Origin of the sequence: Limibacter armeniacum (genome assembly GCF_036880985.1) — a bacterium.
Taxonomy (GTDB): domain Bacteria; phylum Bacteroidota; class Bacteroidia; order Cytophagales; family Flammeovirgaceae; genus Limibacter; species Limibacter armeniacum.
In genome coordinates, this window is sequence record NZ_JBAJNO010000001.1 from 57,672 (window position 1) to 381,380 (window position 323,709).

Below are 323,709 nucleotides of genomic sequence, written 5' to 3' on the forward strand. Positions count from 1 at the left end.
TTACAATACTTGTATCGGAAAGCTCCGGGAATAGATCCTGATGCCGTACTGAAATTTGAAAATGCAATTGGAATTGAGAGGTATTCGCATCCAACCGCAAGGAGCGTTGGTGTTTCGATTACTGGAAAGTTTTGAATTATGATAAGGACATATACACTAGGTATTAGTTGGTTGGTAGCAAGTGGTCTGTTGTTATCTATGCTGTTGGGGGCTTGTACAGGACATTTTGATGAGATTAATACCAGTAAGACAGGTATGACCGAGCTGGAACCTGAACCTATCTTTACCCGAAGCTTGAGACTGGGGAGTTTGGACTATACCTATTATCAGCGTATGCAACAGCTGTATGTCAACTTTTACTCTCAGTATTATGCCAACTTCAAGGAGGGTTGGTATACAGATTCATATTACTATAATGATGAGTGGGCTGACTATTTTTGGAATGGGAACTATGCAGATAAGTATGGAAGCTTCCTGAGTTATGCTCACCATGCAGCTTACTTGTCAAGAGAAAGTGACCAGTCCAAAAAAGAAGCTTGTGCCATGATCTGGGAGGTATTTCTATTGCATAGGGTAACTGATATTTGGGGTGATATTCCTTATTCACAAGCTTTTGGAGAAAACATTAGTCCTGCCTTTGACACCCAAAAGCAGGTGTATGAACAGATGCTTGACAAATTGGTAATGGCATTGGACATGTTACCAAAAGAAGATCCTAATGTAGAGTGGGGAGCTGCCGATATACTTTTCAATGATGATCTTGGACAGTGGAGAAGGTTTGCTCAATCCATGATCTTGAAGCTGGCAATAAGAGTTAGCAATGTAGCACCGGAAATGACGATGCAGTACATCAAGAAGATGGATCAGTATGAACTGTTACAGTCCAATGAGCATTCTGTAAAAATGCAGGTAATGGCAGAAGGCGGCAATGAGCGAAACCAAAACCCTATCATGTGGATAGATAAATTTGATGAGTATAGGGTCAGTAAATATTTGGTAGATAGACTCAAGTCACTCAATGACCCTAGATTGGAAAAAATGGCTGATCCAGTGCAATACTATGTTGACCAATTACGTAGCTTGCTTTCAGCGGTTCATGAATATGCTGATAATTCAGTTTCTGCTGATCTTTATACTGATTTGGAGCGTCAACTGATCAAGAGTTATATGGAGTTATTGCTTCAAAGAGATGGTATTAGTGAAACTGGGAAGCAAGGCATTGAGACGATTGAAGCTTTTGTCACTTCTTTGGTAGAACGTTCTTCTTCAACACTTTTGAAAAACAAACTGGAGACGTTTAACAATGAGAAAGGAGAATTATATAAAGGAATGATTAATGGAGTGTCTCCTGATCAGTTGGTTCATTATGAGAAAAATAGATATTCCAGAACCAGTAGTTTGATGATAGCACCTGATTACCCTACTTACCTATACTTATATGCAGAAGTATGCTTTCTCCAAGCAGAAGCTTGCTTAAAAGGGTGGTTATCAGGTAATGCTGAACAACATTACCAAAATGGTATCAGAGCCTCCATGGAGATGTTTAATATTGGGGAGGCTGAAGTGGATGATTACCTTAGAACTGAGGCAGGTAAACTAACCTCTACCAATGCTTTGGAGCAAATCATTACCCAGAAATGGATAGCCAATATCAATAATGGCTTCGAGTCTTGGGCAGAGTACCGTAGAACTGGCTACCCAAGTTTATATACAGTTCCTTCAGGAGGTGAAACAGGTGGAAAAATGCCACAGCGATTAAAGTATCCTTCAACTGAAAAAACACTTAATGGTGAAAGTGTATCAGCAGCAACACAAAGGATTGGTGGAGATTTGATGACAACAAAATTATGGTGGGCAGGAGGAAAATAATTAAGTTGCAAATATTGAAAAACCTCCTCTTCTGTTGTGCTGGCTTGAATAATAAATCCAATTGTATATCTGATTATTTATATGAAAATGATTAAAATGTAAGTCGAAAATGATATTATTTTTATTGGAGATTAACGCGTTCATTTTTAGAGTGAAAATAAATAGGCAGGTATTGTATTTAAAATAAGTGAGATATAGATCCCCTTTTGAGAATGAAAATAAAAACTACTTACAATAATAAAACTGACCAAGAGATTTGGGGGAAACTAAGGGAAGGTGATAAAGAGGCATTTGAATTTATCTTTAAAAGCTACTATCCTGTTTTGATGGGATATGGAGTAAAGATTTCAAAAGATGAAGCTTTAACCAAGGATACAGTTCAGGAGCTTTTCTGTAAACTATGGAATAACAGGGTGAAGTTAAGCGATGTACGGTCTATTGAAAGTTATTTGTTGCGATCCATGCGAAACAACATTATCAGAGCACTTTCAAAAGATGGTAAGCTGGTGGATATTGATGAAAATCAACCTACTGAAGTGGCACAATCGCATGAGAAGGAAATGATAAATGAAGAACAGTCTGAGAGTCTCTCTAAAAACATTAGCTTGGCAATGGATAAATTGAGTGGCAGACAACGAGAGGCTGTTTATCTCAAATATTACAAGGGGTTGAGTTATGAGGAAATTTCAGAGATTATGGGCTTGCAGTATCAGTCTGTAAGAAATGTGATACATCGGGCAATCAACGTGTTGAGGAAGGAAAACCTGAAAGATAAGTGTTTCATGATTATGTTATGGGTTCTCACATTTCCCTTTTTGTAAAGATTTCAACTCAGTATGAGTACAAATCCAAAAATAATAATTCTTTATACTAAAAGAGATAAAGTATTAATTTTGGATTCAAGCCCAAAATTGATTCAAAATAGAAACAATGAAATATACAGAATATAGTACGGATGATTTTTTGATGGATGACTACTTCCTTTCAGCCATGAAGGGAAAAGATCCTGAAGCTAAAAAGTTTTGGGATAAATGGGTCAGTGACCATCCTGAAAAAAAAGAAGAAGTAGACGAGGCCGTATCGCTACTTCAAGTAATGGATCAAGATTTTGAGTTGCTTAAGGATAAGTATACGCAGGATGTGGAGAGCGAGTGGGATTTTATCCGACAGCAGACCATTGATGTGGAAGATACCTATCAGGCAACATTTACAGCGGACAAAAACAAAAGTGGACTCCCTAAATATTGGGGATATATAGCAGCAGCATCTGTCTTGCTATTAGTAGGAATGTGGTTTACTTTCAATCAACGCAATGCGGATGAGGTAATTACCACACCAAGTATAGCCTTGGTGGAGAAGACCGTAGCAAGAGGAATTGAAGAAGTTAAGTTGGCAGATGGCTCGATTGTCACATTGAAGGCAGGTAGTACGCTGAAGTACCCAGCAGTCTATACCAACAATAAAAGAAATGTAGAGCTAGTGGGTGAGGCCTATTTTGATATTGCAAAGGACCCGAAGAGACCATTTACGGTATTTGCCGGTAATGTTGAGACAGTTGTACATGGAACTCAGTTTAATGTCGCTGCTTATGCAACTGATGAGGATGTAAAGGTATCATTGGTAGAGGGTAGCGTAAGTGTGAAATCTGATCAGGTAGATGTAAAGTTGGTGCCAGGTAAACAGTTTATTTATAACCGTTCAACCAAAGCAGAACAAATAGTTGACTTTGACCCAGAAAAAGAGCTGTTGTGGATGCAAAAAATAATTGTATTTGATAAAAGCAGCCTTAATGATGTAGTGACTGAATTAGAAAGGTGGTACGGTGTGAAAGTGACTTTAATCGGAAGTCAAAATAAAAATGACGCACAGTTTACTGGGAAGTTCGATACCTCATCATTAAATAACATATTAGATAATATCTGTTTTTCACTTAATGCAAAGTATGAAGTAAACGGGAAGGAAGTGAAAATTATACTTCAGTAATAACCCATATTTACAGACGAAATACACTATTAAAAAAATTAGCTCTTGATTTTTAGATCAAGAGCTTTTTTTATCTAGGGATAAATCTCTACACATTAGAATAATGATTGAAGTGCAGTACAAAGACACCAATCTTGGATCTTGATATTAAAGGTCCAAATTGTTGGGAGTATTAGTAAGACTATTGCTGATCATCTAATGATATATAGTGCTCTTGAAAAAGTTTTTGCCACTCTACATAAAAATATAATTGTATGAGGTTGCTTTGGTTATGTAATGGAAATATAGCACCCAATTGCCCTGGTAAAATAGGAGATGTATTGCTAGTGTCAGCAGTAGCCAATGCTTATCAGAAGAATGGCTACAACATTACTTTTGCAACGCATCAGGGATTGCAAGCAACATTGAGAGGTACGTATGAGTTTGATACGATTCTTTTAGAAGATGATGGGTTGGGTATTGAGCTGTTAAAAGAAGCGGTTCTTGTAGACCAGGTGGTTATTTTCAAGCCATTTGGAGATCAGCAAGGGAATCTTTGGCAGAAAGAACTAATAAGATCAGGGATACTCCCACAACAAATTTTTAGAGTGGGAGACCTTAATGCTTATTCCTCTGAAATGCCTCACATGAGTGAACAAATACGGTTAGCGATCGGTTTACCGCTTACTAATAAAAACATATTTCCTTTACTGAAACCTTCCAAACAAGTACCTATCGAGACGTCACCTTATCGCATGATTCTTCCGGTAGCAGGAGGTAAAGAGAAATGCATTACCAAGGAGCTTATCAATAAAATTATTTTGGATGGGAAAAGCACTGTAATCGCAGTTACCCCATTTGGTGATGAAGAGATATATTTGAATACCTTGAAAGAGACACTCTGCGAATCGCCAAATGTTTCATTTCGGGTAATGTCTCCTGAAGACATTGGGCTAATGGCAATGGGATGTCAAGAGGTACATTTAGCAGATGGAGGAATTTGTTGGTCTACAGTAGCTTACCTGAATTGGTTATTTATGAGAGGAAAAATGAATAGCTATCCTGAAGTGAATGTGTATTATGGATTGGATACAAATTATAACAGACAACCAGCGGCAAATGTATGGTATCCACTTTTAATCAGACCAAACCACTTACAACTAGTAAACGAGCGGCAAGAGCAAAGACTCGTAGATCTTCATAAATAATATCAAGTTGCTGACTTTATAAAACATACGGAACCAGTAGTAAATGGAACAAGCTTGTCGGAAGTTAAATTTTTTAACCTTCTATTCTTTTCTCTCCGATTATTACACCCAAAAGAATTGAACTGATCTAGCATTACAATTGATAGTGGGATTAATTTGATTTTTTATTATGATGCAGATTATCAATCTGATAGTGATGTTATTTTGAAATACGAAAAGAGAAGGTTTAATATCTTTAGACTGTTGAAGAATACTAATCAGAGCGTATTTATCGACTTCATCTTAAAACCCTCTTTGAGGTCGCACATTTAGTTATTTCACGAATCCTCCCTATATTTACACGCCCGCCAAGAACTTTCCTGTCTTTTGATGGACTTATTCTAATATAGGTCCTTTTTATAAGTTGGAGAGCTTTATGAACCAGAATAATCACACTATTTAATGAAGAAATATGCTTTGGCCATTCATGGTGGCGCAGGAACAATATTGCCTTCAATGATGACCCCTGCTTTGGAGATGGCGTATAATGAGGCTTTGGAAAAAGCGCTTAAAGCAGGACAAGTAATCCTTCAGAATGAAGGTTCAGCTTTGGAGGCAGTAGAGGCAGCGGTAAAAGTAATGGAAGATAGCCCTTTGTTTAATGCCGGTAGAGGAGCGGTTTTTTCCAATGAGGGAACCAATGAAATGGAAGCATCCATTATGTGCGGAAAGCATCGTATTGCAGGGGCTATAGCAGAAGTCAAGAGCGTGAAAAACCCTATTTCTTTAGCCAAGAAAGTTTTGGAAGACGACAGGTTTGTATTCTTGAATGGGAAAGGAGCAGAGCGGTATGCAGATCAGTTTGACGAATTGAAAAAGGTATCACCTGATTATTTTTATACAGAAGAACGCTATAATCAATGGCAAGCGGTCAAGAACGAAGATCGAGCACTTTTAGATCATGATGGCGCTTCAAACTTGCAACATGAAGACCCAATCATTCAGAACCAAGACGCAAAGGGAGGAGATTACAAGTTTGGAACAGTAGGAGCTGTAGCACTTGATATGGAAGGTAACCTGGCAGCTGCAACGTCTACAGGAGGCTTAACCAACAAGAAATTTGGCCGATTGGGCGACAGTGCTTTGATAGGCTGTGGTACTTATGCGGACAATCATTCTTGTGCGGTGTCCTGCACGGGATACGGAGAACACTTTATCCAAAACACAGTGGCAAGGGATATTTCAGCCAGAATGGAATTTGGTGGTATGTCCTTGAAAGAGGCTGCCAATAAAGTGGTAATGGACCAGTTGGTCAAATGTAATGGTGAAGGGGGAATCATTGCCATTGATAAGGATGGTAATATTGAGCTAGTCTTTAATTCAGAAGGAATGTATCGAGGTAAGGTATGTTCTGACCAAGAGCTACCGATGGTAGCTATTTATAGATAATGATTAAAGAGGTTTATGGGTATAACCATAAACCTCTTTTTTATTAATGCCATTCAAATAATATTACTGGTCCTAACAGTAATACCATACCAGCTAAGGTAAGTAATATAAAAAGGGGCATCATCCATTTAAGCCATTTGTCATAAGGAATCTTGGCAATGGCAAGTACTCCCATAGTTACGCCACTGGTGGGGATGATCATATTGGTAAGTCCATCTCCCAGTTGGAATGCTAAAACAGCCGTTTGTCGACTGACCCCTAGAAGGTCACTTAATGGAGCCATGATTGGCATCGTAAGCGCTGCTTGTCCAGAACCCGAAGGTAAAAACAAGTTGAGCGTGCTCTGTACCAAAAACATCACTTCCACAGATAGGGCCTTAGGCATATTTTTGACAGGTTCTGAAATGTAAAACAGCAGGCTGTCAATGATCTTACCATCCTCAGCAACTAAAAGAATACCTTTACAAAATGCCACAACAAGACAAGCTGTCATCATCTCCTTGGCGCCCTCTGTAAATGCTTTTACCATGGTACTGGTATCCATTCGGCTAATGATAGAGGAGATTAATCCTAGACCGAAGAAAAGTGCCCCAATCTCTACCATATACCACCCATGTACTTTGACGCCCCAAGCCAATAGCAGTAAGGCAATACCAAATCCAATCAGTATGATAGTACGCTGAGGAGTTAGGGGAATCTCTTCCGCTTGTAGCTTGTTACTTTTCTCATTCAGCAATACGTCTTTACCATATAGGATACTTTTTGAGGTAGACTTAGAAATCCTTAATGCATAAAACATGACAAAGCCAATCGCCAAAAAAGTCATGATAATCCACACCATAAAACGGTACTGCAACCCACTGAATGTAGGAAGTTGGGCAATCCCTTGGGCTATTCCTATTGTAAAAGGATTGTAGAATGCCCCAGCGAATCCAGCTCCAGCCCCTACAAATGGAATGGCAACTCCTACGATTGTATCCAGTTGCATGGCATGGGCCAATGGAATGGTAATCAAGATAAAAACCAATACCTCTTCACTCATCCCAAAAGTTGCTCCAGCAAAAGAGAAAATAAGCATGATAAAAGGAATGATCAGCCACTTGTACATAGGGTGCTTGCTACTGAAAAACACAAGCTTTTGTAAGCCAGCATTGATGGCCCCAGTTGCATTCAGCATTCCAAAGGCTCCACCTACAATAAAGATAAAGGCAATAACCTCAGCAGCAGAGGCAAACCCTCTTATAGGAGCAGTGAAAAAGGAAAGCAATGACTGAGGAGCAGGGTTGACTTCTTGGTATGAGCCTGCTACAAGTATCGTCCGATTATTGACAACAGTTCTCTCAAATTCACCAGCGGGAACGACCCACGTGAGCCCTATAAAAAGTAGCAGTATACCACTGACTATGACAAGTGTTTCTGGCAGTTTAAATTTCATGTTCCATGTATTTTTATTTTGGGTATCCTTCATTTCAAGACCCCAATCTTGTTATTCATACAGTTCAATGCATAGGCAGGAGGAAAGAAAGTTGATATCCAATCACCTTCTTTCCAGTATCACTCGAACTATTCAGTTAAGAGCCTATTTTATTTCAAAAGTCTCACCTGAAAGGTATATGTCCAATTGAAGGCCATTGCCTCCCAGCTTATTTTGTGACTGTTTTAAACTGGCTTTTGGGTTAGAAATTTTCACAACCTGAGCAGCTCCGTATACCTTTGCTGTTTTTCCTTGGGAAATACATAGGGCAGTGGATTCATCAATGCCAATAGAATGTAATTGAGGGTACTCAATAGCTGTACTAATGATGCGGTTATAGCGGCTTCTAGCAACAAAATGTTGGTCAATAATGGCTTGAGGGAATAGTCCCAGTCCTTCCATTATTTCGATATTACCTTTTTCAATAACAGCAGGGGTAGAGCGGTATTCAGTGTGATTCTTTTCGTTACCTGTAATCATGTGTTGACTCATAAGGGCTGCACCAGCACTAGTTCCGGCAATGGTAGTTCCCTTTTGATATGCTTGCTGCAAGATGGCTTTGACCTCACTACCTTGTATGCGTTGCATGAATAGGTTTTGATCTCCTCCTGGTAAATATATTAGAGGATAACGGTCAAGTGTACTAAGTATATCAGCTGAAGGAAGAGAGTCACCTATATAAAAGTTATGAACCTTGGTGAAACCTTGTTCTGTAAACTGCTTCTTTGCATAAAAGAAGGAGGTGTCTGGTTCACTGCTTGAAAGTGGTAAAATAGCAATACTGTCCTGTGGGGTAATGCCAGCTTCTTCAATCAGTGATTGTATAAGTGATGGAGGCCTTTTTCCTCCTCCGATAATAAATAGCTTTCCTTCTATGTCAGCAACACTATTATTTGAGGCTAACTTTACTTTGTTATCAGAATTTTCTTTGTGGCAACTGATAATAAAAACAGTGAAAAGAATATATATGATGATCTTTTTCATGACCTATTTATGTTTATAATATTCTGTTTTGGTTCAAAAAACCTTAACATTATATGTTTTGATGCGACATTTATTAAAAAATGGGCTTACATATTGTATTTAATACAAACACTTGTTAATATTGGATTTATCGAATAAACGATACCAACTTATAAAGATGAACGCAATTTTTACACTTCAACTTTCGGATTGCAAGCCACTTCAGCTTATGGGTTTGCAGCCTATCTTCGACTGCTAGCCCTGGCAAGGAGGGATAGGTATATAGGGAGAAAAGTTTATTAATTATGTAACTGAGAAATATCTTGGCGGGTAAATTCAGTGCAACCTTTTCTATCTAAATTCCAATTTACTTCATTCTTTACGAATATTAAAAACTTCAATAGGTAAAATTCTTGGTTGTCTTTTCACACTGTTATTGGCAGGTAGTGATGGCTTTGTATTTCTTTGAAAAAAGAGAAACAAAATAGTGTACCCGTTGTACAGCTTCAATTGTGATTGGGGATATGTACGCGATATGGTCCCTGCTTTGTATGCCTGAACTTCTTTCCTTTTTGGTTGTGATAAGTGAAGCAGTTGCTCACAATGTGTAGTAGCTGTTACTGATTGCCTATTTTTTGAAGTTTAAAACTTACAAGACTCTAACAATTATTCATTTATTACAATCTGTAATTTTTCTATAATGAAAAGGCTACTTTCATTGTTTGTCGCCATGCTGTGCATGGTGATAACAACGTTCGCACAAGAGCGAACTATTTCCGGAACAGTTACTGATGGAGCGACTCCACTACCTGGAGTTACAATTTTGGTAAGTGGAACTTCTCAAGGGACAGTTACTAATTTTGATGGCGAGTTTACGCTCGTAGTTTCTCAATTGGCTACAGATATTGAGGTGAGGTTTTTGGGCTATAAAACGGAAATTATACCAATTAATAATCAGACAACTTTTAAGATCATTCTAGAGGAAGATGCTATCCAATTACAGGAGGTTGTTGTCGATGGATATTCAACTCAGGATATCAAAAAAATGACCTCTTCAGTGGAAGTAGTAGATGCTGCCGCTTTGGAGCAGCGCCCATTAACTACTTTTGATCAGGCACTACAAGGACAGGCTTCAGGAGTAAAGGTCAATATGAATAATAAAGCGCCTGGTAGCCCTGCTACAGTAAAAGTGAGAGGCACAGGCTCACTAGCAGGAGCAAACAATGCACTATTTATTGTTGATGGTATACCAGTTGATGGGGAGACTTTTGCCACCCTGAATCCTAATGATTTTGAGTCATATCAGGTGCTGAAAGATGCTTCTGCCGTAGCAATGTATGGGTCCAGAGGAGCAGCAGGTGTTGTAGTCGTTACAACCAAATCAGGTAAAAATTCAGGCAAGACCCAATTCAGGCTTAACTCTTATGTTGGTATCGCAGAGGCAACTTCAAATGGTTTTGATATGATGAACTCACAACAACGTGTTGAGTTCGAGAAAATTATTCAAGATGGCCCCTCTTACAACCCAGGTGGGTATAGTTATATGCTACAGGAAGTAGACACTGAGCACACTTCTGATTGGTATGACATGTTTTTCCGTACAGGAATTACACAGTCACATCAGTTGAGTGTTTCAGGTGGGGATGATGACAGTAAATTCTATCTTTCTGGTAACTACTTTAATCAGGAAGGTGTCGTGATTAAGACAGGAATGGAGAGAGGTACATTAAGGGCCAACTTCTCACAGAAGTTAAATCGTTTTTCACTTGATCTCAAGACACAATTGGCAATCGCTAGGGTAGATGATGTTTACAAAAATGATGCATACAATGTGATGACCATGCTTCCCTACTACAAAAGTCAGGATGAGAACGGCAACTATCTACCTTTGGATTATAATGGAAGCAACGCTTTTGAAAGAATTGAAAAAGGTGAAAATTCTCGCAACTTATTGGGTATCGTATCTAGTTTGAAACTGACATACGACTTGACTGATAACCTAAAAGTATGGTCGAGAACGGGTATTGAATATGATCAGAAAAAGACAAGGGATATTATTTCTCCTAACAGTTTGTATGCGAATTTGACACCTGGTGATAAAGGAAGTTTAGCTTCTTATACTTATCAGGACTACCTGTTAAGCGGTACCAATGCATTACAATACAGAAAAAACTTTGGCGATCACGGATTGTCATTAGGCGTTTATCAGGAATATATCCTGGAGGATGGAAATAGCGAAGGCTTTACTGTATATGGGTTTGATAATGAAACAACTCCAGCATTGCACTCTCCGGATGTTAATGTACCGTTGGTAAGTGGGGTGTATGACAAGCGTTTTACACAGCTATCGTACTTTGCGAGTGCTGATTACGATTACAAATCAAAATATATCCTGAGAGCGGTGTTCCGTAGGGATGGAACATCAGTATTTGGAGCCAATAACCAATGGGGTAACTTCTATAGCGTTGGTGGTGGATGGGTTATTTCAGATGAGACTTTTATGGAGGGAGTTAACTTTGTCAACAACCTGAAGTTGAGAGTGTCTTATGGTACTGTAGGTAACCAAGGAGCCATTAGCCGATATGGATCTTTGGCTACACTGGCTCCAATCAGTTACAATGGTCAAAATGGTATTTATAGAGATAAGCCTTCTAACCCAGATCTACAATGGGAAGTATCCAAGCAAGCAAACGTAGGTGTAGACTTTGACTTGTTTGATGCAAAACTGGGAGGTAGTTTGAACCTTTATAATAACCTTTCTTCGGAGTCCTTTATCAATACACCATTGCCATATACATCAGGCTTTGTGAGCCAAACTCGAAACAATGCTCGTCTAAGAAACAGAGGTATAGAACTCTCACTTAGCTCAAGGTTAGTATTGACTAGAGATTTCCAGTTGAAGGTTTTTGGTAACGTATCATACAACCAGTCAGAGGCATTGGAACTTAACGATGAGGGAATCGAGTACAGGGGATATGGTCAGTTGCAGATTGATGAGTTAGCCAATATCGAAGGGTATCCATTGTTTATGGCGCGTTCTTATGACAAGGCAGGTGTTGATCCCGCTACAGGACGACTACTGTTCAGAAACGCTGATGGCTCTATTGTGGACGACAGAAGTTTGGCAGAACGTGTGATTATCGGTACGACAGAAGCACCTTGGTTTGGAGGCTTCGGAACAAACATGTCTTGGAAAGGACTGACATTAAATGTCTTGTTTAACTGGGAACAGGGAGCAACCAAACTGAACTGGGACCGTGTTGAGATCGAGCGTGTATTATATGCAGATCAGAACCATTCTGCAAGATTGCTGACAGATGCATGGATGAAACCTGGAGACATTGCTTCCTTACCGAAGCCAGAAGCAGGACAAGAACTTTTTGCTACGTCTGACTATTGGGAAGATGCTTCATTCCTAAGGCTGAAAAATGTGAGCCTTTCTTATTCATTACCGATCAGCTTGGCAGAAAAAATGGGTATGGACAATGCAAGAATTTATGTGCAAGGTGAAAACCTGATGACTTTCACATCATTCTCTGGAATCGACCCTGAAATGTCAACACCGTATCAGTCTACTAACAATGGTACATCATCAGGAGGTGAAAGCAATGCTTACCCACTTAGCAGGGTATTCACAGTAGGACTTGATCTAACATTCTGATAACTAAATAGAAGATTAATCATGAGATTCAGATATAAATCAGTTTTAAAAGTATTGGCAGTTGCATCTTTGATGATGAGCAGCTGTGAGGGCTTTTTGAAGGAGGAACCTTTTGAAAGCCAGACAGAGTTAAATGCTTTTAAGTCTGTAGAAGACGTAGAAAAAGCATTGATTGGAGCCTATAATACATTGACAGATTTTGATGGGGATTATCTGCACTACAGCATGACAATCCCAGAAATGATGGCCGATAACCTTTACAATACACCCAGCACTGGTGGAGGAACAGTATTGATCTTTGGTAACTTCAACTTCTCTGTAGCTAGTGGTGGTTTGGAGAATGCATGGCTTAATGGTTATACGCTTATTGACAGAGTCAATTTCACATTAGCGAAATTAGCGTTATTTGAAGGAACCAATGAAGGACTGGAAGCCAAGATCAAGGGAGAGGCATTGGTACTTCGTGCTATGGGGCATTTCGACCTGTTGAAGAACTTTGGTGTTTCTATGGAAAGAAACTTTAACGAAGCCGATTCTGGTATTCCTGTGATGCTTGCTTCTGAAATATCCAGCCCTGCTAGAAATACTGTCAAGGAAGTATATGACCAGATCTTTAAAGACTTGGAACAAGCGGTGTTGTTATTGGATGGAAAAAATACAGGTGATGTATTCCGTTTCAATGCTAATACGGCACGAGCATTGGCAGCTAGAGTAGCACTCTATGCTGGAGACTATGAAAATGCAGCTAAATATGCTGATGCTGTTATTGATAGCAAGGCTACTATGTTATCAGATATTAATTCATTTAGCAGTATTTGGGAGATCGGAGACCATTCTGATGAAGTATTGTTTAAGGTGTTTGCTAAAGATGGTGATTCGTATTTCTCAGGATATTTTGCCCCTAATACTGCAGGTATCCTAAAGCGTCCTTCTCCAGAATTGTTTGACCTCTATGAGGAAGCTGATGTACGTAAAGGTGCTTATCTCATGGATGATGCAGACTTGGGACAGGTGGTTGTAAAATACAAAGGTGAAGCTGAAAATGAGCAAAGATCCATTGAGGTGATTCGTATGGGTGAGATTTACCTGATCAGTGCAGAAGCCAACTTCCGTATTGGAAATACAGCTGAGGCACTAGAAAGCTTCAATGCCTTAAGAAGTAACCGTATTGAAGGAGTGACTGATGTAACAACGTTGGACGAGGATATGATTCTTGAGGAAAGAAGAAGAGAACTGGCATTTGAAGGACATCGATTTTATGACCTGAAGCGTTTGGGATTGAATCTGGACAGAACAGCTATGGCAGACCAACCTAAGGTAACCGTAGATGCCTTGCCTGCAGGAAGCAAGTATTGGATCTTCCCTATTCCAAACAGGGAATTGGTTGTGAACAGCAACCTGAAACAATCTTCTAAATGGCAGTAATTTTTTCGATTACAAAAAGAGAACATAACCATGAAAAAATATATCAATAACTGGTGGGTTCTTTGCAGCTTATTGCTGTTGGGAGTCACAGCTTGTGAAGAGCAGGAAAATGAAGTATATCAAGGGGCTGCTTATGTATCTTTAGTAGATACAGACTTTAATACTTCAGAAGATGCTGAAGGTGCATTGCGAGTACAGGTTCGTCTAACCACAACCAGTGCTGTGAATGCCCCTTTGGAAGTAACTTATAAGGTTGAAGGTGATGCAGGTTGGGAAAGCAGAATCAAAGACGAAAGCAATGGAAAAGTAACGATTGCTTCAGGTGAGTACACTGCTGATATCTTTCTGATGCCGATAAATAATGAGGAAATTGACAATGATGTCAATATTACTGTTACGCTTACAGGTGTGAGTGGTGCTGCTGTAAACTTAGGCTTGGGCAAAGCTGATTCTTATGTTCAAGCAGCTGTTTTTCTAAGTAATGAAGATAAACCAGAGTACAATTCATGTATTGCTGTATCTGAGGTATTGTTGGAGAATGTGGTCAATCTGGCTTATACAGATTTCTATGATTCGGCAAAATATAGCGGAACAGACCCTGCTGGTTTGATCGTGGAACCTTCAGATGTGTTGGCATGTAATAAACTAAGGGTGACAGGTGATGCATTAGCCTTGTTTGCAGGTGCTTTTGATATAGAAATCAACGAGGAGAAAGGAACGGTAAACATTCCTCAGCAAAAGTATGGCAGTAAGGATGGTGAAGATTATTACATCGTAGCTATTGAAGAAGGTACTATTGACATTACTAGTGGAGAGATAAGTGTTAATATTCTTTGGTTTTCTTACGCCAAAGGAACAGACCCTTCTACGATTGATTTGCTGGCTGAGTATAAGGCTTCTACTTATAATTATTATGATGGCAACTTGAAGATTTCATTGGGTGCTTATTCGCCATGTACAGCATTGGGAGAGGCATTTTTGAATAAGGCGGTCACACTGGATTATGAAGATGAAGATCCAGATTACAGTGGTAATAATCCTGGTGTAGTACTTGAGCCAAATACTAAAACGTGTAATCGTATATTGGTAAAAGGAGATGCAATCAACTACTACGATGGAGAGTTTGAGCTACTGATTGATGAAGAGAATAACACTGTAGAAGTGCCTTTACAGCTATATTCTGTTCAGGATAACGATACCCCTAATTATTATATACAATCATCAGCAGGGACCTATGATCCTGCAACACAAACTATTGTAATTGACTTTGCTTGGAGTGGTTATGCAGACGGAGCAAACCCAGATCCATTGGGTGATGGGTATGTTGGGAAGCTGACAATTACACTGGCTGAATAAGCCATAACCTACTTTATTGAAAACATGGGTCATCCCGATTGGTAATTTCGGTGTTGGCTCATGTTTTTTTATGTCCAAAATTACCAGCATATGGAATCAGCTATAAGCTTGAATACCTGATTTTTTTACTTACCTAAGATGATTGATTAAGATTGGGCGATTGCGGTTTAGACTTTATATCGCATATGAAAACTTCAAATATTACAATTTCTTCCAAACATTCTGATTGTTCAGTTTGTTGGCGGAGGTAGCTTAGACTATTTACCCCAAAAACAAATTTAGGAATGGCAGAGACGTCCTCACAAGATGCTCGCTACTGGAAGGAGCGGTTTGAGGCACAACAGCAGATGCTGGAAATAACAATCGCTAATATGCAAAAAGCCACCTTGCAGCTAAGTGAGTCAAAAGCAGCTTTAGAAAAGACAAATCATCAATTGCAGGGTAGCATATCCTATGCTACAAGACTTCAACAATCGATTTTGCCTGCAAAGACCAAACTCGATCAGATTTTTGACGACTATTTTATCTTCTTAAAGCCGAAGGATCAGTTGAGTGGTGACTCGTATTGGGTCCACAAGCATAACCATCTGAAATACATTGCCGCAATAGATTGTACTGGACATGGTATTCCCGGAGCGATGTTGACCATGCTTGTGTCTACAGCTTTGGATCAATTGGTGACAGGTAAAGTGATTACTTCTCCTAGTGAAATCATCGAAGCATTGGATCAAAAAATCCATTACCTGCTGAATAATGATGAGCAAAATGAATTAAGAGGTAAAAATGGACTGGACATTTCATTGTGTATTTTGGATGAGTCTACAAATACCTTGATATTCAGTGGGACACACCAGCAAATATTGCTTTTGGATGGAACACATCAGCGTGCAATTAAAGGTGCAAGGTATTATGTGGGTGAAAACTCTTCCAGAAAAACATCTCTGAAAGATCACCAACTTCAGTATAGCAAAGGGGAGAAGTTGTACCTTTTCTCTGATGGTTTTCCTGACCAGTTTTCCGTTCATGGTCAAAAATATACAGCAAAGAGGCTTAAAAGGCTGATTGCCACATTTTGGGATATCCCATTGAAAGGTCAGAAGAAAGCTTTGGAGATGGAGCTTTCAAACTTTAGAGGAAGCAGTCAACAGATTGATGATATATTGGTAATTGGAGTCCAACTATAAATAATATACAAGTGGAAAGTATAACAGCATCAGAACAGACAGTAAAAGTATTTTTGAAAGAATATCCGTATGCTAAACTTTATAAGGTAGCCAAACAGCCAACCTTGATTTGTGAGGCTACTAAAGAATATATTCCAATTGAAGACTTTATTGAGATGTTTGAGGATATGGGAGATATGGTCGCGCTACTGAATATTGAAAAATTCATTTTTGATAAGCGTGCCATGAAAACCTTTCACCAGCCAAGCATGGAATGGTACTTTGTAACTTGGAAAGAAGATTTGTACCGGTATGGCTTGAAAGTACACAGAAAAATATTGCCTAAAGATTTGGGTTGGTTTGAAGAAGCTGTCAAAGCCGGTAGAGCCAAAATTGAACAGGATTTTCCTGACTTTGATATTACCCGATTTGATATACAGTATCGTGATTCTATAGAAGAAGCAATTAATTCTTAAGCTGTAAGTAGGTCTTTTGGAAATTGAAACCGAAAGACCTTTTGTTTTTGTAACTCTTGATTGGGAAGGGAGTAATATTTTAGAGATGATACTTCTCTTGAGGTGATTTACAGGTTTTTATAATCCAATACCTATTTCTAAATAGCCTTAATAGCACCAAAATTAAGGTTATTCCAATATTATTCGAGTATCACTTGATTATCAATATTTATATTTTCAATTTTATATCGTGTGCGATATAATCAAGCAAGATATAAATATGAAAACAACAGCACTTCAAAACGTATTTAGAGTCCTTTTAGGACTGATGATGGTATTGCCGGGAGTCGGTCATTTGACGTTTCAACGTGAAGAGTTTCTGGCTCAAGTACCTAGATGGCTACCTAACGATCCAGCATTTATGGATTTTGTCGTGATTTCCTCAGGAGTAGTGGAGATTGCACTAGGGTTAGCTATGATATTCTGGTCAAAGCACAAAGTGTATGTTGGCCTTGCATTAGCTACTTTTTATGTACTCATTTTTCCGGGTAACATTTCGCAATACACAAATGGTATTGATGCTTTTGGATTGGACACAGACCAAAAAAGACTGATCAGGCTGTTTTTCCAGCCGGTACTTATTCTTTGGGCATTATGGTCTACAGGTGCATTGAAGTATATAATTTCAAAATCAAGAAAAGAGAAACATTATGTCAAGTAAAACATTTTACGAATTTGAGGCCACGAATATTCAAGGTAAAAATGTACCAATGGAATCATTCAAAGGTAAGACGGTTGTGGTGGTAAATACTGCAAGCAAATGTGGTCTTACGCCTCATTACAAAGGTTTGGAAAAACTATATAATAAGTATAAGGATCGTGGGTTGGTAGTACTAGGGTTTCCTTGTAACCAGTTTGGCGAGCAAGAGCCAGGCAGTGCTGAGGATATTCAGGAGTTTTGCCAACTCAATTATGGTGTGAGCTTCCCGATGTTTGACAAAGTAGATGTTAATGGCGAAAATGCTCATCCTATCTTTGAGTATCTAAAATCGGAGCTGAATGGCTTTTTAGGGAATAAAATAAAGTGGAACTTTACAAAGTTTCTAATTGATAAGAATGGGAAGCCTGTTAAGCGATTTGCGCCAACAACTAAACCTGATAGGATGGAGGCTTCCATTGAGAAAATAATATAATTTATGCCTGACGAATCTGAAATACTCTTTCTTGAAAAACAGTTGTGTTTTCCATTATATGCAGCCTCAAGGCTAACAACTAAAATTTACGGCCCTTATTTGGAGGAATTGGACCTTACATATCCGCAATATTTAGTCATGTTGGTCTTGTGGGAAAAAGGAAAACAGACAGTGAGCGAAATCAGTCACCTGTTACATTTGGAGACCAATACAGTCACTCCATTGTTAAAGCGATTGGAACAAAAGCATTTATTGGATAGAAAGAGATCTGAAACAGATGAAAGAAGTGTATTGGTTTCTCTGACCGATAAAGGAACCGTACTTAGAGAGAAAGCGGTTACTATTCCGGAGAAGATGCTAAACTCATTTAGTGACAGTACTATTTCGATGTCTGAGCTTCAAGTATTTCAGAAAACACTTTTTAAACTTGTGGATGTCTTGAGTGAAAAAGTAAAGGGTAAAAAAAGCTAAATAGATCAATACAATATATTCCGAACTTTTTTCAGTAGGTGAAAGTAATAAAAAGCCTTCTCTATATGAGAAGGCTTTCAATTTTAGACATAATTCAATATTTCAACCTCTTCAGGAACAAGAAAATACAGTACACATCCTGTTTCTGTTTTAACACTGTGCTTAAAATTTGGAGGTGTATATAGGTAGTTACCTTTTTTAAGCGTAGCTCCTTCAATAATGCATGTTCCCTCTAAAACAAATAGCTCTTCACCAGCAGGATGATTATGATAGGGGTAGCTTGCCCCTTTTTCAAGTTTAAGCAAAAAGCTTGGGGGTCTACCACTTTCATCATACCGCAAAGGTTTAACATAAATACCTTTCGTATAAACGCCTTCTTCTTTTAGTGGTTTCCACGCTACTGAATTCGTGTTAACTATGTAATCTTCCATCTTTGTACTCATGGTTATTAGTTTTAATTGCGAACGATAAATTATCATAACAAAGATGGAGTGTTTCATCTGCTCAAGGAATGGAAGATTATGAGATAACCATGTAATATTTCAGTTCTCTACTTGTTCCTTAAATAATTGAGGAGATAAAGCTGTATGCTTTTTAAAAAAATTAGAAAAGTAGAAAGGGTCATTGAACCCAAGTGCATATGAAGTTTCTTTCACTGACAACTTCTCATAGTAAAACAGTCTTTTGGCTTCAGACACAATTAACCCATGAATTATTTGCTGAGCTGTTTTTCCTGCATGTTGTTTTGAAAGCTCATTTAACCTTACTTCCGTAGTTTCCAGCCTTTCAGCATAGTATTTAACAGGTAGACTGTGTTGGAATTCAGCCCTAATTAACTCTAGGAATTTTAAGAAAAGGGCATCAGGCTTCCAAATTTCTTCCCCCTGCTGAATTTTGGCTCTATTGATTTCAATCAAAATAAGCTCAATTCTAGCATGTATTGAACTTAAGTATTGGTAAGGTTTCTCTTTGAGTTCTCTTATGATGCCATCTAAGTGTATTGCGATTGCTGGGTGTTCAGATACCTCTATTACTGTATTTAGATCGAAATGGCAGAATAACCCATTTTGGAATATAAGCTCGATATCTTTATCATCTTTACAGAAAAAATCATAAGTGAATTGTAGGGCTATACCTTTTGCATTTGGAGTTTCTATAAATTTATGAAACTGTCCTGAGGTAATAGTGACAGCGTGGTTAGCAGGAACTTTAAAGTTTACACTATCAATCTCCATTTCAATTTCCCCTTCAGAACACCAAACCAGAATGTATTTCTTTATCCTACGTTCCTTTATTGGTAAGTCAATTGAATTTATATGTATCGCTTCTATCATTTTATTATTACACTAAAAATGACTGTATAATTAGCTAAGTTTAATCATTACTTCTTTATTTTCTATTGTTGTCGTGACTGAATTTATTGTCTTTATAAAGCGCCAAGTATTTCCATCTAAGTCTTGATAATGAATCATCTCTGAGTACGGGGAGATATTATTTTTCATTTCTATATTACGGATAATGAAAGGATGTTTTTTCCCATCTTCATTTTTTATTAGAAGTAAGACTTTTCTAGATAGGATTAGGGTGAAGTCACCTTCTAAAGTTATGCTAGCTTCTGTAGCCAAATCAGAGATAGTAATTGATAATACTTTGAAAGTCCTTCCAAATAACATCGTGAAAAAGTGTTTGTGGATGCTGATTTTCTCAATATGTTCGAATGCGGCATATCCATTTTTATAAGATACTTTCATGATTTAGTGTGCTAATTCTATTGATGGTACTGTGATGGCAGTTCTAAGAAGTTTAAAGTTCAGTTGAGATTAGATAAATAAACATTTAAAAGCTACTTCATTAGATATGTTATCTTCATTAATTAAAAGAATTTGGCTGATATGAAGTGTTTGAAAGGAGAAGATACCTGTTGGTTCTGAGCGATATGATTCGTAAAAACTAATCTTGCATTTATGACTTTATGTAGGAATCAATACCCCCCCTCAATCGTCAGTAGCCTATTACTATCTTTGGTTATTCAATAGAATAGTAGGCTAAATCATTATTATGATTATATTTTCATGGATAAATCAATGTGATTTGAAGTAATTATTTGTTTAGCCCAAAAACATAGATATGCCCCAATCATATAAGAAACAGAAACCAGATTCCACTTATGATTATGTAATTATAGGCTCTGGAATAAGTGGTATTGGACTTGCCGCCATCTTGGGAAAGGAAGGCTTTCGTTGTGTTGTCCTTGAGCGGCACTATACACCCGGAGGTTATACCCATGTATTTACCCGTAGGGGGTACGAGTGGGATGTTGGAATTCACTATGTTGGAGAGGTACATCGGGAAGGCAGTACAACGAGTCGTTTGATGTCTTATATCTCAGATGGAACACTTCGTTGGGAGGAGATGGATGAGGAGTATGATCGTATTTATCTGGGTGATGAAAAAGTATTTGGGATAAGGAAAGGAATCCAGAATTATAAAGCATCTCTTTACAATGAATTCCCTGATGAAAAACATGCTATAGATCAGTACTTTGAGTTACTTAAGCAAGCGGGTAAAGCGACTTACAGCCTGTTTATGAGAAAAGGGATGCCTGGTATGCTCAAATGGCTGTTTGGTAATAGTATGAAGAAAAGGGCAGCAGCCTTTGAAGGAAAAACCACCCGAGAAGTACTGGAAGGAATTACCCAAAATGAGACTTTAATAGGGGTACTTACTGGTCAGTATGGGGATTATGGTCTTCCGCCATCAGAGAGTAGTTTCCTGATGCATACGATGTTGGTGACTCATTATTTTAATGGTGGCTCTTATCCGGTAGGAGGTAGTTCCAGTATTTATAAATCCATAGAGCCAGTAATACAGCAATATGGGGGAGCAGTCTATATTAATGCTGAAGTAAAGGAACTGTGGGTAGAGAAAAACAAGGCTAAAGGGGTAGTGATGGTGGATGGTAATCGTATCAAGGCTACTAAAGGTGTGATCAGCAGTGCAGGTTTTGTAACAACCTATGAAAAGCTTATTCCTCCATATCTCAATATTCCCAAACCCAAAGTACTGGAAGAAGTTAAGCCATCTTCAGCTCATTTATGCTTATATGTAGGTATGAATGGGTCCGCTGAAGAATTGCAACTTACTAAGACTAACTTTTGGATATACCCAGGTGTAAACCATGATACTTCTGTGGAAGCTTACCGCAAGGATCAGGAGGAAGCCGCCTTACCTGTTATCTATATCTCTTTTCCTGCAGCTAAAGATCCTGATTGGCAGATGCGTTACCCTGGAAAAAGTACATTGGAAATTATCACTATAAGTGATTATGAGTACTTCAAAGAATGGGAAAATCAACCATGGAAAAAGAGGGGAGAAGCTTATGAGCATTTTAAGGAGCAGCTTTCTCAAAAGCTATTGGAAGCTTTATATGAAAAATTGCCGCAATTGAGAGGTAAAGTAGATTATTATGAACTCTCGACACCACTGTCCACTGCTCATTTTATGAATTATACTAAAGGGGAAATATATGGTTTGAATCATACTCCTGAGCGATTTTATAGTGATGAGCTAAATGTCAAAACGCCTATCAAGAACTTCTATATGACAGGACAGGATCTGATCAGTTGTGGATTTGCAGGTAGCCTGAGTGCAGCATACGTAACGGCGTCCTACTTACGGAAGAAGAATATGTTTAAGAAAGCTAAGAAGTAAACCTTTCGGGTATATCTTCTAATAACTAATAAGGGTATCTCATCGATACCCTTATTAGTTTTATTGTGTTTGTTGATGATTTACTAGCTTCAAAATACCATTCAAAAGCTATGTTTACCAAAATACGTTCTTGCTTAAGCTATCATTTACAAGTTTAGCTATGTGATATTCGATATATGGAATATCAATGTAGGTCATGCTAAAGTCAAAGTGTTGAGTAGTTCGGTTGGATGGAATAGATGGTAACCGATTAATAACCTCTGTAGTATGTAAATCATGCATGTATAGTTATTGGCTATAATACTCTTGTTTAAGAAAAGATTAAGTAAGGGAATATTTCAATAAGTGTTGTTTGTGTGTTTAATTTAATGGTATGTATACATATTTGTTTACATGTTTAAAATTCAAAAAACACATCAATAGTCTGATAATCAGCTTATTGTTATTTATTGGGTGATAGCTGTAAATAAAAAATGTAATTATTCTTGTTGTTTTTACTCTTATTATTTTGCGCTATATATACATAGGTATACATTGCGCATGTACTTAAGAAGTAGATATGGCTGATGTATGAGAGATTTTGAAGTATTTGAGACTGTTAGAAAGAAAATAGATGGAAAGAGCAGTGAGGCTTTTTACAGCCAACTCTATCGTGTAGTAAAGGAGGAAATTGAAAGTGCCAACATGAAGGAAGGTACATTATTACCAAGAGAGATTGATATCGCAGAGTTATTTGGTGTATCGAGATTGACTGTGAAAAAGTCTATGGATATGCTGGTCAATGACGGCTTAGTAGTGAAGAAGAAAGGTTACGGTACTACAGTCATTGGTAAAAAGGTGGTGTCTACTTCATTAGAAAACTGGATGAGTTTTTCGAAAGAGATGAAAGGAAAAGGTATCTCTATCAGAAACTCTTACTTTGAAGTTGAAAATACCATTGCTCCTGAAAGAGTATGTTCTTTTTTTGAAGCAGATAAGAAAGATAATGTACTTAAGATAGCAAAAGTAAAATCAGATGAGACTGCTAACCTTGTGTACTTTGTCTCTTACATTAACCCGAAGTTCAATGTGGATGTGATGGAAGATTTTTATCAGCCACTATATGACATTCTCAAACAGCATTACGGACTCTACCCAAAACGCTCTTTTGAACATATCAGAGCAATGGCTGCTGACGACTTTTTGGCAGACAAGCTTAATATCCAAAAAGGAGCTCCAATTCTTTGTAGGGAAAGAAGAGTGTATACACAGGATGGAGAGCCATTGGAATATAACTACGGTTATTACAGAGGGGATAGGATCGTTTGTGAATTAAGGGTTTGATTTATACCTGAACTTCAGGACATAAGAATACACAACTAATAATCAATTCAATTACATAATTTAAATTAAAACACATGCGAAAATTCACATCATTTTTCGTCGGGATTGCTATGTTCCTGTCCTTGGTGGCCTGCGATCAAGAGGAGCAAATGGCAGCACCAAAAATTACGCTATCTAAAACGCAAGTTACAGCCAAAACAGGTGAAATCGTAACCATCTCTGCTCACATTGAATCAGAAGCGGGAGTAAAGGCTTTAGTCGTTACGCCTAGATTGGATAGTGAGGAAAAGGCAGCAGAAGTAATCACCATTTCTGAGTCATCACAGACAATGGCTGATATTGAAGTCCCTTATGAAGTAGCGGTTGAGGATGCTGAAGGTGTACTGGTACTGAATTTTGCTGTAGTGGATGAGATGGGAGCAAAGGCAGAGGCAGAAACTGTATTTGAGATTGAGTTGAGTACAACAGATATCCTGACAAGAAACAACTACCGTTGGGCTTATGTGTCAGAGACTATTGCTTCAGGCGAAAACATTATGTCTGAAGGTAAGGATGATACAACACTGGCATTCCACAAGGATGGCTCTATCACATTTGACATTGGTGAGAAAGATGCTGACGGACTGGAGACACTGGCCAGTTACACAGCATGGGAGTTGAATGAGGATGAGACTGTGTTGACACTGACAAGAGTGGACTGGTTAGGTGAGACTACTTATGAAGAGTATACACTGGAGTCAATTGATAAGGACGAGTTGAAAGTTTCAACTACGGTGGATTTGTCATTTTTCGGTTACTCAGAAAACGAGAAAGTGACAACAACCTTTGGATCTCAAGCTTACGTGGCTGAGTAATCATATATAAATCATTGCTTGTCTTCGGATCTTAATCATTAGGTATAACAATATACATGCGAGTAAGTGTGCAAGTTTTTAGGCGTTGCTTATATCATCTAGTTATGTCTAATAAAAAAAGTGGATTGGAACAGGTAGGTCTGAAGACAAGTAATGTGAATTGTATCGCTGGATTTCTGCTGAAAAGGTAAGGATTTCGTGAAATTATCAGGTTTTAAAAAAATAAATAATACATACATATAACACTGATAATTCTCTTGAGAAAAGATTAAGCTAGTAATTCGTGTGTTTGAAATTTCATTATCATTAATACCAAGTTGGATGAAGCTCTATAGATACCTAGTCTTTTTATTGGCATTGATATGTTGTATAAAGGGAAGCAGTGCATATGCACAGGGAGAGAAAATTGTCAAAGGAACAATCAAATCCGTGACAGGAGAATTACTGATTGGTGTAACAGTAGCAGAAGAAGGAACTACCAGCGGTACCATTTCAGACCTGAATGGGGAATTCAAGTTGGCGGTTTCGGAAGGAGCAACTCTGAAAGTCAGCTATATTGGATACCAGACACAAACGGTAGAAGTCAAAAATCGTAGTTTTATTGAAGTTATACTGGATGAGGATGTTCAGCAATTACAGGAACTTGTGGTTGTTGGTTACGGAACCATGCGAAAAGATGACCTGACAGGTGCTGTTACCTCTGTGAAAGCCGAAAATATTAAGGCGAATGCGGGGGCTTCTTTGGATCAGGCACTGCAAGGTATGGCAGCTGGTGTACAGGTGACCCAGTCATCAGGACAGCCGGGGGCTTCTACTTCCATCAGAATCAGAGGAATTACATCCATCAATGGCAGCAACGAACCGCTGTATGTAATTGATGGCGTACCTATTATAACCAGCTCGGGTGATATGAGTACAGGTGCAACGAAAAGTGCTTCACTGAATCCGTTAGCTTCCATTAACCCCAATGATATTGCCTCTATCGAAATCCTGAAAGACGTTTCCCAGACGGCTATTTATGGTGCAAGAGCTGCCAATGGTGTGATCGTGGTGACAACGAAAAAAGGAAAAACAGGAAAAACAGTCATCTCTTTTGACTCTTATGCAGGTGTACAGCAGGTATCTAAAAAGATGGAGATGCTGAATGCACAGCAGTTAGCTGAATTGGGCAATGAAGCGACAGACAATGCGGGATTACCTCGCAGACCGATTTTTGCAAGTCCACTTTCTTTGGGTGAAGGAACTAACTGGCAGAATGAGATTTTCCAACAGGCGGCAATACAGAGTTATCAATTATCAGTTTCTGGTGGCGATCAGGCTACAAGGTTTTCTGTGTCTGGTGGGTATTTCACACAGGATGGTATTATCATCGGTTCAGATTATGTGAGAGGAAACATCAGAACCTCTTTGGATCATAGAATCAATGAGAAATTCAAGATTGGTACTAATCTTACCTATGCTAGGACAATATCTAATGGTGTAGTGACCGCAACTGGTGAAGGTGGTATTGGAGGCTCTGGTGTTGTGACTTCAGCCTTAAGTTTCAACCCTGCACTTTCAGTAATGGATGCATCAGGTGAATATACCTATAAAGACAACCTTACATCGGCAGCACCAGGTAATCCAGTAGTTGACGCTTTGAAAAACCTGAATCACTCGCAGAATAACAGGTTTATCGGAAGCCTGTATGCCGATTACCAGATTCTGGATGGATTATCGTTCAAGACCAGTGTGAGTGGTGACGCTTACTTCAACAAGGAGATGCAGTTTATCCCGAACGATATCCGAAGAGGAGAGCAATCAGGTGGACAAGCTACACATGGGCTGATCTATGGTTATACTTGGCTTTGGGAAAACGTAGCATCGTACATCAAGCAACTGAATGATGCCAACAGGGTCAATTTTGTAGCAGGATATTCCATGCAGTCTTTCAACTCTGAGGCTACAATTGCTTCCACATCTGACTTTGATGATAATAGATTGACCTATCATGCACTTCAGGCAGGTAAGATGAAAGGACTGACCTTGTCTGCTTCAAATGCATGGCAGATGCAGTCATACTTTGGAAGACTTAACTACTCATTGAACAATCGCTACATCTTTACAGCAACTGGTAGGGTAGATGGTTCATCCAAATTTGGAAAGAACAATAAATATGGATTCTTCCCTTCTGCTGCCTTGGCATGGAGAGTATCGGAAGAAACATTCTTTGATGGGATTGAATCAATCAACGAACTGAAATTCAGATCAAGCTATGGCATTACAGGTAATCAGGGTATTCCTGCTTACAGTGCACAAGGTAGACTGGAGCAGACAACAGCTTACCTGAATAATCAGGAGACCATCTCAGGAGCTGGCCCTATCAGCTTGGCTAATCAGGATTTGAAGTGGGAAAAAACAAAGCAGTTCAATATTGGAATGGACATGGGCTTGTTTGATGATAGGGTTCAGATTACTGCAGATTACTACCAGAAATATACATCTGACTTGTTGCTTAATACCCCAATGCCATACTATTCGGGATTCAAGTCGGCATATATGAATGTGGGTGACATGGAGAACACAGGTATTGAATTGACCCTCTCAGGTTTTGTGGCAGATACAGAAAAATTCCAATGGAAATCGGACTTCAACATCTCAAGAAACACCAACGTTGTGACTGACCTTGGTGAGTTGGGAGAGGATGGTATTCCGTCAGAACCGATGCTGGGTATCACAGGTTGGTCAAGGATTTCAGAAGGCAAGCCAATTGGAACCTATTACGGTTACATTACAGATGGAATTTTCCAGCTGAACGATAACCTAGACAATGCACCATACTTTACAGGAGCAAAACCAGAAGCAGGTGATAGAAAATACAAGGACTTGAATGGTGATGGGGTTATTGACTCAAAAGATATCACTGAGATCGGAAATGCTACGCCTGACTTTATCTTCGGTTTTACCAATACCTTCAAGTACAAGCGCTTCACATTGATGGTGAATACACAAGGTTCAGTGGGCAACGACCTGGTCAACTTCAACAAATTCAATTTGGAAAACCTGTCAGGAACGACGAATGCGTCTTCAGCAGTATTGGACAGATGGACGCCTGAGAATCCAACCAACGATATGCCGAAAGCGGATGCTACTCCTCCTACCAATGTGTTGTCTTCGGCGCAAGTTGAGGATGGATCATACTGGAGAATCAAGAACCTGAAACTGGGATATGACCTTCCGGAAAACATCACTAATAAAGCAGGTATGACTTCATTCCATGTGTATGCAAGTGTACAGAATCTTTATACGCTGACTAACTACACTGGCTTTGATCCTGAGGTGAATATGTTCTCGAGCGTGACCAGCATGGGAGCGGACTATGGTTCATATCCTACAGCAAGAACATTCCTGATCGGCGCAAACATCACATTTTAATTGAAGGTAATCATGAAAATATATAAGGCATTGATATTGGCTGCCTTGCTGGGTAGCGGTTGCAGCTCCTTTCTGGATGAGGAGCCGATAAGTGAAATCACACAGGAAAACTATTACAAGACTGAGCAGGATGCTATTGCAGCAGTCAACGCACTGTATGATTATATCAGTGTGGGTAACTCAGGATTATGGAGTGGTGAGTTTGGTGGGGTTTACTACAATGACTACTGGATAACACAAGGTCTCTGCTCTGATGAGATGAAGACTGCTTCAGCCCCTGGAAGTTATTATTACCAGCTCTCCACTTTCTCATTCAACAGTAGCAACAGCGGATTGGAGAAGGTATGGAAAGACTGTTACAAGACAATCAATACAGCCAATCTGGCGATTGAGAATATTCCTCCAATCCAGATGGATGAAGAGCTGAAGGGAAAACTGTTGGGTGAAGCTAAGTTCTTTAGGGCAATGCTCTACTTCGATCTGGTAAGGATGTATGGGGATGTTCCATTGAGAACTTCACCAACCAAAGGAGTGAATGATGTACAGGGAAGCAGAACACCATCTTCAGAGGTATATGCGCAAATAGAAAATGACCTGATGGATGCTATCAGCCAATTGCCAGCAAAGGGAAGTGCAGACTTGGGAAGGTGTACTTCAGGTGCAGCAAAGGCACTGCTGGCAAAAGTTTACCTGACAGAGGGGAAATATGCTGAATCGGCAACCATATGCAAAGAACTGATTGATTCAGGGAAGTATCAGTTGTTCAGTGATTTTAAAGACCTGTTCAAGATCAGTAATGCGAACAGAGAAGAGATCATCTTCTCCATTCCATTCAGTAATACTTTGAGTCAAGGTTGGAAGGGGAGCCAGTTCAATGTGCAGTTATTGCCGTCAGGACTGAACAAGGCTGGTGAAGGTCCTGAGAATGCACAGGGATGGCAGAAACCAACCATGGACTTGTATAACAGCTTTGACAACAGCGACAGAAGAAAAGATGTAAGCTTTATCACTTCTTACAAATACAGTGATGGCTCATCAGTGTCATTTGAACCACACATTGCCAAGTGGTGGGACATGGAGGCTGAGCCTAGAGCCAATCAGTCTGATCAGGATTATATCTACTTGCGCTATGCGGATGTATTGCTGATGTATGCAGAAGCACTGAATGAAGCCAATGGCGGACCAACAGCAGAAGCCTATGAAGCAATCAATCAGGTAAGAACTAGGGCTAGGTTTGATGGGGTGAATGTGCTGAACATCCTGCCGGATCTTTCAGGACTAGGTTATGAAGATTTCAAGGAAGCTATTCTGGAGGAAAGAAGACATGAGTTTGTAGCAGAGGGACACAGGTGGTTTGACCTTGTCCGTAATGGAAAGCTGATGGAGAAAGTGAAGCTGGCAACAGATAAGACTGAGAGCCAAGTAGCAGATTTCCACAATCTTTTCCCGATTCCACAAAGGGATCGTGAACTGAACTCTAGCCTGACACAGAATCCGGGGTATTAATAACTGAACAAGAAATTTAGAGCGCTATGTATACGATTGGTTTAGATCTAGGAGGAACTAAAATAAAGATAGGACTGATTCATAACGGTCAGATTGTAGAGGAAATAGAGGTGGATGCAGCGTCACACCTTGGTCTTCAGAACAGGCTGCCAGTATTGGAGAAGGAAATTAACCAGCTACTGGAAAAGCACGGTGCAAATGATTTTCAAGGTATTGGGATCTCCATTCCGGGTATTGTGGATGTGAATCGTGCAAGGTTGCTGACAATCAACGATAAGTATAACGATGCCGTGGATATTGACCTGAAGGCTTGGGCTAAAAGTGTTTGGAACAAACCCTTGTTTATGGAAAATGATGCCCGCAGTGCGATGGTTGGTGAGTGGAAATATGGAGCAGGGAAAGGGCATGACAACGTGGTGATGATGACGCTCGGCACAGGACTGGGCACTTCAGCTGTAATTGAAGGCAAGGTCGTGAGAGGACAGAACTTTCAGGCAGGGATTCTGGGCGGACACTTTATTGTGAATTATAAAGGTCAGCAATGCAACTGTGGAAATGTCGGTTGTGCTGAGGCGGAAGCTTCCAGCTGGAATTTACCCAACATTATTGCAGCGCTGGAAGAGAAATCAGGAAAGCTGCCAGAAGCTGATAAAGTTGATTTTGCACAGCTATTCACTTGGTATCGTGAAGGAAATGCCGCTGCTAAATATGTCGTAGACCATTGCATCAAGATCTGGTCTACTACGGTAGCCAACCTTGTATATGCCTATGACCCTGAGGTGGTCATCATTGGAGGTGGTATCATGAGAAGTGCTGATATTATACTGCCGGCTATTAAAGAAAACCTCAAGTCATTCGGATGGGTGCCGTTCGATAAGATTGAACTAAAAACCGCTGAATTTGTACATGCATCTGCATTGCTCAGTGCTGAATATTTCTTGAGTGAACTAAACAACTAAACCAATTCAATTCTTCTACCATGACTATTAGAGAGAATCAAAAAAATAAATACTGTAATACACCAAACTATGACAAGTTTCCTTTTACATCGATTGATACTGAAGAGAAAATTGTAAAAAGTTGGGAGTCAATTGCACAGACCATTGGCGATTTGGCCGCCAAAAAAGGTGGAGACAAGGCGGTAATTGTGATCGAAACCTATCAGGGGGTGATGGACAATGAGCTTATTGCGGGACTTTCATCGATTGGTCATACAGCCTTCATCAATACAGCAGAATTGTTTCTTTCTGAAGATAAGATTAGGGAAATCACCTACAAAGATATCACAGATGACCGCATCTTCGGTTTTATGACACGTCTGAAGATAGATGATTTTATGAATGCGGATAAGCTTGCGGCAGCACGCCAGCATGTGGAAAAGGCGGATGGTCCTGTGATCGTGTATGGTACGGGTGCGTCAAGAGTAGCGGCAAACCCTTCTGTACTGGTGTATGCGGACATGACCCGTTGGGAAATTCAACTGAGAATGAGAGCCAATAAGGTGGCAAACCTTGGCTTATCCAACTTTGAGGATGCTTTCTCTGAGCAATATAAGAGAGGATTCTTTCTTGATTGGAGAGTCTGTGACAGATTGAAAAAGGAGCTGATGCATAGCTGGGATTTTGTGTTGGATACCAACATTGAGAATGATCCGAGGATGTTGGCAGGCAGTGCCATTGAGCAGGGCCTGAAAGACCTGACCAAACGTCCATTCAGGGTAGTGCCTTTCTTTGATCCGGGACCATGGGGTGGCCAGTGGATGAAAGATGTTTGTGATCTTGACAAGGAGCAAGAGAATTTTGCGTGGTGCTTTGACTGTGTTCCGGAAGAAAATAGCCTAACCTTCAAGGTGGGAGAGGATACGATTCAGGTTCCATCCATCAACTTGGTATTTGACCAACCTAAGGGGCTGATGGGAACGCCAGTCTATTCAAGATTCGGTGATGAATTCCCGATCAGGTTTGACTTCCTTGATACCATGGAAGGCGGTAACCTGAGCTTGCAGGTACACCCGACCACGGAGTTTATCCGTGAGGAGTTCGGTATCCCTTATACACAGGATGAGAGCTATTATATGCTGGATGCCATTGAAGGAGCTGATGTGTATATCGGTCTGAAAAACGGCATTGATCCGAAAGAAATGATCAGTGACCTACATCGTGCACAAAATGAGGGCGTCAACTTTGATGCAGAAAAATATATCAACAGGCTGCCAGTCAAGAAGCATGACCACATTCTGATTCCAAACGGGACAGTGCACTGTTCAGGCGAGGGCGGAATGGTACTTGAAATCTCTGCAACACCATACATCTTCACATTCAAGTTGTGGGACTGGGGTAGATTGGGAATGGATGGCAAACCAAGACCAATCAACATCGAAAGAGGTGAAAAGGTGATTGACTGGACAAGGGATGAGGACTTTGTGAAAAAAGAACTTTTCAATGTGATTGAGCCTGTGGCTGAAGGTGAAGGATGGAGAGAGGAAAGGACAGGCTTGCACAGAAATGAGTTTATCGAGACCCGCAGACATTGGTTCTCCACTTCTGTCCATCATGATACCAATGGTATCGTAAACGTACTGAACCTGATTGAAGGAAGGGAAGCAATCGTGGAAAGCCCAACAGGTGCATTTGAGCCGTTCGTGGTACATTATGCCGAAACTTTTATCGTGCCTGCAGAAGTAGGTGCCTATACTATACGTCCTTACGGCGAAAGCGAAGGTAAGGAGATTGCTACACTGAAAGCCTATGTAAGGGTTTAAAAATCTAAAACTATGAACAACAAAACATCTAACTCCGGATTGACTGGTTCTGTACTGGTTTTTTCCCTGATTGCTGCCATTGGTGGACTGCTGGGTGGTTTCCATACGGCGGGTATTTCTGGCGCTATCGGTTTCCTTCAGGCTCATTTTGAGCTGAATGCTTCCATGACAGGTTGGGTAACCTCTTCCATGCTGATCGGGTGTGCTGTCGGGGCGATGGGAACAGGTGGATTTGCCAGCAAGTATGGCAGAAAAAAACTCCTGTTTCTGACTGCGGTGATTTTTGCGGTTTCCTCTATCGGAGCAGCTTACCCTATCTCACTCAACATGCTGGTAGCTGCTCGTATTTTGGGTGGTTTAGGAGTTGGGATGGCGTGTGTGGTTTGCCCTATGTATATCTCGGAAATATCTCCAGCCGCTAAAAGGGGTACCATGGTAACCTTATTCCAATTAGGAATGGTGATCGGTATTCTCCTAGCTTATTCTGTCAACTCGTACATTGCAGGATTGGGCGATGAAGCATGGAACATAGCAGAAGGTTGGAGATGGATGTTTGCCTCAGAGGCAATCCCTTCTGTAGTATTTTTCATGACATTGTTTCTGTTACCGAATAGCCCAACCTGGTTGATGGAAAAAGGTGAAACCGAGAAGGCTGTAAATGTCCTGAAAAAGTTAAGGGAAGCATATTATAATGAAGATGAAGTAAAAGAGATTGCAGAAAGCTTGAATGCAGGAACAGATGTGCAGAAAGCTTCTATCGGTGACTTCTTCGGAAAGAAATACCGTTTTGTGGCGCTATGCGGATTGGCATTGGCAATTTTCTCTCAGGTGACGGGTATCAATGCGGTACTCTATTATGCACCTGAAATCTTTAAGAGAACAGGTGAGGCAGGAACAGATGCGGCACTGATGCAGACGGTAGTGGTGGGCGTGATTAACTTTGCCTTCACGATCGTATCTATCTGGCTGATCGACAAGGCAGGCCGCAGGGCATTGCTGCTGGTAGGTTCGGCAGGTATGACACTTTCACTGGGTGTCGTGGCTTATTGCTTCTATGCAGGACAACTTGGAGGCATGCTGATTTTTATCAGTATCCTGTCTTATATAGCATTCTTTGCCATCTCGTTGGGGCCGGTTACGTTCGTGCTGATCTCGGAGATTTTCCCGCAAAGAATCCGATCCATTGGTATGTCAGTAGCAACACTGGTGCTGTGGGTAAGCGTGTTTATCATCTCGCAGCTGTTCCCAATTCTACTGAACGGCGTAGGTGAGGCAATCACCTTCGGTGTGTTTATGGTGGCTTCATTCCTGGCATTTGTCTTTGTCCTGAAATTCATTCCAGAAACAAAAGGGAAATCATTCAAGGAGATAGAACAGTACTGGGTGAAAGAAGGCGAACAACTGGTTGAAGCGAACTAATCAAATTAGAAGGAATGAAAAGAATGAAAATATGGGGACTATCGCTGTTTGCCTGCCTTATTGGCTGGCAGGCAGCGGCACAGGACCTGAAGCTTTCTTCTTACTACACTGACCATTTGGTCTTGCAAAGGGGAGAAGCTAATGATATTTCAGGAAAGGCGAAACCCAATGCAAAGGTCACGGTACTGCTGGACGGAAAGAAGTTTACAGCCAAGAGCAATGACGGAGGCACATGGACAGTGACACTTCCTGCACAGCATGCTGGAATAGGGCATACACTTCAGGTGCTTTCATCGGATGAAAAGCTGGTGATTAACGATTTAGCTTTTGGTGATGTGTGGATCTGTGCCGGGCAGTCTAATATGGAATATCCTGTAGGGTATTTCCCTTATGCGGATGAAGAGGCTAAGAATGCACAGAACGCAGCCATCAGCTATTTCAATGTAAAGGATGAGATGGATGGAATGCCTCGTACGGAAGTGCCTGGAACTGGCTGGAGTCCTGCAACAGGCGAGCTGGTGAAACAGTTGACGGCTGTGGGGTATTTCTTTGGCCGCAATTTGGCAGATTCTCTTCAGGTACCGATCGGACTGGTATCATCCAACTGGAGCGGTTCTGCTATTGAGCCTTGGATGTCGGAGGAAGCAATTTCGGCTTTTCCTGAGTTTGAAAGAGTGGTGAATGAAAACCCTCATAAGTCATTTGCCCAGATCAACCAAGAGTTGTCAGCATACAGAAAAACTTGGGACAAGGAGCATTATTTGGTAGGTCAGGGAATGGAGGAGAAATGGTATTCGCCAATAACAGACTTCTCCGATTGGGAAAACATCCAGTTGCCTAACTACTGGGAAAATGCAGGCCTGAAAGACTTTGATGGGGCTGTCTGGTTCAAGACAACCTTTGACAAGCCTGCCAATGCGCAGGGTGACTCATTGGTACTGGACCTGAACCTGATTGATGACTATGACATTGCTTGGGTAAATGGTGTGAAAGTGGGCGAGACATTCGGCAACCAGAACTGGAGACACTATAAGGTGGCATTTTCTGACCTCAAAGAGAAAGGGAATATACTGGTGCTAAGGGTATTTGATATCGGTGGCAACGGAGGCTTGAACTTTCACCCGCTTTGGGCTACGGACATCCTGAAAGGCGAATGGGTCTGCAAAGCAGGGCAGTCCATCAATGCAGATACTTTCCCCAAACCAGCGATTGTCAATGCAAGCCCATTCAGTTATCCGACTGTCCTTTACAATGCGATGATTGCACCTTTGAAAGGCCTAAAAGTAAAAGGGGCTATCTGGTATCAGGGAGAATCCAATGCCATGAGAGCTGCTGACTACGACAAATTGCTTTCGGCCATGATCAAGGACTGGAGAAAGACATTTGGCAAAGCCGAAATGCCTTTCTACATCGTGCAGCTTGCCAACTTCAACTGGGAAGACAATGCGCCGAAGGCCAGTGACTGGGCAGAGCTGAGAGAAGCTCAACAACGTGTAGCCGATGAGATGGAGAGTGTGGAATTGATTTCTACCATCGAGATTGGGGAGATGTTTGATATCCATCCGAAGAACAAGCAAGAAGTAGGCAGGAGATTAGCCATCAGGGCTTTGGATAAAACCTATAAGCACTCAATGGCTGTGACAGAAGGCCCACGTTTTGAGTCGATGAAGATAGAAGGAAACAAGATCATCATCACTTTTAAGGAGTCGGGCAGTCCGATCAAGACAACTGACAAGTACGGATATGTAAAAGGTTTTACGATGGCAGCAGCCGATGAGCAGTTCCATTGGGCAAAGGCACAAATCATTTCCGACTATCAGATAGAGGTTACCTGTGATGCCGTTGCAGCGCCTGTTTCAGTAAGATACGCTTGGGCTAATAATCCAGGTGAGCTAAACCTGTACAATCAGGAGAATCTTCCGGCACATCCATTCAGATCAGATGATTGGAAAAGAAGTACAGAAGGAATCCATTTTTCACTAGAATTTTTAGGACTCTAATACCATGAAAAGAAATATAGCAATGCTGGCAGCAGTAGGTTTGGTGACATTTTCTTGCCAGCCAAAAGAACAGCAGACATTTACTACTCAAAATATTGACAGTGATTCCGTTTTTGTCGATTCCGTATTCACTGCAAAGATGATGGTAGACCATGAAGGAGGCATCACAGGAGCTGATGGTACTTACTCCATTCCGCTGAAAGATGGCAAGTCACTGTTTCTTTTCGGTGATACATTTACACATCAGGTAACGGACAATTCGAGAGAGGAACTGAAACCTGCCTTTATCCACAATAGCTTTATGCTAGCAGATCAGGAGTCGGGACAACTAAAACCAATTTACCCTGTTGAGCATGGCAAGCATGAGGCAATAGCTGAACCGAAAGAGGAAGGACACTGGTATTGGCCAGGTACTGGCTATGAGGAGGATGGAAAATTGTATGTTTTCATGTCTGACTTCTACCAGAAGACGGATGACCCTATGTGGGGTTTTGCATGGTATGCCACAGACCTGCTGGTGTATGATATGAATGAATTTTCTTTGCTGAAGCAGGAGCGTATTCCTTTTTCACAGGAAAATGATGTGCATTACGGTCATGCCGTGACAAGGGATGGTGAGTATGTATATATCTATGGAGCAAAATCCGTGGATGGGCATTCTCAGGCACACGTTGCCAGAGCTAAGCATGAGGATATTTTTACTGACTGGGAATTCTTCAATGGAACGGAATGGGTGAAAGACCCTAAGCAATCACAACCGATGAAAGGACTAGAAACGGTCGAGGTATCTGAGCAGTTCAATGTAGTAAACATGCATGGAAAGTTTGTACTTCTCACACAGCAGAGAGGTATCGGAGAGCCGGAGATTTTCACGTTCACTTCTGACAGTCCGACAGGTAACTGGGACAACAAGGTTTCCATCTACAAGACAACGGAACAGGGCTTTGGCAAGAATACCTATGCCTATAATGCCATGATCCATCCGCAGTTTGAGAAGGATGGAAGAATCTATGTTTCCTACAATGTAAATTCCTTGAAGTATGAAGAGGTTTTTGCAGATGCAAGCATCTACAGACCGAGATTCATTAGTGTTCCTGTGAAGAAAATATTGGGTGAATAATGAAAAGACTAGCAATACTTGGAGCAGTATTGGGGGCAATGATGGTGTCGGGAAATGCGATAGCAAATCCCGGCAATATTGCTCGCCAAGCAAAAGCGACAGCCTCCAATTTCCTGAATGAGACATTTGCCGCTTCCAACCTGAATGACGGTATTATCCTAAAGGAGAATGAAGGCGAATGGGCTTGTGAAGGAGCAGTGGCTTCATGGGGTGTGATGTACATGCCTTGGGCAATGCTGGAATGGGATAGTGCCGTTTATACCAATAAGATCAGGTTGTATGACAGACCTTCCTTGAAGGAACATACTTCGGGAGGTACATTGGTTTTCAGTGACGGATCAAAAATCAGTGTCACTGCCATTCCTAATGATGGTGCGGCAAAGGAAATCACTTTCCCGACCAAGAAAATCACTTGGGTAAAGTTTGAAGCGACAGACGGTGACGGAAAGGATATTGGTCTTTCGGAGTTCGAGGTGTATCCTGCTTCAGAAAGTTATCCTGACCTGATCAGCTGGGTAGACCCTTATATTGAGACCACCAGAGGGCGTTGGTTTTTCTGTACGCCAGCAGCAACCCCGATGGGTATGGTAGCGGCGGCAGCTTATACCCGAAACAAGAATCAAGGTGGTGGAGGTTATAATTACAACTCCATGGCGATTAGGGGCTTCAATCAGTTGAATGACTGGATGATTTCAGGAGTCAATGTAATGCCTGTGACAGGGGAAGTTACGGTAACAGAAGGTGAAGAAGGCTGGAAATCCCCTTTCAAGCATGAGAACGAGGTGATTCAGCCGGGTTACCACAAGCTTTACCTTGACCGATATAAGACTTGGGTGGAATATACAGCGAGTGAGCGTGTGACTTTCTACCGGATGAATTACCAAGGAAGTAAGCAGCCACATATGCTACTTGACCTTGGCAGCAAGCTGGGGAATGCCACCATGCATTTGGCTGATATGAAGCAGGTAGACGACCACAGAATTGTAGCGTCATTTAAGACCACTGATCGTTTCTGGGGTGGGCCAGACAATGTGGATGTATACTGTGTCGTGGATTTTGATCAGCCTATCCAGAAAATTGAAGGCTGGAAAGAAGGTAAGGTATTGGGCGCTGTAAAGGAAGTGAACGGTGATAAAGCTGGAATGGATATCGCTTTTGCAGATGGAACCGAGCAGGTGCTAATGAAAATCGGTGTTTCCTACACAAGCATTGAAAATGCGGTTCATAACCTTGAAACTGAGGTATCACACTGGAACTTTGATCAGGTTAAGGAATCAACCCAGCAAATCTGGAATGAGCAGTTGGCGAAAGTACAAGTGAAAGGCGGGAGCTATGAGCAGAATACCAAATTCTACACAGACCTTTGGCACGTACTGCTGGGCAGACACAAGATCAATGACGTCAATGGAGCATACCCTGACTACACAGGGGGAGAGTATGTGGAGAAGAGAACAGCAGCGGAAAAAGTAATAAGGAAAATCCCTCAGCTGAAAGACGGTTCACTGAAGTTCAATATGTATAGCTTCGATGCGCTTTGGTTGACTCAGTGGAACCTGAATATCCTGTGGGGACTGGCTTGGCCTGAAATAATGGATGACTTCTCGGCTTGTCTGGCAGAATATGCACGAAACGGAAAACTGCTACCAAGAGGTGCGTGCGTCGGTGGGTATTCTTTTATCATGACAGGTAACCCTGCAACGAATATGCTGACAAGTGCCTACATGAAAGGTCTGATTACAAAAGTGAAGGACAAGGAACTGTTTGCTCTGATTAAGCAAAACCATATGCCAGGTGGTATGATGAGTTACGAAAGTGCGGATGACCTTAAATTCTATATTGAAAATGGCTGGTGTCCGGGCAATGCCGGAAAAACACTGGAATGGGCATATCAGGATTGGGCTTTGGCACAGATGGCAAAGAAACTTGGTAAGAACAAGGATGCCATTGAATTTGAGCGTAGGGCATCAGGTTGGAAAATACTATTCAATAAAGAACAGGGGCTGATCTTCCCGAAAGATAAGGATGGTAACTGGGTACATACTGATCCGCTGAATGGCAATGGCTGGATTGAAGCCAATGCATGGCAGGCAACTTGGGAAGTATCACATGACTTGCCTGCACTTGCCAAGATGATGGGAGGAAATGAGGTAATGGCGAAAAAGCTGAACCATGCCTTTGAACAGGCAGCTACAGAAGATTTCGTTCATGGCTATAGCCACGGATACGTGAGTTATGCCAACCAGCCGGGTTGTTCCAATGCCCATGTGTTTAACCATATCGGGGCATCGTGGATGACACAATACTGGGTCAGAAGAGTGAATGAGCAGGCTTATGGTGGTATCACTCCTGACAAAGGCTATGGAGGGCATGATGAGGATCAGGGACAGATGGGGGGTGTAAGCTCCCTGATGTCAATGGGACTTTTCAACGTCAAGGGTAATCAGGAGCTAACTCCTCAATACGATATCACAAGCCCTATCTTTGAGGAAGTGACCATTAAGCTGAATCCTAAATATTATGAAGGGCAACAGTTTGTCATTAGGACTTACAACAACTCAATGGAGAATTGCTATATCCAATCTGCAAAACTGAATGGGGAGCAGCATAACAGTTTTTCGTTCTCTCATGAACAGTTTCAAAAAGGAGGCGTACTGGAACTGTGGCTGGATAAGCAACCCAATACTTCTTGGGGTATTGATACTGTAAATATTAACTGATTAATAAATGTGAGGAAAGTCAAGGCAGTAAAACGCCTAGGAAGTGTTTTTTTAGGATTAGAATAACTAATAAGGGTATCGATGAGATACCCTTATTTACTTTGAGACCTTCATAGGGATATTACAGCTTGTGAGATTGTCTCTAAATATCAAATAGTTGTTTACAAAGTACATATATAGAAGGGTATGGTTAAGCGCTAAGTTGTCAAAATAATAGCTAGCCTCTAGTATACAACTTCAATCATCCATACCTTTGAAAGGTTGCCGTTTCTCAAAAGAAGTAGTTGACCAATGCTGTTAAGCTGTTTCTCTCTTCATACAAGAACAGAGAAATCAAATAAGAAAAGACAGAAATCATTTTATACTTATAGCTGATTGGGCTGACTATGGATAGCTCAAAATTATCATAAGAAAACCTGATGTATTCGATAAGTTATTTATTGTACCATAGATTTTTCAGTTCCCAAGCTGAATTGAGAGTTTAGGTTTATAGGCAACACTAAAAATTGTTTTGAAAAAAACTCTAAGTCCCTAATTATAATTTTCTACTTGATACTACGATGATATATAACAGTGTGCTGTTCGATATGAGGAAACTGGTTTTTACATTGGCATTTTGCTTTACTTTTCCTTTCAGTTTGTTAGCCCAACAGGATACACTTTTATCTAAACTTAGTCTTGCCGATTCCCTCTTAAGCAATGATAGGGATAGTGTTGCCTTTCAACTGCTTAATGAAATCAAACCTCAGGAACATTCTTTTGGAAAGCTGGATAGTCTCAAATATTTCAAGCTGTATGGTGATTACTATCTTCATGTGAACCAGTACAAGAATGCAGTTGCTTCATATCAGGTTCTATGGGATATCCAATCAAAAAGTAAAGAAGAAATACTTGTCAAAGCCAGAGGCTTGAATGAGTTAGGCATTTGTTATATGCGGCTTTCTGAAAGGGATTCGGCGAAAAAGTGCCATCATCAAAGTGTTGAATTGTATAAACAGTATGATGACCTTCAAGGCTTGGCTTTTAATTACAATAACCTTGCGCTTATCTATGATGCATTGGGTGAGTTTGATTCTGCTGTATATGCACAAAACCAATCCATCCACTATGCTACACTTATTCCTGATTCTGTTGGTATAGGCTTTGGGTATATGGGCCTTGGAATTTTTTACCACAATACGAATCATATTGTCAAATCCTTGGAAAACTTCCTGCAGGCTCAACAAATATTTGAAGCGTTAGATGACGAACAAAAAATAAATTACATCCGCTTAAACATCTGCAGTATTTATGAGTCTTTGGAAGATCATGATGCCGCTTTATCGGTGACAAGAAAAGCCGTTCAATATTATGAGCAAAAAAATCAACCTTATTGGATGGGAAGGGCTTATTTTAATCTTACCAATTCATTCATAAATCTCAATCAGCTGGATAGTGCACTCATTTACATTGATAAAGCTATTCAGAATTACCAAAAATCAGAGAGGCCAAGGGGACTGGTTCTTTCTTTTCTGGCAAAGGCTAGGATTTTTATAAAAAATAAGGAGCACCAACATGCTATTACTTCTCTTGAAGAATCACTCAAACTGAATAATAAGCAGTTTCTCATTGATTATGATAATGCTTATGTGATAATGGTGAATATCTATCTTGAATTGGGAGAGTATGAAAAAGCGAGAAGCATTGCCGAACAAATGCTTAAGGTATATGATAAACAGATTAAACCAGACAGTAAGGTTACGTACTATAAAGCACTTTACGAAAGTAACAAACGGGAGGGGAATTCAGCGAAAGCGCTATACTATTTAGAGCAGCAGAAAAACTACACAGACTCAATCGCTAATAATAATCAGGCAAGGGAAATGGCTAAGGTTGAGTACAACTACAAGCTCGAAAAGGAACAGGAAGTGTTTGAAAATGAAAAGAATGCATTGGGAGTTGAGTTGAAACAGCAACGAACACTTTTCTTCATTTCTATGGTGGCTGTTTTGGCATTTATTCTGGTAGCTCTCTTGATATTAAGATTGTATTTTCTCAAAAAGAAGGCACATAACCAGTTACATCAGCTTAATGAGGAGATAGAGCAACAGTCTGAAGAATTAAAATTGACAAACGATGCATTGGTAAGGTTGGGGAATTTCAAAGAAGCGATGACAGGTATGATTGTCCATGACTTGAAAAACCCACTGAGTGTAATTCTTGGTACAGAATCGGAAAAGCCATCCACCAAGCAGATGGCAAGACAGATGCTTCAGCTGGTGAACAATATGCTTGATGTGCAGAAATTTGAGAATGCTGAAGTTCAACTCAATCTGAAAGACTTTTCGTTGCCAACATTGATAACTGAGACTATTGAGCAAGTTCGTCCTCTGTTATCTGAAAAGAATATTACCATTATTCCTTCGGTGAAAGCGTCAATAGGAATTAAGGCAGATCGAGAGATGATATTCCGTGTATTGGTCAACTTACTGACAAATGCCATCAAGTTTTCACCTAATAACGGTACCATTGATATAGATGTCACTCAGGTTAAAGGGGGAATAAATGTTTCTATTCAGGATCATGGTGTAGGTATTAAACAAAGTGAAATTGCTCAAATATTTAATGTCTATAAGCAAGTGGATGCCCGTAAGTCAGGAGGTGTTGCTTCTACTGGAATAGGGTTGGCATTTTGTAAATTGGCTATAGAAGCTCATAACAGTGTGATTCAGGTTGAGTCTGAAGAGGGGAAAGGAACCCGATTCTCATTTTATTTACCTAAAGCAGATAGTGATGTTCAGCATGAAGGGGTAAAGGTATTGTATGATGATTTCAAGATTCAGGAAAGTGAAAAAGCAATGATTCTGCAAAAGACCCCACAACTAAAAGCACTTAAGTTGTATCAGGCATTTGAGATTGAAGAAGTATTATCGGATTTGGAGCAAAATCAATCTTCAGCTATTAGTATATGGTCAAAAGCAGTCTTGGATGCTGCTTACGCCAACAACAAGGAGTATTACGATGAGTTGCTGAAAAAAGTAAGTCAAAATTAATGTCATTCAAGTAGGTTAGGTATAGCATAGATAGACAAAGTGTAGACAGTCTGATAGATCGCCTTCATATTTTAACCTAAGCTTTCTACTTTTATAGCATGTAATAAGATAATTGTATTTCTATAGCCTTGGTATTCAGGTGATTTTTTAATAATAAGACTAGGTTTCTAATCGACTATTATGATTCGTATTATACTTTTTGTTACTTTTTTAGTAAGTGTTTTCTCTTTCCATTCTTCTGCTCAAACATTTGGTAAACCTCAAAATATCAGTCATGTATTAGAACTGATCGATCAGAAATATTTTGATGAAAATTCTGAACTTGACAGTTTAGTAAAGGTAGTGGAAACGGAGCTAGAAACGAGTTCGACTCAACTAAAGCCTTTATATCAGCTAGGGCTAGGCACTTATTTATTGCGACATACCCAAGAACATAAACAGGCGAAAGAACTGCTCTTAAGTTCGTACAATCACAAAGACAATTTGCCAGATAGCTTGAAGCAATACGAATACGAGATGCTTGACAATCTCGGATTGGTATATATGAAGCTGATTAATCATGACTCAACGAAATGGGCATACGAGCAAGCTTTAAAATACCTAGATCCAGAAAAGGAGAAATCAAGGATGGCAGTTCTGTATATTAAGCTTGGTGGCTTGGCTATGGACGGGTTTCAAAACATGGAGCTTAGTAAGGAGTTTTATCAGAAAGCTGCCAAACTTAGACCTTTTTGCTCAGGTTCTGATACACTGTTGGTGGATTGGCACATTGCTTTAGGGTTCGGTAGGTATCATTTCAATAAACAGAATCTTGACTCATCTGAAATCTATTTTGAAGATCTTCTACAGACAGCCCAAAAAATGCCAATAACCCAGAATAAGGATTATGTAGAAAGTATGGGGTATTCGTATTTGGCCAATATTGCCTTTGACCAAGGAAAATATAATGAGGCTTTAAAATATGATCTTCTTTCCCTAGAGCTTGAACTAAGAAATAGCAGCCCTCTTAATCTGATAGCTTCCTATAACAATTTGGGAGATGACTATATGCTGATCAATAAACAAGACTCCGCTTTTTATTATTATCAGCTAGCACTCAATCTATCGGAGGAATACCAATCAGCTGATAGAAAGATTGAAGTTCTTAACAACTTACATGAGTTCTATGCTAAAGTAGGAAAGACTAAAAAAGCCTATGAAACGCTTCTGGAAAAAAATGAAATCGAGGACACCCTTCGCTTGCATAGAAATAATTTGAAATACAATGAGCTGTTGAGGCAGTATGAAGCTGAAAAACAAGAAAAAGAAATTCAAGATCAAAAAGATCAAATTGATCTACTGACGGCTCGTGAGCAACTTTCTAGTTTAAGACTTACTATTCTGATAGTAGTAGTGGTTGCGGTATTGCTATTAGGCTTTCTTTATGCAAGGTACCGTTTGGCGATTAAAGAGAGAAAAGCGAGGGAGTTGGAAGTTATAGGCCGTTTCAAAGAGTCCATGACAGGTATGATCGCCCATGACCTAAAAAATCCATTGAGTGTGATATTGGGGATGGAAAGTGAAAAGCCATCCACCAAACAGATGGCAAAGCAAATGTTGCAACTAGTCAACAATATGCTGGATGTACAGAAATTTGAAAATGCAGAAGTTCAGCTCAATCTGGAAGATTTCTCATTGACTGCTCTGGTTTCGGAAGTAATAGAGCAAGTTCGCCCGTTATTGTCCGAAAAAAATGTAACTATTATTCCGAAGGTGGAGTCCGCAGTAGGCGTTCGAGCAGACCGAGAAATGATTTTTCGAGTACTAGTCAATTTCCTAACCAATGCCATAAAGTTTTCGCCTAATAATAGTACCATTGAAATCGAAGTAGTACAAGTGGAAAAGAAGGTAGAAATCTCTATTCATGATTATGGTACTGGAATAGAAAAGTCTAAAGTTGCGGAGATTTTTAATGCCTATACACAAGTAGATGCTCGAAAGTCAGGAGGTGTGGCTTCTACAGGCTTGGGACTTTCCTTTTGTAAGTTGGCTGTCGAAGCTCACGGCAGTACTATTCTCGTCGACTCTGAGTTGGGGAAGGGAACAAGCTTTACCTTTTCGTTGCCAGAGTCGGAAGAAATAGTCGATCATGAAAAGCTGACAGAATCATACAATGAGTTTTTAGTTACCGAAATGGAGAAAGGTTGGATACAAGATAAGCTTCCACAGCTCAAAGCACTGAAACTGTATCAAGCCTTTGAGATCGAAGAGGTGTTAGAAGATTTGGAGCAGCATAAATCGGCTACTATTGATCGATGGAGCAAAGAGGTGCTGGATGCAGCATATGCAAACAATAGGGAGCATTATGATGAGTTGCTTCGAAAAGTGAGTCAAAATTAGGATTAGCTGAGTGAATATTACTTAGGATACTAAGCTTTGTAAATATAAAAGCCTTCTCTTTTCGATAGAAGGCTTTATTCGTTTCAAATTTGAAGAATACTCTCTTGAGGTGAAAATTAAAGGTCCATAATTTCTACCCTTAAGTTGGCTTCTTCATCAAGCCCCATTTTTTTCTTTAGCCTGAACAGTGCTGTACGTGTACTGGCAGGTGTAATGTTGAGTAGCTGTGCGATCTGTTTGTTGTCCATTCCCAGTTTTAGATAGGCGCAGAGTTTCAAGTCTTTATGAGAAAGGTCTCCGCACTTATCAGTAATGGCATTGAAAAAGTCAGGATGCACTTCATCAAAATGCATTTTGAAGGTGTCCCAGCTGCTGTCAATATCAATATGGTTGTAAACTCTTTTTCGGAGTGCTTTGAGTTCCAACCCAATATCCTCTTTAGGATTGTCAATTTTCCTTTCCAGTTCTTGCAGGCTAGTATGAAAATCCTGCAACAAGCCGTTCTTTTCCACTATCAGCATGGAAGTTGTACTAAGTTTCCGGTTTTTCAGCTCTATCTCACTTCTAAGTAATTCCTTGATGGCTTCGTGTTGTTCACGGATTCTAAGAGCAGTATTGATTCTTGCAATCAGTTCGACAAAATCAATCGGTTTACGAACATAATCTACAGCTCCTGCTTCCAGAGCAAGGCGCAAGTCATCTGAGTTAGTCATTTGTCCTGTGGCAATGATTACTGGAATCTCGTGCGTTTTTTCTGACAACTTGAGGCGCCTTGTCGCTTCAATACCATTCATAACAGGCATGTCCCAATCCATCAGGATAACATCAGGCAATTCTTCTTCTGCTACCTGACAGCCAATCTCTCCATTTCCAGCATTGATTACGGTGTAATTCCCTGATTTACTTAGCTCATTGGCAATTAGCCGAATAATCTCCCGCTGGTCATCAACAATAAGGATAGTTTTTTTATTCATAAGTATGCTTTGTCGCTTTGATGCAAAGGTAATGTTATGAATAAATGTAAACAATCACATCTGCTTCATACTTTATTGAAGCTCCTTTTCGGGTCTTTTTCAATGATTGGCGGAGGGGAATATAGTTTGGTGATAATCGGATTTGATAGACAGTTGTCTCAACATTGATTTGTGAAAGGTTGTTTATATAACATGGTGTAGTATTGGAATCGGAATACTTTTTTTCTCAAATATACTATAGTCTTCATTGCTTGTAACGCTTTGTCTACGCTCCTCCTCTAGGTTGTTGACGCTTTGTCTACGCATGTTTTAAGGTATTTAACACTCATCATCAGACCTTTGTAAAGTGGTGGAATTGAACACCTACCAGAAAATTGAAAACTAAAACAATTGAGAATGTTGACAACACTTTTACAACATGTCTGTAGCAGCATTTGGCGATTCCTCGCTGTTTTTTTGCTACTGATTCCTGTTCTAGTACAGGCGCAACAAAGCGAGATTGAGCCTAACAACAGCGTCAGTAGTGCGCTGTCATCAGCCAACCGCTATTATACAGAGAACCATATTACGGGCTCTGTCACCAGTACAGATTCGGATTTCTGGATTATCTCCCGTAGTGGTATGGAGACCTACCAGGGGCTGATTTATTACGCTACGGAAATTTTCACGAACAGTCCGAATATTGAGATACTTGTTCATCAGTATGAGGGTACGTGGGGAAGTGGCACTTCGAATACTTACAATCTCGAAGAGCTAAAGAATAGCTGGGGATGTACAGATCAGTGTCCGTTATTACTGGACTATCATATAGAGGGAAAGGATTATCACTATGCCTTTGAGATCAAAACGACTTCAACCTCGGCGCAAAGTTATGACCTAAACCTGTATGGGCACACTTATACGGATACAACCCCTTACACTAATGAATGGTGGATGATTAATCCTCCCACTACAGCGGTATCGAGTATCGCAATAAGTGAGAATGTAGCGAACCTGGATCTGACTTCTTTTACAGCGATAAGTGATACCGTTAGTTATGTGGTAAAGATGAATACTTCTAACTCCTTTGCTAATCTGGAGAGCGGTTTTACAACGCTTACGGGAAGTACTGACTATGTAGGTGGAGAGCAAGTGGTTTATGTAGGTAACAATGCCACACCAAACTTAACGATTACAGGTCTTTCGGAGAATACCACTTATTACTTTAAGGTATATCCTTATAGTAACCTTCATGGTTATCTGCAATACAATAATAGTGGAACGGTAGTAAGCAAGAAGACTTGTGGTGCTCTTCCTGGGCAGCTTCCAATGTTCAGGTGGAAAACTACAGTTCATCTGAGATTACCTTGAAGCAGTTTAATGCAGCAAGTAGTGCAGATGGATACGTGGTGATGATGAATACAGAGGACAGTTTCACGGCTCTTGAGAGTGGAAGTACGCCAGCACAACTTATTCAACGGCTGGACAGGTAGTGTATGTAGGCAACTCAACATCTCCAAATATTAGGGTAAGTGGGTTAAGCGAGATGACGCAGTATTACTTCAAGGTATATGCCTATAAATCTTGTGGTGGTTACTATTGGTTTGAGCAGACAGGTGCAGGAGGAAATACAACAACTTGCGGAACGCCTTCTCCCAATACTGATATTTACGTTTATCCTCATCTTTTGAAGGATACGTCTTTTACATTCGCGACACATTTTGGTTTTACACCTAATGGTGACGGTCATGTGGTAAAGATCAATACAGTAAACAGCTTTACGGATTTGAATGCGACAGATAGCGCCTTGCCTTCTGCTAATAGCGTTTATAGCGGTAGAGGAGAACAAGTGGTACTGGCTGGTAACAATGCTACTTTAGAAGTGACAGGGTTGTCACCGTTCACCACGTACTACATCAAGGCGTATGCTTATAAGAGTTGTGGGGATGGGACGTATTACTTTGAGAATACAGGTTTTACAACATCAACGACAACATGTGGTTTTGATGCAGGGCTAGCTTCCGGAGCGGTTTTTGGCAATGTGACAGATAGCAACCTTGAGCTGAAATCATTCTCAGCACCAACAACCGGAAGTGTAACGGGGTATATCATCAAGATGAATACCACTAAGAGCTTTACGCCCATCAGCGAGAGTACTGATCCACTTCCTACAGCGAGTACCGCTTATGCAGGTGGTGAGCAGGTGATTTACGCAGGTACTTCTACGATTCCAAATCTGACGGTTACAGGACTTTCAGCAAACTCCACCTATCACTTTACGGTGTATGGGTATAGCAATTGTGGGGGATCGAATTATACATTCTATCAGCAGGAGGGCTATTACTTTGTAAAGTATAATGGCAGTAATCCTGAGCCTACCTTGGTTTTCAATGACCTGACCAAAGAATATGGTACGGGCAGCTTTGACTTATCCGCTACTTCCAATTCCAATGGTAATATCACTTACCAGATTGTTAGCGATTCAGGGGGAGGAACTTCCTTGAGCGGAACGAACAATAAGACGGTGACCTTGGGTAACGTAGGTAGTGTAGTGATTGAAGCGACTCAGGAACCGGACGGCAGCTATGCTTCTACGACAAAGCGTATAACGCTAACGATTGAGAAGCAAGCACCGACGATTAATTTTGAAAACGCAGTGGTAAGTATTAGTGAATCGACTTATTCTCTTTCTGCAGGAAGCGATTCTGATGGTACAATTACTTATAGTATCGTAGGCGCTAACAATGGACATTCGATTACTGGAAGTACACTAAATGTAACGGGTACTGCCGGAACAATTACGGTACGCGCCTCTGTAGCAGCAGGCACCAACCACAAGGCGGATTATGCGGAAGCTTTGGTAACCGTAGCCGATGTGACTACCACATTTATCCATAACGGAGTAGACCAGATTTACCAGATCAATGCAGATGGTACTACTACGAGTCTGGGAACGCTTTCCGGAGGAGATTATGTACGTGCTGGTATGGTGAAAGTCGGAAACAAGCTGTGGACTGTGGAAGTGACTCACTCAACAGATTATTACGGTCGTATCTATTATTATGATAAGACTGACGGAACCGTAACGGTTGCCTATAATTTTAATGGAGCTCAGGGACCTTACCCTTGTGGATTAACGCTGTACAATGGTAAGTTATGGGGATTTTCATATTTTAACTCAAATAATAGAAGCGGTATTTTTAGTATAGATCCTACCGATAATACCTATACGTATGAATATGAGATTCCAGAAACTGTCGTACCAGGATTCACTATAACGGCGCTAACCGTTGTTGGTGATGCATTATATGGGGTTTCAAACCAGGGAGGTGCTAATAGTAAAGGAACAATCTTTAAATATACTCCTGCTACAGATACTTTTGAGGTAGTATATAATTTTGTCAATACACCAATAGCGGAAGAGTTAAGTTATATCAATGGAAAATTGTGGGGAGGAAGTTATGACGGAACGAATCATTATATATACTCGATCACGCCAGGATTAACGGATATCCAAAACTATACGCTTGATGCAGCGTGTGCTTCCCCTCGTCTATTGACCAATGTTGAAGGTGTAGTGTATGGCGTGGCTTCTGGAGATAACGGAACTAATTCTTATGGTGCTGTTTTCAAGATCAACACTGATGGGAGCGGTTTTACGAAACTAAAAGTATTTTCTGATTCAGGAGCAGAACATACTCCGGACGGAGGATTACTATATTCTGGAGGAAAGCTATATGGTACTACAACGAAGGGAGGAGCTCTAGGCAAAGGTGTTTTCTTCAGTATAGATACAGATGGGAGCAATTACGCTGTAGTAGCAGACTTACCTTCATCGATGTCAAATGTCTTTATCCAGAATGGAAAAGTATTGACGGATGTGGTGGCGAATGTAAAGCAGAATGCAGTTATCTCTTACAGCAACCAGACGATGAATTATCTGGATACGCTGACTTTTGCCCCGGAATATACTAATGAAACCGTAAGCTATGAGATCATCAGTGATCCAAATGGTACCAATTCTGAAATTATTGGAGATCAGTTGATCGCTAAAGGAGCAGGAACGGTAACAGTACGTATCACAGCGGTGGCTGACGATGTTTTCAATGCTGGAACGTTGGATTTTACGGTAACCATTAATCAACTGACACCAAGCATTCAGGTAAGTGATTTGGCGAAAGTTTATAGAGGTGCAGATGTGAGTTTGTCAGCAACTTCTGTGGCTACAGGGGCTTTCTCTTACCAACTGCTAACAAACAATACAGGAAGTGCGATCTCTGGAAATACCCTGACATTGGGTATACCGGGAGAAGACATTATCCGTGTAACACAGGCGGCAGATGTCAATTATAAGTCGACTTATGCTGATTTCAGATTGACCATCTCCGAAGCACAGGTGAGCACTTGGAATACTGCAGCGATTTCAAAGCAATTGCAGGATGCAGACTTCCAACTTTCTGTAACGGAGGATGCCAATGTGGCAGTGAGCTATGAGATTATCTCTGATAACACAGGAAGTATCATCCTGAGTGGAAATACAGTAAGACTGGGGGATACTGACGGTACAGCTCAGATTCGAGCGACGGTGGTAGAGCCTTATTACGCGCAGAAGGAAGGAACGATCGAGCTTACTTTAACTAAGAAAGATCCTCAAGTAAGCTGGAATCCGGCAGATATTGAGTACAATACCAACTATGGGGCTGATCAGTTTAATGCAGAAGCAGCAGTAGAAGGAACTTTTACCTATGGTTACTATTGTGACTATATGGAGACTCCGCTGGATGCCTATTGTTCACTGGATGACAACTATACAGAAACCAAGGGGATTGGTACATCCATAGGACTGAGAGTGATCTTCACGCCAGCAGATACTGATTTGTATCAGACCATCACCATTGAAAAAAATATTGCGGTAGCTCCGATTAACTTGGTGCTGAAGGCAGAGAATGTGGTGGTGTTTTCTGGCGAGCCTGAGCCATCTCTTACTTATACGATTCAGAGTGGCTACTTGGTAGCTGGGGATCATGTGATTTACCTGCCACTTACTCGTGAAGCAGGAACGGCAGCAGGTACGTATGCAATCATAGCAGACAATAGCTCAACATTATATTGTAATTCTAATGTTCCGACGGTTTATAGAGGATCTTTGGAAGATCGTTATTTCTGTGATCCAGCGGGTAACTATAATATTACCTTTATTCCAGGCACTTATACTATTATAGACCGTTATCCGGTAACTATTAGCTTTAATTCGACAGAGTTAAATACTAATTATGATGCTGCGGCACATGTAGTAAACATTGCAAGTATTACCAAAGATCAGGATGGCAGTACAGTATCTCCATCGGTAACTGTAACTTATGAGGGAACGAACGGAACTGTATACGCTAACAGTACGACACCTCCAGCAAAGGTGGGTGAATATCTGGTAACAGCGGCTGTAGATGCATCAGACCCTACCTATGCAGGTAGCACCACTGCAATCCTGACCATTGCACCAGTTGCGTTGACAGTCACGGCAAATAACCGTAGCATCACTTATGGGCAAGATGTAAACACTGGAAATACGGTCACTTTCTCAGGGTTTGTAGGAACAGATACAGAAGCTGACTTGGGTGGAAGCCTTGCTTTCAATGCTATTGCAGCAACGAATGTAGGTAACTATGAAGATGTTATTATTCCTTCTGGTTTATCCAGTGATAATTATACAATCGGTTATGTTGCTGGTGATCTTTCGATTACAACAAAGTCAATTACTGTAACAGCAGAGGCAGCAGGTAAAACTTACGGAGAGGCAGATCCGGCACTGACGATTCAGCTTACGGAAGGCTCGCTGGAAGATGGCGATGTGATAACGGGTAACCCATCAAGAGTAGCAGGTGAAAATGTTGGCACATATGCGATAGAGTTGGGAACTGTATCAGTAGGTGATAACTATACGCTAAGCTTCGTGGGTAATGATTTCACTATTGTTAAGGCAGCATTGACCATTGCAGCCAATGATTATACGAATACCTATGGAGATGGCATCACAGATTTGCCTTTTACAGTAAGTTATAATGGTTTTGTGAATGGAGACAGTGAAACTAACTTGGATGGAACACTGACATTCGCAGCCATTATAGATAAGAATGCAGGTGTTCAGACAGGTGTTATTGTGCCATCAGGACTAAGCAGCAATAATTATGACATCACGTATGAGAATGCGGATCTGACCATTGAGAAGGCGACCCTATCAGTCAACTTCTTCCCGATCACTTCGGAATATGGTTATGTGTATTATAAGGCAGAATATGGGGTAGACTGGAATATGACAGGTTTTATGTATGGAGAAGATACAACAGATCTGGAAACACCTTATGACTATCCGTTTCCGAAGTACACAACAGCGCAGATGAACAATGGATCGGTGATGTACGAGGTGGGTAACCATGCAAATGGAGTGAAATGGATTTATTTTAATACCTGGACAACGAATAACTATGAGATGGTAAGAGCAAGTGGCCCCTATGCCCTGACAGTAGTACCGCATCCTATTACGGTAACTGCCAATGCTCAGACAAAAGTGTCAGGTGATACAGATCCATCATTGACTTACAATTATACGCTATCGTATGGACCATCCAATGAACATCATCCTGATGCTAGCTATTTGGATGTTTCAATAATTCCTTCCTTTACAGGAAATCTGAGCTGGGATTCTACCAATAATGTAGGTGTATATCCTATTGATCAGCATACATTGGCGATGAACAGCAACTGGGATGTGACTTTTGTCTCCAATACGGTTACCGTAACCAAGAAGCCAATCACCGTGACGGCAGTGGCTCAGAACAAGGTATATGGTGATGCAGATCCTGCACTTACTTACTCAATCACGAGTGGGAGCTTGAATGCAGGGGATACCTTTACGGGTAGCTTGTCAAGAGCAGCAGGTGAGAATGCAGGTACTTATGCCATCTCACAAGGTACTTTGAGTGCTGGCGACAATTATACGCTAACGTTTGTAGAGGCAGACTTGACGATTGGTCAGAGAGCGATTGAAATCACAGCTGATGTTGGAAGCAAAACATATGGCGATGCCGATCCGGCATTGACTTACCAGATCACTTCAGGCGCACTGGTTAACAGCGATTCGTTTGCAGGTGGATTGTCAAGAGCAGCGGGTGAGAATGCAGGAACCTATGCGATCAATCTTGGAACCTTGTCAGCAGGCAGCAACTACAATATGAGTTATGTGCCAAGCAGCTTGACAATTGGCAAGAGGTCAATCGAGGTGACAGCAACGGCAAAAAGCAAAACATATGGCGACGCTGATCCTTCACTGACTTACCAAATCACATCAGGCGCGCTGGTTAACAGTGATTCGTTTGCAGGTAGTTTGTCAAGAGTATCGGGAGAGAATGCCGGAACCTATGCGATCAATCTTGGAACCTTGTCAGCAGGCAGCAACTACAATATGAGTTATGTGCCAAACAACCTGACAATTGGCAAGAGGTCAATCGAGGTGACAGCAACAGCACAAAGCAAGACTTATGGTGATGCCGATCCTTCACTGACTTACCAAATCACATCAGGCGCGCTGGTTAACAGTGATTCGTTTGCAGGTAGTTTGTCAAGAGTATCGGGAGAGAATGCCGGAACCTATGCGATCAACCTAGGAACCCTTTCAGCAGGTGGTAACTACAATATGAGTTATGTGCCAAGCAGCTTGATAATTGGCAAGAGGTCAATCGAGGTGACAGCAGTTGCTCAAAGCAAGATTTACGGTGATGTCGATCCATCTTTGACTTACCAAATCACATCAGGCGCGCTGGTTAACAGTGATTCGTTTGCAGGTAGTTTGTCAAGAGTATCGGGAGAGAATGCCGGAACCTATGCGATCAACCTAGGAACCCTTTCAGCAGGTGGTAACTACAATATGAGTTATGAGCCAAACAGCTTGACTATTGGCAAGAGGTCAATCGAGGTGACAGCAAGAGAACAAAGCAAGACTTACGGCGATGCCGATCCGTCTTTGACTTACGAAGTTACCTTAGGTACACTAGTTGCTGGCGATGCGATTTCAGGTAGTCTGTCAAGAGTATCAGGGGAGAATGCAGGAACTTATGCGATCAATCTTGGAAGCTTGTCAGCAGGTGGTAACTATAATATGAGTTATGTGTCAAGCAGCTTGACTATTGGCAAGAGGTCAATCGAGGTGACAGCAATTGCTAAAAACAAGACTTACGGCGATACTGATCCTTCTTTGACTTATCAGGTTACTTCCGGTTCATTGGTGGCAGGAGATGCCTTAACAGGTAGCCTGACAAGAGTTGTAGGAGAAGATGTTGGGAATTATACGATTGAGCAGGGAACTGTTGCAGTAAACAGTAATTACGATCTAAGTTTCGTTTCCAATCAACTGAGTATCGGCAAAAGAGCAATTGAAGTGACAGCCAATGACCAAAGCAAGTTTGTAGGTGCTACGGATCCTTCATTGACTTACACAATCACTCAAGGCAATCTGGTATTCTCAGATATATTGGGTGGTGAACTCTCAAGAGTGACAGGAGAAGGCATTGGCAATTATGCGATTAATCAGGGAACACTGTCTGCAAGTTCAAACTATGACTTGACTTTTGTACCGGGTACATTGACCATTACTGACCTGATTCCTCAGACCATCACATTTGCGCCATTGGCAGCAGTGACATATGGCGACAGTCAATTTATGCTGACTGCAACAGGAGGTGATTCAGGCAATCCTATCACATTTACAAGTATGGATAACAGTATTGCACAGGTAAGTGGCACTACAGTGACTATCCTAAGGGCAGGAACGGTGAATATCAAAGCTTCGCAGGCCGGAAATGCAACTTATGCAGCAGCAGCGGATGTGATTCAGCCATTGACTGTCAGCAAAAGAAGCATTGAAGTAACAGCCGATGCGGCAGGCAAGACCTATGGTGATACCGATCCAACTTTTACATATCAGGTCACTTCTGGTTCACTGGTAGCAGGTGATGCAATTTCAGGATCATTGTCGAGAGTGTCGGGTGAGAACATTGGAGAGTATGCCATCGAGTTAGGAACTGTAACAGCTGGAGATAACTATACAGTTAGCTTTGTCTCGAATGACTTGACAATTGGTCAAAGAGCAATAGAAATCACAGCCGATGCGGCAAGTAAGACTTATGGTGATATTGACCCAACTTTCACTTATCAGGTCACTTCTGGTTCATTGGTAATGGGCGATGCATTTAGCGGTACACTTTCAAGAGTGTCAGGTGAAGATGCTGGAACTTACCAAATCGGACAAGGGACAGTTACTGTTGGAGCCAACTATGCACTCAGCTTTGTCTCAAATGACTTGACGATTGGTCAAAGAGCGATAGAGATCACAGCCGATGCTGCAAACAAAACATATGGTGATATTGATCCAACTTTTACATATCAGGTCACTTCCGGCTCACTGGTAGCAGGAGATGCAATTTCAGGAACACTTTCAAGAGTGTCAGGAGAAGATGTTGGTACTTACCAGATCGGACAAGGGACAGTTAATGCTGGAGCCAACTATGTATTAAGCTTTGTTTCAAATGATTTGACAATTGGTCAAAGAGCGATAGAGATCACAGCAGATGCTTCAGGCAAAACATATGGTGATCCAGACCCAACCTTCACCTATCAGGTTACAGCGGGTTCACTCATATCAGGTGATTCATTCAGCGGTACACTCTCAAGAGTAACGGGTGAAGATACAGGTACTTATGCCTTTAGTCAAGGTACAGTCACAGCAGGTGATAACTACGTAATGACTTTTGTGTCTGATAACCTGACCATTGCGCAAAGAGCAATTGAGGTGACAGCAGATGATCAGTTGAAAATGACTGGTCATGACGACCCTGTCTTGACTTATACACTGTCAAGTGGTGCACTTCAGTTCTCTGATATGCTGTCAGGTAATCTGATAAGGGAAAGCGGTGAGGCGATTGGTAGCTATGCCATCAATCAGGGAACAGTGACAGCAGGGGCAAACTATGACCTGACTTTCGTTCCAGGTACGATGATCATCACAGACCTGATACCTCAGATTATTACCTTTGAACCTTTGGCAGATGTACAATATGGTGATGTGCCATTTACACTGTCAGCTACAGGAGGTGATTCAGGAAATCAGGTAACATTTACAAGCTCTAACGAAAGTGTAGCGACTGTTGAGGGCAATACGGTAACCATTCATGGTGTGGGAACAGTTAATATTACGGCGTCCCAGTCAGGAAATGATACATATGCAGCAGCGCTAAATGTAACCCGAACATTGACGGTAACAGTTGGTAGTATTGAAATTACAGCAGATGCAACAAACAAAACGTATGGCGAAGCAGACCCTGAATTGACCTACCAGATTACGTCAGGTAGCTTGGTGGAAGGAAATATGCTGTCAGGAAAGTTGACAAGACAAGCAGGTGAGTCTGCAGGAACTTATACCATCATGCAGGGCACCCTTTCAGCAGGGGAGAACTATAGCATCAGTTTTGTACAGTCTGACCTCACTATTGAAAAAGCAGTGCTTACAGCTACAGCTATTGATCAAAACAAGACTTACGGTAGTGAGAATCCTTTCTTTGAGGTGACTTATACAGGTTTTGTAAATAGTGATAACGCTAGTGATATTGACGAAGTGCCAGTTACGGCTACAGTAGCGACTAGCACATCAGACGCAGGAACATATCCGATCACAGTATCAGGTGGTTCGGACAATAACTACAGTTTCAACTATGTAAATGGTACACTGACAATTACCAAAGCCATTCAGAACATCACGTTTGAACCTTTGGCAGATGTCAGGCTGAATCAGGAAACAGTATTGTTGAATGCTGCAGCAAGTTCAGGTCTTTCAGTCAGCTTCACGGTAGTATCGGGACCGGCAACAGTCTCAGACAATATCCTGACTCTAACGGGCACCGGTCAGGTGACAGTTGCGGCAAACCAGTCCGGAAACGGTAACTACCTGGCTGCTGAGGAAGTGGAGCAAAGCTTTATCATTCAAGAACCAGTGGTGCTAGCACAGTCCATTACTTTTGAGGCAATTCCAGCCAAGACATATGGGAATGATGCCTTCGAATTGGTGGCAGCAGCTTCTTCAGGGCTGCCGGTAACATTTACGGTAGCTGACCCAACAGTAGCAACGATTGATGGAAACATTGTCACGATTATCGGAGCAGGCACTACGCTAATCACTGCATCACAGGAAGGCAATCAATCGTATGCTGCAGCAACACCAGTAACACAGGAGCTGACAGTAAGCAAAGCCCCACAGGCAATTGTGATGGAAGGTATTCCAGATCAGGTGTATGGCAGTACGTATCCATTGTATATGCTGACTGATATGGGGCTGCAGGTAAATCTTGAGATTCTATCAGGACCTGTAGAAATCAGTAACAATGAATTGCATATCATTGGGGTTGGTGAAGTAAGCATCAAGGCGACACAGGAAGGAAATATGAATTACTTCCCAGCAGTGGAAGTACTCCTGAACTTCAGTGCCGTGAAAGCTGAGTTGACTGTAACAGCAGATGATTATGTGATAAAAGAAGGTGATGCCATGCCTGCACTTACATACCGTTTTAATGGGTTTGTGAATGGTGAGGATGCTTCAGTCATCGATGTTCTGCCAACTGCCACTACGACGGCATCAGAAGAAAATCCGGTTCCGGGTGAGTACCTTATTGAACTCTCAGGAGCGGAAGATGATCATTACACTTTCCTTTACGTGGATGGTTTGCTAACGGTGAATGTCATTACAGCGCTGGCAGATGAAATCCTTCAGGGAGTACAGCTTTATCCGGTACCATTTGAAAAGGAGTTTCAGTTAGTGTTGCCTAGAGGCGCCAAAGGAATATTTGAAATGACGGTAAACGGTACGGATGGCAGAGAAGTACTGCGCAAGCAGCTAGATGCTTCCAGCCTATCACATACCATTACTGAGATGGGGCATCTGCCTAAAGGCATGTATGTGATACAGCTTAGTCAGGGTGATGCAATTGAGCGTTACCGTATTATCAAGAAGTAATTAACCTGGTTATCGTCAGATAGTCAGCTCAAAAAAAGAACCTTCAGGGAGAAAACAATTTCTCTCAGAAGGTTCTTTTTTAGGTTCTATTGCATTAATTGGATATTGCTACTTGATCATAACCTTAAAATTCAAGCATATTTAGCACTTCCCAATTAATGTGACAGAACTAATTCTTAAACCTTCACCACCATTTTACCTTTGTTTTTGCCACTGAATAGACCTAGGAATGCCTGCGGGATATTCTCAAAGCCTTCCACGATAGTTTCCTCATACTTGAGTTTCCCTTCCTGAAGCCAGCCAGCTATGGCTTTGATTGCTTTGGGAAATTGCTGCTTATAGTCGGATATCAGGAATCCCTGCATAAGTGCAGTGTTTTTGACTAGGAAGGGCTGTACACTGAGGCCTGTGGGAGGTGACGTTTCATTGTACACGGAAATGGCTCCGCATACGATGATACGGGCGTATTTGTTGATGGAGAATAAAACAGCATCAGCAATTTCGCCGCCCACGTTATCGAAATAAATGTCTACACCATCCGGACAGACCTCTGCGATGGTCGTTTTCATATTCTTCGTGGTCTTGTAATTGATGCCCGCATCGAATCCGAATTCTCCCTTTAGCATATTAATTTTCTCATCAGTGCCGGCAATACCCACCACATGGAGTCCAAGTATTTTACCGATCTGTCCAACGATACTGCCCACCGCACCTGCAGCACCACTAACCACCAGTGATTCTCCCTGCTTGGGTTTTCCGATTTCCATCAGTCCACAATAAGCAGTCAGGCCTGTGATTCCGAGCACCCCAAGATATGCAGAAAGCGGCGCCTGGTTTGGGTCGACCTTGGTCAGGTCAGCTCCAGAATGTATTTGTTGCTTTTTCCAAGGGAGCATTCCGGTAACATAGTCATCTTGCTGAAAACCATCGTTTTTGGACTCCTTTACCCGGGCTACACAGCCAGATGTAATAGGCTTGTTCAATTCAAATGGTGGTATATAGGACTTAGCGTCATTCATTCGTCCTCGGAGGTATGGATCAACGGATACATATTCCAGTTCGAGTAGCAGCTGTCCGTCTTCCAGTGACTGAACTTCTTCTTCAATAAATTCGAAATCAGATAGTTGAGGGGTTCCTTGGGGGCGGTTTGCTAGTAGGATTGTTTGAGACATGTTGTTTTGGGTTTAATTGAAATTAATTATTCAGTTGTTTTCACTACCATATTGGTTAGCTATTATTTTCCATTTTCCTAATGAACAGAAAAAACAAGGAGCTGCTGATTGATTTCTTGAATGAGGTGTACCTGAGGAAGATTAAATTTAAAATCTGACTTGTAAATCAACAGATAAGTTCCCTGTCAGTATTACTGATTAACCTTAGCATTTTAGGAAATATTTTTTCAATGCGTGCTTAAGGTTGAGAGGTTTATCAATTTACTAAAAGATAAGAAGAGACCTTAATTTTATCAGGAATCACTGAAAATTCACTTTGACTATTTTCTACACTCTATTTGGTAAGGTAGAAAGGATAGGAATTGAATAAAGCAAATTCCTAGGGAGATTTTTATTTCAAATCATGATTTAACAATACTCGAAATAAAAACAATAGGATTTAGATAAACATTTTGCTTTAAGTCATATTATCACTGATATTTATAATTATATTGTTTAACACAAAAGGAAATTATCCTTTCAATGTTGTTAAATAATAATAACATGATAAGGATTTCATATTTTAATGTGTATTTCCTTTTTAATATACTATTATTTTGTTTTGCATATTGTTAAACTTGACATATTAAAAGAAATCCCAACGAAAAATTAGGATTTCACAATCTCTTTTCATTAAGACCTAAGTTGTTTAATTATATAAGCTCTAATTTTTTTTAAGTAACTGATGGAAACAAGAAGCTGGTAACTCTATAAAACACTTTTATCCCTTTTAGCAGAATATTTGACCATATTCTCTTGGCGTTACTAGTATTTATCACGATTAACAATCTATGTATTAACAAGTCTTCTCCTTCGAGATCTGAAGTTATGTAAACCCGCTCCAATTTTCATCACTCTATCTAATGCCCCTTCTCTTCTTAGCCTGAAAATATCCTTGAGGATTCTGAGCCTTTTAATCCCGCAGATAGCATGCTCAACACGAACCCTTATACTTGCCAGCTTTCTATTCGCCTCTTTCATAAAATCAGGTAGCTCAATCCCTTTGTGTTTTTTGATAGGCACAATGAATGTAACATTATCAAGATCAATGCCCTTGAAGGCTAAGTCCCCCAGTAGCTTGATACCTTTTTTAGGAAAGGCAAACTGTTGTTGATCAAAAAGCTTTTTATCATGAATACTACCTGCTACAGTCTCAGAAAGATAGAGCACTTGCTTACCCTCTTTGTCGGTGATGACAAGGTTCTTGGTAGTATGTCTCTTCTTCTTTCCACTGTAGTTCATCTTTTGCTTTTCCGAGTCCTTTGGACGCTGTATGAGGCGTTCTACTCCATCCACTAAGAATACTTCACTCCAGTAAGGCTTAAGTTTTTTTCGAAACTCTTCCATTACATTGGCAGGTAGCTCTCCTACATAATTTAATGTTTGTAGTAAGCAGTTTCCCAGGAAATATAGCCATTCACTTACCTTACTTTGACTGATATTGAAATACAATCCTAGTGATTCTTGCGTGGGATTCTCCTTCAAGCTATATAGAATAAAAAAGAGTTTAGTCTCTATCCCTTGGAGACTGCTGTTACGGTAATCATCCAGCTTCTTCAAAGGCTTCCTGCGAGGCCTCCCTTTCATGGTATACTGCTGTAAGGCTTCAACATAAACATATGAGAAAATTCCTTCCAATTCTCTCAACTCTTCCTTGGTCAAGGACGTTAAACTCTGTAGGCGACGGGCACTTATGGATTTAGGTTTCACAACTAAATGAGTGCTTTGTCGCCTTCTTTTGTTCCTAATTCACAACTTTTTGTTAATCGTGATAATGTCTACTATACATCACACATATAATCATTTTGGTAAAGGCTTACCCATCATTTAATTGGCTCTTAATTTTTTGCAGTTCTTGATTCTGTTGTATGATATATAAAGTCAACTCTTCTACTTTCCGAAGCAATTGTAATGTGAATTCCGGTAGATCCAACCCTTCTTTCGTAATTTTATCTTCATTTGGAATATCAGGTAGATGCTTGTGAGTCTGTATGAAACCTTCCAACTCCTGAAGTGTTTGTAAATTATAGTTGGTATCAAAAACATCATCAGGAACATTTAGGTTAGTTCCATTAACCTGAATTCGACCACTACTACCAAACATTTTGATTTTATCATTCCCATGATCATCCTTTATAGTTAGATTTCCATTAGCACCACGACCTCCTAATGTAAGATCGCCTGAATTTCCACTAAGATGAATTGTCGTTTGACCAGAACTATTGAATAGTGTTAAGTCTCCATCTTCATGATCCCCTCCTAATTTAATAGAAGCCCTCTCTCCATTCAGATGAATATTCAGTTGTCCTGACCTATTTTTAATCGCTATGTCTCCATCTTGTCCATGTCCTCCCATTGTTATATTAGCCAACCTTTGATCAAATTCAATAGTCTGGTCACCATTGATATTCAATAAACTTATTTTGTCATAATATCTAGGCATAATACTTTGTTTTTGAGTTAGTTGAACACTACCTTATTAAGGTATTATAAATAAATCAATTATGATATTAAACATTAACCTAAACACTAATTATTTGCCTGGTACAGACTTCAAATATGTTGAGCTTATTGTAGCAGATAGGTTTCGAGATAATGAATCTCAATACCAAATAATAACGGTTCCAGCATCCACTGTTTTTCCATTCAGAATTGCATCATTTCCTAGAGTTCGTAGTGGAGGATACTTTTTTGTACTTAAACTGCTGGATAATAATGGAAGAGGGGTTGATATGCATCATTCCTTATTGACAATGCCTGATCGAGACGAAACTATTAATATCGTAGTTGCTCGATAATTGACTTTAATTAGGGTTGACTAATAAATTTCATCCTGTATATATTTCTTAATCTAAGTATTTGGAACTTCTATGGGGTATTATTCAAAGCTTAGCTGTCGAACATTTTTATAAGTCTAACTTATTTGAACAAGCACAGCAAAGTTTGGTAACCACATTTATTTCCCCATTAACTTCTCCCTAAATATTAATGCATCCTGAGAAGTGAAAAATGAAATAACTTCATCTACTGTATAAACTCCCAGCCCTTTTGGGTGTCCCAATTTCTGATTTATTAGCATTTTTTTTAGTATTGTCATAACCCACTCCTGCTCTGGTGAATTTAGTTCAATCATGTTGTTGTTAATGTAGATACGTCCTGGAATCAAAAGCTCAGGATCTTCAGGGAAATAATCATCTAAGTCTCGAGAAGAAATAACTATTTCTACCTTATACCCATCTTGATGCGACAAACCGATAGAAATTCCTCCAGCATCTGGATGCACCCAATAATCAAATCTGTTGATTTCACTATATGAGATATTGAAAGTAAAGTTATGAATAGGTGAATGATCCATATTAAAAAATGTTTTGGTGAAACACTCCACTGACTACAATTAGGTCACCTGCAGTAGTAACTTATTGCTAAAAATAATGGTCTACAATTCCATTTCCTGTCTTAATATAACATCCAGCAGAAAACTCCTTCATAGCTTACAAGCTTATTGATGATAACCATCATTAAATATTGGTGACCATCATCACATTAAAAATTTGGGCATTTCACTAAATTAACAGATTGGCTTAATCTCATTTTTAAAAACTAACAAACAAAATCAATGTCTACACCAATCTATAATACGCATCAATACGATATTCAAAATGACCTATTGATTACCAATAGTCTCAAGCCTGCTACATCCAAGGCTATAAGGCTTCAGGAAGAAGATATCATGAAAGGATGGATACTCCGTTATTGCCCCAAAAGGTGGCTACTGGATATTTCCCAAGCCAATATCGACTCCTCACCCAACAGTATCATAAAAGATGATAGCAGGTGGCATACTTTTATCAGAAGCAGTAGTATTGAAAAAATTGCCTACGTTACTGGCACAAACCCTTCCCCTCAGAAGTATGTCCAACAAACAATAAAGGAGCACGATATCAAAGAAGTAAAACGGGTACAGTTAGGCAACTTTGAAAATAAGGAGCAGGCTTTAGAGTGGTTGCTACAACCATAATACGGTCAATTCTTTGTAAATGCGACTTTTAACGCCATCAGTATAAATACTACCCCTGATGATTTATTTAACCACATAAATGCCTTTGGGTTTTCTCGAAACTTTTTTGAAAACATCCCTGCAAACATCGTTAGAATTAAAAACCAAATGGTACCCATTATGGCATAGGTAATTCCTAGAATTATAAATGGCGTAGGATTTTTTATTTGTGATGGATTGATGAATTGAGGAAAGAACGCCAGAAAAAATAAGGCTACTTTTGGGTTTAACACGTTAGTGACAAAACCTGCGATGAAGTTATCTTTCCCCCTTTTATTGTCTTGTCTCCCCTTATCAAGGATAGGTGAACCGTTATATGAATATAGCTTTATCACACCCAAGTAAAGCAAATACAGTGCTCCCACATATTTCACAAAAGTAAATACCAATGCAGATCTGGCAACGATAATGGATAGTCCAAATACCGCAAAAAGTGTATGGACCATCACACCTGCATTTATCCCTAATGTTGCATAAATACCAGATGCTTTACCTTGAGTGATGGCTTTATTTAATACGAATAGTGTATCAATTCCTGGTGTCAGGATAAAAAACACCGTAGTGACTATAAAGGTTGCAAAGTTATCTATACCCATTTAATTATCATTTAAAGTCGATTAATTGATTTTACATCAACAAAACAACGATATTGACAAAATTGAAAAAATAGCAATTATCTATTAACTAATGCGAAAAACGCATCAGACATGACACTTCATCAAATTCGTTATTTCTTGGTTCTCGCTCAGGAACTTCATTTTTGGAAAACCTCTGAAAAAGTGCACTTGTCTCAGTCTTCTTTGAGCAGACAGATCCAAGCTTTGGAGGATGAGCTGGGCGTGACATTGTTTGAAAGAGATAAAAGAAATGTAAAACTGACTGAAGCTGGACATTTTCTGAAAGAGCAATGGCATCAGCTAATTGATGAATTTGATAGAGTACACCTACAGGCCAAAAAGATACATGATGGGGCTACAGGCAATATCAGCATCACTTATCCGGGGTCTATCGCCTATAATTATTTGCCGGAACTGCTAAATACATTTTCTGAATGTATGCCTGAGGTAAAAATTGAATTGATGGAACCAAAAGACGAAGACCATGAACATTTGCTGCTCAACTACCTTGTAGATATATCATTTAGCAGGGATTTAATCAATAACCCATCTATCCAATCTGAAAAACTCTATACAGAACAGGTATGTATTGTAGTACCTAAAAACCATTGGCTTACAGAAGAGAACTTCCAAGGCATAAAGGATATCGAAGCAGAGAGATTTATCCTTTCAGGCTTACACCATACGACATTCTTCGCTTCCCTTCTAAGGCAAATTTTTACAAATGCGGGTATTGAACCTAACATACATATTGAGTCTGATTTTGGGGGAATGATTCTCAATCTGGTTTCAAAAGGATTGGGTATTTCGATATTACCATACTCATTCAAGGAGGCTAGCAATAGTCAGGTCAGGTTTATACCCTTAACAGAAGAAGTAGACTTATATATTAATTGGCGAAAAAATGACCAAAGTAAAGTGCTTAACAAAGTCATTACAAAATCGATTGAACTAGCATCTACATTCAACAGTTTACAAAAAAATGACTAACAAAGTTTAGGCTATACTACTTATCAGGAGTACAAGAATTCTTATCCCGCTGTTTTTCCCTATATACCTTAGCTGTATTAGACATATATTGAAAAGCCTGATAAAGTAGTTGGGCATTTCGTTCATTATTGATGACCAATTCAAGGCTCAAAGGATGATACTTTTTCAAAAGAATTTCTAAATGGTCATTCTCTAATAATTTAACCCCTTGAAGATGCTCTAATAGAAACTCCTGAGCTGTAACCATTACCATTTCATTATCAACCTCTACAAGTGTTGAATAAAGAGTGATTTTGGTGTTTCCTAATTCATCTTGAGATACAATACGCAAAGAGTCTAAATATTCAAACTGCTCAACATTCTCTTTAAGAGAGATTCTTACAATAACCTCTCTATGCTCATTGATAAGGTCAATCGTCTCATTTAAGGCATTTTGTATATCCTGTGAATAAGCTGTTGTATTCAAACATACATAGATAAATACTAAAAGGTATATAGCTTTTCTTTTCATTCTCTTTTGTCTTAAATGTATAGATAATCAACAGCTCCCCTACTTGCTATTTTATGATATCCTAGCCTTTTAGGGTGATTTGTAAAGAGATTTATTCTCAACCTATAATGTCTTCATTGATAAAATTAAACCCATTCTCTATCAGCTTTATTAAGTAATCTTCAAAGCTGTCTGCTATTACTTTAAATTCATCTGGATCATGTAAAAACCTTACAACTTGTCCTTTTTTTCCTTCTTCGGATGGGCTAAAGTCTATAAATAATTGTGAGGTTCCGCCATTGTTCATACAATCAGAAAAATGAAGCCATTTAATTGATTCAATGCTGTTTGTGATTTTATCATCAACCTCAATATCATCATATTCTCGCTCAATATAATCGGAATAGTATTCAGCTACTTGATTTTGGTTTTCAATTATCTCTTTCGAGGATAATAAGTAGTACGGGTATTCATATACATCAGAGCCTAAAAAGAAAAAAGTTATTTCTTTGCCTGCATATTTCCTCCAATATGTTCCATCCACATATTCAAGTAAGTCAATTAAAGCCTCTGGAATGTCAGGATAGGTTTGCTTTAGCTTGTCAATATTTTCTTTTTCCGCTCCATGTATAGCTTTTTCAAAGTGATCCCAACCTTCCTTTCCATTATTTTCATAATAAGCATTCTTAAGTCCTGCTATATATTTTTCAGCAATAGTATTCATACACTCTATATTTGTCTATTTTATTTGAATGCAGATGTTATTTTTTCAATTCCAGCCTTTTACTTTTTCTGCTTTTGAGAATTTAATAGAACTGACACTATTTCCTCGTTTAATTGTCAAGTCATTGCTTGCCTCATATTCTTCAAGCGGCTTATTATTTTTTAGCCAAATGATTGAGATTGAACCTTTTGTTTCATAATCCCAAAAGCCTTTTTCGTTTGTGATAACCGTATTCATATTAGCAATTCACACCCGTATTGACTTAATGTTTTTACATCTAACCCCCACATAATCAACTCTTCCACAGTAAATCTATCCTTTTGTTTTTCCTTTTTAATGTTTACTCGTAAGCTATATAAACTTACTAACTTATCTTTCTCTTGGACAATTCCTGGATTGAAAATAATATCCCCATACTTTATCGCAGTAACACATTCTTCTATCAATGCATCGTCTGTAATTTTATCAATACTTTCCAAAACTTGATCGAAGGTTAACTTGTCTCTTATCATCTATATATCTGATTATCCGATGAAATAGAACATCCAGTTGCCGTTTGTTCAAACTTGGTTCTTTCTAATATTGTACTAAACCATAGTTTTGAAATATATTGATTCAAACAGAAAAAGTATCCACTATTGCTCATTGAACTTACTGATTGTTATGCTAATAATCCCCCCTCTTTCTCAGAATTACTTTAGACTAATTGCTAGCAGGTTTGTCAACTCATCTTTTTTTCAATCAGCTGGTAATCATCCGTCTTTACATTGAGAAGAATATCTAAATGATCTTGATGCGAAAGTCCAATCCTATATTCAAATTCCTTTTCCATTGGTTCAATTTCTTGGATGGATTCATAATGGAGTAAGGGAAAGGTTTTCCATTGCGAAGCGTGTTTAGCCGTAGCATCATTCATTAGACCAAATGGTTGCTTCAAATAATACATGACCAAACCGCCTGCTGCTATAAGGCAATAAGAATTACGGGAATTGAGTAACGCTGCTTGTATACTACAGTCTTTGGTCAGCTGAAAAGATTCACGGGTTTTGAGGTCCAGTAAGTAGAGATCTTTTTCTAATAAAGCCAGTACCCAATCATCATGATATGAAAAGATACGAATATATTCAGTCACTATTCCGTTTTGCAGGTCAAGCCGATTATAAGAATGTTGGGTAATGAATTCCATTTCATCGCCATCTTGCCTAGACAAAATCCAATCGTCCATTCTGATATCAACGGGAGTTCCTTTGTATCGAGTCCAATGATACTCTTCACCTTGTTTACCACGTTGCTTCAGTACAGTTTCAGCCTCCATTCTTAAGGCGGATACATCTATAATATCACAGTAAAAGTTAACCCAACCACCATCAATCAAAATATGTGTATAGTCAGGACTAATGTGGATATGGTTAGCCCAGGAGTACTGCTCAAGCCAGAGTGTGATATCCAGATCATAAAAATAAACTCCTTCCACCTCATCAGAGCCAGCCACCATTTTAATGCGTCTCTCAGATTGCTTCATGCTAATTCATCTATATCAGACCATCAAGTTTATCAATTCTCAAAGTGCTAAAATTACCAACCAAAACCATGTAGAAGACATTATACTATTATAATGTGGGGAGCTAGAGAGTTTCTATATCTGAGGTATAATGAATGGAAAATAACTATTTGAAAAATTAGCAGTCATGTAGTTTAGCACATACTATACAAGTACAGACCAAACTGAACTTCCTTTAGGAATTTTCAGCGTGAGCGAGAACTAGTAATTACTTATAGCCAATATTGGTAGATCGTTTTTTATTCGATTGTCATTATTATTTTTTTTCCTTTTGTCTGATTTGTTTCTAAAAGTTGGTGGGCTCTTTTAATACTTTCAACACTTAAATTACCAACTACATTTATTTCTGTTGGTGTAATAATATTTTCATCAATTTTATCAAAAATCTCTCTTAATGCATTTCCGTAATATTCAAATTTCTCAGAACCCTTTTTCAAAGCGGGTGCATAGTTAGCAATATTGATTATAGTTGTTGCCTTATCAAATAGCATTTCTTTTGCGTTTTCTGTTGTAAGGAATGTAATATCAACATAAGTCCCAAAAACTTCAACAAGCTCTGCACATACTTCAGACATAGTACCGCCAACAAGATCTACCACATACTCAAAGTTTTCGCCTTTGTCTTTTAAATTATTGATAATATTACCTTCTTTATAATTCACAATATTTTTTTCATCTATACCAATGTTTTTTAAGTGGGTTGTACTGTCATTATTTCCCGAAGTGGTATATATTTTGTTATTTCCGTTGGCCAACAACAGTTTGATAAGAATTGTTCCAACACCACCTGCACCACCTGCAATAAAAATTGCTTTATCCTTCGGAGTACTAATTCGGTTGAAACACTGTAAAGCGGTCATTCCAACCATTGGCATGGCTGTAGCTTGCTCAAAAGTTAATTTATCGGGATTTTTTGCTATTAATTTTTCAGGAACGCTTATAAATTCTGCATAAGTTCCGTTTGATGCCAAACTCCCCACATAAGCAGATACTTTATCTCCTACTTTAAATGAAGTTATACGTTTACCCAGTTGAACAATTTCGCCCGAAAGTTCTCTACCTAAAATAGGTGATTTTAATAATTTTCTTTCAGTTGCACCTTGTCTCATCTGGTAGTCAATAGGATTAAAAGCTGTTGCGCGGATTTTGATTAAAACTTCATCACTTTCCGGATTTGGTTGTTCAACCTCTTTAAGTTCAAAATTTTCAACACTTCCAAAGTCTTTTAATATAATTCCTTTCATCTTGTTGTCAGTTGATAATTTTTATTTTGTTAGTGTTCGCTCTAAAATGACTACCAATGTGAATGTATCGTTTATTCAAGCTTGATCCTTCTCAATATAGTACTAATCCAATATTTAATAAACTGATAGCGCATGTTATAAGCTGTTTTACAGCGTTTCTTTGGTGAGGCACAGTGTGTGATTGGGAAGTCATGCTCCTTCATCTCTGTTTTTCGATCCGGCTTTTTCTTTGCGTTAAGAGAGAGTATTAAAAAATGAAACGGATGTAGTTTGAGGCTGTGTTAGCTAGCTATTTTTTTAATTTTTGTATGAGCTTCCTATAAGCTCAAACTTGTCTTCTTCATCTAATCCAAGCAAATTCTGTATCATTTTAGAAAACCCTCCTCCCTTAAACTGATAAAGGTCAATACTGGCAATATCATCTAATTGATAATAATTGTTCTCGTCATCTACATACAGGGCTGAATTGTAATCATCAATATTCGCAAAGCAAATTAGTGGCTTATCTAATCCATATTTTACTCCATAGCTTGTTCGCTCGATAGTTTCAGGAAATTTGATGTTTTTTGGAGTCCAGTAATCGGATTCATAAGTTATTATTAACTCTAATCCTCCAAATTCTGAAATTATATTCCAAGCATGTTTAAATTCAGGATTAAGATTTTTTGTTTCTACAGTTTTTCCCAGTCTTCTACCATGGAACCAACCAGCTTGTTCTAAAGTTCTATAGTATTTGAAACTTTTCAATTCCTCTAAGTCAATATACTTTCCCAGCAATGCCAATTTTGTTGCATATACACTGTCATTATTATTAAAATCTATATTGATTAAATCGAAAAAGCAATCAAAACCCAGTCTAGACTCTAGTTCCGAGTTATTATATAGCCAAGATTCAAATTCTTTTACAGAGACATTACCTGAAAGGAAATTTAAAATTCTTCTTTTGTCAGTCTCTTCCATTTTATTTATCAATAATAGCTAACGTTCCGTATAAGCAGTCGTTTTAATGCTGTTTATTTTTTATTGTGTACAGTTTCTTATTTTCCCAGCCACTCTATTTCTTCTTCAAATAGCAGCTCTGTTAGGTTATTTTCCTCGTTTTTTGCTCTAAACAATGCTACCTCTTTCCTACTTTGTGGACCTCCACCTATTCTTATAAGAATATCTATATAGTCCACAAATGCTTGTGATTCGTCTCCAAAATTCTTCCCATAAATGATTACTTTCTTTACAGGATATAAACCACAACTAACGGTTAATGCTTTCTTAGCGGAGAACCCAACTGTTTTCAATCCAATGCTATCCGCAATATTGTAAGCAATTTTAGGAATTCCAGAATTAGTATACCCACTAACAACTTCAATCTTCTTTTTGTTAATATCAGTAATAACTTCCTGAAGTTTTGTTTTAAGGATGTTCTTCGCTTTTTATTGGTCAAAATGTGGAGAGCTAAAGCCTACTATTCCTATTCTCATAAATTAATTTCCGAGTTTTTCATCCATTGTACAGAACGGTTAATGTAAAAATGCGTTTTTAATGCATTTTACATAGTGTTGTAGAGTGTTTTTATTTCTTTTTGTAATCTCCGTTTTTAAATTCAATTTCCATTTTTCCGTTATCCCAACCTTGAGTCAAAGCGTATGTTATTGATTCACTAACAAACTTAGGAGTCACGCTTTTAGGCTCGAAATCAGGAGATTTGTTTTCTTTATCATTTACAAAAAGCCATACATCATACCATCCAAAATCCACTAACAATAAACTGTTTTTATCCTCTTCTGAAATCACAAAAATCTTTTCGTTAAACTTCCAATAGAACTCCCGATTATCAACGACTATTTTTCTTAAGCCCTTTTTAGAAATTGCCATCTAATCTTCCCCTTCAATTGTTACAGGTAAATATTCAAGTCCTACATTCAAAGCCATGTATAAGTCAATTGCTTCATCATCACAATCGACTATCAACAATGTATGTGATTCTTTTTCAGAAGCCATTTCAACTTCTTCAATACTATTTATCCTCACTGACATGGATAAACTTGAGTTGAAAGGAATATTTACGAATCAGTTTTCTTCAATTTTACCTTCTTTAAGTTTCCCTATTAAATAGAATTGATTTCGGCTTCGGGTTGCAAAACTGTCTATCACTTCAAAAAGACCTTGTCTATCTGTTGGTTTCATTTTTTAATACTCTACAACGTTTGGTCTAAGAATGGGAATCGGATTAAATTTAGTAAACTCTCCTTAAAAACTGAAGATTGACAAAATAACTAAAGCCTCCAATACAACTGTACCCGCTGCTCTTTCTATATATTGTTGTATGCAAGTTTTTTCTTTTTTACCATTTCATTTTCTTTACCCATAATTCGGGTTTATTTTTTTCTATTACTAAGCTATCAACAAAATCTTTTTTTTGTGTATCAAATTTTTGATATTTAATAGTATCTGGAAGAAAATGATAGGATATCGCAATATAAGAAGTATCCTTAGTTAGTTCAAAAGTAGTATCTACTCTAGCATCTGTATGACTTTCTAATGTAGTAACGTTAATTTTATCTCTAAGGGTTTTACACCTAACTACTGTATACAAATCTGGCATATCGTCATCATAAAGAGGCCCAAAAAAACTAAGCTAGAATCTACATTTAGCTCAATCCATATTTCTTTTTGTCTTTCACTTAAATTTTTAAAAGAAAACACAACTTCTCGTTCTTGTGTATTTGAATTATTTTCACAGGATAATAGAAATATTAAAAATATATATATTAAAGCCTTATTCATTTATTAAAAAATTGACTGGTAGTTACTACACAACGTTTAGTATATGAAACGTAGCATCCCGCAGGGGGCTATGATTTCATATACAGTGTTGTGGTGTCGTATTTTCTTATTCATAAAATTTACCAGCATACAGTAAAAGTGCAAAACTCTTCCAATTAGGTTCCTCCTTAATTAAATCGCTATCCTCTCCATACGCTTCAATAGCATCTAAAAAAGTTGAAATTGTTCCATTCTCCCATCCGTTGGCTCCAGGTCCATAAGGTGAAGATGGACTTGTGTTCTCCTTTTCATCTTCTTCAATCTTATCTTCTTTAAGAGCTTTGACAAATTGGAGAAAAGTATCTTTAGAATTTACTTTTTCTATTAGTTCATCCAAGTTCATGTTTGTTTATCCATTCTTTTAAATAGTCCATACAAATTTGGTCAATGTTGGTTCTGTCTGCCCCTTTCCAATACCATTGTACAGTGTCATAATTCAAATCTTCTTTAGCAAAGTAGAGAGAATAGAAATCATATATTTTACTATCGTAATCAAGAACGATACACAAGTCCTTAATTTCTCTTAGAGTTTTCAGTAAATCTCTGTTATCATTCAGCACTTCCTTTGCCAAATAAGTCACATAGTCAATTACTACTTTATCCTGATTTGTATAGTCAAGATTAAGTTCTTCAAATACCTTATCGGTCAATTCTTTTAGTTCAAATTGGTTGTATGGTTTTTCAATTACAGCAAGTTCTACCAAATGCTCAGTTCCATATCCGACCATCATCATGTCGACAGCCCAATTTGACCACTTTTCGTCAACGCTTTGGTTCAAATGCTTCCAAGCAATAATTTCATATGTAGATTCTACTGGTTTCATCTTATGCACCACAACGTTAAATATATGAGGCGTAGCGGTTTTTCAAAGCAAAATAGTTTCAGTTTCGGTTTACCACTTAGTCAAATCGCAGATTTGACGAGCTGCCTACGAAGAACCACCGCCTCACCACACCACAACAAAGCCATGACTTCATATATAGTGTTACCAGCTTTATTTCCAAAATTTCCATTTCTTCTTTTTCTGCTTGTCCAAGTCGATCACTTCAATTTCGCCTTGATCTATTTCCTCTTGGTTCCTTAAATCATCGTACTCATAATAACCAAGTTCATTAATAGTATCCTTAATAATTATTTTGTTTTCATTGAACCAGTTAAGTACATTCTGAGCATCTTGAATAATAGTTGGATAAAGCTTTTCTAACAATTCATTCTGCTCTGCCTTAGTAATTTCATCCCAAGATTTTTGATAATTCCCTGCTGGTGGGCAAGAAACAAGAAGTCCGTACGTTAAGCCAAGTCGTCGTAAAAATGCATACCCAGAACAATACAAGTCATATGTTATTTCAATTGATTCAGCACAATTTTCATCCTTATCAATTATTGACTTTAGAAATTTTTTAATCCGTTTAATTTCAAATTTCCCATTATCAACAAAATCCTCAATAATATTTTCTAGTTCATTGTGGACATATTTGTCTTTATAATTTATAGAAATTAAATCAGTATAAATTTCTTCTGGTAGTTCAGATTCCAACTCTTTAGTTTGGTAAACCCATTGTTCAAATTCTTTGATGTCAAATTTGTGTTTTAAGACTTCATAGAATTTGAATTCAATATCTTCATATACTCGATTCATTAATATATTTTTTCAGAGTCAGAATCGATTAAATCAAGTAGCTCAACGAGATTGTTACAGACTCTTTCGGTTTGGTTATAATCTTTAAAAATACCTTCCTCACCTTTTATATAACCTAGATGATGACTAGAAATTAGGTAATCGCAAATTGGGATTAAGTTTTTTTCGTTCTGCTCAAATTCATATTCCTCTTTTATTCTTTCTAGAGGGAATAATGAGAACATATTAGTAGTCCAGTCTCTTTCCTTAAATCCATTTAGTGATTGGTAAAATATTTTAAAATCTTCAGGAAAAGAAAATGAAATTTGTTTCTCTAATATCAATATATCGTCATAGTTCGCACCAACATTTACTGCGATACCTTTAGTTTGCCAATATTTGATTTTTGAGTTAATCATTTCTTCATTGTTGCTGGTAACGTCCCCTGTATGTGATGTAGCGTTACTCTACTTCTACAGGTTCTAAAAAACTAAATAGTCAAAAATCATATGACTGCGAGCCATCTTCTTTTCTACTCAGCTTGAAAAATATGATTTTTTGACGAGGTATCAAGTTTACCACTGCCGAAACCAGATCACTAACAACGCTATAGCAGCATACAGTTTGTTATGACTATTTTCGTACATTTGTAATTTTATTATCAATAACTTCAAACCCAAAACCGTCATCATCAAGAAGATTACTTGACCAAGTAACATCTTTTACATTTATGAAATCAAGGGTATCAGAAGATGGAACATTCTTCATTATAAAACCTAAAAAGCTCGTATTTAAAAAGTTATTTGTATCAGGAAGAATTCCAATTATATCTAATGTTGAATCAGTATTAACCCTTATCATTTCAAAGTTATTTCGGTAACCTATTTTTTCAAATTTTCTAGAGCTGTAAAAGAACTTTGGTACACCAAGTGAATCATAGTATTCATTAAAGACCTTTTTGTCACTTGTTTGAAATTGAATTATAATATTTCCAAGTGAATCTAATGTAAAAGTATCAGAATCATTTGAATTACCTTTATTAACTCCTCCTGTTTCTATCTTATCATACCTAACAACATAACGAAAACTCAAAGCATCCCATACTTCAATTTCACCCCATGAATAATTTTCAAAGGTCGAGTCAATATTGTTTTCTATTAGATAATCTTTGATCGATTCTATTGGATCAATTTTCTTTTCTTTAATAGAAGAATTAATACTATTCAAACTAGGTTTATCAGAACTATTTATACTTTCATGATTTTCATTTTTACAGCAAATACATATAAAAATGCTTGATAAGAATAAAAAATATCTCATTGTTGAAAATTATTAGTCATAACAATTGTATATAATGCACAGTGGTATATATTCCGTAAAATCAGGGGGTAAAAGCACCATGGTTGATATACGCACTGTGTCAAAAATTTCTTCAATCTAATGGATTCGTAATTTTGTTCAAATTTTTTGTTGGCATATAGGTGTATACCTCACTCGTTTGACTTGAGTGATACTCCATTCGTGTTTAGCCAAATATATGACACGGTGTAAAAGCTTTTATTAGTTTATCTTAATACAATAAGATAAATGTTGTTACAGCTGTTCTACCTTAGTGTTTAGTCTCGTATAATATGTTTTCACACTTGACAAGATACAAAGCGTTCGAATACTAACCGTAGATTAAACGTATAGTCTACGGTTAGTTTTTTCATAATGCTTCCGCACAAGAAAGTTTTGCTTTGTAATTAGTTGGTTGTCTATTGATGTTTTGAAATGATTTTACTTTTGCGGTGTGAGTTTATCCAAAGGCAAGAAGTATTAGCCTATAGGGTGCAGCTTGGATTGTTATTAGGGAAATGTAAATGGGGAGGTGTACTTACTTTTGTTTATGGTAGTCTGAATCTCATCGGACATAGTCAAAGTAAATAATGTGAGTTGTGATAGCAGGTTATTTACATGATGTATTTGAAATCCTTTTCAGCTTATAAATGCTTTGAATGTTTATCTATCACTCGCGTTCAAGAGGAGCTGTAAGAATGACAGAACTAAATTTTGGAGGCAAATTTATTTTGCTAAAAGAATAAACGGCTCTCTCCCAACCGATTTCTAGAAATGCAACAGTGGTTTGGGTGAGCGTTATTGAGAAGGAAGGAGGACTTATACTTGTTGATCGGTATTTTGTTTTGTCAGCGAATCCAGATTAACCTAGCATAAAAAATAGTAATGGGCAGCAATGTAAGGAGTTCAATATGATTGTTTGACTTTGTAATTCCGCAGCATAGTATATGCTTCAGCCATTAGGTTGATTACATAGCTGCTTGTACTTATAAAATACACTTTCGCAGTAAGTACTTTTTGGTGCAATGCACTGCTACTAGCTGTAGTTATTGCCGTAGGCTTTGGGCTTGCTGTATTGTGTTTTCGTTTGTATTCCATTGGAGACGTTCCCCACGTCTCAGATCCCAGACAATCCATCCGCATATTGATCCAGCCTTTTTGGTGACTGCGTTTACGGGAAGGCGTACGCCACGAGATGCGCCACTGTTTAAAGTCGATCCAGTATTTGTAAACTGTAGTGGGTAGATATTTTTTGGTACGGAGAGGACTATGTGACTTTTTCCACCAACCTTTTTGTTGTTGCCATTTCTTGAGCAGGTTTTCAAGTGGGTAGTCACGGTCACGGCGCATCAGCATCATGGAACGTGAGAAGGTGTGTAAGGTGGGCAGGTAAGTGCGGAGTCGGGTGTTCCGCCTATCTGTTACAGGAAAGCGAATAGGTGATGGCGAAACTTTTTGGGGAAGTGTCACCTTGATAGTCCTTTTATGGCGTGCCTCTAGCCTGCGGTCTTCCGTTTCACCTTGTGCTACTTCAGCACAGTAGGTTGCACCGTCTGGACAGTTACGTTTTAGTTCACGGCTGATGGTACTGCGGTGTATGCCTAGCTGTATAGCAATGGCAGTTTGGGAAAGGTTTTGCAGTAACAGGCGTTCCAGTTTTTGGCGTTGCAGGTAGGTGAGTTGTCGGTGCATGTCTTACAATACATCTGAATTATTTTATTTGCAAGCGAATAGACTTTATCATGATTAACACTTTTTAGTTAACGTGAATTATCGATTATACCGCCCTTTCAGGGCTAGTGGAGCTATGTTCTTATGACAACGGGTAAAACCCGTCGCTAATCTATTTTGTCCCTTCAGGTAGGGTGTCCAAAACATTAGATTTTCTTCCGGTCAATTTGAGAGTGCTTTCATACGTCTAAGTACTTGATTTTCTTTTAGGTAATTAACCTCCCACTCCTTGATTTTGGACAGGAAAACCTGTTCCTGAGCGCTCTTGATATCGATATCCAATACCACCTTGCCAGCAAGTTTTCTTGTTACCAGTGCCAGGTAGAGCACATAGGAGGTGACACCATACAGCTTATTGGGAGACTTCCTGTACTTGAAGATGCCGAATAAAGACTCAATAACATCAGAAGAGCAATGCCAGCAGGCCTGCTCTTCCAGTTTCGAGACCTCTTCCTTCAGGTATGTTTTCACAGTTTCTATGAATTTATTCAGTTTCTCATAAGGTGTTACTGTCTCACAGTACGAGAGGCACACATCAATGCTTTCGGTGGATAATCCACTGTTCTTAAGGTGTTTGTTGATCTTGCAGGTGATAACAACAAGTGTTTCCAACTCCTTGACAATCTCGTTATGTTCCTGCAGGAAGGCAAAGCATTCCTGTTCTTCCCGGGTTAGGGTGGAATATTTTTTTTGTATCGCCAACACCCAATCGATAGTGGGCGTCAGATTTAGGAAGCGGGAGTGGTCACGCTGCCTTGGCGGCAATAGGTAAGCCACAGGCTTCATAATGTTTTTGTGGGTGCAGGCTCCCAACGACTTCATGAAGGCGATATATCGATCATCTTTCTTGTAGCACCTTTCTGCCAGTAGCGCCAGCTGGTGACCAACATCCTTGACTCGGCAAAGTTCCGCAGCCTTGATACCTGCGACCAAATTGTTGTTCGAGTCGCTGATGACGTACTTAGGTGCCTTGCCTTGTGTCTGGGCCACCTCCTTCAGCACACGCTTGATCTGGTCAGCCTTCCAGGATTTCTGTACTTCTATGTGAAGTACATCCGCATCAGCGGTCGTAAGTACCTCTGCTGTGGTATTTTCTGCCTCCACGCCCAGTACCATCAGCATCCGTTCATCACCAATGGTCATGCATTCATCCACAATCAGGGCATACTCCTTGTCGGTAAAACGGCCTTCTCCTTGATTGAAAGAAAAATACCCCAGCTTCTTGACCCAAGTCTCGACTGCGCTCTTGCTTGGAAGGCTGGTCAAGTGCCAGCCCAGTGCACTATTCAAATATTGCAGACAAGAAACCACACCCCGAAAGCTGCAGCCGCCCACTACATAGAGGTGTATACAGATACTCACCATCAAGACATTGTACTTATGTCCAGCTATGGGGAGCGAGTGCTCAGCTGGAGGACCTACAGATGACAGCTGTTGCCGCAACTGCTTGTTCTCTCTTTCCAATGCCTTGAGCAACTGTTGGCTATTCTGATATTTCCCCTTCCAACTCCCTCTGCTTTTTTCCAGTGCACAGACCCTTCCGCGTAACTTCTTAACCGTGTAACGGTGATTAAACTTGTCCTGTAGCTGTTTTTGCTGTATGTTTACCGACATAAACTCTTTCCGTATTTTGTGCGAAAATTTTATTTTCAGTTCAACACAAAAATGGCAAGAGTTTTTTTTATGCCTTTGGACACCCTACCCTTCAGGACTTTTGTTCCGAAAGGACTTTATAAAACAGCAATGGGTATCCCTCATCGTAAAGAAAGATATGTAAATCAGCCCTGAAAAAGCGATATTTTAATCCCTTCGACTACATTCAGAAAATACCAAGAGTATTGTTAATTTGGTGAATACTAACCGTGATAAAGTTTAATTCAAACGAATTTCTTCCCCTCATTTTATACAACTGCATCACCTTTATAGTCCTAGCTCATCCATTCGTTCCTTTTCGTATCGGCTGTCTTCTGCGGGATATCTAAGTTCACCTTCATATTTACCCGAATCTTTTGCTAAAGCCCAAATTAGGCTTTCACCAGCATAGTGAGGTGTCTGTTTAAAAATAGGGTCTTTGAATGCCTCACTTGCTGAAACCACATTCCAACCTTTAGACTTAAACATGTCAATTAAGTCATCTAAAAAAAGTGCTGCTGCAAGGTTGTGATGGAGAAGTAGCGTATGATTGATATGTCTTCCTGTCAATTCAAAAGACAAATTCTCATAGTAGCTAGCACGCTCAAAAAGGTGTTCTAAATAAAATTCCTTGAATCCTTCGATATCAGCTTGAGGGTTTTGATTTAATCGCTTTCGCAATCTGCTGTCTATATACCAATCCGAGGCATCAATGGTAACGTATCCGTTTTGATAACCATAATACTTCATGATCTGCCTAATGCTATCAACTTCTGTAGCTGTATTGCCTTCCTTCAAGTATGGAAACCTGAATAGCTTAACGTAATTGCTATAGGTACTGATCAATGAATCAGCTTTTAAAAGCTGGACTCTAAAGTCTTCAGCATTAATATCATCTCTATTGAAATTGGGATGAGAGGAGGTGTGGTTAGCTATAAGGTGTCCTTTGTTATTCCATGTCTCTAATAAATACTTTCCCTTATCCGTTGATTTATTATCGGTTTTGACAAAAAATACAGTCTTGATTTTGGCACTATCCAAAGCATTCAAAATCATGCTATTCCATTCTTCAAAATTGTAATTGGCTTGGTTTGATGTATTACCATCATCAAAGGTGATACTTATTGTTGGTTGAGCAAAGGCAGTAAATGAAGTTATCAATACCAGTGCTAGAAGTATGTATTTCATAGTTCAGTTTATAAATAGTTATAATTAATTAGTAGCTATGGTTTAATGTTACTTTGTTCGATTATTTTTCCTCCTCAATATAGTACTAATCCAATAGTTACTAAACTAGAACCATTTAACGTCTCCCCTTTCTAACCTCTTAAACCCTTCAAAATATGATTAGGTATGGTCGATTAGACATAAGCAGATGTATCATTGAAATCGGAAGTTTTTAACGCTTCAATGATTTATTGGTTCAACTCCTTTGGAGTTGTGGATTTACTTATACCATAGGCTTTTGCCTACGGCTACCATTATTGAATCCCTTTGGGATTTTTTCTCTTACAGCAATCACTGTTTCCGAAGAAAACAAACCATATTAGCTCCGGATGGCAATCCGGACTATACAGTGTTGATTATATCATAACCCTGAAAGGTTTAGCATAGAAAATCTCAATTCCAATTCAATACTTGCTTAAAAAAAAGCCAAACCCATGAGGTCTGGCTTAGAAAGCTAAACTTCCTTTAGAAAACCATGTGCTAACTTCTAGCAAGTAGCCATAAATGATAGTGCTGCTATATAAGTCTCAGTCTTTTTTTAGATAAATAAGAGAACCTGTTAGCAATGTGTCATTCCTAACTTCAAAGTTTCTGATTAGCACTCCCAAGGATGCTAAATACTGATGCTCATCTTTCCGATATACCTTCCCATTCAGAACACCCCACTCAAATTGATAATGATCCTGCTCTTGAGAAATTTTTATATCCGGCCAATCTAAAGAGTTCTGATAGATTCCAGCTATTAGTTTATTAGAATCATCTTTCTTCAATAGTCCTTCCTGCTTTGGATATTGTTCGTTATTCACCTTCTCAAAATACTCATCGAACTTGCTGTATTCTATTTGAAAAATACTGTCAGCATTTTGGTTATTGATATGGTTATAAGCATAATTAGCTATTAGGTGAGGAAGCAGCGAAGCACGGTTGTCTGTTGAAAGGGCAATGATTCCTATTTGATGCTCAGGCATAAATGAAATATGAAAACTGATACCTGCCAATCCTCCAAACCGAGTCAGTATTCTTTTATTTTGATATTCTGCAATGTCCCACCCCAGAGAATAACCGCTTCGGTGATAGGTAAAGTATCTCCTATCCTGTGCAGTAGTCGATTGGTGTAAATCAGCCCATGAACTTTTTTTCATCAATTTATCATCCTGCCTGATATTAGCACTTAACCACCTTGAAAGGTCATTTACAGTCGAAATAACTCCTCCGGAAGCATGCATGGTAACATCAGTCTTGTAGAAGTCTTCTTCTACAATTCCTAGCTCCGTAGTGCCTAAGACTGAAGGTCGAATTTGATCGAATGCAAAATCCGTTACATAGGCACTTGTATTGGTCATTTCTAATGGATCAAAAATCTCTCTTTTCATTACGTCCTTCCATGAACGCTCGCAAGTTCGGTCTACGATCATACTCGAAACGATTGGGCCAACATTAGAATACCTAAACACATGGCTTGTATCTAGCTGGAAATCCTTATTAAAATCGTTAATCAACTCATCGTTTTCTCCTTGATAGCCCAAGAAAGCTGTTTTCCATGTCAGACGTGTACTGAAAGTACCATGCGTATGATTCAGTAATGCCTTTACATTAATATTCTTGGTATCCATACGATTATCAAATACCAATTCCGGAATGTAAAATGCGAGTGAACTATCCAAAGAGAGTTTATTTTGCTCCTCCAAAATTTTCATCATGGTCCCAGTGAATGACTTGGTATGAGAAGCGATATAGATGGGTGAATTGTTATTGAGTGTTGTTGGTTTACCTGCCTGAATATCAAGATTCAAAGCAAAAGAATACACAAGTCCATTCTCATTGACCACAGCAAATATAAAATCGCCAAAAAGTGCTTTTTCAGAAAAAATGCTGTCAGCTAAACTTTCAATTTTACCAGAGAGTTCAGGGTCTGAAAAATCTACTGTACCCTGATTTTTTGGTTGACAAGCAGTGAATGAGAATATACAGGCTAATGCAAAAAAAGTAAGTGCTTTTATGGACATAGTTTAAAGTTTATCCATAGGACACATTAATGTTAAAGTAGGTTACACTATTAGCTTTATTATAAAAGGCTACACTATCAGTAATCGTATATATATCAAGCTATTACTTGTAGGTGTTATTGTCTAATTTCTTCTGCGAGACCAATAAGAATACCTTCAACTCCTCGTATATAACATAGACGATACATGTTTTCATAATTGACTATATCTCCAATAAGTTTTGCCCCTTGTTTAGTAAGCCTTAACACCAATTCATCTATATTTTCAACAGTAAACATTACACGTAAATAACCCAGGGCATTAACAGGTGCACTCCTGTGATCAGAAGTAGTAGCTGGCTGTAAAAATCTTGAAAGTTCAATTCGACTATTTCCGTCAGGTGTTACCATCATAGCAATTTCTACTTGTTGAGAATCCAACCCAGTAACTCGTCCAGACCACTCTCCTTCGATAGTCGATCTCCCTTCTAGACATAAGCCTATTTCTGTGAAAAAAGATATGGCATTATCGAGGGATTCCACCACAATTCCGACATTATGCATTTGCGGTAATTGCTTTTTATTCATAGATATATCTTTTTAATAAGATTTCATTAAGTATGATTCTAATTTACTTTGTTCTGAATCAATACTCAGCTATCATCATTCAAACTTATACCCTTTCGATTTAACATTATATCAAAAATTTAATAAACTATTAAGCAGAGGTATAATTGAAATCGGAAGTTTTAAACTCATCGATGGTTTATAGGTTCAACTCCTTTGGAGTTGGATAAATGTAATTTACTTATGCCTAAGGCTACGATTGTTCAATCCCTTCGGGATTATTTTTTCATACAGAAAACACCGTTTCCGAAGGAAACAAACCATATTAGCTCCAGATGGCAATCTGGATTTTACAGCAATCAATATATCATAACCCTGAAAGGGTTGAACAGGGTAACATCATTTAGTACCTCATAATATGAGAAAGGATTAGAGTAGGAAATCTCTATTCCAATTCAATACTTGTTTATATTATTTTTTGAGTAATGCTGATAATACAAACCATACACCTCCAATCTCTATACCCAACCTGACTTGTTCAAATTTGATTCTTTTTAGTGTAAAAAAATAGCATTTCTAAGCCTTCGATAATTGAATTAGTATTTAAAAATCGTGTCATCTAATTATAACCTCATAATTCAAACTAATTAGCCATTTGTTGATTATTCTCCATTGGACTTACCACTGAAATACTCATTAGAGTAAAGTTTTGAGTATTCAGATAAATCTGCCCAAATAACTGGAATGTATTTTTTTAATTCACTTACCGTATGCTGGAACTCTGGTTGATCCGCCAGATTACTCCATTCATTCGCATCATTTAGCAAGTCGTATAATTCCAGAGACTGATCCTCGTACTGAATCAGTCGGTAACGTTCACTTCTTATGGAGATATTGCCTTTCCCGTCGAAGGTGATGGCTGGGTGGGACCATTTAGGCGTTTTACCTTCTATCCATTCTCTTAATGAATGTCCCTCAGCCAACGGATACGGCGGTAAGCTACACATATCAGTCAAAGTAGGATAGATATCCAGAAGTTCTACAGGTCGATCACACTTGACTCCTTCACTAGATTTGATTCCTTTTAAAATCAGAACTGCCCGGGTGTCTCTTTCCCATAGCGCCTGTTTGGCAAACCTGTTTTTTTCACCGAGATGGTAGCCATGATCGGACCACAATACGACAATGGTATTGTTAGCATAGTCAGAGGTTTCTAACGCATCGAGTACCTTTCCCACCTGCGCATCCACAAATGCGACACAGGCCATATAAGCTTGAATCACATTTTTCCACTGGTCTGATTGGATCAGTTCCTCAGTGGTAGGCATGGCAGGAACATCAGTTACTATCTGAGCAAAGGGGGGAATGTCTTCAAAATCATCTGGCAGATAGGGAGGCGTCTGAATACTGTCTAACGGGAATTTCTCAAACCACTTTTTTGGTGCATGCCACGGCACATGCGGCCTGACAAATCCCACTGCCAAGAAGAATGGTTTCGGGTGATGTTCCTGAAGTCTTTCTACTGTCCATTCTGCACTTTTATAATCAGTCATTAGACTGTCATGTTCAGGATATATCCCCCAATCAGTTCCTGTATACCCTCTTTTTCCCTCCATTTTGTAAGGATCATAATGAATTCTTTCTTGAGGCTTGGGTCCCATCCACGAAAACTTCCCACCATATTCCTGAAAAGTGTTTGCATCATCTCCATTATGATAAATTTTCCCAACACCCATGGTTTTGTACCCATTCGCCTCAAAAAAGTCAGGCATAAAAACAGCCTTACTGGTAAGCTCATTGGATTTTCTGATATCCTGATCTTCCATATGCAAATAGTTACCGCTGCTCGATGGATAGAGTCCTGTCATAATACTTGCCCTGGAAGGACCACAAATAGGTGCCTGACAATGAGCATTGGTAAACAGAGTTCCCTGTCGGGCTAGTCTGTCTATATTCGGTGTCGGGATGTTAATTGCGCCATTCATACAGTTGATGTAGTCGTTCAGATCATCAATGGCAATGAAAAGCACATTGGGTTTGCCCTGAGCCTGAACACTTATATGAATTAGGCTTAGAATTAGCCCTATCATGATTCTTCTAAAGAGATACATACTATGTTATTAATATTTAAAACAATAACCTGCAAGAATGTAAGACGTAGAGATAAGCCTATCTCCCACTAATTACACTGATAATTCTGTCACAAATTTGGAAGTGTTAGAACATAACCAATAAATATTCCCATAGGGCATATTACCACCTGTCGCATTGAGCAGTACATCTATTCTTCCCCAGTTGCTTTGATCTGGTCTCAGGCATTTTTCAGGAACGATTCATCCAATACATCATAGACAATTCCCATTACCTTATCTCCAAAAGCAGCCTATGCACTGTCAACAGTGGTTTGGCTTCTACTCAAAATCACGACCTGAGCTCCTGACTCCAATAAACCTTTGGCTATGCCTTTTCCCAATGCACCACCTCTGCCAGTGATGACGATTACTTTATGCTGTATATCAAATAGTTTCAAAATAGATTGATCAATACCTTTAATTTTCCTGATAAGCAGTAGGTATCTTATCTAATGCAATACTTGTTGTTGTACCTGTAAAGCCAGCGTTTGGTAATTTAATTTTCAATATGGTATAGTCTTCTTTAGGCTGGTAAACTGCTTCTATATCTGATGTGCTGTAATGCCCGTCCAGCATTACCGTCAGCAATTCCAGTTTCTGTGTAGGGTCTGACAAATGCAGCCTTAAATTTTCCTTTCCATTTTCAAGTAATACAATACAAGGTTGTATGACTTCTATTCCCAGCTTATCTGCATATTTCAACTTCCCAGCCTGATGAAATACCATCGCTATTGCTTGAGTTTTTGTATTGACTACTGACTGCAAAAGACTATCATTCTGCAAAATATGGTACTGATTTGCTCTTTTAGATAACTCTTCTTTTGTGAAGCAATCCGGAAACACCATGTAGCGGTACGCCTGACTGGCAGGATGCTGACCATGATCCAAGTAAAGGAGGAAAGTTTTTGCTTTCAGGATTTCACTTGACTGACTTAAAGCATAGTTACTGTATCGGCCTTTTACCTTTTTCGCTGCTAAATGAACAGGTTGGTCTTTTGGAAAAAAATAGCCAAACCCATCATGAAGTATAGCTTGCCCGTTTGAGTTCTTTATGCGTTTTAATCCTTTTTTATGTAGCAGCGATTGATTGACGGTTGTCAGCACCTGTCCGTTACGCTCAGACCGGATGTCTGTTCCAAGAAATACAAAGGCACTGTCAAAATAAAAATAAGCTTTCTTGGCGTTCAGGCTATCCCTGTCGTATTGAAAAGCTGCCACTCCTATTTCACCATTGCTTACACCTCCCGCAAATGGAAAATCCACACGGTAACTTCCCCAATCTATGGTTGGAAGATCATGCTGATGCTGCAGCGTGGTGGTACCTGGTATTTTGTTCCAATCCCAAAAAGGGAAGACATTCAGGTATTCATCTCCTTTTCTATAAAAATAGGTCGCACCATCTGAAAGGTAATACCCTTTGACGTTATCCCCATTTCCGGACTCCGAACCGATAATCCTTTCCGACACCATTTTGAGTGAAGTGTAGTAGTCACTCGTACGGTGAACCATAAAGTCAGAATGCCAGAAATACTTGTTCCCTTTTGTAATATTAAAGTCCGGAAACTGATGGGCAAAAGCAGTATCGGCAGAGAACAGCATTTGAAAAGCACGTTTGAAACGGTTGGTTTTTTCAAACTGAAAATCATGAAACTGTTGCCTTCCCAAAGCCGTCACATCCATTTGATCCTGATAGATCACCCACCGCAAACCATTACCAAAAAAGTCCCTGACAATTGCTTTCTTTTCTTCCGAAAAATCAAAGGTTGTTCCCTGTAAAACCTTTATCCAGAAAGCCAATTCCTGAGTAAAAGAAACACCATAGGTGCCCATCTGCATTTGTGGTCCGTGTTGGTGGTAAGAGTAATCAAATTGAATTCCTTCCTCTTTACCAAGCGTAATTTCCTCTTCAATGGCCTTGACACCCGTTTGGATTAGGTCTTTATCTAAACGGATGACTCCTTTGTTAACCGCAATTCCAGCTGCCCAAACCTTATTCTGTCCCGTCATATTTTCCATGGTTGCTTTGTCAAGCAACAGGTTGATCTTGTAGATTTGGGTTTCGCTCAACTCCTCCTGCATTAGCACTGTGATAGCAGAGAGAATTTTAGGGACGTAAATCTTGACATTGTACCAATTCGGATAATTATCCACATGGTCTAGCCAATAATTAAGCATTAGTTGAATCTGGTCGGAACAGGACGGATGCTGATAATAAGGGCTTCCCTCTGTTCGGTACACTTTGGCAAACAATAATAGCCGGTCTAAATGGTCCCTGACTGGCCAGGCACTCCGCTGCCGATTGGTATAGTCGATATCTGAGAAACTCCCACTTTCCTGCAACCTTTCTTTCAATGCTTCAATCTGCTTTTCCTGTGCCGGCTCTGACAAAATTGTTTCTATAAGATGCAACTTCAGTACATCTATATCATTTGAAATTTGTGTTTGAGCAAAGAGCTTATTACCCTGCAAAAAAATGACAGTGGTTAGCAAAAAAATGATTACCCGATAGTATAATTTAAAATCCTGCATGCTAGAAATGCTTAATGAATAATTCTGTTGAAGAAATGAATTTTAATTATTTGGATTTAAAAAGCTACTTCCTCCTTATCTTGGTAAGCATTAAAATTATACGTCCACCTTTTTGGAAGAATTCCCTATTTCCGTCCAGTATTACATCTCCTATTCTGAAGCGTTTAAAATTCAATCGTTGCCCTTCACCTTTGCTCTATTTCACTTAATTAGGTAGAGGAATCACCTGAATTTCATGGCTTTATTTCAAGTATTTCATCTCCTGATTATTTTCCCTCTATTCATCATTTGATTACCTATTAACTACATTAGAGATGGACAATACTGAAACGAGATCTATTCTTGATACCCCCTTTTTTCTCTCCACTGAAACGGTTGAACAGTTTCATGAAAACGGTTGGGTAAAGTTGGACAACATCATGGGACAGGATGATTTACAGCCCTATAGAAAAGCTATACAAGCTGAAGTCTCCCAACGACAAAAAGACTTCAAGCCTTTGCAGGAACGGGACACTTATGGCAAAGCATTTTTACAGATCATGAACCTTTGGAGATCAAACGAAGTGATTAGGCAGTTTGTAATGGCTAAGCGGTTTGCAGGAATTGCCGCCAAACTGCTGGGAGTTGAAAAAGTAAGGATCTATCACGATCAGGCATTATTTAAAGAGGCGGGCGGAGGTCCAACCCCTTGGCACCAAGACCAGTATTATTGGCCATTGGACACGGATAAAACGCTTACCATGTGGATGCCACTTGTGGATTTGAATGAATCTATGGGCATTCTTCAATTTGCCTCAGGCTCACATCGCCACGAAAACAAAGAACAAATCGCCATCTCTGATCAATCAAACCACTATTTCGACGAATTGGTCCACCACAATGCATATTCTATTTCAGATCTCAAATCAATTTGTGCCGGAGATGCTACCTTCCATTATGGGTGGACCATGCATTATGCTCCTGGTAACATTGGTAACCGCATGCGTGAAGTAATGACTGTCATTTATTTTGCAGATGGAGCCAAAGTAACCCAACCTGACCATGTACACAAGGAGACAGACTTAAGGCAGTGGTTACCTGGCTGTCAAGCAGGTGATTTGGCGGCCAGTCCAATCAATCCGGTTGTCTGATAAAAAAGAGCCTTGGTTCGCAAGGCTCTTTTTCCGTAACTGTTATTGTTTTGTACTTTCCTTTTCTTTCAGCAGATAATACATATAAAGCTGATAAGCATGCGGATGTGCATTGTAGACCATATTCTGAGAGTGCCCCGGGTAAGCTGAAGTCAGGGAGGAGTTCACATAATCTGAAGAAGTCCATTGCCCGATCCAAAGATCAGGGTATTGACTTGAAATATGCCTGAAAGTGGTGCGCTCAAAAAACTGCCATGCTTTGTCTATATCTACTTCTGCCGTTCCGATTACGAGCTGCCCAAAAGGAGAATACCAGCAGCCACCGTTTTCCCCGCAGCCAATTTCTGCATAATGCTCTCCCCTCTTCAGTGGGAAGTTGCCTTCCATCAGCCTTGCGCCTACTTTTTCTGGCTTGATCAGCTTCTCTTCCACTTCCTGTAAGAGTGCTTGTTTTTTCTCTATGGATACTTCCGGAATTTGCAGGGCAAACGCCTGTGGCCAAAGGTAAATCTTGTCATGTCCTACTGATTCATCAATCCAGTAAAAACGGCGTAGATATGTGGCACCCCCCCAGTCTTTCATCACATTTTCCAGCATGGTTTTACGCTGATAGGTAATACTTTCCAGCAGTCGGTCAACTTCTATCATTGGGATATCTTTCTCTACCTTTTTCGCCTTTTCCAGTTCGCGCAGCATATCACCATACACTTTCACAAGCATGGTAGAATTGAGCATGGATTCAGAATCAAAGTACATTCGGTTGTAAGGTTTTTCCGCCAGTACAAAATGAATGTCATCATTCCAGTCAGAGTTCAGGAGACGGACCAATCCCCTTGGACCGACGCTGATCTCGTCACGCAGAAAGAGGTGCATCATCTCGATATGGTCCAGCACTGTGCCAGAAGTTTTGGCCTCCAAAGGGTAATAGGCGATGTCTTCCATTAGAAAAGCATAGTCTCCTGTAATGCGCAGGTACTCATTGAGAGAGTTCAAGAGAAACAGTTGGTTGTCACTCTGCTTATACGCTTCATCGGTCTGGTAACCGATCCCTTTTTCCGAAATTGGGGCTTCCCCTCTTGGTGTTACCTTTTTCAGGCAATAACGCAAGGCTGATTTGGCTACTTCAGGGTTGTAATAACACATGGGCAACATGTGCTGCAAGTGGTCACGGATACCACCATGCAGTCCCCAATAATAATCATAGGCACTTCCTTGCGGGGTTTTGGTTTCCTGAAAATAACCCGAATACATGGACATGGCTTCGAGCGTATGGGCATCCCAGATCAACTCCATTCTCAATCGATCATCTTTTTCAGCTTCAAATAGTGGTAACACATTTTTCCATGCTGAAGCAAAACTGTTGGCTACATCGTCCTGCTGCAGCTTTTCAATCATTTGCTTGATCTGTGCCACATCTCCAGTGGCTTCGATTCCCACCACAAAATAAACAGTCTTTTTCTCAGCAGGTTTTAGGGTAACCTCAACCGAAGCATCCAATAATGGTTTCCCTGATGCATCAGGGTAAGAGGTCACAGTACCATTGACTTCCAGTGAACTGATAAACAGTGAAGGAGGGTAACCCTCATATTCTGCTGCTGTCTCTCGATCCTTCCAAAGAAAAGGGACTTCCGTTTCCGCGATCATATCCGCTTTGATCAAGTTTGCAGACACCTGTTTCACATCAGCGCGGTAATCCACTTTTTTAGCTGACCGCTGCTGATAATTCATTTCATAACTGGCTCTTACAAACTCATGGTAGTCTACCTTCTCTTTGCGTTTTCCTGAATTTTCTATTTCTACTTCTACCAGAAAGGCGGGCAGGCCACCATCATAGCTTTGGGAAGGGGCCACCTTGATAGTACGCTTCACAGACAGGTTTTTATTCATCTGATAACGATAAGACATATACCCTACTCCTGTTTTAACGGCTGTTTGGCTTCTGTTTTCAGCCAACGAGTTGGGACCGGTCAGGGCCACCCGTTTCTTTCCTAGCTTTAGGTAAGCGCCGCTTACCCCTGTGTTGATGCTGTCACCCTGATTCAGCCTTCCCCAGCTTCTCTCAGCCGTCAGCAACTGGTATGTTCCGCTGACATGGGCAAAGAGCAGCATCCGGTAATTGCCCAGCGCAAAATAAGGGTCTGTGGTCATGCTGGTCGCCTGTTTTGACAACTCCACCTTAAAAGGATATGCCCCCTGATAATCAAGGGAAGGCAATCCATTCTCGTCCCATTCCCATACAACTAAGGGTGTCTGGGCAATACTTGCGCCGCCAAATGTCAGCAGCAGGAGCAGTCCTATTGTTTTGAGTATTTTCATCTGAGATCTAAAAATATAAGAGAGTCTGTATCCATAAGCGGAAGAGACTTCGCTTTGTGTAAAAATTGGTTCAGCCTAAAAATAGGATGCTTTGAAAAAGCAGGGAAGTCTTCTGCTGGCTTACTGCGCCAATCTGAATATGAATCCGCACATTCTGAAGGGATGTCCTCATTCCTGCCCACCGCGATTTTTGCGCTTTTGGGGCCACTGCAAATTCGCTCCTTATAAAACGATTTGCCCCCCCTTATTGCCTGTACAATACAAATATTTACCCAACCGAAACACGTCTGGTGTACAGCCTCAATGCTGTATGCTTTAAACAGGTCTTTTATTTATAAACCAACAGGATTGTGAAACTAGGAATCATTGATATATGCATTATTGCCCTTTACCTGATCGCCACGGTGGTAATCGGGCTGGTGATGAAAAAACGGGCGCAAAAAAGTAAAGGTGAATACTTGCTGGGGGGCAACAAGCTGCCCTGGTATCTGTTGGGGCTTTCAAACGCTTCCGGCATGTTTGACATCTCAGGCACTATGTGGCTGGTGGCTATCGGGTTTGTCTACGGACTCAAGAGTATCTGGATCCCCTGGCTGTGGCCTGTATTCAACCAGATTTTCCTGATGGTGTTCTTGTCGGCTTGGCTCAGGCGCTCCAATGTCACGACTGGCGCAGAGTGGATCAAAACACGGTTCGGGAACAGCCGTGAAGCACGACTCTCCCATATGGTGGTCGTCATCTTTGCACTGATTGGCTGTATTGGCATGCTGGCATACGGCTTTATAGGAGTAGGGAAATTCATCGAGATATTTATTCCTTGGGAATATGTGTCACAATACATTCCATTTGAAGTATCATCACAGTATGTACCGCATTTTTACGGTATTTGCCTGACCCTATTTGCCATGTTCTATGCCATACTCGGCGGGATGGTCAGTATTGTATGGACCGACATCGTCCAATACATCATCATGACTGTTTCCTCTATTATTGTCGCTGCCATTGCCATGAGTACTTTGGGTGAGCAGACACTGGTGGTGCCGGAAGGATGGATGTCTCCTTTATTCGGATGGGAACTCGAAATGGACTGGCATGGCATTGTGCAGGAAGCCAATGATAAAATTGCTACAGACGGATTTTCTCTCTTTACTGTGTTCTTTTCACTGACTCTTTTCAAAGGGATTCTTTCTAGTGCTGCAGGTCCTGCTCCAACGTATGATATGCAAAAAATTCTGGCGTCAAAGAATGCGAAAGAAGCTTCCCTGATGAGCGGATCGGTTTCCCTGATCCTGATTCCTGCCCGCTATATGATGATCACGGGTTTTGTCGTATTGGGACTTCTGTATTTTGATCAGTTAAATCTGTATGTAGGCGGAAGGTTGGATTTTGAACAGCTTCTTCCCGCTGCCATGGAACAGTTTATTCCGGTAGGGCTTACAGGGATGTTACTGGCTGGACTATTGGCAGCCTTTAATTCCACTTTTGCCGGAACACTCAACGCTGGACAGGCTTATATTATCAATGACCTTTACCTTAAATACATTAACCCACAAGCTACTCAGAAAAAAGTCACACTTATCAGCTATGCAATCGGTATTATACTTGTGGTGGTCAGTACCATTTTCGGTTTCTTTGCCAAAGATGTCAATGCCGTGCTGCAATGGGTAGTTTCTGCCCTTTATGGTGGCTATATCGCATCCAATGTACTGAAGTGGTACTGGTGGCGATTTAATGGCGGCGGATATTTCTGGGGAATGGCATCCGGTACGTTAGCTGCATTGGTATTTCCATTGGTGTTTCAGCAAACGCTCGAACTGTACTATTTCCCGCTCCTGCTCCTGATTTCATTTGTGGGGTGCATTGTTGGGACCTATACCTCGCCACCTACTGATATGGAAACATTGAAACGTTTTTACTTCAATGTAAGACCTTGGGGGTTCTGGCAACCAATCCATCAGGAGCTAGAGGCTTCTTATCCAAACCTAAAAGCCAATACCCATTTCAAGCGGGACATGTTCAATGTCGGAGTCGGTATTTTGTGGCAAACCGTTTTGGTGGCTACCCCCATCTTTATGGTGCTGATGGAGTGGCGGAATTTCTTCCTGTCTCTTGTACTAACCTGTCTGACTTCCTTTATCCTGAAAAAAACATGGTGGGAGCCATTCAAGGCGCGAGAAGAGGAACTGGCGTTAGAGCTATCAGAGCAGCCCGTTGAAGCTGAAAGTGTGCTTACTAACTAACGTGAATTATGGATTAGAATGTCCCTTACCGATGGGTTCAAACCCATCGCTGATATATTTTGTCCTTTCAGGACAGGTAAACACACCCTGAAAGGGTGATATACAATAGCGATGGGATTCATCCCATCGAAATAGGCAAAACAGAGGTATTTTAATCCATAACTCACGTTAACTAATAAAGACTCATTATCAAATAAATTCAAGCATCTCTACCATTGAAAACTCCTGCAAATTGAAATCACTTGCAGGAGTTTTTGCATTCAACGGAAATACAAAGGCTACATACTTTTGGATTCAATCACTTTCACCTCCGTATTCCTGTTATAAACCTTCAGGTTTCTTACCAGTAGTTTTGTCCTGACCATACATCGGATCACGATATGACCAAAATTGTAAACCCCACCACTATTTGTTAAGTATGAGTCTTCAGCTTCCACGATGATTTTGCCATCTATGGCTCCCACCAGTTTATTACCCTGCTGAAGAAACTGCAACTTATGCCATTTGTAATTCTCAAAAGGCTTGTCAAACGTTCCATAGTCAAGCGGTAAATAGTAGGGGTTTTTGGTCAATCCACCAGAAGCAATATCATTCCGTACATCATTCATTTCCCTGTAATATTCCCAATGATAATTCCTGACATCTTCACCAATCGCCGTCCTGAAGTTACCATTTGTTCTCAGCGGATAATCCTTCAACACATCTTCCCGCTGCATGCCTGCGGCCTGTACCATCAAAAGGCTTAACCCGCCGGGTCTTAATGACTTAAACTCATACTCCACATACAAATCACCTTCAAAGATATCTTTTGACCAGACATACACTTGGCTGTCAAGCGTGGCTGCACACTGATCCAGAAAAGGCGTTTCGATCAGCAACCCTTCCTCCGTAATCGACGGTGCATCTGTATAACCTTGAACATGAAACAAGTCCAGATGTTGCGGCTCCTTCAAGCTCAGGTTTAATTTTTCCTGCCACTCCTCGTTTATACCAAATTCAAAGTCTTCGATTTTACCTCCGGCAAATACGTCCAATAAATGCTGATGGTATTGCGCATCAAAATCGGGGAGATTTGTCTTATATAATGCACTTATTTTTTTAGGACTTAACACCTCTTCATAAAAGGAATAATCACCCAAAGCCAACGCATTGTTATTGACATACAATTGATCATTGATCTGGTCATAATAGAACCCGCTATTGGTACTGTCTTCCGTCCCAATCAAGATACCATTGGCATACAAGCGCAACTCGTTTTTCTTTTTGTCCCAAGTAAGGGTAATCTGGTACCATCTGTTTTTTTCGAATAGAAAATGCTCGGAAGTAACAAAGCCTTTCTGGGGAGGATCTACCCTTGTCGGGAATAGTGTTCCCTTGTAGAATTTGGCATAAAACTGTGGATGCCAATCCCTGGCAAAACTGAGGGCAAAGTTGGCTTCATCAATATTATTAGGATTTTGGGCATAGTCAGACAAAAGGGAAAAACTGAAATAATACTTGTTGTTCATATCCATGCGGTAGCCCCTGTAGGCTGGAGAGAGATCTTCCAATGGAAAAAACCACAAGTTGAGGGAACCTTTCTCTTCATTCAGGGTATGTTTTGGAAAAACCAATCGACTATGGATACTGGTCAGGTTGTAGGCTTTTTTACCTGAAAGCTCCACGATTCTTGCCTCTCCATGTATTTCCGAATCTTCCTGCTCATGGAAAGGTTTCACTTTGTATTCAAACAGCGGTGTCTGAGCTAAAGAAGCTGAAATACAGATCACGGAAAGTACCAATACTAATATTTTTTTCATCTATCTGATTCTATTTAGGGTTTGATTTCATTTTTTTTGTAAAGCAGTAAAAAGAAAAGCTACCCCAATGGAGTAGCCAATTCTTCGTTTTCAATATTCAAACACAACAACTAATTATAATTAGGGTCTTGCAGCAGAATACCACCAGACTTATCCACTTCCTGTACTGGTATAGGGTAAAACTCGCCTCTTGCCTTGTAACGGTCTCCCAAAGCTGTCTCCAGATCTCCCCATCTCCGCAAATCATTGAAACGATGTGCTTCAAATGCTAGCTCCTTGCTTCTTTCCTCTTTCAGTAGCGTTATCAGAGGTTTTCCTGTAGCAGTTTTACGATCAGCTATGGATACAAAGCTATTGCCAAATGCCCTTTCCCTCACCATATCAATATAGGTGACTGCATCCGATTCAGCCCCAGCGCCATTCAGCAAAGCTTCTGCATACATCAGGTAAACATCTGCGAGCCTGATAAGGGGGAAGTTCTCATCATTGCCCCCTGTTACAGTGGGTTTGGTACTGATTCCTTTCCTGATTACAGGGCCTAATCCTGTATAAACTTCCTCACTCCATGCGATGCTATCTCCCGGCATCCTAATAAATGCCTTAAATCGCTTGTCGCCTGACTCACTTTGGTACAAATCTATCAATGGCTGTGTTGGGAACAGGTTGTAATATCCTCCTGCCATATTTTCCAAGAACTGTACACGCTGCTGCCCTTCACTTGCCTGTACGCCGTCATCAAACCAGAAGTTGACACCTCCCACATGACTATCAAACTGTACTTCAAATATATTCTCGTTGGCAATTGCATTGTTCTGGTTATTGATATGCCATATATATTCGGGATCAGGCACCAAGCTGTAAGGCATATCTATCACTTCCTTAAGGAATTTAGCTGCCTCTGTGTATTTCTTCTGATACAGATACACCTTCCCAAGTAAGGCCTTTGCAGCTCCTATTGTCGCCCTTCCAATTTCCTCATTTTCTTTATTTGAATACATTTCTGGCAAGTGGTTGCTGGTAACGATTGAAGTCAGATCATCTTCAATAAAAGCATAGACTTCCTCCCTACTACTTTTTGGAATGGCAAAAGTGATCATGTTTTCCGGTGTTCTTAACGGAACCTCCCGCCACATTTGTAACAGGTGGAAGTAATAGAGCGCTCTCAGGAACCTTGCTTCATCTTGTGCCCTCAGCATCAGTTCTTGATCCTTTAATTCTTCCGGTACCTTAGAAGTCACTGTATTCGTTCTATTAATTCCTTTGTAAAGCGAACTCCACATCCCCAGCAATTCTCCGGAGTTCTCTCCAAACTCAAAGATATAGTGCTGTGTAAATTCCGCTGCTGTCTCAGGCGTCTCCACATGGTCTGTGAGCAGTCCCCTTTGTTTCCAGTAATGATTGGAGTAAAGTCTCACATCTCCCAAAGCTGAATAGGCAGCGGTCAATGATTCCATAATAGACTCCTCATTAATAAAATAGTTATCAGAGGTAATCTGAGTTTTCTGTTCTACCTCCAAAAAATCTTCGCAGGCACTTGCCAGTGGCAGCATCACCACCGGCAGCAATCTGATATATCGGATGATCGTCTTCATTTATATACTAAGGTTTGCTGGGTTAGAAATTCATTTGTACACCTGCTGATACTGTTCTTGGTGTTGGTCTTGCCAAATTAGAGTACTCAATGCCTGCTCCGTTAGAGCTTCCCTGATCCCAAACGTCTGGATTGTAACCATTATAGTTTGACAAGATGAATGCGTTTGTCACACTGAAATAGAGTCTCAACTTAGAAATGGCACCATTCATTAACAGGTTTTCGCTGAAGTTATAGCCAAGTTGAAAATTCTTGGCAGTTATGTAAGTCCCGTCCTGAAGCATCCTGTCAGAGAAGTCAAAAGAACGTGCACTGGCATTGATCACCGGATGGTCTGCATTCGGATTTTCTTCCGTCCAGGTATTGTCCACCAAACTGATATGTCTGTTGAGTTTGTCATTGGTTTGGGTCAGCTCTCTCAGGTTCTGGTTGTAGACTTGAAAGCCTGACTTTCCTTCCAGCAGTAGTGACAGGTCAAAGCCTTTGTAATTGGCATTCAGGCTAAGACCAAAATAATACTTCGGCAGTGAATTGCCCAGTACGATTCGGTCATTGTTATCCAATACCCCATCATTGTTCGTCTCGGCAAATTTTACGTCTCCAGGTTTGGCATAAGGCTGGTAAGGCTTGAACTCGCCATTGGCATCTGTACTGCCATAGCTGTCAATTTCGTCCTGAGACTGAAACAGTCCCAATGACTGGTAGCCATAGAAGTGCCACATCTCTTCTCCTGCCAGCACACGCTGCGCGCCGTTGACGATCGGAACAGCCTGCCCGCCGATTTCATATACCTTGGTTACCTGATTCTGGAGGTAGGTAAAGTTGCCACTTACCCTGTACTGGAAGGCGTGTTCCATATTGTTATAGGAGACTGCCAGCTCTATCCCTTTATTTCTGATGGAACCGACATTGATATTACCTGTACCGATATACTGCGGGCTACGGTCAATGCCTATACCATAATCAGCCATATACTGCACTTCTAGCAAGGCATCCTCTGAGTCCTTGATAAAATAATCTGCCACCACTTCTACCTTGTCATGTAACAACCCCAAGTCTACTCCCATGTTGGTTTGCTTGGCTGTTTCCCATCTCAGGTTGTCTGACGGCGCAGAATCCACAACTGATCCTACCGTACTGGTACCTGAAGCAAAAGGGTAGACCACAAACGGATACATGAGTGGTGTAATCTGTGAACCCAATGATAAATCTCTGCCCAGCTCACCATAGCCACCCCTGATTTTCATATTGGATATTAACTTGCTGCCTTTCAGAAACGGTTCTTCCGACACTCTCCAACCTAGCGAGAAAGATGGAAAATTACCCCAACGATTCGCTGCCGACAGGATGGAACTGCCATCTCTTCGTAACGATCCTGTCATCAGGTATTTATCCTTGTAGGAGTACGTCACCCTTCCCAAAAAAGAAAGCATGTGTTTCTCAAACAGGAAGTTGCCATAATTCCCTCTATTTCCCACCACTGACTGGATTCCGTCACGGTTTTCAAAGGCGCCGGCAAAAACGCCCTTTGATTTCTCTGTCAAAGCAGTGGTCCCCAGCATAGCACCTACCTTATGTCCACCAAATTCCCGGTCATAGTTGAAATAGTTTTCAATATTGAATGACTGGAAACGCATCTGGTCCTCCCCATAGAATGATTCTACCGTGGCATAGGTGGCGGTTCCCTGATCAATTTTGGGATGCTGGGTTGTCGTAAGCGAGTGGAGCATCTGCGCATTCAGGGAGGATCTGAATTTCAGTCCAGTTAACAGTTCTAGTTCCCCAAAAATATTTCCGTTGAAACCGAACTGATTGGTTTCTTTCTGCTTCAAATCCATATTCAATACCGGATTCATGGTATTAACAATGCCCGCCAGTTCTGTAGAAGGAATGCCATATCCATTCAACGTGGTAGGATCATAGACCGGCATATGCGGAATGGTTTTCATGACTGCCGGACCAGCATTTTCACCTGGTACCTGTCTCATGGAAGTGTACAGGTTGATCGATTCTCCAAAATTGAAAATACCCTTTTTCATATTGGAGTTGAGGGAGAGGTTGAAACGCTCATAACCTGTATTGCGCTGCAGTCCTTCCTGGTTAAAGTAACTGGCTGAAAGGCGATAACTGCCTGCTTCACTTCCGCCCGCTCCTGAAAAGTTATACCGCTGAACCGGTGCCGGACGGAACACTTCCTCCATCCAGTTGGTCGTCTCAGTATAGTCTTCATTGTACACCCACTTGTTGAATTTGATGGTCACTACTTCGCCTGTTGTGAACAGCGTTTCAGCAAACTGCTTATACTGTTGGGTGTTCATCATCTCATACTGGTTCAACGGATACTGCATGCCGTATTCAGCATTGAAGTTGAATTGCGTCCTGCCCGACTTACCTGACTTGGTGGTGATAATCACAACACCATTAGCTGCCCGTGTACCATAAATGGCTGCTGCAGAAGCATCCTTTAGCACGTTCATACTCTCGATATCATTGACATCAATATTGTTCAGGGAAGTCATCTGTACACCATCCACCACATACAAAGGATCAGACGCTCCTGTAATGGTGCCGACGCCCCTAATTCTTACCTTGATTCCACCACCGGGAGAGGTACTGTTCGAGACCTGTACACCTGCCATTCTACCCTGCATCGCCTGGCTTACATTGGAGACCGGGTACTGGTTCAGCTCTTCTGCCTTGACTAGTCCAACGGCACCGGTCAGGTCCTTGGCTTCCTGTGTACCGTATCCAATCACGACCACTTCTTCCAGCGATTGCATGTCGGGCGTCAAGCTGACACTGAACTCTGTTCGGCTACCCACTTTCAATTCTTGTGAGATAAAGCCTACATAAGAGAATACAATCACATCTTCCGGCTCAGCCAGAATAGAGAATTTACCATCAAAATTGGTAATTCCTCCTTTACTCTTGTTTTTGATCGCTACGTTGACACCCGGTAAAGTTTCTCCGTTTGTGGCATCCAATACTCGCCCGACAATCGGTACGCCTGTTTCCTGTGCCGATACTTCACCTGACAGCAAACACCAAGTAAAAATTAGGAGCAGCAGTCTGGCTATGCACGAACTGTTAAATGTAAAAGGTTTCATAGTTGTTTATTTTCGTCGCCTGTTTCGTTACAGATTTGGGTTGTGTGTTTCTTCACGACGATAAATGTAGTCTATACCCTTTCTACAGAGAGGGTACAGGATTTCACAAAAGTTGGACAAATGATTTTTCCTCTTTTTTTGATATTTGTATAGGGTTATAATATAATTATTCTTAAAATAATCATATAAAAATCCTCTTATAATCAAAACAAGTAACACATAAACTTCCTTTTAGCCTTGGTCTTTGCCAACAAACAATAAAAGGAGACCTAAGCCTCCTTTCATCAATATTTCATTCTGATTATATGTACACTTCTGACACTTAAATATCCCTTTACTGTATCGCCAGCTCTTCAGTTGAGTCGGATACCAGTTTTGCCTGAATAATAAATCCTCCATAAGGCGGACACTTGATGCTAACCTTTTTATCTGCCACATCATGTTGGGTCCTGAGCATTTTTTGGTTTTCGTCATCCTGCACTACCAACCATTCCACATCCTGTTCTATAAATGAAAGATCAATAGACCATTCTTTTTCCATTCCCTCTCCATTTATTCCTCCTACGTACCAAGTGTTTGCTTCTCTCCGTGCTATTACCACTTCTTTACCTGGATACCCCTGCAGCAGCTTTACCTCATCCCATGCAGTAGGCAGGTCACGCAACAACTGCTTCACTTCTTCAGGCTGTTTTTCGAAACCATTTATTTTATCTGCCATATGCAGAATACCAGATTCAAATAAAACGGTTAATGCCAATTCGTGTCCTTTTGTAGTGATGTGAACATATTGATCTGAAAGCAATACTGGCGTATAATCCATTCCCCCCACTACATTTCTGGTAAAAGGAAGAATGGTGTTTGCAATTGGCGCATAACGAGCATAATCATTACTGAATGTATAGGTCTCTGCTCCTTTCACCGCTTCCATGGTCATCAAATGCGGATAGGTTTTTGACCAACCCCGAGGAATGGTACAACCATGAAAATTGACCATCAGTTCATAGGTAGCAGCGTCTTCCAGAATTTCCTTGTATAGTTTCATCATTTCAGGCTTATCACTTTGGAAAAAATCCACCTTCACTCCTTTAATTCCCCATTCCTGCAGCCTAGCAAATTCCGTCTTCCGCTTTTCTTTGTCACTGACTATATCACGCGGTGCTTCAATGATTGTATTGTGTTTGCCTCCCGAGTTGTACCACAACAGCAGGCCCACCTTTTTGGCGTTGGCATACTCAATCAGTTCCCTGATATTTCCTCCTTTCATATGAATCCAGTTGGCATCCACCAAGGAATATTCCCAATCCATTTCCGCAGCCAGATCCACAAAGGATTTCAATTTTTCAAAAGAGAGCGGACTATCATGATCTGAAAGCCAACTCCAAGAAGCAACGCCCGGCTTAATCCATGCCGTCTGTTTCATGCTGGATTTCCGAGCTACCTGCTTAACAAGGTCAGACTGGATAATTGTATCCAGATTTTTGCCAAGGGCTATAGTTTTCCAGCTTGTGTGTCCAGGCAGTGTCAATACAGGTTTTTGGCTGTAAAGCCCCATGTACTCATCGCTTTCTGGCCATCTTAATGCGTAAATTCCCTCTTTTGCCTGATGATCCAAGTGGCTGCCTGCATAATCTCCGTCAATACCTGACTCGCTCAACAGCACCCAACTGGAAGGCATTTTGAACAATGCAGGGAAACACCAGCCATGTCCATAAGGTGAGTCTGTTCCAATTACGACTTCCTTATAAAACTCTTCGTATGCAGGCTCCCATTTGGTCACCTCATCATACGGTTGCAGCCATGCCCTTCCGCCTGCTGAAAGGTTAAAAGTCATCAGGTCTTTTTCGATGATCACTTCCTGATCAGAACGTTCAGGAAATTCCTGTCGCAAGGCCAAGCCATCCTCATATAACTGACAGGTGATGGTAAGTTGGTTCCCTAAAGCATTTTCAAACGTAAATGACTGACGAATACCCTGTTTATTAACCTTTCGCTGTTTTCCGGTCGGAAGTGTAAAATCATCCGTAAAGGCGACCGCCTCAGTTTTGGCAACAAAAGACAGGTTTTGACTCAGGTCAGCATCGTTTCTGATGACACCTAACCGCGAGGTATCTATCACCACCTGCCCCTCCTGCTTTACCCAATATTTCAGTTGTCCATTCTCTATGTGCAGCTCAAATCTAAGTGGATGGTCGGGATTAGACAGTACCCACGTTTCTTGCTTTCTGATGGTATCACATCCCATTACTATCAGAATCAGCAGTCCTATCAATCGAATTCGCATTGTATATTTTTATATTTGAGTTACTAAATTTTAAAATGATCAAAGCCCATCTTTTCAGATCAGCTGCATCAACTATTGCCTATCCAATAAAGGTCTGGTTAGCGTTCTTGTATTCCATCTCTTCCATCATAGTCCTGTTTTTCCTGATCAGTTCAAGCCGTTGTGCAACACTTGCATGGCTAGTGAGCGCATCTTCCGGTGTATTGAAACAGTAATCCAGTAATTGTCCGACACTAGATTTTGCCACATGTATGCGTGTATCGGAAGAGGCGTAGTAGATCAACACTGTACCATCAGGATGTTCTACCCACCCATTGACAAACAGAACATTGCTTACATCTCCCACTCTCTCAGCGCCTTCCGGTGCCAAGAAATATCCCCCAGGACGGGCAATCACCTTTGATGGATCGTCAAGGGATGTCACAAACATGTAAAGCGTATAACGGAGTCCCGCTGCTGTATTTCTGACGCCATGTGCCAGATGCAGCCAGCCTTTTTCCGTCTTGATAGGCGTGGGACCTTGCCCGTTTTTCAATTCCTTGACCGTGTGGTAAACCTTCGGGTCCAGAATGGTTTCCTCTTTCACTTCGGCTCTTTCCATACTTTCAGTCAGCCCGAAACCAATTCCGCCGCCCTTCCCGGTATCAATGAATCCATCCTGCGGACGTGTGTAAAGCGCATACTGCCCATCGACAAATTCGGGATGAAGGACCACATTCCGCTGCTGCCCTGAGTAGGTGATCAGGTCCGGCAAACGTTCCCAACTCTTCAGATCTTTGCTCCTGATAATACCGCATGCCGCCACTGCCGACGACTCATCCCCTGCAGGTCCAGCCGGGTCTTTCCGCTCTGTACAGAAAGTGCCGTATACATAGCCGTCTTCGTGGGCTGTCAACCTCATATCATAGACGTTGGTATCCGGGTTCTCCGTTTGTGGCAAAAGGATAGGTTCGTCCCATACCTTGAACTTATCCATGCCGGAAGTACTTTCGGCTATGGCAAAAAACGATTTCCTGTCCCATCCCTCCACTCTCATGACCAGCAATGTTGTGCCATTCCATAAAATGGCACCCGGATTGAAAACAGCATTGATTCCCATTCGCTGAGCCAGATACGGATTGGATGTCTCTTCCAGGTCGTATCTCCAGTGCGGAGGGATATGGGCGGCTGTAAAAACCGGATACCTGTAGCGGGTCAGAAAACCGGTGCTGTCATCAGCCTCTTCATTACCCTGTTCAATCAGGTTTGTATAATCCGTATAGATCTGATCTATCCTAAGTTTGAAATCACTCATCTGTCTACATTTAAGCCTTAATCGATTTTAATTGAGGCAATGTAGAAAGCTCATGGTGTTGAGATTCCCACCTATCATCCGATTATCAGGAAAAATCATCACGAGGAATATGATTAAAAGTCCACTAAAGCTGAACGAAAAAATCCTCCTGCAGAAAGAGTTATTCCCTTATTTGCGGAAAGTAAAAGCTAGTAAACATTTTTTCGACTTGCTGGAAGTTTCGCAATCGGTTCTGCTTCCTGGCGTATTAAAGGCATGACCGGCAGAAAAGTCTCTGCCGGTCTTTTTCAAAGTTCACATTGACCACAAATATGAGAATTCACCCTTTTTTCAGTATTGTATACATTGTGCTGGTATTGATATCCGGATGCCACAAGGTTGGGGGGGGCAAAGAGATGTCTTACTTTTCGGTAGCTTCCGCCGATGCTGCCCTGCAAAATGCCACTCGGCAATATCAGCATCTGATGCAGGCTCTTCCTGACTCAACTTTCCCAAGAACCTTTGAAGATGGCAAGCTGGTCACCAGCAATGCGGAATGGTGGTGCAGCGGATTCTATCCCGGTACATTATGGTACCTGTATGAATATACCAATGAGCCAAAACTAAAAGAGGAAGCCATAAGAAGTACTGCCTTGATAGAACCAATCCAACACCTGAACAACACCCACGATCTGGGTTTTATGCTTTTCTGCAGCTTTGGAAACGGCTATCGTATCACGCAGGATGCTCACTACAAAGAAGTACTGATTACAGGCGCCCAGACATTGGCAAGCAGGTATTCTCCCAAAGTGAAAGCGATCAGATCATGGGACTGGACCGGTCCTAGAGAAGTCAAATGGCAGTATCCGGTGATTATAGATAATATGATGAATCTGGAGTTGCTGATGTGGACTTCTGATCAGCAACCGGACCAGCAGTTGGCAGAAATTGCCGTCAGCCATGCCAATACAACCCTTGTACATCACTTCAGAGACGATTTCAGTACATTCCATGTGATTGACTATGATTCAGTTTCTGGAAAAGTTCTGCACAAGCACACCAATCAGGGATATGCTGATGCTTCCGCTTGGGCACGTGGACAGGCTTGGGCACTGTATGGGTATACGATGATGTACCGGGAAACTCACAACGATGCTTTTCTGCAGCAAGCTAGGAAAGTGGCAGATTTCCTGCTTACCCATCCCAATATGCCTGAAGATATGATTCCTTACTGGGACTTTGATACACCTGATATCCCCAATGCGCCGAGGGATGCTTCTGCGGCAGCTGTGATGGCTTCAGCGTTACTGGAATTATCACAGCAAATTGAGGAGGCAGATTCCGGCCGGTACTATTTGGCCGCTACCAAGATGCTGGCATCGCTTTCTTCTGAGAAATATCAGGGGAGTGTGGAAAAGAACGGCGGTTTTATATTGCAGCACTCAGTGGGCGCCTACCCCAAAGGCAGTGAAGTGGATGTGCCCCTTAGCTATGCCGATTATTATTATGTGGAAGCGCTTTTGCGATTTATGCAGATCGAAGGGGCTTTCCAATTCAAATCCGCTGTGCAGTAACGGCGCTCCAACAAGTCGACCTCAGGTATTCCCCTTGTCAAGGTATGGGGGATACCTTTTTTTATGATGCTTGTTTCTTACAGGTGTCTTGGTGATAAATGCACTTCTTTAAATGATTCCACCTCCCCCTCTTCTACCTCAAAGCTACATCTTGACAAAGATTTAGAACCTAAAACAAAGGAAGATGATAAAACAACTGATAAGTATTGCGTGCTTCTTACTGATACCACTGCTGGGACATACACAGTCACTCAGTATTCTGGAATACGGCGCTGTAGGCGATGGCAAGACAGATAATACACAAGCTGTACAGCGAGCTATTGAGGCTGCCAGCAACCAAAAGAAAACCCTTATATTTCCTGCCGGCACTTTTATGACCGGTATGATTCATTTGAAAAGCAACCTTACCATCGAGTTGCAGAACGGAGCAGTCTGGCAGGCGATGCCCGACCTGAAGCTTTTCCCTGAGATCAAAAGCAATGCGGACCTGAGCCAAAGCGGCGGGTATACCATGTCGCGCAGGGCTTTTATATTTGGCGATGAAATCGAGAACGTTGTTTTGAGAGGAGATGGCACCATCTATCCTTCTGGCGATCACCATCAGGCATTCCCGATGCTGGAAGCCAACGGCAGCAAGCGCCCTTATGGCATTTACTTCCGCAAGTCGAACAATATCAAGGTTGAGGGCCTGACCCTGAAGCAATCCGCTTTTTGGATGTTGCGCACCTACCTTTGTGATAATGTACGCCTACACGGGCTGGAAATCTTTAACCATGCCAATACCAACAACGACGGAATTGATATCGTGGACTGTCACCGGGTCCATATCTCGGACTGCACCGTGGACGCCTCCGATGACGCCATCAGCCTGAAGTCAGAAGCTCCCAAAGGCTGTGAGGATGTCACGATTGCCAACTGTATTGTCAGCTCCACGGCTTCCTATATCAAGCTGGGAACCGGTTCTTTCGGGTCGTTCAGACGTATTGCGGTTTCCAACTGCGTATTGAGAACCACCCGCTCCGAAGAGGTGGTGCATGGACTGGGCTACCGGAATGGCATTACGGGCTTATCCGTGATCAGTGTAGACGGTGCCAAGGTGGAGAATATCTCTTTTGACAATATTGTGATGGATGGCATGATGACCCCGATATTTGTCAGGCTCGGCAACCGCCATAGGGTCACGCATGAGGAATACAAGGATGTGCCTATTACGCCAGGCATCATCCGCAATATCCGGTACGCTGACATTACGGCCACCAATTGCGGTCCAGTACCCATCAGTATCACAGGCTATCCAGAACACTATGTAGAGAATATTTCTATCAGTCAATCCACGTTCGGCTTTGCACAGGCAGGCTCCCTTCAGGATCTTGAAGCAACGGTTCCGGAAAATTCCCAAGGTTATCCTTACCCTAAAATGTATGGAACAAATTTGCCAGCGACAGGCATTTACCTTCGCCACGCCCGAAACGTTCAGTTGCAATTTCTCAACTTTTCTCCTGCACAGGGCGATCCCAGACCTGTTGCACACTTTGATGATGTGATCAACCTGCGAACTAATGAAATGCTACAAAACTACCATAATCTTGTGAGCAAGGATATTGTCAGCATCAACGCTGAATAAATCCAATACTTGTAGCATGAAAAAAGGTCGGCTATTGAATGCCGACCTTTCCTGTTTGTATTTCTATTTCACTTCTAATACGCTTTGCTGTACATAGGCTTTTGGCCCTATCCCAAACTCTTTCTTAAAACACCTAGTAAAATACTTCGGATCATTGTACCCTACTGCGTAGGCAGCCTGAGATACCGTCATTTTTTCATTTAAAAGCAATTTTGCACCATATTTCAACCTGCTGTTACGAATAAACTCATTCATAGACATATCAAGCAGTGCTTTCATTTTGTTGTATAGCCAAGTGCGGCTGACACCCAATTCAGAGCAGAAGAAATCTATATCCAATGTTGGATCATCTATCTGCTGCTCGATAATATCTTTTACCTGAGCAAGAAACTTCTGATCTTGTGGACTTAGCTCGTTACCAAGATCTTGAATACCTGTCCATACACTACCCCTAAAATGCTCTATAAGCTTTATCCTTTTCTCTAGAATATTATTGGCTTTTACCATTACCTCTTCTGTATTGAAAGGCTTGACGATATAGTCGCTTGCGCCTGCCCGAAGTCCTTCCATCTGATCTTTTTCCGCATCTTTTGCCGTGATCAGAATCACCGGAATATGACTGGTAGCCATGTCCTGTTTCAGCGTGGCACAGAGTTCTATTCCATTCATAACCGGCATCATCACATCCGACAGAATCAGGTATGGCTGCTCCTCTCTGGCTATTTCCAATGCTTCTTTTCCATTTTCAGCAGAAATAACATAGTAAATCTCTCCAAGTTTACCTTCCAGAAATTCCCGCAACTCACGGTTATCCTCGACAACCAGTATCTTGGTTTTCAGCAGTTCATTGGCCCGATCCATCTTTTGAGTAACAGCAGACGGAGATGGTGTATTTGACAGTACATTATCAAACTGAGGGTCAAAGTAATTTTTCTGCTCACTCAGCTCCATGGATTTGACTGGTATCCAGACACGGAAAGTAGTCCCACTTTCGTCCATATACTCCCGGAAATACCGGCTCTCCGCCTCTATACTTCCATCTACCATCTCCAATAGCTGATGTACCAGTGCCAAGCCAATGCCTGCCCCTGTTTCCTGATGCTCATTGGTGAGTGATCCACGATAAAACCTGTCAAAGATATGCTGAAGGTCCTCTTTCGGAATTCCTTTCCCATTGTCACTGACCACCAGTCTGACCCCTTCCATCTCATAGGCCACCTTGAATGAAACAGCACCTCCCTGTTGGGTATATTTAATGGCATTGTTAAGCAGGTTGTAGCTAACCTTGTTAAGAATGTCGTAATCATAATGCCCTCTAACCAACTTGCTCGGTATTTCAATATTAAGTCTGATACTTTTCTGAACGGCCAAATGCTTAAACGATTCTCCAATGGTTTTCAATTGATCAGAAAGACAGTTGTGTTTGATGCTCACTTTCATGGCACCGCCATCTATTCTGGAAAGTTCCATGATCTGCTCCACCAGACTCAAAAGAATCTGGGTATTCCGGTTGATGATATTGATGAGTTTCAGTTCTTCTGCCGATCTTTTTCCCGATTTCATCAGCTCCTGCGTAGGTCCTTTGATCAAGGTAAGTGGTGTCCGGAACTCATGGGAAACATTGGCATAAAAATCTGACTTGATCTTGTCCACCTGCATCAATTGGGCAGACTGCAACTTAATCTGTTCATACGCATTGGCATTGTCCATTGCGATAGATACATAAGAAGCCAAGTTTTCAAGAATGGCAACCTCTTTTTCTCCATAGGCATCCATCATATAGGAAAAAGCAACAATTACGCCTTTTACTTTCCCTCCCTGTCCTGTCAGCGGCAGATAAATGCCTGACTTAGGCCCTTCCTTATCCGAATATTTAGGGTGGGGAGTTTCCAATACGGTCTGGCTGGTTTCCGTCAGGTTATTGCTGATGATAGCGCTTCTATTACGGACTACCTTTACCGACAGCCTGTCTTTTGCCTCCAACGGTATCTGATCATAAGTAAAATCCTCCTCACCTGACTTGATGCCCCAGATATCGAGGTTATGGTGCTGCTCGTCAATTGCTCCCACCATCAGTTCATTGATGTCCATCAGTTCACTGACAATGGCATAAATTTGGGTAAACACGTCCTGCAACTCCACAGTGGAGGTGATTTTTTGTCCCATCTTACTGAGCAGCTGAATATTGCGTTGCTGTTGCTCTAGCTCCTGCTGGTTTTGCTCCAATAGTTTATTCTTGCTGATCATCTGCTCCTGCTGAGTCTCCAGCTCCTCGTTTAAAGAAACCAGTTCGTGGGTTCGCTCTTTTACTGTCTGCTCTAAAAGCTTTCTTTGGGAGTGAAGTCTCCTGATATTCAGTATGACAACCGTAAGCGCTACTGTAATGATAAGCATCAAGGCCAATATTCTGAACCAGATTGATTTCCACCATGGAGGCAGTACCACTACATTCAGCTGCTTGGTATAACCTGACCAGTCTCCGTCTATATTACTTGCCTGCACTTCCAGTATATATTCGCCGATTGGTAACCACCCATAAGTGGCAGTGTACTCCCCTTGCTTATTGTATTGCCAATCCTTTTCAAGTCCCAGCAGGCGATAGCGGAAACTGTGTTTTTTCGGCACCCTGAAATCCAGGGTCGAGAAAGACACCGAGAAGCTGTTCAGCATATGGTTTAACGTCAATGTCTCTGTCTCCTGAATACTTTTTTCCAATAAAAGCATTGAATTCACCATATCTCCAGGCTCCACTTTCTGTTGGTTGACCACCAATCCACTCAGTATGACATGAGGAGCTGAATCATCTTTTCTGATACTGTCCGGATGAAAACGAGTAACACCATTGACACCTCCAAAATACATATAGCCATGCCGATCCTTGAAATAAGCACACTCATTAAACTCATTACCTTGCAACCCGTCCTCTTTTAGGAAATTAGTGAACTTTTGTGTGGAAGGAGAGAATTTTGAAATGCCCATATTCGTACTCAACCAAATATTGCCATGGTCATCCTCCAATATGCCGTGAATGATATTAGATGGTAGCCCATCCTCCACATAATACTGTTTAATTATTTCGCTTGCTGGATCATAGGAATTCAAACCATAGCGCGTACCAATCCATACAGTACCGTTATTTGATTGGTGAATGGTTCTTACTTCATTGTGGGAGATACTGCTCTTTAGCTTGTCAATATGTTTCAACTCACTTACCTGCTTGGATGTGGGGTCAAAAATAATAATACCCTGATTGCTGGTTCCCATCCAAATCCGTCCCCTTTCATCCTCCATCAGGTTAAGGATTGCACCTGTATTAAACTGTACGCCTTCATAACCTGTGTGATAGGAGTGGAAACCTGCCTGCTGATTTTCTTTCACAATCAAACCACTTGACATGGTTGCAAAATAGGTGCGCTTTCTGTCCCTGCTTACCAAAATATCCCTGAGCGACCATCCCGTAAAACCTTTGGAAGGATCATCGCTATTTTCGTTGAAATACTGGAATACTTCTGTTTTTGGATTAAACCTACCCACTTTACCTTCGAAGTATCCTACCCAAAGCTGATCAGAATGGGGTACGGGTACCAAAGCACCTATGACACTGCCTTTTTCTGTCTTTGAATAGTATTTATGGATCAAGGTAAAGCTGCTGTCAAAAACCGCCAATGCTGTTTTGGTTCCGACATATACCTGATCATGCTGATCCACATAAATTGAATAAACCTCATCTTCAGCTTCAGATACTGCCTTGAATTGTGGTTCACTGTAAGAAGCGAAGCCCTTGGAAACAATATTATATCGTATTAACCCTCCTTTTCCTGTACCCACCCAAAGTACTCCACTGCGATCTACCATCAGGTCATTAATGATGTTGTAGGAATAACCATGCAGATTCTTATGACTCTGTTTATATTCCTTTAGCTTATCCTGATTGTAAGAATAATGGAACAATCCGTTACTTGCATTGGCACCACCAGCCCAAATATCTCCCTTAAAGTCTTCAATCACATTCGTAATCATGGGTACATGCTTGTCTGAAGTAAGCCGACGCACTTGCTTTCCATTTATTGAAATGCAGTACAAACCATTCTGCATACCAGCCCATATATCGCCACTTTTACTCTCCAGCAGTTTGTATACTGTTTGGCTCCTTTCCTGATAGGGAAGGTCTTCTCGATTCAGCAATGACTGCACTGATTTGATATTTTGGGACACATCCAAATCACATCTCATGATACCCGCTCTTCTACCACCAATCCATAGAGTATTGTGCCTATCTTTTAATATAGATTTGATATAGTTATCTGTCAGACCTGAGTCTGTCGTATAGTGCCTGACTGCATTGGTCTTCAGATTAATCCGGTTAAGTCCCTGATTGGTGCCCACCCAAAGCATCTCTGTTTCCTGGTCAAAGTAAATGGCAGAGATCATAGAACCGGTCAGTCCACTATTCATCTCAAGCCCTTCACTATACCTTGTTACTTCGTAGGTATCAGGAGATACTTTATTCAATCCATCCACAGTGGCAATCCAGATAAAGCCTTTACTGTCTTCCAAAATAGCCTGCTTGTGCCCTATCACTTCTTTGGAAGGCATGATATCACTGGAAATCGATTTAGGATTTCCCTCTTCATGTAGGAGATGGACAAAATCTTCCGTCAATGGATTGTATACACTCAGTCCACCACTTTCAAACCTGCTCCATATCCTATTTCTGGAATCAACAAACAGGTCTGTGAGCCAAGAGTCATAGATGGAATTACTATCACCTGAAACAGGTCGAAAAGTTCTGAAGTTATAGCCATCATAGCGTACCAAGCCATCCTGAGTACCAAACCACAGATAACCTGTCCTGTCTTGTACAATATTGTTAATAATGGAGTGGGAAAGTCCTTCCTCTCTACCTATGGTTTCAAATCTGGAGTTTTGGCTGTATCCTATGCATATAGCGAGGAAAAAGCACAGTACAGTAAGGGTAATTCTCATTTTCATATTGTACAGCGTTAGTTCAGGTTTAGAAGTAGCTATTTAAAGATCAAAAAGTCACCTGTTAGTTCTTCTTCTAGTTTAAGGGAAAAACACTAAATAAAATGTAATTTATACAATTAAGATGTTTTGCGAAAAAAAATACCAGACCGTTTTGCTGGTATTTTTTTAAATCCTAAAATCACTACAAACGATGATCAATTATCCTGATATCATGATCCATATACCTGATATAAGCATCCGCCGGATTATTGACTTTTCTATCCTGATAATGATATCCTTTCAACATCACCTGATCGGCTTGATGGACATCCAACTGAAAATCTGAATAGGCTGCATCCATTCCATTGTAATGGACATCTTCCAGTAGCAGATCGTCCAATTCGGAAGTACTATCCAGCTTGATATCAAAGTTCATAAACCGGCTGTCGTGGATATTGATCTTTCTAAAATGTACTCCTTTTAGTTTGCTTTCCTTTGCCGATATTCCCACAATGGCTCCCGCCAAACTATGCGCCACCTCAATTCGCTCTAGAATAACATCGTTTAGTCGAATCCCTCTTGCCTGATAGCCAATCTCCATCACATTGCCATAATCCCCCTTCCAGAAAATACAATCACGAATCCGTACATGTTTCGTCTCTGTTTGGGGTGATCCACTCCGATGCATAAATGCAATACTGTTATTTCGGGTGTTGCTTATCACATTGGACACCTGCACATCAGTACTGCCAAATATATTGATGCCGTCATCACTCATCCGAAGTTCACGGTTGCCCAACAGTTTCACGTTTTCAATAGACACTCCTTTGCTTTCCTCAATCTGGATTCCGACTCCACTTGGATCTATGCTGCTGATACCTTCTATCTGAATATTTTCCGATTGGCGAACCAGAATACTCGGTTGTTGGTCAGATGAGGAATTAGCCGTTCCATTTATAATACCACTTCCCATAATCAGGACATCTTTTACACCCTCTACTACGATACAACCTTTCAAATAAGCTCCTTCCTCCAGCATCAAGGTTTGTCCTGATTTCAGGTAAAGTTTTCCGACCTCATGCATACCCTTTCCATACCTGATCTCATTACCTACTGCCTGTTGCACTTTACTTATCGAGACCATCAGCGGATAGACATAATTGTCATTGATCTTAACAAAAAAGTTCTTCTCCGACTCCACCTCAAAAGTGACGACATCATCCTTCATATTCACCTTTTTGACCGCATCAGCAGGAATAAACTCCACTTTTTCAACAGCTGCACGATTATCTACTGAAACCGTCACCGGCATACTGTCAAGCGTAACCAATGTCAAGGCACCTGGACGGGTATGATAAACCGGAACTACCCCACCACTTACTTTCACCCTGTAGTAATCGGTCAGTATATTTTCTGACACTACTTTGTCTTCTTTCCTTGTCAGACAACTGGTCAGCAGGATGAATAGCGGCAACCAGCAAGCAATCTTATATTGCTTACTCAAAACTGATATTCTGTGCATATTCTGTATAAATATTTCCGTCCCGAACGGAGCGTACCTTACGCCCCTGCATGGATAGGTTCTTGAATCGTATATTCTTGTACTGATGTACAGTATCCAGTCCTGTAATGATGGAATTTAAGTGATAGCCGTCTAGCACTGAGATATTTTCAAGTATGATGTTCTCGCCTCTTCCCCTTTCCGAATCTTTGGAATAATGGGAATGCAAAATCTGGAAATGGCAGAGAAACCCTTTGGCTCCTTCAATCCGGATATCCTTGTAATAAATATTCCGTACTGTAGCCCTATCCCCATTGTGAATACTGAAAGCCCCTCCATTTCCTTCCACATGGATAATGTCACAATTTTCAACTCTGATATCCTCCATCACATCTGCCCTAGTTTCAAACCCAATCTCAATGGCATTGCCCCAATCGGCATTCCACAGGATGCATTGCTCAATTCGAATATTTTTCACCTGTTTGCACCCTACCATTTTGTCTGTTCTGAAAGGAACATTATCCGGTGCTGGTTTGATAGGCAAATAGGTTGAAGCTTTGATAGCGATACAGTCATCTTTTGTCCTGATAAATGCATTACTCATCACCATATTGGTGGAGCCTACAAGGTCTACCCCATCATCCGAAGGACGCCAACCAATAATACGCACATCATTAACCGTCAGGCTATCACAGCCAAAGTAAGCGGTGCTCCATCTGGGGTTCCCAATCAGGTGGACATGCTCAAAAGTAGAATGGCGTGCATTTATCCATCCAAATCCATAGTAGCCCTCTTCCCTGCTCAAGTGACGGTTATCGATAATGCCATGTCCGAATATGTGTGTATTTTCCACATCTTCTATCACAAAGAAGCCTTCCACAACACTGCCTGCCTGTATCCATACACGCTGTCCTGACTTGACTCTTTTTTTACCGATTCGGTAATGCTTACCCGCCTCGAACACCAAATCCGCTTCCTGATGCTGTACAGGCGTTTGTGAAAAAACATACAGCGGATTGTAGATCCGGTTATCAAATTCAACAGATACTTTGGTGTCGGCAGGTATGCTAAACCTGACTTCACCCTTTTCTATTTCCGGTACGATGCCTAAGGAAGTCGGTCTGATCACCACCTGTTCAAATGCCAATTTTGGCTTGATCCGAACTATGACTTGTTCTGTTGCTCCGAACGAAGCCATACCCGCAATCGGCATATCATAAACAAACAGCTTTTGACCGTCTACCCATACCTCATAATCCGTATCTTCAGGGGCTTGCGCATGGTAACGGTATACGCTTACTTCTGCCGGCTTTGCCCATGCATTGATTCCCCATAGGTATAAGAGCATGGTTACCCAACTACGTAATGAATTCACTGTCATCTGTTTTAAGCTTATTACTGATCAACCTTGGAAGTAGATAACTTCTCTGAATTGATCAACAGGACCTCACCTTTTTTAAGTATGACAGCCTTGTCAAATACAGCCGTCCAAGCACCTTCTTCCATATGATGCTCCCATTTCTTCACCTTGATTGCTTCCTCTCCATTCTTCAGTACAGGCTGCATACGATCCTGCCATAACTGTTCTGGAAGGGTCAAGGAAAGTATTCTCAAAGCGCCTGATTGAGCTATAACCGATATGCCTTTCTCATCCTTTTCAAAGTGCCCTGTTCCGGTATTGGCACTAAAGAAGTAAGTAAACGAATCCTCTTCTGTTTTAGGAGAAAATGTATAGCCGTCTTTCACCAAAGTGAAACCGCTCAGGGCATTGAGAATTGCCCAAGAGGACATCGGTCTGAAATAGTGTCCTCCAAACTCCTGATGATCCCAATAAAGTCCGGCCTTTCGGTAACGGTCATCCACTGCCTTGATGACCTGCTTTCCTTCTTTCACTTTTCCTTCATAAATCAGGAATGAGGCAAATGCCAGTTCAACACCTGTCCAAGGTGTATTAGCCTGATCTACCCATAAATCTGTCTCATGCAGCGGATAGAATAACGGATGTTCTGGCCATGTGCAGTTGCGCAGGTAATCCTTTTCAATAAAAGACAGCTTCAGGATGGATTCCATGGAGGAATGGATTTTATCTTTGTCATACAGCCTGCCGATACCAACCGTATGGGCTACCCATTGCCCGAAAAGCTGGTCTGTCAGGCATCCCTCATCTTCTCCTTTTTTTCCTTTGTAATCATTGGAAAGGCGGAAATACTCGCCGTTCCACAGTTCCTTGTTCATCAGCTTCACGCCTTTTTTGGCAATGTTACGGTAGCGACGGGCTGCGGTTTTTTCTCCCATATCTTCTGCAGCAATAGCCGCCATCTCCATTGCGGTTACCCATTGTGTCAGGATGTAGGAAGACAGTCCATACATCGGGAAGTTGTCATAGCTGCACATAATGCCGTGCATATCAGGTACCAAATCGCCATCCTTGTCCTTATCCTTCAACACATAGTCTATGGCAAGCTGAACTGAAGGCCACATTTCTTTGAGATAGGCCGTATCATTGGTAAACAGGTAATCTCTCAGCACTAGCTGTATATAGTTGGGCGCCAGATCCACCCGCTCGTACACGCCGAAAGTTCCGTTCTGGGTTTTACCCAGATCATACCCAATGCCATGATTGATTTCACCATGTGCTGACTGGAGCGCCCTGTGTGCTTTCATCGATGCCTTATGCAGATCGGGGAACAATTGGATAATCGGTACTGACCCGTACAAGGAAACATCAGTAGTAATGTTGGGTCCCCAAGACTCATTGCTTGTCATGCCTTCCCGTATACCAAACCTGCCACTTTTGTCAAACTGGCTGGAAGTCACAAAGGTGTTCAGGTGTGAGTTGACCTGATCAAGGATGTATTGTTCCTCATCGGTTTTGTAAAAATCGGCTACAAACGCATTGGTCTTGCGGGTAAGTTCTGCTCTTTGGGTCACTATGTAATCTACTACCTCATCCACTGATTCGAAGAGGTTTTCGTAATAATGCCCCACTTTTTCCGTGGGCTTAAACCTCACGACGTAGCCTTTCTCATTTTCCAGCAGGGTGTTGTTCTTTTTCGCCTTGTAAAGCACCGCTCCATAAGCATTAGGAAAGTACCAATTCATAAAGAAGTTGGCAGTTGCTTTTACACCCGGCTCTACTGTCTTGGTAACCGCAATCGAACTTTTGCATAGCTGGTTGTTGTCGTCCTTGGACATCCAGACAATCTTCTTCCCTTCTGGTGTGGTGGTGTTTCTATTTTCTACATCATTGATATTGCCGAGCTGGCTATTGACCAACATTTTCTCATAGTAAGGGTGGCGGTGTGCCCATCCCAAATAATAGCTAACTTCCTCTCCTCCCAAAGCCCCCAGAGCGGTATTACCATAGGAGATATGATCTGTATCAACACCACCGGCACCCTGCACAAAATATTTGTAGCCCTCTTTCTCTTCAATATGAGCTGTGAAATACTTTTCGCCTACATCATAAGCAACTAGATTTCGCAGTGTTCCGATCACTTCTACTTCTACTGGTTTATCCGATTTGGATACGATATCAAAATCAAAATATATGGCCGGAAGACTGGAGTTATCTACATCATGCGGAATAAAGGGAGACTGTGCTTTCAGATGAATATCAAAAGGCATTTCACTGTCCGTGAATTTCATATTGACATAAGGGAACCTGCCTGCATACTCGATTGATTCCACATTGGATAGCCAGGGAAAATAATAGATGGGCGCTTCATTTAACAACCCACCTTCCACTGACGCATCATTGAGCTGCAGCAGCTTGATTCTAGGTTGCTCCCCTTCCAGCTGGTAACGTACTACAAAATAAAGAAATGAGTTATGGTCAGCACTCATCGGGCGCTGTGGCAAGTCAATGATTGGACCAGCCCCCAGCGGATAGTTATTAAAGATAGACCAATTGTGGAAGTTTCCGTCCTTGCGCAATTCTATACTGCCCGTACCGATGCCTCCCAATGCTACGCCACTTCTTACCCTGTCTTTTGCTGTATAGGTTTCTTTCACCGGCTGTTTCTGTTGCTGTGCAAAAGATGAAACAGCAAAAGCCAGCAGCATCACAAAAGTGAGTAGTGATCCCCTATATATAAATTGATGTATCATTGTCTTATCTGATTTGGTCGGCAACACACAACCGGCTACCTTTTTCGTTTTTGCTTTCTTTAAAAATGAAATTCATATATGCCCTTACCCATTTCTGAAAGATCACTTCACTGCACCTATTTCCAGTTTTTCAAAAAGCCAATTGGTAGCGATCTGGTGCTGTTCAGGGAATGTCCAATGTCCGGTCTCGAAAAATGGATGAAATTCTTTCTGGGAACTGATCAGATTGTAAGCTGCAAACATCGAAGTTGGTGGACATACATTATCGTTATATCCCCATGAATACCAACCCGGTACAGTCAAGGTTCTAGCAAAGTTTACCACATCATAATACATGGCAGTATTTTGCCATTCAGGGTGTTTTTCTTCATCATATTCCCTGAACATGTGAGGCCATCCACCTGCCCTTCCTGCCGTATAGCCAGTAAGGTCACACAAGGCTGGATAAAAAGCCGCCAAATACTTGATACGGCTATCCAATCCTGCCGCAACAATAGACAATGCTCCTCCCTGACTTCCTCCTGTTACTGCCAGATTTTCCCCGTCATACTGCTCCAAGGAGCAAATAAAATCTACTGCCCTTACGCAACCCAGATATACACGTTTGTAATAATATTCGTCCCGATTATCCAGCCTGCTCAGGTAATAATCAGACAGTGCGCCAGTTGCCAAAGCATCATACACATAGGGTTCCATATTGACGGGAATACCATGGATGCCCACCCTGAAAACAATTACGCCTTCAGCTGCGCGGTCATCCCGACCGTATGGCCTGACTCCTGCGCCTGGCACTGCCAGTATAGCCGGATAACTCCCTTTCTTCTTGGGAACGGAAAGCATGCCATAAAAACGGCTTTTCCCCATCCATGAATAAGGCATGCTGATGTTCTGCAAGCTGACATGGTAAACATTGATTTTGGAAGTGCACAGCTCAGGCATCAGGGTCATTTCGGCATCCATAGGCACTTCTGAAAGCTGCTGTTTTGCCTGCTCCCAGAACTGCTCAAAATCTAAAGGCAATTGGATTGTAGCCTCAATCCGTTCCGGCTCAAATCCTGCCGTACCCCAGCCCGTATAAGTTTTTCCCTCATACACCACATTGACATGGCAACGGACAAAGCCGGGCGCTTTCATACTGACTCCCTTGATAAGATTTTTTTCTCTGGATAAATTTCGGGTTGACTTGATAACAGGGGGCATCTGTTCGTGCCCAATCTCATAAGTTATCTCAATATTTTTAAGCGGCTGCCCGTTTTTCAGGATCATTACCTGAAAGTCAGCCCGTTCACCTAGCTGATACTGCCAATCATTTCGGTCAGGCGTGACGATTACTTCAATCAGCTTCTTGGAGGGCTGTGCATAAGCGGCATAAAAGCTTAAGATAATAGCCAGTAAGAAGAAATACTTTCTTAGTCTGTACATGGTCTAAAGAATTGAACTGGAAAAAATGATAGCCATTGCAAGAATCATAAGATGAGGGTGATACAAGCATTGCCTATCACCCAGACAACCCTTGATCACCCTTACTCCTAGATTTTATGGGCTTATTCAACCTCTAACCACTCCACTTTATAATCACCTGTTTTTATGTTTAGCGTAATTCTGGCAGGTGTCTGGAAAGAAGCATCACTTGTGTCACCGCTTCCCGGGAAGAAATAATCTGCTACACCAGAGTCAGGTACGTTATCATCATTCAATGGCGCATTGGTACAGTCTTGTACTATCTCTGCTACTTTCGCACCGTTCTCATCCAGGTCCAGCTCAAATGCTTTCACGAAAAACTTTCCTTCCAATGGCGCTTCTCCAGCTCCTACACTAGCACCAGGTCCCCAGTCAACGGCAATGTTGTTATCCCCAACACTTTCACCCCAGTCACCTGCCGGATTGAATACCGGCTTGAACTGTAACCTACTTGCCCATGAAGGGTACTCAACTACTACAGAATATACATCAGGGTTTTCTTCAGACTGTTCCATTTCCACGCCCAAAGCTCCCCAGGCATTATCTTCTGTTCCATCTTCTTTGAAGAGTTTCAAGCCACCTTTCAGCCATACCTTATTCTCACTCTTATCTAGATCCACACAAGGATTGGCTTCATCAAATTCCACCTTATAGTCACCTGTTCTGGTTACCAGTGAGATATTAACCATGTCCATCCCTTCAGTATTAGCAATGTCAAAGGCCTCATTTCCTTTGCCGCAATCAGCACCTTCAATGGCCGCTTCCGCTACACCTGAAGCGTCTGACGCCTTTCCTGCCATAGCGCCCCAATTAGCATCTGCACCATCTTCACTGTTATAGAACTTAAACTTGATACCTGCGCCATTCACGCGTTCACGGATCACATACTCATCTACCAAATCTCCTTCTCCCAACATCACAAAAGCTTCATCGGTAAAATCGCCTTTCACATATATATTGTCCACTGTCACATCACAGGCTTCAATACATGCTTCATCATCCGTATTATCAGCACAGTAACATTCTCTGTCAGTCTCGATTGTACATGGCTCTTCTTTGCTTGCTTCATCACAAGAAAAAGTCGTGATGCCCATCAGCATGCCCAGCATCAAAGCAGTGATTTTAGTCTTTTGCATTTTCATAATAGAAATAGTTAACCTTAACAATTTTCAGTTATTGTCGACTGTCTTGGCGTGTGTTGCTTATGGAACTTACGCTTGTTTGTCGATAAGCAAAGGTTGGATTTACAGCAAATATTATAGTGGATTAATGCGCTGAAAAAGGACTATTAATGTTCATTTTACAATTAATGATGGGAGGGTTATTTGATGTGATGAACACCTATAAATGAGGACAAATATTAAAAAAAGGAGCATGATTGATCATGCTCCTCACTCCCCTGTGGACAAGCTCAAATCCGTTCCAGTTTTACCGGGTAAGTTTTCCCTGAAAGCCATTGCGGAATATACAGGTTGCCGTCATCGTCTACACATACATCATGAGGATTCAGAAAAGTACGGTAGTCACTTTCCGGTGCCTCTAATTCACCCGCTTTATAAACAGGAGCGTTGGCACCCGGCATCGAAACAACCTTATTCTGAAGATCCAGAATCGCTACTGCGCCGTCGTAGGTAAACCAGTCTTTCGTAACGATGACAGCAAAATAAAGTAGATCTCCTTTGATTACCGGCCTGCAGACCCAGCAACCGGGCAATTTGACCGTACCAAGATAGTTTCCCTTTAGGGTGAAACGCTTAAAGGCTTGCTCTGAGCGGGAAGTCACAAGCAATTCAGCTGTTTTACCTTCCCTTGTATCAATGGCGACCCCGTGGCAGCAATCCAGGTGATGGTCTTCCTTGCCACTTCCTCCGAAATGGCGTATATACTGTCCTTCCCGATCATACTGTACCACGTAGTTTAATCCATATCCATCTGCCACGTAGATATCTCCATTCGGAGCAATCGCAGTTTCTGTCGGTTTCCACAAGGAAGCCTCCGTATAATCAGCGATCATGTCAGGGTATTCCAGTATCATACAGCTGTTTCCTTCCAGATCAGTTTTGATAACCTGATGCGCCTCTGTATCAGTAATCCATAAATACTCCTTTTCCCCTTCCGTACTTATGGTAAGACCGTGTACACCTGTCCTTCCTAAAGTCCAAGTGCCTAGCAATGTTCCTTTCGTACTGTAAATCAGTATATTGTTTTTGGGCGCTGTATTCAGCATAAATAGCCTGCCATCACCAGTTTGAACCATTTCATGGCAGTGATGTACTGGAAATTTATTGGAGTCCAAGTTTCCCCAATGCTTGTTGACCTTATACCTGTAAGCACCATGTCCGACCACACTGACTGAATTTACGATGTCATTTTTCATGTTTTAAGAATGTATTTTTGATTAATAAAAAGAGAAAACAAGTAGGTATTTACAATGGACATGCAAAACCATTAACTACCAGATACAGTACCTGAGTGCTTCAAAATAAGCTATTTACGCCCCCCAAGAGTGGACGATGCTTTTCAAAAAGTGGATATGGCTTGACTCGCCTTTCCTCTGACTGCAATTCCCCTGATTCAGACTATCCTTGAACCTGTCTTACGGTTTGGAAGTCTATGTTTAGGCTGTTAAGAATAAAACGCAACAACGCTTAATCCGAAAACATGAAAAGTTTACATCAATGCTGGAGGTGGTACGGTCCCAATGACCCTGTAAAACTTTCAGACATTCAGCAGGCAGGTGCTACAGGACTTGTGCATGCCCTGCATCATATTCCGGTGGGAGAAGTATGGTCCGTAGAAGAAATCCGCCAACGGCAGCAGCTCATTCAAAGCCAAAGTAAAATATTGGCTTGGGAAGTGGTGGAAAGCGTCAATGTACACGAAAGCATCAAGCTTGGACTTGCTGACAGAGATCATTATATCGTGCAATACCAGCAGACGCTACGTAACCTTTCTGCCTGTGGCATTACGACGGCATGCTACAACTTTATGCCGGCATTGGACTGGACCCGAACAGCGCTTGATTATACATTGGCTAACGGTGCTAAAGCCCTGCGTTTTGATTGGGTTGCACTGGCAGCCTTTGACCTCTATATTCTGAAGCGACCTAACGCGATGTATACCTACAGCCATCAGGTTAGGTCATTGGCTGACGAGTATTTCTTTCAGTTAAGCGAAAGGGAAAAAGAAATACTTCAGCACAGCATTCTGGCAGGACTTCCGGGTACTACTGATGTCCTAAGCCTTGAGGAGTTTGAAGCACACCTTGACCGGTACAAGGAAATGGATGCCGAACGGCTTAAGGAAAATCTCCGTTATTTTCTGCAGCAGGTAATTCCTGTAGCTGAAGCCTGTGGCATCAAAATGTGTATTCACCCTGATGATCCGCCTTACCCTATTTTCGATCTGCCCCGCATTGTATCCACAGAAGAGGACCTAACCTTTATTGTCAATGCTGTTGACAGTCCTGCCAATGGCATTACTTTCTGTACCGGATCACTGGGTCCCAACGCTGCCAACGATCTGGCAGGAATTGTGGAACGGCTAGGCTATCGGATTCACTTTGTCCACCTAAGAAATATTCAGCGGCAAGAAGAAGATAGCTTTTATGAAGCAGAACATCTGGGCGGTGATGTGGATATGCTTGGGGTTATGCAAGCACTTGTCAGGGAATCCATCAAGCGAAAGAAGGCAGGCAGCAGTGATTACCAACTTCCATTCAGACCTGACCATGGACATCAAATGCTTGATGACTTGCAGAAGGACATTATTTTTCCCGGCTATTCGGCAATAGGAAGACTGAAAGGATTGGCTGAGTTACGGGGAATGGGAATGGCTGTGGAGCAATATGAATGGCAAAAAATGACAGTTGATTCTGAAGTGGCTGATTAATCAGCACATCACCGGTTTGAGTCTCAATAATTGTACACTCAAACCGGTTTTTTTGTAGTAGAGAATTTGATTTCTATTCTTGATTGGCAGCTGCACTACTGGGCTAATTGGCTGTAATTGATTAGTTGTACTTTATTTCTAGACAGCATTCTTGAAAATGATTTAGCCGTCAGCATTTTAGTTTCAGCATTTCTGGATACAGCCACCTCTGTTGAGGGTGCTTCTCCTTTCAGATGAAGTGCACTCATTTCTATGGTATCAAGCCCCGGATGAATCACCAGGAGCATCATTTTCCCTGTATTGACCCTGATTTCTTTTTCCACTCTTTTAAGCATTGAGTCATCTTGGTATTTTTCCTGATTAACCTGTAGGGCGACTTCATCGCACTGTTCGGAAACCAATAAGTCAAACTCTTTCCCCAATTGCCTAATGAGCTGTTTATGAACATCCGAAGCCTTATCCACACCCATATGCCCATTGATAAAACTGAGGGAAAGTCCCGCATCCTGCGCTTTCTGGATCTGTGCCCTGAATTCTTTTTCCAGCTCTTCCATATTGGCGGGAACTTGCCAGTTTCCGATCCATTCATTTTTGAAGTAGCCGTCCTTATCCACCAATGATGCTACATTTTCTCTACCCAAAATGGGTCCCCAACGCAAATACTCCCACTCAGAGTTAGCCGTTAAATGTACCCCCACTGACACATTAGGATAACGTTTCAAGAGCTGAACCGCTTCAGGAAACCAAGGGCCATTGACAATCACGGCTACTGATACCGGCATACCTGTCTCTGCAATGCGTTCAAATGCCTGATTAACTGCATGACTTATACCAATATCATCACACCTGATGATCAGTTTTTCAGAAGACTGGGCATGCAAGGTTAAACTCAGGAAAGGAAGACATAAAAAAATTGTCTTGATAAAAAACGTTCTCATATCATATTGCCTTTTAATGGTTAAGTTTTCTCTCTTCTATTTCAAATCTAATCATTTCTGCCACCTCTTCTGCTGTCATTTGGGTTTCTGAATAAGGAATAAAAAGCCAGTTTACCTCCCAGCGAAAGGATTTGCCTGCCTTTAAAAGCTGATAGGCACTATGCTGCTCCATTTCTAGATAGGGTGCCTCTTTGCTTACATACACTTCCACTTCTCCTTGTTCAGGTGCCAAAGCTTCCAATTGCGTATCCTCAAATACTTTTACAACTGCCACTCCTTCTCGCAGATAGGCATGCCACCCGTCACTGCCGTCCGCCAGTAATTTTGATTTCTTTCCTGACAGGTAAAGGGCATCTTCCATAATTTCAAAATCAAAATACTGCTGGTCATAGGTAAGCAGGTGCTGCAAGTCAGCCTCTCTTTGATAAAACAGAAAACCTTGGTCGTTGCCTTTGTCTTCAAATGCTTTACCTGCCGGAAAAATAACCCGACCATTCTTGGGCATTCTGCTTACTTCCCAATGTGCCATTTCCATATCCGAATCAGTGACATTGGTAGCAGTATAGACTACCTGCAATTGCGAGTCAGACAAAAGCCTGTATTCCTTGTTGAGTTGCAACCCTGTTACTAGGCAATCTCCACTTTTTAAAATAAATCCGTTCTCAACAGGTGCTACCTCATAGGATGCCTGATCAATGGCTGGAGGTGGAGGCCAAACCCATTGCTGCTGCGGACTGGGCCACCAGATGGAGCCATAATACTCATCATGTTCTGTCGCATCTGTCAACAATGCCCTTCCTCTTACATATATCTGTGCAATTCGTCCTCCGTGCTGAGGTGCCAACACAATTTCAGTTTCACTTTTTTCTAATATAGTTCGCATGTCAGGAGGTAAAAATATTCCCATCAATAACAACAGGGCAAAACCTGTCAATCTCGTCCACATAGCTATCTTGAATTATGTCAATGAAAATAATTAGGAATAAAGTTGAAGATTAAATTAATAGCTGAAAACAGACTGAAGATGTCCCTACCTTTTCAGAACATTTGTCCCCTAATTCATCTGAGAGGAACCGATATTTTTGAATTGTTACTTTTGACACAGAACCTGAGTAAATTATTTAAATATGACGAGAAAGGAATTTATCCATAACAGTGCTTCTGTAGCTGCCGGTTACCTCATGTTGCCCGGTATACTGAGAGCAAACAGCCTGACTCAAAAGCCAAGTATTTTAGGAAATGGTATACCTTCTAACCTGTTTCCTAATCTCAATCTTGATCATTTTATTTTCAGTAAATCTGGCTCCTTTATGGTAGTCAATTACAAAGACAAGGCAACCTCGCACCGACTGATGCTCAAGACGCTCCGCTATGAAGCCATTCCATATAAGTGGCACAAAGAGTGGGCAGGTGATTACTACGAGATTGCTCTATACAAAGACGGAAAGGAGTTGCCTTATACTTTGGACTACAAGCCTTGGTCTATGGAGCTTCTTACCTCAAACGGAAAGGCTGTAATCTCCTTTATGGATGAAAATACCCTGTACATGGGCGCTGAGCATCTGGAAGTGCGGATGATGCCGATTCAACCTTACCTTTGGATCAACCCTATTGAAAATGGAAAAGAGATAGAACTCTCACCCAATCCCGGCAGGATTTTTCATCATTTCAAAACGGCCAAGCACACCCAAATGCAACTGGACTACAAAGAGGAAGTCCGCAATACAGATGCCCACCTGAATTATATCAGTTTCAAGGCTGAAAAAGGTAAACTCTGTTTTGGTTTTAGGGAAGGTCGCATCTCCACCAAATGGCCGACACCAATTCCAGATGCTGAAGAAGTCATAACCCAGAACAAAGCTGATATTGACCAATGGATGGATAAAATGCCAAACGTACCCGTAGCCTTGGAAGCCTCGGCCAAAACAGCTTGGTACATGCTCTATGCCTTTCAGGTACAAGCTATCGGAAAATACACCCACCCTATGATTGTATGCTCCAAAAACAGTTGGCTCACAAGGGTATGGGGGTGGGACAACTGCTTTCATGCCATGGCAGTGGCACAGGCAGATCAGGAGTTGGCGTGGGGACAGCTCAAGACTTTCTTTGATAACCAATTGCCAAACGGAGCCATTCCGGACAGTATCAGTGACCTGAATACCAACCAGTACTGTATAAAACCTCCTGTTTACGGCTGGACAATCTCACAACTGATCAAGCAATACGGTTGGGACAAAGCACTTCCTCACCTTCAGGAACTGTATGAGCCATTGGGTAAACTGACAAATTATTGGTACAACTTTCGAGATCCGCAACAGCACATGCATTGCCGCTATTTTCATGGCAATGACAGCGGATGGGACAATGCCACCGCTTTTGACTATGGAACGCCACTAGCCGGTGCAGACTTGGTTGCTTACCTAACCATTCAGCTGGAAGTACTGGCAGAAATCGCCCAGAAACTCAATAAGAAAGAGGAAGCTAAAATGTGGAAAGAAAAAGCCAACAAGCAATTGAAAGTCATCAAAAGGGATTTTATCAAAGATCAGCATTTTGTGCATCTGGACGCTGATGGTAAACCAGTCAAAACCAACTCGCTGCTACATTATATTCCTCTGTTGCTTGCCAAACGGCTGCCCGAAAATGTGACGGATACTTTAGTAAAAGAATTGGGTATTGGCGGACATTTCCTGACCGAGTATGGTTTTGCTTCAGAGGCGATCAATAGCCCCGAATATACAACAGACGGCTACTGGAGAGGTCCTATCTGGGCACCACCCAACTACCAGTTGTTCACCGCGCTGCTGGAACTAGGCGAAACAGATTTGGCACGAACCGTTGCTGAACGCTACTGTAATACCTACAAGAAGTATCCAACCTTCAATGAAAACAACAATGCACTGACAGGAGAAGGACTACAGGCTCCGGGTGTCAGCTGGACGGCCTCAGCTTTTATCCTGATGGCTAGCTGGCTTGAAAAAAATGCCTGATTCCTCTATTTTTTTTCAAGATAGAAATGCTGGTCATAACCACTCATGTAGGGCTGATGGTACAGGGACCGAAATGTTCTGGGTGACATCCCATGAATATTTCTGAACACTTTATTGAAATAACTCAGGTTGCTGAATCCTGCCTCATAACAGATTTCGGCAACCTGTTTATCTGTCGTGACCAGCTGTTTGGTCACATGGCCAATGCGAAGTTCATTCACAAAGGCTGAAAACGTCATACCTGTTCTCCTCTTGAAAAAATGAGCAAATGCTGTGACACTCATATTCACCTGCTCGGCTACCTCTCCAATTGATAGGTTTTGCTGAAAATGACAGTGCAGGTAATCCATCACAGACTGGATACGCTTATATCCCAAATCAGCTCCTGCTTTTTCCTTCAATGGGCTTGACAGCAGCTGAATATCTTTTGCTGTTGACAGGCAATCAAGCAGCTGAAAAAAGGCTAGAAAACTTTCAAACTGGTTGGAGGCTTTCAACTTAGCCAACAGAGGCTTAGTCAGGTCAATGGTCTGCTTCCCAAAAAGTACACCTCTTTCTGCCTTATGGAAAAGTTGCCTGATATGGTACATGGAAGAAAACTCCAGCCATTCTTTGCCCAGCTTTACAGGATCAAAATGCAAGACTGTCAGCCTAAAAGTATCAAGCTTCCCGAGTTGACCGATTGTATTTCTCCATTGATGCGGCACATTAGGTCCCAACAGAACTAGATCCATTTCCCCGATGGGCGCCATATTGTCCCCTATAAAACGTGTTCCCTCGCTACCTTCCACAAGAGTCAGCTCCATCTCAGGGTGGCAATGCATCGGATAATCCATATACGCCACCTCAAAGGTTCTGATCAGGTAGGGGCTTTTTTCTGTAAGCGGTATTTTCTCAAAAAACATACTTGGTTGGTTTCAGTAAAATCTCCTCATTATTTTCTTCCCTGCTTCAATATAGTATCAGTTTTCCATTAATAAGTAGAGGAATTGCAGTCAGGTAATCAGGACCTTTGTGTAATCACTAATGCTAAATATTAAAATGAAAAAACTGACAATTTCTCAAGTGACACACTACCATCAGCAAGGTTATTTGCTATACAATGAGCCTTTGTTTGAGGCTGCCGATTTTGAAAGACTACATGGTATTATGGAAGAACATCTGCTGAGCAAGGGAAACAAAAAGGCAGACGAACTCGACACCCCCCACTTCCATGACAGCAGGCTGTTGGACTACCTAATGCACCCTGCAGTACTGGATAAAGTGGAAGCCCTGATCGGACCTAATATCGGGCTGTGGTCAAGTCATTTTATATGCAAAGATCCCAAGGTCGGGCGCCGTACCCCATGGCATGAGGATAGCGCCTATTGGGATGGTAAATTTGACCGTTTTGACCATATCGTAACAGTCTGGCTGGCACTAGACCGCTCTACGACTGAAAATGGCTGTATGGGCGTAATTCCCGAAACACATAAACACGGATTTTCGCAATATCAAAAGGTAGATGCTGCTGTCAATACCTTCGGGGAAGAAATTGAGCTTGAGCAAAATGATCTCGATAAGGTGGTCTGGTTCGAGTTGGAGCAAGGCGAATGCTCATTCCATGATAGCCGGATTATTCATGGTGCCAACGCCAATACAAGCTTTTTTCGCAGGTGCGGCTATACGATGCGCTATTTTAGTCTGGATTTGCAATACAACACCGCTTTACCTGAAGCAGATAAGCATAAACTTTGGCACTGCCGGGGCGAGAATACCACCGGCAATCCTTTGATCTACCTGTAGCCCTCCATGTAAAGTGAGTGATTCGCACACCCGGTACTCACTTTACATTTTATTTTCAATCCATGATGCATTCCTTTTCAGTTGCAAATCAATCGTTTTATCAGAGTGATTGAGGGTGAATAGATCACAAAAGGTGGATTATTGATCTTTTTACTAAGAAGATCTTCAACTTGTAGTTGGCAATTGAATATTTCGGAGTTCGGTTGCTTCGGTAGTAAAGAACAAGGTATTGTATTTTTCAATCCTCAAAGACTTTCCTTCTTGTCAAATACCCTGCTCCTATGGCATTAAAATGTGATAAGCTCCTGAGCGATTCCTCTTTTAATACTATGTTTTAACGGGTTAAACACCCTGTTTTTTCAACATAAATAACTGATGACCAAACTTGTATCAAATTCCACCTTTAAGCATGACAATCTACTTCTAAAAACCCTCCATCCACCATTTTAAGTGTCATTCATACGACTTTGTGATACCTCCAAATCGGAGGCATTATTTATTTTCAACTGATAAACTACTATGCACATTTTCAAAAACTACTTATTGCTACGGAATACACTGCTAATGGTGTTTCTGGTGATAGCATCACTACCGGCTTGGGCCTCCGACCTTGTAAACGTAATGCCTGTAACGGACAAGATCCTGATGGTCTACCTAGAAGACGGACATATAGACTATTATGGCTCCGGACAGGGTATCAGTAACAACGTCACCTATTACAGCCCAACGGTGATCAGTGAGGCGACCAAGCTTTCCAACTACTTGCTGAGCAGTCCTGACGATAGTAATTACTCAACTGCTAAAAGTCCTATCAACCTCGGCAGAAAGTCAAAAGGAATTGAGTACAACGATGAATGGCAAACTGTTCCTTACATCTTTGGGCACTGGATCTATATTGAGTTACCTAATGCCATGCAGCAAGGGAAATCATACACGATTGCACTCAATAACATTGTTGAAAACAAAGATGAGTACACGTTTTTATATGACGTCAACAAGCTTCGTTCAGAGACTGTCCATGTCAATATGGTCGGGTTCCCAACTTCAGGTCCCAAGTATGCTTATCTTTCTCAATGGATGGGAGATTTCAATGCAGGCGTACATCAGGACGGTGGTCTAAACCTCGACAGCCATGCCGGTAATCAGTTCAGACTAATCAATTATGCCACCGGTGCAACTGCCTACACCGGTACGATTGCCTTACGTAAAGCCAAGTCTTTTGTCGAATCAGGCAATGCAGACTTTTCCCCTACCTACAACTATTCCAATGCTGACGTATGGCAGTGTGATTTCAGTTCCTTCTCTACTCCAGGCGAATACGTGGTGGCAGTGGATGGAATCGGCTGTTCCTTCCCATTTGTGATTGGCGGTGATGCCACTAAAGAGCCTTTCTATTATGCCATGAAAGGATTGTTCTGGCAAAGACAGGGAGTAGCCAAAGAGAATATCGACGGTAGCCTTATACCAAGAGACCACCACCCAGATGACATTACCTGGAAATGGGACAACAGCTGGCTGCCCAAGGACAATCATGGTGACACCAACTACAATTCGTCCAATGCCGTAGTCATTAACGGTATCTATGGCTATTACCACGATGCAGGAGACTGGGACGGCTACGTATCGCATGCCCGTGTACCGATGGCATTGCTGCTACTTTATGATCTTGCTCCTAGCAGCTTTTATGATGGAGAAATCGGGAACCGTTACAAGTTGACTGATACGGGTGCCTGGATTGATGAAGGCAGTAATGGACTTCCTGACTTGTTGGACGAAGCTGTTTGGCTGATCAACTATTACAAAAGAGCCCGTAATACTTTGAAGAACAATTATGGCGGAACAGGCGGTGTGCCTGGCTATGTGGGTCGTGATGGTGTGCCGAACAACAATATCACAGCTTGGCAGGATACACGGGAATGGCGCCTGTCGGGTGAAGATGCGATTGCGACATTTACCTATGCAGGACTGGCAGCCTGGTATGCGACCTGTCTCAATGAATTTCACCAGCTGACAGGAACAGGTAACCACCCAGATTACAGCTCGTGGATTACAGAGGCAGAACAGGCATTTGCCTGGGGCGAAGCTAACCGACAAAACACTAACCTAAGTAGCAATGCCAATGATGAATACAGGGCAAGAGGGTTTGCGGGTGCTGCCTTATACAGAGCTACAGGCAATACGACCTATCAGACCGCTTTTCAGGATTTCTTTAACTGGGAGCCTTACGATGACGGAGAGTGGGCCAACCAAAACTACATTGATGTAGCCATGTCGGTCTTTGCTATGATTCCTTCCGGACATCCGGGCTTAAATACAACTTTACTCAGTGACTGTCAGGCGAAGGTGATCAGCAAAGCTGATACACACAAGGTCACGAACAATCAGGATAATGCTTTCCGAATGGGAATTGAGAAGAATCAGTTTATTCAGCTAGGTGGCATGACCACACCACGCCTGACTTTAGTTCCTGTTGCCCACTTGCTGACGGGAGACCAAAAGTATGTGGATGTCATCCATAATTCCCTGAACTATGCTTTGGGAGGTAACCAGATGAATATGACATACCTTTCAGGCCTTGGAGAGCGGTCTGACAGATGGATTTTCAGCCCGAACGGCTGGTTGACCGGAGACAAGAACAGCATGGTCTATCCGAATGAACCTTTTGTCGGCTATACTTCCTATTACACTGCTACCAGTTACTGGTTTACCCAATCTGCACATTCAGAATACTTCTCCCGTCAAGCGAGCTATCCTTATGCACTGAATAACCCAAACAAGTGGCCCGGTGGTGAGCAGAAGTTTTTCAATATGTACAGCATACAAGGGGGAGAGTTCACTGTGCATCAGCAAAACAACTATATGATCTATGCGACCGGTTACCGAAAAGTATTGGACAACCCAACTGGAAATGCTTTTCGCATCTCAGCCAAGCCGACTACTTCCCTGAATTTATCCGACGGTCAAACTGTTGATCAATTCAATGTATCACTAAGCTGTACAACTTCTGGCAATACACGGTCGGTCAGGTACTATTATGACTGGCACTTTATCGGAGAAAGCTTTGATGCAAGCAACAACTTCCAACTGGATTGGGAACCTACCGTGCCACCACAAACCACTATACTCATTACTGCTGTAGCCGTGGATGAGCATGGTAGAATTGGTGAGCCTTCGGCCAATGGAGACAAATCAGTCACAATTGGCGGTACATTTATCAATACAACTGGTGTTTCTGTCTCTCCAACGAATACCAACCTTACGCTGGGAAGACGTCTTCAGCTTGACGCCACTGTAACTCCGTCAAATGCCTCCATCAAAGACGTAAGCTGGTCCAGCCTGAACCCTAGCATTGCAACAGTAGACGACTATGGCAAAGTAACTGCAGTAGGAATCGGGACAGCTACCATCAGGGTTACAACCGATAACGGAGGCCATACAGCTGATGCAACCATTACGGTAACAGACCTTGACTGTTCTACAGGTCTAAATAATGCCAGCTTTGAATCAGGGTTAACAGGTTGGACCACCAACTCAGGTACTCCAACCATCTCCACGGATGCGGTTGACGGCACACAATCTGCACAGCTTTCCGGTGGTGGCAGCGGGGTGGAACAGCAAATAACCCAAAGCATACCTGAAGGTACCAGTGTACTGCTAAAATTCAATGCCAAAGTAAATGCTACAGCTGGCTGGACAGGAGTGGGCATTGATTTCAAGGATGCCTCAGGTACCACAATCACCTCATACAATATTCAGATTACAGCTACCAGCTGGCAACAGTTTTTGATTTCGGAAACAGCCCCAGCCAATACCGAAAAAGTCAATATTTGGTTCTATGCTCAAAGTGATGTATTGAACGTGGATGCCTTCTGTCTGGATATTGAAGATACCACTCCAACAGGAGGTCCTAACCCTTCTGTCAATATCACTTCTCCAACTAGTGGACAAACATTCTTACTTGGAGAAACCATTTCAATTCAAGCTGTTGCCTCAGATAGTGATGGCAGCATTGCTCAGGTAACCTTTTGGAGAGTTGTTGGAGGACAATGGAATTGGTTAAAAAATGACACTTCTGCTCCGTACAATTATAGTGCTTCCAACTTTCCGTTAGGCACTTGTAAAATTGTAGCAAGAGCAACTGACAATGACGGGAATGTCTCTACAGATTCGGAAGTCACTATCACGGTATCAGAACTGACAACTGACTATACGCAGGACAGTGGCACTGCAGGCATTGTCTCTATGGAAGCGGAAGGATTTTCGGAAAAGCTGAACGGAACAGGCTCATTTTCTTCTATGTTATGGAGTGAGAATACCGATACCAATGCCAGTGGTGGAGCTTATATGGTGGTGCCTAGTGCAGGCAATACCAACTCGGCAGGTACACAAAACGGCCCAGTACTAAACTTTGATATTGAATTTGTGAAGACAGGTACTCATTACGTTTGGGTAAGGCAAAAATCCCCTTCAGATTCCGACAATTCCATTATTCCTGCCTTTGATGGTACTTCTCTAGCTGATTGGAATATGCCTGTATCATCTAGCAGTTGGGTCTGGTCAAAAGCAAGTGCTACCTTTAATGTCAGTACAACGGGCGCGCATACTTTTAGCATATACATGCGTGAAGACGCCACTCCTATAGACAAGATTGTACTTACAACAAGTAGCTCGTACACCCCATCAGGAACAGGTCCGACCACTTCCAGTAATGCGAGAGTGACAGCTGCTCTAGACAATTTTGACGAGACAGCCAATGACTATGAATTGACTATTTATCCAAATCCAGCAACAAATAGCATTAAGCTGTTAAGAGGTAATAGTGAACCAATCGATGTATCCATTATAGATCTGACAGGAAAAGTGGTTTTCAAACAGGAACAGGTTAAGCTTAAAGTAGATGTAAACCTACCATCTGGGATTTATATCCTAAAAGCTCAAAACAGTGCAGTGGAATACAACAAAAAACTGATTATCAAGTAAGTCAATCGTTAGTAATTGATCTCAGCCTTGCGGATTCATTTCCGCAAGGCTTTTTTCATATACACATAAGCTTCTGATTTAGTTGAACTATTTAAAATAAGTGGAATGTTGTCTATTTAAGGTTATTAATAGTGTGTTTTTTCCTTCCATAGTCAAGCGCCTTTCCTCATGGCACATACTTCTATTGACTATTTAAACACTTCCACCAATGAGCCATTTACTACATATTTTAATTGTGTGTTTTTGTTTGGGCATATCAGACCTATCAGCCCAGTCAGTTACATTCGCTCTCTATCGAGCAGATACTGATACCGAAATAGGAGACCTCAATGACGGGGATGTGATTCAGCAAGCTGATTTTCCAGCGGGTACATTTAGTGTGCGTGCTATCGTGCCTCCAGAAGCAAGAAGTGTCCGGTTTGAATATGACGGTAAATTCTCTACCATAGAAAACAGGCAACCTTATGCCTTGTTTGGAGATAACAATGGGGACTTCAAAGGAGGAACGTTGACTATTGGCACCCATACCTTAAGAGCCGCTGCTTACAATGGGGAGCAGGGAAGTGGCGATGTGGTAGCCCGATCGGACATTCAGTTTGAGGTAACTGGGGAAGAGGAATTAAAGCTCTATCTGGTACAAACTACCACTGGTGATACGGTCAAACAATTACAGGATGGAGATGAAATATTTCTACCATCTGAAGTGAATGCTTACAATATTCTTGCAGAAGAAGGACCGGATATAAAGAGTGTCTATTTTGTGTTCAATGATGAATCGCGTACCGAAAACGAAGAGCCTTATGCTGTATTTGGAGATGTGAGGGGCGTACTAAACAGTCGCCCTTTGATATCTGGCGAAAATAGGATTCGAGCGATAGGATATAGCGAAACCAATGGAAATGGCAATATAGTAGCCGCTACTGAAATTACATTTGAGATGATTGGTGGTGTAAGTCCTCCTGAACCGGGAACAGGCATACCAATTCGGCTAACTTATGTCAAAAGTGGAGGATCAACTGAATTGACCGATGGAGAAGTATTTACTTCTTCTTCACCAGATGGAGTCCCTCCTTTTTTCTACCTGGAAGGCATTCCTCCAGAAGGTACTGAAAGTATGGAGCTTACTGTCAATGGACAGACCCGAACTGAAAATGTAGCTCCCTATTCGTTTTATGGAGACGCTAATGGAGACTTCAAATCCGTACAGTTTGAATCCGGAAAGACATATACGTTTACAGCAAAAGCCTATAGTGAAGACAACCTGCAAGGAACATTATTGGAAGAAAGTACCGTAACGATTACTTACGAGCTACAAATAACTGTAGGAATTAAGGCTAACATTATATACACCCCTGAAAACCGTACAGTCTGGGAATTTGGAGGTCTAGCTATTAAATCTGGCCCGACATCTATCAATTTCTCACAAAATGAATATGGGGAGAACCAATTTAATATTACCATTACTCCAGATAAACCAGTAGGTAGTATGCTGATATGTGTGTATCGGAGAGCATCTAGTAAAGAACCTGCAAAGCTTGAAACAGAATTGATTCTCAATGACCCACCCTATGCTATTTATGGGGAGACTGATGGTGTGCTGAATGGGGAAGAACTAAAACCTGGTATATATGAAATAGTGGTAACAGTGTTTTCTGAGCCTGATGCACAAGGAGAAGAGCTTCTTCTGACACGTGATGGAAATCTTTTTTTCTTTAATGTATTTGAGTTTGAAACAACTCCAGTACTGTTGCTCAGAAATGCTGAAACAGACGAAGTAGTCGAAAAACTAACTGATGGGGAAACAGTGGATGTCAACCAACTTGGTGGATCACAGTACTATTTTGAGTTGCAGACAGGGGATCCTATTGTTCCTCTATCATCAGGGCATATTATTTCCTTTGAATCCTCACCTTTAGGGCCGCAGACACCTATTTCATTAGAAGATGGGGAAGGAAGACCGCTTCCATTCCCATTGCAGGACGGAGCGTATTTTCTTATTTATGATTACTATACAGATGTTGATCTCTCCTATAGAGTGAACTTTACGATTGAAAATGCTCCTACTTACCCTTCTCTTCCGGGTGAGAATTTTCTTATGATTTCTTCCGATTACCTGCCATCGCCACTAAAAGGACAATCACTACCGGATGGAGTGAGAGTCTACCAGTCACAATATACTTTTTCATTAGACTCTATATTATTAAGGACAGAGCTAAATGATAATAGTGATCTCCTGACAGACTTCGGTGGCATAGATGACTTCTTCCTGACGGCTCCTCCCTATGATTTCTTTGAAGGGAATACGCGTATGAGGTTTCCTGATGGTTATTACGTCAGGCTTCCCAATGAACCAATCCGGTTAATATCCTACAAGGTGGAAGACGGAAGAAGAGTACTCTCTGGGTATACCGAGTTCAATTATATTTTTGAAGCGTCGGAAGGTTTTAATACCACTAATTACTTCGACACTGAACAGCAGAAAATCATTGGGTCATTTGAGTATTCACCAAGTGATATGGACTACGACACTTATCCAAAGCAAACCATTCTAATAAATGACTCTCCTTATTTTAACGAAGAAAGTATGCGCTTTCTAATCAATGGAGAAGTTGTTCGTACAGACAATACACCTCCTTATACCCTCACGGAAGAAGATGAAACAGGCAATGTATTACCTTTTATTCCCCCCTCTTCTCCCTTCGAACTAATGGTTGAGCTCTACGAAGAAGATGATGCCTCAGGTGTACTGCTGCAGCGATATGTTAGAAGTATAACCGTACTCAATAACAACTTACCACTGCAAGGAGTCACCACTTCTGAAAATGAGAGTATTCTACTGAAACCAAACCCTTCAACTGGATCAGTCACTGTCGTAACCCCTGCAGAGAAGGGACAACTGACCATTTATAGTATGGAAGGCACAAAATTAAAGCAACTGGATGGAGGAGAACACCTGCTAACACTACCAAAAGGTTTGTACTTACTCAAGTATATCAGTAACCAACAGATCATGACTGAAAAGTTGATTATCCGCTAATTTGAATACAAAAAAGCAGTGAATTGTTAGAGATTAAAAGGCTTGCTTTCAATACAAGAAGAATCGTTTTGTAAGGGTTAGGTTATATACCATAAATTTCTTTTGATATGCTTACCAACCGTAGTCTTCGCCAGAGACATTTAGTTGCTTGGCTTACGAAACATATTGTATGGTTACTCATATTTAATGGAATCATCGCTGCGCTGTATGCATACGATCTTCTTGCTATTTCGATTCCTTGGCTTCCTGTTTCTGTCATTGGTACTGCGGTGGCATTCTTTGTGGGGTTCAAGAATAATCAGGCTTATGACAGGTTATGGGAAGCTCGCAAAATATGGAGTGGCATCAAGAATAACAGTCGTACATGGGGAATGATGGTTATGGGTTTTGTTTGTCCTTTTGATAGTGAAAGTCACAAGCATATCTCTGAGGTAAGAAAGCAATTGATCTACAGGCATATTGCTTGGATATATGCCCATCGAAAACAGCTTCTAGAACCTATGGCTTGGGAACGAGCTAGTTCTAAAAGTTATGAAGGCAGAAGGGCTAAAAAGTTTGATAGGAAGTTTGGCTTAGGAACGGTAAAAGATGTTTCCATTGATGACCTGACCCAATTTATAAGTGCAGAAGAGCTCCAACAAATGAAAGGATATAAAAATATGACTACTCAGTTGATCAATGAACAATCTCTGGAACTTACTAAACTGAAAGACCAAGGCTATTTTGACGATTTCCGACATATGGAACTGGTAAAGCTCTTACAACTATTTTATACCCTGCAAGGACAAAACGAGCGAATCAAAAAGTTTCCATTACCAAGAGGCTACTCTTATATGAGCAATTTAATCGTAGTGCTATTTACTTTCTTAATTCCTTTTAGCCTAATACCAGAACTGATGAAACTAGGGCATTGGGCTTTATGGTTAAGCATACCTATCTCAACTTTGGTTGGATTAGTTTTTATCATCATGGAAGACTTGGGAGATTATAACGAAAGCCCTTTTATGGGTACACCAAATTCCACACCTATGCTTTCATTATGCAGAACTATTGAAAATGACTTAAGAGAAATGCTGGGAGAGAAAGATTTACCTCCTTCAATAAACGATGTTGGTGGTGTTTTGATGTAAGTCCTCTGCCATTATAAATAACTGCAAGACTAAAAAAGGGAGTATTTAACAAGTAAAATACCTCCCTCATTAAATCCATCTATACAAAGTCTAACTGACTAAAACCTTTTCCAATAACCCGTTTTGCATCCACATGCATCCAATTGTTAAGAATGGAGGCATATACTTCTCGGAAATCAATCTTATGCCTGACATCTCCACTATCTAAATCCATCAGGTCTGGCATGGCATTGTATAGCCCCTGCTGCTTAAGTTTTCCTCCCATCAGAAACAGGTTGTTTGCCTTTCCGTGGTCTGTACCCCGACTCCCATTTTCCTTCACCCGTCTACCAAACTCAGAGAAGGTCATTACCAAAGTATCATTCCAACAATTAGCCGCCTTCAAGTCTTCTGTAAAAACCTTGATCGCATCACTATATATCTTTAACAGACGCTCCTGCCTGCCTTGCTGATTATTATGGGTGTCAAAACCTGATAAGCTTACATAATAAACCGGTGATTCAACTCCTGAAATAATCATCTCTGCTACTTCGCGTAACTGATTACCAAACTGATTGTCTGGATAACTTTTCTTCGACTTGTAAATCTTATTTTTCTCAAAAAGATAGGCTGCACTACTTTTTACATCTGCCTGTGTCTTATAGAGATAAGCTGCCATTGGATTTTCTCCTTCATAAGCATGCGCATTATTAATTCTTTTGGATGATTTATAAAACTGTTGCACATCTACCAATGGAATGCCTTTCTTGGATTTCCCTTTCATCGCCATACTCAGCACATTGCCCATTTCCACTGCTGTTACAGGGGCAGCATCAGGACATTCACGATCCAGATATCGCCCCAACCAACCTGTCGTCAGATATTCATCGGATTCACTTGCCGTATGCCAAATATCCATACTCCGAAAATGAGATCGGTTAGGGTTTGGATAGCCTACACTGTTTAGGATACAAAGATCCCCTTGATCATATAATGCTCCGAGTCCCTTCATTACAGGGTTGAGCGCAACCTCATCGGTTAGTTTTAGTAACTTATCTCGATGCTGTAGAAGGTTAGGTCGATTTTGAATCAAGATATCATTTCTAAAGGGTATAACGGTATTAAGACCATCATTACCACCAGACAATTGAATCACAACCAACCTGTTGCCTACGGTATTGCTGTTTGGACTCGCTTTCAAAAAAGATGGCAGCAATAAACTTCCTGAAGCCACAATAGCGGACTGCTTCAGAAACTGTCTTCTTGAGTTTTTCTGTTCTCCTAACATAGTTGGAATTCCGGTTTGGATGTGAAGTCAATGACCTGATCAATAAAGTCCCCTGTTGAGGTAATACCCTTAACTTCAGTCTGAAGTAAATAATCAGCCAGCTCTACAGGCTTCAATCTGCTAAAGCTTTTTTGCATGGAGGCTTTATCCCAGATGGTTTCCAGTTTCCTGAGCGGACCTTTCAACTTAAACTTGTCATTGTCATCAAAGGAGTCATCCTGCTGCTGGATAAGAGCTGCCTTAAATACAAGTTGAGGTAGGTTCATCCTGAACATCAGTGTAGCACTGTCTACCCAATCCTGACCATCGCACCAGCCTGCTACATTAGGCGGGTTAAACAGAACCTGTCCCAAGGTCCTTTGCAGAAACAGTAAACTCTGATCATGGGTGATCGTTACATGAAGCTGACGCTGCATACTGGCTATCAACTCAATGGGTGATTTGATTCTTCTACCTATATTGCTGTCATGATAAAACTCACGGGATGTGAAGAGTACTTCAAGCCCTGCAAGGATATTATAGTCAGTCCTGTAAAGCTCATCAGCAATCTGCTTTTCCAACTTTTTATCGCCCTCATAATTCATAAAATAACTCACCCACTTCTGACTGATATAACTTGCCGTTTGCTTGTTCTTCAGCAGGAGATCAATCACATCATCTCCATCCAGATTGCCCGATTTTCCCAAAACTGTTTTCACACCTTGGTCATGCTGTTTTTCTCTAATAATAAACGTCCCTTTTTTGTCAAAGCTCCATCCTGTAAAAGCTCTAGCAGCCTCAGAGATATCGTTCTCTGTATACCCCTGATCCCTTCCAAGGGTAAAAAGCTCCATCACTTCCCTAGCAAAGTTCTCATTGGGAGATGACTTCTTGTTTTGCTGATTATTCAGGTATTGCAACATAGCCGGACTCTTGGATACAGCCCGAAGTAACTCTCCAAAATTTCCCAATGCATTTTCCCTGATTGCGTCAAGATATCCTTGTAAAAAATTTGGGTTTTGAGAACGACAAGCAAAGTGATCATGCCAAAAGAAAGCCATCTTCTCTCGAAGCTGAGCATCCGAGGACGCCATTTCCTTTAGCCACTTGATATTAAGTTCCTTTACCTCTTCCCTACCTGCTTTGGCCATTTCCTGACGGCTCTTAGCAGACATTTGTTTTAGTTCTCCCGGACTAGCAAAATCGGATTCTACCTTTACAGGAACAGTTTTTTTGCTTAGGGCAACCTGTTCCTCAAATAGGCTTTGTGGCGTTTTTCCTAGTGATTCCGCTACCTTTTCAAGAGGCTCTCCAAAGCCTGCTCTCAAGAAAAAGTGTTGTATTTGTTTTTGATTGAGTTTCATAGTGGTTCTTAGACTAATTCTCCCATGAAAGGTTTAATCAAAAAATCCGATTTTTTTATAAACTCCTGAATTAATGATTAAAGAAATCTCCTTCGACTTCGCTCAGGAACCTTGCATTGTTAGCTGAGCGGAGCCGAAGCCGATAAAACGAGTTTATCTTCTAATTAGGAGATCTATAAATGAAGAAAAAATAGGTTACACGCTAAGCAAAGGTTCGTTATGAAGCGATTCAAATTCTTCTTTCCTTCCTTGGGATAAAAAATACACCTTCTATTTTATTTTCAATGCTTTTTCCTTCGCATTTTCTGAATAGGTTACTACATTTTTTGCTTCCAATAGGTTTATGTTTGTATCGGTAAGATTGATATTTTTTGAGTCCTCTCCTTTTATTTCAATAAGGTTTTCAATCTTGCCAACCGGTTTCAAATGCTTGATATTTAATTTTTGTGTATTCTTTAAAACTATGGCAGCTCCTGCTTCCGGCTTGATATCCAAGTTCAGTTGCTCAAAACTGCTTTCCCGTACATCATCCATTACAATTGCCGGACGATTGTCGTGATTACGCAATGACATGGTTACATTCTTCATTTTCAAACCTTTTACGTGCCTGATATACATACCATAAGACGGTAAAGCTCCAAAGAAATGTTGTTCCGGATAACGGGCTTCATCTTCCGGGATTTCTCTATTTTTCGCATCCTCTAAGTCTCCAAAACCTGTGTATGAAAAATGGATATTTTCCATGGTTACATTTTCGATATAATGGTTCGGTAATCCCGTAAACATAATGCCTTCTGTAGGCGGGTCCATTCGCCCTGTCAGCCTTCCTTCGATATTTTTGAACGTTATGTTTCTGATTTTTCCCACCGGGCGACCTTCAGGTTTAACATCCGATTTAAATACTTGCCTGATGGATGCGGAGTAATCACGCCCTCTATTTCCTAACCTCAAAAAGATCGGTCCACCACAGTTGTACATCTTGATATTGGACATTTCCACATTTTCTATCACTGCTCCATCCACTGCCAAAAGCTTAATGGCACCGCGTCTGCTATCAAAAAATTGACAATCCGTTACTTTTATATTCCTGAAACCAGACTTGGAAGCCGTTCCAAATTTTACTGAAGCCCAATAACTGCTGATCGTACAGTTTAATATATTGAAATTCTCACAAATTTTATCCACACTGCTTTTTAGACAAATCGCATCATCTAACACTTGAATATTGCAGTCTGTGATCCACACATTGGAACAACCATCATAGTTCATTCCATCATTGTTTCTATTTTCCTTGCTGTAAATGGCAGACTTGTTAAAATAAATCGTGTCACACTCCCTGAAATACACGCACCAAGAGCCTGAATTTTTGATGGTTACATTATCAAAACGAATATTCCTGCACTCTTCAATTCTGAATAATTTTGGTCTTTGGGGGCTATGCTTAAACATATATCCTTTTCCATTTATTTCAGAACGGGGGTGTCCAGTAATCGTAATATTTTCCTGCCCGTTTGCATAAAAAAGACTCTTTGAAAAGTGTGGTTCTTCAGTAGCGACTGGCAATTCAGCATAATCTTCCAATGAAGAACTGCCGAACAACTCTACGAATTCATCCAACTTCAGGTGTATATTGCTTTTCAAAAATAATGTTCCCGTCACGTAGGTACCTTTAGGGAAAAAAACAGTCCCTCCACCTGCCTCTGCTGCTGCATCAATCGCAGATTGTATCGCTTTGGTGCTAACTACCTTATGAGATTTTTTGGCTCCATAGTCAAGAATATTATATACCCTATCTGATGCATTTGCTACTGAAACAAGTAACAAGCCAACTATCATGGCTATACATTTAATCAATAATTTCATCGTATAACTGTTTTAGTATTTAAAATTTCTTTCTGCCGTAGGCAACCGATCCCTTAGCTTTATTTTCTTAAAAAAATAGGATAACCATCTGACTACGGTTACCCTATTTTCATTTATCAAATAATAACTTCCAGATCTGGCAACATTTGCTTTAGTTGCTCAATCTCCTGATCTGTGATATTGGTATTCCACAAATACACTCGCTTGAGGGTCGGAAGCTTCTGCAAAACCTCAAAGCTTTTTGAAGTTACGGCTGTACCGTACAGGTTCAATACTTCTAAGTGCTTCAGCGACTTCAAGCTTGTAAGTCCTTCATCCGTGATCGGATTGTTGCAAATTTTGAGGTAAGTCAGGTTTTCAAATTGGCTTACCGTAGTCAACATATCGTCTTTCAACTGATTCTCCGAAAGGTTAAGCCAAGTGACCTGCTGCTTGATGTTGCTCAGTTGAGCTAGTTGTTCAGCTTCCAGTTTCTTGATCTTCAGTTTGACATCTACCAATGGGCTGTTCGCTGCCAAATCCCGTAACATCCACCCTGACTTTACCAATTCCGTCCTTATGCCTTTCGGTATTGGCGCAACCTTTACCTGCTCATAAAATGGCTTAGGCGAAACGTCCAACCCATAATCCCTCATCAGGAGAGCCGCTAAAGAGGCTGATGCTTTACCTTCAGTCAGGGTCATTGCGGAATCGGCTCCATTCCTGATCCACCAAGCCAATATCTCCTGTTCCGTAAAGGTCAAGGGTTCACCACTTGGCGGCATAAACTTCACATGCCCATGCGGATAGGTGGTTCTGACAAACAGCGGACTTTTATAAGGCTGCTCTGCCAACACTACCTGACCGTGCTCCCCGCCTGCCATCAATCCCTGATAGGATGTAAGGTTCAGTTTTCCTTTGGCTTTTGCCGGATTATGGCAACTGACACATTTCTGTTGAAATACCGGCTGTAGCAAGTGAGTGAATACCTGCACAGAATCAGGGCTATCGGGTAGACTTAATATCTGTCCACTGTCTGAAGTATCTCCCGCCAATTTTTTGACTACTTCGGGCGCATATTGGATCAGGTATTCCTCTCCGTGGGTCAAGTTGCCACCCAAATGTCCTGTCAAGGATAACATCAATATAATGACTGAGGAGATTAGAATGGACTCCACTTTATTTTTCAAGAAAACCCCAACTCTTAACCCCCAGTACACGAGTGACAAAATTGTCACCCCTATACCAAACCACTTATGCCAAGCCAATGCTTCGTTGCCATAGCCTCCTCCTTGTTCAAGCATCAGACCTGCTCCAACCGATGCCATTGAACCAAAAACGCCAGAAAGCAGGGAAAATGAGATGGCTTTATTCAGATAACCGAACCGGTCGGGCTTAAAATAATATAGCAGTTCCATCAGGAATGCCAATACCAAAAAGCCTATCGGCAAGTGTACCAGCAATGGATGGAAGCGTCCTAAAAACAGTGCGATATTCATATCAATACAGATAAAAAATAGTTAAACTCTTTCCAGCTTCAACGGTGGTGTGCCGTTTGCATTCCACTGGCATACATACAGGTTCTTGTCTTCATCAATACATACATCATGACCGTGAAAGATCGGTTTTTCAGGCAACTGGAATGCAGGCTGCAAACCTCCGTCAATGTATTCAGGGGCTGTTCCTCCCGGATTGGATACCACGGTATCTCCTTCCAAGACAGTTACAAATCCTGTATGGGCTTTCCAGTCAAACTCTCCTTCCCTTGTCTTTGACCAGCACACCCCAGCATAAAGATTCTGGTCGTCAAAAACAGGACGGCAGACAAACATATTCGGCAATGCCAATGTGCGGACATACTTTCCATCAAGCGTGAAGAACTTAAAGGCATTCTGACTTCTGGACGTACACACCACCAAAGGCTGCTTGGGATCTCTGTAGTCGATCGCCACGCCGTGGGCATTGCGCAGGTCATAGTTTTTATCCTTATTGTTATGTCCTCCCCAATGTCGGATGTATTCACCACGAGAATTGTACTGAATGATATAATCCATACCGTAACCATCCGCCACATAGATGTCCCCATTCGGTCCAACCGCTACTTCTGTTGGACAGAATGCATCTCCGGGCTTATAGATGCCAATGGTTTGCGGATGCCCGATATCAAAAACTACTCTGCCATCCATGGTGGTTTTGGTCACACGTCCATTGTGCTTGACCCACTTGCCGTTTTTGTCCAAATACCAACCTGAATCCGTCAGGTACAGGAAATCTTCTCCTCCTTCATCCATAATGGACAGTCCATGTCCGCCAGGATAGGCAGTACCCCAGTAATCCAGTAGCTTTCCTGACTTGTCAAAGATCATGATGTTGTTTTGGGGATGATCTCCAATCATGACCAATCTTCCCTTGCTGTCCATGACCATTTCATGGCAGTTCAGGATCGGGTTTCTTACCTTGCTGATCTTGCACCAGTCATTCACTACCTTGTACTGGTAATCTCCATGCCCGACAATGACAGGCTCCTTCAGGGTTTTGCCTAAGAGGTTGCCAGCTCCCAAAAATGGTGTGAGTGCCATCAATCCTCCTGCCTGCATCCCTTTCTTTATAAATTTTCTTCTCGATTCCATCAAATCCGGTTTAAGTCAGTATATCATGTACCACATGTCCATGTACATCAGTCAGCCTGTACCTTCTGCCTTGAGCCTTATAAGTCAAGCGCTCATGGTCAACTCCCATCAGGTGGAGCAATGTTGCATGGAAATCATGTACGTGAACCGGATTTTCCGCCACGTTGTAACTGAAGTCGTCCGTAGCGCCATAGGTAAAGCCCGGCTTGACACCAGCGCCCGCCATCCACATGGTAAAGCACCTTGGGTGATGATCCCTACCATAATTGGTATTGGTCAGCTTGCCTTGTGAGTACACAGTTCTGCCAAACTCACCGCCCCATATTACCAAGGTATCTTCCAGTAATCCGCGTTGTTTCAGGTCCTTGATCAGTGCAGCATTCGCCTGATCCGTATTCTTGCATTGGCGTTTGATGGCACCCGGCAGGTATGAATGGTGATCCCATCCTCTGTGGTACAGCTGCACAAACTTTACATCCTTTTCGAGCAGCTTACGCGCCAGCAGACAGTTGGCAGCATAGGTTCCCGGATTTTTGCTGTCCTTACCATACATCTCAAAAGTCGCTTCTGACTCATCAGACATATCCGTTACTTCAGGCACAGAGGTTTGCATTCTGTAAGCCATCTCGTACTGGGAAATTCTGGCTTCCACCTCAGGGTCACCATATGCGCTGTTTTGCAACTGATTGATATTCTTGAGATAGTCCAGCATTCTGCCCCTGTCATGCCCGTCATAGTTTTCAGGATTGTTCAGGAAAAGCACCGGATCAGCCCCTGATCGGAATTGAACTCCTTGATGTTCTGTGGGCAAAAAGCCATTGCCCCAAAGGCGGGAATAAAGCGGCTGTCCTCCTCCATTCTTGGAAACGAGTACGACAAACGTGGGCAGGTTCTGGTTGTCAGAACCCAAACCATAGCTGACCCATGACCCGATAGAGGGTCTTCCTGCCAACTGGTGTCCAGTCTGGAAGAAGGTAATCGCCGGATCGTGGTTGATCTGCTCAGTGTACATGGACTTGATGAAACACAGGTCGTCCACCACTTCAGCCGTATGCGGCATCAGTTCGCTGACCCATGCACGGCTTTCCCCGTACTGGTCAAATTTGTACATGGAAGGCGCAATCGGCAACGACGACTGAGAGGCACTCATGCCTGTCAATCGTTGTGTTCCCCGCACAGAACCGGGCAGATCTTTACCGAACATATTTTGCAGTTCGGGTTTGTAATCAAACGTCTCGAACTGGGAAGGTCCCCCACTCTGGAACAGGTAGATAACCCTTTTTGCCTTTGGGGCAAAGTGAGGCAGTCCTGCCAATCCATTTGCAGGAGATGGTGCTGAACCTGCGAACAGGTTACCAGCTCCCATCAAGTTACCAAGCGCCACCGCTCCCAGTCCCAAAGAGGTTTTGGTCAGGAAGTTTCTTCTGCTCATCATCTTCTCCTCCTGCTCCAGCGCTTTGTGCGTTATCTTTTTCTTGTGATGTTCATTACACATAATATCGTTGCAATTAGCGTTTTATCGTTTGGTAATACTTGCATCAGAATTCATCATGACGCTGGCTACTATCGCATTGGCAGCCACCCTGTTCAGGTCAAGTGCCTGATCAATCTTGTACTCTCCAGCTTCCAGCCATCCTTTTGCTTTTTTCGGATCATTGCGGAACTGTTCATACTCTTTTTGGGACATTTCCACCAATACCGTCATCTCCGCAGCAGAAGGTTGTTTACCCGTCAACCTGCGGTAAGCATTCTTGATGCTTTGTTCTGTACTTCCCTCTCTTGTGATGCTTTCGCCAATCACTTTTGCCGCTTCCAGATAAGTCGGATCATTGAGCAGTACCAAAGCCTGTAATGGCGTATTGGTTTTCTGTCTCGTTACGGTACACTCTGTCCGCTCCGGCTGATCAAAAGTGGCCAGTGTCGGATTCGGTACGGTCCTTTTCCATATCGTGTAAAGGCTTCTGCGGTATAGTTTATCCCCTGTGTCCTGCACGTATTTGGCACTGTTCATTGCCCACAGTCCTTCCGGCTGATATGTTCTGACACTTTCTCCTCCAATGGTATCATTCAGCAGTCCGCTAGCCAATAGGGCATTGTCTCGCATCATTTCACTGGATAGCCTCAAGCTTGGCCCTCTTGCCAGCAGGATATTGTTCGGATCCTGCTCACGCAATGTTTTGGAAGCCTTGGATGATTGTCTATAGGTGGCAGACATCACGATCTGCTTAACGGTTTGCTTAATGTCCCAACCTGATTCGATAAAAGAGATTGCCAACCAATCCAATAACTCCGGATGGCTTGGCAGACTTCCCTGATTACCAAAGTCATCTGCTGTATCGACCAATCCTTTACCAAAGAACTGCTGCCAGTACCTGTTGACGGTCACCCTTGATGTGAGAGGATGTTGCGGATTCATCAGCCATTTAGCCAATCCCAAACGGTTTTTAGGCAATGAATCATTCCATGCCAGAATGGAGGATGGTACATCAGGGAATACTTCCTCTCCATGTGCATCGTAGTTGCCTCTTTCCAAGATATAGGATGGTCTTCGTTCTTCCATCTCCTTCATCACCATCATTTCCTGTACAGGCTCTATGCTATCAAACAGCACTGTTCTTGATGCCAGCAATGTTTGTTTTGCCTTTTGGATTTCCGGTACCTGTGTAGTCAGGTAATGCTGTGTCAGCAGTTCTTTTTGTGTTGCTGTCAGCGCATCCGGTTTGGTACGGCATAGCTCCGTCAGGTATTCAGGGTTGACCAATGCTTTGACTTCCAATGCTGTCAGTGTTCTGCGATACACGCTGATATTGTCCACTGAAGCACCTTTGATGCCTACACCTCTCCATCTTGCCCCGATCTGCAATCCGGGTTCGATGGCATCTTTATAGATCTGATCCCTGTAATCGAAGAAAATGATGTCCTTGTAAAGGTTGTCGGTTTCCGTTTGAGTGGCTACTTCTGTCCCGTTCATGTACAGCTTTAAGCCTGAAGCCTTGCTGCTGCCATCATAGGTCATCATCAGGTGTATCCATTTATTCCTTTCAACCGTATCTGCCGAAAGTTTGACAATGGCATTATCCGGCCAAGTATGTGCGAGCATCAGTTCCAGCTTGTTGTCTTTCAGATAGAGATGGTAACCTTTGTAGCTGTGCAGTCTTGTTCCCTTGTTCTTGTGGAAAATGACACCTTCCTTCAGGCTGTCCGGCAGGTTGACCCAGATGCCAATACTGAACGGATCTTTACGTTTGAAGACACCTACTTTCTCAAGATCCAGCCAAGCATCTCCGTCCATACGCAGTCCCATCTGGTTGTAGCCTTTCGAAAACGTTGGCTCTTCCTTGGCTGAAAACTGTCGGTCCATCTTGCCGGATTTTCTGTTGCCAACCTTATTCTTAAGGTTTCCATCCAACAGGTATTCCCCTTCCTTATTTTTTTCAGCAGGCAATTTACCAAGCTTTTGGTAGCCAAAATGGCTTACCCAATCCTGTGCCTCATTCTTGTGAGCGGTGACAGTTTCTGCCAATTTACTTTCATCTTCCTTCGCTACTTTCTGCAAATAGCTGATCACTTCTTCCTGTATTTTGTTTGGCAAAAGCATGGTCGGAACAGGCATTGCCATATCCCATGAAATCTGTCCGGTCTCATTGACATTATTGAAAAAGCTGTAAAGCTCATAGAAGTTCTTTTGTGAAATCGGGTCGTACTTATGGTCATGGCAACGGGCACATGCCACCGTCAGTCCCATCAGTCCTTTCCCTACTGTAGACGCTCTATCTGCCACATATTCTACCCTGAATTCCTCATCTACAATTCCTCCTTCCAGGTTCTGTGGATGCAACCTATTAAATGCCGTTGCCAATAGCTGTTCTTTGGTAGGATTGGGCAACAGGTCACCTGCCAATTGCCATTCCACAAACTGGTCAAATGGCATATTCTCATTGTAGGACTTGATCACCCAGTCACGCCAAGGGCTTACATCCCTGTAGCGGTCTACCTGATAGCCATGCGTATCGGCATAACGTGCAAGGTCCATCCATCCGGCTGCCATCTGCTCGCCATAATGGTTTGAATTGAGCAAACGATCCACCTGCTTTTCGTAAGCATTTTCCGAGCGGTCTTCCAAGAAGTTGTTGATCTCTTCCGGTGTTGGCGGCAAACCTGTCAGGTCAAGTGAAAGACGACGCAACAAGGTTGCCTTATCTGCTTCTTCTGAAGGATTGTAACCGTCTATTTCCAGCTTTTTGACCACAAACTGGTCAATCGGATTTTTGACCCAATCCTTATGTTTTACTTCGGGTAGTGCCGGTTTCTTAGGTGAGATAAATGCCCAGTGTGGACGGTATTCCGCACCATCCTCAATCCATTTAATCAGGATAGCCTTTTCTCTATCTGTCAGGTTCAGGTTGGATTCCTTCGTAGGCATTACATAATCCTTGTCCTCTGACACAATCCGGTGAAATACCTCACTTGCCTCCAGGTCACCCGGCTTGATTGCCACACGTCCCGTTTCCTCGTTGTATTTGGCGTAAGCAGTTTCTGCAATATCCAGCCTAAGTCCACCTTTCTGGTTTGCCTTGTCAGGTCCGTGACAGAGGTAACATTTATCAGAAAGGATTGGCTTCACGTGTATGTTGAAGTCCAGTTCTGCCGGCAGGTCATTGTAGGCTTCCAGCTGTGCTGTCGGGACTTTAGTGGAACAGCCCACCATCCAATAACAACAAAGTAGAAATCCTGCAAAAACTGACAGCATCAGGTATTTGCTAGGTGTTTTCATCATATCATTTTTCAAGAAAAAAGTAGCACTCTATTTATTAGTCAAATTGTTAAATGAGATAAAGCGTCTATCCTCTAAAGTAAATCTATTCTATACAATACGAGTAGAATAAACACTTATGAAAAAGGGGGTGAAATCTTGCTTAAACATTAAAGTCAGGTTGATGCGCAGCCATCCTCAATATTTTTACAGATTTACCCCCGTACCGCTTTGGTTTTAGCCTATTGATGCCAATTAGCGAATCAGTACCTTGCTGCTGAACTCCTGAATTTCTCCTTTAACCAGAAGCTGATAATATCCGGCAGGCAACACCGCCACATCCAATTTCACGCTACCTTGAACAGCTAATTGCTTTTGCAACTGCTTCTCTCCACTAAGGTTGAAGAATACAAATGTGTATTTACCAGGTATTAGACCTGATAAATTCAATGTATCAGCTGCAGGGTTCGGATAGAGTTTGATTCCTTCAGGTAACGAGGTTTCAATCCCTGTAACTTCATTGCTCTCAACGGGCTTATATACACGCACCCAATCCACATACATCACATTTTTGCTGTCATCTGCCAATTCCTCATCTGTCGCCACAGTCCCTTGGTTGGAACGCCAATCGTGGTCTTCTATATCGATGATTATGTACAGCGGACGGTCAAAGAATTTGCCCGAAGGATCCGTCATGTTCTGATCGCTGAAAGTATTTTTCACTTCCCCATCAATGTAGAAAGTCATCTCTGTAGCCGATTTCCAATACACACCGAAGGTATGGTAATCATTGCGCCAAGGTTCATTGTTGGGTAAATGATGATGTGTCTGCTTGTTATGATTCGCAATAATCGAATTGTTGACGCTGTCCCGTTCAAAAATATGGTAGTTGGTTGACATGTTTGCCGCGAACCAAGTTTGGTCAGGGCGGTCACCACCATACACTTCCAAGGCATCGATCTCACGGGTATCGTCATCGCTCAGCATCCAGAAATTGGAAGAAAGCACTTGGTTACTCACCTTGATGCTCGCCTCCATATAGACAGGATACATCACTGTCTCCTTGGAAGTCACCACGCCGCAGTACACCTTGTCGGTTCCGCTTTTTCGGGATGCTTTGATTTGCAGGTTACCGCCGGTCACTTCACTGTGTCCGTTGTTCCACTCGGTAAGCCCTGGACCTAGCCATTTGTTGAAATAGACATCCTTCCAGTTTTGTTCAAATTCAGCTCCTTTTCCCTCATAATTGAAATCATCAGAAAACTGCTCCTGCAATTCCCATTTCATTCCCTCACCGGCTGGTGCAGGGACTTTCATATCTTTCCAATCCTGTGCCCGCACTAGGGCGGGCAGCAGGAAAAGAAGCATAGACAAAAAAGATTTCATCTTTACATCTATTTAACCAACAAATTTATTTTTATAAGTCAGGCAGATCAGTTCTTCTCGTCACTGCTCTTTTTGGAACCTGCTTCACCTCTTGCCGTATGCGTCGTCTTGCGCTTGCCTTGGAACCTGCGGATGTACTGCCAGTCGTAATTATGATACTTGTGCGTCAGTCCCCATTCGAAAATGCCGAAAGGCTCTGTTGTATCCAGTGACCTGTTCAGACCTATTGCGTGTGGCGCACCTGGAATTACCGCCTTGATCTCGAAGTTGATACCATCAGGAGAGTACTGAATGGTGTTTTTCTCCGGACCATCCGTAGTGATCAAAGACATGATGCCGTCACCCTGTTTCCATACACAGATCTCGTGACCACTGTTGGAAATTGGGTTGTATTTTGACTTCACATATGGACCTTTCGGGTTGTCGGCAATCGCTACACCGTGTCTGATCTGTCTACCACCAAAAGTGATTTCCTCACCCATCTGCTCACCTTTGTAATACAGGTAGAATTTTCCTTTGTAAGGAATGATACAAGGATCATGTACCTTGTGGCTATCAAAGTCGCCTTTCTTCTCTACCAGGAATCTGTTGTCCTCATCGCCTTTCCATACGCCATTGTCAGCAGGGCTTAGAATCGGTTCTTCGCTCTTTGTCCAAGGGCCGTTCGGTGAAGAAGACCAAGCCAGTCCCACCTGATTTTTCACTCTTACATTGTAAGGCGATTTCACTGTCTGGTAGCACAGGTAATACATACCGTCATGCTGCATGATTTCCACTGTGAATACCGAGCGGTCGTCATAGGCGCCTTTTTCACCACGCTTTACCGCTACGCCTTCCTCTTTCCAAGTCCAGCCGTCTTCAGAAGTCGCATACCAGATATCGCATCTGTCCCAAGGGAATACCTTGTCATTCTCGATGTCACCAGCAAAACCATCCGTTTTATCCACGCTTTTCGAATACCATACATAGTATTTGCCATCTATTTTGATCACGGCACTTGGGTCTCTTCTTACTACGCCTTCCTCATAGGCAAGATCGCCTTTCAGGTCATGCACCGTAAATTCGCCAAACCATTCGTTGGTCAGGTCATCCGACCAAGCCAAGGCACGCTTGGAAGCGGCACTCAGGTAGTCCCTGTTGGTGATACCCAAATGATCCAGTTTCTCTTCCGTGATCTGTAGGTCTTCGCTTTGTGTCGTCATCTGACCTTTCTGGTTCTGGCAACCTATGATGGTCATCATACCAGCAGCCAACAATATTTTTCCGATTCTTTTACTGATATATTTCTGCATTGTATGTTGTTATATTGATCAGTTTAAGTAATATTTTAAGAAAGCCCGTTGCCTACTGCTACTATCACAATCCCTACGATCATGCAGGCAAGTCCCAGATACAGGGAACCTTTTGCCTTGAAAGAAGCATTGACCCACTCTTTTGTGATCAGTCCGCTGACAATCGCCACCGCTACCGATACCGTGTTGAAAATGGCATAACCTACCGTTCCTCCATTGTTGCCCAACTTAAAGGCAGCATAAGCAAAAGCGGCAGAAGCAGCGAAATTGAAGATACCCATGATAGTTGCTAGCAGTGTGTTGCGTCCGAAGCTTGGTGTACGGAAACGCCCCCACAGTTTCTTGGCAGTCAGTTGCCACGAGAAGTATGCGGCAATGGCAATACCTCCAAAAATATAGATGATGTACATCACAGCGATAGCACTTACCCATTCAGGGTTACCTGCCTGCTGGCAAGCCTCGTGGATCACTGCACCTCCAACTGTATTGGCATAGCTGAAGCCTGTCGCCAGCAAACCGCCGATTACCGCAATCATTATTCCTGTTGACATAGATCCTTTCTTCTGCTCACCCTCCTCATCTTTCTGACGAAGGATGCCAGCTCTACCGTTAGTCACAACTCCGATCAGCACCACAGCAATACCTGCCAAGATCGTGATAAACACCTGCGTATCCGGCAGACCACCCACCATAAATGGAATCAGTGAACCGACCAGAATGATGGTGCCAATAAAAATGGAGAACCCAAGAGACAGTCCGATGTGGTTGATGGCTTTGCCCCACATCATCACGCCGATACCCCACAGGAAACTCGATACACCCATTCCGATCAGTACACTCATTGGAATAGCGGCCAATACCTCTGAAAAACCGTCAATCAGTCCGAAAGCGGCGATGTTGGGAATCAAAAAGGTATTGATGGCGAAAAACAATCCCCATGTATTTTCAAATTCAAAGTCCTTCGCATATTTCTCAGGAAGGGCATACAAGCCTAACATCAGACCCGCCATAATTGCCCAGATAATTCCTTCTATCATGTTTTTATCTGTTTTATTGGTTAAATAATTTGCCTATGGCAGTGTGTTAGTTTTGTGTTGTCTCAAACCCGAACCTGAAAACCGTACGGCTCTGGTAAGGATTGTCGGGACCGGTCATCACGTCCGGTGCTCCTTCAATGTTGGGTCCGTTCGGATAGCGATGTGTCTCACAGCAAAAGCCCTTGAACCTTCCGTATTGGTTACCGGATTCTCTCTTGAGCTTATCGTCTGTAAAATAGCCTGTGTAGAAAAGCATGCCCGGCTCGGTCGTGTAGACTTGCAGGCTTCTTCCGGTTGCCTCATCCGAGAATTCAGCGACTGGTGCTGCTTCATTCCTGTTGTCAAACACAAAGTAGTGTTCGAAACCTGTCGGCAATTCACGAAACGCATCTCCCAATTGACGTGGCGTTCTCAAATCCGCAGGGTCATTCTGCACTGATTTTACTTCCCCTACCGGCACATTGGTATCATCCGGCATCAGGTAGCTGTCCGCTTTAATGCTTGCCACTGTACTTTCCACAGTCCGCTCAAATCCTGACAGATTAAAGTAGGTATGATTGGTTAGCGACAGCGGCGTTTCCTGATCGGCAGTTGCTTCGTAGGAAATCACCAGCTCATTTTCATCTGATAACCTGAAAGATACACTCACTTCCACATTTGCCGGAAAACCTTCTTCCAGATGGGGACTGAACAGCTTCATCACTACCGTATCTTCCTGCATCTCTGCCGCCCATATTCTTTTGTCAAATGCATTCAGACCACCGTGCAGATGGTTGGAACTATCATTGCAAGCCACCTCATAAGCTGTCCCATTGACCGAGAACTTGCCATCCTTGATTCTTGAGGCAAACCTGCCTACTGTACAACCGAAGTATGGCGCATTCGCCTTATATGCTTCTGACTGATACCCTTCCAGGGTATCAAAGCCGCATACCACTTCCTGCTGCTGATGCGGTGACCCGTCAGGAATCCTGATGGAGGTAATGGTCGCGCCGTAGTTGATGACCTGAACCTTCATGCCATTTCGGTTGGTGAGCGTATAGGCATCTATGCGCTCACCATCCAGATAGCCGAAAGTGTGCTTCGTGATATTTTTTACTGTCTTAAGCATGGGCTGTTTCCGTTATGGGTTTTTGATTTACCTGATAAGGTGCCAGCTTTTCCCAGTCAAACGTGACGCCTGTACCCGGTACATCCGGTGCGACGGCACGGTGATTTTCCACCACCAATGGTCGGATAGTATACTCATCGATCGGGAAGCTGTGTACTTCCAGCCATCCGCTGTTCGACTGTGCCGAAACAAGGCTGACGTGCAGTTCCTGCATTCCGTGCGAACAAACCGGAATGTCATATTCACGTGACAGTTCCGCCGCTTTCAGCCAGCCCGTGATACCACCACAATTGGAAGCGTCAGGCTGAATAAAAGACAGTTCTGCCTGCTCGAAAGCATACTCAAACTCATAGATCGTGTGTAGGTTTTCACCCATTGCCAAAGGCATTCCCGTCTCCTTTGCGATTTGAGCATAACCTTTATAATTATCTGGAATTGTTGGTTCCTCAAACCAAGTGATGTCATATTGCTTGAAAGCTTCTGCCGCCTTGATCGCCTGTTCAACAGACATGGAGTAATTGGCATCCACCATAAACGGCACATCCGGACCGATCAGCTCACGGACAGCGGCAATGCGCTCGATATCCTCCTGCAGGTTTGGTCTGCCGATCTTGATCTTCACAGCATTGTATCCTGCCGCCAAGTAGCCCCTGATATTGGACAGCAACTTCTCCAACGGAAACTGCAGGTCTATGCCGCCGCAATATGCCTTACAGGTATTGCCTGCGCCACCTGCCATTTTCCAGAGCGGCAATCCCGCCTTCTTGCAACGGATATCCCAAAGGGCAATATCGACCGTAGACACCGCGAAAGATACGATTCCTCCTCTGCCTACGTAGTGCATATGCCACTCCAAAAAGTCGTAGATCTCCTCAATCTTGTCACCTTCCTTGCCAATCAGGGCAGGAATGATATCGTGCTGTAACATAGCTAAAATGGCATGTCCGCCCTTTCCTCCTGTGTAAGTGTAACCTGTTCCCTCACTGCCATCTTCCAATGTGATGGTAGTTGTAACCAACTCAAAGTGGGTATGATCGCCATGCTTAGCGTCATTGAGTACTTCAGGCAAAGGCACCTTGAACAGCTTTGCCTCTATATTTTTGATCAGATTGCTCATAGTAGTAAGTGGGATGAAACAGGGCAATAATTAGAATGGATTTGATTGAACTAATCAACAGGAGTTATCCCATTCTCCAATTCGATGGATTTAAATCCATCGCTTCTATATTTTGTCCCTTCGGGACAGAATTTATAGTTTAATTATTGTCCTGCCTTATTCCTGTCCTGTTAGTACTTTACATAAAATGTTTTCTTCTCGAGGTACTGCTCAAAGCCGTACTTGCCATCTTCACCGCCGCTTCCGCTCAGCTTGTAGCCATTGTGGAATCCTTGGTGCTGCTCGCCGTGACCACGGTTGACGTAGATCTCGCCAAATTCCAGCTCATCGTTACATCTCAGAATTTTCTGCATGTCTTTGGTAAAGACCATAGCAGCCAGTCCGTATTCGCAGTCGTTGGCATAACCGATTACTTCTTCAAATTCCTTGAACTTGATCACCGGCAGAATCGGACCAAATGATTCCTCATGTACGATGGTCATCTCCTGTGACACATTTGTCAATACAGTTGGCTCGAACCAGAAACCTTTCTCAAACATTTTACCTTCCGGCACCTTGCCACCGTGAGCGATCACGGCACCTTCTTCAATACTTTTCGCTACCAGCTTTTTCATGTTGTTCAGCTCTGAAGCGTTGACTTTCGGTCCCATATCCGAGTCGATGTCCATTGGGTCACCTACTTTCAGCCCTTTGACTTTCGTCATGAATTTCTCCATGAACACGTCATAGATAGCCTCATGCACATACATACGCTCGTTGCAGGTACATACCTGACCGCAGTTGTCGAAACGGGAATGGAAAGCGCCTTCTACAGCCTGATCGATGTCGGCATCTTCAAAGACAATACAGGGTGCCTTTCCGCCCAACTCCAGCTGAACGTGTGTCAGGTTGGTGGCAGCTGCCCTGAATATCTGCTGACCTGCCGGTGTACTGCCGGTCATGGTCACCATCTTCGTGATCGGGTTTTCTACCAATGCATTACCCAATACTCTTCCTGAACCCGTCACGATATTCAGAAGCCCTTTCGGTAATCCTACTTTCTGCGCAATGTTGCCCAGCTCCAAGGTAGCCAATGGTGTTTCCTGCGTAGGTTTCACCACGATACTGTTACCTGCCACCAATGCCGGACCGATCTTTCTGCCAGCCAGCGCCAATGGGAAATTCCAAGCCGTGATGGCGACCACTACCCCTTTTGGGATCTTATGAATCCAAATATGCTCATTCGGATTGTCCGAAGGCATGATGTCTCCTTCAATATGTCTTGCCCAATCACAAGCATATTCGATAAAAGTGGCAGTCACTTCCACTTCAATCTCTGCCAGCGAAAGTAATTTTCCTTGCTCACGTACCAGCAGCTTGGACAGGTACGGCTTGTTTGCTCTAATTTCAGCTGCAAAAGCACGCATCAGTTCTGCACGCTTACGGGCAGGTACTTTTTTCCATTGTTGCTGTGCTTCTTGTGCAGCTTCCAATGCTTTTTGTGCATCAGCTTCCAGTCCCATTTGCGTATAGCCCACTACAGACTCATCAGACGGGCTGATCACAGCCGCTTGCTCTCCGGAAGTGGCGTTAGTCCACTCCCCATTTATAAACAGTTGATATTCTTTTGCTTCGATTGTCATGATTGTTATCGGATTTTCAGGTTACAAGAAATTATCTGCCCATCCAGCCACCGTCTACCAGCATGATGGAACCATGCATGTAATCGGCTGCCTTGGATGCCAGAAAAACAGTTGGTCCTGCAAAATCCTGCGGCTCACCCCAACGACCTGCCGGAATTCTGCTCAGGATAGAAGATGCTCTTTCAGGATCGTTACGCAATGCTTCTGTATTGTCTGTGCTGATATAGCCCGGTGCAATCGCATTAACATTCACACCTTTGGAAGCCCACTCATTGGCAAATGCCATTGTCAGCTGACCTACTGCACCTTTACTTGCCGCATAGCCCGGTACTGTAATACCTCCTGGAAAGTTAGCAGGGAAGCCGTGAAGATGACCTTGCCGCTTCTTCTTTCCATCATTTCTTTACCGATCTCCCTTGTCAGGATAAACTGTGCATTCTGGTTTACTTCCACCACTTTATCCCACATTTCATCCGGATGCTCAGCTGCCGGTGTTCTCAGGATGGTTCCCGCATTGTTTACCAGAATATCAATCACCGGAAACTCTGCCTTTACTGTTGAAATAAAACCGTAGAGTGCTTTTCTGTCCGAGAAGTCGCAAGCGTAACCCTTGAAGTTTCTACCCAATGCTGTCACCTCTTTTTCCACTTCACTGCCTGAAGTTTCCAAAGTAGCACTTACCCCGATAATGTCTGCGCCAGCACCTGCCAAGGCTACTGCCATTGCTTTACCGATTCCTCTCTTGCAACCTGTCACCAAAGCAACTTTGCCTTTCAGGCTAAACTGATTTAATATATCTTTCATGTCTATGCTTCTTTTTAAATTTGATGGTTGTTTTAGTTCTGACAATCAATCAGGTATTTCATACCTGCCGGATTATTGTCGATCGTTTCAAATACCGACTGAATATTGGAAAGCGTATCGACTTGCGTGATCAGCTGCTCGAATGGAACGGCACCTGAAGCGGCAATACTGATGGCTTCCTCATAATCCTCTTCTTCGTAAAGTCTTGCGCCCAGCAGCTCGATCTCTGCCCAGAAAAACTTGAACAGGTCAACCGGCTTTTTCTCTCCGCCATGAATAGCTACCATCACGATTCTGCCTCTTACATTGACTACCTCTGTCATGGTTGCTGCGCCCGGCGCCGAGCCGGATACCTCAAAGGCACAATCGATCATAGCATCGCCAGTCAGTTCAGCAATGCGCTCAAGCAGGTTTTCCTTAACGGGGTTAATCGTACTGAAACCCAACTCATTCAGCATCGCAAGCCTGTTCTCATTTACTTCAGAGATATAGACATGCGCGCCTTTCTCTCTCAATACATAAGCGATCAGCGTTCCGATTGGTCCACCGCCAATCACCAGGCAATGCTCACCTGCTTTCACTCTTCCGATCTTCACGTCGTGGCAAGCCACTGCCAAAGGCTCGATAAAGGCACCGTGCATCAGCGAAAGGTTTTCAGGCAGCTTGTGCAAAGTATAGGCAGGTACTGTCCAGCTGTTCTGGAATGCACCGGCACTGTCAATACCGATAAACTTCAGGTTTTTACCCACGTGGTTGAAACCTTTATCATACGGATGAGGCGCTCCGAATTTCAACGGCCTTACGGCTACCTTGTCGCCCACTTTTACGTTGGTCACGCCCGGTCCTACTTCCGCCACTACTGCCGAAGCCTCGTGCCCAACTGTCTGCGGAGGTTTTACCCTTGTATCCATCACACCGTGGTAGATGTGCACATCCGTACCGCAGACGCCACAGTAGGCTACTTCCAATCTTACTTCTCCTTCTGCCGGCTTCACTACGTCACATGTGCCGATCTCAAATTTTTGATTTCCTGTATAAAATGCTGCTTTCATTATTGGAGCGATTTAATTTTTTACTGATGCGAATTCAATGTTATCCTGCTTGTTATCCGATTCCTGCAATACGAGTTTCAGCTGGTCCCCTTTCAGTCCGTCACTGCTTACCGATACATCTACCTGCCCTTCTTTGCTTCGGATGGATTGCAATACCAGCAAAGCCCTTCCCTGATGGGTTACCAGCTCATTGGTTCTGTGAAGCTGTACATTTTCCAATGCCCCATTGTCCACGCCCAACAGGCGAACTCCTTCAGGCAGGTTAAAAGTCACTTTTCTTTCTGTATGGCTCACTGGGTTTCCGGCTGCATCCACAAGCTGTGCTACGACATGTGCTACATCATAGCCGTCAGTCTTAAGGTGTGTACGGTCTGCCACCAATGTCACCCCTACCGGATTGCCTGCTGTATTCAGGTAAGTCACTTGTGTTTCACCATCCTTGGTGCCGACTGCTTTCAGCTCTCCAGTCTCGAAAGCCACACCCCACTTGTAGATATGGTCCTCAAACTCATCCAATGTTCTTTTACCCAAGCTTCTGTCGTTGAGGAACAGCTCGATCTCATCGCAGTTAGAGTAGATCTCCACGCTGATCATCTGTCCTTCAGGGTAATTCCAGTGATTGTTGACCTTATGCCAATTCCAAAGCGCCTGTTTCCATGCATCCGGTTTTTTGGCAACTAATTTCCCTGTGGCAGGATCTATTTTGTTGATGGATTTTTCCAATTGCTGTGTAGCGATAAACGTATGTGGCTTATCCGTCCACAGTGTCTTGATCATATGGTAAGAAGGGTTAGGGAAACCCGCAAAATCAACCATGCCTGAGCCGCTACCCTTTTGTGGCCACGGACCACGGATTTCACCCATATAATGGATACCTGTCCAGAAGAAAGTACCCGCAATAAATGGTCTTTCCATAATGGCTTTCCACTCATGGTACTGCGCCAAATTTTCGGTACCCATGATCACCTTGTCTGGGTATAGTTCATGTCCGTAATCATACAGCACACGACGGTAGCTATAACCCACAATGTCCAGTGATTTGCCGTAGTCAGTCAAGTGGCTTGCTGATGGCAGGATACAGTTGGCGATCACTGGTCTTGTGGTATCCATTTCCTTGGTCCATTTCACCAGCTTGCTCGCTGTTGTTCCGATATCGTATTTGCCTTTCGGCAAGGTTTCCAATTGCTTTTTGATTTGCTCCGGCGAGAATGGCGGTTCTGACCAGAAATAGTTGCCGCTCCAGTTCATGTTGTTGAAGAAGCCTGTAGCCGCCTGTGCTCTAGGGTATGTCCACTCAATCTCATTACCGATACTCCATTGAAAAATGGAAGGGTGGTTGCGGTGTGCGAGTACTGTATTTTTCAGATCCTGCTCTGCCCATTCCTGAAACTGCAGGGCATAGCCCTCTGTTACATATTCCTGTTTTCTCTCTTTCTGATTCCAGCGTTTGTCTTTAGGGTTGTCCCACTCATCAAAGAATTCATCCTGCACCAAAAAGCCCATTTCATCACAAAGGTCAAGGAACTCCTGAGAACCTGGGTTGTGAGAAATTCTAATCGCGTTACAGCCGCCGTCTTTCAACAGTTGCAGCCTTCTTCTCCAAACGCCTTTTGGCACTGCCGTTCCAACGAGTCCAGCATCATGGTGAAGACACACGCCCTTGATCTTGCGGTTCTGTCCATTAAGGAAAAACCCTGAATCCGGATCAAAGCGAATCTCACGAACGCCAAATTTTGTCAGCACTTCCTCCAGTTGCTTTCCTTCATTCAGGATAGTTGTGCGTGCCGTGTACATATAAGGACTCTCAATGTCCCAAAGTCTTGGCTTTTTCACGGCTACCTGCACATCAAATGTGTTTTCCGAAGCTGCCGAAAGCTGCTGCTTCTCTTCTGTTTCGGATACTACCTGACCTTGTGCGTCCAGTATTTCCGTTTTCAGCGTAAAAGTTTGTCCGGCCTTATATTGATTTGACACCGTAGTGGCTACCTGAACCATTGCCTGCTCCTCAGAAATTTCAGGGGTTGTTACAAAAGTGCCCCAAACCGGCACATGAAGTTTGTCTGTCACGACCAGTTCCACATTTCGATAGATGCCCGCTCCGGTATACCAACGGCTGTCCGCATAGCGTGTATGGTCTACTTTTACAGCCAATATGTTTTCTTTTCCATCCTTATTCAGGTAAGGCGTCATGTCAAACTGAAACGGCACGTAGCCATAAGGACGTCCGCCAAGTTTCTGTCCGTTCAGGAATACTTCTGAGTGGTTGTATACACCGTCAAAGACGATAAATGCTTTCTGATGATCTTCTAAATTGAGGTTAAAATGTTTTCTGTACCAACCGATGCCTCCTCCATAAATATAACCTGTGGCAGGTGCAGTGTTAGCGTTGGCAGTGTCATAAGGGTGTTCAATGACCCAATCATGTGGCAGATTAAGGCTTTCCCATTGCTGATCATCGAAACTGATTGCAACAGGAGATTGAGCCAAATCCTGTTCCGTCAGCTTAAATTTCCAGTCAAAATTAAAGTCATTGACTCTCTGCATTGGCTCAGTTTGCTTACTGCAGCTAACGATTAGAAATATTGCAATCAGATAAAAAATTCTCTTCATCTCTCTCTTTGGCTAATTATTACGCTTTTAAAAATCCCTTATGATTTCCCCACACAACAGAATCTCCTGATGGATACTGCAACCAAATTACCCCCCTGAACATTAGGTGTAATGGTATTTTTCATTGAAAAAAAGGGGGGGAATCTGTATTTCAGTTAGTACAGGCAGAACCAATAAAACTTACCCCTATCTCTTATAACTGTATAGTGTACATTTTATATAAAAGCAGTAGAACCTACCTTAAAGAGGTGAGCATAAAAACATTTCTCACGATTTGGATTTGCTTTAAATAGCGAAAGGCTATTTGAAGAAAAGAACCTACGCATCAAAAAATTGGGCACCGCTCTGAGGTAAGGCAACTATCTTGGTCGGCTCTTTTCAGTTGGAAAATGTGATCATAAGGACCCGAGAAGTTGCAAGGATATTCTCAATAACTTACTTCTCGGGTGCTTTGCAACAATTATTGTAAAGTCACCTTAATTTTCAGTCACGACCTTTCCGATGGCTTTCCAAATGTGCGTGCGCTGCGCCTGCTTCTTCCAATAAAAATGGTGCTCATTAACGATTGGCTTTAAATGTCCGGCTTCCACAATTTTGGCGATAAAACCGTCATCCATTACCACCTGATCAGTGAGAAACTGCGTTTCAATGAACTGAGGAAATTGATGCTGACTGTAACAAAAAGAACGTTAAGTTTACAGCTCAAGTCCTTGGAGGAAGACAATCTGATCAGAAGGACGGTTTAGCATAAAAAGCCGCCGTTAAAAGTGGTGTACAATTTGACTGAACTGGGCAGTAGCTTATTCCGATCGTTCAGTCCATTGCGGATTGGGGAGATTTTGTGGTGGCGAAATAGACTTGGTACAGCAAACAACCGCAAAAAACAAGATCGTTTTTACCTTGAAATATTTTAAACCTCACAAGAGGTATTTTTCAAATCACCTTTTTTCAACTTATGAAAGCTGTTTTAGAAAAAATTCATGTTCCGGAGAAACAATCCCTGATTGCCTACCATTATGAGAAACCATCTTTTGAGACGCCTTGGCATTTCCATCCGGAACATGAGCTAACCTATATTAAGAAAAGCAGCGGCATCCGATATGTGGGGAACAGTATGGCTGCTTTTGAAGAGGGTGACTTGGTACTGATTGCCAGTCAGCTTCCTCATTGCTGGAAGAATGATGAACACTACCAAAGCACTTCCAAGGCACTTGTCATACAATGGCATACACAACTTTTTCATGATATTCCAGAGCTGCAGGCAATCCATCGGCTACTGAAATTGGCACAAAGAGGGATCAGCTTTTCTGCTGTCAGTGCCGCCTTGGTGGATAAGATGGAAGAAGTCATAGAGGCTCCTCCTCTCAACAAATACCTGCTGCTGCATGAGATTCTTGATGAACTTGCCAACAGAACTGACTACCAGTTATTGGCGGGTGACTCCTATGTGTATGACCATTCTCCTGAAACCTCCAACCGGATCATGAAAGTGCAGCAATTCGTTCAGCAGCATTACAAGCAGAAAATCATGCTGACGGACATTGCCCATGAATTGCATATGAGTGAGCAGTCTTTCTCAAGGTTCTTTAGCAAGGTGATGCAGCGCTCATTTTTTATCTACCTGAATGAGTACCGGATCAATATTGCGAGCCGGATGCTACTGGAAACCGATAGGCAAGTGGCTGAAATCGGATTTGAATGTGGCTATGAGAGTTTGCCATTCTTTTATAAACAGTTCAAGAAATTCAAGCATTGCTCTCCACTTGTTTTCCGGAAAATGTTTAGCAAAGCACAGCATTAATAGAAATTGAATTTAATCATCTATTCCACTACATTTTTGATCAAAATTATAATACGAAATACAGAATAGATTACTTTTTAGCCAAAATAAAGGAAGATTACGACCCTTCAGTAGCGCAATTTTGCATGAATACCCAACCAAAATTGGGCAAGATCATCTCGTAACTGAAACACACAACATGCGCTATGGAGCTGGAAGTCGTAAATATAGAAGCACTGACAGAGGATTGTAAGGCTTTTTATTTTGCTGTGCCTAAAGGGAAAATCCCGTTCAAGGCTGGGCAATTCCTCACCTTTGTCCTGAAAATCAACCAAGAAGAAATCAGAAGGTCTTACTCTATCTGCACCGCAGAAGAAACCGATCCTTTTATAGGAGTGGCAGTCAAAAGAGTAAAAGGAGGGCTAGTCTCCAACTACCTGAATGACCACATCAACATTGGAGACAAGCTAAAAATAGAGGCTCCCGCCGGTCAGTTTGTCTACGAGCCAGACAAGGAAGTGACGCCTGAAGTACTGCTTATTGCCGGTGGCAGTGGCATTACCCCTATGCTTTCCATTATCAAAACTGCCCTTTACCAGCACCCGACCAAGCGGCTGTCCCTTTTATATGTCAACCGTTCTGAAGCTGATATCATCTTCTATAAGGCTCTGAAGCAGTTAGAGCATCAGTTCCCTGACCGCTTGAAAATTGTGCATTACCTGAATGAAGCGCATAAAGGAAGTGTCATCGTAGAAAAGAAACTCTTTGGACTTTTCAACAGCAAGTCGTTCAACAAAGATGGGTTTATCACCACTGCAAAAGCCCAAGAAATCATCACCAGTTTCTCACTTTCCAATCAGACGCCTGTGTACCTGTGTGGTCCAATCGGATTGATGAATATCATGGAGGAAAGCCTCCAACACATGGGATTTCAGCAGCTCCGTAAAGAACATTTTGTATCCAACCTTACGCCTTCCAATGTCAAAGTCCCCTCCAATGCAATTGGAAAGGCGACTATAACCGTGCGCCTGAATGGTAAAAAGCAACAGTTTGACGTCTTGAAAGGGCAATCCATTCTTGAAGGGGCTGTCTTATCGGGCATCGACTTGCCGCATTCCTGCAAGCAGGGCAACTGTACTGCCTGCTACGGAGTCTGTACTTCCGGCGATGTAGCCATGATCACGGACGAAGCACTGACAGATGAAGAGTTGGCAGAAGGCGGCATCCTTGCCTGTGTTGGTTACCCAACCACCAAAAAAGTAAGTATCAAACTATAAAACGATTATCAAGATGGTAAACCCTCAAGACTATATACAGGAAGCCCCGTGGGCAAAAGTTGACATGCCTCGAAACGAATTCAGGCAGTTTATGCAGAAAAACAACCTTTATGGTATCCTCAATACCTTGTTGTGGATCATCTCCCTATTCGGGACGGGGTATTTGGCTTATTTATCTTTAGACTCCTATTGGGTGATTCCTGCCTTTTTCCTTTATGGCGTGATGTACTGTGCCTGTGATGCCCGTTGGCATGAAAGCTCCCACGGCACTGTTTTCAAAACTCCTTGGATGAACACCGCACTTTGTTTTATTGCTACCGCAATGCAACAAAGAGATATTATTTTTACAAACTGGTCCCATGTCAGGCATCATTCCTATACCATAATCAATGATATCGATCCTGAAATTACGGTCACCAGACCACCTACTTTTTGGGAACATTTCCTTAACTTTTTCAGTTTGGGCGAGTCCAAGTACTATATTCCTGTTTTGGTCAAACATGCTTTCGGAATCGTCAGCGAGGATGCCCGAAAATTTGTCCCTGAAGAAGAATATAACCGTATGTTCTGGTGGGCAAGAGCCAGCCTGCTGCTGAATCTTATCCCCATCATCGTGGCTGGTTTAACACAATCATGGCTTCCTTTGCTGTTTGTCGGACCGCTTCCGAAGATGTACGGCAATATTATCCAGCGTTCGTTTGTGCTTGCCCAACACGCAGGACTTGATGAGGACGTGTGGGATCACCGCAAAAACTCAAGAACCATTCTGGTTAACCCATTTTTCGGTTTTCTATTTATGAATATGCAATACCATGTGGAGCATCATATGTATCCACTGATGCCATTCCACCAGTTGCCTCGCTTTCATAGACGGGTACAGGACCAAATGCCGAAGCCATACAAAGGCATGATCGAGGTTTACCGCGAAATGATTCCTGCCCTGATCAAGCAAAGTAAAGACACCACTTATTTTATTGACCGTAAGGTACCGGGTGCAGAAGAACCCCAAAAGGTTGTCCGCATCAAGGAGATGGAAGCTTCAAGTGCCATGATCCCTATGGCTGCCAAAGGAGCGGAAACCGTTATGGCCAATCAGACAACTTCTGCTGTGCCTGAAGAATTGGAGTGGCATGCTGTGACTTCGGTAAAAGACCTTGCGTCCAATGATGTCATCAATGTCAAAATTGAAGGAACTGATTATGCCATTGTCCATACGGATAAGGGCGAATATTATAGCGTCAGCGGCATCTGTACCCATGAACATGCCTATATGGCTGATGGTGTAGTGGAAAGCTGTACCATTTCATGTCCGAAACACAACTCCAAATTTGATTTGAAGACCGGCAACGCACTGAACAGACCTGCTAAAAAAGCCTTGAAAACCTATCCGGTAAAAGTGGAAGATGGACAGGTTCTGATAGGATTGGCAGCCGAAACGATTAAGTCATAAAAACTAACAGCAAGAAGAATTAAGATGAGCATACAAGCAAAAGCCGCCATTGCAGATGGAAAAGGAGGGTTCGTCATCGACATCATAGAAGTAGGTGACCCAATGCCCGATGAAATTTTGGTCAAGGTAAAAGCTACAGGGCTTTGCCATACTGACCATGATTCCCTCTCATGGGGGAAACCCATTGTTTTAGGACATGAAGGAGCTGGCGTTGTCGAAAAAGTAGGAAAGGAAGTCCGTGATTTCAAAATCGGTGACAAAGTGATCCTGAATTGGGCAACTCCTTGTCTGCAATGTTTCCAATGTCAGGAAGGGAATCAGCATATCTGTGAACAAAATTCTCCTGTCACCGCCGGTGGTAATGGCTATACACCCGGACACGCCCACTTGGAAGGTACCAAATGGAAAGGTGAAACAATCGAACGGTCTTTTAATCTCGGCACCCTCTCAGAATATACCCTTGTCAAAGCATCTGCCTGTATCAAACTGGAAAGTGAAATGCCGTTCAGCTCTGCCAGCGTGATCAGTTGCGGTGTGATGACCGGCTATGGGTCTGTGGTCAATTCAGCTAAGCTTCAGGCAGGCAGCTCTGCAGTTGTACTCGGCACGGGTGGCGTCGGTTTGAATGTGATTCAAGGCGCCCGAATTGCCGGTGCTGCCATGATCATCGCCGTTGACATTAACCCTGATCGATTGGAAATGGCTACCCGATTTGGCGCCACCCATACCCTCTTGGCAGATCCGAATGACAAGGGATTGCTTAATACAGCTCGTGAGGTAAAAGAAATGACCAATGGCAGAGGGGCTGACTATGCTTTTGAGTGTACTGCCATTCCTGCGTTGGGAGCGGCTCCACTCGCCATGATCAGAAATGCGGGAACTGCGGTACAGGTAAGTGGGATTGAAGAAGAAATCACCATTGACATGCGCCTTTTTGAATGGGATAAAATCTATATCAACCCATTGTATGGAAAATGCAGACCACAGATTGACTTTCCCAAACTTGTATCACTGTATAATAAGGGTACACTGATGCTCGATGAAATGATCACCAATACCTATCCTCTGGAAGAACTTCAATTGGCATTGGAAGATATGCTGGCAGGAAAAAATGCAAAAGGCGTAATTTTATTGGAAGCATGAGCAATTCATCATTCAGAACAACAGAACGCTCCATGCCGAAGTTTGAAAGGGAAAACCTTCGGTTTATCACTGTTAAGTCCAGACATTTGCAAGGGCGTGGAGATATTTGCGTATTTGTACCCCAAGATGTAAAGGAAGAAAACTTGCCTATCGCAATCCTGCTGCATGGAGTTTATGGAAGTGCATGGGTCTGGTCTTTCTTGGGAGGCGCACACCTGACTGCCCAACAAATGATAGAGGAAGGACGCATCCGACCGATGGTACTTGCTATGCCTTCTGACGGACTTTGGGGTGACGGATCTGGATACCTGAAGCACCACAGCGGACAGGACTTTGAAAAATGGATCGTGGAAGATGTCGTACAAGCGGTCAGAGAGAATATTTCTTGTACCTCTTCCTCTTCGCCCCTTTTTATTGGAGGGCTTTCCATGGGAGGATTTGGTGCACTGAAATTAGGTTCCAAATACGGGCATTTGTTCAAAGGCATTTCTGCCCATAGCGCTATCACGGAAGTTGAACAAATGCAGCTGTTTGTAGAAGAGCCACTGGAAAATTACCGTCAACACGAGCGGTCTGACGAAGATGTCTTGACCAGCATACGCCAAAGTCCTCAATTGCCTGCGCTCCGATTTGATTGCGGCACGTCAGATGAACTGATTGACTTTAACAGGCACTTGCATAAGCAACTGATCGATCACAATATCGAACACCAATACGAGGAATTTGATGGCGGGCATCAATGGGAATATTGGCAGCTACACCTTCAGGATTCACTCTGCTTTTTTGATCGCCTGCTGCCTTAAAGCTTTGTCAACGATATTATTCATTCAAAATAAAAGGGGTAAGCTTGTTTAAGCTTACCCCTTTTATATATCCGCTAATTAACGTGAATGATGGTTTATAATGCCCTTAAATCGATGCCATTGCATGGCACGATGAAATGCTGACATATTTAGTCCCTTCGGGAGACATGCCCTGAAAGGGCTATATACAACAGCGATGGGATTTATTCCATCGTCTGAAAGCAAGTGTTTACAGGCATGCAAGGGCTAAATAGTGCGTTTCTAATTCATAACTCACGTTAAATAGAAGTTAAACTTGTTTTATCGACTTCGGCTACGCTCAGCCACCAATACTAGGTTCCTGAGCGTAGTCGAAGGAGATTTCTTTAGTATCCAATTCAAGGATCTATAATATAAAGTAATCAATTATCCAGTACGGGTGTTCTTTTCTCATCCATCCGTTTCATCGCGTTGACCTCATAAACGCGCTTCAGCTGCCAAAGCGGTCTTTCCAGTGTTCCTTCCCACTCAAAAAGCAGCTTATACATTTCCCTTACTTTGTCAGGGTACTCATATGCCAAATTATTGGACTCCGAAATATCCTCCGCTATATTATACAGTTCGGCAGGTCTGTCCGGAAAACGGAGCATTTTCCAGTCTCCCTGACGTACCACTCCCCTGTTTTCCTTCTTCCAAAACAATACTTCATGAGGCACCGAGTTGTTTTCACCTGTCAGATATGGAATAAGGTCGACACCGTCCAATCCTTGGATTTCAGCCGCATTTCCTCCAGCTGCATTGACAAAAGTTGGCAACATATCCAACATGCTAACAGGTTGCTGATACACTGTTCCTGCCTTGATCACTTTTGGCAATTTGACAATACACGGTACCCTGATTCCCCCTTCCAAATGGTTGGACTTGCAGCCACTCAAAGGATAGTTGCAGGTTAAGGTACCGTCGGGACCACCATTGTCGTTGGCAAAAACCACCAAGGTGTTTTCATCCAATCCTAGTTCCTTCAGCTTACCCAGAATCTGTCCACAAGCCCTGTCCATCGCAATGGTCATGGCTGCCAACATTTTCCGTTTGCCTGTCAGCCCCTTCACTTTTTCCAAATCTTCTTTTGTCGCGTGCAGTGGTGCATGTACAGCATTGAAAGAGACATACATAAAGAATGGCTTGTTCTTGTTTCTGTCCATAAAGTCACAGGCCTCGTCAGCTAGGGCATCGGTCAGGTACTTATCAGGCTCCTGAAAATTGCCGAATCCTCTTTCCATCCTATCTGCTGGTCTGTCAAATGCTTCCTTCTGCGAAAGTGGGAAAAAGCTTCTGGCTCCTCCTCTGAACCCATAAAATTCATCAAAACCTCTACCCAATGGGTGATACTTATCGGCATTGCCCATATGCCATTTCCCTAAAATGATAGATTGGTAACCCAGTGGTTCCAAATAGTCTGCAATGGTTTTCAGGTGAACAGGCAATCCCATTTCATCGCCTATCTTATTAGAAGAAGTACTCATATAGCCCGGCACATTGTTCTCCTCAAAACCAAACCTTTGCTGATACATTCCCGTCAGCAAACCAGCCCGTGAAGGACCGCATACCGCTGCGGTGGTATAGGCTTCCCGCATGATCATTCCCTCAGAAGCCAGCTTATCGAGGTGCGGGGTAGGAAAGGTCTTGCTTCCCTGAAAACCGAAATCATGGTAACCAGCATCGTCCGCAAAAAGAAGTATAATGTTGGTCTTTTTCTGTGCCAAAAGTTGTCCTGTGCAAAGCATATTGAGCAGGACCGTCAAGAAGAAAATAGGTCTAATTAAAAAATTATGTTTCATGCCAAATGTGTGTTTTAATGCAATCAATAATATCTTACTGCTCCGCCCATCCGTCTGATGTTCCTTTGAAATACCCGACTGTCCAGCCACTTCCTTTTTGTGCCATCCAGAATACATCTTCACGGTAAGGATCAGGCTTGAAGTCCGTAATCCTATCTTGCTGACCCAAATTCTTATTGACCTTGTGCCAAGTTTTGCCGCCATCCATTGACAGGTAAGCCCCTGCATTCAACTTAGCTTCAGGTGATTTGGCTCTGATTGGCAATGCTGCACTAACCGTGATAATTTTCGGATTGATTGGAGAGGTTTCCACTTGCCAGATATAAGGCATGTCAAAGATTTTCTCCCATGACTTGCCATTATTGCGGCTTCTCCAAACACCTCCACCTTGGTCGGTTGCCTGCTCATTGCCGCATGCGATCAGGATATCCTTTGTGTTGCGGTCGATAAACACATTGTTGACAAAGTCGATTTCTGAAGGAATCTTGACTTCCTCCCAATGACTTCCTTTATCCTTGGTCACAAACAATCCACCATTCTTGTCATTGACCGCTGCATACAGCATTTCAGAATGGTCAGGATGCATGGCAATCCTACGGATACTCGCATTCTTATGCAGCCCATTGTTGCTTAACTCCCAAGTGTAACCGCCATCCATTGAACGATAGAAACCATAGTCACCTTTAGTGTGTTTTTGTGCATTTGGACCTGCTACTTCTGAGATCATTTTACGGGTAGCACAGAAATACATATTGTCAGGATTGACAGGATCAATCAGCAGGGAGTTTTGTGCCGCCAGTCCCATCCACGGGCTATTTGCTGCCTCAAAGATGGTGGCGATATTTTCCCATGTTTTACCTCCGTCAGTGGATCTTCTCAGTTTACCTCTGTGCTCTTGTCTCCAAGACAGAAAATAGATGATATCAGGATTTTTGGGATGTACTGCCACAGTAGAAATCGAATGCGCTCCACCATGATTGTTCTGTCCTTCCAGTTGTTTTACTGCTACTGCTTTCTTGTCAGGATAGTTGCCAAGCGGAGCCGTTTGCCATAGTCCATGCTCTCCACTGCTTAGCAGATAACGGTCCTTGATACCCGTTTCCAGCAACATAAACCTGCCAGGAAGGTTACTGCCTCCACGACCTACCCAATGGTTGCTTCCTTTCTCTGTCTCGTTGTCATCGATCTGTTCCCAGCTTTTGCCATGATTGTCTGATGCCATCACCTGCTGATCCAAGCAGATGTACACACGACCGTCTGCACCAATTTCAAGAAAACGGTTGCCCCACATTTCCTCTGTCACATTGATTTCCGGTTGTAGGTGAGCAAAAGTGGTATTGGCGCCTATTGGGTTATTTCTGGATTGCCAGTATGCATTGTCTTTTCCTTCGATCCAATATTTACCTGCTCTTGCCGCAGCAATCCAAGTCTTGCCACCATCTGCCGTTTTCCATGCGCCACCCGGCAGGAAGGCTTTATCATGCTTGTTGTTTTGAGAAAGGTAAACCTCGTCCTTATTATTTGGATTTACCTGAATGCGATGAAAAATAGAGAATACCTCGTTTGGCAACTCAGGGTATTTAGCTTGAATGGTTTTTACATCTTCCTGAAACCAAAAAGCCAATGACTTCCAGTACTTGTCTTTCAATACTCGGCTACTGATCTGATTGAAATCCACCGCCAGATTACCCGTCATGCTTTGCCAGCTTTTGCCGTGGTCTGTACTTTTGAAAACCCCTCCTTTTACCTTGACCGTTTTGCCATCGCTTTCAAAAGCTGTTTGCTCCACCATATAAAGGATAAACTCCTTTGTGTTTTTATCGAAATAATAGTCCAGATCACGGGGGCGGTTGACAGGAAGTCCATCACTGCTAGGCTTCCATGACTTGCCACGGTTGGTGCTTCTGAAAACGCCTTGGTTGGTAATCGCCACTACCACTTTCCCATCGGTAGGGTCTACCACAATGCGCCCTATGTCCAAATCAGTATAATTACCTATGGTCAATTTTTCCCAGGTTCTTCCACCATCCATACTTCTGTAGATACCATCATTTTCCACATTGCTGGTCTGTCCGTTTTGGTGGCGGTGATTCTTCTTCACATTCCAAAAATCACCGGGAGCTGCAAACCAAACCTTATCGTCAGATGGATCTACGGCAAGCTCTGCAAACTTGCCTTTGAATTTTTTGATCTCTTTCCAACTTCTACCTGTGTCAATGGTACTGTACAGCTTTCCGTTACCGCATATTGCCATTCCAAATGACGGGTGCTGATACGAAAAAGTGAACTTCCGTACCCTAGCCAAATCAAGCCCGTCCCCGTTGACATCCTTGACGGTATGCCATGTTTTGCCAGCATCCCATGAGCCATAAGTGTTGTACATATCCGGAGACATCATGATAACATTCTTGTCTGTCGGGTGGCACCAAAACTCTTCACAGTAACCTGCCATGCCTGGACCTACTTGTCTCCAGTCAATCAAGTCTGTTGTTGCAACCTGCTCAGCTTGCAGTTTGGTGAAATATTCTTTATTCAGCTGTGCATTTGTCTCCACACAGAAAAGCAGTGACAATGCCAAAAAAGCAAATTTCTTCATGGTGTTTATCTCTATCAAAAAGTGTTGTCCGTTCAATGTTTCCTCATTTTATAGATCCGCTAATTGGAAGTTAAATCCGTTTTATCGGCTTCGACTTCGCTCAGCCACCAATACTAGCTTCCTAAACGTAGCCGAAGGAGATTTCTTTAGTCTTTAAGGATTTATAAAATGAGTCATTGCAAATGTAGGTTTAAAGAAGAAAACAGGGGGGAAAGGATTATGGCGAATAGGTGGCGTAAATTCTTATCAGGCGTAAATAAAAAAATACATACCACTTACTGATAGTTTCAGTGGTATGTATTAAGGAAAACGTCCCTATTTGTTTAGCCTTAGTTTATAATCGTGTGCACCTTCTGCAAAGTTGCTTCGGAAGATTTCAGTACCGTCAGCCTTCTTGCCCCACTCCACTTCTACACGACCATCGCCCAGTACAATATTCATCAGTTTCTCTTTCATTGCCATGGCGATATGCTCATACTTTTTATTGAAAGCCAAGTTATTCACCTCCCCCGGATCCTTGGATGTGTAATACAAGCCCGGATCCAGTTCCTCGTAAGAAGCATGCAATGCCCACTCCATATTTTGCCCTCTTTTCCTGTCCGGACGTGTTTGCATGGAGAACATAAAATCCTTGGTTCTGATATAGGCACGAGGTCCTGTTACCGCATGGCTTTCCCCCACTACATAATCCCTTACAGGTACTTCTTTAGCGGCAACCTTTGCCATGTCAAACCCATCCAGGTAATCAAATTTCTGATCATTCAGTTTGGCTCCTGCAGCTGACAGAATCGTAGGCGCTATATCCACAAACTCTGTAAAATCCTTTACCACCTTTCCTGCCGGAAATGCTTTCTTGTCTGAAGACACCACAATGATCGGGTTGTGGTTGTCAATATCCCAAGGAGTGAATTTAGATACTGCACCATGATCATTCAGTTTCCAGCCATGATCACCACATACATAGACAATCATCCACTCTTGCTTGTTCTTCTCGCTGTATTCGATAAAGGCATCTACCGTCTGACCAATCAGCTGATCGCCATAAGCACAGAAAGCGAAATAGTCCTGTACCATTGCCTGTTTCTCAGCATCTGTAAAATTGTCGGATTCCGATACCAATACTGCCTTTTTAAGTTGAGCTGGCATCTTGTTTAACTCCTTTCTATCAAACTCAGGCACTTTGTAAGTATGCTTTCTGAAACGCGCTCTGAAATCTGCGGGAGGAAGCACTGGCGTATGAGGAAAATCAAAACCAATGTGACAGAAAAGTGGCTTAGACCTGTCAATTCCATCAAATGTACGGCTGCCAATGGTAATTTGCTTTTCCTCGTTATTTACATAATCTGTAAAGATAGAAGCATAGTAACCGTCCCTTGTCTTGCCTGCAGGCTGAGCGCTTACACCTGACAAGATTCCTGTGTTGAACGGAGATTGTGGTCCCTTCTTCTTGTTATAATGCGCCAACAAATCATATTTTTCATAAATACTTTTTGCCGAACCTGCATACTCAGGTTTCAGTTGTTCCAATTCTTTGGACTTGTACTCAAACTTACCGTCAGGCGTCACAAAGAATTCCACGTTTTTTAATGGCTTGTCCAGTTTTTCACCATCAAATTCATGGAACCAGTCCTTGCCCCAGTCTGTCAAGCCATCCAATCTTAATTGCTTGAAATCAATATCCGTTTGGTAAATGTCGTAAGGCTTGGCTTTTCCATTCTCCACGGTCTTGATTCTCATACCAAGCTTACCAATATGCAAAGTCTGGTATCCCAAGTCCGCCATATGTTCAGGCAAGGTAGGCTGGCTGTGTTCCGCATTGTTGTTGTAGTACTCAAACTCATACACACCCGAGCGGAAAGGATAACGTCCCATATGCATGGAAGTACGGGAAGGTGCACAACCTGCTGCCTGACAATAGGTATTGATAAAAGTGGTCCCCATGCTCGCAAGTCTGTCCACGTTAGGAGATTCCACGTAACCAAGCGCACTTGAGTCCCGACCATGTAGCATCTTGTTGAAAGCACCAATTGTATCATAGCGTTGATCATCTGTCAGGAGCCAAAGCACATTCGGCTGCTGTTGGGCTATCCCTTTATGGCAAAGCATCAGGAACGAAGCCATGATCAATGACAGTATCGAAAGTTTTTTCATCTGATTTTTATTAAAGTGTACCCCTCCAACCCCTGATTATTGAATTAAAAAAATCGGCTATACCCTTATGGATATAGCCGATTGAAATTTATAATGGAATAGCCATTACAAAGGTCTTACGTTTTTCTTCACTACTTTGAAATCATCAAAGTACATCACACCAACTCCTTTGAATCTCATCTGAATAAACATGATTTCTGTTCTTTCAGCTTTCCACTCTTTCTCTACTGTTACCCATTCACCTCTAGGCATACCATCAATTCCTGTCCAACGTTGCTGGTTACCTCCCGGTCTCATAAACCAAGGACCAAAGTGGTTCGGACCTCCATCTGCGAAAGCAGGATTGTTAGGATCAATCCAAATCTTGAAAGTCAGGATATAAGTTTCACCAGCTACCCAATCTACCGGATGGTTACCACTGTTTGCAATTACCCAATCATCGCTAACTCCTGTCAGTTTCAAACTGGTTGTGCCTGAAGCTGCCTGCTCTGTAGAGTATTCTACAATACCTGTATTATCTGTCTTGTCAGGTTCACTTCCTTCCAGCCAGCCGGGTGCTTCAAAATCGTAAACTGCTTTATCAAACATATTGGCATCGTACTTCACCACCACCTTGTCAGCAAATGCTTTTGACTTTCTTGTATCTGTTGATTTCAGACCACCCGCATAAGATACCGTAATGACATCATCGCTGTAAATGGTTTCAGCCAATTTCAGGTCAATAATTGTGGCATCATCCTTATTCAAGCTTACTGACTGTATTGCGACAGATGCGCCGTTCAGTGTTGCTGTAAACAGGTCTTTCGCATCAGGCGTCACCTCGTTAAACTCACCATTATACGCCACGTGAATAGTTTGGTCTTCTTGCTCCATAAGCTCACCGAACAATTCAAATGGCTTGGTTGATGGGATTACTTTCACAACAGCTGGCATTCTGTAACGGGTAGCTGCTGCAGGGATATTCTGTGCCGTTCTTCTGGCTGTCAGGAATACTCTTGATGAACCCAGTTTCTTATAAGTGATTGTTACCTCTTTCTGGTCTGAAGTAATACCAGCCGCTTCCCAAGTTCTTGAGTCAGGCTCACCTTGTGTAGTAAGGTCTAAGAAGGTCAGTGTCTCACCTGCTTCCACTCTTATGGTATCTGCCTCATTGGTATGGTCTATCACTGTACCTTTCGCATCCTTTACTTGCATCTCTACAGCAATGGTGTCATACACTTTTACCAAGAACTCCTTCTCCATTACCCAACGCCCATTTTCATAAACAGCTGGTATGGTGTCGATACCTCTGAATGACACTGAGTCTGGAAAAGTATTGTAAAGTGTCACCGAGAATACTGAGTCTCTACCATCTGCTGTTTTTGGTGTTGGCTCTGTAAACAATACATGGATCGTATTTTCAGATGATTTCACTCCACCATTCTCCACAATAAATTGAGTGTAGGTACTGTCATGACGAGTTATGGTACCAGACAGGAATTTACCACTTTCCGGAATTGTCCAAGAGTGTTCAAGTGTACCCTGAGACAAATCTGAGAATGAAATATATTTGTCTACTGCAACCCTCATGGTATCCAGGTTGTACTGAAGCATACTTGTATACCAACCTACATCAGAAAACTGATTCGGTTCTTCCAGTTCTTCCTCACAAGCTGTCAGGAACAGCGCGAACAGAAGAGCCAATAAGATATATTTATTTTTCATCGGAATGATATTTTAAATCTGTTTGTATCCTCTTAATCATTGATGTACTAAACTTAGTAACAGGTGTTATTAAAATAAGTCCATACCACCTGCCCTAATTTTGTTTAGTTGATGTTTGGGTTTGAGATTGCCTCACTGTTTGGCAGTGGCCAATAACCATGTACATCAGGAATAAAGTTGATGGCAGCCTCTCTGTAGTCAAAAAGATCCTGCGCGCTATTGACTGGGTGTTCTCCACGTTCAAGTACGGAACTCCAACGCGTTACCTTTTTACCATCCTCATCAATGAATGGGAAGTCTACTCCATGGTATATTTCAAGTGAAAGTGTCTGGAAACGCTCTTTGGTAATGCCCCATCTTCTCATGTCAAGGTGACGGATAGCATGTCCTTCAAGTGAGAGTTCTAGCGGTCTTTCCACGTACATCAGGTGATCCATTACCTGTTCAGCGGAGTACACCTGTTCGTCATATTGACCTGAGAACTCACCACCGGAAGACAAACCAATCATTTTAAGTGCAGACCTGTGTCTTACCTTGTTGATGTACATCAAAGCTTCAGCTACACCTGCCTCATTGGTACCGCCTTCAATCAGGATTTCTGCATACATCAGGTAGATATCCGCCAGACGTATCACCCTGATATTGATGCCCGAACGTTGGGTAGGGTTGATATCCAACTCAGTGGTACCCGTTTCCCAGTTGGTATATTTCCTGTAATAAGCCGTTTCTTTGTTGTTGAACTTCGCTCTGTGGTAGGGAGGAGCCTGATAGTAACTCAGTGAGTCATCAATGAAAGCCAATGAATAAGAAGCCCTCAGCGAATATGGCTTCAATATATCGTTACCATCCTCATCCTGGAAATAGTTTCTTGGATCATTCTCATCCATTTCCTCATGCCTGTAAGCGTCAATCAGCCACAAGCTTGGCAGTACACTTCTGTAACCTCCTACCGGACTCAGTAAGAATGCTAAGTTAGTCGACACTTGCTCTTCAGCACCTGGGTTTTCTTCCGACTTATAGTTAAGCGAGTGTGCAATCTCTAGAATGGATTCACTGTTGAACTCTGTCTGAGAACTGAAGTTATCCCCAATATTATCTGTCAGTGCATAACCATAGTTGTCGATTACATCCTTGAAGTAAACACTTGCATTCGCATAGTCCTTTTGGTACAAATAACTTTTACCAATCACGGCAGCTGCAGCACCGGCAGTCACTCTTCCCAAATCTTTGTCATCCCATTTTGCCGGAAGGTTTTCATAGGCAAACTGCAAGTCTGCCAAGAAGAATTCCCTTACCTTATCCTCAGACTGAAGCTTCTGGTAGAAATCTTTCTCCTCTTTAGGGACAAAATCAAAGATGATGATGCTTCCCTTGTTAAAAGAAGAATGCAGGTAGAAGTGGAACAATCCTCTAAAGAATCGGGCTTGTGCCAGAATCAGGTTTGCACTTTCCTGCTCCGTTTCAGAAGTGAGGGTAGGCGCCAGCCGCTCATATGCCTCAATTACCTGGTTAGCTCTGAAAATGCCCTTGTAAAGCGCTTGCCATTTATTATTAGGAGCACCAGACGCTGAATTAAAGGTCTGCAGGTAATAGATATCCTTTGTATTGGGACGTCCCCAACCTGGATAAGTCAGATCTGACCTGTGATTCTCTTCAACGGTCGATAAAATACTTCTATCCTTAAATGTATTGTAGACAGAAACCATTCCCATCTCCAAGTCGGGTATACTTTTCCAGAAGTTGTCTGTTGACAATTCGTTAGGGTTAGCCTCCTCTAAAAAGTCTGTATCTGTACATGCTGACATTGGAAGCAACAATGCCAACCCTAATGAGAGTTTATAGATCAATTTTTTCATTTTCATAAATCATTTTGATTAGAAATCAAATTGTAAACCTGCTCTGTAGGATGCTGTAACTGGGTAGTTTCCTCTGTCAATTCCTCTTGTGCTCAGTCCGTTGTTACCTACTTCAGGATCATAACCTGTATATTTGGTAAATGTCAAAGGGTTTTGTGCTCCCAGGTATACTCTGAATTTAGAGACACCCATTTTTTCTGTCAGCTTTTTAGGAATTGTATAACCTAACGTTACATTTCTCAATCTGACAAAAGTTCCGTCTTCCAACCAGTAATCCGTTTGTCCACGGTAGTTCTCATGGTCACCACCCCTGTTGGCAGGCACATCAGAAGTTGGGTTACCCTCTGACCACTGATAAAGCAAATCCCTGTGCGTACCTTCCTTGTAGGCGGCGGCCTTGTTACCATTGATTACTTTTCCTCCAACTGCAGCATACCACTGTAATGACAAATCAAAACCTTTGTAGTCAGCCCCCAGATTCAGACCAAGCTCATACTCAGGCATACCACTACCGCTGTAAACTCTGTCTTCGTTGTCGATGATGCCATCACCATTCTGGTCTACCATTTTCAAGTCACCCACTTTGGCTGTTGAGTTTGGCAAACTTTCTAAGTAATTGTTCAACTCCTGCTCCGTATGGATGACACCATCTGTTTCAATCAGGAAGAAGGCACCCGCTTCATATCCCTCTTTCAGTACAGATACTTTATCCTCATTTCTACCAATCGCCACTTCACTACCATTCAGGTAAACGGTCTTGTTAGCACCTGCCATTTTGGTAATCACGTTTCTGTTTTTAGAGTAAGTCCCCCCTATGTTAAAGTTGATACCATTGGCTGTCATATGACGGAAGTTAGCAGCTAACTCCATACCCTTATTGTTCATGTTACCCACGTTCAGTACTACCGTAGCATTGGCTCCTGCTCCTGTTGAAGAAGGGAGTAACACAGGGAAAAGCATATCTTCCTTGTTCGTATCATAGACATCTGCCGTCACAGTCAGCTTATCATTGAAGAAACCTAAGTCTATACCAAAGTTTGTTTGGATAGTAGTTTCCCATTTCACATTTGCATTGGCATAAGCTGTTTGAATTGCACCTAACGCCAATATATCACTCTCTTCCCTTCCAAAGACGTAGTCTCTTTCCAAGGTAATAGTAGCTGCATTGCTATAATCCAGGAAGTTTTGATTACCCGTTGTACCATAGCTACCTCTGAGCTTAAAAGTACCTACATAATCTTTCAGACCTTCGCTCCAGAATGCCTCTTCAGAAATGTTCCATCCTGCCGAAACTGAAGGGAATATACCCCATCTTGATTCTGTGTTGAAGCGGGAAGAGCCATCTCTTCTGGCACTTACGCTCAACAGGTAACGGCTCTTGTAGTTGTACTGGAAACGACTCAACATACCTATCAACTTGTTAGTTTTATCTTGGTTATAGCCAGTCTGGTTACCCACAATCGGGTCTAAGGTAGCACCGTTCAGGATTGTTACATCATTACTGATCAAGTCGTGCTTCTGCGCAAAGAAAGATGAGTATGAGTAGTTTTCCATTGAGAATACACCCAACAATTTAAACTGGTGCCCTTTAATTCGTTTCGAATAATTCAATGAACTCTCCCAAGCCCAGTTGTTTCTAGATGCACTTTGGTTTTTTACACTTGACCTGTAGTTTCTTGAAGTAATTACATCTCCTTCGGCATCATATGCCAAGAAAATCGGAGCAATTGTCACTCTAGTGTCATCTGTAAAGCTACCACCAAAACGAGTCATAAAAGTCAACCCTTTAAATACATCGTAGTTTGCTGTAAAGTTGTAGTTGAACTGATTTGACTTATTGTTATCTGACCTTTTAAATCTGGTCATCAGGTAGCTCATATTTAAAGCCTCATTGGATCCTTCCTGATCACTTCCACTTTGAATCGTTTCAGCATCCGGATCCAGTGCTGGCTGGTATGGCTTGTACTTGTAAGCTTCAAGCAACACTTGATAAGGTGCATACTCTGTGTTTTCTGTCTTAAAACCTAGACCGGTATTGAATGTCCATTTCTTCTTCTTGTATATCGTGTTAGCACGTACACTCATACGGTCAAAGCTAGAGTTGATCACCGAACCATCCTGCTGGAAATAGTTACCTGTGATATTGTACTTCAAGCCATCTTTACCACCTGCAATACTCACACTGTGGTTCTGGATGGGTGCATTGTCACGCTGAACAACATCTTTCAGACTAGTATTAAGGGTGAAGGCATAAGGGTTGTTTTCAAGCGGCGTCCAAGTACCGTCGAAAGGGGTACCGTTGTTGTGGCTTTTCTGAAGGAAGTATGTGTACATATACTCTTCAAAGTTCAGGAGCTCTACACCTGAAGTAATTTTCTGGATACCGTAGTAACTATCCACACTGACTTTCATCACATCATCCTTACCGCTTTTTGTTGTGATCAGAATCACACCGCCTGCACCTCTTGTACCATATACAGAAGCTGAAGCAGCATCCTTCAATACATCGATAGAAGCGATCTCATTGGGGGAAAGTCTAGGGTCACCTTCGTAAGGGATACCATCCACTACAAAAAGTGGAGAGCTAGCACCTGTGATAGAGCTAAGACCACGAATCATAATGTTAGCACCAGCCCCTGGATCACCTGATGAGGCTTGTACGTTTACACCGGCAATCTGTCCTTGCAGTGCTGAAGCAAGGTCTGATGTAGCTGTTTTGGTCAGTGTTTCAGAATCCACTTGCACTACGGCACCAGTGACTTCTTTTTTCTTCTGCTCACCATAACCAATCACTACAATCTCATCCAATTGCTCTAAGTCAAGTTCCATTGTGATATAGATATAAGACTTACCATCAATGGAAATCCTCTTTTTTGTATATCCAATAGCAGAGAAAATAAGTTTAGCATTCTTGTTTGGTACATTTAACTTAAACTTACCATCATAGTCTGTTACTGTACCTTTCGTTGTTCCTTCAAGAACAATGTTTACTCCAGGTAATGGTTGAGATTCCTCATCAACCACTGTTCCTGTGATTAGATTTTCTTGCGCATGCAGTGGTAGTGTTAGCAATGCCAACAGAATGAAACACAATAAGTGTTTGCCTAGTAGCGCGTTCTGTTTAAGAGAGTATATCATTTTGCATACTAAGATTGTTGAACATTCATTTTCTGTGTTGATAAATCAAATCTAGCGTACGCATTCTTAATAAGTGTAAATAAAACCTGTAAAAACAGGGTGTAAAAAACACATCTATATGGATCCATTTCTCCTATTCGGAATATCAACAATTATATCCCCCATCCTTTCAAGCAGCGTATTGCTGATAAAAAAATCATATTCTCATATTATAGACCTACCTCCATATTCATTTAAACTAGTTGTGTATTATCAATTGAGGCTATTTCAACCAATTACTCAACAAGGGGTAATAATCTCTCAGATAACAAGGGGGAAATTTCTGACAACTATATAACCAATAATAAGACCTGTCAATATATGACTCAAATTAAAGTGTACCAAAGATACTTTTATTTCTTTACCTCTCTTGATTGAGTCCACTTTTCAAAAAAATAACCTGTTTTTTTTCGCTATTATAATCGGGCTTATTTGGAGTAAGAGATAATCTTTATTTTTTGAATTTTTCTAATTAAAAAGAGATGATATGATCCTATTAAGTGGAATGTATTTCCATCGTATTATCATCCTTATTTATAGTACAACAGATTATTCCCCCTTTTTTAAAATGAAAATTCGCTGAAGGCCGTAAACGTACGACATACATTTGATTACATAATTTTCAAACAAGAGCTAATCCTTATTTAAGGAAGAGTATTCATCAAATGTAAGGCATCAGATTGGTGCATAAAGTATATATAGTTTATGAAAAGAATCTTCATCATAATTACCTCACTTCTAGTTGCTTGTTCTAGCCAAAAACAAAGCAATGTAGCAAGTCAAAAGAACTTTGAACCTAATTGGGAGTCTCTTCAAGAATACGATGTTCCTGAGTGGTTTCAGGATGCAAAACTTGGGATTTTCATCCACTGGGGACCATACGCAGTACCGGCCTATCGATCAGAATGGTATCCAAGATTCATGTATATGGACAGTGTAGTATGGGGACCAAAAGGAGAAGTAAAGAGTATAGGAGCTACCAATGTTTACAAACACCATATTGAAAAATACGGAACGCTGGATAAGTTTGGCTATAAGGATTTTATCCCAATGTTTAAGGGTGAAAATTTCAACGCTAAAGAATGGGTGGATATTTTCGAAAAATCAGGTGCCAAATATATCGTCCCTGTAGCAGAGCACCACGATGGGTTTGCAATGTATAAATCTAACCATACCCGTTGGAATGCTGTAGACATGGGACCAAAAAAAGATATTCTAGGTGAACTAACTACAGAAGCAAGAAAGAGAAAAATGAAAATCGGTGCTTCTTCCCACTTTGCTTTCAACTGGAACTACTATAACCACAAGGAAGGGTTTGATACCATGGACCCTCAATATGCAGACCTTTACGGCAAAAGCCATGATCACTATACAGCTGCTGATGAAGAGTTTCTTGAACTGTGGTGGAACAGAACTACAGACATCATAGACAACTATAAACCCGATATTCTATGGTTTGACTTTTATATTGACAGAGAAGAATTTATGCCATACCACCCTAAGGTAGCTGCTTATTACTATAATAAAGGCATCGAGTGGAACAAGGATGTAGTTTTACAAACTAAAAACTTTAAGATGGCTACTTTCCCTGAAGGAACACACGTGCTGGATATTGAAAGGGGCAAAATGTCTGATATCCGTCAGGAGCCTTGGCAAACAGATACTTCAATTGGTAAAAATTCTTGGTCCTATGTGGAGAACTGGATTTCCAAAGATGCCAACACCATTATTGATGACCTAGTGGACATTGTTAGTAAAAACGGTTGTCTACTGCTAAATGTAGGTCCAAAAGCTGACGGTACAATTCCAGAAGACCAGCAAGCCATTCTGTTTGAGATCGGTAATTGGATGAATGTCAATGGCGATGCCATCTACGGATCAAGACCTTGGAAAATATTTGGAGAAGGTCCAACAGAAGTAGCTACAGGTCACCATACTGAAGGCAAAAACAAAGAACTAACTGCTGATGACTTCCGCTTCACGACCAATAATGGAAAGCTATATGCCATTTCAATGGACTGGGCTGAGAATGGTAAAGTGACGATTCCTGCACTTAGCAAAGGCAACGAGTATGTAGCCTCCCAGATCAAGCAGGTGAAACTGCTGGGCAGCAAGGAAAAACTAGCCTGGGAACAGACTGCAGATGGGTTGCAGGTCAGCCTTCCGGCTGAGCAGCCTTGTAACCATGCTTTTGTTTTTGAAGTTGCTTTCGAAGACAATAATGCAGTGGCCTGGGTGGGTAAATAATAGAATGTTAGGTAAGGCTGGTTGTTTAATCAGCCTTACTCATTTTAATAAAATGTTGATTGACAATGTTGTCATCAGCTGTCTGAAAATAATACTGATAAGAAAGGGAACTCATCTAGGTTCTGTCGCATCAATTACTGAGTTGCCACAAAATCACTTGCTTCTACTTAGGCAACCTCAGTCATCTCTCACTTCCAAAGGCTTGTCCTTTGATTCCAACCTCAAATTCAAGCAAATTTTGCTCTTTTCAATTCTTCAAACAGAAACGTGGTCATTCCTTATTGACCCATATTATTAATTCATCTATAAATTATTATTATGAAAAAAACCCAAAAACTCACTCTAGTAATGCTCCTTTCCATTTTTTTTGCTGTCAGCCTGTACGCTCAACGTGTACCCGATCTGCCAGCAGAAATAAGCGGTAAATACTATTCTTACATCAACACCAATCGTTCCGATGACTTTGAGGGTGCTTCGTTGAATAGTTCCAAATGGCTCCGACGGGAAGCCACCAACCAAACCAACAAGAGGATTACCGAAGACCCAAGTTTTATTGTTTTGAGCAACGGTACCCTTATCTGTAAAGGAAAGGATAATACTGCTGGGGGTATTGTTTCAAAAAACTCCATGAAATATGGTTTCTATATGGTCCGGTGGAAACTCTCCGGTTTCAGTCCAACCCGAAAGTCCAGCTATCATCCTTCTATTTGGTCTGCCAACTGTAATGGATATAACGGCCCTGAACGTACGTGCCTGAGCGGTTCAAACTGGACCGAGATTGACCTGATAGAAGTGACCAACTATGGAGGGGGAGCCAGAACCCAGGCGGATGCACCTTGCCGCATAAATGGTACAAAAATCAATGATCCAGCTGCCAACGGTTCTTTAGGTGAAAAGGCCATCATGAAATCCTTCTATGATTTTGACATAGATACCGACTGGCATATTTACGGTCTGGAGTATAACTGGAATTACATGCAGGTATGGAGGTATGTTAACGGCGAATGGCTTAAACTGGGCAGACAGGTCGTTTTCAATTCCAGCAGTACCGGTAGCATCTCCTCCATCCCCAAAGTGTGCAGGTCTGATATGTTCTGGTATATCGGCAACCTCTGGACAGGCGGCGGTGATTCCAATGAGCCCGATGTCACCAAATTGGTAGTGGATTATTTTAGGCTCTATCAAGTAAAATCGGGAGCAACCTTTGCGTCCTCTTTTGTAGGGCCAGAAATCAATGAACTTAATTTGAACAGATTTAAATTTGATCCTACCGATGCATTTGAATATGATGAAAATATGAAATTCAGTGGGTTATCCATATCGCAAGGCACGTTACGCATTGAGGGGCTGAACTATGAGGATGCACATGTACTGATTTACAGCATGAACGGCGCTTTAGTATATGATGGCTACAACTATTTTAAAAAGGGCAAGCTGTCTCTAGATGTGAGTGCTTACAAAAACGGCGTTTATGTTTTAAAGATCATAGAACCCCATCAAACCATCACACGTAAATTCCTGATCAAAAAGTAATTTTACCTGAAAAAAACGATTGATTTTTTAGGCCTGTAAATCCTATTTTACGGACCTTTTTTTATGAATGCCACGGTACTAATACAGATGTTTTATTGGCAAAGAATTGCCAAAAGAAAAGGGGGATAAATTAGCCCCCTTCTTATTTTCCCAACTTATAACCAATATTTAAACCAGATTTAAATTCTCTTCGAGCAAAACACCAATCCCTTCTTCCTGAATCTGAGCAAGATATTGTGTCAGTTTTGCTTTCAAATTTCCCAGATTATTCAGATTAGCTCCCCAAACTGTTTCGAAAGCCAAGACACCTGCCACTACGCTTTCCAGATTTCCTTGGGTAGCATAATAGTTTTCCCAAAGTGACCTCAGCAAGTCTACTACTTCCTGATCGTCCTGTGGTTCAAAACCTTGCTCATTTTTTGGGTCATACAATTTGATCAAGGCTGCAAAAGCAACCAGTAGTCGCTGTGAAAACTTACCTTCCTTGATAAAATACCCCGATATAGAAGGGAGTACCCTTGTGTTGAATTTCGGGAATGAGTTCAGCGAAATGCTGTTCAGGTAATGCTTGACAAACGGGTTCCGGAAACGGTCCAATACATCTTCCGCAAATTCATGAATGCCTTCCGAAGCCGGCAAGGTCGGCACGATTTCCTCCTTGATCAGCTGCTTCAGAAATGCACCCACCTGCTCGTGGTCGAGTCCTTCCTTCACTGTCTCTACACCTGACAGGATACCAATCGGCACCAGTGAAGTGTGCGCGCCATTCAGGATGCGCACTTTACGGGTACGGTAAGGCGCCTGATTGTCCGTTACGATCACGTTCAGTCCGATTTTTTCGGCAGGAAATACTTCCTTGATTTTCTCGTCTCCCTCAATCACAAACAGGTGAAACTGTTCGCCTTCCACGACCAGTTGGTCTTCAAAACCCAGTTCCTTGTGGATCTCTTCGATGCGGTCTTTCGGGAAGCCCGGTACGATGCGGTCCACCAAGGTATTGTAGAAAGTACAAGCCGTTTCTATCCAGTTTTGGAATGCCTTGGGCAGCTGCCAGTTCTCGATATTCTTAAGAATTGTTTCCTTCAGAATCTGACCGTTCTTGTCAATCAATTCGCAAGGCAGAATGTGGAGTCCTTTCGAAATGTTTCCCCCAAAATGACGGAAACGTTCATACAGCAAGGCAGTCAGTTTTGCCGGAAAACTGTCCTGCACTTCATCAAGCTTATCCGCTTCATGGTAGCGGATACCCGCCTCTGTTGTGTTGGAAAAGATAAACTGCAATGTTTCTACCTTCGCAAGCTCAAGGTAACCCTGATAGTCTTCGTAAGGATTGACCACCTGCTGAATACAGTCCACCAGTTGGTGCCGGTTGATCAGTTTGCCTTTCTCGATGCCTTTAAGGTAAAGGTGATACAGACCGTCCTGTGCATTCAACAGCTCCCCCAAACCTTGGGGAATCGGCTGAACCACTGCCACGCCTGCATCAAAATCAGCCTTCTCATTCAGTTCCTGAATCATCCAGTCGATAAACGCCCGAAGAAAGTTTCCTTCCCCAAACTGCACGACACGTATTGGACGGGCTGCTGTATTTATATTATTCCGATTGAGTTTCATTGTTTGATCTGGTTTCGGTATTGGGTTTACTACAGTGAAATACCTCGTTTCCAAGGAATAAAGTCATCCTGTCTGAGGCGCATGGCGTTGGTTTCTGCCTCTCCGCTTGCTACTGCCAGCAGGTACTCCAGCATTTGCGCTGCCTTGGAAGCAATGCTGTCCTCCCCGCTGATCACCGAGCCGGCATCAAAGTCGATGATGTCTTTCATTCGGTTTGCCAGAATGGAGTTAGAGGATACCTTGATAACAGGCGTAATCGGATTACCTGTAGGCGTTCCCAGTCCTGTGCTGAACGTAATCAGGGTAGCGCCGGATCCTGCCAGTGCCGTAGTGGATTCCACATCATTGCCGGGCGTACACAGCAGGTTCAAGCCTTTTCGCTTCAGCTGCTCGGTGTAGTCCAGTACGTCCACGATTGGCGAGCTGCCGCCTTTTTTGGCTGCCCCTGCAGACTTCATGGCATCCGTGATCAGCCCGTCCTTGATATTGCCAGGCGAAGGATTGGCGTCAAAACCGGAACCTACCGCTTCGGCTCTGTGCTTGTAAAGTGCCATCAGTTCCACAAAACGTTGGGCGTCCTTTTCTTCCACACAACGGTCTGTCAGGCTTTGCTCCACGCCATTCAGCTCCGGAAACTCTGCCAGAATTGGCGTTGCGCCCAGTGCCACCAGCATATCGGACACATAGCCCATCACAGGGTTGGCGGAGATACCTGAGAAACCATCCGAACCACCGCATTCCAGTCCCAGTCTCAAGGCTGAAATAGGGGCTTCTTTTCTTTCGCATTTATTGGCTTCCACCAAACCTGCCATTGTTTTCTTGACAATGTCTTCGATGAATTTGCCTTCCGAAGCGCTTTTCTGCTGCTCCACGAAGAACATAGGTTTATCCATTGCAGGATTCATGTCATGAATGGCTTTCTGCAAGATTTCCACCTGCGCATTCTGACAGCCCAGACTCAGGAATGTAGCGCCTGCCACGTTCGGATTGTTCAGGTAACCTGCCAACAGATTACACAGCGTATCAGAATCCTGTCTGATGCCGCCACAACCTCCGTCATGCAGCAGGAACTTGATGCCATCCACATTCGGGAACACCCTCTCCTTTTTGGCATCCTCTACTTCCACAAGGATATCCTCCTCCATCAGTTCCATTGCGCTTGCGCCCAAAAGGCTTTGCGCAATCAGCCGATCGATATCCAACTCATAGTCGCGCCCTTTCTTGTAGCCCAGTTTTTCTTCCAAAATTTCCTTGGCAGCCAGCACGTTCCTGTTTTCACAGAATACCAATGGCACTACCAGCCACATGTTCTGCGTACCGATCTGACCGTCATTTCTGTGATAGCCCATAAAGGTTCTGCCTTCAAAAGCTGAGACGTCGGGCTTAACCCACTCCGTTCTTCTGTCCCTTACATGCACATCGCTGGCGGCATGCTTGACATTGCCTGTTGTAATGGCTTGCCCTTTCAGAATTTTTTGAGTGGCTTTGCCTACCAAAACCCCGTACATCATGATCTCATCCCCTATTTCAAGATCTTCGATCACAAATTTATGTTTTGCCTTGATAGGCTCTATTGGTGTAAAATGCTTGCCTTCGTAGTGGATAGTTTCCGATGCATGAAGATCAGTGAGGGCTACCATCACATTGTCAGAAGGATGCACCATCAATACTTTATTCATCTTTTTACCTGTTTAAAAAGTCGTGACTTTTGATGTGTTTTTGAGCTGCCCTTCTTCCTTGCCGTATTCCTGCTCCTGTTCCAGCTCGTAGATGCGTTCCATTAGTTGCCATTTGTTCTTGGCTGAAGCGGTAGCATCCGTTTCTTGAAAACGAGATACATAGGCTTCCCACTCCGACTGACGAGGTTTTTCTGCCAGAAGGCTCATTGCATGGTCGTGGTCGAAGTCTTCCACTGTATCCATGATCATAAATAGCTGCGTATCCAACAGGTAAATCTCCATATCAACGATGCCCACATCTTTCATCCCTTGGGTAATTTCGGGCCAGGCAGCACCTTTGGCGTGTACTTTCTTGTATTCCTCAATCAGTGTTGTATTATCTGTGAGGCTTAGTGCTTTACAGTATCTTTTGTAGCGGCTCATTTCGTTAGGATTGTTTGGTTTTCCATCTTCTGTATCCAAATGTTGAAATGACACAGAAACAAATCAGTGGAATGATAAAGGAGGCATTAACTGCTTTCAATCCCATGACATTTTCCATATCAATGATAGCTCCCTGCATAGGTGGCATCAGTGCTCCCCCAACAATCGCCATCACCAAACCTGCTGCACCAAACTCTGCATCATCTCCTACCTCTTCCAGCGCAATACCATAAATGGTCGGAAACATCAGTGACATAAATGCGGAAGTAGCAATCAGGGTATAAAGCCCAAATTCACCACCTATAAAAATGGTACAAGATATCATCACAATACCGCCCAAGGCAAAGTAGGTCAGCAGTTGTGTGGCTTTCAGATACTTCATTAGAGCTGTGGCAATAAAGCGGCTTGCTAGGAATAATACCATAGCAATGATATTGAAGCTTTGTGCTTCTGCCTTTGTATAACCAATGCTTTCCGCATACTGAATAATGAAAGTCCAGCACATGATTTGTGCGCCTACGTAGAATATCTGAGCGATAACACCTTCCTTATAGGTGCTATTTTTAACTAATCTCCTGATTGTTTGACTGAGTGAGAAGTTGTGATCCACTTTTCTTTCTTCTGGAATTTTAAACATCAGAATCACTACGGCAAATGCCAGTACAATCAGTCCAATCATCACATATGGATCACGTATGACCATCAGGTCATGCGTTTTGATAGCTTCCTTTTCCACCATTTCCAAGCCTGAATAGATCAGGTTACCTTGAGCATCTTTTTCTGCTGATGACAAAGAGGAAAGGATAAACTGCTGTGCGACAAACATCCCAACCAGCGATCCAATTGGATTGAATGATTGTGCCAGATTCAAACGTTGTGTTGCTGTTTCTTTGGCTCCCAAAGACAGAATCAACGGGCTTGCAGTTGTTTCGAGGAACGCCAGTCCGAAAGTCAAGATATAAAGCGATACCAAGAAAAAACCGAACATTTCGAACTGTGCTGCTGGAAAGAATAGTAAGGCTCCAACTGCATAAAGTGCTAAACCGATCAGAATAGCAGTCTTATATGAGTATTTCTTAACAAATAATGCAGCTGGCAGTGCCATCGTGAAATATCCACCATAGAAAGCAAACTGTACCAGTGATGCCTTAAAATTTGAGATCTCCATCACGGTTTTAAAGGCGGATACCATCGGGTTGGTAATATCATTGGCAAAACCCCAAAGTGTAAACAGAAATGTGATCAGAATAAATGGAAAGATATATTTCTTTTCCACTACCTTCTTGTTGGAAGAATTTGCCTGTACGGCCTTTTCCAATTTTATATGTTCAGTTGCTAAATTGTCCATAGTAGAAGTTGTTATATTGGTTAATTTATACTCAGAAAAGCATAATAAAGAGATCTAAAATCTTCATTTGGGTTTATATTTTATTGCTTTCTAAGAGAGTGTAAGCATAGCTTTGATCACGCCTGTTTCTGGTTTCAACCAGCTATCAAAATGGTTGGCAATGTCAGTAAATACAATTTTGTGGGTGATCCAAGGTGTTGTATCAATCTGTCTGTTTTCAATCATGTTGATAATCTGCTCGAAATCAGAAGGCAATGAATTCCGACTTGCCATAATTGTCAATTCCTTCTTGTGGAAAAACGGATCGTGGAAAGAAAAATCGCCAGGGAATAGTCCTACAAAAACGATCCGCCCTGCTGCTGCCGTAAAAGTCAGGGTATTTGACATGGAGTGCTTGTTTCCTGTTGCATCGATGACTACAGTCGGTAAGTTGCCATCAAACTGTGCTCTCAGTGAAGCTTCCGTCACTTCCACTTCAGCTACCCGAACTGTTCCGTCCACACCGATATGTTTCTGACAGAAATCAAGACGATTTTGGTTGATGTCCATCATCACGGTTCTGGCACCAGCTGCCATGGCAAACTGACATGCTCCCATTCCAATTGGACCAGCTCCGATTACGGCTACAGTATCTTCTCCTGTTACCTTAGCGCGGTTAACTGCATGACAACCAATACTCAAGGTTTCAACTAGTGCCAACTGGTCATAAGACAATATTTTAGAGGTATGTAGGTATTTTGCTGGGATTCTGAAGTATTCTCTCATACCCCCATCCTCATGTACCCCAAACACGGAGATATTCTCTCCACAATTAGTAAAACCTCTCTGTACAGCATGATCCTCTCTCTTATTGAAGTAAGGCTCCACTGAGCACTTGTCACCAACTTTTACATTCTCAACTCCTTTCCCTACTTTCAATACTTCTACTCCTAACTCATGCCCTAAAATTCTTGGGTAAGTAAAAAATGGTTGTTTGCCTGAATATGCATGCAAGTCTGTACCACAAATACCAATGCGGTGTACTTTAACAAGTGCTTCTCCTGCTTCCAGCTGATCACTGGGTGGCATCAATTCATTTACTTTAAATTGTCCTGGTTCGTTCAGTATAATCGCTTTCATGGTATGTTTTGCTTAGTGGTAAATAGCATCTGTGATCTTTTGGAAAATTTCTTCCGACAGCGCTCCCTTCTGCCAAAAGTCAATTGTGTTTTGGACCTGATAACTTTTTCTAGCTCCAATCACGACACGATCCGCTTCCTTCACCGACAACACATAACGAAGTCCTAGTTCTGCTATATCGATGCCCAGCTCATCTGCGATTGGTTTCACTTTGATGGCTACATCCACGTCACGGTTAGAGATCCATTCGTTGTTTGGTCGCTGCTCACAGTATTCCTCATATCTTCTGCCAAGTAAACCCATATGTAATGCAGAGGCTGCGTAATAGGCTATTCCCTTCTGCTGGAAATAGGGAATGTCTTTCTCAAAAGCACTCATGTTACAGGCGTCCATCTTAGTAAATCCTGACACTACCTCGAACAGTCCTGAATCGAGGAAAGGATAGAATTCATCTACCGGATTTCCGCCAACCCCAATCTTTCTAGCCCATCCTTTTTCCTTGATGTACCGAAGCGTCTCAATGATCTCGTCTTTGCGCTCAAATGGTACTAAATGTGGCTCATGAAGGAAAAGTAAATCCACTTGCTCCACTCCGATCGTTTCCAGACTACATTCCACACTTCTGATCATTCCCTCATGGGTATAATCCAGATGATATTCGTCTGCTTTTTCCGCAACAAGGCGACCTACTTTTGTACTGATGTAAGGCTTTTCACCTTTCCACTGTCTTAAAGCTTTTCCAAGAAACGCTTCTGCTCTGCTGTAAGAGGGTGCCGAGTCCATTGAAAGAATGCCATTTTCCAAGGCATAGAGGATACAATCAATGGATTCCTGTTCATCAACTGGTCCCCATACGCCACCCAAACCTGACGTTCCCAACACAAGGCGGGAACCATGTGAGAAAGCGTCGTTATCCTGATAGATATCCTGTTTGTAAACAGGTTTTACTGCTGTACTAATCATAAGGCTATATTCAGATGTTTTTTTCTTCCACTTCATTTTTCGGTACCAGTCCGTAGAATCGGATGGCATTTTCACCCAATACCTTTTCCCTGTCTGAAGGGTCTGTGAAGTAGGATTCTACAGCTTCCATCACATTCTTGTAGTCTCCGGCAAGGGTACATACCGGCCAGTCCGAACCGATCATCAGACGGTCTGTTCCGAAAGCTTCCACTACGATATCCAGGTAGTGATGTAACTGAGCTGGTGTCCAATTCTTCCAATCTGCTTCTGTCACCATACCAGACAGTTTGCAGTACACATTCGGGTTTTGTGCAATCAGCTGAATCTGAGATTTCCAAGGTTCCATTTGCCCCATTTTGATATCCGGCTTGGCAATATGGTCTATCACGAATGGCTGTTCTGGAAAACGCTTCACCAGTTCAATGGCATAAGGCAAATGTTTTGGAAAAATTAGCAGGTCATAAGTCAACCCGAATTCCTGCAGGGCTTCAATGCCTCTGACAAAGGCTTCACGCAGCATAAACTGATCGTCGTCTTCATCCTGCAAAACGTGTCTTACCCCCTTGAAATCCGAGAAGTTTGAAAAGTAGCTTAGCCTCTCTCTGATATTCGGGTGTGATAGGTTGACCCATCCCACAACGCCTAGCATAAATGGGTTGATACTTGACTCAGAAAGCAGGAACTGTGTTTCCTGTTCGCTTTGGCTTGCCTGTACAGCCACGCAACCTACATAGCCTGCCTGCTGCATTTCTGCCCACAGGGCTGCAGGAAGGAAGTCCCTTTTCAGTACCTCCATATCTTCACTAATCCAGGCATGTTCTTTCGGCGAATATTTCCATAGGTGATGATGTGCATCTATTTTTCTCATAGTATCCAGCTTTTTATTAGCCTTTTAATGGGTATCAGACTCCCTATACTGTTCAATTCTCAATTGGATTCATACAAACGTATAATTGACACCTATTTTGAACAAGTCAAACGTTTGCGCTAGCATTTAAAAGGTATTTATATATATTTATTGAATAGCATTTTTTTGGAAAATGAAGAGAAAAGAAAAGGTCACTATCAAAGACATTGCGAAGGAATTGGGCATTACGCCTTCATCTGTTTCAAGAGCCTTGAATGGTGGAAGCAAGATATCGGACAAGACAAGGGAAGCGGTCATTAGGTTAGCAGATGAATGGGGATACCGTCCTAACTTGATTGCACAGAACCTACAGAAGAGCCGTTCTGGTACTATTGGCGTGGTCATACCAGAATTCAATCACAACTTTTTCTCCATGATGCTACATGGTATTGAAGACAAGGCAAAGGAAATGGGATATCGGCTGCTAATAGAGAGTACAGGGCGTTCCTATGAGGTAGAAAAACAAGCTTGCTTTAAAATGGCTGCAGCAAAGGTGGATGGTCTGCTTATAGCCCTCTCACAGGATATGGAGGATTATGCTTACTTAAACGACATAACGGATGATGGTATACCCATCGTTCTGCTGGATCGCATCTGTGAAGATCTGGATGTGCCAGCAGTGATTACAGATGATTTTGCAGGGGCTTTTGAAGCTGTTCATTACCTACTGGAAGGGGGGCATGAGCAGGTGCTGCACCTTAAGGGAGAAGAAGGGATTTCAACGACTTTTAACCGCTATATGGGCTATGTAGAAGCCCATAAAAAGCATTCATTGGAGATCAACTCTGCTCTGATTATTCCTTATTCGGAAAAGGAACAGATTCAGGAAATGATTATTCATCGCCTATCGCAGGTCACCCGACCGACCGCCATTTTTGCCTGCAGTGATTACCTAGCTTTTATTGCTATGGAAACAGTCAAAAGTATCGGGTTACAGATTCCAGAAGATGTGTCTATAATCGGTTATGCTGATGAACCCATCACTGTTTATACCAGTCCAAAGCTGACCACCGTCAAGCAACCTTCTTATGAGATGGGGCAAAAAGCTGTAACATTGCTGTTTGATCCGATAGCCAAAGCCAATTCGCAATTGGTTAAGCTAGGCACTTCACTTATTCTGAGGGACAGCACACAACCCATTGTATCATAGAAAATGAAAGACCCGATCAATTGATCGGGTCTTTGTAAAATCTAGTCTAAAATAGAATTCTGGTTAGCCTGGTCTGTTTGCCAGAGGTCACCTTCAGGAAGTAGACCCCAGACCTGATGCCCTGGATCTGCTCACCGGATAAGGTGATCTGGTGCGTACCGGGCTTAAGGTCTTTCCGGATTTGTTGCCATACAATTTGTCCGGCAACATTGACCAACTGCATCTGGATATCCCCTGCTTCCGATTTTTGGAGCTCAATATTCAAATTCTTGATCTCACCTAACGGAACTGGATATACATTTACAGACAATACAGGTAAGTCATTTTCTTCAACACCAAATCTCGCTCCACTCCCTTGCCACGCAGACCAAAAATTCAGGTTCATCCCACTTTCTACCACTTCAATTCTGACGGTGTGTGTACCTGCCGATACATTTACATCCGTAATCGTAATGGTCTGATAGGTTTGCCATCCACCTGTATTACTTACCTGCTTGACCCCACTGACATCATTCCCATCCAATAGAATCTTGAATTTCCCATTGCCTGTATTTGATGCCGCCCTTATATAAAAATTATATAGCTGTGACACCGTAAAGTTGGCCGTATACTCCAACCACTCACCTGTTTCCATCCAGCCTACATTGTAGTCACCGTTGGCATCACCAGTTGTCTGCAAATCGACCCCTTGTGAACGATAAGCACCTCCATTATTACTAGCATCGGTATCATGATAGCCAATACCTTCACCTCCTTGATCATAATCCTCTGCCTCTATTCTTCCGGGAAGCGGCCAAGGGGTTCCTCCATAAGGGGTTTGTGCTACTACGGCTACATTGGTTACCTGCTCAAAATCAAGATTTGATGTCCAAGTGGTACCTTCTGGCCTTATACTGACTTTCCAAATGTAATTGCTACCCACCGTTGGTGCAGAAGGAAGGTTTACAGTCAAACTTGTCGTACCAGATCCTGCACTAACCGTTTTCTTGGCTGAAGCAATCCATTGGTTATCCCAGAACTCTACAATGATATCCCTGTTGGTACAGGCTGTATAGTTCACGTCAATCTGGTGGCTGGTCGTTTGTCCGATTTGGGTAGGCGGGTTGAATGCTACCTCATCCGTACAGCTGGTATCGTCCACCAGTTTCCAGACCCTTATCCAGTCGTATTTGGTGGAGCGGTCATCAGCGGAAGCAGTATCAAAGATGGTTTCATTTGCCGGGATGGGGTTCCAGTCATAGGTTTCAATCGCCATCTGCAGGAACATCTGCTCATTGAATGGCACATTCGGGATTACGGAGTACTGGTACACGCCATCCAGATAGAAGCGCGCCTCATTCGGGGATTTCCACCAGCAGCCATAAACAAAATACCGGCTGTTGGCTTTTGCAGGCATGGCAACCGACCCTTGAATCTGAACAGCATCCTGCACACAACCGGATGTCCGCTCAATCATATTGGAATGATAAATCTGATCCCATGTCTGCGCCCAAGTTGCCGTCTGGCTAGTGGTTTTGCCGATACATTCCTGGATATCCAATTCCAGTTTCTTGACTGTATTACAGTCACTTGGAGGGGTCATCAGCCAAAAGGTAGACGACATATTGGTGACGTTGGCCTTCATCCGGCACTCAAAGTACCAGCCTGCTTCGCCGGCATTCTTGGAGCGGACAATCCCGCCCCCGTGTGTCCAGGTTTTTCCGTTGACTGTTTTGGGCGTGCTGAACTTTTTGGTCAGTACTTTCAGGGCGCCACCTGCCACACTGACATTCTCCTCCTCAAAAAGTCCGGGTGCCCGACCGATCCATGTCCAGCCATTTCCGGTGGGGTTCTTGATCCATTTATCGGAGTTGAACCCGTTATTGAACTCATCAGACATATTGTTGACCTTCTGCCAAGCTTTTCCGTTGGGTTTCGGATCCTGACCAGCATTGAAGGTCGGTCCGTTTTGGGCAATGGCAGAACCTACTCCAAACAGCAGGATCCATACACCGATTAGCTTTTGTAACCGGTTTCTTGTAGTAAGCATTTTTTTAATGTTTGAAATAAATATTTGAGACAGAGAAGTCTCCTAAAATGATATGAATACGGATTTGTGTCACCTATCCAGAAGCCTGACACTTCCTTACTGAAGGACTCGTTATCAACCTGTTAAACGAAATAAACAGGTCATAATCAAGTCGGAATCAAATCCCTTACATAATCAAAATTAGAAGTGAGGGTGGAATGTGTTGTGCAAAAAACTAATGAAAATTCAGGGGTATAAATAAATTCTTATCCCGAAAAAAATTGTGTTTTGCCTGAGAATGAAAATGGTCGGGACTGCCATAAAAATAGATCAGAAATATATCGCCCACCCCCTGCTTTCCTTACCGATAACCACCTGCCTTTTCTGGATCAAGGCATTAATTTTAGGATCACGAAAATTGTATAAGACAAAAAATTTCAAAAGTGATGAATCTGTTTGCAAAACTTTCATTAATAAGTCTCCTCCCAATATCCTGCGCATGTGAGGAGGCTGCCAAAGTACCCGATATCGTAGAGGCGGAAACCCTCGAAATCACTTGCCCGGAAGATATTTTAGTGACCATTGCGTCCTCTGCGGGAGACCCGGTCGTTACCTACGAAACCTCCGCTGGCACAGACAACAGCGCTATCACAAAAATCCAAACTGCTGGCCTAGAATCCGGAGATACATTCCCGGAAGGAACCACTACCAATACCTTTGTGGTCAAGGATGAGGCGGGCAATTCAAGCACTTGCAGCTTTGAGGTCACCGTTGTTCGAGCAGCGCCCTCCAGTGACCAGCCTTACCTATTCGGTGAGGGGCTGACCATACCTGCCGGAAAAAAATGGGTCAAGGTGGAAGCGCTGTCTGATGAGTTTGATGGTGCATCCTTTGATGACACCAAATGGCACCGAAACCCCGAATCCGATGGATTTGGCTGGTACGGAAGGCCTCCCGCCTTGTTTGATCCTGCAAACGTAAGCGTCCGGGATGGCAACTTGTCGGTTGAGGTGTTGAAATACGCATCACCGGTCACTGTAAAGGGAAAAGAATGGACACACGGTGGAGGCATTGTCCGCTCAAAGGAGCCGGCTGGCCCGGGTCAGTACTATGAGTGCCGCATGCAGGCCAACAAAACTGTGATGTCTTCCACATTCTGGATTGCCTTTCAGTCCAATTGCAACAATGAGGTAAGAAAACTTGAACTGGATATTCAGGAGTGCGTTGGCCGGATACACAGTGGCACACACAGCTGGGCCAAAAACTTCGCCAATATCTATGCCTCCAACACGTGGAGACATCAAAGGGATTGTGACCCCGCTTATGATGTATCCAAGCAGTCCCCTGCAAAAACCGTCTTGACCGAACAGAACAACGCCCGGTATTTTGTGTACGGTTGCTGGTGGAAATCCCCGACCGAAATCCTGTTTTTCCTGGACGGCAAGTTCAGCCATTCCATTACCAATCCACCTGCCGATTTTGATATTGCGGGATATATCACGATGGCCATCGAAACCTATAACTGGAACCCGATTGATGAGGCCAATATTCTGGAATCCGGGTCTATTGAAGACAGAACCACCCGATATGACTGGGTCAGAACCTGGAAGTTAGCGGACAAATAAGCGTTTCGCTTTCCAGCTGGTCGCTAACCATCAAAAAAGGTCTAGCTTGGTTTGCCACAACTATCCGCTAGACCTTTTAAGGTTTTAACAAGAAAAGCTTTCCTTGATACAGGATCATCTACCTTTTAAGGAGGATTGTTGGGTAGTGTGATCCTGCTCTTGTGTTTCAGTTGCCTCTAAGGGCATCAGCGTGATCCCTTGAAACCTGAACTCGCGCCAATTCCCATCATCGACCGGCTGAATAGTTAAAGTATATTTTCCAGGTTTTGAAATTTGAATGGTGCCCACCTCATTTGATTCCGGAGTCTTAGGATTTTGAGTCGCTTCAATTTTGGAAGTGACCGTATTGCCTGCAATATCAATTTTGTATGTGCCTCCGGCAGATGGTTGGCTTTCCCAATTGTTCGCTTTATTGCCAGCCGCGTAAATAGCGCTCAACTTGTACTTTCCGGGTGTGTTTATGATCAGCTCAATTGACAAGTTATCTTTCGGGTCCGTCCAGTCCGCCACCCACAGGGTATTCTGAATTCCGTGGTAATAAATAGAGGGTTTGCCGCCATGTATGGTCATGGCACGACAATTTATTTCTAATCGCCCATCCCTGTACTGCCGTTGGGTTTTATCTACTGCATATCCTTCTTCCACTTCCACTTCAATAACGGAAACAGCCTTGTCATTCAGATAGGAAGGCCAGCGCAGTGAAAGGGTTTCCTTGTTGTACTCATACTTTACAGGGACCTTTCCTTTCTTGGTTAACAGGTTGACCTGATTGATTTTTGCCGATAACCCTTCCAATTGGATTTGGCCTATGTCAGTATTGTGAATGTGCAAAAATAACTTTCCAGGCTTTTTGGAAACGGTTCCCCAATCAAAAGTACGTGGCCAAAATGGGCTGGCAGTACTGCCATACACAGCATCGCCATTGATCTGAAGCCACTCACCAACCTGCAAAAGACGTTCTTGCATAATGACGGGTATCCGTCCATCAGCTGTTGGTCCCACGCATAACAGGAAGTTGCCACCGCCTCCCACCACACCGCTAAGCGTGCGGATCAGTTCATCCCGGGAGTCGTAGTCATAGATATTCTCCATGCGGTTGTAGCCATAGCTGTTACCTATGCCCCGGTCTTCTTGCCAAGGGTGTTCAGGCGAGGTGTATTTTCCGGCCCCATATTCACTTTCGAAAACGTCGCCATAGCTGCCACGGGCGGGTTTTCCCCATCGGTCATTGGTCACGACATACTCTTTTACTGCCGATTCCGTGTACAACCAATGGGCCAGCTCCTCGCTGCGCCAATGCCTGTAGCTCATCCAATCGCCATCCAAAAAGATATGCCAAGGCTTATACCTGTTCACCACCTCCTTAAACTTAGGGTGGTACCATTCTTTCACAAAGCGATCCCTATCGTTTTCCCACCAAGGGTGATACCATTCAATTAGCGAGTAATATATACCCATTTTCAACCCCTGCTTCTCGCCTGCTTCCTTCAGCTCACCTATGATATCACGCTTTGGTCCTGCGACCATGCTATTCCAATCTTTCCGGCCAATGGTTTCCGCATAATCAGTTGGATACATGGCAAACCCATCGTGGTAGTTGGCTGTGGTCACGACATATTTTGCCCCAGACTTCTTGAAAATTTCACACCAGTAGTCAGGGTCCCATAATTCAGCGGTGAACCGATCGGCAAATTGCGTGTAATCGAAATCCTGCCCATAAGCCCGTTGATGAAACGCCTTGACTGCGCTTTCATGTTGACTTCTTTTCCAATACCATTCGGCATATCCTTTGGGAACATACGAGGGCACTGAATACAGCCCCCATGTCACGAATATGCCCACCTTGGCTTCGTTGAACCAGCCAGGGATCGGGCGTTGGTAAATAGTCTCAAAAGTTGGGTTGCCAACTTGGGCGTAGCTATCTATGCTACTGCCCAAAAGGCATCCAATCATTAAAAAAATAGCGTTCTTCAAGTTATTCATGTCAATCGTTGTCAACAGTATTTCTACCACAATAGGCGAGCTCCACCGCAATAGGGTTTACTCTATTTCCATCAGGGTATTTTCCTCTTCTTCTTTCACTTCCTGTTTCAGGAATTGTGACGGAGGAATTCCAAACTCTTTTTTGAAACAATTTCTGAAGTATTTCAAGTCATTGAACCCAACTTCATAGGTCACATCACTAACACTGTATCGACCTAACTTTAACATCTGAGCGGCTCTCTTGAGCCTGATATTCCGGATAAACCCTTTGGCCGTCTGGCCTGTGAGCGCCTTGAGCTTTTGGTTAAGTCTCAGAGGGGTTGCCCCGTACTCCATGGCTAACTTCTCGACTGTGAACTCAGAGTCTGAGATATTCTCTTCCACGATCTTGACCAGTCGGTTGATAAAACGCTCATCAATGCTGGTAAAGGCAATTTCACTAGGCTGAATCTCGAAGTTAGTCCTGAAACGCTTCTGCTGGCTGCTTCTGTTTTCGATAATCGCATGAATCCTTGCCAGAAGCAGCGCCGTATTGAACGGCTTGGTTACGTAGGCATCCACGCCATATTCATACCCTTTCTGCTTACTTTCCTTGGAGCTTTTGGCCGTCAGCAACACAACCGGCAAATGGCAAAGCTGATCGTCGTCCCGCATTTGCTGCACAAGTTCATAACCGTCCATTACCGGCATCATCACATCCGAAACCACCAGCTGCGGCATTTTTTCACGTGCCAGCGACAATCCTTTTTCACCATCCTCAGCCAGATAAACAATGTAGTTTTCTTCCAGAATCCCTTTCAGCATATCACGGATAGCCGCATTGTCATCCACCACCAGGATTTTAGGTTTGGTTACCTTTTCTTCTTCTTCCTCCTCGTGGTTTTCAATGTCCACTGCAGAAAGGTGAAGAGGTGAGGTGGTCTGCTCAAGCTGGTCCTGCTGGTAGATAGCCCCGGACAGTGGAATTTCAATGAAGAATGTCGTGCCGACACCTGGCTCACTTTCAAACGTAATCTTGCCGTGGTGCAGCTCCACCAGGCTCTTGGTGAAAGCCAGCCCGATACCGGTCCCCCTGTTCTTGGCTGATTCCAGGTTCTGCACCTGATAGAAGCGGTCAAAGAGGTTGACTTGCTTCTCAAGCGGTATCCCGATGCCCGTGTCCTTGACGACCACTTTGGCCCAACCCTCTTCTTCCCTTACTGAGATGCTTACTTTACCCTGCGGGGTAAACTTGATGGCATTGGAGAGCAGGTTATAGAAGATCTTTTCCAGCTTATCGATATCCATATATCCATAGATAGGCTCATCTTCAATATGGCATTCTAAATCAAGCTTGGCGTGTGTCGCCAGCTCACGGAACGCCTGGTGCACCTGGCTTACGAAGGTGGCCCAGTTGCCTCTGGACAACTGCAATTTCATTTTGCCTTGCTCTACTTTGCGGAAATCCAGCAGCTGGTCCACCATCCTGATCAGGCGTTGCACATTGTTGGAAATCAACTGGTAAGACTTTTGTTTTTCCTCCTGGCTGATCTCCGACCCTTTCCTGATCAACCGCTCTATCGGGGTGTTGATCAGGGTAAGCGGTGTTCTGAGCTCATGCGAAATATTGGTGAAGAACTGCATTTTCAGTTGGCTCAGGTCCTCTAGTTTTTCCCGCTCCAACTTTTCGAGTTCCAATTGGTTTTTCTTTCTCGCCGTAATCAAGGAGTATTTCGAGAAGAAATAGGCGGCAGCTATAAACAGCACCACATAGGTGATCATTGCCCACCAGGTCCACCACCAGGGCGGCATGACCTCGATCTTAAGGGAAAGCACTTCCGGGTTCCATACATTGTCGCCATTGGCTCCTTTCACTAGCAAGGTATAACTTCCTGGAGGAATATTGGTGTATTTGGCTTCTCTCTGAAATGCATCTGCATAAACCCACTCCTTATCAAAACCTTCCAATTTATACTTATAACGGTTTTTATCTGGAGCTCCATAATGAAGGTTCGAAAACTGAACAGAAAAACTGTTTTGTGCATATGTCAGACTAATTTTATCAGTTTCACTTATCGCTTTGTTGAGAATTGTTCTACCATCAAATGATTCATTAACCTCTATCTGCTTATTTAATACACGCAGGTTGGTAAAAGTTAGCTGCCCTACGGTATGATCATCTACTATTTCATGCGGAAAGAAAGTATTAAATCCATTTACACCTCCAAAAAGGAGTGTTCCATCATGTCTCTTTAATACTGCTAGTTCTCCAAACTCATTATCCTGTAATCCATCACTCACATCATAATTGATAACAGCCCTTGTTTTAAGATTAATTTTAGATAGACCATGATTACTACCAACCCAAAGGTTACCATAATTATCTTCTTCGATTGATTTAATGACATTGCTTGGCAAGCCATCTTTTGTACTCAGGTAGTTAAATGTTATCTGCTCTCCATTCAGTTTTACAATATTCAATCCCCCTCCCATAGTTCCTACCCATACCTCACCATTGGAAGCTTCAAAAATTGGAAGCACATAGTCATAGCTAAGTGAATTTTCGCCTTGATTTGATCTGAAAAGCTTGATACTAGGATTTTCTTTCAACTTTTCAGATTCCTTGATCAAAGCCAATCCTTTATCTGTACCAACCCAAACATTGCCTTCACTATCAGTGATTACCTTTCTGACGATCTCTGCATTTTCATTCCCTGTATTTTCTAATACAATTTGTGGGTTTGACCAATGTATTTCACCATCATAGAAATGTCCTCTGAACAATCCCCCTCCATACGTTCCCATCCATAGTAGTGAATCGCCCTCTGCCTCAATAGAGAAAACAGCATTCGTATTAATATCCGGACTGAAAATATAAGCCTGCTTGTTTTGTTCAAACCGTGAAACTTCTCCTTTTGGAATTGCCAAAGCTTTAGATGGATATCCTACCCCAATGATGATTTTCCCTCTCCATTCAGCAAAGTCATAAACTATATTCTGAGACTTTAAGTCTAACGAAACATCGATATTCTTATAACCAGTATATAATGATTCATTATTCTCATTAGGTAAATAACTGATACCTCCTCCTTCTGTTCCTATCCACAAGTTATGATCACTATCCTCAAAAATTGCTCGTATTTCATTATAGGATAGACTACCATTTTCAGGTGATTTCTTAATATGCTTAAATCGCTTCCTACGTGGATTATATTTATTGATACCTCCGCCATTGGTTCCTATCCAAATAATGCCTGTACGGTCTTCGTAAATATCCTTGATCAGGTTCTTACTGATACTGTGTTCATCATAAATGTTATTCTTAAAATGCCCCACTTCTTCTAGGTCTCGATTTTCAGAGGATGGCCTTAGGAGATAGAGTCCATCCTCTGTTCCTGCCCATACCGTTCCATAAGAATCAAGTTTCATCCTATTACTCTTAAGGTTCGATATTTTATTTAAGGTAGGATTTGCACTATTAACCAATTCAAACACACCATCAAAATAAGCAATATACAAGCCCTTTTCTGATTTACAGATAGCATAAACACTGTTTTCACCACTTTTTAGGAAAGTCTTGAAGACACCATATCGTTGCCCGTCTTTGGGTTCTTCAAACTTCTGTAAGCCCTTTCTGTTACCAACCCAAAGTTCACCATCTTTATCACAATACAAGGTATTAATAATGCTGGAGGTAAGACTTTCTGGATTGTGAGGATTATGATAGTATTTCTTTACTTCTAACTCATTTGAATTTAATGAAGCTTTATCGATACAGTTCAACCCCTTAATGTTACCAAACCATAGGTTGCCTTTTCCATCTAGAGTCATAGAAGATACATGGTTTGATGTAAACAGGTTCGGTGAAGAAGCTGTATTTTCAAATGAAGTAAATGTTTCCGTTTTCCAATCAAAGCGGTTTACACCTGCATTGGCAGTTCCTATCCAAATATTTCCATACTCATCTTCTAGTATCTTATGTATAAGGTTAGAGGACAAGTCATGGGTATCCATTCTATAGTTTGTAAAGGCATAACCATCAAATGTACTGAAACCATCATCAGTACCAATCCAAAGGATACCTCTGCTATCTTGGAATATACAGTTTACATCATTTTGTGATAACCCCTCTACAGTAGTATAATGCTCAAAGACCATTATACGGTCCTTTGCATATAATATTGAGGAGAACAAAAACTGTATTAGTAGAAAGCACAACCCAAATTCCGTTATTCTTGTATTCATTTTCATATGTTGCTATTGGGGTAATAGGTTGTCAAGTAAAAAGCAATGTGTGTATATGTCGGGCATTTGAAATCACCCTTAAATTATGATTGAAAATTATACAAATACCTATTTTAATACAATCTCAAAGAGCCTACTATTAAAAATACCCCCTCTACTACGATCTTTTTACCCCCTCAGTAGTAATAAAACGTGTGTTTTACACTATAAAATTACCCTACTAAAATTTAGCCATCCAACCCATTTTATTCAGCATTTCATTTATTATAAATGAATGAATATTCACTATGTACATTCTTTTACCTTTTTGGAAACATCTTGACATAAGCAGTTAGAGCTATTTTTCGCAACAAAAAGGGTACATCCAATTTTCACCCTTTATTCAATGAGATAATTACTAATTACCCAATTCGGTTTACTCTAAATTTGATCATAATCAAAAACCAAAAGAGCTGCTCATAGCAATGGGCTCAAATCCATTGTTACTCCTATCCTGATTCACAGACTGAGGGAGCACGCATAAAAATAAATACCCTATGAGAAAGGCAGTACTAACAATTTTAACTGCACTACTTTGTGCCTGTTCTACTGAACAGAAAACAATCAAAAAAGATCCGGTGCAGTTTCAGGCAAACTGGGAATCGCTTCAGCAATACGAAATTCCCACTTGGTTTCAGGATGCAAAACTTGGCATCTTTATTCACTGGGGTCCATATTCTGTTCCAGCTTTTGGATCAGAATGGTACCCACGACTAATGTATATGGATAGTGTTGTTTGGGATCCTTCTGGTATAGCAAAGACTCAGAAACCTTCGGGAGTTTATCAGCACCATATAAATACTTATGGTAATCCAGGTGAATTTGGCTATAAAGACTTTGTCCCAATGTTCAAAGGTGAAAACTTCAATGCCAAAGAATGGATTGAAATCTTTGAAAAAGCGGGGGCTAAATACATTGTTCCTGTAGCAGAACATCATGACGGTTTTGCCATGTATAAGTCCAACTATACTCGTTGGAACTCAGTGGAAATGGGACCTAAAAAAGATATTTTAGGCGAACTAACAAAAGAAGCTCATGAGCGGGGCCTCAAGATTGGAGCATCTTCCCACTTTGCCTTCAACTGGAACTACTATACTTATAAGAAGGGCTTTGATACGATGGACCCTACATATTCTGATCTTTATAGCAGACCTCACGATCACTATGCCCCTGCTGATAAAGAGTTTCTGGAGCTTTGGTGGAACCGCACCAAGGATATTATTGACCAATACCAGCCAGATATACTATGGTTTGACTTTTATATGGACCGTGATGAATTTACACCATATCACCCAAAAATGGCGGCCTATTACTACAACAAAAGTGCTGAATGGGACAAACCAGTGGTATTGCAAAGCAAAAACTTTGGTAAGATCACTTTCCCTGAAGGAACTAATGTCTATGATATAGAAAGAGGTAAAATGTCAGATATAAGAAAAGAAACTTGGCAAACAGATACTTCTATCGGTAAGAATTCATGGTCTTACGTAAGTAATTGGGAGTCCAAAGAAGTCAATACACTAATTGACGATCTGGTGGATATTGTTAGTAAAAATGGTTGTCTGCTACTGAATGTGGGGCCGAAAGCTGATGGCACTATCCCTGAAGATCAACAGAAAATTCTTTTTGCGATGGGTGATTGGCTTAAAGTAAATGGAAATGCCATATATGGGACCAGACCTTGGAAAATATTTGGAGAAGGTCCTACTAAAGTAGCGACAGGGCATCATACAGAAGGCTCTAACGAAAACTTGACTGCTGATGACTTTAGGTTTACGACAAAAGATGGTAAGCTATACGCGATCGCCATGGATTGGACAGATAAGGGGTATGTGGTTATTCCTGCAGTTAGTTCTAAATCAAAATATATTACCTCTGGCGTAAAAAATGTGAAGCTACTTGGGCACAATGCATTGCTTCAATGGAAACAAACAGAGAATGGGTTAAGAATTGACCTTCCTGACCAAAAGCCTTGTGAGTATGCTTTTGCGTTTGAAATTGAATTTAATGGAGAAGGCGTTTTGGCATGGGCAACTTCAAAATAATCAACGATCATATTTGGTAGTAAGAGCTTTTCGCTTCTGACTTTGGAAGCGGAAGCTCTTTTCTAGACTAAAGGCAAAGACTATAAGTTATTCAAAATATACTGTCAACAAAGCGATGAAGTTATGTGTTAATTGCTTCAATGTGTGTTATATGTGGATATAAAAGAGAGGACTAAGTCCTCTTCTTTTATTATATCTATCTTGAATGTAGATCAATATAAATGCTTTTCCCTGACAAAAATGAAAACGTTAATCTTGTAATAGGCTTTTAGAGGCATGTTTCAGATAAAAACTGAGGAGATACTACTGGGCGGGATCACCTTTAGAATAATATACCTAAAGCTCTCATTAAGGTTAAAAAGTAAAAATAGGTTATACGCTGAATTATATAAATAGAAAAACCCCACAAATTGTGGGGTCTTTTTTCTTCCAACTTATTTATGAATTCCAACTTGCCTGATAGCAGGTTACTACTTGAATGCTACTTCTTCCATTTTCACGGTATCCCAGTTTTCCTCTATTACTTTCTGTATTTCCGGATACTGCTCATCCCCTTCGTTGTATTGGGCACGTAACGCCAGCAACTGCTCTTTCAAGTCTTGAGTAATAGCTGCATATTCTTCTTGACCATAAACATTATTCATTTCATTCGGATCTTTCGCCAGGTCATACAACTCCCAGCCTACCGGAGACTCGAAATAGTAATTGGCGCCCCACTCCTTTTTGTGGTTGTCCGGGTCGTAGTGTTTTGCGTAGAAGAAGATCAGTTTGTATTGCTTGGTCCTGATACCAAAATGGGCAGGATTGGCATGCTTATGTGCCATATGCATCCAATAACGGTAGTAGGTGGCCGTTCTCCAGTCTTCCGGTTCTTTTCCAGTAGTCAGTATGCATTCAAAAGATTTGCCATGCATCTGTTCTGGAATATTTCCTTTTGCCAATGAGATCATGGTAGGTGCAAAGTCTGTATTGTTTACCAATGCATCTGTTCGCTGTCCTGCTTTTATCATTTGCGGATAACGAACAATAAAAGGCATTCTCATCGACTCCTCGTACATCCAGCGTTTATCCTGATAATCATGTTCGCCTAGCATCATTCCTTGGTCACCAGTATAAATGATAATGGTATTGTCCAGTAAATCTTCTTTCTCCAGATAATCCATCAGTCTTTTGATATTATCATCCACACCTTTGACACAACGCAGGTAACGTTTCAAGTATTCCTGATAAGACGCCTTTGTATAGGCATCCCCTTCCAATGATTGATCAACCTTAAGATCTTTACCCATATCACGGTTGATATTTCGCTTGGAAATAGAAGAACCAATAATATGAATCAATGAATCGTTCTCTCCTCTTGTTGCAATTGAACCATGATTGCCTTGGTTATATAAACTTGTCGGCTCTGGAATTTCTACATCTTCAAGATATTTCGCATAACGAGGTGCAAACTCGAAAAAATCATGGGGAGCCTTGAAGTGATGCATCAGGAAGAATGGCTTATTCTTATCCCTTTTTTCCTTAAGCCATTCAAGCGTCAAGTCTGTAATCACATCCGATGAATGTCCTTCATAGGAAACCGTATTTTTAGGCCATTGCTTTTCTCCCCTTATCCTAAAAGACGGGTTGAAATATTTTCCCTGAACTGGTAGTACTTGATAGTAATCAAAAGCTGCTGGCTCAGCCTCCAGATGCCACTTACCAATCATGGCTGTCTGGTAACCCGCTTCCTTCATTGCCTGCGGTAAATATTGTCTTTCAGCAGGAAGTGATCCTGACAGGTCCAGTACACCATTGGCTTGGCTGTATTGCCCTGTCAATATGGTTGCTCTAGACGGTGTACAGATTGCATTGGTACAAAACACATTTTCAAACATCATTCCCTCCTTTGCCAACTTATCAATATTAGGTGTCGGGTTTAGGCTTGCTAAACGTCCTCCATAAGCACCAATTGCTTGAGAAGTATGGTCATCAGACATGATGTAAATAATATTAGGTTTCTCAAGCTCCTGTTTTAACTCACAAGAACAAGTAAACCCAATAATAGCCAATAGCATTCCGCTGAATAGCCCTCGGTTTTTCTTCAAGTATGTCATCAGTTAAAGATCATATGTCAGTATTGAAAAATGAACATATCCTTGATATATGATATGGTATCAAAATATAGGACTTTTCCTATTCTAGAACCCACCACATTTGTACTCCAAATCAGTTTACAATCGTTATTTGACAGAATTTATCCCCCATTAAACACCACTCAAGCCTCAATACCATTCAGAATTAACAACCTGTACAAATACAAGTACTTTATAAATATGCTCTCATTTTCAATTTTCTGAAATCCCCCCTCCTTTCTCTTTTTTTTATCCCTATACCAACATTGGTGACCCCTTATATTGAAATCATGCAAAATGTACTCATTCCAACTACAAAATACTGTCTGGTTGGAGCAACATCTTCATTCAATTATAACTTTAATCAATACCAATAAGCATTATGAAAAAATATTCAACTCAAGCATTTGGCTTGTTTTTTATCTTATACACCATCTGTTTTATTCAAAACGTCTCAGCTCAAACTACCGAACAGGTTCAAAATGCCAGAACTAGACTTAACATCAATGATTCTTGGACTTTTTATAGGGGCAACCTTCCTGAAACAACAGTTGCTTCTACTGAATATGATGATTCCGGTTGGGAAACAGTGCATGTACCTCATACAATGAAACTATCTTCCAATGAACTGGATAACAGTCAGGATGATGCTTCTCAACCTACTTTTCACCGATATCTAGGATGGTATAGAAAAAAGCTATCCGTTTCTTTCAAGGAGGGTCAACACGTCATGCTTGAGTTTGAAGGAGCACACCAACATACAAGACTTTGGGTAAACGGACAATATGTAGGTGCCCATAAGGTAAGTGGCTTCACTCCTTTCCATTTTGATATCACCAATTACGTTTACAAGGATGGAACAGAAAACACCATTGTACTAAGTGTGGACAACCGTCTTGATACAACTATTCCACCTGATGGAAGTATCAGGGATTACCTGCTGATGAGTGGACTGTACAGGGATGTTTATTTGGTGGTAAAAAATCCATTGCATTTGACTTTCGATTGGGAAGACCAGTTGGCGGGTGTGTTTATCACAACGCCGACAGTGGATAAAAACAATGCAACAATCTCTATCCGTTCAACTGTCCGCAATATGCAATCAAAGGATGTGAAGTGCCAGATCGTGCAACGAATTGTTGACAAAGATGGCTATGTAGTACGAAAGGTCGCATCCAGCAAGACAGTAAAAGCCAATAGCGAGTCAACCTTTATCCAAGGAACAGGCATCACTGAGAACCTGAGGCTTTGGTCAATTGATGATCCATATCTTTACAGGGTACAGACACTGGTTTATCAGGACAACCAACTGATGGATGCTATTGAAAACAAACTTGGCATCCGTAAGATTGAGTTTGTGGATGGTAAAGGACTTTTGATAAATGGTGAGAATGTTGAACTGGTAGGCGTAAACAAGCACCAGCAGTATCCATTTATTGGCGATGCGGTAGCCAACTCTTTTCACCGTAAGGATGCGGAGCAATTCAAGGATACGGGTTACAATGTAGTTAGACTGGCACATTATCCGCATGACAATGCCTTTATAGACACTTGCGATGAATTGGGTATCCTACTGATGGAAGAAGCACCTACATGGCTTAATTTTAAAGAAGGTGAATGGTTTGATAATTTGGAAGAATCTACCCGAATCATGATCCGTAACCACCGCAACCACCCTTCTATCTTTTTGTGGAGTGCAGGCATTAACCATAGAGGTCCTGTAGAAAGTCTTCAATTTATCTGTAAGGAAGAAGACCCGACACGTATGACGGGCTCAAACGGGGCTCCTTGGAATTCACCTGTTCACTCTGGCGTGGCTGATATCTACACCCCTATGGACTATCAGAATATGCCGATCACAGAAGATGATTTCTCTTTCCTTTGTGAACATGGAAGCTCACCTGAAGCATACCTAAACCAATTCGAGGTTTCAAAATCGAGAGGTTCAGCTAACCGTTTTGGTGTGGCCTTGTGGACTGCCCATGATTACTTCTCATTCAAGAAAAATTGGGGTATGAGATTAGATCGTCCTTACTCCATCTATCGTGTTCCAAACCCAGTCAACTTCTGGTACAAATCAGAAATGACGGAAATACCGATGGTCTATATCACAGATCAAAGAGCCGGTGATGACCACACCATTCATGTATTCAGCAACTGCGATGAAGTGGCTCTCTACAATAACGGGAAACTAGTGGCTCGCCAAAAGCCAGATACAGACCCAACCCGAATCAATTGTCTTCACCCTTCCTATACTTTCATGCTGAGCGAAACGAAAGGCGATCTGGTAGCGAAAGGATTTATCAGAGGAAAAGAAGTAACAGATTACACGCTCAACAAAGCAGGGAAAGCCTATCAGATCAAGCTTGAAATTGAAGAGCAAGGTACAGATATGGAAGCCAGTGGCGCTGACATGAGAATGGTCAGAGCCTATATTCTTGATAAGAATGGTAATCATGTCACTACCGATTCAACTTTTGTAACGTTTGAAATCAAGGGTAACGCCGCCGAACTGATTGGTGGTGCTGAAATTGGAGCCAACCCAAACAAAGCTTATTACGGTACTGCATCCATCATTGTCCGCTCTACATTGAAGGACGGAACGTATAAAATTACAGCAAAAGCAGTTGGATTGAAGTCTGATAGTGTGGAAGGAAAAGTAATCCCTTATTATTCCAATGTGAGGTTAAATACTATTTCAGCGGTAATGGACTACCCAATGGTTAAAGTTGATTTGGGTAATGAAGAGCAGTTACTTCAATTTGAATGGGAGCGCTGGAGTGGTAACAAGTCATCTACCTATTCCTTAAAGGATTTTGGAGAAGCGATGATGTCCATTGAAGCAAGCAAACCATTGGAGTGGACTTCAGGACATGGACTTTTGGGCAACCAACCATATGTTGCCATGGATGGTGTCATCGCCGAAAAAGATGATCAATTGATTCTAACACTTGAAAATTTGCCTGCTGGAGAGTATATGCTGAAAACTTACCATCACTCCATGAAGCAATTGGCGGTCGTAAAAGGAACCACCATTTTGGAGAAGCAACTCAACACCTATCAACTATATGTAAATGATCGCAGAGGTAAAAGGTTGGCAGTTCCTGCTGTAGAACCAACAAGCAGTAATAAGCTTGGTAACCTATACCCATCAAGTGCAAATATGCAAATCTACAGTGATGGTACTTCTCCAATTAAAGTTGTGATTGAGAATTATGAAAAAGACATACCGATTATCCTCAACGGTATTGAATTAAGAATGGTCAAAAAAGAGTTGACTTATCAAAAATCCGATTCATAAGATTACCCCTTTTACTCCTATGCACTCACTTTGGGTGTATAGGAGTTACTACATCGACCTTTTCCTTGAACAGTTAGAGTTTTAAACCATACTTTTCCTGAAGCAACTTAAGTGTGTAGCTTTTAGCATTAATAATTTTCCCATCTTTGATTCCCATCTTCAGTTCGTTAATCAGAACCCAAATACCGGAGTCTCTTGATACGCCAACTTTATTCACTACTTTAATTGCCTGTTCTTTGGACAACCCCAATTCTGTCATCCGCTTATAAAGCCTGTAATGTTTTTCCGATTCAAAAGTAAAATCATCCGACTTAATAGGGGATGCTTTATCAATATCTGCTAAGGTAAGTTGTCTTGGCTTATTCTCAACTGGAGGTGTTGTCTTCTTTTCTGTAGCAGTCACTTTCTCCATCGGCTGTTTTTCGCTCATTTGAAAACGAACTGCCGTTACTCTTCTAAGCTTCTTTTCAGCAATTTCCCAACTTACATCTATATCTGTTTTTTCAGTAATCTCAGTACAAGCCTTATCCAATACGTTTTGTCTGAATCTACCAAAGTGCTGATAGGTTTTGGTACCTGTAAGACCAAGAATCTCTTTTAGTTCATCTAATCGAAACTCTCTATGAGAATAATGACCAACCCCTTGTACTAGCAATTCATAAATCTTAATAGCATGACCACTTTTCAAGTCAGAAATATTACGGTAAAGGTAGGATGTGAAGTTTTTCTTTAAGTCCGTAATATGTGACATTATACGTTGGTTAAACTCGAATGTGAGTTCTCCTTTATTATTGTCTGCCACGATTTCTGCAAAAACAGGTACATAATGTCCCAGAACAACTTCTCCTTCGCTGTCCTCTTCCTCAAATGCTACCATAGCTGAAGCTACAGCCTTGCAAGCTTTTCGTAGGTCTCTGTATTGACTTGATCGTAACTTCTGTTGTCCAAAGAAATCCTGAAACTCAATCTGTAAAGGTTTAGATGGGTTTTCTCCATCCAGCTCAGTAATGGCGAATAAAATTAGCTTCTGCTCCATAGCTGAGAGTGAAACTTTTTCTTTTGCATTGATAAGGGCATTACTTTTTCTAACCCTTCTATTAGGCTTTGTGATTACGTAATTCATATTATAATTTTCAAAAAGGGCTTAGTAACCATTTTAGTACAGTGGACAACCAATAAAGTACATTAAAACGACCATTTTAGTACTTAACAACAACCATTATGATACTGTTGAACAACCAAAAAGGTACTTAACAACAACCATTTTAGTACACGAAACAGTCATAAATAGCATATTATCAATCAATTACAGACTCTATAAAGAAATAAAGAATAATAAAGAAACAACTCTCATAAAGACAACCATAGATTTAGAAAGAGAGATTTTGAGGAAATATATCCTTATAAAATTATATTTTCTCTTCTAAAGGTTAAAAGATTATACAACCAATAAAGTACAGTGCATATTTCTAATAAAATTCTCTATTGTCAACAACCTTTTTGGTACTTATAAATCAAAGTAAAACTGGAAACAACCAATAAAGTACAGTATCAATTAATTACTATTTATCTAGCTTATTATCCCTAATAAGGGGTTACACCTTTCCCGATTGGGACAATTTGACCCGAACGGAAGATACTGTATCAAAAAGGTTGTCCGGATTTTTTACGAACCAAACTTTCCTTTAGACTCCGCTCAAGCCTTTTCCCGATTGGGACAATTTGACCCGAACGTAAAGTGCTGTATCAAAAAGGTTGTCCAGTTTTTTTACGAACCAAACTTTCCTTTAGACTCCGCTCAAACCTTTTCTCGATTGGGACAATTTGACCCGAACGGAAGGTACTGTATCGAAAAGGTTGTCCAGTTTTTTTACGAACCAAACTTTCCTTTAGACTCCGCTCAAGCCTTTTCCCGATTGGGACAATTTGACCCGAACGGAAGATACTGTATCGAAAAGGTTATCCAGATTTTTTACGAGCTAGACATTCTTTTAGACTCCGCTCAAACCTTTTCCCGATTGGGACAATTTGACCCGAACGTAAGGTACTGTATCAAAAAGGTTGTCCAGTTTTTTTACGAGCTAAACCTTTCTTTAGACTACACTCAAGATCTTTTCCCGATTGGGACAATTTGACCCGAACGGAAGGTACTGTATCAAAAAGGTTGTCCAGTTTTTTTACGAACCAAACTTTCCTTTAGACTCCGCTCAAGCCTTTTCCCGATTGGGACAATTTGACCCGAACGTAAGGTACTGTATCAAAAAGGTTGTCCAGTTTTTTTACGAGCTAAACCTTTCTTTAGACTCCGCTCAAACCTTTTCTCGATTGGGATAATTTGACCCGAACGTAAGGTACTGTATCAAAAAGGTTGTCCAGATTTTTTACGAACCAAACTTTCCTTTAGACTACACTCAAGATCTTTTCCCGATTGGGACAATTTGACCCGAACGTAGAGGTATTGTATTAAAAAGGTTGTCCAGTTTTTTTACGAACAAACTTTCCTTTAGACTACACTCAAGATCTTTTTCCGATTGGGACAATTTGACCCGAACGTAAGGTACTGTATCAAAAAGGTTGTCCAGTTTTTTTACGAACTAAACTTTCCTTTAGGCTACACTCAAGATCTTTTCTCGATTGGGACAATTTGACCCGAACGTAAGGTACTGTATCAAAAAGGTTGTATTGTAATTTAAATTGGAGGGAACCTTTTTCTCGATTGGGACAATTTGACCCAATCGAGAGGTTTTATCCTTTACCTAAAAGTGCTTTAGTCTCTTCAAGGATTTGCTCTAGAGCTTTTAATGCTTGAATATCTCTTTTGTTGTACAATAAATCGGTTTGCTTACACGCTTTTTGGTACAATTGTTTTAGTTCTTCTTGCTCAGAAATAATGGTGTCATGGGCTACAGTAACATTGGATTGATCTGCTTTAGACCAATTTTCATGGACAGGCAATTTTCCATTTGTTAGTAGTTCTTTAGCAAGTTGTTGTTGAGCATCCGCTTCTTTTTGTTTGCCTAGTTGTTGAATGTCTGCTTTTCTGACTTTGCGTTCTCCAGACAGAATTTCTTTTCGGGCTGCTTGGTCAACAGATCCGATAGCTTCTAAACCTGAAGCAAATTCAGCATCTCTACGAATTGTTTTTTCAGAAACATTGTATTGTTTAGCAACCTTTTCACTTGTGCGTTCACCTTTTCCAGCTTCATCTGTAGCTTGCTTGAAAGCCTTTTGCTTTTCTCTATTGTAGTAGAGACCTCTCAAGTAACTTTTTTGTTGTTCTGTTAGGTTTCTTCTACCCAGTTGTATGTCTATCATATAGTCCTTGACAGCTTCTATATTTTCAAAGGACTTGATACGGATATTAAAATCAGCTCCAATTTCCTGACATACACCAAATCGGTTGTGACCATCTACCAAGATATATTCAGTGCCAGCTTCATGACGATGTTCCCATAAGAGTAATGGTTCTTTACATCCTTCAGCAGCAATGCTTTCTTTGAGTAGTTCACGCTCTTCCTGTGTTGGTGTTGGAATAAAACCTTTTAGTTCCTCCAACACAGTAATGTTCTTTTTTATCTCTTCGTCTAGATTAATTTTCTTCCCTCCAAGTGACATACCTGGCATAGCAATCTTCTTCTTCATTTCTGTTAAGTATTAATCTTGATCGTTTAAAATCCTGCAAATTCAGTAATAAAGTCCTGATAATCTACGGCACCTTTACTTGATGGCGCATAGTCAAAGATGGACTGTTGAGCGGATTGGGCTTCTGATACAGCGATGTTCTGGTTGATGACACTATTGAAAACAGGGACACCTCCAGATAATTCAGCTCTTACAAAATCCATGTTCTGAGTGTGGAGGCTGGTATTTTGTTTTACCACTGTAAATAGGACTCCTTTAACTCTCAGCTTGCTGTTGATTTTGACTTTTACTTCCTCGATTCTATCCAGCAATTTTCCTAGTCCTTTGATACCTGATACTTCTGGTACAAGGCAAATAACACAACTGTCAGCTGCAACAAGAGCCGAGTTTGTAATAATATTCAAGGCAGGAGGGCAGTCTATCAAAATATAGTCATACTCATTTCTAAGTGGGTCCAATAATAAATTTAGCTTATTAAAACCACCTATTTCCTGCATCAATACGATATCTGCTTCAGCTAAAGAAAGGTCTGCTGGTACTATATCTAGGTTATCAGTAACAGGAACAATCGGAAGAGGTATTTGCTTTTCTAGCAAAGCATCACCTGCTGAAACTTCAGGATCATCGTAGCCTGCAATTTGAGATAGGTTACCTTGAGCATCCATATCGACCATCAATACTTTTAATCCTCGCATCGCAAGACCTTTTGCAGCATTGATAACAGTGGTGGTTTTGGCAACACCTCCTTTGTGATTGGCAAATGCAATTACTTCTGCTTTTGCTCCTTCCAAGAAGCCATAACCTTTAAGGACAGGCACTAGCTTTTCCATATGTTTAAGAGAAAGTTCTCTTTCGCCTCTGGAAACTTTTCCTAAAGTCCCTTTTGGTAATCCAGCTTCTAGCTCTACACCTGAAAAGGATAATCCAGGTTTAGATTTCAAAAAATTGACAATGTCGGTCTTATTCATCTGTTTGTTATTTTGGTCCTATAAAAAGGACTGTTTTTTATTTCGGTCCTAAAAATGAGACAAAATATTAGAACAGACAAATAAGAAGATATTTATTTTTTATAGCAGTTATTAAGTATTGAATAAAGTGTACTATAAGGAATGCTGAAGAGGGTTTTTGTATAAAAGGGGAGGATACCAATTTGAAAATTGGAGAGTTCATAAAATATGAGTGAATTACTACCTATTGATTTTGATTAGGATCTGAATCATTTTGACCTACTGCTGCATCAGAATGACCGACATAATAATAGAGAAGAAATAGAAAGTATATAAGATAGAAAGGCTTATGCTTTTTTATTGAGAATAAAAAAGAGGAGATATCCCCTCTTATTGATTGTCTGTATCTGGTTTGATCTTGCCAGCTTTTAAGTCTTTCTCAAACTTCTCTAGTAGAAATATCAAGAAATCACTTGCATTTGATTTAGTTCGTTTTGCTAATACATATTCAAATTGCATTTCAGCAAATTTTTTCTGAGCCTCTTTGGTAATGGAAATTGAGGTAGTTTGTTTTTTTTCTTTAGTCATGATTCAATTTATTTAGAATCATTCTTTATTTGCTTTGACGTAAAGCTTTTTAGTTTAGAAAAATTGTCAAAAAGCAAAAAGCATGATACTTTTGATTATCCTTTAATATAAAGCAAAATTAAAGAATGTAATTAAAAAAGCCCACTTAAGGTGTTTCCATCGCCAAACAGATCACCTTAAAGGGCTTCAGTAAGAAACAAAATTAATTGAATCTATGAGCGCAAACATACTTGAATTGCGTGCAAAAGTCAATGCGTCCGGTAAGTTGACCGGAAATGCCAAGCGACTTTTTGCCTACCTGTCTGCTGTCCAGAAAGAAAAGACAGCCCTTCTCAATATGAATTTTACCAACAGCCAGCTGGCTGAAAAGTTGGTGATTAGTATATCCACTGTACAGCGAGCCATCCGTGAGCTGGTTCGTTTTGGTGTACTTGCCATCGAAAACCCCAAAAGCTGGAGACGCAAGATCACCATCCGGGTAGGTGAGGTGATTGAGCAGCTGAAGCAGACGCTTTCTCCGCAAAAAGAAAAAAGCAATCCCAGTGACAATCCAGAGCAAATTTCTTCAGGTCTAGAGACACTTTCAGAAGAGGAGATCATTCATAGCTCACCTGAGCTGGTTCCGGAACACTTGAGAAAAGCCAAGCTGGAGCAGGCTGTTCACTTGCTTTTCGATCGCTACCTCTCCCTAGTCAGTGCAGAAAAACCTTTCAAGGACGCTGTGCATAGCAAGCGATTTGTCAGCAAGGCAAAAGCCATGCTGCAAGAAAGGTGTAAGGGCAAACCTAACCTTATCAAGCAAGTGCTTTTACGTACCCTTAAGGCGGGTAGCCCTATCCTGCTTTTTAGCTAATCTATTCTGGAAAAGAAAAGTTGACTACCGCTCTTTGCCCTTTGGCAAGGAGGGATCGATACGCTATTGCCTCAACTTTTCATAACACTGTTTAAACTGATGCGAAATATTCTCAATCACCGCATTTGTCAGCAGGCAGACCGCCTGCTGATGGATAAACCCTATATAGATACTTACAAGGAACTGTACATTGCAGGCCTTGTCGGCAGGTACCTATTCCCACTGGCCAGTATTGCCACAGGTTGCTACTTTCTGGCTGATGCCCTATCCTCCAGCCTGCCCTTCTGGCTTTCTTTATGTATGGCCATCAGTCTTGTCACGCTTTGGGAACTGGCCAAGGCAACCCTGTTGCAACAACTTACCCTGCGTTACCTGAAAGGCGGTACAGTCACCACCCTTCTTGTGCTAGCCTTGCTGTTTTCGGTAGGCTCTATCACAGTCAGCTATTTCGGCGCCAAGGCCCTGCACGCAAGACTTGATACCAAGGGGCAAGTCTTGGAGAGCAGTTTTGCACAAGACTTGGACAGCACAAGGCAACACTTTGAGGGAAGAGTTGCAAGTCTTGAGGCAAGTATTGCCGCACTCAACAGTCACAAGGCCAAACGCTGGGGTGGATTGCTTTCAGCAAGTGAAAACCGTCAGATCGGGGAGTACCTCAAGCAGGTCTCGGAACTGGAAAAAGAGAAAACCCAAGTCTTGTCGGCACTTGCCGCAAGGCAAAAAGCAGCAAGTCTTGAGCTGCATGCAAGTAGCCAATTCAACAGTTGGGTGGTCGGACTGGTTTCAGTCCTGTTGGACCTATTGATTATTGCCTGCAACAGCTGGAGCATCTTCTATCTGTATAGGGTAGGAGAGGAAGCAATACAACAACGTACAGACGGAAAAGAAACCAGACAGGTCAGACTGGAGGAGAGAGCAGAGGACAGGCTTTACCCCCGGCAGACCGTGATTGGTTTTACAACCGGAGAACCCCGGCTGTCCAGCAGCAAATTGGACCGACTCCGAAAGCTCTGGTATCAGGAGCAGGTCCACGATACCCGTGAACTCTCCCAGCTGCTGAAGGTGAACTTCACCCAGCTCAAGCGTATGAAGCAGCAGGCAGGTATAGCCTCCTAATACTTAATGGTCGGCAGGTTGGGTTGTTTGACCACCTGCTGATGTTTTACCCCTAAACTTTTTATTTATCATGGAAATCGATTTTTTAAAACAGAATGTGGCCCTGGTCCAAAAAACAATCCGGAGCATTGATGAAAGCTACAACCTTCCCTGGGATATTCTGGCAGAACTTACCCAAAATGCCGTAGACGCGATCCGTCAGAGGGGAACAGGGCAAGGTAAAATTCATTTGGAAATTGATGCCTACAACAAGCAGATTTCGATAGAGGATAATGGCTGTGGCATCAGTTCAAGCCGGCTGCCTTACCTGCTGGCACCTTTCTCAACAGACAAGGAATGGGATTGGGAGACGGTGGGAGAAAAAGGGGTAGGTTTGACCTATGTCATATTTTCCTGTTTTCGATTCTTTATTGTCAGCGGTGATGGAGAGACTTCCTCCTCAGGCATTGTCCGTTGGGGAAATAACTGGAAACGTACCAGAGAGGAAGAGTTTGTCAAGGTGGAGCATGAGCAAGTCGATGATATTAGGAGGGGCACATATATCAGCCTTACCGGGGTAGAGAAGGAGACGATCTTTGATTTTAGCTTCGAGGAGCTAAAGTTCTTGCTCAGGACGCGAACTGCCCTTGGAAATACGGCCAGGCTTTTTGGCCGTGACCTCAATATTAAGGTCGACTTCACCTATTTTGATAAAAGGGGAATAAAGCAAGAAGAGCGGTTGCCTTTCCGTTACCTGCTGCCCACCGAAGGAATGGAACATATGCTTGTGGACATGGATGAGTACCTGCGTTTCCTTCAGAGAGGGGATCGATCCGATATGGAGAAGCGCATTAAAATACAGGGCAAGATCATTGTCAGGAAAGGAGCCCTGTCCCATAGGGGACGATCGGTCAAGTACTGGAGTTGTGTCGTACCGATGCGCAGCGTATGGGAGAAGCTCTCCAACCAGCATGGACTTAAACAGGAGAAATCTGATGGGCAGGAAACGAAGTGGAACTGCCAGTTTGGCTCCGGGATCCAGCTTGCGACAAAGGGCATGCCCACCAGCATTGATATCAGTCATCCGGTTTCGGGAAAGGACCTGTACTGGGGACAGACCTTTATGCTGTTTGAGGATGGAGAGCTTCGCTTTGATATCGGCAGAAAATCCCTGAGTGATATTAACCCTGATGTGTTTAAATCCTTGGCCTCAAAACTCTTCAACGATTTTGCAAAAGTATTCAAGCATATGCCCCATATGGATAACATTGAAGAAAAGGCCGAGTGGTCCCGCAATCAGGTCTTTAGGGAAATAGCCGCCTTTCCAGACCTTTCAAATCCCCATTCCCGTTTTCTGAAAGAGCCAGTCAATCAGGAAGGAACATTGGTGGGACTGTTCTTTGAAGCGATAGGCAGTGGACTGATCAAAAACATCGCCCCCTTGATGTCAGGCTACCGGAGTCGTTATGATCTGTATGCACTCAAGGACAGGCATCAGGTAGTGGTAGAGTTCAAGCCGGTTTTGCGCAGAATCCTCAAGGATTTTGACAATGACAAGAAGATGTTTGATGAGCTGGATGTGATTGTCTGTTGGGAGGTGGAGAAGGCGGATTACAGCAGCCTTAAGCGAAAGGGGATTAGCCTGGAGAGGATAGACCACGAACGGTTTGGCAAGCAGCCGCTATCCTTTGAACAGGCCACCCATATGCTGCTTATTGCCTATGTGGATCCGGTCTATGTAATAGAGATGAAACAGGTGTTGAACTTGTAGAATTGGAAAGCCTTATTCCCTTTTGGAGTAGGGCTTTTTTGGTATGGAAAATATTTGGGTACAATACTTATTGAAAGGTTTAAAATGTAACTATTCTAAGTTGCTTGTAATAAATGTGATGTATTTTATTTTCGTGCTTTAAAGATATAATATGCTCACTATTAATATATTGTGAGTTTTTTAAATAATGTTAATTAATATATGATGAATAAATATGTTTTGTAATTATGTGATAATTCTAATGTGGTTTGATTATTAAATCAAGCTATGTGCAGGGTGGTAATTGGAATTTTTTTAATATGAATTATGCAAGAAATGAAACGTAATGAAAGAGTAAGTACAAGGATTGAACTGGGAGCAAAAGGAAGTGAGGGCTGTGAATTTCTGAGAAATCAGAAATTAGCGAGCAGAGACATAACAGTCGTGCCTTAAGTGTTCCGTATGATCGCCCTACGGGGTTTTTAATATAAAATGTATACATGGCTGTATACACATATAGCTTAAGTGCCATTAGAAGAGGTTTTATCATATACAATTAATGCATACATGTCTAAAGAATACACAACCGTACGGTTAAGGTTAGCAACAAAGCAGCAGCTTGAAAAAGTAGCAAAAGGTCGTTCGATGGAAGAAACCATCAAAATGATCTGTGAGTATTTTAACTCGACTGGCATAGATCCATCAGCTCCTCAGGATAGTGACCTGCAGGCAGTTGCTAAGAAGCTTAGCAAGGAAAATGGAAGGGTTATCAGCTTTATCCGGGAACAGGAGAATAAGAGGTGGATCCCTGCATTGGATAACCTGAATCTCTTGGTTTCGGAGTTGAGTCAATACAGGAATATTCCGGGACAGTTAGCTGGTGTACAAAACAATATGGCAAAGCTGAATAACCTATTGAATAATGTAGGAAGGGTGCTGCAACAAAACCAGAAGAGTTATAGGGAAAATACCCATATGCTGGTCACAGAACAGGAACGGCAAATGATTAGAAAAGAAGCAGCGACAAAGCTTGCGGAGAGGGTGAATAGACTTGAGATAACCATTGGGTCAGATGAGGAACTCAAGGTACATTTTGGGGGAATAGATAAGGACAAGGTGCTAAAAGAACTGTCTCATTTTAAAAGAATTTTACACGAATATGGTAGCTGAGATCACTAATAGTCCGAAAGGAGGAAATACTGATAGCTCGGAGTTGGCAGTGCGGTATTTAGAGAAAGAGAATGAAGGCAAGCACCCTAGTGACATGGAGTTTTTCTTTACCCATGACCGGGATAAGGTCACACCTTCAGAAGTGATCCGTATGCTAGATGCTAACAGAGGAGGTATTCGGAAAGACTATGCTAAATTCTTTAACCTGACAATAGCCCCTTCCCAACAAGAGTTGAGTCATTTTGGTAGCGATAAGGAGAAATTGCGTGGATATGTACGCAACGTGATGGAAATCTATGCAGATAACTTTGGGAAAGGACTTACCAGCAAAGACATTGTATGGTATGCCAAGATAGAGCGGCAGCGTAAGTATAAAGGGACAGATAAGGAGGTACAGGATGGTAATGTAAAAAGGGGAACGCTTAAGCCAGGTGATCAGACACATGTGCACATCTTGATCCGCAGGAAGGGAGCAGACAAGAAAACCCATCTATCTCCATTGACTAATCATCGTAGTACGAAGGAAGGAGTGGTTATGGGAGGTTTTGACCGTAGTCAGTTCAAACAGCGATGCGAAGAGCAGTTTGACAAGCAGTTTGGCTACAATCGGTCAGTAACAGAGCATTATGCCTACGCGAAAGCCATGAAAAGTGACAATCAGGAAGAGCGGTTGGCATGGAAAAGAAAGGAGCATGGGCTTGATAAGAGCTTTAAAATAAAGGATCAGTTTATGGGAATAACGCTGAAACAGCAGGAGAAAGAGTGCTTGCAGAGAGGAGAGGCAGTTGCGCTCAAGGGGTTAGTTACCACTAAGGGCTATCAGGTTGATGCCATTGTGCAACTAGATTTGGAAACAGGTAAGTTTAAATTATCCTCCATGAAGCGTTCGAGACAGAATGAAGGAGCTGATCTGTTACCAAATGAAGCTGCTGAGGTTAAGAATCAGTTTAATACGGAGCTTGATACCCTTAACAATATTTTATCAGTAGATACTCCGAATTTTCTATTTGAAATAGGAGGAACTGTGAATGAGGGACGTACAGTTTATGATTATGAAGAGGAGGAGGATGAAGAAATGAAACGTAGGAGAAAAAAGGAAAAGCAAAAGAGTATGTTTTATTCGTAATTAGCAGATGTATCTTTATTTATAAGCGGAGTCAATTTCTTATGTATTGACTCCGCCTTACTTTCCATCTTATTTCAAGATGGAACAATCTAGTTACCAGTTTTGAAACAAGACAGTTTTTTAAAATCTTTTCATGATGACAACACCTCCAATTATCAATAGCATACCTGCGATCCTATAAATATTGATTGGCTGAAATTGAGTTCCCATAATCTGGAAATGCTCCATCAGCATAGAGATAAGTAATTGACCTGCCACTACCAACCCGAACGTCATGCCTGGACCAATCTTTGGAAATGCTAATACAATGACCGTTACATAAAATGCACCTAATATTCCTCCCAGCCATGCATAGGATGGGGCGTCCTTTATTCCTCGCCAAGAAATATTTTGAGAAGTCAGCAGAATGTAAACAACTAGAACGATCACACCCACTGCAAATGAAATCATTGACGCATGAATGGGGCTGCCTCCTGTTTTGGCTAGCTTGCTGTTCATACCTGCTTGCATGGGCAAGAATGCTCCAGCAGCAAAAGCCATGATGACCCAAATCAGTTTATCCATTTTTTTCTGAATTTAGTGTTGATATGCTCTTTTGTATTGCCAAGGAATAGCAGGATTTTCACCTAGCTCCATTGCCGCATTGATAGCAAAATAAGGATTCCTTAAAAGTTCTCTTGCGATTACAATCAAGTCAGATTGTTGACTTTCTATGATTGCATTTGCCTGAAGTGCATCGGTGATCATCCCGACAGTTCCAACTTTGATTTCCGTTTCTTCCTTAATTCTTGTGGCAAAAGGAAGCTGATACCCCGGCTTTACAATTGCAGAATCCACATTGACAAATCCACCTCCTGATGCTGTAATAAGATCCACGCCTTTTTCTTTCAAAATTTTTGAAAGCTGTAAGCTGTTGTCCAACGTCCAGGCTTTAGCGTCATCACTGTAGTCTGTAGCCAAAAGCCTAACGAGTAAAGGCATCTCTGAAGAAATTACTTTTCGGATTTCTTCAACGGTTTCAACCAGTAGCCTGATTCTGTTTTCAAAACTGCCACCATATTGGTCCGTTCTCTGATTAATGAGTTCAGAATAAAATTGATGGAACAGGTAGCCGTGAGCAGCATGTATTTCAATGGAATCGAAACCTGCTCTTATTGCATTCTTGGCCGCTGTAACAAAATCTACTTTGACTCGCTGAATTTCTTCAAGGTTCATGGCTTCGGGCTGATGTCGTCCGATAGGCGTGTTGGAAGAACTTTTTGGAACCCAACCTCCTTCTTCTTCATTCAAAGGTTTCATTCCTTCATTTGGATGGCTGCTGCTTCCTTTTCCTCCGGCATGCCAAAGCTGGACGGCAATCTTGCTTCCTTGTTGGTGAACAAAATCAACAATCGGTTTCCATGCACTAACCTGTTTATCGTTCCAGATTCCCAGATCATATAAGGTATTCATACCTTTTGGCGCAACTGATGTGCATTCAGTAATAATAAGTCCTGCGCCACCTACGGCACGACTACCAAGATGTACGAGATGCCATTGATTGGGAATTCCATCTTGGGCACTGTACTGTTGCATTGGAGACATCACAATTCTGTTTTTAATCTCCAAGCTTCTTAATCGGATTGGATTGAATAATGCTTTCATCTGATTTTTAGTTTGATATGACAAAGTTCAGATGAAATGGAATGATAAAAATTGAACTACTTTAAAAAATACAATTGAACTGGTTCAACTTTTTTTCTTGACTCTGTTGTTTCTGATCTTGGAGAGGAACTCTGTAGACATACCCAGATAGGAGGCGATAATATATTGAGGAATGAGATCTACAAATTTGGGGTATTGCTGAAGGAAAAGGTGATAACGTTTTTCCGCAGATTGGGTAAGATTGGTAATCAATCTTCTTTGTTGTGAGGCTAATCCACGTTCAGCCATGATTCTAAAAAAAGTCTCAAACTTTGGATTGCTTTGCTTTAGCACTTGTTCTGAATCATAACTGAGTTGTAGAACAGTGCTTTTGGAAATGGCTTCAACAAATAGCGTAGCTGGTTGCTGAAAGATATAACTGTTGTAATCTGTAATCCACCAATCCTCAACAGCCAATGCAATCGTTACCTCCTGTCCTTCATTCGTATTTATAAATGAGCGTAATGCACCGTCAAGAATGTAATACCGATGTTGGGTTACAAAATCTGGCTGGATGACGATTTGTTTTTTGCGAAGTTTTTTTTCCTGAAAAGGCTCACTAAATAATTCAGCTTCAGCGTCTGTTACCTCTACACGTTGTCGTAGGAAGTTGATTATCTTTTCTTTTGGAGTCATCATTTCAGATTAAGTTTGATCATAGTCTAGTTTTATATATCACAATATAGCACTGTGATAATTCATATGAAGCAGTAGACAGTATCTAAAATCACTTTCATTTGAGGAAATGGTAGCCTTTGAATAGTATAGAATAATGTATTTTGCATAGCAATAGTAGCCTATCAAGAAATGCGATGAACCAAATCTAAAGTCTATAAACAATAAAAAATGAAAAGAATATCCATACTAACTGCTATGCTTCTCAGCTTTGTTTTTGCACATGCCCAAACAAAGCAATTTACCCTAGAAGAGGGATGGAAGTTCAGCAAGGGAGATTTTGAAAATGGAGCACAAACAAACTTCAACGATTCAAAATGGGAGATGGTCACTGTTCCTCATGACTGGGCTATTTATGGTCCATTTGATAAGGAAGTCGATAAGCAAGTAGTAGCAATCAGTCAGAATAACGAGGAAGAAGCCACTGAGAAAACAGGCAGGACCGGCTCTTTGCCTCATATTGGAGACGCATGGTATCGTACTAATTTTGAGTTGCCAAATTATGAAAAAGGCAGTAGGGTTCTAGTAGTGTTTGAAGGTGCTATGAGTGATCCTCAAGTTTATGTGAATGGACAGACAGCTGGTGAATGGGGGTACGGATATGCTTATTTCAATATTGATATTACAGACTTAGTGAAAGCTGGAGAATCAAATTTATTAGCTGTACACTTGTCGCCAAAGGCTTTGTCTTCTCGCTGGTATCCTGGAGCTGGATTGTTCCGCAAGGTGAGAATCATTGTTCAGCCCGAAAGCCACTTTAAGCTTTGGAATACATTTGTTACGACTCCGGTTGTTAGTGATGATCTGGCAAAAGTCAATATCAAAACAAAAGTCTCAGGAGAGAACCTGAAGTTAGAAACCTCCATTAAGGATGCTAGTGGTAAAGTACTTGTCTCCAAAAGCACTGATGAGATGTTTGGTGATGAGTTTGAGCAAAATATCGCATTGGAAAACCCAAAACTATGGAGTCCAGAATCGCCTGTTCTATACTATGCAGTGTCGAAGCTTTATGACAAGAATGGTAAGCTTCAGGATGAGCAAACTACTCGTTTTGGCGTTCGCACAATCAGTTACACACCGGAGAATGGCTTTCAGCTGAATGGTAAAACCCGAAAGTTTAAAGGGGTTTGTTTACATCATGACTTGGGACCATTGGGTGCAGCAGTGAATAAAGCAGCATTGCGTCGCCAAATCCAAATCATGAAAGATATGGGTGCCAATGCTATCCGTAGTGCGCACAATATGCCATCTATGGAACAACTGGAACTTTGCGACGAGATGGGAATGATGTTTTTAGCTGAAAGCTTTGATGAGTGGAAAAAGCCGAAAGTAGAGAATGGCTATAATCGCTTCTTTGACGAATATCACGAAAAAGATATCGTAAACTTGGTGAGAGCAACCCGCAATCATCCTTGTATTGTGATGTGGAGTAGTGGTAACGAAGTACCTGATCAGTGGGGAAGTGATGGGGTAAAACGAGCAAAAGCCTTACAGGATATATTTCATAGAGAAGACCCAACCCGACCTGTAACGGTGGGAATGGATCAGGTGAAAGCTGTAATGGAGTCAGGGTTCGGGGCTATCATGGATATTCCGGGGCTGAATTACCGAACACACCTTTACAAAGAGGCTTTTGAACGCTTTCCACAAGGCTTATTGCTAGGTTCAGAAACTGCTTCTACAGTAAGCTCACGGGGAGTATACAAACTTCCTGTAGAAATAGGGCACAGTAAGACCTATGAAGATGGACAATCTTCGTCGTACGATGTAGAATACTGTAACTGGAGTAACTTGCCTGAAGATGATGCGGTCTTGCAGGATGATGAAGACTGGGTAATCGGTGAGTTTGTCTGGACTGGCTTTGACTATCTCGGAGAGCCAACGCCATATGATGAGTACTGGCCATCCCGCAGTTCATATTTCGGTATTTGTGACTTGGCAGGATTACCAAAAGACAGATATTATTGGTACAAAAGCAGATGGAACACTGAGGAATCAACTATACATGTACTTCCACATTGGAATTGGCGAGGTATGGAAGGTGATACAGTTCCTGTCTTCGTTTATACCAGTTACAATACTGCTGAGCTTTTCCTGAATGGCAAAAGCATGGGCAAACGTAGCAAGAACAAGAGCTCAAAACTGGAGCGTTACCGTCTAATGTGGAATGATGTTGTCTATCAGCCGGGCGAACTAAAGGTTGTTGCCTATGATGACAATGGAAAGACTGCCGATGAAAAGGTAATCAAAACATCTGGCAAGCCATACCAACTGGTGCTTGATGCAGACAGAACAACACTTGATGCCAATGGAAAAGACCTCAGCTTTGTAACTGTTTCGGTAGTTGATAAAGATGGAAATCCTTGTCCAACAGCCACCAACCAGCTTACTTTTAAAGTGAGTGGTGCTGGAAAATACAGGGCAGCATGTAACGGTGATGCTACTTCACTCGAGATGTTTCATTTACCTACTATGAAGCTGTTTAGTGGTAAGTTAGTTGTACTGGTGCAAAGCACAGAGCAAACAGGTAACATTACCTTACAAGTGAAAGGTAAAGGACTTAAATCAGGAAATGTTACAATAAAATCAGAGTAGAACTTACCAATAGCCTATTTGTAATGAAATCCCCTTTTTCAATTATGAGAAAGGGGATTTTTGCTATATGTAATTGTACCTAAATGGGTGTTGTTACACTGTTGTTTCATGGAAAAGTTTTATTTTCTTATTAAATGATTCCTTAGTGAAGTAGTCTATGTAATAGGTGTCAATTTAATCAAGATTATCCTGAAAGAATACTTGTTATCGGGAGGATGTATGCATATCTTTTCATTTGAAAAGTGAAATTTTTTATTGATAAAACACCAAAGATGAACTACAAAAACTATCAGCTATTTAGTATCATATTCATTGTATGTTTACTGAGTAGCTTTAATTCATTTGCTGCTGAAAAAGGACTTTTTACACTTCAATTTATTTGGCAAAAAGGAACGGTTGGTGAAAGGCATACGGTGCTGGTTCACCTAGAAAAAGGAAAAGTGATCCCAAAGGTGATCGAAAAGAAAACCTATGGAAATCAAATGTTAGTAATGGAGTTGCCCGAAGGCGAGTATAATATTACTCATCTTGAAATCAGGGGTGGAAGTTCGATCTCTTTTGGAGAGTTTCTCAAACTGGATTTTAATAATACGGTAACTGTACAGCCTGGAAAAGTGGTCAACGGTGGGTTGATTTATATTGGGCATGGTGATAAAGAGAGCAAGAAAAAAGAAGCGATTTATTACCTAGCATTGGATAACACCAAAGATGTTTATACGCATATAAATAGGTTTTTTCCAGCATACAAGTTGAGTCATGAAAATGAAGTTGTTCAGGCATGGCAATACTCAGATGAAGCTAAACAAAATCAGTTGATCGACCTGTATGAGCAGGCAATGGTTAACTATGAGAAAAAGAATTCAAGACCTGAAGTAACTTACCTTTTTGGCAAATTTGGTTTATTACTAAAACTCAATAAAGATGAGCAGGGAAATATCTTGTCATATGAGAGGTTGACAACGAATACTTTAAGGCAAGTTGTGAAAGCTGAAAAGTATTATGGAAAACTGTTAATCACTTTTGTAGGAAATGAATATCTGTATGGACCAGAAGACCACCTTCAGTTTATTACCTTTCCTGAAGGGGTATATGATGTCTTTGATCCAAAACTGATCGGAGAAGATAAGTTTTTGGTATATGATGGAAATGTAAATATCTATGTGGCGAATGGGTTTCCTTTAAAATGGGAAAAAAACAGTCAGTTCAGCCGTGAATATGATGAATATAACAGACCTCGTTTTGCATATGGAAAAGAGCATATGTTTATCTATACTCCTAATGTAAAGGATGATTGGGCGTTGTTGAGCTCTTCTTACCTTGATGTGAATTTTGAGTCAGTGAAAATTGATTCGGAAATTAAGTTTTTCAGCAATGTACAGGAGACAAGTACTAAGCTGTTACTTGGGCCAAAGACCCATACATTGGTTAGAAAAGGAGCTGAAATATATATGAAGGATAAAGCTACTGGAAAATGGACCATTGTCATAGCCCCAAGAGGAGACTGTTCTGGAGTATTGCTTGACCAAAAGAATGACCAATTGATTGTGGTGTCATGCGGTAGTGGAACGATCAAATATTATAGTCAGGACGGAGGACAGAGCTGGAACAAGCTTCCGGATAGTAATTGATCAATGCTGTATACCCTGATTGAAAGCTGCTGGTACTTCAAGGACCAGTAGCTTTTTTTGTTATGTCCAAGGTCAGTTACCCAAACCCTGAATATACTGTTGTTGTCAGTTAACTGTTTTTCTCAATCATTCTTGTTACACTATTTCTAGTTTATCACCATTAAATGTTGTAACTGTTAATCATATATTATGTATATTTGTTGTGAAACTACAACAATATAAATCAATGATTGATATGGAGTTACTTCAAAAATCTTTTTTGAACTTACTTAGAAATACAGACAACAGCTTTCAACGCACATTGAATGTCAATTGGGATAACCGTATGATAGCGATTGTAGGGGCAAGAGGTGTTGGGAAAACAACTTACATAATGCAACATATAAAACAGCGTCATAAGAATCTTGACGAAGTATTATATGCTAGTTTGGATCATCTGTACTTTTATGAGCGTCCTTTGATGGATGTTGTAGATGAGTTTGTATCCTATGGAGGTAAGTATTTATACCTTGATGAGGTGCATAAATATGATGGCTGGTCCAGAGTCTTGAAGAATATATATGATCACTACCCTAATCTGAAGGTAGCTTTTACCAGCTCATCCATACTTGATGTATTCAAAGGAGATGCGGACTTGAGTAGGAGAGTGGTAAAGTATGAGATGAATGGAATGTCATTTAGGGAATATTTGAGACTAGTCAGAAATATCACACTATCCCAATTGACACTGGAGCAGCTATTGACAGAACACACTTCTTATTATATCAATTTGCCAAAAGATTTTCTGCCATTACCCGTCTTCAAAGAATACTTGCAGTCGGGCTATTACCCATTTACGATAGAACCAGACTTTCTGACTAAACTCCATAATGCTTTAATGAATGTGATAGAGTTGGATCTTTCACAGGTAGAAAACCTTACCCAAAATAAAGTAGTGCAGGTCAAAAAGGTATTGGGAGTGATAGCAGAGTCAGCTCCATTCAAACCAAATATTAGCCAACTGGCCCAAAAGCTTCAAATTAGTCGGGATATTATCCTAAGCATTATTCACCTGCTTGAAAAGGCGAAGATTTTGAACCTGCTTCAGGCGCCTAATAAAGGTGTAAGCCTATTGCAGAAACCAGACAAGATCTACCTTGAAAATACAAACCTTATGTATGCCTTGAAGGATCTGCCTGACATTGGAAATATCCGTGAGACATTTTTTATGAACCAGCTTCAGAATGCCGGACATTCGGTACGTAGTAGTGAAAGCACGGACTTTTTGGTGGATCAGGAATTCTCATTTGAGATAGGAGGTAGGAGTAAAAAGCAAACACAGGTGAAGGCATTGAAAAATGCATTTGTTGTCAAGGATGGCATTGAATCAGGAATGGGTAATGTGGTTCCTTTATGGATGTTTGGAGTGTTGTACTAATGCAAAATGTATAGTTCTACAGAGACTTACTTTTTTATATACCAACCATTTTCTGAGGGGGATACTGTTGTTATTTTTCCGATACTTTTTCTTTTAAAACAATATCCCCCCCATATTCAATAGTACTTTGAACCCCTGAATTATACACAAAATTCTACTTTTGTTTTCATACCTGACACACAACACACATAAGTATGAAAATATTCTTTCGGTACATAGGACTCATAATTGGACTTAGTATTGCAACCCAATCGCTTGCACAAAAAAGCAGTACTCCAAATGTTATTTTGATAGTAACAGATGACCAAGGGTATGGAGATATTGCAGTACATGGTAACCCTGTGATTTCAACGCCACACATTGACCAATTGTACCATGAAAGCTCTCGTCTGACCAATTTTCATGTCAATCCAACTTGTGCGCCAACTAGAGCTGCGTTGATGACAGGTAAATATGCTAACCGTGTTGGGGTTTGGCATACAGTGATGGGACGTTCCATTCTCTATGAACAAGAGCAGACGATAGCAGACGTTTTTTCGAATAATGGTTATGCTACAGCCATGTTCGGTAAATGGCATTTAGGAGATAATTATCCATATGCACCTCAGTATCGTGGATTTCAGGAAGTCCTGACACATGGAGGAGGTGGAGTAGGACAAACACCTGACCATTGGAACAACGACTATTTCAATGATGTATACCTGCGCAATGGAAAGCCAGAACAGACCAAAGGTTATTGCACTGATGTATGGTTCAGGGAAGCCCTCTCTTTTATCAAGAAAAACAAGGACAAGCCATTCTTCTGCTACATCGCCACCAATGCTCCACACAGTCCTTTGAATGTACCTGTAGATTATGTTGCTCCATATCTGAATAAAGGAGTACCTCACAATAGAGCAAAGTTCTACGGAATGATTTCCAATATCGATTACAACCTTGGCAAACTGAGGGAGCAGCTCGAAGAATGGAATATTGCTGATAACACCATTCTGATTTTTATGTCGGATAATGGTACAGCTTATGGAGCATCTTATAAAGGGACCGAACTGGTGAATGGTTACAATGCCCAAATGCGTGGAACCAAAGGAAGTCCATATGAAGGCGGACATCGAGTTCCTTTCTATATCTATTGGAAAGATGGGAATATCAGTACAGGCAGAGACATGGATGACCTGACCGCCCATATTGATGTTCTGCCGACGTTGATCAAGCTATGTGGTTTGAAGGCGGGTAAAAAGATTGCATTTGATGGGACAGACCTTTCTGAAAGCCTGATCGGGAAAAAGAAGGTGCAGGACAGAATCCTGATCGGTGACTCACAAAGAATCGAGTACCCGGAAAAATGGCGTCAGTCCTATACCATGACAAAGGATTGGCGAATGATCAACGGAAAGGAGCTTTACAATATCAAGGAGGATCCGGAGCAGTTGCATGATGTGGCAGCGCAGCATCCTCAACTGATGGAAAAGCTGAAAAATGCTTATGAACAAAATTGGGACGATCAGAAAAAGTCTTTCGACCAGTTTCCATATATCAAGCTAGGAAGTGATGAGGAACCAATCTCAGTATTGACAGCCCATGACTGGCATGTGGAAAAAGGGCAAAAAGTACCTTGGAATCATGAGATGGTCAGGAAAGGAGTTGATGGAAATGGAGAGTGGAGAGTAAACTTTATAAGAGCGGGTAAATACAAGATTTCATTAAGACGCTGGCCAGTAGAGGCAGACCTTGCCCTAAATGCTTCGGCAGAAAAGCTTGTGACGGAAGCGCCCGACTATATTCTGCCGCAAGGTAAAGTTTATCAGTTCAATAAATCTTTTGTGAAAATCGGGGACAGGAGCTGGGAGCAGACAGTAGACAAAGCCGCAAAAGAGGTGAGTTTTACATTGGAAGTAGAAGAAGGTGAAACGGTGATGAGTGCTTACTTCGAAACAGAAGATGGAAATATGCAAGGAGCTTATTATCTCTATGTGGAGCATCAGCCGACCAATGCCAAACGTAATAAGCAATCAGAAAAAGACACTTTTTAAAAAGAACCAATAGCAATGAAGCAACTTACATTATTTCTGTGGATACTCTTCTTGCCGATCATCGGCTTGATGGCACAGAAGCAAACAAAAGATGAACGCCCAAACATCATTTTTATCCTGACAGATGATCAGTCTTATGGGTACATGGGGGGTACAGGAAACCCTGTGGTCAAAACCCCTAACCTTGACCGTCTAGCGGATGAGGGGACGCTGTTTACCAATGCTCATATAACTAGCCCGATTTGTATGCCAAGCAGGGTTTCCATTCTGCTTTCCCAATACGAGCGTAAGCATGGTGTCAATTTTAACTCAGGTACGGGAATGGCGGAAGAGGCGTGGGAAAATTCTTACCCGATGCTGCTGCGCAAGGCAGGTTACTTTACTGCCTATGTTGGAAAGAATCACTCGCCAATAGGGGATAACGGTTATAATACAGGCATAATGGAAAAGTCATTTGACTATTGGTATGCCGGACATCAGCACTTGGGATTTTACCCTAAAGAAAGACATAAGATTTTCGCTGGAGCTAAGGAAGACACACAGGTAGAAGTAGTCGGAGAAGCTGCTTTGGATGTGTTGGACAACAATGAGTTCAGGCTCGAAAAAGCCATCAAGGCACTGGACAAGCGTCCGGAAAATAAACCATTTGCCTTGAATATCTGCTTTAACCTACCGCATGGAGCAGGTACAGAAAGCATGCAGATGCGGGACAGCGACCCTGAAATCTATAAGACCCTTTACAGGGATCAGGAAATTCCTTTGGCTAAGAACTATGTGGCGAAAGCAGATGTCAAAACACCAAAACTGCCTGCCGATATTCACCGTGTGGAAGACCGCCAAACGATTTACGATTATGTAAATACCCCTGAAGGTACCAAAGAGCGTTACATCAGGCAATATCAGGCCATGACTGGAATTGACCTCTTGGTAGGCAAGCTGCGTGACAAGCTCAAGGAACTGAAGCTGGATAAGAATACCATTATCGTATTCTCTTCAGATCACGGTTTGCTGATGGGACAATTCGGATTGGGGGGCAAGGCATTGCTGTACGAGCAGTGTACCCACGTTCCCATGATTATTATGGACCCAACTGTGCCGAAACGCAAGAAAATAGACAAGACAGATGCTTTGGTGCAGAGCATTGACATCGCCCCCACGCTGCTGGCAAAAGCAGGTGTGCAATCGCCTGCGGCTTTTCAGGGAAAAGACCTTTCTGAACTGCTGACCGAAAGAAAAGAAGTGCGTGACTACCTCTATACAGAAAACCTCTGGTCTACCCACTTCGGAAATCCGCGTTGTGAAGCTGTACAGGACAAGGAATGGAAATACATCCGCTACTACAAGAATGAGAACTTCTCGGCCACCGCGCGCATCAAATATGCCAAGCAACTGGGCGTATCGGTGAATAAGGTATTGTATGGCATGAACGACAAGGAAATACCGGTTTACCGTAGTTATGCAGAAGGTCCACTGGAAGGGGAACAACCCGTTTACGAGGAGCTTTACCACCTTTCGGATGACCCAATAGAAGAGCATAACCTCGCACCCGACAACAAGCATAAGGAAAAGCTGGAGGAAATGAGAAAAGTATGGGAGAAGCAAATACGAATGGCTCGTGGAGAAGGGCAGCCTTTGGTTGAACGTTTCACGAATGAGTCTCAGGCAGAGTGGCAGAAAAAACATGCACCCATCCATGAATAAGACCCCAATAAACTAAAACTACAGAAATGAGACAGTATTCAATATATGTGCTATGGTTATGGTTTGGGCTTTTTGCCTGTACCAGGCAGGCATCGCAGGAAGAGCTACAATACTTGGAGGAAATCAGCTTCAATGATGGTTGGAAGTTCACTAAAGGAGAACAGGAAAAGGGCATGAGTCCCGATTTTGATGATAGTAAATGGCGTAAATTAGACCTTCCGCACGATTGGGCTATTGAAGGACCATTTGACATTCAATACAATGCCCGTGCAGGTGGTTTGCCTTTCCACGGCATCGGTTGGTACCGCAAGACCTTCAAGGTGGCTAGACAGTTGGAAGGAAAAAAAGCGTTTATCCACTTCGAAGGTGTGATGAACCGAGCGCAGGTATGGGTAAACGGACAACTGATTGGCGGACGTCCATACGGTTATAGCGGATTCCAATTGGATATGACTCCTTACCTGAAGTTTGGGGAGGAGAACACCGTTGCCGTAAAATGTGCGCCCGAAGACCTAAGTTCACGTTGGTATCCGGGTGCCGGCATCTACCGTGATGTGTGGTTGGAATACAAAGACCCTGTGCATGTCGCTTTTGATGGTACATTCATTACAACACCTAAAATTGAGAATGGAAATGCCACTGTCAATATCAAGACTGAGTTGGTGAACACCTCTTCAGAAGCGGCAACCCTACAACTGGAAACAGTAGTACTGAACAAGTTGGGAGAGCAGGTAAAAAGCATCACTTCTGAAGTGAAACTGAATGCAGGAGGACAAACGGAAGTAGAGCAGGACATCGTCTTGGAAAAGGCACAGCTTTGGGATTTGGAGAATCCTTATTTATACAAGGCGGTTACATTTGTCAAGAAAGGCAATGAACTGCTGGACAAGAAGCAAACAACTTTTGGCGTTCGTGAGATTTCTTTCACGGCCGATAAAGGATTTCTCCTGAATGGCAAGCATGTTAGATTGCAGGGTGTATGTCTGCACCATGATCAGGGACCATTGGGAACAGCTGTGAACCGCAGAGCCAAAGAGCGTCAGCTGCAGATTATGAAAGACATGGGTACCAATGCGGTACGTACAAGCCATAACCCTCCTTCAAAAGCATTATTGGAACTGTGTGATGAAATGGGATTGCTGGTCATCGATGAAGCTTTTGACTGTTGGAAAATGGCAAAGGTGGAAAATGGCTATAACAAGTTCTATGATGAGTGGAGCGAGAGAGACCTGAGGGATCTGATCAGAAGAGACCGCAACCACCCATCCATCATAATGTGGAGTATTGGAAACGAAATTCTGGAGCAAAGTCAGAAAGACGGCTGGAAAGAAACCTGCAGATTGGCACGTATCACCAAGGACGAGGATACTTCTCGTCCGGTAACGGCAGGTTTCAACTACTATCCGGCTTCAGTAATCAATAAACTGGCAGAAGAGGTGGATATCCCGGGCTTCAACTACAAGCCGATGAAGTACAAGGAAATCCTGACACAACATCCTGATTGGATTATCTACGGGTCGGAAACCTCATCTTGTACAAGTTCAAGAGGCGTTTACCATTTCCCGATTGAGCCATACAAGACACATGAGTCAAATCAGGTAACAAGTTATGACCTGATCGGTCCAAACTGGTCTTACCCACCGGAGCATGAGTTCGATATGCTGGCAGAGAACCCAAATGTATTGGGTGAGTTTATCTGGACAGGTTTTGACTACTTGGGCGAGCCGACACCATACGGTGGAAGAGACAACTCAACCAATGGTTACTGGAATGGCGACTGGCCAGTACACTCCTCTTACTTTGGTGCGGCTGATATGTGTGGTTTCCCGAAAGACCGTTATTTCCTTTACCAAAGCCAATGGAGTAAAAAACCAATGGTACATGTACTGCCACATTGGAACTGGGAAGGTAAAGAAGGGGATATTATTCCTGTTCATGCCTTTACCAACTGTGAGGAAGTGGAACTGATTGTCAATGGCAAATCATATGGCAAGAAAGTGAAGGGCGTGGACTTGACACCAATCCCGATGGTCAACAGATTCTGGGACTCAGAAAAACCATTGATGTCCAAATACCGCCTGAACTGGGAAGTGCCTTATGAGCCGGGAAGTATCAAGGTAATCGGCTATACCAACGGAAAAGTGATGGTGGAAAAAGAGATCCACACTGCTGGCAAGCCGCATCACATTGCGTTGGAAGCAGACCGTTCAGCGATTATTGCGGATGGAAAAGACCTTTCTTATGTAACCGTTAAAGTGGTGGATAAGGACGGCAACTTGTGCTACACAGCGTCCAACGATATTCAGTTTGAAATTGAGGGAGCAGGACAAATCGCAGGCGTAGGCAATGGCAATGCAGCATCTCTCACCCCTTTACAAGGTAAACATATGGAAGTGTTCAGTGGAATGGCATTGGCAATTCTGAAAGCTGAAAAAGAGGCGAAAGGTCAGTTCACCTTGAAAGCAACTGCCGAAGGATTGGAATCAGCATCTATTGAGATCAACCTTCAGGATCAGGCTTTGTAATTGATTGATGAAAAGGCATTGGCAGTCAGTCAATGCCTTTTTCAATAACCCACATTTTTTACCAAGACATCACATAAAATGAAAAAAATACTGATGGCACTCTTGCTGCTTCCTTCAGTGTTGCAGGCAAACAATCCGCCCGTTTCCAAGAAAACACCTCCTCCTAATATCATCATCATCATTTCGGATGATCAGGGTTGGGGAGATGTCGGCTTTAATGGCTCCGACATCCCGACGCCCAATCTGGATCAGTTGGCAAAGCAGGGCGTTATTTTCAATCAAGGTTATGCAAGCCATCCATACTGCAGCCCGAGCCGTGCCGGACTATTGAGTGGCAGGTACCAACAACGTTTCGGTCACGAGAATAACATTCACAATGATTATGCAGGAGATGAAGATGGAGACGGACTGCCATTGGAAGAGCTGATGCTGTCAGAGCATCTGCAGTCGCAAGGCTATCAGACCTGTGCCATAGGAAAATGGCATTTGGGCAATACGGAACGCTACTGGCCCATCCAACGTGGCTTTGATGACTGGTTCGGTTTCTACGGTGGTGGAATGGACTACTGGAGTAATCTTAGAAATAAACCTGCCATTTCAGGTGTATTGCGCAACGGGGAAATTGTACCAAAAGATGAGCTGACTTATCTGACGGACGATTTTTCAGAGGCAGCAGCTGAGTATATTGAGGAGTATGCCCAATCAGAAAAACCATTCTTTATGTATTTGGCATACAATGCGCCACATGCCCCGATTCAGGCACCCAAAAAGTACTTGGACAAGGTAGCACACATTGAAGATGGAGAGCGAGCCGCTTATGCCGCAATGGTAGTAGGCATGGATGAAGGAATCGGAAAAGTGATTGCAAAATTGAAAGAAACCGGTGAGTACGAAAATACTTTAATCGTATTCTACAGTGATAATGGACCGCATGGAAGCGGTGCAAGTGGTTATCCTTTCCGTGGACACAAGGGGATGCTTTTTGAGGCAGGCATTCGGGTACCTTTCGTGATTTCATGGCCTGAAGGTATCAAAGGTGGCAAACATTACGGGGAAGCCATTTCTGCTTTGGATATTTTCCCGACTGTGGTGGAAGCATCCAATACAGCCAAGCCCAAAAAGGAACTGGATGGAGTAAGTTTGTTGCCTTATCTGCATGGTAAAAACAGGAAAGCGCCGCACCAGACACTTTTCTGGCGATATTCAGATGGTGCAGGTTATGCCGTAAGACATGGTCAGTACAAACTAATCTATTCAGGGTTTAAGCAGAAAGAATTGCTTTTCGATATGGAAGCGGATGCCTATGAGCGCAACGACTTGGCCGAACAGCTTCCTGAAAAAGTGAAAGAACTGACAAAGCTGTATCAGGAATGGAGTAAAGACACAGAGAAAGCAAAATGGCAGGACCCACACATGGAGAATGTCCGCAAGGAAGAAGGAAAACGTCAATCATTTATCGACAGAGCAAGTGCAGGAGAGCGGAAGAGTGGACTTTAATTCTTGAAGCATTATTAAACTTCTGAACAAAGATGAAATTGAATAAACTGATTGTGCTGATTGGCTTGCTGATGGCACATACGGCGTCTGCAACCAACTATTATGTAGCAAAGTCGGGAGCTGATACCAATGTAGGTACCTTGTCAGCTCCGTTTCTGACCATTGCCAAGGCTTCTTCCATGCTGTCAGCAGGTGATACCTGTTTTATTATGGAGGGTATTTACCGCGAAGTACTGCAACCTCAAAGCAACGGGGAAGCAGGAAAACCCATTGTGTATACCAGTTACGACGGTGAGGATGTCTTGATCTCAGCGACAGAAATCCTCGACACTTGGGAACAGCATTCGGGTAATATCTACAAGGCTGCTTACACCATGACGCTCGGTCGGCAGAATATGCTTTTCTGCAATGACAAGCCGATGGATTGGGCACGTTGGCCCAACAATGAGGACAGTAATCCTTACACTATTGATGCTTGGAACGTGACAAGCGGTACAGCGTCTTCAGTGGAGAGTCATGATCTTCCATCCCATAGCTGGGCAGGTGGTTATATTTGGTATTTGGGAGCACATTCCGGTACAAGCTGGACACGTGAGATTACTTCAAGTACAACCACTACAGTTAATTTTGAGGGAGTGGACATTACCAAGTGGCCCTTTAATCCGCATAACCCAACGGTCAAGAGAAACAACAACTTCGGTCGCTTTTACCTCATGGGCGTATTGGATGCATTGGACTATGAGCGTGAATGGTTTTACAAAGATGGGTATGTCTATTTTCAGGCACCGAATAACTTGAATCCATCAACGCTGAAAGTAGAAGTAGGCGCCCGCAGCAAAACGATCAACCTCAACAAAACATATGTCTACGTAGATGGCATCAATACATTTGGTGGTAAGGTGGACATCAGTGCAGACAATTGTGAACTGAGAAACACGACCATCACCAATGGATTGCAGATACTGGATGAGCTGGACAATACGGATGCGCAGGTAGCTGATGCAGCGGTACTAGTGAGAAGTAGCTATGTAACCGTTAGCAACAATACAATTGACGGAAGCTCACTCAATGGCGTATTCGTGCAGGGTTGGGGTAACAAAACGAATGTCAATATCAGCAACAATTATATCCGTAATTGTAATACGGTAGGAATTCATGCTTCCCCGATCCGTTGTAGCGCACCAAATGCCGTTATCTATGGTAATACTATTCAGACGACCGGTCGCGATGGTATCTACAATGGAGGGTCAGACACTGAGATTGCATACAACGATGTATCCAACTGTATGTTGATCAACAACGATGGAGGTGTTTTCTATACAGTAGGCAATGCCAATGACAAGAATGTCGTGATCCATCACAACTGGTTCCATGATTCTGAAGGGCCTGATTATGCTGATGGTCGGGCTGCCGGTATCTACCTTGACAATAACAGCAAGGGATATTTGGTTCACCATAATGTGGTATGGAACGTAACTTGGACGGGTATTCAGATGAATTGGGACAACTGGAACATTGACATTTACAACAACAGCATCTATGAAGTGGAAGGAACAATGGGACGTTGGGAAAATGGCTATACCCTCAACGATGTGGTACTGAAAAACAACTACGGCAGCAGTGGGGAGTTTATCGGAACAGATATTTCGGCTACTTCCAACCTGATTGATGCAACGAATCCATTTACGGATATTTCCGCACACGATTTTCGTCCGCATCAGGATGCCGCCATCATAGATGCAGGAGAGCAGATTGTCGGCATAACAGATGATTACATGGGAGCAGCTCCTGATATTGGGGCTTACGAATATCAGCGAACTCCTTGGCGTCCGGGTGTCAATCCGGTGATGGGAGGGGAGGAAGATGTACCGACAGCATTGCCGCAAGACTCAGGCGCTATTAATTGGCTGATGTTCCCCAATCCATTGGATGCGCCATACCTGAAAATTCAAACCATGAACGCTTCCAAGATCAGTATCTATGACCTTACAGGCAGAAAGGTATATGTCAGTCTGGAACAAATACCTGAACACAGCATTCATAAGGAAGTATTTCCTTCCTCCGGATTGTATGTGGTACAAATTCAAGGAGAGAATAGGACGCTATCCCGAAAATTATTGGTACAATAAATTCCTTATATCAATCAAAAATAGAAACCCCTCTTTGAGGGGTTTTTTATTGACAATAAAGGGGGCATACAGATAATGACACTTTTTTACGCTTATCATCAATCGAATATTTCATTTTTTCGGTATAGAAAACCAATACAGCAACAACACATACCTGTTTTGAACAGATACTAAGAAAATGAAAAAGCATACAAGATGGCGATTCGCTGAAAGGGACTTATTAGTCTTCTTTGCAGTGATGCTTTTTGCACTGAACAGCACAGCTATCGCAAAAGAAAAAGGCAAGCCTACAAAGCCTAATGTGGTGCTGATCATCACCGACGATCAGGGCATTGGGGATTTGGGATGTCATGGAAACCCTTGGCTGAAAACGCCCAATATCGATGCTTTTTACAAAGAAGCGGTCCGCATGACAGATTTCCATGTAAGCCCGCTTTGTACCCCGACTCGTGCCGCTATTTTTTCAGGACGCTACCCTATTAACAACGGGGCGTGGTCCACTTTCAAGGGAAGGGATGCCCTGTCAAAAGGCACCAAAACCATTGCGGATGTTTTCAGGCAGAACGGCTACAGCACCGCCCTTTTCGGTAAGTGGCATCTGGGCGACAATTACCCTGTCCGTCCGACAGACTGTGGCTTTGAGGTAGCTGTACATCATTTGGCTGGAGGCGTTGGAGAACTATCGGACTATTGGGGTAACAGCTACTTTGACGATGTCTATTACGTCAACAACGAACCCAAGCAATTTAAAGGCTACTGTACGGATGTCTGGTTCAGTGAAACCATGAAGTTCATTGACTCGCACCAAGACAAGCCGTTTTTTGTTTGCCTGCTTTCCAACGCACCGCATGACCCCTTGATTGTAGCAGAAAAGTATGCAGCCCCTTACAAGCATCTGGAAGGGGATAAGATCATCAGCGCCAACCTCTACGGCATGATTGCCAACATTGATGAAAACTTCGGAAAGTTCAGAAAATTCCTGAAAGAGAAAGGATTGGAAGAAAACACCATTCTGATTTATATGAGTGACAACGGCAGCCGCTTTGGGTATAGCCGTGATGGAAAGTTGGGCTACAACAAGGGTTTCCGAGGAATCAAAGGAGACAAGCTGGAAGGTGGTCACCGTGTACCATTTTTTATTCAGTGGCCAAACGGTAAAATCGAAGGAGGGAAAGACATCAGTGAGCTGGCTGCTCATGTAGACCTGCTGCCAACACTTGCAGGGTTGTGCGGGATTCCAATTCCTGAAGGGATGCAGCTGGACGGAATGGATATATCACCATTGCTTTTGGGCAAGAAGCAAAAAATGGATCAGCCGAGAAGCGTATTTGTGCATCACCGGCAGGATTGGCGTCCTCCTATGGAAGTGGATCAGACCTGTATCCTGCAGGATGACTGGCGCCTGATCAATGGCAGTGCTTTGTATGACATTCGATTGGATCCACAACAGACCCAAAACTTGGCGAAGGAAAATCCGCAGGTCGTACAGCAGTTGCTGAAACAGAATGCCGATTTCCTTCAAAACAGCAAAAAGAATGCGGTGTACAGGGAGCTGCCCGTCAATACAGTAGGCAATAACGCACAAAATGAAATCAAGCTGACCATTCAGCATGCCATCGGAGAGGATGGCGGTATCTGGAAGTGTGAGCAAGTGGCAGCCGGAATGAAGAACACCAACAACACGCATGTCTTGGAAGTGGAGAAAGCAGGCTATTACCTGATCTCTTGCAGAAGGTGGCCCAAGGAATGTCCGGGACCTATTTGGGGGACGCCGGAAGAGAATCCCAAAAACCTCTTCAATTACCAAACCATCCGTCCGGAGAAAGTCAGCATTCGGGTTGCTAACCAAATGCTGGAAAAGAACATATCACCGGATGATGAGGCGGTTACTTTCAGTGTCGCATTGGAGAAGGGAAAGACCTTACTAGTCAACGATTTTATGGAAGGAAAAAGCCGTTACGGCGTCTATTACACTTATGTATCGTATTTAGGAACGGAACTATGAAAAATAAACTGATTCTTACGCTGGCATTTTTCAGCGTTATTTTTAGTGCTTTTGCCGAAAAGGCAAAAGCTCCTTTACAGCGGGAAACTGATTTCAATTTTGACTGGAAATTCACCTTGCTCGCTGATACTAGCAGTCTCACAAAAGTACCGCTTGCCGATGCAGATTGGAGAGCGGTGCGCTTGCCGCATGACTGGAGTGTGGAAGCTTCTTTTGATTCTACCCTTGAGGGCTGTACGGGTTACCTTCCAGGCGGCGTTGGTGTTTACCAAAAGCATTTTCAGACGCCTGTTTCTCCGGAAGAGAAAAGCACTTTTATCCTTTTTGATGGCGTCTACAATAATGCCACTTTCTGGCTTAATGGACAGGAATTGGGCATCAATCCTTATGGCTATTCTCCGGTCTATTTTGACCTGACAGACAAGCTGAAAACTGATGGTACTGATAATGTCCTGACGGTCCATGTGGATCACTCAAGATATGCAGACAGCCGTTGGTACACGGGAAGCGGCATCTATCGGAACGTTAAGCTGATCACAGTTGACAAATTGCATATTCCAATCTGGGGAACCTTTGTCACCACGCCTCAAATCAGTCAGGGCAATGCTGAAGTTAATATCCAAATTCAGGTCAAGAATGAGGAAGCCAAGACAAGCAGCTTTGAGCTGAAAACCCTCATTTTGGATGAGTCAGGAAATGAAGTGGCAGTAAAAGTACAAAAGCAAAAATTGGGTAAAGGTCAGTCAGCTACTTTCACCCAGACACTGAATGTAGTCAATCCGAAACTTTGGGACACGGAACATCCTACGATGTATAAAGCCGTTACGTCCTTATCGGTTAAAGGTAAGGTAGTGGATGAATACAATACGCCATTCGGCATCCGAAGGCTTGAGTTTAAGGAAGGAGAAGGCTTTTTTCTGAACGGGAAATCCACTTTGGTGAAAGGCGTTTGTTTGCACCACGATGGAGGTTTGGTAGGAGCAGCAGTACCGGAAGGCGTGTGGAGAAGAAGACTAGCTAAACTGAAGGAAGCGGGCGTCAATGGCATCAGGACATCACATAATCCATTCTCGGAAGAGTTTCTGAATCTTTGTGACGAAATGGGCTTTTTGGTTCAGAATGAAATTTTTGACGAATTGGATTATCCGAAAGACAAGCGTCTCAACATGCATGACCGCATCAAAGATTATATCACGAGAGGTTATTCGGAGCATTTTCAGGATTGGGCGAAAAGTGACCTGACCCGTACTATGCTTAGGGATAGAAACCACCCATCCGTATTTCAGTGGAGTATCGGTAACGAGATCGAGTGGACCTACCTGCATTACCGCTACATCACCGGTTTCTTTACCGATTATGAGAATCCGAACAAGAATTCGGGCTTTTACGGGAAGCTGCCGATGTATTCCCCCGATGAGCTGAAGAAACGCTATGATGAATGGGAAAAAGGCGAATACATCTTGGCGAATACTGCCAAAAGAATCAACGGATGGGTAAAAGAACTCGACACCACCAGACCGACCACTGCCAATCTGATTATTCCACAGGTCAGCCATGTAAGTGGCTATGCAGATGCCGTAGATTTGGTGGGGTACAGTTACCGTAATGTCATCATTCCTTGGGCGCAGAAACATTTTCCCCACAAGCAGGTGACTATCAACGAGTGTCCAGGTACATGGGATGATTGGAAACAGGTGTTGGAGCATCCCGGCGTATTCAGTATGTATATGTGGACAGGCATTGACTATATGGGTGAGCGTCATGGTGATTGGCCTGAGAAAAGTGCATGGGGAGATATGCTGGACTTGGCAGGATTTGAGGTACAGGGTTGGAATTACTTCAAAAGTATTTGGAATGATCAGCCGCACCTTTCAATTGGTACACTTCCTCTGGCGGAATCGGGTTTTACGGCTGACTCACTATCAGGCTTTGCAGTAGCTGAAAGCAAAAAATCATACAAATGGAGAGACTCCAATATGCATTGGAATTACCAAAAAGGTGACAGTGTATTGGTAGAAGTATGTGCCAACTATGCAACAGTGGAGCTGTTTCTGAACGGAAAATCATTAGGCTACAGAAGCATGTCCGAAAGCCCTGACAGACTGATGAGATGGGTAGTGCCATTTGCAGAAGGAGAACTGGTAGCTAAGGCAAAACTAGGCAATCTGGAGGAAAAAGCCAGTCTGAAATCAGCAGGAAAGCCTGTCAAAATGCTCCTGACAGCAGATCAGTCGACCTTAACGGCAAATGCCTATGATGTATCGCATTTGGTGGTGCAATTGGTGGACAGTAAAGGAGTGCCTGTTCAGACGGAAGATGTGCGTGTCAACTTTGAAGTAGAAGGAGAAGCGAAGTTGCTGGGCGTAGACAATGGTGCCAAAACCAATACAGAGGATTTTCAGAAGAACAACATACTGACTTCAAAAGGAAGATGCTTGACCATCATTCAATCCACCAAAACAGCAGGAACGGTAACTGTCACTGCAAAAGCGGAAGGTTTTGAAAGTCAATCCATTGAAATTCAGGTGGTAAAATCTCCTAAAGCATAATGATAATTGACCACGATTAAGCTTTGCAGATTAGAACGCACTTTAGGACCTGTGTCCCGAAGGGACTAAATATCTCAGCGATGGGATTTATCCCATCGACACGATACATACATTTTAGAAGTCCTGAAAGGACGATATATCAATAAAAATAATCCATAATTCAAGTTGAGAGAATCACTTACTGACAATATGAAGATGAGAAAAATACTACTGGCAGCCGCTATTATCGGAGCTGTACAAGCCTGCCAAAAGCCAATGCAAAAGCAAGCAGGATTTCCTTTTATTCTGCCCGATGAAAAGCCAAACCGTGAGATGAGTGCCGCCATGGAGCGCATCTATCGTGATTATGAAGCCCCACAGCCCCACGAAAATGAGCTGTTCAGTCAGTTCAAATACACAGAACTGAAAGGCTTTGATTACAATGGACATGACGGTACCATTACCCGCCGTGACCCTTCCAAAGTGATTCATCATAATGGAAAATACTATGTTTGGTATACTTACCGCCATACCCCAACACCACCTCAGGGAGCTGCAAAAAGCAATGATACCATTCCTTCCTCTGACTGGGATTTGTCTGAAATCTGGTATGCCACTTCAGAAGATGGCTTTACATGGGAAGAGCAGGGAGTAGCGGTCAAGCGTCCTGAAAAACCGATCGTAGGCTGGCGTTCAGTAACAACCACAGACATTCTGGAATGGGAAGGCAAATTCTATCTCTATTACCAAGGCTTTATGGAAGCCAGCGGAAAGCGTGGAGACGACTGCCCTGTAGCAGTGTCCTATGCTGATTCGCCGGACGGACCGTGGACGCCTTACAACAAGATTGTTATCCCGAATGGAGCAGAAGGAGAGTGGGACCAATATTCGATCCATGACCCTTATCCATTGGTACATGATGGCAAGATCTACCTTTATTACAAATCGGACTTCAACGAGAAACCACATCTGGTTCGGATGCAGGGAGTGGCTATTGCCGATAACCCGTTGGGACCCTTTAAGAAGCATCCACAGAACCCTGTTGTTACGTCAGGACATGAGACTACGCTGTTCCCATTTAGGGAAGGAGTGGCAGCTTTGGTTTACAAGGATGGACCGGAACACAACACAATTCAGTATGCGAAAGACTGGGTCAACTTTGAGATTGCTTCCATTACCGAACTGATGCCAATAGCAGCAGGACCGCATGTACCGGATGCCTTTACGAACACAAAGGACGGTAGAGGTATTACTTGGGGACTATCACATTTTATTGGAATGGGAGAAAAAGGAAAGAAACACTCTATGCTGGTGCGCTTTGATTGCGACCTAAGTTTGGATGTGGATGACCCACAAATGAAAGGGCATCAGGTGTACCATGCGCCGGAGGTGTATTTCCGTCAGGGATTGAGCCAGAAACAGCGGGAGCGGATTGCCAACGAGAATAAAAGTAAAAATCAGTAATTGATAACAGCATGAGTCAATCTGAACAATGGTTCGGGTTGGCTCATGTTTGTATATAAATATGCAATCATGAAAAAAACAGCAATTGCAATTCTGTCCATGCTGATGACGGTGCAAGTGCAGGCACAGACGGAAGCTGCCTTCTTTCAGCAGCTGGAAACCGGAAAAGTATTATCCACCAATGAAGTGACTTGGCAGCAGTTTGGTCCCGGCAATGCCGGTTTCGCCAACTTGTTACGCTTTCACCCGACGTTGCCAGGCGTGGTGGCTTTATGTCCGGATATGTGGAACGCCTATCAGTCTGAAAACCATGGTAAGAATTGGTATGGCATTACGGATCCGGATGGGGATGCTACTTTCTATCACTTGCGGGACCTGTATTATTCGCCAAGTGATGCCCAATTCGGTTTAGCCATTTCGTCTTCGGAATTGTGGCAGACGCATGACATGGGCAAAAGCTGGGAGGTAGTACCTAACTGTCCGTGGTACAAGGTGGATACCGATGGCGGAGATCAAGACCGATGGAAAAAGAAAGTCGCTTCATTGGCAATTGATCCAAACAACAAGGATGTCTGGTATGTAGGAGGAGGCATGAATGTCAGGGGACAGGATTGGCTTTCTAGCTACAAGGAAGTAACTGCCGAAAATCCACATGGAAAGGAAGCAGAAAATGAAGGAAAACTCTGGCGTTCCACCAATGCTGGTAAAAGCTGGCAACTGATCACAAAAGGTTTGCCTCAAAAGGCGCAGGTGGGGCGAATCACCGTAAATCCAAACAACTCCAAACAGGTATTTGCCGCTTCCAATTACGGTATTTTCCGCACTGATAACGGTGGTAAGAAATGGGTGTCGGTTTCTGCAGGCAAGCTGGACAATGATATCATCATGGATATGGATGCCTACTATGATGTGAAAAGCAAAAAGTTGATCATTTATGTGATTGATCAGGTGCAATACCTACCAGATGGTCAAACCACTAAATGTACTGGGGGAGTATTCTGTTCGGAGGATGCAGGAAAAACATGGAAAAAAATCAATGGAGATTTGGGGCTTGATATAGGACAACTGTCAGGCGGCGTGCCTGCAAACTATTACAAGAACATTGCTAAATGGATGGGGATTTCGGTAAAGGAAGCCAGAAAGAAATATCCAGTTTTACCAAAAAATGCCCTGCAACGCTTCAATATGATCAGTGTAGATCCAAGTCGTGAAAAGGCAGTCTATTTGGGTTTTTCGGATCCACAGATCGGAAATTCCATTATGCCGGGAAGGCTTTGGGTGACGGAAAACAATGGTAAAAAGTGGACGAACACAGCCCGTTTGTATGAAGATGCTTGGGCAAAGGATAGCCGGTATTGGGAAGCCCGCAACAATCCTTATCACGAAAACATGGAAGTAGGTCATTATTCCAAGCATATGCGATTTGGAAAGGATTACGCCCTTCGTTCCATGCGAGCCTTGGATGTTGGCGTGGACGGCAGTGTCATGATTATCTCCGATCACAGCACCATGCTCAGTATGGATCACGGCAAAACATGGAAGCAGATGGATGAGGACACCACACCGAAAGGCGGAATAGTAGGACATGGCAACAGCAATCTGCCGGGATTGACTATTGCGCAGGATCGCCGTTTCGAGACCACACTTTTTGGTTCTGGTGAACATCACCTTTGGATTCCAACAGGCGAGCGCAAGGATGGTATTCCTGCCATTAGGTTTGTGGAAAGCACACAGCCTACAGTCAGCAACTTGGCTTTTGACCCGTACGATGGCAAAACAGTGTATGCCACTTCCAACAGACAGGAAAACAAAGAAAACATCTTCAGGAGTACAGATGGGGGCAATACATGGGAAAACTATGGTGTAGCCACACCTGCCACCAAAAAGTGGAAGGACGATTTCTACACCAACGGACTGACCATTGATCCGATCAATAATCAGTACATGTATTTCGGAAGTACCCGCATTGTAAATGCTGAAAAAGGGAAGCAAGGTGGATTTTTCTTCTCAGAGGATTTCGGTAAAACATTTAAGCAAAGAAACAATGGCTTGCCTTCTCCAGCCCGCATCAATGACATTCAGTTTGATCCAAGAGATCAGTCCCGAAAGTCCCTGTTTATCGCAGCAGAAAAGAATACACAAAATTATTTTAAACCTGTTGCAGAAGGCGGCTTGTACCATTCTTCTGACAGGGGCTTGAACTGGAAAAAAGTAAAGACACCGAAGTCAGTGGAAAGTGTACAGTTTATCAAGATGGACCATACCAACCGGATGTACATAACCACTGGTCATAACGGTGGAGGAGCCGGCGTTTGGTACACCGATGATTTTGGTGATTCCTGGGAACAAATCTTCTCATTTGCCGGAACGGAATGTATAGACATTTCCCCATTTGACCATAACCTGTTAGTAGTTTCCGTCCGCTTTTCCTCTTTAAATCAAGGCATCTACATCAGTAGAGATAGAGGTCTCACTTGGACGAAAAACAACCGGAACATTGGCATTCCGCATCAGATCGAGGATGTGAAGTTTGATATTTTTGATGCGTCCAAAATGTGGCTAGCCACCAAAGGATGCGGTTTCTATGAGGGAGAGATTAAAGATGGACAGGACATACAGGTAGTGGAAGCATTGCCCAATGTAGCAGACAGCAAAGATGGGGCAGCCATTCAGCTGAAAGCCGACATAGTAAATCCTGATTTCAAGCATGACAAGATTATCTGGAAGTCAGAAAACCCGTCGGTGGCAACAGTTGACCGGAACGGTTTGGTCACGCCTGTTAGCAAAGGACAAACCAAGATATGGGCAACCACGGAAGATGGTAGGTTTACGGATTTCAGCATCATTACGGTGCATCCATAGGCAGTAAAACCTTTCGGCTTCGCTCAAAAACCTTGTTGGCTGAGCGGAGCCGAATTCGTGACTATTTATAATTAATGTGAATTATGCATTGAGTCTTTTTGCCCCTTGTAGAGACGCATGTAATGAGTCTCTACAATCAATCAATTTCTATTTTGTAGGGCTTGAATTAGAAAGCATATAAAGCGTTCACCATCCATAACTCACGTTAATTAGAGGATTTGGAAAAACTCAATGCATTAAGTTTGAAAGCAGTATTCCTATTTTATTCAAGACCAATCAACACCATGAAAATCAAAGAATTTTTAAGGACAATGGCGGTGGGAATACTGCCTTTTGTCACCCTTCTGCTGTTATCAGTTCAGCCGTTAAAGGCAGCCGACTACAACGTATTGGATTTTGGGGCAAAAGGAGACGGTCTTACCTTGGATACAAAAGCGGTGCAACAAGCCATTGACCAATGCAGTGCCGAAGGTGGCGGAAAAGTGATAATTCCGTCAGGCAAAACCGTTTTGGTCGGGACTATTTACCTGAAAAGTTATGTGATGCTTTACCTTGAAAATGGGGCAGTCCTGAAAGGAAGTCCAGATATCAAGGACTACACCACAGACACGCACAAGAACCGGTACAAGTTTGAGCCACACATGGATCGCTGCCTGATTTTTGCCCAGAATGCGCTTTCTTTTGGTATTGAAGGAAGGGGAACCATTGACGGGAATGGTCACCCCAAATATTTTAACCGAAAAACAGGCAGACCAATGCTGATCCGCTTTTTAAACTGTCAGGATATCCACATGCGAGATGTCAAACTGATCAATCCGGCGGCATGGACGTCAGCTTGGATCAATTGTGACGACATTCTGGTGGATGGGATTTACATCCATAGTCGGGTAAATCATAACGGAGATGGATTGGACTTTGATGGGTGTACCAATGTGCGAGTTTCGAATTCAAGCTTTGACACCAGTGATGATTCCATCTGTCTGCAAGCCTCTGATACTGAAAGGGGATGTCGTGATGTGGTGATTACCAACTGTATTTTTGAAAGCAAGTGGGCAGGTATTCGTATTGGCTTGTTGTCTCGTGGAGATTTTGAAAATGTGACCGTCAACAATTGTACGTTCAAGAATATTCAGGACAGCGGATTGAAGATCCAAATGAACGAAGGTGGAAAAATGAGCAACATGATATTTTCTAACCTGATTATGAAAAGCGTTCCCCGACCGATTTTCCTTACTTTCTGTCAGCAAAGAGCCTATGTGGACTCACCTGATACATTGTACCCGATGGATAAAATGGGAGATATGACTTTTCAGAACCTAAGTATTGACAACCGTATGCTCGACAAGAACAGCGGTATTTTTATCACAGGTATTACGGACAACTATATTGAAAATATCATCCTGAAAGATATCCGAATGCATGTGTCGGGGGAAGGAACAAAAGCAGATGCGGATCGAAAGGAATTAAATGAATATACGCCAGAAGTGCTAAAAAAATGGTGGCCCGAGTTTCGTCTGGTCGGCACGCTGCCAGCATCGGGCGTATACCTGAGGCATGTCAAAAATGTATTGGTAGATAACATCCAGCTTTTTACAGAGAAACAGGATGCACGTCCACCGATTGTATTGGACGATGTGCTCAATCCGGCTGTCCATCACTTTTTCCTGAATGGGAAACCTATCGAGGCCGATCAACTCAAACACCAATAACACTTATATGAAAACGAATTATAAAATTGCGCTATTTCTACTGCTTACGACACTGGTAAGCAACCTCTGGGCACAGACGAAACCCAACGTAGTGGTCATCTACACCGATGACCACCGTTTTACAGGCATCCATGCTTTAGGCAATGAAGCAGTCAGGACCCCCCATATTGATAAGCTAACCGATACCGGCGTGGCTTTTACGAATACCTACCTGATGGGAGCATTCACCGGGGCTACCTGTATGCCGAGCCGTGCCATGCTGCTGACCGGAAAGTCACTCTTTCATTTAAAAAATCTGGGACGCACCATTCCTGAAAAAGACGTGACGATGCCTGAAGCATTCCACAAGGCAGGCTATCATTCGCATATCGTGGGAAAATGGCACCAAGATCGCAATTCTATTTCAAGGGTATTTGATTCGGGAGGAAAAGTGATGGGATTGGGGGCTTACCTGGTCGATCATTACCGTATGCCTTTGTGGGATTGGAACAAGGAAGGAAAATTCACTAAAGACAATGCCTACTTACTGGAGTATGATGATCACCAAAACATTGTCAAATCACCATTTACCAGCAAAAAATATGAAAGAGGTCCTATCGGTACGGAAAATAATGGACCACATACTTCCGAAATTTTTGCCGATGAAGCCATCAGTTTTATAACGCAATATAAAGAGGATAATCCTTTCTTTATGTATGTGGCATTCCATGCGCCTCACGACCCGAGACAGGCTCCAGAAAAGTACAAGAAAATGTACCCTGTCAGTAAGATCAATTTACCACCCTCTTACCTGACGCAGCACCCGTTCGATAATGGGGATATGTTTATCCGAGATGAAAAACTGGCGGTTTGGCCCCGTACAGAGGAGGTTTCCAAGGAACAGCTTTCAGACTACTATGCCATCATTACCCATTTGGACGAACAGATCGGGCGTGTGATTGCCTCTCTGAAAAAGAGCGGAAAGTATGAGAATACCATAATCGTGCTGGCGGGCGACAGCGGATTGGCAGTCGGCAACCACGGACTGATGGGCAAACAAAACCTTTATGATGAGGATGGCATACACGTTCCTTTTATTATCTCAGGGGGAGCTGTAACGCACAAAGGCAAAAGGGAAGATACCTTCTGTTATATTCATGATATTTTCCCGACAGTTTGCGAGATGGCAGGCGTTGAGATTCAATCGTCAGTCGAGGGGAAAAGCATGATGCCAGTGGTCAATGGTACGCAGAAATCGGTGAGGGATTATACCTACCATGCCTACAAGCAATACCAGAGGGCATATAGAAAAGGGGACTTCAAACTGATCGAGTATGTGAAGGCAGAAGGGGAATGGAAAGGTGATAAAAATGTAAAAGGCTCAAGGGTGACACAATTGTTTAATGTAAAGAATGACCCTTGGGAAACACAGGACCTGACCATTTTTCCGGAGTACAAGGAGGTGTTGGAAACCATGACAGCAGAGATGAAAAAAGCAGCTGTGTCTGAAGGAGATAATAAGGAAGCAATAGGTTATGGTTTCGATTTTTGGGATTACTATCAAACATTTTGAGTAGGCAGAAGAAAGAAGGGTTTCACAACGAGGTGGGGAAAAAAGTTCAAAATGCTAGTCCTATTGTTCAGTATTAATTTTCACCCTAGTAAATGCACAATATTTATACCTAGCTAGAGCGGAATAGTCATATCATTAGCAGATGAATATCATGGAGAAGAAAAGACTGAGTTATATCGGTTGGTTATCTGCTATCCTGTTGATTCATCTGAGGGTAAATTTTAATGTTAGGACTATCAATATTAGGGAAATGAAGATTTTGGGAAAGTTGACATGGGTAATCGTATTCCTATTGCTTTTTACGGTAAAAGATGCATTTACACAGATTTCAGGGAAAATCGTAGATGAAGCCAATTCGCCATTGGAATATGCGACGGTTGCGATCTATCAGCAAAAAGACAGCCTATTGGTGACGGGCAATGTAACTGAGCCAAACGGCAGTTTTATCATTCCATTTGTGGAAGCAGGCGCCTATTATGTGGTGGCCTCTTTTATCGGTTATAAATCCAGAACAATCGGTGATATTGTCATGGCCAAAAAAGGCGAGAAGAAAAACCTTGGGCAGATCATGCTCTCCATGGGTATTGAGCTGGACGAGGTAACCGTACAGGGAGAGCGCGCCACGGTACTCAACAAAATTGACAGACAGGTTTTTGATTCCCAAAAATTCCAGAGTGCCCAAGGAGGTACCGCCACTGATGTATTGCGTAACTTGCCTTCCGTACAGGTAGACGGTCAGGGTGAGATTTCGGTAAGGGGAAGCAAGGGTTTTGTGGTGTTACTGAATGGAAAGCCTTTTCAGGGAAATGCGGCATCGCTGATTGATCAATTACCTGCCAATGCCATTGACCGTGTAGAAGTGATCACGGCGCCTTCTGCCAGTTATGATCCAGAAGGAAAAGCGGGTATCATCAATATCCTGACCAAAAAGGGAGCTGCTGATGGCTCATTTGTTCAGGTGAACCTGCGAGGCGGATTGCCTTCTATAGAAAATTATGACAATGCGAATATACATCAGCGATATGGTATGGATGCCATCTACAATGTGCGAAAGGATAAATGGAACATTTCAATGGGCGGCAGCTACCAACGCAATGACCTTGGCGGCAGAAGAGAAGGCGATGTGTATACCATTATCAACGATACGCTGACCCGTTTTCCTTCTGATGGGGAGCGTAGTTTTGATGTAGAGGATTTCAGTGGTCGATTTACTGTGGATTTCACGCCTGATTCTACCAACAACTTCTCATTGGGTTTTTATGGAGGCATCAAGAACAAGGACCGTTTGGCAGATATTGTTTACTATGATAACCACGCGTCTGTGGTAGGGGAAGATAATAACAGGTTGTATACCATTCAGTATTTTAACCACAACCTGAGAACTCGAACCAGTGATTTTGCCTTGGGAAGCCTTGACTACAGCCATATCTTCGGCAACAGCTCAAAACTGTCAACCTCGTTTCTGTATGAATATACCCTTTTGGGAGGACCTACTGTGAACCAGAATTTGGGTTATCCGAATGCAAATATTCTTTACCAGGATGAGTACAATACCAACGACAATCCGCTGAATGGTATCCGATTCCAATTGGATTATACTTGGCAACCGTTTTCTTTCGGAAAACTGCAAACAGGCTATCAATACAGAAAACTATTGCATGTCGGTGACTTTGTTTATCAGCGCAGAAATGACTTCAACAGCGAATTCCAATTGGTACCGGACTTCTCCAGTGAAGTGGATCTGGAGCGAACTATCCATGCAGGATACGGACAGCTGACAGGTAAAAAAGGGCGTTGGGATTATTCGTTAGGGGCAAGAATGGAAGTGATGGACAGGGCTTTGGACCTGAAAGATAAAGCCGGCACTATCGACACGACCTATGTCTATAATTTTGTGAAACTGTATCCTTCGGCATCTGTTCAGTATGGAGTGGATAATGATTGGGCTTTGAAAGCGGCTTATAGTAAGCGGGTAGACAGAACCACTACTTTCAAGATGAATCCATTCCCTGAAAGGGAGCATTCCGAAACGTTGGAGCAGGGAGATCCGGAACTGTTGCCGGAGTTTATTGATCTGTTTGAATTGGGTTTCAATAAGTATTTCCAAAATGACCAATCCGTATATGCAACGGCTTATTTCAGGAATGTAGAGAATCTGGTCAACCGTGTGAATACCGTTTACAATGATTCTATTCTGAACCGAATCTACACCAATGTCGGGACGGCAAAAGTTGTCGGTTTGGAAGTGGGGGCAGAGTTTAAGCCGCATAAACGATGGACCAACTTTGTTGGTGGTAATATTTATCGTTATGCGATTGATGGAACTTTTGATAATCGGGAAGTGAACACCACAGCGACGGTTTATTCCTTCAATGTCAATTCAACCCTACAATTCTGGAAAACAGCTTCGGTTCAGTTTACCCTTAACTACCTGTCAGACCGCAATACGGCACAGGGAGAAGATTCACGCTATTACTCGCCTAACCTGACATTGCGCAAGACCTTTATGGATCGCAAGTTGGCAGTAACCCTGCAATGGCTCAACATGGATATGGGCTTGCTGGATACAAACGAGCAGCGGATTTCCACTTGGAGAGATGGCGAATTCTATACGACTACCAACTATGTGTATGAGGTTGATATGTTTGTGCTGAACCTTTCCTATACCTTCAGGAATGGTAAGAACAGATCCAAGTTTATCAAGAGTGAATTTGGTGAAAGGGAATTCTAATCATTGCTGATAAATAAAAAAGAAGCGTTGAAATACTGTATTTCAACGCTTCTTCTTTTTGAGAAAGGGGAGTGTTAGATCCCTTTTTTCAAACTCAACTTAAAGGTATAGGCAAAAGCTTCTGCCACCTCTTCGGGCATTTCTATCTCCAACCCATTTTTGGTCTGTTCCCATTTTAAAGACCCGCCATACCCTAGCAGGAATACTTCTTTCACCTTATCTTTCTTCGAAACTGATTTCAACAGCAATTTGCCTTGTGGGCGATCGAGCACAATGCCGAAAACGACTTTCTCATCCTTGGTGCGCGTATAGCGAATGTCTTTAGAGGTATAGGCGAGGTTCTTTTTGATAAAGCTGCCTTCTTTTTCCAGTACCGTAGGACCTTCTGCAGCAATTTTCCAAGGGCGGGTGTTGTAGATGCCTTCGCCATTTACTTTAAGCCATGCACCGATTTGCTTCAGCATTTCTTTTTCATTCTCAGGAATGTTGCCGTCACTGTCTGGACCTACATTAAGCAGCAGACAGCCGTTCTTGCTGACGATATCAACCAAAGCGTCTATAATATCATTGGCATCTTTGGTTGACTTTCTGCTTGAATGGAACCAAGCTGGTGTCATGGTATCATCGGTCAGCCATGCTTTTTCCTGTACGTCTTTGACCCTTCCTTTTTCGTAGTCAACGATAGCGCCTGGCAAATAAGGAGAATAGTTCTTTACCGTGGTTGCGACTTCCTTATTATTGGCAACACCATAATTGTAATAATCCGCTAGGAATGGATACATCAAGTCGTTCGGGATGATTCGGGTGCCCATATCTAGCCAAACCATATCAGGGTTGTACTTTGTTATGTATTCATCCAAAAGCCCTCTCCACCATTTTCTGAATTGTGGAGACAGTGGATCATCTCCTTTGTGAGGCTTAAAATACAGATCTTCAAATGCAGGATTCGCCCCGTCATATTGATAGGAAGGCACAAAATAGCGCCATGTATGGCTGTGGTGGAAAGAGGCGATGTATTTCATGCCACGTTTACGGATTTCCTTTTCAAGTTCGGCAGAAGGATCGATGCCTGCCATGTTGATGGCATTCCAACGGGTAACGTCACTGTTCCACATGGCATATCCGTCGTGGTGAATGGCTACAGGTCCGGCAAAGCGTGCACCGGCTTCCTGAAACAGTTCCGCCCATGCTGCAGCGTCAAACGACTTGGGTTGAAATGTCTTGATAACATCCTTCCAGCCAAATTCTTTCTGATCACCAAATTTCTCTTTGTGTACATTATAAGCCCAATGTGCGCCCTTGTTGAGCGAGTCCGGCATTGGTTGACCAGTACGGTCCCAGCTGCGATCAGCATACATATAGTAAGGATACCATCCGACTCCGGCAAGTTCATTACCTACGGTTGTGGGTGTCCAGTGTGTATAGATGCCGAACTTGGCATCTTGAAACCATTCAGGCATCTGGTGGGTATCAAGGGATTTATAAGTAGCCTGAAATTGTGCTTTAGCAGTCTGCAACCCAAACAGCAACGCAACTGACAGGATACTGAATTTTAATTTATTCATCAGTATTGGATTTTTTAATAAAGGGTAAATGTCATCCAACGGTTATTAGGAGGTTGGAAAAGAAGGGAGCATAGTTGCCTTGTCCTGAAGTAAGTCAACACATAAGGGTCAACTTACTTCAGAGCAAAACAGGTTTATAGAAATCTTCAGGATTAGTGCAATGTCAATTCATTGAAGCTTTTTGGCTCAAAACCTTTTACTTCCTTGAGGTAATCCTTCTTCATTTTTGCCAAAATCTCAGGGTGTTTTTCGCTCAGGTTTTGTTCCTGAGCAGGGTCTTCTTTCAGGTTGTAAAGCTGAAAATGTTTAGCACGTCCAAGCTCAATACCCACTTGTGCATTGACAGGGTTACCCTCATACGGCGGAATCATTAGCCAGTCACCGGAACGGTAAGCAAGGCTACGTCCTGCTTCTACCACATACGTTTCTCTTCCTTTCTGAGAAGTTCCCATAAAGGCATCCAACGTATTTTTACTGTCTGTTGCTTCCTGATCCAATTTCAGTAGGGCGTTGACAGAATTGAAGATATCCAGTTGAGAGACCAACGCATCAGATTCCATTGGCTTGATCGTGCCTTTCCACATGCAAAGGAACGGCACGTGAGTTCCGGCATCATATAGGCTATACTTGCCCCCTCTCAAACCGCCAGTCGGTGTATGCAGTCCATTTCGGATATCGGATTGGTCGAAGTAACCGTCATTCAGCACCGGACCGTTGTCACTTGAGAAGAAGATCAGGGTATTTTCAAGCAGTCCTTCTTCCTTCAGAGTTTTCATAAACTGACCGATAGTCCAGTCTGCTTCCACGATTACATCACCTCTTGGTCCAAGATCAGTGCTGCCTACAAATTTCGGGTTCGGTACACGTGGCACGTGCGGCTGATGCAGGGCATAGTATAGGAAGAAAGGTTTTTCCTTGTTCTGTTTTACAAAATCCTGTGCAATGTTCAGGAAATGCTCCGACATATTTTCATCATCCCAATGGGCACTCTTGCCACCTTTCATATAGCCGATTCTCGGAATGCCGTTGACAATGGACTGGTTGTGCCCGTGGTGCCATTTCATTTTCAGCAGTTCAGGGTTGTCCAGTCCTGTCGGTTCTCCCTCAAAGTTCTTTTTGTAACTTACCTCAATCGGGTCATTGAGGTCAAGTCCCACCACGTTGCCGTCTTCCAAATAGACAGTCGGTACCCTGTCATTGGTAGCACCCATAATGTACGCATACTCAAAACCTACCTCATTTGGGCCCGGGCTTACACGCTCATTCCAGTTCACCTGTCCGTTTCCGACACCCAAATGCCACTTGCCTACTACCGCTGTCGTATAGCCATTGGCTTTCAGTTTTTTAGGCAAAGTCATTTTTTCAGTGCCGATCAGCAGAGGAGCATCACCGCTAAGGATTTGCGCATCCTTGTTCTTCCAAGGATACTCTCCAGTCAAAAGCGCATAACGGCTAGGAGTGCACGTAGATGAGGTCGCATAACCATTGGTAAAACGAATACCCTGTTTGGCGATCTTGTCGATATTGGGTGTCTTGATAGCTTTTGAGCCATAGCAGCTCAAATCCCCAAAACCAAGGTCATCCATATAGAGAATGATGACATTGGGCTTATCTGAAATGTTCTTACCCTTTTGTGCCATGCTTTGTTGAGTAGAGAACATCCCTCCCACAAGCATGGATAAAAGCAGTAGAATATTAGTGTGTTTTTTCATATTGGAACTAAAAATTGTGATACGAATCAAGGGATAATCTTACTGAATTCTTCAAGGATATAGGTGAATTATCCATCGAAAGAAAGGGGCTATTCTGATGAATACATTATATCCTGCCTTTTAAAGCGACTTCTTGACCTGATTAAGTGTTGATCATTCGCTAATCCCCTTTTTTTCTGCCTTATTTTTCACCTCCTCCCTCAGATCTTTCTTGTTTCTTGCAACAGATAAGTAAAGGAACAATTGAAAACAGAAGTTTTATTCTTCTCACTTACCCATAAATAGCCTTCATTTCGCCTATTTATGCAAAAAGGACTGACACTAAAATTTCCTATTTCAATTGCATATCTGCTTAAAATAGGATGAAAGAATAGGAGGCGTATAACGCCAAAAGCATTATCAAAAAACCAAACACAAGCTACTTACACAAATGCAAGCAAACAGATGCCTAAGTCTTTTTATGGTCTTCCTGCTATGCGGGTTTACTGCCATAGGACAAACCCCCAATGTGGTTGTGGTTTTGGCTGATGATATTGGGTTAGGGGACATTGCCCAATACAGGAGGGTTCACTCCCAGAACATTCAGGTGGAAACGCCTGAACTCGATAAGTTGATGACTCAGGGTATTGCCTTCAGTGATGCCCATTCTCCTACTGCGCTTTGCGCGCCGTCAAGGTACAGCATCATGACGGGCAACAACAGCTACCACAGTTATGCGCCTTGGGGTGTTTGGGGTGCTTATCAGGAAAGCCCGATTAAGGAAACTGATATGACCTTGGGCAAACTGATGAAGCAGGCAGGCTATTCGACCGCCTTTTTCGGAAAATGGCATATGGGAGGAGATTGGTTGAGAAAAGACAGCGAGGAGATTTACCGTGGTGCAAGAGGAAAGGCAGAACTTGATGTGGACATCTCCAAAATCGTAGGCTCCGGTCCTTTGCAGCAAGGCTTCGATTACAGCTTTGCTTTCCCTTCAGGCATTCAGGATGTGCCGTATTCAGTATATGAAAACAACGAATGGTACCCGCTTCACAAGGATTCCAAGATCATGGAGATTACCCAAGCGTACATGAACAGCATACATGTAAAACTGGATAAATCAGAAGGTTGGGGAGACTCACATTGGAATCCGTTTGAAATGGGACCACTGCTTGCCGAAAAGGCAGTCGCTTTTATCGAGCGTCAGGATAAGCAGCAACCGTTTTTTATGTATTACTGTACGCAAGCTGTCCATAAGCCACATACGCCATCTGAAGTGTTGGACGGTAAGAAAATTAGGGGCAGTACGCCTTCCAGCCATATGGATATGATACTGGAACTGGATGCCCAAATCGGCATGCTGGTCAAGGCTTTGAAAGCGAAAGGGGTATATGAGAACACGATTTTCATTTTTACTTCGGATAATGGTGGCTTACAAGTTCCTGAAACCATCAAGACAGGTCACCAATCAAGTGATATCTACAAAGGCAGCAAGAACCAGATTTTTGAAGGTGGTCACCGAGTTCCGTTTGTGGTGACATGGCCTGAAAGGATCGCACAAAACCGAACTTCAGATGCATTGATCTCAGGTACTGATATCATGGCAACACTGGCTGACCTCACAAGTCAAAACCTTGAAAAGCATCAGGGAATGGATTCCTTCAGTTTTCTGCCTGTTCTAATGGGAGAAAAAGAAGACAGCAGGAAACAGCTAATGATTCAAGCTGGAACAGATAGAAAAGTGGCTTTCAGGGAGGGCAATTGGAAACTGATTTTACAGTGCGATAAGAAAGGCAACAACCCTGAACCATTTGCCTTGTATGACCTGAAAAAGGATGAGGAAGAGAGAATCAACTTGATTAAAAAGGAAAAATATCAGGCGAAGGTAACCGATATGCAAAAAGCCTATCTCGAGATCCGAAACCAGAAGATCAGAACAGGTAGCAATCCTTCTTTTTGATGAGAGGAGAAATGAAATAACAACAAACAAGATGAAACGACCATTCACATATTCAATTATTAATAGACTAAACAGAAAGCTACGCGCTGCTATTATTGGCTTTTGCGGTTCCGTTTGCCTGACGCTTTTGATGCCACAGGTGGGCATGTCGCAGGCAACAGAGGAAGTGGATTTTTCTTTTATGGACACAGCCCTTCCGTTGGAGGAAAGAGCAGACCGTTTGGTCAGACAAATGACAATAGAGGAAAAAATCGGTCAGTTGGTTAATTCCGCTCCTGCCATTCCAAGGTTAAGCGTTCCGGAATACGATTGGTGGAATGAAGCCTTGCACGGTGTGGCAAGAAATGGGAAAGCGACCATTTTCCCACAAGGGATTGCAATCGGAGCCAGTTTTGATCCTGATCTTGCCAAGCGAGTGGCTTCTGCCATTTCAACTGAAGCAAGAGCGAAGTATGAGATTTCCCAGAAAATGGGTAACCGGAGCAAATATGCAGGACTGACATTCTGGACACCCAACGTCAATATTTTCCGTGATCCAAGATGGGGACGTGGACAGGAAACTTATGGGGAAGACCCTTACCTGACTTCCCGAATTGGGGTGGCTTTTGTACAGGGACTTCAGGGAGAGGATGACCGTTACCTGAAGACGGCGGCTTGTGCCAAGCATTTTGCCGTGCATTCAGGTCCGGAAGAACTCCGTCACGAGTTCAATGCCGAACCCTCGAAAAAAGATTTGTACGAAACCTATCTTCCTGCTTTTGAAGCTTTGGTCACGGAAGGAAAAGTGGAAGGTGTGATGGGCGCCTACAATGCCGTTTATGGAGAGCCTGCCTGTGCCAATCCATTTCTTTTGCAGGAGCTGTTGAGAGACCAATGGGGTTTTGATGGTTATGTGACATCTGATTGTGGTGCCATTGGCGGTATTTCATGGAAAATGCATTATACCAAAACAGCAGAAGAAGCAGTAGCAGTAGCCTTAAAAAGTGGCACTAACCTGAATTGTGGCGGCACTTACCTGAAACTGAAAAAAGCCTTGGAAAAAGGATTGGTAACAGAAGAATTGATTCATGAGCGTACGGTGCAGCTGTTCAAAACCCGATTCAGATTGGGCATGTTTGACCAAGCTTCTTCCAACCCGTTTGAGAAAACAAGTTCGGAGCATATTCACAGTGAGACACATGTGCAGCTTGCCCGTGAGGCGGCTCGCAAGTCTATCGTCTTGCTGAAAAACAAGAACAATATTCTGCCATTGTCTAAGGAAATAAAGGTGCCTTATGTGACGGGACCGTTTGCCAATTCCTCCGATATGTTGATGGGTAGTTACTACGGTATCAGCCCCAATTTGGTAACGATTTTAGAAGGCATCAGTGATGCGGTATCCTTGGGTACATCACTGAATTACAGAAGTGGTGCCTTGCCATTCCAAAAGAACATCAACCCTAAAAACTGGGCGCCGCATGTGGCAGCTGAGTCGGATGTGACCATCTGTGTTGTGGGCATTACAGCGGATATGGAAGGGGAAGAAGTGGATGCGATTGCTTCAGCCAATATTGGTGATAGAAAAGACCTGAAGTTGCCGCAGAATCAGATTGACTATATCCATCAGTTGGTGGAGTACAAAAAGGGACCACTTATTTTGGTCGTGGCAAGTGGAAGCCCTGTCTCACTGGAAGGAATTGAAGAGCATTGCGATGCGGTGATGCAGATTTGGTATCCTGGAGAGCAAGGAGGAAATGCTGTGGCAGATGTCCTGTTTGGGGATGTGGCGCCATCTGGTAAGCTGCCTATCACGTTCCCGAAAAATGTGGCGCAGCTGCCTGCCTATGAGGATTACTCGATGAAGGGAAGAACCTACAAGTACATGGAGAAAGAGCCGCTTTTCCCATTCGGTTTCGGACTGTCTTACACTGAATTTGAATACAGTAATATCCAAGTCAGCAAGCAGACACTGAAAGGAAAAGAAGACGTGACCGTTACCTGTACGCTCAAGAATGTAGGAAACCGAGAGGCAGATGATGTGGCGCAGCTTTACTTGATTCCGGTTGATGAAAATGCGGATACACCTAAATACCTGTTGAAACGCTTTCAACGGATAAACCTGAAGGCTGCAGAAAGCAAGCAACTTTCTTTTACACTCAGTCCTGATGATTTTAAGCTGTTTGATGCGGAAGGAGTAAAGCAATGGATGAAAGGGAAATATAAGCTGGTGATCGGAAATGCTTTGCCATCAGAACGAAGTAGGGAACTGGGAGCATCTGCACCGGTGGAAGCATTAGTTCTCTTAAAATGAGTTGTTGGAGTTTTAAATAAGACAGATTAACAAATCTAGAAGCATTTGTAGTAGCCTTTAAAGGCATAGTTAAAGTAATAGTCCTCGATTTATTTTAGATCGAGGACTTTCTTTTAGCTGAAGAAATAATGAGACAGAACTAGAACTTCATTATAAGTTATTTTAGATTACTTGTAGATATGTTAATCGACGTTTCACTTGGATATCTTCCTGAACTTTTTGGGACAACTTGCTATACTCGATATCAAACTCATAACCATACAGTTTTGATTGCATTAAGACGATTGTATTTAAAATCAACAATGCTTCAGCGGGCTTTTGGGATTGATAAAGTGTATTGGTCATCACTTCCTCTGGGTTTTCTAGTCCTGTGATTGCTAGAAACTCTGCAGCTCGGACACGGTTCATATGTTCAAAATCATTGATTGCAATCGTTCTGACTAACTTTTCCAAATCCTTTGCCTCTTTACCCAAACAGCAGCAAGTAATCAATGCCCAGTTTCTTTCCAAAGGGTCTTCTGCTAATAAGGAACTTGTTAGTTTATCTTTGACCTTACTGAAATCTTTAAGACTTAGGTCAGCCACTTGCTTATATTTTAAAATATCTTGTTTATGTTTTTGTCCAAACAATGATGGATTTTTGAAAGCATGTTCCATCAAATAGAACTCAGGAAAGAAAGATAGGTCAGGCATATCTGTTTGCCATTTATCCAGCTTTTCACGCATTAGTTTCAAGACTTTTTTGTAAGTGGGGTCTTTAGCCAAATTTGTGGTCTCGAAAGGATCTGCTTCAATGTCAAAGAGCATTTCAGGTGATCGTTTTTCAAAGAATGCTGATTGTAGGTTGTTGAGTTTTCTTTGTTCATAAAGCAATTGCCATTCTTTGTAAGCCAGCTGATTGAAACGATAATTATTCATTAAACCGTCTATATTAAAAGGTTCGTAGCTTCTAATGTACTTGTACTTGCCTTTGCGCACAGCCCTTACCAAATCATATTTTTCATCAAAACGATCTGCATAGCTGAAAACTTCATCCCGTTTGTTGACTTCTGATGCACTAACACCCTTTCCTAGAAATGGTTTACCATCCATTCCTTCTGGTACTTTGATACCTGCCAGATTGAGTACTGTTGGAGCTAGGTCAATAAAACTGATAAAACCGTTTACAGTACTACCTGCTTTCATATCAATAAGGTGTTTATATTTTTCTGGAATGTGAACAACCATTGGAACATGTAATCCTGTTTCGTAGAGGTAACCTTTACTACCAGGTAACACACCACCATGATCCCCGAAATAAAAAATAAATGTATTTTCCAGCAGACCATCTTTTTTCAATTCTGAAACTATTTGCCCCACCTTTGTGTCCATTTCTACAATCTTGTCACGATAATAGGCATTGGTATAGCGAAAAATCTTAGTATCAGGATGATTGGGTTGTACTTTAAAGGAGTTCTCATGGGTTTTTGTACCTTTTTGCATCATTTCTTCTTCAGAGAAGTGCATGCTTCCTTCGTGAGAAATACCAATATTGGAAACATGGAAAAATGGTTGTCCTTCTTTTCTGTTTTTCCAGCTAGCTTTTTTGGACGATTCATTCCACACTTCATCCCCTTTTATAAAGTTATAATCTTCTTTACTGTTATTAGTGGTATAATAACCTGCTTTTTGTAGGTATGCTGGAAACATATTGTGAGAATCAGGCATTGGGACTTTCTCTAGCTTTCTGTGATACTGCGTTCCTAACCTGGGTGCATAGCTACCTGAAATCATAGTGGATCGGGCAACACTACAGACAGGACTATTGGAAAATGCCCGATTGAAAATTAGTCCATGAGCAGCTAATGACTCGATATGAGGTGTTGAAACACCATTCTCATCAAAAAGCTTCATATAATGTTTTGAATTATCTTCAGATGTGATCCAGACAATATTGGGTTGCATTGGTTTCTTCTCTGCGTTCCTGATAAAAGATAGGAGTAATAAGGCAAGTGGGACTACAATCAGTCCTAATAAGTATCTTCTTTTCATCTGTTTGATGTTTAAATACCAGTGTGAATTCAGGTAAAAGGTCTATTAGCAAGATCAGACATATAATCTATTTTCGTAGGTGGGTTATCCTTTAGATAAGGGGGATTATTAGATACTATTGGTTTTTGTATTAAGCGAGTAAAATAATCATGTACTTCTGATATAAATACTTCTTCATTCTTGACTAGAAATTTGTTTAATGGTGAGTCTGAAACAGGGGATAATTATGGGTAAAATGAGGGAGAGATTTTTAGCCTATTAATAATTATGGGTTTGTTCCTGATATCAGATATATAATAGTATAGGTTACACTTAAGTTTGACGCATGAAGGATAATTCTAGGGAAATCTGTACAGTAAAATTCAATATATCGTGAAGAAGATAGCTATTGCCTTAACTCTGTTATTGTGTCCATTTTGGGGAAATGCTCAATCAGGAAAAAAATATTTTAAGCAACTTAAAAATGAAAGGGTCGAATCAGATTCTTCTGTAGCATGGCGCAACTTTGGTCCGGGTATGTCTGGGTATTGTGAGGAATTTTGGTGTCACCAAACGGATACAAGTGTCATGTTTCTGGGACCTGACATGCATGTAGCTTTTGGTACATGGGACAATGGCAGGTCATGGCATACCATAAAAGACAGTGATGGAGATGGGAAGGATTTGGAAAGGGTACATGACATTCAGTTTTCATTGGTCAATCCTGATTATGGAGTTGCATTGGAAAGGTCAGGATTGGTATTTGAAACCAAAGACCGCGGGCGCTCATGGCAATTTGTTAATGATATCGGGAATGCACATACCAAGATTGCCATACATCCTAAAAACGATAACATCTGGCTGATCGGGGCAGGTGATTTCTGGAATGTCAAGAACAACCACCGATCAATAAATAAACCGCATGGAATCACGCACAAGAGAGCAGACTATGGTTATGTGAAAATGACAACCGACAAGGGTAGAAGTTGGAAGAAGGTAGCCACCAATATTGCGGAGGATTTGGATGTGGGTAGAATTGTTTACAATCCTAATCACCCTGACAGTGTAGTTATGGTAACCAACCATGGTATGTACTTGAGTGCTGATGGGGGTAATAACTGGCAACAAAGTGCAGACGGACTACCAATGAACCTTCCACGTGACCTGACTTCTTATTATAATACAGATACAAAAGAGTGGGTGCTTTATATGGTGGAGCAGACGGTTTACGAACCAAATGGAAAATCGATCAATGCTAAAGGAGGAGTTTATAAGAGTATTGACGGCGGTGTAAGCTGGATAAACGTAACTGGCAATTTGGGATTTGACCTTTCAATAATCAATGATGGGGTTATCCGTGACGGTTACCATAAAGCTGTTTCCCATTGGTTGGGTATGTCAAAAGTGGAATTCAAACAACAATACCCTGAGTTGCCAAGCCAAACAATATCCGTTTACAACAGGATTGCGGTAAATCCACTGAATAAAAACGAAATCTACCTAGTTCATAACAAGAAACACGATAAGGCATTTGGTCCGGGTGATGTATGGAAAACAGAAGATGGAGGAAAGACTTGGTTTGCTTGTGCCCGAAACGGGAAATACTGGTTGAGTGGCAAAAACAAGGAATATTGGGAAGCCAAAGGAAATCCGGCAGATGCCAATGTCAACTTTGCCCATCTCCAAACTTATATGGATAACCAGAACGAGACTTCAGGGACTCGAATGATTGCCATCAACGCAGTAGGAGAAATATTGATTGGCATTGACCAACAGACTTTGCGCTCCCACAATGGAGGCAAGAGCTGGGATCAGGTAGACGACTATGAAACCGCTCCTGGCAGTAACAAGTGGGTAGGCCGTGGAGGAAGCAACTTGCCGGGTAGGTTTATGCTTTTGGAGACAGGCATCAAGGACCGATACCTGCTGTGCAGTGGAGAACATGGCTTATGGCAAACAACTAGTTTAGGAGACTATCCTGACAAGAAAGCCATTGCAGTGGAACAGATAGAAGGGCAGGTGCATGATCACAGTGGAAATCATGGGGCACACTCAATTTCTACAGTGGCTGTTCATCCCAAAGACCCGCAAACAATCTATACATTAAGCTGGAGACAGGAGCATAGAGGCAAACTTCGCCGCACAACTGATGGGGGTAAAACATGGGAAAATATCGCCACCCTTTTTGACGCAGACAATCCAAGTTGGAGAGGGGTAGCCTATCAGAATTCTTTGACGATTGACCCTGTTAATCCAAAGAATATGTATTTCTGTGCCACACATATTGGCATTGCGGAAATAAGTGGAGGAAAAGGTCCTGAACTGACGAAAGGGGAATATGGCTTCTACCGCTCAACAGATGGCGGACACACTTGGGAAGTGAGCAACAATGGTTTTCATAAAGGTATCAGTATCAGAAGGATTGCTATGTATCCGGAAAATCCGAAGGAAATTTATGCAGCTGCTAACGATAACAATGGTGGCTTGTACAGAAGCACAAATCAGGGGAGGAAATGGCAGAAAGTGGCTTTGCCCGCCGAGATCAAGGCAGTCAACAACATCTTTATTGACCGCCATAACAAGAACTTGCTGATCAGTACAGGACGCAGAACGGGTACCTTTGAAGAAGGAGGCGTTTGGAGAAGTTCGGACAATGGTGCCACTTGGAAGAAAATCTTCAAGGCACCTTATGTATGGCAGGCTGAGACCTCACCAATCAATTCGGATATCATAGTCATCAGTGTGGCAGGACAGGCAGGTGAACAAACCCATCAGTTTATGAATCCGGGTGTGTATCTCTCAAAAGATGGCGGGAAGTCATGGAAGAAAATCAACCAAAACCTTGGACAACCTGATAAGATTGTGGACGTAAAACCGGACCCCTACAATGAAAACCTGATCTGGTGTGCCTCATGGGGATGTGGCTGGTTTGTGGCAGAAATTGATGCAGTAAAGGAAGGTTGGACTTCTAAGTAACTATAGAAGCTGACGACAAACAAACCCAGTGAAAAAATGAGAATGAAACCACTGTTAGTAATAGCCATAATGGGCGTATTAGGAAGCTGTTCTTTAACAGAAAATAAATCAGTAAGGGTAGCGGCAGCCCATTTGAATGAGGCAGTAAAAGTGGATGTGATTGTACCCGAACATGGCATGGCTGATCCGCATGCCTGGGTACAGAATGACACTGTCTTCATCATCTGTGGACATGATGAGTCTTGGGAAGGGAAAGGCTCTTTCAGGATGGATCGTTGGGAAGTGTGGTCTTCTACAGACCTGAAAAATTGGGAACATCACCGGAATATCCTTCCTTCACAGACGTATATCGGCGACAAGCCCAACTGCTGGGCTGGAGATGTTTGTGAAAGGGATGGCAAATACTACTGGTTCTTTTCAAACAGGAACATCAATACCGGTGTGATGGTGGCTGACCAGATCACAGGAGAATACAGGGATCTGTTGGGTAAACCTCTGCTGCCGGAAGGCATCGTCCCTGTTCATCCTTATGATCCTGAAATCTATATTGAAGATGGTGTATATACCATTTGTTTTGGAGCGGGTACTTATTATATGGCAACCCTTTCCGAGGATATGAAATCGCTGGCTACTGAGCCGAAGAAGATCCTTGTTCAGGATGAAAATGGAAATCCCGTTAAGGCAGATGACAAGTCGACACTGTTCAAACGCAACGGATGGTACTATCTGGTGTATGGCAGCAGGTATGCCATGGCTGAAAACCTTTATGGTCCTTATACATTCAAAGGAGCCTTTCTGGAAGGAGGGCACACGAGTTTCTTTGACTGGCACGGTCAGTTGTATGTCTTGCAGGAAAACCATGATATCAGTGCCTTTTACCGTGGGGCAAGCCTGAAACCTGTATTCTTCAATGACGATCAGACAATCTACATTCCGGAAGATGACCGCATGTATCCGGCACCCGGCAGACCTTGGGAATTTAAAAGTACGACGATGGGTTGGCAGGCTTTGAAAGGCACCGATATAGCCTATCATAAGGGAGTGATTGCCGGTCAGTTGACTGAAAAGGAGGCGACTGTAGTCAGTGCTCCTTGGCTCTACACCGATACCCGTGAATGTTCCGAGATCACCATCAGAATGAAAAACAGCAGCGTTGCCAAGGCATTGAAGTTTTCCATATTTTCCCGTGACAGGGGAAATGGTTTCTGGACTTCCTTTACCGAACCGGTAGACTGGAGCAAGCAGGATTGGGTCACCATTCCAATCAAAGCTAATGACACCGACTTTCATACTTACACCATTCCAATTTCCCAATTCAAAGATCTGAAGGAAAGACTGATGCAGGTCGCTGTTCAGCCTGCCGCTGATGCGGTGAGCGGCAATTGGGAGATTGATGAAATCATCGTGAAATAAATAGAAGCCATGAGAAAAATATATTGTACCGCTTTTCTAATGCTTATCCTGCTGCAGGTAGGATTGGCTCAGGTAAAAACTTGGCAATCACCTAAAGCCAACAAACCTATCACCCTTGCGCAATGGGAAGTGAACGATGTAGTGTTTAAGGCTAAGAAAACCGTAAGCCAACCATTTGAAAAAGAGGTTTTTGCTTTAGTTCAAAGCGAAGAGGGAAATCAGAAAATACCGCTGTTCTACAATGGAAACAGCGAATGGGTTTTCCGCTATTCAAGCGCATCGGTTGGCGAGAAATCATTTACCATTTCATCCGAAATAAAGGAGCTGAATGGAGAGAATGGGAAGTTCATTATTACGGAAAATCAAAAGGAAAACCGCCATGGAGGGGTAGTCCTGAATAAGGAAAATCCACAGCACCTGTTCTATGAGGATGGCTCACATTATTTCAATCTGGCTTTTGAATGCGATTGGTTATTTGCCTTGGACTATGGACAGCAGGATATCCCAAAGACGAAACACCTGCTTTCGCTATTGAATCAGAATGGATTCAATCAGGTCGTAATGAACGTGTATTCTTATGACGTCAAATGGCAGAAGGACAAAAAGCTGGAAGCACATCCCGAACATGAGTACGGAGGGCGTGAAGATATTTACCCTTTCCTCGGCTCCAACGCCAACCCTGATTACAGCGCTCTGAACATCGATTTTTTCAAGCATTTCGATAAGGTCATTGCCGAAATGCATGATCAGGAATTGGTCAGCCACCTGATGATCTATGTCTGGAACAAGCTGGTCTCATGGCCTGACATGAACACGGAAGCCGATAACCGTTACTATGATTATGTCATCAAGCGCTATCAGGCATTTCCCAATATTGTGTGGGATGTTTCCAAGGAAGCATTGCTTTACGGAAGGGCGACCAATGAATATATTCTGGAGCGGATTGAGCGTGCCAAAAAGCTGGATGCTTATGGTCGCTTGATCTCCGTTCACGATTTTGGCTTCTGCAAGAACAACCCTGAGCAGGTGGATTTTATCTCCATGCAAAACTGGCAGCACACGCTTTATCAGAATATGTTGGAAGCAAGAAAAGCATTCCCACATAAACCCATTTTCAATATTGAGCATGGCGGTTATGAGGAGTCTCCTTATGTGGTGTTCCCCGGCGCCTATGTCAATGCGGAAGCCTGTTTGAGAAGAAATTACCAGTGTCTTTTTGCGGGCGGCTACACGACCTATTATTGGCAAGGCGCTGCATGGAATGTGGTGATCCATAACCCGTTTGAGCAGTCGGAAAGTTTCAGCAAACCGCATTTTGAGTATTTCAAGCATATGAGAAAGCTGTTTGAGACAGTGCATTTCGAAAATTGTGAGCCTATATCATGGCACAATTCAAGTGGCTTTAACCTGACCAACAAGAAGGACGGGATTATGCTGATGTACACGCCAAAAGAAAATCAGTGGATAGGCACCAAGAATGCCATCAAAAAGAATTTCACTTATGAGCAGGCGACACAGCAGTGGTTCAATACGCTGACGGGTGAACTGACCGATGAGGTAAAATATGATGATGCACCTTTTGACTTCTGGAGCGATCGCCCATGGAAAGGAGAAGCAGATGCTATCCTGATTATCAAGAACCTGACGCCAACAGATCTATGAAACAATGCCGTTTAGCTTAATAACTTGAGCTGTATGATATCTATCGATTGACGACTATTTACACATCAAATAAAATCACGGATAGTTTATGATGAGCAACTGACTTGATCATGATAAATTATTCGTGATCACTACTCTGAGTTGTAATTTTCACACTCCCCCCAACTGAGCTTAGAATAGACAGAAACCTACCTTACTGAACAGTATTGTTACATGATGTCATCACTTAAATAACCCTAACTGGGAACTATTCACTATTTAACAACACGTTTAATATGTTTGATTCAAAACAAATCACACTCTTTGTGCTATTTGTATTGTGGCAGTTCCACGCAGCTGCACAATATGGAGGAGGAAGTGGCACAAGCCAAAACCCTTACTTGATAAAAACGGCGAACCATCTTGTAACACTGAATACAACGCCTAGTGATTGGACTGGTAAATACTTCAAGCTGTCTAATGATATCAACATGGCGGGTAAGACATTTACACCAATAGGTAATGCTGCTCAGCTGTTTAATGGCACTTTTGACGGGAATCATAAGGTAATCACTAATCTTACGGTTACTGCAGGCACTTCAGCAGACGGAACGGGTTTATTTGGTACGTTCAAAGGATATGTCAACAACCTCGGAATTGAAAATATCAGTATCAATGCCTTCGGTATATCCAAGGTGGGAGGAATTGTAGGGTACATGACAGGTGGCACCGTAACAGACTGTTATACAAAAGGAGGAAGCATTGATGTAGGCAATGGTGGTTGGGCAGGCGGTATTGTGGGCGTTATGTGGAATGCCGATGTCTCGTATGTCAAAGACTGTTACAGTTCTGTCGCCATTACGGCAAGTTGGGGTTCGGGCGGAATTGTTGGTGCAACACGTGGACCAAATATCATCAAACGAGTAGTTTTTTATGGAACAATTACCAACAACCCTGCGATCACCACGGTTCAGAATGACCCTGCTGATAACAATAAAAATGGTATTGTTCCTACAAAGGCTTATTTCGCTGTTTCTACAGGCGCTTCTGATACAAATGCAACTTCACTGAACACCACAAATTTGGCTGTTGAAGGCAGTTATTCAACCTTTGATTTCACCAATGACTGGATGATTCAACCTGAATTGGAATATGCGGTTTTGAAAGGATTCCTACCTGACTTGAATTCCCAATTTTTCGACAATATAGAAAATCAACGGGTGGTCTCTGACCAAAACATAGAATGGAAGAATTTCGGTCCGGGTATGTCGGGTTATTGTGAGGAAGTCTGGTGCCACCCAACGGATAAAAATATTATGTTTTTAGGTCCGGATATGCATGTGACTTATGGCACTTGGGATGGAGGAGCAACCTGGCAAACCATTAAGGATAGTGATGGAAATGGTATGGACATGCGTCGTGTGCTGGACATAGAGTTTTCGTTGCAGAACCTGGATTATGCAGTGGCATTGGATTGGGAAGGACAACTCTATGAATCAAATGATAGAGGAAAAACATGGAGTTTCTTGACAGATGTGGGAGGAAGGCATACTGAGTTGGCAATACATCCCAACAATGACAATATCTGGTTTGTAGGAGCGGGAGACTTTTGGAATGTTAAAGACAATCACAAAACATTGGCTCAACCCCATGGAATTAAACATTCGACTGCTGATTATGGCTATGTCTGGAAAACAACCAATAAGGGAACTTCGTGGACAAAAGTAGCAACCAATATTTCACCTGATTTGGATGTAGCCAAAATCCTGTTCAATCCACATAATCCAGATAGTATGGCAATGGCAACCAGTCATGGCATCTATGTAAGCAGCAATGGGGGAAATAACTGGGTAGCTGGAGGAAACGGATTGCCCAATAACTTGCCTAGGGATATGACCTCTTTTTATAATTCGAACACACAAAAGTATAAGTTGTATGCAGTGGAACAGACGGTATATGAACCAAATGGAACTAGCATAATATCCAAAGGTGGGGTGTACAGAAGTGATGATGGGGGGCTAAACTGGATTAATATCACAGGTAATTTAGGGATTGATCTTTCAGTTATCACTAACTACAATGTGAGGGATCGATATCATAAGACCGTTTCACATTGGTTGGGTATCTCTAAATCCACATCTACTAGTACCTATACCACCTATCCTAGTCAGGCACTTTCTGTCTATAATCGAATAGTGATTAACCCATACAACAGGAATGAAATTTATATCTCCCATAACAAGAAACACGATAAGGGTTTTGGACCTGGAGATGTGTGGAAAACTTTAGATGGAGGTAATACATGGACGGCCTGTGCCCGAAACGGTGCTTATTGGATAAATGAGACGGATAAAGCTTACTGGCAGGCAAAAGGGAATGATATCGGAACCAATATGGAGTTTGCCCATTTGCAGGACTATATGGATGAAGAAAGTGAAGGATCTGGAACCCGTATGATGGAAATCAATGCCGGCGGAGAACTGATTATTGGCGTAGACCAGCAAACATTACGATCAACTGACAAGGGCGTAAGCTGGCAACAGATTGATGACGACGAAACGGCATTAGGTAGTAACAGGTGGATAGGACGTGGAGATAGTAACCTTCCAGGCAGGTTTATGCTTTTGGAGACCGGTGTTACCGGACGGAAACTGTTCTGTAGTGGGGAGCACGGACTATGGCAATCGGCAAGTTTGGGAAGTTATCCTGATCCGAATGCTATGGCTGTTGAACAGATAGAAGGACAGGTACATGACAATAGCGGTAATGTTGCAGCACATTCTGTTTCGACAGTGGCAGTACATCCCAACAATCCCAACAAAATCTATATGCTCAGCTGGAGACAGGAGCATAGAGGGAAACTTCGTCGAACGACAGATGGTGGACAGACCTGGCAAAACATTGCCACCATTTTTGAAGCCAATAACAATGAATGGGAAGGATTGGCTCCTCAATATTCCTTAACTATCGATCCTGTCACGCCTAACAATATGTACTTCTGTTCCATTTATAAAACTATTTCGGAAATAAGCGGAGGAACAAGCCCTGCATTGACCAAAGGAGCTTATGGGGTGTACCGCTCATCGGACGGTGGATTCACTTGGAATGTTAGTACAACAGGATTTCCACAAAATGCCAGCGTTAGAAGAATCGCCATGCATCCTGATAACCCTAGTGTTTTTTATGCTGCACTCAATCAGTTTGGAAACAATGACCCTGGAGGATTGTATATCTCTACTGATAAAACCGTGACTTGGAGTCAAGTAATGATACCTTCAGAAATCAAGTCAGTAAACAATGTGTTTATAGACCGGAATACCAAATACCTCTACATTTCTTGCGGAGCAAGATCTGGTGCATTATATGACGGAGGGGTGTGGAGAAGTAAGGATGATGGCGTCTCATGGGAGAAAATTTTTAGGGCGCCTTACGTATGGCAGACGGAAGTTTCACCAGCGAATCCAAATATTATTGTTATTTCGGTGCCAGCCCAGACCCCTAATTATATAGACAATTTTAAAAATCCGGGTATATATCTTTCCCAAGATGGGGGTGTCAGCTGGGCAAAGATTAACAAAGGAATTGGTCAGCCCGATAAGATGGTGGATGCCAAGCCTGACCCTGAGGATGAAAACCTGCTTTGGTGTGCTGGATGGGGAAGCGGATGGTTCAAGACTGCTATTCAGAATTTAGGTGGTGCCTCAAGCCGAATTGCGGGCAGTCAGGATTTGGTGCTGAATAAAGAAGTTGATCTGGTCAATAAAGTACAGCTATATCCTAATCCAATAACTGATGGTAATTTGAAAGTGGTGGGACTTGAGCCTGATGCTCACTATACCATTCTCAATATCAATGGACAAGTTGTGGCATCTGGTACAATTACCGCATCGCAAATAGAAGTGAATCAACTTATTTCAGGATTCTATATTATTCATATATCAGATAGTCAAAAATCTATTTCTCAAAAGGTATTAATTAAGAAGTAACAGGAACTTCTAGTCTGATATTTTAAGACCCTCTTTTATAGCAACCTATAAAAGAGGGTTTGTCTTTTAGTGTTTACATGCATGAATACAGTACTTAAAAGGGTAGTAATTATTAAAAATAGAGGGGTGGTATTTTAGCTTTAATTTATAACCGTAAAATCAACACCTTTTTGTCAGGTAAAGCTTTGGTAGAAGTTAGTATTACACTGAAAATGAATGTCTCATACTTCTACTAATAACTTTATGCAAAAGAGAATTACCTTCTTGCTTCTGCTCATATTGGTACAGCTGAAAGCTGTAGCACAATACGGAGGAGGCGATGGGTCAGGTGCAAACCCGTACCTGATCACCGAACCAGAACATCTGGTGGCGCTGAGTAACACATCTGCTGACTGGTCTGGCAAATATTTTAGGCTGATGAATGACCTCGATATGACGGGTCACACATTGCTCCCAATTGGTACTATCAGCACGCTTTTTACAGGTGTTTTTGATGGTAACAATAAGGTAATCAATAACTTGGCAGTGACAGCAAGAGCAGCCAATGATGGTGTGGGGCTTTTCGGATCGTTCAAAGGCACTGTCAATAACCTTGGCATTGAGAATATCAATATCACTGTGCCTGGTATTCCGAGAGTAGGTGGATTTGCTGGTTACATGGCCGGTGGCGCAATCACAAGTTGCTATACCAAAGGAGGTTCGATTGATGTAGGAGCAGCTGGTTGGGCTGGAGGTATTGTAGGCGTTATTTGGAATGCGGAAACCTCTTTCGTACAAGACTGTTTCAGTTCCGTGGATATCAATGCTTCTTGGGGATCAGGTGGTATTGTAGGAACAACAAGAGGACCGAACATTATTGATCGGGTTGTTTTTTATGGTACCATTACTAACGGTAACCCTGCTATTGTAACGGTACTGAATGACCCTAATAACAACGCTAAAAACGGAATACCACCCACCAATGCCTATTATGCTTTGGCGACAGGTGCTTCGGATGAGTATGCAACAGGATTGGATGAAGCAGCCTTGGCAGAAGCGAGCAGTTACGCCACTTTTGATTTTGGATTAAAATGGGTAATGGAACCAACATTGGGTTATGCCATCCTGAAAAACCATTTGTTGGGTGAAATAACCAGGTTTTTTGATACCATTGAGAGGGAAAGAATGGAATCTGATCCAAGTGTAGCATGGAAAAACTTTGGTCCAGGAATGTCAGGCTATTGTGAAGAAATCTGGTGTCACCCGACAGATAAGGATGTAATGTTCTTGGGACCGGATATGCATGTCACTTATGGCACATGGGATGGAGGCGCAACTTGGCAAACCGTTAAGGACAGTGACGGTAACGGTTTGGATATGCGCCGTGTATTGGATATTGAATTTTCATTGCAGGATTTGGACTATGCCGTGGCATTGGATTGGGAAGGTCAATTGTATGAATCGCACGACAGGGGCAGATCATGGTCATACCTGATGGATGTAGGAGGCAGACATGCTGAATTGGCGATTCACCCCACCAATGACAACATTTGGTTTGTAGGAGCCGGTGATTTCTGGAATGTCAAATTCAACCATAAGACATTGGCACAACCACATGGTATCAAGCACCCGACAGGTGATTATGGTTACGTATGGAAAACAACGGACAAAGGAGCCACATGGACAAAAGTAGCCACTAATATTTCTCCTGATTTGGATGTGGCGAAAATTATCTTTGATCCTAACAATCCAGACAATATGGCTATGGCAACCAGTCACGGTATGTTCGTTAGCTCCGATGGAGGAGAAAATTGGACAACTGGGGGTAATGGGCTTCCAAATAATTTGCCACGCGACCTGACTTCTTTTTATAATGAAAAGAACAAGAAGTTTATCCTGTACACAGTTGATCAGACAGTTTATGAGCCAAATGGCGCTGGCATTATCTCCAAAGGTGGGGTATTCAGAAGTGAAGATGGCGGTCAGAACTGGACCAGTATCACAGGAAATCTAGGCATTGACCTGACCGTGATTGCGGATTACTTTGTAAGGGATGGTTATCAGAGAGCGGTATCACATTGGTTGGGTATGTCCAAGTCAGCATTCAAAAGTACTTATTCTGAATTTCCATCACAGGCGCTGTCGGTCTATAACCGAATCATGGTCAATCCGAAAAACAGCAATGAGATCTATATCTCCCATAACAAGAAACACGATAGGGGTTTCGGACCGGGAGAGGTTTGGAAAACAACGGATGGAGGAGAGACTTGGACGGCATGTGCCCGAAATGGTGCTTACTGGCTTGCTGAAAAAGACAAAGCCTATTGGGAATCAAAAGGTAATCCTACAGGAACAAATATGCAGTTTTCGCATATGCAAGTCTACATGGATAATCAGAATGAGCTTTCAGGTACTCGTATCATGGCGGTCAATGCAGCAGGTGAGTTAATTATTGGGGTAGATCAGCAAACATTCCATTCAACAGATAAGGGAGAAAGCTGGCAGCAGATTGATGATGATGAAACTGCACCCGGTAGCAATGCATGGGTTGGAAGAGGCAATAGCAACTTACCAGGTAGGTTTATGCTATTGGAAACAGGTATTTCAGGTCGTAAGCTGTTCTGTAGCGGAGAGCACGGTTTGTGGCAATCAGCTGAACTAGGAAGCTATTCTGACCAAGGAGCAATGGCAGTAAAACAGATTGAAGGACAGGTACATGACCATAGTGGAAACCATGCAGCACACTCGGTGTCTACTGTTGCTGTACATCCTAATGACCCTAATACAATTTATATATTAAGCTGGAGACAGGAGCACAGAGGCAAACTTCGCCGGACAACAGATGGCGGACAGACTTGGGAAAATATTGCGACCATTTTTGAGGCTGCAAACAATAGCTGGGAAAATCTGGCACCTCAGAACTCTCTGACCATTGACCCTGAAAATCCTGAGAACATGTACTTCTGTTCCACTTACAGAACCATTTCAGAGGTAAGTGGTGGCACTAGTCAGCCATTGACCAAAGGTGAGTATGGTGTATACCGTTCATCAGACGGTGGTTATACTTGGCAGGTAAGCACGACAGGAATGCCGGAGAAAGCAAGTGTAAGACGAATAGCCATGCATCCTGATGATCCAAGTGTATTTTATGCAGCACTGAATCAGTTTGGTAACAATGATCCGGGAGGTTTGTATATCTCTACAGATAAAACGGTTACCTGGAGTCAGGTTACGATTCCTTCTGAGATCAAATCTGTCAATAATGTATTTATAGACCGTAATACCAAGCATATCTATATTTCCTGTGGCTCAAGGGCGGGAGCGTCTTTTGCTGGAGGTGTATGGAGAAGTAGAGATAATGGCATTTCATGGGAAAAAATATTCAAGGCACCATACGTATGGCAAACGGAGGTTTCACCTGTCAATCCGGATATTATAGTGCTATCAGTACCAGCTCAAGTCCCTACAATGGTCGATAACTTCAAGAACCCAGGTATTTATCTGTCTCAGGATGGTGGTGAAAGCTGGATAAAAGTCAATAATGGATTAGGGCAGCCCGACAAGATAGTGGATGTAAAGCCTGATCCAGAAGATGAAAAAGTGCTTTGTTGTGCCGGATGGGGCAGTGGCTGGTTCAGAGCTGAAATCACAACTGATGATACTGGTTCAACAGATCCTGATTGGGATAAAAAAGATATTTTAGGGATTAAGCCTAATAATAAAAAGACGGGTGTTCTATTGTATCCAAATCCTGTAACAGAAGGTTATATCAATGTTTCGGGAGTTACTCCGGATGCTAGTTTTAGAATTTATAGCATACATGGAGAACCAGTGATATCAGGCAATATTACACAACCTCAAATAGATGTTTCAGCCCTCCATGGTGGTGTTTATATCATCAATATTATTGATGGTGAATATATGACCAGAAAGACCATTCTGATTAAAGAATAGGTTTCCATAGGGTACTTTTATTTACCTAAAAAGAGGGTGTAAAATGGATATGACCATTCATTTTACACCTTTCACTATTGGATACTTGACAATGGATATCTTTTTTTAACATTATCATCTCTTTCGATCATCTGTTTTACAGATTAGAATATTCTTTTAGTCATTTTAAATCAATGACCTTATTGCTAGCACTATCTTCCATATTTCTCAGTCTTTTAAATTTACTATGTGCAAGTTTATTCACTTATCATTTCTCGTTGCAGTTTTTGTATTGTTGATACCAGTTGTATGCATGGAAAATTGTATAGCTCAGTCAGAACTTTCTCTGGATGAAATTATCATGCTTGCTCGTGATAACTCATTGTCTGCTCAACAGGCAGAAAACAGGAAAGACAATAGGCTAGGAAACTACATGAAGTTTAAATCCAATTTTTATCCTCAGCTTTCACTCAATGGAGCACTGCCTGACTTTAGTAGATCTATAGACCCTGTTACACAGCCAGATGGAACCCAGAAATTTATAGCTCGTAAATATGCTAATTCCTTTCTAAGACTAAGTCTTAACCAAACCATTGCTGCAACAGGAGGTCAAATTTATTTGGAATCCAGAATCAATAGGATTGATAACATGTCTGATGAAACAAATGGGGGAACTACTTCTTATTCGGGACAGCCGTTGAGTATTGGGTTTAACCAGCCTATATTCACTTATAACTGGCTGAAATGGAGTAAGAAAATAGAACCTATTCGTCTGGAGGAAGCCAAGAAGTCTTATTATGAAGAAATGGAGTGGGTAGCTTGGAAAGCAACCGATCTTTACTTCAATCTGATGATTCAACAAATCAACTACCGAATTGCAGATAAAAACCTTAAAAACAGTCAGAATATTAGAGATAAGAAGGCGAAAAAACAACGGCTTTCTGAGAGTGACCAGCTTCAGATGGAACTCAATATAATGAAAGCACAACGAGATGTGGCCTCAGCCAGACTGAATGCGGATAATGCCATGCTAAACCTGAAAACATTTATAGGACTGCCTGAATCTGAAGATGATTTTAAACTATCAATCCCAGAATCGATTCCTGAGTTTGAAATCAATTCTGGTCAAGCAGTTAAGTATGCTAAGCGGAATAGACAACGGTTTTTGAGTTTTAAGCGCCGTAAGATTGAAGCGGAAAGAGATGTGGCAAAAGCAAAAGCTGAGAGCAACTTGGATCTTTACTTATCGGCTAGCTTTGGACTTACACAACAGTCGGATTATCTTGAAGGTATATATCAGGATCCACAAGATCAGCAGCGATTAAAACTAGGGTTTAAGATTCCAGTAGCTGATTTTGGAAGAAGAAAAGCCAATCTTCAGACCGCAATTGCTAATCAAAAATTGGTAGAGAGTAGTGTGGAGCAGGATCGAATAAAGTTTGAGCAGGAAATTGTAGTGCTAGTCAGTCAGTTTCCAGTGTTGATTAGTAAGGTTAAGATTACTAAAAAAGCCAATGAGATAGCTTCTAAAAGGTTTCGAATTGCTAAATGGCAGTATGTAAACCAAAAAATTTCCTCTACAGATTACGATATGGCCTTACAGGAAAAAGATATGGCCACAAGAGAGTATGTCAAGGCACTAAAAGGTTATTGGATGGCCTACTATGACCTTCGTATGAAAACCCTGTATGATTTTGAAGCCAATAGGGATATGACCAGTCTGTAATTTATACTTCCTATAAAATAACAATGAAAGGCAGCCTCCAATCGATGGAAGCTGCCTTTAGGACTTACTTGTCTTCCAGTTTCCAAGTTCTAACCCAGTCCACAAGCATGGTACTGTTGATGGCATTACTCAATTCAGTTTTTTCTGGTAATCCACCCAACCAGTTTGCCTCATTGGTCCATAGGTCAAAGATGATTTCCAAATCTCTGGTAAAGTAACGGTTTTCGTACGTTTGCCCAGAACGGTCATGCCCGACTTCCACACTGCCAGCAGGCTCGCCATCCAGGTAAAACTGAATATGTTTCTCATCTTTCCACCAGACGCCAAAAGTATGGTAATCATCATTCCATTTGACACCTTTCAAAGGATTAGCATCCGATAAGTTGGTATTCATGTAATTATCCTCATCTCTGATCACAACAGGTTGTTCATTGGCATCAGCATGAAAATACTGTGAATTCATACGCAATGGAAAATCAGGTTGGCAATCGCAGGATGGTTTCGGATTGTTTTCAATAATATCAATCTCATCTCTGTCTGTTGAATTGCCATTGTTCAGCCAATAGGTTGTAAATGCAGAAATATAAGCGGCTTTCACCCTAGCCTCTGTGTACATAGGATAACTTGTTTTGGTACGGGAATGGATGCGGGCTGTCTGAAACCATCTGTCTTCCACATTGCTTTCATTCAGGGTAGCCCTGATCCAAAGGTGCCCATCCGTTACACCTGAATTATCAGCTGATTTTGACATGAATACAGGTGCCGGATAATTCCAAGTTGACTTAAACCATTTTGTCCCATCCCAAGTCTCAAACTCATCTGACATCTCTTCAAATTTCACCCATTTTTTTCCTTCCGGTGTGGTATTATCCAAAGATACAAATGAAGGTAGGGTAGGGTCAATATTTTCAAAGTCTTCAGCAGTCAAACCATCCTCAACAGGAGTTACTGTCACACTTACTTTGGCATTATCCTGATCACCATCTTTATCCGATAAAGTATAGGTGAAACTATCTGAACCACTGAAATCAGCATTCGGAATGTATTCAAATATGCCGTCCTTGATCTCAGTTACGATACCATTGAGAGCAATTGTTGCTAGGTTGTAGTTGTCTTCTGCTCCGCCATCATTCCCGATTTTGTCATTTTCGGATACATCAATCTGATTGTCAGAACCAGCATTACTGTTTTCCAGTACTGTCAAGGTATTGTCAGAAGCTTTTGGCTGATCGTTAGGTTGTGCCGTCTCATCGCTTTCTCTTCCACAACTCATAAAACTTATGGTCAAGGCTAAAAAAACTAGCCTAAAAGAGCTTTTAGGTAAAACTCGTTTGATTTTCTTCATCATTTCTATTCTCTTTTCCAATTATTTATTGGTATATAACTCATATTGAATTGGAGTAAAACAATCACTATTATGACAGATAGTGGAGATAAAATTCATGCTAATAAGAGGGGTAAATACTCTCCCAATAGAAATACCCAAAATTTGTATCGCTCAGGAATTTATCCTCTGAAAATCTATTTGTGATAAACATGATTATCTATGAATAGCTGATAAGAGAAAAGGCATGAACCATCTTAAATGATCCATGCCTTTAATAGAAGAAATTGGGTTGCTATTGTTTTTCCACTTGCTTAAGTTTTTTCATTCTTCCAATTCCGCTAGCTGGTGCATCATGTTCTGTTGCATGAAGGTCAAACTGTGGCATAATGGCTTCCAGCATTTTCTTTTCTTTCCTGTGCGCTTCTGACACTTTGCTCCAATCTGTGATTTTCGGGTAGGAGATCAGGTCCTTAGGTGTTTTGGCGGTATTGTAATAATTGCCTTTTCCGTCTATCATCACATTTTTGCCCCTGATCAACTGCTTCTCCTGATGATAGGAGTAGATCCACTCACGGTGTTCTTTCTGATCGGTTGTCAGGTAAGTCAGTAGGCTTTCACCATTCAGCTCATAACTTTCAGGCACCTTTATCCCCACTATATCCACGATAGTAGGTAGTACATCAGAGATATTGGCTAGAATATCCTGCTCACCTTGCTTGCTCATATTCAGGCATGGCGCATAGATAATCAGCGGAACATGCACTCCTTTCTGTGAAACAGGGACATTCTTTCCATAGCCGCTGGTACCGTTGTCTGCACAGAAAATCAGAATGGTGTTGTCCTCAATACCCAGTTCTTTCAGTTTCTTCATGTATTGCCATACTTGATAATCAAGATAATTAATATGGTTATGGATACCACCTTCTGTTACTGTTCCATGCGTATCGTATTGTCCTGCATCACCTGTGATATGAGGTTGAGTTTTGGTGTATTGTCCATTTTCCCATTTGATCTTAGGAGTGCCAGGCCATTTTTCCCTTTTATCCTTGTCAGTTTCGGAACTGAAGAAATCCCAGCCGTCGTGACCTAGGTGTGTGGTATGGTAGATGAAGAATGGCTGTTCATCTTTCTGCTTTCTTTTCATAAAGTCAAAGATGAAATCTAGTTCCACATCAGGACCGTAAGTGTTCAAGCCATACGATTGACGGGATTCAGGGGTGTTCGGCCACCATTCAAACTGTTGCTTGGCATCTGGATGGTTCATTAGCTGTACATGAGGTTGCCAGTACCACCCGTATTGCTGGTAGTAATCCACTTTATCGCCTGTATCTTCATTGATCAGTACCTTCTTACCATTTTGCTTTTTTGAGATGATCTTAAAGTCGGTGTATGGATTTTCATCACTTTTGGATTGTATTTCCCCAGGTGTGAAAACTGCTTCATCAAATCCGAAGTTTTCGACACCAGACATCTGTGTTTTACCTGCCCAATAAGTAGCGTATCCACCTGCTTTCGCTATATGGGCAATGGTGTACGGAGAGCTTTCATACAAAGGCCAAGTTTCTTTTCTTCCTTTTTCGTTGGTCCATTTTCCCTTGTCCTTGTTGTGCCACCATTTATGAAGATGTGCATAACGACCTGTCATCATCATGGCACGGCTAGGCGAACAGATGGTGGATGCCCAAGTGTTTTTGACCCAAACACCCTCATTTGCAAGCTTGTCCAAGACAGGCGTTTGTGCTCTGTATTTCGGGTCTGAAGTATCACCACCTTGTGGTGCAGGTGACCATTGGGAGGCGCCGTAAATTGGCAATTCTCTGGCACTGATATCATCTGCATAAATCAGGATAATATTGGGCTTTTGTGCATGCCCCAATGATAATCCAATGATACACCACAGCACAAGGCTGCTCAATATAGTCTTCATATTTACCAAGCGTTGTTTGTTTTCATGTTTATGTGATAAAGGTAAACACATTTGCAGGGTAGCAAGGTGATAATTCCCTCCAATTAAGGGGAGTAAACTGTACTTTTTACACATTTTATCTTGGTGATAAAATGCCCCCTTCATTTTATCTATTCTATTCAGGGAGGTCTATGATGAAGACCTATCTTTAAAATCAATCGAATTGTTGATTATCAGGTGAGTAATGATGTTTTGCTGCATGTACTCACTCACAAAATGAACTGACCAACCTTTTAAAAAATAAATAAAGTGAACAAGCAAATTTTAAAAACCCCTATGCTCATTTTTTTATTGTTGAGCACATTTCACTTCTCTAATGCCCAAAAACTAGTTGAAAAGCCTTTTCAACCTAAAGATAGCCATGCCCCAAAAGAATATGCACTGGCTTGGGCAGATGAATTCAATGCGTTTCAATTAGATACAACGGAGTGGTTTTATAGAGATGGTATCGACCGTCAGATGACGATTATGGCACAGGAGAATGTGATTCTTGATCATGATAATCTGAATATTGTGTGTCAGGCAGGTCAGTTTAGGGCACACCCGGAAGTGTATAGAGTCAAGGAAGGGAAAGACTTTTTTAATCAGAAAGGGGGAGGTGTGATCAGCGAGTGGCGTTTCCGTGAGGGCTACTTCGAGGCGAGATGCAAGATGTTGAACGCTCCCCTGTGGCATCCGGCGTTTTGGCTGGAGCGAGCCAACTCCAATCCGGAAAACAACAGCCTGAAAACTTTTACAACCTATTCGGAAATTGACATTATGGAAACGGAACCGAATCATGCCACTTGGCAGAGTATCCGAGTGCACGATTGGGTTTCGGGAGGAGAGCACCGCAAGATTCCGATCAAGGTAAAGGAAAATGACTGGGGAAGAACCTACTGCACCGACCAGCATGGAGAGTGGTTCGTGTGGGGCATGAAGCTGACACACGAGAAAGCCATGTTTTACGAGAATGATTCTCTGGTGGCTACAGTCGAGATCCCGGAAGACTATGTGCGTGACGCCAGAAATATTATCCTGTCTTGCTTAAGCATCAAATCACCCAAAGAGAGCGGCATTCAGAAGTTTGACTGGGTAAGGTTCTATGAGCCGGAAACCATGAGAGCAAGCACGACAAAGGAATGCGAAAACCTGATTCAGCATACAAGTATTGTGGGCAAAGACATTTTTGACACCAAAGTTGAAAAGGCTTCAGGCGGGTATTGCCAAAACATTGTCAATGCGAAAAAAGGAGACTTTATACGTTACCGTGTCTATATCTCCGAAAAAGGAAAATACAATATCAAGCTAGGCTACTTGCCGCAGAAGCAAGCCCAAGGAACCTGGAACTTAAGCATTGACGGAGTTGCCCAGGGTGAGGAAATAGACCAGAAGGGGAAAGCCAAATTCAAGTCGTTTGACTTAGGCGAAAAAACGTTTGACCGGGTAGGTTTCCATGAGTTCAAGTTTGAGATGGATGTAGCGAACGGCACGACAGGTTCAGGAACATTTGATTACCTGGAAGTAACCAAGTTGGATCCCGAAATCACCAAGAAATAATTGAGTGACTTTTTAAAATAGATATACAAGATATTATGAATGCGATAGATATAACGGTCATTTTTGTCTTTACCCTGTTGGTTTTCCTCTGCGGGATGAGCTTCTCCCGCTCAGGCAAAAACATGAAATCCTTTTTTGCGGCAGGCGGTAATCTACCGTGGTGGATGAGCGGTTTATCCCTTTTTATGAGCTTCTTTTCCGCAGGTACTTTTGTGGTTTGGGGATCGGTGGCCTATCAAAGCGGTTGGGTCGCGATTGCCATCCAATGGACCATGTGTATTTCAGGATTGATCATCGGTTTTGTGATTGCGCCCAAATGGCAAAAAACCGGAGCGCTGACCGCTGCCGAGTACATCACAGATCGGTTGGGCTACGGAACGCAAAAGATTTATACCTACCTGTTCCTGATGATCTCCGTGTTTACTACGGGTGCTTTTCTATATCCGGTGGCTAAGATTGTGGAAGTGTCCACAGGAGTGCCAATTTATGCGAGTATCATTTGTTTGGGAATCCTGATTTTGGCTTACACCGCTGCTGGAGGACTGTGGGCAGTGATCGTGACGGATGTACTCCAATTTGTAGTGCTGACCGCTGCAGTGCTGATTGTCGTTCCTTTATCCTTAAGTAAGGTGGGTGGTGTAAGCGGTTTTGTAGCGAACGCACCGGAGAACTTCTTCAACTTCGTCAACGAAGAGTACTCTCCCTATTTCCTGTTGGCTTTTGGGCTGTACAATCTCTTCTTTATCGCTGGAAACTGGGCGTATGTACAGCGTTACACAAGTGTTTCAACTGCCAAAGATGCCAAAAAAGTAGGTTGGTTATTTGGCGGACTGTATGCGGTAAGTCCCGTGATTTGGATGCTGCCGCCTATGATTTACCGAGTGCTCAATCCTGACTTGCAAGGCTTGGCGGATGAGGGCGCTTACCTGCTCATGTGCAAGGAAGTATTGCCTGTTGGGATGCTGGGATTGATGTTGGGAGGGATGATCTTCGCAACGTCTAGCTCGGTAAACACCACGCTGAATATCTCCGCTGGCGTTTTGACCAATGATATCTTTAAGCATTTCAGACCTCAGACCAGCGATCAAGGACTGGTCTATGTCGGAAAAATAGCCACTGTGGTTTTGGGTGTCATTACGATTATTGTTGCGCTTTTGGTTCCCAAACTCGGTGGTATCGTGGAAGTGGTAATGAGCTTAGCGGCACTTACGGGCGGAGCCATGTTTTTACCGCCTATCTGGGCACTTTTTTCTAAAAAACAGACAGGGCAATCTGTGCTAGCGGTGACCTTGGTTTCGTTAGCCGTAAATGCCTTCTTCAAGTTTTTAGCTCCTTCACTGATCGAAGTTTCCCTAAGCCGTGCAGCAGAAATGGCATTGGGAGTGACGTTGCCAATCGTCTTATTGACGATTACCGAAATCCTGTTTCAGGTAAAAAATACTTCATCAAGTCAGTATGAAAATTACTTGTCTCTCCAAAATGAAAAAGAAAGAGAGGAACAGGAAAATGCCGATGGCAACAGGAAGGGGGCACGTGTAATCGGAGTAGGTGTGCTTTCGACCGGAGGACTGATCCTGATACTTTCCGCACTAGCTGAAACCGGCGCTTTGCTGGTTGGCGGTATGGGCGTCGTGGTGCTTGCACTCGGAGCGATCATTATTTACAAAAACCAATCAGTGAGTCAGCCTCAAGAAGCTGAAAAAATCTATCAATAAGACTTTCAACTATGATTATAGAAAATTTCTCAAGCGAAAAGCGTGAAAATAAACTCAACCAACTTTCTGCCGAATTTGTAGTGGCAGGTGGTGGTATAGCAGGTGTTTGTGCCGCTATTACAGCCGCACGAAAAGGTGTAAAAACGATCCTGATACAGGACAGGCCTGTATTGGGTGGCAACGCTTCCTCAGAAGTGAGGCTGTGGGTATTGGGTGCCACTTCCCACATGGGTAACAACAACCGTTGGTCCAGAGAAGGAGGTGTGATGGACGAAATCCTGATCGAAAACCTTTACAAAAACAGGGAAGGGAATGCTGTGATCTTTGATACCATTCTTTTGGATAAGGTGATGCAGGAGGAAAACATCACCCTGATGCTGAACACCGCTGTATCTGCCGTCCAAAAGGCAGACGAGAAAAGTATCGAAGCAGTTTGGGCTTTCAATTCGCAAAACTCGACCCACTACAAGATCGATGCGCCACTTTTCTGTGATGCGACAGGGGACGGACTCGTCGCTTTTCAGGCGGGTGCTCCTTTCCGTATTGGGGCTGAGGCAAAAGAGGAGTTTGGTGAATTGTTTGCGCCGGATGAGGCGTACGGTCATTTGCTGGGGCACTCCATGTATTTTTATAGCAAAAAGACAGACGAGCCGGTGAAGTACAAGGCACCTTCGTATGCGCTGAAAGAAATTGAAAAAATACCTCGATTCAGGGTCATCCGAAAAGAACACAAAGGGTGTAACTTTTGGTGGTTTGAGTATGGAGGCAGACGAGATACAATCCACGAAACCGAGGAGATCAAGTACGAGCTTTGGAAAGTGATCTATGGCGTTTGGGACTACATCAAAAACTCAGGAAACTTCGAGGATGTAGACAACATGACGCTGGAGTGGGTCGGAAATGTGCCAGGCAAGCGGGAAAGTCGTCGCTTTGAAGGGCTGTACATGATGAAGCAGCAGGATGTGATAGGTCAAACGGAGTTTGAAGATGCAGTGGCACATGGTGGTTGGGCGCTGGACTTGCACCCTGCAGATGGGGTTTACAGCGAACTTTCGGGCTGTACACAATGGCACTCAAAAGGGGTGTATCATATCCCTTACCGCAGCTTTGTCAGCAAGGGGATCGACAACCTGCTTTTGGCGGGACGTATCATTAGTGCTTCTCACGTCGCTTTCGGTTCTACTCGGGTGATGGCGACTTGTGGCGTTGGGGCACAAGCGGTCGGGATGGCTGCAGCCGTTTGTAAAGAACTAGGGGTACAACCTGCCGATTTGATGGAAGTGACCAACCTCAAGAAGCTTCAGAATGAGCTTAACCTGACGGGGCAAAGCATTCCAAATATTCCTATCCGACCGGAAAGCAATCTGCTGACACAAGCAAGAGTAACCGCTTCTTCAGCACTTACACTTTCTACCATTCCTTTTGATGGAAAATGGAAAAAGCTGAACGTCTCATCCGCTCAATTGCTTCCTTTCGAGGCAAATACAGCTTACGCATTTAAAGTACAGGTCAATGCTTCGGAGAAAACAACATTGGAAGTTCAGCTTCGAAAATCGCATAACGATAAAAACTACTCGCCTGAAGTCATTTTGGAATCTCAGGTGATCGAAGTGGGAGCGGGAGAGCAAACGGTGGATTTCAAATTTGAAAGCTCAGTAGCGGATCAGCAGTATGCATTTGTGACGTTTATGGCAAATCCTGCCCTTGAAATCAAATGCAGTGAAAAGAGAATCACGGGAGTGCTGTCCGTATTCAACGGAGAAAACGATAAGGTGTCCAACAAAGGAAAGCAAACACCACCTCAGGGAATCGGTGTGGATGAGTTCGAGTTCTGGATTCCGGAGCGCCGCCCTGAAGGGGAAAATATAGCCATGGAGATCAGTCCGGCGATTGAAGCATTTGATGTCTCCAACATCGGAAATGGCTTTGTCCGTCCGTGGGGAACAGCCAATGCTTGGGTAGCTGATCTTTCTGATACAAAACCAACCCTGAAAATGGAATGGGACAGCGAACAACCACTCTCTGAAATTCGCCTGTTTTTGGACACTGACTACGACCACGCACTGGAGTCTGTACAGTTTGGGCATCCGGAAGAAGTGATTCCTTTCTGTTTGCAAAACTATACGATCAAGGATCTGAACGGTCAGGTTCTTTTTCAGCAATCAGATAACTATCAGACGATTAACGCCTTCAAGTTTGAAGAAGGTTTTAGCACAAAAGGACTTTTGATTGAAACGGAACATCCTTCCTCAGACGTTCCGGCGGCCATCTTTGAGGTTGTGTGCTTGTAATAGGTTGAACATCATTATTAATAGAAATAAAAAGAGCATGTCATATTGTAATAACTTAAGCGTAAAGTTGATACTGGCTTTACTCACTTTGAACATTTTTTCTTGTTCTGAAACCACAACGAACACAGGATCAGAAAACGAAAACCAGACAGAAATAGCGAAAGCAACAACAGTTTTTCCTCATAAGTTACCTGAAGAAAAGCCGGATTTTCCGATGAGTGCTGCCACTGAACGAATGTTTAGCTACCCTGCACCCCGTGCTCAGGATAATGACTTGTATACATTGTTTAAGTATACCAGACTAAAAGGTTTTGATTATAACAATGGAGATGGGACGATTACACGTAGAGACCCGTCAAGACCAATATATGTAGATGGTAAATACTATATCTGGTACACCAAAAGGGACACTAAGTTTGTACCTATCGGAGCAAAGCGGGCTAAAGAAGCGACTGATGAAATTCCTTCAACAGATTGGGATTTAAGTGATATTTGGTATGCGACAAGTGCCGATGGCATTACTTGGGAAGAACAAGGCGTAGCTGTTTCACGACCTGCCAAACCCAATCAGGGCTGGCGTTCTGTGGCTACGCCCGATATCTTGGTTTGGGAAGGAAAGTATTATCTCTATTATCAGGCATTTAATGAGCCTAGTGGCTTGAGAGGAGATTGGTGTCCTATCTCTATGTCTTATGCTGACTCACCAAATGGACCTTGGAAAGCAGGAGGGAATGAGATGATTCCTTTAGGTAAAAAAGGGGAATGGGATCAGGACCAAACACAAGATCCACATCCAATTGTATACAAAGGTAAGATTTATATGTACTACAAGGCTGCTTATAACAAATGGGTAGATAAATGGAATACCTATGCCGTTGGTCATGGGGTAGCCATCGCGGATAGTCCTTTTGGTCCATTCAAAAAGCACCCATTAAACCCAGTGATGCAGTCAGGTCATGAAACGACTTACTTCCCTTACAAAGAAGGTGTAGCCACTTTGGTACTCAAAGATGGCAATGAACGTGAAACAATTCAGTATGCAAAAGATGGGGTCAACTTTGAGGTTGCCTCTTCTGTATCCCTTCCTCCAATTGCAGCTGCTCCTTTTGTACCTGATGCATTTACAAATACCAAATATGGTAAAGGAATCACGTGGGGAATGTGTCATTTTACCAATGCAGGTACACCAAAACAAAGATATTCTATTCTGGCTCGCTTTGATTGTGATTTGAGCTTAGACTACGATGAGCCTTTCTTTAAAACAACACACCTGTTTCACAGCCCTGATGTATATTTCAAGCAGGGTGTAGGAAAGCATAGAATTAAGCAAAACCCGCAACCAGAGATTCAGTAAAAATATGAAAAGGATAAATACTACGATCATACTGCTACTGGTAGGCCTTACTGTTTTTGCTCAATCTGGAGCAGATACGGTAAGCCTCAACGGAACCTGGAAGTTCAAAACACTTTTGGGAGAAGGCTCCAATTATTTACAGATCAAACCAAAGGAAACCGATATTATCATCGATAATAGCCAACACGATTTGGTGGAGGTAAACGGTAAATGGAAGGTGGATTCGGTGGCTACTCGCATGTCCAATGCTTGGGGAGCTGATTACCTGTCTCATTTCTTTGCTGAAGGAGATACCACCACTAATGTCCGTTTCAATACGCAAGTACCTGAGTCGGGCTACTATGAGCATTTTATTTACTATCCATTTGGTCATCATTTGACCACACAAATCAATATAAAGCATCAGGAAGGGCTCACACGGAAATACAATAGCCTGAGAAACCGCTGTAGCAAGTGGGTGAGTCTGGGTGTCTACAAGCTGGAAAAAGGGAACCAAAACCATGTAGAGTTTACCGCTATTTCTGGAGGGGGAGTCGTGGTTGATGCCATCATGCTTCGTCCCGTACCTAAGGAGAAATACGATCATGCACAAGTGCAAAAGAGCAAGGTAGTTCGATCTGATTTTATGGATGCCAATTGGAAAACGTTGCCTGTACCGGGACATTGGGGAATGCTCAACGAGTACAGTAATTACACAGGTAAAGGCTGGTACAGAAAGGAAATCAAACTTCCAGAAACATGGACAAGTAGTAGCCGTGAGCGTGTTCGCTTAAAGTTTGAGGGAGTGTATCATATCGCAAAGATTTACTTGAACGGACAGTATGTAGGTGAGCATCAGGGAGGTTTTACACCCTTCGAGTTTGATGTAACGGAATACCTCAATTTCGATGGAAAAAATGTATTGGCAGTGGAAGCCGATAACAGTTCCATCGTAGGTGCCACATGGAATTGGGGTGGTATTAATCGAGAGGTGTATTTGGTGAAAAATAATGACCTGCGAATTCCTTATCAGTATATGCATGCCGATCCGAATCTAAAAACTGGTGAAGCACATTTGACCAATAAAATTCGCATCGAAAATAATGCAAATGCAGATAGAGAAGTTGATTTGATCGTCAAGGTTATTAAAGAGGATACATTACTTTCTTTAGAGAAAAGAGTGGTAGCCAAAGCCAATGCTGTAACCGAAGTGGAATTGGCGGGAATGCTAAGTGCCGAACAGGTAAAGCTTTGGCATTTTGATATGCCTGAACTTTACGAAGTACAATCTTCAGTCATCGAAAAAGGAAATGTTTTAGATGTCAGAAAGGAGAACTTCGGTATTCGGAAGTTTGAAATAACCAATACTCAGATGTTATTGAACGGCGAGCCAGTACGGTTGGCGGGTTTCAATCGGGTGAGTGACCACCGTTTTTGGGGGAGTTCGGAACCGCAGGAAATCATTGATCTGGATATCAAATTGATGAAAGATGCCGGAGCCAATTTTATGCGTATCATGCATGGTACGCAAAATAAGAAACTGATCGAAGCCTGTGACCGGGAAGGTATTTTGCTTTTTGAGGAAGTCAATGTCAGAGAGCTTACCAACCCTGAGTTTGTTACAGCCGATTATCAACCGGACTATACGCTGATCAAGCAATGGTTGACCGAAATGATCGAGCGTGATGTCAACCATGCTTCTATTGTCGGTTGGAGTGTAGGCAACGAACTCAGTCACCATTATGACTACGTAAAAACGATTATCCCTTGGGTTAAAGAAAACCTTGATGCTTACCGGGCGGTGACTTGTGTAAGCAATACCGGTCACCGAAAGCATGACAACAGAGAAAATGACCCGATGGAATTCGGCGATATCAACATGCTAAATATCTATCACAATAAACCGACTATGGTGATGGATTCTGTACACGCCCGTTGGCCCGAAAAAGCGACGTTTTTCTCTGAGTTTGGGGCGGGACGCTTCACAACTCCCGACCTTGACAACGATATAGCCGAAACATTGCCTGCCTGGTATGCCCATATCCGAGATCAACGCCTTTATACCACGGGCGCCTCTATGTGGACATTCAATGATTACAAAAGTGGATACAGCCAAACATTGGAGTCCGAGAACAGGGCGTGGGGTGTTGTGAATGCATGGCGAACAAAAAGAAGAAGCTATACCACTTTTCAACAGGAGAATAGTCCAGTAAAAGACATTCGGGTCGAAAAACTGGATTTGAAAAGACGGAAGACTTCCGTAGTGATTCCAATCCGTTCTGCTACTGACTTCCCTTCCTATACCATGAAAGGTTATCAACTGAAGGTGATCTTCAAAGATCAATCAGGGAAGGTGCTTTCAACGATGGAAAAGGAGTTGCCTGTACTGCTCCCTAATGATGGAGAGTGGAAAGGAGATTTGAAGTGGTCAAAATTTAAAGGGGAAGTATTCGACATTCAGTTGACGTTGGTTTCCACCAATGGCTATACCCGATTTGACAAAACGATCGCAATTGAAGCCCCACAGGCGCCAGTCATTGAGGAGGTGATCGCAGGAGAAAAATCTATCCGGGTGGTTTTCAATAAAGCATACGGCATGCAGGAGCATTTCGTTCGGTACTCGGTTGATGGTAAGACCATGGAATCTGCTAAAACCATCGCCAATTACATTGATATTGATAGCCTTGAGACACAGCAAAAAATTCAGGTTGAGCTTTTTGCTGTCAATGACAAAGGAATAAGTCAAGCTTCAAAAGTGGTCAACACGAAACTGACAAATAAACTGTTACCACCTATCGTTTGGGATGGATTTATCCGCCACAATATGTTGGTGGCAGGTTACTCAGGTGAAGCTGATGATGTACGATATGTTGTCCGCTATGGCACTTCAAAAGATGAGCTGAAACAAATCGCGAAAACCATCAGCCGAGGGATGATTACCATTCCGCTTAACGGGGAAAAATCCCTCTTCTTTCAGATCAAGAGAGTGACGGAAACAGGAAAAAGCGGTTGGTCCAATATCGTGGAAGCCAAAGACAAGGCATTTAGAATTTACCAATAAGCAGCCATAAGGATGAGAAAATTAACGATACTCAATAGCATATTATTCCTATTCGGAATCCTGCCGTTTGCCTCAGCGCAAACAGCGATGCAACTGCCCAAAAAGGTAAGCAAACACTATGTGGATTATCTCGACAATAGCATCTCAGATGAGTTTGATGGGGCTAAGTTGGATACCGAAAAGTGGACTAGAAGAGATACAGGAGGTCCTGTGATTACCAATTTTTCCAAAGATGAATCTTTGGTGAAAATGGAATCAGAAAAGTCAGACAATGGAAAAGAAACGCATTACGTGTCGATCAAAGGAGTGGCAAGTGACGGTCCGTTGAGGACGGCAGGCATTGTCAGCAAAGCGTCTGGTTACTATGGTTTTTATGTGGTACGCTTCCGATACCGGGGATTTGATACGCCGGACGTAAAAGAGAAAGGAAGTGTTTGGCATCCTTCGGTATGGAGTGCATTGACAAATCACAATGATGATTTGAAAAAAACCGCTTCACCAAAAAACTGGTTGGAGATCGATTTTATGGAGTGGGAAAATGGTGCCAACGGCTGGAGTAGCGATGCCCCTGCTCGATTGGTAGACAGCAAAGGAGTAAAGCGTAAAGTGGTCACACACGGTCAAGGTGCTGAGAAAGGCATCATGAAAGGCGTGACCCAGAAATACGACAGCGAGTGGCAGACTATCGGCTTGGAATACGCACCTGAACATCTGAAGCTATGGCAATGGGCTGATGGAAAATGGACACATATTGGTGACCGAGTAGTAGCTTTTGTGGAGGAAGATACAGCGAACCCTGAAAGCAGCTACACCCTGAATACCATTGGTGATAAAGCTCGTCAGCCGTCCTTTTGGGTACTTGGAAATATCATTGCAAGATATATTCAGAAGAGGATCGATGAAGGGACGAACACTCACACGATCAATGACCTTGCTCTTGACTTTGACTTCTTCAGGTATTATCGACACAAAAGTGCAGAGCATTTGGATTGGGCATGGGAAAATGAGAAGCCCAATGGTGGCGGAAAGATCAAAAAAGATTTCTCAGAAAAGGAATCGGTTGATATGTAGAACATGAAAATAAGAATTCAATTTTTTTAATATAATAATGAAGAAACTAATCATCATCGCCGCTCTTGCTTGCCTTGCTATAAGCTGTACAAAAAAGACAGAAGAGACACCGGATTACAAGATTTCCTTGGGGAAAGTATCCACCCAATCCGTGTTTTCCGGAGCCGATAGTCTTTCCCATTGGGGAGGTTCAGTCGTCAAAGGAGAGGATGGGTTGTACCATATGTTTTATTCTCGTTGGCCTAAGCAGATTGGTTGGGAGTGGTTGACTTATTCGGAAATAGCCCATGCTGTTTCAGCGTCTCCGTTTGGACCATTTGAATTTAAAGATGTGGCCTTGGGAGATCGAGGTGGTGAATATTGGGACGGCTTATGTACACACAATCCCACTATCCACAAATTTGACGGAAAATACTATCTGTACTATATGGGGAATACGGGCGATAAAAAAATTGTAAGTATCCCCGGAAAACCTAAACTGAATTGGCTGCACCGCAACAATCAGCGGATTGGCGTGGCGGTGGCAGATAATCCGAATGGACCATGGAAAAGGTTCGACACCCCTGTTTTGGATATTTCTTCGGAAGACGCTGCCCCGGATGCCCTGATGACTTCCAACCCATCGGTTTGTCAGATGAAGGATGGGAAGATTCTGATGGTGTACAAGGCTGTAGGCAAAAAATACAAGTTACCAGGCGGTGGTCCTGTGGTACATATGGTAGCCATTGCTGACTCGCCAACGGGCCCATTCAAGAAGTATCCGAATCCAGTCTTTTTGGAAGAAGGTGTCCGCTTTCCTGCCGAAGACCCTTATATCTGGTATCAGGAAGGGAAGTACCGTGCGATCGTCAAATACATCAAACATGAGGGGAAAAAGAGAGACTTTTCTTTAGTGCATTACGAGTCACAGGATGGGATCGATTGGGTGAAAGCGAAAAATTTTATGATTTCAGATAGGTCTTTGACTTGGGAAAATGGAAGAACCCAACAGCTCGATCATTTGGAACGCCCACAAGTTTATATCGAGGATGGAAAGCCAGTGGCTCTGCTTTGTGCAGCTGATTCCATTGATGAAAACAATGTACGTCATGCTTTCAACGTACAGATCCCATTGACGATTGAGAAAGAATACAATTCTATATGAAACAGAAGTTGAGGATTACTATAAGTGGGACTTTAATTCTTTTCCTTCTCAAATTACCGTTCCTGAGTAATGCTCAGGAACGTCCCAATATTCTTTGGATTAACTGTGATGACTTGGGAAGGGAGATAAGCTGTTATGGAAATACGGATGTGCATACGCCTCATATGGATCAATTGGCATCGGAAGGAGTAATGTTTTTAAATGCATATGCCAATGCCCCTGTATGTTCGTCCAGTCGATCTTCCCAAATTACGGGGATGTACCCCACTGCGATCAACAGTCTAAACCACAGGACGATTGAAAAGCAACCTTTGCCAGAGGGGATTGTACCCATCATGGAAATATTTCAACAGCAGGGATATTTCTGTACCAATGATTGGGCGCACAATATGAACAAAGAGGGAAAGCAAGATTACAACTTCTTGGGCGATAACTTTTTTGATGGAACAGATTGGAAACAAAGGGCTGAAGGGCAACCTTTTTTCGCTCAAGTACAAATACACGAGCCTCATCGTGTATTTAAAAAGGATCATGAACGTCCCATAAATCCTGATCATGTACAGTTGCCCGACTGTTATCCTGATCATCCTATTATACGAAAGGATTGGTCGATGTATCTTGAAAGTGTGCAGATCGCAGATAAGAGAGTGGGGGAAATCATCGAGAGACTGGAAAAGGAAAACCTACTCGAAAATACAATCATTATCCTGTTTGGCGATCACGGTCGTCCACATTTAAGAGATAAGCAATGGCTTTATGAAGGAGGTTTGGCAATTCCTCTGATTGTTCGTTATCCTAAAAAATTTGAACCGAAAACAAAGCGTAAAGACTTGATCAGCCTTGTAGATGTGACGGCAAGTACTTTGGCTTTAGCAGGGATTGAAGTACCTGCGTATATGCACGGAAAAGAAGTGCTTTTAGGAGAAACACGAATGTATATGTATGGTTTTAAGCAGCGATGTGGAGATGCGGTAGATGACATTCGCTCCATTACAGATGGACGATATAAGCTGATTTGGAACCGTATGCCGGACAGACCTTATATGCAGTTGAGTTCTTATAAAAAACTACAGTATCCTGCTTTCACAGTGTATAACGTCATGTATGAAGAAGGTGTATTGAAAGCACCTTTTGACCAAATGATGAGAGAAGTACGCCCAGCATTTGAGCTTTTTGACTTACAAAATGATCCCAATGAATTGGTAAATCTTACTGAGGATAAGAAATACAATCATGTCAAAAATAGACTAAAGAAGAAGCTTGTGAGTACCCTTGCTGAAGTGGAGAAAAACATGCAGGAAGAGTCATCTGAAGCCATTCAAAAGGCTATCGAAGGATCGCAGGAATACTATAAAAAAGCAATGCAAAAAAGACAGCTTTCAGAAAATGCTACAGACAAACAAATCTTAGAGTATTGGGAAAACACTTTGTTGGAATCAAATTGATTTTTTGACTATGAAGAAATATATCTATTTAATCGCATTATGGACGATCAGTGCTTGTTCAACTCCACAAGTAAAAGTGGGTAGTACGCAAGAGGCTGAAGTAGGCTACCCGTGGGACATTCCACAAACGAAACCCGACCGACCGTTGAGTGCAGCGATGGAAAGGCTTTACGACAACTACCTGACTCCAAGACCGGAGGACAATGAACTGTTTTCAAGTTTCAAATACACCAAAATAAAAGGGTTGGACTACAACGATGGAGATGGTACTATCTCCCGTCGGGATCCTTCCAAAATCATCAAGGAAAATGGAAAATACTATGTGTGGTATACCCGAAGAGCCACTTCTACACCCCCAAGAGGAGGTAAATTAGCCAATGACACCATCCCTTCGACAGATTGGGACCTGAGTGAGATCTGGTATGCGACAAGCGAAGATGGCTTTACTTGGGAAGAGCAAGGTGTGGCCGTGACGCGCCCCGAGAAGCCAAATGCCGGTTACCGCTCGGTGTCTACACCGGATATTTTGAAATGGAAAGGGAAGTACTATCTGTTCTACCAAGGATTTTATGATGCAAGCGGTAGTAAGGGAGGTAAAAAAGGTGGAGATAACTGTCCTGTTGCCGCTTCTTATGCTGACTCGCCGGACGGACCGTGGACACACGCCAACAAGGAAATCATCCCAAATGGAAAGTCAGGTACGTGGGATCAGTTTTCCATTCATGATCCATACCCGTTGGTTCGGGATGGAAAAATCCATGTGTACTTTAAGGCAGCTTATGGAGATAGACCTGAGTACTTGGTGGGGAATGGCTTAGCAATAGCAGATAATCCGTTAGGTCCTTATGAGAAACATCCATTGAATCCGCTTTTCAACTCAGGACACGAAACCTGTCTTTTCCCTTTCAAGGAAGGAATTGCTGCGTTAACCATCCGTAATGGAAATGAGGCAAACACTATTCAATATGCTCCTGATGGGGTCAATTTCAATATCGCTTCGGTGACTTCTTTGATGCCTACGGCAGCTGGTCCGTATGTGCCCGATGCATTCACCGATACCAAAGACGGAAGAGGAATTTCCTGGGGCTTTGCCACTTTACCAACTACGGAAAAGACAAGTCGAAAAGCTACAGCATTTTGGCACGTTTTGATTGTGACTTGAGTCAGGATATGGATGACAAAGGCATGAAAAATACGCAAGTGTATTTAGATCCTGAGGTGTACTTCTCTCAAGGGTTGAATAAAAGACAGAGAGCTGAAAGGGAGAAGCAAGTGAATTAGGCAGGCTTCATTTTCTGAACAAAAGACATTTAATAATGAAATCATTGAATAAAGTGGTTGGCGTACTGCTGATCCTGTTTTGTACCATAAATACCTATGCCCAGGATGAAGATTTTTCTTTTCTGGATAAAAACTTATTGCTCGAGGAGCGTGTAGAAGCACTGGTTGCTCAGATGACATTAGAAGAGAAAATCAGTCAACTTAAGAATCATTCGCCTGCGATTCCTCGTCTAAATGTACCGGATTACGATTGGTGGAATGAGGCATTGCATGGCGTTGCCCGAAACGGAAAAGCGACTATTTTTCCCCAAGGCATCGGTATTGGGGCCACGTTTGATCCCGAGTTGGCGGAAAGGGTAGCTTCAGCCATTTCCACAGAAGCGAGAGCCAAGTTTAGCATTTCCCAAAAAATGGGTAACCACAGCAAATACGCCGGCTTAACTTTCTGGACACCGAATGTCAATATCTTCAGGGACCCAAGATGGGGAAGAGGGCAGGAGACTTTTGGAGAAGATCCTTTCCTGATGTCAAAAATGGGTGTAGCATTTGTAAAAGGTTTGCAAGGAGATGACCCAAAATATTTGAAATCGGCTGCCTGTGCCAAACACTACGCAGTACATTCAGGGCCCGAGAGTTTGAGGTTGGAATTTGATGTGCATCCGTCAAAGCAAGACCTATTTGAAACCTATTTGCCAGCATTTGAAGCGTTGGTAAAAGAGGCGAATGTAGAAGGCGTGATGCCTGCTCACAATGCTGTTTTTGGAAAACCGATGGCTGCCAATGATTATTTTTTGAAAGATATCCTGCGTGACCAATGGAAGTTTGATGGGTATACGGTAACCGATTGTGGCGCCGTGAAATGTATTTACAATACACATAAGTATGTAGAAACACCTGTTCAGGCCGCTGCTGTAGCCATCAAGGGAGGAACCAACCTCAACTGTGGCGGGACTTTTTCGGAGTTGAAAAAAGCCGTGGTAGAAGGGCTCGTATCTGAAGAACTGATTCACGCAACCACCAAGCAGCTTTTCAAAACTCGATTCAGGCTGGGGATGTTTGACGGAGAAAACACAGACAATCCTTATGCGCAAATCGGTCCTGAAGTGATTCATTCGCAGGAGCATATCGCTTTGGCTCGGGAAGCCGCCCAAAAGTCTATTGTATTGTTGAAAAACAAAGACAACGTATTGCCGCTTTCCAAAGATATCAAAGTACCGTATTTGACGGGGCCTTTCGCCAACTCCACCGATATGCTGATGGGCAGCTACTACGGGGTGAGTTCTGGTCTGGTCACGATTTTGGAAGGTGTAACTGATGCGGTTTCCTTAGGGACTTCGCTCAATTACCGAAGCGGCGCTTTGCCATTCCACGAAAATATCAATCCCAAAAACTGGGCGCCGAATGTAGCCAAAGAGTCGGACGTAACGATTTGTGTGGTTGGCTTGACTGCCGACAGAGAAGGAGAGGGCGTGGATGCGATTGCCTCCAACCACAAAGGGGACCGGATAGATATGAAATTGCCTGAAAACCAGATCAACTATGTCAAGCAGTTGGCAGAATACAAGAAAGGCCCTTTGGTTTTGGTGATTGCCAGCGGTAGCCCTGTTTCTTTGGAAGGAATTGAGGAACATTGTGATGCGATTTTACAGATTTGGTACCCAGGTGAGCAAGGTGGAAATGCTGTGGCAGATGTCCTGTTCGGGAATATTTCTCCATCCGGTCACCTGCCGATGACATTCCCGAAAAACATTGACCAACTGCCTCCTTATGAGGACTACTCGATGCAAGGGCGTACCTACAAGTACATGACCAAAGAGCCGATGTTTCCGTTTGGATTTGGGTTGACCTACTCTGAAACGCAATTCAGTAACTTGGCTTTGAACTCAACCAAATTAAAGAAAAATGATTCGCTTGAAGTCAAGATTGAGGTGGCCAATACAGGTGATTTTGATATTGAGGAAGTAGTGCAGTTGTATGTTTGTCCAGTGGAAGCAACGGATGGCATTCCATTGAAAAGCCTGAAATCATTTCAGCGGGTGGCTTTGAAAAAAGGCGAAAAGCAGGCGCTGACGTTTGCCTTAGATGCTGAAAACTTTAAAGTGGTCAATCAGGAAGGCGAAAAAGTTTGGAGGAAAGGCGCTTATAAAGTTGTGGTAGGCAACGCTTCTCCAGGTGAATTGAGCCTGAAGCTTGGGGCTGCTACTCCTCAGGAGGCTACAATACAGTTGAGATAATGATGACTTGAGTACAAGAATTTTGTATATGATATATTCGTTGTCTAGCTCATTTCAATAAAGTGTAATAAGTTGAAAGTGAGTTAGACACGACTTATGCTGACAAAAGATTTAATTTTACCATGAACCTAAAAAAGATCGGATATACCTTATATAGCTCCGAGTTGCATTAACAGGCTCAAATTATCTACAATCCCCTTTTCCTTTATTACCAATCCGTTTTTAATTTCTAAAATCGTGATTCCGGATACTGATATTTTTTTACCTGAAGACTCAACCCCAAACAGGTTTCCATTTTTGTGAGTTCCATCATATTTCCATTCTACCGTTATCTTTTGTTCAGCTTCGTCAGGAAGCAAATTCTCGATCGTAATTTTCAAGTCAGGAAAAAAGTTATAAGTCATTTCAAGCACAGATTTGTAATCTGCAATTCCCCTGTATGACTTCTCAAAATGTGTATAGTCTGCAATGATGTCTGAATCAGCATATTTATAAAGTAAATCAGCATTTCCTGCATTCCATATCTTCATATATTCCATTGCAGTCGCTTGCAGTTTCTCCTTGTCCATATTTTCCTGTTTTTGTATAAGGTAATCACTTTTGAAGGTCTTATAACTGAATTCAATAAAAAGGTCCTTGGCTCCGCTTAGCAACCTGAAATTGGTAGCTATAACGGAGTCAAAGCCCAGAATGCAGGTTTTTTTAGATAGAGAATACTCAGTAATAGCCCTTATCACTTATAGCTGTACATGTAAAGGATTTCGAAACTTGACGTGCAAAACTATTTTTCTGCTCTTCATTCTTCTTAGACTCTTTTGAGCAGGTGTATAGACTATTTTATTATCAAATCAAGCAACGAGTAATGCTATAATCTACCTTTATAAACCAACCTTATAAATAGCAGCTGGATCTGGGAAAATATTCATCGCTGCAAATTTGTCTAAAGGTATACTGCCTTCATACTTTGTACCTTTACGGGCATTTGGTCCTAAGTGCTGTAGCAAAATAGTCGGCGATGCCCATTTTTCGGTAAGCCAAAAATCGTTTGGGTTTTGCCAATCTCTGTGAAAACTATAATCTAAGCAACCTTCTTCCTCTAACACATAAGGAGAATAATCTTTTAGAAGTGCTACAAATTCGTCTACATATTCATCTGCAACCCTAAAACGGGCAGTAACGCCTATTGCTCCCGAATAATCTGTAGTTTTCATCCAGGTAAGGGTCTCTTCGAAAGTGAGTTTTTTATCTGACATAATTTTATTTTTTGGTTTCTACGGTACTGCAGGCGGTAAGAAAGCTGAATTCATATCAGCAACTTTGATGGCTTCTACTTCAGGTAGGGTAAATACAAGCGTATCTACTTTTTGGATCTCTACATCTATCTGGTCAAAAGCAATATCTTCTAGATGCCCTCCCAATTTTAAATCGTCCGAAATAAAATGAAAGTGCATGCCAGGAAAACAGGTGGCTGCTGCATGATTGGGCGTAAAATGCCCCACCATTATCCCACTGACATCGTGGTTGGTATATAATACACGACGCTCCCTATTTTCGATAAGTGTTTCGTTGTTTTTATATTCTATAGCCGAACCCATTTCCAAAAAAGAAAACTGTCCTTTCATCTTGTAGGTATAGAAACTGTTTTCAGATTCCATTTCTGCCTTGAGTGCTGTATCCAATTCCTTGTATGATTTTATATTTTTTAAGGTGACGGTTTTCTCCGGCTTAAAATCCCACATAGTCATATAAGAAGCCTTACTGTTAGGAGTTGCCTTGTCGACCTTACCAACAGCATCGATAGTGTATATTTCGTTGTTTACCACTATAAATTCACTCTTAATGTTGTTTTCAAGACCTAGACCGTAGTTGCCATGCTCTAACATCTTGTTAGACGTTAAATCTCCATTGATAACCATCCCAAACAGCGTTAAAGTTGAACCATATTGATAAATAGCGGCAGCACTCTTTGTCTGTTTCATTTCTTATTTGGGTTTAAATTTTACATTACTGTTTTGTCATATGCTTCTATCGGGAATAGTTTGAGTAATATCCCGGTACGACACCCCTCACATAAATTACCATAACCATAAAATGAATTATCATGCGTTGCATTAGAGCAGCGAAATATGACTGAAAAACAGTGTAAGGCAGATCGTAGCTTGGCTAAAGTATCAACAATTATGTGTTGAGATACTAAAGTGTAGGTAACGAATGTGGCAGGCGAGGTGGTCTTCTCACATAACAAGGGAATACATTAAATCATTCGTGCAATTAGGTTTTCTATGCTGATTAGTCCCTGTCACGGAGAAATTTGTTGTTTAGAAAGTTTTGAGGCTCAATAAAGGCTATCATGACTGAAAATGATCAGCATGTTTTGTTGTCATGACATCCGCAATGTAATTGCTCAAATTCACATCACGTTCCAGTCCCATTTTTTTTCTGATGCGATGGCGGGAAATATGCACACTGTTTAGTGAAATATGTAAAAGAGAGGCCATTTCCTTACTGTCAAAATTGAGCTTGATAAGCGCACAATGCTTCTGTTCGGTAGGCGTCAAGTCAGGGTGTTTCTCTCTTAACTTGTCATAAAAATCAGCATTCACCTCCGTAAATCGTTTGTTAAACTGCTCCCACATATCCTTATTTCCTTTCGAAACTTTGACCTTCATAAGCTTGTAGCTTGCAGGCGAACCTTCTTTTAGCTTTTGCATCAGCTCATCTATGGTTTGATCTTTTTCAATCATCTGGAGGGTGTTAGCTGTCAGCTCCCGACTTTTGATATTAATAATTTCATCCGCTTTTTCTCTATCATAGTGGGCTTGCATTTTTATTTGGCTTTTTTCCATACTCGCTTTCCGAAGCTTGTATCTCATCTTCACCATAACTGCAATGACGAAAATACCCACCAATAAAAAGGCAATGGAAACTTTAAATCTTGACTGGATAATGTCATTCCGTTCAATGGTCAGGTTTTGATTGCGAATAAACTTATCCTTCTCTTTGATGGTTTCTTCATATTTGTTCTTAATCTGAAATAGCGCATTGTTAATGGCTGATTTGGCATTGAAAAGACTATCGGTGATGGCCATTGACTTATCCAAATAAGTGAATGCTTCATTGACATGGCCTAGTTTCTTATAGGCATGAGCCAGCTTTTTCAAAATTTCTACCTTTACGTCACTATGAATCTTTGTGCTTTCTATGGTTTGCAGACTGTTGAAATAGAATTGTGAGGCTTTTCTCCAGTTAGCTTGTTTAGCATATAAATCACCTAAAAACAAGCTGGTCATAACGTAGTAGGGGAGGTTATTTTTTTCAAAATACTGATGAGCGCTGTCAAGGTACTTTAGGGATTCAGTAAGCAGGTTGGTCTTTAAGTAAATATACCCTCTCTGTGCATCTACATATGCCGTGTTGGAAGGACTTAAATTAAACTTTTGTTTAGTGATGGAGCAGGAGTCCAAATAATCAAGAGCTGTTTGATATTGTTTTCTTTTTAGGTGATTGATGGCAATGGCGTAGTATACTTTAGTCAGGTTAGCATGACCTGTATTGTGAGCCGTTATGAAAGATTTTGTAAATCCTAATGAGGTCTTTAAATGTGCCAATGCATCATCATATTTTTCATAAATGGTGTAGAGACCTCCCAAGTCTTTATGCACATCTACCAAAGAGAGCGTGTCTTTTACCTCTTCAGCCATAAGTAAAGCGTCCCACAAATGATTATAGGCAATGCTGTATTGTCCTTTGTTTTTATAAATATCGGAAAGCCCGATATGGCATTTTATGATATGGGTAGTGTCGTCAATTTCCTTAAAAATTGGAAATACCTGATTGTATAAAATGAATGCACTGTCCCGATCAGTGACAATCATATTGTTTGCTTGCTGTAGAGTTTGAACATGCTTAACTAAAGTGTCTTGTAAAGTTGGATGACTCTTTCCTAAAGACAAAGAATGGATAGCGGTCATTATTGCCAGCCATAAAAAAATACGTATCCCTTTCGTTTTTTTGCTCATTGCTCCAGTTCTCATTCACTATTTCATAAATGACAATAATAATAAATTCAAGCAAGAGTAAAGTTATTGTATAAGTCCGATTTGAAGGCAGTAAAGTTATTGTAAAGTGGCTGAAACACCTGTTGAAAGGCATTTTGAATAGGTTTGTAGTATGCTCAAATTCAAAGACGCTAAGAGTTTGTAAAAGCAGAAATCGACCATAAACACACCATTTAAATAAAAGAAACAGGGCTAGAAAATGAAAAGAGTAGCTTTACTCGTCTCGATACTGTCTTGTATTGTGACGCATGCTTTTTCCCAGTCACCGGGATATGACAAGAACCGTATTGCCATCAGTGCAGATGGCAACAACCAACCCGATAATCATGCAGAAGCACAATGGCCCAGAGCTGACCCCGACGACTGGGGAGGTACACCTGCAGCGCTAGCGATGATTGCAAAGTCAGGATTGAAAAATCAGTTGGTACATTTTTCTTTTAACAATTTTATGGAAGCGCCAGCCCACACCACAGAGACCAATTACATGGCAGAGGGGGTAAATGGAGCCATCCAGCGGTGGGGATTTGATGCTTCCCGTTTTTTTGATGTACCGGAAGACCCGTCTACAGCCATTACTCACTTGGCTGATGAGCTCAAAAAGTCCACAGAAGCTGACCCTTTATACTTTATACATATGGGACCTTCCGAGTTTTTCTATCAGGCGGTAAAGCAGGTAGTGGATGGAGGTGATATAGCATCGTTAGCCAATGTACGAGTGATATCCCACAGTGGCTATAACGACAATCATTTGCGTCGTACGGCACATCATACGATGACTCAGGCGATTGAATTGAGTGGCAGCCGTATCAAATACAAAAAAATAGTTGACCAGAATGCCTGCGGTAATATTCATAAACTTTGGTGTTCAGGCACAGACTTTTCGCCTTTTCATTGGATGCGTGACCATGCAGACCTAAATATTCAATGGCTTTACGGTAGGTTACAATTTCATCCACAAGGGAAAGGAGCTGACATTTCAGATGCAGGAATGGTTTATTACCTGCTGAAAGGGGATGAATATGGTAATCTGTCAAAATTAAAGGTGCTGATAGGGGATGGTATTTCACTTCAGAACTAACATAAAGTAAGCCTTCAGTAGCACGCTTATCCTACGATTTTTTTAAACAAACGATTGACAAATGAAAAAGATATTCAGTCTGATATTTACTGTGCTGCTTGCCTATCACCTACAAGCACAGCTACCTGCAGGCTATCCGAAAACCAATAGGGTAAAAGAAAACATCAACCTTGACTGGAAGTTTTCCAAAATGCTCAAAGGTGAAAAGCCTTCCGAAGAAAACTTTGATGATAGGGCTTGGGAGAAGGTCAATTTACCACATAATCCTGATCCGCTAGCTTTAGACCTGGACAGTGTCACGGAGCATTGGAGACAAGAGACTTTTCTGAGAGATCAGAACTGGTACCGTAAAAAAATGCGAATTGATTTGACAGAAAACGAGAAAGCTTTTATCGAATTTGAAGGAGTCCACAATGCGACAGAGTTATACGTAAATGGAAATTTTGTCGGTCGTTTTGCCGTGAACGGGTATGTCTCGCATCATTTTGATATTACGGATTTTGTAAAGTCAGGGGAGGTAAACACCATTGTGGTCAATGCGGATAACAGTTATGACCCTATGATTGCCCCTGACCCGGATGAGACGGATTATGTGAAATGGGCAGGTATCTATCGAGATGTTTATCTGGTCAAAACCAATAGACTTCACGTCAACTTCAATTGGGAAGATGCGTTTGCGGGAGTTCACATTACGACTCCAACCGTAAAAAAACGGAATGGAACAGTATCGGTAAGAACAACCGTTGTCAACGAATATTCGGAAGCATCAGATTGTCGAATCGAGACAATGATCGTGGATGCGGATGGAGCCGTTGTGAAAAAAATGACTGCTAGGTCTAACGTTGGACAAGGACAGCACAAAGTCTTCCGACAGACGACGGATATTGTGGATAACTACCATCTTTGGTCACCTGATCACCCGTATCTGTACCGTGCCGTTTCTGTCGTTTACCTAAATGATAAGCCTGTAGATTTTATAGAAAATACCTTTGGTTTCCGTTCGATCGAGCTGGTCGATGGACAAGGGTTGCTGCTGAATGGAGAGCCCTTTTTTATGATTGGTATCAACCGTCATCAAAACTATCCACATATCGGTGATGCAGTACCCAACAGTATGCATTTTGAAGCGGCTTTGGCGTATAAGAAAGCGGGGGTAAATGCGATTCGTCTTTCACATTATCCACAAGACAATGCCTTTATCGAGGCTTGTGACAAGTTGGGAATTGTGCTTTACGAAGAGCCATCCACTTGGATTCTATGGGATCAAGGAGAATGGATGGACAAGTTGGAGCAGTCCATGCGTATGATGGTTCGTAATCACCGCAATCATCCATCGATCATCATTTGGGGAGCAGGTATCAATCACAGAGGTCCTGTACCGCAGCTCAACAGTGCGGCTAAAGAAGAAGACCCTTTCCGACTAACGGCAAGTGCATCTAGTCCGTGGTGTGGAGTGAAAAATGCAGGAGGAGCTGATATCTATGCGACGATGGATTACCGCAGAACGGATTGGCCAGAGGGAGACTTCTGTCTGGTGATGGAGCATGGAGAGTCCAATGATGGACTAGCACAGCAGTTCCATATTTCTCGTTATAAAAAGCGTAAAAATAATATTGGTGCGCTGCTTTGGGTTGGCGCTGATTATAATCGTCTTCGCCCGAATCCAAAGGAGCATGATATGTATACAGAATACGGAATGCAAACCATTTACCGTGTGCCTCGTCCTGCCTACTATTGGTATCAATCTGAAAATTCAAAAGTTCCTTTCGTACACATTGCAGATGAATCTGTTTATAAAAATGAAAAAATACATGTGTACAGCAATGCGCCAAAAGTAGCTTTGTATGCAAACGATAAATTGGTAGCCATCCAAAGTGCCGATAACGATCCACTGCGTATTATGAACAAGTTTCCGTCTTTTACATTCCGATATCAGTGGACGAATGAAAAACTGACAGCCAAAGCACTATATGAGTATGAAAATATTCCTTTGGCTACGCACACCCGTACCAAAGCAGGGGAACCATACGCATTGAAATTAGCGGTTGATAATCCAAGTCTTCAATTGACTGCAGGAGGATCAGACTTAAAGATGATTAGGGCGTATGTAGTAGATAAAAATGGGGAAGTAGTCATTAATGCAGATAACAAAGTACATTTTGAAACAAAAGGGGCAGGTACCGTTGTGTATGAAAAGGAAGCATTTGTGGAAAATATGCAAGTCTACCATGGAGTGGCAACTGTATACTTGAGTGGAACGGCTAAGGCAGGTGAAGTTGAAATTAAAGCTACTTCCGGAAAGCTGAAATCGGCTACAATAGAACTAACAACTGTCCCTTTTATAGCGGATGAATTAGCTAAAAATGCCCAACCTATTTATGATAATCCTATCTACAAAATTGACATTCAGACAGAAGGACAATTGTCACAGTTTGGTTGGGAAGTTGCCAATGGTGGAGACAGTGATGCTTTTACATTTCAACTTGGGGAGAGCACTTTCTCTGTTACAGCGGATGAAGGATTGAAATGGCGGAAAGGAACTTACACCATACTCGGTGATTTGGCATTTATGGGGTGTGATGGGGTGTACACAGATGCGGGTGATTTGAAATTGACTATTACTGGATTATCAAAAGGCAAATACGAATTGAAAACCTACCATCATTCTTTTGAAAATAGGAATAAGCTTTTCCCTTACAATATGGCAGTGACCAGAAGAGATGCAAGAGATGTGTTTTCTTATATCTCTGACGATGAGCCTGTAGGTATTTTTAATGCGAAAGATATAGGGGAGCGTAAACCAATCTCAGTGACGAATATTATTGAAAGCAATGGTACCGATCCGGTAGAGATTTATTTCAGAACAGATAAGGAAAGTGCGGCTACATGGCTCAATGGATTGGAGTTCAAAAGAGTCCATAATAGCATAGTAGAGAAGAGAGGGATATAACTTTAAATGATCAGTAAAAGATGAATAATATACAATACATACTTAACCCAATATTGGGGATTTGTCTGCTTTTTTTAAGTAATGGCATTTTTGCGCAAAGCAACCTTGATGTAAAAACTTGGTTTGTACAGTTTGAAAGGGGAGAGGCATCTCCTTTACAGGAAGTCAACAATAAAGATGTTAAAGGAAATGCTGGCTGGAAGAATAGAATTTATATCCAACCTGAAGTAGTATTTCAAGAGATAGAAGGAATTGGGGGAGCTTTCAATGAAATAGGCGGGGAAGCATTGCATTCGCTTCCTCAAGATGTACAACAGCAAATATTGCAAAATCTTTTTTCGGAAGAAGGAGCTGGATTTACTTTCTGTCGTACAGCTATTGGCGCTAGCGATTTTGGGCTCGATGCCTATAGTTATTCAATGGTACCGGATGACTATAATATGAAACACTTTTCTATAGAAAGGGATCAAAAATATGTCTTGCCCTACATCAAAGGGGCGTTGGCGGTAAACCCCAATATGACCTTATTTGCTTCTCCTTGGAGTCCTCCAGGTTGGATGAAAGAAAGTGGAGAAATGGAAGGGTTAAAAGTGGATGGAAATGAGCTGAAGAACAACCCTAAAGTGTATAAAGCCTACGCTGACTATTTTGTGAAGTACGTTCGGGCTTATCATGAAAACGGAGTGGACATTGATCGTATCTGTATTCAGAATGAAAATGATGCAGATACCAAGTATCCGAGTTGTATTTTTCCTGCGAAGGAAATGGTGAGTTTTGCAAATGATTACCTGATTCCTGCTTTTAAGAAAAACAAAATAAAGGCGAAGGTTTATGCAGGTACTTTCAGAGTCGTTAATCAAATGGATCTGATGGATTTTGTGGCAATCAAAGAACTGGGTGAAATAGATGGAGTAGGGATTCAATATACAGATGCTCGCTTTATTTCAGATGCCCAAACTTTCAAGCCTGATTTGAAAATTTTCCATACGGAAGGGCATTGCTATAATGGCGAAAATTCTGTTGAACAAGCTGCACATCGTTTAGAAGAAGTGGCCAATTATATTAACAGTGGTAGTACCACTTTTACATATTGGAATATGATTCTGAATGAAACGACCAAAAGCGGTTGGGGATGGACACAAAACTCTCTGATCAATATTAATAGAGAAACAGGAGAGGTCTACTACAATCCTGACTACAATGCCATGTATATCATCAGCAAGTTTATCAAGCCAGGAGACAAACGCATTGCATCAGTTTGTCGAGGAAAATACCCAATGATATCGGTGAAATCTCCTGACGGAACCATTAAAGTATTAATTGTAAATGGTAATACAGCTAATGATACTTTTGAGTTGGTAGTGAATGATAAAGTGTTAAAGGTCAATATACCTGCTAACAGATTAACGGCTGTAACCATTTTGCAGAAAGACATTTAATCCCCTTATAAATTCATCATAAAAAAGAGTCATCCTGAATAGCATTCAGGATGACTCTTTTTTATTAGCCTTGGGTTGTTTGATTAGTCTTATTTAATCATTGTCTCACTAAAGAAAATATCCTGCTGATCAAGTGTCAGCTTTTCTCCCTTTACCGTAATTGAGGCAGTCAGTTTCATGTTTGTAGATGATGCACCGATCGAAAACTTATAGGTACCTGGCTCAATAACCAGTTTCATGTCCTTATCATAAAAAGCAAGTTGCTGAGGAGACACATAGAAAGTGACTGTCTTTCTTTGCCCTTTTTCCAGTTCTACTCTAGAAAAACCTTCCAGAACAATTGGAGGCCTTGGCATGGAAAGTCCTTTGGCAGAGACATACAGCTGTGCAATCTCAGCTCCCTTACGATCACCTGTGTTTTCCAGTTCAAAAGAAAGTGGTATCCATTGGTCTGTAGTGGATGCTTCATTGGATACCTTAAGGTTGCTATATGTAAAAGTGGTATAGGACAAACCATGTCCGAAAGGATAAAGTGGCATATCATCAGGATTATATCCTTTACTGTACCAAATTGGGCACTGTTTATTACTGCGTGGAACGGTTACCGTCATTTTTCCTGAAGGATTGATATTGCCGAGCAGCATATCCGCTACGGCATTACCGCCTTCCTCACCCGGATACCATGCCTGTACAATTGCCTGACAGCCCTTTTCAATATCAGTCAGAACATGGGGTCTGCCTCCGAATACGATTAGTACAACGGGTTTGCCTATTGCAATCAATTCTTTAACAAACGCTTCTTGCTGACCAGCAAGCCTGATATTGGAACGGTTACGTCCTTCACCACACAGGTAGCGGTTTTCTCCCATAGCGGCAATGATGACATCACTTTCCTGTGCATACTGAAGTGCTTTTTCAGGATCAGGAATACCGAAGTCCTTGGAAGTAATCTCCACCACATTTTTTTCTCGCTCATCACCTACATTTTTGTTGAGGCTGGCGATGGAGCTGTTGTAGGAATCTGTCCAGTCACAACCCCGCTCATACAGGATTTCTACCTGATCGTTTACCTTGGATTGCAAGCCTTCAAGTAGTGTGATTAGTTTTGGATTTAAACCGTCGAGTGGTTGTTTTCCCCAGTAAAGAGATAAAGTCTGATGGGTATAATCTCCTAATAGGGATTCTACGGCATCCGCATTAGGACCCACCAAAGCTATTTTTTTTATGTCGTCACTCAAGGGAAGAATGCCCTTGTTTTTCAGTAATACCAATGATTGAGCGGCAGAAATGTAGGCTCTTTCACGGTAGTCTACAGGGTCTAATTCCACATTCTTTTGAGGGACTGGAGGCATATCCAAAAGCCCTAGTCTTCCTTTCAGAGTGAGGATATGTCGGACAGCATTGTCAATGTCTTCCATTGAGATCATGCCTTTTTCAAGGGCTCCAGGAAGTTGTTTGTAATAATCGCCGTTGGGTAACTCAAGATGTATCCCATTTTTCAGTGCCATTGCGACAGCTTCAAGGGTATCCTTGGCGTAGTGGTAGGAATTATGAATCTGCTTGATGGCAAAATAGTCGGAAACCACCACACCATCATATCCCCATTGGTTGCGGAGTACGTCCTGTAGCAGAAATGCTGAAGCATGTGCCGGAACTCCCTGATAGGAATGGTATCCTGGCATCAGGGATTGGGAATTGCCCAGGCGGATGGCAACCTCATGGGGCATTAGTATTTCCTCATAAAATACACGAAGGTTGTCATTTTTGCCACCGTATCCGGCAAAGTGCTTGGTAGTGGTGGCTACCCCTTTGCTCAGGTCATCAGTTTGCATTCCTTTTACAAAAGCCAGTCCCATGCGGGACGTTAGATATTCTGACTCCCCAAAGCTTTCCTCCATTCTGCCCCAATGGGCATTTCTGCTTACATCCAGCATTGGAGACAGCGCTAGAGTGGTACCCAATGAGCGCATCAGTCTAGATGTGTATCCGGTATTGATACGCAGCAACTCAGGGTTCCAGCTGCAGGAAATACCTATCTGTTGTGGTAAGGTAGTCGCCCCTTCAATATTATAGCCCGAAATAGCTTCTCCTCTAGCAAGTTTTGGTTGGTCAGCTTCTCCCATCAGTTGCAATACTTTCTGTTCCAGCGAAAGGGTGTCCATTATGGCAGACACTTTTTGCTGTATAGTTTTTTCCCTTTGGGCAGTAATTCCTGCATTCTGTACCTGATTCGGGCTGTTGCCAAATTGGTGAGCGGATGGTTTACAGGAAAAGAGGCTTAGGCATAACAATGTGCTGAGCAGTCTGTTCTTTATGTTTGCATGCATTTTATTGTATGTTTGGCTGTTGTTCATTAGCATAAAAAAAAGAGGAGATATATGCCCTTCTCAATTCATCAATATTAGTTGGCTTCCCAAGCTCTGAAGTACTTCACATTAAATTGCCCATCAAGTCGCTGATCGTCCGGAAGTGCACCAAACCATTTGTTGGATTCGTTATTGAAATTGACTTCCAATGGCTGGTGCCAGTGGGTATTCTTAGCTTCCCTGAACAGGATGCCGTCAATGTAGAAGCGGATGTATTCAGGTGTCCATTCAAGTCCCCATACATGGTAATCTTGTTGCAGTTCTGAAGGGATATAGTACTTTTTGGTTCTGGAAAAATGCTTCTGAATATCCCCTTTATCCTTAGGTGTCCTGAAAACATGGATGTTGGAATTCAGGTCATTCCGGTTATAACTTACACCGGGGGCATTCTCGCAGATATCAATCTCAGTCCACCAGTCCTTGCTTACGTTAGTCATCCAGAAACCCGATACCCAAGGAGCATCCATCAGTTTCATCTCTGCCTCAAAATAGCCGTAGAGAAATTTCTTCTTACTTTTGATAAATCCAGAAGTATGAGTAAAACCTTCCGGGAGTGAATCATTCTGGTGTTTGTTAACACTGAAAATGAGTTCACCATTTTCCAACCTGACATTGGATGGATGGAAGAAAGTAGGTTGTCTGCCTTTCCATTTCGGGTTGTTGGGATACCATCGACTTTCGTTGACACTTTTTCCATCAAATTCATCGGAGTGTTTTTTCAGCAATTTCCACTTACCGTTATTGCCTTGATCTGAAAGCGGATAACGGTCGTTTTGTCTTACCACTCTCATTTCAATATTGACGGTGTCTACATAGTGTTTTGGGGGGATGGTTAAGTCTTGTGCTAATACGACAGTATTGCCTGCTGCAAACAAAAAGATTCCCGCTAGAAATTGTTGTACATTCATATTGCTGCCATTAAAAAAATGAGTATTCAATATTTTACAAAACCCAATTTATCAGTGTAGGCAAGAATCATTGCGGAAAAAATAGGGCAACTAAAGGGGTGATTCTTTAAGGCATGAATAATACTGTTCGAATCAAAAGTGTTTCACTTATTAATAATCTATTGTTATGATTGCCCCAATGAAGTAAATGAAAAAAAGTCCCCCATATTAAGGGGAATTTTTAATATGTCTGAGTTCGTGAAATTCGGTAAAAAAGAACCCCATTGAAAGCCGATCTACTTCCAATGGGGTACTTTTTCATTTTAAAAAATGAATTAAAACATCCCGTTCTGGTGCGCCTGCTTTTCAGGAACTTGCTGAATAGCATCCCAATGCTCGCAGATCTTGCCTTTTTCATCAAAGCGGAAAAAGTCCATGGTTACATATTGGTCATTACCGGGCCAAACCTGATGGGTATGCAAGGCGACGAGATCACCTTCCGCTACACTTCTTACAAATCGGATTGACTTTTCAGGGTATTCTCTCTGCATCTTTTCAAAATAATCAATAAAGCCCTGAGTTCCATCTGGTACATCCGGATTATGCTGGATATATTCTTTGCCAACATAAAGCTCAATAGCTTTTTGAGGGTTACCTTCGTAAGCCATTCGGTAAAAGGCAATCGCATTTTCTTTATTTTTTTCCAGATTCATATTGAAGATTCTTTTAGTTGATAATCAGCTGATTTTAAAGGGTGACGATTATTTTGCCTACTGTTCTTCCGGCTTCCACCTCCTTATGGGCTTCCTGCATCTCGTCAAAAGGAAATGTTTTAAAGATGGTAGGTTCTAAGGTACCGTCCGCTAGAAATTGACTTAAGGTAACCATCCCCGCTCTATCAGAATGTACCAACAGTGGAATGGTATGAATCTTTTTCTCCGTTTTTGCTTCCATCTCTTCCAACACTTTTTTTGATGTAGGTAGAGAAATAATGGTTCCACCTTCTTTTAGCACCTTGATAGAATCTTCTAATACTTTGCCGCCTATGCCATCCAAGACAAAATCGATATCTGACAAAATATCCACAAAGTTTTGTTTCTGATAATCAATATGTTCATCAGCCCCCAATGACATCACAAATTCCCTGTTATTGCCTGATGCGGTTGTAATCACGTAGGCGCCATAGTATTTGGCAATCTGAATGGCAAAATGTCCTACTCCCCCTGATCCCGCTTGAATCAGGACACGATCGCCTTTCTTTACCCTGTTTTCCAATACTTGAAGAGCTGTCAGAGCTGCAAGGGTAGTGGCTGCGGCCTCCTCAAAAGAGACATTGTCAGGTATTTTTGCCATTTGATTTTCAGGAGCTGCCACATATTCGGCATAGGCATTTCCCTGACCGGGGAAGTTCACCATACCGAAGACTTTGTCGCCTTTCTTAAAGTGAGTGACACCTGAACCTACTTCCTCGACTGTACCAGCAATATCCCACCCGAGGATAATGTTTTCAGCACCTGCATACATGGACTTGATACCTTCCTCTGCTGCCCTGATTTTTACGTCAGCTGGATTGATGCTAATAGCTTTTACAGCTACCAAAATTTCACCCTCTTTTAGGGGTGGTTTGTCTATTTCTTTGATTTTCAGGTTTTCTGCTGGTCCTGCTTTTTCCAATACGAATGCTTTCATCATTATTTTGGGTTTAAGAGTTACTGTAAGAATCGAATACTGTATAGAGTTGGTTGATTGTAATTTGTAGTGTGCTTACAAATGGGAAGTGTCGGGGAAAGCACATCAGTGATAAAACACTTATTTTTAAGGTGTCATTCAATGGACGTGCCCATTATAATGGATTTGTCGAAAATAAGAGAATCGAAAGGTAATCCTGAATGAGAAATCTTCCATAGATTGACCTTCCGATCTCTGCTTTGAGATTGATATATCGTTATTTACAGTTACGAAAGCACTGTAAAGATTTCTTCTTCAGGAAGTCTGGACTTTGGCAAAATGGCATTGAAATCAGAATCCTTACGGTAGCCAATTGAAACAACTGCTAGTGCTGTAAATCCTTTTTCTCTCAATCCGAATTCCTCGTCCAATACCTTCAGGTCAACCCCTTCCATAGGTAGGGCATCGATACCCATTGCCGCTACGCCTAACAGGAAATTACCCATATTGAGGTATACCTGCTTTTCTATCCAATGCTGAAAATCCTTGTAATCGTAGTGGTGCATGTCTGCAAATATCTTTCTGCCTCCATACATCATCTCCTTGAATTTTGGATCTGCAAAACGACCATCCTTATCTTCTTTGTCTAGTAATCGGTGCATATATTCTTCATCAGCACTTGTTCTCGCACAGAAAACAACACTATATGAAGCATCCATTATTTTTGGTTCATTGAACTGGTAAAAACCATGTGCTGACTTGGCGATACGTGCCTTACCTTCTTGCGTATCAGCAATCACGAAATGCCAAGGTTGAATATTGGTGCTGGAAGGGCTCAGACGTAATAATGCTTTTACTACTTCAAAATCCTTTTCTGAAATTTTCTTATTCGGATCAAATTCTTTTGTTGAATAACGCCAGTTCAATGTTTCTAAAATATTCATGTTCTGATCGATTATTGATTTAGTCTGATTGAAATATCAAATGTGAATCACGAATAGTCTTGTATGATGGATCCTAAAACCTTATACACACAACCCTATTCGTGATAGTTTAACTGATTGAAAATTAAAATTTTCCGTTTTCGTGTGCCATTTCAGCTGGAATTTCTGAAATCACATCCCAATGCTCGACAATCTTGCCATTTTCAATACGGAAGAGGTCAAAAAATGCATGAGGCTTTCCATGCCAATCTCCTTCACTCATGGAAAAAACGAAATTACCTTCACCTAATACCTTGTGTAGTGTGCGGTAGGTAAACATGTCATTTTGAGATACCAGATAATCGATGGCTTTTCCCAGTCCATCCAGACCATCTTCAATAGCGACATTGTGTTGATAGTATTTTTCTGTGCTGATATAGTCTGTAATTTTATTGGGATCATGTCCCATCAGGATATCGTTCACAAAGTTGCTCACCAGTTCCTTGTTCTCTGCTGTTTTTTCTTTATCTGTGATCTCGGTTGGACCGTCAAACTGTGAACGACCGCTTGCAGTCTCTTCTACAATCGGAGAGATATTATCCCAATGCTCCGCTACTTTGCCTTCTTCTACACGATATACATCAAATGTGACAATTTCCTTTGCTCCAAATGCTTCTGCATTGTTATAAGTATTGTGCATCACCACCAAATTGCCATCCTGTAAGATACGATGTGTTGTGGCAGTAGTACCTGCTTGCTGTAAGGCAGGAAGAAAATCGATAACAGTCTGTCGTCCTGTTGGTACATAAGGATTGTGCTGAATGTAATTTTCGGCAAAGTAAGTCTCAACGCCTTCAGTACTATAATCTTTAAAGAACGCATCTTGTGCCTTCAGTGCGATTACTTTCGGATTGTCCTTTTCCATGTTTTCAGAGTCAATGTTATTATCGTCAGATGAGTTACAACTCCCCAAAAACAATGAGGAAGCAATAGCTGATGCTAGAAATAATTTGTGATTCATACCTTGTTGATTATTAATAAATTGATAATACAAATGTAGGCGGAATACCAATTCGGTTAGCTATACAAAATTGACTTAAGACTGTAAAAATGGGAATGTTTACTCTATAGACTCTATTTCATTTGAATCTGAAAACTATATAAGTGTGGCAGGTACTTGAAAGTATATGAGTGGCTTTATATGCAAGTAAAAAGGATAGGAAAAGCCCGCTTATAAATTGATTATATAAGAGGGCTTTTTGTTGTTAGGTTGTTTTCAATCAATGTTTATTTATTTACTTGCTTTATCCAACATGTCTAGGTCACCTTGATCCAATGCTATTTTAGGTGCAGCAAAAAGTGTTTCTAGCTGTGATTGGCTTGTAGCACTTACAATAGGAGCGCCAATGTGTGGCTGCGCTAATAACCAAGCCAGTGCTACCGTTGCCGGTTTAGTATTATGCTTGACCGAAATGTCATCAAGTGCTTTTAAGATGGTAAACCCTTTTTCATTAAGGTATTTTCTGGCGCCTTCACCTCTAACACTTTTACTTAGGTCTGTTTCAGAGCGGTATTTGCCTGTCAGGAATCCGGCAGCCAGTGACCAATATGGAAACACTGTCAATCCATATTTTTCAACCAATGGCAGGTAGTCATTTTCATATCCTTCTCTTTCAACCAAGCTGTAGTGTGGCTGTAAGGCGACATATTTCGGAAGCCCCTTCTTTTCTGCTATCTCAAATGACTCCTCTAATCTTTTAGGGGAGAGGTTAGAAGCCGCAATATAGCGTACTTTCCCTGCTTTTATGACCTCATCATAGGCAGAAAGGGTTTCCTCAATGGGTGTACTTTTATCATCGAAGTGGGTATAATACAGGTCGATATGATCTGTTTGCAGGCGTTGCAGAGACTCATCTACAGATTTTAGAATATGTGCTTTACTGATATCATAGCCATGCTCTTTTGTTTCAGATCCCACTTTAGTTGCAATGACTAAATCATCACGGTTTCCTCTTGACTTCATCCACTTTCCGATAATGGTTTCAGAAAGTTCGCCTTTACCATTTACCCACCATGGGTAAGTGTCGGCAGTATCAATAAAGTTGAAACCTTCAGCCGTGAATGCATCCAAGATTTCAAATGACTTTTGCTCGTCCAGAGTCCAACCAAAAACGTTGCCTCCGAAGTTGATGCGGCCTACTTCTAAATCTGTATTGCTTATTTTAATTCTGTTGTTCATAATTATCTGGTTTTTATTGCTGTTTTAGATGGCTTGGTAGCCTTCTGAAATCCAATATTTTGCGAGTACTGTTATCAGTAAAAATGTACGAAATATATCATATTAAATGATGTTTCAAAGGTAGCTTATCAACCAAGCCAAATAGTTATACAAAATTGATTTATAACTGTGAAAATGGGAAAGTTACCCAATCTGATAAGTCTGTCTGAATACCTCAGGGCTAACATCTGTATGCTTTTTAAAGAATTTGTACAGGTTGGTAGGTTCCTGAAAACCCGATTCGTAGGCAATTTCTTTTACAGTCAGTTTTGTATTGATCAGCAATCGTTTGATCTGTGTCATTACAATCTCATCAATAAAGGTTTTGGCAGGCTTATGTACAATCCGCTGGGTAATATTATTAAGGGTTTTGGTACTTACAGCCATCTGGTCTGCATAATCGGCTACCTTTTTGGTTTTTAAGCATTGTTGCTCAACCAACACTTGAAAATGGGTAAATTCTGCCAGATACTTTTTCCCTTCCAATATTTGATTGTCTTTGGATTTGATTCTTAGAATCTTGGAGAACAGGATATGCATTAGGCTTCTGATAGTACCTAAGGAGTATTCATCTTGAATATCAAAATATTCGTGACCTATCTCGTCAATAATTTTAATGAAAGTGGCATATGCATTTTTATCCAACTCAATTTTTGGAGAAGTGATTAGCTCATTAAAGAGCTGTAGACTTTTAAGTACTTCTGAGTGGTTGAAAAATTGGAACAGGAAATCTTCAGTGAAAAGCAGCAGATAACCTTTTGCACTGGATTTAAAAAACTTATGAATTTGATCCTTCCTGATACTTAGAATAGTTCCCTTATGGTAAGTGTAATCTGTAAAGTCAATCGTGTGTATACCTTGCCCATCTGTAAAGAAAAGTAGCATATAGAAGTCAATCTGTTGGAAATCAAAAAGTGTATGCGTTAACTCCTTGCGTGCATACAACTCTTCGAGACAGATAAAATCAAACTGACTCTCCTTACGTTTATTGCTGAACTTAATTTGTGGTACGGTTTCTTTCACTTCTGTTTTATCATTGTAATAGCTTATTGATGAAGTTACAACAATAGACTTTATTGATTGTTTTTAACCTTTCCAACTGTACTATATTTTAGCCTCAGAGATCCAAAATAAATAGCTTATTACCATTTGCGTCTGACTGTATTTTGAGCAAAATCTATATTCTTTTAAGAATAAGAGAATATAGGTTAGAGTTATGACTTCTGTATAACTTATCTGTTGCTGATTAGTCTCTATAAGATAAAATTTTTTTAAAGTAAACATCTAAATAAGAGTACAATTTACAGTTACTAACCTCTTAGCAATAAGTTATTTATTGAATTACAACAACAAATTATTAAGATGAAAAAAGTAACGTTTGTACTCACTTTGGTATTGAGTACTTTGTTCCTGAATGCTTGTCATCAGGAAGAGCAATTGCAACAGGAAATCAATGAACAGCCTGATGCTCAACATAACCTCAGAATGGCTGTTTCGCAATCGGATTGGACAGCTGGCTCTATTTCTGGAATTGTACCTCAGGACCAGTTAGAAGATTTGGGAGGAGGGCTTTCAGGCAATAAGATCTGGAAAAGTAACAACCCCGAAATATTTAGAGGAACAGGTTGGTTAATGCAAAACTCGCGTACGGATGCTACTCGTGGTGGAGCAGCATACCCTGTTTCTGGAACCATACCTGTCTATCTGTTTCATATTAATCAGTCAGGAAGTCAGAAGTATCTGCATGTACTGGTAACGAATCCAAATGCCTCTTCCATCACGATCTCTGGAAAAGGGTCTATGTACACCAACTCAGAAAAGCCTCTTCAGGGGACTGGTACAGGACAGAGCTTTCATGTGGCTAAAGATTGGTTGAACAATACGCCACGTACTTCTTTCTCCAATGTAACTTTGAATAGCTATAAAGCTTACGAAGTAGCCAAGCTACCAGTACCTAACGGTAATATGATTGATGGTCGTTTTGAGATTACGGCAAGTGCTGGTGCTTATGTGTACACTGTAGTGACTTCTAATGGAAGTTTGACCGATGCCATCAACAAATCCCAAGGTGGGCCTGCTACTGGAGATATATATTCTCCTAACCCAAATGCTTATGGGCGTGAAGCTGGCGTATATGCCAATAGTGGATGGGAAGGAAGTACAGATATCACGCTGCCTGCTTCCCAGTCGTATATCGGGTTTGCCTTAAATACAAGCAGCAAGTTTGCTTTTAATGGAGTCTACTTGCAGGACCAGAATGCACCATCCGTAGTTCGACTTTCCGATTCAGCTGAGAAAACGTATGGTAATTATGGTCATCAATATGATATTACCTTGGCGATGCACAATCCAAATAGTACAGCCAAACAAGTGACCTTGTACTTTGCTTCCAATTATACGAATAGTGTCAACAGCCCATCATTTACTTATAATGGCCCATTGAAGATGAATGGAGTAGTCAAAAACATCTATACTACACCAACAGCACCTCGCCAGTGGCTGGCTACTTGGAATGTACCAGCAGGAGGTAACTTTAATGGCAATTTGGATTTTTATATTCCGGGGCTTATCACCACCGGTCAACAACTTATCTTACAAGTGAACTAAAAGCTAACAGGTAGTCAGTGAAGGCTATCTGCAAAAGGCCGTATATAGATTTCTATATGTTTCTGAGGCTGCTCCATACCAAAGGGCAGCCTCTTTTTTTTAAAAAATACTCACCTTTAAAGAGTACAACTATCACTTATGTAGCTCCTCCTATCAGAAATCCAGATTTGATAACACTTTATTTATGATAGTAGATAAGCACAATGCTTCGGCAATGGTGATGGAGCTGGGAGAGCAGTTCGCAAAGGTCAAGAACCCTGAGTTTGTATTTCCTTCTTACGAATTGTATGCCTTGGCTCCCAAGCAGGAACAGGGTGTTGCAATACTGAAGGCTGTGGTGATGGACATGGATGGAACCACCACTACAACGGAAGAGATTTGCCTGCACGCCTTGGAATACATGGTTCGGAAAATGGGTGACCGCATGGATAAGACTCTATGGGAAGGACTTGACAAGGTAGTGGACTATCCGAACGTGATTGGCAACAGCACGACCAAGCATGTGGAGTATTTGTTAGGTCAATACGGTGATACTTTCAAGAAAGAGGCAATTGTAACGGCATTTCTGGATGCAGTGGTTTGGACGCTCGTATGCGGCAAAGACCAAAAAAGAAAGCAGGAAGTGGAGCAGAACCTGTTGAAACTTGGCATTGGTCAGATGGCAAAGGATCAGGCATTGCTACAGCTTGTGTCACAGGAAGAATATAGTCGCGAAGATGCAAATGTCTACTTCGTGTCTACCTATGCTGGTAAACTGGAAGACTTCTCTGATGATATGCTTGTGGCTATGGGGATTGACATATACTATCAGCGTTATCATGAGTTGCTGGAGATGATCAGGCTAAATCAAGGTGATGAGGTACAAAAGGAAGTATTTGGTCATGTGGAAAAAGGTCAGCATCTGATTGAGCCAATGCCGGGAGTAGGTGTACTGTTGCTGATGATGAAAGGTTGGCTAGGTGAAGAGATCAAAAACCTGCTTCCGGAGCTGATTGAAACTTACAATAAGAAACGGGGAGTTAGTTTCTCCGATACTGATATCAACTATACGACAAACAGACTGATTGAATTGAGTTGTCAATTCGAGCAACAGCCACTGAAGGTTGGACTGGTGACATCATCCATCTTTTATGAGGCGGATATTGTGATCAAGGAGGTGTTTGCAGTACTCAGGGAATGGATTATGGAATCTGCGGTGTCTGAGAAACGCAAGCAGTTTATTGCCGAACAGTTATTTGACTACCGCAATGTGTACGATAGCTTTGTAACAGCTTCTGATTCCAATGAGATCAGGTTGAAGCCTCACCGTGACCTTTACAGCATAGCCCTTCACCAACTGGGAATTCACCCAAATGACTTTGACAAGGTAGCAGGTTTTGAGGACAGCCAAAGCGGTACAGTTGCCATGCGTGCGGCGGGTATCGGTTTAAGCATTGCTGTCCCATTTGCCCAAACGGCAGGACATGACCTGAGTGCAGCCACATTTATTTGCAAGGGCGGTGTGCCTGAGGTACTGCTCGAAGAACAGCTTTTTATCCGAAATGAGGTATTGCAGTCATAATACCCATACCCAATTATTTAGATCAGAAAGAAATATAGCATAGAGAAAACCATGGAGAATAACGTTTATCACGTAATATCGAACACACACTGGGATAGGGAATGGCGTTTTCCTTTCCAAAGAAACAGACAAATGCTTACCGACATGATGGATGCCGTACTGGGGATTCTGGAATCAGATCCTGAGTACAGGGCATACCATCTGGATAGCCAGTCCATTGTCCTGAGAGACTATTTGGAAGTGAAACCTCACAAAAAAGAACAGATCATCCAGTTTGTGAAGGAGAACCGTCTGTTGATCGGACCTTGGTACATCTTGCCTGACCAGTTTCAGGTAGGGGGCGAAAACCATGTCCGTAACCTACTGCTTGGGCACAAGGTCTGCGCAGAGCACGGTGGTGTTTCCAAGATCGGTTACTCTCCATTCTCATGGGGACAAATCTCTCAGTTGCCTCAGCTTTACAAGCAGTTCAATATTGACCTGATCATGTTCTACAGGGGCATCAATGCACTGGAGTCTCCTAGGTCAGAGTTTATGTGGGAAGGTGCAGACGGCACACGTATGGTGTCTTCACGTTTCTCTACTATGCCGAGATACAATTTCTATTTCTATATCTACCGCAATGCGGTACACAATGAAGACCCTTGGGAGGTGGAGTACAAGTGGTCAAAAGGTGGGACCCCATTCCACTTCGCTGACAGGCAGCAGCAAGATGAGGACTTCTTTATTGTAGCTCCAGTCGAAGGGTATTATCCTGAAACACTGGAGCCTTGGGCTAACAGGTTACGTGAGGAGCAGGACCACGATTTCACGACACCGCATAAGATCTGGATGGAAGGACACGACTCTTCAGGTCCGAATGGCAAAACAGTACAGATCATCAAGGATATTAAGGAAAAGATGAACCTGGATGTGCGTCATTCCACATTGCTGGAGTATGCAAAGCATATTGCAGAAAGTGTCAATGAGGAAGAGCTGTCACTGGTAACAGGTGAGCGCCGTTCGGCTCAGGCAAACCGTCGTAGCGGTAACCTGTACGGTTACACAACTTCAGCGAGGATGTACCTGAAGCAGAAAAACTTTGATGCGGAGCGTTGGTTGCAGTTTTATGCAGAGCCGTTCAACGTATTCTCTGGATTGCAGGGACGTGACATCCGCGACCAGTACTTAGATATCGCTTGGGAAAAAGTATTGCAGAATGCAGCACATGATTCCATTGGTGGTTGCTCACTGGATGCCATCCATGATGACATGATGCACCGCTACAAGGAGGTGATCGAAATCTCAAGAGGGGTGTTTGAACGTGCGATGAAACATTCAGTACTGCAACTGAATACAGACAGGCTGGTGGATCCTTCGGAGGAGCAAGTGAACGACAAAGTATTCTTGGTGGCAGTCAACCCGAACAACAGCAATAGAACCACCGTGGTGGAAGCCTATCTGGACATTCCGGTGGAGTTTGATCAGGAAGGGTTCGAAATTGTGGATGAAGACGGAAAGGTGCTTAACTGCCAGCTGATAGAGCGTATGCCACAGCAGCATGTACTAGAGCAAATGACCAACCGTCCGATGTTCTTTGATATGGTTCGTTACCGTGCCTATGTAGAACTGACTGATCTTCCTGCGTTTGGAATGAAAGCGTTCCGCATCAAGCCAAAGGCACTGGTATTAGAGCCAAAAGATAGACTGGTGACAGTATTGTCACAGCCTGTAATGGAAAACAGTTTCCTGAAGGTGACAATCAATGCCAATGGTACACTGAATGTCATAGAAAAATTATCAGGTACGGAATATAATGAGATCGCTTACCTGTATGATGAAGGTGAAGCGGGGCATGCATGGGTCAATACTCCAACAGCACCATTTGTGACCACTGAAAAAGCAAAACCTGAGATCGAGGTGCTGGAGAATGGTGCACTGTCTGCTACTGTAGCCATCAGGCATACACTTTCATTGTACAATAACCTTTCTGACCGCAAAGCAGAAAATGGAAATGTAACGGATGTACCCGTAACCTTATTGGTAACCCTGACCAAAAATGCCAAGCGAGTGGACTTCCAAATCGAGATGGATAACAAGGTGGAGAGTCACCGCCTGCGTATCATGTTCCCGACAGGATTGACAGGGGCTACACATTCCTTTGGCGAGGGACAGTTTGATGTGGTGAAACGATCACTGGAAAGACCAGATACAACGGAATGGGTAGAACAACCAATGTATGACTTCCCGATGCACCAGTTTGTTGATCTAACAGATGGCAAGAAAGGGGCAGCTATTCTGGTAGATGGTCTGAAGGAATATGAGGTGCTGGAAGATCAGGATAAGACTATTGCCATCACATTGTTGAGAGGGTTTGAGTTTATCATCAACCCAGCAGCAGAGCAGGACTATACCCATGAGAA

Annotated in this window: 208 protein-coding genes and 1 pseudogene (1 of these 209 cut by a window edge); 100 read left to right on the forward strand and 109 right to left on the reverse strand. The window is 42.1% G+C overall.

Annotated features, from left to right (window positions below):
* The 6 genes from V6R21_RS00190 to V6R21_RS00215 form a co-directional block, all read left to right on the forward strand.
* A protein-coding gene (locus tag V6R21_RS00190) for a SusC/RagA family TonB-linked outer membrane protein (protein WP_334239759.1) crosses the window boundary here: on the forward strand, positions 1-135 show its final stretch. Its footprint begins 3,387 nt before the window's first position; 135 of the gene's 3,522 nt are visible here — the last part of the coding sequence; the start codon falls outside the window, past its left edge; it ends in the stop codon at positions 133-135.
* Between the two features lie 3 nt (positions 136-138).
* On the forward strand, positions 139-1,869 hold the full coding sequence (locus V6R21_RS00195) for a SusD/RagB family nutrient-binding outer membrane lipoprotein (RefSeq protein WP_334239760.1): 1,731 nt from the start codon (positions 139-141) through the stop codon (positions 1,867-1,869).
* A 212-nt stretch (positions 1,870-2,081) separates the two neighbouring features.
* Positions 2,082-2,690, forward strand: coding sequence for an RNA polymerase sigma factor (locus V6R21_RS00200; protein ID WP_334239763.1), 609 nt, complete (start codon positions 2,082-2,084; stop codon positions 2,688-2,690).
* A gap of 109 nt (positions 2,691-2,799) precedes the next feature.
* Positions 2,800-3,852 carry a FecR family protein gene (locus tag V6R21_RS00205; protein WP_334239765.1) on the forward strand — a complete coding sequence of 351 codons (1,053 nt, stop codon included), beginning with the start codon at positions 2,800-2,802 and terminating at the stop codon, positions 3,850-3,852.
* Between the two features lie 254 nt (positions 3,853-4,106).
* Positions 4,107-5,039 (forward strand): hypothetical protein, encoded by a 933-nt coding sequence (locus tag V6R21_RS00210; protein ID WP_334239767.1) that lies wholly within the window; start codon positions 4,107-4,109, stop codon positions 5,037-5,039.
* Between the two features lie 441 nt (positions 5,040-5,480).
* Entirely contained in the window at positions 5,481-6,467 is a 987-nt protein-coding gene (locus V6R21_RS00215; protein ID WP_334239770.1) for an isoaspartyl peptidase/L-asparaginase family protein, read from the forward strand.
* Positions 6,468-6,510: 43 nt separating this feature from the next.
* Here V6R21_RS00215 and V6R21_RS00220 read toward each other — a convergent pair whose 3' ends face one another.
* Both V6R21_RS00220 and V6R21_RS00225 read right to left on the reverse strand, forming a co-directional pair.
* Positions 6,511-7,902 carry a YfcC family protein gene (locus V6R21_RS00220; RefSeq protein ID WP_334239771.1) on the reverse strand — a complete coding sequence of 464 codons (1,392 nt, stop codon included), beginning with the start codon at positions 7,900-7,902 and terminating at the stop codon, positions 6,511-6,513.
* Positions 7,903-8,046: 144 nt separating this feature from the next.
* On the reverse strand, positions 8,047-8,925 hold the full coding sequence (locus V6R21_RS00225; protein WP_334239773.1) for a cyanophycinase: 879 nt from the start codon (positions 8,923-8,925) through the stop codon (positions 8,047-8,049).
* 679 nt (positions 8,926-9,604) lie between these two features.
* On the opposite strand from V6R21_RS00225, the gene V6R21_RS00230 reads away from it, so the two are divergent.
* The 8 genes from V6R21_RS00230 (at position 9,605) to V6R21_RS00265 (ending at position 18,628) form a co-directional block, all read left to right on the forward strand.
* On the forward strand, positions 9,605-12,565 hold the full coding sequence (locus V6R21_RS00230) for a SusC/RagA family TonB-linked outer membrane protein (protein ID WP_334239775.1): 2,961 nt from the start codon (positions 9,605-9,607) through the stop codon (positions 12,563-12,565).
* Between the two features lie 21 nt (positions 12,566-12,586).
* Positions 12,587-13,990, forward strand: coding sequence for a RagB/SusD family nutrient uptake outer membrane protein (locus tag V6R21_RS00235; protein WP_334239777.1), 1,404 nt, complete (start codon positions 12,587-12,589; stop codon positions 13,988-13,990).
* Between the two features lie 30 nt (positions 13,991-14,020).
* A complete protein-coding gene (locus V6R21_RS00240; protein ID WP_334239779.1) occupies positions 14,021-15,346 on the forward strand; it encodes a hypothetical protein in 1,326 nt (441 codons plus the stop codon).
* A gap of 284 nt (positions 15,347-15,630) precedes the next feature.
* Positions 15,631-16,530, forward strand: a complete 900-nt coding sequence (locus V6R21_RS00245; protein WP_334239781.1) for a PP2C family protein-serine/threonine phosphatase — start codon at positions 15,631-15,633, stop codon at positions 16,528-16,530.
* A gap of 11 nt (positions 16,531-16,541) precedes the next feature.
* Positions 16,542-16,985: a hypothetical protein gene (locus tag V6R21_RS00250; RefSeq protein ID WP_334239783.1), complete on the forward strand. Its 444-nt coding sequence runs from the start codon at positions 16,542-16,544 to the stop codon at positions 16,983-16,985.
* A 259-nt stretch (positions 16,986-17,244) separates the two neighbouring features.
* Positions 17,245-17,685, forward strand: coding sequence for a DoxX family protein (locus V6R21_RS00255; RefSeq protein WP_334239784.1), 441 nt, complete (start codon positions 17,245-17,247; stop codon positions 17,683-17,685).
* The gene (locus tag V6R21_RS00260; protein WP_334239786.1) at positions 17,675-18,157 is read left to right on the forward strand and encodes a glutathione peroxidase; all 483 of its coding nucleotides are present in this window, start codon (positions 17,675-17,677) and stop codon (positions 18,155-18,157) included. Before V6R21_RS00255 ends, V6R21_RS00260 begins: the two co-directional genes overlap by 11 nt.
* A gap of 3 nt (positions 18,158-18,160) precedes the next feature.
* Positions 18,161-18,628 carry a MarR family winged helix-turn-helix transcriptional regulator gene (locus V6R21_RS00265; protein ID WP_334239788.1) on the forward strand — a complete coding sequence of 156 codons (468 nt, stop codon included), beginning with the start codon at positions 18,161-18,163 and terminating at the stop codon, positions 18,626-18,628.
* Positions 18,629-18,711: 83 nt separating this feature from the next.
* Here the strand turns inward: V6R21_RS00265 and V6R21_RS00270 are convergent, their stop codons facing one another.
* The 3 genes from V6R21_RS00270 to V6R21_RS00280 all read right to left on the reverse strand — a co-directional run bounded on the left by V6R21_RS00270 (position 18,712) and on the right by V6R21_RS00280 (position 20,379).
* Positions 18,712-19,059, reverse strand: a complete 348-nt coding sequence (locus tag V6R21_RS00270; protein WP_334239791.1) for a cupin domain-containing protein — start codon at positions 19,057-19,059, stop codon at positions 18,712-18,714.
* A gap of 111 nt (positions 19,060-19,170) precedes the next feature.
* A complete protein-coding gene (locus tag V6R21_RS00275; RefSeq protein ID WP_334239794.1) occupies positions 19,171-19,962 on the reverse strand; it encodes a helix-turn-helix domain-containing protein in 792 nt (263 codons plus the stop codon).
* Between the two features lie 30 nt (positions 19,963-19,992).
* Positions 19,993-20,379: a hypothetical protein gene (locus tag V6R21_RS00280; protein ID WP_334239796.1), complete on the reverse strand. Its 387-nt coding sequence runs from the start codon at positions 20,377-20,379 to the stop codon at positions 19,993-19,995.
* Between the two features lie 376 nt (positions 20,380-20,755).
* On the opposite strand from V6R21_RS00280, the gene V6R21_RS00285 reads away from it, so the two are divergent.
* From V6R21_RS00285 to V6R21_RS00345, 13 genes are all read left to right on the forward strand, one after another.
* The gene (locus V6R21_RS00285) at positions 20,756-22,339 is read left to right on the forward strand and encodes a phytoene desaturase family protein (protein ID WP_334239797.1); all 1,584 of its coding nucleotides are present in this window, start codon (positions 20,756-20,758) and stop codon (positions 22,337-22,339) included.
* 570 nt (positions 22,340-22,909) lie between these two features.
* A complete protein-coding gene (locus V6R21_RS00290; RefSeq protein WP_334239799.1) occupies positions 22,910-23,662 on the forward strand; it encodes a GntR family transcriptional regulator in 753 nt (250 codons plus the stop codon).
* 74 nt (positions 23,663-23,736) lie between these two features.
* The gene (locus tag V6R21_RS00295; RefSeq protein ID WP_334239801.1) at positions 23,737-24,516 is read left to right on the forward strand and encodes a hypothetical protein; all 780 of its coding nucleotides are present in this window, start codon (positions 23,737-23,739) and stop codon (positions 24,514-24,516) included.
* A 321-nt stretch (positions 24,517-24,837) separates the two neighbouring features.
* A complete protein-coding gene (locus V6R21_RS00300) occupies positions 24,838-27,930 on the forward strand; it encodes a SusC/RagA family TonB-linked outer membrane protein (protein ID WP_334239803.1) in 3,093 nt (1,030 codons plus the stop codon).
* Positions 27,931-27,942: 12 nt separating this feature from the next.
* Entirely contained in the window at positions 27,943-29,436 is a 1,494-nt protein-coding gene (locus tag V6R21_RS00305) for a RagB/SusD family nutrient uptake outer membrane protein (RefSeq protein WP_334239805.1), read from the forward strand.
* 26 nt (positions 29,437-29,462) lie between these two features.
* Positions 29,463-30,395, forward strand: coding sequence for an ROK family protein (locus V6R21_RS00310; protein WP_334239807.1), 933 nt, complete (start codon positions 29,463-29,465; stop codon positions 30,393-30,395).
* Between the two features lie 20 nt (positions 30,396-30,415).
* Positions 30,416-32,197, forward strand: a complete 1,782-nt coding sequence (locus V6R21_RS00315) for a class I mannose-6-phosphate isomerase (RefSeq protein ID WP_334239810.1) — start codon at positions 30,416-30,418, stop codon at positions 32,195-32,197.
* 12 nt (positions 32,198-32,209) lie between these two features.
* A complete protein-coding gene (locus tag V6R21_RS00320) occupies positions 32,210-33,616 on the forward strand; it encodes a sugar porter family MFS transporter (RefSeq protein WP_334239811.1) in 1,407 nt (468 codons plus the stop codon).
* Positions 33,617-33,630: 14 nt separating this feature from the next.
* Entirely contained in the window at positions 33,631-35,616 is a 1,986-nt protein-coding gene (locus V6R21_RS00325; protein WP_334239813.1) for a sialate O-acetylesterase, read from the forward strand.
* Positions 35,617-35,620: 4 nt separating this feature from the next.
* Positions 35,621-36,736: a DUF4185 domain-containing protein gene (locus V6R21_RS00330; RefSeq protein ID WP_334239815.1), complete on the forward strand. Its 1,116-nt coding sequence runs from the start codon at positions 35,621-35,623 to the stop codon at positions 36,734-36,736.
* The gene (locus V6R21_RS00335) at positions 36,736-39,453 is read left to right on the forward strand and encodes a GH92 family glycosyl hydrolase (protein WP_334239816.1); all 2,718 of its coding nucleotides are present in this window, start codon (positions 36,736-36,738) and stop codon (positions 39,451-39,453) included. The genes V6R21_RS00330 and V6R21_RS00335 overlap by 1 nt, the downstream gene beginning before the upstream one ends.
* 587 nt (positions 39,454-40,040) lie before the next feature.
* Positions 40,041-42,485, forward strand: a complete 2,445-nt coding sequence (locus tag V6R21_RS00340; RefSeq protein ID WP_334239817.1) for a tetratricopeptide repeat-containing sensor histidine kinase — start codon at positions 40,041-40,043, stop codon at positions 42,483-42,485.
* Between the two features lie 180 nt (positions 42,486-42,665).
* On the forward strand, positions 42,666-44,864 hold the full coding sequence (locus tag V6R21_RS00345; RefSeq protein ID WP_334239819.1) for a tetratricopeptide repeat-containing sensor histidine kinase: 2,199 nt from the start codon (positions 42,666-42,668) through the stop codon (positions 44,862-44,864).
* Positions 44,865-44,980: 116 nt separating this feature from the next.
* Here V6R21_RS00345 and V6R21_RS00350 read toward each other — a convergent pair whose 3' ends face one another.
* Positions 44,981-45,838, reverse strand: a complete 858-nt coding sequence (locus V6R21_RS00350) for a response regulator (RefSeq protein WP_334239821.1) — start codon at positions 45,836-45,838, stop codon at positions 44,981-44,983.
* A 396-nt stretch (positions 45,839-46,234) separates the two neighbouring features.
* Here V6R21_RS00350 and V6R21_RS00355 point away from each other — a divergent pair, with 396 nt between their 5' ends.
* Genes V6R21_RS00355 through V6R21_RS00365 form a run of 3 tightly spaced genes read left to right on the forward strand, consistent with a single transcriptional unit; the run spans position 46,235 to position 57,872 of the window.
* Entirely contained in the window at positions 46,235-47,188 is a 954-nt protein-coding gene (locus V6R21_RS00355; protein WP_334239823.1) for a hypothetical protein, read from the forward strand.
* On the forward strand, positions 47,185-47,310 hold the full coding sequence (locus V6R21_RS00360; RefSeq protein ID WP_334239824.1) for a hypothetical protein: 126 nt from the start codon (positions 47,185-47,187) through the stop codon (positions 47,308-47,310). Before V6R21_RS00355 ends, V6R21_RS00360 begins: the two co-directional genes overlap by 4 nt.
* Positions 47,310-57,872: an MBG domain-containing protein gene (locus V6R21_RS00365; protein ID WP_334239826.1), complete on the forward strand. Its 10,563-nt coding sequence runs from the start codon at positions 47,310-47,312 to the stop codon at positions 57,870-57,872. Before V6R21_RS00360 ends, V6R21_RS00365 begins: the two co-directional genes overlap by 1 nt.
* Before the next feature lie 176 nt (positions 57,873-58,048).
* Here the strand turns inward: V6R21_RS00365 and V6R21_RS00370 are convergent, their stop codons facing one another.
* The 3 genes from V6R21_RS00370 to V6R21_RS00380 form a co-directional block, all read right to left on the reverse strand.
* A complete protein-coding gene (locus tag V6R21_RS00370; RefSeq protein ID WP_334239829.1) occupies positions 58,049-59,044 on the reverse strand; it encodes an NADP-dependent oxidoreductase in 996 nt (331 codons plus the stop codon).
* Positions 59,045-59,872: 828 nt separating this feature from the next.
* Complete coding sequence (locus tag V6R21_RS00375; RefSeq protein ID WP_334239830.1) at positions 59,873-60,793, reverse strand: transposase family protein; 921 nt, start codon at positions 60,791-60,793, stop codon at positions 59,873-59,875.
* A gap of 106 nt (positions 60,794-60,899) precedes the next feature.
* On the reverse strand, positions 60,900-61,526 hold the full coding sequence (locus V6R21_RS00380) for a hypothetical protein (protein WP_334239832.1): 627 nt from the start codon (positions 61,524-61,526) through the stop codon (positions 60,900-60,902).
* A gap of 94 nt (positions 61,527-61,620) precedes the next feature.
* On the opposite strand from V6R21_RS00380, the gene V6R21_RS00385 reads away from it, so the two are divergent.
* Complete coding sequence (locus tag V6R21_RS00385) at positions 61,621-61,881, forward strand: hypothetical protein (protein ID WP_334239834.1); 261 nt, start codon at positions 61,621-61,623, stop codon at positions 61,879-61,881.
* A gap of 158 nt (positions 61,882-62,039) precedes the next feature.
* Here the strand turns inward: V6R21_RS00385 and V6R21_RS00390 are convergent, their stop codons facing one another.
* Entirely contained in the window at positions 62,040-62,438 is a 399-nt protein-coding gene (locus V6R21_RS00390; RefSeq protein WP_334239835.1) for a hypothetical protein, read from the reverse strand.
* Between the two features lie 261 nt (positions 62,439-62,699).
* Here V6R21_RS00390 and V6R21_RS00395 point away from each other — a divergent pair, with 261 nt between their 5' ends.
* Positions 62,700-63,101, forward strand: coding sequence for a hypothetical protein (locus tag V6R21_RS00395; protein WP_334239838.1), 402 nt, complete (start codon positions 62,700-62,702; stop codon positions 63,099-63,101).
* 5 nt (positions 63,102-63,106) lie between these two features.
* On the opposite strand, the gene V6R21_RS00400 is transcribed toward V6R21_RS00395, so the two are convergent.
* Positions 63,107-63,736, reverse strand: coding sequence for a LysE family translocator (locus V6R21_RS00400; protein WP_334239840.1), 630 nt, complete (start codon positions 63,734-63,736; stop codon positions 63,107-63,109).
* Between the two features lie 111 nt (positions 63,737-63,847).
* On the opposite strand from V6R21_RS00400, the gene V6R21_RS00405 reads away from it, so the two are divergent.
* Complete coding sequence (locus V6R21_RS00405; protein ID WP_334239842.1) at positions 63,848-64,747, forward strand: LysR family transcriptional regulator; 900 nt, start codon at positions 63,848-63,850, stop codon at positions 64,745-64,747.
* Positions 64,748-64,763: 16 nt separating this feature from the next.
* Here V6R21_RS00405 and V6R21_RS00410 read toward each other — a convergent pair whose 3' ends face one another.
* From V6R21_RS00410 to V6R21_RS00525, 24 genes are all read right to left on the reverse strand, one after another.
* Entirely contained in the window at positions 64,764-65,258 is a 495-nt protein-coding gene (locus V6R21_RS00410; protein WP_334239844.1) for a hypothetical protein, read from the reverse strand.
* 97 nt (positions 65,259-65,355) lie between these two features.
* A complete protein-coding gene (locus tag V6R21_RS00415) occupies positions 65,356-65,961 on the reverse strand; it encodes an SMI1/KNR4 family protein (RefSeq protein WP_334239846.1) in 606 nt (201 codons plus the stop codon).
* 45 nt (positions 65,962-66,006) lie between these two features.
* On the reverse strand, positions 66,007-66,198 hold the full coding sequence (locus V6R21_RS00420) for a hypothetical protein (protein ID WP_334239848.1): 192 nt from the start codon (positions 66,196-66,198) through the stop codon (positions 66,007-66,009).
* Positions 66,195-66,473 (reverse strand): hypothetical protein, encoded by a 279-nt coding sequence (locus V6R21_RS00425; protein WP_334239850.1) that lies wholly within the window; start codon positions 66,471-66,473, stop codon positions 66,195-66,197. The genes V6R21_RS00420 and V6R21_RS00425 overlap by 4 nt, the downstream gene beginning before the upstream one ends.
* Before the next feature lie 209 nt (positions 66,474-66,682).
* The gene (locus V6R21_RS00430) at positions 66,683-67,483 is read right to left on the reverse strand and encodes a hypothetical protein (protein WP_334239851.1); all 801 of its coding nucleotides are present in this window, start codon (positions 67,481-67,483) and stop codon (positions 66,683-66,685) included.
* 278 nt (positions 67,484-67,761) lie between these two features.
* Positions 67,762-68,766 (reverse strand): NADP-dependent oxidoreductase, encoded by a 1,005-nt coding sequence (locus tag V6R21_RS00435; protein WP_334239853.1) that lies wholly within the window; start codon positions 68,764-68,766, stop codon positions 67,762-67,764.
* A gap of 297 nt (positions 68,767-69,063) precedes the next feature.
* The gene (locus V6R21_RS00440; RefSeq protein ID WP_334239855.1) at positions 69,064-69,726 is read right to left on the reverse strand and encodes a hypothetical protein; all 663 of its coding nucleotides are present in this window, start codon (positions 69,724-69,726) and stop codon (positions 69,064-69,066) included.
* 77 nt (positions 69,727-69,803) lie between these two features.
* Entirely contained in the window at positions 69,804-70,058 is a 255-nt protein-coding gene (locus V6R21_RS00445) for a hypothetical protein (RefSeq protein ID WP_334239857.1), read from the reverse strand.
* A gap of 274 nt (positions 70,059-70,332) precedes the next feature.
* On the reverse strand, positions 70,333-70,635 hold the full coding sequence (locus tag V6R21_RS00450; protein WP_334239858.1) for a hypothetical protein: 303 nt from the start codon (positions 70,633-70,635) through the stop codon (positions 70,333-70,335).
* Positions 70,636-70,797 (reverse strand): hypothetical protein, encoded by a 162-nt coding sequence (locus tag V6R21_RS00455; RefSeq protein ID WP_334239860.1) that lies wholly within the window; start codon positions 70,795-70,797, stop codon positions 70,636-70,638. It lies immediately after the preceding gene.
* Positions 70,798-71,104: 307 nt separating this feature from the next.
* On the reverse strand, positions 71,105-71,365 hold the full coding sequence (locus V6R21_RS00460; protein ID WP_334239862.1) for a hypothetical protein: 261 nt from the start codon (positions 71,363-71,365) through the stop codon (positions 71,105-71,107).
* Positions 71,366-71,653: 288 nt separating this feature from the next.
* Entirely contained in the window at positions 71,654-71,923 is a 270-nt protein-coding gene (locus V6R21_RS00465) for a DUF7660 family protein (RefSeq protein WP_334239864.1), read from the reverse strand.
* Positions 71,916-72,410 (reverse strand): hypothetical protein, encoded by a 495-nt coding sequence (locus tag V6R21_RS00470; protein WP_334239866.1) that lies wholly within the window; start codon positions 72,408-72,410, stop codon positions 71,916-71,918. Before V6R21_RS00470 ends, V6R21_RS00465 begins: the two co-directional genes overlap by 8 nt.
* A gap of 171 nt (positions 72,411-72,581) precedes the next feature.
* A complete protein-coding gene (locus V6R21_RS00475; protein WP_334239868.1) occupies positions 72,582-73,226 on the reverse strand; it encodes a hypothetical protein in 645 nt (214 codons plus the stop codon).
* Positions 73,226-73,624, reverse strand: a complete 399-nt coding sequence (locus V6R21_RS00480) for an SMI1/KNR4 family protein (protein WP_334239870.1) — start codon at positions 73,622-73,624, stop codon at positions 73,226-73,228. The genes V6R21_RS00475 and V6R21_RS00480 overlap by 1 nt, the downstream gene beginning before the upstream one ends.
* A gap of 214 nt (positions 73,625-73,838) precedes the next feature.
* Entirely contained in the window at positions 73,839-74,525 is a 687-nt protein-coding gene (locus tag V6R21_RS00485) for a hypothetical protein (protein ID WP_334239872.1), read from the reverse strand.
* A gap of 924 nt (positions 74,526-75,449) precedes the next feature.
* Positions 75,450-76,235: a helix-turn-helix domain-containing protein gene (locus tag V6R21_RS00490; protein WP_334239874.1), complete on the reverse strand. Its 786-nt coding sequence runs from the start codon at positions 76,233-76,235 to the stop codon at positions 75,450-75,452.
* 201 nt (positions 76,236-76,436) lie between these two features.
* Complete coding sequence (locus tag V6R21_RS00495) at positions 76,437-77,888, reverse strand: hypothetical protein (protein WP_334239876.1); 1,452 nt, start codon at positions 77,886-77,888, stop codon at positions 76,437-76,439.
* A gap of 306 nt (positions 77,889-78,194) precedes the next feature.
* On the reverse strand, positions 78,195-79,094 hold the full coding sequence (locus V6R21_RS00500; protein ID WP_334239878.1) for a polysaccharide deacetylase family protein: 900 nt from the start codon (positions 79,092-79,094) through the stop codon (positions 78,195-78,197).
* 566 nt (positions 79,095-79,660) lie between these two features.
* Positions 79,661-81,139: a serine hydrolase domain-containing protein gene (locus V6R21_RS00505; RefSeq protein WP_334239880.1), complete on the reverse strand. Its 1,479-nt coding sequence runs from the start codon at positions 81,137-81,139 to the stop codon at positions 79,661-79,663.
* A gap of 116 nt (positions 81,140-81,255) precedes the next feature.
* Entirely contained in the window at positions 81,256-81,705 is a 450-nt protein-coding gene (locus V6R21_RS00510; RefSeq protein WP_334239881.1) for a VOC family protein, read from the reverse strand.
* Between the two features lie 641 nt (positions 81,706-82,346).
* Entirely contained in the window at positions 82,347-83,774 is a 1,428-nt protein-coding gene (locus V6R21_RS00515; RefSeq protein ID WP_334239883.1) for a sulfatase, read from the reverse strand.
* A gap of 293 nt (positions 83,775-84,067) precedes the next feature.
* Positions 84,068-84,214 carry an SDR family NAD(P)-dependent oxidoreductase gene (locus V6R21_RS00520; protein ID WP_334239886.1) on the reverse strand — a complete coding sequence of 49 codons (147 nt, stop codon included), beginning with the start codon at positions 84,212-84,214 and terminating at the stop codon, positions 84,068-84,070.
* A 19-nt stretch (positions 84,215-84,233) separates the two neighbouring features.
* Positions 84,234-86,285: a polysaccharide lyase family 8 super-sandwich domain-containing protein gene (locus V6R21_RS00525; protein WP_334239888.1), complete on the reverse strand. Its 2,052-nt coding sequence runs from the start codon at positions 86,283-86,285 to the stop codon at positions 84,234-84,236.
* A 374-nt stretch (positions 86,286-86,659) separates the two neighbouring features.
* On the opposite strand from V6R21_RS00525, the gene V6R21_RS00530 reads away from it, so the two are divergent.
* Positions 86,660-87,475 carry a phytanoyl-CoA dioxygenase family protein gene (locus tag V6R21_RS00530; protein ID WP_334239890.1) on the forward strand — a complete coding sequence of 272 codons (816 nt, stop codon included), beginning with the start codon at positions 86,660-86,662 and terminating at the stop codon, positions 87,473-87,475.
* A 42-nt stretch (positions 87,476-87,517) separates the two neighbouring features.
* Here V6R21_RS00530 and V6R21_RS00535 read toward each other — a convergent pair whose 3' ends face one another.
* Entirely contained in the window at positions 87,518-89,791 is a 2,274-nt protein-coding gene (locus tag V6R21_RS00535; protein ID WP_334239892.1) for a GH36-type glycosyl hydrolase domain-containing protein, read from the reverse strand.
* A gap of 350 nt (positions 89,792-90,141) precedes the next feature.
* Here V6R21_RS00535 and V6R21_RS00540 point away from each other — a divergent pair, with 350 nt between their 5' ends.
* Complete coding sequence (locus V6R21_RS00540; protein WP_334239895.1) at positions 90,142-92,031, forward strand: sodium:solute symporter family protein; 1,890 nt, start codon at positions 90,142-90,144, stop codon at positions 92,029-92,031.
* A gap of 278 nt (positions 92,032-92,309) precedes the next feature.
* Here the strand turns inward: V6R21_RS00540 and V6R21_RS00545 are convergent, their stop codons facing one another.
* The 5 genes from V6R21_RS00545 to V6R21_RS00565 all read right to left on the reverse strand — a co-directional run bounded on the left by V6R21_RS00545 (position 92,310) and on the right by V6R21_RS00565 (position 102,103).
* A complete protein-coding gene (locus tag V6R21_RS00545; protein ID WP_334239897.1) occupies positions 92,310-93,830 on the reverse strand; it encodes a DUF1961 family protein in 1,521 nt (506 codons plus the stop codon).
* Between the two features lie 110 nt (positions 93,831-93,940).
* Positions 93,941-95,422, reverse strand: a complete 1,482-nt coding sequence (locus V6R21_RS00550) for a RagB/SusD family nutrient uptake outer membrane protein (protein WP_334239899.1) — start codon at positions 95,420-95,422, stop codon at positions 93,941-93,943.
* 22 nt (positions 95,423-95,444) lie between these two features.
* Complete coding sequence (locus V6R21_RS00555) at positions 95,445-98,528, reverse strand: SusC/RagA family TonB-linked outer membrane protein (protein ID WP_334239901.1); 3,084 nt, start codon at positions 98,526-98,528, stop codon at positions 95,445-95,447.
* A gap of 334 nt (positions 98,529-98,862) precedes the next feature.
* Positions 98,863-100,809, reverse strand: coding sequence for a glycoside hydrolase family 97 protein (locus V6R21_RS00560; RefSeq protein WP_334239903.1), 1,947 nt, complete (start codon positions 100,807-100,809; stop codon positions 98,863-98,865).
* A 79-nt stretch (positions 100,810-100,888) separates the two neighbouring features.
* A complete protein-coding gene (locus V6R21_RS00565; RefSeq protein WP_334239905.1) occupies positions 100,889-102,103 on the reverse strand; it encodes a glycoside hydrolase family 130 protein in 1,215 nt (404 codons plus the stop codon).
* A gap of 311 nt (positions 102,104-102,414) precedes the next feature.
* Between V6R21_RS00565 and V6R21_RS00570 the strand changes: the two genes are divergently transcribed.
* Together V6R21_RS00570 and V6R21_RS00575 are read left to right on the forward strand one after the other, a co-directional pair.
* On the forward strand, positions 102,415-103,656 hold the full coding sequence (locus V6R21_RS00570; RefSeq protein ID WP_334239908.1) for a glycoside hydrolase family 88 protein: 1,242 nt from the start codon (positions 102,415-102,417) through the stop codon (positions 103,654-103,656).
* A 184-nt stretch (positions 103,657-103,840) separates the two neighbouring features.
* Positions 103,841-105,280, forward strand: a complete 1,440-nt coding sequence (locus V6R21_RS00575) for a glycoside hydrolase family 28 protein (protein ID WP_334239909.1) — start codon at positions 103,841-103,843, stop codon at positions 105,278-105,280.
* Between the two features lie 63 nt (positions 105,281-105,343).
* On the opposite strand, the gene V6R21_RS00580 is transcribed toward V6R21_RS00575, so the two are convergent.
* The 7 genes from V6R21_RS00580 to V6R21_RS00610 form a co-directional block, all read right to left on the reverse strand.
* Positions 105,344-110,272: a hybrid sensor histidine kinase/response regulator transcription factor gene (locus V6R21_RS00580; RefSeq protein WP_334239911.1), complete on the reverse strand. Its 4,929-nt coding sequence runs from the start codon at positions 110,270-110,272 to the stop codon at positions 105,344-105,346.
* Positions 110,273-110,450: 178 nt separating this feature from the next.
* Complete coding sequence (locus V6R21_RS00585) at positions 110,451-111,770, reverse strand: right-handed parallel beta-helix repeat-containing protein (RefSeq protein ID WP_334239912.1); 1,320 nt, start codon at positions 111,768-111,770, stop codon at positions 110,451-110,453.
* Positions 111,745-113,130, reverse strand: coding sequence for a glycosyl hydrolase family 28 protein (locus tag V6R21_RS00590; RefSeq protein WP_334239914.1), 1,386 nt, complete (start codon positions 113,128-113,130; stop codon positions 111,745-111,747). Before V6R21_RS00590 ends, V6R21_RS00585 begins: the two co-directional genes overlap by 26 nt.
* A 14-nt stretch (positions 113,131-113,144) precedes the next feature.
* Complete coding sequence (locus V6R21_RS00595; protein WP_334239916.1) at positions 113,145-115,859, reverse strand: GH116 family glycosyl hydrolase; 2,715 nt, start codon at positions 115,857-115,859, stop codon at positions 113,145-113,147.
* A 102-nt stretch (positions 115,860-115,961) separates the two neighbouring features.
* Entirely contained in the window at positions 115,962-117,281 is a 1,320-nt protein-coding gene (locus tag V6R21_RS00600; protein ID WP_334239918.1) for an acetylxylan esterase, read from the reverse strand.
* Positions 117,282-117,403: 122 nt separating this feature from the next.
* Complete coding sequence (locus tag V6R21_RS00605; protein WP_334239919.1) at positions 117,404-118,462, reverse strand: hypothetical protein; 1,059 nt, start codon at positions 118,460-118,462, stop codon at positions 117,404-117,406.
* 269 nt (positions 118,463-118,731) lie between these two features.
* A complete protein-coding gene (locus V6R21_RS00610) occupies positions 118,732-119,697 on the reverse strand; it encodes an NHL repeat-containing protein (RefSeq protein ID WP_334239921.1) in 966 nt (321 codons plus the stop codon).
* Positions 119,698-119,981: 284 nt separating this feature from the next.
* Here V6R21_RS00610 and uxuA point away from each other — a divergent pair, with 284 nt between their 5' ends.
* Complete coding sequence (gene uxuA, locus V6R21_RS00615; RefSeq protein ID WP_334239923.1) at positions 119,982-121,211, forward strand: mannonate dehydratase; 1,230 nt, start codon at positions 119,982-119,984, stop codon at positions 121,209-121,211.
* A 95-nt stretch (positions 121,212-121,306) separates the two neighbouring features.
* Here uxuA and V6R21_RS00620 read toward each other — a convergent pair whose 3' ends face one another.
* Together V6R21_RS00620 and V6R21_RS00625 are read right to left on the reverse strand one after the other, a co-directional pair.
* On the reverse strand, positions 121,307-122,149 hold the full coding sequence (locus tag V6R21_RS00620) for a carbohydrate deacetylase (protein ID WP_334239926.1): 843 nt from the start codon (positions 122,147-122,149) through the stop codon (positions 121,307-121,309).
* Positions 122,150-122,162: 13 nt separating this feature from the next.
* On the reverse strand, positions 122,163-123,095 hold the full coding sequence (locus tag V6R21_RS00625) for a DUF4380 domain-containing protein (protein ID WP_334239928.1): 933 nt from the start codon (positions 123,093-123,095) through the stop codon (positions 122,163-122,165).
* A gap of 181 nt (positions 123,096-123,276) precedes the next feature.
* Between V6R21_RS00625 and V6R21_RS00630 the strand changes: the two genes are divergently transcribed.
* Positions 123,277-125,139: an amylo-alpha-1,6-glucosidase gene (locus V6R21_RS00630; RefSeq protein WP_334239931.1), complete on the forward strand. Its 1,863-nt coding sequence runs from the start codon at positions 123,277-123,279 to the stop codon at positions 125,137-125,139.
* Between the two features lie 5 nt (positions 125,140-125,144).
* On the opposite strand, the gene V6R21_RS00635 is transcribed toward V6R21_RS00630, so the two are convergent.
* Entirely contained in the window at positions 125,145-126,044 is a 900-nt protein-coding gene (locus tag V6R21_RS00635; protein ID WP_334239933.1) for a helix-turn-helix domain-containing protein, read from the reverse strand.
* A 121-nt stretch (positions 126,045-126,165) separates the two neighbouring features.
* Here V6R21_RS00635 and V6R21_RS00640 point away from each other — a divergent pair, with 121 nt between their 5' ends.
* From V6R21_RS00640 to V6R21_RS00655, 4 genes are all read left to right on the forward strand, one after another.
* Positions 126,166-126,924 carry a phytanoyl-CoA dioxygenase family protein gene (locus V6R21_RS00640; RefSeq protein ID WP_334239935.1) on the forward strand — a complete coding sequence of 253 codons (759 nt, stop codon included), beginning with the start codon at positions 126,166-126,168 and terminating at the stop codon, positions 126,922-126,924.
* Between the two features lie 519 nt (positions 126,925-127,443).
* Positions 127,444-131,904, forward strand: coding sequence for an Ig-like domain-containing protein (locus V6R21_RS00645; RefSeq protein WP_334239937.1), 4,461 nt, complete (start codon positions 127,444-127,446; stop codon positions 131,902-131,904).
* A gap of 208 nt (positions 131,905-132,112) precedes the next feature.
* Positions 132,113-134,941, forward strand: coding sequence for a T9SS type A sorting domain-containing protein (locus V6R21_RS00650; RefSeq protein WP_334239938.1), 2,829 nt, complete (start codon positions 132,113-132,115; stop codon positions 134,939-134,941).
* A 107-nt stretch (positions 134,942-135,048) separates the two neighbouring features.
* Positions 135,049-136,071, forward strand: coding sequence for a bestrophin family protein (locus V6R21_RS00655; RefSeq protein ID WP_334239940.1), 1,023 nt, complete (start codon positions 135,049-135,051; stop codon positions 136,069-136,071).
* 79 nt (positions 136,072-136,150) lie between these two features.
* Here V6R21_RS00655 and V6R21_RS00660 read toward each other — a convergent pair whose 3' ends face one another.
* The 17 genes and pseudogenes from V6R21_RS00660 to V6R21_RS00740 all read right to left on the reverse strand — a co-directional run bounded on the left by V6R21_RS00660 (position 136,151) and on the right by V6R21_RS00740 (position 160,554).
* Complete coding sequence (locus V6R21_RS00660) at positions 136,151-137,338, reverse strand: DUF1501 domain-containing protein (RefSeq protein WP_334239942.1); 1,188 nt, start codon at positions 137,336-137,338, stop codon at positions 136,151-136,153.
* Entirely contained in the window at positions 137,332-138,681 is a 1,350-nt protein-coding gene (locus V6R21_RS00665) for a DUF1800 domain-containing protein (protein ID WP_334239944.1), read from the reverse strand. The genes V6R21_RS00660 and V6R21_RS00665 overlap by 7 nt, the downstream gene beginning before the upstream one ends.
* Before the next feature lie 270 nt (positions 138,682-138,951).
* Positions 138,952-140,544 carry a glycoside hydrolase family 28 protein gene (locus V6R21_RS00670; protein ID WP_334239946.1) on the reverse strand — a complete coding sequence of 531 codons (1,593 nt, stop codon included), beginning with the start codon at positions 140,542-140,544 and terminating at the stop codon, positions 138,952-138,954.
* A gap of 116 nt (positions 140,545-140,660) precedes the next feature.
* Entirely contained in the window at positions 140,661-142,022 is a 1,362-nt protein-coding gene (locus V6R21_RS00675; protein ID WP_334239948.1) for a DUF2231 domain-containing protein, read from the reverse strand.
* 21 nt (positions 142,023-142,043) lie between these two features.
* On the reverse strand, positions 142,044-143,153 hold the full coding sequence (locus V6R21_RS00680; protein WP_334239950.1) for an NHL repeat-containing protein: 1,110 nt from the start codon (positions 143,151-143,153) through the stop codon (positions 142,044-142,046).
* A 10-nt stretch (positions 143,154-143,163) separates the two neighbouring features.
* Positions 143,164-144,648, reverse strand: a complete 1,485-nt coding sequence (locus tag V6R21_RS00685; RefSeq protein WP_334239952.1) for a DUF1501 domain-containing protein — start codon at positions 144,646-144,648, stop codon at positions 143,164-143,166.
* A 21-nt stretch (positions 144,649-144,669) separates the two neighbouring features.
* Positions 144,670-147,930, reverse strand: a complete 3,261-nt coding sequence (locus tag V6R21_RS00690) for a DUF1553 domain-containing protein (RefSeq protein WP_334239954.1) — start codon at positions 147,928-147,930, stop codon at positions 144,670-144,672.
* Between the two features lie 231 nt (positions 147,931-148,161).
* On the reverse strand, positions 148,162-149,292 hold the full coding sequence (locus tag V6R21_RS00695) for a family 16 glycosylhydrolase (RefSeq protein WP_334239955.1): 1,131 nt from the start codon (positions 149,290-149,292) through the stop codon (positions 148,162-148,164).
* 47 nt (positions 149,293-149,339) lie between these two features.
* Positions 149,340-150,584 (reverse strand): glycoside hydrolase family 117 protein, encoded by a 1,245-nt coding sequence (locus V6R21_RS00700; RefSeq protein ID WP_334239957.1) that lies wholly within the window; start codon positions 150,582-150,584, stop codon positions 149,340-149,342.
* A 35-nt stretch (positions 150,585-150,619) separates the two neighbouring features.
* Entirely contained in the window at positions 150,620-151,621 is a 1,002-nt protein-coding gene (locus V6R21_RS00705; protein WP_334239959.1) for an L-rhamnose/proton symporter RhaT, read from the reverse strand.
* 46 nt (positions 151,622-151,667) lie between these two features.
* Positions 151,668-152,732 (reverse strand): aldose epimerase family protein, encoded by a 1,065-nt coding sequence (locus tag V6R21_RS00710; RefSeq protein WP_334239960.1) that lies wholly within the window; start codon positions 152,730-152,732, stop codon positions 151,668-151,670.
* Complete coding sequence (locus V6R21_RS00715; RefSeq protein ID WP_334239962.1) at positions 152,725-153,849, reverse strand: mandelate racemase/muconate lactonizing enzyme family protein; 1,125 nt, start codon at positions 153,847-153,849, stop codon at positions 152,725-152,727. The genes V6R21_RS00710 and V6R21_RS00715 overlap by 8 nt, the downstream gene beginning before the upstream one ends.
* Positions 153,850-154,019: 170 nt before the next feature.
* A complete protein-coding gene (gene aldA, locus V6R21_RS00720; RefSeq protein WP_334239963.1) occupies positions 154,020-155,471 on the reverse strand; it encodes an aldehyde dehydrogenase in 1,452 nt (483 codons plus the stop codon).
* A 31-nt stretch (positions 155,472-155,502) separates the two neighbouring features.
* A pseudogene (locus V6R21_RS00725) lies at positions 155,503-156,266 on the reverse strand (SDR family NAD(P)-dependent oxidoreductase).
* A 41-nt stretch (positions 156,267-156,307) separates the two neighbouring features.
* Positions 156,308-157,327, reverse strand: a complete 1,020-nt coding sequence (locus tag V6R21_RS00730; RefSeq protein ID WP_334239965.1) for a zinc-dependent alcohol dehydrogenase — start codon at positions 157,325-157,327, stop codon at positions 156,308-156,310.
* Between the two features lie 12 nt (positions 157,328-157,339).
* The gene (locus V6R21_RS00735; RefSeq protein WP_334239966.1) at positions 157,340-159,937 is read right to left on the reverse strand and encodes a sugar-binding domain-containing protein; all 2,598 of its coding nucleotides are present in this window, start codon (positions 159,935-159,937) and stop codon (positions 157,340-157,342) included.
* A 476-nt stretch (positions 159,938-160,413) separates the two neighbouring features.
* Complete coding sequence (locus tag V6R21_RS00740; RefSeq protein ID WP_334240121.1) at positions 160,414-160,554, reverse strand: hypothetical protein; 141 nt, start codon at positions 160,552-160,554, stop codon at positions 160,414-160,416.
* Here V6R21_RS00740 and V6R21_RS00745 point away from each other — a divergent pair.
* The 6 genes from V6R21_RS00745 (at position 160,513) to V6R21_RS00770 (ending at position 166,390) form a co-directional block, all read left to right on the forward strand.
* A complete protein-coding gene (locus tag V6R21_RS00745) occupies positions 160,513-160,683 on the forward strand; it encodes a winged helix-turn-helix transcriptional regulator (RefSeq protein WP_334239968.1) in 171 nt (56 codons plus the stop codon). The two genes, V6R21_RS00740 and V6R21_RS00745, sit on opposite strands and share 42 nt — an antisense overlap.
* 209 nt (positions 160,684-160,892) lie before the next feature.
* Positions 160,893-161,738, forward strand: coding sequence for an AraC family transcriptional regulator (locus tag V6R21_RS00750; protein WP_334239970.1), 846 nt, complete (start codon positions 160,893-160,895; stop codon positions 161,736-161,738).
* 185 nt (positions 161,739-161,923) lie between these two features.
* Positions 161,924-162,994: a ferredoxin--NADP reductase gene (locus tag V6R21_RS00755; RefSeq protein WP_334239972.1), complete on the forward strand. Its 1,071-nt coding sequence runs from the start codon at positions 161,924-161,926 to the stop codon at positions 162,992-162,994.
* Positions 162,995-163,007: 13 nt separating this feature from the next.
* A complete protein-coding gene (locus V6R21_RS00760) occupies positions 163,008-164,444 on the forward strand; it encodes a fatty acid desaturase (protein WP_334239975.1) in 1,437 nt (478 codons plus the stop codon).
* Between the two features lie 24 nt (positions 164,445-164,468).
* A complete protein-coding gene (locus V6R21_RS00765; RefSeq protein WP_334239977.1) occupies positions 164,469-165,587 on the forward strand; it encodes a Zn-dependent alcohol dehydrogenase in 1,119 nt (372 codons plus the stop codon).
* Entirely contained in the window at positions 165,584-166,390 is an 807-nt protein-coding gene (locus V6R21_RS00770; RefSeq protein WP_334239979.1) for an alpha/beta hydrolase, read from the forward strand. The genes V6R21_RS00765 and V6R21_RS00770 overlap by 4 nt, the downstream gene beginning before the upstream one ends.
* A gap of 401 nt (positions 166,391-166,791) precedes the next feature.
* Here V6R21_RS00770 and V6R21_RS00775 read toward each other — a convergent pair whose 3' ends face one another.
* The 6 genes from V6R21_RS00775 to V6R21_RS00800 all read right to left on the reverse strand — a co-directional run bounded on the left by V6R21_RS00775 (position 166,792) and on the right by V6R21_RS00800 (position 179,652).
* Entirely contained in the window at positions 166,792-168,207 is a 1,416-nt protein-coding gene (locus tag V6R21_RS00775; RefSeq protein ID WP_334239981.1) for a sulfatase, read from the reverse strand.
* A 34-nt stretch (positions 168,208-168,241) separates the two neighbouring features.
* Positions 168,242-170,803 (reverse strand): VPS10 domain-containing protein, encoded by a 2,562-nt coding sequence (locus V6R21_RS00780; RefSeq protein WP_334239983.1) that lies wholly within the window; start codon positions 170,801-170,803, stop codon positions 168,242-168,244.
* Positions 170,804-171,118: 315 nt separating this feature from the next.
* Entirely contained in the window at positions 171,119-172,954 is a 1,836-nt protein-coding gene (locus V6R21_RS00785; RefSeq protein ID WP_334239985.1) for a sulfatase-like hydrolase/transferase, read from the reverse strand.
* Between the two features lie 105 nt (positions 172,955-173,059).
* Positions 173,060-174,658 (reverse strand): hypothetical protein, encoded by a 1,599-nt coding sequence (locus tag V6R21_RS00790; protein ID WP_334239987.1) that lies wholly within the window; start codon positions 174,656-174,658, stop codon positions 173,060-173,062.
* 104 nt (positions 174,659-174,762) lie between these two features.
* Entirely contained in the window at positions 174,763-176,514 is a 1,752-nt protein-coding gene (locus tag V6R21_RS00795) for a RagB/SusD family nutrient uptake outer membrane protein (protein WP_334239989.1), read from the reverse strand.
* 18 nt (positions 176,515-176,532) lie between these two features.
* Positions 176,533-179,652 carry a SusC/RagA family TonB-linked outer membrane protein gene (locus V6R21_RS00800; RefSeq protein WP_334239991.1) on the reverse strand — a complete coding sequence of 1,040 codons (3,120 nt, stop codon included), beginning with the start codon at positions 179,650-179,652 and terminating at the stop codon, positions 176,533-176,535.
* A 744-nt stretch (positions 179,653-180,396) separates the two neighbouring features.
* On the opposite strand from V6R21_RS00800, the gene V6R21_RS00805 reads away from it, so the two are divergent.
* Both V6R21_RS00805 and V6R21_RS00810 read left to right on the forward strand, forming a co-directional pair.
* On the forward strand, positions 180,397-181,938 hold the full coding sequence (locus tag V6R21_RS00805) for an alpha-L-fucosidase (RefSeq protein ID WP_334239993.1): 1,542 nt from the start codon (positions 180,397-180,399) through the stop codon (positions 181,936-181,938).
* A gap of 318 nt (positions 181,939-182,256) precedes the next feature.
* On the forward strand, positions 182,257-183,471 hold the full coding sequence (locus V6R21_RS00810; RefSeq protein WP_334239994.1) for a T9SS type A sorting domain-containing protein: 1,215 nt from the start codon (positions 182,257-182,259) through the stop codon (positions 183,469-183,471).
* 168 nt (positions 183,472-183,639) lie between these two features.
* On the opposite strand, the gene V6R21_RS00815 is transcribed toward V6R21_RS00810, so the two are convergent.
* From V6R21_RS00815 to V6R21_RS00845, 7 genes are all read right to left on the reverse strand, one after another.
* Complete coding sequence (locus V6R21_RS00815) at positions 183,640-185,085, reverse strand: tagaturonate reductase (protein ID WP_334239996.1); 1,446 nt, start codon at positions 185,083-185,085, stop codon at positions 183,640-183,642.
* A 29-nt stretch (positions 185,086-185,114) separates the two neighbouring features.
* Positions 185,115-186,764 (reverse strand): UxaA family hydrolase, encoded by a 1,650-nt coding sequence (locus V6R21_RS00820; protein ID WP_334239998.1) that lies wholly within the window; start codon positions 186,762-186,764, stop codon positions 185,115-185,117.
* Between the two features lie 12 nt (positions 186,765-186,776).
* A complete protein-coding gene (locus tag V6R21_RS00825; protein WP_334240000.1) occupies positions 186,777-187,187 on the reverse strand; it encodes an L-rhamnose mutarotase in 411 nt (136 codons plus the stop codon).
* 4 nt (positions 187,188-187,191) lie between these two features.
* Positions 187,192-188,535, reverse strand: a complete 1,344-nt coding sequence (fucP, locus tag V6R21_RS00830; protein WP_334240002.1) for an L-fucose:H+ symporter permease — start codon at positions 188,533-188,535, stop codon at positions 187,192-187,194.
* A 90-nt stretch (positions 188,536-188,625) separates the two neighbouring features.
* Entirely contained in the window at positions 188,626-189,654 is a 1,029-nt protein-coding gene (locus V6R21_RS00835; RefSeq protein ID WP_334240003.1) for a zinc-binding alcohol dehydrogenase family protein, read from the reverse strand.
* A gap of 12 nt (positions 189,655-189,666) precedes the next feature.
* Positions 189,667-190,617, reverse strand: a complete 951-nt coding sequence (locus tag V6R21_RS00840; RefSeq protein ID WP_334240005.1) for an aldo/keto reductase — start codon at positions 190,615-190,617, stop codon at positions 189,667-189,669.
* A gap of 10 nt (positions 190,618-190,627) precedes the next feature.
* Positions 190,628-191,485, reverse strand: coding sequence for an amidohydrolase family protein (locus tag V6R21_RS00845; protein WP_334240007.1), 858 nt, complete (start codon positions 191,483-191,485; stop codon positions 190,628-190,630).
* 172 nt (positions 191,486-191,657) lie between these two features.
* On the opposite strand from V6R21_RS00845, the gene V6R21_RS00850 reads away from it, so the two are divergent.
* Entirely contained in the window at positions 191,658-192,674 is a 1,017-nt protein-coding gene (locus V6R21_RS00850) for a LacI family DNA-binding transcriptional regulator (RefSeq protein WP_334240008.1), read from the forward strand.
* Between the two features lie 46 nt (positions 192,675-192,720).
* Here the strand turns inward: V6R21_RS00850 and V6R21_RS00855 are convergent, their stop codons facing one another.
* On the reverse strand, positions 192,721-194,703 hold the full coding sequence (locus V6R21_RS00855) for a carbohydrate-binding protein (RefSeq protein WP_334240010.1): 1,983 nt from the start codon (positions 194,701-194,703) through the stop codon (positions 192,721-192,723).
* A gap of 425 nt (positions 194,704-195,128) precedes the next feature.
* Between V6R21_RS00855 and V6R21_RS00860 the strand changes: the two genes are divergently transcribed.
* Entirely contained in the window at positions 195,129-196,307 is a 1,179-nt protein-coding gene (locus V6R21_RS00860; protein ID WP_334240012.1) for an HYR domain-containing protein, read from the forward strand.
* Between the two features lie 114 nt (positions 196,308-196,421).
* Here the strand turns inward: V6R21_RS00860 and V6R21_RS00865 are convergent, their stop codons facing one another.
* Both V6R21_RS00865 and V6R21_RS00870 read right to left on the reverse strand, forming a co-directional pair.
* A complete protein-coding gene (locus tag V6R21_RS00865; protein ID WP_334240014.1) occupies positions 196,422-198,290 on the reverse strand; it encodes an alpha-L-fucosidase in 1,869 nt (622 codons plus the stop codon).
* A gap of 57 nt (positions 198,291-198,347) precedes the next feature.
* Positions 198,348-202,514 carry a two-component regulator propeller domain-containing protein gene (locus V6R21_RS00870; RefSeq protein ID WP_334240016.1) on the reverse strand — a complete coding sequence of 1,389 codons (4,167 nt, stop codon included), beginning with the start codon at positions 202,512-202,514 and terminating at the stop codon, positions 198,348-198,350.
* 536 nt (positions 202,515-203,050) lie between these two features.
* On the opposite strand from V6R21_RS00870, the gene V6R21_RS00875 reads away from it, so the two are divergent.
* Positions 203,051-204,598, forward strand: coding sequence for an alpha-L-fucosidase (locus V6R21_RS00875; protein WP_334240018.1), 1,548 nt, complete (start codon positions 203,051-203,053; stop codon positions 204,596-204,598).
* Positions 204,599-205,068: 470 nt separating this feature from the next.
* On the opposite strand, the gene V6R21_RS00880 is transcribed toward V6R21_RS00875, so the two are convergent.
* Complete coding sequence (locus tag V6R21_RS00880) at positions 205,069-206,694, reverse strand: sulfatase family protein (RefSeq protein ID WP_334240020.1); 1,626 nt, start codon at positions 206,692-206,694, stop codon at positions 205,069-205,071.
* Between the two features lie 400 nt (positions 206,695-207,094).
* Here V6R21_RS00880 and V6R21_RS00885 point away from each other — a divergent pair, with 400 nt between their 5' ends.
* Positions 207,095-210,013 carry a glycoside hydrolase family 2 protein gene (locus V6R21_RS00885; protein WP_334240022.1) on the forward strand — a complete coding sequence of 973 codons (2,919 nt, stop codon included), beginning with the start codon at positions 207,095-207,097 and terminating at the stop codon, positions 210,011-210,013.
* Positions 210,014-210,086: 73 nt separating this feature from the next.
* Here V6R21_RS00885 and V6R21_RS00890 read toward each other — a convergent pair whose 3' ends face one another.
* Positions 210,087-211,136, reverse strand: a complete 1,050-nt coding sequence (locus tag V6R21_RS00890) for a replication initiation protein (protein WP_334240024.1) — start codon at positions 211,134-211,136, stop codon at positions 210,087-210,089.
* A gap of 487 nt (positions 211,137-211,623) precedes the next feature.
* Here V6R21_RS00890 and V6R21_RS00895 point away from each other — a divergent pair, with 487 nt between their 5' ends.
* Positions 211,624-212,148, forward strand: coding sequence for a C40 family peptidase (locus V6R21_RS00895; RefSeq protein WP_334240026.1), 525 nt, complete (start codon positions 211,624-211,626; stop codon positions 212,146-212,148).
* A gap of 610 nt (positions 212,149-212,758) precedes the next feature.
* Here V6R21_RS00895 and V6R21_RS00900 read toward each other — a convergent pair.
* The 3 genes from V6R21_RS00900 to V6R21_RS00910 form a co-directional block, all read right to left on the reverse strand.
* Positions 212,759-213,655 carry a ParB N-terminal domain-containing protein gene (locus V6R21_RS00900; protein ID WP_334240028.1) on the reverse strand — a complete coding sequence of 299 codons (897 nt, stop codon included), beginning with the start codon at positions 213,653-213,655 and terminating at the stop codon, positions 212,759-212,761.
* A 26-nt stretch (positions 213,656-213,681) separates the two neighbouring features.
* Positions 213,682-214,623 carry a ParA family protein gene (locus V6R21_RS00905; RefSeq protein WP_334240029.1) on the reverse strand — a complete coding sequence of 314 codons (942 nt, stop codon included), beginning with the start codon at positions 214,621-214,623 and terminating at the stop codon, positions 213,682-213,684.
* A gap of 369 nt (positions 214,624-214,992) precedes the next feature.
* Positions 214,993-215,190, reverse strand: coding sequence for a hypothetical protein (locus V6R21_RS00910; protein ID WP_334240031.1), 198 nt, complete (start codon positions 215,188-215,190; stop codon positions 214,993-214,995).
* A gap of 214 nt (positions 215,191-215,404) precedes the next feature.
* Between V6R21_RS00910 and V6R21_RS00915 the strand changes: the two genes are divergently transcribed.
* From V6R21_RS00915 to V6R21_RS00935, 5 genes are all read left to right on the forward strand, one after another.
* Positions 215,405-216,043 carry a helix-turn-helix domain-containing protein gene (locus V6R21_RS00915; RefSeq protein WP_334240032.1) on the forward strand — a complete coding sequence of 213 codons (639 nt, stop codon included), beginning with the start codon at positions 215,405-215,407 and terminating at the stop codon, positions 216,041-216,043.
* A gap of 99 nt (positions 216,044-216,142) precedes the next feature.
* Positions 216,143-217,159 carry a hypothetical protein gene (locus V6R21_RS00920; RefSeq protein ID WP_334240034.1) on the forward strand — a complete coding sequence of 339 codons (1,017 nt, stop codon included), beginning with the start codon at positions 216,143-216,145 and terminating at the stop codon, positions 217,157-217,159.
* Positions 217,160-217,229: 70 nt separating this feature from the next.
* On the forward strand, positions 217,230-218,909 hold the full coding sequence (locus V6R21_RS00925) for an ATP-binding protein (RefSeq protein ID WP_334240036.1): 1,680 nt from the start codon (positions 217,230-217,232) through the stop codon (positions 218,907-218,909).
* A 546-nt stretch (positions 218,910-219,455) separates the two neighbouring features.
* On the forward strand, positions 219,456-220,058 hold the full coding sequence (locus V6R21_RS00930; RefSeq protein ID WP_334240038.1) for a BfmA/BtgA family mobilization protein: 603 nt from the start codon (positions 219,456-219,458) through the stop codon (positions 220,056-220,058).
* On the forward strand, positions 220,048-221,184 hold the full coding sequence (locus V6R21_RS00935) for a DUF5712 family protein (protein WP_334240040.1): 1,137 nt from the start codon (positions 220,048-220,050) through the stop codon (positions 221,182-221,184). The genes V6R21_RS00930 and V6R21_RS00935 overlap by 11 nt, the downstream gene beginning before the upstream one ends.
* 120 nt (positions 221,185-221,304) lie before the next feature.
* On the opposite strand, the gene V6R21_RS00940 is transcribed toward V6R21_RS00935, so the two are convergent.
* The 3 genes from V6R21_RS00940 to V6R21_RS00950 form a co-directional block, all read right to left on the reverse strand.
* Positions 221,305-221,748, reverse strand: a complete 444-nt coding sequence (locus V6R21_RS00940) for a DMT family transporter (protein WP_334240041.1) — start codon at positions 221,746-221,748, stop codon at positions 221,305-221,307.
* Positions 221,749-221,760: 12 nt separating this feature from the next.
* A complete protein-coding gene (locus tag V6R21_RS00945) occupies positions 221,761-222,828 on the reverse strand; it encodes an NADH:flavin oxidoreductase/NADH oxidase (RefSeq protein WP_334240043.1) in 1,068 nt (355 codons plus the stop codon).
* A gap of 84 nt (positions 222,829-222,912) precedes the next feature.
* The gene (locus V6R21_RS00950; RefSeq protein WP_334240045.1) at positions 222,913-223,506 is read right to left on the reverse strand and encodes a Crp/Fnr family transcriptional regulator; all 594 of its coding nucleotides are present in this window, start codon (positions 223,504-223,506) and stop codon (positions 222,913-222,915) included.
* 207 nt (positions 223,507-223,713) lie between these two features.
* Here V6R21_RS00950 and V6R21_RS00955 point away from each other — a divergent pair, with 207 nt between their 5' ends.
* From V6R21_RS00955 to V6R21_RS01025, 15 genes are all read left to right on the forward strand, one after another.
* A complete protein-coding gene (locus V6R21_RS00955; protein WP_334240047.1) occupies positions 223,714-226,137 on the forward strand; it encodes a glycoside hydrolase family 2 TIM barrel-domain containing protein in 2,424 nt (807 codons plus the stop codon).
* A 272-nt stretch (positions 226,138-226,409) separates the two neighbouring features.
* Positions 226,410-227,765 carry a hypothetical protein gene (locus V6R21_RS00960; RefSeq protein ID WP_334240049.1) on the forward strand — a complete coding sequence of 452 codons (1,356 nt, stop codon included), beginning with the start codon at positions 226,410-226,412 and terminating at the stop codon, positions 227,763-227,765.
* A 235-nt stretch (positions 227,766-228,000) separates the two neighbouring features.
* Positions 228,001-229,182 carry an ATP-binding protein gene (locus tag V6R21_RS00965; protein ID WP_334240051.1) on the forward strand — a complete coding sequence of 394 codons (1,182 nt, stop codon included), beginning with the start codon at positions 228,001-228,003 and terminating at the stop codon, positions 229,180-229,182.
* 194 nt (positions 229,183-229,376) lie between these two features.
* Entirely contained in the window at positions 229,377-231,212 is a 1,836-nt protein-coding gene (locus tag V6R21_RS00970) for an arylsulfatase (RefSeq protein ID WP_334240053.1), read from the forward strand.
* 15 nt (positions 231,213-231,227) lie between these two features.
* Positions 231,228-232,913 (forward strand): sulfatase-like hydrolase/transferase, encoded by a 1,686-nt coding sequence (locus V6R21_RS00975; RefSeq protein ID WP_334240055.1) that lies wholly within the window; start codon positions 231,228-231,230, stop codon positions 232,911-232,913.
* 26 nt (positions 232,914-232,939) lie between these two features.
* Entirely contained in the window at positions 232,940-235,438 is a 2,499-nt protein-coding gene (galB, locus tag V6R21_RS00980) for a beta-galactosidase GalB (protein ID WP_334240057.1), read from the forward strand.
* A 78-nt stretch (positions 235,439-235,516) separates the two neighbouring features.
* The gene (locus tag V6R21_RS00985) at positions 235,517-236,935 is read left to right on the forward strand and encodes a sulfatase family protein (protein ID WP_334240059.1); all 1,419 of its coding nucleotides are present in this window, start codon (positions 235,517-235,519) and stop codon (positions 236,933-236,935) included.
* A gap of 32 nt (positions 236,936-236,967) precedes the next feature.
* Entirely contained in the window at positions 236,968-239,064 is a 2,097-nt protein-coding gene (locus tag V6R21_RS00990) for a right-handed parallel beta-helix repeat-containing protein (RefSeq protein WP_334240060.1), read from the forward strand.
* 178 nt (positions 239,065-239,242) lie between these two features.
* Positions 239,243-241,069: an arylsulfatase gene (locus V6R21_RS00995; protein WP_334240062.1), complete on the forward strand. Its 1,827-nt coding sequence runs from the start codon at positions 239,243-239,245 to the stop codon at positions 241,067-241,069.
* Entirely contained in the window at positions 241,066-243,618 is a 2,553-nt protein-coding gene (locus tag V6R21_RS01000; protein ID WP_334240064.1) for a glycoside hydrolase family 2 TIM barrel-domain containing protein, read from the forward strand. Before V6R21_RS00995 ends, V6R21_RS01000 begins: the two co-directional genes overlap by 4 nt.
* 195 nt (positions 243,619-243,813) lie before the next feature.
* On the forward strand, positions 243,814-245,061 hold the full coding sequence (locus V6R21_RS01005) for a glycoside hydrolase family 117 protein (protein ID WP_334240066.1): 1,248 nt from the start codon (positions 243,814-243,816) through the stop codon (positions 245,059-245,061).
* 69 nt (positions 245,062-245,130) lie between these two features.
* Entirely contained in the window at positions 245,131-247,923 is a 2,793-nt protein-coding gene (locus tag V6R21_RS01010; RefSeq protein ID WP_334240068.1) for a VPS10 domain-containing protein, read from the forward strand.
* 284 nt (positions 247,924-248,207) lie between these two features.
* A complete protein-coding gene (locus tag V6R21_RS01015) occupies positions 248,208-249,632 on the forward strand; it encodes a glycoside hydrolase family 28 protein (RefSeq protein WP_334240070.1) in 1,425 nt (474 codons plus the stop codon).
* A 7-nt stretch (positions 249,633-249,639) separates the two neighbouring features.
* Positions 249,640-251,184, forward strand: a complete 1,545-nt coding sequence (locus V6R21_RS01020; RefSeq protein ID WP_334240071.1) for a sulfatase-like hydrolase/transferase — start codon at positions 249,640-249,642, stop codon at positions 251,182-251,184.
* 151 nt (positions 251,185-251,335) lie between these two features.
* On the forward strand, positions 251,336-253,915 hold the full coding sequence (locus V6R21_RS01025) for a TonB-dependent receptor domain-containing protein (protein ID WP_334240073.1): 2,580 nt from the start codon (positions 251,336-251,338) through the stop codon (positions 253,913-253,915).
* 74 nt (positions 253,916-253,989) lie between these two features.
* Here the strand turns inward: V6R21_RS01025 and V6R21_RS01030 are convergent, their stop codons facing one another.
* Together V6R21_RS01030 and V6R21_RS01035 are read right to left on the reverse strand one after the other, a co-directional pair.
* Positions 253,990-255,480, reverse strand: coding sequence for an alpha-L-fucosidase (locus V6R21_RS01030; protein WP_334240075.1), 1,491 nt, complete (start codon positions 255,478-255,480; stop codon positions 253,990-253,992).
* A 152-nt stretch (positions 255,481-255,632) separates the two neighbouring features.
* Entirely contained in the window at positions 255,633-257,192 is a 1,560-nt protein-coding gene (locus V6R21_RS01035; protein ID WP_334240076.1) for a sulfatase-like hydrolase/transferase, read from the reverse strand.
* Positions 257,193-257,622: 430 nt separating this feature from the next.
* Here V6R21_RS01035 and V6R21_RS01040 point away from each other — a divergent pair, with 430 nt between their 5' ends.
* Together V6R21_RS01040 and V6R21_RS01045 are read left to right on the forward strand one after the other, a co-directional pair.
* Positions 257,623-259,131: a sulfatase family protein gene (locus tag V6R21_RS01040; protein WP_334240078.1), complete on the forward strand. Its 1,509-nt coding sequence runs from the start codon at positions 257,623-257,625 to the stop codon at positions 259,129-259,131.
* A 31-nt stretch (positions 259,132-259,162) separates the two neighbouring features.
* Positions 259,163-261,421: a glycoside hydrolase family 3 C-terminal domain-containing protein gene (locus V6R21_RS01045; RefSeq protein ID WP_334240080.1), complete on the forward strand. Its 2,259-nt coding sequence runs from the start codon at positions 259,163-259,165 to the stop codon at positions 261,419-261,421.
* A gap of 162 nt (positions 261,422-261,583) precedes the next feature.
* Here V6R21_RS01045 and V6R21_RS01050 read toward each other — a convergent pair whose 3' ends face one another.
* A complete protein-coding gene (locus tag V6R21_RS01050) occupies positions 261,584-263,452 on the reverse strand; it encodes a sulfatase family protein (RefSeq protein ID WP_334240082.1) in 1,869 nt (622 codons plus the stop codon).
* 372 nt (positions 263,453-263,824) lie between these two features.
* Between V6R21_RS01050 and V6R21_RS01055 the strand changes: the two genes are divergently transcribed.
* The 6 genes from V6R21_RS01055 (at position 263,825) to V6R21_RS01080 (ending at position 279,085) form a co-directional block, all read left to right on the forward strand.
* On the forward strand, positions 263,825-266,407 hold the full coding sequence (locus V6R21_RS01055) for a VPS10 domain-containing protein (RefSeq protein WP_334240084.1): 2,583 nt from the start codon (positions 263,825-263,827) through the stop codon (positions 266,405-266,407).
* Positions 266,408-266,443: 36 nt separating this feature from the next.
* Complete coding sequence (locus tag V6R21_RS01060; protein ID WP_334240086.1) at positions 266,444-267,820, forward strand: family 43 glycosylhydrolase; 1,377 nt, start codon at positions 266,444-266,446, stop codon at positions 267,818-267,820.
* 9 nt (positions 267,821-267,829) lie between these two features.
* Positions 267,830-269,482, forward strand: a complete 1,653-nt coding sequence (locus tag V6R21_RS01065) for an apiosidase-like domain-containing protein (protein WP_334240088.1) — start codon at positions 267,830-267,832, stop codon at positions 269,480-269,482.
* 275 nt (positions 269,483-269,757) lie between these two features.
* On the forward strand, positions 269,758-273,447 hold the full coding sequence (locus V6R21_RS01070; RefSeq protein ID WP_334240090.1) for a VPS10 domain-containing protein: 3,690 nt from the start codon (positions 269,758-269,760) through the stop codon (positions 273,445-273,447).
* A 243-nt stretch (positions 273,448-273,690) separates the two neighbouring features.
* Positions 273,691-277,380 (forward strand): VPS10 domain-containing protein, encoded by a 3,690-nt coding sequence (locus V6R21_RS01075; protein WP_334240092.1) that lies wholly within the window; start codon positions 273,691-273,693, stop codon positions 277,378-277,380.
* A 292-nt stretch (positions 277,381-277,672) separates the two neighbouring features.
* Positions 277,673-279,085, forward strand: coding sequence for a TolC family protein (locus tag V6R21_RS01080; RefSeq protein WP_334240093.1), 1,413 nt, complete (start codon positions 277,673-277,675; stop codon positions 279,083-279,085).
* 64 nt (positions 279,086-279,149) lie between these two features.
* On the opposite strand, the gene V6R21_RS01085 is transcribed toward V6R21_RS01080, so the two are convergent.
* Both V6R21_RS01085 and V6R21_RS01090 read right to left on the reverse strand, forming a co-directional pair.
* On the reverse strand, positions 279,150-280,358 hold the full coding sequence (locus V6R21_RS01085) for an Ig-like domain-containing protein (RefSeq protein WP_334240095.1): 1,209 nt from the start codon (positions 280,356-280,358) through the stop codon (positions 279,150-279,152).
* A gap of 346 nt (positions 280,359-280,704) precedes the next feature.
* Positions 280,705-282,339, reverse strand: coding sequence for a sulfatase-like hydrolase/transferase (locus tag V6R21_RS01090; protein ID WP_334240097.1), 1,635 nt, complete (start codon positions 282,337-282,339; stop codon positions 280,705-280,707).
* A gap of 315 nt (positions 282,340-282,654) precedes the next feature.
* Here V6R21_RS01090 and V6R21_RS01095 point away from each other — a divergent pair, with 315 nt between their 5' ends.
* The 10 genes from V6R21_RS01095 (at position 282,655) to V6R21_RS01140 (ending at position 299,492) form a co-directional block, all read left to right on the forward strand.
* The gene (locus V6R21_RS01095) at positions 282,655-283,917 is read left to right on the forward strand and encodes a glycoside hydrolase family 16 protein (RefSeq protein WP_334240099.1); all 1,263 of its coding nucleotides are present in this window, start codon (positions 282,655-282,657) and stop codon (positions 283,915-283,917) included.
* A gap of 164 nt (positions 283,918-284,081) precedes the next feature.
* Positions 284,082-285,632: a sodium:solute symporter family protein gene (locus V6R21_RS01100; RefSeq protein WP_408612965.1), complete on the forward strand. Its 1,551-nt coding sequence runs from the start codon at positions 284,082-284,084 to the stop codon at positions 285,630-285,632.
* A gap of 11 nt (positions 285,633-285,643) precedes the next feature.
* Positions 285,644-287,923, forward strand: a complete 2,280-nt coding sequence (locus tag V6R21_RS01105; RefSeq protein WP_334240101.1) for an FAD-dependent oxidoreductase — start codon at positions 285,644-285,646, stop codon at positions 287,921-287,923.
* Positions 287,924-288,011: 88 nt separating this feature from the next.
* A complete protein-coding gene (locus tag V6R21_RS01110) occupies positions 288,012-289,277 on the forward strand; it encodes a glycoside hydrolase family 117 protein (protein WP_334240103.1) in 1,266 nt (421 codons plus the stop codon).
* 4 nt (positions 289,278-289,281) lie between these two features.
* Positions 289,282-292,317, forward strand: coding sequence for a glycoside hydrolase family 2 TIM barrel-domain containing protein (locus V6R21_RS01115; RefSeq protein WP_334240105.1), 3,036 nt, complete (start codon positions 289,282-289,284; stop codon positions 292,315-292,317).
* A gap of 12 nt (positions 292,318-292,329) precedes the next feature.
* Entirely contained in the window at positions 292,330-293,388 is a 1,059-nt protein-coding gene (locus V6R21_RS01120) for a LamG domain-containing protein (RefSeq protein WP_334240108.1), read from the forward strand.
* A 37-nt stretch (positions 293,389-293,425) separates the two neighbouring features.
* Positions 293,426-294,532 carry a glycoside hydrolase family protein gene (locus tag V6R21_RS01125; protein ID WP_334240110.1) on the forward strand — a complete coding sequence of 369 codons (1,107 nt, stop codon included), beginning with the start codon at positions 293,426-293,428 and terminating at the stop codon, positions 294,530-294,532.
* Entirely contained in the window at positions 294,529-295,977 is a 1,449-nt protein-coding gene (locus tag V6R21_RS01130) for a sulfatase family protein (protein WP_334240111.1), read from the forward strand. The genes V6R21_RS01125 and V6R21_RS01130 overlap by 4 nt, the downstream gene beginning before the upstream one ends.
* A 10-nt stretch (positions 295,978-295,987) precedes the next feature.
* Complete coding sequence (locus tag V6R21_RS01135) at positions 295,988-297,139, forward strand: glycoside hydrolase family 117 protein (RefSeq protein ID WP_334240113.1); 1,152 nt, start codon at positions 295,988-295,990, stop codon at positions 297,137-297,139.
* 154 nt (positions 297,140-297,293) lie between these two features.
* Entirely contained in the window at positions 297,294-299,492 is a 2,199-nt protein-coding gene (locus V6R21_RS01140; RefSeq protein ID WP_334240115.1) for a glycoside hydrolase family 3 C-terminal domain-containing protein, read from the forward strand.
* Between the two features lie 149 nt (positions 299,493-299,641).
* Here V6R21_RS01140 and V6R21_RS01145 read toward each other — a convergent pair whose 3' ends face one another.
* The 4 genes from V6R21_RS01145 to V6R21_RS01160 form a co-directional block, all read right to left on the reverse strand.
* Entirely contained in the window at positions 299,642-300,061 is a 420-nt protein-coding gene (locus V6R21_RS01145; protein WP_334239690.1) for an ester cyclase, read from the reverse strand.
* Positions 300,062-300,370: 309 nt separating this feature from the next.
* Complete coding sequence (locus tag V6R21_RS01150; protein WP_334239691.1) at positions 300,371-300,745, reverse strand: putative quinol monooxygenase; 375 nt, start codon at positions 300,743-300,745, stop codon at positions 300,371-300,373.
* An 18-nt stretch (positions 300,746-300,763) separates the two neighbouring features.
* Entirely contained in the window at positions 300,764-301,471 is a 708-nt protein-coding gene (locus tag V6R21_RS01155; RefSeq protein WP_334239693.1) for an acetolactate decarboxylase, read from the reverse strand.
* 369 nt (positions 301,472-301,840) lie between these two features.
* The gene (locus V6R21_RS01160) at positions 301,841-303,367 is read right to left on the reverse strand and encodes a tetratricopeptide repeat protein (RefSeq protein WP_334239695.1); all 1,527 of its coding nucleotides are present in this window, start codon (positions 303,365-303,367) and stop codon (positions 301,841-301,843) included.
* Positions 303,368-303,749: 382 nt separating this feature from the next.
* Between V6R21_RS01160 and V6R21_RS01165 the strand changes: the two genes are divergently transcribed.
* From V6R21_RS01165 to V6R21_RS01175, 3 genes are all read left to right on the forward strand, one after another.
* Positions 303,750-304,628 carry a hypothetical protein gene (locus V6R21_RS01165; protein ID WP_334239697.1) on the forward strand — a complete coding sequence of 293 codons (879 nt, stop codon included), beginning with the start codon at positions 303,750-303,752 and terminating at the stop codon, positions 304,626-304,628.
* A gap of 61 nt (positions 304,629-304,689) precedes the next feature.
* Positions 304,690-307,578: a glycoside hydrolase family 2 protein gene (locus tag V6R21_RS01170; protein WP_334239699.1), complete on the forward strand. Its 2,889-nt coding sequence runs from the start codon at positions 304,690-304,692 to the stop codon at positions 307,576-307,578.
* A 20-nt stretch (positions 307,579-307,598) separates the two neighbouring features.
* The gene (locus V6R21_RS01175) at positions 307,599-309,017 is read left to right on the forward strand and encodes a glycoside hydrolase family 30 protein (protein ID WP_334239701.1); all 1,419 of its coding nucleotides are present in this window, start codon (positions 307,599-307,601) and stop codon (positions 309,015-309,017) included.
* 89 nt (positions 309,018-309,106) lie between these two features.
* Here V6R21_RS01175 and V6R21_RS01180 read toward each other — a convergent pair whose 3' ends face one another.
* The 8 genes from V6R21_RS01180 to V6R21_RS01215 form a co-directional block, all read right to left on the reverse strand.
* Positions 309,107-311,344, reverse strand: coding sequence for a glycoside hydrolase family 3 N-terminal domain-containing protein (locus V6R21_RS01180; RefSeq protein ID WP_334239703.1), 2,238 nt, complete (start codon positions 311,342-311,344; stop codon positions 309,107-309,109).
* 74 nt (positions 311,345-311,418) lie between these two features.
* On the reverse strand, positions 311,419-312,291 hold the full coding sequence (locus tag V6R21_RS01185; protein ID WP_334239705.1) for a family 16 glycosylhydrolase: 873 nt from the start codon (positions 312,289-312,291) through the stop codon (positions 311,419-311,421).
* Positions 312,292-312,605: 314 nt separating this feature from the next.
* A complete protein-coding gene (locus V6R21_RS01190) occupies positions 312,606-312,983 on the reverse strand; it encodes a nuclear transport factor 2 family protein (protein ID WP_334239707.1) in 378 nt (125 codons plus the stop codon).
* A gap of 34 nt (positions 312,984-313,017) precedes the next feature.
* Positions 313,018-313,962, reverse strand: a complete 945-nt coding sequence (locus V6R21_RS01195; RefSeq protein ID WP_334239709.1) for an NADP-dependent oxidoreductase — start codon at positions 313,960-313,962, stop codon at positions 313,018-313,020.
* Positions 313,963-314,225: 263 nt separating this feature from the next.
* On the reverse strand, positions 314,226-314,882 hold the full coding sequence (gene nfsB, locus V6R21_RS01200; RefSeq protein ID WP_334239712.1) for an oxygen-insensitive NAD(P)H nitroreductase: 657 nt from the start codon (positions 314,880-314,882) through the stop codon (positions 314,226-314,228).
* A 124-nt stretch (positions 314,883-315,006) separates the two neighbouring features.
* Complete coding sequence (locus V6R21_RS01205) at positions 315,007-315,882, reverse strand: nuclear transport factor 2 family protein (protein ID WP_334239713.1); 876 nt, start codon at positions 315,880-315,882, stop codon at positions 315,007-315,009.
* A 270-nt stretch (positions 315,883-316,152) separates the two neighbouring features.
* A complete protein-coding gene (locus tag V6R21_RS01210; RefSeq protein WP_334239715.1) occupies positions 316,153-317,100 on the reverse strand; it encodes an aldo/keto reductase in 948 nt (315 codons plus the stop codon).
* 183 nt (positions 317,101-317,283) lie between these two features.
* Positions 317,284-318,162, reverse strand: coding sequence for a helix-turn-helix domain-containing protein (locus V6R21_RS01215; protein ID WP_334239717.1), 879 nt, complete (start codon positions 318,160-318,162; stop codon positions 317,284-317,286).
* 339 nt (positions 318,163-318,501) lie between these two features.
* On the opposite strand from V6R21_RS01215, the gene V6R21_RS01220 reads away from it, so the two are divergent.
* The 3 genes from V6R21_RS01220 to V6R21_RS01230 form a co-directional block, all read left to right on the forward strand.
* Positions 318,502-319,746, forward strand: a complete 1,245-nt coding sequence (locus V6R21_RS01220) for a DUF3370 family protein (RefSeq protein WP_334239719.1) — start codon at positions 318,502-318,504, stop codon at positions 319,744-319,746.
* A gap of 184 nt (positions 319,747-319,930) precedes the next feature.
* The gene (locus tag V6R21_RS01225) at positions 319,931-321,307 is read left to right on the forward strand and encodes an HAD family hydrolase (protein WP_334239721.1); all 1,377 of its coding nucleotides are present in this window, start codon (positions 319,931-319,933) and stop codon (positions 321,305-321,307) included.
* 51 nt (positions 321,308-321,358) lie between these two features.
* On the forward strand, positions 321,359-323,709 hold a 2,351-nt coding region (locus V6R21_RS01230), incomplete at its 3' end, for a glycoside hydrolase family 38 N-terminal domain-containing protein (RefSeq protein WP_334240117.1).

What these genes read in the sequence shown, in the direction of transcription:
- V6R21_RS01045 (WP_334240080.1), top strand. Translation starts at nt 259,163, where the DNA reads ATGAAACGACCATTCACATATTCAATTATTAATAGACTAAACAGAAAG.
- V6R21_RS00275 (WP_334239794.1), bottom strand. Translation starts at nt 19,962, where the DNA reads ATGATAGAAGCGATACATATAAATTCAATTGACTTACCAATAAAGGAA.
- V6R21_RS00440 (WP_334239855.1), bottom strand. Translation starts at nt 69,726, where the DNA reads ATGGAAGAGACTGACAAAAGAAGAATTTTAAATTTCCTTTCAGGTAAT.
- V6R21_RS00675 (WP_334239948.1), bottom strand. Translation starts at nt 142,022, where the DNA reads ATGAATATCGCACTGTTTTTAGGACGCTTCCATCCATTGCTGGTACAC.
- V6R21_RS01020 (WP_334240071.1), top strand. Translation starts at nt 249,640, where the DNA reads ATGAAAACGAATTATAAAATTGCGCTATTTCTACTGCTTACGACACTG.
- V6R21_RS00495 (WP_334239876.1), bottom strand. Translation starts at nt 77,888, where the DNA reads ATGTCGGTAAACATACAGCAAAAACAGCTACAGGACAAGTTTAATCAC.
- V6R21_RS01040 (WP_334240078.1), top strand. Translation starts at nt 257,623, where the DNA reads ATGCAAGCAAACAGATGCCTAAGTCTTTTTATGGTCTTCCTGCTATGC.
- V6R21_RS00230 (WP_334239775.1), top strand. Translation starts at nt 9,605, where the DNA reads ATGAAAAGGCTACTTTCATTGTTTGTCGCCATGCTGTGCATGGTGATA.
- V6R21_RS00215 (WP_334239770.1), top strand. Translation starts at nt 5,481, where the DNA reads ATGAAGAAATATGCTTTGGCCATTCATGGTGGCGCAGGAACAATATTG.
- V6R21_RS00195 (WP_334239760.1), top strand. Translation starts at nt 139, where the DNA reads ATGATAAGGACATATACACTAGGTATTAGTTGGTTGGTAGCAAGTGGT.
- V6R21_RS01120 (WP_334240108.1), top strand. Translation starts at nt 292,330, where the DNA reads ATGAGAAAATTAACGATACTCAATAGCATATTATTCCTATTCGGAATC.
- V6R21_RS00780 (WP_334239983.1), bottom strand. Translation starts at nt 170,803, where the DNA reads ATGAAGAAATTTGCTTTTTTGGCATTGTCACTGCTTTTCTGTGTGGAG.
- V6R21_RS00480 (WP_334239870.1), bottom strand. Translation starts at nt 73,624, where the DNA reads ATGATTAACTCAAAAATCAAATATTGGCAAACTAAAGGTATCGCAGTA.
- V6R21_RS00730 (WP_334239965.1), bottom strand. Translation starts at nt 157,327, where the DNA reads ATGAAAGCAGCATTTTATACAGGAAATCAAAAATTTGAGATCGGCACA.
- V6R21_RS00435 (WP_334239853.1), bottom strand. Translation starts at nt 68,766, where the DNA reads ATGAAAGGAATTATATTAAAAGACTTTGGAAGTGTTGAAAATTTTGAA.
- uxuA (WP_334239923.1), top strand. Translation starts at nt 119,982, where the DNA reads ATGAAAAGTTTACATCAATGCTGGAGGTGGTACGGTCCCAATGACCCT.
- V6R21_RS00750 (WP_334239970.1), top strand. Translation starts at nt 160,893, where the DNA reads ATGAAAGCTGTTTTAGAAAAAATTCATGTTCCGGAGAAACAATCCCTG.
- V6R21_RS01130 (WP_334240111.1), top strand. Translation starts at nt 294,529, where the DNA reads ATGAAACAGAAGTTGAGGATTACTATAAGTGGGACTTTAATTCTTTTC.
- V6R21_RS00600 (WP_334239918.1), bottom strand. Translation starts at nt 117,281, where the DNA reads ATGTACAGACTAAGAAAGTATTTCTTCTTACTGGCTATTATCTTAAGC.
- V6R21_RS01205 (WP_334239713.1), bottom strand. Translation starts at nt 315,882, where the DNA reads ATGAATCACAAATTATTTCTAGCATCAGCTATTGCTTCCTCATTGTTT.
- V6R21_RS01145 (WP_334239690.1), bottom strand. Translation starts at nt 300,061, where the DNA reads ATGGACAAGGAGAAACTGCAAGCGACTGCAATGGAATATATGAAGATA.
- V6R21_RS01025 (WP_334240073.1), top strand. Translation starts at nt 251,336, where the DNA reads ATGGAGAAGAAAAGACTGAGTTATATCGGTTGGTTATCTGCTATCCTG.
- V6R21_RS00940 (WP_334240041.1), bottom strand. Translation starts at nt 221,748, where the DNA reads ATGGATAAACTGATTTGGGTCATCATGGCTTTTGCTGCTGGAGCATTC.
- V6R21_RS00875 (WP_334240018.1), top strand. Translation starts at nt 203,051, where the DNA reads ATGAGAAAGGCAGTACTAACAATTTTAACTGCACTACTTTGTGCCTGT.
- V6R21_RS01060 (WP_334240086.1), top strand. Translation starts at nt 266,444, where the DNA reads ATGAGAATGAAACCACTGTTAGTAATAGCCATAATGGGCGTATTAGGA.
- aldA (WP_334239963.1), bottom strand. Translation starts at nt 155,471, where the DNA reads ATGACAATCGAAGCAAAAGAATATCAACTGTTTATAAATGGGGAGTGG.
- V6R21_RS00225 (WP_334239773.1), bottom strand. Translation starts at nt 8,925, where the DNA reads ATGAAAAAGATCATCATATATATTCTTTTCACTGTTTTTATTATCAGT.
- V6R21_RS00335 (WP_334239816.1), top strand. Translation starts at nt 36,736, where the DNA reads ATGAAAAGACTAGCAATACTTGGAGCAGTATTGGGGGCAATGATGGTG.
- V6R21_RS01155 (WP_334239693.1), bottom strand. Translation starts at nt 301,471, where the DNA reads ATGAAACAGACAAAGAGTGCTGCCGCTATTTATCAATATGGTTCAACT.
- galB (WP_334240057.1), top strand. Translation starts at nt 232,940, where the DNA reads ATGAGACAGTATTCAATATATGTGCTATGGTTATGGTTTGGGCTTTTT.
- V6R21_RS00305 (WP_334239805.1), top strand. Translation starts at nt 27,943, where the DNA reads ATGAAAATATATAAGGCATTGATATTGGCTGCCTTGCTGGGTAGCGGT.
- V6R21_RS01035 (WP_334240076.1), bottom strand. Translation starts at nt 257,192, where the DNA reads ATGAAAAAACACACTAATATTCTACTGCTTTTATCCATGCTTGTGGGA.
- V6R21_RS00550 (WP_334239899.1), bottom strand. Translation starts at nt 95,422, where the DNA reads ATGAAGACGATCATCCGATATATCAGATTGCTGCCGGTGGTGATGCTG.
- V6R21_RS01165 (WP_334239697.1), top strand. Translation starts at nt 303,750, where the DNA reads ATGAAAAGAGTAGCTTTACTCGTCTCGATACTGTCTTGTATTGTGACG.
- V6R21_RS00470 (WP_334239866.1), bottom strand. Translation starts at nt 72,410, where the DNA reads ATGAAACCAGTAGAATCTACATATGAAATTATTGCTTGGAAGCATTTG.
- V6R21_RS00705 (WP_334239959.1), bottom strand. Translation starts at nt 151,621, where the DNA reads ATGATAGAAGGAATTATCTGGGCAATTATGGCGGGTCTGATGTTAGGC.
- V6R21_RS00490 (WP_334239874.1), bottom strand. Translation starts at nt 76,235, where the DNA reads ATGCACCGACAACTCACCTACCTGCAACGCCAAAAACTGGAACGCCTG.
- V6R21_RS00485 (WP_334239872.1), bottom strand. Translation starts at nt 74,525, where the DNA reads ATGAGATATTTTTTATTCTTATCAAGCATTTTTATATGTATTTGCTGT.
- V6R21_RS00405 (WP_334239842.1), top strand. Translation starts at nt 63,848, where the DNA reads ATGACACTTCATCAAATTCGTTATTTCTTGGTTCTCGCTCAGGAACTT.
- V6R21_RS00425 (WP_334239850.1), bottom strand. Translation starts at nt 66,473, where the DNA reads ATGATAAGAGACAAGTTAACCTTCGATCAAGTTTTGGAAAGTATTGAT.
- V6R21_RS01000 (WP_334240064.1), top strand. Translation starts at nt 241,066, where the DNA reads ATGAAAAATAAACTGATTCTTACGCTGGCATTTTTCAGCGTTATTTTT.
- V6R21_RS00350 (WP_334239821.1), bottom strand. Translation starts at nt 45,838, where the DNA reads ATGAATAAAAAAACTATCCTTATTGTTGATGACCAGCGGGAGATTATT.
- V6R21_RS00935 (WP_334240040.1), top strand. Translation starts at nt 220,048, where the DNA reads ATGGTAGCTGAGATCACTAATAGTCCGAAAGGAGGAAATACTGATAGC.
- V6R21_RS00845 (WP_334240007.1), bottom strand. Translation starts at nt 191,485, where the DNA reads ATGAGAAAAATAGATGCACATCATCACCTATGGAAATATTCGCCGAAA.
- V6R21_RS00515 (WP_334239883.1), bottom strand. Translation starts at nt 83,774, where the DNA reads ATGATAGGGCTAATTCTAAGCCTAATTCATATAAGTGTTCAGGCTCAG.
- V6R21_RS00890 (WP_334240024.1), bottom strand. Translation starts at nt 211,136, where the DNA reads ATGAATTACGTAATCACAAAGCCTAATAGAAGGGTTAGAAAAAGTAAT.
- V6R21_RS00770 (WP_334239979.1), top strand. Translation starts at nt 165,584, where the DNA reads ATGAGCAATTCATCATTCAGAACAACAGAACGCTCCATGCCGAAGTTT.
- V6R21_RS00905 (WP_334240029.1), bottom strand. Translation starts at nt 214,623, where the DNA reads ATGAATAAGACCGACATTGTCAATTTTTTGAAATCTAAACCTGGATTA.
- V6R21_RS00460 (WP_334239862.1), bottom strand. Translation starts at nt 71,365, where the DNA reads ATGCCAGATTTGTATACAGTAGTTAGGTGTAAAACCCTTAGAGATAAA.
- V6R21_RS00285 (WP_334239797.1), top strand. Translation starts at nt 20,756, where the DNA reads ATGCCCCAATCATATAAGAAACAGAAACCAGATTCCACTTATGATTAT.
- V6R21_RS00775 (WP_334239981.1), bottom strand. Translation starts at nt 168,207, where the DNA reads ATGAAACATAATTTTTTAATTAGACCTATTTTCTTCTTGACGGTCCTG.
- V6R21_RS00680 (WP_334239950.1), bottom strand. Translation starts at nt 143,153, where the DNA reads ATGGAATCGAGAAGAAAATTTATAAAGAAAGGGATGCAGGCAGGAGGA.
- V6R21_RS00505 (WP_334239880.1), bottom strand. Translation starts at nt 81,139, where the DNA reads ATGTCCATAAAAGCACTTACTTTTTTTGCATTAGCCTGTATATTCTCA.
- V6R21_RS01075 (WP_334240092.1), top strand. Translation starts at nt 273,691, where the DNA reads ATGCAAAAGAGAATTACCTTCTTGCTTCTGCTCATATTGGTACAGCTG.
- V6R21_RS01100 (WP_408612965.1), top strand. Translation starts at nt 284,082, where the DNA reads ATGAGCGGTTTATCCCTTTTTATGAGCTTCTTTTCCGCAGGTACTTTT.
- V6R21_RS00745 (WP_334239968.1), top strand. Translation starts at nt 160,513, where the DNA reads ATGTCCGGCTTCCACAATTTTGGCGATAAAACCGTCATCCATTACCAC.
- V6R21_RS00605 (WP_334239919.1), bottom strand. Translation starts at nt 118,462, where the DNA reads ATGAAAATGCAAAAGACTAAAATCACTGCTTTGATGCTGGGCATGCTG.
- fucP (WP_334240002.1), bottom strand. Translation starts at nt 188,535, where the DNA reads ATGGACAATTTAGCAACTGAACATATAAAATTGGAAAAGGCCGTACAG.
- V6R21_RS01190 (WP_334239707.1), bottom strand. Translation starts at nt 312,983, where the DNA reads ATGAATCTGGAAAAAAATAAAGAAAATGCGATTGCCTTTTACCGAATG.
- V6R21_RS01220 (WP_334239719.1), top strand. Translation starts at nt 318,502, where the DNA reads ATGAAAAAAGTAACGTTTGTACTCACTTTGGTATTGAGTACTTTGTTC.
- V6R21_RS01050 (WP_334240082.1), bottom strand. Translation starts at nt 263,452, where the DNA reads ATGAAAAGAAGATACTTATTAGGACTGATTGTAGTCCCACTTGCCTTA.
- V6R21_RS01005 (WP_334240066.1), top strand. Translation starts at nt 243,814, where the DNA reads ATGAGAAAAATACTACTGGCAGCCGCTATTATCGGAGCTGTACAAGCC.
- V6R21_RS01140 (WP_334240115.1), top strand. Translation starts at nt 297,294, where the DNA reads ATGAAATCATTGAATAAAGTGGTTGGCGTACTGCTGATCCTGTTTTGT.
- V6R21_RS00310 (WP_334239807.1), top strand. Translation starts at nt 29,463, where the DNA reads ATGTATACGATTGGTTTAGATCTAGGAGGAACTAAAATAAAGATAGGA.
- V6R21_RS00880 (WP_334240020.1), bottom strand. Translation starts at nt 206,694, where the DNA reads ATGACATACTTGAAGAAAAACCGAGGGCTATTCAGCGGAATGCTATTG.
- V6R21_RS01160 (WP_334239695.1), bottom strand. Translation starts at nt 303,367, where the DNA reads ATGATTGTCACTGATCGGGACAGTGCATTCATTTTATACAATCAGGTA.
- V6R21_RS00585 (WP_334239912.1), bottom strand. Translation starts at nt 111,770, where the DNA reads ATGCACAGAATATCAGTTTTGAGTAAGCAATATAAGATTGCTTGCTGG.
- V6R21_RS00400 (WP_334239840.1), bottom strand. Translation starts at nt 63,736, where the DNA reads ATGGGTATAGATAACTTTGCAACCTTTATAGTCACTACGGTGTTTTTT.
- V6R21_RS00855 (WP_334240010.1), bottom strand. Translation starts at nt 194,703, where the DNA reads ATGCTTACTACAAGAAACCGGTTACAAAAGCTAATCGGTGTATGGATC.
- V6R21_RS01065 (WP_334240088.1), top strand. Translation starts at nt 267,830, where the DNA reads ATGAGAAAAATATATTGTACCGCTTTTCTAATGCTTATCCTGCTGCAG.
- V6R21_RS00700 (WP_334239957.1), bottom strand. Translation starts at nt 150,584, where the DNA reads ATGCAGAAATATATCAGTAAAAGAATCGGAAAAATATTGTTGGCTGCT.
- V6R21_RS00430 (WP_334239851.1), bottom strand. Translation starts at nt 67,483, where the DNA reads ATGAAGCAATCTGAGAGACGCATTAAAATGGTGGCTGGCTCTGATGAG.
- V6R21_RS00970 (WP_334240053.1), top strand. Translation starts at nt 229,377, where the DNA reads ATGAAAATATTCTTTCGGTACATAGGACTCATAATTGGACTTAGTATT.
- V6R21_RS00870 (WP_334240016.1), bottom strand. Translation starts at nt 202,514, where the DNA reads ATGAATACAAGAATAACGGAATTTGGGTTGTGCTTTCTACTAATACAG.
- V6R21_RS01010 (WP_334240068.1), top strand. Translation starts at nt 245,131, where the DNA reads ATGAAAAAAACAGCAATTGCAATTCTGTCCATGCTGATGACGGTGCAA.
- V6R21_RS00255 (WP_334239784.1), top strand. Translation starts at nt 17,245, where the DNA reads ATGAAAACAACAGCACTTCAAAACGTATTTAGAGTCCTTTTAGGACTG.
- V6R21_RS00205 (WP_334239765.1), top strand. Translation starts at nt 2,800, where the DNA reads ATGAAATATACAGAATATAGTACGGATGATTTTTTGATGGATGACTAC.
- V6R21_RS00955 (WP_334240047.1), top strand. Translation starts at nt 223,714, where the DNA reads ATGAAAAGAATATCCATACTAACTGCTATGCTTCTCAGCTTTGTTTTT.
- V6R21_RS00710 (WP_334239960.1), bottom strand. Translation starts at nt 152,732, where the DNA reads ATGCTTAAGACAGTAAAAAATATCACGAAGCACACTTTCGGCTATCTG.
- V6R21_RS00695 (WP_334239955.1), bottom strand. Translation starts at nt 149,292, where the DNA reads ATGAAATCTTTTTTGTCTATGCTTCTTTTCCTGCTGCCCGCCCTAGTG.
- V6R21_RS00270 (WP_334239791.1), bottom strand. Translation starts at nt 19,059, where the DNA reads ATGGAAGATTACATAGTTAACACGAATTCAGTAGCGTGGAAACCACTA.
- V6R21_RS00835 (WP_334240003.1), bottom strand. Translation starts at nt 189,654, where the DNA reads ATGAAAGCGATTATACTGAACGAACCAGGACAATTTAAAGTAAATGAA.
- V6R21_RS00220 (WP_334239771.1), bottom strand. Translation starts at nt 7,902, where the DNA reads ATGAAATTTAAACTGCCAGAAACACTTGTCATAGTCAGTGGTATACTG.
- V6R21_RS00595 (WP_334239916.1), bottom strand. Translation starts at nt 115,859, where the DNA reads ATGATACATCAATTTATATATAGGGGATCACTACTCACTTTTGTGATG.
- V6R21_RS00395 (WP_334239838.1), top strand. Translation starts at nt 62,700, where the DNA reads ATGTCTACACCAATCTATAATACGCATCAATACGATATTCAAAATGAC.
- V6R21_RS01070 (WP_334240090.1), top strand. Translation starts at nt 269,758, where the DNA reads ATGTTTGATTCAAAACAAATCACACTCTTTGTGCTATTTGTATTGTGG.
- V6R21_RS01085 (WP_334240095.1), bottom strand. Translation starts at nt 280,358, where the DNA reads ATGAGTTGTGGAAGAGAAAGCGATGAGACGGCACAACCTAACGATCAG.
- V6R21_RS00630 (WP_334239931.1), top strand. Translation starts at nt 123,277, where the DNA reads ATGACGAGAAAGGAATTTATCCATAACAGTGCTTCTGTAGCTGCCGGT.
- V6R21_RS01105 (WP_334240101.1), top strand. Translation starts at nt 285,644, where the DNA reads ATGATTATAGAAAATTTCTCAAGCGAAAAGCGTGAAAATAAACTCAAC.
- V6R21_RS00390 (WP_334239835.1), bottom strand. Translation starts at nt 62,438, where the DNA reads ATGGATCATTCACCTATTCATAACTTTACTTTCAATATCTCATATAGT.
- V6R21_RS00805 (WP_334239993.1), top strand. Translation starts at nt 180,397, where the DNA reads ATGAAAAGAATCTTCATCATAATTACCTCACTTCTAGTTGCTTGTTCT.
- V6R21_RS00665 (WP_334239944.1), bottom strand. Translation starts at nt 138,681, where the DNA reads ATGAAACTCAATCAAAAACAAATACAACACTTTTTCTTGAGAGCAGGC.
- V6R21_RS00655 (WP_334239940.1), top strand. Translation starts at nt 135,049, where the DNA reads ATGCTTACCAACCGTAGTCTTCGCCAGAGACATTTAGTTGCTTGGCTT.
- V6R21_RS01170 (WP_334239699.1), top strand. Translation starts at nt 304,690, where the DNA reads ATGAAAAAGATATTCAGTCTGATATTTACTGTGCTGCTTGCCTATCAC.
- V6R21_RS01210 (WP_334239715.1), bottom strand. Translation starts at nt 317,100, where the DNA reads ATGAACAACAGAATTAAAATAAGCAATACAGATTTAGAAGTAGGCCGC.
- V6R21_RS00355 (WP_334239823.1), top strand. Translation starts at nt 46,235, where the DNA reads ATGTTGACAACACTTTTACAACATGTCTGTAGCAGCATTTGGCGATTC.
- V6R21_RS00265 (WP_334239788.1), top strand. Translation starts at nt 18,161, where the DNA reads ATGCCTGACGAATCTGAAATACTCTTTCTTGAAAAACAGTTGTGTTTT.
- V6R21_RS00315 (WP_334239810.1), top strand. Translation starts at nt 30,416, where the DNA reads ATGACTATTAGAGAGAATCAAAAAAATAAATACTGTAATACACCAAAC.
- V6R21_RS00450 (WP_334239858.1), bottom strand. Translation starts at nt 70,635, where the DNA reads ATGGCAATTTCTAAAAAGGGCTTAAGAAAAATAGTCGTTGATAATCGG.
- V6R21_RS00735 (WP_334239966.1), bottom strand. Translation starts at nt 159,937, where the DNA reads ATGAAGAGAATTTTTTATCTGATTGCAATATTTCTAATCGTTAGCTGC.
- V6R21_RS00660 (WP_334239942.1), bottom strand. Translation starts at nt 137,338, where the DNA reads ATGTTAGGAGAACAGAAAAACTCAAGAAGACAGTTTCTGAAGCAGTCC.
- V6R21_RS00860 (WP_334240012.1), top strand. Translation starts at nt 195,129, where the DNA reads ATGAATCTGTTTGCAAAACTTTCATTAATAAGTCTCCTCCCAATATCC.
- V6R21_RS00420 (WP_334239848.1), bottom strand. Translation starts at nt 66,198, where the DNA reads ATGAATACGGTTATCACAAACGAAAAAGGCTTTTGGGATTATGAAACA.
- V6R21_RS01015 (WP_334240070.1), top strand. Translation starts at nt 248,208, where the DNA reads ATGAAAATCAAAGAATTTTTAAGGACAATGGCGGTGGGAATACTGCCT.
- V6R21_RS00620 (WP_334239926.1), bottom strand. Translation starts at nt 122,149, where the DNA reads ATGAGAACGTTTTTTATCAAGACAATTTTTTTATGTCTTCCTTTCCTG.
- V6R21_RS00795 (WP_334239989.1), bottom strand. Translation starts at nt 176,514, where the DNA reads ATGAAAAAATTGATCTATAAACTCTCATTAGGGTTGGCATTGTTGCTT.
- V6R21_RS00840 (WP_334240005.1), bottom strand. Translation starts at nt 190,617, where the DNA reads ATGATTAGTACAGCAGTAAAACCTGTTTACAAACAGGATATCTATCAG.
- V6R21_RS00610 (WP_334239921.1), bottom strand. Translation starts at nt 119,697, where the DNA reads ATGAAAAATGACATCGTAAATTCAGTCAGTGTGGTCGGACATGGTGCT.
- V6R21_RS00920 (WP_334240034.1), top strand. Translation starts at nt 216,143, where the DNA reads ATGCGAAATATTCTCAATCACCGCATTTGTCAGCAGGCAGACCGCCTG.
- V6R21_RS00635 (WP_334239933.1), bottom strand. Translation starts at nt 126,044, where the DNA reads ATGTTTTTTGAGAAAATACCGCTTACAGAAAAAAGCCCCTACCTGATC.
- V6R21_RS01125 (WP_334240110.1), top strand. Translation starts at nt 293,426, where the DNA reads ATGAAGAAACTAATCATCATCGCCGCTCTTGCTTGCCTTGCTATAAGC.
- V6R21_RS00645 (WP_334239937.1), top strand. Translation starts at nt 127,444, where the DNA reads ATGCACATTTTCAAAAACTACTTATTGCTACGGAATACACTGCTAATG.
- V6R21_RS00755 (WP_334239972.1), top strand. Translation starts at nt 161,924, where the DNA reads ATGGAGCTGGAAGTCGTAAATATAGAAGCACTGACAGAGGATTGTAAG.
- V6R21_RS00555 (WP_334239901.1), bottom strand. Translation starts at nt 98,528, where the DNA reads ATGAAACCTTTTACATTTAACAGTTCGTGCATAGCCAGACTGCTGCTC.
- V6R21_RS00510 (WP_334239881.1), bottom strand. Translation starts at nt 81,705, where the DNA reads ATGAATAAAAAGCAATTACCGCAAATGCATAATGTCGGAATTGTGGTG.
- V6R21_RS00370 (WP_334239829.1), bottom strand. Translation starts at nt 59,044, where the DNA reads ATGTCTCAAACAATCCTACTAGCAAACCGCCCCCAAGGAACCCCTCAA.
- V6R21_RS01090 (WP_334240097.1), bottom strand. Translation starts at nt 282,339, where the DNA reads ATGAAGACTATATTGAGCAGCCTTGTGCTGTGGTGTATCATTGGATTA.
- V6R21_RS00990 (WP_334240060.1), top strand. Translation starts at nt 236,968, where the DNA reads ATGAAATTGAATAAACTGATTGTGCTGATTGGCTTGCTGATGGCACAT.
- V6R21_RS00885 (WP_334240022.1), top strand. Translation starts at nt 207,095, where the DNA reads ATGAAAAAATATTCAACTCAAGCATTTGGCTTGTTTTTTATCTTATAC.
- V6R21_RS00985 (WP_334240059.1), top strand. Translation starts at nt 235,517, where the DNA reads ATGAAAAAAATACTGATGGCACTCTTGCTGCTTCCTTCAGTGTTGCAG.
- V6R21_RS00690 (WP_334239954.1), bottom strand. Translation starts at nt 147,930, where the DNA reads ATGATGAAAACACCTAGCAAATACCTGATGCTGTCAGTTTTTGCAGGA.
- V6R21_RS00280 (WP_334239796.1), bottom strand. Translation starts at nt 20,379, where the DNA reads ATGAAAGTATCTTATAAAAATGGATATGCCGCATTCGAACATATTGAG.
- V6R21_RS00960 (WP_334240049.1), top strand. Translation starts at nt 226,410, where the DNA reads ATGAACTACAAAAACTATCAGCTATTTAGTATCATATTCATTGTATGT.
- V6R21_RS00260 (WP_334239786.1), top strand. Translation starts at nt 17,675, where the DNA reads ATGTCAAGTAAAACATTTTACGAATTTGAGGCCACGAATATTCAAGGT.
- V6R21_RS00910 (WP_334240031.1), bottom strand. Translation starts at nt 215,190, where the DNA reads ATGACTAAAGAAAAAAAACAAACTACCTCAATTTCCATTACCAAAGAG.
- V6R21_RS00760 (WP_334239975.1), top strand. Translation starts at nt 163,008, where the DNA reads ATGGTAAACCCTCAAGACTATATACAGGAAGCCCCGTGGGCAAAAGTT.
- V6R21_RS00210 (WP_334239767.1), top strand. Translation starts at nt 4,107, where the DNA reads ATGAGGTTGCTTTGGTTATGTAATGGAAATATAGCACCCAATTGCCCT.
- V6R21_RS00800 (WP_334239991.1), bottom strand. Translation starts at nt 179,652, where the DNA reads ATGATATACTCTCTTAAACAGAACGCGCTACTAGGCAAACACTTATTG.
- V6R21_RS00475 (WP_334239868.1), bottom strand. Translation starts at nt 73,226, where the DNA reads ATGAATCGAGTATATGAAGATATTGAATTCAAATTCTATGAAGTCTTA.
- V6R21_RS00200 (WP_334239763.1), top strand. Translation starts at nt 2,082, where the DNA reads ATGAAAATAAAAACTACTTACAATAATAAAACTGACCAAGAGATTTGG.
- V6R21_RS00590 (WP_334239914.1), bottom strand. Translation starts at nt 113,130, where the DNA reads ATGACAGTGAATTCATTACGTAGTTGGGTAACCATGCTCTTATACCTA.
- V6R21_RS00290 (WP_334239799.1), top strand. Translation starts at nt 22,910, where the DNA reads ATGAGAGATTTTGAAGTATTTGAGACTGTTAGAAAGAAAATAGATGGA.
- V6R21_RS00900 (WP_334240028.1), bottom strand. Translation starts at nt 213,655, where the DNA reads ATGAAGAAGAAGATTGCTATGCCAGGTATGTCACTTGGAGGGAAGAAA.
- V6R21_RS00565 (WP_334239905.1), bottom strand. Translation starts at nt 102,103, where the DNA reads ATGAGTGATTTCAAACTTAGGATAGATCAGATCTATACGGATTATACA.
- V6R21_RS00650 (WP_334239938.1), top strand. Translation starts at nt 132,113, where the DNA reads ATGAGCCATTTACTACATATTTTAATTGTGTGTTTTTGTTTGGGCATA.
- V6R21_RS00535 (WP_334239892.1), bottom strand. Translation starts at nt 89,791, where the DNA reads ATGAAAATACTCAAAACAATAGGACTGCTCCTGCTGCTGACATTTGGC.
- V6R21_RS00560 (WP_334239903.1), bottom strand. Translation starts at nt 100,809, where the DNA reads ATGCGAATTCGATTGATAGGACTGCTGATTCTGATAGTAATGGGATGT.
- V6R21_RS00245 (WP_334239781.1), top strand. Translation starts at nt 15,631, where the DNA reads ATGGCAGAGACGTCCTCACAAGATGCTCGCTACTGGAAGGAGCGGTTT.
- V6R21_RS00815 (WP_334239996.1), bottom strand. Translation starts at nt 185,085, where the DNA reads ATGAAACTCAATCGGAATAATATAAATACAGCAGCCCGTCCAATACGT.
- V6R21_RS01080 (WP_334240093.1), top strand. Translation starts at nt 277,673, where the DNA reads ATGGAAAATTGTATAGCTCAGTCAGAACTTTCTCTGGATGAAATTATC.
- V6R21_RS00820 (WP_334239998.1), bottom strand. Translation starts at nt 186,764, where the DNA reads ATGAATAAAGTATTGATGGTGCATCCTTCTGACAATGTGATGGTAGCC.
- V6R21_RS00240 (WP_334239779.1), top strand. Translation starts at nt 14,021, where the DNA reads ATGAAAAAATATATCAATAACTGGTGGGTTCTTTGCAGCTTATTGCTG.
- V6R21_RS00455 (WP_334239860.1), bottom strand. Translation starts at nt 70,797, where the DNA reads ATGTCAGTGAGGATAAATAGTATTGAAGAAGTTGAAATGGCTTCTGAA.
- V6R21_RS01195 (WP_334239709.1), bottom strand. Translation starts at nt 313,962, where the DNA reads ATGATGAAAGCATTCGTATTGGAAAAAGCAGGACCAGCAGAAAACCTG.
- nfsB (WP_334239712.1), bottom strand. Translation starts at nt 314,882, where the DNA reads ATGAATATTTTAGAAACATTGAACTGGCGTTATTCAACAAAAGAATTT.
- V6R21_RS01135 (WP_334240113.1), top strand. Translation starts at nt 295,988, where the DNA reads ATGAAGAAATATATCTATTTAATCGCATTATGGACGATCAGTGCTTGT.
- V6R21_RS00330 (WP_334239815.1), top strand. Translation starts at nt 35,621, where the DNA reads ATGAAAAGAAATATAGCAATGCTGGCAGCAGTAGGTTTGGTGACATTT.
- V6R21_RS00765 (WP_334239977.1), top strand. Translation starts at nt 164,469, where the DNA reads ATGAGCATACAAGCAAAAGCCGCCATTGCAGATGGAAAAGGAGGGTTC.
- V6R21_RS00500 (WP_334239878.1), bottom strand. Translation starts at nt 79,094, where the DNA reads ATGAAATACATACTTCTAGCACTGGTATTGATAACTTCATTTACTGCC.
- V6R21_RS00580 (WP_334239911.1), bottom strand. Translation starts at nt 110,272, where the DNA reads ATGAAAATGAGAATTACCCTTACTGTACTGTGCTTTTTCCTCGCTATA.
- V6R21_RS00320 (WP_334239811.1), top strand. Translation starts at nt 32,210, where the DNA reads ATGAACAACAAAACATCTAACTCCGGATTGACTGGTTCTGTACTGGTT.
- V6R21_RS01095 (WP_334240099.1), top strand. Translation starts at nt 282,655, where the DNA reads ATGCTCATTTTTTTATTGTTGAGCACATTTCACTTCTCTAATGCCCAA.
- V6R21_RS00530 (WP_334239890.1), top strand. Translation starts at nt 86,660, where the DNA reads ATGGACAATACTGAAACGAGATCTATTCTTGATACCCCCTTTTTTCTC.
- V6R21_RS00640 (WP_334239935.1), top strand. Translation starts at nt 126,166, where the DNA reads ATGCTAAATATTAAAATGAAAAAACTGACAATTTCTCAAGTGACACAC.
- V6R21_RS00410 (WP_334239844.1), bottom strand. Translation starts at nt 65,258, where the DNA reads ATGAAAAGAAAAGCTATATACCTTTTAGTATTTATCTATGTATGTTTG.
- V6R21_RS00945 (WP_334240043.1), bottom strand. Translation starts at nt 222,828, where the DNA reads ATGAAAGCATTATTCAATCCAATCCGATTAAGAAGCTTGGAGATTAAA.
- V6R21_RS00950 (WP_334240045.1), bottom strand. Translation starts at nt 223,506, where the DNA reads ATGATGACTCCAAAAGAAAAGATAATCAACTTCCTACGACAACGTGTA.
- V6R21_RS00295 (WP_334239801.1), top strand. Translation starts at nt 23,737, where the DNA reads ATGCGAAAATTCACATCATTTTTCGTCGGGATTGCTATGTTCCTGTCC.
- V6R21_RS00625 (WP_334239928.1), bottom strand. Translation starts at nt 123,095, where the DNA reads ATGTGGACGAGATTGACAGGTTTTGCCCTGTTGTTATTGATGGGAATA.
- V6R21_RS00975 (WP_334240055.1), top strand. Translation starts at nt 231,228, where the DNA reads ATGAAGCAACTTACATTATTTCTGTGGATACTCTTCTTGCCGATCATC.
- V6R21_RS00380 (WP_334239832.1), bottom strand. Translation starts at nt 61,526, where the DNA reads ATGCCTAGATATTATGACAAAATAAGTTTATTGAATATCAATGGTGAC.
- V6R21_RS00570 (WP_334239908.1), top strand. Translation starts at nt 102,415, where the DNA reads ATGAGAATTCACCCTTTTTTCAGTATTGTATACATTGTGCTGGTATTG.
- V6R21_RS00415 (WP_334239846.1), bottom strand. Translation starts at nt 65,961, where the DNA reads ATGAATACTATTGCTGAAAAATATATAGCAGGACTTAAGAATGCTTAT.
- V6R21_RS00790 (WP_334239987.1), bottom strand. Translation starts at nt 174,658, where the DNA reads ATGAAAAATAAATATATCTTATTGGCTCTTCTGTTCGCGCTGTTCCTG.
- V6R21_RS00925 (WP_334240036.1), top strand. Translation starts at nt 217,230, where the DNA reads ATGGAAATCGATTTTTTAAAACAGAATGTGGCCCTGGTCCAAAAAACA.
- V6R21_RS01030 (WP_334240075.1), bottom strand. Translation starts at nt 255,480, where the DNA reads ATGAATAAATTAAAATTCAGTATCCTGTCAGTTGCGTTGCTGTTTGGG.
- V6R21_RS00915 (WP_334240032.1), top strand. Translation starts at nt 215,405, where the DNA reads ATGAGCGCAAACATACTTGAATTGCGTGCAAAAGTCAATGCGTCCGGT.
- V6R21_RS01175 (WP_334239701.1), top strand. Translation starts at nt 307,599, where the DNA reads ATGAATAATATACAATACATACTTAACCCAATATTGGGGATTTGTCTG.
- V6R21_RS00965 (WP_334240051.1), top strand. Translation starts at nt 228,001, where the DNA reads ATGGAGTTACTTCAAAAATCTTTTTTGAACTTACTTAGAAATACAGAC.
- V6R21_RS00785 (WP_334239985.1), bottom strand. Translation starts at nt 172,954, where the DNA reads ATGAAAAAACTTTCGATACTGTCATTGATCATGGCTTCGTTCCTGATG.
- V6R21_RS00340 (WP_334239817.1), top strand. Translation starts at nt 40,041, where the DNA reads ATGAGGAAACTGGTTTTTACATTGGCATTTTGCTTTACTTTTCCTTTC.
- V6R21_RS01150 (WP_334239691.1), bottom strand. Translation starts at nt 300,745, where the DNA reads ATGTCAGATAAAAAACTCACTTTCGAAGAGACCCTTACCTGGATGAAA.
- V6R21_RS01115 (WP_334240105.1), top strand. Translation starts at nt 289,282, where the DNA reads ATGAAAAGGATAAATACTACGATCATACTGCTACTGGTAGGCCTTACT.
- V6R21_RS01180 (WP_334239703.1), bottom strand. Translation starts at nt 311,344, where the DNA reads ATGCATGCAAACATAAAGAACAGACTGCTCAGCACATTGTTATGCCTA.
- V6R21_RS01225 (WP_334239721.1), top strand. Translation starts at nt 319,931, where the DNA reads ATGATAGTAGATAAGCACAATGCTTCGGCAATGGTGATGGAGCTGGGA.
- V6R21_RS00995 (WP_334240062.1), top strand. Translation starts at nt 239,243, where the DNA reads ATGAAAAAGCATACAAGATGGCGATTCGCTGAAAGGGACTTATTAGTC.
- V6R21_RS00575 (WP_334239909.1), top strand. Translation starts at nt 103,841, where the DNA reads ATGATAAAACAACTGATAAGTATTGCGTGCTTCTTACTGATACCACTG.
- V6R21_RS00345 (WP_334239819.1), top strand. Translation starts at nt 42,666, where the DNA reads ATGATTCGTATTATACTTTTTGTTACTTTTTTAGTAAGTGTTTTCTCT.
- V6R21_RS00930 (WP_334240038.1), top strand. Translation starts at nt 219,456, where the DNA reads ATGTCTAAAGAATACACAACCGTACGGTTAAGGTTAGCAACAAAGCAG.
- V6R21_RS00740 (WP_334240121.1), bottom strand. Translation starts at nt 160,554, where the DNA reads ATGGATGACGGTTTTATCGCCAAAATTGTGGAAGCCGGACATTTAAAG.
- V6R21_RS00810 (WP_334239994.1), top strand. Translation starts at nt 182,257, where the DNA reads ATGAAAAAAACCCAAAAACTCACTCTAGTAATGCTCCTTTCCATTTTT.
- V6R21_RS00670 (WP_334239946.1), bottom strand. Translation starts at nt 140,544, where the DNA reads ATGAAATTATTGATTAAATGTATAGCCATGATAGTTGGCTTGTTACTT.
- V6R21_RS00545 (WP_334239897.1), bottom strand. Translation starts at nt 93,830, where the DNA reads ATGAAAAAAATATTAGTATTGGTACTTTCCGTGATCTGTATTTCAGCT.
- V6R21_RS00685 (WP_334239952.1), bottom strand. Translation starts at nt 144,648, where the DNA reads ATGTGTAATGAACATCACAAGAAAAAGATAACGCACAAAGCGCTGGAG.
- V6R21_RS00325 (WP_334239813.1), top strand. Translation starts at nt 33,631, where the DNA reads ATGAAAAGAATGAAAATATGGGGACTATCGCTGTTTGCCTGCCTTATT.
- V6R21_RS00715 (WP_334239962.1), bottom strand. Translation starts at nt 153,849, where the DNA reads ATGAGCAATCTGATCAAAAATATAGAGGCAAAGCTGTTCAAGGTGCCT.
- V6R21_RS00850 (WP_334240008.1), top strand. Translation starts at nt 191,658, where the DNA reads ATGAAGAGAAAAGAAAAGGTCACTATCAAAGACATTGCGAAGGAATTG.
- V6R21_RS01185 (WP_334239705.1), bottom strand. Translation starts at nt 312,291, where the DNA reads ATGAATGTACAACAATTTCTAGCGGGAATCTTTTTGTTTGCAGCAGGC.
- V6R21_RS00300 (WP_334239803.1), top strand. Translation starts at nt 24,838, where the DNA reads ATGAAGCTCTATAGATACCTAGTCTTTTTATTGGCATTGATATGTTGT.
- V6R21_RS00825 (WP_334240000.1), bottom strand. Translation starts at nt 187,187, where the DNA reads ATGAGCCGCTACAAAAGATACTGTAAAGCACTAAGCCTCACAGATAAT.
- V6R21_RS00235 (WP_334239777.1), top strand. Translation starts at nt 12,587, where the DNA reads ATGAGATTCAGATATAAATCAGTTTTAAAAGTATTGGCAGTTGCATCT.
- V6R21_RS00865 (WP_334240014.1), bottom strand. Translation starts at nt 198,290, where the DNA reads ATGAATAACTTGAAGAACGCTATTTTTTTAATGATTGGATGCCTTTTG.